At 68.9% G+C, this 455,656-nt stretch carries 415 protein-coding genes, 6 tRNA genes, 3 rRNA genes, 8 pseudogenes and 1 riboswitch (2 of these 433 running past the window's edge); of the genes and pseudogenes, 248 read left to right on the top strand and 184 right to left on the bottom strand.

The annotated features are described in order from the left end of the window. Positions 1-1,143, bottom strand: the 5' portion of a protein-coding gene (gene ligD / locus MUG78_RS05295) for a non-homologous end-joining DNA ligase (protein WP_246992861.1). 753 nt of this gene lie to the left of the window's left edge; only the first 1,143 of its 1,896 coding nucleotides appear in the window; its start codon is at positions 1,141-1,143; its stop codon lies beyond the left edge, outside the window. Positions 1,144-1,267: 124 nt separating this feature from the next. Here ligD and ku point away from each other — a divergent pair, with 124 nt between their 5' ends. Both ku and MUG78_RS05285 read left to right on the top strand, forming a co-directional pair. Next, complete coding sequence (gene ku, locus MUG78_RS05290; protein ID WP_246992859.1) at positions 1,268-2,113, top strand: non-homologous end joining protein Ku; 846 nt, start codon at positions 1,268-1,270, stop codon at positions 2,111-2,113. A gap of 23 nt (positions 2,114-2,136) precedes the next feature. Then, positions 2,137-3,588, top strand: a complete 1,452-nt coding sequence (locus tag MUG78_RS05285) for a flavin-containing monooxygenase (RefSeq protein ID WP_246992857.1) — start codon at positions 2,137-2,139, stop codon at positions 3,586-3,588. A 21-nt stretch (positions 3,589-3,609) separates the two neighbouring features. Here MUG78_RS05285 and MUG78_RS05280 read toward each other — a convergent pair whose 3' ends face one another. Together MUG78_RS05280 and MUG78_RS05275 are read right to left on the bottom strand one after the other, a co-directional pair. Further along, the gene (locus MUG78_RS05280; protein WP_246992855.1) at positions 3,610-4,602 is read right to left on the bottom strand and encodes an acyl-CoA dehydrogenase family protein; all 993 of its coding nucleotides are present in this window, start codon (positions 4,600-4,602) and stop codon (positions 3,610-3,612) included. After that, entirely contained in the window at positions 4,599-5,702 is a 1,104-nt protein-coding gene (locus tag MUG78_RS05275) for an acyl-CoA dehydrogenase family protein (RefSeq protein WP_246992853.1), read from the bottom strand. The genes MUG78_RS05280 and MUG78_RS05275 overlap by 4 nt, the downstream gene beginning before the upstream one ends. Positions 5,703-5,796: 94 nt before the next feature. Between MUG78_RS05275 and MUG78_RS05270 the strand changes: the two genes are divergently transcribed. The 7 genes from MUG78_RS05270 to MUG78_RS05240 all read left to right on the top strand — a co-directional run bounded on the left by MUG78_RS05270 (position 5,797) and on the right by MUG78_RS05240 (position 12,596). Then, on the top strand, positions 5,797-6,297 hold the full coding sequence (locus MUG78_RS05270; protein ID WP_246992851.1) for a DUF4334 domain-containing protein: 501 nt from the start codon (positions 5,797-5,799) through the stop codon (positions 6,295-6,297). A 6-nt stretch (positions 6,298-6,303) separates the two neighbouring features. Continuing rightward, positions 6,304-7,596 carry an alpha-hydroxy-acid oxidizing protein gene (locus MUG78_RS05265; RefSeq protein WP_246992850.1) on the top strand — a complete coding sequence of 431 codons (1,293 nt, stop codon included), beginning with the start codon at positions 6,304-6,306 and terminating at the stop codon, positions 7,594-7,596. Between the two features lie 390 nt (positions 7,597-7,986). Further along, a complete protein-coding gene (locus tag MUG78_RS05260) occupies positions 7,987-8,598 on the top strand; it encodes an MspA family porin (protein ID WP_308221331.1) in 612 nt (203 codons plus the stop codon). Continuing rightward, positions 8,595-8,906, top strand: a complete 312-nt coding sequence (locus MUG78_RS05255) for a hypothetical protein (RefSeq protein ID WP_246992848.1) — start codon at positions 8,595-8,597, stop codon at positions 8,904-8,906. The genes MUG78_RS05260 and MUG78_RS05255 overlap by 4 nt, the downstream gene beginning before the upstream one ends. Before the next feature lie 1,022 nt (positions 8,907-9,928). After that, positions 9,929-11,305, top strand: coding sequence for a M24 family metallopeptidase (locus tag MUG78_RS05250; RefSeq protein WP_246992846.1), 1,377 nt, complete (start codon positions 9,929-9,931; stop codon positions 11,303-11,305). Then, positions 11,296-12,048: a hypothetical protein gene (locus MUG78_RS05245; RefSeq protein ID WP_246992844.1), complete on the top strand. Its 753-nt coding sequence runs from the start codon at positions 11,296-11,298 to the stop codon at positions 12,046-12,048. The genes MUG78_RS05250 and MUG78_RS05245 overlap by 10 nt, the downstream gene beginning before the upstream one ends. After that, positions 12,045-12,596 (top strand): hypothetical protein, encoded by a 552-nt coding sequence (locus MUG78_RS05240; protein ID WP_246992842.1) that lies wholly within the window; start codon positions 12,045-12,047, stop codon positions 12,594-12,596. The genes MUG78_RS05245 and MUG78_RS05240 overlap by 4 nt, the downstream gene beginning before the upstream one ends. A gap of 78 nt (positions 12,597-12,674) precedes the next feature. Here MUG78_RS05240 and MUG78_RS05235 read toward each other — a convergent pair whose 3' ends face one another. Beyond that, complete coding sequence (locus tag MUG78_RS05235) at positions 12,675-13,565, bottom strand: oxygenase MpaB family protein (RefSeq protein ID WP_372493128.1); 891 nt, start codon at positions 13,563-13,565, stop codon at positions 12,675-12,677. 100 nt (positions 13,566-13,665) lie between these two features. On the opposite strand from MUG78_RS05235, the gene MUG78_RS05230 reads away from it, so the two are divergent. From MUG78_RS05230 to MUG78_RS05205, 6 genes are read left to right on the top strand one after another with little or no spacing between them, the layout of a single operon-like run. Further along, positions 13,666-14,295: a TetR/AcrR family transcriptional regulator gene (locus tag MUG78_RS05230; protein WP_246992840.1), complete on the top strand. Its 630-nt coding sequence runs from the start codon at positions 13,666-13,668 to the stop codon at positions 14,293-14,295. Beyond that, entirely contained in the window at positions 14,292-14,891 is a 600-nt protein-coding gene (locus MUG78_RS05225; protein WP_246992838.1) for a TetR/AcrR family transcriptional regulator, read from the top strand. Before MUG78_RS05230 ends, MUG78_RS05225 begins: the two co-directional genes overlap by 4 nt. Positions 14,892-14,927: 36 nt before the next feature. Beyond that, complete coding sequence (locus MUG78_RS05220) at positions 14,928-16,145, top strand: acyl-CoA dehydrogenase family protein (protein ID WP_246992837.1); 1,218 nt, start codon at positions 14,928-14,930, stop codon at positions 16,143-16,145. Next, positions 16,138-17,154, top strand: a complete 1,017-nt coding sequence (locus tag MUG78_RS05215; protein WP_246992836.1) for a phosphotransferase family protein — start codon at positions 16,138-16,140, stop codon at positions 17,152-17,154. Before MUG78_RS05220 ends, MUG78_RS05215 begins: the two co-directional genes overlap by 8 nt. Next, complete coding sequence (locus tag MUG78_RS05210; RefSeq protein WP_246992834.1) at positions 17,151-17,891, top strand: SDR family NAD(P)-dependent oxidoreductase; 741 nt, start codon at positions 17,151-17,153, stop codon at positions 17,889-17,891. Before MUG78_RS05215 ends, MUG78_RS05210 begins: the two co-directional genes overlap by 4 nt. Before the next feature lie 3 nt (positions 17,892-17,894). After that, the gene (locus MUG78_RS05205) at positions 17,895-18,578 is read left to right on the top strand and encodes a histidine phosphatase family protein (RefSeq protein WP_246992832.1); all 684 of its coding nucleotides are present in this window, start codon (positions 17,895-17,897) and stop codon (positions 18,576-18,578) included. A gap of 34 nt (positions 18,579-18,612) precedes the next feature. Here the strand turns inward: MUG78_RS05205 and MUG78_RS18250 are convergent, their stop codons facing one another. The 4 genes from MUG78_RS18250 to MUG78_RS05185 all read right to left on the bottom strand — a co-directional run bounded on the left by MUG78_RS18250 (position 18,613) and on the right by MUG78_RS05185 (position 20,322). Beyond that, positions 18,613-18,741 carry a hypothetical protein gene (locus MUG78_RS18250; protein ID WP_246996846.1) on the bottom strand — a complete coding sequence of 43 codons (129 nt, stop codon included), beginning with the start codon at positions 18,739-18,741 and terminating at the stop codon, positions 18,613-18,615. A 1-nt stretch (position 18,742) separates the two neighbouring features. Further along, complete coding sequence (locus MUG78_RS18245; RefSeq protein ID WP_246997166.1) at positions 18,743-18,919, bottom strand: hypothetical protein; 177 nt, start codon at positions 18,917-18,919, stop codon at positions 18,743-18,745. 135 nt (positions 18,920-19,054) lie between these two features. After that, complete coding sequence (locus tag MUG78_RS05190) at positions 19,055-19,558, bottom strand: hypothetical protein (protein ID WP_246992831.1); 504 nt, start codon at positions 19,556-19,558, stop codon at positions 19,055-19,057. 29 nt (positions 19,559-19,587) lie between these two features. Beyond that, positions 19,588-20,322: a hypothetical protein gene (locus MUG78_RS05185; RefSeq protein WP_246992829.1), complete on the bottom strand. Its 735-nt coding sequence runs from the start codon at positions 20,320-20,322 to the stop codon at positions 19,588-19,590. Positions 20,323-20,894: 572 nt separating this feature from the next. Here MUG78_RS05185 and MUG78_RS05180 point away from each other — a divergent pair. Then, entirely contained in the window at positions 20,895-21,317 is a 423-nt protein-coding gene (locus MUG78_RS05180) for a nitroreductase family deazaflavin-dependent oxidoreductase (RefSeq protein WP_246992827.1), read from the top strand. 259 nt (positions 21,318-21,576) lie between these two features. Further along, on the top strand, positions 21,577-22,845 hold the full coding sequence (locus MUG78_RS05175) for an ROK family transcriptional regulator (RefSeq protein WP_246992825.1): 1,269 nt from the start codon (positions 21,577-21,579) through the stop codon (positions 22,843-22,845). Positions 22,846-22,863: 18 nt separating this feature from the next. Here MUG78_RS05175 and MUG78_RS05170 read toward each other — a convergent pair whose 3' ends face one another. Both MUG78_RS05170 and MUG78_RS05165 read right to left on the bottom strand, forming a co-directional pair. After that, complete coding sequence (locus tag MUG78_RS05170) at positions 22,864-23,682, bottom strand: ABC transporter permease (protein ID WP_246996844.1); 819 nt, start codon at positions 23,680-23,682, stop codon at positions 22,864-22,866. Positions 23,683-23,696: 14 nt separating this feature from the next. Beyond that, positions 23,697-24,662, bottom strand: a complete 966-nt coding sequence (locus tag MUG78_RS05165) for an ATP-binding cassette domain-containing protein (RefSeq protein ID WP_246992823.1) — start codon at positions 24,660-24,662, stop codon at positions 23,697-23,699. A 161-nt stretch (positions 24,663-24,823) separates the two neighbouring features. Between MUG78_RS05165 and MUG78_RS05160 the strand changes: the two are divergent. The 4 genes and pseudogenes from MUG78_RS05160 to MUG78_RS05145 all read left to right on the top strand — a co-directional run. After that, a pseudogene (locus MUG78_RS05160) lies at positions 24,824-25,645 on the top strand (transposase); the annotation flags it as partial. A gap of 69 nt (positions 25,646-25,714) precedes the next feature. Next, positions 25,715-26,110 (top strand): IS5 family transposase, encoded by a 396-nt coding sequence (locus tag MUG78_RS05155; protein ID WP_008382579.1) that lies wholly within the window; start codon positions 25,715-25,717, stop codon positions 26,108-26,110. Beyond that, complete coding sequence (locus tag MUG78_RS05150; protein WP_246996842.1) at positions 25,995-26,609, top strand: IS5 family transposase; 615 nt, start codon at positions 25,995-25,997, stop codon at positions 26,607-26,609. The genes MUG78_RS05155 and MUG78_RS05150 overlap by 116 nt, the downstream gene beginning before the upstream one ends. Positions 26,610-26,613: 4 nt before the next feature. Then, positions 26,614-27,063 (top strand): annotated as a pseudogene (locus MUG78_RS05145) (ISL3 family transposase); the annotation flags it as partial. 49 nt (positions 27,064-27,112) lie between these two features. Here the strand turns inward: MUG78_RS05145 and MUG78_RS05140 are convergent. Then, positions 27,113-28,009, bottom strand: a complete 897-nt coding sequence (locus tag MUG78_RS05140; protein ID WP_246992821.1) for an adenylate/guanylate cyclase domain-containing protein — start codon at positions 28,007-28,009, stop codon at positions 27,113-27,115. After that, the gene (locus tag MUG78_RS05135) at positions 28,006-29,193 is read right to left on the bottom strand and encodes a TetR/AcrR family transcriptional regulator (RefSeq protein ID WP_246992819.1); all 1,188 of its coding nucleotides are present in this window, start codon (positions 29,191-29,193) and stop codon (positions 28,006-28,008) included. Before MUG78_RS05135 ends, MUG78_RS05140 begins: the two co-directional genes overlap by 4 nt. Positions 29,194-29,315: 122 nt before the next feature. Between MUG78_RS05135 and MUG78_RS05130 the strand changes: the two genes are divergently transcribed. Together MUG78_RS05130 and MUG78_RS05125 are read left to right on the top strand one after the other, a co-directional pair. Next, complete coding sequence (locus MUG78_RS05130) at positions 29,316-30,527, top strand: acetyl-CoA C-acetyltransferase (RefSeq protein ID WP_246992817.1); 1,212 nt, start codon at positions 29,316-29,318, stop codon at positions 30,525-30,527. Between the two features lie 33 nt (positions 30,528-30,560). Next, complete coding sequence (locus tag MUG78_RS05125; RefSeq protein WP_246992815.1) at positions 30,561-32,756, top strand: 3-hydroxyacyl-CoA dehydrogenase NAD-binding domain-containing protein; 2,196 nt, start codon at positions 30,561-30,563, stop codon at positions 32,754-32,756. Between the two features lie 155 nt (positions 32,757-32,911). Here MUG78_RS05125 and MUG78_RS05120 read toward each other — a convergent pair whose 3' ends face one another. Further along, on the bottom strand, positions 32,912-33,412 hold the full coding sequence (locus MUG78_RS05120; protein ID WP_246992813.1) for a hypothetical protein: 501 nt from the start codon (positions 33,410-33,412) through the stop codon (positions 32,912-32,914). Positions 33,413-33,567: 155 nt separating this feature from the next. Here MUG78_RS05120 and MUG78_RS05115 point away from each other — a divergent pair, with 155 nt between their 5' ends. Next, complete coding sequence (locus tag MUG78_RS05115) at positions 33,568-34,116, top strand: hypothetical protein (protein ID WP_246992811.1); 549 nt, start codon at positions 33,568-33,570, stop codon at positions 34,114-34,116. 156 nt (positions 34,117-34,272) lie between these two features. On the opposite strand, the gene MUG78_RS05110 is transcribed toward MUG78_RS05115, so the two are convergent. The 7 genes from MUG78_RS05110 to MUG78_RS05080 all read right to left on the bottom strand — a co-directional run bounded on the left by MUG78_RS05110 (position 34,273) and on the right by MUG78_RS05080 (position 40,378). Beyond that, positions 34,273-35,256 (bottom strand): LppP/LprE family lipoprotein, encoded by a 984-nt coding sequence (locus tag MUG78_RS05110; protein WP_246992809.1) that lies wholly within the window; start codon positions 35,254-35,256, stop codon positions 34,273-34,275. Between the two features lie 62 nt (positions 35,257-35,318). Next, complete coding sequence (locus tag MUG78_RS05105; protein WP_246992807.1) at positions 35,319-35,915, bottom strand: class I SAM-dependent methyltransferase; 597 nt, start codon at positions 35,913-35,915, stop codon at positions 35,319-35,321. Positions 35,916-36,088: 173 nt separating this feature from the next. Next, positions 36,089-36,805: a hypothetical protein gene (locus MUG78_RS05100; RefSeq protein ID WP_246992805.1), complete on the bottom strand. Its 717-nt coding sequence runs from the start codon at positions 36,803-36,805 to the stop codon at positions 36,089-36,091. Next, on the bottom strand, positions 36,802-37,416 hold the full coding sequence (locus MUG78_RS05095) for a hypothetical protein (RefSeq protein ID WP_246992803.1): 615 nt from the start codon (positions 37,414-37,416) through the stop codon (positions 36,802-36,804). The genes MUG78_RS05100 and MUG78_RS05095 overlap by 4 nt, the downstream gene beginning before the upstream one ends. Then, positions 37,413-38,192, bottom strand: a complete 780-nt coding sequence (locus MUG78_RS05090) for an ABC transporter ATP-binding protein (protein ID WP_246992801.1) — start codon at positions 38,190-38,192, stop codon at positions 37,413-37,415. Before MUG78_RS05090 ends, MUG78_RS05095 begins: the two co-directional genes overlap by 4 nt. Continuing rightward, positions 38,185-39,258 (bottom strand): FecCD family ABC transporter permease, encoded by a 1,074-nt coding sequence (locus MUG78_RS05085; RefSeq protein WP_246992799.1) that lies wholly within the window; start codon positions 39,256-39,258, stop codon positions 38,185-38,187. Before MUG78_RS05085 ends, MUG78_RS05090 begins: the two co-directional genes overlap by 8 nt. After that, positions 39,236-40,378: an ABC transporter substrate-binding protein gene (locus MUG78_RS05080; RefSeq protein WP_246992797.1), complete on the bottom strand. Its 1,143-nt coding sequence runs from the start codon at positions 40,376-40,378 to the stop codon at positions 39,236-39,238. Before MUG78_RS05080 ends, MUG78_RS05085 begins: the two co-directional genes overlap by 23 nt. 254 nt (positions 40,379-40,632) lie before the next feature. Between MUG78_RS05080 and MUG78_RS05075 the strand changes: the two genes are divergently transcribed. Further along, the gene (locus MUG78_RS05075; protein WP_246992795.1) at positions 40,633-41,379 is read left to right on the top strand and encodes an SDR family NAD(P)-dependent oxidoreductase; all 747 of its coding nucleotides are present in this window, start codon (positions 40,633-40,635) and stop codon (positions 41,377-41,379) included. Here MUG78_RS05075 and MUG78_RS05070 read toward each other — a convergent pair. After that, complete coding sequence (locus MUG78_RS05070) at positions 41,373-42,206, bottom strand: SGNH/GDSL hydrolase family protein (protein WP_246992793.1); 834 nt, start codon at positions 42,204-42,206, stop codon at positions 41,373-41,375. The two genes, MUG78_RS05075 and MUG78_RS05070, sit on opposite strands and share 7 nt — an antisense overlap. 141 nt (positions 42,207-42,347) lie before the next feature. Here MUG78_RS05070 and MUG78_RS05065 point away from each other — a divergent pair, with 141 nt between their 5' ends. Genes MUG78_RS05065 through MUG78_RS05050 form a run of 4 tightly spaced genes read left to right on the top strand, consistent with a single transcriptional unit; the run spans position 42,348 to position 45,746 of the window. Continuing rightward, positions 42,348-43,817 carry a fatty acid desaturase gene (locus tag MUG78_RS05065; protein WP_246992792.1) on the top strand — a complete coding sequence of 490 codons (1,470 nt, stop codon included), beginning with the start codon at positions 42,348-42,350 and terminating at the stop codon, positions 43,815-43,817. Between the two features lie 2 nt (positions 43,818-43,819). Further along, a complete protein-coding gene (locus MUG78_RS05060) occupies positions 43,820-44,002 on the top strand; it encodes a rubredoxin (protein WP_246996840.1) in 183 nt (60 codons plus the stop codon). Then, positions 43,999-45,144 (top strand): NAD(P)/FAD-dependent oxidoreductase, encoded by a 1,146-nt coding sequence (locus MUG78_RS05055; RefSeq protein WP_246992790.1) that lies wholly within the window; start codon positions 43,999-44,001, stop codon positions 45,142-45,144. Before MUG78_RS05060 ends, MUG78_RS05055 begins: the two co-directional genes overlap by 4 nt. Next, positions 45,141-45,746, top strand: a complete 606-nt coding sequence (locus tag MUG78_RS05050) for a TetR/AcrR family transcriptional regulator (protein ID WP_246992788.1) — start codon at positions 45,141-45,143, stop codon at positions 45,744-45,746. Before MUG78_RS05055 ends, MUG78_RS05050 begins: the two co-directional genes overlap by 4 nt. Before the next feature lie 4 nt (positions 45,747-45,750). On the opposite strand, the gene MUG78_RS05045 is transcribed toward MUG78_RS05050, so the two are convergent. After that, entirely contained in the window at positions 45,751-46,719 is a 969-nt protein-coding gene (locus tag MUG78_RS05045; protein WP_246992786.1) for a R2-like ligand-binding oxidase, read from the bottom strand. A gap of 12 nt (positions 46,720-46,731) precedes the next feature. After that, complete coding sequence (locus tag MUG78_RS05040; protein WP_246992784.1) at positions 46,732-47,028, bottom strand: hypothetical protein; 297 nt, start codon at positions 47,026-47,028, stop codon at positions 46,732-46,734. A gap of 34 nt (positions 47,029-47,062) precedes the next feature. On the opposite strand from MUG78_RS05040, the gene MUG78_RS05035 reads away from it, so the two are divergent. Beyond that, entirely contained in the window at positions 47,063-47,929 is an 867-nt protein-coding gene (locus tag MUG78_RS05035; RefSeq protein WP_281499789.1) for an alpha/beta fold hydrolase, read from the top strand. A gap of 145 nt (positions 47,930-48,074) precedes the next feature. On the opposite strand, the gene MUG78_RS05030 is transcribed toward MUG78_RS05035, so the two are convergent. The 4 genes from MUG78_RS05030 to MUG78_RS05015 are packed head-to-tail and all read right to left on the bottom strand — an operon-like array spanning position 48,075 to position 53,460. Further along, positions 48,075-48,614, bottom strand: coding sequence for a potassium channel family protein (locus MUG78_RS05030; protein ID WP_246992780.1), 540 nt, complete (start codon positions 48,612-48,614; stop codon positions 48,075-48,077). Next, on the bottom strand, positions 48,611-50,695 hold the full coding sequence (locus tag MUG78_RS05025; RefSeq protein ID WP_246992778.1) for an MMPL family transporter: 2,085 nt from the start codon (positions 50,693-50,695) through the stop codon (positions 48,611-48,613). Before MUG78_RS05025 ends, MUG78_RS05030 begins: the two co-directional genes overlap by 4 nt. Further along, positions 50,692-52,686 (bottom strand): M13 family metallopeptidase, encoded by a 1,995-nt coding sequence (locus MUG78_RS05020; RefSeq protein ID WP_308221330.1) that lies wholly within the window; start codon positions 52,684-52,686, stop codon positions 50,692-50,694. Before MUG78_RS05020 ends, MUG78_RS05025 begins: the two co-directional genes overlap by 4 nt. 51 nt (positions 52,687-52,737) lie before the next feature. Then, complete coding sequence (locus MUG78_RS05015) at positions 52,738-53,460, bottom strand: pirin family protein (protein WP_246992776.1); 723 nt, start codon at positions 53,458-53,460, stop codon at positions 52,738-52,740. Between the two features lie 100 nt (positions 53,461-53,560). On the opposite strand from MUG78_RS05015, the gene MUG78_RS05010 reads away from it, so the two are divergent. After that, positions 53,561-55,189: an NTF2-like N-terminal transpeptidase domain-containing protein gene (locus MUG78_RS05010; RefSeq protein WP_246996836.1), complete on the top strand. Its 1,629-nt coding sequence runs from the start codon at positions 53,561-53,563 to the stop codon at positions 55,187-55,189. Here the strand turns inward: MUG78_RS05010 and MUG78_RS05005 are convergent. The 5 genes from MUG78_RS05005 to trmB form a co-directional block, all read right to left on the bottom strand. Further along, on the bottom strand, positions 55,174-55,578 hold the full coding sequence (locus MUG78_RS05005; RefSeq protein ID WP_246992774.1) for a DUF3054 domain-containing protein: 405 nt from the start codon (positions 55,576-55,578) through the stop codon (positions 55,174-55,176). The two genes, MUG78_RS05010 and MUG78_RS05005, sit on opposite strands and share 16 nt — an antisense overlap. A gap of 9 nt (positions 55,579-55,587) precedes the next feature. Beyond that, positions 55,588-56,658, bottom strand: coding sequence for a lysylphosphatidylglycerol synthase transmembrane domain-containing protein (locus tag MUG78_RS05000; RefSeq protein WP_246992772.1), 1,071 nt, complete (start codon positions 56,656-56,658; stop codon positions 55,588-55,590). 42 nt (positions 56,659-56,700) lie between these two features. Then, complete coding sequence (locus MUG78_RS04995) at positions 56,701-59,658, bottom strand: MMPL family transporter (protein ID WP_246992770.1); 2,958 nt, start codon at positions 59,656-59,658, stop codon at positions 56,701-56,703. A 132-nt stretch (positions 59,659-59,790) separates the two neighbouring features. Next, positions 59,791-60,423 carry an NYN domain-containing protein gene (locus MUG78_RS04990; RefSeq protein ID WP_246992768.1) on the bottom strand — a complete coding sequence of 211 codons (633 nt, stop codon included), beginning with the start codon at positions 60,421-60,423 and terminating at the stop codon, positions 59,791-59,793. Further along, positions 60,420-61,196, bottom strand: a complete 777-nt coding sequence (trmB, locus tag MUG78_RS04985) for a tRNA (guanosine(46)-N7)-methyltransferase TrmB (RefSeq protein WP_246992766.1) — start codon at positions 61,194-61,196, stop codon at positions 60,420-60,422. The genes MUG78_RS04990 and trmB overlap by 4 nt, the downstream gene beginning before the upstream one ends. 103 nt (positions 61,197-61,299) lie before the next feature. On the opposite strand from trmB, the gene MUG78_RS04980 reads away from it, so the two are divergent. The 7 genes from MUG78_RS04980 (at position 61,300) to MUG78_RS04950 (ending at position 69,422) form a co-directional block, all read left to right on the top strand. Beyond that, positions 61,300-62,001 (top strand): hypothetical protein, encoded by a 702-nt coding sequence (locus MUG78_RS04980; RefSeq protein ID WP_246992764.1) that lies wholly within the window; start codon positions 61,300-61,302, stop codon positions 61,999-62,001. Then, the gene (locus MUG78_RS04975; protein ID WP_246992762.1) at positions 61,968-63,131 is read left to right on the top strand and encodes a hypothetical protein; all 1,164 of its coding nucleotides are present in this window, start codon (positions 61,968-61,970) and stop codon (positions 63,129-63,131) included. Before MUG78_RS04980 ends, MUG78_RS04975 begins: the two co-directional genes overlap by 34 nt. A 12-nt stretch (positions 63,132-63,143) precedes the next feature. Then, positions 63,144-63,503: a DUF6802 family protein gene (locus MUG78_RS04970; protein ID WP_246992760.1), complete on the top strand. Its 360-nt coding sequence runs from the start codon at positions 63,144-63,146 to the stop codon at positions 63,501-63,503. 109 nt (positions 63,504-63,612) lie between these two features. Then, entirely contained in the window at positions 63,613-65,442 is a 1,830-nt protein-coding gene (locus MUG78_RS04965) for a phosphoenolpyruvate carboxykinase (GTP) (protein WP_246992758.1), read from the top strand. Between the two features lie 127 nt (positions 65,443-65,569). Next, positions 65,570-66,334, top strand: coding sequence for an ABC transporter ATP-binding protein (locus MUG78_RS04960; protein WP_246992756.1), 765 nt, complete (start codon positions 65,570-65,572; stop codon positions 66,332-66,334). A gap of 3 nt (positions 66,335-66,337) precedes the next feature. Further along, on the top strand, positions 66,338-68,905 hold the full coding sequence (locus MUG78_RS04955) for an ABC transporter permease (protein ID WP_246992754.1): 2,568 nt from the start codon (positions 66,338-66,340) through the stop codon (positions 68,903-68,905). Between the two features lie 7 nt (positions 68,906-68,912). Then, positions 68,913-69,422 carry a hypothetical protein gene (locus MUG78_RS04950; protein WP_246992752.1) on the top strand — a complete coding sequence of 170 codons (510 nt, stop codon included), beginning with the start codon at positions 68,913-68,915 and terminating at the stop codon, positions 69,420-69,422. Here MUG78_RS04950 and MUG78_RS04945 read toward each other — a convergent pair. Next, positions 69,419-70,165, bottom strand: a complete 747-nt coding sequence (locus tag MUG78_RS04945; protein WP_246992750.1) for a class I SAM-dependent methyltransferase — start codon at positions 70,163-70,165, stop codon at positions 69,419-69,421. The two genes, MUG78_RS04950 and MUG78_RS04945, sit on opposite strands and share 4 nt — an antisense overlap. 29 nt (positions 70,166-70,194) lie before the next feature. Here MUG78_RS04945 and MUG78_RS04940 point away from each other — a divergent pair, with 29 nt between their 5' ends. Continuing rightward, positions 70,195-71,394 carry a glycosyltransferase family 4 protein gene (locus MUG78_RS04940; RefSeq protein WP_246992748.1) on the top strand — a complete coding sequence of 400 codons (1,200 nt, stop codon included), beginning with the start codon at positions 70,195-70,197 and terminating at the stop codon, positions 71,392-71,394. Here MUG78_RS04940 and MUG78_RS04935 read toward each other — a convergent pair. Both MUG78_RS04935 and MUG78_RS04930 read right to left on the bottom strand, forming a co-directional pair. Then, positions 71,348-73,030: an MmpA family trehalose lipid delivery protein gene (locus MUG78_RS04935; protein ID WP_246992746.1), complete on the bottom strand. Its 1,683-nt coding sequence runs from the start codon at positions 73,028-73,030 to the stop codon at positions 71,348-71,350. The genes MUG78_RS04940 and MUG78_RS04935 overlap by 47 nt on opposite strands. An 11-nt stretch (positions 73,031-73,041) precedes the next feature. Further along, positions 73,042-73,956, bottom strand: a complete 915-nt coding sequence (locus tag MUG78_RS04930; protein ID WP_246996834.1) for an HpcH/HpaI aldolase/citrate lyase family protein — start codon at positions 73,954-73,956, stop codon at positions 73,042-73,044. Between the two features lie 167 nt (positions 73,957-74,123). Between MUG78_RS04930 and MUG78_RS04925 the strand changes: the two genes are divergently transcribed. Continuing rightward, positions 74,124-75,395, top strand: coding sequence for a polysaccharide biosynthesis protein (locus tag MUG78_RS04925; protein ID WP_246992743.1), 1,272 nt, complete (start codon positions 74,124-74,126; stop codon positions 75,393-75,395). Here the strand turns inward: MUG78_RS04925 and pgfA are convergent. Further along, positions 75,340-76,404: a cell envelope lipid trafficking protein PgfA gene (pgfA, locus tag MUG78_RS04920; protein ID WP_246992741.1), complete on the bottom strand. Its 1,065-nt coding sequence runs from the start codon at positions 76,402-76,404 to the stop codon at positions 75,340-75,342. The two genes, MUG78_RS04925 and pgfA, sit on opposite strands and share 56 nt — an antisense overlap. Positions 76,405-76,455: 51 nt before the next feature. Between pgfA and MUG78_RS04915 the strand changes: the two genes are divergently transcribed. Beyond that, entirely contained in the window at positions 76,456-77,661 is a 1,206-nt protein-coding gene (locus MUG78_RS04915) for an acyltransferase family protein (protein ID WP_246992739.1), read from the top strand. Here MUG78_RS04915 and MUG78_RS04910 read toward each other — a convergent pair. The 3 genes from MUG78_RS04910 to MUG78_RS04900 are packed head-to-tail and all read right to left on the bottom strand — an operon-like array spanning position 77,615 to position 82,462. Beyond that, positions 77,615-78,016 (bottom strand): hypothetical protein, encoded by a 402-nt coding sequence (locus MUG78_RS04910; protein WP_246992737.1) that lies wholly within the window; start codon positions 78,014-78,016, stop codon positions 77,615-77,617. The two genes, MUG78_RS04915 and MUG78_RS04910, sit on opposite strands and share 47 nt — an antisense overlap. Next, positions 78,013-82,332, bottom strand: coding sequence for an alpha-(1->3)-arabinofuranosyltransferase (locus MUG78_RS04905; protein ID WP_246992735.1), 4,320 nt, complete (start codon positions 82,330-82,332; stop codon positions 78,013-78,015). The genes MUG78_RS04910 and MUG78_RS04905 overlap by 4 nt, the downstream gene beginning before the upstream one ends. Further along, the gene (locus MUG78_RS04900) at positions 82,262-82,462 is read right to left on the bottom strand and encodes a DUF2613 family protein (protein WP_246992733.1); all 201 of its coding nucleotides are present in this window, start codon (positions 82,460-82,462) and stop codon (positions 82,262-82,264) included. Before MUG78_RS04900 ends, MUG78_RS04905 begins: the two co-directional genes overlap by 71 nt. A gap of 23 nt (positions 82,463-82,485) precedes the next feature. On the opposite strand from MUG78_RS04900, the gene MUG78_RS04895 reads away from it, so the two are divergent. Next, entirely contained in the window at positions 82,486-83,664 is a 1,179-nt protein-coding gene (locus tag MUG78_RS04895; protein ID WP_246992731.1) for a glycoside hydrolase family 3 N-terminal domain-containing protein, read from the top strand. 42 nt (positions 83,665-83,706) lie between these two features. Then, positions 83,707-84,312, top strand: coding sequence for a TetR/AcrR family transcriptional regulator (locus MUG78_RS04890; RefSeq protein WP_246992729.1), 606 nt, complete (start codon positions 83,707-83,709; stop codon positions 84,310-84,312). Positions 84,313-84,504: 192 nt separating this feature from the next. Here the strand turns inward: MUG78_RS04890 and MUG78_RS04885 are convergent, their stop codons facing one another. Then, a complete protein-coding gene (locus MUG78_RS04885; RefSeq protein WP_246992727.1) occupies positions 84,505-85,389 on the bottom strand; it encodes a MaoC/PaaZ C-terminal domain-containing protein in 885 nt (294 codons plus the stop codon). Continuing rightward, positions 85,389-86,750, bottom strand: a complete 1,362-nt coding sequence (locus tag MUG78_RS04880; protein WP_246992725.1) for a 3-oxoacyl-ACP reductase — start codon at positions 86,748-86,750, stop codon at positions 85,389-85,391. Before MUG78_RS04880 ends, MUG78_RS04885 begins: the two co-directional genes overlap by 1 nt. Positions 86,751-86,857: 107 nt before the next feature. On the opposite strand from MUG78_RS04880, the gene MUG78_RS04875 reads away from it, so the two are divergent. The 3 genes from MUG78_RS04875 to MUG78_RS04865 all read left to right on the top strand — a co-directional run bounded on the left by MUG78_RS04875 (position 86,858) and on the right by MUG78_RS04865 (position 90,821). Then, on the top strand, positions 86,858-88,165 hold the full coding sequence (locus MUG78_RS04875) for an acetyl-CoA C-acetyltransferase (protein WP_246992723.1): 1,308 nt from the start codon (positions 86,858-86,860) through the stop codon (positions 88,163-88,165). 153 nt (positions 88,166-88,318) lie between these two features. Beyond that, entirely contained in the window at positions 88,319-90,022 is a 1,704-nt protein-coding gene (locus MUG78_RS04870) for a VanW family protein (protein ID WP_246992721.1), read from the top strand. A 22-nt stretch (positions 90,023-90,044) separates the two neighbouring features. Next, positions 90,045-90,821: an SDR family NAD(P)-dependent oxidoreductase gene (locus MUG78_RS04865; RefSeq protein WP_246992719.1), complete on the top strand. Its 777-nt coding sequence runs from the start codon at positions 90,045-90,047 to the stop codon at positions 90,819-90,821. A gap of 80 nt (positions 90,822-90,901) precedes the next feature. On the opposite strand, the gene MUG78_RS04860 is transcribed toward MUG78_RS04865, so the two are convergent. Together MUG78_RS04860 and MUG78_RS04855 are read right to left on the bottom strand one after the other, a co-directional pair. Then, positions 90,902-92,581, bottom strand: coding sequence for a PHA/PHB synthase family protein (locus MUG78_RS04860; RefSeq protein ID WP_246992717.1), 1,680 nt, complete (start codon positions 92,579-92,581; stop codon positions 90,902-90,904). A gap of 58 nt (positions 92,582-92,639) precedes the next feature. Beyond that, positions 92,640-93,125, bottom strand: coding sequence for a MaoC family dehydratase (locus tag MUG78_RS04855; RefSeq protein WP_308221329.1), 486 nt, complete (start codon positions 93,123-93,125; stop codon positions 92,640-92,642). 436 nt (positions 93,126-93,561) lie between these two features. On the opposite strand from MUG78_RS04855, the gene MUG78_RS04850 reads away from it, so the two are divergent. Then, positions 93,562-94,080 (top strand): glycine cleavage system transcriptional repressor, encoded by a 519-nt coding sequence (locus tag MUG78_RS04850; protein WP_246992715.1) that lies wholly within the window; start codon positions 93,562-93,564, stop codon positions 94,078-94,080. Between the two features lie 60 nt (positions 94,081-94,140). Further along, on the top strand, positions 94,141-94,521 hold the full coding sequence (locus tag MUG78_RS04845) for a helix-turn-helix domain-containing protein (RefSeq protein WP_246992713.1): 381 nt from the start codon (positions 94,141-94,143) through the stop codon (positions 94,519-94,521). A gap of 70 nt (positions 94,522-94,591) precedes the next feature. On the opposite strand, the gene MUG78_RS04840 is transcribed toward MUG78_RS04845, so the two are convergent. The 4 genes from MUG78_RS04840 to MUG78_RS04825 all read right to left on the bottom strand — a co-directional run bounded on the left by MUG78_RS04840 (position 94,592) and on the right by MUG78_RS04825 (position 99,241). After that, a complete protein-coding gene (locus MUG78_RS04840) occupies positions 94,592-94,888 on the bottom strand; it encodes a hypothetical protein (protein ID WP_246992712.1) in 297 nt (98 codons plus the stop codon). A 115-nt stretch (positions 94,889-95,003) separates the two neighbouring features. Then, positions 95,004-96,236: an MFS transporter gene (locus MUG78_RS04835; RefSeq protein ID WP_246992710.1), complete on the bottom strand. Its 1,233-nt coding sequence runs from the start codon at positions 96,234-96,236 to the stop codon at positions 95,004-95,006. 259 nt (positions 96,237-96,495) lie between these two features. After that, positions 96,496-98,325, bottom strand: a complete 1,830-nt coding sequence (locus MUG78_RS04830) for an acyl-CoA dehydrogenase (protein WP_246992708.1) — start codon at positions 98,323-98,325, stop codon at positions 96,496-96,498. A gap of 148 nt (positions 98,326-98,473) precedes the next feature. Continuing rightward, the gene (locus tag MUG78_RS04825; protein WP_246992706.1) at positions 98,474-99,241 is read right to left on the bottom strand and encodes a deoxyribonuclease IV; all 768 of its coding nucleotides are present in this window, start codon (positions 99,239-99,241) and stop codon (positions 98,474-98,476) included. A gap of 101 nt (positions 99,242-99,342) precedes the next feature. Between MUG78_RS04825 and MUG78_RS04820 the strand changes: the two genes are divergently transcribed. Beyond that, positions 99,343-100,647, top strand: a complete 1,305-nt coding sequence (locus MUG78_RS04820) for a phosphatase PAP2 family protein (RefSeq protein ID WP_246992704.1) — start codon at positions 99,343-99,345, stop codon at positions 100,645-100,647. 63 nt (positions 100,648-100,710) lie between these two features. On the opposite strand, the gene MUG78_RS04815 is transcribed toward MUG78_RS04820, so the two are convergent. Then, complete coding sequence (locus MUG78_RS04815; protein WP_246992702.1) at positions 100,711-101,550, bottom strand: thioesterase family protein; 840 nt, start codon at positions 101,548-101,550, stop codon at positions 100,711-100,713. 22 nt (positions 101,551-101,572) lie between these two features. Here MUG78_RS04815 and MUG78_RS04810 point away from each other — a divergent pair, with 22 nt between their 5' ends. Further along, on the top strand, positions 101,573-102,172 hold the full coding sequence (locus tag MUG78_RS04810) for an HdeD family acid-resistance protein (RefSeq protein WP_246992700.1): 600 nt from the start codon (positions 101,573-101,575) through the stop codon (positions 102,170-102,172). On the opposite strand, the gene MUG78_RS04805 is transcribed toward MUG78_RS04810, so the two are convergent. Next, positions 102,162-102,740 (bottom strand): hypothetical protein, encoded by a 579-nt coding sequence (locus MUG78_RS04805; protein ID WP_246992698.1) that lies wholly within the window; start codon positions 102,738-102,740, stop codon positions 102,162-102,164. The genes MUG78_RS04810 and MUG78_RS04805 overlap by 11 nt on opposite strands. 157 nt (positions 102,741-102,897) lie before the next feature. On the opposite strand from MUG78_RS04805, the gene MUG78_RS04800 reads away from it, so the two are divergent. From MUG78_RS04800 to rrf, 8 genes are all read left to right on the top strand, one after another. Then, positions 102,898-103,821, top strand: a complete 924-nt coding sequence (locus tag MUG78_RS04800; RefSeq protein WP_372493121.1) for a cation diffusion facilitator family transporter — start codon at positions 102,898-102,900, stop codon at positions 103,819-103,821. 37 nt (positions 103,822-103,858) lie between these two features. After that, a complete protein-coding gene (locus tag MUG78_RS04795; RefSeq protein ID WP_246992694.1) occupies positions 103,859-104,257 on the top strand; it encodes a DUF5709 domain-containing protein in 399 nt (132 codons plus the stop codon). A gap of 3 nt (positions 104,258-104,260) precedes the next feature. After that, complete coding sequence (locus MUG78_RS04790; protein WP_246992692.1) at positions 104,261-104,833, top strand: TetR/AcrR family transcriptional regulator; 573 nt, start codon at positions 104,261-104,263, stop codon at positions 104,831-104,833. A 5-nt stretch (positions 104,834-104,838) separates the two neighbouring features. Further along, a complete protein-coding gene (gene pta / locus MUG78_RS04785; RefSeq protein WP_246992690.1) occupies positions 104,839-106,932 on the top strand; it encodes a phosphate acetyltransferase in 2,094 nt (697 codons plus the stop codon). A 1-nt stretch (position 106,933) separates the two neighbouring features. After that, the gene (locus MUG78_RS04780) at positions 106,934-108,160 is read left to right on the top strand and encodes an acetate kinase (protein WP_246992688.1); all 1,227 of its coding nucleotides are present in this window, start codon (positions 106,934-106,936) and stop codon (positions 108,158-108,160) included. A gap of 363 nt (positions 108,161-108,523) precedes the next feature. After that, positions 108,524-110,044: ribosomal RNA gene (locus MUG78_RS04775) — 16S ribosomal RNA — on the top strand. Positions 110,045-110,516: 472 nt separating this feature from the next. After that, positions 110,517-113,660, top strand: a 23S ribosomal RNA gene (locus tag MUG78_RS04770). A gap of 82 nt (positions 113,661-113,742) precedes the next feature. After that, positions 113,743-113,859: ribosomal RNA gene (gene rrf / locus MUG78_RS04765) — 5S ribosomal RNA — on the top strand. Together the 16S, 23S and 5S rRNA genes form the textbook arrangement of a ribosomal RNA operon. A gap of 220 nt (positions 113,860-114,079) precedes the next feature. On the opposite strand, the gene sftH is transcribed toward rrf, so the two are convergent. Then, the gene (gene sftH / locus MUG78_RS04760) at positions 114,080-116,407 is read right to left on the bottom strand and encodes a DEAD/DEAH box helicase (protein ID WP_246992685.1); all 2,328 of its coding nucleotides are present in this window, start codon (positions 116,405-116,407) and stop codon (positions 114,080-114,082) included. Between the two features lie 96 nt (positions 116,408-116,503). Here sftH and MUG78_RS04755 point away from each other — a divergent pair, with 96 nt between their 5' ends. The 3 genes from MUG78_RS04755 to MUG78_RS04745 all read left to right on the top strand — a co-directional run bounded on the left by MUG78_RS04755 (position 116,504) and on the right by MUG78_RS04745 (position 122,030). Then, positions 116,504-117,085: a hypothetical protein gene (locus MUG78_RS04755; RefSeq protein WP_246996830.1), complete on the top strand. Its 582-nt coding sequence runs from the start codon at positions 116,504-116,506 to the stop codon at positions 117,083-117,085. Positions 117,086-117,289: 204 nt separating this feature from the next. After that, positions 117,290-120,355, top strand: a complete 3,066-nt coding sequence (topA, locus tag MUG78_RS04750) for a type I DNA topoisomerase (RefSeq protein WP_246992683.1) — start codon at positions 117,290-117,292, stop codon at positions 120,353-120,355. A 280-nt stretch (positions 120,356-120,635) separates the two neighbouring features. Continuing rightward, positions 120,636-122,030: an HNH endonuclease signature motif containing protein gene (locus MUG78_RS04745; protein WP_246992681.1), complete on the top strand. Its 1,395-nt coding sequence runs from the start codon at positions 120,636-120,638 to the stop codon at positions 122,028-122,030. Between the two features lie 214 nt (positions 122,031-122,244). Here the strand turns inward: MUG78_RS04745 and MUG78_RS04740 are convergent, their stop codons facing one another. Continuing rightward, on the bottom strand, positions 122,245-123,720 hold the full coding sequence (locus MUG78_RS04740; protein WP_246996828.1) for an adenylate/guanylate cyclase domain-containing protein: 1,476 nt from the start codon (positions 123,718-123,720) through the stop codon (positions 122,245-122,247). A gap of 171 nt (positions 123,721-123,891) precedes the next feature. On the opposite strand from MUG78_RS04740, the gene MUG78_RS04735 reads away from it, so the two are divergent. After that, the gene (locus tag MUG78_RS04735; protein ID WP_246992680.1) at positions 123,892-125,163 is read left to right on the top strand and encodes a DNA polymerase III subunit delta'; all 1,272 of its coding nucleotides are present in this window, start codon (positions 123,892-123,894) and stop codon (positions 125,161-125,163) included. A 27-nt stretch (positions 125,164-125,190) separates the two neighbouring features. On the opposite strand, the gene MUG78_RS04730 is transcribed toward MUG78_RS04735, so the two are convergent. From MUG78_RS04730 to MUG78_RS04715, 4 genes are read right to left on the bottom strand one after another with little or no spacing between them, the layout of a single operon-like run. Further along, positions 125,191-125,334, bottom strand: a complete 144-nt coding sequence (locus tag MUG78_RS04730) for a hypothetical protein (RefSeq protein WP_246992678.1) — start codon at positions 125,332-125,334, stop codon at positions 125,191-125,193. 59 nt (positions 125,335-125,393) lie between these two features. After that, a complete protein-coding gene (locus MUG78_RS04725) occupies positions 125,394-126,320 on the bottom strand; it encodes an LLM class F420-dependent oxidoreductase (RefSeq protein ID WP_246992676.1) in 927 nt (308 codons plus the stop codon). A 28-nt stretch (positions 126,321-126,348) separates the two neighbouring features. Further along, positions 126,349-127,383 carry an Rv2578c family radical SAM protein gene (locus MUG78_RS04720; RefSeq protein WP_246992674.1) on the bottom strand — a complete coding sequence of 345 codons (1,035 nt, stop codon included), beginning with the start codon at positions 127,381-127,383 and terminating at the stop codon, positions 126,349-126,351. A 46-nt stretch (positions 127,384-127,429) separates the two neighbouring features. After that, positions 127,430-128,092: a pentapeptide repeat-containing protein gene (locus MUG78_RS04715; protein WP_246992672.1), complete on the bottom strand. Its 663-nt coding sequence runs from the start codon at positions 128,090-128,092 to the stop codon at positions 127,430-127,432. 216 nt (positions 128,093-128,308) lie between these two features. Here MUG78_RS04715 and MUG78_RS04710 point away from each other — a divergent pair, with 216 nt between their 5' ends. After that, positions 128,309-129,505 carry an ATP-binding protein gene (locus tag MUG78_RS04710; protein ID WP_246992670.1) on the top strand — a complete coding sequence of 399 codons (1,197 nt, stop codon included), beginning with the start codon at positions 128,309-128,311 and terminating at the stop codon, positions 129,503-129,505. Between the two features lie 73 nt (positions 129,506-129,578). Here the strand turns inward: MUG78_RS04710 and MUG78_RS04705 are convergent. Next, positions 129,579-129,651, bottom strand: a tRNA-Thr gene (locus MUG78_RS04705). A gap of 89 nt (positions 129,652-129,740) precedes the next feature. Between MUG78_RS04705 and MUG78_RS04700 the strand changes: the two genes are divergently transcribed. Continuing rightward, positions 129,741-130,376 (top strand): GntR family transcriptional regulator, encoded by a 636-nt coding sequence (locus MUG78_RS04700; RefSeq protein WP_246992668.1) that lies wholly within the window; start codon positions 129,741-129,743, stop codon positions 130,374-130,376. Further along, entirely contained in the window at positions 130,373-131,632 is a 1,260-nt protein-coding gene (locus MUG78_RS04695; RefSeq protein ID WP_246992666.1) for an MFS transporter, read from the top strand. Before MUG78_RS04700 ends, MUG78_RS04695 begins: the two co-directional genes overlap by 4 nt. Before the next feature lie 6 nt (positions 131,633-131,638). Here the strand turns inward: MUG78_RS04695 and galE are convergent, their stop codons facing one another. Together galE and rfbB are read right to left on the bottom strand one after the other, a co-directional pair. Beyond that, entirely contained in the window at positions 131,639-132,655 is a 1,017-nt protein-coding gene (gene galE, locus MUG78_RS04690; protein WP_246992664.1) for a UDP-glucose 4-epimerase GalE, read from the bottom strand. Positions 132,656-132,668: 13 nt separating this feature from the next. Continuing rightward, the gene (gene rfbB / locus MUG78_RS04685) at positions 132,669-133,670 is read right to left on the bottom strand and encodes a dTDP-glucose 4,6-dehydratase (RefSeq protein ID WP_246992662.1); all 1,002 of its coding nucleotides are present in this window, start codon (positions 133,668-133,670) and stop codon (positions 132,669-132,671) included. Positions 133,671-133,729: 59 nt separating this feature from the next. Here rfbB and rfbA point away from each other — a divergent pair, with 59 nt between their 5' ends. Both rfbA and MUG78_RS04675 read left to right on the top strand, forming a co-directional pair. After that, positions 133,730-134,605 carry a glucose-1-phosphate thymidylyltransferase RfbA gene (rfbA, locus tag MUG78_RS04680; protein WP_246992660.1) on the top strand — a complete coding sequence of 292 codons (876 nt, stop codon included), beginning with the start codon at positions 133,730-133,732 and terminating at the stop codon, positions 134,603-134,605. A gap of 45 nt (positions 134,606-134,650) precedes the next feature. Next, complete coding sequence (locus tag MUG78_RS04675) at positions 134,651-135,238, top strand: dTDP-4-dehydrorhamnose 3,5-epimerase family protein (RefSeq protein ID WP_246992651.1); 588 nt, start codon at positions 134,651-134,653, stop codon at positions 135,236-135,238. A gap of 25 nt (positions 135,239-135,263) precedes the next feature. Here the strand turns inward: MUG78_RS04675 and MUG78_RS04670 are convergent, their stop codons facing one another. Together MUG78_RS04670 and MUG78_RS04665 are read right to left on the bottom strand one after the other, a co-directional pair. After that, positions 135,264-136,622, bottom strand: coding sequence for a M1 family metallopeptidase (locus MUG78_RS04670; RefSeq protein WP_246992649.1), 1,359 nt, complete (start codon positions 136,620-136,622; stop codon positions 135,264-135,266). A gap of 82 nt (positions 136,623-136,704) precedes the next feature. Then, complete coding sequence (locus tag MUG78_RS04665; protein WP_246992648.1) at positions 136,705-140,592, bottom strand: Pls/PosA family non-ribosomal peptide synthetase; 3,888 nt, start codon at positions 140,590-140,592, stop codon at positions 136,705-136,707. Positions 140,593-140,734: 142 nt separating this feature from the next. Here MUG78_RS04665 and fgd point away from each other — a divergent pair, with 142 nt between their 5' ends. Beyond that, positions 140,735-141,760 carry a glucose-6-phosphate dehydrogenase (coenzyme-F420) gene (fgd, locus tag MUG78_RS04660; protein WP_246992646.1) on the top strand — a complete coding sequence of 342 codons (1,026 nt, stop codon included), beginning with the start codon at positions 140,735-140,737 and terminating at the stop codon, positions 141,758-141,760. Between the two features lie 7 nt (positions 141,761-141,767). On the opposite strand, the gene MUG78_RS04655 is transcribed toward fgd, so the two are convergent. Next, on the bottom strand, positions 141,768-142,259 hold the full coding sequence (locus MUG78_RS04655) for a hypothetical protein (RefSeq protein ID WP_246992644.1): 492 nt from the start codon (positions 142,257-142,259) through the stop codon (positions 141,768-141,770). Positions 142,260-142,505: 246 nt separating this feature from the next. On the opposite strand from MUG78_RS04655, the gene MUG78_RS04650 reads away from it, so the two are divergent. From MUG78_RS04650 to MUG78_RS04625, 6 genes are all read left to right on the top strand, one after another. Then, positions 142,506-143,741, top strand: coding sequence for an alpha/beta hydrolase family protein (locus MUG78_RS04650; RefSeq protein ID WP_246992642.1), 1,236 nt, complete (start codon positions 142,506-142,508; stop codon positions 143,739-143,741). 219 nt (positions 143,742-143,960) lie between these two features. Next, the gene (locus MUG78_RS04645) at positions 143,961-144,674 is read left to right on the top strand and encodes an ATP-binding cassette domain-containing protein (RefSeq protein WP_246996826.1); all 714 of its coding nucleotides are present in this window, start codon (positions 143,961-143,963) and stop codon (positions 144,672-144,674) included. Positions 144,675-144,676: 2 nt separating this feature from the next. Then, positions 144,677-146,557 carry a YhgE/Pip domain-containing protein gene (locus MUG78_RS04640; RefSeq protein ID WP_246996823.1) on the top strand — a complete coding sequence of 627 codons (1,881 nt, stop codon included), beginning with the start codon at positions 144,677-144,679 and terminating at the stop codon, positions 146,555-146,557. 55 nt (positions 146,558-146,612) lie between these two features. Then, a complete protein-coding gene (gad, locus tag MUG78_RS04635; protein WP_246992640.1) occupies positions 146,613-147,983 on the top strand; it encodes a glutamate decarboxylase in 1,371 nt (456 codons plus the stop codon). Between the two features lie 83 nt (positions 147,984-148,066). Next, on the top strand, positions 148,067-148,756 hold the full coding sequence (locus tag MUG78_RS04630) for a hypothetical protein (RefSeq protein WP_246992638.1): 690 nt from the start codon (positions 148,067-148,069) through the stop codon (positions 148,754-148,756). Continuing rightward, entirely contained in the window at positions 148,734-149,798 is a 1,065-nt protein-coding gene (locus MUG78_RS04625; RefSeq protein WP_246992636.1) for a helix-turn-helix transcriptional regulator, read from the top strand. Before MUG78_RS04630 ends, MUG78_RS04625 begins: the two co-directional genes overlap by 23 nt. Here the strand turns inward: MUG78_RS04625 and thiD are convergent. The 4 genes from thiD to MUG78_RS04605 form a co-directional block, all read right to left on the bottom strand. After that, on the bottom strand, positions 149,758-150,645 hold the full coding sequence (thiD, locus tag MUG78_RS04620) for a bifunctional hydroxymethylpyrimidine kinase/phosphomethylpyrimidine kinase (protein ID WP_372493119.1): 888 nt from the start codon (positions 150,643-150,645) through the stop codon (positions 149,758-149,760). The two genes, MUG78_RS04625 and thiD, sit on opposite strands and share 41 nt — an antisense overlap. Further along, positions 150,642-152,228: a phosphomethylpyrimidine synthase ThiC gene (gene thiC, locus MUG78_RS04615; protein ID WP_281499786.1), complete on the bottom strand. Its 1,587-nt coding sequence runs from the start codon at positions 152,226-152,228 to the stop codon at positions 150,642-150,644. Before thiC ends, thiD begins: the two co-directional genes overlap by 4 nt. Beyond that, positions 152,218-152,331: riboswitch (TPP riboswitch) on the bottom strand. Its footprint overlaps the gene before it by 11 nt. A 12-nt stretch (positions 152,332-152,343) precedes the next feature. Next, entirely contained in the window at positions 152,344-153,093 is a 750-nt protein-coding gene (locus MUG78_RS04610) for a siderophore-interacting protein (RefSeq protein ID WP_246992634.1), read from the bottom strand. Between the two features lie 52 nt (positions 153,094-153,145). After that, positions 153,146-153,490, bottom strand: coding sequence for a GNAT family N-acetyltransferase (locus tag MUG78_RS04605; RefSeq protein WP_246992632.1), 345 nt, complete (start codon positions 153,488-153,490; stop codon positions 153,146-153,148). A gap of 148 nt (positions 153,491-153,638) precedes the next feature. On the opposite strand from MUG78_RS04605, the gene MUG78_RS04600 reads away from it, so the two are divergent. After that, positions 153,639-154,454, top strand: a complete 816-nt coding sequence (locus tag MUG78_RS04600; protein ID WP_246992630.1) for an MTB12 C-terminal domain-containing protein — start codon at positions 153,639-153,641, stop codon at positions 154,452-154,454. 11 nt (positions 154,455-154,465) lie between these two features. On the opposite strand, the gene MUG78_RS04595 is transcribed toward MUG78_RS04600, so the two are convergent. The 6 genes from MUG78_RS04595 to MUG78_RS04570 all read right to left on the bottom strand — a co-directional run bounded on the left by MUG78_RS04595 (position 154,466) and on the right by MUG78_RS04570 (position 158,780). Continuing rightward, positions 154,466-155,449 (bottom strand): ABC transporter substrate-binding protein, encoded by a 984-nt coding sequence (locus MUG78_RS04595; protein WP_246992628.1) that lies wholly within the window; start codon positions 155,447-155,449, stop codon positions 154,466-154,468. A 184-nt stretch (positions 155,450-155,633) separates the two neighbouring features. Beyond that, the gene (locus MUG78_RS04590; RefSeq protein WP_246992620.1) at positions 155,634-156,437 is read right to left on the bottom strand and encodes an exodeoxyribonuclease III; all 804 of its coding nucleotides are present in this window, start codon (positions 156,435-156,437) and stop codon (positions 155,634-155,636) included. Positions 156,438-156,439: 2 nt separating this feature from the next. Further along, positions 156,440-156,943 carry a barstar family protein gene (locus MUG78_RS04585; protein WP_246992618.1) on the bottom strand — a complete coding sequence of 168 codons (504 nt, stop codon included), beginning with the start codon at positions 156,941-156,943 and terminating at the stop codon, positions 156,440-156,442. 5 nt (positions 156,944-156,948) lie between these two features. Further along, positions 156,949-157,500: a guanyl-specific ribonuclease gene (locus MUG78_RS04580; protein WP_246992616.1), complete on the bottom strand. Its 552-nt coding sequence runs from the start codon at positions 157,498-157,500 to the stop codon at positions 156,949-156,951. A 14-nt stretch (positions 157,501-157,514) separates the two neighbouring features. Next, entirely contained in the window at positions 157,515-158,162 is a 648-nt protein-coding gene (locus MUG78_RS04575; RefSeq protein ID WP_246992614.1) for a GNAT family N-acetyltransferase, cg3035/Rv0428c family, read from the bottom strand. Positions 158,163-158,189: 27 nt separating this feature from the next. Beyond that, positions 158,190-158,780 carry a peptide deformylase gene (locus MUG78_RS04570; RefSeq protein ID WP_246992612.1) on the bottom strand — a complete coding sequence of 197 codons (591 nt, stop codon included), beginning with the start codon at positions 158,778-158,780 and terminating at the stop codon, positions 158,190-158,192. A gap of 135 nt (positions 158,781-158,915) precedes the next feature. Between MUG78_RS04570 and napA the strand changes: the two genes are divergently transcribed. From napA to MUG78_RS04550, 4 genes are all read left to right on the top strand, one after another. Then, on the top strand, positions 158,916-159,233 hold the full coding sequence (gene napA, locus MUG78_RS04565; protein ID WP_246992611.1) for a nucleoid-associated protein NapA: 318 nt from the start codon (positions 158,916-158,918) through the stop codon (positions 159,231-159,233). A gap of 44 nt (positions 159,234-159,277) precedes the next feature. Continuing rightward, entirely contained in the window at positions 159,278-159,796 is a 519-nt protein-coding gene (locus tag MUG78_RS04560; RefSeq protein WP_246992609.1) for a LytR C-terminal domain-containing protein, read from the top strand. An 84-nt stretch (positions 159,797-159,880) separates the two neighbouring features. Further along, the gene (locus MUG78_RS04555) at positions 159,881-160,447 is read left to right on the top strand and encodes a hypothetical protein (RefSeq protein WP_246992607.1); all 567 of its coding nucleotides are present in this window, start codon (positions 159,881-159,883) and stop codon (positions 160,445-160,447) included. Positions 160,448-160,480: 33 nt separating this feature from the next. Beyond that, positions 160,481-161,620, top strand: a complete 1,140-nt coding sequence (locus MUG78_RS04550; protein ID WP_246992605.1) for a glutamate--cysteine ligase — start codon at positions 160,481-160,483, stop codon at positions 161,618-161,620. A gap of 40 nt (positions 161,621-161,660) precedes the next feature. Here the strand turns inward: MUG78_RS04550 and mnhG are convergent, their stop codons facing one another. Genes mnhG through MUG78_RS04520 form a run of 6 tightly spaced genes read right to left on the bottom strand, consistent with a single transcriptional unit; the run spans position 161,661 to position 168,228 of the window. After that, entirely contained in the window at positions 161,661-162,008 is a 348-nt protein-coding gene (mnhG, locus tag MUG78_RS04545) for a monovalent cation/H(+) antiporter subunit G (protein ID WP_246992603.1), read from the bottom strand. After that, positions 162,005-162,265: a monovalent cation/H+ antiporter complex subunit F gene (locus MUG78_RS04540; protein WP_246992601.1), complete on the bottom strand. Its 261-nt coding sequence runs from the start codon at positions 162,263-162,265 to the stop codon at positions 162,005-162,007. Before MUG78_RS04540 ends, mnhG begins: the two co-directional genes overlap by 4 nt. A 5-nt stretch (positions 162,266-162,270) precedes the next feature. Further along, the gene (locus tag MUG78_RS04535) at positions 162,271-163,068 is read right to left on the bottom strand and encodes a Na+/H+ antiporter subunit E (protein WP_246992599.1); all 798 of its coding nucleotides are present in this window, start codon (positions 163,066-163,068) and stop codon (positions 162,271-162,273) included. Further along, positions 163,065-164,672, bottom strand: a complete 1,608-nt coding sequence (locus tag MUG78_RS04530; protein ID WP_246996820.1) for a Na+/H+ antiporter subunit D — start codon at positions 164,670-164,672, stop codon at positions 163,065-163,067. The genes MUG78_RS04535 and MUG78_RS04530 overlap by 4 nt, the downstream gene beginning before the upstream one ends. A gap of 11 nt (positions 164,673-164,683) precedes the next feature. Beyond that, positions 164,684-165,319, bottom strand: a complete 636-nt coding sequence (locus tag MUG78_RS04525; protein WP_246992597.1) for a Na(+)/H(+) antiporter subunit C — start codon at positions 165,317-165,319, stop codon at positions 164,684-164,686. Further along, on the bottom strand, positions 165,316-168,228 hold the full coding sequence (locus MUG78_RS04520; RefSeq protein WP_246992595.1) for a Na+/H+ antiporter subunit A: 2,913 nt from the start codon (positions 168,226-168,228) through the stop codon (positions 165,316-165,318). Before MUG78_RS04520 ends, MUG78_RS04525 begins: the two co-directional genes overlap by 4 nt. A gap of 101 nt (positions 168,229-168,329) precedes the next feature. On the opposite strand from MUG78_RS04520, the gene MUG78_RS04515 reads away from it, so the two are divergent. Continuing rightward, complete coding sequence (locus MUG78_RS04515) at positions 168,330-168,746, top strand: hypothetical protein (RefSeq protein WP_246992593.1); 417 nt, start codon at positions 168,330-168,332, stop codon at positions 168,744-168,746. A 134-nt stretch (positions 168,747-168,880) separates the two neighbouring features. Then, positions 168,881-169,393: a hypothetical protein gene (locus MUG78_RS04510; protein ID WP_246992591.1), complete on the top strand. Its 513-nt coding sequence runs from the start codon at positions 168,881-168,883 to the stop codon at positions 169,391-169,393. A gap of 28 nt (positions 169,394-169,421) precedes the next feature. Here the strand turns inward: MUG78_RS04510 and MUG78_RS04505 are convergent, their stop codons facing one another. The 6 genes from MUG78_RS04505 to MUG78_RS04480 all read right to left on the bottom strand — a co-directional run bounded on the left by MUG78_RS04505 (position 169,422) and on the right by MUG78_RS04480 (position 174,547). Further along, the gene (locus tag MUG78_RS04505) at positions 169,422-170,417 is read right to left on the bottom strand and encodes a CDP-alcohol phosphatidyltransferase family protein (protein WP_246992589.1); all 996 of its coding nucleotides are present in this window, start codon (positions 170,415-170,417) and stop codon (positions 169,422-169,424) included. Then, positions 170,414-171,124: a phosphatidylserine decarboxylase gene (locus MUG78_RS04500; RefSeq protein WP_246992587.1), complete on the bottom strand. Its 711-nt coding sequence runs from the start codon at positions 171,122-171,124 to the stop codon at positions 170,414-170,416. Before MUG78_RS04500 ends, MUG78_RS04505 begins: the two co-directional genes overlap by 4 nt. 8 nt (positions 171,125-171,132) lie before the next feature. Further along, the gene (locus tag MUG78_RS04495) at positions 171,133-171,591 is read right to left on the bottom strand and encodes an SRPBCC family protein (protein WP_246992585.1); all 459 of its coding nucleotides are present in this window, start codon (positions 171,589-171,591) and stop codon (positions 171,133-171,135) included. A gap of 55 nt (positions 171,592-171,646) precedes the next feature. Further along, positions 171,647-172,111: a DUF350 domain-containing protein gene (locus tag MUG78_RS04490; RefSeq protein WP_246996819.1), complete on the bottom strand. Its 465-nt coding sequence runs from the start codon at positions 172,109-172,111 to the stop codon at positions 171,647-171,649. An 86-nt stretch (positions 172,112-172,197) separates the two neighbouring features. Further along, positions 172,198-173,316 carry an acyl-CoA dehydrogenase family protein gene (locus MUG78_RS04485; protein WP_246992583.1) on the bottom strand — a complete coding sequence of 373 codons (1,119 nt, stop codon included), beginning with the start codon at positions 173,314-173,316 and terminating at the stop codon, positions 172,198-172,200. A 34-nt stretch (positions 173,317-173,350) separates the two neighbouring features. Next, on the bottom strand, positions 173,351-174,547 hold the full coding sequence (locus tag MUG78_RS04480) for an acyl-CoA dehydrogenase family protein (RefSeq protein ID WP_246992581.1): 1,197 nt from the start codon (positions 174,545-174,547) through the stop codon (positions 173,351-173,353). 56 nt (positions 174,548-174,603) lie between these two features. Between MUG78_RS04480 and MUG78_RS04475 the strand changes: the two genes are divergently transcribed. Continuing rightward, a complete protein-coding gene (locus MUG78_RS04475) occupies positions 174,604-176,013 on the top strand; it encodes an amidase (RefSeq protein ID WP_246992579.1) in 1,410 nt (469 codons plus the stop codon). Between the two features lie 22 nt (positions 176,014-176,035). Here MUG78_RS04475 and MUG78_RS04470 read toward each other — a convergent pair whose 3' ends face one another. From MUG78_RS04470 to MUG78_RS04435, 7 genes are all read right to left on the bottom strand, one after another. Next, positions 176,036-176,668 (bottom strand): LpqN/LpqT family lipoprotein, encoded by a 633-nt coding sequence (locus tag MUG78_RS04470; protein WP_246992577.1) that lies wholly within the window; start codon positions 176,666-176,668, stop codon positions 176,036-176,038. Between the two features lie 80 nt (positions 176,669-176,748). Then, positions 176,749-178,368, bottom strand: coding sequence for a monocarboxylic acid transporter (locus tag MUG78_RS04465; protein WP_246992575.1), 1,620 nt, complete (start codon positions 178,366-178,368; stop codon positions 176,749-176,751). Then, positions 178,365-178,754: a DUF485 domain-containing protein gene (locus MUG78_RS04460; RefSeq protein ID WP_246992573.1), complete on the bottom strand. Its 390-nt coding sequence runs from the start codon at positions 178,752-178,754 to the stop codon at positions 178,365-178,367. Before MUG78_RS04460 ends, MUG78_RS04465 begins: the two co-directional genes overlap by 4 nt. Positions 178,755-179,031: 277 nt before the next feature. Next, entirely contained in the window at positions 179,032-179,325 is a 294-nt protein-coding gene (locus tag MUG78_RS18240; protein ID WP_308221328.1) for a DivIVA domain-containing protein, read from the bottom strand. 228 nt (positions 179,326-179,553) lie between these two features. Then, positions 179,554-180,888: an ISL3 family transposase gene (locus MUG78_RS04445; protein ID WP_246992571.1), complete on the bottom strand. Its 1,335-nt coding sequence runs from the start codon at positions 180,886-180,888 to the stop codon at positions 179,554-179,556. Between the two features lie 15 nt (positions 180,889-180,903). Next, positions 180,904-182,172, bottom strand: a complete 1,269-nt coding sequence (locus MUG78_RS04440; RefSeq protein ID WP_246992569.1) for an MFS transporter — start codon at positions 182,170-182,172, stop codon at positions 180,904-180,906. After that, the gene (locus MUG78_RS04435; protein ID WP_246992567.1) at positions 182,169-183,824 is read right to left on the bottom strand and encodes an ABC-F family ATP-binding cassette domain-containing protein; all 1,656 of its coding nucleotides are present in this window, start codon (positions 183,822-183,824) and stop codon (positions 182,169-182,171) included. The genes MUG78_RS04440 and MUG78_RS04435 overlap by 4 nt, the downstream gene beginning before the upstream one ends. 511 nt (positions 183,825-184,335) lie before the next feature. Between MUG78_RS04435 and MUG78_RS04430 the strand changes: the two are divergent. From MUG78_RS04430 to MUG78_RS04420, 3 genes and pseudogenes are all read left to right on the top strand, one after another. Next, positions 184,336-184,573 (top strand): annotated as a pseudogene (locus MUG78_RS04430) (transposase); the annotation flags it as partial. A 181-nt stretch (positions 184,574-184,754) separates the two neighbouring features. Further along, positions 184,755-184,979, top strand: coding sequence for a hypothetical protein (locus tag MUG78_RS04425; protein WP_246992565.1), 225 nt, complete (start codon positions 184,755-184,757; stop codon positions 184,977-184,979). 5 nt (positions 184,980-184,984) lie between these two features. Then, positions 184,985-186,034, top strand: coding sequence for an IS3 family transposase (locus MUG78_RS04420; protein ID WP_308221327.1), 1,050 nt, complete (start codon positions 184,985-184,987; stop codon positions 186,032-186,034). A 63-nt stretch (positions 186,035-186,097) separates the two neighbouring features. Here the strand turns inward: MUG78_RS04420 and MUG78_RS04415 are convergent, their stop codons facing one another. From MUG78_RS04415 to MUG78_RS04400, 4 genes are read right to left on the bottom strand one after another with little or no spacing between them, the layout of a single operon-like run. Continuing rightward, positions 186,098-187,828 carry a sodium/solute symporter gene (locus tag MUG78_RS04415; RefSeq protein WP_372493279.1) on the bottom strand — a complete coding sequence of 577 codons (1,731 nt, stop codon included), beginning with the start codon at positions 187,826-187,828 and terminating at the stop codon, positions 186,098-186,100. Further along, positions 187,828-188,208 (bottom strand): hypothetical protein, encoded by a 381-nt coding sequence (locus MUG78_RS04410; protein ID WP_246992561.1) that lies wholly within the window; start codon positions 188,206-188,208, stop codon positions 187,828-187,830. Before MUG78_RS04410 ends, MUG78_RS04415 begins: the two co-directional genes overlap by 1 nt. Position 188,209: 1 nt before the next feature. After that, on the bottom strand, positions 188,210-189,076 hold the full coding sequence (locus MUG78_RS04405; protein ID WP_246992559.1) for a LytR/AlgR family response regulator transcription factor: 867 nt from the start codon (positions 189,074-189,076) through the stop codon (positions 188,210-188,212). Further along, positions 189,076-190,311, bottom strand: a complete 1,236-nt coding sequence (locus MUG78_RS04400; RefSeq protein ID WP_246992557.1) for a sensor histidine kinase — start codon at positions 190,309-190,311, stop codon at positions 189,076-189,078. The genes MUG78_RS04405 and MUG78_RS04400 overlap by 1 nt, the downstream gene beginning before the upstream one ends. A gap of 74 nt (positions 190,312-190,385) precedes the next feature. On the opposite strand from MUG78_RS04400, the gene MUG78_RS04395 reads away from it, so the two are divergent. Next, on the top strand, positions 190,386-191,279 hold the full coding sequence (locus MUG78_RS04395) for a polyphosphate kinase 2 family protein (protein ID WP_246992555.1): 894 nt from the start codon (positions 190,386-190,388) through the stop codon (positions 191,277-191,279). A gap of 23 nt (positions 191,280-191,302) precedes the next feature. Here the strand turns inward: MUG78_RS04395 and MUG78_RS04390 are convergent, their stop codons facing one another. Then, positions 191,303-193,561 (bottom strand): plasma-membrane proton-efflux P-type ATPase, encoded by a 2,259-nt coding sequence (locus MUG78_RS04390; RefSeq protein WP_246992553.1) that lies wholly within the window; start codon positions 193,559-193,561, stop codon positions 191,303-191,305. Then, a complete protein-coding gene (locus MUG78_RS04385) occupies positions 193,474-193,995 on the bottom strand; it encodes a cation-transporting P-type ATPase (RefSeq protein WP_246992551.1) in 522 nt (173 codons plus the stop codon). Before MUG78_RS04385 ends, MUG78_RS04390 begins: the two co-directional genes overlap by 88 nt. 136 nt (positions 193,996-194,131) lie before the next feature. Here MUG78_RS04385 and MUG78_RS04380 point away from each other — a divergent pair, with 136 nt between their 5' ends. The 10 genes from MUG78_RS04380 (at position 194,132) to MUG78_RS04335 (ending at position 206,675) form a co-directional block, all read left to right on the top strand. Next, positions 194,132-195,799 (top strand): class I adenylate-forming enzyme family protein, encoded by a 1,668-nt coding sequence (locus MUG78_RS04380; RefSeq protein ID WP_246992548.1) that lies wholly within the window; start codon positions 194,132-194,134, stop codon positions 195,797-195,799. A 33-nt stretch (positions 195,800-195,832) separates the two neighbouring features. Next, positions 195,833-196,708: a TetR family transcriptional regulator gene (locus MUG78_RS04375; RefSeq protein ID WP_246992546.1), complete on the top strand. Its 876-nt coding sequence runs from the start codon at positions 195,833-195,835 to the stop codon at positions 196,706-196,708. Between the two features lie 169 nt (positions 196,709-196,877). Beyond that, on the top strand, positions 196,878-197,834 hold the full coding sequence (locus MUG78_RS04370) for a cyclase family protein (RefSeq protein ID WP_246992544.1): 957 nt from the start codon (positions 196,878-196,880) through the stop codon (positions 197,832-197,834). Continuing rightward, positions 197,831-199,492, top strand: a complete 1,662-nt coding sequence (locus tag MUG78_RS04365) for an AMP-binding protein (RefSeq protein ID WP_246992542.1) — start codon at positions 197,831-197,833, stop codon at positions 199,490-199,492. Before MUG78_RS04370 ends, MUG78_RS04365 begins: the two co-directional genes overlap by 4 nt. Before the next feature lie 301 nt (positions 199,493-199,793). Next, entirely contained in the window at positions 199,794-201,416 is a 1,623-nt protein-coding gene (gene groL, locus MUG78_RS04360; protein WP_246992540.1) for a chaperonin GroEL, read from the top strand. Between the two features lie 145 nt (positions 201,417-201,561). Then, positions 201,562-203,466, top strand: coding sequence for an ABC transporter ATP-binding protein (locus MUG78_RS04355; RefSeq protein WP_246992538.1), 1,905 nt, complete (start codon positions 201,562-201,564; stop codon positions 203,464-203,466). Between the two features lie 8 nt (positions 203,467-203,474). Then, on the top strand, positions 203,475-204,287 hold the full coding sequence (locus tag MUG78_RS04350) for a tyrosine-protein phosphatase (RefSeq protein ID WP_246992536.1): 813 nt from the start codon (positions 203,475-203,477) through the stop codon (positions 204,285-204,287). 26 nt (positions 204,288-204,313) lie between these two features. Continuing rightward, positions 204,314-204,757: an SRPBCC family protein gene (locus tag MUG78_RS04345; protein WP_246992534.1), complete on the top strand. Its 444-nt coding sequence runs from the start codon at positions 204,314-204,316 to the stop codon at positions 204,755-204,757. A gap of 148 nt (positions 204,758-204,905) precedes the next feature. After that, entirely contained in the window at positions 204,906-205,859 is a 954-nt protein-coding gene (gene ppk2 / locus MUG78_RS04340; RefSeq protein ID WP_246992532.1) for a polyphosphate kinase 2, read from the top strand. Positions 205,860-205,868: 9 nt separating this feature from the next. Beyond that, the gene (locus MUG78_RS04335) at positions 205,869-206,675 is read left to right on the top strand and encodes a hypothetical protein (RefSeq protein WP_246992530.1); all 807 of its coding nucleotides are present in this window, start codon (positions 205,869-205,871) and stop codon (positions 206,673-206,675) included. Between the two features lie 139 nt (positions 206,676-206,814). On the opposite strand, the gene MUG78_RS04330 is transcribed toward MUG78_RS04335, so the two are convergent. Genes MUG78_RS04330 through MUG78_RS04315 form a run of 4 tightly spaced genes read right to left on the bottom strand, consistent with a single transcriptional unit; the run spans position 206,815 to position 212,191 of the window. Further along, entirely contained in the window at positions 206,815-208,851 is a 2,037-nt protein-coding gene (locus tag MUG78_RS04330) for a prolyl oligopeptidase family serine peptidase (protein WP_246992528.1), read from the bottom strand. A gap of 35 nt (positions 208,852-208,886) precedes the next feature. Next, positions 208,887-210,119 (bottom strand): oxidoreductase, encoded by a 1,233-nt coding sequence (locus MUG78_RS04325; RefSeq protein ID WP_246992526.1) that lies wholly within the window; start codon positions 210,117-210,119, stop codon positions 208,887-208,889. Between the two features lie 59 nt (positions 210,120-210,178). Next, a complete protein-coding gene (locus tag MUG78_RS04320; RefSeq protein ID WP_246992524.1) occupies positions 210,179-210,754 on the bottom strand; it encodes a TetR/AcrR family transcriptional regulator in 576 nt (191 codons plus the stop codon). Between the two features lie 33 nt (positions 210,755-210,787). After that, positions 210,788-212,191, bottom strand: a complete 1,404-nt coding sequence (locus tag MUG78_RS04315) for an MFS transporter (protein WP_246992523.1) — start codon at positions 212,189-212,191, stop codon at positions 210,788-210,790. A 284-nt stretch (positions 212,192-212,475) separates the two neighbouring features. On the opposite strand from MUG78_RS04315, the gene lpdA reads away from it, so the two are divergent. Next, positions 212,476-213,861: a dihydrolipoyl dehydrogenase gene (lpdA, locus tag MUG78_RS04310; protein ID WP_246992521.1), complete on the top strand. Its 1,386-nt coding sequence runs from the start codon at positions 212,476-212,478 to the stop codon at positions 213,859-213,861. Between the two features lie 79 nt (positions 213,862-213,940). On the opposite strand, the gene MUG78_RS04305 is transcribed toward lpdA, so the two are convergent. The 3 genes from MUG78_RS04305 to murI all read right to left on the bottom strand — a co-directional run bounded on the left by MUG78_RS04305 (position 213,941) and on the right by murI (position 217,509). Beyond that, on the bottom strand, positions 213,941-215,239 hold the full coding sequence (locus MUG78_RS04305) for a threonine/serine exporter family protein (RefSeq protein WP_246992519.1): 1,299 nt from the start codon (positions 215,237-215,239) through the stop codon (positions 213,941-213,943). 253 nt (positions 215,240-215,492) lie between these two features. Then, positions 215,493-216,611 carry a linear amide C-N hydrolase gene (locus MUG78_RS04300; protein ID WP_246992516.1) on the bottom strand — a complete coding sequence of 373 codons (1,119 nt, stop codon included), beginning with the start codon at positions 216,609-216,611 and terminating at the stop codon, positions 215,493-215,495. A 58-nt stretch (positions 216,612-216,669) separates the two neighbouring features. Further along, positions 216,670-217,509: a glutamate racemase gene (gene murI / locus MUG78_RS04295; protein WP_246992514.1), complete on the bottom strand. Its 840-nt coding sequence runs from the start codon at positions 217,507-217,509 to the stop codon at positions 216,670-216,672. Between the two features lie 131 nt (positions 217,510-217,640). On the opposite strand from murI, the gene MUG78_RS04290 reads away from it, so the two are divergent. Next, entirely contained in the window at positions 217,641-218,558 is a 918-nt protein-coding gene (locus MUG78_RS04290) for a DNA-3-methyladenine glycosylase family protein (RefSeq protein WP_372493117.1), read from the top strand. Here the strand turns inward: MUG78_RS04290 and MUG78_RS04285 are convergent. From MUG78_RS04285 to MUG78_RS04260, 6 genes are all read right to left on the bottom strand, one after another. Further along, entirely contained in the window at positions 218,555-219,370 is an 816-nt protein-coding gene (locus MUG78_RS04285; RefSeq protein WP_246992510.1) for an ABC transporter permease, read from the bottom strand. The two genes, MUG78_RS04290 and MUG78_RS04285, sit on opposite strands and share 4 nt — an antisense overlap. Continuing rightward, the gene (locus MUG78_RS04280; protein ID WP_246992508.1) at positions 219,367-220,047 is read right to left on the bottom strand and encodes an ATP-binding cassette domain-containing protein; all 681 of its coding nucleotides are present in this window, start codon (positions 220,045-220,047) and stop codon (positions 219,367-219,369) included. Before MUG78_RS04280 ends, MUG78_RS04285 begins: the two co-directional genes overlap by 4 nt. A 6-nt stretch (positions 220,048-220,053) precedes the next feature. Beyond that, complete coding sequence (locus tag MUG78_RS04275) at positions 220,054-220,527, bottom strand: MTB12 C-terminal domain-containing protein (RefSeq protein ID WP_246992506.1); 474 nt, start codon at positions 220,525-220,527, stop codon at positions 220,054-220,056. A 139-nt stretch (positions 220,528-220,666) separates the two neighbouring features. Continuing rightward, positions 220,667-221,317: a helix-turn-helix domain-containing protein gene (locus MUG78_RS04270; RefSeq protein WP_246992504.1), complete on the bottom strand. Its 651-nt coding sequence runs from the start codon at positions 221,315-221,317 to the stop codon at positions 220,667-220,669. Then, positions 221,314-221,667, bottom strand: a complete 354-nt coding sequence (locus tag MUG78_RS04265) for a cupin domain-containing protein (RefSeq protein ID WP_246992502.1) — start codon at positions 221,665-221,667, stop codon at positions 221,314-221,316. The genes MUG78_RS04270 and MUG78_RS04265 overlap by 4 nt, the downstream gene beginning before the upstream one ends. Continuing rightward, on the bottom strand, positions 221,660-222,469 hold the full coding sequence (locus MUG78_RS04260; protein WP_246992500.1) for a class I SAM-dependent methyltransferase: 810 nt from the start codon (positions 222,467-222,469) through the stop codon (positions 221,660-221,662). Before MUG78_RS04260 ends, MUG78_RS04265 begins: the two co-directional genes overlap by 8 nt. Before the next feature lie 291 nt (positions 222,470-222,760). Here MUG78_RS04260 and MUG78_RS04255 point away from each other — a divergent pair, with 291 nt between their 5' ends. Further along, entirely contained in the window at positions 222,761-224,782 is a 2,022-nt protein-coding gene (locus MUG78_RS04255) for a hypothetical protein (protein ID WP_246992498.1), read from the top strand. A 63-nt stretch (positions 224,783-224,845) separates the two neighbouring features. Here MUG78_RS04255 and MUG78_RS04250 read toward each other — a convergent pair whose 3' ends face one another. Next, positions 224,846-225,082 carry an amphi-Trp domain-containing protein gene (locus tag MUG78_RS04250; RefSeq protein ID WP_246992496.1) on the bottom strand — a complete coding sequence of 79 codons (237 nt, stop codon included), beginning with the start codon at positions 225,080-225,082 and terminating at the stop codon, positions 224,846-224,848. A 192-nt stretch (positions 225,083-225,274) separates the two neighbouring features. Between MUG78_RS04250 and MUG78_RS04245 the strand changes: the two genes are divergently transcribed. Further along, a complete protein-coding gene (locus tag MUG78_RS04245; protein WP_246992494.1) occupies positions 225,275-226,699 on the top strand; it encodes a wax ester/triacylglycerol synthase family O-acyltransferase in 1,425 nt (474 codons plus the stop codon). A gap of 22 nt (positions 226,700-226,721) precedes the next feature. Here the strand turns inward: MUG78_RS04245 and MUG78_RS04240 are convergent, their stop codons facing one another. The 3 genes from MUG78_RS04240 to ramB all read right to left on the bottom strand — a co-directional run bounded on the left by MUG78_RS04240 (position 226,722) and on the right by ramB (position 229,508). After that, positions 226,722-227,345, bottom strand: coding sequence for a class I SAM-dependent methyltransferase (locus MUG78_RS04240; RefSeq protein ID WP_246996814.1), 624 nt, complete (start codon positions 227,343-227,345; stop codon positions 226,722-226,724). Positions 227,346-227,378: 33 nt separating this feature from the next. Beyond that, positions 227,379-227,912: a carboxymuconolactone decarboxylase family protein gene (locus tag MUG78_RS04235; RefSeq protein ID WP_246992492.1), complete on the bottom strand. Its 534-nt coding sequence runs from the start codon at positions 227,910-227,912 to the stop codon at positions 227,379-227,381. 174 nt (positions 227,913-228,086) lie between these two features. Beyond that, on the bottom strand, positions 228,087-229,508 hold the full coding sequence (gene ramB / locus MUG78_RS04230) for an acetate metabolism transcriptional regulator RamB (RefSeq protein ID WP_246992489.1): 1,422 nt from the start codon (positions 229,506-229,508) through the stop codon (positions 228,087-228,089). An 88-nt stretch (positions 229,509-229,596) separates the two neighbouring features. Here ramB and MUG78_RS04225 point away from each other — a divergent pair, with 88 nt between their 5' ends. From MUG78_RS04225 to MUG78_RS04210, 4 genes are all read left to right on the top strand, one after another. Beyond that, positions 229,597-230,337, top strand: coding sequence for a hypothetical protein (locus MUG78_RS04225; RefSeq protein ID WP_246992487.1), 741 nt, complete (start codon positions 229,597-229,599; stop codon positions 230,335-230,337). Between the two features lie 352 nt (positions 230,338-230,689). Then, positions 230,690-231,985 carry an isocitrate lyase gene (gene aceA, locus MUG78_RS04220; RefSeq protein WP_246992485.1) on the top strand — a complete coding sequence of 432 codons (1,296 nt, stop codon included), beginning with the start codon at positions 230,690-230,692 and terminating at the stop codon, positions 231,983-231,985. Positions 231,986-232,090: 105 nt separating this feature from the next. Then, entirely contained in the window at positions 232,091-232,972 is an 882-nt protein-coding gene (locus MUG78_RS04215) for a 3-hydroxybutyryl-CoA dehydrogenase (protein ID WP_246992483.1), read from the top strand. A 311-nt stretch (positions 232,973-233,283) separates the two neighbouring features. After that, entirely contained in the window at positions 233,284-234,006 is a 723-nt protein-coding gene (locus MUG78_RS04210) for a heparin-binding hemagglutinin (RefSeq protein ID WP_246992481.1), read from the top strand. Positions 234,007-234,091: 85 nt separating this feature from the next. Here the strand turns inward: MUG78_RS04210 and MUG78_RS04205 are convergent, their stop codons facing one another. Both MUG78_RS04205 and MUG78_RS04200 read right to left on the bottom strand, forming a co-directional pair. Further along, the gene (locus MUG78_RS04205; protein WP_246992479.1) at positions 234,092-234,883 is read right to left on the bottom strand and encodes an SDR family NAD(P)-dependent oxidoreductase; all 792 of its coding nucleotides are present in this window, start codon (positions 234,881-234,883) and stop codon (positions 234,092-234,094) included. After that, positions 234,880-235,662: a TetR/AcrR family transcriptional regulator gene (locus MUG78_RS04200; protein WP_246992477.1), complete on the bottom strand. Its 783-nt coding sequence runs from the start codon at positions 235,660-235,662 to the stop codon at positions 234,880-234,882. The genes MUG78_RS04205 and MUG78_RS04200 overlap by 4 nt, the downstream gene beginning before the upstream one ends. 22 nt (positions 235,663-235,684) lie before the next feature. On the opposite strand from MUG78_RS04200, the gene MUG78_RS04195 reads away from it, so the two are divergent. From MUG78_RS04195 to MUG78_RS04175, 5 genes and pseudogenes are all read left to right on the top strand, one after another. Then, positions 235,685-237,013, top strand: coding sequence for a DUF445 domain-containing protein (locus tag MUG78_RS04195; RefSeq protein ID WP_372493115.1), 1,329 nt, complete (start codon positions 235,685-235,687; stop codon positions 237,011-237,013). A gap of 98 nt (positions 237,014-237,111) precedes the next feature. Then, complete coding sequence (locus MUG78_RS04190) at positions 237,112-237,519, top strand: helix-turn-helix domain-containing protein (RefSeq protein WP_246992474.1); 408 nt, start codon at positions 237,112-237,114, stop codon at positions 237,517-237,519. A gap of 25 nt (positions 237,520-237,544) precedes the next feature. Next, entirely contained in the window at positions 237,545-237,913 is a 369-nt protein-coding gene (locus MUG78_RS04185; protein WP_246992472.1) for a DUF2516 family protein, read from the top strand. 31 nt (positions 237,914-237,944) lie between these two features. Beyond that, positions 237,945-238,685 carry a MerR family transcriptional regulator gene (locus MUG78_RS04180; RefSeq protein WP_246992470.1) on the top strand — a complete coding sequence of 247 codons (741 nt, stop codon included), beginning with the start codon at positions 237,945-237,947 and terminating at the stop codon, positions 238,683-238,685. Next, positions 238,657-239,637: pseudogene (locus MUG78_RS04175) on the top strand (alpha/beta fold hydrolase); the annotation flags it as partial. The gene MUG78_RS04180 and the pseudogene MUG78_RS04175, both read left to right, overlap by 29 nt. A 100-nt stretch (positions 239,638-239,737) precedes the next feature. Here the strand turns inward: MUG78_RS04175 and MUG78_RS04170 are convergent. Next, entirely contained in the window at positions 239,738-240,823 is a 1,086-nt protein-coding gene (locus MUG78_RS04170) for a UDP-N-acetylmuramate dehydrogenase (protein ID WP_246992468.1), read from the bottom strand. A gap of 24 nt (positions 240,824-240,847) precedes the next feature. Here MUG78_RS04170 and MUG78_RS04165 point away from each other — a divergent pair, with 24 nt between their 5' ends. The 5 genes from MUG78_RS04165 (at position 240,848) to MUG78_RS04145 (ending at position 244,733) form a co-directional block, all read left to right on the top strand. Continuing rightward, positions 240,848-241,345 carry a DUF2505 domain-containing protein gene (locus MUG78_RS04165; RefSeq protein WP_246992466.1) on the top strand — a complete coding sequence of 166 codons (498 nt, stop codon included), beginning with the start codon at positions 240,848-240,850 and terminating at the stop codon, positions 241,343-241,345. A 15-nt stretch (positions 241,346-241,360) separates the two neighbouring features. After that, a complete protein-coding gene (locus tag MUG78_RS04160) occupies positions 241,361-241,873 on the top strand; it encodes a DUF2505 domain-containing protein (protein WP_246992464.1) in 513 nt (170 codons plus the stop codon). 3 nt (positions 241,874-241,876) lie between these two features. Then, complete coding sequence (locus tag MUG78_RS04155; RefSeq protein ID WP_246992462.1) at positions 241,877-242,644, top strand: class I SAM-dependent methyltransferase; 768 nt, start codon at positions 241,877-241,879, stop codon at positions 242,642-242,644. Between the two features lie 169 nt (positions 242,645-242,813). Further along, positions 242,814-243,629, top strand: coding sequence for a carbon-nitrogen hydrolase family protein (locus MUG78_RS04150; RefSeq protein ID WP_246992461.1), 816 nt, complete (start codon positions 242,814-242,816; stop codon positions 243,627-243,629). A 6-nt stretch (positions 243,630-243,635) separates the two neighbouring features. Further along, positions 243,636-244,733, top strand: a complete 1,098-nt coding sequence (locus MUG78_RS04145) for an LmeA family phospholipid-binding protein (RefSeq protein WP_246992460.1) — start codon at positions 243,636-243,638, stop codon at positions 244,731-244,733. Between the two features lie 19 nt (positions 244,734-244,752). Here MUG78_RS04145 and purU read toward each other — a convergent pair whose 3' ends face one another. Beyond that, on the bottom strand, positions 244,753-245,658 hold the full coding sequence (gene purU, locus MUG78_RS04140; protein ID WP_246992459.1) for a formyltetrahydrofolate deformylase: 906 nt from the start codon (positions 245,656-245,658) through the stop codon (positions 244,753-244,755). 27 nt (positions 245,659-245,685) lie between these two features. Between purU and deoC the strand changes: the two genes are divergently transcribed. After that, entirely contained in the window at positions 245,686-246,360 is a 675-nt protein-coding gene (deoC, locus tag MUG78_RS04135; RefSeq protein ID WP_246992449.1) for a deoxyribose-phosphate aldolase, read from the top strand. A gap of 25 nt (positions 246,361-246,385) precedes the next feature. Here deoC and sigM read toward each other — a convergent pair whose 3' ends face one another. Continuing rightward, the gene (sigM, locus tag MUG78_RS04130) at positions 246,386-246,952 is read right to left on the bottom strand and encodes an RNA polymerase sigma factor SigM (RefSeq protein ID WP_246992447.1); all 567 of its coding nucleotides are present in this window, start codon (positions 246,950-246,952) and stop codon (positions 246,386-246,388) included. Positions 246,953-247,101: 149 nt separating this feature from the next. Then, positions 247,102-247,869 (bottom strand): SDR family oxidoreductase, encoded by a 768-nt coding sequence (locus MUG78_RS04125; protein WP_246992445.1) that lies wholly within the window; start codon positions 247,867-247,869, stop codon positions 247,102-247,104. Positions 247,870-247,924: 55 nt separating this feature from the next. On the opposite strand from MUG78_RS04125, the gene MUG78_RS04120 reads away from it, so the two are divergent. Further along, a complete protein-coding gene (locus MUG78_RS04120; RefSeq protein WP_246992443.1) occupies positions 247,925-249,061 on the top strand; it encodes an ROK family transcriptional regulator in 1,137 nt (378 codons plus the stop codon). A 13-nt stretch (positions 249,062-249,074) separates the two neighbouring features. On the opposite strand, the gene otsB is transcribed toward MUG78_RS04120, so the two are convergent. From otsB to MUG78_RS04095, 5 genes are read right to left on the bottom strand one after another with little or no spacing between them, the layout of a single operon-like run. Then, on the bottom strand, positions 249,075-249,854 hold the full coding sequence (gene otsB / locus MUG78_RS04115; protein ID WP_372493112.1) for a trehalose-phosphatase: 780 nt from the start codon (positions 249,852-249,854) through the stop codon (positions 249,075-249,077). Between the two features lie 7 nt (positions 249,855-249,861). After that, entirely contained in the window at positions 249,862-251,289 is a 1,428-nt protein-coding gene (locus MUG78_RS04110) for an alpha,alpha-trehalose-phosphate synthase (UDP-forming) (RefSeq protein WP_246992441.1), read from the bottom strand. A 4-nt stretch (positions 251,290-251,293) separates the two neighbouring features. Next, entirely contained in the window at positions 251,294-251,458 is a 165-nt protein-coding gene (locus MUG78_RS04105; protein ID WP_246992439.1) for a hypothetical protein, read from the bottom strand. 10 nt (positions 251,459-251,468) lie between these two features. After that, on the bottom strand, positions 251,469-252,257 hold the full coding sequence (locus tag MUG78_RS04100) for a MerR family transcriptional regulator (protein WP_246992437.1): 789 nt from the start codon (positions 252,255-252,257) through the stop codon (positions 251,469-251,471). Positions 252,258-252,290: 33 nt separating this feature from the next. Next, positions 252,291-253,763 (bottom strand): threonine/serine exporter family protein, encoded by a 1,473-nt coding sequence (locus tag MUG78_RS04095; protein ID WP_246992435.1) that lies wholly within the window; start codon positions 253,761-253,763, stop codon positions 252,291-252,293. Between the two features lie 6 nt (positions 253,764-253,769). Here MUG78_RS04095 and MUG78_RS04090 point away from each other — a divergent pair. Further along, a tRNA-Thr gene (locus MUG78_RS04090) sits at positions 253,770-253,844 on the top strand. 131 nt (positions 253,845-253,975) lie between these two features. Here the strand turns inward: MUG78_RS04090 and MUG78_RS04085 are convergent. From MUG78_RS04085 to MUG78_RS04060, 6 genes and pseudogenes are all read right to left on the bottom strand, one after another. Further along, positions 253,976-254,242, bottom strand: coding sequence for a type II toxin-antitoxin system RelE family toxin (locus MUG78_RS04085; protein ID WP_246992433.1), 267 nt, complete (start codon positions 254,240-254,242; stop codon positions 253,976-253,978). Between the two features lie 3 nt (positions 254,243-254,245). Then, complete coding sequence (locus MUG78_RS04080) at positions 254,246-254,491, bottom strand: type II toxin-antitoxin system prevent-host-death family antitoxin (RefSeq protein ID WP_246992431.1); 246 nt, start codon at positions 254,489-254,491, stop codon at positions 254,246-254,248. Between the two features lie 133 nt (positions 254,492-254,624). After that, entirely contained in the window at positions 254,625-255,086 is a 462-nt protein-coding gene (locus tag MUG78_RS04075) for a GyrI-like domain-containing protein (RefSeq protein ID WP_246992429.1), read from the bottom strand. Positions 255,087-255,173: 87 nt separating this feature from the next. Next, positions 255,174-256,517 carry a lipase family protein gene (locus MUG78_RS04070; protein ID WP_246992427.1) on the bottom strand — a complete coding sequence of 448 codons (1,344 nt, stop codon included), beginning with the start codon at positions 256,515-256,517 and terminating at the stop codon, positions 255,174-255,176. Beyond that, the gene (locus MUG78_RS04065) at positions 256,514-257,791 is read right to left on the bottom strand and encodes a hypothetical protein (RefSeq protein WP_246992425.1); all 1,278 of its coding nucleotides are present in this window, start codon (positions 257,789-257,791) and stop codon (positions 256,514-256,516) included. Before MUG78_RS04065 ends, MUG78_RS04070 begins: the two co-directional genes overlap by 4 nt. A gap of 80 nt (positions 257,792-257,871) precedes the next feature. Beyond that, positions 257,872-259,169, bottom strand: a pseudogene (locus MUG78_RS04060) (ISL3 family transposase). A 229-nt stretch (positions 259,170-259,398) separates the two neighbouring features. Here MUG78_RS04060 and MUG78_RS04055 point away from each other — a divergent pair. The 6 genes and pseudogenes from MUG78_RS04055 (at position 259,399) to MUG78_RS04030 (ending at position 265,147) form a co-directional block, all read left to right on the top strand. After that, positions 259,399-260,967: a carboxylesterase/lipase family protein gene (locus MUG78_RS04055; RefSeq protein ID WP_246992423.1), complete on the top strand. Its 1,569-nt coding sequence runs from the start codon at positions 259,399-259,401 to the stop codon at positions 260,965-260,967. After that, positions 260,964-261,365 (top strand): RidA family protein, encoded by a 402-nt coding sequence (locus MUG78_RS04050; protein ID WP_246992421.1) that lies wholly within the window; start codon positions 260,964-260,966, stop codon positions 261,363-261,365. The genes MUG78_RS04055 and MUG78_RS04050 overlap by 4 nt, the downstream gene beginning before the upstream one ends. Continuing rightward, a pseudogene (locus MUG78_RS04045) lies at positions 261,346-262,511 on the top strand (winged helix DNA-binding domain-containing protein). Before MUG78_RS04050 ends, MUG78_RS04045 begins: the two are co-directional and overlap by 20 nt. A 52-nt stretch (positions 262,512-262,563) precedes the next feature. Continuing rightward, positions 262,564-263,277, top strand: a complete 714-nt coding sequence (locus tag MUG78_RS04040; RefSeq protein WP_246992419.1) for a response regulator transcription factor — start codon at positions 262,564-262,566, stop codon at positions 263,275-263,277. Positions 263,278-263,302: 25 nt separating this feature from the next. Further along, positions 263,303-264,700, top strand: coding sequence for a sensor histidine kinase (locus MUG78_RS04035; RefSeq protein ID WP_308221326.1), 1,398 nt, complete (start codon positions 263,303-263,305; stop codon positions 264,698-264,700). A gap of 9 nt (positions 264,701-264,709) precedes the next feature. Then, positions 264,710-265,147: an HIT family protein gene (locus MUG78_RS04030; protein ID WP_246992415.1), complete on the top strand. Its 438-nt coding sequence runs from the start codon at positions 264,710-264,712 to the stop codon at positions 265,145-265,147. A gap of 39 nt (positions 265,148-265,186) precedes the next feature. On the opposite strand, the gene MUG78_RS04025 is transcribed toward MUG78_RS04030, so the two are convergent. Together MUG78_RS04025 and MUG78_RS04020 are read right to left on the bottom strand one after the other, a co-directional pair. Further along, positions 265,187-265,807, bottom strand: a complete 621-nt coding sequence (locus MUG78_RS04025; protein WP_246992413.1) for a TM7S3/TM198-like domain-containing protein — start codon at positions 265,805-265,807, stop codon at positions 265,187-265,189. Positions 265,808-265,866: 59 nt separating this feature from the next. After that, complete coding sequence (locus MUG78_RS04020) at positions 265,867-267,963, bottom strand: RecQ family ATP-dependent DNA helicase (RefSeq protein ID WP_246992411.1); 2,097 nt, start codon at positions 267,961-267,963, stop codon at positions 265,867-265,869. A gap of 52 nt (positions 267,964-268,015) precedes the next feature. Between MUG78_RS04020 and MUG78_RS04015 the strand changes: the two genes are divergently transcribed. Next, complete coding sequence (locus MUG78_RS04015) at positions 268,016-269,227, top strand: low temperature requirement protein A (protein WP_246992410.1); 1,212 nt, start codon at positions 268,016-268,018, stop codon at positions 269,225-269,227. A gap of 10 nt (positions 269,228-269,237) precedes the next feature. Further along, positions 269,238-270,491 carry a phosphoribosylamine--glycine ligase gene (gene purD / locus MUG78_RS04010; RefSeq protein WP_246992408.1) on the top strand — a complete coding sequence of 418 codons (1,254 nt, stop codon included), beginning with the start codon at positions 269,238-269,240 and terminating at the stop codon, positions 270,489-270,491. Between the two features lie 258 nt (positions 270,492-270,749). Here purD and MUG78_RS04005 read toward each other — a convergent pair whose 3' ends face one another. From MUG78_RS04005 to MUG78_RS03985, 5 genes are all read right to left on the bottom strand, one after another. After that, positions 270,750-271,727, bottom strand: a complete 978-nt coding sequence (locus MUG78_RS04005; RefSeq protein ID WP_246992406.1) for a hypothetical protein — start codon at positions 271,725-271,727, stop codon at positions 270,750-270,752. Positions 271,728-271,877: 150 nt separating this feature from the next. Next, the gene (locus tag MUG78_RS04000) at positions 271,878-272,804 is read right to left on the bottom strand and encodes an alpha/beta hydrolase (protein WP_246992404.1); all 927 of its coding nucleotides are present in this window, start codon (positions 272,802-272,804) and stop codon (positions 271,878-271,880) included. Continuing rightward, positions 272,801-273,196 (bottom strand): DUF302 domain-containing protein, encoded by a 396-nt coding sequence (locus MUG78_RS03995; protein ID WP_246992402.1) that lies wholly within the window; start codon positions 273,194-273,196, stop codon positions 272,801-272,803. The genes MUG78_RS04000 and MUG78_RS03995 overlap by 4 nt, the downstream gene beginning before the upstream one ends. A 32-nt stretch (positions 273,197-273,228) precedes the next feature. Beyond that, the gene (locus MUG78_RS03990) at positions 273,229-273,501 is read right to left on the bottom strand and encodes a metal-sensitive transcriptional regulator (RefSeq protein ID WP_246992400.1); all 273 of its coding nucleotides are present in this window, start codon (positions 273,499-273,501) and stop codon (positions 273,229-273,231) included. A gap of 68 nt (positions 273,502-273,569) precedes the next feature. Further along, a complete protein-coding gene (locus MUG78_RS03985; RefSeq protein WP_372493108.1) occupies positions 273,570-275,765 on the bottom strand; it encodes an MMPL family transporter in 2,196 nt (731 codons plus the stop codon). 142 nt (positions 275,766-275,907) lie between these two features. Here MUG78_RS03985 and purB point away from each other — a divergent pair, with 142 nt between their 5' ends. The 5 genes from purB to MUG78_RS03965 all read left to right on the top strand — a co-directional run bounded on the left by purB (position 275,908) and on the right by MUG78_RS03965 (position 281,849). Then, on the top strand, positions 275,908-277,335 hold the full coding sequence (purB, locus tag MUG78_RS03980) for an adenylosuccinate lyase (protein ID WP_246992398.1): 1,428 nt from the start codon (positions 275,908-275,910) through the stop codon (positions 277,333-277,335). A gap of 37 nt (positions 277,336-277,372) precedes the next feature. Beyond that, positions 277,373-278,269, top strand: a complete 897-nt coding sequence (locus tag MUG78_RS03975) for a phosphoribosylaminoimidazolesuccinocarboxamide synthase (protein WP_246992396.1) — start codon at positions 277,373-277,375, stop codon at positions 278,267-278,269. Beyond that, a complete protein-coding gene (locus MUG78_RS03970) occupies positions 278,262-280,454 on the top strand; it encodes a S9 family peptidase (RefSeq protein WP_246992394.1) in 2,193 nt (730 codons plus the stop codon). The genes MUG78_RS03975 and MUG78_RS03970 overlap by 8 nt, the downstream gene beginning before the upstream one ends. 315 nt (positions 280,455-280,769) lie before the next feature. Continuing rightward, positions 280,770-280,904: a hypothetical protein gene (locus tag MUG78_RS18080; protein WP_281499782.1), complete on the top strand. Its 135-nt coding sequence runs from the start codon at positions 280,770-280,772 to the stop codon at positions 280,902-280,904. A gap of 162 nt (positions 280,905-281,066) precedes the next feature. Next, positions 281,067-281,849 carry a hypothetical protein gene (locus tag MUG78_RS03965; RefSeq protein WP_246992392.1) on the top strand — a complete coding sequence of 261 codons (783 nt, stop codon included), beginning with the start codon at positions 281,067-281,069 and terminating at the stop codon, positions 281,847-281,849. 80 nt (positions 281,850-281,929) lie between these two features. Here the strand turns inward: MUG78_RS03965 and MUG78_RS03960 are convergent, their stop codons facing one another. After that, positions 281,930-282,916, bottom strand: coding sequence for an iron-sulfur binding domain-containing protein (locus MUG78_RS03960; protein WP_308221325.1), 987 nt, complete (start codon positions 282,914-282,916; stop codon positions 281,930-281,932). Positions 282,917-282,963: 47 nt separating this feature from the next. Between MUG78_RS03960 and MUG78_RS03955 the strand changes: the two genes are divergently transcribed. Both MUG78_RS03955 and MUG78_RS03950 read left to right on the top strand, forming a co-directional pair. Continuing rightward, a complete protein-coding gene (locus tag MUG78_RS03955; protein ID WP_246992390.1) occupies positions 282,964-283,590 on the top strand; it encodes a carbonic anhydrase in 627 nt (208 codons plus the stop codon). A 90-nt stretch (positions 283,591-283,680) separates the two neighbouring features. Beyond that, positions 283,681-284,403, top strand: a complete 723-nt coding sequence (locus tag MUG78_RS03950) for a hypothetical protein (protein ID WP_246992388.1) — start codon at positions 283,681-283,683, stop codon at positions 284,401-284,403. A gap of 3 nt (positions 284,404-284,406) precedes the next feature. Here MUG78_RS03950 and disA read toward each other — a convergent pair whose 3' ends face one another. Together disA and MUG78_RS03940 are read right to left on the bottom strand one after the other, a co-directional pair. Then, a complete protein-coding gene (gene disA / locus MUG78_RS03945) occupies positions 284,407-285,489 on the bottom strand; it encodes a DNA integrity scanning diadenylate cyclase DisA (protein WP_246992386.1) in 1,083 nt (360 codons plus the stop codon). A 247-nt stretch (positions 285,490-285,736) separates the two neighbouring features. Beyond that, on the bottom strand, positions 285,737-286,123 hold the full coding sequence (locus MUG78_RS03940) for a hypothetical protein (RefSeq protein WP_246992384.1): 387 nt from the start codon (positions 286,121-286,123) through the stop codon (positions 285,737-285,739). A 96-nt stretch (positions 286,124-286,219) separates the two neighbouring features. Between MUG78_RS03940 and MUG78_RS03935 the strand changes: the two genes are divergently transcribed. Beyond that, positions 286,220-287,500 carry an IS256 family transposase gene (locus MUG78_RS03935; RefSeq protein WP_246992382.1) on the top strand — a complete coding sequence of 427 codons (1,281 nt, stop codon included), beginning with the start codon at positions 286,220-286,222 and terminating at the stop codon, positions 287,498-287,500. A gap of 1,423 nt (positions 287,501-288,923) precedes the next feature. After that, positions 288,924-289,943 carry an IS30 family transposase gene (locus MUG78_RS03930; protein WP_246996808.1) on the top strand — a complete coding sequence of 340 codons (1,020 nt, stop codon included), beginning with the start codon at positions 288,924-288,926 and terminating at the stop codon, positions 289,941-289,943. 72 nt (positions 289,944-290,015) lie between these two features. Here the strand turns inward: MUG78_RS03930 and MUG78_RS03925 are convergent, their stop codons facing one another. The 4 genes from MUG78_RS03925 to MUG78_RS03910 all read right to left on the bottom strand — a co-directional run bounded on the left by MUG78_RS03925 (position 290,016) and on the right by MUG78_RS03910 (position 294,483). Then, positions 290,016-291,314, bottom strand: a complete 1,299-nt coding sequence (locus MUG78_RS03925; RefSeq protein ID WP_246992380.1) for an ISL3 family transposase — start codon at positions 291,312-291,314, stop codon at positions 290,016-290,018. Between the two features lie 661 nt (positions 291,315-291,975). After that, positions 291,976-292,983, bottom strand: a complete 1,008-nt coding sequence (locus tag MUG78_RS03920) for an alpha/beta hydrolase (RefSeq protein WP_246992378.1) — start codon at positions 292,981-292,983, stop codon at positions 291,976-291,978. A gap of 77 nt (positions 292,984-293,060) precedes the next feature. Then, positions 293,061-293,696, bottom strand: a complete 636-nt coding sequence (locus tag MUG78_RS03915) for a hypothetical protein (protein WP_246992376.1) — start codon at positions 293,694-293,696, stop codon at positions 293,061-293,063. 40 nt (positions 293,697-293,736) lie between these two features. Beyond that, entirely contained in the window at positions 293,737-294,483 is a 747-nt protein-coding gene (locus MUG78_RS03910) for a hypothetical protein (RefSeq protein ID WP_246992375.1), read from the bottom strand. Positions 294,484-294,527: 44 nt separating this feature from the next. Here MUG78_RS03910 and MUG78_RS03905 point away from each other — a divergent pair, with 44 nt between their 5' ends. From MUG78_RS03905 to MUG78_RS03895, 3 genes are all read left to right on the top strand, one after another. Beyond that, complete coding sequence (locus MUG78_RS03905) at positions 294,528-294,809, top strand: hypothetical protein (RefSeq protein WP_246992373.1); 282 nt, start codon at positions 294,528-294,530, stop codon at positions 294,807-294,809. Positions 294,810-294,909: 100 nt separating this feature from the next. Continuing rightward, a complete protein-coding gene (locus tag MUG78_RS03900) occupies positions 294,910-295,434 on the top strand; it encodes a PaaI family thioesterase (RefSeq protein ID WP_246992371.1) in 525 nt (174 codons plus the stop codon). A gap of 82 nt (positions 295,435-295,516) precedes the next feature. Continuing rightward, positions 295,517-295,867: a DUF4333 domain-containing protein gene (locus MUG78_RS03895; protein WP_246992369.1), complete on the top strand. Its 351-nt coding sequence runs from the start codon at positions 295,517-295,519 to the stop codon at positions 295,865-295,867. Between the two features lie 201 nt (positions 295,868-296,068). On the opposite strand, the gene MUG78_RS03890 is transcribed toward MUG78_RS03895, so the two are convergent. After that, positions 296,069-297,127: an IS630 family transposase gene (locus MUG78_RS03890; RefSeq protein ID WP_246991490.1), complete on the bottom strand. Its 1,059-nt coding sequence runs from the start codon at positions 297,125-297,127 to the stop codon at positions 296,069-296,071. 151 nt (positions 297,128-297,278) lie between these two features. Here MUG78_RS03890 and MUG78_RS03885 point away from each other — a divergent pair, with 151 nt between their 5' ends. The 5 genes from MUG78_RS03885 (at position 297,279) to MUG78_RS03865 (ending at position 302,955) form a co-directional block, all read left to right on the top strand. Further along, positions 297,279-297,524: a DUF4333 domain-containing protein gene (locus MUG78_RS03885; RefSeq protein WP_246992367.1), complete on the top strand. Its 246-nt coding sequence runs from the start codon at positions 297,279-297,281 to the stop codon at positions 297,522-297,524. Between the two features lie 76 nt (positions 297,525-297,600). Further along, a complete protein-coding gene (locus MUG78_RS03880; protein ID WP_246992365.1) occupies positions 297,601-298,281 on the top strand; it encodes a hypothetical protein in 681 nt (226 codons plus the stop codon). Continuing rightward, positions 298,187-299,443: an McrB family protein gene (locus MUG78_RS03875; protein ID WP_246992363.1), complete on the top strand. Its 1,257-nt coding sequence runs from the start codon at positions 298,187-298,189 to the stop codon at positions 299,441-299,443. The genes MUG78_RS03880 and MUG78_RS03875 overlap by 95 nt, the downstream gene beginning before the upstream one ends. Before the next feature lie 56 nt (positions 299,444-299,499). Continuing rightward, on the top strand, positions 299,500-300,813 hold the full coding sequence (locus tag MUG78_RS03870) for a 5-methylcytosine restriction system specificity protein McrC (protein ID WP_246992361.1): 1,314 nt from the start codon (positions 299,500-299,502) through the stop codon (positions 300,811-300,813). 330 nt (positions 300,814-301,143) lie between these two features. Further along, complete coding sequence (locus MUG78_RS03865) at positions 301,144-302,955, top strand: HNH endonuclease signature motif containing protein (RefSeq protein WP_246992359.1); 1,812 nt, start codon at positions 301,144-301,146, stop codon at positions 302,953-302,955. A gap of 28 nt (positions 302,956-302,983) precedes the next feature. On the opposite strand, the gene radA is transcribed toward MUG78_RS03865, so the two are convergent. Then, a complete protein-coding gene (gene radA, locus MUG78_RS03860; RefSeq protein WP_246992357.1) occupies positions 302,984-304,357 on the bottom strand; it encodes a DNA repair protein RadA in 1,374 nt (457 codons plus the stop codon). Between the two features lie 23 nt (positions 304,358-304,380). Beyond that, complete coding sequence (locus MUG78_RS03855; RefSeq protein ID WP_246992355.1) at positions 304,381-305,112, bottom strand: copper-binding protein; 732 nt, start codon at positions 305,110-305,112, stop codon at positions 304,381-304,383. Positions 305,113-305,340: 228 nt separating this feature from the next. Between MUG78_RS03855 and MUG78_RS03850 the strand changes: the two genes are divergently transcribed. Genes MUG78_RS03850 through rlmB form a run of 5 tightly spaced genes read left to right on the top strand, consistent with a single transcriptional unit; the run spans position 305,341 to position 309,368 of the window. Beyond that, complete coding sequence (locus MUG78_RS03850) at positions 305,341-305,829, top strand: CarD family transcriptional regulator (protein ID WP_246992353.1); 489 nt, start codon at positions 305,341-305,343, stop codon at positions 305,827-305,829. Between the two features lie 2 nt (positions 305,830-305,831). After that, a complete protein-coding gene (gene ispD / locus MUG78_RS03845; RefSeq protein WP_281499780.1) occupies positions 305,832-306,509 on the top strand; it encodes a 2-C-methyl-D-erythritol 4-phosphate cytidylyltransferase in 678 nt (225 codons plus the stop codon). A gap of 8 nt (positions 306,510-306,517) precedes the next feature. Continuing rightward, positions 306,518-306,982 carry a 2-C-methyl-D-erythritol 2,4-cyclodiphosphate synthase gene (gene ispF, locus MUG78_RS03840; protein WP_246992351.1) on the top strand — a complete coding sequence of 155 codons (465 nt, stop codon included), beginning with the start codon at positions 306,518-306,520 and terminating at the stop codon, positions 306,980-306,982. Between the two features lie 11 nt (positions 306,983-306,993). Further along, entirely contained in the window at positions 306,994-308,406 is a 1,413-nt protein-coding gene (cysS, locus tag MUG78_RS03835; RefSeq protein WP_246992349.1) for a cysteine--tRNA ligase, read from the top strand. Further along, positions 308,406-309,368 (top strand): 23S rRNA (guanosine(2251)-2'-O)-methyltransferase RlmB, encoded by a 963-nt coding sequence (gene rlmB / locus MUG78_RS03830; RefSeq protein ID WP_246992347.1) that lies wholly within the window; start codon positions 308,406-308,408, stop codon positions 309,366-309,368. The genes cysS and rlmB overlap by 1 nt, the downstream gene beginning before the upstream one ends. Here the strand turns inward: rlmB and rarD are convergent. Both rarD and MUG78_RS03820 read right to left on the bottom strand, forming a co-directional pair. Next, positions 309,340-310,257, bottom strand: coding sequence for an EamA family transporter RarD (rarD, locus tag MUG78_RS03825; protein WP_246992345.1), 918 nt, complete (start codon positions 310,255-310,257; stop codon positions 309,340-309,342). The genes rlmB and rarD overlap by 29 nt on opposite strands. Then, positions 310,254-311,006 carry a LamB/YcsF family protein gene (locus MUG78_RS03820; protein ID WP_246992343.1) on the bottom strand — a complete coding sequence of 251 codons (753 nt, stop codon included), beginning with the start codon at positions 311,004-311,006 and terminating at the stop codon, positions 310,254-310,256. Before MUG78_RS03820 ends, rarD begins: the two co-directional genes overlap by 4 nt. A 58-nt stretch (positions 311,007-311,064) precedes the next feature. On the opposite strand from MUG78_RS03820, the gene MUG78_RS03815 reads away from it, so the two are divergent. From MUG78_RS03815 to MUG78_RS03805, 3 genes are read left to right on the top strand one after another with little or no spacing between them, the layout of a single operon-like run. Then, complete coding sequence (locus MUG78_RS03815; RefSeq protein WP_246992341.1) at positions 311,065-312,645, top strand: carboxylesterase/lipase family protein; 1,581 nt, start codon at positions 311,065-311,067, stop codon at positions 312,643-312,645. A gap of 56 nt (positions 312,646-312,701) precedes the next feature. Further along, complete coding sequence (locus tag MUG78_RS03810) at positions 312,702-313,079, top strand: DUF2599 domain-containing protein (RefSeq protein WP_308221324.1); 378 nt, start codon at positions 312,702-312,704, stop codon at positions 313,077-313,079. Positions 313,080-313,087: 8 nt separating this feature from the next. After that, a complete protein-coding gene (locus tag MUG78_RS03805) occupies positions 313,088-313,567 on the top strand; it encodes a DUF2599 domain-containing protein (RefSeq protein WP_246992339.1) in 480 nt (159 codons plus the stop codon). A gap of 13 nt (positions 313,568-313,580) precedes the next feature. Here MUG78_RS03805 and MUG78_RS03800 read toward each other — a convergent pair whose 3' ends face one another. From MUG78_RS03800 to MUG78_RS03790, 3 genes are read right to left on the bottom strand one after another with little or no spacing between them, the layout of a single operon-like run. Further along, a complete protein-coding gene (locus tag MUG78_RS03800) occupies positions 313,581-314,408 on the bottom strand; it encodes a metal ABC transporter permease (RefSeq protein ID WP_246992338.1) in 828 nt (275 codons plus the stop codon). Then, positions 314,408-315,211, bottom strand: a complete 804-nt coding sequence (locus tag MUG78_RS03795) for a metal ABC transporter ATP-binding protein (protein ID WP_246992336.1) — start codon at positions 315,209-315,211, stop codon at positions 314,408-314,410. Before MUG78_RS03795 ends, MUG78_RS03800 begins: the two co-directional genes overlap by 1 nt. Further along, complete coding sequence (locus MUG78_RS03790; protein ID WP_246992334.1) at positions 315,208-316,146, bottom strand: metal ABC transporter solute-binding protein, Zn/Mn family; 939 nt, start codon at positions 316,144-316,146, stop codon at positions 315,208-315,210. The genes MUG78_RS03795 and MUG78_RS03790 overlap by 4 nt, the downstream gene beginning before the upstream one ends. 111 nt (positions 316,147-316,257) lie before the next feature. On the opposite strand from MUG78_RS03790, the gene mshA reads away from it, so the two are divergent. Genes mshA through MUG78_RS03775 form a run of 3 tightly spaced genes read left to right on the top strand, consistent with a single transcriptional unit; the run spans position 316,258 to position 319,761 of the window. Beyond that, positions 316,258-317,583 carry a D-inositol-3-phosphate glycosyltransferase gene (gene mshA / locus MUG78_RS03785; protein ID WP_246992332.1) on the top strand — a complete coding sequence of 442 codons (1,326 nt, stop codon included), beginning with the start codon at positions 316,258-316,260 and terminating at the stop codon, positions 317,581-317,583. Continuing rightward, on the top strand, positions 317,580-318,146 hold the full coding sequence (locus MUG78_RS03780) for a type III secretion system chaperone family protein (RefSeq protein WP_246992330.1): 567 nt from the start codon (positions 317,580-317,582) through the stop codon (positions 318,144-318,146). Before mshA ends, MUG78_RS03780 begins: the two co-directional genes overlap by 4 nt. Positions 318,147-318,159: 13 nt before the next feature. Continuing rightward, positions 318,160-319,761: an AMP-binding protein gene (locus MUG78_RS03775; protein ID WP_246992329.1), complete on the top strand. Its 1,602-nt coding sequence runs from the start codon at positions 318,160-318,162 to the stop codon at positions 319,759-319,761. 89 nt (positions 319,762-319,850) lie between these two features. On the opposite strand, the gene MUG78_RS03770 is transcribed toward MUG78_RS03775, so the two are convergent. Further along, positions 319,851-320,345, bottom strand: coding sequence for a hypothetical protein (locus MUG78_RS03770; protein WP_246992327.1), 495 nt, complete (start codon positions 320,343-320,345; stop codon positions 319,851-319,853). Between the two features lie 270 nt (positions 320,346-320,615). Between MUG78_RS03770 and MUG78_RS03765 the strand changes: the two genes are divergently transcribed. From MUG78_RS03765 to MUG78_RS03750, 4 genes are all read left to right on the top strand, one after another. After that, positions 320,616-321,380 (top strand): phosphoglyceromutase, encoded by a 765-nt coding sequence (locus MUG78_RS03765; protein WP_246992325.1) that lies wholly within the window; start codon positions 320,616-320,618, stop codon positions 321,378-321,380. Positions 321,381-321,419: 39 nt separating this feature from the next. Further along, the gene (locus MUG78_RS03760) at positions 321,420-321,746 is read left to right on the top strand and encodes a GNAT family N-acetyltransferase (protein WP_246992323.1); all 327 of its coding nucleotides are present in this window, start codon (positions 321,420-321,422) and stop codon (positions 321,744-321,746) included. A gap of 74 nt (positions 321,747-321,820) precedes the next feature. Beyond that, positions 321,821-322,996: a sensor histidine kinase gene (locus tag MUG78_RS03755; protein WP_372493106.1), complete on the top strand. Its 1,176-nt coding sequence runs from the start codon at positions 321,821-321,823 to the stop codon at positions 322,994-322,996. Beyond that, positions 322,993-323,682: a response regulator gene (locus MUG78_RS03750; protein ID WP_246992321.1), complete on the top strand. Its 690-nt coding sequence runs from the start codon at positions 322,993-322,995 to the stop codon at positions 323,680-323,682. Before MUG78_RS03755 ends, MUG78_RS03750 begins: the two co-directional genes overlap by 4 nt. A gap of 19 nt (positions 323,683-323,701) precedes the next feature. Here MUG78_RS03750 and MUG78_RS03745 read toward each other — a convergent pair whose 3' ends face one another. Beyond that, entirely contained in the window at positions 323,702-324,544 is an 843-nt protein-coding gene (locus tag MUG78_RS03745) for a DUF3109 family protein (protein ID WP_246992319.1), read from the bottom strand. 59 nt (positions 324,545-324,603) lie between these two features. Here MUG78_RS03745 and MUG78_RS03740 point away from each other — a divergent pair, with 59 nt between their 5' ends. The 9 genes from MUG78_RS03740 to MUG78_RS03700 all read left to right on the top strand — a co-directional run bounded on the left by MUG78_RS03740 (position 324,604) and on the right by MUG78_RS03700 (position 332,061). Further along, positions 324,604-325,554 carry a Ppx/GppA family phosphatase gene (locus tag MUG78_RS03740; RefSeq protein WP_246996800.1) on the top strand — a complete coding sequence of 317 codons (951 nt, stop codon included), beginning with the start codon at positions 324,604-324,606 and terminating at the stop codon, positions 325,552-325,554. A 39-nt stretch (positions 325,555-325,593) separates the two neighbouring features. After that, positions 325,594-326,487, top strand: a complete 894-nt coding sequence (locus MUG78_RS03735; protein ID WP_246992317.1) for an Rv0497 family membrane protein — start codon at positions 325,594-325,596, stop codon at positions 326,485-326,487. Between the two features lie 2 nt (positions 326,488-326,489). Next, the gene (locus tag MUG78_RS03730; protein ID WP_246992315.1) at positions 326,490-327,386 is read left to right on the top strand and encodes a sugar phosphate isomerase/epimerase family protein; all 897 of its coding nucleotides are present in this window, start codon (positions 326,490-326,492) and stop codon (positions 327,384-327,386) included. Next, positions 327,367-328,236 (top strand): thioesterase family protein, encoded by an 870-nt coding sequence (locus MUG78_RS03725; protein ID WP_246992313.1) that lies wholly within the window; start codon positions 327,367-327,369, stop codon positions 328,234-328,236. The genes MUG78_RS03730 and MUG78_RS03725 overlap by 20 nt, the downstream gene beginning before the upstream one ends. A gap of 48 nt (positions 328,237-328,284) precedes the next feature. Beyond that, complete coding sequence (gene proC, locus MUG78_RS03720) at positions 328,285-329,163, top strand: pyrroline-5-carboxylate reductase (RefSeq protein WP_246992311.1); 879 nt, start codon at positions 328,285-328,287, stop codon at positions 329,161-329,163. Positions 329,164-329,346: 183 nt separating this feature from the next. Beyond that, the gene (locus tag MUG78_RS03715; protein WP_246992309.1) at positions 329,347-329,550 is read left to right on the top strand and encodes a helix-turn-helix domain-containing protein; all 204 of its coding nucleotides are present in this window, start codon (positions 329,347-329,349) and stop codon (positions 329,548-329,550) included. Positions 329,551-329,702: 152 nt separating this feature from the next. After that, positions 329,703-329,804: a 30S ribosomal protein bS22 gene (locus tag MUG78_RS03710; RefSeq protein WP_003402602.1), complete on the top strand. Its 102-nt coding sequence runs from the start codon at positions 329,703-329,705 to the stop codon at positions 329,802-329,804. Between the two features lie 71 nt (positions 329,805-329,875). Next, on the top strand, positions 329,876-330,931 hold the full coding sequence (locus MUG78_RS03705; RefSeq protein WP_246992307.1) for an NAD-dependent epimerase/dehydratase family protein: 1,056 nt from the start codon (positions 329,876-329,878) through the stop codon (positions 330,929-330,931). A gap of 65 nt (positions 330,932-330,996) precedes the next feature. Then, entirely contained in the window at positions 330,997-332,061 is a 1,065-nt protein-coding gene (locus MUG78_RS03700) for a lysophospholipid acyltransferase family protein (protein WP_246992305.1), read from the top strand. On the opposite strand, the gene MUG78_RS03695 is transcribed toward MUG78_RS03700, so the two are convergent. Beyond that, positions 332,049-333,233, bottom strand: coding sequence for an HAD family hydrolase (locus tag MUG78_RS03695; RefSeq protein WP_372493105.1), 1,185 nt, complete (start codon positions 333,231-333,233; stop codon positions 332,049-332,051). The genes MUG78_RS03700 and MUG78_RS03695 overlap by 13 nt on opposite strands. A gap of 99 nt (positions 333,234-333,332) precedes the next feature. Between MUG78_RS03695 and MUG78_RS03690 the strand changes: the two genes are divergently transcribed. The 16 genes from MUG78_RS03690 (at position 333,333) to MUG78_RS03615 (ending at position 348,073) form a co-directional block, all read left to right on the top strand. Beyond that, positions 333,333-333,638 carry a glutaredoxin family protein gene (locus tag MUG78_RS03690; RefSeq protein ID WP_246992303.1) on the top strand — a complete coding sequence of 102 codons (306 nt, stop codon included), beginning with the start codon at positions 333,333-333,335 and terminating at the stop codon, positions 333,636-333,638. A 4-nt stretch (positions 333,639-333,642) separates the two neighbouring features. After that, entirely contained in the window at positions 333,643-334,968 is a 1,326-nt protein-coding gene (locus tag MUG78_RS03685) for a glutamyl-tRNA reductase (RefSeq protein WP_246992301.1), read from the top strand. A 44-nt stretch (positions 334,969-335,012) separates the two neighbouring features. After that, positions 335,013-335,966: a hydroxymethylbilane synthase gene (gene hemC, locus MUG78_RS03680; protein WP_246992299.1), complete on the top strand. Its 954-nt coding sequence runs from the start codon at positions 335,013-335,015 to the stop codon at positions 335,964-335,966. A gap of 55 nt (positions 335,967-336,021) precedes the next feature. Beyond that, a complete protein-coding gene (locus tag MUG78_RS03675; protein ID WP_246992297.1) occupies positions 336,022-337,644 on the top strand; it encodes a bifunctional uroporphyrinogen-III C-methyltransferase/uroporphyrinogen-III synthase in 1,623 nt (540 codons plus the stop codon). A 10-nt stretch (positions 337,645-337,654) separates the two neighbouring features. Then, entirely contained in the window at positions 337,655-338,644 is a 990-nt protein-coding gene (gene hemB, locus MUG78_RS03670; protein WP_246992295.1) for a porphobilinogen synthase, read from the top strand. Further along, positions 338,641-339,195, top strand: coding sequence for a hypothetical protein (locus MUG78_RS03665; RefSeq protein WP_246992293.1), 555 nt, complete (start codon positions 338,641-338,643; stop codon positions 339,193-339,195). The genes hemB and MUG78_RS03665 overlap by 4 nt, the downstream gene beginning before the upstream one ends. After that, positions 339,192-339,656: a hypothetical protein gene (locus MUG78_RS03660; RefSeq protein ID WP_246992291.1), complete on the top strand. Its 465-nt coding sequence runs from the start codon at positions 339,192-339,194 to the stop codon at positions 339,654-339,656. Before MUG78_RS03665 ends, MUG78_RS03660 begins: the two co-directional genes overlap by 4 nt. Continuing rightward, on the top strand, positions 339,653-340,189 hold the full coding sequence (gene mce1N, locus MUG78_RS03655) for a transport-regulating membrane protein Mce1N (protein WP_246992290.1): 537 nt from the start codon (positions 339,653-339,655) through the stop codon (positions 340,187-340,189). Before MUG78_RS03660 ends, mce1N begins: the two co-directional genes overlap by 4 nt. Further along, positions 340,186-341,028, top strand: a complete 843-nt coding sequence (locus tag MUG78_RS03650) for an SGNH/GDSL hydrolase family protein (protein WP_246992288.1) — start codon at positions 340,186-340,188, stop codon at positions 341,026-341,028. Before mce1N ends, MUG78_RS03650 begins: the two co-directional genes overlap by 4 nt. Positions 341,029-341,137: 109 nt before the next feature. After that, complete coding sequence (hemL, locus tag MUG78_RS03645; RefSeq protein WP_246992286.1) at positions 341,138-342,475, top strand: glutamate-1-semialdehyde 2,1-aminomutase; 1,338 nt, start codon at positions 341,138-341,140, stop codon at positions 342,473-342,475. A 1-nt stretch (position 342,476) separates the two neighbouring features. Then, a complete protein-coding gene (locus tag MUG78_RS03640; RefSeq protein WP_246992284.1) occupies positions 342,477-343,103 on the top strand; it encodes a histidine phosphatase family protein in 627 nt (208 codons plus the stop codon). 11 nt (positions 343,104-343,114) lie between these two features. Further along, positions 343,115-343,702 carry a TlpA family protein disulfide reductase gene (locus MUG78_RS03635; protein WP_308221323.1) on the top strand — a complete coding sequence of 196 codons (588 nt, stop codon included), beginning with the start codon at positions 343,115-343,117 and terminating at the stop codon, positions 343,700-343,702. Continuing rightward, a complete protein-coding gene (locus tag MUG78_RS03630; protein WP_246992282.1) occupies positions 343,699-344,502 on the top strand; it encodes a cytochrome c biogenesis CcdA family protein in 804 nt (267 codons plus the stop codon). The genes MUG78_RS03635 and MUG78_RS03630 overlap by 4 nt, the downstream gene beginning before the upstream one ends. Beyond that, positions 344,499-346,130 carry a cytochrome c biogenesis protein ResB gene (resB, locus tag MUG78_RS03625; RefSeq protein WP_246992280.1) on the top strand — a complete coding sequence of 544 codons (1,632 nt, stop codon included), beginning with the start codon at positions 344,499-344,501 and terminating at the stop codon, positions 346,128-346,130. The genes MUG78_RS03630 and resB overlap by 4 nt, the downstream gene beginning before the upstream one ends. A 33-nt stretch (positions 346,131-346,163) precedes the next feature. Next, positions 346,164-347,177: a c-type cytochrome biogenesis protein CcsB gene (gene ccsB, locus MUG78_RS03620; RefSeq protein ID WP_246992279.1), complete on the top strand. Its 1,014-nt coding sequence runs from the start codon at positions 346,164-346,166 to the stop codon at positions 347,175-347,177. 47 nt (positions 347,178-347,224) lie between these two features. After that, positions 347,225-348,073, top strand: a complete 849-nt coding sequence (locus MUG78_RS03615; protein WP_308221322.1) for a 3-hydroxybutyryl-CoA dehydrogenase — start codon at positions 347,225-347,227, stop codon at positions 348,071-348,073. 43 nt (positions 348,074-348,116) lie between these two features. On the opposite strand, the gene MUG78_RS03610 is transcribed toward MUG78_RS03615, so the two are convergent. Both MUG78_RS03610 and MUG78_RS03605 read right to left on the bottom strand, forming a co-directional pair. Then, the gene (locus MUG78_RS03610) at positions 348,117-348,269 is read right to left on the bottom strand and encodes a hypothetical protein (RefSeq protein ID WP_246992277.1); all 153 of its coding nucleotides are present in this window, start codon (positions 348,267-348,269) and stop codon (positions 348,117-348,119) included. 28 nt (positions 348,270-348,297) lie between these two features. Next, positions 348,298-348,501, bottom strand: a complete 204-nt coding sequence (locus tag MUG78_RS03605; RefSeq protein ID WP_246992275.1) for a BldC family transcriptional regulator — start codon at positions 348,499-348,501, stop codon at positions 348,298-348,300. Between the two features lie 176 nt (positions 348,502-348,677). Here MUG78_RS03605 and MUG78_RS03600 point away from each other — a divergent pair, with 176 nt between their 5' ends. Genes MUG78_RS03600 through MUG78_RS03590 form a run of 3 tightly spaced genes read left to right on the top strand, consistent with a single transcriptional unit; the run spans position 348,678 to position 352,214 of the window. Then, positions 348,678-349,016 (top strand): DUF4229 domain-containing protein, encoded by a 339-nt coding sequence (locus MUG78_RS03600; RefSeq protein WP_246992273.1) that lies wholly within the window; start codon positions 348,678-348,680, stop codon positions 349,014-349,016. Between the two features lie 46 nt (positions 349,017-349,062). Beyond that, entirely contained in the window at positions 349,063-349,692 is a 630-nt protein-coding gene (locus MUG78_RS03595; protein WP_246996792.1) for an ABC transporter ATP-binding protein, read from the top strand. Further along, positions 349,689-352,214: an FtsX-like permease family protein gene (locus MUG78_RS03590; RefSeq protein WP_246992271.1), complete on the top strand. Its 2,526-nt coding sequence runs from the start codon at positions 349,689-349,691 to the stop codon at positions 352,212-352,214. The genes MUG78_RS03595 and MUG78_RS03590 overlap by 4 nt, the downstream gene beginning before the upstream one ends. A 133-nt stretch (positions 352,215-352,347) precedes the next feature. Here the strand turns inward: MUG78_RS03590 and MUG78_RS03585 are convergent, their stop codons facing one another. After that, a complete protein-coding gene (locus MUG78_RS03585; RefSeq protein WP_246992267.1) occupies positions 352,348-353,178 on the bottom strand; it encodes a hypothetical protein in 831 nt (276 codons plus the stop codon). Between the two features lie 135 nt (positions 353,179-353,313). Further along, complete coding sequence (locus MUG78_RS03580) at positions 353,314-354,186, bottom strand: 1,4-dihydroxy-2-naphthoate polyprenyltransferase (RefSeq protein ID WP_246992265.1); 873 nt, start codon at positions 354,184-354,186, stop codon at positions 353,314-353,316. A 119-nt stretch (positions 354,187-354,305) separates the two neighbouring features. On the opposite strand from MUG78_RS03580, the gene MUG78_RS03575 reads away from it, so the two are divergent. Both MUG78_RS03575 and MUG78_RS03570 read left to right on the top strand, forming a co-directional pair. Further along, positions 354,306-355,709: an alpha/beta hydrolase family protein gene (locus MUG78_RS03575; protein ID WP_246992263.1), complete on the top strand. Its 1,404-nt coding sequence runs from the start codon at positions 354,306-354,308 to the stop codon at positions 355,707-355,709. Positions 355,710-355,743: 34 nt separating this feature from the next. Beyond that, entirely contained in the window at positions 355,744-356,094 is a 351-nt protein-coding gene (locus MUG78_RS03570; protein ID WP_246992261.1) for a Fe-S protein, read from the top strand. Between the two features lie 84 nt (positions 356,095-356,178). On the opposite strand, the gene MUG78_RS03565 is transcribed toward MUG78_RS03570, so the two are convergent. The 4 genes from MUG78_RS03565 to MUG78_RS03550 are packed head-to-tail and all read right to left on the bottom strand — an operon-like array spanning position 356,179 to position 360,165. Further along, positions 356,179-357,366, bottom strand: a complete 1,188-nt coding sequence (locus MUG78_RS03565) for an ATP-grasp domain-containing protein (RefSeq protein ID WP_246992259.1) — start codon at positions 357,364-357,366, stop codon at positions 356,179-356,181. A 31-nt stretch (positions 357,367-357,397) separates the two neighbouring features. Then, positions 357,398-358,609 (bottom strand): o-succinylbenzoate--CoA ligase, encoded by a 1,212-nt coding sequence (menE, locus tag MUG78_RS03560; RefSeq protein ID WP_246992257.1) that lies wholly within the window; start codon positions 358,607-358,609, stop codon positions 357,398-357,400. A gap of 4 nt (positions 358,610-358,613) precedes the next feature. Further along, complete coding sequence (locus tag MUG78_RS03555; RefSeq protein ID WP_246992255.1) at positions 358,614-358,898, bottom strand: hypothetical protein; 285 nt, start codon at positions 358,896-358,898, stop codon at positions 358,614-358,616. 28 nt (positions 358,899-358,926) lie between these two features. Further along, on the bottom strand, positions 358,927-360,165 hold the full coding sequence (locus tag MUG78_RS03550; RefSeq protein WP_246992253.1) for an inorganic phosphate transporter: 1,239 nt from the start codon (positions 360,163-360,165) through the stop codon (positions 358,927-358,929). A gap of 256 nt (positions 360,166-360,421) precedes the next feature. Between MUG78_RS03550 and MUG78_RS03545 the strand changes: the two genes are divergently transcribed. Continuing rightward, positions 360,422-361,474: an LLM class F420-dependent oxidoreductase gene (locus MUG78_RS03545; RefSeq protein ID WP_372493278.1), complete on the top strand. Its 1,053-nt coding sequence runs from the start codon at positions 360,422-360,424 to the stop codon at positions 361,472-361,474. Between the two features lie 209 nt (positions 361,475-361,683). Here MUG78_RS03545 and MUG78_RS03540 read toward each other — a convergent pair whose 3' ends face one another. After that, entirely contained in the window at positions 361,684-362,628 is a 945-nt protein-coding gene (locus MUG78_RS03540; RefSeq protein WP_246992249.1) for a 1,4-dihydroxy-2-naphthoyl-CoA synthase, read from the bottom strand. A 64-nt stretch (positions 362,629-362,692) separates the two neighbouring features. Between MUG78_RS03540 and MUG78_RS03535 the strand changes: the two genes are divergently transcribed. Continuing rightward, positions 362,693-363,352 (top strand): PaaI family thioesterase, encoded by a 660-nt coding sequence (locus tag MUG78_RS03535; RefSeq protein ID WP_246992247.1) that lies wholly within the window; start codon positions 362,693-362,695, stop codon positions 363,350-363,352. A 661-nt stretch (positions 363,353-364,013) separates the two neighbouring features. After that, the gene (locus MUG78_RS03530) at positions 364,014-366,767 is read left to right on the top strand and encodes an Ig-like domain-containing protein (RefSeq protein WP_246992245.1); all 2,754 of its coding nucleotides are present in this window, start codon (positions 364,014-364,016) and stop codon (positions 366,765-366,767) included. Positions 366,768-366,880: 113 nt separating this feature from the next. On the opposite strand, the gene MUG78_RS03525 is transcribed toward MUG78_RS03530, so the two are convergent. Further along, positions 366,881-368,131, bottom strand: coding sequence for a saccharopine dehydrogenase family protein (locus MUG78_RS03525; RefSeq protein ID WP_246992243.1), 1,251 nt, complete (start codon positions 368,129-368,131; stop codon positions 366,881-366,883). Positions 368,132-368,158: 27 nt separating this feature from the next. Next, positions 368,159-368,779 carry a class I SAM-dependent methyltransferase gene (locus MUG78_RS03520; protein WP_246992241.1) on the bottom strand — a complete coding sequence of 207 codons (621 nt, stop codon included), beginning with the start codon at positions 368,777-368,779 and terminating at the stop codon, positions 368,159-368,161. Between the two features lie 56 nt (positions 368,780-368,835). Here MUG78_RS03520 and menD point away from each other — a divergent pair, with 56 nt between their 5' ends. Genes menD through MUG78_RS03505 form a run of 3 tightly spaced genes read left to right on the top strand, consistent with a single transcriptional unit; the run spans position 368,836 to position 371,793 of the window. Then, positions 368,836-370,512, top strand: coding sequence for a 2-succinyl-5-enolpyruvyl-6-hydroxy-3-cyclohexene-1-carboxylic-acid synthase (menD, locus tag MUG78_RS03515; protein ID WP_246992239.1), 1,677 nt, complete (start codon positions 368,836-368,838; stop codon positions 370,510-370,512). 25 nt (positions 370,513-370,537) lie between these two features. Further along, positions 370,538-371,092, top strand: a complete 555-nt coding sequence (locus MUG78_RS03510) for a DUF3592 domain-containing protein (RefSeq protein ID WP_246992237.1) — start codon at positions 370,538-370,540, stop codon at positions 371,090-371,092. Beyond that, positions 371,089-371,793, top strand: a complete 705-nt coding sequence (locus MUG78_RS03505) for a demethylmenaquinone methyltransferase (protein WP_246992235.1) — start codon at positions 371,089-371,091, stop codon at positions 371,791-371,793. Before MUG78_RS03510 ends, MUG78_RS03505 begins: the two co-directional genes overlap by 4 nt. A gap of 35 nt (positions 371,794-371,828) precedes the next feature. On the opposite strand, the gene MUG78_RS03500 is transcribed toward MUG78_RS03505, so the two are convergent. Then, a complete protein-coding gene (locus MUG78_RS03500; RefSeq protein ID WP_246992233.1) occupies positions 371,829-373,085 on the bottom strand; it encodes a geranylgeranyl reductase family protein in 1,257 nt (418 codons plus the stop codon). Positions 373,086-373,206: 121 nt separating this feature from the next. Here MUG78_RS03500 and MUG78_RS03495 point away from each other — a divergent pair, with 121 nt between their 5' ends. Together MUG78_RS03495 and htpX are read left to right on the top strand one after the other, a co-directional pair. Then, positions 373,207-374,223, top strand: coding sequence for a polyprenyl synthetase family protein (locus MUG78_RS03495; protein WP_246996790.1), 1,017 nt, complete (start codon positions 373,207-373,209; stop codon positions 374,221-374,223). A gap of 118 nt (positions 374,224-374,341) precedes the next feature. Then, positions 374,342-375,214 (top strand): zinc metalloprotease HtpX, encoded by an 873-nt coding sequence (htpX, locus tag MUG78_RS03490; protein WP_246992231.1) that lies wholly within the window; start codon positions 374,342-374,344, stop codon positions 375,212-375,214. Here htpX and MUG78_RS03485 read toward each other — a convergent pair. Next, entirely contained in the window at positions 375,202-376,119 is a 918-nt protein-coding gene (locus tag MUG78_RS03485) for a winged helix-turn-helix transcriptional regulator (protein ID WP_246992229.1), read from the bottom strand. The two genes, htpX and MUG78_RS03485, sit on opposite strands and share 13 nt — an antisense overlap. 162 nt (positions 376,120-376,281) lie before the next feature. Here MUG78_RS03485 and MUG78_RS03480 point away from each other — a divergent pair, with 162 nt between their 5' ends. Genes MUG78_RS03480 through MUG78_RS03465 form a run of 4 tightly spaced genes read left to right on the top strand, consistent with a single transcriptional unit; the run spans position 376,282 to position 381,764 of the window. After that, entirely contained in the window at positions 376,282-377,508 is a 1,227-nt protein-coding gene (locus tag MUG78_RS03480) for an acetyl-CoA acetyltransferase (protein WP_246992227.1), read from the top strand. A 50-nt stretch (positions 377,509-377,558) separates the two neighbouring features. Next, complete coding sequence (locus MUG78_RS03475; RefSeq protein WP_246992225.1) at positions 377,559-379,088, top strand: carotenoid oxygenase family protein; 1,530 nt, start codon at positions 377,559-377,561, stop codon at positions 379,086-379,088. Continuing rightward, the gene (locus MUG78_RS03470) at positions 379,088-380,050 is read left to right on the top strand and encodes an NAD(P)H-dependent flavin oxidoreductase (RefSeq protein WP_246992223.1); all 963 of its coding nucleotides are present in this window, start codon (positions 379,088-379,090) and stop codon (positions 380,048-380,050) included. Before MUG78_RS03475 ends, MUG78_RS03470 begins: the two co-directional genes overlap by 1 nt. After that, positions 380,043-381,764: a class I adenylate-forming enzyme family protein gene (locus MUG78_RS03465; RefSeq protein ID WP_246992221.1), complete on the top strand. Its 1,722-nt coding sequence runs from the start codon at positions 380,043-380,045 to the stop codon at positions 381,762-381,764. Before MUG78_RS03470 ends, MUG78_RS03465 begins: the two co-directional genes overlap by 8 nt. Before the next feature lie 134 nt (positions 381,765-381,898). Here the strand turns inward: MUG78_RS03465 and MUG78_RS03460 are convergent, their stop codons facing one another. After that, positions 381,899-382,390: a YajQ family cyclic di-GMP-binding protein gene (locus MUG78_RS03460; RefSeq protein ID WP_246992219.1), complete on the bottom strand. Its 492-nt coding sequence runs from the start codon at positions 382,388-382,390 to the stop codon at positions 381,899-381,901. Between the two features lie 107 nt (positions 382,391-382,497). Here MUG78_RS03460 and MUG78_RS03455 point away from each other — a divergent pair. The 15 genes from MUG78_RS03455 to MUG78_RS03385 all read left to right on the top strand — a co-directional run bounded on the left by MUG78_RS03455 (position 382,498) and on the right by MUG78_RS03385 (position 390,982). Further along, positions 382,498-382,578: transfer RNA gene (locus tag MUG78_RS03455), tRNA-Tyr, on the top strand. A 120-nt stretch (positions 382,579-382,698) separates the two neighbouring features. Beyond that, positions 382,699-382,771 (top strand) — tRNA-Thr (locus MUG78_RS03450). A 42-nt stretch (positions 382,772-382,813) separates the two neighbouring features. Next, a tRNA-Met gene (locus MUG78_RS03445) sits at positions 382,814-382,887 on the top strand. A gap of 88 nt (positions 382,888-382,975) precedes the next feature. Next, positions 382,976-383,143, top strand: a complete 168-nt coding sequence (gene rpmG, locus MUG78_RS03440) for a 50S ribosomal protein L33 (protein WP_246992217.1) — start codon at positions 382,976-382,978, stop codon at positions 383,141-383,143. Between the two features lie 127 nt (positions 383,144-383,270). Beyond that, positions 383,271-384,332, top strand: coding sequence for a fused (3R)-hydroxyacyl-ACP dehydratase subunits HadA/HadB (locus MUG78_RS03435; RefSeq protein WP_246992214.1), 1,062 nt, complete (start codon positions 383,271-383,273; stop codon positions 384,330-384,332). A 171-nt stretch (positions 384,333-384,503) separates the two neighbouring features. Then, positions 384,504-384,576: transfer RNA gene (locus tag MUG78_RS03430), tRNA-Trp, on the top strand. 80 nt (positions 384,577-384,656) lie between these two features. Further along, positions 384,657-385,067 (top strand): preprotein translocase subunit SecE, encoded by a 411-nt coding sequence (gene secE, locus MUG78_RS03425; RefSeq protein ID WP_246992212.1) that lies wholly within the window; start codon positions 384,657-384,659, stop codon positions 385,065-385,067. 70 nt (positions 385,068-385,137) lie between these two features. Further along, positions 385,138-385,947 (top strand): transcription termination/antitermination protein NusG, encoded by an 810-nt coding sequence (gene nusG / locus MUG78_RS03420; RefSeq protein WP_246992210.1) that lies wholly within the window; start codon positions 385,138-385,140, stop codon positions 385,945-385,947. Between the two features lie 78 nt (positions 385,948-386,025). Further along, on the top strand, positions 386,026-386,460 hold the full coding sequence (rplK, locus tag MUG78_RS03415; RefSeq protein ID WP_246992208.1) for a 50S ribosomal protein L11: 435 nt from the start codon (positions 386,026-386,028) through the stop codon (positions 386,458-386,460). 126 nt (positions 386,461-386,586) lie between these two features. Beyond that, the gene (gene rplA / locus MUG78_RS03410; protein ID WP_246992206.1) at positions 386,587-387,303 is read left to right on the top strand and encodes a 50S ribosomal protein L1; all 717 of its coding nucleotides are present in this window, start codon (positions 386,587-386,589) and stop codon (positions 387,301-387,303) included. 214 nt (positions 387,304-387,517) lie between these two features. Then, positions 387,518-388,234 carry an AzlC family ABC transporter permease gene (locus MUG78_RS03405; RefSeq protein WP_246992204.1) on the top strand — a complete coding sequence of 239 codons (717 nt, stop codon included), beginning with the start codon at positions 387,518-387,520 and terminating at the stop codon, positions 388,232-388,234. Next, positions 388,234-388,563: a branched-chain amino acid transporter permease gene (locus MUG78_RS03400; protein ID WP_281499777.1), complete on the top strand. Its 330-nt coding sequence runs from the start codon at positions 388,234-388,236 to the stop codon at positions 388,561-388,563. The genes MUG78_RS03405 and MUG78_RS03400 overlap by 1 nt, the downstream gene beginning before the upstream one ends. 46 nt (positions 388,564-388,609) lie before the next feature. Then, positions 388,610-389,566, top strand: coding sequence for an L-lactate dehydrogenase (locus MUG78_RS03395; protein ID WP_246992202.1), 957 nt, complete (start codon positions 388,610-388,612; stop codon positions 389,564-389,566). A gap of 88 nt (positions 389,567-389,654) precedes the next feature. Further along, positions 389,655-390,494 (top strand): DUF2786 domain-containing protein, encoded by an 840-nt coding sequence (locus MUG78_RS03390; protein WP_246992200.1) that lies wholly within the window; start codon positions 389,655-389,657, stop codon positions 390,492-390,494. Beyond that, a complete protein-coding gene (locus MUG78_RS03385; RefSeq protein WP_246992198.1) occupies positions 390,491-390,982 on the top strand; it encodes a TIGR04338 family metallohydrolase in 492 nt (163 codons plus the stop codon). Before MUG78_RS03390 ends, MUG78_RS03385 begins: the two co-directional genes overlap by 4 nt. Positions 390,983-390,992: 10 nt before the next feature. On the opposite strand, the gene MUG78_RS03380 is transcribed toward MUG78_RS03385, so the two are convergent. Next, positions 390,993-393,023: a CocE/NonD family hydrolase gene (locus MUG78_RS03380; RefSeq protein ID WP_246992196.1), complete on the bottom strand. Its 2,031-nt coding sequence runs from the start codon at positions 393,021-393,023 to the stop codon at positions 390,993-390,995. Between the two features lie 102 nt (positions 393,024-393,125). Further along, positions 393,126-394,349 carry a glycoside hydrolase family 76 protein gene (locus tag MUG78_RS03375; protein ID WP_246992195.1) on the bottom strand — a complete coding sequence of 408 codons (1,224 nt, stop codon included), beginning with the start codon at positions 394,347-394,349 and terminating at the stop codon, positions 393,126-393,128. A 295-nt stretch (positions 394,350-394,644) separates the two neighbouring features. Here MUG78_RS03375 and rplJ point away from each other — a divergent pair, with 295 nt between their 5' ends. The 16 genes and pseudogenes from rplJ (at position 394,645) to MUG78_RS03295 (ending at position 416,970) form a co-directional block, all read left to right on the top strand. Further along, positions 394,645-395,169, top strand: a complete 525-nt coding sequence (rplJ, locus tag MUG78_RS03370) for a 50S ribosomal protein L10 (RefSeq protein ID WP_246992194.1) — start codon at positions 394,645-394,647, stop codon at positions 395,167-395,169. A 99-nt stretch (positions 395,170-395,268) separates the two neighbouring features. Then, a complete protein-coding gene (gene rplL / locus MUG78_RS03365) occupies positions 395,269-395,658 on the top strand; it encodes a 50S ribosomal protein L7/L12 (RefSeq protein ID WP_246992193.1) in 390 nt (129 codons plus the stop codon). Positions 395,659-396,091: 433 nt separating this feature from the next. Further along, positions 396,092-397,324: an ABC transporter ATP-binding protein gene (locus MUG78_RS03360; RefSeq protein ID WP_246992192.1), complete on the top strand. Its 1,233-nt coding sequence runs from the start codon at positions 396,092-396,094 to the stop codon at positions 397,322-397,324. Then, positions 397,321-398,127, top strand: a complete 807-nt coding sequence (locus MUG78_RS03355) for an MlaE family ABC transporter permease (RefSeq protein WP_246992191.1) — start codon at positions 397,321-397,323, stop codon at positions 398,125-398,127. Before MUG78_RS03360 ends, MUG78_RS03355 begins: the two co-directional genes overlap by 4 nt. Positions 398,128-398,129: 2 nt before the next feature. After that, positions 398,130-399,002: an MlaE family ABC transporter permease gene (locus MUG78_RS03350; RefSeq protein ID WP_246992190.1), complete on the top strand. Its 873-nt coding sequence runs from the start codon at positions 398,130-398,132 to the stop codon at positions 399,000-399,002. Positions 399,003-399,009: 7 nt separating this feature from the next. Next, positions 399,010-400,328: pseudogene (locus MUG78_RS03345) on the top strand (MCE family protein). Then, positions 400,325-401,428 carry an MCE family protein gene (locus MUG78_RS03340; protein WP_246992189.1) on the top strand — a complete coding sequence of 368 codons (1,104 nt, stop codon included), beginning with the start codon at positions 400,325-400,327 and terminating at the stop codon, positions 401,426-401,428. The pseudogene MUG78_RS03345 and the gene MUG78_RS03340 overlap by 4 nt, the downstream one beginning before the upstream one ends. Before the next feature lie 2 nt (positions 401,429-401,430). Continuing rightward, the gene (locus MUG78_RS03335) at positions 401,431-402,507 is read left to right on the top strand and encodes an MlaD family protein (RefSeq protein ID WP_246992187.1); all 1,077 of its coding nucleotides are present in this window, start codon (positions 401,431-401,433) and stop codon (positions 402,505-402,507) included. Then, the gene (locus tag MUG78_RS03330) at positions 402,507-403,763 is read left to right on the top strand and encodes an MCE family protein (RefSeq protein WP_246992178.1); all 1,257 of its coding nucleotides are present in this window, start codon (positions 402,507-402,509) and stop codon (positions 403,761-403,763) included. Before MUG78_RS03335 ends, MUG78_RS03330 begins: the two co-directional genes overlap by 1 nt. Next, complete coding sequence (locus tag MUG78_RS03325; RefSeq protein ID WP_281499775.1) at positions 403,763-405,112, top strand: MCE family protein; 1,350 nt, start codon at positions 403,763-403,765, stop codon at positions 405,110-405,112. Before MUG78_RS03330 ends, MUG78_RS03325 begins: the two co-directional genes overlap by 1 nt. Continuing rightward, positions 405,102-406,358, top strand: coding sequence for an MlaD family protein (locus tag MUG78_RS03320; protein ID WP_246992175.1), 1,257 nt, complete (start codon positions 405,102-405,104; stop codon positions 406,356-406,358). Before MUG78_RS03325 ends, MUG78_RS03320 begins: the two co-directional genes overlap by 11 nt. A 61-nt stretch (positions 406,359-406,419) precedes the next feature. Then, positions 406,420-407,181, top strand: a complete 762-nt coding sequence (locus tag MUG78_RS03315; RefSeq protein ID WP_246992173.1) for a hypothetical protein — start codon at positions 406,420-406,422, stop codon at positions 407,179-407,181. Next, complete coding sequence (locus MUG78_RS03310) at positions 407,178-407,927, top strand: Rv1363c family protein (protein WP_246992171.1); 750 nt, start codon at positions 407,178-407,180, stop codon at positions 407,925-407,927. Before MUG78_RS03315 ends, MUG78_RS03310 begins: the two co-directional genes overlap by 4 nt. Before the next feature lie 345 nt (positions 407,928-408,272). Continuing rightward, positions 408,273-411,782 (top strand): DNA-directed RNA polymerase subunit beta, encoded by a 3,510-nt coding sequence (rpoB, locus tag MUG78_RS03305; protein ID WP_246992169.1) that lies wholly within the window; start codon positions 408,273-408,275, stop codon positions 411,780-411,782. Between the two features lie 46 nt (positions 411,783-411,828). Further along, entirely contained in the window at positions 411,829-415,800 is a 3,972-nt protein-coding gene (locus tag MUG78_RS03300) for a DNA-directed RNA polymerase subunit beta' (RefSeq protein WP_246992167.1), read from the top strand. A gap of 234 nt (positions 415,801-416,034) precedes the next feature. Continuing rightward, complete coding sequence (locus MUG78_RS03295) at positions 416,035-416,970, top strand: type IV toxin-antitoxin system AbiEi family antitoxin (protein WP_246992165.1); 936 nt, start codon at positions 416,035-416,037, stop codon at positions 416,968-416,970. 143 nt (positions 416,971-417,113) lie between these two features. Here MUG78_RS03295 and MUG78_RS03290 read toward each other — a convergent pair whose 3' ends face one another. Next, complete coding sequence (locus MUG78_RS03290) at positions 417,114-418,088, bottom strand: alpha/beta hydrolase (RefSeq protein WP_246992163.1); 975 nt, start codon at positions 418,086-418,088, stop codon at positions 417,114-417,116. 122 nt (positions 418,089-418,210) lie between these two features. Between MUG78_RS03290 and MUG78_RS03285 the strand changes: the two genes are divergently transcribed. The 4 genes from MUG78_RS03285 to MUG78_RS03270 all read left to right on the top strand — a co-directional run bounded on the left by MUG78_RS03285 (position 418,211) and on the right by MUG78_RS03270 (position 430,787). Further along, positions 418,211-419,314, top strand: coding sequence for a DNA polymerase IV (locus tag MUG78_RS03285; protein ID WP_246992161.1), 1,104 nt, complete (start codon positions 418,211-418,213; stop codon positions 419,312-419,314). Positions 419,315-419,396: 82 nt separating this feature from the next. Beyond that, positions 419,397-422,153: a hypothetical protein gene (locus MUG78_RS03280; protein ID WP_246992159.1), complete on the top strand. Its 2,757-nt coding sequence runs from the start codon at positions 419,397-419,399 to the stop codon at positions 422,151-422,153. Positions 422,154-422,358: 205 nt separating this feature from the next. Beyond that, complete coding sequence (locus tag MUG78_RS03275) at positions 422,359-424,236, top strand: hypothetical protein (protein ID WP_246992157.1); 1,878 nt, start codon at positions 422,359-422,361, stop codon at positions 424,234-424,236. Beyond that, the gene (locus tag MUG78_RS03270) at positions 424,176-430,787 is read left to right on the top strand and encodes a PE family protein (protein WP_246997164.1); all 6,612 of its coding nucleotides are present in this window, start codon (positions 424,176-424,178) and stop codon (positions 430,785-430,787) included. Before MUG78_RS03275 ends, MUG78_RS03270 begins: the two co-directional genes overlap by 61 nt. Before the next feature lie 124 nt (positions 430,788-430,911). Here MUG78_RS03270 and MUG78_RS03265 read toward each other — a convergent pair whose 3' ends face one another. From MUG78_RS03265 to MUG78_RS03255, 3 genes are read right to left on the bottom strand one after another with little or no spacing between them, the layout of a single operon-like run. Then, positions 430,912-431,406, bottom strand: coding sequence for a SixA phosphatase family protein (locus tag MUG78_RS03265; protein ID WP_246992155.1), 495 nt, complete (start codon positions 431,404-431,406; stop codon positions 430,912-430,914). After that, positions 431,403-431,678 (bottom strand): hypothetical protein, encoded by a 276-nt coding sequence (locus MUG78_RS03260; RefSeq protein ID WP_246992153.1) that lies wholly within the window; start codon positions 431,676-431,678, stop codon positions 431,403-431,405. Before MUG78_RS03260 ends, MUG78_RS03265 begins: the two co-directional genes overlap by 4 nt. A gap of 45 nt (positions 431,679-431,723) precedes the next feature. After that, complete coding sequence (locus MUG78_RS03255) at positions 431,724-432,233, bottom strand: nucleoside deaminase (protein ID WP_246992151.1); 510 nt, start codon at positions 432,231-432,233, stop codon at positions 431,724-431,726. 71 nt (positions 432,234-432,304) lie between these two features. Between MUG78_RS03255 and MUG78_RS03250 the strand changes: the two genes are divergently transcribed. Beyond that, complete coding sequence (locus MUG78_RS03250) at positions 432,305-433,210, top strand: DMT family transporter (RefSeq protein WP_246992149.1); 906 nt, start codon at positions 432,305-432,307, stop codon at positions 433,208-433,210. On the opposite strand, the gene MUG78_RS03245 is transcribed toward MUG78_RS03250, so the two are convergent. Further along, positions 433,177-433,629: a flavodoxin domain-containing protein gene (locus MUG78_RS03245; protein WP_246992147.1), complete on the bottom strand. Its 453-nt coding sequence runs from the start codon at positions 433,627-433,629 to the stop codon at positions 433,177-433,179. The two genes, MUG78_RS03250 and MUG78_RS03245, sit on opposite strands and share 34 nt — an antisense overlap. Positions 433,630-433,873: 244 nt before the next feature. Here MUG78_RS03245 and MUG78_RS03240 point away from each other — a divergent pair, with 244 nt between their 5' ends. From MUG78_RS03240 to MUG78_RS03230, 3 genes are all read left to right on the top strand, one after another. Continuing rightward, on the top strand, positions 433,874-434,260 hold the full coding sequence (locus MUG78_RS03240; RefSeq protein ID WP_246992145.1) for an SHOCT domain-containing protein: 387 nt from the start codon (positions 433,874-433,876) through the stop codon (positions 434,258-434,260). Positions 434,261-434,367: 107 nt separating this feature from the next. Further along, positions 434,368-435,243 (top strand): DUF3558 family protein, encoded by an 876-nt coding sequence (locus MUG78_RS03235; RefSeq protein ID WP_246992143.1) that lies wholly within the window; start codon positions 434,368-434,370, stop codon positions 435,241-435,243. Beyond that, positions 435,240-435,794 carry a DUF3558 domain-containing protein gene (locus tag MUG78_RS03230; protein WP_246992141.1) on the top strand — a complete coding sequence of 185 codons (555 nt, stop codon included), beginning with the start codon at positions 435,240-435,242 and terminating at the stop codon, positions 435,792-435,794. Before MUG78_RS03235 ends, MUG78_RS03230 begins: the two co-directional genes overlap by 4 nt. A 21-nt stretch (positions 435,795-435,815) precedes the next feature. Here MUG78_RS03230 and MUG78_RS03225 read toward each other — a convergent pair whose 3' ends face one another. After that, positions 435,816-436,655 carry an acyl-[acyl-carrier-protein] thioesterase gene (locus tag MUG78_RS03225; RefSeq protein WP_246992139.1) on the bottom strand — a complete coding sequence of 280 codons (840 nt, stop codon included), beginning with the start codon at positions 436,653-436,655 and terminating at the stop codon, positions 435,816-435,818. 98 nt (positions 436,656-436,753) lie between these two features. Between MUG78_RS03225 and MUG78_RS03220 the strand changes: the two genes are divergently transcribed. The 7 genes from MUG78_RS03220 to MUG78_RS03190 all read left to right on the top strand — a co-directional run bounded on the left by MUG78_RS03220 (position 436,754) and on the right by MUG78_RS03190 (position 444,708). Next, the gene (locus MUG78_RS03220) at positions 436,754-438,433 is read left to right on the top strand and encodes an FAD-dependent oxidoreductase (protein WP_246992137.1); all 1,680 of its coding nucleotides are present in this window, start codon (positions 436,754-436,756) and stop codon (positions 438,431-438,433) included. Positions 438,434-438,447: 14 nt separating this feature from the next. Next, positions 438,448-439,743, top strand: a complete 1,296-nt coding sequence (locus MUG78_RS03215) for a glycosyltransferase family 4 protein (protein WP_246996784.1) — start codon at positions 438,448-438,450, stop codon at positions 439,741-439,743. Continuing rightward, entirely contained in the window at positions 439,737-440,450 is a 714-nt protein-coding gene (locus MUG78_RS03210) for a class I SAM-dependent methyltransferase (RefSeq protein WP_246992135.1), read from the top strand. Before MUG78_RS03215 ends, MUG78_RS03210 begins: the two co-directional genes overlap by 7 nt. Beyond that, the gene (locus MUG78_RS03205) at positions 440,451-441,518 is read left to right on the top strand and encodes a prenyltransferase (protein WP_246992133.1); all 1,068 of its coding nucleotides are present in this window, start codon (positions 440,451-440,453) and stop codon (positions 441,516-441,518) included. A gap of 90 nt (positions 441,519-441,608) precedes the next feature. Continuing rightward, the gene (locus MUG78_RS03200) at positions 441,609-442,454 is read left to right on the top strand and encodes an LLM class F420-dependent oxidoreductase (RefSeq protein ID WP_246992131.1); all 846 of its coding nucleotides are present in this window, start codon (positions 441,609-441,611) and stop codon (positions 442,452-442,454) included. Beyond that, complete coding sequence (locus MUG78_RS03195; RefSeq protein ID WP_246992130.1) at positions 442,451-443,803, top strand: flavin-containing monooxygenase; 1,353 nt, start codon at positions 442,451-442,453, stop codon at positions 443,801-443,803. Before MUG78_RS03200 ends, MUG78_RS03195 begins: the two co-directional genes overlap by 4 nt. After that, the gene (locus MUG78_RS03190) at positions 443,800-444,708 is read left to right on the top strand and encodes an alpha/beta hydrolase (RefSeq protein ID WP_246992128.1); all 909 of its coding nucleotides are present in this window, start codon (positions 443,800-443,802) and stop codon (positions 444,706-444,708) included. The genes MUG78_RS03195 and MUG78_RS03190 overlap by 4 nt, the downstream gene beginning before the upstream one ends. Before the next feature lie 123 nt (positions 444,709-444,831). On the opposite strand, the gene MUG78_RS03185 is transcribed toward MUG78_RS03190, so the two are convergent. The 7 genes and pseudogenes from MUG78_RS03185 to MUG78_RS03155 all read right to left on the bottom strand — a co-directional run bounded on the left by MUG78_RS03185 (position 444,832) and on the right by MUG78_RS03155 (position 450,402). After that, the gene (locus tag MUG78_RS03185; protein ID WP_246992126.1) at positions 444,832-445,185 is read right to left on the bottom strand and encodes a hypothetical protein; all 354 of its coding nucleotides are present in this window, start codon (positions 445,183-445,185) and stop codon (positions 444,832-444,834) included. A gap of 2 nt (positions 445,186-445,187) precedes the next feature. Continuing rightward, positions 445,188-445,337 carry a hypothetical protein gene (locus MUG78_RS03180; protein WP_246992124.1) on the bottom strand — a complete coding sequence of 50 codons (150 nt, stop codon included), beginning with the start codon at positions 445,335-445,337 and terminating at the stop codon, positions 445,188-445,190. Positions 445,338-445,369: 32 nt separating this feature from the next. After that, positions 445,370-446,521, bottom strand: a pseudogene (locus MUG78_RS03175) (IS3 family transposase). Positions 446,522-446,583: 62 nt separating this feature from the next. Next, on the bottom strand, positions 446,584-446,778 hold the full coding sequence (locus MUG78_RS03170) for a hypothetical protein (protein WP_246992122.1): 195 nt from the start codon (positions 446,776-446,778) through the stop codon (positions 446,584-446,586). Between the two features lie 101 nt (positions 446,779-446,879). After that, positions 446,880-447,548 carry a class I SAM-dependent methyltransferase gene (locus MUG78_RS03165; RefSeq protein WP_246992120.1) on the bottom strand — a complete coding sequence of 223 codons (669 nt, stop codon included), beginning with the start codon at positions 447,546-447,548 and terminating at the stop codon, positions 446,880-446,882. 52 nt (positions 447,549-447,600) lie between these two features. Continuing rightward, on the bottom strand, positions 447,601-448,851 hold the full coding sequence (locus MUG78_RS03160; protein ID WP_246992119.1) for an arginine deiminase: 1,251 nt from the start codon (positions 448,849-448,851) through the stop codon (positions 447,601-447,603). Positions 448,852-448,905: 54 nt separating this feature from the next. Continuing rightward, entirely contained in the window at positions 448,906-450,402 is a 1,497-nt protein-coding gene (locus MUG78_RS03155; protein ID WP_308221321.1) for a basic amino acid/polyamine antiporter, read from the bottom strand. Between the two features lie 157 nt (positions 450,403-450,559). Here MUG78_RS03155 and MUG78_RS03150 point away from each other — a divergent pair, with 157 nt between their 5' ends. The 3 genes from MUG78_RS03150 to MUG78_RS03140 form a co-directional block, all read left to right on the top strand. Further along, positions 450,560-451,528, top strand: coding sequence for an NADPH:quinone oxidoreductase family protein (locus MUG78_RS03150; RefSeq protein WP_246992118.1), 969 nt, complete (start codon positions 450,560-450,562; stop codon positions 451,526-451,528). A gap of 138 nt (positions 451,529-451,666) precedes the next feature. Beyond that, positions 451,667-452,905 (top strand): ABC transporter substrate-binding protein, encoded by a 1,239-nt coding sequence (locus tag MUG78_RS03145; RefSeq protein WP_372493100.1) that lies wholly within the window; start codon positions 451,667-451,669, stop codon positions 452,903-452,905. Positions 452,906-453,039: 134 nt separating this feature from the next. Next, positions 453,040-455,656 carry the 5' portion of a branched-chain amino acid ABC transporter permease/ATP-binding protein gene (locus tag MUG78_RS03140; RefSeq protein WP_246992117.1) on the top strand. 122 nt of this gene lie beyond the right edge of the window, so only the first 2,617 of its 2,739 coding nucleotides appear in the window; the start codon lies at positions 453,040-453,042; its stop codon lies off the right edge, out of view.

The raw sequence follows: 455,656 nt of genomic DNA, 5'->3' as shown, positions 1-455,656 counted from the left end.
GCCGGGGACGGCCTGCGCCAGCGGAGCGAGTTCACTGAAGTCGCCGGTCAGGTCGTTGCCTGACCGCGAATGCAGCCGCAACCGGCCGTCGCGGACGGTGGCCAGGACGCGGTAGCCGTCCCATTTGCCTTCGAACGCCCAGGTGTCGCTGTCCAGGGCGTCGATCGGCTGGTCGACGGCCAGCATCGGTGCCGCTCGGCGACGTCGGTACACGCCGAGATCGACGACGCCCGCGGGCAGATCGGCGACGGGTTCTGCGGGTGGAGCGGTGGGTGGGGCGGTAGCGCCGCCGAGCAGGTCGCCGGACTGCGAAAACCGTTCCAGCACTTCGGAATACCGGAGTTGCGCCAGGTCAGGCTCGGCGAGTTCGGACCATTCACGCGGTGCCGCGACCCACGGCTGCGTCAGGCCGCGCAACGAGTACGGACTCAGCGTCGTCTTGCTGGCGCTGTTCTGGCTCCAATCGAGGAACACCTTGCCCGGACGCGCGGCCTTGCTCATCGACGCGGTCACATCGCGCGGGAACGCCTTCTCCAGCGAGACCGCGATCTGCTTGGCCACCGTGCGGGCCGAGTCGGCGCTGACCGGCGACGGCAGCTGCGCGTAGACGTGAATCCCCTTGCCGCCGCTGGTCACCGGCCACGACGGCAGCCCGGCGTCGGTCAGCACGTCCCGGATGGTCAGCGCGACCTGACCGCATTGCGTCAGCGGGACGTCGGGTCCGGGGTCCAGGTCGAGCACCAGCCGGTCGGTGCGACCGTCCTCGTGGCCCGCCGACAGGTCGATGCGCCATTGCGGCACATGCAATTCCAGCGCCGACACCTGAGCGAACCAGACGAGTACCGCGGAACTGGTGGCGACCGGATAGGACTTCTCGCCCTCCGAATGGGCGATGGTGAACCGCGGAACCCAGTCCGGCGTGCCGGCCGGGAGCGTCTTCTCGAAGAAGGGCGCCGCTTCGGTGCCCGACGGCCACCGCTTGCGCGTCACCGGCCGGGACGCCAGATGCGGCAGCATCGCGTCGGCGATGGCCAGGTAGTACGCGATCACGTCGTACTTGCGTGTGCCGTCGGGATAGAGCACGCGGTCGAGGTGGGTGAGCGCGATGCGGTGGCCGTCGACCTCCAAGTCCGATCCGCTCATCCGTCCATTCTCACCGAACAGCCGCCGCCTCGGCTACGGCTTCCCGCGGAGTGCCGCACGACGAACTTCCGATTGGAAGTGACGGTTCGTCGCTGTCGGGTGTGGTCTTTGGCACAATGGACCCATGCGCTCGATCTGGAAGGGTGATCTGAGCTTTGGCCTGGTCAACGTGCCGGTCAAGGTCTATTCCGCGACGGAGAGCCATGACCGGTCCTCCCATCAGGTGGACGCGAAGGACGGCACACGGATCCGCTACCGGCGTGTTCGGGAAGGCACGGACACCGAAGTGGAGTTCAGCCAGATCGCGAACGCGTACGAGAGCGACGACGGCCAGCCGGTGATCCTCACCAAGGAGGATCTGGCGACGCTGCCGGTCAATCGGAGCCCGGAGATCGAGATTCTCGAGTTCGTGCCGGCCGACCAGGTGGATCCGATCTACTTCGACAAGGCCTACTACCTGGAACCGGCATCGAAGTCGCCTAAGGCGTACACCCTGCTGGCGCAGGCGCTGGAATCCACCGATCGCCTGGCCATCGCCATGTTCACCTTGCGCACGCGCACCCGGCTGGCGGCACTGCGGGTGATCGACGGCGTGATGACCCTGCAGACCCTGCTGTGGCCGGACGAGGTGCGCAAACCCGAGTTCGCCTTCCTAGACCAGGACGTGCAGATTCGGCCGCAGGAATTAGAGATGGCGTCGTCGTTGATCGACACCATGGCCACCGACTTCGATCCCACCCAGTTCGAGGACGTCTTCGAGAAGGAACTGGGCAAACTGATCGAGGCGAAATCCGGTGGGGAGCAAGCCTTTCCGGAACCGACCGCGGAACCGGAGGCGGAGGGCGACGAGGTGGCCGACCTGCTCGCGGCGTTGCGTGCGTCGGTGAGTAAGAAGGCCGACGCCGAGCCCGCCGAAGCCGCCAAGCCGTCCAAGCCGTCCAAGTCGGCCAAGGGCGCCAAGTCCGCCTGACTCGAGAAGAGATACGAGAACCCATGGTGCACAACGATTCCGAGTTCTTCGACGTCCTCATCGTCGGGGCCGGTCTCTCCGGTATCGACGCGGCCTACCGGCTGCGAGAACGGAATCCGGACCTCAAGTACCTGATGGTGGAGCAGCGGGAGCGGATCGGCGGCACCTGGGACCTGTTCCGCTACCCCGGGGTCCGCAGCGACTCGGACATCTTCACGCTCAGTTTCCCGTGGAACCCGTGGCGCGGCGACCGCACCATGGCGACCGGCGGCGAGATCCGCGACTACCTGGAGAACACCGCCCGCGACTTCGGTATTTACCCGCACATCCAGTTCTCCACCGAGGTGGTGTCGGCGAACTTCGACACCGACACCGACCTGTGGACCGTCGACCTGCTGGTCGACGACGAACCCCGCACCGAGCGTGCCCGGATGCTCTACCTGTGCACCGGCTACTTTCGGTACGACGCCGGGTACCGGCCCGACTTCCCGGGCGAGGAGGACTACGCGGGCACCATGGTGCACCCGCAGTTCTGGCCCGAGGACCTCGACCACACCGGCAAGAAGGTGGTGGTGATCGGCAGCGGCGCGACGGCGGTGACGCTGATTCCGGCGCTGGCCGCCGACGCCGAGCACGTCGTGATGCTGCAGCGCTCACCCAGCTATCTGTTCCCGTATCCGTGGACCGATCCGATGACCAACCTGGCGCAGCGGCTGCTGCCGAAACAGTTGGCGCACGACCTCATTCGGTACCGAAACGTCGCGATCACCATGGCGCTGTATCTGTTCTGTCGGCGGTTCCCGAAGACCGCGCGGCGCCTCATCCGCAGGCTCGCGGTGCACTACCTGCCCAAGGGCTACGACGTGGACAAGCACTTCAAACCGGCCTACGAGCCGTGGGATCAGCGGCTGTGCGTGATCCCGGATGCCGACTTCTACAAGACCGTCGGCGACGGCAGTGCCGAGGTGGTCACCGACACCATCGCCGGTTTCACCGAGCACGGGGTGCGGGTGAGTTCGGGCCGCGTGCTCGACGCCGACATCGTGGTGACCGCGACCGGTCTGGATCTGGTGGCCTTCGGCGGCATCGCGCTGTCGGTGGACGGCGAGGCCGTCGACCCCGGCGACCGGTACGGCTACCGGGCCTACCTGCTCAACGACGTGCCCAACTTCGCGTGGTCGGTGGGCTACACCAACGCGTCGTGGACGCTGCGGGTGGATCTGACCAGCAAGGCGGTGGCCGACCTGGTCGCCCACATGCGCAGCAACGGGTACACCCGGGCCTATCCGACGCTGAACGGGCGGCAGCCGGAAGCGCACGCCTTCTTCGAACTCGACTCCGGCTACGTGAAGCGGTCCGGCCACCGGATGCCCAAGGCCGCGCACGAGGGACCGTGGCATGTGCGGCACAACGCGTTCCTGGATGCGGTCGACGCGCGCCGGTACGACGTCACCGAGGAGATGCGCTTCTCCTGACCCGCTCGCCGCGGGGTGCGGTCAGCCGGTGATGAGCGGCCACAAACCCTGAGGTCCGGCGGCCCGCGCGGTCTGCGCCACCACGGTGTCCCAGTGCGCGACACTGCCGAACTCGTTGCGCCAGGCCAGGATCGGGCGGGTGAACAGGTGCAGCCGGTGCTCGCGGGTGGTGCCGATGGCACCCAGCAGCTGGTGCCCGGTGCGGACCGCGATCGACGCGGCATGCCCGGTGACCGAGCGGGCCACCGCGATCCGGAACGCGGTCTGCGGGGCGAGGTCGGCGTGCGGCGCCTCGACCGGGATCGCCCCGACGGCCGCGTCGACGGCGGCCCGCGCCAACGCGTTCTCGGCGGCCAGGTCGGCGACGGCGTGCTGGATCACCTGGAACTGCGCCAGCGGACGGCCGAACTGCGTGCGCGTCGTCGTGTGTTCGAGGACCTCGGCGAGGATCTGATCCAGCGCACCGGTGATGCCGACGGCGCGGGCCAGCGCGCCGCGCAGGACGAACTGCTCGACCGTGCCGGGATCTACCGAAACTCCCTGCAGCGCAGCCGGATCCGCGGCGAGGTCGTCGCGCGGTGCGTCCGCGCGATTGTGGCCCGGGGTGATGGCGACGTCGGCGGCGTCGACGTCGGATACGGCCCAGCCGTCGCCGATCGGGTGCAGCAGCGTGAGGCGTTCGGCAGCGGCCGCCCAGCCGACGCGCCGCGCCCGCCCGTGCGCGTCGAGGACCGCGGCGCTGCGGCGACGATCGTCGACCGGTAGTCCGGCGCGCTCGCACAGCCAGCCGGCCAGCAGATCGTGTTCGGCGACGGGCAGTTCGACGCCGTGCGCGGCGGCGGCGCGCAGTAGTGCGGCGGATTCCGCCCAGCCCGCGCCGCTGCCGCCGCCGTCGACCGAGCCGGTCAACCGGGTGAGACCTGCCCGACCGAGTTCGGTCCACAGTCGTGGCGGGTCGTCGCGGTGCGCGGTCAGCACCGCCCCGATCAGGTCGTTCAGTTCGGTGCCGCTCATCGCATCCCCAGTCCGCGGGCGATCACGCCGCGCAAGATCTCGTTGGTGCCACCGCGCAGGGTGAAACCGGGCCGCTGATCGGCAGCGGCGGCGACCGCCGCGCCCAGTGGCGACGTGTCGTCGGCGATCGTCAGGTCGAGGACGTCGGCGATGTCGCCTTCGGTGGCGGTGCCCAGCACTTTCACCACGGCGGCGGCGAGGTCGGCGGGTTCTTCGCGCGCGAGGGTTTCGGCGACCGCGCCGGACATGTGGTGCAGGCCGGCGATCCGGGCGATGCTCGCGCCGAGGGCGGCGTCGTCGACCGTCGAGTCGTCGGATTCGACGGCGGCGCTCAGTAGCGGGAACGTCGACAGGAAGCGTTCGGGGCCGCTGCGTTCGAAGGCGAGTTCGCTGGTCACCTGGGTCCACCCCGCGCCGATCTCGCCGAAGACCCGCTCGTCGGGCACCAACGCCTTCTCCAGCACCACCTCGTTGAAGTGATGGCCGCCGTTCATCGAGATGATCGGATTCACGGTGACGCCGGGCCCGCGCAGATCGACGATGAACTGGGAGAGCCCGTTGTGGCGTCGGCCGTCCTCGCGCGGGTGGGTGCGGGCCAGCGCGATGAAGTAGTGCGCGCGGTGTGCGCCGGAGGTCCACACCTTGGTGCCGGTGAGTTCCCAGCCGCCGTCGACCCGGGTGGCGCGGGTGCGTACCGCGGCGAGGTCGCTGCCGGCGTCGGGTTCGCTCATTCCGATGCCGAAAAAGACTGTGCCGGAGGCGATCCCGGGCAGCAGTGCCCGCTTCTGGGCTTCCGTGCCGAACTTGAGCAGCGACGGTGCGATCTGCCGGTCGGCGATCCAGTGCGCGGCGACCGGGGCGCCGACGGCGAGCAGTTCCTCGGTGACGGCGAACCGCTCCAGGTGGCCGCGTCCGTGGCCGCCGTATTCGCGCGGGATCGTCATGCCGACCCAGCCGCGTTCGGCCAGTCGCCGGGTGAACTCGGTGTCCCAGCCGGTCAACCAGCTGTCGGCGGTCGGGGCGATCGTGCCCGCCGCGATTTCCGCGTCGAGGAACGCGCGAACCTGTGCGCGCAGGTCGTCGTATCGGTGCGCTGTCATTCGTCGAACCTTCCGGCCTGTCCGGCCCGCCGCGTGCCCGCAGATGTGCACTGCGTCACTGTGTCCCGGGTCTCACGATAGATATGCTCCCGGTATGAGCCAACTCTCCGCAGACCAGGCCGTGTCGACCTTCTTCGAGCGGGTGGCCTCGCAGCAGATCAGCGAGCCGGCCGACCTCGACGCGATCTGGGCGGCACTGCCGGTGGTGACCGTCGAGGAGATCCTCGGCGACTGGCGCGGCGGCGAACTGCCGTCCGGGCACCCGATGGACGGGCAGTTGGAGAAGGTCGGTTGGCACGGCAAGTGGTTTCGCAGTTGGTACGACGTCGCGCCGATGGTCTGCCGCGACGAGAATGGAAACCTGTACTCTAACAAGGAGATCGGGAAGGGCGAGGCCAGCCTCTGGCCGGTCGGCTTCCGCGGGGAAGTGACCGCGTCGATGGTCTACGACGGGCAGCCGGTGATCGATCACTTCAAGCGGGTCGACGAGCGCACGCTGATGGGCATCATGAACGGCAAGACCTCGCTGGTCCGGGACCGCCACTTCTACTTCTATCTGCAGCGCGACGATGCCGACGCGCAGGCGAAAGGCTGACCCGTCATGGTGACCGTGAACTTCGGACGCTCCCGCCAGAACGACGTCTACACCGCGGGTATCCACGGGCGAAAGCCGGTGATCCCCACCGACTTCGCCGAACTGGAACGGCGTGCCAAGGCCAAGATGTCTGCGCGCGCGTGGGCGTACATCGCCGGCGGCGCGGGGGAGGGTCGCACCATGGCGGCCAATCGGGCCGCGCTGGATGAGTGGGCCATCGTGCCGCGCGTGCTCCGCGACGTGAGCCAGCGCAGCACCGAGATCGAGCTGTTCGGTCAAACCCTCGCTGCGCCAGTGCTTTTCGCGCCGGTGGGTGCGGGCGCGCTGGCCCATCCGGACGCCGACGTGCACATCGGCAAGGCCGCCGCGGAGCTGGGCGTGCCGTACATCTTCTCCAATCAGGGCTGCGCGCCGATGGAGGACGTGGCGGCGGCGATGGAGGCCGTGACCCCCGGTGCGCCGCGCTGGTTCCAGCTGTACTGGTCCACCGACGATCGCCTGGTCGACAGCCTGATCGCCCGCGCGGAGAAGATGGGCGCGGCGGCCCTCGCGGTCACGCTGGACACCACCATGCTGGGCTGGCGGCCGCAGGACCTGAACCTCGGCTCGCTGCCGTTCGCTCGGGGCGAGGGTATCAATCAGTACACCTCGGATCCGTCGTTCTGGGAGATCGTCGCCGAACGCCTACGCGATGCCGCCGACGAGCGACCGGAGATCTCCCTCGGCGCGATCAAGACGCTGTTCTCCATCGCCCGCAACGTCCCCGGCGACCTGCGCAAGAACCTGACGGCGCCGGAGCCGCGCGCGGCCGTGCAGACCTTCCTGGACATCTACTCGCGGCCGTCGCTGAACTGGGACGACATCGCCTCGCTGCGCGAGAAGACGTCGCTGCCGATCGTGCTCAAGGGCATCCTGCATCCGGACGACGCCCGGCAGGCCGTGGACCTCGGCGTCGACGGCATCATCGTGTCCAACCACGGCGGACGACAGGTCGACGGCTCCATCTCGTCGACCGACGCGCTGGTCGACATCGCCGACGCGGTGGCGGGTAAGACCAAGATCCTCGCCGACTCCGGCTTCTACACCGGCGCCGATGTGTTCAAGGCGCTGGCGCTGGGCGCCGACGCGGTGTGTATCGGTCGTCCGCACATGTACGGCCTGGCGCTGAACGGTGCCGACGGCGCGCGCGAAGCGGTCGCGAACATTATCGCCGAACTCGACCTCACGCTCGGCCTGACCGGCCACACCGACGTGGCCCACCTGGACCGCTCCGCCCTGAAACGGCTCCGGCGCGCCTAAGCGTTCAGCGTGTCACCCTCGTGAGTGGCCGAAGATCTCCTGACTCGAGAGGGTAGATCTCAACGGGTCATGGGCTCGCCGCCCGCACACACCGCGCCGACGATGCCAGCGCCAATTCTCGTGGCCATCAGTATCGGGCACTAAAGAGTTTTAACTCAGGCCTGGCGCGGATTCCGTGTGGGAGGTCGATCCGGTCTTCTGCTGTAGAAGGGTCTGCAGTGCCATCGGCGATTTCTCGAAGTGGGAACTGGGATCGGTGTGAGTCGGGGGCGAGCTCGGACTCGCAGATTTGACGCGCTTGGTCAGGGTGTTTCGCCCCGTGTGTAGTGTTCAGCGGGGTTATTCACAGATTCTCTGACTTGGGGGTTTCAGCTATGCGGTTTTCGCGCGGTGTGTTGGTGGTTGTGGCGGCGGTGGTGCCGTTGTTGGGTGCTGGGGTGGCTCAGGCTGCTCCAGGGGGGGGCGTCTGCTGATCGTTCGGTGACTCGGGCGTCTGCTGATGGGTGGAAGGTCACGGCGACGAAGTCTGGTGAGCGGGTGGTGCGGGTGCATCCGCTCAATAATGCTCCGTGGACGACGAAGGAGGCTTTCCTGAGTTTGCGGGGTTCGGGCGGGTGTCGGTGCGGGACTTCGCCGGTGATGGCGGGTTCGGTGTCGACGGGGTTCCAGGTGGGTTGCGGTGCTCATTTTGATTCGTTGACGGCGGCAGTTTCGGCGGGTCCGACGGCGCAGATGTCGATTTCGTACCCGCCTGCGGTAGTGATCGGTGGTCAGGTGATGGGTACTGTGTCGGCGAACTTGCGCCCCGGAACCATCGAGGTGGTCGATTTCGGGACGAAGTCGTTCGTCAATGGTGCTGCGGGTATCAGTCTTGATGGTGTGTCGTTGCGGGTGACCGGTTGTGTGGGGACGGTTGCGGTGCGGTCGTTCACGCGGGTGTCGATCGGGACTGCGGGCAACGATACGACGGTGCATGTCTACGGCAAGGCGCGTGAGCTGTGATCGAGGCGACGATGCGCAAGCCCGACAGTGACGCGGTGGGGCCTGTTCCTGCGGCCGTCGAGGGTGCGGGGAGTGGGTCTGCTGGTGACGGGAAGTCGGTGCCGGTGGTGACGGTCGTGTTGTTTGTTGTCGGTGTGGTGGTGATGGTGTTGGCGGCAGCGAATATCACGAATCTGTCGGAGTGGGCTGTGCGGTGGGGTCAGATCCCCGTGTTTCTGGTGTTCTTTCTGGTGATGGCGATCGGTGGCCGCTGGTTCTGGGCGGGAATTGACGCGGCGATTGCGGCGGTGCGAGGGCGCGAGGGATGACCGGCGGGGTGCCGGTTTGCGGCGGGTGGTGGCGACGGCTGTCGTGGTCGGTGCTGCGGGTGTGAGTGTGTTGGTGGGTTCGGGTTGGCGGCGCGGATGCGTTGTGTGACCAGATGCGTGAGCAGTATGGGCCGGGTTGGCCGTGTATCAGTGTGCCGACTTATACGCCGCCGCCGATGGAGCAGCAGGGGCCGCCGACGGTGCCGGGTCAGACCGGTGAGGCGCCGGCCCCGAATATCGGAGCGAGCCCGGGTGACGGCCCGGGTGCGGGGAACGGGACTCCGATTGTCCCGCTCCCCGGGCAGGAGGATTCCGGCCCGATCCCGACCGTGCCATCCGGGCCGGCGGTGGAGGGCGCCCCGGCAGATCCAATTCCGCCGGGTCGGCGCGGCGGGCCAGCGCCGATCGATACCCGTGAACAAGGCCCAGGCGCGGGACCGGTGCCAGCCGGCTCGGGGGCGCCAGATGTGGTTCTCGTCGATGACGAGGAATCAGGTGGTGTCCCGGCATGGGTGTGGCTGGTCGCTGGAGCAGCGGCGACTGCTTCGTCGTACCCGCGCAAAAGAACAGCGTCGGGGAATCGGTCGCAGATACTCGGTCGTGCTGAGGCGAGTGCAGTCGAGTCGGTCGACGGTGACGGGTTTGGTGACAGTACGGGCGGCGCACACCAGGACACGGTTCCGTGGGGACCGAATCATCCGGATTGGGATCCTCAGTACGACCTAGGACGCCCCGACCCTCCTAGCGACGGTGACTGGCAACGTGCGGTGCCAACGCCGTCACCGCCAGTTGTTGCTCAGCCTCCGAGTGCTCCACAGCCTGGGGAACCGCAAGCTCCGCCACAGTTGGATGAGACGCCGCCACCGGCTCAGGTGACACCGATTGACAACCGTGGCAACGGTAGGACCAGTGACCATGCCTTGCTAGAGACTGGTCGGGCGAGTCCTGAAGTCGAACTGGGGAGGCTACTCGGCGCGTTGCTGGGCCTACTCGGGGCCGGTGTGGCCAGCCTACTGGGTCGGATGTTTGACGGGATCCCGATCGACAGCCTGATACGTGACGCACTTCGTAAAGCACTAGCGGACCTACTCAAAGATCCAGAGTCATTCGACGGGATGATTCGTGACCTGATTTCGAGGGGGACACCCGAGGAGATTGAGGGTCTTCGTCGGTTCTTGGAGGATCCGGATGGCGGTTTGGGGGATCTAGCCGACGACGGCATTCGTGACCTTCTCCGTGAGCTGCAGGAACGCCACCGCGGTACTTTTGATGACGGACTTCGAGGCCAGACACAACCACCCAAAACTACACCGCACGTGCGGCCGCACGATCCCGATGCCGACCGGCCGGGTGACCAGGAGCAGCCAGACCTCGGTGGTGATCCGCCGCCAACGGTCCCAGAGCCGGACCAAGGTCAACCAGATTTGAGCCCGGTCGATCCGGAACCGGCTATTCCCCGTGACGATCCAGAGGCGCCGGAGTTGTCGCCGAACGACCCGCCCGCGACCGAGCCAGGCGTCGAACCGCCGACGGTCCCCGACACCCCCGGACAAGTACCTGATGAGCCCGGGCCGGTGGATCCGAACTCGCCCACGATCCCTGACTGGGCCGAGGACTTCCTGCCGCGAGAACTTCTCGAGCGCATTCCCCTGGAATGGTGGACCCCACCCACAGACCAACTCCCCGGGCAGACAGTCCCCGGCCTCGACGAAGGTTCTGCCAGCAGGATCGGCGAAGTGGTCACATGGCTGCTCAACATTCTCAGCCAAGATGGAGGCCCCGATGGCGACACCAGCCGGGAACCTGCCCCCACTGCACCACTGGATTCCGATACTCTCGAAGAGTTGATGAACCGGTTCGGGGAACTCGCCGACCAGGCGCACGAGGTGGTTAATGCCGTGCTCGAGGCGTTGGCGGAGGCGCGGGATGCGGATCCGGCGAACATCCCCGACGGACTGGAAGAGCAGATCAAGAACTTGCTACGACCAACAACCTGGGGATCAAAAGTACACAAGGCTCTCGAGGACCTCGTGTCCGAATGGGCTGAACAGTTTGCACAGTCACTCGGGGAGGGCTTCCATGTCTATCATGAATGGTCGGTGCCAAAGGGTGCGCCTCCTGAGATCGATGAATATGGCAATATTACGCCGCGCCCTCGTAATCAAAAGGATACGGTTCGCCCCGATATTGTTGTTACGCAATACGTGGATGACGCCGAGCGACTGGTGCTCATCGTGGATTTGAAAACCGGTAAGACTGGAATTTCGAAGGCTTGGATACGAAACCTTCAGAAGTCGTTTGATATTCCAGAAGAATCATTGAATAGATTGATCAGGGAATTGCGGCCGAGCCTGCCGCGACCCAACACGGTGTCAGAGGAGGAGATGTCATGGCTTTGACCGTGAAGCAGTGGCGCGAGGTGGCCTCGGAGGCCGCCGTTTTGATGGGCGGCGGGTGGGAGGTCGCTGGTAAGGGTAGTTCGACGTCGTTAATGCGGTCCGATCCGCAGTGGTGGATGCAGTTCGTCTACCAGGAGAAGACGTCAAATGGCGATATGGCTGCCTATCAGGGGTTACTTTCGTATCCGTTGCCGTCTACTCAATCTGGCGTGGGTGGTGTGCCCGGCGATCAGTTCAAGGTTCCGGATCATCCAGAGTTGCGTTTTCGCGATGTTCGTGACCCGAAGGTGGTGGCAGAATTCGCGAAGTGGGCGTCTCTGTTGAAGCTTCATGATCAGTATGACGTGCTCGGTGTTCGCGAGGCCAGCGAAAAAAGGTACATTGCACATTGTGTAGGGGGGCGCGAGAGCCTTATTTATCGCGGGATCACGCTGCAGCATTTGGTCTCGCTGAGGGTCTTGTGTGGCTCGCGACCGTTGCCGGATTTGGTGGCTGATGTTCGCCGGGTTATTGATGACGGCAGATTCGGGACGTACGGGATTTGGGGTGACCGGACTTCTGATCACGGGGAGGCGCGGTTGCGGGCCTATTGGGAAGACCTGTATGCCCGGATTCAGACCGGTGATCGGCAGTTGGTGGAGGAGTTGTTCGCGCAGACGCGCGTGGATACGTTGAAGTGGTTTGGTCTGTCGGATGCGCAGATCACTGATCCGGTGTTCCCGGAGTTGGAGGTGCCCTGGTGAGTACATACGGTCTGGTTGTGATCGCTGATGTTGCGGAAGCGGCAGCGGCTGAGGCGCTGGTGGAACGGGTGACAGCGGTGTTGCGGGCCAGTTGGGGAGCCGGGTCGTGCCCGGTCGATGATCTGGACTACGACGTCGAGGAGTCCGATCTCGGGGTGCGGGTGTCGATCAGTGTGCCGGGGATGGTGACCGATCATCGTGAGGCGGACTTCTTTGCGGGTGCGCCGACGGGTCGGGCGGTGATCTGTGAAGACGGCGATGAGTTCGGTGTCGTGTTCCAGGTGTGGCGTCTGGATCCGGCCGGCAGCCGCTGCGTGTATCGGGCGTACGTGTACGACCCCGACGGTGAGGCGGAGCCGGAGGCGGCGGCGCGAACCATTACCGGTCCGGCCGCGGCGCAGGAGGCCGCCGAGTTGTTCGGTGTCTCCCCGTCGCCGTTGCTTGCGTTGGAAGACGATTCGTCGCCGGTGAGTGATGAGCTCGGTGTGATCGGGACGCCGTTCGATCCGTGGTTGGAGCCGTTCGGCCTGCTGTGGCCTGATCTGTAGATCGTCGGCGTCGCTGTTGCGGGGCTTCGAAGGCAGTGTCCGCCGACGTGGCGGGCACTGCCTTCGGTCTGACCGGGTTTAGACCAGGGGGCGGCCGGTGCGGCGGCGCCAGTCGAGGTCGGCCAGTAGCAGGTTGAACGGGAACTCCCGCAGCGGTTTCGGCAGGATCTTGATGAGCTGGCGGGCAATCGCGTTGTGCGCTGCGAAGAATCGGCGCTGCGCCGGGGTCTGGGACACCCGCATCTTCTGTTGGAACTCCGGCGGCAGGAAGCCGATGGTCATGGTCTCCGAGTACCAGCGGCCGAGCAGGCGGATCGGCTTGTAGGTGAAGTCGAGCTGGATGATGGCCATCAGGTGTTCGCGGATTGTGTCGTCGATCTCGACCTCGGCGAGCGTCGACTGCCAGTACTCCTCGAAGTCGGCGCGCGTAGCCGGCCACAGGTCCCGCGGCATCTGCAGCGTGGTGCCCATAACCGCGCCCTGCTGGTAGGCCTCCTCGGTGATCTTGGCCGGGTCGCCGTAGATCCGCTGCATGTCCTCCCAGCCGCGGTACAGGCAGGCGGCCACCCAGAGCTGCAGCTTCGGGTCGAAGGCGTTGTACTTGACCGGGCTGGCCTCGCTGGAGCGCACGTAGGCGTGCGACTTGTTCACCGCCTGGCGGTACGCCTTGCGGACTTCCGGCGAGCCCATCGCGGCCACCGCGAGGTAGGTCAGCGTGGTGCGGGTGCGCTTGGTCGGATTCTTGAACAGGTTGCCGGAGTGGACCGTCGACTCGTAGACGCCGTAGCCGACGGCCGGTACGGCGAGCTGCATGATCACGTTCGCGGGCCCGGCGAGCAGTGCGATGCCGAGCATGTCCATGTCGTCGATCACCACGTTGTCGAGCGCTTCGCGTCGGGAGCGCGGCATGGTCTCGGCATTGCGGGCGATGTCGTCGGCTTGGCCGGCGGTGATGGTTTCGGCGCTCATGGCGTCTCCGTTCAACTGATAACGACTGTTACCACTTTGGTGTGACGCTTATTCAACTCGTGCCTGCGGCGAGTGTCAAGAGTGTCAAGATTGACGGGTGATGTCGTCGGCGAATGAATTCGAACCCGTGCTGCGCGCCTACGGCGGGGAGGCCGGCGACGCCCGCGTGGCTCGCCGTCGTGCCGCCCTGATCGAGGCGGCGCTGGACATGCTGGCGCAGGACGACGACGGCACGGTCACGGTGCGCGGCGTCTGTGCCCGCGCGGAACTGACGCCGCGCTACTTCTACGAGAGCTTCCCCGGCATCGACGACCTGGTGGCCGCCGCCTACGACGGGGTGATCGCGCGGATCACCGAGCAGGCGCTGGGGGCTTTCGCAGCGGGCGACGATTCGAAGGACAAGGTGCGCGGCGCGGTCGACGCGGTGGTCGGGGTGATCGAATCGGATCGACGGGTCGGGCGGCTCCTCTTCGCCGACACCGTGCGCAGCCCGGTGGTGTCGCGCAAGCGGGCCGAGTCGACCCGACTCTTCGTCGCTCTCACCGGCGATTCGGCCGTCGAGGCCGTAGGGGTGGCGCCGGGTCCGGTCACCACGGCGGCCGCCTACTTTCAGGTCGGTGGCCTGGGTCGATTGCTCGCAGCGTGGACCGAAGGCGAGGTGCAGGTGGACCGCACTCAGCTGGTCGACGTATGTGTGCACCTGCTCCTGGGGTTAGGTTCGTTGCCATGACCACTTGGCGCGACTATGGCCCGCCCGATCTGCCGGCACCGCTCTCCGCGGCGCTGGAAGCCTTCGCGGAGAGCGGATATCACGGCACCACGGTGCGCGACATCGCCTCCCGTGCGGGGCTCTCGGTGCCCGGTCTCTACCACCACTACCCGTCCAAACAGTCTCTGCTGCAAGGTCTTTCGGAGCTGACGATGGAGGAGCTGCTGGGCCGCAGCGAGGCCGCGCTGGCCGAGGCGGGCGCGGAGCCGCTGGCCCGGTTCGACGCTCTCGTCGAGTCGCTCCTGCGCTTCCATATGTACCGGCGCGCCCAGGCCTTCGTCGGCTCCACCGAGGTGCGCAGCATGGATCCGGAGTACCGCGCGGTCTACATCGGGCACCGGACGCGACAGCAGCGGATGGTCGACGACGCGGTGGACGACGGCGTCGCCGCGGGAATCTTCACCACCGAGTTTCCGCACGACGCCGCGCGCGCGCTGTCGACCATGTGTGTCGGCGTCTCCACCTGGTATCGACCGGGCGGCTGGCAGACGCCCGAACAGCTCGTCGAGCGGAACCTGGTGTTGGCGCGCGATCTTGTGGGGTACAGTCACGGGTGACCGAGCGATCGTTCGGTAGGGAGTGAGTGAGCTGAGATGACCATCGACCTGTCCTACAGCCCCGAGGTGACCGACCTCGTTGCGCGGACCCGTACCTTCATCGACGACGTCGTGCTGCCGCTGGAGAACAAGTTCGCCGGCGACATCGTGGCGGCCGGTGGTGACGATCTGCGTCGCGACCCGAATGCCCAGGCCAAGGAGGCCGGCATCTTCGCGCCGCACGCACCCGTCGAGTTCGGCGGTCTGGGGCTGAACATGTCTGACCGCTCGCCGGTTTTTACCGCGGCCGGCCGATCGACTTTCGGCCCCGTCGCCCTGCACCTCGGCGCCCCGGACGAGGGCAATGTGCACATGCTGGCCGAGGTCGCCAGCCCGACGCAGAAGGATCGCTACCTGGCGCCGCTCGCCTCGGGCGAGATCCGCAGCGCCTTCGCGATGACCGAGCCCGCACCCGGCGCCGGCGCCGACCCGAACGCCCTGCGCACCAACGCGGTTCGCGTCCCCGGCGGCTGGAAGATCAACGGCATGAAGCGCTTCATCACCGGTGCCGACGGCGCCGGGATGTGGATCATCATGGCGCGCACCAAGGGCGAGCCCGGCGACCGCGGCGGCGCGACGATGTTCCTCGCGCCTGCGGGCACCCCCGGCATCGAGGTGGGCCGCTACGTGCACACCTACGACCGCGGCATGATCGGCGGCCACTGCGAGGTGACCTTCACCGACGTCTTCGTGCCCGACGAGGACGTCCTCGGCGAGCCCGACGAGGGCTACCGCTACGCGCAGGTGCGTCTCGGCCCGGCCCGCATGACGCACGTGATGCGCTGGATGGGTGTGGCCGAGCGGGCTCACGACATCGCGCTCGACTACGTCGGCACCCGCGAGGGCTTCGGCGGCCGCCTTGGTGATCTCGGCATGATCCAGCAGATGGTGGCCGACAACGAGATCGACCTGGCCGCGGCCCGCGCGCTGCTGACCAACGCCTGCTGGGAACTGGACCAGGGCGAGCATGCCTCGAACTCCACGTCGATCGCCAAAACCTATGGTGCCGAGGCGTTCTCGCGCATCCTGGACCGTTGCGTGCAGATGTGCGGCGGCCTGGGTGTGTCCGACGACCTGCCGCTGGCACGGCTGGCCAACGAGGTCCGTCCGTTCCGCATCTACGACGGACCCTCCGAGGTGCACCGTTGGGCACTGGCCAAGCGGGCCGTGGGCCGTGCGAGCAAGGCCCGCGAGGCGGGCGTGCGCAATGTCTGATCATCCGGGACTGAAGTCCGCGGATCTGCGGAAGCTGTTGGCGGCCAACGGCATCGACGTGGTCGGCGACCTCCAGATCGAGCTGATCAGCGGCGGTCGCTCCAATCTGACCTACATCGTCGGCGACGCCGAGCGACGCTGGGTGGCCCGTCGGCCCCCGCTCGCCGGCCTCACGCCGTCGGCGCACGACATGGAACGCGAATGGGCGGTGACCTCGGCACTCTCGGGTACCGCGGTGCCGGTCGCCACGCCCGTCGCGATCGACCGCACCGGAGAGTTCATCGGCGCCCCCTGCACGGTGGTGGAGTTCGTCGACGGCCAGGTGATCCGGTCCGCGGAGGATCTGGACGCCTGGTCCGACACCGACGTGGCGACCAACTTCGACGCGCTGGTCCGGACCCTGGCCGATCTGCACGAGGTGGACTACCAGGCCGTCGGCCTGGCCGACTTCGGGCGTCCGGAAGGCTTCGCCGCACGCCAGGTGAAGCTGTGGACGCGCCAGTGGGGACACGTGAAGACCCGGGAGCTGCCCGACGTCGAACGTCTCGCCGGCCAGTTGGCGGAGCGGGTTCCGGCGCAGGCGCGGTCGACCATCGTGCACGGCGACTTCCGCATCGACAACACCATCGTCGCCGCCGACGACCCGGGCCGCATCGCCGCCGTCGTCGACTGGGAGATGGCCGCCCTCGGCGATCCGCTTACCGACGTCGCGCTGATGTGCGTCTACCGGGAGCCGGTCTTCTCCCAGGTCCTCGGCTTCGAGGCCGCCTGGACCAGTGACCGCTACCCCGATTCGGCGGCCATGGCGCAGCGCTACGCCGAGATCTCCGGCGCCGACCTCGGCGACTGGGGCTTCTACGTGGGTCTGGCCAACCTCAAGCTCGGCGTGATCGCCGAAGGCATCACCCACCGCGCCCTGCAGGGCGGATCGTCGGGCGCCGAGGGCGCCGAACGCGCCGCCGAGGCCACCGCGCACTTCATCGACACCGGACTGAAAGCACTGCAATGACCTCTCGCAAAGCAGCCCTGATTACCGGAGGCTCGCGCGGCATCGGCGCGGCCATCGCCGAGCGCCTGGCGGCACACGGTTGGGATCTGACGATCTCTGCGCGCGGACTCGACGCTCTCAACGAACGCGCCGAGGCGCTGCGGGCGCACGGCGGCCGCGTGGAGGTGTGCGTCGCCGACATGACCGACGACGCTGCGCTCGCCGACCTGACCGCCGCACACACCGCGGCCTTCGGCCGGTGCGATGCGCTGGTCATCAACGCGGGCATGGGCGTGATGGGTGCGGTGGAGGACTTCCCGGTCCGCCGCCTGGACCGCCTCTACCAGGTGAATCTGCGTGCGCCCTTCCTGCTGCTGCAGGGCATGCTGCCGACGCTGCGGGCCACCGCCGGCGACGACGGTGCGGCCAAGGTAATCGCCATCTCGTCGATCACCGGCGTCTACCCCGAGCCGAATCTGACCGCTTACGGGTCCACCAAGGCCGCGTTGGTCTCGATGTGCGAGACCTTCAACCTGGAGGAGTCGATGCGCGGCGTCTCGGCCACGGCGATCTGCCCCGGCTATGTCGACACCGACATGTCCGAATGGACCAAGGGCGAGGGCGCGATTCCGGCCGAGGAGATGATCACCGGCGCCGACGTCGCGACCATCGCCCACGCGGTCACGCAGCTCGGTCGCTACGCGGTGCTGCCGCAGGCCGTGCTGTCGCGCCCCGGCACCAACCTGCACCGGGCCTGATCCGTGGGAGTCATCTACCTGGTGCGGCACGGTCAGGCGCCGATGCACGCGTACTCCACCGCGCCCGTCCCGGCGGACGCGCCCGGGCTCACCGACCTTGGCTTCGAGCAGGCCGCGGCCACCGGGCGGGAACTGGCCCGGCAGGTGCCGGCGTTCACCGCGGCGGTGAGCGGCGGGCTGCCCCGCCAGGTCGCCACCCGCGACGCCGTGCTGGCCGCGTTCGGCGGCGTGCACGACGGAACCCTGCCCGAGCCCACCGTGGATGCGGGCTGGGACGAGTACGTGATCCCGGCGCTGCCGGGCGGACCGACGCCGGACCTGTACGGATCGCCGGCGGCCTACCAGCAGGTGCTCGACGCCGCGCTGCTCCGCTGGACCGCGGGCGCGGCCGACTCCGACGAGACGTACGCCCAGTACGTCGAGCGCACCAGCGCCGCCGCCGATCGCGCGGTGGAACTGGCCGGATCCGGGCAGACCGTGCTCGCCGTCTCGTCGGCCGGCACCATCACCGCGCTGATCGCTCGGCTCTGGGGCGTGCCCGCACAGTCGTGGCCCACGCTGGCCCGCGCCATGGTCAACGCGTCGTACACCAAGCTGCTCGTCGGACGCCGCGGCATCACCGTCGTCTCGATGAACGAACACGCTCACCTGTCGGCCACCGACGTCGGGATGGCGACCTTCCGCTGACCGCGGTGTTCAACGGGGACCGACTGTCGTGTCGCTATTCTGTGCCGATGGGCGCACTGCAGTCGCTGGTGCGGCGCGCGAACCGGGGAACCGCGACGTGCAGGATGACAGGGTGACCACTGATCGGTGCATCGGTCAGGACACGGTCGGTGTGATCACGCAGTTCACCCGCCGTCTGGCAATCCGGGCAGCGCGGATGGGCGTTGGTGGCGAAGGTTGACGTTCGGCGTCCGCAGTCTGTCGGCCAGTCCGAAGATTTCGGCGGTGCGGGTGGCCAGGACTGTGCCGCCGTTGGTGACGCTCCCGCCGCCGGCGGTGGCCTGAATCTGTGGGTAGAACACGGCAGAAGCCTCCACCAGAATGGTGCTCCTCGCCCTGGTCGTAATTGCCCTGTGGTAGCAAACATTATTGCAGGTCAGGGCGCCCGTCTTCAGGAAATCAGCACGCCCGGCGAGTTCATCGATGAAAGCCCGAGGCTAGGGTTTGGGCCAGCCCAATCCGAAGAGGGAAAGCCACGGCATGAACGGGCTACCGATCAGACCCAACCCCTGAACGACAGGTGACGGGTCATCTTCCAGCGCGAGCAAACCCTGCGGATCGATCCCGTACAACTCGGCAGCGACCGCGGCAGCTTGTGCACCGGTGATCACCCGGGCGGCAGTCGCCGGTTCCGACTCCTCCTCCGGGTCCTGCACATACGCCCGATACACACACGAACTCCCCGCTGGATCCAGGCGCCACACCTGAAACACAACGCCGTACTCGTCGCCGTCTTCACAGATCACCGCCCGGCCGGCGGGGGCGTCAGTGAACAGTTTGTCCTCATCAAAGCCGACCACGATCCCCGGGGCGTTGATCTCCAACCGCGCACCCGTACCGTGCGCCTCGACGTAGTAGTCGATGTCACCCCCGCCGGCAGTGTCGGCAAACCACTGCTCGATATGCGCGCCCAGCTTCTCACCGGCCTCGACACTGCTCACGTCAGCAACGATCGCCAATCCATATGTACTCACCACGGCACCTTCGGTTCGGGAACAGCCACATCAGAAATGAACTCATCAGGCACACCGAGTTCGGCAAGATTCTCTCGCCGCATACGCAGCAGAAGCTCCTCCATCGCAGGCCTGTCTGCTTCCTCCAGAGTCGTCAACAACTCCGGATAGAATTCCGCACTCTTACTGTTCCCGTTCGCGAGCGCGTCGTCCTCGACAACCCAACGAACTTCCTCTACCAGCTCCGCAAGCGGCCGTGCCCCGGTCAGAACGCGAGGCATCACATACAGTTGCCGCGTGATGGAGTAGTACGGATGATGCTCCCACCGCTCCTGCCAGCCCCGGAACAATTCCTCAGCTGTGCGGACCCGTAGATCCAGGTCACGGGAGGGCGCAAACCTGTCCTCCTCCACAAATCTTGCGAAGTTCGCCAGAGCGACCGGATCCCCCACATCAATCATGGAGCGGTAATGCTCCCAGTCAGCCTCGGAGCGGAGCGTAGCGCGAATAGAGTCGAAAGAATGCCCACGGTCGCCAAGTTCCGAATTCGGCATGGGCTTAGCGAGGAGAGACCCCCAGCCCACGAAGGCACCAATACTTGAGTTCTCGTAGTAGATGCACTGCGCCCACCAGCCCACGGGAACACGCAGAACCTGGAGCTTCCTGCCCTTGCCGATCCGGGTCCAGCCATCACCGAGCAGTTCTACTCCAGCCTCGGATACCTGGTTCCACTCTGCTGCGGTCAATCCCACGGTAAACCTCCTTCTTCGAACGTTACGACGCCAGCACTGAATCTCTTGGGATTGGTGGGCCGAATCGGTTGGATGGGCGCATCCATGGGGCCCCCTGATCCGTCCTGTCCATAGAAAAGCGCTTGCAGACCCTCACGCCAGGCTTTGGAGATTCTAGCCTTCCCCGTCTTCAAGTCAAGCACCATGATGATCGCTTCTTTTCCATTGACTCTCTGCGTGATCATCACATCTGGGCGGAAAGTCTCCTCGGTTCCCCGAGGCGCCCAAACGATGTTGCCATCACGGTCACGTTAAATCGGTGAAGGCCTGGGGACGGTGCTACTCCGGCACAGGCAGTAACTTCCTCCTCTACGGGGAAGACGAGATCCGTTTCCTCGGTACCGATGGCACACGGCTGGCGCTGTTGCCGGCGACGTCGTACCCCGACCTGGCGGTCATCGGGGAGGGCGGGTCTCCGCGATGGACCCTCGAGAAACGTTCGGGTGGATCCGACGCGTTCGTCGCGTACGGCAACAAGATTGACCTGGGTGGATCGCGGAAAGTCTGACCTCCGGCCCGCCTACGATCGAACAATGAGCGAAACACCGGAACTGAGCCCCGTCGACTGGGTACGCGACCAGACGCAGAAGATCCTCGACACCGGGACCACGGACTCGGTCGGTCTGAACGGGATGAAGGTGGTCCTGTTCACCACGACGGGAGCTAAGTCGGGCAAGCAGCGGTACGTGCCGCTGATGCGTGTTGAAGAGGGCGGCAAATACGCCATGGTCGCCTCCAAGGGCGGCGCTCCCGAGCACCCGTCCTGGTACTTCAACGTGAAGGCGCACCCGGAAGTGCTTGTGCAGGACGGGGATTCGCCGATCGCGATGACGGCGCGCGAGGTGTCCGGCGACGAGCGCGCGCACTGGTGGAAGTTGGCCGTCGCAGCCTTCCCGCCGTACGCCGAATACCAGCAGAAGACCGACCGACAGATTCCGGTCTTCGTGCTCGAATGACTTGACATTCGTCACTCAGGTATTGCCGAAGGCGTCCGGGCTTGCTAGTTTGACCGACATGACCAGCAAGCTCGCCGTCGCCCCGGAGGTCACTTACGTGACCACCGCTTTGGGCTGCCGCCTGCCGCTTGCTCGTGTCCTTTGTTGTTGCCGAATGCGCTGACCCAGCTTCCATCCCGCTCATCGCGGGGCATTCATCGATGTGCGCATCCGCCGTTTCTCGGCCTGCGCACTCAGGCACCAAGGACACCGAACTTCCATGACTTCCACCCTCGACCGCCGGGTCGCCACTTCCATTCGTTCTGCCCAGGGATCGGCTTATGCGCAACAAGCACGACGACGACGCGCGGCGCGTGTGACCGCCCCGTATGCGGGAGTGGCCAGCCTGCAGCTGTCCACCAAGGCCGCCGCACTGGTGCTCCGCACCGCCCGCGTCTCCGGTCCCGTCTTCCGGGATGACGCCGCTGCCGCCACCGGGCTCTCCATCTCGACGGTGAACCGCCAGGTGAGCGCGCTGCTCAAGGCCGGACTGATTCGCGAGCGCGCCGATCTGACCCCGCCGGGCGCCGTCGGACGTCCGCGCGTGCCGTTCGAGATCAACACCGGCGACTTCCTCACCGTCGGCATCCACATCGGCTACCGCACCACCGCGATCACTACCCACGACCTCCAGCATCGCGTGGTGGGCGCGGTGAACATCGCCACCCCGCAGGCCGCGACGCCCGACGAGGTGGTCACCGCCATCGGCTACAGCGCCCGCCGATTCGCCGACCGCTGGGTGGGCAAGCGCCTGCTCTGGGGCGGCGTCGCCATCGGCGGCAAGGTGGACGAGAAGGGCGTCGTCGACCATCCGCGTCTGGGCTGGTCGGGGGTGCGGGTAGGCGAGCTGGTGGCCGAATCGCTGGGTCTGCCGGTCTCGGTGGCCTCGCACGTGGCAGCCATGGCCGCCGCGGAGCTGGTGGTCAACCCGGCCGAGACCAGCCAGAACTTCCTGTACTTCTACGCTCGCGAAATGGCTGGCATCGCGTTCAGCGTCGACGGCACCGTGCACACCCCGGCCGCCGGGCCGCCCACCATCGGGCACTTCCCGACCGGCGAGACCACCCTGTTGGATCCGGACAAGACCGGTCAGCTTGAGGCCGCGGTGAGCGACTCGGGCGTGCTGCGCGCGGCCGCGGCAGCCGGGCTGAACGTCGAGACCCTGGAAGACCTCCGCAATGCGGCCCGGACCGGGGACGACGTGGCGCACGGCATCCTCGCCGAGCGCGCCGAGGTGCTCGGCCGCACCGTCGCCCTGATGTCGGACATCTTCAATCCCGACCACGTGATCCTCGGCGGGCAGGCCTTCACCGACTACCCGGAGGCGTTGCCGCTGGTGTCCAAGGCGCTGCGGGCCACGTCGGTGGTCACCAACCGCGACGTCCGCGTCGCCCGGTCGGCGATCACGGTGCAGCAGAAGGCGGCCGGTGCCGCGTCGCTCGACGCGATCTACGCCGACCCGCTGGAAGCGCTGACCCACACCGCCTGAGCGGCGGTCTCGCGCCGGTCAGTCGGCGGTGCGCCGGTTGAAGGCGCGGAGGGCGAGGGGCGCGAAGATCGCGGTGAGGCCGGCCGACCAGATCAGGGTGGCCAGCACCGGATGCTGCAGGGGGAGCGCGGCGTCCGGGCCCGCGTGCGGGCCGTTGCCCCAGAGCTGTCGCATGGCTTGGACCAGCGACGACATCGGGTTCCACTCGGCGATGGTCCGCAGCCAGGGGCTCATCGGTGCGGTCGGGACGAAGGCGTTGGACAGGAACGTCAGCGGGAACATGGTGCTGAACATGAAGCCGTTCACCGCCTCCACCGACCGCAGCCACGAGCCGATCAGGACGCCGAACCAGATCATCGCGAAACCGAAGACCAACAGCATCACGAAGCCGAGCACGGCCTCGGCCGGGCCGGTGTGGATGCGCCAACCGATCGCCAGACCGGTCAACGCCATCACCACGATGCCGATGGACGAGTGCAGCAGGCTCGCGATCGACCGTCCGAGCAGATACGAGATGCGGTTGATCGGCAGCGAGCGGAACCGGTCGACGATGCCCTTCTCCACGTCGGCGGTGATGCCGGTGGCGACGATGAAACCGGTGAACGCGATGGTCTGCCCCATGATGCCCGGCAGCAGGTACGACGTGTAGCTGCCGCCGTCGGGCATCGGCATCGCCGGTCCGAAGACGAAGGCGAACAGCACCACGAACATGATCGGCTGGATGGTGACGTCGGAGAGCATCTCCGGCATGCGTTTGGTGTGGATCATGCTGCGGCGCACCATGATCGCCACTTGTTGCCACAACGTCGACGAGGTGGTGCTCGGGGCGGAGGTCATTGCAGTGGAGGTGCTCACGGGGTCTCCTCACCGTCGGTGGGGGTGGTGCGACGGCCGGTCAGCGACAGGAAGACGTCGTCCAGGCTCGGTCGGGACAGGCTGAGGTCGTCCACCTCGAAGCCGCCGGAGTGCAGCAGTTGCGCCACCCGGGTCAGGTCGGCCAGGCCGCCGGCCGGGAGGGTCAGGCTGCGGGCACCTTCGTCGACGAAGATCTCCGTCGCGGTCACCGCGAGGGCCTCGCGGGCCGGTCCGATCTGGTGCGCATGGGTCAGGGTGGCCACCACGCTGGCCGAACCGGCCTGGTCCTTCAGCTGCAGCGGCGTGCCCTCGGCGATGATCTTGCCCTTGTCGATTACCACGATCCGGTCGGCGAGTTGGTCGGCCTCCTCCAGATACTGCGTGGTCAGCACCAGGGTGGTGCCGCGGGCGACCAGTTCGCGCAGCACGTCCCACAGCTCGTTGCGGCTGTGCGGGTCGAGGCCGGTGGTGGGCTCGTCGAGGAAGAGCACGGGCGGTGCGGTCAGCAGGCTGACGGCCAGGTCGAGGCGTCGTCGCATGCCGCCGGAGTAGTCGCGGACCACCTTGTCGCCGGCGTCGGTGAGCGAGAACTGGGCCAGCAGTTCGTCGGACCGGGCGCGCAGCGGGCGGCGCGCGATGCCGTACAGCCCGCCGATCATGGCGAGGTTCTCCCGGCCGGTGAGCAGTTCGTCGACGGTGGCGGCCTGGCCGGTCAGGCCCATGCTGCGGCGCACCATGTCCGGCTGCTCGTGCACGTCGAAACCGTTGACGCGGGCGGTGCCCGAGGTGGGCACCGAGAGCGTGGTCATCATGCGGACCACCGTGGTCTTGCCCGCGCCGTTCGGGCCCAGCACACCGAGGACGGTACCGGCGGGCACCGAGAAACTGACGCCGTCGACGGCGGTGAAATCACCGAATTTCTTGACGAGATCGACGGCCTCGACAGCGATCGCGGGTGTCATCTGTTCGAGGGTAATCGTCCGACCGCGGTGCGCGCCTTCCTTTTTATGGCTCTCCTGACACATGTGTGGGTGGGGTGAGCGCGTCTGAGTAGGCGCACGCCGTTGTCCTGCATAGGTTCTGAACTGTCGAGGAAACAGAAACCTGTGGTCAGGAGAACGGCGTGCGTGATGTCAGCTTATGGCGGAATCTGCTCGGAATCGAGAAGACCGTGCTGGAGCGGGTCGTATTCGACGAGGACGCGCAGGTGCTGGTGGCCCATGTGCGGCCCGTCGCGCGCCAACGTGGCCGGTGCGGGAGGTGCCGGCGGCGCAGTCCCCAATATGATGGCGGGCCGGGGCGGCGGCGCTGGCGGGCGCTGGACCTGGGCACGATTCGTGCCGAGCTCGAGGCCGATACGCCTCGGGTGCGGTGCCGCGAGCATGGGGTGGTGGTCGCCGCGGTGCCGTGGGCCCGCCATGACGCGGGCCACACCTATGCCTTCGACGATCAGGTCGCGTGGTTGGCGACCCAGGCCTCGAAGTCCACAGTGACTGAGTTGATGCGCATCGCCTGGCGCACCGTCGGATCGATCATCGACCGCGTCTGGGAGGACATCGACGCCCAGCACGACCGGTTCGATGGGCTGCGGCGTATCGGGATCGACGAGATCAGCTACAAGAAGGGCCACAAGTACCTCATGGTCGTCGTCGATCACGACCGGCGTCGGCTGGTGTGGGCCGCTCCGGGGCGTACCAGCGCCACCGTGCATGAGTTCTTCGACCTGCTCGGTGAGCAGCGGTGCGCGCTGATCACCCACGTCAGCGCCGATGGGGCCGACTTCATCGACACCGTCGTGACTGATCGGTGTCCGGCCGCAGTGCGGGTGGCCGATCCGTTCCACATCGTCGCCTGGGCCACTGACGCCCTCGATGAGGTCCGCCGCCAGGGGTGGAACGATGCCCGTAAACAGGCCCGGGCCGAGCCGAAACGGGGCCGTGGACGCCCACGGTCCGACGCCCCACCTAGGGCGTGTCTGACAAATCGGCGGGGTGGGATCTGAGAAGCTGGGTTCATGTCGCGGTTTCAGGTGCTCTCGGATGCTCAGTGGTCGTTGATCGAGGGCATGCTGCCGAAGCGGACGGGCCGTAAGGGGCGTCCGTTCTCCGATGCCCGGACGATGGTCGAAGCGATCGTCTACCGGTATCGGTGCGGTATCGCCTGGCGTGATCTGCCGGAGGTGTTCGGGCCGTGGCAGACGGTGTGGACGTGGCATCACCGGATGGCGAAGGCGGGCACCTGGGATCAGGTCCACGCGAAGCTCACTGCCGCCGCTGATGCTGCGGGACTGGTGGATTGGTCGCTGTCGGTGGACTCGACCATCGCTCGCGCCCATCAGCACGCCACGAACACCACGCGCCTCACAGGGGGCTGGATCGAATTACACGAATCCGGGGATCGAGCCGCCTGACCACGCCGTCGGCCGCTCCCGCGGCGGGCTCTCGACGAAGATTCACCAGCTCGTCGACGGCAACGGACTGCCACTGGTCACCTTGCTCACCGCTGGCCAGGCCGGTGACTCGCCGATGTTCCTGCCGCTGATGAGCCAGCTGCGGGTCGGCCGCGAACGAGGCCGGCCACGCACCCGTCCGGACGCGGTCCGCGGCGACAAGGCTTACTCGTCGCGGGCGATCCGGGCCCACCTGCGAGCGCGCGGAATCAAGGCCGTCATCCCCGAGCCCGACGATCAGAAGGGCCACCGCAAGCGGCGCGGTTCCCGCGGCGGCAGACCTGTCGCGCTCGATGTCGCCGACTACAAGAACCGCAGCGTCATCGAACGCCGCTACTGCCACACCAAGCAGTGGCGCGGACTGGCCACCCGTTACGACAAGCACGCCGTCAACTACCGCGCAGCAGTCGTCCTCAACGCCGTGATCGCCTGGTCGAAAGAATTGTCAGACACGCCCTAGGCCGGCCAGCGACCGTGCCAAGGCACTCAAAGGCGCCCGGTACTCGCTGTGGAAGAACCCCGAGAACCTCACCGCCAATCAGCAGGCCAAGCTCGCCTGGATCGCCAGGACCGACCCGAGGCTGCATCGCGCCTACCTGCTCAAGGAAGGTCTGCGGGTGGTATTTGCGCTGCCCCATGACGCGGCCGCTGAAGCCCTGGACCGCTGGATCAGTTGGGCTCGTCGCTGCCGGATCCCCGCGTTCGTGAAACTCCAAAAACGCATCGCCAAACACCGCGACCGGATCCTCGCCGCGATCGAGCATCGACTATCCAACGGCCTGATCGAGTCGACCAACACCAAGATCCGACTGATCACCCGGATGGCCTACGGCTTCAAGTCCGCCGAAGCCCTCATCGCCATGGCCATGCTCAGTCTCGGCGGTCACCGGCCCGTGCTTCCAGGCCGCAAATGACCCACAGATCAGTCAGGAGAGCCCTTTTTATCGCCGTTTTATCCGCGGTCTACGACGACCGGCGGTTCCGCGCCAGCGACGTGGCCCGCAGGCGTCGATAGCCGCGCACCGACAGTGCGCTGACATTCCGCAGGTACAGCGACCGATCCTCGGCCAGGGCCTCGGCGAGATGCTCGTCGATCAGCGTCTTGCCCTCGTGTGCGCTGCTCGCCAGCCGGGCGGCGATGTTCACCGGCTCGCCGAAGACGTCGCCGAGGCGGGTCAGCGCGGTGCCCGCCGCCAGTCCCACCCGGAGTTTGAGCAGGTCGTCGTCCTCGCCGAGATCGTGCAGTTCGAGGGCCATCGCCGCGGCCGCGGACGGGGTGGGCGCGGTGAACATCACGGCGTCGCCGATGGCTTTGATGATCTGGCCGCCGTGCCGGTTGATCACCGTGTACGCGCCGGATTCGAAGGTGTCCAGCAGCGCGGCGAGTTCGTGGAGCCCGAGGCGGCGGGACAGGGCGGTATAGCCGACGATGTCGGCGAAGCCGATGATCAGCTCGACGCCCTCGGCGTCGGGAGAGTCGGCGGCCGCCTCGTCCTGATACGCGAGAAAGTTGTCCAGGTGACGGCGCCAGACCAGCTCCAATACGTGCGCCACGGCCGCGGCGAGCTCGTCGGTGGTCTGCGGGACGTTGGGATTGGCGGCGAGCGCGTGGATCTGATCGGCCTGCCATTCGGCGAGCCGTGCGGTGGATTGGCCGATCACGCGGGCCGCGGCCAGCTGCGCGGCCGGATCCATCTCGCCGTCCGAACCGACGAAGACGGCGAGGGCGGCCAGATCCTCCTCGGTGAAGCTCGCCTCACCGTCTGGGGAGTGGGTGAAACCGAAGGCGCCCCAAAGCTTTTCGCCGAACGACGGGTCGAGTCGGAGCTTCTCGATCATCTCGTCGCGGCGGTACTTCACGCGAGTAAGCCTTTCACGAGGTAGGCCATGCGCGCGGCGAACTCGGGCCGCGGGGTGCTGCGCGGCATGCGGACGGCGTCGAGCACGATGGCCAGCGCGGCGTGGATGGTCAGCGTGGCGACGGTGCGGTCCGCGTCGGGGTGGGCGGCCGACCACAGGTCGATCCAGCGCGCCACATAGCCGCGTTCCATGGTCACGAGTTCGGCCGCATCCGGGGTGCCGGCGAGGACGTAGCCGCTGCTCAGTGCCACCTGCAGGTCCGGGGAGGTGGTGATGGTCTGCACGTAGGAATCCACCAGGAGGTCCAGCAGCTCGGCCGGATTCGAGGTGATGAAGCCCGCGGCCATGGCGCCCGCCTCCAAGCGCATGGCGCTGCGTCGACCGATGGCCACCAGGATCGCTTCCTTGGCCGGGAAGTGCTTGTAGACGCTGGGTCCGGTGATGCCGACGGCGGCGCCGATGTGGTCCATGCCGGTGCCGGGGTAGCCGCGCTCGGCGAACAGTCGTGCCGCGGCGTCGAGGATCTCGTCGCGTCGGCCGCCTTCGCCGGGCAGCCCGACGACCGGATCCGGCAGCGGCGGCGCGAGTGCGGGCTGCAGGTCGAGGAGGCGCCAGATCAGTTGGCGCATAGTCGATTCCACGAGCGGGGCGTTGGCCTTCGCCTCCCGGCCGATGCGGCTGCCGGCCACCGACAGCACGGCGCCGGCCAGGTACATGGACTCGCGTTCGGATAGCGCCGGACGGCTCTCCGCGAGGGCGGCGGCCCAGCGGCGCAGCACGCGGCGGGTCCGGCGAACCACCTCGCGATTCTGCTCGTCGGACAGGTGCTGCCCGGACCAGCGCCACAGCGTGTGCGCACCGGGATCGGCCATGCTCAGCCGGGTCGCGGCGGTGACCACCGCGTGCGCGGGGTCCGGGTGATCGCGCGCGGCCTCGGCGGCCAGCGCGGACTCGGTGTAGGCCTCGAAGGAGTCGACGCCGCCCTGGGTCGCAGCGAACAGCAGGGCCTGTTTGTCGGCGAAGTGCCGGTACACAGTGGGGGTGCTGACACCGGCTCGCGCGGCCACGTCCGAGACCGACACATGCGGGTAGCCACGCTCGGTGAACAGCACCGTTGCGGCAGCGCAGAGCTGCTCGCGGCGGTCGATCGCGCGGGTGCGTCGGGGTGCTTTCGAGCTCGGCATGGTGAACCGACCATAGCCCAATTCGCTTGGAATTAACACGGATGTACCTGTGCCTATAGCCAAAAACGTTATTGAGGGTTAGCCTGGGGGCAACCATCTAGGTTCGTGTGAAAGGAACTCTTGTGCCTGACCAAGCATTCATCTACGACGCGGTGCGTACGCCTCGTGGCAAGCAGCGCGGCGGAGCGCTGCACAGCGTCAAGCCGATCGACCTCATCTCCGGTCTGATCGATTCGATGCTGGAGCGTCACCCCGACCTGGATCCGAAAGCCGTCGACGACGTCGTGCTCGGCGTGGTCTCGCCGGTCGGTGAGCAGGGCGCCGTGATCTCGCGTACCGCTGCTCTCAACTCGGGCCTGGGCGAGAGCGTCCCCGGCACCCAGATCAACCGCTTCTGCGCCTCCGGTCTGGAAGCCTGCAACCTGGCTGCGGCCAAGGTCGCCTCGGGCTTCGACGACCTGGTGCTGGCCGGCGGTGTCGAGTCGATGTCACGCGTGCCGATGGGCAGCGACGGCGGCGCTCTGTTCATGGACCCCGCCACCGCGTACGACAACTACATCGCCCCGCAGGGCATCGGTGCCGACCTGATCGCCACCATCGAGGGCTTCTCGCGTGAGGACATCGACAACTTCGCCGCCGAGTCGCAGCGTCGTGCCGATGTCGCATGGCAGGAGAACCGCTTCGAGAAGTCGATCGTCCCGGTCAAGGACATCAACGGCGTGACCCTGCTGGACAAGGACGAGCACATGCGTCCGGGCACCACCGCGGAAAGCCTCGGCAAGCTCAAGCCCGCCTTCCAGGCGCTGGCCGACATGGTCGGTTTCGACGACGTCGTGATGCAGAAGTACCCGAACGTGGAGAAGGTCAACCACGTCCACACCGGTGGCAACAGCTCCGGCATCGTCGACGGCGCCGCCCTGGTGCTCATCGGCTCGGAAGACGCCGGCAAGCGCAACGGTCTCACCCCGCGCGGCCGCATCGTGGCCTACGCCGAGGTCGGCTCTGAGCCGTCGATCATGCTCACCGGTCCCACCCCGGCCACCGAGAAGGTGCTGGAGAAGGCCGGTCTGACCGTCGACGACATCGACCTCTTCGAGCTGAACGAGGCGTTCGCGTCGGTCGTCATGAAGTGGGAGAAGGACCTCAACATCCCCCACGAGAAGGTCAACGTCAACGGCGGCGCCATCGCCCTCGGCCACCCGCTGGGTGCCACCGGCGCGATGATCCTGGGCACCTGCCTGGACGAGCTGGAGCGCACCGGCGGTCGCTACGGCCTGGTGACCCTGTGCATCGGCGGCGGCATGGGTGTCGCGACCATCATCGAGCGCGTCTGAGCGACCTGAGAACGAAGGAAACGACTTAATCTCATGACTGACAACATGATCAAGTGGGAGAAGGACGCCGACGGCGTCGTCATCCTGACGATGGACGACCCCAACCAGGGCGCCAACACCATGAACGACCTCTACCAGTCGTCGATGGCCGCGACCGTCGAGCGCCTGGAAGCCGAGAAGGACGACATCACGGGCGTGGTGCTGACCTCGGCGAAGAAGACCTTCTTCGCCGGCGGCGACCTCAAGGACATGACCGCTGAGCGGACCCAGACCAAGGAAGAGATCGCCACCGCGATCACCGAGCGCACCAACGGCATGAAGGCCGTGCTGCGTCGTCTGGAGACCCTGGGCAAGCCGGTCGTCGCCGCCATCAACGGCGCGGCACTCGGCGGTGGCCTGGAGATCGCGCTGCACTGCCACTACCGCGTCGCAGCCGACGTCAAGGGCAACCAGCTCGGCCTGCCCGAGGTGACCCTCGGTCTGCTCCCCGGCGGCGGCGGCGTGGTCCGCACCGTTCGACTGCTCGGCATGCAGGCCGCACTGCTGAACGTGCTGCTGCAGGGCCCGCGCATGAACCCGACCAAGGCCAAGGAAGTGGGCCTGGTCAACGAGGTCGTCGGCAGTATCGACGAGCTGATCCCGGCCGCTAAGGCATGGATCGCGGCCAACCCCGAGGCGCAGCAGCCGTTCGACGTCAAGGGCTACAAGATCCCCGGCGGCGCACCGAGCAACCCGGCCGTGGCCGCCAACCTGCCGGCCTTCCCGGCGATGCTGCGCAAGCAGATCAAGGGCGCCAACATGCCGGCTCCGCGCGCCATCATGGCCGCAGCCATCGAGGGCGCGTACGTCGACGTCGACACCGCCGACCTCGTCGAGACCCGCTACTTCGTGTCGCTGGTGACCGGTCAGGTCGCGCAGAACATGATCAAGGCGTTCTTCTTCGACCTGCAGCACATCAACGGTGGCGGCTCGCGGCCGGCGGGCTACGACAAGTACACCGCCAAGAAGGTCGGCGTCATCGGCGCCGGCATGATGGGTGCGGCTATCGCCTACGTGTCGGCCAAGGCCGGCATCGAGGTGGTCCTCAAGGACATCGACATCGAGGCTGCCAAGCGCGGCAAGGGCTACTCGGAGAAGCTGGAAGAGAAGGCTCTCAAGCGCGGCAAGACCACGCAGGAGAAGAGCGACGCTCTGCTGGCTCGCATCCACCCGACCGTCGACGCCGCCGACTTCAAGGGCGTCGACCTCGTGATCGAGGCCGCGTTTGAGTCGGTCGAGGTGAAGGCTCAGGTCTTCCAGGAGATCGAGGACATCGTCGAGCCGGATGCCGTGCTCGGCTCCAACACCTCGACCCTGCCGATCACCATCCTCGCCGAGGGCGTCAAGCGCTCCGAGGACTTCATCGGTATCCACTTCTTCAGCCCCGTCGACAAGATGCCGCTGGTGGAGATCATCAAGGGCGAGAAGACCTCCGACGCCGTGCTGGCCAAGGTGATCGACTACACCCTGCAGATCCGCAAGACCCCGATCGTGGTCAACGACAGCCGCGGCTTCTTCACCAGCCGCGTGATCGGCACCTTCGTGAACGAGGCCATCGCGGCCGTCGGCGAAGGCGTCGAGCCGGCGTTCATCGAGCAGGCAGGCAGCCAGGCCGGTTACCCGGCCCCGCCGCTGCAGCTGATGGACGAGCTGACCCTGACCCTGCCGCAGAAGATCCGCAAGGAGACCCAGGCGGCAGCCGAGGCAGCCGGCCAGAAGCCGGCCGAGCACGGCTCGTTCGCCGTGGTCGACTGGATGGTCGACAACGGCCGTACCGGACGCAAGGACGGCAAGGGCTTCTACGACTACGACGAGGCCGGCAAGCGCGGCCTGCTGTGGCCGGGCCAGCGTGAGCACTTCAACTCGGGCAGCAAGGTGATCCCGCTCGAGGACATGAAGGAGCGCATGCTCTTCGCCGAGGCGCTCGAGACCGTGAAGTGCTTCGACGAAGGTGTGCTCACCTCCGTCGAGGACGCCAACATCGGCTCGATCTTCGGTATCGGCTTCCCGGCCTGGACCGGTGGCGTGGTGCAGTACATCAACGGCTACTCCGGCGGCGTCGCCGGCTTCGTCGCTCGCGCCCAGGAACTGGCCGCGGCCTACGGCGACAACTTCCTGCCTCCGGCCTCGCTGGTGGAGAAGGCCGAAGCCGGCGTGAAGGCACTGACCAACGAGAACCTGGTCAAGTAACCTCACCTAGCGGAACACGACGGCCCCGGCCGACTCGCGAGAGTCGGACCGGGGCCGTCGTGCATCTGCTCGCCGGTGGCTGACGCCGACCGGAGTTTTAGGTCCGGAAAGGCCCCGTAGGGGTACCTTTCCGGACATAAAACTCGCGGCAGCGATCAGCGGTTGTCGCGCTTGGCCTGGCGGCGCTTGCCGGTGGACTTGGTGCTCGCTTCGTACTTCATCCGACCCGGGTTGGCGCGGGTCGCGTCGACCCGCGCCTTGCCCTTCGAACCGACCTTGCCCTTACCTTTGCCCTTGCCCTTCGACGGGCCGGTGGATCCGCCCTGCGCGGCCGCCAGACGTTCGGCCTTCAACGCCTCCGCCGTCTCGTGCGCCACCACGGCCAGCTGACGGCTGACCCGGCTGAGCGCTTCCTCGAAGACCTCGGCGCGGCGGGCGCGCTTCACATTCGCCTTCTTGCCCTGCCCGCGCGCGCCCTTCTTGGCGACCTTCGCGGCGCCGGTCCGGCGGTACTGGCCGACGTGCTTGTTCCGTGCGCGGCGCGTCCGCCGATGCAGTTTGAGCAGCTTCTCTTCGGAGAGATCTTCCAGTCGGTCGTCTTCGGTCGCGAGCACGAGCTGGTAGTCGGATTCGCTGAGGATGTTCTTGAGAGACATGTGGCAGTCATCTTCCGGTTGAGTGGTGTACCGCAGTTATACCGCTGGACACGGTGGACTTCCCCGAGATTCGGTCCATCTCAGCGCACTCGACTCCGCACGACACCTCCGAGTAGCGCGGGTGAGGCATCGCCGCGCCGGTAGGGTCGATCGGTATGCGGGCGGGGACTACGGCGGGCGGTCAGGACTGGTCGGTGCGACGGAGGATGCTGGCCTGGCGGCCGACGTGGAATCCGGAAGAAGTGTGGGTGGAGCAGGTTCGGTGGATCGACCAGACTGAGCCGGAGACTGAGCCGGAGTCAGCTCTGGGGGAGGCCGCTGACCCGCCCGCGGAGGCCGACAAGCCCGTGCTGCTGGAGCGGATCCTGGATCTGTGTCACCTGCCTGGTGACATCCTCGCTGTGGTGCTGACGGCGGTGACGGTATTCGTCGGGTACGGGATCTCCGGGATCGCGGCGCTGGTGGCGACGCCGTTCGTCCTGGCTGCGCGGGTGGTCGGTTTCGCTCCGTGGTGCGTGGACGTGCGACTCGACGGGATCCTGGTGGACAAGCGCTATGCGCCGAACGGCGGGGCGGTTGGACGTTTGATCGACACAGCCGCCCAGGACCTGCAGTCCTCCCGGTTCCGGACCGAGTTGCCGAGGGCGCAGCTGCTGGTGGACGGCCCCGACCACGCCCTCGAGCCGGATGATCTGGCGGGCTGACGCCGACCGGAGTTTTATGTCCGGAAAGGCCCGGTAGGGGTGCCTTTGCGGAGATGAAACTCGCGGGGGCGCGTGGGACGGTGGATGCGCGGGCGGATCGGTATTCGATGGCGTGCGCGGCGTTCGCGCGGATGCTGGCCGGACGACAGGCGCCGGTCAGGCGGGGGTCGGTGCCAGCTCGGTGCCGTGGCGGGTCAGCTCGCCGTCGACGAATGAGAAGCCGCCCGCGGGGCCGTTGCACTCGATGCCGTCGGTGACGGCCGTGCACGACAGACCGTCGATGGTGATCCGGCTGTGCACCGGTAGTGTCTGTGCGCCGGGCGGGCCGCCCTCGGTGAGGGTGGCGCGCGTGCCCTCGTCGGTGAGGTGGATCGAGTTCGGCGTGCCGGTGAAGACGTCGTTGCGGACGTCGGGCGTGCCGGACGGGAAGGTCACGCTGCACCAGATGCCGGCGGGCGAGGCCGCGCATTCCCGGCCGGTGCCGAACTTCCAGCGGTAGTAGCCGGCCGATCCGGGAGTCGCGTAGTCGGCCGGCGCCACCTCGGTGACCGCGCCGTCAGTGCTGGTCGATGCGGTGTCCCCGCACCCCGGGATGGTGCTCAGCAGGGTGGGGAAGGAGCCCTCGGTGACCACCTTGTCGCCGTCCCAGCGGTAGCGCAGGGTGGCGGTGCCGGTGGCACCGGCATTGGATTCGCCCTCGAGTGGGAAACGATAGGTGGCCACGACCGTGTCGTCGCCGTCGCGTTCCAGGTTTCGCAGCGGCACGAAGCAGTTCGACGCGGGACCGACGAACTCGCCGTTGTGGAACAGCATGATCAGCTCGGGGGACGACCCGGTCGCCATCGACACCGTGGTGGTGGAGTAGTCAAGGGTGCGGCAGGGTTCGGGCGTGGGACTGCCGTTCGGTTGCCAGGTCATCCCGGCCGGGGCCGGGGTGTCGGCGATCGCTCCGCGGACCGCCGCCGCCATATCCCGATTCGCGTCGCACGCGGCGGTGGTGACCGTCGTGGTGGCCGCGGCCCCGGTGCCGGTGTTCGAATCGCTCCCGGTGGTGCTGCTGCAGCCGACCAGCACGGCCGCGGCCAGCCCGGCGCCCGCCGCGAGTGTGGCGCGTTTCCACGAATCAGTAGTGGACGACATTCGACTCCCCCTCGTTCCGTCTCTGCCTGTCGACAGTAGGGAAGTGACGTGGGACAAGCGATTCAGGCACGCCGGGCGGCGAGGATCGCGCCGTGGTCGCGGTCGGGGCGGCCCGAGCGCGTTTCGGTGTGGTCCACCCGGAAACCGGCGGTCTCGAGCACCGACACCAGGAGATCGACCGGCCATCGGTAGGCGGGCTGCACCGCGTGCGCGAATCTGTCCTGCCGGGTGCCGGTGAAGAAGCCGAGGGCCAGTCGGCCGTCCGGACGCAGGCACCGGGCGAACTCGGCGAGTGCGGCGCCGATCTGCTCCGGCGGGGTGTGGATCAGCGAGTACCACGCGAGGATGCCGCCGAGGGTGCGGTCGGCGACCGGCAGCTGCTCGGCGCGGCCGACATCGAAACGACAGTGCGGGTAGTCGGCGCGGGCACGATCGATGAACTCCGGGACGGGGTCGATGCCCGCGATGTCGGCGCCGGCTGCGGTCAGGTATTCGGTCCACTGGCCGGGACCGCAGCCGACGTCGAGGATCGGTCCGTTGACGGTCGCCGCCCACTGCTGGAGCAGGGCGCGATCGGCGGGGTCGGTGTGCTCGATCCGTCCGACGGCGGCGATGTACTCGTCGGCCCGCGCCGCATAGGGGCTCGGTGGGGTGGGCATGGCACCCAGTGTGGCTGGTGCGGGCCCGAGTGCGCGGAGTCCGTCGACGGGCGCGTCTCCTCCCGCAGGTTCGACGGGCGCGTCTCCTCCCGCAGGTTCACTGTCATATACGCGGCCTCCGTGGTCATAGTGACCACGGAGGTGCCGTATATGACAGTGACGGTCGAGCGGGGTCAGCGGGCGGGCGCGGTGTGGTCGAGCCAGCGGAGGAGGGAGTAGAGGAAGCGGGTGGAGCCCGGCATGAAGTTGTTGCCGTGGTGGAAGGTCGGGTCCAGCGTGGTCGCGATGATCCGACCCGGTGTGCTCACGGTGTCCTCGTAGAGCAGCATGCCCGCGTCGTGCGGTGCGCCGTTCTCGTCGGGCTCCTCGGACACCACCAGCGGCACCACGTCGGCGTCGGTGTGCAGCAGACCGTGGTGGTGCCAGATCACCGCCTTGCTCGACAGGAACTCCCACGCGTCGTGCTCGGGGGTGCGGGTCCGGATCAGCGGATCCTCGCCCTCGATCCACCACCAGAAGTTGGTGGGGCGGGGCGTCCACGAGACGCCGGGCAGCCAGGTGTGCGCGGCGTTCTCGCCGAGCACCACCAGTGTGCCGCCGCGTTCGGCCACCGCCAGGAACTCGGCGGCGTTGCGGCGCAACAACTCCGGGTGCTGGCGGTCGGCGACGATCACCGTGTCGTAGTCGGCGAGGCCGCCGGCCGTGAGGTCGCCGAGATAGACGAACTCGGTCTGATGGGTGATCACCGCCGGATCGGCGAGGGTCTGCAGGTGAAAGTGCGCGCCGCCGTGGACCAGGGCGAGGCGTCGCCGCGAACGGGCGGCGCGGTCGGTCCGGCGGAAGGGTTCGGCGACGTTGACGTCGGGCGCGGTGGTGTCGGTGGTGGTCATGCGAGGGTCTCCTGTCCGGACAGCCACTGCAGCAGCTGCGGGAAGATGCGGGCCGAGGTGTTGGGGTCGTTGCGGTACACACCGAGGTCGATGCCGCCGTGCACCAGGACTTCGCCGGCGCCGAGGCGATAGACGTAGTCCACGGGCAGGCCGTGCCGGCCGACGCGGTGGATCACCGTGGCGCCGTCGGGCAGTTTTTCGCTGTAGCCGCGGGCGTAGAAGCCGGACACGCCGCGGCGGAAGGAGAGATCGGCGGGGTCGACGCCGGCCCACACCGGATGCGGTGCACCGGCGGTGATCGCCAGGTCCTTCGGACCGGAGTACTGCAGGCGGCGCCACCGCCCGAGGCCGGGGAGGAAGTCGGTCATCGCGTGCCCCATCAGCGCCACCCGGCCGCCGCCGGTGACGAAGTCGGTGAGCAGATCGCGGCGTCGTTCCAAGAAGATCTGGTCGCAGCCGCTGTTGACGATCAGGCCGCGGAGGGTCCTTGTGTCCAGCTGCGGCAGGTCGTACAGATCGACCTCGGCGAAGTCGGTCACCGGGCCGGGCATGCCCAAGCCGGTACCCATCGTGAGGTGCGCGACGGGATGCAGTAGTTCGGGGGTGGTCATGAGCCAACTTCCTGGAGGCGGGCCGACGGTGCGTCGGCGGTGTCGTAACGGGTGAACAAGACGGTGCGGGGGCGGCCGCGGTCGTCGACTTCGGCGCGGACCACGTCGATCCCGTAGAGGTCGCTGAGGACGTCGTCGGCGATCAGCTCGTCGACCGGGCCCTGACGGATCCGTTCCGGCGCGGTCAGCACGATCGCCGTGCCACCGAGGTGCAGGACGTGCTCGGGATGGTGCGTGGTGAGCAGGACGCCCATGCCGTCGGCGGCCAGTGCCCGCAGCAGTTCCAGTACCCGCGCCTGATTGCGCAGGTCGAGCGCGGAGACCGGTTCGTCGAGGATCAGGTAGTCGCACTCGCCGACCAGGGCCCGCGCGATCAGCACCAGCTGGCGTTGGCCGCCGGAGAGCTCGGCGAAACTGCGGTCGGCGAGATCGTCGATCCCGACGCGTTCGAGCACCGCGCGCGTGTGGGCGCGGTCGACGCGGCCGGGGGCGGCGAACGCGGACACCTTCTTGGCGCGTCCCATCAGGACCATGTCGAAGACGGTGTAGGCGAAGGTCGATGCCGCGGCCTGCGGCACGTAGCCGATCTCGCCGGTGCGGACCACCGTGCCCTCGGTGAGCGGATTGAGTCCGGACAGGCAGCGCAGCAACGTCGTCTTGCCCTGCCCGTTGGGGCCGAGGATGGACGTGATGCCGCCGTCGAGGGACAGGTTCGCGTGGCGGAAGATCCAGTCGCGGTGCGGGTAGTGGAATCCGGCGTCGATCAGTTCAAGCATCGAGGAAGGCCTGTCGTCGGGAACGGTGGAGCAGCAGCACGAACACCGGTGCGCCGATGATGGCGGTGAGGATCCCGATCGGGATCTCGCCCGGGCTCACCGTGCGCGAGAGCGTGTCGATCAGCGTCAGGTACGCGGCGCCGAGGACAAACGTGGTGGGCATGGAGATGCGGTGGTCGGGTCCCACCCAGAGTCGTGCGAGATGCGGAATCACCAGTCCGACCCAGCCGATCACGCCGGCCACCGCCACCGCGCCCGCCGTCATCAGGGCGACCATCGTCAGGAGCACGGTGCGCAGCCGCCCGGGGTTGATTCCCAGCATCGCGGCATCGTCGTCGCCCATGGACAGGACGTTCACGCGCCACCGCAGCCCGAGGATGAGGGCACTGCCGAGCAGGATCGGCACCGCGGCGATCAGCACCTTGCCCATGTCGGCGGTGGCCAGCGACCCCATCAGCCAGAAGACGATGGACGGCAGGGTGGTGTACGGGTCGGCGACGTAGGTGGCGAAGGACACCAGTGCCGAGAAGAACGCGCTGGTCACCACGCCGCCGAGCACGATCATCAGGATCGACGATCCGGACCGGCCGCGGCCGATCAACAGCACCATGCCGAGCGCCACCAGACCGAACAGGAAGGCGCCGCCGACCACGTACGCCGAGCCCGCGCCGACCATCATCGCGAGGACGCCGCCGAACGACGCGCCCGACGAGACGCCGAGCACCTGCGGGCTCACCAGGGGGTTCCGGAACGCCGCCTGCAGCGCGGAACCGCCGAGGGCGAGGCCGCCGCCGACGAGCATGGCCAACAGGGCGCGGGGCAGGCGGACGCCGAGCACCACGTTCGCCTCGTTGTCGGTCCAGGTCTGCGCCAGCGGGATCACTTCATTGAGCAGGATCCGGGCGGTCTCGTTCGGCGGCACGGTGTACCGGCCCACCGACAGCGAGAGCAGGACGACCGCGACGGTGATCGCCGCGAGTGCCGTCGGAACCAGGAATCGTCGTACGCCGGCTGCGGGGCCCGCGCTGTCGGCGCGGACCGCCTCAGGCGCGGAAGAGACGGTCATAGTCGCTGCTCACCGAGTTCGCCGGCAGGTGCAGAACGCGGTCGACGTCGGCCGCGGTGACATCGTAGGCGTAGAGGTGCCGGTAGGTCTCGGCGATCCGGGCGCGCAGGTCGTGGCGCTCGTCGGGGAAGAAGACCGAGTTGACCCACAGCCACATCAGGTTCGATTCGTTGCACGGCGGGTCCCAGGAGAAGCCGCCGAGCGGGGCCTTGTAGACCCGCTTGTTCTTGACCGCGGACAGTGCCGCCCAGGTCGGGTCGCGGTAGACGTCCTCGGGTGCGGTCGGTTCGAAATTGCCCAGGATCACCACTTCGGGATCCCAGGTGAGGACCTGTTCGCGGGTCACCGCCAGGCTCGAGCCGCTGCCCGCGCCCGCGGCCACGTTGCGTCCGCCGGCGAGGCGGATCCAGAAGTCCATGTAGCTGTTGTCGGCGCCGACCTTGATCTCCGGCGCGTTGTACAGGTACATCGCGCGGGGCGCGCGGGCGGCGTGCGCGCGGGCGGACTTCTCGACGACGGCCCGGTCGGCGGCCATGGTGGCGAGCAGATCGTCGGCCTCGGGCTTCTTGCCCAGCAGGTCGCCGAAGATCGTGATCCACGCCTCCAGGTCCTCCTGGGTGCCGTACTTGAGCAGCAGCACCTTGAGGCCGGCGTTGCGCAGCGGTGCGACGATGTCGTCGCCCTTGTCGCCCCACTGGATCACCACGTCGGGATTCTGCGCGAGGATGTGCTCGACGTTGGGGACGAAGTCGTTCCCGGCGACCACCGGTGTCTGCAGGAACTGCGGGAACATCGTGCCGAGCATGCCCGCCGACGCGAGGGAGATCGCGACCTTGTTGGCCCCGACATTGCGGGCGGTGGACTGATCGGCGCCGATGATCATCGACGGCACCGGGATGATCACGCTGACGATCCGGCCCACCGGAGTGTCGAAGGTGATCGTGTTGTCGTACTGGTCGACGACGGTGATCGGGCCTTCGCCGCCCGCGGTCCCGTCGGTCACCACCTCGCGGCTGGAGCAGGCGCTGGTGGCGCCGAGTGCGCCGAGGGCGAGGGCGGCGATGCCGACCGAGCGCAGCAGCTGGCGGCGGTTCAGGGCGGGACTGTCGGGGATGGGCATGCACGCTCCACGGTTCGAAGTTTGGTTAGGCAATGCTAACCATAGCTATGCTGGTTCGACACTGGGTGGGCGGTGTGGTGCTTGGGGCGTCAGCAGAGTGGGGCCTGGATGATGGACGGCGTGTGAGCTTGGTCGCGCGGCAACAGAGCGCGGTTGGAGTAACGTCGAAGTCACGCGGCTGTCGCCGACGACCGTGGCCGCCGAGCGCTTCGCGCCCGGCGGCGCTTCGATGAAAGCGCTGATAGGAGACTCGAATGCAGCTGCAGGATCAGGTCGTCGTCGTCACGGGCGGAGCCGCGGGAATCGGCGGTGCCGTGTCCCGGGTGCTGGTGCGGCGCGGGGCCAAGGTCGTCGCGGTGGATGTCAATGCCGAGGCCGGGGCGGCGCTGGAGAACGACTGCGGGGACGACGTCGTCTTCCTCAAGGGCGACGTCGGACTGCCGGAGACCGCCGAGGCCGCAGTTGCGCTGGCTGTGGAACGTTTCGGAAAGCTCACCGGCCTGGTGAACAACGCGCACGCATCCCGCCAGGCACCCTTCGTCGACCTCACGCAGGAGATGTGGGACCTGTCGTTCGACACCGGCTTCAACGCGACTCGACATTTCATGCTCGCCGCCTACCCTGAGCTCAAAGCGGCCGGCGGCGGTGCGATCGTCAACTTCGGATCCGGCGCGGCGATCGTCGGCCAGCCGACGCAGGCCGCGTATGCGGCGGCGAAGGAAGCGATCCGCGGCCTCACCCGCGTGGTGGCCAACGAGTGGGCCGGCGACAACATCCGCGTGAACCTCGTGTCGCCGATGGCGCTCACCGAGGGCGTCGTCGCCTGGAGCAAGGCGTTCCCGGATCTCTACGAGGCGTCGCGGGAGAAGGTGCCGATGGGCCGGTTCGGCGATCCGGAAGGCGACGTCGCGCCGATCGTCGCGTTCCTGCTGTCCGACGACTCGGTCTACATGACCGGCCAGACGCTGATGGCCGACGGCGGCGCGAACAAGATCTACTGATCACCGCGGGCGGCGTTCGTCCGGCGGAGGCCGGCTGAGGTGTCGACGGGGCTGCGGCCCGGGTCGTCGAGCACTGGGGTGAGCCGCGGACGTTTCGGCGTTCGGCCGTCGCCCAGGGAGCGGCCGCGCATGCGGCGGATCATCCACGGCGTCAGATACTGCACGGCCCACCGGGTGTCGCGGGCGTGTCGGTACAGGCGTCGCGGTTCGGCGAGCACCTCGAGTGGCGCGGCCCAGTCGGCGGAGCTGTGTTCCAGGCCGAGCGCGAACGCGGCGCCGTCGGCGAAGCGCTCGTGGCCGAGCGGCGAGGCGTGCAGCCGGTCCGGTGCCCAGGCACGTAGATCGGTGAGGACCGGCGCGGAGTACAGGTCGACGAGAACGAAGCCGTACTCGTCGGCGAACTCACGCATCATCGCGTTCAGTGCCAGCAGCTTGCCCTCGAACCGTCGACCCATCGGGATGGTGCGGGTCACGTCCGGATAGGTGGAGATCACCACGGTGGCGCCGGTGGCGTGCAGGACGCGGTAGACGGCGTCGAGGTCGCCGTGGACCGCTGCCATGTCGGAACTGCCGATCACGTCGTTCATGCCCAGCGGCGCGGTGATCAGGTCCGGATCCATGGACAGGGCGGGCGCGAGCTGTTCCTCCCTGGCCTGCCGGGTGGTCTTCCCGCGGACGGCGAGATTGGCGTACTGCAAGTCCGGGTTGGACAGCGCGAGACGGTCGGCGAGGCGGTCGGCCCATCCGCGGTACTCGTAGCGCGGATCCGGATCCCCCATGCCTTCGGTCTGGCTGTCGCCCAGCGCGACGAATCGAGAGAACTGCACGTCATTGATCGTAGGCGGCGTGGCACCGCGTGCTCGAAACACCGCGCAGATTTACAAATTGCCACAGATGTATAGACATAGGACGGAAATGGGCCTACTGTCTAATTCACACGCCGACGGACGACGTGAAGGAGACATGACATGGCACAACCGACGATCGACGCCACGGGCGAACCGGTGGCGCAGTGGCGCGACAAGAAGCGCTACCTCTGGCTGCTGGGACTGATCCCGCCGACGGCGCTCTTCGTGGCCACCGGCTTCGTCGCCCTCATGAACTGGGCCGGCCGCGAACTGGACTGGGGCTGGCTGAACGCCGTCTCGCCGGTGTGGTGGTGGACCGGGCCGATCCTGGTGTACCTGTTGTTGCCGCTGCTCGACATCTTCTTCGGGCCGGACGGGCAGAACCCGCCCGAGGAGCTCATCGAACAGCTCGAGAACGACAAGTACTACCGGTACTGCACCTACGTGTACATCCCGTTCCAGTTCGCGAGCCTGATCTTCGCCAGCTACCTCTGGACCGCCGATAACCTGACCTGGCTCGGCATCGAGTCGGGAGGCCTGGGTCTGGCGTCCAAGATCGGTCTGGCCTTCACGGTCGGCGCGATGGGCGGTATCGGCATCAACACCGCGCACGAGCTCGGCCACAAGAAGGTCACCATGGAGCGGTGGCTGTCCAAGGTCACGCTGGCGCAGACCTTCTACGGGCACTTCTACATCGAGCACAACCGCGGCCATCACGTGCGCGTCGCGACGCCGGAGGATCCGGCCAGCTCGCGCTACGGCGAGGGCTTCTGGACGTTCCTGCCGCGCAGTGTGTGGGGCTCGCTGCGGTCCGCGTGGGAGCTGGAGGCGAACCGGATGAAGCGCCTCGAGCGACCGGTGCTGCACCACACCAACGACGTCCTGAACGCCTGGGCGATGTCGGTGGTCCTGTGGGGCGCGCTCGCGCTGATCTTCGGCTGGCAGGTGCTGCCGTTCCTGCTGCTGCAGGCCGTCTACGGCTTCTCGCTGCTGGAGACCGTCAACTACCTCGAGCACTACGGCCTGCTGCGGCAGAAGAACGCCCGCGGCCGGTACGAGCGCTGCACCCCGCAGCACAGCTGGAACTCCGACCACATCGCGACCAACATCTTCCTGTACCACCTGCAGCGACACAGTGATCACCACGCGAATCCGACGCGTCGCTATCAGACGCTGCGGAGCTTCGAGGAGTCGCCGAACCTGCCCAGCGGCTACGCCAGCATGATCGGCATCGCCTACTTCCCGCCGCTGTGGCGCAAGGTGATGGACAAGCGGGTGCTGGCGCATTACGACGGCGACCTGAGTCGCGCGAATCTGCAGCCGAGCAAGGCCGCCAAACTGCTCGCCGCCCACGAGGCCGCCGCGGTGGCCGTGCTGGAGCGCCCCGCCGCCGACAGCGCGTCGACCGTGCAGAACCTGTCGGCCGATGCCTACCGCTGCGGCAACTGCGAGTACGTCTACCGCATCGCCGACGGTGCGCCGCGGGAGGGCTTCGCGCCCGGCACCGCCTGGCACGACGTTCCCGACGACTGGGCCTGCCCGGACTGCGGTGTCCGCGACAAGGTCGACTTCCTTCCGATCGGAGTATGACCATGAACGACTACCGACTGTTCCGCTGCCTGCAGTGCGGCTTCGAGTACGACGAAGCCGAAGGCTGGCCCGAGGACGGCATCGAACCCGGCACGCGCTGGGACGAGATCCCCGACGACTGGAGCTGCCCGGACTGCGGCGCCGCCAAGGCCGACTTCGAGATGGTCGAGGTCGCGCGTCCGTGACCGGCGTGGTGATCGTCGGCTCCGGTGTGGCCGGGGCAACCGCGGCGCAGACGTTGCGCGCCGAGGGCTGCACCGGGCCCGTGACCGTCGTCGGCGCCGAGGCCGGGCACCCGTACCGGCGCACCGCGCTGAGCAAGGATCTGCTCGCCGCCGACCTGAGCGTCGAACGCATCCGACTGCAGAAGCCGGAGTTCTGGGCCGACCGCGACATCACCTTCGTCAGCGGCGTGGCCGTGACCGACGTCGACCCGGACGCCCGCACGGTGACGCTCAGCGACGGCCGCGCCCTGGGATACCGCGCGCTGATCCTCGCGACCGGCGGACGTCCGATCCGCCCCGCGTGGCTGCACGACGAGGTGCCGTCCCTGCGCACCGTCGCCGACGCGGAACGCATCCGCGCGACGATCACCGACCGCGGCGGACTGGTGGTGATCGGTGGCGGCCTCATCGGCCTGGAGCTGGCCGCCTCGACGACTGCGGCGGGTCTGCCCGTCACGGTGCTCGAAGCCGGCGAGAAGGTGCTGAGTCGCGTGGTGCCCCCGGCGGTGGCCGACTACCTGGCCGACCTGCACCGGGATCGCGGAGTGCAGGTGCGCTGCGGCGCACGCGTGATCACGGCGGACCCGTCCGGGGCCGACCTGGACGACGGCACCCGGGTGACCGGCGCGGTGGTCGCCGCGCTCGGCATGGTGCCGAACGTGGCGGCGGCGCAGAGCGCCGGCGTGCTCGTTGAGCCCGGCGGCATCGTGGTGGACTCATGCCTGCGGACCAGCGTGGACGGCATCTATGCGGCCGGCGACGTCGCGACCGGCGGCGCGGCCGATGGCGAGCACTGGTTCGGTGCGATGGATCAGGGGGCGGCGGTGGCGCGCAGCGTCGTCGCCGATCTCGACGGCCGCCCGGCGCCGGTCTACGCCGAAGTGCCCCGCGCGTGGACCATGCAATACGGCGTCAACATCCAGATGGTCGGCGCACCGACGGCCGACGGCGCGGTGGCCATCGACGGCGACCTGGCCGACGGTTCGGCGACGATCACCGTCACCGGACCCGACGGCCTGCTGGGTGCGGTCACGGTGGGCCGGGCCGCGGCGGCCCGCGAACTGCGAGCACGGCTCGCCGCGGGGCTAGGCTCGACCGTGTGAGCGCACCCGGTCCGACCTATGCCCAAGCGAGCAAGGCGCTGCTGCGCAAATCGCTGCTCGACGGCCTGCGCGACCTGCTCACCGGGCGCGACTGGTCCAAGGTGACGATGGCGGCCGTCGCGCGGCACGCGGGGGTCAGCAGGCAGACCGTCTACAACGAGTTCGGCTCCCGCAACGGGCTCGCTCAGGCCTACGCCCTGCGCCTGGTGGCCGACTACACCGGGGAGATCGAGTGCTCCGTGATCGAGGCGCCCGACGATCTCGACGGCGCGCTGACCGCGGGTTTCGCTCGCTTCTTCGAGGGTGCGGCCGCCGATCCGATGATCGCTTCGCTGCTGTCCGGTGAGGCCAATCCGGATCTGCACCGGCTGATCACCACCGACGCGGCGCCGCTGATCGCGGCCACCAAGGAGCGGCTGACGCAGATCGTCACCGAGTCATGGATCGCCCTGCCGTCGGAGAAGGCGGACCGGATCGCCGGCGCGGTGGCGCGGATGGCGTTGAGCTACGTGGCGATGCCGCCGGAGGTCCCGATCCCCGAGGTGGCGGCGAATCTGGCGGCCCTGTTCGCCCCCGCGATCCGCGAGGCTCAGCGCGGCTGACGCGTCACCGAGTGCGGAGTGCGGCCATCACCTTCGCGTCCTCGTCGCCGAAGGTGTCCTCCAACACAGCGGGCGTGTAGTCCAGGTCGATCTCGGCCACCGGCCGCCCGCGAGCGGACTCGATGGCGCCGAGGCGACGTTGCGCGCGGTCGGCGGCGTAGGCGACGAACTCGTCGTTGTCGATGCCGAACGGCGGCACCTCGAACTGGTCGTTGACCCAGCTGATCATGCCGAGGGCCATCGGTAGGAGTTCGCCCATGCGCTCGCCCGCGACCTCCCACAGGGAGTCGTCGGCCGCGATGTGCCGGCGGCAGGTGAAGGTGCCCCACGCCATGTGGCGTCGTTCGTCGTCGGCGATGTGTCCGATCAGCTGCTGCATGCCGGGCAGGATGCCGTTCTCGGCGCACACCTTGTTCCACGCGTAATAGCCGGTGAGCGCGAGGCTGCCCTCGATCACGTGGTTGTAGGTGACGCTGGCCCGGACCTGATTCAGCGGCGAGGGATCGGACTGCAGGATGCGCAGCGACTGCGGCAGCTCCCGGTAGAAGAGCTGTCGGTAGTACGGGTTCTCGGCGACGTAGGCGTGCAGGTCGTCGGTGAGGCCGACGGCGTCCATCCACAGCCGGAAGCCCTGGGCGTGCTTGGCTTCCTCGAGGCAGAACTGGGACAGGTACATCTCGTCGCCGAACCGGTTCTCGGCGGCCATCGCGGCCATGAACGGCTGGATGTCCTGGGTGACGGCCTCCTCTCCGGCGACGAACTGGGCCACCAGGTAGGTGGCGCTGCGGCGCTGCTCGTCGGTGAGACCGGCCCAGTCGGCGGCATCCTGCGAGAAGTCGATGGCCGCCGGATCCCAGGTCTTGCCGTTGCCCTTGGTGAACAGGCGCAGCGGGAACGCGTCCCAGTGCAAGCCGCCCGCGCTCAGCGAAGCGAAACCGACCCGACCCTCAGGTGTGTCTGCCGTCACAGTCATGCTGCGACGGTATCAACGTCGAGCGGTCGCCGCGGCCGTTGCGCCGGTTGCGACGGCGGTCATCGCCAGGACCGACGGCCAGGCGCCGATCTTCTTGGCCAGCGGATGGGAGGCGCCGAAGGCGCCGAGGTAGACGGCGGTCAGGCCTGCGGTCACGGCCGGGCCCTGCGCCAGCCAGCTGCGGCCGGCATAGAGGCCGGCGGCGCCGAGCGCCACCCCGCCGAGCGGGCGGATGCCGGAGAAGCGGGCGACGGAGTAACCGCCGATCAGGCCGGCGGCGACAGCGGGGACAGAAGGATCGATACGCATGGTCCCCACGCTACCTACTAGAACACGTTCTACTATGGGGGGCGTGGACCTGACTTATGAGAACACCCAGCGCGAACTCGCCACCGACAAGGGCGTCATCCGTTACCACGAGGCAGGTGCCGAGCACGACGACGTGCTGCTGCTCCTGCACGGCAGCGGCCCCGGCGTCACCGGATGGCGGAACTACCGCGGCAACCTCGCCTTCTTCGCCCAGACGCACCACGTCTACATCATCGAGTTCCCGGGCTTCGGCGTCTCCGACCCGATCGAGGGCCACCCGGTGCTCACCGCGGGCAAGTCGGTGATCCGCTTCATGGACGCCCTCGGCATCGAGAAGGCCGACGTGATCGGCAACTCGATGGGCGGCGTGGTCGGCATCAACCTGGCCATCAAGTTCCCCGAGCGCATCACCCGCCTGGTCACCATCGGCGGCGTGGGCCCCAACCTGTTCTCGTCGAGCCCGAGCGAGGGCCTGCGCCTGCTGCAGGAGTTCACCGACGCGCCCGATCGCGAGAAGCTCATCCGCTGGCTCAACGGCATGGTCTACGACCCCGCGCTGGTCACCGAGGAGCTCATCGAGCAGCGCTGGTCGGCGGCCATCGATCCGGAGGCGCTCAAGACCGCCGCGATGATGTACGGCTCGGCCGCGTTCGAGATGCAGCAGAAGTTCATGGCCGACTCCGACGTCCCGCCGTACTGGGCGATGATGCACAAGGTCAAGTGCCCCACCCTGTTGACCTGGGGCCGCGACGACCGGGTGAGCCCGCCGGACATGGCACTGGTGCCCATGCGCCTGATCCCGAATGCCGAACTGAACATCTTCCCGAAGTGCGGTCACTGGGTGATGATCGAGGCCAAGGAGGCCTTCGAGGGCTCGGTCGCCGCGTTCCTCGCCCGCTGACGCACGCCTGCTCCGCCCCGTCGTCGACCACCCCTCAGTTCCGTGTCGCGACCCTGATCCCGGGTCGCCGTCCGAGCCCGGACGGCGACCCGGGGAAGGGGTCGCGACACGCGGGAGGGTGGGCGACGGGGTGGGTGCGCCGGGGTCAGTCGGTGCTGACGTCCTTGACGCGCTGGCTGACCAGCAGCGTCAGGAAGCGCACGCCCAGGCCGAGCAGGATCAGCGACGACGCCATCTGCACCGAGACCGCGATGCGGGCGGGCTGGCTCGCGGCGGCGATGTCGCCGAAGCCGGTGGTGGTGAACACGGTGAGGCAGAAGTACAGCGCGTCCACGCGGGTCAGCGACTCGGTGAAGCTGCCGTGGTCGTAGTCGGAGAACAGGAAGTACACCGTGGAGAACGAGACCACGTAGAAGCCGACCAGCGCGGTGAACAACTCCAGGGAGACCAGCACCGGGCGTCGAGTGTGCCGGAACTGCCAGATCTCCCACGCGCAGAACCCCGCCAGCATCAAGCCGCCGATGATCAGCCCGACCACGTTCCAGCGGCTGTCGTGGCTGATCGGCAGCAGGAAGTAGCCGACAAGCAGCACCGCGGCGGCGAACAGCGGGCGCAGGATGGCCGCCGCGATCCAGCGGCCGCTGTTGATGTCGATGGAGGCCTGGATGTCGGGGTCGTGCCTCACGACTGCCCCGAACCCGCCGGTTCCGAACGTGCCGGTTCCGAACGCGAGAGGGCGCTGGGCCACCAGATCCGACGTCCGACGTCGAGCGTCACCGCCGGCACCAGCAGCGAGCGCACCACCAGCGTGTCGATCAGCACGCCCACGGCCACCAGGAACGCGATCTGCGCCAGGAACAGCAGCGGGATCACCGCGAGCGCGGAGAAGGTCGCCGCCAGCACGATGCCCGCGGCGCTGATCACACCGCCGGTGCTGGTCAGCGCGATCAGCATGCCCCGGTGCGTCCCGTGCACCTGCGACTCCTCGCGGGCGCGGGTCATCAGGAAGATGTTGTAGTCCACGCCGAGCGCCACCAGGAAGACGAACGCGAACAGCGGCACGGTGGGGTCGGCGCCCGGGAACCCGAACGGGCCGTTGAACATCAGCGCGGCGATGCCGAGCGTGGTGCCGAACGACAGCACCGTGGTGACCAGCAGCAACAACGGTGCCGCCAGCGACCGCAGCAGCAGCACCAGGATCGCGAGCACCACGATCAACACCACCGGGATGATCAGGTTCCGGTCGCGCGCGGCGGTGAGCCGCGTGTCCAATTCCACCGCGGTGGCGCCGCCGACACGTGCGCCGTCGAGCCTGCTCAGCTCGGCGCGCAGCAGTGCGACCGTGTCCTGGGCGGCCAGCGAGTCGGGGTCGTCGTCCAGCGTCACCTGCACCGCGACCCGGCCGTCGCGCACCATCGGCGCACCGTTCTCGGTGAGCACGGCGGCACCGGCCACGCCTGGGGTGTCCGCGGCGACCTCGGTGGCGGCGTCGCCGGAGACCTGCGGGACGACGATCCAGGTGGGCGTGCCCGAACCGGCGTCGAAGTGCTCGGCGTGGACCGCCGCACCCTGCACCGACTCGGTCTCGTTGAGGAAGAAGTCGGTGGTGGCAACGCCGTCGGACCGGAACATCGGGGCGAACGCCGCGCCGACCAGCAGCACCAGCAGCGTCACCGCCCACACCTTGCGCGGGGCGGCGGCCACGAAGTCCGCCACCCGCTGCCAGATCCGGTGGGAGCTGCCCGGGTCGTCGGACGGCTGCGGCCGCCGCGGCCAGAAGGCCGTCCGGCCGAACAGGGCCAGCACCGCGGGCAGGAAGGTGACCGACGCCAGGAACGACGCCGCGACGCCGAGCGCCGCGATCGGACCGAGGCTGCGGTTGGAGTTCAGGTCGCTCAGCAGCAGGCACAGCACGCCGGCGATCACCGTGCCGGCCGACGCGGCGATCGGCGGCAGCGTGGCCCGCCAGGCCGTCAGCAGCGCGCCCCGTGCGTCGGGCTGATCGGCGAGCGTCTCGCGGTAGCGCGCCACCAGCAGCAGCGCGTAGTCGGTGGCCGCGCCGAAGACGAGGATGAACAGGATGCCCTGGCTCTGGCCGTTGAGTTCGAGGACGCCGGCGTCGGCGAGCCAATAGACCAGGCCGGACGCCAAGGCGAGAGCGAGGATCGCCGAGATCAGCACCACGATCGGCAGGATCGGCGAGCGGTAGACGACGATCAGGATCAGCAGCACCAGCGTCCCGGCCACCAGCAGCAGCAGACCGTCGATCCCGGCGAACGCACCGGACAGGTCGGCGGCCTGGGCGGCGGGACCGGTCACCGCCACGGTCAACCCGGGCGGCGGCGCGTCGAGCGCCTTCCGCAGCTCGGCGACCGGTTCCTTCGGCTTGCCGTCGGTGGCGATCGGCACGAACTGCTGGGCGGCCAGGCCGTCGGCCGACGGCAGCACCGGCGAGAAGTCCGGACCGAAACCGGCGGTGCCGGCCAGCGGCGCGGTGGCGTCGGCGAGGTACCGGCTGTCGGCCGGAGTCAGGCCGCCGTCCCGCTCGGCGACGACGATCGCCGGGAAGTAGCCGGTGTCGGTGAACGCCGGCAGTTCCTCCGACACCACCGTCGACTCCGCGGAGGCCGGCAGGAAGGCGCTGGCCTCGGTGGTGGTCACCTGGCTGAGCTTGCCCGCCAGGGGACCGGTGGCCCCGCCGACGCCCAGCCAGACGAGGACGGCCAGGGCCGGCAGCAGCCAGCGGGCGACGGAACGCGCGTTCACCAGATGCGGACGCGGTCGGCGGGGGCCAGGTACAGGTCGGCGTCGTCGGGTACATCGAACGCCGCGTAGAAGGCGTCGAGGTTGCGGACCACGCCGTTGCACCGGAACTCGGGCGGCGAATGCGGGTCGATCGAGAGGCGGCGGATCGCCTCCTCGTCGCGAGTCTTGGTGCGCCAGATCTGGGCCCAGCTGAAGAAGACGCGCTGCTCACCGGTCAGGCCGTCGATCACCGGCGGGGTGGCCCCGGACTTCTCGTTCGCGATCCGATAGGCCACCAACGCGATGGACAGGCCGCCGAGGTCGCCGATGTTCTCGCCGAGCGTGAACTCGCCGTTGACCCTGTGCTCCGGGTCGAGACCGACCGGGGTGTACTCGGCGTACTGGGCCGCGAGCGCGGTGGTGCGCTTGCCGAACTCGGTGCGGTCGGTGTCAGTCCACCAGTCGACGAGGTTGCCGTCGCCGTCGTACTTGGCGCCCTGATCGTCGAAGCCGTGGCCGATCTCGTGGCCGATCACCGCCCCGATGCCGCCGTAGTTGGCGGCGTCGTCGGCGTCGGCGTCGAAGAACGGCGGCTGCAGGATCGCGGCCGGGAAGACGATCTCATTCATGCCCGGGTTGTAGTAGGCGTTCACCGTCTGCGGCGTCATGAACCACTCGTCGCGATCCACCGGACGACCGATCTTGCTCAGCTCGCGGTGGTTCTCGAACTCGGCCGCACGCCGGACGTTGCCGATCAGATCGGCGCGGTCGGCGGTCAGCGCGCTGTAGTCGCGGGTGGTGGCCGGGTAGCCGATCTTCGGGGTGAACCGGTCGAGCTTGGCCAGCGCCCGCTCTCGGGTGGCCGGCGTCATCCACTCGAGGTCGGTGATGTTGCGGCGGTACGCCTCGATGAGGTTGTCGATGAGTTCGTCCATCCGGGCCTTGGCGGCCGGCGGGAAGTGCTTGTCGACGTACAGCTCGCCGACGGCGAAACCGATGGCGTCCTCGACGAAGCCCACGCCGCGCTTCCAGCGGTCCCGGTTGGCGGGGGTGCCGGTGAGAACCCGGCCGTAGAAGTCGAAGTTCTCGTCGACGAAGGCCGCCGACAGGTAGGGCGCCGCGGCGCGCAGCAGCCGCCAGCGCAGCCAGGTCTTCCACTGCTCCAGCGGACGGGCGGCGACCAGCTCGGCGGCTGCGGTGACGAACGACGGCTGGCCCAGGTTCACCTCGGCGAAGGTCGCCGCGTCCGGGGCGCCGAGCGCCGCGATCCAGGTGTCGACGTCGAATCCGGTTGCCGCGGAAGCGAATTCGTCGCGGGTGTGCAGGTTGTAGGTGGCGTCCGCATCGCGGCGACGGACCACGTCCCAGTGGTGCGCGGCGAGCGCAGTCTCCAGCTCGAGGATCGTCGCGGCGGCCGCGGCGGGGTCGGGCAGGCCGGCCAGGGCGAACATCCGCTCGGCGTGCGCCACGTACGACTCCCGGGTCGCGGCGTGCTTGTCCTCGCGGTAGTAGGCCTCGTCGGGCAGGCCGAGGCCGCTCTGCACGAGGTGCACCAGGTAGCGGTCGGAGTTCTTGGAGTCGGTGTCGACGTAGTAGCCGAACAGGCCGCTGGCGCCGTGCCGCTGCAGATCACCGAGCACCCGCGCGAACTCGGTGGTGTCGGCGATCGCCGCGATCGCGGCCAAATCGTCGGCGATCGCGTCGACGCCGAGCTCCTCGAGTCGGTCGACGTCCATGAACGAGCCGTACAGGTCGCCGATCTTGGCTGCCGACGGGCCGGACTCGTCGCCGCGCGCGCACGCCTCCACGATCTCGTGCACGTGGGCCTCGGCGTTGTCGCGCAGCACGTGGAACGCGCCGTCGATGCTGCGGTCGTCGGGGATCTGGTGCTCGGCCAGCCAGCGGCCGTTGACGTGGCTGAACAGGTCGTCGCCCGGGGACACGGTGGGATCCGTCCACTGCAGATCGAGGCCGGACGTGGGTTCGACGGGAGCGCTGGAGAGGTTGGTCACGCTTACATAGTGCCTTGCGGACCGGCGCGGTGTCCGCGGTGGCGCATCGCGCTACTCGCCGAGCGCCGCATTCATGGTCCAGATCAGCACCTCGGCGGGTGCGCGGGCGGTCAGCACGGTGCCCCCGAGGTCGCCGGCGCGAACGGTGTCGCCGACGCCCAGCAGCGTCGACTCGAGTTCCGCGGCCCCGGCCGCCACGAACAGGTGGGTGAAGCGCCCCGCCGGAATCGTCACGTGCTCGCCGGCCGCGAGGCGGGCGACCCACAGCGTGGCGCCCGCGTTGCGGATCCGGATCGCCGAGTCGTGCCGGCGATCGCCGGAGGCGAGGGGGAGCAGACCGCCCGCGGCCAGCTCGGTGGACACGTCGCGCTGCTCGTAGCCGGGATCGGCGCCGGTCTCGTCGGGCAGCAGCCACATCTGCAGATAGTGCACGCCGCCGCGGACGCCGTCGGCGTCGTTGCGTTCGGAGTGCAGAATCCCGGTGCCCGCACTCATCCGCTGCGCCAGACCCGGATAGATGAGGCCGCTGTGGCCCTCCGAGTCCTGGTGGACGAGCGAACCGTCGAGCACCCACGTGACGATCTCGGTCTCGCGGTGCGCATGGGTGTCGAAACCCTGACCGGGGGCGACGATCTCGTCGTTGTGGACCAGCAGCACCCCGTGGTGGGTGTTGTGCGGATCATAGTGATCGCCGAACGAGAAGCCGTGGCGGGAGCTGAGCCAATCGGTGCTGGTCAGCAGGCGTTCGTCGGCGCGTACGACATGCAGGGACATGGTTCCATTATCAACGGAGACCGGATCGTGACCAGTTAGACGCAGGACCGTGAACGCTCCGGGTGGCGAAGCGCATGTGAATAAAGTGAAAATTGTGACTATGAACTTGCGGTCGTGGCGTTCGGTGATGGCGTTGTGCGTCAGTACCGTGTGCGCGTTGGCGCTCGTCGCCTGCGGCAGCGACGACACCGAAGCGGCGAAAGCGGCCCGCGCGTTCGCGGCGGCGATGGCCAGCCAGGACGTGCAGGCGGCTTCGGAACTGACCACCTCGCCGTCGCAGGCCGCCGACGCGCTCAGCGACACCTTCGCCGGCATGCACGCCCGCACCGTCGACGTCGACATCCGCAACACGGTGGAGTACAGCGACGGCACCGCGTCGTTCACGATGCGCACCAACTGGAAATGGGCCGACGACCGCGCCTACGAGACCACCACCAATGGCAGCCTGCGGCGGCTGTCGACCGGCTGGAAGGTGCAGTGGGAGCAGGGGCTGTTGAAGACCGGCATGCCGGTGGGCGCGCGCCTGCAGATGGTGCGCACCGACGCCACCCCGGCGCCGACGGTGCGCAGTTCCTCGGGCAAGGCCTTCATGCAGATGCAGCCCGTCAACGAGATCGTGATCGACCCGGCGGCGACCCGAAACCTGCAGCGCTCGGTCAACGCCCTGGCGGCGGCCCTCAAACCGATCGCGCCGTTGATCACCCCCGCGGTGATCAACGAGAAGATCGTCGCGGCCCAGGGAGGCAAGGCGGTCGCGGTGACGCTGCGCGACCCCGACATGAAGGTGCTGGCCGCTGATCCGGAACGCATCGCGGGCGTGACCGTGGTCAAGACCGGCATGTTGGTGATGAGCGACCGACGGTTGTCGACACCGTTGTCGACCGGGTTGACCAACTACTGGCAGGCGGTGCGCAACGCGACCTCGGGCTGGCAGGTGCAAGAGGCCGCGCCGGGGCGCGCCCCGGTGAAACTGGCCGGTGAGCAGGGCCGACCGGCGCCGGACATCATGACGACCGTCAACCAGAACGAGCAGCTCACCCTCGGCGACGCGGTGGTCGAGGTGGCGCAGCCCGCCACCATGATGAGCTTCGACGCGCAGACCGGCGGCATTCTCGCGATGGCCCAGAACGACGCCGCCGCCGACGCGCGGATCCAGGCCGACATCGCCTACCCGACCGGCAGCACCCTCGATCCGGTCTTCGGGGCGGTCGACGACACGGCCAAGGACGCGGGGCAGGCGAAACAGCGCTGGCAGCACCTCGGGCTGGGTTTGACCTTCACCGTGCCCGGTGTGGCCGGCCCGCCCGGCGGATCGCGTCCGTCGGTGTCGGCGGCCACGTTCGCGCCGCAGAACTTCACCGCGACCATGCTCAACATGGGAGTGCTCGGCGTCTCGGTGGCCCGGTCGTTGAAGGGCGAGACCGATTCGGTGGCGCCGCACCTGATCAAGGACACGCCGACCAAGGTGAGCGACGGCGAACTCGGCGCAATAGATCAGGCCACCGTGGCCCGCCTGGCCGCGCAGATGGCGACCATCGCCCGCCGCGGCGACGCCAGCGACCTCACCGGCGCACCCGGCCTCCGGGCGCTGGTGGGCACCAACGGTCCGGCCGGACCCGGCTGGTTCGTCGGCATCTCCGGCGGCAAGGTGATCGTGGTCTATTGCGAGGGCGACGCCTCCGGGACCGCTGCGCTGCAGGTGGCGCAGAAGTACTACCGGCTGGACTGAGTCGCTTCGCCCGCACCGCTCGACGTGCCCGAGCGATCCGACCGGGACAGCACGGTGAGCGCGATCAGACGCCAGCCCAGCAGCAGGATGGCCGTCGAGATGGTGGCGACGATGATGAACGCCGTCGCGGTGCCCGCGTCGGTGGCCCAGCGAACCAGCATGCCCACCACCACGGTGGAGATCCAGATGATCACCCCGCCCGGCGCCAGTGCGAATGGAGCGCGCCGCAGGAGACCGACGATCAGCCAACCGACGGCGGCGCCCACGAGGAACGGCCAGGCGGTGTCCCACACGCCGGCCGGGCTCAGCCCCTCATCGTGGCTGGAGCGGCCGACGGAGGCGAAGACTCCGATCGCGACGACGTCCAGGACAGCGGTGAGGGCGAGCATGCCTCCAGGCTATCCGGCAGGGCTGATGTCGCCCTCTTCGCGTGCCATCTCGCTGCGGAGGTCGTCGCGCGCGCTGATCGCGCCCCGGTAGCGCAGCGCGATCACCGCCCAGCCGATCAGGGCGATCAGCAAGTAGCTGATGATGCGGTAGATCAGCACGGCGAGCAGAGCGTTGGCGCCGGACATGCCGGCCGCGGCCAGCGCCGGGACCAGGACGGCGTCGACCACGCCGAGGCCGCCCGGCAGCAGCGGCACCGCGGTGCCGACCGCCTTGCCGGCGGCGTAGGCCACCATCAGGCCGGCGAAGCCGGGTTCGGCGCCGATCGCGTAGCAGGCGAACGCAAGGCAGGCCACGTCGGCGACCCAGTTGAAGAAGCTCCAGGCGAAGGCCTCGGCCCCGGCCCGGCGGGTCAGCTTCACCGATTGCAGCTGACCGAGGATTCGCTGCAGCCGCGCGACGCCGTGGTCGCGCGGCTTATCGCGGAGGTTGTTGATCCAGCCGAGGAGGCGGCGGCCCGCCCCCTCCAGCGATTCCGGGTGCGAGGCGAAGTACTGAATCACGGCGAGGAAGGCGACGAAGCCCACGACGCTGAACATGACCGAGAACGGGCTGGTCTTGGCGCCGGCGAGCAGTGCGCCGCCCAGACCGAGCACGGCCAGGCCGACACCGGCGAGCAGGCCGGACATGACCAGCTGCCACGACGCGACCACCGGGCTGGCACCCCACTTGCGGCTCTCCCGGTAGATGAACGCCGGACCCAGAACCTGGCCGCCGGGCATGGTCTGCGAGATCGAGTTGGAGGCCAGCACCACCGCCAACGACTCCCGCTGCCGCACGCGCACCCCGGCCGAGTGCATCAGCACGCGCTGGACTTGCGCGTAGCTGTCCATCGACAGCACGGCGGCGACGATGCAGGCCAGCACCCACCACCAGTTGATCTCGCCCAGGTGATCCCACGCCTGCGCGAGGTGCGGCCACACGAGGTACGCCTCCGTGGACAGGATCGCGATCACGGCGACGACGATGCCGACGCGCAGCCAACGGCGCCACGCCCGGCGTTCCGGCTTGTCGTCGGTCATGGGTAGCACCCTAGTGTCCGGCGACGTTCCCGCACCAATGTGTCAGTCCTGGTCGGACTCCCCGCCGCGGCTGCGGCGCAGCAGATCCTGCACGCTGATCTGTTCGCTCCGGTCCGAGCGGCGTTCCCGCGTCGGGCGCTGCGCGGGCTTGCCGTACTGCGGTGGCAGGTCCGGTTCACCGTGCGATTCCGGCACCGGATACGGGCCGGTCTGCGGCGGACGCTGCGCTGCCGGTCCGGGTGCCTGCGGTGGTGGACCCTGCGGACGGGGTGCCGGCGGAGCGGGCGGCTCCGGGGGCGCCGGGACCGCGGGGCGCGCCATCGGCTGCGGACGGGGCCGCAGGTCGCGGTTGCCCTGCCGGACGCCGCCGACGCCGAGACGCCAGGACCCGGTGTCCGGGCCGACGGAGGGGTTCGGGCGCGGCGCCGGTGCCGGGCTCGGCTCCGGGTCCACGGCCGGTTCCGAGGCGGGGGCGGCCTGCGGTGCCGGTTCGTCGGCCAGTTCGTCGAGGTGGCTCGACGACGACACGTCGTCGTCCTTGCGGGAACGACGAGCCAATGCGCGCAGGCTTCGGGGTTCGGCCTGACCGGCCGTCGGGCGCGGCTCGTCCGGCAGCTGGACGCGCAGCTGCGTGGTCTCCGCCTGGGCGACGGCCACCACCCCGCCGGCGCTGGTGCTGCCGCTGGGCACGCCGGCGAGGGCGTGCTCCTTGAACTGCGGTTCGTCCTCCAGGATGGTCTCGCCGAGGCCGATCTTGCGCTGCAGCTTGAGCATCCACTGCGGCGCCCACCAGCAGTCGTCGCCGAGCAGCTTCATCACCGACGGCACCAGCAGCATGCGGATCACGGTGGCGTCGAGGATCAGCGCCGCGATCATGCCGAACGCGATGTACTTCATCATCACGATGTTCGACAGCGCGAACGCGCCGGTGACGACCACCAGGATCGCGGCGGCAGCGGTGATCAGGCGACCGGTGAGCGCCGTGCCGTCGCGAATCGCCTCGGTGGTGCTCGCGCCTTGCGCGCGCGCCTCCACCATGCGAGACAACAGGAACACCTCGTAGTCGGTCGACAAGCCGTAGACGATCGCGATGATCAACACCAGCACGGCCGCGAACAGCGGTCCCGGCGTGTAGTTGAGCAACGAGGAGCCGTGGCCGTCGATGAACATCCAGGTCAGAATGCCGAGCGTGGATCCCAGGCCGAGCGCGGACATCAGTGCGGCCTTGATCGGCAGAATCACCGAACCGAACGCGAGGAAGGTCAGCAGGCCGGTGACCAGCACCAGCAGCACCGCCATCAGCGGAAGGAGATCGAGCAGGGAGTCGATGGAGTCCTGGGTCAGGGCCGGCATGCCGGCCACGTACATCCGCATCCCCTGCGTGTCGATGGCACGTAGTTCCCGGATGGCCTCGGCCGCGTTGTCGCGATCCACCAGGCCCGCGGACATCTGGGTGACGGGGTAACCGGTGTCCGGATCGCCGTAGACGCCGGTCATGCCGCCGCCATCGGTGGTCGGCGAGAACTTCTTGGTGAAACCGGGGATCTTGTTGGCCTCGGCCGCGATGGTCGCGATCTTGCTGCCGGCCTCGTCGTCGCCCGGGTCGCTGAGGATGACGAGTTTGAGTTCTTCGGTCCGCTCCGCGGGGAAGTACCGGTCGAAGTCTTCCTGGGCCTTCCGCGCCGAGTCGTTCGGCGGGAGATAGGCCTCGCTCATACCGCCGAAGGCGATGTTGCTGAACGGGATGATCAGGGCCAGGAGCAGCAGGACCGTCGGCACGGCGGTCTTGACCGGGTGCTTCATCACCCAGCCGGAGAGCTTGCCCCAGAAGCCGTTGATGATCTCGTCGCGCGTCTGGGTGCGGTTCAGGAACGGAACGCTGAAGGCGTCGATACGACGGCCCAGGATCGCCAGGATCGCGGGCAGCACGGTGATCGAGAGAATCGCCGCCAGACCCACCGAGAAGATCGCGCCGTAGGCCACCGATTTCAGGAAGGGCTGCGGGAACATCAACAGACAGGCCAGGGCGGCGACGATGATGGTGCCGGAGAATACGACGGTCTGACCTGTGGTCATCACCGATCTTCGGACCGCGGCTTCGACCGTATAGCCCTCGGCTAACTCCTCGCGGAATCTACTGACCATGAACAGGCCGTAGTCGATCGCGATGCCCAGGCCGATCAGCGTGACCACCGACTGCGCGAAGACGTTCAGTTCGGTGACCTGCGCCAGCATCGTCATGATGCCGAGCGAACCGGCGATGGTGAGACCGCCGATCAGGACCGGAAGGACGGCGGCCACCACGCTGCCGAAGACGAACAGCAGCATCAGCGCCACCACCGGCAACGCGATCAGCTCGGCGCGCTTGATGTCCTGCTCCATGCCCTTGCTCATGGCACCGGCGATGGGCTGCAGGCCGGCGAGCTGGAAGGTGGTGCCGGGCATGTCGTACCGCTCGGCCAGATTCTGGAAGAACGGCTCGACGGTCTGGTAGTTCTTCAGGATCGTGGTGTCGTCGTTACCGACGATGCCGATGGAGATGAAGCCGACGTTCTCGTCCTTGTTCCACATCCGCTCGCGCTTCATGTCCTGCGCGATCTGCTGCGAGGAGTTGGTCGCTTCCGCGAAGGGGTCGATGAGACCGGCGCGCGTGAGGTCTTGCGCGTTCTTCGGGCTCTCGCGGCTGATGATGCCGGGGAACTCGGCCACCATGTCGTCGACGATCTTCTCGACCTTCGCGCCGAAGGCCGGATCGTCGATCGACGTGCCCTCCGGCGGCGTGATCAGCAGCAGCGCGTCGGATTTGTGGTCTCGCCCCAGGGACTGGTCGGCGATGACCGAGCCGGTCACCGACTCCGAGTTCGGGGCGAACCAGCCGCTCTGGGAGAGGTAATTCGGCAGGGACAGGCCGTAGATGCCGAGCCCTCCCATGAGGACGACGAGCACGGCGATGACCGTGTAGCGCATTCGATAGACGAATGAGCCGATGGATCCGAACACGCCGGTTCCTTCCTTCCGCGGACAAAAACCCGTTGGGAATTGTTCCAGGTCGGCCTGAGAGAACCCAGCAGGTCCCTCGGGGCCAGCCCGATCATTTGCTCGGGCGGAGCCCGAACGTCTATTCGGTCAGCGCTACTTGAGCAGGGTCGACAGCGACCGGAACGGGATGAGCCACGCACCGTCGTCGGGCAGTGCATCCAGGCTGATGCGGGGCAGCGGCTCGCGGAAGACGGCCGGGATGTCCTCGAGATCGATGAACTCGAGTTCGGTGGCGGTGGTCGCCCACGCGGCGTGTTCGCGGAAGCCGATCACGGTGACCGGGATACCCTGGCGGGCCAGGTCGAGCAGCGGCTCGCGGAAGGCCTGACCGTCGGCGGAGGCGACGAAGACGCCGGCCAGGCCGGTGGTGTGCTCCCGCAGCGCGATGTGGTCGAGCATGTCCTGGTCGACGTCGCTGTCGTCGGTCAGCTTGGGCTTGGCGAAGACCGCGTAACCGACGTTGCGCAGGGCGTCGACCCAGGGGCGCACCACTTCGGCGCTGCCCGGGACGATGTTGGTGAAGACGGTGGCTTCGGGCTCGATCAGTTCGTCGTGGCCCTCGGCGATGTCGGCGGTGCGGCCCAGCAGCCAGCGGCCGAGTGCATCGAACCGGGGGCGGTGGGCCGCGGTGGGGCGTCCGCCGAGGATCCCGCCGAGACCCATGTCCATGTTGGGGGCGTCCCAGACGAGCAGGACCCGCTTGGTGGTGTCCGGGGTGGTGTTCATGCCTTCACCTGCGGCTTCACGTAGACGAACTCGTTGACGTCGCGGCCCTCGCGCTCGGCGCGGCCCTCGAACTTGGTGGTCGGGCGCTCCAGCAGGATCGGCGAATCGTAGGTCAACGGGATCACGTGCGGCTGTGCCGGATCCTGGGTGGCCAGCAGTTCGGCGATCCACTCGGCGTAGTCGGCGTGGTCGGTGGCGATGTGCAGGATCCCGCCGGGCGCCAGCCGGTCGGCGATCAGGGCGATGGTGCCCGACTGCAGGAACCGGCGCTTGTGGTGCCGCGACTTGGGCCAGGGATCCGGGAAGAACACGCGGACCGCGGCGAGGCTGTTCGACTCGACCAGTTCGGTCAGCACCACGGTGGCGTCGCCGCGCACCATGCGGACGTTGGTGAGGCCGCCGCGGTCGACGAGACCGAGCAGCTGGGCCAGGCCGGGCTGGTAGACCTCGACGGCCACCACGTCGTGGTCGGGTTCCTCGGCGGCCATCGCGGCGGTGGAGATCCCGGTGCCGCTGCCCACCTCGATGATCAGCGGTGCGGTGCGGCCGAACCAGGTCGGCGCGTCCAGCGGCGGTTCGGTCGCGCGGTCGGGACCGGTCCGCAGATCGCGGCCCATCGTCGGCCACAACTGCTCCCAATTGCGCGTCTGACCGGCGGTCAATGAGCCGCGACGGAAGCGGAAACTCGTGACCCGCGGATAGAGGCGCGAGCGGTCGGTGTCGTCCTGCGGCCCGGCGGTGGCATCGGTGTTCACCCGACCATGGTCCCGCATTCGCCCGGCTCGGAGGTATTCGACACCCGGATCGGCGTTGCGGCGGTACCGTCGAAGTCCATCCGTCTTGGGGGAGACGGGCCGGGCCTTGGGGGAGGCACGTATGGATCACGACGGCACGATGGCGTTCTCGATCGCGGTGACCGGGCACGGCGGAACCGGTCGGGACACCGTGGCGGCGGCGCTGTCCGGACACTTCGGCCTTCCGGCCTACGGGCCCGCGGCGCCGCCCGCGCGGCACGCGGCCGCCGACCTGCTGGTACACGTCCTCGGTGCGGTGGTCCGCCCCTGCGACCGGGACTTTCTGCACGGGCAGGTGCGCCCGGTACTCGTGGTGGCGGGCAAGGCCGACCTCCGCGGGCCGCGCGCCGCACCGGCTGCCGGCGTGGCCGCCGAGGACTTGCGGCGGCCGGTGCATCCGGTGTCCGCGCTGCTGGCCACGGTGACCGTCGACGACGCCCTGCTCGCGGACCTGCGGCGCTGGGCCCGCGGGGGGATCGTGCTGCCGTCGCCGCCCGCGGCCTTCGTGGAGACGCCCGACCCGGAGGAACGATGCCGCCGCGCCGCGGCCCTGGATGCGCTGGGCGCCGCCGGCCTGCGGACGGCACTGGCCCACTGCGCGACGGTCCCCGACCGGCGGGATCCTGCCGCCGAACGTGCAGCGCTGACCGATCGGCTGCGGGCCGACAGCGGCTTCGCCGCGCTGGCCGGGCCGCTGCGGGCGGTGACCCCGGCGCTCGACGCGCACCGTACACAGCGGCGGCGCCGCGCGTGGGTCGTGCAGCAGGCGCGGTGGACGCGGTGACCGTGGTGCTGGTGGCCGGGGTCGACCCGGAGCCGCTGGCGGCGGTCCTGCGCGGCGAGCCCGGCATCGGTCAGGTGCGTAGCTGGGCCGTCGTTCCGGTGCGCCCGCGGTGCGACGTCGCCGTGCTGGCGGTGGACCTGACCTGTGCGGTGGGGACCGTCGAGAAGCAGCTGATGGCGCGCCTGCGCGGCACCCCGACGCCGATCGCGCTGGTCGGTGTCGGGGCCGGGCAGGACCGCGCCTGGCCCGCGCGGCTGGCGCAGGCGCGCGCGATCCTCGACCCGGACCGACGGCTGCCGGTGTTCGCCGTCGGCCCCGACGGGGCCGGGGTGGACGCGGTGGCGCGGTGGTGCACGAGCCCGGAGCCGCGCGCCCGGGAGGCGACGGTCCCCGAGCCTGAAGTTCCCGAGGCTGAGGCGCCCAAGGCCGCGGCCGAACCGACGGCGACGGCGCGCACCGAGCGGTTGGCCGGGGCGCGGGTCGGTTTCACGGAGCTGCGCGCGCAGCTGGCCGGGGACGTCCGGGCCGGCGCCCAGGACCTGTCCCAGCGGGCCCGCGCGGCGAGCGGTCGGCTCGGCCCGCGCGAGTCCGAGACGTTCCGATCGTGGCTGCAGACGGCGCTGCTGGCGTACCGGGACCGGATCGACGACGAGCTGGCCGCGGGCGTGGACCACATCCGGGCGACCGCACTGCTCGGCGTGCCGGGGATCGCGCGAGCGCCGCTCGACCGGGGTCGGTCGCTCACCCCGCCGGCGCCGCCGCTCGACCCGGCGCCCGGCCGCCGCTTCGCCGCCGAGGACGCGGTGGTGCTGGCGCTGGGCGCTTCGGCGGGATTGGGTCTGGGCCGCGTGAGCGTGGTGCCGCTGGTGCAGTGGGCCGGGCTCGGCGCCGCGGGCACGGTGTTGACGGTGCTCGCCGGGCTGGCCGTGGCCGCGGGGGTGGTGGCGGTCCGTCGTTCCGGCGCGGTCCGCGCCGCGCGAGCGCAGGCGTGCGCCGAAGCCGTCGCCGCGACCCGCAGCGCGCTCGAGCACGCGGTGGCGGCCGGGCTGGGCACCGCCGAAGCGCAGTTGACCCGCGAGTTGTGGAACCGAACGGGCACCCCGTGCGTCCAACCTTCGAGACAGCAGTAGAAGGAGGAGCACATGGTCGACTGGAATATGGAGGTGGGCGACGGGGAGTTGTCCGGGTTCGGCGCGGTCGACGGCGTCGGTGACCAATCTCTCCCCGCGCCCGACGACGCGCCCCTGGACGGTCATCTGTGGGTCTTCTCCGGGGAGACCGCCTGGGATCTGGGGCCGGCTCGGCTGGACGCCGACGCCGACGGGGTCCCCGACTCGCTGACCAGGGGAGAGGACGGTCAACTCACGGTGTATACGGACACCGACGCGGACGGCCGCGTCGACCGCATCACCGAACTGGATCCGACCGGCGACTACGCGGTGAGCCACCTCGATCCGGAGACCGGGCAGTGGCACGCCGGGACGTTGGGACGGCTCGAATAGCGGCTGGTCCGAGTACCTGTGCCTTCGGTTCTGATCCGGCGGTATCATGAGGGCCACCGTGCGGGCGTGACGGACCGCGCGGAGTTGGCAATAGCGAGGAGACAGCTCAATGACCGCTGCGACCATTCCCGGCTTGGAAGCCGGTAGCGCACCCACGAATCACGCCGGATTGCTGGCCTGGGTTGCGGAGGTCGCCGAGCTCACCCAGCCCGATCGCGTGGTCTGGGTCGCCGGAACCGACGAAGAGTGGGACCGCCTGACCACGCAGTTGGTCGAGGCCGGCACCATCGAAAAGCTGAACGAGGAGCGCAAGCCCAACTCGTACCTGGCCCTCTCCGATCCCGCCGACGTCGCCCGCGTCGAGTCGCGCACCTTCATCTGCAGTAAGACCGCCGAAGATGCCGGCCCCACCAACAACTGGGTGGACCCGGCCGAGATGCGCGCCACCATGACCGAGCTGTACCGCGGTTGCATGCGCGGTCGCACCATGTACGTGATCCCGTTCTGCATGGGCCCGCTCGGCGCTGAAGACCCCAAGCTGGGCGTCGAACTGACCGACTCCGAGTACGTCGTGCTGTCGATGAAGATCATGACCCGCGTCGGCACCCCGGTTCTGGAGCTGCTCGGCGACGACGGTTTCTTCGTCCAGGCGCTGCACTCGGTCGGCGCTCCGCTCGAGCCCGGTCAGCAGGACGTCGCCTGGCCGTGCAACCCGGAGAAGTACATCGCGCACTTCCCCGAGGACCGTGTCATCTGGTCGTACGGTTCCGGCTACGGCGGCAACGCACTGCTGGGCAAGAAGTGCTACGCGCTGCGTATCGCGTCGGCCATGGCCCACGACGAGGGCTGGATGGCCGAGCACATGCTGATCCTGAAGCTGATCAGCCCGGAGGACAAGGTCTACTACATCGCCGCGGCCTTCCCGTCGGCGTGCGGTAAGACCAACCTCGCGATGATCGAGCCGACCCTGCCGGGCTGGCGCGCGGAGACCGTGGGCGACGACATCGCCTGGATGCGTTTCGGCGCCGACGGCCGCCTATACGCGGTGAACCCGGAGTTCGGCTTCTTCGGCGTCGCCCCGGGCACCAGCCACTCGTCGAACCCGACCGCGATGAAGACCATCGAGGCCGGCAACACCATCTACACCAACGTCGCGCGCACCGACGACGGCGACGTGTGGTGGGAGGACATCGACGGTCCGGTGCCGTCGCACCTGATCGACTGGCACGGCGACGACTGGACCCCGGAGTCGGGCACCAAGGCCGCGCACCCCAACTCGCGCTACTGCACCCCGATGAGCCAGTGCCCCACGCTGGCCCCGGAGTGGGACGACCCCAACGGTGTGCCGATCTCGGCGATCCTGTTCGGCGGCCGTCGCAAGACCACCGTTCCGCTGGTCACCCAGGCCCGCGACTGGAAGCACGGCGTCTACATGGGCTCCACCGTGGGTTCCGAGCAGACCGCCGCCGCCGAGGGCAAGGTCGGCGTGGTGCGCCGCGACCCGATGGCCATGCTGCCGTTCCTCGGCTACCACGTCGGTGACTACTTCCAGCACTGGCTGAACCTCGGTGAGCGCGAGGGCGCCCAGCTGCCCGAGGTGTTCTTCGTCAACTGGTTCCGCCGCGGCGACGACGGCCGTTTCCTGTGGCCGGGCTTCGGCGAGAACAGCCGCGTCCTGAAGTGGATGATCGACCGCATCGAGGGCAGCGTCGACGGCGTCGAGACCCCGATCGGCACGGTCGCCGCACCGGGCGAGATCGACCTGACCGGCCTGGACATCGATCCGGCGGATCTGGCCGAGGCGCTCACGGTGGACGTCGACGCCTGGAAGGCCGAGATCCCGTCGATCAACGAGTGGTACGAGTTCGTCGGCGACAAGCTGCCGGCCACCCTGCAGGGTGAACTCGACGCCCTCGTGCAGCGGCTCGACAACGCCTGATCGCTTTCTTCGCGACCCCCGGAACCACTCGGCTCCGGGGGTCGCGTCGTTGTCCGGGACTCTCCCGGGCGAGGATCAGGGGGTCCCCCGATGGCGCGCGGGCCCGCGGTCTGGAACCGTATAGCCCATGACTTCAGCTACAGAGCTCCAGCAGGGACCCGTCGCGGCGAGTGCGCAGCACGTCAGCAAGAAGTACGGCTCGGGGGAGACGGAGGTCCTGGCGCTGCGGGATGTGTCCATCGACTTCTCGGCGGGCCAGTTCACCGCCATCATGGGGCCGTCCGGCTCCGGTAAGTCCACGCTGATGCACTGCCTCGCGGGGCTCGACGACGTGAGTTCCGGGATGGTCCGTATCGGCGACGTCACGCTGGAGGGGCTGTCGGACAAGGCCGTCACCCGGATGCGCCGCGATCGGATCGGCTTCGTCTTTCAGGCGTTCAACCTGGTGCCGACGCTGACCGCCAAGGAGAACATCACCCTGCCGCTGGACATCGCGGGCCGGGATCTCGACCAGGAGTGGTTCGACACCGTGGTGGGCCGGCTGGGACTGTCCGATCGCCTCACGCACCGGCCCAGCGAGCTGTCCGGCGGACAGCAGCAGCGCGTGGCCTGCGCCCGCGCCCTGGTGGGTCGACCGGACATCATCTTCGGCGACGAGCCCACCGGCAACCTCGACTCGCGCTCGTCCGGCGAGGTGCTGTCGATCCTGCGCGCGGCCGTCGACGACCTCGGCCAGACCGTGGTGATCGTGACGCACGATCCGCGCGCGGCGTCGTACGCCGACCGCGTGGTATTCCTGGCCGACGGCCAGCTGGTCCACGAACTGCTGAAGCCGTCGGCCGACGACGTCTTCGCGGTGATGCGCGGCCTGGGCGAGGGCGAGGGGAACTGACCCATGGCTTCCAACGTCATGCGGAAGGTTTCCCTGAGAAGCCTTGCCGCCCATAAGGTTCGCCTGATCCTGACGGTCTTCTCCGTGGTGCTCGGCACGAGTTTCGTGGCGGCCGCGGTGATCTTCACGTCGACCGTCCAGGGCTCGTTCAACGCCATCTTCGACAACGTCGCGCGCGGGGTGGCCGCCGAGGTGACCCCCGCCGACCAGAACAGCCCGGGCGTGCCGCTCGCGCTCGCCGACCGGCTGCGCGCCGATCGCGAGAAGCTCGGGATCGACAAACTGCAGGTCGACTTCTCCGGCTCCGCGACCATCGCCAAGGCCGACGGCTCCGGACTGCAGACCGGCGGCGCGCCGAGCATCGGCTCCACCTACATTCCGCCGGAAGACGCCGTCGACTCGGCCGGCTTCCAGCTGGTCGAGGGTCGCGCGCCGACCGCACCCGGCGAGGTGGTCCTCAACACGACGGCCGCCGAGAAGGCCGACCTGAAGGTCGGATCGAAGACCGTCGTCGCCCTCGGGGCCGGTGTCACGCCGCCCATCGAGGTGACGGTGGTGGGCCTGATCGACATGCCGGCCGCGACCGGCGGCATGGTGAACGTGCAGTTCGAGCGGTCGCAGGCCGAGCAGCTGTTCTCCGACGGCAAGTACGTCGGTTCCATCGACATGTCCGCGGTGGCCGGGGTCAGCGACACCGAGCTGCGGGACCGGGTCGACGCGGTGGTCAACGCCGGCAAGACCGGCGACGACGCGCTCTTCGACGTGCGTACTGGCGAGCAGGTCCGGGAGGACCAGAAGGCCAGCGTCGCCACCTTCCTGAACATCTTCCGGTACATCCTGCTGGCGTTCGCCGCCATCGGTCTGCTGGTCGGCACGTTCATCATCTACAACACCTTCTCGATGATCGTGGCCCAGCGGAACCGGGAGCTCGCGCTGCTGCGGGCCATCGGTGCCAGCCGCACGGACATCTCGCGGTCGGTGCTGCTGGAAGCCGGGATCGTCGGTCTCCTCGGCGGCGTGGTCGGTCTGGGTCTCGGTGTGGGTATCGCCGCGGCCATGCAGGGCTTCACCTCCTCGTCCGGCCTGCCCTCGGACGGGCTGACGGTGGGTTGGCCCGCGGTGGTGTCGGCGATCTTCGTCGGCATCATCGTGACCCTGCTCAGCGCGTGGATTCCGGCGCGCCGTGCCTCCCGGATTCCGCCGGTGGAGGCCATGCGGATGAGCGCGGCCGAGCCGGGGGCCGGTTCGCTGCGCAACCGGACCATCGCGGGCGCGGTGCTCGCGGTGATCGGTATCGCCCTGCTCATCGGCGGGCTCTTCGTCGACGGGGTGGGCGCACTGCTGCTGATCGGCGGCGCCGCGCTGCTGATCATCGTGGCCGTGGTGCTGGGTGCTCCGGCGCTCTCGCAGCCGGTGGTCGGCGGCATCGGACGGGTGCTGCAGATGCCTTTCGGCACGGTCGGCAAACTGGCGCGCACCAACGCGGTGCGCAATCCGCGTCGCAGCGCCGCGACCGCCTTCGCGTTGACCATCGGCCTGGTGCTCGTGGTGATCATCGGCACCCTCGGGGCGTCGTTCAAGAGCGCGATCGACGCCGGCGTGGACCAGCAGCTCCGCGCGGACTTCGTGGTGGCCGGCAGCAACAACGGGCCGATGTCGGCCGCGGTGGGCTCGGCGGTGGAGACCGTGCCGGACGCGCAGACCGTCGTCTCCTTCGACATGGCCTTCGTGAAGCTCGACGACGGCAACACCGTGGTGACCACGCCGGTCGGCGGCCCGTTGAGCGACGTGCTGCAGATCGACATGCTGGAGGGTTCGGAGCAGGTGGAGCCGGATGCGCTGCTGATCAGCGACGGGACGCGCAAGTCCCGCGGCTGGGAGCTCGGCGAAAAGGTCACCTTCACGTCGACCACCGGCGCCGACGTCCCGGTCACGGTGACCGGCATCTATCAGGACAATCCGGCCCTCGGCGAGTGGATCATCGGCAACCGGGCCTTCGACACGCTGTCGCCGAGCAAGAGCCAGCGGATGACGTTCGTGGTGCTGGTCAAGGGCAAGGCGGGCGTCGCCCAGAACGCGCTGCGCGACCAGTTGGAGACCGCGGTCAAGCCCTTCCTCACCGCGCAGGTGCAGGACAAGGAGGAGTTCAAGAACAGCTTCTCGTCGATCATCGACCAGATGCTGGCCACCCTGTACGCCCTCCTCGGCCTGGCGCTGGTGATCGCCGTGCTCGGCATCATCAACACGCTCGCGCTGTCGGTGGTGGAACGACGGCAGGAGATCGGCATGCTGCGCGCGATCGGCATGAGCCGCGCACAGCTGCGTCGCACCATCTACCTGGAGTCGACGTACATCGCGATCTTCGGCGCCCTGCTGGGTGTGATCGTCGGCCTGGCGATCGGGTTGCCGCTGGTGCGTTCGCTGCGCCATTGGGGTCTGGACGCGATCACCGTGCCGTGGCCGCTGATCATCGGCACCCTGGTGGGTGCGGCGGTGGTCGGCGTGATCGCGGCGCTGTGGCCGGCCTTCACGGCGTCGCGCACCAAGCCGCTCGAAGCCATCACCGAGTAGCGCGGCGATGACTCAGAACAGTCCGAACACGTCGTCGAGCCGCACCGTGCTGCTGGTGGTGATCGCGCTGCTGGCGTTGGCGCTGCTGATCGTCGCCGGCTTCCTGGTGTTCCGGTCCGGTGATCGGGCGACGTCGTCGTCGGAGGCCACCGGCAGTTCGTCGACGACGACCTCCGAGGCGCCGTCGTCGTCCGAGGCGTCGACGAGCAGCAAGGCCCCGACGTCGACGCCCGACCGCACCCGCCCGACGGCGGCGCCCGGCTCGGTGACCTACCAGTTCACCGGCTCCGGCAGTGTGGTCGCGGTGGGGTACAAGAGCGCCGACGGCAACCAGGTCGTCGCGGCGGCGGGCGCACCCTGGTCGGTGCGCACCACCGTCCGCGGGGGCTCCGCCGAACTCACCGCGATCGTGGTGAGCGGTACCGTGACCTGCACGATTCTGCACGGTGAGGACCTGTTGGCCTCGTCGACGAGCAGTGGCGGGCCGCTCGCCTGCCGGGCGCAGGTGCCGAGCTAGGTCTTTCTCAGCACCAGCACGAGGTTGGTGGCCGCGACCTCCCGAAGTCCGGGAACGCGGACCACCGGCCAGGCCCAGCGCGGCAGGTAGCGCGGGAAGGCGGCGACCAGGTCGGCGCCGGTCTGCCGTCGCGCCCAGGTGAGTCCGGCCTGCGCGGTGATCGGGAACAGCGAGACCCCGTAGAGGTTCTTCGGGAGTTTGCCGTGGCGGCGCGTGTACCTGCGCGCCGCGCGGTGCCCGCCGAGATAGTGCGTTAGCCCCATCTCGTGGCCGCCGAACGGACCCCACCAGAGCGTGTAGCTGACGATCACGGTGCCGCCGGGCCGGGTGACGCGGACCAGTTCGTCGGCCATCTCCCACGGTCGGTCGGTGTGTTCGGCCACGTTCGACGAGTACGCCACGTCGACCGAACCGGTGCGCAGCGGCAGGTGCTGCCCCTGCGCCCGGATCGCGGTGCGGTGGTCCAGTCCGGCGGCGTGCATCTCCCCGGCGTCCGGCTCCACCGACAGGTAGGCCGCGCCGCGGCGGGTGAACGCGTCGGCGAAGAAACCGGGACCGCCGCCGACGTCGAGCACCGTCGCGCCGGCGAGCTGTGCGGGGTGGCAGGCGGCCACCATCTGCGCGGTGTCTTCGGCGAGCGCCGAGTAGAACCGGTCCGGCTGCGTCTGCTCGTAGCCGAACTCGCGCAGCAGACGGCGCGCGCGGGCCCACGTCGCATAGCGGGCGAAGCCGGTCTCGGGCATGGCGTTCACTCTCGCATACCCTGGATCCGATGAGTGCTCCGACCGAGGTCCTGCTGCTGTGCTGGCGCGACACCGGCCATCCGCAAGGCGGCGGCAGCGAACGCTACCTGCAGCGGGTCGGCGCCCAGCTGGCCGACCGCGGCGCCCACGTCACCTACCTCACCGCCGCCTATCCGGGCGCGCCGCGCGAGGAACGGCTCGACGGCATGCGGGTGCTGCGCACCGGCGGACGGCTGACCGTCTACCTGCGCGTGCTGGCGCTGCTTATCGGTGCACGTCTGGGGCTCGGGCGGCTGGCCGGCTACCGGCCGGACGTGGTGATCGACACCCAGAACGGCGTGCCCTTCTTCGCCCGCCTGGTGGCGGGCGCACCCACCGTGGTGCTGGTGCACCACTGCCACCGCGAGCAGTGGCCGGTGGCCGGTCCGGTGCTGGCGCGCGTGGGTTGGTTCGTCGAGTCGCGGGTGTCGCCGCGCGTGCACCGGCGCAGCCGCTACCTCACCGTCTCCACGCCGTCGGCCGACGAACTGGTGGAACTCGGCGTGGACCGCGAGCGGATCACCGTGGTGCACGGCGGCGTCGATCCGGTGCCCGACGGCGGTACGACCGATTCGGCGACTGCCGATCCCGCGACTGCCGATCCCACGGAGGCCGATCCCGTGGCGGCGGATGCTCGTCCCCGGCTGATCGTGGTGTCCCGGCTGGTGCCGCACAAGCAGGTGGAGCACGCCCTCGACACCGCCGCGGCGCTGCGTGCGCGCGGCGTCGACGTGCACGTGGACGTGGTGGGTTCGGGCTGGTGGTCGCCGGAGCTGCTGGCCCGCACCGCGGACCTGAACCTGACCGACCGAGTCCAGTTCCACGGCCACGTGGACGAGATCGCCAAGCACCGGTTGCTGGCGCGCGCCGACCTGCACCTGATGCCGTCCCGCAAAGAAGGGTGGGGGCTGGCCGTGATCGAGGCGGCCCAGCACGGCGTCCCGACCGTCGGCTACCGCAGCTCCGCCGGACTGGCCGAGTCGATCCTCGACGGACGCACCGGTGTGCTGGTGGACGACGGCTCGACGCAGCTCACCGCCGCGGTGCGGGCCCTGCTCGACGATCCGGCCGAGATCGCGCGGCTCGGGGCGGCGGCACGACACCGCGCCGAGGGCTACTCGTGGGCCGCCACCGCCGACGGCGTCACGACCGTGCTGGCCGCCGCCGTGCGCGAGCACCGAGCGCACTGAGCAGTCCCGCGACCAGGCACAGGAACCAGACGGTGTGGGCCAGACCGGCCAGCACCCACGCCGTGGTGCTCGGCGCACGGAAGGGCACGGCATCGGGCAGCCGGTACGCGGTCAGGTGCTCCCCGGCGAAGGCGAGCTGCGCGCCGGGCGGGGGCGCGAACTCCGCGTGCGGCGGCGTCTCGCGCACGATCCACCCGACGCCGACCAGGTCCTCGGGCCGGCCGGGCGCGGAGCGCGGTGCGGCGTCCACCGCGATGCCGTCGACCAGCAGGGTGTCGTCGACGAGGACGGGGGCGTCGAGCATGCGGGGCAGCGGGGTCAGCGACGGTGCGTTGTTCCACGCGAAGTCACGCATCGGCGACGTCGGGACCAGCAGTACCGCGCGGTGGTCGTCGCCGATCAGCGCCGTCACGCGCGCGTAGTCGTCCGGGTACTCGACGGGGGCGAGCTCACCGCCGACGCCCCACGCGAGGTCGGGCAGGGGCGCGATCACGAGCAAGGCGACGCCGGCCACGGCGACACCGGCCGGCACCCAGCGGCGCAGGGCCCCGACCGCCGCCGCGGCCGCCAGCGCGTAGAACGGTATGGCGAGCGCGAGGAACTTCTGGGTGTCGCGGAGCAGGCCCGCGCCCGGCACGTGGGCGAGCAGGACGTCGACCACCGCGAGGCCGGGACCCGTTGCGGCACAGGCGGTCAGCACCGCCACCGCGACGGCGAGCAGCCCGAGTGCGAGCACCGTGCGCGGTAGTGCGCGGCGCCGGCGCCAGAGCTCCACGCCGCCGATGATCACCACGACCAGCAGGGCGACGGTGGCCACCGCGGCCCACCCGGACGTCCGACTGACCGGGACGGCGTCGGCGTTCCAGATGCCGCCGAGCCCGAGCACCGAGCCGAGGGTGCCGAGCAGGGGTTCGGCGCGCGCGGCGAAGGCGGCGGCGCCGTCGACCGGATCGGTCGCGCCGGTGCTGTAGGTGCTGGCCACCAGCCACGGCAGGGCGGTGACCAGCCAGAGGCCGAGTAGCCCGAGCCAGGCGAGTGGGCGGCGGGCCAGTGCGGTGGCGGCGAGCGCGACCGCCGCGACGACGAGGCCGAGGAGCGAGCCTGTCGGCGTGAACCCGGCGACCGCGAGGAGCCCGGCGAGGACGGCCCAGCGGGCAGGGCGCAAGAGCTCCTGGACCGCGAGGACGATCCAGGGGAGCGCGGCGTAGCCGGTCAGCAGGCTCCAGTGGCCCTGCAGAAGGCGTTCGGCCACAAAGGGATTCCAGATCGCGACCCCGGTCGCCGCCACCGCACCGGCGGTGCCCGCCCACGGCAGCAGTCGCTGCGCCAGCAGACCGGCGCCCAGGCCCGCCGCGAACAGGGCGAGGGCGATCACCGCGGCGACGAGGAAGCCGCCGTCGACGACCTGTGAGGCCACGGCGAGAACACCGTCCTGGGGTACCGCGCGCGGCGGTGCGCCGTCGATCCCCAAGGCGGCCGCGGTCAGCGGGGTGCGCGGAACGGCCACCGCATCGCGGTGCAGCAGGTAGCCGCCGAACAGCGGCGCGCAGATCGCGCCGGTGAGGATCAGGCTGGTGACAGCGGCGGGAAGTGCCGGGCGGACCGGGAGTGCAGCAGAACCACTGCGGTCACTCACCGGTGCGCTCTTCAGTAGTGGAAGGTATCGGTGGGCGGCGGCCGGTGGTCGGCGTCGGTGAAGTCGCTCGGCACGATCTGGTAGGCGCGCGCCAGGTCCAGGATCTTGGTGGCCCGCGAGATGCGCGGCAGATCGGAACCGTTGCGGATCTCGCCGCCGGCGGCCTCGAACTCGGCGAAGAACTCACGGGCCCAACTGATCTCATCCTGCGACGGCGACAGACCCTCGTTGACGGCCGGGCACTGGTCGGGGGTGAGGCAGATCTTGCCGGTCATCCCGAACTCGCTGCTCACGGCGGTGGCTTCGCTGAGCTTGAGGCCGGTGGAGCCGACGGTGGGGCCGTCGATCGCCGACGGCAGGTTCGACGCCTTGGCCGCGATGGTGAACCGCGAGCGGGCGTAGGCGAGGGTCATCGGGTGCTCGCCGAAGCCGGTGTCGCGGCGGAAGTCGCCGATGCCGAAGGCCAGCCGGAAGGTGCCCTTGGTGGCGGCGATCTCGGTGATGCGTTCCAGGCCGCGGGCGGTCTCCACCAGCGCCACGATCGGCACGTTCGGGAGTCGTCGCGCGGTCTCGGTGATGTGGTCCACCGACTCGACCATCGCCAGCATGATGCCGCCGACCGAGGTCTTGGCGAGGGCGTCGATGTCGGCCGCCCACCAGGGGGTGCCGAAGCCGTTGATCCGCACCCAATCCGAGTGGCCGTCGTTCATCCACCGGACCACGTTGTCGCGGGCCGCGTCCTTGTCCTTGGGCGCCACCGCGTCCTCGATGTCGAGGATCACGATGTCGGCGCGGGATCGGGACGCCGCTTCGAACCGTTCCGCCTGCGCGCCGTTGACGAGGAGCCAGCTCCGCGCGAGTACCGGATCGATCCGGGAGCCGGGTTCGGCATTGTCGGGCTCGGGGAGGGGTTCGGTGTCGTACATCGAGTCGGCTGCCTGCTTGTCTATCAGTTCCGGGTACTGCTCAGCCTCCATTCGAGGCACTAGCAGTCTATACGCGCAGCGGTCGCGCGCTTGCCTGCCGCCCGCGACCTGCGGGGTAGTTTGGTCCCGTGGTGACGCGCGCGAGAGGCCGAGGGGGCGACGGCGGCGTGCCGAAGTCGGCGGTCCGCTCGCTGGGGACCGTGACCGCCGGATCGCTGGTGGCCAATCTGCTCGCCTATCTGGTGCAGCTTCCCGCCGGTCGGTTGCTGGGTCCGGCCGCCTACGGCGAGTTCGCGGTGCTGCTCGCGGCCATGCTGGTGTTCGCGGTGCCCGCCCTCGCCCTGCAGACCGTGGTGGCCCGGGAGGTGGTGCGCGGCAGCAGCACCGCGATGCTGTGGCGGCTGATCGCGGTGGTGGCCGCGGTGGTCGCCGTCGCCTCGGTGGGCGGCGCCTTCGCGATGATGGCGCTCGCCGACACCGACGCCGGACCGGCCTTCGCGGCACTGGCCGGGGCCGCTCCGCTCGCCGTGATCGCCGGTGGGCAGGGCTTTCTGCAGGGGACGGGCCGCTTCGGGCTGCTCGGCGGGGTACTCGCCGTCGTCGGAGTGCTGCGCAGCGTGCCGGTGATCATCGCCGTGGTGGGGGGCGGCGGCGCCACCTGGGCACTGGCCGCGGGCACGCTGGGCACGATCGTGGCGGCCGTCGCGGTGGCCGTCGTCGCCGTCCTCACGGATCCGGCAGTCGGGAATCCGGCAGTCGGGAATCCGGCAGTCGGGAATCCAGCAGTCGGGAATCCAGCAGTCGGGAATCCTGCAGTCGGGAATCCATCAGTCGGGCACGCCGCGGTGCCGGCGTCGATGGTGCTGCGGGCGTCGGGGGTGCAGCTCATCATCATCGTCGCGGTATCGGTGGATCTGCTGCTGTCGCGCAGTGTGCTCAGCGCGCACGACGCCGGGCTGTACGCGCTCGGCGCGGTGGCGACCAAGGCGGCGTTCTGGCTGCCGCAGGCGGTGGGTGTGGTGTTCTATCCGCGGCTGGCCGACCCGGTGCGGTCGACGGCCGCGCTGCGCTCGGCCACCCGGGTGCTGCTGGTGATCGGCGCGGTGGTGACCCTCGCGGCGGCGTTCGCCGGTCCGCTGGTGCCGCTCGTGGTCTCGGCCGACTATCGGCCGGTGGCCGGACTGCTGTGGCTCTTCGCGTACACCGGCTCGGCGCTGGCCGTGCTGCAGCTGCTGCTGTTGGCGGTGATCGCCCGCGACCGGATGCGCGGCGGACTGCCGGTGGCGGCCGTGCTGGTGGTGGAAGTGGTGTTGATCGCCACCGTCGCGCGATCGGTGACCGGCCTGGCCGTGCTGGCCGCGGTGTGCGCGACGGCGTCCGTGCTCAGTCTGCAGCTGGTGCTGCGGCAGGGCGACGACGCATCCACCACACACCGGTGATCAGCGCCGCGACGCCGAGGCCGCCGGCGACGATCGGAACCACCCGCGTGGTGACGGTCACCGGCCACGCGCGGCTCGAGGCGTAGGCGGCGGCGTCGCGGAGGGTCTGGTGATCCGACGACAGCGTGGTGGTCAGGTTGGTCAACGCGAACTCCTCGAGCGCGGCGTTGCGGGCACGCACGTCGGGTGCGAACCGGTACTCCTCGGTGATGACGGCGCGTTCGCTGACGATCACGCCGGTCTCCGTGTCGACGAAGAGGTCCCGGGTGGCGCGGTGGTGCAGGGTCGCCGTCAGCCGTTCGTTCGGGGCGGTGTTCGGGAAGGCGCCGAACCAGGAGGCGGGCTTCTCCAGGACCGCGCGCGGATCCTGTTGCGCCACCGCGAGATCGGTGTCCGGGACGTCGACCACGAAGCGGGTCACCGCGCGCCCGCCCATGGTCTCGCTGCCCGCGGCCGCCATGGGCAGCGTCTGCCGGGTGATCGGGTCGAAGTACTGGGCGCCGACTGGATCGAAGCCGAACGGCAGCACGTAGGTGTAGCCGCGGCGGTCGTCGACGGCGAGGGCGGCGCGCTCGTCGTCGTACTGCACCTGGGAGCTGCCGGTCGGGGCGGCGGTGGTCCGGTCCAGGGTGGTCCGGTCGATCACCGCGGCCAGCGTCGGCTCGCCGCAGTGGTCGGCGGCGTCGCCGACGAGACCCAGGGCGGTCCCGGCCTGCAGGGTCACCACCCGGGCGTCGGACGGCTGGACGGTGACGATTCTGCGCTGCTGGTTGACCGTGCCGCCGACCACCGCGGCGCGCGGCGCCTCCAGTGAGCAGCGGTCGAGGACGCGGGTGGCGGCGGAGCCGTCGGACACCGAGGTGAGGTCCAGGTCGAGGGGCACCTTCTTCAGGTCCGCCCCGACGAGTGGTCCGATCGCGATCGCCACCGCGATCAGGAGGGCGCCCAGGAACAGTGCGCCGGGGCCGAGCAGGTCGCGCGGGGACAGTCGCGGGTGCTGATCGGGCATGTGCCGAGCCTACTGCCGGGCGCCGTCGCCGCCGGTACCCTGGCGGCAATCATGACGACCATCGCCGACCCGCCGCAGCGGCGCTTCTTTCCCCAGCTGGAAGGAATGCGCGCGCTGGCGGCGCTGGGGGTGCTCACCACCCACGTGGCCTTTCAGACGCGCGCCATCGAGTGGCCGGTGCTCGGCCCGATCCTCGGGCGGCTCGATCTGGCGGTCGCGCTGTTCTTCGCGCTGTCCGGGTTCCTGCTGTGGCGGCCCTACGCCGCCGCGGCCCGCCACCCGGAGCTGCGCGAGCCGGGACCGGCGCGCTACCTGCGGCACCGCTTCGTGCGGATCTGGCCGGCCTACACCGTGGCCGTGGTCGCGGTCTTCACGCTGCTACCGCAGGCGCGCGGCGCGTCGATCGAGAGCTGGCTGGCCAACCTCACGCTGACCCAGGTCTTCGTGCCGTGGACGCTGGCGCCGGGTCTCACTCAGATGTGGAGCCTGTCCGTGGAAGTGGCGTTCTACCTGCTGCTTCCGGTGATCGGTTATGCGTTGATCGCGCTGCGCGGGCCGCGGGCGCGGCTGCGGATTCCGCTGCTCCTCGCGGTCGGCGTACTCAGTCTCGGGTGGGCGTGGGTGGTCACCGCGCTGCCCCTGCCGCCTGGAGTGGAGGGCAAGAACTGGGTGTTCGGGCACCTGCCGTGGTTCCTGGCCGGACTGATCCTGGCGGAGCTGACCGCGATCGTCGACGCCGAGCCACGTCCGTCGCGATCGGCCCGCCGCGCGCTGGCGGTGTCGGGGAATCGGCCGCTGATGCTGGCGGTGGCCGTCGTCGCCTACGGCCTGGCCTGCACGCCGCTGGCCGGTCCGGTGGGTCTCGGCGACCTCGCCAACGGGCAGTACGTGGGCAAGATCGTGTTCGGCGCGATCGCCGCGTACGCGATCCTGGCGCCGCTGGTGTGCTCGCCCGGGCCGTTCCGCTTCCTCGACTCGGGACCGATGGCCGCCCTGGGCCGGTGGTCGTACGCCATCTTCATCTGGCACCTGGCCGTGCTGACCTGCGTGTTCGGGCTGTTCGGCATCACCGCGTTCGACGGCCACTTCGCGGGGGTCTGGGTGCTGACCGTGGTGCTGACCATCGGGGTGTCGGCGGCCAGTTACGCGTTCATCGAGAATCCGTGTCGTCGTGCGTTGGCCGCGTGGGAACGACGTCGTGCACTGCGCGTCACGGAAACGCGAAGCACAGACCGCCGCTCCCGTATCCCTGCGTGACGCGCACCTTGGTGATCGGCGACTTCTTGCCGTTCTGCACCGCGTAGACGTTGCGCAGACCCTGCCGCTTTGGCCACCAGGTGACCGCGGCGTTGCCGCCGGAGGCCATGGCGCGGCCGATCAGCAGCGGCGGGTAGCCGCGGCCCTTCCAGTCGTAGAAGCTCACCAGGCCGGACGCGTTGACCGGCACCGTCATGCTGTACGAGCAGCCGACGCCGTGATTGACCGAGAAGAAGCCGATGCCCGGGTCCACACGACCCTGCGGTGCGGCGTTCGCCGGTGCGGCGGACAGGGTGGCGGCGACGGCTGCGGCCGCGCATCCGGCGACGACAGCGGTGGTGGCTCGCGAGATCACGTGTTCCCCTCGTGGTGGTTCGGTGCGTCGTATTCTGCCCTGCCGGGCCGTTCTCTGCAGTCGATCAGGGCACCGGCGACGAGGACGGCGAGTGCCGCCAGCGCTGCGGCCTGCGGCGCGGCGTCGTGCCCGGTGTACGGCAGCCCGGAGTGCCACGGCCCGGCCGCCAGGGCGACGACGGCCACCGACATCGCGCCGAACACGGTCCATACGCGTGCACTGCGGGAGAGGCGGGTGGTCACCGCGCCGGCGAGCACGCCGATACCCAGTCCCCACCAGCCGCCGAGCAGCCAGGCCGCTCCGAGGCCCGCGACGGCACCGCCGACGACGCCGACGGTACCGAGATCGGCGGGACCGGCCCGCGGTGTCGACGGGTCGGATTCGGGGCGGCGGCGCGGCCAGAAGGCGGCCACGAACAGCACCGCGACCAGGGCCAAGCCCACGCCCAGTGACCAGCGGTAGGCGCCGTCGAGGTCGAAGGTCAGCACCGCGGTGCCGCCCAGCCCGGCGGGCACCACCCAGCCCTGCTGCCAGCCGTCGACCACCACCGGCGCGAGTTCGACGCCGTCGATCCGCGCGTGCCAGCCCGGATTGGTGCTCTCCGGCACCGACAGGACCCGGTCACGATCGGCCGCCGGCACGGTGAGCGTGCGGCGGGTGGCGGTCCACTCGGTCACCGCGGGTTCGACGGTGTCGCTCGCGGTGTCGCCCGCGGTGGGGCTCGGGGCGGCGTCGAGGAGCACGGTGTCGACGGTGAAGGCGCGACCCGGGTTCACCGCCACCTCCACCCGCCCGGCACCCAGGTCCAGCGGCGGCCCGGGGCACGGCGTCGCGCGGACCGGCTGTCCGGTGCGCAGTGCACCCGCGGTGGTCGACACCTGCAGGCGGATCAGTCGGCCGGCGGCGGTCAGGCCCAGGCCGTACGGTCCGGACGGGTCGCTGTCGCACGCGATGTGCACCGGGCGCTGCGGGTCGGCCGCCGACTGCGGCGGTGCGCCGAGGACCTCCACCTCGCTGATCCCGACGGGGGCGCGCGTGGTGAAGCCGAGGCTGTTGGTGTCGAGGAGGTCCTCGGTGCGCAGCACGGTGATCGTCACCGTGTCGGTGCGGGTGGGCGGCAGCGCGAGCACGCCGTCGACGCCGACCGTGCGTTCGGAGCTGCCGTCGCCGAGGTCCACGCGCACCTTGGTGGACCGCGCCGGGTAATCGGCGGGCGCGGTGAGGCGTAGGCCGGTCACCTCGGCGGGGGCGGGCAGGCGCACGGTCAGCGTGGGATACCGGGACTTCCGGTCGGTCGGTTCCGGCGCGATCCAGGTGGTCTGCGGGTCGCCGTCGACGGCGGCGGTGGCGCTGCCCCGCACATCGGTCACCGCCGACGGGCCCTCCGCCGTCATCCGGCCGGGCTCGGCGAGCAACTGGTTCAGGGCGCTGCCCGGCAGCGGCCGCAGCCACACCGTCGGCTCCACCGCGGCGGCCTGCGGCACCGACAGCGTCCGGGTGAACACGCCCGGCTCTTCGGGGTCCAGGCCGAGCGCTCCGGCGCAGCGCACGCGCCCGGCGTCATCGGTGACGCACTGGTCGCGGCCGCCGAGCTCGGCGCCGAGTACCCACTGGCGGACCGGGCCGTCGACCTCGGGAAGCAGCACCTGCCGTCGTACGCTGATCGGCGCGCCGGTCGCGGCATCGGCGAGGGCCACGTCGGCCAGCGCGAACTGGTTGCCGCCCCGGTTCTCGGTGGCGATGGCCCGGATCTGCACGTGCCCGGTGGGTCCGGTCGGCAGCACGACGCGGGTGGGGACGCCGGGCTCCACATCGTGTGCCACCGCGCTGCCGCCGTCGGTGCTCACCAGGATCGACGTCACGTTCGGGCCGATGGCCTGCGCGGTGGTGACGGTGACGGCCAGATTCTCCTTCGGCTCGGCGAAGTCGAGTCGCAGCCACTGCCCGACGGCCGATTCCAGGCCGCGGCTGACCCAGGCGGTGGTCGGGTCTCCGTCGAAGGCGGCCGCGGCCCCGGCGGCGGGCGCGGTCTGGCCGGGCTGGGTGGCGTCGGCGGCCGAGCCGCTGCTGCTCACCCGGACCCGGCCGGGCTCGCCGTCGAGCAGCCACTGCGCGACCACCGGATCCTGCCCGTCCACCGGGTAGTCGGCGACGGCGTTCTTGGTGAGCCGTCGATCGTCCGGGGAGCGCAGCGCGGACGCATGATCGTCGACCCGACCGAAGTCGATCTCGCGCAGCGCGGGGGAGTCGGTGATGATCAGCCCGGGGCCCTCGTCGAGCCCGGCGCGGCGGGCGTCGGCGGCCAGCAGCGACGGTCCGAGCGGCCCCAGTCCGGCGCGAGCGCGGGCGGTGTTGATCGCCAGCAGCGCTTCCGGGCCGCCGACCACCCGCGGCAGGTCGGCCAGCGATGTCAGCGACGGTCCGGTGCCGGTGGCGCCGTCGACCCGGTAGATCGTCACCGCGGGCAGTTCCGGGCGCAGACCGTTGTCGACGACGAAGCCGTCGGCGACCGGCGGTGCGACGAGCGGGCCGAACTCGGCGACGGGCGTGAACCCGGGCGACGCGCGCAGCGCCTGCGCCACCAGCAGGGGGCGGGCCGAGCGCGAGGTGGCCGGCTCCAGATCGGCGCGCAGTACCACGAAGCCGACGCCCTGCGCCGCGAGCGTGGGGGCCAGACCCGGGCCGCCGCGGCCGGCCGCGAGCTCGCGCTGGACCGAGTCGAGGGCGCGGATGGCGCCGGGCGGGGTCAGCGGGATCGCGTCCCGGACCGCCCACGGCGTCCGGGCCATGGCTTGCAGCGGTTCGTCGCGGGTGAGACCCCACAGCTGGTCGGCGAACGGTGCGCCCGGCACCACCAGTGCGCGGGTGGGGGCCGCGGTGGACTCCTGCGCCGCGAGCCAGTCGGCGGTCTGCTGCCAGTAGTCGGGGATGGCGCGATAGCTGCCGGGCGGGGCCACGCCGCCGGTCCAGGCGAGCGTGCCGGTGCTGATCGCGGCCACCAGCACCACCAGGGCCGCGGCCAGGCCGCGTTCGCCGCGGACCGACTTGTTCACCGTGCGCCACGACGCCGCGTCGACCGGGACGCGCACCCGGGCCAGCAGATGCGCGACGCCCAGCGTCAGCGGGATGCGGAGGAAGGCGTCGAATTTGTGCAGGTTGCGGAGCGGGGCGCCGGCGCCGTCGAGGAAGTCGCGGTACTGCTCGGCGAGCGGCGAGCCGAGCGCGGCGGGGTAGCCGAGGCACATGATCAGCAGCCCGACCACCAGGAGCGCGATCAGGGTGCGGCGCCGCGGCAGGCGCGCCATCGCCAGCCCGGCCAGGCCGGCGGCGGCCAGCACACCGGTGGCCAGCACCGCGGCCGGTTCGGAGACCAGGACCGCGCCCGCCGCGCGTTCCCCGGAGACGAACGGCGTCCACGAACTGGTGCCGCGCAGCACCTCGGTGAGCGACGACCACTCGGTGGTGACGCGCGCCGATTCGATGAAGTCGAGGAACGGCGGGGACAGCCGGGAGAGCAGCAGCAGGGGGACCAGCCACCAGAGGCAGGCCAGCGCCAGGCCCAACGCCCACCACGCGCCGAAGGTGAGTCGGCGGCGCAGGTCGGCGCCGCGGGCGAGGATCAGGCCGGCCGCCCACCAGAGCGCGGCCACCCCGACGGCCGCGGCGGTGGCCACCGCGTTCACCGCCCCCATCAGCGCCACGGCGGCCGCCGAGCGCAGCGCCGCCTGCCACAGCGGTCGCGGATCGCCGGCCGCGGCGTCGAGCGCCCGCACCATCGGCACCAGCACCCACGGCGCCAGCATCAGCGGCAGCGTCTCCGACGAGATGGAGCCGAGGGTGGTCAGCACGCGCGGCGACGTCGCGAAGATCGCCCCCGCCAGCAGGCGCGACCCGAACGAGCCGATGCGCAGCGCTTCGGCCAGGCGGACCAGACCCACGAAGCCGACGGTCAGCAGCAGCGCCCACCACAGCCGCTGGGTGACCCAGCCGGGCAGGCCCGCGAGATCGCCGACGGCGAAGAACAAACCGTGCGGGAAGAAGTAGCCGTACGCCTGATTCTGGATCTGGCCCATCGGGGCCTCGGGCGACCACAGGTGCGCGGCGCGCAGCAGGAAGCCGGCCGGATCGGCGGTCAGATCGAGCTTGGTGTCCGGCGCGATGCGGCCGGGGGCCTGCCAGAAGGAGAAGAGAAGTGCGGCGACGGTGACGAGGGCGATGTCCCGGCGGGTCAGCCGGCGACCGCACTCACTGGGTGTCGTCGGCTCCGCCGCGCGTGCCGTACTGGACCGAGCCCTGCAGGAAGCCGTCGTTCGCATTGAAACTGTTCAGATCGGTGGAGGGGGAGTTCTCGGCCGCGAGCGTGCCGCTGAGAAAGACCGCGCCCACACCGACGATCGCGCCGGCGGCGGCAGCCACGGCTCCGTAAATCAGTCGGTCTCGCACCATGGGCTCCAAGTTACCATTCGGTCATGCGGAAAGTCTTTCGTCCGATCGCCCTGGTGACCGGCCTCGCTCTGCTGGCCGGATGTGGATCCACGGACGGCACCGCGGAGATCGCTGCCTCGTCGGCCGGCTCCTCGGCGGCGTCGACGGCCGTGTCGTCGTCGTCCGCGGCGGCGCCCGCACCCGCGCGGTGCGGCAGTGCGGAGCTGGCCGAACTCACGCTCCGGCAGAAGCTGGCGCAGCGCCTCGTCGTGGGCGTCACCGGCGCCGCCGACGCCAAGGCCGTGGTCGACGCGGAGCAGATCGGCGGCATCTTCGTCGGCAGCTGGACCGACATGTCGATCCTGACCGACGGCGCGGCGGCGAAACTGTCGAAGGCGCAGGACGTTCCGCTGATGGTCACCGTCGATCAGGAGGGTGGCCGGGTCTCGCGGCTCAAGTCGGTCGGCGTCGATCTGCCGTCGGCGCGGTCGGTGCGCGCGAGCGGTGCGACGCCCGCGCAGGTGCGCGCCCAGTCGAAGGCGGCCGGGCAGAAGATGGCGAAGCTCGGCATCACCGTCGACTTCGCGCCCGTGCTCGACGTCTCCGACGAAGACGACGACGACGTCATCGGCGACCGGTCGTACTCGAACGACCCGGCAGTGGTGACCGAGTACGCGGGCGCCTTCGCGCAGGGGCTTGCCGACGCCGGGATCATGCCGGTCTACAAGCACTTCCCCGGACACGGCAGCGGTTCGGGCGATTCGCACGTCGGCGCCGTCCGGACGCCGCCGCTCGCGCAGATGCAGAACACCGATCTCGCCCCGTATCGCACGCTGCTGCGCGATCCGGGGACCGCCGGGGTGATGGTGGGCCACTTGATCGTGCCGGGTCTCACGGCGTCGGACACGCCGGCCAGCATCAGTCCCCGCGCGATCGGCATGCTCCGGACCGGCAAGGGCTACGACGGTCCGGCGTTCGACGGCGTGATCTTCTCCGACGATCTGTCCGGGATGAAGGCGATCACCGACAAGTACTCGATCGACCAAGCGGTGCTGCGGGCCTTCCAGGCGGGCTCGGACATCGGGCTGTGGCTCACCACCGCCCAGGTGCCGAAGGTGCTCAACACGTTGGAGCAGGCCGTCGCCGACGGAAAGCTGAACCGGAGTCGGATCGACGACTCGGTGGTGCGGATTCTGCGGGCCAAGGGAGTGCTGAGGTGCTGAGGCGCCTGCACGCGGAACTTACTCGATGGTAATTTGAGGCTCATGGCCGGAACCAAGCGATTGCCTCGCGCTGTGCGAGAGCAGCAGATGCTCGACGCGGCGATCGCCGAGTTCGCCGAGAGCGGCTACTCCGACACGTCGATGGACGCGATCGCCGCGCGGGCGCAGATCTCCAAGCCCATGCTGTACCTCTACTACGGCTCCAAGGACGAACTGTTCTCCGCGTGCATCACGCGCGAGTCCGGACGCTTCATCGACGTGATGAGCGCCGGATTCGATCCGACCCTGCGCCAGCGGGACCAGGCGCGCATCCTGGTGCGCGAGTTCCTGCGGTACGTGCACGAGAACGCGCAGTCGTGGCGGGTGATCTACCGGGTCGCCAGCGGCAGCGCCGGCTTCTCCGACGTCGTCACCAAGGCGCGCGCGGAGATCACCGAGATGATCACCGCGCTGATCCGCCAGGGCACCACCGTCGAGGGGGCGTCGGACACCGACTTCGAGCTCACCGCGGTCGCGCTGGTGGGTGCGGCCGAGGCGGTGGCCGACCGGGTCTCCGAGGGCGACGTCTCCATCGACGCGGCCACCGATCTGCTGCTGGGCATCACCTGGCGCGGCCTGAAGGGCGTCGGCACCGAGCCTCCGGCGTAACGGCGGCAGTTCCCCCCGTTGGCGGCAGTCCGCACCGCAGGCGGCTGCCCCGGCTGCCTCCTCTGGTGGCGGCTGCCGCCTTTGGTGCCGAGTGTCGCCTATGCGGGCGGGGCGGGTGCCGCGGCAGACGAGAACGGACCCGACATCCAGGCGCTCGTGGGCGCCCGGACGTCGGGTCCGTGTGGTCGTGCTCTACGCCGACGGGGTGAGGGTGCCCGTGAGGTGCGGGTAGCCCTTGCGTCGGTTGAGGATCGACACCGTGTAGCCGTCGTCGGACTTCGCGGTGTACAGGTTCACCTTGGCCGGCAGCAGGATCGGCTTGCCGAACCGCACCTGGTAGACCACCGCGTCGGGGAGCTGCGCCTCGACGTTGGCGATCGCGGCGGCCGCACTCCACATGCCGTGGGCAATGGCCTTGGGGAACCCGAACAGCTTGGCCGACAGGTCGGCCATGTGGATCGGATTGCGGTCACCGGAGGCGGCCGCGTACTTGCGGATCAGCGACAGATCCACCGCGACCACGCGATCCGGCGGCGGCGGAGTGGTGTCCTTGGGCGCCGGGCCCCGCGGGGTGTCCGAGAGGCTGGTGCGCTGCTGCTTGAGGAACGTGCCGGTCTGCACCGCCACCAGTTCGCGGCCCACGAAGAACTTCGAGATCACGTCGATGAGCAGACCCTTGCGATGCTCGCGCAGGTTCTCCGCGTGCGTCTCGATGGTCAACGGCTCGTCGACGCCGATCTGGCGCAGGCGCTCGATCCGGTTCTCCGCGTGCACGGAGCCAACCGCCGCGAAGGGGAAACCGCCCGCCACCATCAGCTCCATGGCCAGCGGGAACTGCAGCACGAACAGGTAGGTCAGCGGCAGGGTCGCGCCGTACTGGGTGCCGGTGGTGTGGCAGTAGTCCAGCAGTCGGTCGCGGTCCACCCGCAGGTTCTCCACGCGCAGGACGGTGTCCGGCACGGAGGCGTCGGGGGCGACGCGGCTGGGCTTGCCGAAGACGGGCAGCATGGCGCCGACCGCCTTCGGGTACTGCGTCGCCGCCGTCGGCATCGCAGACAGAGTGACGGTTCTACTCATCACGCACCCAGCAGGCTCTGGCCGCAGACGCGCACGACGTTGCCGGTGACCTCGTTGCTCGCCGGGTTCGCGAAGTAGGCGACGGTCTCGGCCACGTCGACGGTCTGACCGCCCTGCTGCATGGCGTTCATGCGACGCCCCACCTCGCGGGTGGCCAGCGGGATGGCCGCGGTCATCGCGGTCTCGATGAAGCCCGGGGCGACGGCGTTGATGGTGATGCCGCTCTTGGCCAGGACCGGGGCGTAGGCGTTGACCACGCCGATGATGCCGGCCTTGGAAGCGCCGTAGTTGGTCTGGCCGCGGTTGCCCGCGATACCGGCGATCGACGAGACGTCGATCACGGCGCCGCCCGAACGCAGGGCCTTGCGGGCCACCAGCTCGTTGACCAGGGTCTGCGGTGCGATGAGGTTGACGCCGATCACCGAGTTCCAGCGGCCCTCGTCCATGTTGGCGAGCAGCTTGTCGCGGGTGATGCCGGCGTTGTTGACGATGATGTCCAGGCCGTCGTGGCGGGTCAGGACGTGCTCGGCGATCTTGGCGCCCGCATCCTCGGCGGTCACGTCGAGGGGCAGCGCGGTGCCGCCGACCCTGTTCGCGGTCTCGCTGAGCGCTTCACCGGCGGCCGGGATGTCGGCGGCGATCACGTGGGCGCCGTCGCGGGCCAGGACCTCGGCGATGGTGGCGCCGATGCCGCGGGCGGCACCGGTGACCAGGGCGACCTTGCCGGCCAGCGGCTTGTCCCAGTCGGCCACCTCGGCGGCGGCGCCGGCGCCGACGCGGATCACCTGGGCGTCGACGTAGGCCGACTTGCCCGACAGCAGGAAGCGCAGGGTGGACTCCAGCGCGCCGGCGCCGGCCTTGGCCTTCGGGTGGACGTAGACCAGCTGGGCGGTGGCGCCGTCGCGCAGTTCCTTGGCGACCGAGCGGGTGAAGCCCTCCAGCGCGCGCTGGGCGACCTGCTCGTCGGGCGACGCGGCGAGCTCCGGGGTGGTGCCCAGCACGACGACGCGCGCGGAGTTGCCGAGCGAGCGCATGACCGGGGTGAAGAACTCGAAGAGCTGCTGCAGCGACGCGGCGTCGGCGATACCGGTCGCGTCGAAGACGGCGGCACCGAGCTTGTCGGCGCTGCGGCCGGACGTGTTGTTCACCACGATGTCGTAGTCGTCGCCGGCGCTCAGCAGTTCCCGCACCGGCTCCACCAGACGTCCGACGCCGCCGAGCAGCACCGGGCCGCCGAGCGGCGGCTGCGAGGGAGAGTAACGGCGCAGCTTAGGCGGCTGCGGGAGGCCCACCTTGCTGGCCAGGAAGGCGCCCGGCCCCGAGTTCACGAACGACGAATAGAGATCGGTGCTGCCTGCCATAACAGTGCTCCTTCTGCGTATATGGGTGAGGTGCCGGGGTCGACAACGAACTTACTCAATAGTAAGAATACAGGTAACCGCAGAATCGTAGAGTTCAGGAGACGCCAGTGGCCTCGTACACCCCTCGCAAGCCGGAGACCAAGCAGAACCGCCCGGTCGCCATCCTCGGCGGCAACCGCATCCCGTTCGCGCGGCAGGATCGTGCCTACGCCAAGGCTAGCAACCAGGAGATGTTCACCGCTGCTCTCCAGGGCCTGATCAGCCGGTTCAATCTGCAGGGCGAGCAGCTCGGCATGGTGGCCGGCGGCGCCGTGCTCAAGCACTCGCGCGATTTCAACCTGGTGCGCGAGTGCGTGCTCGGCACCTCGCTCTCGCCGTACACCCCGGCCTTCGACATCCAGCAGGCCTGCGGCACCGGCCTGCAGGCCATCAACGCGGTAGCCGACGGCATCGCGCGCGGCCGCTACGAGGTGGGCATCGGCGGCGGTACCGACACCACCTCGGATGCTCCGATCGGCGTCTCGGAGGAGATGCGTCGCCAGATGCTCGAGGTGAATCGGGCCCGCACCACCCCGGACCGTCTCAAGGCGGCGCTGTCACTGGTCACCAAGCTCGGCATCGAGATCCCGCAGAACGGCGAGCCGCGCACCGGCCTGTCCATGGGCGAGCACGCCGCGATCACCGCCAAGGAGTTCGGCATCGCGCGCGCCGACCAGGATGCGCTCGCCGCCGCCAGCCACCAGAACATGGCCAAGGCGTACGACGAAGGCTTCTTCGACGACCTCATCACTCCGTTCCTGGGCCTGACCCGCGATGAGAACCTCCGCGCCGACAGCTCGGTGGAGAAGCTCGCCAAGCTCAAGCCGGTCTTCGGGGTCTCGCTCGGCGACGCGACGATGACCGCGGGCAACTCCACCCCGCTGACCGACGGCGCCTCCGCGGTGCTGCTCGCCAGCGACGAGTGGGCCGAGCGCAAGAGCCTGCCGGTGCAGGCCTACCTGGTCGACACCGAGACCGCCGCCGTCGACTACGTCAACGGCCCCGACGGCCTCCTGATGGCGCCGACCTACGCGGTCCCGCGTCTGCTCGAGCGCAACGGACTCACCCTGCAGGACTTCGATTTCTACGAGATCCACGAGGCCTTCGCCTCGGTGGTCCTGTCGACCCTGAGCGCGTGGGAGTCCGACGAGTACTGCACCGAGCGTCTGGGCCTGGACAAGGCGCTGGGGGCCATCGACCGCAGCAAGCTGAACGTGCGCGGCTCGTCGCTCGCGGCCGGCCACCCGTTCGCGGCGACCGGCGGACGCATCGTCGCGCAGGCCGCGAAGATGATCGCCGAGAACGGCGGCGGGCGTGCGCTGGTGTCCATCTGCGCGGCAGGCGGCCAGGGCGTTACCGCCATCATCGAGGGCTGACCTGCGGCGATAAAGATTCTCAAAATCTTTCTCGCGCGCGTGTAACGCTCCGCCGACCCGCGGCTATATACGTGGTAGCTCCGGCCGTACTGCCTGACCCCCGACCCGGCAGTACGGCCGGAGTCTTATTTTCTGCCTAAGATCGACGCTGTTGTGACTTCTTCTCCTGATAGGCGCTACCGGCGCCGCGATACTTCGACGCGCTCCTGGTGGCTGCGCGGCCTGCTGGCCGCAGTCCTCCTGGTGGCCGTCGTCTTCGCCGTCGACGTGGCCCGATCGTGGGACCGGACTGCGCGCGGAGCGCAGATCGCCGAGTTCGCGGTGGGGGACCTGTCCCCGGATCAGGCTCGTACCGTCCTCGAGAAGCTGTCGGTGTCGGCGGCCGCGCCGATCGTCGTCCACACCGATTCCGGGCAGGCCACCGTCGATCCGGCCGCGCTGGGCCTGAGTTTCGACGCCGACGCGACGCTGGAACGGCTGCTGGAGCAACCGCGCAATCCGTGGGATCGCTTCCTGGCCATGCTCGGCGTCTCCCACCAGGTGGCGCCCGTGGTGCACATCGACGAGACGGCCTTCAACGAGGAGCTCGACGCTCAGCGCGAGGTCCTCGAACGCGCCGCCGTAGAGGGCGGGGTGCACTTCGACGGCACCACGCCGGTCGCGGACCTGCCGTCGGCGGGCCTGCGGATCGATCGCGACGCGGCGCAGGAGACGCTCAAGCGCGAGTGGCTCAGCGGCGAGCGGATCTCGCTGGCCATGGAGCAGTTCGATCCGACGGTGTCGGCCGAGACGGTGCAGGCCACCCTCGACGGCCCGGCCCGCGAGGTCACGGCGTCGTCGATCAAGCTGCGCGGCGAGGGCGAGACGATCACGGTCTCGCCCGTCCAACTCGGTGCGCTGGTGACCTTCGTTCCCGACGGCAAGGGCGGGCTCGTCCCGTCGATCGCGCAACGTCGCCTCCAGGGCACCCTCGGATCGTCGCTCAAGGCGACCGAGTCCGCGCCGGTCAGCGCGTCGTTCCGCATCTCCGGCGGCACCCCGCGCGTGGTGCCCGCCCGCAACGGCGCCAAGGTCGACGCACCGGCCACCGCCGCCGCGCTCGCCGCCGCCACGGTCGGCTCCGACCGCACCGCCGAGGTGGCCTACAAGACGCTGCGCCCCAAGATCTCCACTGCGAAAGCCCGGGGCCTCGGCGTCCGCGAGGTGGTCGCCGAGTTCACCACCGGCGGCTTCAGCGGCGCGTCCGGCGAGAACATCCGTCTCGTGGCGCAAGAAGTGGACGGCGCCGTGGTGCTGCCCGGCGAGACCTTCTCGCTGAACGGCCACACCGGCCCGCGCGGTACCGCGCAGGGCTACGTGACCTCCACGATCATCGACAACGGGCACGCGTCGAAGGCGGTCGGCGGCGGTATCTCGCAGTTCGCCACCACGCTGTACAACGCCGCCTATTTCGCGGGGCTGGAAGACGTGACGCACACCGAGCACGCCTACTACATCTCGCGCTACCCCGAGGCGCGGGAGGCGACGGTCTTCGAGGGCCTGATCGACCTGCAGTTCAAGAACAACACCAAGAACGGCATCGTGATCGAGACGGCGTGGTCGTCGTCGTCGATCACCGTGCGACTGTGGGGGACCAAGCAGTTCGAGGTGGAGTCGTTCACCGGGGAACGCACCAACCCGACCAGTCCGGAGAGCCTGGTGCTGCCGGCCGGCGACAACTGCCTGCCCAGCGGCGGTTCACCCGGTTTCACCGCGTCCAACACGCGCGTGGTGCGCGATGCCCGCTCCGGTGCCGAGGTGTCCCGCCACACGCGGACCGTCAAATATGATCCGGAGCCTATCGTCCGCTGCGGTTGAGCCCACAGTTATGCTCAGCAACATGGACATCAATGGAGCAAGTGCAATCGTCACGGGCGGTTCGTCGGGCATCGGTGCAGCCGCCGCTCGTCGTCTCGCCGCGCGGGGCGCCAAGGTCGTCATCGCCGACCTCAAGGCCGAAGAGGGCGAAGCCCTGGCCAAGGAGATCGGTGGCGTCTTCGTCACGGTCGACGTGACCGACACCGACCAGATCATCGCCGCTATCGAGAAGGCCGTGGAGCTCGGCCCGCTGAAGGCCGTCGTCAACTCGGCCGGTGTCGGCTGGGCGCAGCGCACCATCGGTCGCGACGGCGAGTTCGCGTCGGCGCACAATCTGGACCTGTACAAGAAGGTCATCGGGATCAACCTGATCGGCACCTTCGACGTGACCCGTCTGGCCGCCACCGCGATGAGCAAGAACGAGCCGGGCCCGGACAACGATCGCGGCGCGATCGTGAACCTCGCTTCGGTCGCCGCGTTCGACGGCCAGATCGGCCAGGCCGCCTACTCGTCGTCCAAGGGCGGCGTCGTCGGCATGACCCTGCCGGTCGCTCGCGACCTGTCGGCCGTGGGTGTGCGTCTGAACACCATCGCCCCGGGCCTCATCGACACCCCGATCTACGGCGAGGGCCCCGAGTCGGAGGCCTTCAAGGCCAAGCTGGGCGAGAGCGTCCTGTTCCCGAAGCGTCTCGGCGTGCCCGACGAGCTGGCCTCCATGGTGGAGGAGCTGATCACCAACTCGTACATGAACGCTGAAGTGATCCGCGTCGACGGCGGCATCCGGATGCCACCGAAGTAGGCGGATCGAAACCGCTGCAGACCAGAAACGGCGCGAGTCTCTCCGGTGAGAGGCTCGCGCCGTTTCGTGTGGTGGGGTTCTCAGCTCCGAACGTACGAGCCGGGGGCGGCCTCCAGCGGCGGGTTGGCCTTGCTGCCCATGGTCGGCGGCGCCTGCCGCTCGCCGGCGCGCGGGGTGTTCCAGCGGACCCAGTCCTCCCACCAGGAGTTCTCCTGAACGGTCGCGGCCTCGCGCCAGGCTTCGGGGTCGGCCGGCATGGCTGCCTGCTCGAGTTCTTCCGGATCGCCGACGGCCGCCGTCCAGCTCCGCTTGTTGGGCGGGTTCACGATTCCGGCGATGTGGCCGCCGTTCGACTGCACGTAGCGGATCCCGCTGCCGAACAGTCGGGCGCCCGTGTACGACGACGTCCACGGCACCACGTGGTCGTTGACGGCGCCGACGACGTAGACGTCGCCGGAGAACTTGCTCAGGTCGACGGTCTCGCCGCAGATCGTGAACTCGCCCTTGGCCAGCAGGTTCTCGCCGTACAGCTGGCGCAGGTACTGGATGTGCATGGAGGCCGGCATGTTGGTGGCGTCTTCGTTCCAGGTCAGCAGATCGAAGGCCGGCGGCTCCTCACCGAGCATCCAGCGCGACACCCAGTAGTCGAAGATCAGGTCGTTGGCCCGCAGGATGTCGAAGGTGTCGGCCATCGCCGATCCCGGCAGGTAACCGCGCTTGGACATCAGGATCTCGAGCTTGTCGAGGGTCTCGGGGTCGGTCATCAAGCCGAGCTGACCGGTGTTCGAGTAGTCCAGGAGCGTGTTGATCAACGTCAGGTTGCCGATCCGGTCGTCTCCGGTGCCCGCGGCGATCGCCGCCATCGCACCACCGAGGCAGACGGCGGTCAGGTCGACCTTCGGAGCGCCGGTGATCTCCTGGACCACTTCGAGCGCCGATCGGATACCGAGCTCGAGGTAGTCGTCGAAGGTCACGGAGCTCATGTCGGCGTCGGGGTTGCGGTACGAGATCGCGAACACCGTGCGTCCATGCCGGATGGCCCACTCGATGAGGCTCCGGTCCGGAGCCAGGTCCATCACGTAGTACTTGTTGATCCACGGCGGGCTGGCGAGCATCGGCACCGCGTGCACGTCCTCGGTCTGCGGGGCGTACTGGATGAGCTCCATCAGTTCGTTCCGGTACACCACCTGGCCGGGGGTGCAGGCCATGTTCTCACCGACGGTGAAGGCGTCCATGTCGACGCGCAGCGGCTTGCCGTTGCGCGTGGCGGCGTCGGACAGCGCGTGCTGGGCGCCGCGGGCCAGCGACTTGCCGCCGGTGTTGATGGCCTTGATGAGGACCTTGGGGTTCGTGAACGGCGAGTTGTAGGGCGAGATCGCGTCCCACATCATTTCGACGAAGGCCCGGGCCTTGGCGGTGTCGGTCGAGTCGTCGCCGCCGACCTCGATGAGGTCGAGGGCGTAACTGCGAGCGGCGAAGTAGGTCTCGGCGATCGTGTAGTAGCCGGGATTCTCGCTCCACGCGACATCGGAGAACCGGCGGTCGCGGGTCGACTCCGGGCACCGGGGCGCGTCGCCGATGCCGAACGTCACGCGGGTGGCGGCGCCGGGGATCTTGCCCATCCGCGAAGCGAATTCACCGGTGGCGCGGGCGACGCCGAGCGGGTTCTTGGCGGAGGCGCCGACCGCGCGGGCGGTCGCACCCAGGAAGCCGACGGGATCGATCTCGGCGCTGAGACGAGTGACGAGTGAGTTCTTCATTTCCTGCTAACTGCTGGTCTGTGTACGAGGGAGGGGTGCGTGGCGGCGTCGGGCGACGTCAGCGGAGGTAGCGCATGATCATCTCGGCGACGCAGACCGGTCGATCGACGCCCTCTGCGTTGAACGTCAGTGCGACGGTGAGCTGCCATCCGCCGGCGACGTCGTCCACGGCGAGGACTCGAGCGGAGGCGCTCACCTCGGACCCGACCGGAACGGGTGCGGGGAACCGCACCTTGTTGAGGCCGTAGTTGATGATCTGGGCGGCGTCGTCGACTTCCAGCAGGTCCCAGAACAGCGGGACGGTTAGCGACAGCGTGAGGTAGCCGTGCGCGACGGTGGTGCCGAACGGACCGTCCTTGGCGCGCTCGGGGTCGACGTGGATCCACTGGTGGTCGCCGGTGGCTTCGGCGAACGCATTGACCTGCTCCTGGGTGATGCGGATGCGCTTCGACGTACCCAGTTCCCGGCCGGTGAGGGACGGGAGCTCGGTGACATGCAGTCGGTGGGCAGCGGCGGGAGCGTCGTTGTCGCGGGAGTTGGTCACATCGTCCTATCTTGTGGAATGCCGAGATGAGTCGACTATTCGTCGTATATAAAGTGGATTCTCAGGTCGGCGGAAGAGGGCTTCGACTATCCGGTGGGCGGTGCGGATATCCGATCTGGTGAATTTAATTTAAGTGATTCAAATGCGGATTACTATCGTCTGTGAGGAATCTGACTCAGCGGGTACGTGGCGGCGTCTGCGCTGCTCACGTAGGGGTTTCATCGACTTCGTGTGGGAGCTGCCGTGACGAGTGCGACTACTCGCAAGTAGATTTATCACTACTCGTAAGTAAGCTTTGCACGCTGTCGCGGGGAAATGCACTCGTCCGTTATTAATCGCTTGCTTGATGACTAATGGCGAACGATGAAAAGCGTTGCGCGAGGCCAGGATTCGCAGACTCGTACGAACCTGCGGCCGGTCGGGATACCCTTCGCTCATGCGAAATCTGGTGATGTCGGTGATTGGCGACGACCGTCCGGGCTTGGTCTCGGCGTTGTCCGACGCGGTGTCGGCCAACGGGGGCAACTGGGAGCGGAGTCAGCTCGCTCAGCTGGCCGGAAAATTCGCGGGCATCGTCGTGGTGGCGGTGCCGCAGGACCGCTCCGGGGAGCTCATCGACGCCGTCACGAACCTCGAGGGCCTGCTCGAGGTCGTCGTGCATTCGGCGGGCGCTTCGGTGGCGCGCGCAGGCGACTGGTCGTCGCTCACCATCGGAGTGCTGGGCAACGATCGCCCGGGCATCGTGCACGAGTTGTCCGCCGCGCTCAGCGCGAGCGGGGTCACCATCGAGAAGATGATCACCGGCACGCGCGACGCTCCGATGGCCGGCGGGATGCTCTTCGAGGCGCAGTTGGACGTCCTGGTGCCGCCGGACGCCGACGTCGCGACGATCCGTGCGGATCTGGAGCGCATCGCCGATGAATTGCTGGTCGACCTCGGGATCGACGGCGCGTAGTCGGCCCGGAGTCTTCGGTGCGGGCGAGTCTCGGCGGGTGTGCCTGGCTACGATCAGTGCATGAAGGATGGGGACTTCCAGCCGCTGTCGCTCGGTGAGCTCATCAGGACGCAGCGCGAGATGACCGCGATGCCGATGCGCAAACTCGCCGAGATGGTCGGGATCTCGAACCCGTATCTATCGCAGATCGAGCGGAACCTTCGCGAACCCAGCGATCGCGTGCTCGACGCCATCGCCGATCAGTTGCACCTGTCGGCCGACGCGCTCGCGGCGTCGACGCGGAAGTCGGACCCGGAAGGGCAGTCGGAGGTGGTCACGGCGATCCGTCGGGACCCGGATCTGACCCGCGCGCAGCGCGACGCCCTGGAGGAGATGTACGAGAGCTTCACCGAGGTCACCGTCGCGAACCGGCGTCGGCGGTCGCCGAAGGAAGAAGGCTGACCCCAGCGCGCAGAAACGCCGACGGCGCGAACCCGATGATCGGGTTCGCGCCGTCGGCGTTTCGGTGCTGTTACGCGAAGACCGAGCGGGCCGCGGAGACGCCGGCTGCGTTGATGTCCTCGACCAGCTTGGTCTGGGCAGCGACGGCGTCGTCGATGGCCGCGACGCCGGTGGTGACGATGAGCTTCTTCTGGAGGTCCAGGACGGTGCCGACCGACTTCTCGTAGATGTCGATCGAGGCGAGGGCGCCCTGCTTGGCGGTGTTCAGCAGCGCGTCCTGGACGTCCTCGACCTTCTTGGTCGAAGCGTCGATCGCGTCGGTGATCTGGGTGGCGGCGGTCTTGGTCGCGGCGGTCTGTGCAGCCATGGTGGTGCTCCTCTGTGTTGGAAGGGCGGACCGTGATCCGCTCTGACACTTAACAAGTTAGCATGTTGATTGCTAACTTGTCGTGTGGTGTCGGTCACCTCGCGGATCCCGGGAGCTATAGCTCCACTTCGCTCTCGACGTGCGGAGCGTTGCGGGTGCCGAGCGCGCCGAGGACGGCCGCGCCCAGGCAGGCGACGGCGACAGCGCCTGCGAACCAGGGGAAGATCGCAGCCGTCCCGTAGCGGGAGGCCACGGTGCCGGCGACGACCGTCGGGATGCCCATCGCGAGATAGCCGAGCAGGTAGTACGCGCTCATCACGCGGCCGCGTGAATCGGCCGGGGTCACCTCGCTGAGGTGTCGCAGTGAACCGCCGAAGGCCAGCCCGAACACGGCGCCGAGGAACAGCGAGTCGACGATGATGGCGGTCATCGAGCCGCTGCGCACGGCGAAGATCGCGCCGATGAGCGCGATGATCATGCCGATGTCGCCGGCGATGGCGGTGGCGCGCGGCGGGAAACGGCCGCCGACGAACTGCGACGCGGCGGCGGCCGCGGCCATCACCGCGATGACGCTGCCGACGAAGATCAGCGATGTCTGGCCGGTGGTCTGTTGGGCGAGTGCCGGGTACAGGCTGAGGAAGACGCCGAGGACCGACCATGCGGTCAGGATGCCGATTCCGGAGAACCAGAAGTCGGAGCGGATCTCCGCGGGCACCGACGGGGCGCTGAGTCGGATCTTGGCGCCGGTGCGGCCCGTGTGCGGCTCCACCAGCGCGATGGTCGCCGCGAGCAGCCCGAGCACCACCACCAGCATGATCGCGTACGGCAGGCGCAGTGGGATCGACGACCACTGAGCGGCCGCGGCGGCGCCGAGCACGGTCAGTGCGATGCCTGCGTTGAGGGCCGCGCCGCTGACCGCGCCGTTGCGGGCGCCGTCGTACGGGCGGACGTCGAGCAGTGCGGCACCGGAGACCACGATGACGGCGCCGATCGCGGCGCCGTGCAACAGTCGGGCCAGCAGGAGTTCCCACAGCTGCGTGGCGAACAGGAAGATCATCAGGCCCACGAGGATCGTCACCAGCGAGGTCACCAGAACCGGTTTGCGGCCGACTGCATCGGAGATCGGCCCCACGGTCATGGCGGCGGTCAGTGCGCCGACGGCGTACACGGCGAAGATCAACGTGGTGGTGAGCGGTCCGAAGCCCCACTGCTCGGCGTAGACCGGGTAGAGCGGCGACGGCAGCGCGGACGTGCCCAGTGCCAGCGCCAGCAGGGCCAGGAGCAGGAGGAACGACCAGGGCTGCGGGTGAATGTGGCGGGGTCCCCGGGTGCCCTCATTTCCTGTCATGGATGCGAGGGTAGACCACCGGCTGAGCGCTCGTTCAGGCCGTGTGCCCGGCGTCGAACCGCCGTCTGGGCTGGGCTCGACGGCCTACTGGAGAGTTCGCTGGCATAGGGGAGGTCACCGTGGTCAATATGACCAAGGCGGGCCCGCCGGTGTCAGTGAACTCCGCCGACGCGCGGTGGTGGATGCGAGGAACCCCGCCGGTTGCCCGGCGGGGTTCCTCGTGTGCGGATCCTGAGCTCGTCGAAGGACGAGGAGCGGGTCAGAAAGCGGCTTCGTCGAGTTCCATCAGATCATTATCGACGTTCTCCACGGTGCCGCGGATGGCGGTCAGCAGCGGCAGCATGTTCTTGGCGAAGAAGGTGGCCGTGGCGACCTTGCCCTCGTAGAACGGCTTGTCGTCGCCTGCGGCGCCGGCGTCGAGGGCCTTCAGGGCCACCTCGGCCTGACGCAGCAGTAGCCAGCCGACAACCAGGTCGCCGACAGCCATCAGGAAGCGGACCGAACCGGTGCCGACCTTGTACAGCTGCTTCGGGTCCTCCTGCGCGGACATCAGGAAGCCGGTGAGCGCGGCGGCCATGCCCTGCACGTCTTCCAGAGCGGTCTTCAGCAGCGCGTACTCGGCGGCCAGGCGCTCGTCGGCCGCGGCCTCGATGGTCGCGTTGACCTGACCGGCGACGTGGCCCAGTGCCTGGCCCTTGTCGCGGATGATCTTGCGGAAGAAGAAGTCCTGCGCCTGGATGGCGGTGGTGCCCTCGTACAGCGAGTCGATCTTCGAGTCGCGGATGTACTGCTCGATCGGGTAGTCCTGCAGGAAGCCGGAACCGCCCAGGGTCTGCAGCGACTCGGTGAGCTTCTCGTAGGCGCGCTCGGAGCCGACACCCTTGACGATCGGGAGCAGCAGGTCGTTGACCTTGTGCGCCATCTCGGCGTCGGCGCCGGAGACGATGTTCGCGGCGACGGCGTCCTGGTGCGACGCGGTGTACAGGTACACGGCGCGCAGGCCCTCGGCGTACGCCTTCTGGGTCAGCAGGGCGCGACGCACGTCCGGGTGGTGGGTGATGGTGACGCGCGGAGCGGCCTTGTCGGTCATCTGCGTCAGGTCGGCGCCCTGGACGCGCTGCTTGGCGTAGTCGAGCGCGTTGAGGTAACCGGTCGACAGGGTGGCGATGGCCTTGGTGCCCACCATCATGCGAGCGTGCTCGATGACGTCGAACATCTGGGCAATACCCGAGTGGACCTCGCCGACGAGCCAGCCCTTGGCCGGGACGCCGTGCTGGCCGAAGGTGACCTCGCAGGTGCTGGAGGCCTTGATGCCCATCTTGTGCTCGACGTTGGTGACGAAGGCGCCGTTGCGCTCGCCGAGTTCACCGGTCTCGTGGTCGAAGTGGAACTTCGGTACGAAGAACAGCGACAGTCCCTTGGTGCCCGGGCCCGCGCCCTCGGGGCGCGCGAGCACGAGGTGGAAGATGTTCTCGGTCATGTCCTGGTCGGCCGAGGTGATGAAGCGCTTCACACCCTCGATGTGCCAGGTTCCGTCTTCCTGCTTGATGGCCTTGGTGGTGCCTGCGCCCACGTCCGAGCCGGCATCCGGCTCGGTGAGGACCATGGTGGCGCCCCAGCCGCGCTCGGAGCAGATGGCAGCCCACTTCTTCTGCTCATCGGTGCCGTTGTCGTAGAAGATGTTCGAGAACCCAGCGCCGGCCGCGTACATGAACACGGGCGGGTTGGCGCCCAGGATCATCTCGCCGAGGGCCCAGTACAGCGAACGCGGAGCGGGCAGGCCGCCGAGCTCCTCGTCGACGCCGACCTTGTCCCAGCCGGCCTCGATGAAGGCGTTGTACGACTTCTTGAAGCTCTCCGGGATGGTCACCGAGTGGTCGGCCGGGTCGAACACGGGCGGGTTGCGGTCCGCGTCGGCGAAGGACTCGGCGATCGGTCCCTCGGCGAGGGTGCGGACCTCGCGCAGCATGTCGACGGCGGTCTCGTGGTCGAGGTCGCCGAACTCGCCGGACTCCAGTACCTGGTCGAGCTGGTACATCTCGAAGAGGTTGAAGTGCAGGTCGCGAAGGTTGGACTTGTAGTGGCCCATGGTCTTCCAATCTCAAGTACGTCAAGGAGGGCTGACCGGACAAGTTACTTGCCGGTAACTCTTGACAGACTACCCAACGTTCCGGTGGTGGACAACCGCGCAGTGTTGTGGTTGTGCTTACAATTGCAAGCGGCGAGTGGGGCGGGGCTTAGAGCTCCCGCAAATACGCTAGATCGGCCGGAATGCCCTCGGCGGGCGTCTCCAGGATCGTCGGGGCGTTCGCTTGCGCCATCAGTTCGGCCAGCACGTCCGGAGCGATGTGGCCCGACTCCAGGTTCGCGTGCCGGTCGCGCCCGGAGTCGAACTCGTCGCGGGAGTTGTTCAGGTGCACCAGGTCGATGCGGCCGGTGATCGCCTTGATCCGCTCCACGAGGCCGACGAGCTCTTCGCCGCCGGCCCAGGCGTGGCAGGTGTCCAGGCAGAAACCGGCCTGGTCGAAGTCGCCGACCGCATCCCAGAGTCGTTCGATCGACTCGAGCGTGCGGGCCATCGCGTGATCGCCGCCCGCGGTGTTCTCGATCAGGATCGGCACCCCGAAGCCGCCCTTGTCCTGCTGGCGTTCGAAGAGCTTGCGCCAGTTGTCGAAGCCTTCGGCGGCGTCCTCGCCGTCGCGCAGATGTCCGCCGTGCACCACCAGTCCGATGGCGCCCAGCTCGGCCGCCGCCGCGGCCTGCTGCTCGACGGCCTTGCGGGACGGCATGCGGAGGCGGTTGTTCAGGCTGGCGACGTTGATCTGGTAGCTGGAATGCACCACGACGTCGATCGGTGAATCCCGGATCTGGGCCGCGTGCGGATGCGGTTGTGGCTGGTTCCACTTCTGTGGATCGGTGACGAACATCTGGAAGACATCGATGCCGAGTTCCTCGGCGGTGGTGATCGGGTTCTCGTCCTGGCGCAGGTGGGCTCCGAGTCGCATGAACACCACGATAGGCGAGCCTGCCGCGCCGTCGGCGGGGCTGCCGGTTTCCGGAGGGGCTGTAGTCTGACCCGGTTGCCGTATGCGTAGGAGCAGTTGACGTGAGTGTGAACAGTTCGGCGTCGCCGACCGGTGAGACCGAACCTGACGATCACCGTCAGACTGACCCGGAGGCGCCCGCCGAGGCGCCCGTGGAGGTGGTCGTCGAGTCGGGACGCGACCTCAAGTGGGTGCGTCGTTCCCTGCTACTGGTGTGGGCCGTGGCCCTCGGTTTCGAGATCGCCATCAACGGCATCGCCTTCGACCGCACCCGACTGATCCTCTACTTGGCCTTCGGCATGGCGGCGGCCACCGTCGGACGACGGCGCGCCATCACGGTGATCATCGACTGGCTGCCCTTCGTGCTGATCCTGATGCTGTACGACTGGACGCGCAACATCGCCGTCTGGCTGGACATGCCGACGCATTGGAAGCTGGCGGTCGACGCCGACAACTGGCTCTTCGGCGTCAACCCCACCGTGTGGCTGCAGTCGCACATCAAGTTCGCCGAACCGCCCTGGTGGGAGGTGATCGTCAGCGTCGTCTACATGTCGTACTTCATCGTCCCGTACGCGACCGCGGCGGTGCTGTGGGTGCGCAATCGGGCGACGTGGCGTCGCTTCGCCGCCTGTTTCATCGCGACGAGTTTCGTCGGCCTGATCGGCTACACGCTGGTGCCGGCGGCACCGCCGTGGGCGGCGGCCAAGTGCACCGCGGCCGACGTGGCCGACTACCCGCACGATCCGGACTGCATGTACCTGCCCGAGGGCCCGGTCGCGGACAACCTGCTGGGGCAGGTGGAACCGGTGCACGAGGGTGCCGCGCCGTATGTCGAGCGGATCTCCACGCGCGGTTGGCACGTGATTCGCGTGGAAGCGGCGAGCAAGCTGATCAAGGGCGGTCAGGGACAGTCGAACCTGGTGGCCGCGATCCCGTCGCTGCACGCCGGCCTGACCATGATGCTGGCGCTGTTCATGTGGCCGCGGACCAAGGCGCTCGGTCGAACGATGTTCATGGGGTACGCGCTGGTCATGGCGTTCGCGCTGATGTACACGGCCGAGCACTACTTCTTCGACATCCTGCTCGGCTGGCTGCTGGCCGCACTCGTGGTCGGCACGGTGGCGTTGATCGACAACAAGTGGATTCAGCCGCGCAACCGCCGACGGGCCGCCCGGGAAGAGGCCGAGCGCGTCGAAGCGGTGGAGCAGGCCGTACTCGACGGTCCCGCGCCGATGCCGCATCCGGAACGGGTGCCGGACCTGGTCTCGCTGCCGGAGGCCGGGGCCTCGACGGACCCGGTGTCGCCGCCGGACTCCGCCGCGCCGCCCAGCCCGACCGGACCGGTGAGCCCCGCGCCGACGGCGTAACCGCCTGCCGGGATCCCCAGATGCGGGATCCCCCAGGTGCGGGGTCCTCGGGTGCGGGGCGGCCTACGACGACCAGAGGTGCGCGCGGGGCGTCTTCGCGAAGTCGATCATCGCGCGGGCGTTCTCCACGGCCGTCACCGTGCCGGTGCCGATCGCGCCGTGCCGGTCGAACAGCGTCGCGGTGCCGACGGAGATGCCGTCGGACGAGAGATGGGTGTCGGCTTCCACTCCGACGCGCACGCCCTCGGGCAGTCGGGCCAGGGCCACGGTGAGGTCGCAGTTGATGAAACCGATGCCGCCTTCGCCCCAGTTGGTCATCAGGCTGGTCGATTCCGCGGTGATCACGGCGCGCTGGAACGGGGTGAGTTCGACGCCGTCCACCAGCGGCAGGGCCTTGGACCACAGGCGATGGCGGTGCGCCTCCTGCTGGCCGGCCATGCTCGTGGTCCAGCCGTCCGGCCCGACGCCGAACCGGGGATCGGCGTCGTCGTCCGAAACGTCCGGAGGGAAGAAGGTGCGCTCGGCCTCCGGGCGCGTCCAGCGACCGCCCGGCGGGTCGACGCTCTCGACGAGGAACACGGTCACGCCCTTGGCGACGAGGATCTTGGCCTCGGCGGCGTCGTCGTGCTGGATCACCTCGAAGCCGGCCACCAGGATGCGGCCGCCGGAGCGCTCCACCGACGTGCGGACGACGGTCGGCAGGCGACGGGCGCTCTTGAACAGTTCGATGGTGAAGCGGGCCGGGCGCCAGCCCTCGCGACGATGTTCGGTCTCCACCGCGTAGGCGGCGATCGCGCAGACGGCCGGACCGTTGAGCGCATCGGGCCCCCACAGGCTGTAGGCCATAGACGTGGGAACAAAGCGACCCGTGTTGTCGCGAGTGAAAAAAGCGGGTTCAGCCATACCGAGAGGTTACGCTGTGCCTATGGTCACTCCTGAAGTCCACCCCGCTGCGCCCGCCGTGCCTCCCGAGGCTGTCAACGCCATCCGCTCGGGCCTGCTGTTCTCGGCCGTGGTCGGCATCGTCCTCGGTGTGCTGATGATGGTGTGGCCGGGCATCACCGTCTTCGTCGCCGGCTTGCTGTTCGGCATCTCGCTGGTGGTGGCCGGACTGTTCCGCCTGTTCTACTCGTTCGCCTCGGTGGGTCTCACCTTCGGGTTGCGCATTCTGATGCTGATCCTGGGCTTGGCCATGGTGTTCTGCGGCGTCATCGCGATCATCAGCCCGGCGGACGCCTGGTGGATGCTGGCGGTATTCATCGGCATCGGCTGGATCTTCGGCGGCTTCCAGGACATGTTCGGCGCCCGCGCCGACGTCGCGGTGGCACCGCGCTGGCTGGTCATCGTCGGCGGCGTGATCTCGGTGATCGCCGGTATCGCCATGCTCTTCCTGGCGCCCGGCGCCACCCTGACCACGCTGGCGTGGCTGCTCGGCCTGATGCTGATCGTGGTCAGCATCGTCACGTTGGTCTCCCTGCCGCGCAAGGTTCCCGTCGCTCCTGCGCCGGGACAGGTCATCGACTGACCGCGCCCCGATCCGGATACCGACCCGGCGTCGCACCGTCGAAATCACTCGACGGAGCGGCGCCGGAGTCGTTCGGCAGCAACCGGCGCAGGTCGGTGAACGACGCCGCGAGTTCGGTGGTGTGCACCAGGGTGAGGCCGTCCAGCGGATCGACGGTGCTCCCGGCGTGCACGGCGGCGGCGCCGAGCAGACGACGGGCGGTGGGTCGGTCGCAGTCCCAGAGCGCATCCGCGGTGCGGACGTAGAGGGCCACGGCCGCGTTCACCGCGTCGAGGTGCAGCAGCGCCCACGCCCAGTGCTTGGCGACGTCCACGGTGTCGGCTTCGCCTCGGCCGTGCGTGCGCACGTACTTGCCGTGCAGTTCCTGGCACAGCAGGTCGGTGTCCTGCCAGAGCTGCAGGAAGCGCATGCACCGGACGCTCGCGTGCAGCGCACGCAGATACGGCACCGAGTACGGGCCTTCGCGGCGCGCGCGGACTTCGCGGAGGACGGAGAACTCCGCGAGCGCGTGGTCGTACTCACCGGCCTCGAACCGTGATCGGGCTTCGGCTTCCAGCTCGTCGAGCATGACTCCACCATGCCCGGCCGGACGCGGCGGTGGGCCGGGTCGGCCGAATCGCGAGACGAACCCGGGCAAAGGTTTCGGGGATCGGGGATTTCGGCGGGGTGTCCGAAGAATGCGGGATTCCGAGAACGGTCGGGTTCCCGGCGGCGGGGATGGAAGGATGAGCGGCATGGACGCCACGCACAACAGAGATCTCAGCCGCTGGGCGCTGCTGAGCATCGCGGCGGCGCTCGTCACCATCGCGCTGAAGTCCTCGGCCTGGCTGATCACCGGTTCGGTGGGTCTGCTGTCCGACGCCGCCGAGTCGGTGGTGAACCTGGTCGCGGCGGTCGTCGCATTCATCGCCCTGCGAGTGGCCGCGCGCCCGGCCGACGACGACCACAACTTCGGGCACTCCAAGAGCGAGTACTTCTCGGCGGTCATCGAAGGCGTCATGATCGTGGTGGCCGCAGGCGTCATCATCTACACCGCCGTCGACCGTCTGCTCAATCCTCGCGAGCTCGAATCGGTCGGCATCGGTCTGGCCATCTCGGTGATCGCCTCGGTGGTCAACGGGGTGGTCGCCTGGCTGCTGATCCGCGCCGGCCGACGGCACCGATCCATCACGCTGGAGGCCGACGGCCGACACCTGCTCACCGACGTCTGGACCACGGCCGGAGTCGTGATCGGCGTGGCGCTGGTGGCGCTCACCGGTTGGCTGCCACTGGACCCGATCATCGCCATCGGGGTCGCGATCAACATCCTGGTGGTCGGCTACCTCCTGATCAAACGGTCGACGGCCGGTCTGATGGATTCCGCGCTCGACGACGAGGATCTCGCGGTGATCGAGGACGTGCTCGAGCGCTACCGCGCCGAGGTCGGGCCGGAGACCGTCGACTTCCACGACATCCGCACGCGCGAATCCGGCCACCTCCGATTCCTGCAACTGCACATGCTGGTGCCCGGCGAGTGGTCGGTCCAGCGCGGGCACGACGCGATCGAAGAAGTGGAGACGGCCTTGCGTGCGGCCCTGGACGAGCTCGTGGTGACGGTGCATCTGGAACCGATCGAAGATCCGCGGGCCTACGAATCGTGGCGGCGGTGAGCGCGCGCCGGGAGTGATCGGGCGATAGGCTCGAGGCATGAGTGATCCCGACGACTTGGTCGACGCGAACGAGGACTATCAGAGCGACCAGCTGCAGCCCGAGGAGACCTTGGAGAACAAGGAACTCGAGGACGTGCTGGACCGCGGCTACTCGCCGCCGGATCGTCGGCCCGCCGAACACCCCGAGCACGAGACGCTGGATGAGCGCCTCTCCGACGAGGAGCCGGACGTCTTCGTCGACGCTGATTCCGGTCGCGACCCGGACTTCCCGTCGAACGCCGAGGTCGGTCGCCATCGCGCGGGTCGCCTGGTGGCGCCCGATCTGGGCACCGAGGCCGACGTGGACGCCCAGCTGCTGGCCAGCGACGCGGGTATCGACGGGGCGGGTGCGTCGGCCGAAGAGGCCGCCATGCACGTGATCGACGACGAACGTTAGGTCATGGATCGCGATCGTCTCGTCGAAGTCGGCGTCGGCCTGATCTCCAGCTTCGGCGCCAAAGCGCTGAGCCTGACCTCGGTGGCTCGGCATGCCGGTGTCGCGCGGGCCACGGCCTACCGCATGTTCGGTGGGCGGGACGCGCTGGTCTCGGCCATCCTGCAGCATGAGTTGGGTCTTATCGCCGACAAGATGGGCGAGTGGGGTGCCGACGAGCCCGATATCGCCAAACGCGTGCACCTGCGGGCGGTGGAGTCGCTGCGATACATCCGCGAGCACGCCGCGCTCCAGTACGTGCTGACCCGGGAACCGGAAGAGATCGTCCGTGCCCTGATCCCGACCCGCGGCTCCAACGAGCCCACGTTGATCGACCTGATCGTGGACGCCACGCTGCCGGAGATCCGCGACGACGAAGCCGCACTTCTCTACCCGGATCCGCGGGGTGCCGTGGAACTCATGATCCGGGTCGCCTACTCCTGCATGCTGGTTCCGGACGGACATCTGACCGACGATCAGATCGCCGATCTCACGGCTCGGGCCGTCGTGCAGAATCCCGACGCGGCGACGATACGCTGACATCCATGACTGGTAACGGGATCGAGTCCGCGAGCGGCATCTACGTCGCCTCGGCCGAAGGGGACACCGGCAAATCGACGGTCGCGCTGGGCGTGCTGGTCCAACTGGCGGCGACCGGCGGTCGCGTCGGACTCTTCCGGCCCATCGCGCGTTCCGCGGCGGGCGAGCGCGACGAGATCGTCGATCTGCTCATCGAGTACACGTCGGTCGACGTGCCGTACGAGGACTGCCTCGGCGTGACCTACGACGACGTGCACGCGGACCCGGACGCCGCGATCGCCGAGATCGTGACGCGTTACCACGCGGTCGCCGCGCAGTGCGACAACGTGTTGATCCTGGGGTCGGACTACACCGACGTCGCCTCGCCGTCCGAGCTCAGTTACAACGCGCGGATCGCGGCCAACCTGGCCGCCCCGATCCTGCTGGTGGTGAAGGCGCTCGATCGCGAGCCCGCCGAGGTCCGCGGCCTGGTGGAGCTGCTGGTCGGGGACATCCGGCAGGCCCACGCGGCCGTGGCCGGCGTGGTGGCCAACCGGTGCGATCGGCACCGGCTCCCGGAGATCGTCGACGCCATCGCCGAGGGCGGATACCGTGCGTGGGCGCTGCCGGAAGAGCCGTTGCTGTTCGCGCCGACCATGGCCGAGCTGGCCACGGCGCTGGACGCGGAACTGTTCAGCGGCGACGAGGAACTGCTCGACCGCGAGGCGATCGACGTGATGGTCGGCGGCATGACCGTCGAGCACATTCTGGAGCGGCTCAGCGAGTCGATGGCCGTCATCGCGCCGGCCGACCGTTCGGACGTGTTGCTGTCGTTGGTGAACGCGAATGCGGCGCAGGGTTTCCCGCGCCTGGCCGGCATCATCTTGAACGGCGGCCTCAAGCCGCACCCGATGATCGACGCGTTGGTCCGCGGCCTGCGGCCCACGCTGCCGATCCTGCAGTGTGAGCACGGCACCTACGAGACCGCGCGGATCTGCTCCACCACGCGCGGCCGCATCGGGGTCGGGTCGGTGCGCAAGATCGACGCAGCGCTCGGGTTGATGGAGCGGCACATGCCGGCCGACGGACTGTTCGCGGATCTGCAGCTGCACGCGTCCGAGGTGATGACGCCGCAGATGTTCGAGTACATGCTGCTGTCGCAGGCGAAGTCCGACCGGCAACACATCGTGCTTCCGGAGGGCGACGACGACCGGATCCTGCGGGCGGCCGGTCGGCTGCTGCGCCGCGGCGTGGCGCGCCTGACCCTGCTCGGGCAGGAGGACGCAGTACGTCGTCGCGCCGAGGAGCTCGGCATCGATCTGACCGAGGTCGACATCCTGGATCCGCGCAACAGCGAGCTGGTCGACGAATTCGCCGCGATCTACACCGAGCTGCGCAAGCACAAGGGCATGACCCTCGATCGCGCCCAGGAGGTGGTGCGCGATGAGTCGTACTTCGGCACCATGATGCTGCACACCGGCATGGTCGACGGCATGGTCTCCGGAGCGGTGCACACCACCGCGCAGACCATCCGGCCGGCCTTCGAGATCATCAAGACCCGGCCCGGGGTCTCGACCGTGTCGAGCGTCTTCTTCATGTGCCTGGCCGACAAGGTCCTCGCCTACGGCGACTGCGCCATCGTGCCGGATCCGACGTCCACCGAGCTCGCCGACATCGCGATCTCGTCGGCGGCCACCGCCGCGGCGTTCGGCATCGATCCGCGGGTGGCCATGCTCAGCTACTCGACGGGCGGCTCCGGTACCGGCGCCGACGTGGACAAGGTCCGCGCAGCCACCGAGCTGGTGCGGGAGCGCGCACCGGAGATCCTGGTGGAGGGGCCGATCCAGTACGACGCCGCCATCGACCGGTCCGTCGCCGTCACCAAGATGCCCGACTCGCCGGTCGCCGGTCAGGCCACGGTTCTGATCTTCCCGGACCTCAACACGGGCAACAACACCTACAAGGCCGTGCAGCGCAGTGCCGGCGCCATCGCGATCGGTCCGGTCCTGCAGGGGCTGAACAAGCCGATGAACGACTTGTCGCGGGGCGCTCTCGTCTCCGACATCGTCAACACGGTGGCCATCACAGCGATCCAGGCACAGAACCTGAAGAAGGGCTGACATGACCGAGTCGATCGCCGACACCATCACGCCGGGGGCAGTGCTGGTGATCAACGCCGGCTCGTCGTCGCTGAAATACCAGCTGGTGGATCCGGCCTCCGAGCAGGTGTACGCGGACGGCCTGGCCGAGCGGATCGGGGAACCCGTCGGCTCCTCCATCACGCACATGGCCGGCAACCGGGAGCGGATCCTCCAGGTGGCGCTGCCCGACCACCGGACGGCCATCGCCGAAGTAGTCGAGCTGTTCCGTGCGGACGGGATCCATCTCGCCGACGCCGGTCTCACCGCGGTCGGCCATCGCCTGGTGCACGGCGGCACCGAGTTCCATTCGCCGATCGTGATCGACGACGCGGTGATCGCCACCATCGAGCGACTCTCCCCGCTGGCGCCGCTGCACAATCCGCCCACCCTGCGCGGAGTGGAGGCGGTCAGCGAACTGCTGCCGGACGTGCCCGCCGTCGGCATCTTCGACACCGCGTTCTTCTACGACCTCCCCGCGGCCGCCGCCACTTACGCGATAGACACCGAGGTCGCCGCCGAATACGGCATCCGCCGGTACGGCTTCCACGGCACCAGCCACCAGTACGTGTCGCGCTGCGCTGCGCGTTTCCTGGGTCGGCGCAACGACGAGGTCAACCAGATCGTTCTCCACCTGGGCAACGGCGCGTCGGCGTCGGCGATCCGCGGCGGCCGACCGGTCGACACCTCCATGGGCCTCACCCCGCTCGAAGGCCTGGTGATGGGCACCCGCGTCGGCGACATCGACCCGGGCATCGCCTTCCACCTCGCGCGGGTGGGCGGGATGTCGGTGGACGACGTCGACCGGATCTACAACAAGCAGGGCGGGCTCAAGGGGCTGTGCGGGGAGAACGACTTCCGCGCGATCCTGGAACGCATGGACGTCGGCGACGCGGCCGCGAAGCTGGCGTACGACGTGTACGTGCACCGCCTGCGCCACTACCTCGGTGCCTACATGATCGACCTCGGCCGGGTGGACGCCGTCGTGTTCACCGCCGGGGTGGGGGAGAACGCCGCCGCGGTGCGCGCCGATGCCCTGGCCGGCCTGGAGAACTTCGGCATCGTGCTGGATCCGGAGCGCAATGCCGAACGTTCTCGGGTCAGCCGCCGCATCTCGACCGACGATTCGCCGATCGCCGTCCTGGTGGTGCCGACCAACGAAGAATTGGCGATCGCCCAGCAGGCCGCCGAAGTGGTCCTGACCAGCTGATTTGTGTTCCACGAACGGCCTGTGTAACTTTATCGGAGTTGCCAGCGAGCAGGGCGCCCGAGAGGGAGCCGGCCAGGGTGACAGACTCTGCTCAATGAAGTTCGCACGATGTATTTAGTCGTGTGGTGTTGTTGGGTGTGTGTTTTTTGAGAACTCGATAGTGTGTAAGAGAAATTTTCTTGTGCCAGTTATGTTTTGGCTGGTGTCGAGGATTTTTTGGACAAGAATTTTGTTTTTGTTTTTGATTGTTTTTTGATGCCAGTCAATTCTTTTTTTGAAGGATTATTTTGGTCAGGTCTTTTCTCCTGGTCTAGTGCTCAGATTATGCTGGCCTCTTTGGGGGTTGGTGTGTTTGGTCTAGTTTTGTTGGAGAGTTTGATCCTGGCTCAGGACGAACGCTGGCGGCGTGCTTAACACATGCAAGTCGAACGGAAAGGCCCAGCTTGCTGGGTACTCGAGTGGCGAACGGGTGAGTAACACGTGGGTGATCTGCCTTGCACTCTGGGATAAGCCTGGGAAACTGGGTCTAATACCGGATATGACCTCTGACTGCATGGTTGGGGGTGGAAAGCTTTTGCGGTGTGAGATGGGCCCGCGGCCTATCAGCTTGTTGGTGAGGTAATGGCTCACCAAGGCGACGACGGGTAGCCGACCTGAGAGGGTGATCGGCCACACTGGGACTGAGACACGGCCCAGACTCCTACGGGAGGCAGCAGTGGGGAATATTGCACAATGGGCGCAAGCCTGATGCAGCGACGCCGCGTGGGGGATGACGGCCTTCGGGTTGTAAACTCCTTTCGCCAGGGACGAAGCGCAAGTGACGGTACCTGGAGAAGAAGCACCGGCCAACTACGTGCCAGCAGCCGCGGTAATACGTAGGGTGCGAGCGTTGTCCGGAATTACTGGGCGTAAAGAGCTCGTAGGCGGTTTGTCACGTCGTCTGTGAAATCCTGCAACTCAATTGTAGGCGTGCAGGCGATACGGGCAGACTTGAGTACTACAGGGGAGACTGGAATTCCTGGTGTAGCGGTGAAATGCGCAGATATCAGGAGGAACACCGGTGGCGAAGGCGGGTCTCTGGGTAGTAACTGACGCTGAGGAGCGAAAGCGTGGGGAGCGAACAGGATTAGATACCCTGGTAGTCCACGCCGTAAACGGTGGGTACTAGGTGTGGGTCTCATTTCACGAGATCTGTGCCGTAGCTAACGCATTAAGTACCCCGCCTGGGGAGTACGGCCGCAAGGCTAAAACTCAAAGGAATTGACGGGGGCCCGCACAAGCGGCGGAGCATGTGGATTAATTCGATGCAACGCGAAGAACCTTACCTGGGTTTGACATACACCAGACGCCGGCAGAGATGTCGGTTCCCTTGTGGTTGGTGTACAGGTGGTGCATGGCTGTCGTCAGCTCGTGTCGTGAGATGTTGGGTTAAGTCCCGCAACGAGCGCAACCCTTGTCCTGTATTGCCAGCACGTAATGGTGGGGACTTGCAGGAGACTGCCGGGGTCAACTCGGAGGAAGGTGGGGATGACGTCAAGTCATCATGCCCCTTATGTCCAGGGCTTCACACATGCTACAATGGCGCGTACAGAGGGCTGCGAGACCGTGAGGTGGAGCGAATCCCTTAAAGCGCGTCTCAGTTCGGATTGGGGTCTGCAACTCGACCCCATGAAGTCGGAGTCGCTAGTAATCGCAGATCAGCAACGCTGCGGTGAATACGTTCCCGGGCCTTGTACACACCGCCCGTCACGTCATGAAAGTCGGTAACACCCGAAGCCGGTGGCCTAACCCTTGTGGAGGGAGCCGTCGAAGGTGGGATCGGCGATTGGGACGAAGTCGTAACAAGGTAGCCGTACCGGAAGGTGCGGCTGGATCACCTCCTTTCTAAGGAGCAAACGATAATCATTGGTTTCGGTGCCGAATGTGTGCCGGCCATGGTTTGTTCGAGGGTGAAACACAAGAAATCCATGCTTACGCGTTCACGGTGAATCATCACTGTGACGTTGTGGTGGCCGTGCGAGTGATTGCCGGCCTGGACTTTTGCACACTATCGGGGTTCTGAGAAAACACCGCCGGCCCTTTCGGGGCTGGTCAGAGGTTTTCTTGGTGCTCACACTTTTCCGCCTGGATTCAGTCTTCTGACTGCTGGGTGTTGGGTGGTGTGGGTGTGTGTTGTTTGAGAAGTGCATAGTGGATGCGAGCATCAAAGTCAAGGACTGTTGATTTTACAGGAGATCTTGTTTTTGGTGTTTGTACTGCAATTATTTTGTGTGTCTCTGTAAGAATTTGTAGAAATACTCATGTTGTGGAATGTCCACATTCGTGCCCATGAGAGTGGGTGTGTTTGTGGGTGTTGTTGTAAGTGTTTTAGGGCGTTCGGTGGATGCCTTGGTACCAGGAGCCGATGAAGGACGTGGTAGGCCGCGATAGTCCTCGGGGAGTTGTCAAACGAGCTGTGATCCGAGGGTGTCCGAATGGGGAAACCCAGCACCAGTGATGTGGTGTTACCGTCCGGTGAATGTATAGCCGGTGCGGAGGGAACGTGGGGAAGTGAAACATCTCAGTACCCACAGGAAGAGAAAACAATTGTGATTCCGTGAGTAGCGGCGAGCGAAAGTGGATCAGGCTAAACCATGCGTATGTGACACCGGCAGGGTTGTGCGTGTGGTGTTGTGGGAGTGTCGTGGCCCGGTCTGCCGGCTGGGCGGTCAGTGAGAAAACAGGATGTTAGGTGAAGTGGCCTGGAATGGTCTGCCGTAGACGGTGAGAGTCCGGTAACTGAAAATGTTCTGTCTGGCTTCAATATTTTCCCAAGTAGCAGCGGGCTCGTGGAATCTGCTGTGAATCTGCCGGGACCACCCGGTAAGCCTAAATACTTCCTGGTAACCGATAGCGGACTAGTACCGTGAGGGAAAGGTGAAAAGTACCCCGGGAGGGGAGTGAAATAGTACCTGAAACCGGACGCTTACAATCCGTCAGAGCCTGTGCAGTCTTTGGTGGCTGGTGGGTGATGGCGTGCCTTTTGAAGAATGAGCCTGCGAGTTAGTGCTCAGTGGCGAGGTTAACCCGTTGTGGGGTAGCCGTAGCGAAAGCGAGTCTGAATAGGGCGTTTTGAGTCGCTGGGTCTAGACCCGAAGCGGAGTGATCTACCCATGGCCAGGGTGAAGCAGCAGTAAGATGCTGTGGAGGCCCGAACCCACTTCAGTTGAAAATGGAGGGGATGAGTTGTGGGTAGGGGTGAAAGGCCAATCAAACTCCGTGATAGCTGGTTCTCCCCCAAAATGCATTTAGGTGCAGCGTCGCGTGTTTCTTACCGGAGGTAGAGCTACTGGATGGCCGATGGGCCCTACCAGGTTACTGACGTCAACCAAACTCCGAATGCCGGTAAGTGAGAGCGTGGCAGTGAGACTGCGGGGATAAGCTTCGTAGTCGAGAGGAAACAGCCCAGATCGCCGGCTAAGGCCCCTGAAGAGTGTACGAAGTGGAAAAGGATGTGGATTGCTTAGACAACCAGGAGGTTGGCTTAGAAGCAGCCACCCTTGAAAGAGTGCGTAATAGCTCACTGGTCAAGTGGTCCTGCGCCGACAATGTAGCGGGGCTCAAGTACACCGCCGAAGCCGCGGCAATCACACATAGACATCCACCATGATCTGCGGGTTGTGGTGTAGTGGTGTGGTTGGGTAGGGGAGCGTCCTGCATTCCGTTGAAGCCATCGAGTGATCGTGTGGTGGAGGGTGTGGGAGTGAGAATGCAGGCATGAGTAGCGAAAGACAAGTGAGAAACTTGTCCGCCGAATGACCAAGGGTTCCTGGGCCAGGTTAATCCGCCCAGGGTGAGTCGGGACCTAAGGCGAGGCCGACAGGCGTAGTCGATGGACAACGGGTTGATATTCCCGTACCCGTGTATCCGCGCCCAATGATGAATCATCTGTACTAACCGCCCAAAAGCTACTTCTCCTTCCTTCGGGTTGGTTTGGTGGTGGCTGCGTGGGACCTTGGGTGTAGTAGTCAAGCGATGGGGTGACGCAGGAAGGTAGCAGGGCCAAGTGATGGATGTCTTGGTGTAAGCCTGTAGGGCGGAACATAGGTAAATCCGTGTTCCATGTAGCCTGAGAGGTGATGCGTAGCCGTTGAGGTGAATTCTGTGATCCTATGCTGCCGAGAAAAGCCTCTAGTGAGTTGGTACACGGCCCGTACCCCAAACCGACACAGGTGGTCAGGTAGAGAATACTAAGGCGATCGAGAGAACTGTGGTTAAGGAACTCGGCAAATTGCCCCCGTAACTTCGGGAGAAGGGGGACCATTTCTGGTGACGACTTTTTCGGTCTGAGCTGGGGGTGGTCGCAGAGACCAGAGAGAAGCGACTGTTTACTAAAAACACAGGTCCGTGCGAAGTCGTAAGACGATGTATACGGACTGACGCCTGCCCGGTGCTGGAAGGTTAAGAGGACCGGTTAGTCAACTTTGTTGGCGAAGCTGAGAATTTAAGCCCCAGTAAACGGCGGTGGTAACTATAACCATCCTAAGGTAGCGAAATTCCTTGTCGGGTAAGTTCCGACCTGCACGAATGGCGTAACGACTTCTCTGCTGTCTCAACCACAGACTCGGCGAAATTGCAGTACGAGTAAAGATGCTCGTTACGCGCGGCAGGACGAAAAGACCCCGGGACCTTCACTATAGCTTGGTATTGGTGTTCGGTACGGTTTGTGTAGGATAGGTGGGAGACTGTGAAGTGGGCACGCTAGTGTTCGTGGAGTCGTTGTTGAAATACCACTCTGATCGTATTGGGCTTCTAACCTCGGACCCTGATCGGGTTCAGGGACAGTGCCTGGTGGGTAGTTTAACTGGGGCGGTTGCCTCCTAAAATGTAACGGAGGCGCCCAAAGGTTCCCTCAGCCTGGATGGCAATCAGGTGTTGAGTGTAAGTGCACAAGGGAGCTTGACTGTGAGACGTACATGTCGAGCAGGGACGAAAGTCGGGACTAGTGATCCGGCACCGGCAAGTGGAAGCGGTGTCGCTCAACGGATAAAAGGTACCCCGGGGATAACAGGCTGATCTTCCCCAAGAGTCCATATCGACGGGATGGTTTGGCACCTCGATGTCGGCTCGTCGCATCCTGGGGCTGGAGTAGGTCCCAAGGGTTGGGCTGTTCGCCCATTAAAGCGGCACGCGAGCTGGGTTTAGAACGTCGTGAGACAGTTCGGTCTCTATCCGCCGCGCGCGTCTAGAAACTTGAGGAAACCTGTCCCTAGTACGAGAGGACCGGGACGGACGAACCTCTGGTGTGCCAGTTGTTCCGCCAGGAGCACTGCTGGTTAGCTACGTTCGGAAGGGATAACCGCTGAAAGCATCTAAGCGGGAAGCCTGTTCCAAGATGAGGTTTCTCACCCACCTTCGGGTGGGGTAAGGCCCCCTACAGACCATGGGGTTGATAGGCCAGAACTGTAAGCACAGTAATGTGTTCAGGTGACTGGTACTAATCGGCCGAGGACTTACTAACAACACCCAAACACCAATGTTTGGTCTCGCATCCACTATGTACTTTCTGAGGCAACACACAATGTGTGTTTGTTTCGCCTTGTTACGGCGGCGATAGCGGTGGGGAAACGCCCGGCTCCATTCCGAACCCGGAAGCTAAGCCCACCAGCGCCGATGGTACTGCACCCTAATCAGTGTGGGAGAGTAGGACACCGCCGAACATTACTTGGAATGGCCCCCGGACCCTTGTGGTTCGGGGGCCATTTCGCATCTGCAGGCTCTACCGACACAGCGGGTACACCCCCGGTCGTCGACGGTAAAGGCGGCAGTACCCAACAGGGGCGGCAGCTGGCACCAGAAGCGGCAGCCGGGGGCGTCGCCTGTGGTGTGGACTGCCGCCTTTGCAGCGAGGTGCCGCCTGGGCGGGGGGCCGGCGGGGTGTCAGGCCGGCGGGGCGTCGTGCAGGCGCAGGATGAGGCGCAGGACGTTCAGCGCCATGTCCTTGTCGAGGGGCTCGTTGCCGTTTCCGCACTTGGGCGACTGGACGCACGACGGGCAGCCGGATCGGCAGCCGCAGGCGGCCACGGCGTCGGCCGTCGCCGAGATCCACGCCGCGAACGCCTCGTAGCCGCGTTCGGCGAAGCCGGCGCCGCCGGGGTAACCGTCGTACACGAATACCGTCGGCAGCCCGGTGCCCGAATGCGCATTGGTGGAGAGGCCGCCGATGTCCCAGCGATCGCACGTGGCGACCAGGCCGAGCATCCCGATCGCGGCGTGTTCGGCGGCGTGCAGTGCCCCGGGGAACTTGTCGGGGGCGATACCGGCGTCGATCAGGGTGTCCGGTTCCAGGGTGTACATGACGGCCCGGGTCGGCAGCACCTCCTCGGGCATGTCCAGGGGCACCGAGTCGAGGATCTCGCCGGACAGGGCCTTCCGGAGGTAGCTGATCACCTGGTCGGTCACCACCACCTCGACGAACGACACGGTGAGCGGCCCAAAGCTCTGCGAACGCAGGGTCCGGACGATCTCGATGTCGGAGTTCTCGCGGACCGACGTGGTCCAGTCCGGTTCCTCCGGGTGCGCGAGCGCCAGCGAATCGTGCAGGTCCAGTTCATCGATCACGAAGCTCTCGGCCTGGTGCAGGTAGACGGCGCCGGGGTGCACGCTCCGTTTGGCGCGGCTGGAGTCGACGGTGCCGAGAAGTCGGGACGTGGTGGTGTCGACGATGAGCACCTGCCCGCCGGCGCCGCCGCGGATGTCGATGTCGGCGTGCGGGTCGAGCCCGGGCGCGGGATACCAGCCGGCCTTGCGTCGGCGGAGGAGGCCGTCGGCAACCAGGTCCTCGACCAGGTCGTGGGCGCCGAACGCCTCGACGTCGGCCTCGGTCAGGGGAGCTTCGGTCGCCGCGCACAGCAGGTGCGGGCCGAGGATGTACGGGTTGTGCGGGTCGGTGACCGTCGCCTCCACTGAGCGCTCCAACAGCGCTTCCGGGTGGTGCACCAGGTAGGTGTCGAGGGGGTCGTCACGGGCTACGAGAACGACGAGCGACCCTTCGCCGCGGCGGCCGGCCCGCCCGGCCTGCTGCCAGAAGGACGCGACGGTGCCCGGATACCCGGCGACGATCACCGCGTCGAGGCCGCTGATGTCGACGCCCAGCTCGAGCGCGTTGGTGGTGGCGACGCCGAGGAGTTCGCCGTCGGACAGGGCGCGCTCGAGGCGTCGTCGATCATCGGCGAGATAGCCGGCGCGGTAGGCGGCCACGCGATCGGCGAGCTCGGGGGCGGCGTCGGCGAGCAGCTGCTGCGCACGACGGGCGGTGATCTCCGTGCCGCGACGACTGCGGACGAAGCAGAGGGTGCGGGCGCCCTCGATCACGAAGTCGGCGAGCAGCCGGGCGGCCTCGGCAGCCGCGGGGCGGCGGACCGGGGCGTCGTGCTCGCCCCGGGTCTCCTCGAGGAAACCCGGCTCCCACAGCGCGACCGTGCGTTCGCCGTGCGGTGACGCGTCCTCGGTGACGGCGACGACGTCGTCGCCGATCAAGCGCGACAGGGCTTCTGCGGGATTGGCGACCGTGGCGCTGGCCCCGATCACCACGGGGTTCGCGCCGTACATGCGCGCCAGGCGGAGCGTCCGCTGCAGCACCAGCGCCGAGTGCGATCCGAAGACGCCGCGGTAGTGGTGGCATTCATCGACGACGATGTAGGCCAGCCGCGCGAAGAACTGGCGCCACTTGGCGTGCGTGGAGTTGATCCCGAGGTGCAGCATGTCGGGGTTGGTGAAGATCCAGCGCGAGTGCAGTCGTGCCCACTGGCGCAGTTCCTGGTCGGTGTCGCCGTCGTACATGCACGGCTGCAGGTGCGAGAACTCGGGCAGGCCGGCGATGAGCGAGGCGACCGAGCGGAGCTGATCGGTGCCGAGCGCTTTGGTGGGTGAGAGGTACAGGGCGGTGGCGTTCGGGTCCTGCGCGAACCGCGTGAGGATCGGCAGTTGGTAGGCCAGGGACTTGCCCGACGCCGTGCCGGTGCAGAGACTGACGTGCCGACCGTCGACCGCGAGATCGGCGGCCCGCACCTGGTGTCGCCACGGCTGCCGGATGCCGCGCTCGACGAAGGCCGCGCGGACGGCGGGGTCGACCCACTCCGGCCACTCTGTGAATTCCGCTGTGCGCGTGGGGATCACGGCCAGATGGGTCAGTGGAGTCGCGTCCGGGTCGGACTCGCCGGCGAGCGTTCGACCGAGGAGTTCGGTGCCGTAGGTGTGTTGCTCCATCCCGCCCTCCTCGCGTGCTCGTGGCCGGCTCTCCATCTTAGGCAAGGCCGGTGTCAGTGCAGCCGGGCCGCCGCGGGGGCCCGTAGGATCGACATGGTGAGCCAGATGTCGTTGTTCTCCGCGGAGACGGAGGACCCAGCAATCGATGACCTGGCGGGATTGCTTGCGGCACAGGGACAGTCGCTGCACACGCCGATGGGCGCCCGGGTCTCGGTGGTCGTCGCCGACCGGTGGCGTGCGCAGGCGATCTGCGCCGACATCCGCGCGATCGGGTTCGACGCCGAGGTGGCCGAGTCCGAGGAGGGCCGTCCGCTCGCCCGGACGGAGGCCAACCCCCGATTCACAGCGCTGCACCGCCGGTGGACCAGCGGGGCGGTCAAAACGGTGCCCGAGGGCTGGGTGCCGAGCCCGCGCGCGCTTCGCCTGTGGGTGTTGGCGGCCGGCCGGCCGGATGGCGCGCACTACGCGCTCGGCCTGGATCCGCACGCGCCCGACACCCACGCGGCGTTGTCGACGGCGCTGATGCGGATCGGCATCGCGCCGACTCTGGTCGGCACCAACGGCTCGCATCCGGCGTTGCGGATCACCGGCCACAAGCGTCGCGCGCGCTTGCTGGAGACGATCGGCGCTCCGCCGCTGGATCCGGCGGCCGAGGACTCCTGGCCCCGGACCGAGTGAGCTGGGCCGTCGACTGACTCCTCCCGGCGAGTGTGACGTCAGTGACGGAAGGAGGTCCGAGATGAGGTCGATTCGCGCACTTTGGGCCGGTCGAACGAATGAACGTGGCTGCCGACCTGCGCTCGCTCGCCGAGTGATGTGCAGAAGACGCTATATATAAGGTACAACGGCAACGAGCAGCGAAACTCTGACCGAAGGGCACCCGTGGCCGCCACCGACACCGATTCCACCGCCGTGCGGCGACTCGTCATCGTCGAGTCCCCGACCAAGGCCCGCAAGATCGCGGGCTACTTGGGCGGCAACTACGTCGTGGAATCCTCGCGCGGACACATCCGCGACCTCCCGCGCGGCGCCGCCGACGTCCCCGCCAAGTACAAGGGACAGCCGTGGGCTCGTCTCGGCGTGAACGTCGACGAAGGCTTCGAGCCCCTCTACGTCGTTTCGGCCGACAAGAAGTCGACGGTCACGGAGCTGAAGGCGTTGCTGCGCGACGTCGACGAGCTCTACCTCGCGACGGACGGTGACCGCGAGGGGGAGGCCATCGCGTGGCACCTGCTCGAGACGCTCAAGCCGAAGGTCCCCGTGAAGCGGATGGTCTTCCACGAGATCACCGAGTCGGCGATCCGGGCGGCCGCCGAGAATCCCCGCGACCTCGACATCGACCTCGTCGACGCGCAGGAGACCCGTCGTATCCTCGACCGCCTCTACGGCTACGAGGTCTCGCCGGTGCTGTGGAAGAAGGTGATGCCGAAACTGTCGGCTGGTCGCGTGCAGTCGGTCGCCACGCGCATCATCGTCGACCGTGAGCGCGAGCGGATGGCCTTCGTCTCGGCCGAGTACTGGGACATCGCCGCCACCATGGACGCCGGAGCGGACGCGTCGCCGCGCTCATTCGGCTCCAAGCTGCTGTCGGTGAACGACGCTCGCGTGGCCACCGGCCGCGACTTCGGTCCGGACGGCCGCCTCCGCAAGGACGACGGCGTGGTGGTCCTGAACCAGGCGTCCGCCACGTCACTGGCCGCCGGTCTGCAGAACGCGCAGCTGACGGTCAGCTCGGTGGAGGAGAAGCCCTACACCCGCCGCCCGTACGCGCCGTTCATGACGTCGACGCTGCAGCAGGAGGCCGGCCGCAAGCTGCGCTTCTCGTCGGACCGCACCATGCGCACCGCGCAGCGGCTGTACGAGAACGGTTACATCACCTACATGCGTACCGACTCGACCACACTGAGCGAGTCGGCCATCAACGCCGCCCGCACCCAGGCGCGCGAGCTGTACGGCGCCGACTACGTGAGCCCGTCGCCGCGCCAGTACAACCGCAAGGTGAAGAACGCGCAGGAAGCGCACGAGGCGATTCGCCCCGCCGGCGAGACCTTCCAGACGCCGGGCCAGCTGGCGTCGTCGCTCAGCACCGACGAGTTCCGCCTGTACGAACTGATCTGGCAGCGCACCGTCGCCTCGCAGATGGCCGACGCCAAGGGCACCACCATGACCCTCCGGATCAGCGGCACCGCCGCCACCGGCGAACAGGTGGTCTTCGCGTCGTCGGGTCGCACCATCACCTTCCCCGGCTTCCTGTCCGCGTACGTCGAGGCCGTGGAGGAGACCGACGCCAAGGCCGACGACGCCGAGAACCGTCTGCCGAACCTCCGCGAAGGCCAGCAGCTGACCGCGTCGGAACTGATCCCGGACGGCCACTCCACCAACCCGCCGGCGCGCTACACCGAAGCCTCGCTGGTCAAGACGCTCGAAGAGCTGGGCATCGGCCGGCCGTCGACCTACGCGTCGATCATCGGCACCATTCAGGACCGCGGCTACGTGGTGAAGAAGGGCAACGCGCTCGTCCCGTCGTGGGTGGCGTTCGCCGTGATCGGCCTGCTGGAGGGCTACTTCAACAGCCTCGTCGACTACGATTTCACCGCCTCGCTGGAGGACGATCTGGACCAGATCGCCAGCGGCGACGCCGACCGGACCCGCTGGCTCAGCGAGTTCTACTTCGGCGACGACGGGCACCTCGGCGACGACGCCGCGGCCCACGCGATCGCCAAACACGGCGGCCTGAAGAAGCTCGTCGGCGTGAACCTCGAAGGCATCGACGCCCGCGAGGTGAACTCGATTCGCGTGCTCGACGACGCCGAGGGTCGCCCGATCTTCGTCCGGGTGGGGCGCTACGGCCCGTACCTGGAACGCAACGTCGCCGCGGCCGACGCCGAACCGGATCTGCAGCGCGCGAATCTGCCCGCCGACATGACCCCGGACGAGCTGACGCTCGAGGTGGCAGAGAAGCTCTTCTCCACCCCGCAGGAGGGTCGCGTCCTCGGCGTCGACCCCGTCACCGGACACGAGATCGTGGCCAAGGAAGGCCGCTTCGGTCCGTACGTGACCGAGATCCTGCCGCCCGAGGACGACGACGAGGGTGACGCGGGTTCGCCCGCGACCATCGCGCCCGGTCCCACTCCGCGCGACGGCGGCGAGACCGTGCCGGCCGGCGCCGGCGGCGGCACTGCCGACGAGGTGGTCGCGCTCGACGACGTCGAGGTCGGCTCGGTCGCCACCAAGGCTCCGGCCAAGAAGGTCGCGGCGAAGAAGACGGCCGCCAAGAAGGCCGCGGCCAAGAAGGCGGGTCCCAAGCCGCGCACCGGTTCGCTGCTGCGCACCATGGACATCGCCACCGTCACGCTCGAGGACGCGCTCAAGCTGCTCTCGCTGCCGCGCGTGGTCGGCGCCGACCCGGAGAGCGGTGAGGAGATCACCGCGCAGAACGGTCGGTACGGTCCGTACCTGAAGAAGGGCACCGACTCGCGGTCGTTGGCGACCGAAGAGCAGATGTTCACCGTCACGCTCGAGGAGGCGTTGAAGCTGTACGCCGAGCCCAAGCGGCGCGGTCGTGCGGCGGCGGCTCCGCCGTTGCGGGAGCTCGGCGAGGACTCGGCCAGCGGTCAGCCGATGGTGATCAAGGACGGGCGCTTCGGTCCGTACGTGACCGACGGCGAGACCAACGCCAGCCTGCGCAAGGGCGACGAGGTGGCCACCATCACCCCCGACCGGGCGATGGAGTTGCTGGCCGAGCGTCGCGCCCGCGGTCCGGCCAAGAAGGCCGCCAAGAAGACGGCGAAGAAAACCACCGCGAAGAAGACGGCTGCGAAGAAGACCGCTGCGAAGAAGACTGCCGCCAAGAAGACGACAGCCAAGAAGACCGCAGCCAAGAAGACCACGGCTGCGAAGAAGACGGCGGCGGCCAAGAAGGCGCCGGCGAAGAAGACGGCCGAGTAAGAAGGTCGACTGCCGGACACGGCTTCACGAGAGGGCCCCTCGGCGCGGATCACCGCGCGGAGGGGCCCTCGTCGTCTGTTCATGCAGGTAGACGGTCTGAGAAATTCTTTGAAAAAACTTTGCTCGAACTGTTGTGCTAACGCACTATGAGGCGTAGCTTGGAGTTAGACGATGCGGATGCCTCTGCCCGTCTAGCGAATCGAGTGGCTACCCGGCCGACCGTCGGGCAGCTCGACCGGTTCGACCGCTGTCCCGTACTCCTGACCGGAGGTGTCCGAAAGTGGACGCAGCAGGCTTGACCGAACTCGCCGACTTCATGGTCGACGATGTCACCGACAAACACGAGGTCACCGACAACGACGACACCGTCGACAATCTCGCACGCTTCTTGGCGCGGGTGCGGGCGGTGGACGACGACCGCGAACTCCTCGCCGTGGCCGCGGCGCTGCTGAGGCTGCGCAACGTGGTCGACTATTCGCTCGCGGCCGCGTGTGCGGCGATCGAGCGGAGCGGATTGCCTGCGCGGAAGCATGTGCGGTCGGCCGCGGCGATCGTGACCGAACTCGGTGCGGCACCGGCGGTGGCGCACCGTGCGGTCCGGATCGGGTGGGCGATCGCTGATGAAGGCCTGTGCTCGGTGACCCGAGGGATTCGGGACGGCGCGGTCTCGGCGGAGAAGGGCGACGCGGTCGTCACCGGTGTGGGCCACGTGGAAGGTCGCGTGGACCTGTCGGAGGAGGATCGTGCGCGGGTGGTGCACTCGCTGATGGTGCAGACCACTCCGGCGCGGGTGAAGGAGAAGGCTCGGGCCTGGGCGATCAAACTGGCGCCGGTGGAGCTGGCCGAAGGCCGGGTGCCGGTCGCTGAGCGCGACGATCTGAACGAGATGACGATGGATCGCACCGACGACGGGCGCGTCGCCGTCACCATCGACCTGGACACCGTGGCCGCGGAGGAGTTGTTCGCGGCGCTGGATCCGCTGACGCGGCCGGTGCCGGAACCGGACGGTTCGGACGACAAGCGTTCGGTCAAGCGGCGGCGGGCGGATGCGATGACGCAGGTGGTGCGCACCTACCTCGCACACTCCGAGCGCCCGGAGTCCGGCGGCGTGCTCCCGCACGTGACCTTGTCGGTGCCAGCGGCGGTCGTGATGAACGGCCAGGTCCTCGATTCGGTTGCGGGACAGACGATTGCGATTCCGTTCGCGGACAGTGACACCGCAGTGCCGTGGTTGGGGTTCGGCGGGCCGATCTCGGCGCGGACCGCGGAGCTGATCATGTGCGAGGCCTCCGTCGCGATCGCACTGCTCGACGACAACGGTGTGCCCTTGAACGTGGGCCGGGAGAAGCGGCTGTTCACTCCGGCGATCCGGAAAGCCCTGGTGCTGCGCGATCGCGGCTGCGCGTTCCCCGGCTGCGGGCTGCCGCCGTCGTGGTGCGACGGCCACCACGTCGAGCATTGGGAGCACGGCGGGGAGACCTGCCTCGATAACGGCGTGTTGCTCTGCCGTCGCCACCACATGCTGATTCACCAGAGCGGGTGGGAGGTGTTCATCGGCCACGACCGGCATCCGTGGTTCGTGCCGCCGGCCGACCCGGAGCATCCGAAGCGGTTCCGGGAGCCGATCCCGTCGAACGCGCGGCGCACGCTAACGCTATTGCCCGGCGCGGCTTAAGGCCGCGCCTGCGGCACCTGCACTACCGATCTGAAGTACTTGTCCACCAACGACTCTCGCCGCTAGGCGGGACCTAGAACATTTCTGAATGCAGTGTCGGGAGCGGATCCCGACGCGATGTGTTGTTTGAGAATTCCATAGTTGGCTGTCACCGGGGCGGTCTCCGTGGTCATAGTGACCACGGAGACCCTCCCGGTGGCAGCGAGCTGCCCGGTTACGAGTCGGCGAGGACGTCCGGGGCGATCTCGCCCAGGTTGGGGCGGGCCAGCAGCGTCTCAATGCCGCGGCCGCGCAGCTCCACGCCTTCGCCGATCTGCCAGTGACGGGCTTCGTCGTCGGAGGCCAGGAACACGGCGCGGGCCGAGCCGAGCACGCGGGTCGGCTCGTCCTTGGCCAGTTCGGTCAGGCGTGCCGCTTCGTTGACCGGGTCGCCGATCACCGTGTATTCCAGGCGTTGCTCGGAGCCGATATGGCCGGCGACGGCCTTGCCCGCGGATACGCCGATGCCCATGTCGACGTCGCCGAGGCGGCGGGCCAGCTCGACGCGTAGTTCGCGGCCGGCGGCCAGGGCGCAGCCGGCGAAGTCGTCCTGCTCCAGCGGTGCGCCGAAGATGGCGAGCGCCGCGTCGCCCTGGAACTTGTTGACGAAGCCGCCGTGATGGCCGACCACCTCGACGACCACCTCGAAGAAGTCGTTGAGCAGTTCCACCACTTCGCGGGGCGGGCGGTTCACGGCCAGGCGGGTGGAGCCGACGATGTCGACGAAGAGCACACCGACGTAGCGCTCTTCACCGCCGAGTTCGGTGCCGCTCTCGATCGCGCGCCGCGCCACGTCCTCGCCGACGTACCGGCCGAACAGGTTGCGCAGTTCTTGGCGTTCGCGGAGGTCGTCGACCATCTCGTTGAAGCCGGCCTGCAGCAGACCGAGGTCGTTGCCGTCGTAGATCTTGAGTGCCACGTTGAGGTTGCCCGCGCGGATCTGGCTCAGCGCCATGCGCATCTGTTTGATCGGGTCGGTGATCGACCGGACAAGGCGATAGAAGGCGATCATGCCGAACACGAGCGACGCGACCGCCATCCAGATGATCGGTCGCTGCAGGTCTTCGGCGCTGGCGTCGATCACGCCGTGGCGCTGCAGCAGGATCATCGCGATCATCACGAGCATGGGCAGGGCCACGGTGATCGACCAGAAGACGCCGATCCGGACGCTGATGCCGGGCGCCTTGGCGGACTCGGGGTCGTTCGCCATCGCGGCGACGGTGATCGGCCGCAGCACCTTCTCGGCCTGCATGAAGCTGAGCACCGCGGTGACGAGGACGCCCACCAGACTGGCGAGCGCCACGAGGATCGCGTCCTTGCCGGACTCGCGCAGGTTCAGGAGAGACAGCAGAACGCCGCCGATCAACCACAGGCCGACGTTCACGAGGGTGAGCAGCATCGGAAGGCGGAGAGCTCGGCGGCGGGCGGCGTCGTCGTCGAGCCGTGATCGTCGGCGATGCCAGATCAGGACCGGCATCGACAGGCGGATCGACGCCAATCCGGCCGCCACGATCGCGACCAACAGATAGACGAGGAAGTAGATCTGATTCTGGGCGTCGATCTCGGCGAGGCTGATGGTGTCCGGGCCGGGCAGTCCGAAGCGAAGGAAAGCGAAGGTGAACAGGGCGCCGATCAGATTGGCGCGCAGCATGTCCAGCGCCAAGATCGGCCACGGAGTGTGCGAAAGCCAGCGCAAGAGGTGCGCTGCCTTCGTCCATCGCGACCGATGCTTGACCACAGGACTAACGTACCGGCGTGCTTGCAAGAGTTAAACAGATTCCCGGGAGTGGTGCTGTCCGAACTGGGACTTACTCTGGACGGTGTGACAAATGTCTTTGACGGGCTGATCGGACAGGCGGATTTAGCCGACGAACTGGCGGCTGCGGCGACCTCGGCGCGGATCGCTTCTGCCGAGCTCGATCACGCCGCCGACGGTGCGATGTCGATGTTCGGCGACGAGGTGGTGCCGGAGTCCGGGTCGGCGATGACCCACGCGTGGTTGTTCACCGGTCCGCCGGGCAGCGGGCGTTCGGTGGCCGCGACGGCGTTCGCGGCGGCGCTGGAATGTCAGGACCCGACGACGGTGGGCTGCGGCGAGTGCCGCGCTTGCGTCACGGTGTTGGCGGGGACGCACGGCGACGTGCGGCACATCGCGCCCGAGGGGTTGACGATTTCGGTGCGGCAGATCCGCGACATCGTGCAGCTGGCCGCTCGACGCCCGACGACGGGCCGCTGGCAGATCGTCATCGTCGAAGACGCCGACCGCCTCACCGAGCACGGTGCCAACGCGCTCCTGAAGGCGGTGGAGGAGCCGCCGGAGCGGACCATCTTCCTCCTGTGCGCGCCGTCGGTGTCGCCGGAGGACATCGCGGTGACGCTGCGCTCGCGCTGCCGCCACGTGGCGTTGATCGCGCCGCCGGCGTCGTCGATCGCACAGGTGCTGATCCAGCGCGACGGGATCGACGCCGGCCGCGCGGAGTGGGCGGCGAGTGTCGCCGGTGGCCACGTCGGCCGGGCTCGACGACTCGCCACCGACGAGCACGCTCGCGCGCAGCGGGAGCAGGCGCTGTCGTTGGCGCGGGCCGCGGTCCGCGAGGGGGAGATGTACGCGGCGGGCGAGGCGCTGGTGAACGCGGCCAAGAAGGTGGCCGACGAGATCGCCGCCGAACTCAACGAGCCCGAGATGGCGGAGCTGATGACCGCCCTCGGCGCCGGGGGCACCGGCAAGGGCACCGCCCGGCCGCCCCGCGGCAGCGCCGGGGTGATCAAGGAGCTGGAGAAGCGGCAGAAGACCCGGCACACCCGGATCATGCGCGACACACTCGACCGCGCGCTGGTCGATCTGGCCGCACTCTTCCGCGACGCGCTCGCGATGTCGATGGGCGCGTCGGTGACGATGATGCACCCGGACAAGACCGAGACGCTCGCCGGCCCGATGGCCACCTATGCGGCGCCGGACCGGCTGCTCGGCTGCGTCGAAGCGGTCCTGGAATGCCGCGACGCGCTCGGCAAGAACGTGAAGCCGCGGTTCGCGGTCGACGCGCTGATGGTGCGGCTGAGCGAGCAGCTCGCCCGGCGCTCTCGCCCGGCCTGAGCGAACTGCCCGCTCTGCAGAACGGTCTCAGGCGTCCTGGTCGGTGGTGATCTCGTCGTGGTCGGCCAGCGGGTCGTCGCCGCCCGCGCCCTCGAGGACGGTGAGCTCGTTGTCGATCGCCGCGGAGATGGCCTCGGCCTTCTCCTTCAGCTTGTCGGTGAAGTCGGACATAGCCCCTCCTGAAGGTCGCCCGGCGTCCTCCGCCGGCGCTTGTGAATGACTATAGGGAGTCACCCCAGGTGGGGTGCGATCGCGGAGGCGACCAGTTCCAGATGGTCCAGATCGGCCAGGTCGAGCATCTGCAGGTAGACCCGGCTGGCGCCGATCGCCCGGAACGACTCGATCTTCGCGATCGCTTCCTCGACGGTGCCCGCGACGCCGTTCTCCCGCAGTTCGGCCGGCTCGCGACCGATCGCGGCGGCTCGTCGGACGAACTCCTCTTCGGTGCGACCCACGCACAGCACCAGCGCGGCGGAGTAGACCAGATCGGTACGACGACGACCGGCCTTCTCGCAGGCATCGCCGACGCGCTCGTACATCTGCGCGGCGGTGGCTTCGCTGACGAACGGCACGTTGAACTCGTCGGCGTAGGCGGCGGCCAGCGCGGGGGTGCGCGTGGGGCCGGTGCCGCCGACGATCAGCGGCGGCCGCGGCTGCGTCGGCTTCGGCAGCGCGGGGGAGTTCTCGATGGTGAAGTGCTTGCCCGCGTAGTCGAAGGTCTCGCCCTCCGGCGTGCCCCACAGCCCGGTGACGATGGCGAAGTTCTCCTCGAGCCGATCGAAGCGTTCGCCCAGCGGCGGGAACGGGATCCCGTACGCCGCATGCTCTTCCGCGAACCAGCCGGCGCCGAGCCCGAGTTCCACGCGGCCGCGGCTCATCTGATCGACCTGGGCCACCTGGATCGCGAGCTGTCCCGGGTGGCGGAAGGTCGCGGAGGTGACCAGGGTGCCCAGGCGGATCCGCTCGGTGGCGGTCGCGAGCGCGGCCAGGGTGAGCCAGGCGTCGGTCGGGCCGGGCAGGCCCGCGGAGTTCATCGCCACGTAGTGATCGGAGCGGAAGAAGGCGTCGAAGCCGAGGTCCTCGGTGGCGCGCGCGACGGCGAGGAGGTCGTCGTAGGTGGCGCCCTGCTGGGGTTCGGTGAAGATACGCAGATCCATGGCCTCCATGATGCCCGACGGTCCGGGTTCAGAAGAGGGTGAGCGCCGGTTCCGGGTACGGCGCGGCCGCGACGGTGGGCGACGGGGTGGCAAGCGACGGGCTGGTGGCCTCAGCGTCGGCGCGGCCGAGCCCGTGGCGCGCGACGAGCGGAGCCAGCTTCTCGCGGAGCCGGGCCGAGTACTCGGCCCGGACGTACCCGCTGCGGGAATACAGCGACCGGTAGCGCCGCACCAGCGCGGGATGGTGCTCGCCCAGCCACTCCATGAAGATCCCGGCCGTCGCGCCGCGCAGGTGCAGCGGGAACGCGGTGATGCGCTCGGCTCCGGCCTCGGCGAGGGCGCCGAGCAGCGCGTCGAGGGCGGCGGTGTCGTCGGTCAGATACGGGACCACCGGCGCCACCATCACGTGCGGGCGGAACCCGGCCTCAGCCAGGGCGGTGATGAGCTCGAGTCGGGCCCGCGGCGACGGGGCGCCGGGGTCGAGCTGCTTGCGGAGGTCGTCGTCGAGCATCGCCAGCGAGACGCCGACGTCGATGTCGATCACCCCGCGCGCGGTCCGCAGCAGGGGGATGTCGCGGCGCAGCAGCGTGCCTTTGGTGAGGATCGACAGCGGCGTGCCCGACTCGGCGAGCGCGGTGATCACGCCGGGCATCAGGCGGTAGCGGCCCTCGGCGCGCTGGTAGGGGTCGGTGTTGGTGCCGAGTGCGACGGTCTCCCGCTGCCACGACCGGCGCCGCAGTTCCTTGCGCAGCACGGCGGCGACGTTGAGCTTCACCACCAGCTGGGAGTCGAAGTCGAGGCCGGCGTTGAGGTCGAGGTATTCGTGGGTGGGGCGCGCGAAACAATAGCGGCAGGCGTGGCTGCAGCCGCGCATCGTGTTGACCGTGTAGCGGAACGGCATGGGCCCGCCGTCGGGCAGCTTGTTCAGGGCGCTGCGGGCGAGGACCTCGTGGAAGGTGATCCCGGCGAACTCCGGCGTCTCGACGGTGCGGACCAGGCCGGCGCGGTCGAGGCCGGGCAGCCCGCCGTCGTCGGTGTTCGCGCTCTGCCCGGACCATCGCATGCACTAATGCGAACACATGTTCGGACAGTGCGTCAAGGGGGCGGGGTCAGGCGACGACGATGCCCAGGTGGGCGGCGAAGTGGCCGCTGTAGCGCACCACCTGGTCGGGCGTGAAGGCGGCGCCGCGCAGGCCGTCGAGGTGGCGCAGGTTGTCGATCGCCGCGTCACGCAGATCGACGTCGGCGAGGGTCGCGCCCTGCAGTTGTAGGGTGCCGATGCGGCAGTTCTCGAACGATACGCGCGTCGCCGTGGCCTCGGTGAGGTCGAGCTCGTCGATCTGGCAGTCGCGGAACGCGACGTCGCGCACGTCGCTGCCGCGGAAGTTGACCAGGCCGAGCTTGCAGTCGGTCAGCTCGACGGACCGGATCTTGGCTTCGAAGAGGTCCAGCGCGCCGATCCGGCTGCCGTTCACGCGCACGTTGCGGATCGAGCCGCGGGCCATCGACCAGCGCGGCGCGATCACGTTGGCGAGGGCGCTGTCGAAGATCTTGGCGCCGCCGAGCTCGACGTCGTCGAAGGCGGCCGTCGTGAGTTCGCAGTCGGCGATGGTGAGGCCGGACAGGTCGACGTCCGCGAGTTCCAGGTCGCTGAAGCGGCAGCGCTCGACGTGCGCGAAGGCCTGCAGATCGGCGGGGTCGCCGTCGTCGAGTCCGCCGAGGGTGAGCTTCTCGATCCGCGGCTTCTTCGGGGCGGTCGGATGGGCGGCCATCAATGCATTCCTCACGTCGGCGGCGGCGGGCGACCCGAGTGTATCGGTGGGCGATCGGCGACGGTCGGGACTTGCTGGTTCGCCGACCGGCCGCGACGTTTCCTGGTTTAGGTGAGTTTATGGATCGTCCATAAACTATCCCGAAGTAGATCCGGGCCGAAGTTTAGGGCAGAAGTGTAAAGTTGCTTAAACTTGAGAAACTGCGAAAGGTCGGTCGTGGATCCATTGACGAACCCCTACACGCCGAATGCGGGAGCCCAGCCGACCACGCTCGCCGGCCGCAATCCTCAACTCGACTCGTTCGATCTGTTGCTCGCGCGGCTCATGCGTGGGCGGCCGCAACAATCGATGATCGTCACTGGGCTTCGAGGGGTTGGGAAGACCGTCCTGCTCGGTCAATTTCGGAAGAAGGCGTTGGCTGCGAACTGGGTGGTGGCCGAGCTCGAGATAAGAAAGCACGACGACACCGAGTTTCGTCGGATGATGGCCAGTCGCATGCGGACCGCCCTGCTGGAGATCTCGCCTAAGGCGCGGTGGAACGAGCGATTCCAGAAGGCTGGCCGAGTATTGGCTTCCTTCACCCTGACTGCCGACCTCACGGGGACGGTGCAGATCGGGTACGCCGCCGATGCGACCGAGCCGGGCAAGGCTGATCACGGCGACCTGGCTCTGGATCTCACGGACGTGTTCGTGGCTGTCGGTGAAGCGGCTGCCGACGCTGGACGTGGCGTGGTGCTGCTGTTCGATGAGATCCAGTTTCTTGCTCCTGCGCAGTTGGAGGCTCTCATCTCGGCAATTCATAAGGTCGTTCAACGGTCGCTGCCTGTAACCATGGTCGGTGCTGGTCTGCCGCTCATTGCGGAGTTGGTCGGGGATGCCAGGTCGTACGCCGAACGACTGTTTCAGTTCCCGACGATCGGTGACCTCGACGACCGTGACGCGCGAGAGGCTCTGGACGGTCCGGCGAAGATCGAGGGCGCCTCGTTCGAGTCGGACGCTCTCGAGCTCGCGCTCCAGATCACGGGTCGGTACCCGTACTTCTTGCAGGAGTTGGGGTACGCGGTGTGGGGAGTGGCCAGCGGTACCGTCATTACCCGGGGTGACGTGTCGGATGCCGAGGCTCTCTATACGGCCAAACTCGACGAGTCATTCTTCCGTGTCCGCTTCGACCGCTGCACCAACCGTCAAAAGCAGTATCTTCGGGCGATGGCTGAGCTGGGGCCGGGGAAGCAGAAGGCGCAGGACGTGGCCTCTGTCCTGAAGCGGGAGTCCAGCCAGGTTGCTCCGATCAGGGCTGAACTGATCGGCATGGGCCTTCTTTACACGCCCGACTACGGGTACGCCGACTTCACGGTGCCGCACTTCGAGAGCTTCATGCTTCGTGTCATGCCTGATCTCGAGGTGATCGGGTAGCTCCGGAGCGGGTGCAGAAGCAGAAAGGCCAGGTAGTCGGTCCGAAAAGGGACTGTCTACCTGGCCTTGTACGAGCCGCCTAGGAGAATTGAACTCCTGACCTATTCATTACGAGTGAATCGCTCTACCGACTGAGCTAAGGCGGCGTGCGCCCGGCGGGCCGGGTGCGGGATCGATGGTACCGAGTCGTAGGCCGACTGAGCAAAACCGGGGTTCCTGCTCTACAGTACATCTTGTGTCTAAGACGTATTCAGCAGCGGATCGGGTGTACTCCGATGTCAAGGAACTCATCCTGAGCTGCGAACTTCCCGGCGGGGAGCTGATCAGCGAAGGTGAGATCGCCGAGCGCTGCGAGGTGAGCCGCACACCCGTCCGCGAGGCCTTCCTGCGCCTGTCCGCGGAGGGGTGGATGCGTCTGTACCCCAAGCGCGGCGCGCTGATCGTGCCGGTGGGCGAGCGGGAGTCCCGCGAGGTGCTCGAAGCCCGACTGCTGGTGGAATGCCACGCGGTGCACGGCGTCGTCGAACGTCCCGAAGCACTCGCCGCGCTGGTCGAAGCCCTGCGCGGGAACCTCTCCGCACACCAGGGTGCGGCCGGCGACGAGTTCACCCGCCTCGACACCGAGTTCCACCAACTGATCGTCGACGCCGGGCGCAACAGCCTGCTCGAAGGCTTCTACACCTCGCTCGCGGAACGACGCCGCCGGATGACCGCGGCCAGCGTCCACCGCGACCCGGACGTGAGCGCGCGGATCCGCGCCGACCACGCCGCCCTCCTGGAGGCGATCGCCGACGGCGACGCCGACCGGTTCGACGCACTCCTGCACGCCCACCTCTCCGGCGTGCACGACGTCCCGGGCGTCGTGCGATGAGCGCGCTCACTCGCAGAGGCATCGGCTGGGGCGGGGTGTCCCTCGCGGTCTTCACCGCGGCCTGGGGCGGCAACCAGTTCACGCCGCTGCTGGTGATGTACCGCGGCAACGCGCAGATGTCCGACGTGGTGGTCGACGCGCTGCTGTTCACGTACGTGCTGGGCATCGTCCCGGCACTCCTGATCGGCGGACCGCTCTCGGACCGCTTCGGACGTCGCCCCCTGATGCTGCCGTCGCCGCTCATCGCGGCGCTCGGTTCGGGCCTGCTGGCCCTGGGGGCGCACTCGGCGCCCCTGCTGGCGCTGGGTCGAGTGTGTAGCGGGGTCGCACTCGGCCTGGCCATGGCGGTCGGCGGCAGCTGGATCAAGGAGCTGTCCGACCGCGACGGCGCCGGCGTGACCGCCGGTGCCCGTCGTGCCGCCCTCAGCCTCACCGCCGGCTTCGCGCTCGGCGCGGGGGCCGCCGCGCTGCTCGCCCAGTGGGCACCGTGGCCCAACCAGCTCGCCTACCTGGTCAACATCGCCCTCGCGGCGGTCGCACTGATGCTGCTGTGGCCGGTGCCCGAGACGCGCGCCGCGTCGCGCGGCGGACGCCTGGTCGACGACCTCAAGATCCCATCGGCCCGCCGCGCCGCCTTCTGGCTGCAGGTGGCGCCGGTCGCACCCTGGGTGTTCGGCGCCTGCGCCGTGGCCTACGCCGTGCTGCCCGCACTGCTGAGCCCGCTCACGCAGGGCTGGGACATCGTCTTCGCCGGCATCTGCTGCCTGGTGGGGCTCACCGCCGGCTTCTTCGTCCAGACCCTCGGCCGCAAGATCGACCGGCCCGGCTCGCCCCGCGCGTCGGTGGCGGCGATGGGGCTCACCGCGGCAGGCATGCTGCTCGCGGCCCTCGCGGCGAACCTCCTCACCATCCCGGTCGCGTTGCTGGCGGCCGCGGTGCTCGGCGGCGGCTACGGCATGGCGCTGATCTCCGGGCTGCTGAACGTGCAGCGCATCGCCGGACCCGACGACCTCGCCGGGCTCACCGCGGTGTTCTACGGCCTCACCTACCTGGGCTTCGCCAGCCCGGCGATCATGGCGGCGATCTTCGAACGCTACGACGTCGGGTACCCGGCCATGCTGATCTTCGGTGCGGTGGTCGCGATCGGTTCCCTGGTCGTGGTGCTGGTGTCCGCGCGCAGCTCGGGTGTCGTCGCCGCCGTGCGGCCGCACCGCGAGGAGGACGTGCTCCTCGATCGGTCGGGTCAGTCGGGGTAGCCCCGATCAGTCGGGGTAGCCGTCGGGGTTCGACGACTGCCAGCGCCACGAGTCGGCGCACATGTCGTCGAGCGTCTTGGTGGTGCGCCAGTGCAGTTCGGCGTTGGCCTTGCTCGGGTCGGCCCAGTAGGCGGGCGCATCGCCGGGGCGGCGCGGCGCGATCTCGTAACCGATCTCCCGGCCGCTGGCGCGCGCGAAGGCGTCGACCAGCTCCAGCACCGATACGCCCTGGCCGGAGCCGAGATTCCAGGCCGACCAGCCGTCGTCGATCTCGGTGAGCTTGGCCAGCGCCGCGACGTGCCCGGCGGCGAGGTCCTCGACGTGGATGTAGTCGCGCACGCCGGTGCCGTCCGGGGTGTCGTAGTCGTCGCCGAACACCGACAACCGCTCCCGACGTCCGACGGCCACCTGCGCGACGAACGGCATCAGGTTGTTCGGGATGCCGCTGGGGTCCTCGCCGATCCGGCCGCTCGGATGCGCGCCCACCGGATTGAAGTAGCGCAGCACCGCGATCCGCCAGCGGTCGTTGGACGCGGCCAGATCATGCAGGATCTGCTCGATCATCACCTTGGTCCAGCCGTACGGATTGGTCGCGGTCCTCGGCATGTCCTCGGTGCGTTCGCGCACCGGATTGTCGCCGTAGACGGTGGCCGACGACGAGAACACGAACCGTCGAATGCCGCGGCTGTCCATGGCGCGCAGCACCGAATAGGTGCTGTCGAGATTGTTCTCGTAGTAGCTCAGCGGCTGCGCCACCGACTCGCCGACCGCTTTGAATCCGGCGAAGTGGATCACCGAGTCGACGGGCTCGGCGTCGAACACCGCGGCCGTGGCGGCCCGGTCGGTGAGGTCCACGCGGTGGTACGGAATCGCTTGTCCGGCAAGCTCTTCCAGCCGCCCGATCACCGCGACCTTGGCGTTGCTGAAGTCGTCGGCGATCACCGCCTCGTGGCCGGCGGCCAGCAGTGCCAGCACGGTGTGCGAGCCGATGTAGCCGGCGCCGCCGGTGACCAGAACGCGCATGGGATCTCCTCTGTTACAGGGTCTGCTGGGTGGCGGCGTAGACGGCTTCGACGCCGGCCTTGACCGGCGCCCACCAGTCACGGTGGGCCGTGTACCAGTCGATGGTGTCGGCCAGGCCGGAGCGGAAGTCGGTGAACCGCGGCGTCCAGCCCAGCTCGGTGCGCAGGCGGGTGGCGTCGATCGCGTACCGGCGGTCGTGCCCGGGGCGGTCGGTGACGAAATCGAAGGCGTCCGCCTCCCGGCCCATCAGCTCCAGGATCGACGTCACGACGGTCAGGTTGTCCACCTCGCCGTCGGCGCCGATCAGGTAGGTCTCGCCGAGCTGCCCGCGGTCGATGACGGTCCACACCGCGTCGTTGTGGTCGTGCACGTGGATCCAGTCGCGCACGTTGGCGCCGTCGCCGTACACCTTGGGTCGGATCCCGCTGAGCACGTTGGTGATCTGCCGCGGGATCAGCTTCTCCACGTGCTGGTACGGGCCGTAGTTGTTGGAGCAGTTGGACAGTGTGGCGGCCACGCCGAATGACCGCACCCACGCGCGCACCAGCAGGTCGCTGCCGGCCTTGGTGGAGCTGTACGGGCTCGACGGGTTGTAGGCGGTGGTCTCGGTGAAGCGCGCCGGATCGTCCAGATCGAGGTCGCCGTACACCTCGTCGGTGCTGATGTGGTGCAGCCGGACGTCGTGCCTGCGCACCGATTCGAGCAGCGTGTACGTGCCGACCAGATTGGTCTGCACGAACGACGACGGGTCGGCCAGCGAGCGGTCGTTGTGTGATTCGGCGGCGAAGTTCACCACGAGATCGGCGTCGGCCACCAGCGGATCGACGATACTCGCGTCGGCGATGTCCCCGCGTACCACGCGGATGTCGGACGCGACCGGGTCCAGGGTGCTCGCGTTGGCGGCGTAGGTGAACTTGTCGAGCACCGTGAGGTCGACGTCGGGCCGTTCGGCGAGCGTGCGAAGGACGAAGTTGGCTCCGATGAAACCGGCCCCGCCGGTCACCAGTACTCGCATCGACGGGCTCCTCGCTGACAGTGGCGTTCGGCATCCGACTCTACCGATAGGGTTGACGCATGCGCGGAATCATCCTGGCGGGCGGCGCGGGCACCCGGCTGCATCCGATCACCCAGGGGGTGAGCAAGCAGTTGGTTCCGGTCTACGACAAGCCCATGATCTACTACCCGCTCTCCACCCTGATGCTCGCCGGTGTCCGCGACATCCTGGTGATCTCCACGCCGCAGGACCGTCCCGCCTTCGAGCATCTGCTCGGCGACGGCTCGCAGTTCGGGATTTCGCTGCGGTACGCGACGCAGCCCGAACCGAACGGGTTGGCGCAGGCCTTCGTGATCGGCGCCGAGCACATCGGTGACGAGTCGGTGGCATTGGTGCTGGGCGACAACATCTTCTACGGCCCCGGCCTCGGCAGCCAGCTGAAAGGCTTCGAGGACGTCGACGGCGGAGCCATCTTCGCCTACCGCGTCGCCGACCCGTCGGCCTACGGCGTGGTGGAGTTCGACGCGCAGGGCCGCGTGCTGTCGTTGGCGGAGAAGCCGGCCCAGCCGAAGTCGAACTATTCGGTGCCGGGCCTGTACTTCTACTCCAACGACGTGGTGGAGATCGCCCGCAACCTGGCCCCGTCCGAGCGCGGCGAGTACGAGATCACCGACGTGAACGCCGAGTACCTGCGGCAAGGCCGACTGCACGTCACGGTGCTGCCGCGCGGAACCGCCTGGCTCGACACCGGCACCTTCGACTCACTGCTGGACGCCGGCAACTTCGTCCGCACGGTGGAGCAGCGGCAGGGCCTCAAGATCGGCGTGCCCGAGGAGATCGGGTGGCGTCTGGGATATCTCAGCGACGACGATCTGGCCGCCCGGGCGGCCGCGCTGACCAAGTCCGGCTACGGTGACTACCTGCTCGATCTGCCGACCCGCGGCCGCGAGCTCTGAACCCGCACGACCACTGACCACCAGAGCGAGACGAGGCCTGCGGACATGCGAGTTCGGGAACTGACGATCAGCGGCGCCTGGGAGTTCACCCCGGTCCAGCACGGCGACGACCGAGGCGTGTTCCTGGAGTCGTTCACGGCTCCTCACCTGGCCGAGGCGATCGGGCACGACTTCACGCTCGCCCAGGTCAACACCTCGGTCTCGGCCGCCGGCGTGATCCGTGGCGTGCACTTCGCCGACGTCCCGCCGGGACAGGCGAAGTACGTGACCTGCGCCTACGGGGCGGTGCTCGACGTGGTGGTGGACCTGCGGGTGGGCTCACCGACCTTCGGCACCTACGACGCGGTGCTGCTCGACGACCTCGACCGCAAAGCCGTCTACCTGGCCGAAGGCCTCGGCCACGCCTTCTGCTCGCTGCAGGACGGTTCCACCGTCACCTACCTGTGCTCGACCGGCTACAACCCGACCGCCGAACACGGCGTCGACCCGCTCGACGACGAGATCGGCATCCGCTGGCCGTCGGTGGGTCGGGACGGCGCGCCGCTGGAGTTCCGGCTCTCCGAGAAGGACCGCCAGGCGCCGTCGTTGCGCGCGGCCGTCGAGGCCGGACTCCTGCCGACCTTCGGCGCGTAGACGCACTATCGGCGGTTCGCTGCGCTCAGCGCAGGACCGGGAACGGCGGCAGTTCCGGGGTGAACAGCCAGTCGCGCCAGAGGTCGTTGAGGGACTCGCTGGTGTACGTGCTCGCCAGGGCGATGAAGTCCTCGGTGGTGACGCAGCGGTAGCGGTATTTGTCGGTCCACCGCTGCAGCAGGGCGAAGAACGGGCCGTCGCCCAGCCGCAGACGCAGGGCGTGCAGCGTCACGGCGCCGCGCTTGTACACCCAGTCGTCGAACATCTCCTTGGGGCCGGGATCGCCCAGCGGCACCTTGACCGGATGCGCGGCGAGCTTGGCGTAGTAGTGCCGCGCCCACTCGTCGGCCGACCGGCCGCCGCTGCGCTGGCTCCACAGCCACTCCGAGTAGCAGGCGAAGCCCTCGTTGAGCCAGATGTCGCGCCAGCGCGCCACCGTCACCGAGTTGCCGAACCACTGGTGGGCCAACTCGTGGGCGATCAGCCGCTCGCTGGTCAGGGTGCCGTCGCAGTGGTTGGCGCCGAACACCGAGAAGCCCTGAGCTTCGAGCGGGATCTCCAGGTCGTCGTCGACCACGACGGCGGTGTAGTGCGCGAACGGGTAGGGGCCGTACAGCTCGGTGAACACTTCCATCATCGCCGTCTGGTGACGGAAGCTCTCGTCGAAGTCGGTGTTCAGGCGACGCGGCGTCAGCGCGTAGATCGGGACGTCCGAACCGGGCATGGCGCGGTGCTCGTACTGGCCGATCTGGATGGACGCCAGGTAGGTGGCCATCGGCTCGACCTGCTCGTACACCCAGGTGGTGGTGCCCGCGCTGCGCTTCTTCTCGATCAGGGTGCCGTTAGCCAGGGCGTAGTACGGGCTGTCGGTGGTGATGCTGATCTGGAACGGCGCCTTGGCCTCGGGATGGTCGTCGCAGGGGAACCACGACGGCGCACCGTTGGGCTGACTGGCGCACAGCGAGCCGTTCTCCAATTCGTCCCAGCCCACCTCGCCCCACAGACCGCGGATCGGCTTCGGGGTTCCGCCGTAACCGATGACGACGGTCATCGCGCCGCCCGGCGGGACGGGCGCGGCCGGGGTGATCGCGAGCTTGCCGGCGCGTCGCGAATAGCGGGCCGCCCGCCCGTTCACGGACACGCGGTGCACCTGGAGGTGCCCGGCCAGGTCGAGGGTGAACCGCTGCAGCTGCTGGTAGCTCGTCGCGGTGATGGTGGCGGTGCCGCGCAGCCGGTTCGGCGAGACCCGGTAGTTCAGGTCCAGGTCGTAGCGCGAGATCCGATAGCCCAGATTGCCGTGGTCGGGCATGTACGGGTCGAGTTCGTGGGAGGTGCCGCTCAGGGTCGGGGTGTGCGAAACGTTCTTGTCCGCCTTGCTGGGCACGCAGTCCTCCGTCTACTCGCTCGCGAAACCTCACCCTACCGGTGGCGGCGGGGAGAGTGGGGTCGGTCGGTGTCCTACCGGGTCACCGCGGCCACGGGGTGATCGGATTGCCCTGCCAGCGGGTGTAGTCGGGCACCTGGTCGCCGCGCATCACCAGCGATCCGGGGCCGACGGTGGCCGCCGCGCCGATCTGCGCGGCGGGGAGCGCGACGCAGTGCGGACCGAGGGTGGCGCCCGGCGCCAGCCGCACCGTGTCGATGGCCATCACCCGGTCGTGGAACAGGTGCGTCTGCACCACGCAGCCGCGCTGCACGTTGGCGCCGTCGCCCAGTTCCACCAGGTCGGCCTCGGGCAGCCAGTACGACTCGCACCAGACACCGCGGCCGATGGAGGCGCCCATGGCGCGCAGCCACCAGTTCAGCACCGGCGTACCGGTGGCGGCGTTGGCGAACCACGGCGCGGCGACGGTCTCGACGAAGGCGTCGGACAGTTCGTTGCGCCAGATGAACGAGCTCCACAGCGGGTGGCGGCCCGCACGTACCCGCCCGATGACCAGCCACTTCGCGGCGGCCGCGACGATCCCGGCGACGATCCCGGCGGTGAGCAGGATCAGGCCGCTCACCGCGGTGGCGACCGCGGCGTCGGTGGTGGTGGCCACGCTCTGCAGAGCGAGCAGCACGCCGACGCCGATGACGAAGCTCACCCACACGGCGACCAGGCGGAGCGTCTCGACCGCCGCGCGCGCCAGGCGCAGCTTGGTCGGCGGCGCGAAGGTGCGGGTGTCGTCCTCCTCGCCCGCGGTACGACGCAGCCGCTGCGGCGGACTGCCCAGCCAGCTGGAACCGGACTTGGCCTTCTCCGGCGCCGCCGACAGTACCGCGACCAGGCCGCCCTTGGGGACCTTGCGGGCGGGCGCCACCATGCCGGAGTTGCCGAGGAAGGCGCGCTTACCGACCCGGGCCTGGCCGATCCGCATCCAGCCGCCGCCCAGCTCGTAGGAGGCGACCATGGTGTCGTCGGCAAGGAACGAGTCGTCGCCCACCACGGTGAACTTGGGGACCACCAGGGCGGTGGAGATCTCGGTGCCCTTACCGATGCGGGCGCCCAGCGCCCGGAACCACCAGGGCGTCAGCAGACTGGCGTACAGCGGGAACAGGTAGGTGCGGGCCGAGTCCATCACGCGCTCGGTGAGCCACATCTGCCAGCCGACGCGGCTGCGGACCTGGTACCAACCGGGTTTCAGACCGATCGACGCTAGGCGCACCACGACCAGCGTGGCCAGGGCGAACGCGGCGAGCGCGGCGAGCATGCCGGCCGGGGTCAGGGCCAGCGCCCGCAGCAGCACCGACGTCATCTCGTCGGCCGACAGCGCCCACGAGAACGTCACGATCAGGCCGACGGCGAGCGCGAACAGCGGGATCCCGGCGATCAGCAGCGCGCTGAGCGCGTAGATCGGCACCCAGTAGCGGCGCGGCGCCGGGGCCTCGGTGGGCCAGTGCCCCTTGGCCTTGCCGATCTTGGTGGCCGGTGAGCCCGCCCACCGCTGCCGGGCCTTCACCTTGTGCAGGACCGTCGAACCCGGGTCGACGATCGCGTCGCGGCCGATCACCGCGTCGGGCAGCAGCGTGGAGCGCGCGCCGACGGTGGCGCCGTCGCGGATCTCGATGGCGCCGATGTGCAGAACGTCGCCGTCGAGCCACCAGCCGGACAGGTCCACCTCGGGTTCGATCGCGGCGCCGTCGCCGACGGTCAGCAGACCGGTCACCGGCGGCAGGGTGTGCAGGTCGACGCCCTTGCCGAGGGTCGCGCCGAGCGCCCGCGCGAGGGTCGGCATCCACGGCGCGCCGGCCATGTTGTGCGCACCGCTGGCCACCATCAGGCGTTCGGCGATCCACAGCCGTACGTGCACCGAACCGCCGCGCGGATGGTCCCCGGCGACGACGCCGTGCAGCAGCAGGCGCGCGCCGGTGGCCGCGATGACCACCCGGCCCATCGGCGTCACGAAGATCAGGAAGGAGACCAGCAGCACCCACCAGTTCACCGAGACCAGCCAGCTCGCGTGGTAGCCGAGCGCATCGGCGACGGCCCGACCGGCGTTGTTGGCCACGCCCAGCCAGGTCATCCAGGCGAAGCCGGTCAGGGTGGCCAGCGGGAGGGCGGCCACCAGCTGGATCAGCCCGGTGCTCGCCGGGATCGGCGCCACCTCGCGCGGGGGTGCGGCGTCGACCGGCGCCAACGAGTCGAGGAGTTCGGCGAGCGACCCGAGCCGCGGATAGTCGTACAGGGCGGCGACGGTGATCTCCGGGTACCGCGATCGCAGCGCGCTGACCAGCTGGGCCGCCGACAGCGACCCGCCGCCCTCGGCGAAGAAGTCGGCGTCGACGTGCTGCACCGGCATGCCGAGCACCTCGGTCCACTGTTCGGCCAGCCAGGCCTGCGTGGGCGTCAGGTCGTCGGCGGGGCGATCGGTGCCGCCGTCGGCGGCCCCGGGCACCGGCCACGGCAGCTTGTCGCGGTCCACCTTGCCGGAGGTGCGGGTGGGCAGCTCGTCGAGCAGCACCAGGCGCGGCACCATGGCGGCAGGCAGCTCCTCGCGCAGCCGGGCGCTCGCCGCGGTCAGGTCGAAGGCCGAATCGGTGGAGGCCAGGTAGCCCACCAGGAGGTCGTGTCCGGCCGGGTTCTTGCGGACCGCGCAGGCGCCGCCGCTCACCCCGGGCAGATTCTGCAGCGCGTTGTCGATCTCGCCGAGCTCGATGCGGCGGCCACCGATCTTCACCTGGTCGTCGGCGCGACCGACGAACAGCAGCCCGGCCAGGTCGAGGCGGACCAGGTCGCCGCTGCGGTAGGCGCGTTCCCAGCCGAGCGTCTCCATCGGCGCGTACTTCTCGGCGTCCTTGGCCGGATCGAGATAGCGGGCCAAGCCGACGCCGCCGATCACCAGTTCGCCCACCTCGCCGACCGCCACCGGCTGCCCGGCGGCGTCGACGACCGCCAGGTCCCAGCCCATCAGCGGGAGTCCGATACGCACCGGTTGGTCCCGGTACATCTGGGCGGCCGAGGCCACCACGGTCGCCTCGGTGGGGCCGTAGGTGTTCCACACTTCGCGGTCGCCGGTGGCCAGCCGGTCGGCCAGCTCCGGCGGGCACGCTTCGCCGCCGAAGATCAGCAGGCGCACCGCTTCCAGCGCCTCGGCCGGCCACAGTGCCGCCAGCGTCGGAACGGTGGAGACGACGTTGACGTCGCGCATCACCAGCCACGGACCCAGGTCCATGCCGCTGCGCACCAGGGCGCGCGGCGCGGGCACCAGGCACGCGCCGTGCCGCCACGCGAGCCACATCTCCTCGCAGGACGCGTCGAAGGCCACCGACAATCCGGCCAGCACCCGGTCGCCCGGACCGAGCGGAGCGTCCTGCAGGAACAGTCCGGCTTCGGCGTCGACGAAGGCGGCGGCGTTGCGGTGGGTCACCGCCACGCCCTTCGGCGTACCGGTGGAGCCGGAGGTGAAGATGATCCAGGCGTCGTCGGTGAGGCCGACGGGGGAGTGTTCGAGTGCTTCGTCGGACGCCGCGGCGCGGTGCCGCCCGCCCTGCGGATGAATGCCGTCGGCGTCGATCAGGGCGTCGATCTCGGCCTCGCCGAAGACGAGTTCGGCGCGCTCGTCGGGGTCGTCCGCGTCGACGGGGACATAGGCGGCGCCGGCGTACAGGGTGGCGAGAATCGCGATGTAGAGGTCCCGGTGCCCGGACGGCATCCGGATGCCGATGCGGTCGCCGCGGCCGATGCCGAGGGCGCCGAGTCGACCCGCCAGCCGTCGGGTCACGGCCATCAGTTCGGAGTAGGTCAGCGGCTGGTCGCCGTCGTCGACGGCCGGTGCATCCGGGTGCGCGGCGGCGGTGGCGAGCAGGATGTCGATCAGGGTGCGCGGCGGCGCTGCTTGGTTGGCGCGCAAGTACTCCACGGGAATCGGCACGCGTTGATTGTGCACCAGTTAGGGTGCTGCGTCTCGGCTTCACTCCCGCGTACGTAAGGTGGCTCACACGGGGCCATCGCTCGGATGTCACCCGCGTTGGGACGTGACGCCCACCTGCGCGTCGTCGTTGGAAAGGAACCTGATGGCAGCGGAACTCAAGCTCGGTCTCAAGGCGTCGGCGGAGCAGTTCGGCCCGCGCGAGCTCGTCGAGATCAGCGTCGCGGCGGAGGAATTCGGCCTCGATTCGGTGACGGTCAGCGACCACTTCCAGCCGTGGCGGCACAACGGCGGTCATGCGCCGTTCTCGCTCGGCTGGCTGGCCGCGGTGGGCGAGCGCACCGAACGGCTGCAGATGGGCACCTCGGTGCTGACGCCGACGTTCCGCTACAACCCTGCGGTCATCGCGCAGGCCTTCGCGACCTTCGGCTGCCTCTACCCGGGGCGCGTGATGCTCGGCGTGGGCACCGGCGAGGCGCTCAACGAGTACGCGACCGGCTTCACCGGCGACTGGCCCGAGTTCAAGGAGCGCTTCGCGCGGCTGCGCGAGGCGGTGCGCCTGATGCGGGAACTGTGGACCGGCGACGAAGTGAACTTCGAGGGCGACTACTACCGCACGCAGGGCGCCTACATGTACGACGTGCCCGCCGAACCGATCCCGGTGTACATCGCCGCGGGCGGACCGGTGGTGGCGCGCTACGCCGGCCGCGCGGGCGACGGCTTCATCTGCACCTCCGGCAAGGGCATGGACCTCTACACCGAGAAGCTGATCCCCGCGGTGCGCGAGGGCGCGGCCAAGGCCGAGCGGAACTTCGCCGACATCGACCGGATGATCGAGATCAAGATCTCCTACGACCCCGATCCCGCGGTGGCGCTGGAGAACACCCGCTTCTGGGCACCGCTGTCGTTGACGCCGGAGCAGAAGCACTCGGTGAACTCATCGGTGGAGATGGAGCGGCTGGCCGACGAACTGCCCATCGAGCAGGTCGCCAAGCGCTGGATCGTCGCCTCCACCCCGGAGCAGGCGATCGCGCAGATCAAGCCGTACCTGGACGCCGGCCTCAACCACTTGGTCTTCCACAACCCGGGCGCCGACCAGCGCCGCTTCCTGGAGGCGTTCACCGCCGAGGTGGTGCCGGAACTCCGCAGCCTCGACGTGGTGACCAGCTAGCTATCGGTCAGGGGGTGCCCGCCGACGGCGACGGCGTGAAAACCGTCGTCGTCGATGTGCTGGTCCTCGTGACGGTCTCGGTCTCGGTCCGGACCTGAGTCTCGCGCTCGGTCTCGGTCCGGGTCGCGGTCTGCGCCTCGCCGGTGACCGTCGCGGTCTTGGTGCTGGTCTTGGTGCTGGTGACCGCGGCGCCCTCGGTCTCGTACGTCTCGGTGACGGTCGTGGTGGTCGGCGCCGCGTCGTCGCCGCGGTTCTGTCCCAGCAGGAAGAAACCGATGATCACCACGGCGGCCGCGGCCAGCGCGAGGGCGGCGATGGCCTGCCATCGGCGGGCGGCGGTGGCCGAGGCGGCCACCAGCGCGGTGGTCTCCGCGTCCGTCGGCGCGACCGGCGCCGGACCGTAGTTCACGGTGGGCTCCGCGTGCTGGTGGTACGGAGCTTGCTGGCCGCCGGTGCTCTGCGGGTCGCTCGGCTGCTCGGGCGGCGGGGGCGTGGTCACGGCGGAACTCCTGACACCTCCGGCGGCAGGCCGGACGGTTCGTGGTCGATTCGCTCCACGGTACAACGACGGTTCTGGAGGAGAAGATCCCGCGGTGGGGAGATTCCGCAGGGAGCGATCGCGCTTCGGCCGCGCCCCGGTCGGAATGGGCGAATTGTGCCGCGGCGACGCAGATCAGCGACAGAACGGGGCTGAACGAGTCCCGTCGTGCGGGGAAATGCCGCGTGGCTGCCTAGGTTGGACGGCATGAGAGCCACCCCCTCGTTCCGCCGTCGCGGACTCGCGTTGCTGTCCGCCGCGGCGATCGCGCTGCCCCTGACCACCGCCGTCGCGACCCCGGCCCGAGCCGACGACGTCGTGTCCATCGGCATCCCCGACTGGTCCGGCTTGAACGTGACCGACTACGCGGGACCGATCCCGGCCAAGGCCGGCACCCTCATGGCGCAGGTGCCGTTGTCGCCGTCGTTGACGCTGCCCGCGGCGAGCACCGCCTACCGCGTGCAGTTCTCCAGCGAGAACCAGCACGGCAAGATGGCGACCAGCACCGGTGCGGTGTTCCTGCCGAAGGGCAAGGCGCCCAAGGGCGGCTGGCCGGTGATCTCGTGGGCGCACGGCACCGTCGGCATGGACGACGAGTGCACGCCGTCCGCGCACCCGCGGTCCGAACGCGACGTCACCTACCTGGGCCATTGGCTCGACCAGGGCTACGCCGTGGTCGCCGCCGACTACGTGGGTCTGGGCACCCCGGGCGTGATGGCCTACCTCAACGGCAAGACCGCGGCGCACTCGATCGTCGACATCACCGTCGCCGCGCAGCAACTGCAACTGCCCGCCGACGCCCGGCTGGCCAAGCGGTGGGCCATCATCGGTCAGTCGCAGGGTGCCGCCGCCGCGCTCAACGGCGCCCGCTACGCCACCGAGTTCAGCCGGGGGCGCGGCCTGGACTACCGAGGCGTGGTGGCCACCGGCATCCCCGCGAACCTGGAGAACCTCTACCAGCTGATGGGCCCGGCCGTGCCGCCGGTGGCGCTGCCGGGCAGCCTCAACGCCTACACCGCCTACATCCTGGCCGGTCTGAACAACACCCGTCCCGACCTGAAGCTGACCCGGGTGATGACCCCGATCGGCAAGAAGCGGCTGACTCAGGGACTGTCCACCTGCTATCCGATCCTGAAGAAGGAGCTGGCCGGCGACGACGTGAAGACGTGGTTCAATGCTCCGCTGATGTCGATCCCTGGTCTGTCGACGGCGATGCGCCAGTACATGCTGACGCCGTACCGCGGCTACGACCGGCCGATCTTCCTGGGCCAGGGGCTGCGCGACGTGGACGTCCCGGCGCCGTCGGCACTGTCCCTGTACGCGCAGATGAAGGCCAACAACCAGCCGGTCACCCTGCACCTCTACCCGGACGACGACCATTCCAGCGCGGTGCTGGCCTCGATGCCGGACTCGACGCCGTGGCTGGCGCGGATCCTGCGGTAGTTGCTCGGGCGACGTAGGGTGACTGCGCGGCAGTTAGTGCCGCAGTCGGGTGATTCTGCGCCAAGAGGGGCGCCCGCTGCGCGATAGTGCCGGAATTGTCCGTGGTGAGCCGATATGTTGTTGGCGGAAGGCCGTGTGCGATCGACCGCGCGCGGATGTAGGCAAGGAGTTAAGCAGCTGATGTCGACCGACCCTGACCGGGCCCCGGACACGACCCCCATGACCCTGTCGGCCGGCGACGTACTGTTGCAGGCCGACGGCATCGGCGTCAACGCCTCCTGGGGGCACATCTACGGCCCGGTGGACCTGCGCGTCCGCCGCGGCGGCGTCACGGTCCTCGTCGGGTCGGGCGGCCGCGGCCGCACCGCGCTGCTGCTGACGCTCGCCGGCCGCATGAAGCCGAGCGAGGGGTCCCTGACCGCCTTCGGCGCGATGAACAAGGCGCAGCTGCTGTTCAGCAACGCCGCCCTCGGTTTCATCGAGGAGGTCGACGGCATCGGCCAGACCATCCGGGTGCGCGACGTGCTCACCGAACAGCTGCGGTGGCAGGCGCCCTGGTACAAGTTCGTCGGCGTCGGCAACGAGGACGACCTGGAACGGCTGTGCCGCCCGGTCTTCGGGCCGCTGACGCTGCCGTCGCTGGACGCCTTCGTGGAGGAGCTTCCGGAGCTGACGTCGGCGCTGCTGCGCGTGGCGATGGCCAATCTCCGTAAGCCACCGCTGCTGGTGGTCGGCGGCATCGACAACATGACGCGCACCCGGAGTACCGAACAGTTCCTGGACCGACTCATCGACCTGGGGCGGGAACAGACCGTCATCACCGCCGACGTGAACGGTGTGGTGCCGCGCGCCGGCATCACCGACGTCGTGGAGGTCGCCAATCTGACGGACAACGAATTCGTCTGGCTCGAACGCGAGGATGCCAACCAGTGAAGATGCTTGCGGCTTTCTCCCCGGGCAGCGACTTCAAGCGGTACTACCGCGGTCGCATGCCGCGCCTGGCGCTCATCGTCATCATCCTGATGCCGCTGATGTACGGCGCGCTCTACCTGTGGGCGTTCTGGAATCCGTTCAACGAGGTCAACAAGCTCCCGGTGGCGCTGGTCAACGCCGACCGCGGGGCCACCGTCGAGGGCACCAAGCTCGAGGCCGGCAAACAGGTCGTCGAAGGCTTGGTCGAGTCCAAGCAGCTCGACCTGCACGTCCTGTCGCAGGAGGAAGCGGCCAAGGGGGTGGCCAGCGGCAAGTACTACTTCTCGATCACGCTGCCCGAGAACTTCAGTGAGAGCCTGGCGTCCCCGATGAGCGGGAACGCCAAGTCGGCGGATCTGATCTTCACCTACAACGACGCCAACAACTACTTGGCGACGATCATCGGTCAGGACGCGGCCGGCGAGGTGGTCAACATGGTCGGCGCCCAGGTGGGCGCGCAGACCTTCGACGTGGTCTTCTCCACCGTCGACCCGATGCTGGGGCAGATCACGCAGGCCGCCGACGGCGCCGAGGAACTGGCCGCCGGTCTGGTCACCGCCAAGAGCGGTGCCGACGAGCTCAACAGCGGCGTCCAGGAACTCTCCAGCGGTGTCATGGCCGCCACCGACCCGCTGTTGGCCGCGGCGCAGCAGCACGACCAGGGCGGCCCGAGTGCCGCCGAGGTCAACGCGACCGCCGACCGCCTCGGCAAGAACATCGGCGGCCTCAGCGATCGTCTCGGTACGGTCGCGAACTCGCAGTCGCAGGCCTACCAGGCGGTGTCGACGCTGCGCACGCAGCTCGCGGCGCATCCCGATCCCACGGTCCGCGCGATGGCGCAGACCCTGACGCCGGTGCAGAACGTCTTGCGCACCCAGGGCCTCGGCCCGGACGCGCAGGGTGATCTGGCTGCCGTGGAGAACGACTCGGCGCTGCTCGCCGCCCAGCTGAACAACCCGGGCAGCCCGCTGCGGACCGTGCTCACGCTGTTCGAATCCGGCGGCCTGACCGGCGACATCGAGAAGATCCGCGGCGCAGTCACCGAACTGAGCGACGGCACCGCGGAACTGGCGAGCGGTCTCGCCGAGCTCAGCTCCGGCGCGGACGAGCTCGCCGCCGGCCTGGAGAAGGGCGCCGAGGCGCTGCCCAGCTGGACCAAGCAGCAGCAGCAGCAGCTGGCCAAGGTCCTCGGCCAGCCGGTGGTGCTGGAGCAGCGCTACGAGAACCGCGCCGACACCTTCGGCACCGGGTTCGCACCGTTCTTCTTCGGCCTGGCGCTGTTCGTCGGCAGCATCATCGCCTGGATGCTGTTCACACCGCTGCAGTCGCGACCGATCGCCCAGGGGCTGAACTCGTTCCGCGTGGTGCTCGCCTCGTTCGCTCCGACGCTCGCCGTCGGTGCGCTGCAGGCCGCGATCCTGTACCTGGTCACCATGTTCGGCGTCGGCCTCAAGCCGGAGTATCCGTGGGCCACCTACGGCTTCATGGTGCTGATGGTCGCGATGTTCCTCTCGATGATTCAGATGTTCAACGCGCTCTTCGGGGCCGCCGTCGGACGTGTCATCACCCTCGCCTTCCTGATGATCATGCTGACGTCGGCGGGTGGCATCTATCCGGTGCAGACCACGGCCACACCGTTCCAGTACATGCACTGGGTGGATCCGATGACCTACACCGTCAACGGGCTGCGCCAACTGACCGTCGGCGGCGTCGACTCCCGCCTGTGGATCGCCATCGCCGTGCTCGTCGGCCTGACCACCGTGTTCCTCGCGATCTCCACCTGGGCGGCGCATCGGAACCGTCAATACAACATGGATCGCCTCTACCCGCCGGTCGAGGTCTAGCCCGCACCGGCAGCTGTACGTCCCGCAAGTCCCGCTGTAATCGAACGGAGTGACAATGACCGCCACTGATCGCATCGACCTGCCGGTGTTCGCGCAGGCCGGGGAGGCCTCCAGCCTGCCGCGCAACGAGTTCCCGGCCGGGATGCTCGCCCCGTCGACCGCCTACCAGGTGGTCCACGACGAGGCGATGCTCGACGGCAACTCGCGTCTGAACCTGGCCACTTTCGTGACCACGTACATGGACAAGGAGGCCAAGCTCCTCTACGCCCAGACCGTCGACAAGAACATGATCGACAAGGACGAGTACCCGGCCACCGCCGCGATCGAAGAGCGCTGCTGGCGGATGCTCGGCGACCTGTGGAACCTGCCGGATGCGAACGACACCATCGGCACCTCGACGATCGGTTCGTCGGAGGCGTGCATGCTCGGCGGTCTGGCGCTCAAGCGGCACTGGCAGGGCGCGCGCAAGGCGGCCGGCAAGTCCATCGAGAAGCCGAACATCGTGCTCTCCACCGGCGTGCAGGTCTGCTGGGAGAAGTTCTGCAACTACTTCGAGGTGGAGCCCCGCTGGGTGCCGGTCACCGAGGAGCACCTGTTCCTGGACGGCTTCGAACTAGAGAAGTACGTCGACGAGAACACCATCGGCGTGGTGGCCATCATGGGCCAGACCTACACCGGCGCCTACGAGCCGGTGAAGGAGATCGCTGCCAAGCTCGACGAGATCCAGGCCGCGAGCGGCTGGGACGTCAAGATCCACGTCGACGGCGCGTCCGGCGCGATGATCGCCCCGTTCTGCCAGCCCGAGCTGGAGTGGGACTTCCGCGTCGAGCGGGTCGCCTCGATCAGCACCTCGGGCCACAAGTTCGGTCTCGTGTACCCGGGCGTCGGCTGGATCGTCTGGCGCAACCAGGAACGTCTGCCCGAGAGCATGATCTTCCACTGCGCCTACCTGGGCGGCGACATGCCGACGCTCGCGCTGAACTTCTCGCGCCCCGGCGCGCAGGTGCTGCTGCAGTACTACCAGTTCCTCCGCCTCGGCCGCGAAGGCTACCGCGCGGTGCAGCAGAACTCGCTCGACGTCGCGCAGTACCTGTCCGGTGAGATCGCGAAGATGGGCCCGTTCGAACTGCTCAGCAAGGGTGACACCATTCCGGTGTTCTGCTGGCGGCTCAAGAAGGACGCCAGCCCCAACTGGACCCTGTACGACCTCGAAGATCGTCTCCGGATGAAGGGCTGGCAGGTGCCTGCGTACCCGCTGGCCGACAACCTCGGCGACGTCAACGTCCAGCGCATCGTGGTCCGCAACGGCCTCAGCCGGGACCTGGCCACCAAGCTGCTCGCCGACATGCAGACCGAGGTCGCCTTCCTCGAGGGCCTCGACGGTCCGATGCCGCACGAGAAGCGGTCGGCAGCCTTCCACCACTAGGCTGCAGTTCACCGAACGTTCGAGGAGTGAGGACGGCGCCGAGGAGGCGTCGTCCTCGCTCTGTTGCGAAGGGATGTCCGTAGATGCGCAATACCGCCGGCCACGTGGGGGTCAGTCGCGTGCTGACGCCGACCCTGGCCAAACAGTGTTGGGGCTTCATCATCGGTTCGGCGCTGTTCGCGCTCGGTTCGGCCCCCGGTTTCGCCAGCGCGGCCGGTGCCACCGCGTCGAACGTCTCCTACTTCGTCGGGGCCTGGTTCTTCACCGCAGCGGCCCTGGTGCAGCTGGTGCGCAGCGGCCCGATGATGACGCCCGTCGACTACGAGCCCGGGCAGATGTTCCGGGCGGAGTGGCTGGCGGGGTCCACCCAGTTCTTCGGCACCCTGCTGTTCAATGTGAGCACCACGGCGGCGCTGATGGCGCACTCTGTCAAGGGTGAGCAGCATCTGGTGTGGAACCCCGACGCGGGCGGTTCCGTCGCATTCCTCCTCAGCGGTGCCTTCGTGATCTTGGCGTTCGTTCGGGCGGGAAACCGGATGTGGTCCCCGCGCCTGGTCGACTTCTGGGCCGGCCACATCAACATGCTCGGCTGTATCGCCTTCGGTGTGTCGGCGGTCGGTTCGTTCGTCTATCGCAGCGGTTCGACGGTCGACGCGGCGCTTGCGAACTGGGGCACCTTCATCGGTGCGCTCTGCTTCCTGATCGCCTCGGCGATCGCGCTGCCCGCGCTGCCGTGGAATCGACGGGCCGATGACGCGGTCGCCGCAGCCTGAACCGTCGTCGAACCCCCCGTCGGGACCGCTGCCCGCCGCCGAGGTCGCGGGGTGGCGCGCCCGGCTGGGGGCGATCGCCGGCGTCGAGGCGCCACCGCCGCCGATCCAGCGGATCGGGGCCGAAGCGATCGACTTCTACGGTGTCTCGGGTGCCTACGACCTCGATCCCCGCGACTTCGAAGTCCAGATGTACCGGATGCCGTTGAGCCTGCTCGACTCCTCGGTGGCGGTCCTGCGCAGTCCGGTGCGGGTCGAGCTGGTCGACGGCGACGAGCGCCTGCGGATGGGCGACAATTTGATGGTCGGCACCTGCCTGAGCCATCCGGCGACCTACGTCGAGCCCGGTGCTCGCGACCATCGCTACCGGCCCGGCGAACTGATTCTGACCGGGAACAGCCCCGCGCACCTGCTGGTGTCCGACGAGCCGGTGGACTCGGTGGGCGTGGTGATGCCGCGCGAACTGCTGGGCAGTAACCGTCGGGCCATCGAGCGGAGTTGGCAGCCGTACGTCTCCGGCAGTCTGCTCGCCCGCGCGACCGCCGCCTTCATCACCAGCTTCGCCGTCTCCACGGCGCTCGGTGTGGAACCGAAGCCGAGCGTGGAGACCGAGGAGGCGGTGATCGACGTGATCGTCTCCGCGCTCGGCGAGCTCAGCGGCACCAGTTCCTCGCTCACCGACAACCCGCTGCTGGTGCGGGAGGCGGTGGTCGACGTGATCGAACGACGCTTCGCCGACGTGGAGTTCGGCGTCGACATGATCGCCGCCGACCTGCATCTGTCGCGGCGGCAGATCTACCGCTACTTCGAGGCTTCCGGGCAGTCGCTGGCCGCACGCATCGCCGAGCGACGGGTCGAAGCCGCCCTGGAGCTGCTGAACGAGCAGCCGCAGACTCCGGTCGGCGCGGTGGCACGGCGCACCGGCTTCGCGTCCGTCGCCACCTTCCGGAACCGGTTCCGCGCACTGGTCGGCATCGGGCCCGCCGAGTACCGCGCGGCGCTGCTCAGTGGGGAACCGGTGCCGACAGTCGCCATAGCGGACTGACCGGGCCGTGGCCCGCGCCGAGCGGGTACGCCGCGGCCAGGCAGCGGGTGACCCAGTCCTTGGCGAAGCCCACGGCATCGGGTACCGAATGCCTGTGCGCGAGGGCCGCGACGGTAGCCGCCGCCAGGGTGTCGCCGGCGCCGTGGTCGTGCGGGGTATCCACCCGCACCGAGTCGTAGCGGCGGAAGTCGACGCCGTCGAACAGCAGGTCGGGGCTGTGCGCGTGCCCGCGCAGGTGACCGCCCTTGACCAGCACCCAGGCCGGCCCGAGGCGGTGCAGTGCCCGCGCCGCCGCCTCCTGGGAGGCCTCGTCGACCACGTCGATGCCGGTGATCAGCCGCACCTCGTCGAGATTGGGGGTCACCAGGGTGGCGCGCGGGAAGAGTCGGTCGACGAGGGCGGACAGCGCCGAGTCGGCCAGCAGGGGGTCGCCGTGCATGGAGGCCGCGACCGGGTCCACCACCAGCGGCGTGGCCGGCGCGGCGCGTCCGATGCCTGCAGCGGCGAAGGCTTCGTCGATCGCGGTGATGATCGGCGCGGAGGCCAGCATGCCGGTCTTGACCGCGGCCACCCCGATGTCGGCGGTCACCGCCGCGATCTGGGCGGCGACCACCTCCGGATCGATGCCCGCGAAACCGCTCACGCCCAGTGAGTTCTGCACGGTCACCGCGGTGACCGCGACGCAGCCGTGCACCCCGGTGAGGGCGAAGGTGCGCAGGTCGGCCTGGATCCCGGCGCCGCCGCCGGAATCGGAGCCGGCGACCGTCAGCACCCGCCGCGGCGTCTGCCCCGGCGGCGGTGGCGGCAGTACGGGGATCTCGGGACTCGCTGGGTTCGCGGGGATCACGGGGCCTCCAGGGTGAGATCGACGGCGGCCGCGCGCACGTCCGCGGAGATCCGCATGGAGCAGAACTTGGGCCCGCACATGGAACAGAAGTGCGCGGTCTTGGCCGGTTCGGCCGGCAGCGTCTCGTCGTGGAACTCGCGGGCGGTGTCCGGATCGAGGGACAGGTTGAACTGGTCGGTCCACCGGAACTCGAAGCGGGCCTTCGACAGCGCGTCGTCGCGCTGCTGGGCGCGCGGATGGCCCTTCGCGAGGTCGGCGGCGTGCGCGGCGATCTTGTAGGCGATCACGCCGGTCTTGACGTCGTCCCGGTTCGGCAGCCCGAGGTGTTCCTTGGGCGTGACGTAACACAGCATCGCGGTGCCGGCCTGGGCGATCATCGCGGCGCCGATGGCCGACGTGATGTGGTCGTAGGCGGGCGCGATGTCGGTGGCCAGCGGGCCGAGCGTGTAGAACGGCGCCTCGTCGCACAACTCCTCCTCCAAGCGCACGTTCTCCACGATCTTGTGCATCGGCACGTGGCCGGGGCCCTCGATCATCACCTGCACGCCGTGGCTCTTGGCGATCGCGGTGAGCTCCCCGAGGGTGCGCAGCTCGGCGAACTGGGCGGCGTCGTTGGCGTCGGCGATGGAGCCGGGGCGCAGGCCGTCGCCGAGGGAGAAGGTGATGTCGTAGCGCGCGAAGATCTCGCACAGCTCGGCGAAATGCGTGTACAGGAACGACTCGGTGCCCTGGGCCATGCACCAGGACGCCATGATCGCGCCGCCGCGGGAGACGATGCCGGTGACGCGCCGGGCGGTCAGCGGGATGTGCGCGCGCAGCACCCCGGCGTGCACGGTCATGTAGTCGACGCCCTGCTCGGCCTGCTCGATCACGGTGTCGCGGTAGAGCTCCCAGGTCAGCGCGGTGGGATCGCCGCCCACCTTCTCCAGGGCCTGGTAGATCGGGACGGTGCCGACCGGCACCGGCGAGTTCCGCACTATCCATTCGCGGGTCAGGTGGATGTCCTTGCCGGTGGACAGATCCATGATGGTGTCGGCGCCCCAGCGGGTGGCCCACACCATCTTCTCCACCTCCTCGGCGATCGACGAGGTGACCGCGGAATTGCCGATGTTGGCGTTGATCTTCACGCCGAAGGCCTTGCCGATGATCATCGGCTCGGACTCGGGGTGGCAGCGGTTGGCCGGGATCACCGCGCGTCCGGCGGCCACCTCGCTGCGCACCAGCTCCACGTCGCAGCCCTCCCGGACGGCGACGAACGCCATCTCGTCGGTGATCACGCCGGCCCGCGCCCACGCGAGTTGGGTGGCGGCGCCGTCGACGGGATCGGGTCGACGCCAGGTCTGGCGGGTCGGCGGCAGCCCGGCGTGCAGGTCGAGGTCCGCGTTCTCGTCGGTGTACGGACCGGAGGTGTCGTACAGGTCGAGGTGCTCGCCGTTGGTCAGGTGGACGCGGCGCTGCGGGATGCGCAGGCCGTGCTGCTCGAGGTAGTGCTTGATGCTGCCCTCGATGGGGCCGCGGGTGACCCCGATGGACGCGGGTGCGGTGGATTCCGCCGGGAAATCGGCATCGACTGAGGTACTCAAGAGAACTCCCTACGCCGGCATTACCCGGACAGGTTCGTACGGTCGGCGACCGCCCGTCGCCCTCTCAGCCCTCGGTATCGCGAGAGCCCCCGTGTGTGCAGTTGTGGCGCTGAGCCTACGCGTACGGCTTGCCGACCTTCCAGTAGGCCATCGCTTTCACGCCCTTGCGGCCCAGCCGGTAGTCGTTCCGCAGGATCCCGGTCACCGCGCGGGTGCTCTTGCTGTCCAACGCCACCCACCCCCGCTGACCTGCGGCATCGAAGGCGCCGGCGCGGACGGTCTCGACCAGCGTGCCGCCGTCGTGCTCGCGTTCGATCCAGTCGATGCGGTCGCCGGGGCGCAGGTGCACCGGCAGGTCGCGGTCGCTCGGATGCTGGTACTCCAACCAGATGTGCGCGGGCGCCGGATCGCCAGCCGCGGCCAGCGCGTCGAGCAGCGAATTGACCGCGGGCAGAGAGGCGGTGTCGGCGGCGATCAGCCACCCCGACGGCGCGGGCTCACCGATCGCGAAGTCGCTGCCCATGACGGTCACCGACAGGGTGTCGCCGGGACGCGCGGTGCGGGCCCAGTCGGCCGCCGTGCCGTCGTGCAGGGCGAACTCGATATCGAAGGTGTCGGTGGCCGGATCCGGGTGCACCAGGGTGTACCCGCGCTGGTGCAACGAGCCGTTCGACGAGAACCAGGCGCGCACCCACATCGTCGGGTGCACGGGAATCCGTGCCAGCAGCCCGCCGCCGGTGAAACTCAATCGCAGATAGTGGTCGGTGACCACCTCGGTGCCGGTCACCGTGATCTCGAAATCGTCGGCGCCCATCAGCTTCATGACGGCGCCCTGCCAGCCGCGGCCCTTGGTCTCGGTGGACATGTATGCACTCCCTCGTCGAATCAACGAGGTAAGCCTAAGCTAAGTGGCGGGGCTACGCGACCGCCGCGGCGGCGGGGTGGGAGTGGAGGTAGTGGCGGGTGAAGCTGCAGATCGGTCGCACGCGCAGGCCGTTCGTGCGCATGAACGCCATGGCCTCGTCGGTCAGTCGGGTCGCCAGGCCGTGTCCGCTGTACTCGTCGTAGAGCACCGTGTGCAGGATGGTGGCGGTGGGTGGGGCGGTTTCGTCGTCGACCGCGTAGCTCAGGACGCCGACCAGGTCGCCGGCTACCCAGAGCTCGAATCGGTCCCGGATCGGGTTGTGTACCACCTCGGAGATCTGCTGCAAGATGGCGCGCGCCGATTGCGGCGGCTTGACGCGGCGATGCCTCAGGTGCATGACTTCCTCCTGTGATATCTCTCACATCAGGTATAGCCCGCCACTGCAGGCATCTCAAGTAACTCCCGTCACAACTGAGTCACGAGTCGGAATAGGTGAGGTTAGACTCACCTAACTTGCGCCCGGGTGGGCGTCGGACAGTCGGAGAGTGCGGGAGAACGGTATGGAGACCGAGGATCGGTACGGCGAGTACGGGGACGACGCGTACGCGGGTGACGAGGTCGGTGGCGGCGGAGCCGGCGGTGACGAGGCCGGCGGGGCGCCGGAGCGGCGCGGCCGCGGTGTCGATTGGCCGACGGTGCTGGCGGCCGGCGGCGTGTCGGCGATCATCTCGGTGCTCGTGCTGACCATCGGTCTGGTCGGGCTGCTGCTCAGTGATGTCGGCGCCCGCACCGAGGTCGCCGCTACGCCACCGACGGTGGTCAACCTCGGGGCGGCCACCGCACCCGTGGCGGCCGCGCCGCCGGCCGCTGCCGCCCCGACCGGCGCGGAGTCCGAGGCGCCCGCCGCCGAGGGTGACGCGCCCGCCGCCCCGAATCCAGACACCCCGGCGCCGGACGCGCAGGTCCCGGCTGCGCCCACCCCGGCGACCGCCCAGCCGGCCGCCGGTCCGACCGCGCCGACGCTCGGCGGGTTCCAGTCGGACCTGGCGGTGCTGAGCAGCGGCGCCTCGAGGGCGGAGAAGGCTAAGCGACTCGAGGGCGGCACCGCGGCCGTGACGCCGATCGAGAGCCTGTTCCGGCTGGCCGAGCAGTTCCGCGCCACGGGCCTCCGATACTCGCTGATGGGGCCCGTGAAGCAGAGCGGCGAGACCGCCACCGCGCAGTTCAAGCTGACCTCGCCCGGCTACGCGCCGACCTACTCCACGCTGCGCTGGGTGTGGCAGGACGGCCGGTGGAAGCTGACCAACAAGTCGGTCTGCGAGCTGGCCGCCTACGCCCAGATTCCCTGCAACCTGCGTTGAGCCCGGTGGCCTCAGGCCGCAGCGACGCGGTTCAGCTGCGGCCGGATCTGCTCGAGCAGGTAGGGGATGGACAGCGGGGTGGGCTGATTGAGGCCGCCGATCTCGGTGACGGTCAGGTCGCTGACACCGCCGTCGCGCACCGCGGTCAGCGCGGCGTAGCCGGGCAGCTTGCGCAGTTGCTCGGCCATCGTCGCGTTGCCGGTGGTCACCACCAGGTAGTCGGCGTCGAGCATGGGCACGTTCTCGGTGGAGATCGGGAAGCGCGGCTGCCCGGTCTTCGCGAACTCGGCGGCGAGCTTGGGGGCCACCTTCATGCCGAGCTGCCCGAAGAGCGCGCCGGCGCCGTCGGTCGGATCGGCCATCACCTGGATCTGATCGCTGGAGTACATGTACGCCAGCGCGTAGGTCTTGCCGGCCAGGCCGGGAAGATCCTTGGTGACCTGGTCGATGGTGCCGTTGACCGAGTCGATGATCTTCGCGGCTTCGTCGCTGCGGCCGGTGATGGTGCCGAAGAGTGTGACCAGGTCGGCCCACGGGTCCACCTGCTTGCCGGTGACGCCGGGGATGGTCGGGGCGATCTCCCGGATCTTCGCGAACGTCTCCGGCTGGGCGGTGGCCATGAAGCCCTCGGCCAGGATCACGTCGGGCCTGGCCTTCGCGATCTCGGCGACCAGGTTCTCGGTGCTCAGCGCGGTGGCGCCGGCGAGTTTGTCGCCCACCCACGGGGCGGTCTTCTTGGTGAGGATCTCGTTCTGGTCCAGGTAGGCCACCGGGGTCACGCCGAAGGCCAGGGCGGTGTCGATCCACTGGCTGCCGAGCGTGACGATGCGGGTCGGGGTGCCGGTGATGGTCACCGGGCCCTGCGGGGTGTTCACCTGCACGGTCCCGCCGGAGCCGCCTTCTTCGGCGGGCGGGCTGCACCCGGCGATCGCCAGCATTCCGGCGAGCGCAAGGACGAGGGCGGCGGCGAAACGAGGGCGCATTCTGAGGGTCATTCGGTAAGGGTAGCCGAACCTAAGTAGTTGCGAGTCGCGACGCTGCTGCCGGGTCGATCCCGGAGCCCGGCGCGCGAGGCGGGGAAGGGATCGCGACACGCGCAACGATGGGGGGTGGAGCCCGGCGCGCGAGGCGGCGAACGGGTCGCGACACGGGCGACGAGGGGGTGGGCGTCGAGCCCGATCAGCTGTCGAAGCCGGTGGAGAGGTCGAGGACCAGGGGCGCGTGATCGCTGGCCCCGGCGGCGGCGCGGGCGTCCCGGTCGATGAAGGCGTCGAAGACCCGGTCGTCCAGGGCCGGTGAGCAGAGCGCGTAGTCGATCCGCATGCCCTCGTTCTTGGCGAACCGTCCCGCGGTGTAATCCCAGAACGTGTACTCGTCCTCCGCGGGAGTGAAGCCCGCGGCGCTGTCCAGGTAGCCGCCGCGCAGGAACTCGTTGAAGGCGGCGCGTTCGGGTTCGGTGACGTGCGTGCGGCCCTCGAAGAAGGCGCGGTCCCAGACGTCCCGGTCGGTGGGGGCGACGTTCCAGTCCCCGGCCAGCGCGATCTGCGCCGCCGGGTCGTGGCCCAGTTCCAGCTTCGTGACCCCGGCCAGCGCCGACAGCCACTCCAGCTTGTAGCGGTAGTGCGGATCGTCGACGGCCCGGCCGTTCGGCACGTACAGGCTCCACACCCGCACCCCGGCGCAGGTCGCCGAGATGGCGCGCGCTTCCGGTTCCTCGCCCGGTGCGCGCGACGGCTGGCCATCGAACCCGCGGTGCACGTCGTCGAGCCCGACGCGCGAGGCGATCGCGACGCCGTTGTAGCCGCCGTCGCCGTACATGGCGACGTCGTAGCCCTCGGCCAGGAAGCTCATCACCGGGAACTGATCGTCCCGACATTTGGTCTCCTGCATGGCCAGCACGTCGATGGCGTGCCGGGTCATCCACGACACGACCTGCTCGGAGCGGGCGCGGATGGAGTTCACGTTCCAGGTGGCCAGGCGCATGGTCAGGCTCCCGTCCGATCGCGCACCACGACGGGTGTCACGCCGGCCACGGCCCACCGGTCGCGCAGCTCCTCCACCTCGGCCTCCGTGCAGCGGAGCACCACGGCGAAGCCGCGCGGCGGCTGCACCTCGTCGCGATAGTGGTCCCGGTAGAAGACGAGCGACGTCGCCAGCCACGCGAGGTCCTCGTCGGACGCGCTCGACAGCAGTTCGACGGCGCGCTCGATCACCGTCACGTACCCGCGGGCCGGTGCGCCGGTGGCCGTGCGCAGGCGCGGGGGCAGGTCGCGCATGCAGTCGTCGAAGGCGTCCTTGCCGGCGCCGAAGTACTCGGGGAAGTCCCAGGCCGCGGCGACGGTGCGGAACAGGTCGTCGAGCGTCGCGGTGTCGGCGGCGTCCACGCGGCGGACGGCCAGCTCGGCGGGAAACAGTGACAGCGGTGCCGGGGCCACGGCGACCGGTGCGCCGGACCGGCCGGCATGGCGCAGGAAGGCGGCGGTGGTCATGGTGATCAACGTGCGGGCCCCCGGATCAGAACGAACGTGCGGTAGTGGTCCAACGTGTACCAGGCCGAGCCGTCGTTCGCGGTGATGATGCGCTCCGCATCCCGTCCGCGGCCGCGTTCCTTCGGGTTCACGTCCCATTCCTGGAAGGTGAGCCGACGGCCGTCGGCGCCGGTGGCGGGCAGTCGGCGCTCGTTGTTGCGGAAGGTTCGGCCGCCCTGGGTGCCGGGCGCGTTCGCCGCGTCCGGCCAGTCGCCCGCGTCGATCAACGCCAGCGTGCGCAGCACCCGTGCGGGCGCCTGCGCCGTGGTCTTCGTGGCCGGGGTGGTCCGCTGCGGGGTGCTGGTCGACGGTGTGCCGGGCGACGCTGTGGTGGCCGGGGCGTCCGCGGTCACCGACCAGGTGGGCGTCGCCACGACGGAGGTCGACGCCGCCGGGGTCTCGTCGGCCGGGGGTTCGACCACCGCCCACCACACGATGGCGAGGACGAGCACGATGAGGGCACCGGTCGCCGACAGCAGGGTGCGACGGCGGGAGCCCGAGGCGGGGGTGCGGGACATGGGTTCGTCTCAGCTCACAGTTCGATCAGCGTGAAGGTGTGGTGGAGCCAGTGGCCTGCGGCGCGCAGCCGCAGCCGTTCGGCGCGATCGGCGACGGGCACCTGCACCGGCGCGTCGGTCGGGTCGATCAGCACCTCGTACTCGTCGCCCGCGCGGTCGGTGAGGTCGGCGAGGCGCAGCAGCCGGTCGGGCACCACGATCCGGGTGGGCGCGCCGCGCTCGGCGTACCAGGCCCGGAGCTGCGGCGCGGCGGCCGCGTGCGCCCCGAAACCGGCCGGCACCGCGGCGTTCGCCCGCAGTGCCTCCGACGTCGGATCCGCCGACAGCAGCCAGCCGTCGAACTCGACGCGCGCGGCCGCCGGCACCGTCTCGGTCAGGGTGCGTTCGACGGTGCGGATCGCCGAGTTGCGGACGGTGCGCGTGGACAACTGCCGGATCGACACGATCGCGGCCGTCGGCACGGTCTCGGCGACGCCGTCGCGTTCGAGGATCAGTCGCTCGGCGGAGGCGTCGATGAGGAGACCGGTCAGGTCGGACAGTGTCGGCGCATGACTGCGCGCCGGAGTCGGCGCCGGATTGGGCGTCGCGCGCCAGTCCGCCGGGCCGCCGGCGCCCAGGCGGTACCGGACCACCACGCGATCGCCGACAAGTGGATCCGCCATCGGTTCGGTCGAGAAGTCCGGGCGCGGCTAGTCGTCGTGCCCGAAGGGATCGACGTCCGAACCGGGCAGCCAGGTGAGGCCGGGGACGCCCCAGCCGTTGCGCTTGATCGCCTTCTTGGCGGCGCGGGCGTTGCGGCCCACCAGCACGTCGACGTAGAGGAAGCCGTTCAGGTGCCCGGTCTCGTGCTGCAGCATGCGCGCGAAGAAGCCGTTGCCCTCGATCTCGACGGGGTTGCCGTCGCGGTCGGTGCCGGTGACCTTGGCCCACTCGGCGCGGCCGGTGGGGAAGCCCTCGCCCGGCACCGACAGGCAGCCTTCGTCGTTGTCGTCCGGATCCGGCATGGTCTCCGGGAGCTCCGAGGTCTCCAGGACCGGGTTGATCACCTCGCCGCGGCGGCGTTCGGGGCCGTCCGGGCAGTCGTAGACGAACATGCGGAGCCCGCGGCCGACCTGGTTGGCGGCCAGCCCGACGCCGTTGGCGGCGTCCATCGTCTCGTACATGTCGTCGAGCAATTCGACGATCTCGGGCGCGGGACGGCCGGTGTCGTCGAGGTCGACCGGGGTCGTCGGCTGATGGAGCACGGGCTCGCCGACGATGCAGATGGGGAGAATCGCCATGCCAGGGACTCTACTGTCCGCGACTACGGTGAGTCATCGCGCCGGGTCCCCCCGAGTCGTGATTAGATACTCACCGAAAGAACAACGCTGTCATTCGGCAGTGAGACGGCGTGCACGAAGAAGGGGAGCTCACCGGTGTCGAACGGCGCAGCCGCAGAGCAGGAGTCGGCCCAGCCTGACCCGCATGAGGTCGGCGCGGACGGGCTCACCCGTCGCGAGCACGACATTCTCGGCTTCGAGCGGCAGTGGTGGAAGTACTCGGGGTCCAAGGAAGATGCGATCAAGGAGCTCTTCGGGCTCTCCTCGACGCGCTACTACCAGGTGCTCAACGCGCTGGTGGACCGTCCCGAGGCGCTCGCCGCCGATCCCATGCTCGTGAAGCGACTGCGGCGTCTGCGCGCATCGCGCCAGAAGGCGCGCGCCGCACGACGACTCGGTTTCGAGATCACCTGACGTCTCGCGCGGCCACGCCGGTCGCGTGAGTTAGAGTTGCCGTGATGAATGCTGACCGCGAACCCAATCGTCTCCCGCTGCGCGCGGGGGCCATGCTGCTGCTCGCCGTCGCCGTGGTCTTCATCGGCCTCGGCTGGAATTCCGCCGCCAAGAGCGACGACGAGACGCCGCAGGAGAAGCTGGCCAACAACCCGGCCCAGACCACCAGCGTGACGTCCGAGTCCACGGCGCCGTCGGGCACCGAGCCGGCCGGATCGCCGACCTCGACGCCCGCGGACGCCGCCGACGTGCCGAAACTGTGCGTCCTCAACGCCGGCTCCACCAAGGGCCTGGCCAAGCAGGTCTCCGATCAACTGCAGGCGGAAGGCTTCACGATCGGCACCGAGCCGGGCAATCTGAGTACCAGCAGCGTCACCGAGAACACCATCTTCTATGGTGAGGGCGAAGAAGATGCTGCCAAGAAGGTGGCCGAGTCCGTCCCCGGCGGTGCCTCACTGGCCGAACGGCCGGCGACGTTCACCCGCTGCGCAGGTGAACTCGTCGTCGTCGTGGTCACCTCGTAACACCCAGTCGCCTATCAACCCAGTCGCCTGTCACCGCAGTCACCAGCCAACCAGCCACAGTAGAACCCCGCCGAAGGAGCCGACATGACCGCCAGCCTCACCACCGGTGCCAAGATCACGCGTGGAGTCCTCACGCTCGCTGCCGCCGGTCTGGCCGGCGTGGCGCTGACGGCCTGCACCCCGGATCAGTACCCGACCAGCGAGAAGGGCACCACGCCCCCCGTCGTCACCGACAACCAGGTGATCCCCGGTGAGCTGGTGAACGCCGACGACGTGCCGGCCGAGCCCGGTTCGGCGATCGGCACCGTCACGCTGCAGAGCGGCGAGGGCGACAGCGTGGGTGCGGCGAGCTTCGTGGCCCTCGGCAACAGCACCAAGGTGAACCTGCGCGTGAGCACCCTGGAGAAGGGTCAGTACAAGGTCGAGGTCCGCACCGGCACCTACTGCGACACCCAGGACAACAAGTTCACCGGCACCGGTAACGCGCTGGCCGGCGGCTCGCTGCCCGGTATCGCGGTGAACGAGCGCGGCGCGGGCTCGGCCAACCAGACCGTGAACGTGAACATCGGCGAGCTCGACGGCAAGGCCATGGTGCTGCTCCAGGGCGACGCCACCGAGCCGATCGCCTGCGGCGTCATCACCGCCAACTAACGGGCCGGTTCGACGACGACCTCGGGTGCTCCGATGGCTCCGGCGGCACGCATAGCGCCGATCGAGTTCCACGCGTCGGCGGCCCCGACGCTCGGCGTCGAATGGGAGCTGGCGCTCGTCGATCGGCGCACGCGGGACCTGGTGAACGCCGCCGATCCGCTGTTCGAGCTGATCGAGGCGCGCGGGCTGACTCGACGCGCGCACATCCACAAGGAACTGCTGCGCAACACCGTCGAACTGGTCACCGGCATCTGCCGCACCACCGGTGAAGCCATGGACGATCTGGGTGCGACCCTGGCGCAGGTGCGGGAGCTGACCGACGAGCTCGGCATCGACCTGTACGGCGCGGGCACGCATCCGTTCGCCGAATGGTCCAGCCAGCAGCTCACCGAGGGGCACCGCTACGCGGAACTGATCGAACGCACCCAATGGTGGGGTCGGCAGATGCTGATCTGGGGTGTGCACGTGCACGTCGGCATCAGCCACCGGGACAAGGTGCTGCCGATCCTGTCGGGCCTGCTGACCTACTACCCGCATCTGCTGGCACTGTCGGCGTCGTCGCCGATGTGGGCGGGGCAGGAGACCGGTTACGCGAGCAACCGGTCGATGATGTTCCAGCAGCTGCCTACCGCCGGGCTGCCCTTCCAGTTCCACGAGTGGTCGGAGTTCGAGGCCTTCGTCGGCGACCAACGCACCACCGGCATCATCGACAACCTCACCGAGATCCGCTGGGACATCCGGCCGTCGCCGCACCTGGGCACCATCGAGGTGCGGGTGTGCGACGGCGTGTCCAACCGCCGGGAGCTGGCCGCGCTGGTGGCGCTGACCCACTGCCTGGTGGTGGACTTGGATCAGCGGCTGACCGCGGGCGAGGAACTGCCGTCCATGGCGCCGTGGCTGGTCCAGGAGAACAAGTGGCGGGCGGCGCGCTACGGGCTCGACGCCATCGTCATCCTCGACTCGGACTGCAACGAGCGTCTGGTGACCGACGACCTGGCCGACCTGCTGGTGCGGTTGGCGCCGGTCGCCGAGCAGCTCGGCTGCGCCGAAGAACTGGCCTCGGTGGCCGACATCGTCGCCGCGGGCGCCAGCTATCAGCGCCAGCACGTGGTGCATCAGCGGACCGGGGACCTCCGGGCCGTGGTCGAGGCCGTGGTCGCCGAACTCGACTGACGGTACGAACCGGACCGGCGGGACCGGATCGCCTCGCGATTCAGGCGGGCGGGTCCTCGCGCTGCTGCACGGTCAGCTGGGATTCGTCCATCAGCCGACCACCGCGGCCGGGCATCTCGCGGTACACCAGGCGGCCGACGCGCTGAGCGATCACCGGTGCTGTGATCAGCATGAACAGCGCGGTCAGCACCAGCATGCCGCCGTCCGGGTGGCCGGCGATCTGGATGAGGGTGCCGATCAGCACCAGCGTCATGCCGAAGGTCTGCGGCTTGGTGGCGGCGTGCATGCGCGAGAGCGTGTCCGGGAAGCGGACGATCCCGATCGCGGCGGTCAGGGCGAGCAGACTGCCGCTGAGCACGAAGATCGCGGAGAGGACGTCGCTGATCATGCGTCGTCCCTCACGCGGAAGCGGGCCACCGACACGGTGCCGATGAAGCTCACCAACGACAGCACCACGATGCCGGGCACGATGGTGGTGTTGTAGGTGGCGGCCACCCACACCGCCAGCGACGAGATGATCATCGCGACCAGGGTGTCGATGCCCACCAGCCGGTCCAGCGTGGTGGGGCCGCGCAGGGACCGGTAGAGGGTCAGCAGGATGGCGGTCATCAGCATCGCGCCGCTGATCGCCCAGACTATGGTCATCGGAGTCACCGCTCCTTTCGACGACGATGGCGGGCCGGCGGCGTCGCGTCGGCTACGCGCTGGCGTTCGGTGAAGGGGACGTGGTGGAAGTCGTCGTCGATCCCGTGGAACGGGCTCGGCTGCCACTCGCTGTCCCGCTCGAAGGTCTTGATGAACTGGCGTTCCACGTACGCCATCTGCTGGTGGAACGAGTCGACCTGCTTCTGGGTGCGCACGTCGAAGACGTGCACGTACAGAATGCGGCGCAGGTGGTCCACCTCCACCACCATGGTGCCGGGCACCAGGTTGATGTAGTCGATGGCCAGGGTCAGCACCATGTCCGACTTGATGGCCAGGTGCACGCGGACCACCACGCCCAGCGGCGGCGCCCCGGGGCGGATCGCCGCCCAAGCCACCTGCGCGGACGACAGCAGGAAGTTCCACAGCAGGTTGAACAGCAGGTTCATCGCGGCGATCGGATGGATGCGGCCCTCGACCGGTACCCGGGGCAGAGGCAGCAGCAGCATGATCGCCGCGCCCACCAGGGCGCCGACGATGATGTTGCCCCAGGTGACGTCACCCCAGAGCAGTACCCACACGAACGTCAGCCAGGACAGGCCCCACAGTCGGACGCCGAACTCGCGGAGATCGCCGCCCATCCACTTGGGGACGTGCAGGCGGTTGTGCAGCCAGACGATGGCGGTGGTCAGCGGCCAGGCGAAACCGACGACGGCGTAGCGCCACAGGAGGCCGAAGAAGGCCGGGACCCGGCGCTTGCCGACCGGGCGTGGACTGGGCCGATCCGGGTAGGGCGTGTTGCTCATCGTTCACCCCCGAGGACGGCGGTCAGATAGGGCGTGCGGTCGTTCAAGTCGTGCGCGGCGTCGCCGGTGAAGCCGAAGATCGGGCCGGCCCACACGGTCAGCGCGATACCCACGGCGAGCATCGCGACCGTTGGCAGCACCATCGTGGCCGGCATGCGGCCGACGTCCTCGCGGTCGGCCACCAGGACGTCCTCGCCCTCCTCGATCAGCGCCGAGGCCGTGCTGTTGGTGAGCTCGCCCTCGGGCGCATCGGCGCGGGGCCGCCAGAAGGCCTTGGTCCAGACCCGGGCCACCACGTACAGCGTCAGCAGGCTGGTGACCACCGAACCGACCACCAGCAGCCAGGCCAGCACCGAACCGTCCTTCACACCGCCCTCGAGGAGCGCGACCTTGCCGATGAAGCCGGAGAACGGCGGGATACCGCCGAGGTTCAGCGCCGGAATCAGGAAGAGCGCCGCCAGCAGGGGGCTGGCGAGCAGGCCGCCGAGACGGCGCAGCGAGGCACTGCCGGCCTGCCGTTCGATGAGACCGACGACCAGGAACAGCGTGGTCTGCACCAGAATGTGGTGCGCCACGTAGTAGATGGCCGCCGACAGCGAGATCTCCGAGCCGACCGCGATGCCGAAGATCATGTAGCCGATGTGGCTGACCAGGGTGAACGACAGCAGACGTTTGATGTCCGACTGGGCGATGGCGCCCAGGATGCCCACCAGCATGGTCAGCAGACCGGCCACCATCAGCAGGTTGTTCATCGAGCCGCCGGGGAACAGCAGGGTGTTGGCCCGGATGATCGCGTAGACGCCGACCTTGGTCAGCAGACCGGCGAAGACCGCGGTGACCGGAGCGGGCGCGGTCGGATAGGAGTCGGGCAGCCAGGTGGACAGCGGGAACACGGCCGCCTTGATGCCGAACGCCACCAGCAGCACGGCGAACAGTGCGTTGCGGGTACCTGACGGTACGTCGTCGAGCCGGATCGCCATCTCGGCGAGGTTGAGTGTTCCGGTCGTGGAGTACGCGAAGGCGATGCCGGCCAGGAAGATCAGCGACGACACCATCGAGACCATCACGTACGACGCACCGGCGCGCACCCGGTCGGCGCTCGCGCCGAGGGTCAGCAGCACGAAGCTGGCCGCCAACAGCACTTCGAACGAGACGTACAGGTTGAACAGGTCGCCGGCGAGGAAGGCGTTGCACACGCCCGCGGTCAGAATCAGGTACGACGGCAGGAAGATCGACACCGGCTGATCGGTGGTCCCGTCGCGAATACCCTGCCCGATGGCGTACACCACCACGAGCAGCAGCACGATGGTGGACACCACCAGCATCAGCGCCGACAGGCGGTCCACCACCAGCGTGATGCCCAGTGGCCCGTTCGGGTAGCCCTTGCCGCCCCAGCCGCCGATCTTCACCGCGTACGGACCGTTGGTGCTGGTCAGGTACAGCATCATGCCGGAGGCGATGAGGGCGACGCTGATCGCGCCGACGGTCACCAGACGCTGCATCCGGGCGTTGCGGCCCTGCAGGAGGGTCAGGGCGGCGCCGAGGAACGGGACCAGTGTGGGCAGGGCGATCAGGGTGGGGATCCAGGATGACTGCGGGATCAGGGAGTCGAGATTCATCGCTGCTCGCCTCCCACATCGGTGTCGTCGTCGGTGCCGTCGTCGTCGGGGTCGTCACCAGGCATCTCGTCCGGGCTGAACTCGGGGAGCCGATCGATGATCGACGCTTCGTCGGGCATCAGGTCGGGCTCGATGATGGTGCGGTGCAGGGCCGCGAACTCCTCCGGGGTCAAGGGGTTGCCGCGCGCGTCGAAGAGGTCGCCGGTCACGGTGTACTCGCCGGTCTCCGGGTCGTCGCTGCGATCGCGGTCGGGGCGTTCGCTGATCGAGCCCTTGATCACCTTGAGGTCCTCGGAGTCGTCCTCGAGGTCGTCGTCCTCGTCGCGGTTGATCACGAACAAGCGGTAGGTCAGGGCCAGCACGAACGCGGCGATGCCCATGGTGATGACGATGGCGGTGAGCACCATCGCTTGGGCGAGGGGATCGGCGTCGACGGCGGCGCCGATCGACTCGTCGCTCTTGATCGGCGGTCGGCCGGACGGACCGGCGATGGTCACGATGAGGATGTTCAGGCCGTTGCCGACCAGCAGCAGCCCGAGCAGCATCCGGACCAGGCTGCGCTCCATGATCAGGTAGGTGCCGGTGGCGGCCAGGATGCCGGCGACGATTAGCAGACCGAGGTTCACGCTCATCGGTTCACCTGCTGCCGGGGTGCGGTTTGCGGCGGCGTGACGGGCGACAGGCCGATGGTGGTGCTCGCATCCTCCGGGGCGTCCAGGCGGGCGCCGAGGCTGCGGAGCACGTCGAGCACCAGGCCGACCACGATCAGGTAGATCCCGGCGTCGAAGAACATGGCGGTCACCAGCGTGACCTCACCGAAGACCGGCAGGTGCATCTCGATCACCGCCGACGACAGCGCCGGGGCGCCGAGGAGGAGTGAGACGGTCGCGGTGACCGCCGAGATCAGCAGTCCGGCGCCGAGGATCTTGCCCGGCTCCACCGGCAGGGCCTCGCCGAGTTCGTAGCGGCCGCCGGCCAGGTAGCGGAGCACCAGTGCCAAGCCCATCACCAGGCCGCCGGCGAAGCCGCCGCCCGGGGCGTTGTGGCCGGCGAAGAAGAAGTACACCGACAGCACCATGAGGGTGGGGAACACCAGGCGGGTGGTGGCCTCGAGCACCATGGACCGGTGCTGCGGATTGCCCACTTCGCTGCCGCGCAGCCACGTGGTCCGGTCGGTGGTGGCGTCGTCGTCGTCCAAACCGGCCTCGCTGCGCACCAGCGCGGTGACGCGGGGTGCGGCGCCGGTGCGGCGGCTGCGGAAGACCATGGACGCCACGCCGGTGGCGGCGACGATCAAGACCGAGACCTCGCCGAGCGTGTCCCAGGCGCGGATGTCGACCAGCAGCACGTTCACGGTGTTGCCGCCGTGGCCGATCTTGTAGGCGGCTTCGGCGAGGTCGTCGGCCAGTGGCCGCGCCGAACGTGCGGCCGCGGCGAACAGGCCGATCACCACGAGGCTGGCGCCGAAGGCCACCGCGATGAGGGCGCGCAGCGGTTTGAAACCGGTCTTGTGCCTGGGCTGCGGCTCGGCGGCGAGCTTGCGCAGGACCAGCACGAAGATCACCAGGGTGAGGCTCTCCACCAGGAACTGGGTGAGTGCCAGGTCGGGTGCGCCGTAGATCGCGAACAGCGCGCCGCAGCCGTAACCGGTGATGCCGACGGTCAGGGCGCCGGCTAGGCGGTTGCGGAGCACGACGGCGACCAGCGCGGACCCGGCGATCACGATGCCGATGACGGCCTGCTCGACGTTCTCGAAGCCGCTCAGTTCCAGGCGGTTGCGTGCGCCGACGAACAGCGCGATGGTCGGCACCAGGATCGCCGTGGAGATGATCACGCCCTGCGTGATCGGCAGCGAACCGCGCTGGGTGTTCCGCGTGACCCACAGCGACAGCGTGTCCGCGCCGCGGATGATGCGGTCGTAGACGCGGTCGGCGTTCAGGCGCGGCGGATGATCGAAGAGCTGGTCGCGGATCCGGCGGAGGATCAGGAACAGGGCGGGACCGGCGACGTACACGACGAGGGTGAGGATCACCGGAAGTCCGAAGCCGTGCCACAGCGCCAGGTACTCGGCGGGGTGCCCGTAGGTCGGCAGTTCCTCGGTGTAGGGCGCCAGCTTCTCGGTCAGCCATTCCCCGGAGAAACCGGCCACCACGCCGAGGGCGGCGAGCAGCGCGGGCGGGAACAGGAACATGGCGCTCGGCGGATGGAGCTGCGCCACCGCGCGGGTGGGCAGCGACCGGACCTTGCGGCCGAACGCTCCCCACAGGAAACGGGTGGTGTACGCGAAGGTGATGATCGCGCCGAGCACCACCACCAGGTCGATGGCGTGCGCCAGCCAGGGGGTGTACGCGCCGGTGGACCACAGCGCCCCGAACGCCGACTCCTTGCCGATGAAGCCCAGGGTGAACGGCAGACCGGCCATGCTGGCGCCGGCCACCGCGGCGGTCGCCGCGAGGAACGGCAGTCGGTGCCCGAGCCGGGCCAGGAGACGGATGTCGCGGGTGCCGGTGGAGTGGTCGATGATGCCGACCACCATGAACAGGCTGGCCTTGAACAGCGCGTGCGCGATCACCATCGCCATACCGGCCAGGGCGACGTTGCCGTCGCCCACGCCCACCAGCACCACCATCAGGCCCAGCTGCGAGACGGTGCCGAAGGCGAGGACCAGTTTGAGGTCCAGTTCGCGCAGCGACCGCCAGCCGCCCAGCAGCATGGTGAGCAGGCCCAGGGTGACGACGATGACCTGCCAGCTGATCTGCGCGTGGAACGCCGGGGCCAGGCGCGCGACCAGGTAGATGCCGGCCTTGACCATGGCGGCGGCATGCAGGTACGCGCTGACCGGGGTGGGCGCGGCCATCGCGCCGGGCAGCCAGAAGTGGAACGGCACGATGGCCGACTTGCTCAGGGCGCCGACCAGGAGCAGGGCCACCGCGATCGCCGCGTAGACGCCGTCCGGCGGATTCTCGATGAGGTCGGAGAGCAGGTAGCTGCCGGTGCGCTCGCCGAGCATGATGACGCCGACCAGCATGGCGAGGCCGCCGAAGGTGGTGACCAGCAGTGCCTGGGTGGCGGCCCGGCGCGACGTCGCTCGGACGGCGTTGAAGCCGACCAACATGAACGACAGCACGGTGGTGGCTTCCCAGAAGACGTACATCACCAGCATGTTGTCGCTGAGGACGAGCCCGAGCATGGCGCCGGCGAAGGCCACGATCTCGCCGCCGAACACTTCGACACGTTTGCGCATCTCGTCGAAGTAGTTGGCGCAATAGACCAGGACCAGGGAGCCGACGCCCAGGATCAGCACGCCGAGGACCGCGGAGAGCGTGTCCAGCCGCAGGACGATGTCCATCTGCAGGCTGGGCACCCACGCGAAGGTCTGCGTCGTCGGCTCGGCGCCGGCGGTCGGCCAGTTCAGCAGCAACCAGACCAGTGCGCCCGCCGGCATGAGGGCCAGAACGTAGAAACCGCGCGTACCCAGGGCTCGCATGATGGGCGGCGCCGCGAGGGCGCCGATTCCCAGTGCGATCAGGACCCCGATCACGGGACCCTCCGAACCTGAGTCACTAGGGGCACTCCGTCGTCTGTCGAGGGGCGGGCGGGTGTCGGGAGCAGGTATCTGCTCGATTACTTTACCGTTCAGGCATGCGGCCTTTGAACCGAGTCCTGTTCGCGATCCTCGCGGTGGTGGTCGCGCTCGTCGCCGTGACCGGCTGCGGGGGCGACGATGCGCCCGCGACCGAGGGGGCGGCGCTGCCGAAAGACTTCCCCACGGCGCAGGTACCGCTGGTGCAGGGCGCGATCCTGACCGCGGACGGCACGAGCCCGGAATGGCAGGTCACCGTGCAGGCCTATGCGGACGTCGGGGATCCCTTCACCGCGGCCGTCGACACCCTCACCGAGGCGGGGTACGCCGAATCCAGCCGCACCGAGACCGATCGGGAGCGGTCGGTCCTGCTGTCCAAGGAGGTCGACGGCAAGACCTACTGGGTCACCGTCGGACAGTCGGCGGCGTCGTCGACGGCGGGCAGCACGGTGATGTACTCCATCACCCTCACCTGACCTGCCCCGATGGCGGGCCGCCTCATTCGCAGGAGGTCGGCACCGCGTTCACAGGGAGTTGGCAGGAAGTGTCGGCAGAGTGGATCTCGAGTGCTTGAGACTCGCTCAGCACGGCGACAGAAGGAGGCCACTCGGTGACCACCCCCGACGACCAGAACAACACGAACAACCCGGACGGCAACGCCACCGAGCAGCTGGATCCGCAGGCGCAGGCCGTCCCGGAGGCGCCCACCGCGCCGATCACGCCGCCGCCGCTGACCCCGGGCCAGGTGTCCCCGGTCGCGCCGGGTCCGGTCGCTCCGGCGCCCGCGCCCCCGAAGAACCCGCAGAACAAGCGCGCGTGGATCATCGGCGGTGCGATCGCCGCGGCGTTCGCCTTCCTGCTGATCGGTTTCGGCCTGGGCTACGTCACCGGCGACCTGACCGGCGACGACGGCCGCGGCGGACACCACCGTTCCGGACAGGAGTACGGCCCGCGCGGCGGCGGTATGCGCATGGACGGCGAGCGGCCGATGGGCCCCATGATGCGCGGCGACGGTCAGGACGGCGACCAGCGCGGTCAGCGTCCGAACCGGTCGACCGAGCCGTCGGCCCCGACCACGCCGCAGCAGTCCGCCACCGAGCAGACTCCGTCCGCGGCGGGCTGATCAGCGCTGAGCGCTGATCACGCGGAGCTCAGTGCGGTGCGTCGTTCTTCGACGGACCGGTCGGCACACGCAGACCGAGCCGAGCCGACGGACGACGCACCGGGATCACGCGCCGGCGGGTGCCCGCGGCCACCTCGGCGCGACGTTCGTCGCGCCGCTGGAGGCGACGGTCCCGCGGCGCGGTCTCCCAATGCTCGGGTCGGCTGCTGACCCAGCGCTGCATCCGCCAGGCGAACGGGATGTGCAGGAGGTACGCGCCGACCAGGACGATCATCAGCACGTACGGGAAGGTGAAGAGCAGGGCGGCGGCGCCGGCGACGATGAACAGCCCGGGCGCCAGCAGGCGGGCCCGCGGCTTGGCCGACTTCAGGCTCAGGGTGGGCACGCGGCTCACCGCGAGCAGACCGATGAACACCAGCCAGCAGCCCACGAACGCGGTCGACGTCCACCAGCCCTCGCCGAACTGCTCCAACAGGCCGATCGGCAGCAGCACCATCACCGCGGCCGCCGGGGCGGGCACGCCGACGAAGAAGTCGCGCGTGTAGCCGGGGGCCGAGTCGTCGTCGAGCAGCGTGTTGAACCGGGCCAGGCGCAGCACGATCGCCGAGCAGTAGACCAGCACCAGCGCCCACCCGATGCCGGAGGCGGCTTCGGACTGCTCGCGCAGCAGGATCGAATAGACCATCACCGCGGGCACCACGCCGAAGTTGATGACGTCGGCGAGGGAGTCCAGTTCCGCGCCGATCGCGCTGGACGCATCCATCATGCGCGCGACGCGGCCGTCGAGGCCGTCGAGCACCGCGGCGGTGACCAGCAGAATCAGCGCCAGGTCGACGTTGCCGTCGTCGGCGGCGGTGCGCATGGCGGTGAGACCGGCGCAGATCGCCAGCACGGTGATCGCGGAGGGGATGAACAGCCGTCCGTTCCGGGCGGCGCGTTCGGTTCTCCGGGCGCGGACCGGGCGGAGTCGGCCGGCGACGCGTCGCCGGCCCGACCGTCGACCGGACCGCTGACGCGGTGTCATCGCGGCAGCTCCGCCAACACGGTCTCGGCGCCGATGGTGGTCTGGCCGACGGCGACCTTGGCCACGGTGCCGGCCGGGAAGTAGACGTCCACCCGGGAGCCGAAGCGGATCAGTCCGTAGGTCTCGCCGAGCGTCACCGTCTCGGCCGGGGTCACGTCGCACACGATGCGGCGGGCGATGAGGCCGGCGATCTGCACCACGCCGACGGCTTCGCCGGCCGCGGTGCGCAGGCGCAGGCAGGTGCGCTCGTTGCGGTCGCTGGCCTCGGGGAGGTCGGCGGACAGGAACTCGCCGGGGGTGTGCACCACGGTTTCGACGGTGCCCGAGATCGGGATCCGCTGCACGTGGACGTCGAACACCGACAGGAACGTGCTCACGCGCGGCAGCGGCTCGCTGCCCAGGCCGAGTTCGGCGGGCGGGACGGCGGTGTCGACCAGGGCGACGGTGCCGTCGGCCGCGGCGACCACCGCGCCGGGCGTCGTCGGCGGCACCCGCGACGGATGCCGGAAGAAGAAGGCGCTCGCCCCGGCCAGCGCGATAGCGGGCCGCGCCAACCACGGACGCCGCCGCGCCGCGAGGGCGACGGCGGCGGGTCCGAGGACGAAGGGCAGACCCTTGGGATGCACCGGCGGCACCGTCTCGGCGATGAGGTCGAGCAGGTGAGCGGGTCCGGTGCGGTCGCCGGGCTGAGCGGGTCGTCGTGCCATGTTCTGGTTCAGGCCTCCACGACGCGCTTGACCTTGCCCAAGGTCTCGCGCATGCCGGCGGCCAGTTCCACCTCGAAGCCGTCGTTGCCGCCGAAGACCTTGTCCACCAGGAACGACGACACCTTGCTGGTCTCGCCGCCGGGCGCGGTGCGACGCTGCGTCACGCGGGTGCCGGTCTCGGTCTCGGTGATCTCGAAGCCCCACACGGTGTTGTTCTCGGCGATCCGCCAGGCGATCTCGCGGCTCGGCTCGAAGGCGACGACCTTGGAGCTGGTGGGCCACACCAGCGGGCCGCGGCGGTTGACGTTGAGGGTGCGCGTGCCCAGCTTCACCGGGCCGCCGAAGATGACCATCTTCTTGCACTGCGGGCTCCACTCGCCCATGCGGGCGAGGTCGGAGACCACGGCCCAGACCTGCGCGGGCGTGCCGGCGATGTCGATGGACTCTTCGATGAGCGGTGCGGCCATGAGGAAACTCCTAATTCGGCGGGAATGCTGTGCCCGAAGTGTATGTGTCGGGCAGTTACAGGGACAGGGCGGCGCTGACGAACAGGCCGATCGCCACGAAGATCACCGCGTTCAGCCACACCGCGGGGTGGTGGCGGCCGGGCGCATCCTTCGGGGCGGCGGCATCGTCCTCATGCCCGAGCAGCACCGCACCGAGCCGACCCGGCGTGAGCAGGTCGATGAGCACGAACGAGAACATCATCAGCGCGATGGTCACGACGCCGTAGACGGCGGTGTTGACGATGCCGCGCCACAGTTCGAGGCCGACGTCGGCGGTGATCGCCGACGCCAGCGCGAAGATCAGACCGAGGGACTGCGCCACCGCGAGGATCACCGCGCTGCGGTTGCCCTCGTTCCAGATCTTGGTGCGCAGGTTGCCCGGGGTCACCAGTTCCAGCCCGACGAAGCCGAGAATCAGCAGTCCCACGGCCAGCAGGCTGTACGACGTCAGGTCGGCCAGGTTGTCGCGCAGCAGCGTCAGCGAATCCATGCGCTCACCCTACTGTGCTGACCCCACCCGGCCGACCCACCCGGCCGTCCTGCTCGGTGCAACCCGTGCTGTCGGACTCAGCCGACGGTCAGCATGTCCCAGTCGCGCAGGTGTGCGCCGAGCTGGGCCACGTGCGCATCCGCGTCGCCGAGGGTGTGGCTGATGGCGGTCAGACGGCTCACGTAATGCGCGATCGGGTACTCGGCGGTCATGCCGATGCCGCCGTGCATCTGGATCGCTTCCTGGCCGATGAGACGACCGGAGCGGCAGACCTGCAGCTTGCCGCGCGACGCGGTGATGGCGTCGGCGCTGCCCTCGGCGATGGCCGCGGTCAGGTAGACGTTCATGCTGGTCGCCAGCTCCAACGCGACGTACATGTCGGCGGCGCGGTGGGTCAGCGCCTGGAAGGTGGCCAGCGGCACGCCGAACTGCTTGCGGGTCTTGAGGTAGTCGACGGTCATGTCCAGCGACTTGGTCATCGCGCCCACGGCCTCCGAGCACAGCGCGCTCTGCTCGACGATGGCCACGTCCTCGATCAGGGCGGCGGCGTCGGCCTGCGTGATCTTGGTGCCCGCGGCGTCGGTGAAGACCACCTGCGCACCGCGGCGGTTGTCGTGCGTGCGGTAGGCGGTGCGGGCGACGCCGGCCTGATCGGCCTCCACCAGGTACAGGCTCACGGTGCCGTCGGCCTCGCGGGCGGAGACCACGAAGACGTCGGCGCAGTCGCCGTGCGGGACCAGCGACTTGGTGCCGGACACCGTGGTACCGGTCGCCGAGGCGGCGACGGCGTACGCCGGCCAGCGGTCGCCCTGCTCGTGGTGGGCGAAGGCGGCCAGGCGCTCGCCGCCGGCGAGGGCGGTGAGGACCTCTTCCTTGACGGACTCGTCGGCGTCGGACCGCTCGATCAGCAGACCGGGCACCACGACGGAGTCCAGCAGCGGCTCGGGGGCCAGCGATGCGCCGAACTCACCCATCACCACCGCGAGTTCTTCCACGCCGGCACCCATGCCGCCGAACTTCTCGTCGAAGGCGAGGCCCAGGATGCCGATCTCGGCGAGCGAGGTCCACACCTCCCGGTTCCAGCCCAGCGGGGTGTCGGTGACCGCGCGGAGGGTCTCGATGTCGTAGGTCCGGGTCAGTACCTCGCGCACGGTGTCGCGGAGCATGCCCTGTTCGTCGGAAAGCTCGAAATCCATGGTGTGTTCTTCCTTGAAGTCGGGTGCGCTCGGCTCAGAGCCCGAGGACGGCCTTGTCGATGATCTGGCGCTGCACTTCCGAGGAGCCGCCGTAGATCGTGACCTTGCGGTAGTTCAGGTACTCGGGCACCGTGAGCGCGGCCCAGTCCGGGCTGAGCAGACCGGCGAGCTCGGTCTCGGCGTCATCGGCCGGGGCCATCGGGAGGGAGTCGGGGCCGGCCAGATCGGCCAGCAGTTCCAGCGCCTCCTGCTGCAGCTGCGAGCCGCGCAGCTTCAACACCGACGACGCCGGGTTCGGCTTGCCGTCCGACGAGGCGGCGACCACGCGCAGCTGCACCATTTCCAGGGCCAGCAGCTCGTTCTCCAGGCCGGCCAAGCGGGCGGCGAACAGCGGGTCGTCGAGCATCACGCCGCCGCCGGGCGCACGGACCTGGGCGGCCCGGGCCTTGGCACGCGCCAGCTTGGTCTTGGTCCAGCCGACGCGGGCGATGCCCGAGCGCTCGTTGCCGAGCAGGAACTTCGCGATGGTCCAGCCTTCGTTCTCCTTGCCGATCCGGCTGGAGACCGGGATGCGGACGTCGTTGAAGAAGACCTCGTTGACCTCGTAGCTGCCGTCGATCAGCTTGATCGGACGCAACTCCACGCCCGGGGTGTCCATCGGGAACACCACGAAGCTGATACCGGCCTGCTTCTTCGCGTCCGGATCGGTGCGGACCAGGCAGAAGATCCAGTCCGCGTACTGGCCGAGCGTGGTCCACGTCTTCTGGCCGTTGATCACGTACTCGTCGCCGTCGCGGACGGCGCGGGTCTTGAGCGAGGCGAGGTCGGAACCGGCTTCGGGCTCGGAGAAGCCCTGGCACCACCAGATGTCCAGGTTCGCGGTCTTCGGCAGGAACTCGTCCTTCTGTTCCTGGGTGCCGAAGTGCGCGATCACCGGGCCGACCATGCCGGCGTTGAAGGGGAGGAGGTCGGGCACGAAGTTCAGTGCCATCTCCTCGCGCCAGATGTGGTGCTGCACCGGCGTCCAGTCCTGGCCGCCGTTCGCCACCGGCCAGTGCGGTACCGCGTAGCCGCCCTTGTTGAGGAGCTTCGTCGTGGCGACGATGTCATCGGGGTAGATCGTCTCGCCGGCCTCGTTGCGGCGTCGGATGTCTTCGGGGATGACCGTGGTGAAGTACTCCCGCAGTTCGTTGCGGAAAGCTTCCTCTTCGGGGGTGAATCGCAGCTGCATGGTTACTTGATACCTGATCGAGCGCTCAATCGGTATGCCGAGTAGCTTTCGGAGGTATGAAACACATTCATGCGTTCGGTGACGATGTGCTCGGCGAGCACGACGCCGTGGGCGTGGCCCGGGCGATCGCCGCGGGCGAGTTCTCCGCCGCCGACGCCGCGGACGCGGCCCTGGCGCGGATCGACGCGGTCAACCCGCAGTTGGCGGCGATCGCCTACGACGACCGCGAGCGCGCGCGGGTCCGGGCGCAGGCCAACGGTTTCGCCGGGGTGTTCGCCGGCGTGCCGTCGCTGATCAAGAACAACACCGACTTCGCGGGGCTGCCGACCAAACAGGGTTCGGCCGCGGTGGCCGAGCGGCCGGCCGCGGCGCACGAGAAGTTCACCGAGGAGTTCCTCGGCACCGGCGTCAATGTGCTCGCGGCGTCGACGCTGCCGCCCTTCGGGCTGAGCGCCACCACCGAGTTCGTCGACCGCGAACCCACCCGCAATCCGTGGGACACCGACTTCAGCTGCGGCGCCTCCTCGGGCGGCTCGGCGGCATTGGTCGCGGCCGGGGCGGTGCCGATCGCGCACGCCAACGACGGCGGTGGCTCCATCCGTATCCCGGCCGCGGCGTGCGGCCTGGTGGGTCTCAAGCCGACCCGCGGGCGGACCGCTCCGGTGCCGGCGTCGGCCAAATCGCCGGTCGACCTGGTCGTCAACGGTGTCGTGACGCGGTCGGTGCGCGACACCGCCTACTTCCTCGCCGACCTGGAACGACAGCGCCCGGTGAAGGGGCTGGATCCGGTCGGACTGGTCGAGGGGCCGGGTACGCGTCGACTGCGGATCGCGCTCATCGTCGACCCGATCACCGGGCAGCCGCTGGATCCGGACACCGCGCGGGCACTGACCGACACCGCCGAACTGTTGACCGAACTGGGCCATCAGGTGGAGCAGGTGCCGCTGCCGGTGGACCCGTCGTACATCCGACAGTTCACCGACTACTGGGCACTGCTGGCGTTCTCGTTCGATCACCAGGGGTCCACGCTGACCGGTCGCGGCTTCGACCGCGCCGCGCTCGACCCGTTCACCCGCGGCCTGTCCCGCCGGTTCGCGCGGGGCTTCTACCGGTTGCCGTCGTCGATCATCGGACTCAAGCGGGCCACCGCGAAGCTGCGGCGCGCGTTCGCCGACTACGACGTGATCGCGTCGCCGACGCTGGCGCACACCACGCCGGAGATCGGCTACCTCGATCCGGCCGGCGACTTCGACGAGATCTTCGATCGTCTGATCCGCTACGTGGCCTTCACCCCGGCGAACAACTCGTCGGGCACCCCGGCCGTGTCGGTGCCGCTGGCCACGTCGTCGACCGGGATGCCGATCGGCCTGCACTTCTCCGCCGATCTGGGCGACGAACGCACCCTCCTCGAGCTCGCGTACGAGCTGGAGGCGGCGCGTCCGTTCGCCCGGATTCAGGACGCCTGAGGAGTCTGCTCGCCCGGCGGGGTCAGCCCGCGGTGATCTGCACGCCGTCGAGCATGGCCGTCGAGTCGGCGATGTAGGTCGGGTTGGTCGGATCGGTGGACTGCACCGTCAGCACGACGGTGGACGATCCGCCGTTCACGGTCGGCACCACGATCATCCGCGAGGTGATCGGGTGCACCGCCACACCCTGCACGCCGGATGCCTCGTAGGTGACGGTGTACGACTCGAAGCCGCAGATCGTGCCCGACTCGCCGGCGGGCACCTCGACGCCCATGCCCTTGCGCACGGCGGCGAGTTCCTTGTCCACGATCTCGTCGAAGGTGCCGGTCGACGGCGTCACAGTGACCACGATGTTCGGGGTGAAACCGGCCTTGGTCAGCGAGGTGTTGACCAGGACCAGACGCACCAACTCGCTGTCCTGCGAAGTATTGCGTTCCCACCCGGCGGGCTGAGGGAGCTGGATCTCCGGCTGGCCTGCGGCGGTCACGAGCGGCCCGGTGGTGGCGGCGCACGAGCCGGTCGCGGCATTGGTCGTCGTCGCGGCACTGCTCGAGTTCGAGTCGGAGTCCGAGGAGCAGCCGGCCAGCAGGGCCAGCGAGCCTGCTGCGGCGACGGCGGTCAGGGTGCGGGCGAAGCGGCGTGCGGTGAAGGTCATGGCTCGGGACGATACCGGGCAGGACGCCACGCGGGGCGCGTCGGATTGCTCCGGCGCGCCCCGCGTGGGTCAGCGGTGAACTAGTGCGAGATGGCCTGCTCGGCGCCGACACCGGTGAGGGAGCGGACCTCCATCTCGGCGCGGCGAGCCACGTCGGGCTTCTCCCGCGAGCTCAGCGTGCCGATGATGCCCAGCAGGAACGCGGCCGGGATGGACACGATGCCCGGGTTGGCCAGCGGGAACCATGCGAAGTCCGAGTCCGGCAGCATGGAGTTGGCCTTGCCCGAGACGGCCGGCGAGAAGATGATCAGCACCAGGGTGATCACCAGGCCGCCGTACATGCTGAACAGGGCGCCGCGGGTGTTGAAGCGCTTCCAGAACAGTGAGTACAGGATGGTCGGCAGGTTGGCCGACGCGGCGACGGCGAAGGCCAGCGCCACCAGAAAGGCGATGTTCTGGTCCTTGGCCAGAATGCCCAGGACGATGCCGATGATGCCCAGCACGATGACCGTGTAGCGGGACACGCGGACCTGGTCCTCCTCGGAGGCGCCGTTCTTCTTGATCACGCTGGCGTAAATGTCGTGCGCGAACGACGCCGAGGCGGTGATCGCCAGACCCGCGACCACCGCGAGGATGGTGGCGAAGGCGACGCCGGCGATGAGGCCCAGCAGGATCTCGCCGCCGAGGTGCAGCGCGAGCAGCGGTGCCGCCGCGTTCTGCTTGCCCGGGGCGGCCATGATGGTCTCCGGGCCGACCAGGGCGGCCGCGCCGTAACCCAGGATCAGCGTGAAGATGTAGAAGCCGCCGATCAGGCTGATGGCCCACACCACGGACTTGCGGGCTTCCTTGGCGGTGGGCACCGTGTAGAAGCGCATGAGCACGTGCGGCAGGCCCGCGGTGCCGAGCACCAGGGCCAGACCCAGCGAGATCAGGTTGAACTTGGACGTGAAGTCGATGCCGTACTGGGCGCCGGGCGCCAGGATGTCGACGTCGGTCCGGGCCTGCGCCTCGCCGAGGAGCTTGGACAGGTTGAAGTTGATGCCGTTGGACATCAGCACCCACAGGGTCATCACGGCGGTGCCGGTGATCAGCAGGACGGCCTTGATGATCTGCACCCAGGTGGTGCCCTTCATGCCGCCGACGAGGACGTACACGATCATCAGCAGGCCGACGATGGTGATGACCACGGCCTGGCCGGTGTCGCTCTCGATGTTCAGGAGCAGGGCGACGAGCGCGCCGGCGCCGGCCATCTGGGCCAGCAGGTAGAAGATCGACACCGTCAGGGTGCTGATCGACGCGGCGAGACGGACCGGACGCTGCTTCAAGCGGAAGCTCAGGACGTCGGCCATGGTGAATTTACCGGTGTTCCGCAGCAGCTCGGCTACCAGTAGCAGGGCGACGAGCCAGGCGACCAGGAAGCCGATCGAGTACAGGAAACCGTCGTAGCCGTAGATGGCGATGGCGCCCGCGATGCCGAGGAAGCTGGCCGCGGACAGGTAGTCGCCGGCGATGGCGATGCCGTTCTGGGTGCCGCTGAAGCCGCGGCTGCCGGTGAAGAACTCCGACGCGCTGCTGGTGCCGGCCGAGCTGACCTTGATCACCACGAGGAGGGTGACGATCACGAAGCCGACGAAGATCAGGATGTTCAGCGTCGAGTTGCCGGTGTCGACTTCCTGTTCGGCGAGGAGGAGTGAGGTCACGACTGAGCTCCTTCGGTGGTGGCGTCAGCGGTGTCGTAGTCGCCGTCGGCGAAGCCCTGGCGTACGACGTCGGCCTGCGGGTCGAGGCGATGGTTCGCGAACCAGATGTAGGCGGCGGTGATCGCGAAGGTCGTGACGAACTGCAGCAGGCCCAGGATCAGGCCGACGTTGATGTTCCCCCACACCTTGGTGGCCATGAAGTCCGTGGCGAAGACGCCGAGGCACAGGTAGACGGCGTACCAGGTGAGGAAGAACGCGGTCATCGGGAAGACGAAGGTCCGCAGCGTGCGGCGCAGCCGCTGAAACTCCGGACTCTGCTGCGCGACGATGAACTCGTCGGCAGTCGGCGCTTGCCGTGCTGGCGGATGCTCTGGAGCGATGGACACGTGACCTCCTCGATGTGACGCCGCAAGAGCGGCCTTGCAAGAAGGTTCGAGGAGATCTGCCTCACAGACAATCGGATCTGTGACCTGTACGACGAGGCCCGCCTGCCGTGCGGTGAGCGGTTACCGCCCTCCGGTGAACGGCGCGGGCCCCGCCGCCCCGTCGACCTCCGCAGCGAGTCGCGACCCCGTTGCCGGGTCGCCTTCGTGGCCCCGAGCTCGACGCGGGAGCAGGGTCGCGACATTCGGCGGCGGGCGGACGAGCGTGGGGAGGTGCGGGTCAGGGGTGGTGCTGCTCGAGCTGCGCGGCGCAGGCTTCGAGGAAGGCGTCGACGCCGGACGCGCGATAGCCGCGCATGCCGAGGGGCGGCTTGCGGAAGGAGATCTCGCGGATCGCCTGCGGCGTGAGCCACGCGAGCTCGGGATTCGCGGGGTCGGCGAACTTGGCCTCCAGACTGTCCAGGAAGTTGTCGACGATGTCCGTGTCGTAGCCGCGTCGGCCGAACGGCGGGTTGGGGAAGGCGACGTGGTGGACGTCGGCGGCGGTGATCGTCGTACCGTTCGGTGTGGTCATGCTCGCCAGTCTGCCCGACCGCCCGCGCTCCTCCGCAGCCTCCGCTGCGAGTCGCGACGCCGTTGCCGGGTCGCCTTCGGGGCCCGCGCTTTGCCACCCTCTTGGTGAGACTTCGGTGGCTGCGTGTGGGGAGAGGGTGAAGATGATTTTCAGTGTTCGTACGGAGCAGGAGCGTGCTGAGGAGATCGAGGCGCTGAAGTTGCGGATCGGTACGGCCCCGTTGGGGGCTCATCCCAATCGAGGGTGTAGTCGTGGTCTGAACCCGCCGGTCTCGAGCAGGGACCTGGCGATGTAATTGGTGAGGTTGCGGAACCCGAGTGCGGAGCCTCGGAGGTGCTCGAGTCGTCCGTTGATGGCCTCGGTCGGTCCGTTGCTAGTGCCGGGCCGGTCGAAGTAGGCCAGCACGTCGTCGGCCCGCTTCTTCAACGTCCGTCCGAGTTTGGCGACCTCGACCAGGGCCGGCGGGACGCCGGTGCTGACGGAGTCAATCAGCGCGGTCATCAGCTGGCGGCCGCAGCGGCGGTCTTCGTGGCGGTAGGCGGCGATCATGCGCTGGTAGATGCCCCAGGTCGCCTCGACCTCGACATGGGCATCGCCGTGGGTGGCGGGATCGAACAGTCGCTGTAGGCGGTCGATCTGCTTGTCGGTGAGCAGGTCAGCGCCGGTGGCCAGGGTCCGCCGTGCGGAGTAGAGAGGGTCGTCCTTGCGGCCGCGGTGGCCGTGGATGGACTGCTGCACCCGGCGGCGACACTCATCGAGCGCCTCGCCAGCCAGGCGCGTGACGTGGAACGGATCCATCACCGTTACTACGTCGGGGAGTTCCTCGACCGCAGCAGTCTTGAAGCCGGTGAACCCGTCCATCGCGACCACCTCGATCCCCTCACGCCAGGCCTCGTCACGCTCAGTCAGCCAGGTCTTGAACGCCTGCTTGGAACGGCCTTCGACCATGTCGAGCAGCCGCGCAGGCCCAGTGCCGTCACGGACCGGAGTGAGGTCGACAATCACGGTGACGTACTTGTCACCGCGCCGGGTGTGCCTCCAGGCGTGCTCGTCGACCCCGACGACCTTCACACCGTTGAGACGGTGCTCGTCGTCGATAAGAACCCGCTTGCCCTCGGCGAGAACGGCGTCGTTGGCGGTGTCCCACGCGACGTCGAGCGCCTCGGCGATCCGGGCGATCGTCAGGTGCTGCACGACCAGCGCTTCGAGTGCCCACCGCAGCCCGCGGCGCGAGAGCCTCGCCCGCGGCTCGGCCGCCCGGGTGGTGTCTTGGCGCCAGACGTGCCCGCACCCCATGCAGCGGTAGCGACGCACCGCGACCTCGAGGACGGTGGGTCGCCAGCCCAGCGGCTCATGTGCAAGACGCCGGACGACGGTGTCACGAGGAGTCCCCTCGGCGCCGCAGCGCCGGCACCACTCGTCCGACGTAAGAACCCGGCAGGCCAGCACCGCTCGGCCGGGTTCGAGGCGTTGGCCGGTGACGACGAGGTCAAGCTCGTCGAGTCGGCAGAACGTGGTCAAGTCCGGGCAGGTGAAGCCCGCCCGGACGGAAGCGCCGGGCATGTCAACAATCGCGTCTCACCGTTCGTCCAGAAGGCGTTCTATCTCGCTTTCGCGCATGCGTCCCGCCAGCAACGCGATCAGCGCAAGCACGGGTGGAGCGATGCCGGCGATGACGAAGATCACCGGGATGGGTACGAGCAGCGAGAGCGGTCCTGCAATGGCGATCGAGACCGGCATAAAGGCGATCGAGACGAAGAAGTCGAGGCTCGCGACTCGGCCGATCATGTTGAGCGGCACCAAGCGTTGCAGCAGGGTTCCCCAGATGACGACACCGGCTCCGGTCGCTGCGCCAACTATGAACAGTGCTGCGAGCATCAGGATCAGATTGTCGGCGACGCCGATGACCGCGAGCGGGAGGGTTCCGCCGCCCCAACAGGCGATCATGAACGTGAGGTAGCGGCGCGGCAGTTTCAGCGACGACACAACCAGTGAACCGATCGCCCCGCCGATGCCGAATGCGGCGAGAAGGAAGCCGAACGTGGATTCGGCGTCCTCGAACCTGTCGCGAGTGATGAAGGGCAGCAGCACTTCGATCGGTCCCTGGATGATGAGGGCCAGCGAGGACCCGAAAATTAGGGTCCAGAGCAACCAGCGGGTGTGAACCACATAGTTCACGCCTGCTTGAAGGTCACCCCACACGCTCGTGTGCTTCTCCGGAGACGTGGCCGTGGTCAGCTCGTCGCGTCGGCTGAGGAACAGAGTGAGGATGAACGCGATCGCGTACGAGGCTGCGACGATGACGGCACCGATGGCGGGGAAGAACATGCCGACGACGACTCCGCCGAGGGCGGGACCGAGGCCCTGCCCCATTGAGGGTCGGAGAGCGCCTTCGAGCCCGTTCGCGGCGAGGAGCTGCTCAGGCGGAAGCACCTGGGGTAGATACGCGCTGTAGGCAGGGTAGAAGAACGCGCTTCCCGCGCCCATCGCGAATGAGGCAACGCCGATGTGCCACAGTTCGATCGTCTCGGTGAGGGACAGGATGACCACCGCGGTCATCACAGCCACGGTGCATCCCTGCACGGTGATGATGATGCGGCGTTTGGAGAACCGATCGGCGACAACGCCACCCAGGATCGAGAAGGCGAACAGGCCCAAGCTCATCCCTGTTGCGACCGCTGAGAGCGCGAGCGGGCTGTCATCCAGCGCAAGCACTTGGAAGACCATCACGATGGTCCACATCCCGGTGCCGAAGACCTCGATGCCGACCGCGGCGAACAAGAGCCGATAGTCCCGCGAAGCCAGTGGCCGCAGGGCACGTATTGGGTTGAGGTTCTTCTCGCTCATACCAGGGCCTCGCCTTCGACCATCGAAGTCAGTTCGAGGCTCGGCCATCCGTCAACGTCACGGAGCAGCTGCCGATCGTGCGTTGACAGGACGACCGCCGCCGTGGTCGCTCCGAGCGCGTTGGTGAGTTCGTCAACGAGCGCGATGGAAAGGTGGTTGGTGGGTTCGTCCAGGAGCAGCACATGCGGGCGCATCGCGAGCACGAGCGCCAGATCGAGCCGGCGCTGCTGCCCCATCGAGAGCTCGCCCACTCGTTTGCCCGCCTCGCGCGGGCGCAGGAGACCAAGCTGAGAGAGCCCGATCGCATCCGACTCCAGCAAAGTGCCTTCGGACACCAACGCGCCGACGTGCGTGGCGTACACCTCGCTCGCTCTCCGCTCAGGCGGCAGGGTCGTCTCCTGATAAAGAAAGCCCAGGCGCGTGCTCGGAGGCGTTCGAACCGCTCCCGTGTCCGGCGCCAGCTCACCGCCGACCACGCTCAGCAGTGTGGACTTGCCGGCACCGTTCGGGCCGGTCACGACGAGACGGCCGCGGTGGGAGAGTGAGAACGACACTGGCCGGGTCAACCGCCCAGCGACGCTGACCTGATCGACGCTGAGGAGAACCGCCCCAGTGCGTGTGGGGAGGTCGGGGAACCGGAAGAGCTGAGGCGGTTCCGGCACCGTGACGGCGTGGGCTTCGAGTACTTCCTGGCGTCGGTGCACGTTCTGCACGAGCCCGCCGGCCCGGGTGGCGCGCCCATGCTTGTTGGTGCCCTTCTCTGGTCTCCATCCCGAGACCAATCGGTTCTGAGCGGCGCTGAGACTGTCCTGCAGTCGAGCATGCTCGGCCTGTTGGCGGTCGTAGTTCTGTGCCCAGCGTTCTCGCTCGGCCAGGCGTCCCTCCCGGTAGCCGGCATAGCCATTCCCGTACACGCGAGGCCGATCGTCCGGCGTCGGGTCGAGGTCGACGATCGTCTCCGCGATGTCGGACAGCAGCGCGCGATCGTGGCTGACGACGACAACACCCCCGCTCCGCGCTCGAAGTTGCGCGGTCAGGAACTTGAGCCCGCTTCGGTCGAGGTGGTTGGTGGGCTCATCAAGCAGGAGAAAGTCGTGATCGGCGCCCAGGAGACACGCCAGCCGTACCCGATAACGCTGTCCCACCGAGAGGTCTGCGAGAAGCCTGGTCGTGTCCGTCTCCGCGTCGAGTGCTTCGAGCGCGATCTGCACACGCCGCTCGGCATTCCACGCATCGAGCGCTTCGGCATGTTCCAACGCGGCTGCGTACTCCTCTGCGGCCCGGTCCGTGTTGTCCGCGAGAGCGAGAGCGGCGGCGTCGAGTGCCGCCAACGCGGCCAGCGGTTCGGCGATCGCCTCCGCGACCGCCTGTCCAACAGTTCGACTGTCAGCGGCGGTCATCTCTTGTTCGGCAACACCAATCGTGCCGATGCACTGGACTGTTCCGGTGTCCGGGACCAGGACGCCAGCGAGCACCTGCAGGAGCGTCGATTTCCCTCGCCCGTTCTCTCCCACGATCGCGACACGCGATGAGGAAGTGAGGGTGAGGTCGACGTGATGGAGAACGGGCGTGGCTCCGCGCATCAAAGACACGTCGGAAGTGATGAGTTGCGCGCGCTGGCGCGCCGAACGACGGTTCGTCGGGGTGAGCATTGAAGTCCTTCGAGACGACGCACCACCAGCCACAAACAGGCAGGTAGGTACGCAAATGACGGCGACCCTGAAGGGTCAGAACGAGCGGCCGCCGCAGACTCGGAATACTCAACGAGCGCGGTGGGCCTACTCAGCCGTCACAGGAAGTACAAATGCACGGAGGAAGCGTACCGCATGCCGCCGGTATGTTTTCCCGCAGCCGATCCGCTGCCACGCTGGGCGACGGACGGGTAGCCCAGCTGTTCGACTGGCTGTCACCTCGAACTCGACCACGCAGTCCTCGTCTGACATTGCCGAACCCAACGCCCGCAACCAGTGGTCCCGCCGGTATGGCTGAGGGTGCCCTGCGCAACACCGTGGCCCGATGGGCTTGGCCCACGAGCCGTCCGAGCGGCCGCGTCATCGCGCGCTGATGCCCACAGATCCACTGCTACCGCCGCGACGACTGCGAATACGTGTGGCACCAAGCGCCACCGCGAGGTCGTGCCAATGCCTAGTTCGTTCAGGTCTCACGCTGGGCCGGAAGCTGAGGAAGCGGGCGGCCCGACGTGCTGACCTACTCCGCGCGCCGCGGCACGTCGAACGGGTCGCCGGAGGCGATCAAGGGTCGGCTCGAGCACCTCCGCGCGAGCGCGCTCGGGATTCGCATCCTCACCAATTACATCGCCATGAGACTACCCACGTCCGAAGGCTCATGCCCGGCTACACCCTTGATTGGGATGAGCCCCGTTGGGTGGGCGGTCTTTTGATCTGGAGTTCCGGGCTCGGTTTCTGCAGTTGTGGGATTTGTGTGTGGAGCGGGGTGACAAGACTCGGCTGTTGCGGGAGTTCGATCTGGCGGGGTCGACGGTGAGGCGTTGGCTTGAGGCGCGTTCTGCGGGAGAATTGACCGAGTCCATGCTGGCGGCGTCGCGGAGGTCGAGGTATCACATGAGTAATGAGCAGCGCGCCGAGTTGCTGCGCCTTCGGAAAGAGAATGAGGAACTGAGGAAGAAGGTTGCTCAGGGCGAGGCGGTGCAGGATATTCTGGGAAAAGCTTTCGGACTCTTGGAGCAGGTGAACAAGAGTCCGAACCCAGAGGAGACGCGGATCCCGCCGGCATTGATGAGTGCGGATCAGTACGCCAAGTGGCTGGAGAGAGAGCAACTTTTCTAGCGGCGATGTACCGCATGGTGGGTATTCCTACCGCGCGCGAGCTGGTGGGCGTCGGGTTATCGGTTGTTCGGGCGTGTGAGTTAACGGGTGTTCCTCGCGCTACCTATTATCGGGTCACGCGGGGGTATCAGCATTACAGGCCCGTGGTCGATCGGCTGGCTCAGCGTCAACGGCGTCAGCCTGCCGCGCTCAGCGAGGCGGAACGGCGAGCGATCCTCAAGGTGCTGTCTGCCGACGAGAACGAGGACCGGTCGGTCTTGCAGGTGTACTGGCGGGCGCTCGACGCCGAGCTGGTGACATGTTCGCAGCGCACGTTCTACCGCGTCGCTGGTGCAGCCGGGTTGGTGGGCGATCGACGCCGGCGCCGGTCAGGCGGCGGTGGCCAGAAGTCTCGGCGTAAACCTATCGTTCCCGCGGACGCGCCGAATGATCTGTGGTCGTGGGATGTGACTGAACTCCGCGGGCCGGGCCGGCAACGCTACAAATTGGCGTTGGCCATTGATGTGTTCTCTCGATACCCGGTGTGTTGGTCTATCGACTATGGCGAGTCGCGCGAGGCGGTCATTGCGATGTTCGATGAGGCGTTTGAGGTTTTTGATGCGCCGGCCGGAATGCACTCTGATAATGGTTCGACGATGCGGTCGAATGATCTTCTCGATTTCTTGGACTGCATGGATGTGAGTCCGTCGTTCTCGCGGCCACGAGTGAGTGATGACAACCCATTTTCGGAGTCGTTCTTCAAGACCATCAAATATGATCTTGCATGTCCTGATCGTTTCGACAGCATCGATCATGCTCGCGAATGGACTGCCGATTTCCTGCACCGGTACGCGACCGAGCACCGACACAGCGGCTTAGGCTATTACACCCCCGCAGACGTGTACTTCCAGACCGTCCAGGCACGCCGGGACCATCGACAGGCTGTTCTCGATCGGGCGTACGCGGCAAACCCCGGCCGGTTCCGGCGGCCACCGCAGGCACCACCCCTGCCTGGACCGACCGGAATCAACACCAAAACTGTTAACCAAAAAAAGCAGCTGTCTCAGACAGCTTGACAAGTTCCGGGCCCCGAGCTCGACGCGGGAGCAGGGTCGCGACACGGCACGGGGGCGGGGGATTCAGTCGCCGGCGGGGGTGCGTTCGAGGACCATGCCGAAGCGTTCGGGCACGTGCATGCGGGCGAAGACGGTGGGGACGTCGGACCGGACCGTGCGGCGGGTGGCCAGCGACACCGCGATCATGGTCGCGAAGCTGAGTGGGACGGTGACGACGGCCGGGAAGCCCAGGATCGACGACGCCCAGCTGTCGCCGGAGGCCAGGAACGTGCCGACCACCACGGATACGCCGGAGGTCACGGACCCGACGACGAGGCCGGCGATCGCTCCGGCGGCGGTGAGGCCGCGCCACCAGATGCCGAGCACCAGCAGCGGGCACAGAGTAGCGGCGGAGACCGCGAACACCAGGCCCACCGAACGGGACAGCTCCAGGGTGCCGGCGACCAGTGCCAGCCCGATCGGCACCAGGCCGCCGACCAGGGCGCACAGTCGGAAGGTCCGGACGCCCGGCCGGAACAGGTCGGTGGACACCACGCCCGCGATGCTGATCAGCAGGCCCGACGCGGTGGCCAGGAAGGCGGCGATCGCGCCCGCGGCGACCAGCGCGACGAGAAGTTCACCGGGCAGGCCGTCGAGCACGGCCGACGGAATCATCAGCACCGCGGCGTCGGAGGTGCCGGTGGCCAGCACCTGCGGCACGTAGACGCGGGCCAGGACGCCCAGGACGGTGGGAAAGAGATAGAAGCCGGCCAGCAGGGCGATCACGGTGAGGGCCGTCCGCCGCGCCGCCGCGCCATTGCGGTTGGTGTAGAAGCGCACCAGGACGTGCGGCAGTCCGAGTGTGCCGAGGAAGGTGGCCAACATCAGCGACAGCACCTGGTACAGCGGATGGCCGCCGCCGAAGCCGCCGCCGGACCGCGACCACGCGGCCCCGGTCTGCGGCGCATCCGAGACCACCGGGGTGGCCGCGCCGGCCGCCAAGGTCAGCGACGAGTCGTCGCCCACCACGAAGCTGCCCGCGGCCACCGGGGCGTCCTGGACTTCGCGGCCGTCGAGCGTGCCGGTCACGTGCACCCCGGCCGGATCGGTCACGGTGATCGTCACTTCGGTCGGCACGGCGACGGTGGTGGCCGCGGCGACCCGGGCCGGCAGCGGGGCGCCGAGCTCCTGCGGCTGCTGCGCGAAGTGGATCACGGCGACGAGGGCGGGCACGGCGATCGCGGTCAGCTTCAGCCAGTACTGCACCCCCTGCGCGAAGGTCACCGACCGCATGCCGCCGCTCACGACGTTCACCACCAGCGCGACCCCGACCACGACGACACCGACCCAGCCGGGCGCGCCGAGCAGGATGTTCAGGGTGAGGCCGGCGCCCTGCAACTGCGGCACGAGATAGAGGACGCAGACCACCGCGACGACGATCATCGCGACGCGTCGCGCGCGCAGCGAACCCAACCGGAACTCGGCGAAGTCGGGGACGGTGTAGGCGCCGGATCGACGCAGCGGCGCCGCCACGAACAGCAGCAGCGCCAGGTAACCGGCGGTGAAGCCGATCGGGTACCAGAGCGCGTCCGCGCCGTACTTGGCGACGAGGCCGGCGACGCCGAGAAAGGAAGCGGCCGAAAGGTATTCACCGGCGATGGCGGCGGCGTTCCAGCGCGAGCCGATACTGCGGGAGGCCACCAGGAAGTCCGACGTCGACCGAGCCCCGCGTCCGCCCCAGGCACCCACCGCGACGGTGCCGAGGGTGGCCACGGCGACGGCGATGATCACCAGGACGGCACCGGAGCCGGACATCATCGGCGGTGCTCCTCGTCGTCGATCAGTCGAATGAAGTCGCGCTCGGCCTGCTCGGCGAGGCGGATGTAGAGGCGGCCGGCCAGGTACAGGACCGGATACGGTATGAGCGCCAACACGATCCAGTTGAGGTTGATCCCGAACAGGGTGGCGGTGGCGAAGCCGTCGACGGTGGCCCCGACGACCGGGACGGCGACGAAGATCAGCACCACCGCCAGGCCGATGCGCAGCGCCAGCCCCAGCTGCGCGCGCACCAGGCCGCGCACGAGGTGCTCGCCCACCGGGGTCTGCTCGGTGACTTCGGCGCGCGTGCGGACCGGGCGTGCGCCGCGGCGCTCCGAGAGGACTACGCGTTCGCGCCGCGGGCTGGTTCCGGGCATGTCAGCGACTGTCCGGTGCGGCTCCGTCGCCTCGGCGAGTCCGGAAGGAACGCAACGGATCTCGCACCAGACGATCCTTGAGGTCACGCACCTGGCGACGACTCACCGGCAACTCCACCTCGGGGGTCTCGCCGATGCCGCGGACGATCACCTTGGTGGCCGTCCCCACCGATCGCAGGCCGCTGACCATCGGCAACGACACCAGGTAGGAGCGGTGCACGCGCGCGAAACCCGATCTGGCCCAGTGTGATTCGAGCGTGGCGAGGGTGACGCGGACGAGGTAGTCGCCGGTCGCGGTGTGCAGGCGCGCGTAGTCGCCGACCGCCTCCACCCAGGCCACCGACTCGCGGGGGATCAGCGAGGTGACGCCGCCGCGTTCCACCGGGATCACGTCGCCCGTCGCCACCCCGGTGTCGGGTTCGTCGGTCGAGTCGGCGGTGGCTGGCACCGTGCCCGGGAGCTCGCCGGCGCTGTCGTCGTAGGCGGATGCGGACTGCTCGCCGCGCACCGCCAGCACGCGCTCGATAGCCTGGGAAAGCCGTTCGGCGCGAACAGGTTTGAGGAGATAGTCGACGGCGCCCACGTCGAACGCGGCGACCGCGCGATCGGCGTGCGCGGTGACGAAGACCAGCGCGGGCGGCTGCGCGTACCGAGCCAGCACCGCGGCCAGTTCCATCCCATTCAGTCCGGGCATCGAGATGTCGAGGAAGGCGGCTGTCACCGACTGCTCGGACAGCAGCCGGAGCGCCTCGGTGGCGTCGGAGGCCCGCACCACTTCGCCGACGGCCGGGTGCTCGCCGAGCAGGTAGGCCAGTTCGTCGAGAGCGGGGGCTTCGTCGTCGACGGCCAGTACCCGTAGCGCTGTCATCAGCCTCGTCCCTCCTGGCCCGTCGCGTCGGCGCGGATGCCGCTGGCGAACTTCGGGACACGCATGCTGACCTTGGTGCCCGCGCCGATCCCGGTGTCGACGATCAAACCGTAGTCGTTGCCGAAAGCCGAGCGCAGTCGTTGATCCACATTGGTGAGACCCACGTGCGCGCCCTCGGTCTCCTGGGAGAGCAGATCCGACCGGGGGAGGGCGTCGATCGCGCCGCTGCGCAACAGTTCGGGGTCCATGCCGACGCCGTCGTCCTCCACGCTGATCTCGCAGGTGGTGCCGACGCTGTGCGCGGAGATGGTGATGGTGCCTTCGCGACGGCCGGCCAGGCCGTGCCGCACGGCGTTCTCCACCAGCGGTTGCAGCGCCAGGAAGGGCACCACGACGCCGAGCACCTCGGGGTCGACGTTCAGTCGAACGCCCAGGCCTTCGCCGAACCGGGCGCGCTCCAGCGTGAGGTAGCGGTCGATGTTGCGCAGCTCGTCGGCGAGCGCGGTGTACTGGCCGGCCGCGCGGAAGGAGTATCGGGTGAAGTCGGCGAAGTCGAGGATGAGCTCGCGGGCCCGCGCCGGATCGGTGCGCACGAACGAGGCGATGGTGCCCAGCGCGTTGTAGATGAAGTGCGGGTCGATCTGGGCGCGCAGCGCCAGCACTTCCGCGCGGTCCAGGCGGGCCCGCGAGGCGTCCAGCTCGGCCAGCTGCAGCTGGGTGGCCGCATAGTTCGCCACCTCGGTGATGGCGCCGATCTGGCCGGGGCCGGGCTGGCGCACGGTGGCCACGACGAGGACGCCGGAACTGGCGTCGTCGCCCATCAGCGGCGCCGCGATGAGCTTGCGGACGAGGCCGCCGTCGCCGCCGGGATAGTCGCTCAGAACACGTCGTCGAGCATTGAGGGCCTCGACGGCCAGGGCGGATGCGGCGGTCAGCACGCGGGGCCGCCAGATCTCGTCGGCGCCGTCCCGGCCCAGCAGGATCCCGTCGGCGTCGAACAGGGCTACGCCCTCGGCGCCGGTGAGGGCGCGGAGCGGACCGACGGCCGACGCGGCCGAGGTGTCGGTGAGACCGTCGCGCAGCGGATGCGCCGCAGCAGCGGCCGCGGCGAGGGTGTCGTGCACGGCGCGCTCGTGCGGGGTGGAGACCACCCGCCGCGTGCGCAGGACGACGATGAACAGCACCACCGCCAGGGTGCCGCCGAGCAGCAGGATCGCGATCAGTTCACCGGACATCGTGCCTACAGAATCTACGTGCCGACGCCGCGAATCGGGCAGAGTGGACGCGGAGGGCCACGGGAGGAGAAGACATGGTGAATACGGTCGACTGGGGGAAACTGGCGAAGTCGACACGGGTGAAGCCGGGCAGCACGGTGCGCCTGTCCCGGGACTTCGATCCGGCCGCGAAGCCGAAGGGCATGACGAAGAAGGACGGCCTGGCGCAGCTGGCCGCGGGTAAGGAAGAGCTGTTCGCGCTGCAGGACAAGTTCTACGCCCAGGCCGACCGGTCGCTGCTGATCGTGCTGCAGGCCATCGACGCCGCGGGCAAGGACGGCACGGTGAAGCACGTGATGTCCGGCATCAACCCGGAGGGCGTGGACGTGCACTCGTTCAAGGCGCCCTCGACCGAGGAGCGGTCGCACGGCTACCTCTGGCGGCATCAGAAGGTGGTGCCCGAGCTGGGCAAGATGGGCATCTTCAACCGCTCCCACTACGAGAACGTGGTGGTGACGCGCGTGCACCCGGAGATGCTGTGGCCCACCACTGCGGCGAGCTCGGGCGACGACCTCTGGCAGCGGCGGTACGACGACATCAACGCCTGGGAGCGGTACCTCACCGACAACGGCACCACCGTCGTCAAACTCTTCCTCAACGTCTCCGCGGATGAGCAGGCGCGCCGTTTCCTCGCCCGCATCGACCGGCCCGACAAGAACTGGAAGTTCTCCACGACCGACATGGCTGAGCGCGAGCTGTGGCCGGAGTATCAGCGGGCGTTCGACGACATGCTGAGCAATACCAGCACCGATCACGCGCCGTGGCACGTGATTCCGGCCGACCACAAGTGGGCGAGCCGGTTGGCGACGTTCTCGGTGCTGCTGGACGTGATGCGCGGTCTGGACCCGCAGTATCCGACGGTCTCCAAGGCCGAACGGGACTCGCTGGGCAGCTACCGCAAGATCCTGCGGAAGGAACTCGGCGACTGATCTTCGCCCTCGCGTCGGCGGTGTCAGAGCCTGCGTAGGGCGTGCTCGATGTCGCGCCCTTCGTCGCCGGGCCGGCCGGGGGCGAGGTGGCTGCGCATGCCGATGCGGCCGCTGCGCCACATGCTCAGTTGCAGCCAGTGCCGATCGGCGAAGTGCACCTTCGCCAGCAGGACGCGCACACCGCCGACGAGGAACATCCAGGCCAGGCACCAGGCGAAGGTCAGACCCACCATCGGCCACGGCAGCGGATCCACCAGCCAGCCGAAGCCGACCATCAGCACCGTCAGGGCCGCGGTCAGCACGTTGGCCGCCAGCAGTTGCCACGACGGGAACGGCCGCCGGAAGAACCAGCCCTCTGCGCGGGTCACGAACAGCAGGAAATGGCCTCCGATGCCGAGGGCCAGGAACATCGCGGACTGGATCTGGCCGACGGCGACGCCGTCGGTGCCGTCCCACACGTGCATGCCGAGGACGCCGCCGTCGATCTTGGTGAAGCCCCAGACCAGGAAGAAGAAGCCGAGCAACTCGACCACCGTGACGAGCCCCAACATGATCGAGGTGGGCAGGATCGATCGCATCCGCCAGCGGATGGGTCGGTCGGCGACGGGGGTGTTGTCGTAGGCGATCGCCATGATCGGCACGTCGTCGAGCAGCGAGATGAACACGATCGCGACAGCGGTCAGCGGCTGGAAGCCGGCGATCAGCGTCGCGAGGACCACCAGGAACATGAGTGCGATGGTCAGTGCCACGCGGTACAGCGTGTAGCTGGTGATGCGGCCGAAGATCTTGCGGGCCTCGACGATGGCGCTGTTGATCACGGTCAGTCCGGGTGCGGTGAGCACCAGCGCGGCGGCGCCGCGGGCGGCGTCGACCGCGGTGGAGACGGCGATACCGCAGTCGGCTTGCTTCAGCGCGGGCGCATCGTTGACGCCGTCGCCGGTCATGCCGACCAGGTGGCCGCGCTGCTGCAGGGACTTGACGATCGCGTACTTGTGCTCGGGCAGCACGCGGGCGAAGCCGTCGGCCTTCTCGATGATCGCGGCGATCTCGGGTGGGACGTTGTCCGGGTCCATGTCGGCCGGGAACACGTCCGGCGCGGAGATGATGTGGGTCCCCATGTTCAGCTGCTTGGCGGTTTCCACGGCGATGGCGGTGTCGTCGCCGGTCACCATCTTGACCGCGACGCCGGTGGCCTCGACGTCGGCGATGGTGGCCTTGCTGCTGTCCAACGGCGGGTCGAACATCGACAGGAGGCCGAGTACCTCCCACGTGGCGCCGTCGTCGGTGGACCGGGCCACGGCCAGCGCGCGGAATCCATGCGAGGCGAGGTCGGCGACGGTCGCGGTGACCTGGTCGGCCACGTCGCCGGTGGCGCCGGTCAGTCCGACGATCGCGGCCGGTGCACCTTTGGCGATCCGCACGCGCGTGCCGTCGGTCTTGCTGACGGTGGCCTCGGTGTATTTGATCGCCGGATCGAACGGGGTGAACGACTCCTGCTTCCACTCCTCCAGCGACGCGGGGTCCTCGACTGCGGCGAAGACCGCGGTGTCGATCGGGTCCTTGTCGCCGGCTTTGGAGGCCAGTGCGGAGGCGACGATCAGGTCGTCGGCGTCCGTGGCCGCCATCAGCACCGGTTGCTGCATGCTCAACTTGTTGGCGGTCAGGGTGCCGGTCTTGTCGGAGCAGAGGATGTCGACGCCGGCCATCTCCTCGATGGACTCCAGCCGCGAGACGATGGCCTTGTGTTTGGACAGTTCCAGCGCGCCCAACGCCATGGTCACCGAGAAGACCGCCGGCATGGCCACCGGGATGGACGCCACCAGCAGCACCAGCACGAACTGCACGATGCCCAGTGCATGCGTGGTGATCTCGGCGGAACTGCCCGACCACTGGGTGTCGAAGTTCTGGAAGACCTCGAAGAACACCAGAATCACCGCCAGCGCCACGGCCACGGCGATCAGGAAGTCGCCGATCTGGAACATCGCCTTCTGCGCGTGCGACACCGCGCCCGCGCCGGCCACCAGCTTGGCGGTCTTACCGAACATGGTGTCGGTACCGGTGGCGATCACCACGCCGGTGGTGTCCCCGCCCTTGACCACCGAACCGGAGAACGCCGGATCGCCGGGATGTTTGCGGACCGGCACCGATTCGCCGGTCAACGCCGACTGGTCGATGGACGCCGTGCCGCTGCCGGTCAGCCGCAGGTCAGCGGGCACCACCTCGCCGATCTCGATGCGGACCACGTCGCCGGGGACCAGGTTCGCCGCGTCGATGTCGGCCACGTGCCGTCGCGCAGCACGGTGGCCGACGGGGCGAGGCCCGCCTGGAGTGCGGCCAGGGCGGCTTCGGCCTTGCGGTCCTGGGCGAATCCGAGGCCCGCGTTGAAGAGCAGGAGGTCGACGATGATGCCGAAGTCTTCCCAGTGCTGCAGGGCTGCGGAGACGATGGCCGCCGCCTCGATCATGTACGAGATCGGTCCGGTGAAGTACCCGAGGATCTTCGTCCAGAGCGGCTCGCTGCGCGTGGGGAAGGCGTTGGGGCCGTACTTCGTGAGCCGCTGGGCGGCGTCGGCCGCGGTCAAGCCGACGGCGGGGTCCACCGCCAACTGTCGGAGGACGTCGGCGAGTGCCATCTCGGTCAGATCTGGTGTGCCGTCCGCAGGGGCAGGCGAGTCGGTGTTGGCCGTCTGCGACGGCGCCGAGGCTGGTGTGGCCATGATCCACCCGTCTAGTCATGTGCTGAGAGTGAGAAATGTGGTGTGAGTCTAGCCCGCAAATCGGACGCACCGGGCACTATTTATGCAGGTCCGAGACCGTTGCATAGGGAACTGGTGGGAGGCTTACACTCGGCCTGTGACCGGGTACGACGACAAGCCGTGGCTCGCGGCCTATCCACCGGGACGACCGCCGCATCTGCGGCGTGCGTTCTCCACCGCCCTCGATATGTTCGACGCCGCGGTGCGCTCCGCGCCCGACGCGGCGGCGATCCATTACTTCGACCGATCGCTGCGCTGGGCGGAGGTGGATCGGGCGGCGGAGGCCGTGGCCTCGTTGCTGATCGCACGTGGCTTCGCGCCGGGGGATCGGCTGGCGCTGTGTCTGCAGAACAACCCGGCATTCGTGGTGGGGTTGGTGGCCGCGTGGAAGGCCGGTGGCACCGCGGTGTCGCTGAGCCCGATGTCCACCGAGGCCGATCTCGCCCGCAGCTTCGCCGCGTTCACCCCGTCGGCGCTGCTGGTGCTCGACGACCTCTACGTCGATCGCATCCGGCCGATCCTCGACACCGGTGACACCGGTGTCGCAGTGGTGGTGACCACCTCGGGGCTGGACGGGCAGACCGAGGACGATCCGCGGATCTTCGCCGACGTCGATCGTCGTCGACCCGCGGACACGGTGGATCTCGCTGCGCTGGTCGACGCTCATCTCCCCGGGCCCGGCGTGCTCGCCGCCCTGGCGCAGCGGCGGGTCGGGCCGTCGGACGTGGCGGTGCTGGCGGCGACGTCGGGCACCACCGGTCCGGCCAAGGGCGCCCAGCTGACGCATGCGAATCTCGCCTTCAGCGCCCAGGTGTATCTCGACTGGTCCGGGCTGGCGCCCGGGGAGCCGGTGCTGGGGCTGGCCCCGGTGTTCCATGTGACCGGACTGGTCGGCGGGGTGTGTCTGGCGATGATCGCCGCCTCGCCGCTGGTGCTGACGCATCGCTTCGAGCCCGCGGTGATCGCGGCCGCGGCGGCCCGGCGACGGCCGGTGTTCTGTGCCGCGGTGATCACCGCGTACATCGCGCTGGCCGACAGCCCGGACGTCGACGCGGCCGATCTCGCGTCGTTGCGGCTGCGCTACTCCGGTGGCGCGCCCATCGATCCGGACGTCGCCGATCGGCTCGAGGAACGGCTCGGCGGCTACATCCACAACATCTACGGACAGACCGAGACCACCTCGCCCTCGCACGCGGTGCCGCCCGGCACTCGCGCGCCGATCGATCCCGACTCGGGCGTGCTGTCGGTGGGCGTTCCGGTCTTCGACACCGTGGTTCGGGTGATCGACGACGACGGCGCAGACCTGCCGGTCGGGGAGATCGGCGAACTGGTCACCACCGGCCCGCAGGTGATTCCGGGCTACTGGCACGATCCGGTGGCCACCGCCGACGCCTTCATCGGCGGTGCGCTGCGCACCGGGGACGTGGGCTTCATGGACGCCGACGGCTGGTTCTACGTGGTCGACCGGAAGAAGGACCAGATCAACGCCGCCGGCTACAAGGTGTGGCCGTCGGAGGTGGAACGGCTGCTGGCCGGGCATCCGGACGTGGAGGAAGCCGCGGTGATCGGCATTCCGGACGAATACCGAGGTGAGACGGTCAAGGCCTTCGTGGTGCCGCGGCCGGGCAGCACGTTGGACGTCGACGCCGTGATCGCCTACTGCCGGGCGAATCTGACGGCCTACAAGTATCCGCGCGAGGTGGAGATGGTCGCTGCGCTGCCGCGCACGGCCACCGGCAAGGTGCTGCGCCGCGCTCTGCGCTGACCGTGCGGCGGGCCGCCCGGTAGCCTGTTCAGTATGGCTGAACAGGTCGACGAGGCGGTCGGCGAGGCGGTGCGTGCGCTGCGCGGTCGGCGGGGGATCACCCTGCGCGAGCTCGCGGCGCGGTTGGCGGTGAGCCCGGGGACCGTGAGCGCGATCGAGAACGGCAAAGTGGGGCTCACCGTGGCGCGTCTGCACCAGGTGGCCCTCGCTCTCGGCGTGGAGCCGGCGAGCCTGCTGCAGCCCGCGCCGAGCGGGCCGAGCGGTGTGCCGAGCGGTGTGCGGGGCGACGCGGTGCCGACGCCGACGGCCGTCGACGCCGAGTGGGCGGTCTTCGAGGAGCTGTCCCTGGATCCGGTGCTGACCGCGGCGGTGCAGGTCTTCGCCGAGACCGGCTATCACGGCGCCACCATGCGGGTGGTCGCTGCGGAGGCCGACCTCTCGGTGGCCGGCGTCTACCGTTATCACCGCAGTAAGCAGCACCTTTTGGTGGCATTGGCGGACGTTCAGCTCGGCGATCTCGGCTGGCGCGTGGAGGCCGCCGCGGCGCAGGCCGCCGACCCCGCGGGTGCGTTCGCCGACATGGTGCGCGCGGTGGTGCTGGCGCAGGTGCATCGCCGCGATCTGTCGTTCATCGTCGAGACCGAACTGCGCAGTCTGCAGGAGCCGGACCGTTCGCGGATCGTCGCGCTGCGCGCCGATGTGGAGCGCGCGATGATCGACGCGGCCGTCGCCGCCGCGGCCGCCGGACTGTTCAGCGCGCCTGATCCGGCGGCCGGGGCGCAGGCGGTGCTGTCGCTGTGCCGGGCGGTCGTACTGCGGTTGGACGGCGGCGAGCTCCCCGATCCGCCCGCGCTCGCCGCCGAGTACGCGGGCCTGGCGCTGGCCATGCTGGGCAGCCGAGTTCAGTAATACTGAACCTACTGCTCGTCGGCGGCGGCGGGGAATCCGCCCTGGTCGGGCAACTTTCCGGTAGTGCTTGACGAATCACGATTAGCGTGTGATTCTCATCTCGTCGACTGGAGTAAACGTTCGTTCCGGTCGGTTGCGATCCTCACCTCCACTCGGAAGGCGCCTGAACATGACCGAAGTACCTGAACTCACCGAACTGCTTGCCGACTCGCCCACCAACTGGGGCAAGTGGGGTCCGGACGACGAGGTGGGCAGCCTCAACTACCTGACCGCCGAGCAGGTTCTGCGCGGCGCCGCGCTGATCCAGCGCGGCGAACTGTTCACGCTGCAGCGGCTGATCGGCGACCCCAAGGGCGACCCGGTGTGGCCCGGTCGCACGCCGGCCACCAAGGAGATGGTCTGGGACGAGTCCGACTGGGATGAGGGCGGCGACGGTCCGCAGTTCCCGGGCGGCCTGCACTACGCCGACGACAAGCTCGAAGCCTTCCTGCAGGGCTCCACCCAGTACGACGCCCTCGGCCACGTCTGGTACGACGGCCAGATCTGGAACGGCTACGACGCCCGCACCACCGTCGGCGGCCTGTCCAAGGCCAGCGTCGAGCCCATCGCCCAGCGCGGCGTGGCCGGTCGCGCGGTCCTCCTGGACCTCGCCCGCTGGCGCGGCGTCGAGGCGCTCGGCGCCCGCGAAGCCTTCAACCACGAAGACCTGCAGGCGTGTGCCGCCGCGCAGGGCGTGGAGCTGCGTCCGCGCGACATCCTGATCCTGCGCACCAACCACCTGGAACTCTTCTTCCAGGACGAGGCCGCCTTCTACGCCGACTTCGGCGAGCCGGGTCTGGTCTACTCGCCCGAGCTGGTGCAGTGGTTCGCCGACATGGAGATCCCGAACCTGGTGACCGACACCATCGCCAACGAGGTCACCTACGACCCGGAGAGCGGTGCCGCGCTGGTGCTGCACAACGCCCTGATGCGCAACCTCGGTGTCGCCTTCACCGAGATCTGCGACGTCGAGAAGCTGGCCGCCGACTGCGCGGCCGACGGCGTCTACGAGTTCTTCTACGTGGCCGCCCCGCTCAAGATCCACGGCGCCAGCGGCTCCCCGGTGAACCCGGTCGTGATCAAGTGACCTACGCAGATCGGCCGTGGCTGGCGCGGTACCCCGACGGGCAGCCCGCCGACATCGAGCCCGAGTTCGACTCCGGTCTGGCGGTCTTCGACGCGGCCGTGGCGGCCGCGCCGGACGCCGAGTTCCTGCAGTACTTCGGCACCTCGCAGACCTTCTCCGACGTCGATCGGGCCGCGCGCGCCCTGGCATCGGCGCTGGCCGAACGTGGTTTCGGCCGCGGCGACCGACTGGCGCTGTACGTGCAGAACAACCCGGCCTTCATCATCGGCATGGTCGCCGCGTGGCGCCTCGGCGGCGTCGCCGTGGCGATCAACCCGATGAACAAGGAACGCGAGCTCGCGTACCTGCTGAAGGACTCCGGAGCCATCGCGTTGCTGGCTCTCGACGATCTGTACGCGCAGATCGGCAAGCCGGTGATCGACTCCGGTCAGACGCAGGTCACCACGGTGATCACCTGCTCGGCACTCGACATGCAGGACCGCGCCGACGCGCGCCTGTTCGCCGACACCGAGCGGGTGCGGACCGAGGGCACCCTGGATCTGGTGGAACTGATCGCCGCCGGCGGCGGCGACGACCTGCCCGATCCGGGCCTGGGGCCCGACGATCTGGCGGTCCTGGCCTACACCTCCGGCACCACCGGCGACCCGAAAGGGGCGATGAACACCCATGGGAACTTCGCCTTCAACGCGCAGACGTACCGCGAGTGGACCGGGCTGCAGGCCGGCGAGGGCATCCTCGGTATCGCGCCGCTGTTCCACATCACCGGCCTGGTGGGCCACATCATGGCGGCGATGCTGATCCGGTCGCCGCTGGTGCTGGCCCATCGTTTCGAGCCGTCGGTGATGCTCGACGCCATCCGCGAGTACCGCCCGGTCTTCACCATCGGTGCGATCACCGCGTTCAGTGCGCTGGCCGCGGCGCCGGGCGCCACCAAGGACGACCTGTCGAGCCTGCGGGTCCTGTACTCCGGCGGCGCACCCATCGCACCGTCGGTGGGCGACCGGCTGGAGGCGCTCTACGGCGCCTACATCCACAACATCTACGGCCTCACCGAGACCAACTCGCCCTCGCACGCGGTCCCGCGCGGCGTGCGGGCGCCGGTGGACCCGGAGTCGGGTGCGCTGTCGGTGGGAGTGCCGGTGTTCAACACGGTGGTCCGCGTGGTCGGCGCCGACGGCAAGGACGTGGCGGTCGGCGAAGTCGGCGAGTTCGTCACCGCCGGCCCGCAGGTGGTGCCCGGCTATTGGAACAAGCCGGAGGCCACGGCGTCGTCGATCCCCGACGGTGCGCTGCACACCGGTGACGTCGGTTTCATGGACGCCGACGGCTGGTACTACGTCGTCGACCGCAAGAAGGACATGATCAACGCCTCCGGCTACAAGGTGTGGCCGCGGGAGGTGGAGGACGTCCTCTACACCCATCCGGCGGTGCGTGAAGCGGCCGTCGTCGGGGTGCCCGACGAGTACCGCGGCGAGACGGTCAAGGCCTTCGTCTCGCTGCAGCCCGGCGCCGCACTGACTCCCGACGAACTGATCGCGTTCGCCAAGGAACAGATGGCGGCGTACAAGTACCCGCGCTCGGTCGAGATCGTCGACGAGCTGCCCAAGACGGTGACCGGCAAGATTCTTCGCCGGGAACTGCGCGACGCCGTGAGCTGAATCCCCCCCTGCAGCTCACGGCGGCGCGACGCGGCCCTCTCTCACATTCCCCCCCCGAGAGAGGGACGACGCGGCCCCTCTCCTCATCCCCCCCGAGGAGAGGGGCCGCACCCGTCTGCACGCCGTCGTGCACCTTGCACTCGCCCCCGTCGAGTGCTAAAAACGAGGTTGGCACTCGCGGTGTGCGAGTGCCAGGTCGGGACGGTGAGATCGGTCCAACAGACACCCCGGTCGTCCGTCGCGGGCACCGAGTCCGGCCAGAGAACCAAGTGTCGCCCCCCACACGGAGGATCACTGAACTATGGCCAAGCAGATTGCTTTCGATGAAGAGGCCCGTCGCGGCCTCGAGCGGGGTCTGAACGTCCTCGCTGACACCGTCAAGGTGACGCTGGGACCCAAGGGTCGCAACGTCGTCCTGGAGAAGAAGTGGGGCGCCCCCACGATCACCAACGATGGCGTGTCCATCGCCAAGGAGATCGAGCTGGAGGACCCCTACGAGAAGATCGGCGCTGAGCTGGTCAAGGAAGTCGCCAAGAAGACCGACGACGTCGCGGGCGACGGCACCACCACCGCCACCGTGCTGGCGCAGGCGCTGGTCCGCGAGGGCCTGCGCAACGTTGCTGCCGGCTCCAACCCGATGGGCCTCAAGCGCGGCATCGAGAAGGCCGTCGAGGCCGTCTCCGCGTCGCTGCTCGACTCCGCCAAGGAGGTCGAGACCAAGGAGCAGATCGCTTCGACCGCAGGCATCTCCGCCGGCGACCAGAGCATCGGCGACCTGATCGCCGAGGCCATGGACAAGGTCGGCAACGAGGGTGTCATCACCGTCGAGGAGTCGAACACCTTCGGCCTGCAGCTCGAGCTCACCGAGGGCATGCGCTTCGACAAGGGCTACATCTCCGGCTACTTCGTCACCGACGTCGACCGCCAGGAGACCGTCCTCGAAGATCCGTACATCCTGACCTACTCGGGCAAGATCTCGACTGTCAAGGATCTCCTTCCCCTGCTGGAGAAGGTCATCCAGGCCGGTAAGACCCTGCTGATCATCGCCGAGGACGTCGAGGGCGAAGCCCTGTCGACCCTCGTGGTGAACAAGCTGCGCGGCACCTTCAAGTCCGTCGCCGTCAAGGCCCCGGGCTTCGGCGACCGCCGCAAGGCCATGCTGGCCGACATCGCCATCCTCACCGGTGGCGAGGTCATCAGCGAAGAGGTCGGCCTGAGCCTGGAGACCGCCGGTCTCGAGTCGCTCGGTACCGCTCGCAAGGTGGTCGTCACCAAGGACGAGACCACCATCGTCGACGGCGCCGGTGACAACGAGCAGATCGCCGGCCGCGTGGCCCAGATCCGCAACGAGATCGAGAACAGCGACAGCGACTACGACCGCGAGAAGCTGCAGGAACGTCTGGCCAAGCTGGCCGGCGGCGTTGCAGTGATCAAGGCCGGCGCTGCCACCGAGGTGGAGCTCAAGGAGCGCAAGCACCGCATCGAAGATGCCGTGCGCAACGCCAAGGCTGCCGTCGAAGAGGGCATCGTCGCCGGCGGTGGCGCTGCTCTGTTGCAGTCCGAGGGCGCCATCGAGGGTCTCGACCTCGAGGGTGACGAGGCCACCGGCGCCAGCATCGTTGCTGCCGCGCTGTCGGCCCCGGCTCGCCAGATCGCCATCAACGCGGGCCTGGAGCCCGGCGTCGTCGCCGACCGGATCCGCAACGCGGACAAGGGCACCGGCCTCAATGCTGCCACCGGCGTGTACGAGGATCTCCTCGCGGCCGGCATCAACGACCCGGTGAAGGTCACCCGCTCGGCGCTGCAGAACGCTGCGTCGATCGCGGCGCTGTTCCTCACCACCGAGGCCGTCGTCGCCGACAAGCCCGAGAAGAACCCCCCGGCCATGCCGGGTGGCGACGAGATGGGCGGCATGGGCTTCTGATCTGATCAGAACCCGCTGCACCACGCAGTCTGACGAAGGCCGGTCACCCGCACGGGTGGCCGGCCTTCGGCGTGCACCGAAGAACCACGCCGAACACGATGGCAACGCCGGCGGCGGCGAAAAGAAGAAAGCCTAGGGTGAACCGATGAGCATGGATGCGGTCGCGTGGGAGGTTCTGCACAAGTCGATGCGGACCCCGGGGAAGCGCTCGGGAAAACACGAACGACGGGCCACACTGCGCCGGATCGCCGGTTTCGCGCGCCCGCATCGGCGCCGCATCCTGCTGTTCCTCGGGCTGTCGATCGTCACCGCGGTGCTGACCGTGATCACCCCGCTGCTGGCCGGGCGGGTGGTGAACCTGATCAACTCGGTCAGCCCGGACGCAGGCCGCGAGATCGTGGTGCTGGCCGTCCTCATCGCGGTGATCGCGCTCGCCGAGGCGGTGGTGGGGATCGCCACCCGCTGGTTCTCGTCGAACCTCGGTGAGGGCCTGATCTACGACCTGCGCCGCGCCGTCTTCGACCACGTGCAGCGCATGCCGGTCGCGTTCTTCACCCGCACCCGGACCGGCGCTCTGGTGAGCCGACTCAACAACGACGTCATCGGCGCCCAGCGCGCCTTCAGCGACACCCTGTCCGGCGTGGTCTCGAACGTGGTGACGTTGGCGCTGACCCTGGGCGTCATGTTCGTGCTCAGCTGGCAGATCACGCTCCTGGCCTTGATCCTGCTGCCGCTGTTCGTGCTGCCGGCCCGCCGTATCGGGCGCCGGGTGGCGATCCTCGCGCGGCAGGGTGCCGACTACAACGCGCGGATGTCGACGCAGATGACCGAGCGCTTCTCCGCACCCGGCGCCACTCTGGTGAAGCTGTTCGGCCGCCCGGACACGGAGTCGGCCGAGTTCGCCGAGCGCGCCGACGCCGTGCGCGACATCGGCGTGCGCCAGGCCATGCTGCAGACGTACTTCTTCACCGCGCTCATCCTGGTGTCGTCCCTGGCGTTGGCGCTGGTCTACGGACTCGGCGGCTGGTTGGCCGTGCACCAGCACCTGTCCGCCGGCGCGGTGGTCTCGCTGGCCCTGCTGCTCACCCGGATGTACGCGCCGCTCACCGCGCTCGCCAACGCCCGCGTGGAAGTGATGAGCGCACTCGTCAGTTTCGAGCGCGTCTTCGAGGTGCTCGACCTGGAACCGCTCATCGCCGACCGCCCCGGCGCCGGCGCGGTGCCGCACGCGGGGTCCGGCGTCAGCGTGCGGTTCGACGACGTCACCTTCGCCTACCCGTCCGCCGACAAGGTCTCGCTGGCCTCATTGGAGGAGGTGGCCCAGCTCGACAGCCGCGGCGGCGAGACCATCCTGCACGACGTCGACCTCGACGTGCCGGCCGGTTCCATGGTGGCGCTCGTCGGCAGTTCCGGCGCGGGCAAGTCGACGATCGCCTCGCTGGCCACCCGCCTGTACGACGTCGACTCCGGTGCCGTCCTGCTCAACGACGTCGACGTGCGGGATCTGACCGCCGAATCGGTGCATCGCACGGTGGGCCTGGTGACCCAGGACGGGCACCTGTTCCACGACACGGTGCGGGCCAATCTGGTGCTCGCCGATCCGACGGCCACCGACGACGACCTGTGGGCGGCGCTGCGCCGGGCCCGGCTGGAAGACCTGGTGCGGGACCTGCCCGCCCAGCTCGACACCGTGGTCGGGGAGCGCGGGTACCGCCTCTCCGGCGGCGAACGACAGCGCCTCACCATCGCGCGGATGCTGCTGGCCAAGCCGGCCGTCGTGATCCTCGACGAGGCCACCGCGCACCTGGACTCCACTTCCGAGGCGGCGGTCGCCGAAGCGCTGTCCGAGGCGCTGGTGGGCCGGACGTCGTTGGTGATCGCGCACCGGCTGTCCACTATCCGGGCGGCCGATCAGATCGTGGTGCTCGAGGGCGGGCGCGTCGTCGAACGCGGCGATCATGCGGCGCTGCTGGCCGCCGACGGCCGGTACGCGGAGCTGTACCGGACGCAGTTCGCGACGGCGTCGGCGGCGGGACCGAACACGGCATAATGGACGCCATGACCCAGGTTTCCGCGCTGCCCGCGACCAGTCCCATTCCGGCTCTCCCGAATCTCCGCGACCTCGGCGGCTGGTCGGCGCACGACGGTCGCACCGTGGTGACGCAGCGGCTCTACCGCTCCACCGATCTGCGCAGCGTGATCACGACGGCCGCTGACGTGCTCGCGCCGCTGGCGTTGCGCACCATCTACGACCTGCGCTCGGCGGCCGAGCGGACCGCGCTGCCCGACCCGACGCTGCCCGGCGTCACCGATGTCCCGCTCGACGTGCTGGCCGACGCCGCCCAGGCCATCCCCGGCAACCTCGACAAGGTTCTCGAGGATCCGACGCTCCTCGGTGAGCTCACCTCCTCGATGGAGGGCAAGGCCGGCGACTACATCGCGCAGACCTACCGGGACTTCCTCACCATGGACAGCGCGAACGCCGCCTACCGTCGCTTCTACCTCGGGCTGCTCGGCGAGGACTCCGGCCCGGCGCTGTTCCACTGCACCACCGGCAAGGACCGCACCGGCTGGGCCGCAGCGAGCTTCCTGAGCCTGATGGGCGTCGACCGCGACGACGTCTACACCGACTACCTGGCCACCAACGATCGCCTGCTGCCGTCGCTGGCGCCGCTGTTCGACAAGTTTGCCGCGGCCGGCGGCGACCCGGAGGTGCTGCGCCCGGTGCTCGGGGTGCAGAAGTCGTATCTCGACGCGGCTTTCGCGTCGTTGGACAGCGAATACGGCGACGTCGCCACCTACTTCAGCAAGGGTCTCGGAATCGACGCGGCGGCGCAGGAGCAGTTGCGTCAGCGATACCTGGTCGGCTGATCCAGAGCGCGGGGTAGGTTCTTTCCATGGCTGTCTCTGTTTCCAATGAATTCGATATCAAGGCACCCGCTTCGGTGGTGCTCGACGTCCTCAAGGACATTCCCTCGCTCCCGGACTGGTCCAGTGCGCACAAGTCGGCCGAGGTGCTCAGCACCCACGAGGACGGCACCCCGGATCGGGTCAAGGTCTCGGTCGGCATGATCGGCATCAACGACACCCAGGAACTGGCCTACACCTGGGCCGACGACCTGTGCGCGTGGGAGCTGATCGACAGCTCGCAGCTGGCCATGCAGAGCGGCAGCTACAAGATCACCGCCACCGGGCCGGACTCCTGCCACGTGCGTTTCGATCTGTCGATCGACCTCAAGATCAAGCTTCCCGGACTGCTGGTGAAGAAGGGGCAGAAGGCTGCCGCCGACACCGCGAAGAAGGGCCTCACCGCCGAATCCGAACGTCGCGCCAAGGCCTGACCTCTCCACAGATCTCTCGAGTTGAAAGGGCGACGCCGGTGCGGCGTCGCCCTTTCTGCGTCTCTGCGCGTCGATCGCGCATTGTGATGCGTGACGGCTATCCGCCCTGTCTGCGAACGGGCGGGCGTCCGCGCGATACGCTGGTCTCGTGGATGATTACCTCTCGCTCGAAAACTTCGAAATCGGTGAAGACCTGAGCAAGGTCTCCGGTCGCAAGGCGCTGCAGAGCGTCGTCGATCTGCACGACACCAGTGGTTTCATCGTGGTCGACGATGACGACGACGACCCGATTCTGCTGACGCTGCCGCAGCGCAACGTGGTGGACACCTGGCGTGAGGACTACCCGTACGACGATCGGATGGACCGCGGACACTACGAGTCGGAGAAGCGCCGCCTCCAGGTGGAGCTGCTGAAGCTGCAGAAGTGGTCCAAGCAGAACGGCATCCGCCACCTGATGGTCTTCGAGGGCCGGGACGCCGCGGGCAAGGGCGGCACCATCAAGCGCTTCAACGAACACCTCAATCCCCGCGGTGCGCGCACCGTCGCGCTGGAGAAGCCGACCGAGCGCGAGGCCACCGAATGGTACTTCCAGCGCTACGTGCAGCACCTGCCCGCCGCCGGTGAGATGGTCTTCTTCGACCGCTCCTGGTACAACCGCGCAGGCGTGGAGCGGGTGATGAGTTTCTGCACGCCCGACCAGTACACCCAGTTCCTGGAGCAGGCGCCGGCCTTCGAGAAGATGCTGGTCGACGACGGCATCAACCTGGTGAAGTTCTGGTTCTCGGTGACCCCGCTGGAGCAGCGCACCCGGTTCGCGATCCGCCAGATCGACCCGGTCCGCCAGTGGAAGCTGTCGCCGATGGACCTGGCGTCGCTGGACCGCTGGGCGTCGTACACCGACGCCAAGGAGAACATGTTCGCCCAGACCGACACCGACTGGGCGCCGTGGACCGTGGTCAAGAGCAACGACAAGAAGCGCGCCCGCCTCAACGCGATGCGCCATGTGCTGAGCCTGCACGAGTACGACGGCAAGGACCACGAACTGGTCGGCGAGCCCGACCCGGCGATCGTGGCCCGTGCTCGCGACACCATCGGTGAGTGATCGGCGCACGTGCGTTCTCTCCTGACCGGGCTGTTCCTCGTCCTCGCCGCGGCGGGCATGATCGTCGCGGTGCCCAGCACGTGGGTGGCCTCGCACGTCGTCTCGGCCGACGGCTTCGCTGACGCGGCCGCGGAGGCCGCGAGTAAACCGGTGGTGCAGGAGTTCTTCGCCGCCAAGATCGCCGAGGAGGTGGCGCAGTCCACCGACATCCCGCTCGCGGGCGCGGCGGTGGCGCCGCTGGCGACGTCGTACACGCAGAGTCCGGCGTTCGTCGCGGACTTCACCGAGGTGGCGCGCCAGCAGCACCGGTGGCTGTTCACGCAGCCCGGGCCGGAGACCAGTCGTCACCAGATGGAACTGGACGTGACGCCGATGGTCAACCGGGTGCTGGAGCAGGCGCCCGTGCCGATCGAGATCGACCGGAAGATCACCGTCCCTGTCGACCAGACGCGGCTGACCGCCGGTTCGATGGAAGGCGTCGGGTCGGCGCTCACGGTGACGGCGTGGATCTCGGTGATCGTCGGCATCCTCGGGGCGCTGGTCTCCCTGGTCTTCGGCCGCAATCGTGCGGCCGTCCTGGCCTGGCTGGGCGTCGGCGCGGTCCTGGCCGGCGGAGCAGGCGCGGGTCTGGCCGCCTACCTGCGGAGCAAGGCGGCCGACAGCTCCACCGGTGACCTCAGTACCCAGAAGACGGTCGAGGCGGTGGCCGACGACGTGCTCGCCGGCCTGACCAGCACCTCGTGGATCGTTGCCGGGGTGGGTCTCGCGGTGGCCGTCGTCGGCGCCGCCGCCGCACTTTTCCTGAACCGCCGCTAGCTCCCCCGCACCGGCGGCCCCCGACACCAAGGGCGGCAGTGCGCACCATAGGAGGCCGCCGGGGCTGCCTCCTATGGTGCGGACTGCCGCGAACGGGTGGGACCGCCGCCTGTGCGACGCGGGCGGTCGGGGTCGACGGTCAGGCGCCGGCGCCACCCACGGTGCGCCACAGGAATTCGTACGCGAGGGCCGACTTGAAGGCCGCCTGCGCGTTGTCCGACGCGCCGCCGTGTCCGCCTTCGATGTTCTCGTAGTACTGCACCGGGTGGCCGTACTCCTCCATCCGCGCCACGAACTTCCGCGCGTGCCCGGGGTGCACGCGGTCGTCACGGGTCGAGGTGGTCATCAGCAGCTGCGGGTACTGCGCATCCGCCTTCAGACGCTGGTACGGCGAGTACTTGCTGAGGTACGCCCACTCGTCGGGGTCGTCCGGGTCGCCGTACTCGGCCATCCACGACGCGCCGGCCAGCAGCAGGTGATAGCGCTGCATGTCGAGCAGCGGCACCTGGCAGACCAGGGCGCCGAACAGTTCCGGATAGGTCGTCGCCATCACGCCCATCAGCAGGCCGCCGTTGGAACCGCCCTGCGCCGCAAGCTGATCCGTGGTGGTGAGTCCGCGGCTCACCAGGTCGCGGGCCACCGCGGCGAAGTCCTCGTACACCAGATGGCGACCGGCCTTCTGCGCCTGCGTGTGCCAGGTGGGGCCGTACTCGCCGCCGCCGCGGATGTTGGCGATCACGTAGATGCCGCCGCGGGCGATCCAGCTGCGTCCGGCGATCGCCGAGTAGCCCGGCGTCATCGAGTTCTCGAAGCCACCGTAGCCGTACAGCAGGGTCGGGCCGGTGGCGACGTCGTCCCGCTTCACCACGAAGTACGGGACGGCGGTGCCGTCGTCCGACGTCGCGAAGAACTGGTGGGCGGTGACGCCGTCGGCGTCGAAGAACTCCGGTGTCGACTTCAGGACGCGCACGCCGCTGGTCGCGTCACCGAGGAGCAGGCTCGGGCTCTGCGTGAAAGAGCTTGCGCTGAACCAGATCTCGTCGCTGTGGTCGGCGTCGGTGCCGATCACCGAGAGCGTAGCCAGCTCCGGCAGGCCGGTGATGGGTGCGGGCTCCCAGTCGCCGAGGGTGCGCACGTCCACCCGGGTGGCGACGTCGTGCAGCGTCACCAACACCAGGCGCGACTGCGTGTACGAGTAGTCCTGCAGGCTGGTGTGCGCATCCGGCAGGAACAGCGCGGTGTGGGCGCGCTCGCCGGCGAGGTAGGCCGGGTAGTCGAAGACCAGCAGCGAACCGGCCGGGCGGAGCACGCCGTTCACCTCCCAGTCCGACCGCGGCATCACCATCAGGTAGTCGTGCCGCACCGAGAAGTGGGCGTCGGTGGGCACGTCGATGAGGACCGGCTCGCCGTCGACCAGCTGGTAGTTGAGCGAGTTGAAGAAGTCGGTGGAGCGGGACACGTAGTGCCGCTCGTAGCCGGGGGTGTGGTCGTACGACGCTCCGGCCGCCACGTCGGTCACCTCGCCGGCGAACACCGTCGGGGCGTCGGCCAGCGCGGTGCCCCGCGCCCAGCGGCGGGCGGTGCGCGGGTAGCCCGACGTGGTGAGGGCGGGCTCGCCGTCCTCGGTCTCGGCGAAGTCGGTGCCGACGTACACGGTGTCGGCGTCGATCCAGCCGATGTCCGACTTGGCTTCGGGCAGGGTGAAGCCGCCGTCCTCCGGTGCGACCCAATCCCGTTGCGCCACATCGAATTCGCGGACCACGGAGGCGTCGGCGCCGCCGCGGGACAGCGACACCAGGCCGCGGTCGTACTCGGGGTAGCGCAGCGCCACGCCGGCCCACACCCAGTTCTCGTCCTCGGCCGCGGCGAGCGCGTCGACGTCGATCAGCACGTCCCACTCGGGGCTGTCGGTGCGGTACGACTCCAGGGTGGTCCGCCGCCACACGCCCTTGGGATTGCCAGCATCGCGCCAGAAGTTGTAGAGGAACTCGCCGCGACGTCGGACGTAGGGGATCTTGTCGTCGGTGTCGAGCACCTCGAGGGCGCCGGAGCGCAGTTCCTCGAACCGGGCCGACGACGTCAGGTCCGCGACGGTCGGTTCGTTGTGCGCGCGCACCCATTCGAGGGCCTCGTCGCCGGTGACGTCTTCCAGCCAGAGATACGGATCGGTAGCCATGGAGCCAGGCTATCGGTCACCGGCGACGGCGGTCGTCAGGCCAGCGGGTCGGGGACCTCGCCGGTGCGGATCGGGCAGCGGGTGCTCGAGTAGATGGTCGGCATGCACAGGTTGCAGTGCACGCACCGCGACTGCGTGGTCGGATCGGCCTCGATGCGGGTCGGCAGGTCGGGCTCGCGCAGCAGCGCGCGGCCCATCGCGACGAAGTCGAAGCCCTCGCGCATCGCCAGGTCCATGCTCTCGCGGTCGGTGATGCCGCCCAGCAGGATCACCGGCAGCTTGACCGCCGCGCGCAGTTCCTTGGCCAGCGGCAGGAGGTAGGCGTCGTGGTACGGGTAGGCCTTGAGGAACACCGGGCCGCCGACCTTGAGGCCGGTGCGCATCGCGCCCTGGAAGGCGTCGGCGAACTCGGCGCGCGGCGCATCACCGTGGAACAGGTACATCGGGTTCAGCAGCGAGCTGCCCGCGGTCGGCTCGATGGCGTCGAGGAAGCCGTCGGACTCGAACAGGCGGGCCGTCTCGCAGGCCTCGTCGACGTTGAAACCGCGCCACGGCTTGGGGCCGCGCCCAGGGCCGGGCTTGCCGACACCGTCGTACATGTTGAGCTTGGCCCAGACGGCCACGTCGGAACCGACGGCGTTGCGCACGGTCTCCAGCACCTCGCGGGCCAGGCGGGCGCGGTTCACCAGGGAGCCGCCGTACTGGTCGCGGCGGTGGTTCAGCAGCGGTGACAGGAACGAGCTGATCAGGTAGTTGTGGCCGCAGTGGATCTCGAGGGCGTCGAAGCCGGAGTCGACGGCGATCTTGGCGGCGGTGGCGAACTTCTCCAGCAGCGCGGGCATCTCGTCGACGGTGACCTTCTTCGTCAGCGACATGCCCATCGGTGCGGGAATCGCGGTGGGGCCCAACGCCTTCGCGCCGTTGGACACCGAGTTGGCCACCGCGCCGGCGTGCCCGAGCTGGGCCGCGGCGAGCGCGCCCTCACCGTGGATCGCGTCGGTGAGGCGACGCAGGCCGTGCACCGCTTCCGGGCGCATCCAGATCTGGTGACGGTCGGTGCGGCCCTCCGGGGAGATGGCGCAGTAGGCGACGGTGCTGATCGCGACGCCGCCGGCGGCGTGCTCGCGGTGGAACTCGATCAGTTCGTCGGTGACGACGGCGTCCGGCGTCATGCCCTCGAAGGTGGCGCACTTGATGAGGCGGTTGCGCAGCTGCAGCGGGCCGAGGGTGGCCGGCGCGAACGGATCGATCGGCGGGGTGGTGGTCATGAGGTGATGTGTCCTTGGGCTGTAGACGAAACGGTGGACGGGCTGTCGATGCGGAAGAACTAGGTGGCGGGCGTGCCGGCGAGACCGGCGACCAGGAAGGCCCGCAGTGCGGCGGCGGCCGCCGGGGGTAGCGGGTGACCGCCGCCGACCTGGGTCAGCAGGGCGGAGAATGCGAAGCGGCAGCGGTAGCGGGCCGTCGTCTCGTCGAGCTCCGGGCGGGCGCGCTGCAGGGCCCGCACCCACGCGGTGAGGTCGAACCAGGTGCTCTGCCACCGCACGTTCGGGTGGCTCAGCACGAAGCGCGCCAGCAACGACAGGCGCAGGGTGCCCACCGGGTCGGCGAGCAGCTCGTCCATCGGTGCCCAGAGGGCGTCGACCAGTGCGGTCACCGTCGCCGGCTGCTGGTCGATCCGGTCGAGGCCGGCGGCCCACACCGGCGCGAGCCGGGTCTCGAGGAGTGCGGCGACGAGCTGTTCTTTGGATCCGAAGTGATAGTGCACCGCGGCCGGATTGGCCTGCGAGTGCGCGCAGATGCTCCGGACGGACACCGCGTCGTAGTCGTACTGCAGCAGCAGTTCCTCCGCGGCGTCGAGGAGCCGTTCGCGCGTGCTCGCGCGGGAGATGCTCTCGGCCATGCCGGTAATTCAAACACGAAAACTCACAACGTTTCAATCACTGATTGAAATCGCCTGGCGGGAGGGTGCGACCGGCTCGGTCTGGTCCATCGCCTGCCCGGGGACCTCGGTGCCGCGCAGCGAGCAGCCGGCGGTCTCGCGCAGGAAGGCCAGCGCCACCATGCCGATCGCGCAGGCGCCCATCAGGTAGACGGCGGGGAAGAGGTTCCACCCGGTGGCGCTCACCACGGCCTCGTTGACCAGCGGTGCGGTGCCGCCGAAGAGGGCGGTGGAGAGGTTGTACGAGATCGCGAACCCGGCGTAGCGCACGTGCGTGGGAAACATGGCCGGGAACGTCGCCGAGATGGTGGCGAGCTGCGGGAGGTACAGCACGCCGAGCACCACGAAGCCGATGATCGCCCAGCCGAAGCCCTGGCCCATCAGCCAGTACATCGGCAACGACAGCGCGAACAGGCCGATCAACGACACCCACCACATCGGCTTGCGGCCGGTGCGGTCGGACCAGCGGCCGAACAGCGGGATCAGGCACATCATGGCGACCTGGCCGACGAGGACCACGGTGGAGCCGTCGTCCTCGGACAGTCCGATGGTGTTCTTCAAGTACTCGGGCTGGAAGGCCAGCAGCGTGTAGTTGGCCACGTTCAGCGCCACCACCATGCCGAACATGATCAGGATCGGCTGCCAGTAGTCGACGACCGTCTGGCGGAGCTTGGTCCACATCGGGACGTCGACCGCCTCGGACCCGTGTTCCTCGAGCTCGGTGAAGACCGGGGAGTCCTCCAGCTGCGAGCGCAGGTACAGGCCCACCAGGCCGAGCGGCAGGGCGAGCAGGAACGGCAGGCGCCAGCCCCAGGTCGCCATCTGGTCGTCGGACAGACCGAGGTTCAGCAGCAGCACCAGCGCGGTGCCCGACGCGAAGCCGGCGAGCGTGCCGAACTCCAGGAAGCTGCCGTACCGTCCGCGCTTGTCGTCCGGCGAGTACTCGGCCATGAACGTCGCGGCGCCGCCGTACTCGCCGCCGGTGGAGAAGCCCTGCACCACGCGCAGCGCGATCAGCAGGATCGGCGCCCACACGCCGGCCACCGCGTGCGTCGGCAGCGCGCCGATGAGGGCGGTGGACACCGAGATCAACAGGATGGTGAGGGCCAGGACGTGTTTGCGGCCCACGCGGTCGCCGATCGGGCCCCAGACGAATCCGCCGAGGGGGCGTAACACGAACGACACGGCGAAGCCCAGCATCACGCCGAGCGTGCCCATGGCGCCGGGGAAGAAGGCCTGCGTCAGATAGGTGATCGTGGCGGCGTAGACGCCGTAGTCGTACCACTCGGTGGCGTTGCCGATGGCCGACGCCGTGATCGCTTTGCGGATCACTTTCGGGGAGGGCGCAGCTAAGTCCTTCGGCAGACTCGGCAGGTCGCGGGTCGTCTCCGGCGTCATCTCGTCGCTCCGTTCCTTCAGCCGTCGCGGGCAGGCGGACTGCTCGGGGTGACGGCGTCCTTCCCCCGAACGGACTACACATAGAGCTGTACCCCGGACCGGCGCGGAGCAAACACTTTCGCCTCGTGGGCTCCTCTGGACACGCACGGGAACTGCCGCGATGACCTGGCAGGACCGGCGATATCCGCGAATCGGACATGGGGTCGTCGAACGGACGTTCTTTGATCGAATGTGGCCGCATAGCGACCTGCGCGGCGACCGCCCCGGAGGCTAGGGTTGAAGCCGTGACTGAACACTTCGACACCGTCGTCCTTGGAGCAGGTCCTGGTGGGTACGTGGCCGCGATCCGGTCCGCCCAGCTCGGCATGAAGACCGCCGTCATCGAGGAGAAGTGGTGGGGAGGTGTCTGTCTCAACGTCGGCTGTATCCCGTCCAAAGCGCTGCTGCGCAATGCGGAACTGGCGCACGTCTTCAACCACGAAGCGAAGACCTTCGGCATGTCCGGTGAGGTGAGCTTCGACTTCGGCGTCGCCTTCGACCGGAGCCGCAAGGTGTCCGACGGCATCGTCAAGGGCGTCCACTTCCTGATGAAGAAGAACGCGATCACCGAGATCGACGGTTACGGCGTCTTCACCGATGCGAAGACCATCCGGGTCGGCGACCGCGTGATCACCTTCGACAACGTCATCATCGACACCGGCTCGCAGGTCCGCCTGCTGCCCGGCGTGGAGCTGTCGGAGAACGTCGTGACCTATGAGGAGCAGATCCTCACCCGCGACCTGCCCGGCTCCATCGTCATCGTCGGCGCCGGCGCCATCGGCATGGAGTTCGGCTACGTCCTGGCCAACTACGGCGTCGACGTCACCATCATCGAGTACCTGCCGCGCGTGCTGCCGAACGAGGACGCGGACGTCTCCAAGGAGATCGCGAAGGCCTACAAGAAGCTGGGCGTCAAGATCCTCACCGGCACCGCCGTGCAGTCGGTCGACGACCAGGGCTCGCAGGTCGTGGTCAGCTACACCGACGCCAAGGGCGCCGCGGCCAGCGTGACCGTCGACAAGGTCCTCATGTCGGTCGGCTTCGCCCCGCGCACCGAGGGCTTCGGCCTGGAGACCACCGGCGTGGAACTCACCGATCGCGGCGCCATCGCGATCGACGACCACATGCGCACCAACGTGCCCGGTATCTACGCCATCGGCGACGTCACCGCGAAGCTGATGCTGGCCCACGTCGCCGAGGCGCAGGGCATCGTGGCCGCCGAGACCATGGCCGGCGCGGAGACCATGACCCTGGGCGACTACCGGATGATGCCGCGCGCCACCTTCTGCCAGCCGCAGGTGGCCTCCTTCGGGCTCACCGAGGCACAGGCCAAGGACGAGGGCTACAACGTCACGGTCACCAAGTTCCCGTTCTCGGCCAACGGCAAGGCCCAGGGCCTGGCCGCCTCCGCGGGCTTCGCGAAGCTGGTCACCAACGCCGACACGGACGAACTGCTCGGCGGCCACCTCGTCGGCGACAACGTCTCGGAGATGCTGCCGGAGATGACCCTCGCGCAGAAGTGGGACCTGACCGCCAAGGAACTGGCGCGCAACGTCCACACCCACCCGACCATGAGCGAGGCGCTGCAGGAGACCTTCCACGGCGCCGTCGGGCACATGATCAACCTGTAGATCGCGCACACGAGTCCGCGAACGGCCCGGTCCTTCCCTGTGGAGGCCGGGCCGTTCGCTGATCAGGGGTGCGGACGACTCAGTCGCGGTCCCGGTGTCGAAGGTGCGTCCGTGCGGCGGTGAGCAGGACGGATCTGTCGAGTGCGTGCGGCCGTCGGGTGACCAACGGGGCGAGCACCGCGGCGATCATCATGCAGATCGCCATGCTGAGCAACGACAGTGCGGCATTGGTGCCGAGATCGCCGAGCGCCCGGTCCGAGGTGATGGCGCCGCTGACGGCGACGAAGCCCATAGAGCCGGGCACCATCAGCCAGAACGTCGGCATGAACATCACCAATGAACTGGGCCGGGATCGGGTGTGCGCATTGATGGCCCACGCGGTCAACAGTGCGACCCCGAGTGCGAGTCCGCCGGCGAAGGCGGGCAGCATCCACAATTCGAGCAGGCGGTTCAGCCAGAACGTGGCGATGATGAAGGCGATGGCCCACCCCCACAGGCGTTTGGGGGTGGAGAAGTACAGAAAGCTGCCGATTCCGAAGGTCGGGGCGGCCAGCAACAGTACCCAGGCCGGGGCCTTGTCGGTGGGCAGGTCCTGCAACTGGCTGGAACTGATACCCACGATGTCGATGGCCAATGCCAGCCCGAACGCCATCGACGCCAGCACCACCAGCGCTGAGATCAACCGGGTGGCTCCGGCGATCATGTCGCCGGAGGTCAACTCGATGAGCGACGTCGCCAGTGCGGCGCCGGGGATCAGCGTCACCACGGGAATCACGGCGAGCCGTGCGGAGTCCTCCAGTCCGCCGTGTACCGCCCACAGAGTGATGGCCAGCGCGGCGAGGAAGGTCAGCAGCACCGGCATCAGCGCCGCAAGGGTTCCTTTGATGCTGCTCCACATGGAGATGGCCGCGATCGGCAGCGAGACGGTGACGGCGGCGAGTGAGGCCGCGAAGCTCATTTGAAAGCAGAACGCGAAACCCAGCGCCATCATCAGGTAGCCCAGGAGTCGCAGCCAGAAGTTCACCGGCGCGGTGGAGTCGGCGATGGCCGCGAGCCCGGCCAGCGCCTCGGGGATGGGAACATCGCCGACCCGCAGTCGGTCGACGAGGGCCTCGGTGTCGGCGATCTGATCGAATCGATACATGGCGCCGGTGTTGGCCGCGGTCACCTGGCCGGTCTTCTTGTCGATCGCGATGATGTACGTCGCGAAGACTTCGGTTTCGATCGCGCCGTGGTAGGCGCGGCAGATGTCGTGAATCACCGCGTTGGTCAACGGGACCGGGTACGACGACCGATTCAAGGCCTCGCTGACGTGAGCGACGAGGGTCAGCAGTTCGTCGGGCTCGACAGTCGTCGGCCCGAGGGAATCGTCTGCCATGTACGGGTGTCCTCCGTGGTGGTGGGGGCGCACGGGAAGCGATCGACCCGCGCCTCGCTGTTCCCACCATTACCCGTGCGGACCACCGTTCGTGCGATTCGGACTAGGTATGGCAACGATCGGTGTACCGGTGGCACACGTTCGAGTCCTGCCGGATGCGGCGCCGGACGCGGCGCCGCGGGAGAGCTCCCGCGGCGCCGCGGAGTCCGTGATCGACCCCCCGATCAGGACGATGCGCCGTCGTTCGCGCCGACTATTCGGCGTCGACGAAGTGGGTGAGTTCCTTCTGCACCAGCGCCTGCACCTTCTGCACCTCGGCTTCGGCGCTCTTGGCCTTGTCGACCTGCCCGAGTGCCTTGGCGACCACCTCGCCGATCAGTTTGGCCTGCTCGATCGAGACGATGTGGAACCTGTGGTGCTTGCGGAACTGCTTGTGCACCTCGCCGGCGATGCCGCCTTCGAGCGCGAGGTCGCTGAGCAGGTCGAGCTTGGTCTCGCCGGAGCCCTCGGAGAAGTCCAGGTCCTTGAGATCCACCCACACCAGGTTCGGCTGGGTGGTCGATTCGAAGGCGTACCGGAGGTTGGTCAGGTCGATGACGACCTGCCAGAGGGTCTGCGAGGCATCCGGCTTGCCCGGCTCCGGGTTGCGGAAGGGCTGCGCGGCGTTGGCGAGGATGCTGCGCATCGCGGCCATCGCCTGCACCTGCGAGGTGGGCGTCGGCTGATCGCTGATGTAGTACAGCGCGCGGGCGAACCGGTCGGCGGCCAGGCAGGTGCCGGGCAGCGGGTCGCTGCCGCCCAGGCCCTCGTACTTCTTCACCAGTTCCAGCTGCTGGTCGTAGGTGGGCGAATTGGTCATCACCAGGTAGTCGCGGCTGTGGTAGATCTTCAGCTCGCCGTCGACGTACTCGAAGACGGCCGAGTCGCCGCTGGCATCGTCGAGCGCCAGGTGCAGCGCCGGGCTGCTCTTGCCGGTCGGGTCGGCCATCGGCACCACCTGCGGCTGATGCTTCTCCGACCAGGCCACGGCCTCGCCGACGGTCGCGAAATTGTCCAGGTAGTACTGCAGCCACACCGACATGGCGAGCGCGGGACGCGACTCGTCGACGGTGCCGTACTCCGATTCGGCCAGCCACAGGATGTGCCCGGCGAGGCCCTTCTCGTTGAGGCCGTCGGTGGAGAGGATGTCGTAGACGCCGGCGATCACGCTGCCGTACTTCGCGGTCCAGGTGAGCTTGCCGTCGACGCGGTCATCGCGCTTGATACCGCGCGGGAGCTTCCAGAGGTTGGTGTGCAGGTCCTGATGGAAATCCATGTTTCGGCCGACGATGACCGATCCGTTGGCGTCGGGCCAGAGTACGCGCGTGCACATTGCTGTATTCGTCTCCTCGGAAAGGGAAAAGGGAAAGGGGCGGGGAGGGTGGGGCGAGCTATCGGCGGTCGTTCGGTGGAAATCGACGACCTCGAACGAGTAGTCGCGCGAGATCTGCCGATTCGGACAGGATGGTCTCGAATACCGATCGGGTGCCGCTGGTGTAGATGTCCATCGACCCGACCGCGTCGTGCTTGCCATGATGCAGCAGTCCGCTCTTGCTCAATTCCAGCCGCACCTGGCGGGCCTGGTCGCGCGCGGGATTGATGAACGCCACGTGCGGAGCCTTCTTGCGGAAGACGTCGATGACGATGGGGTAGTGGGTGCAGCCGAGCACGATGTCGCGAACGCCGGGGTGTGCGCCCATCAACGTGTCGACGTGCATGCCGACCTCGTGGTCGATCGCAGGGTCGGCCAGGTCGCCCTTTTCGATGAGTGCGGCGAGGTTCTTGCTCGGCTCCCCGTAGACCTCGATGGCCGGGTCGAGGCGATCGATCAGCCGGTCGTAGCAGCCGGAGGCCACGGTGAATGCGGTGGCGATCACGCCCACCTTCTCGTATTTCAGGTGCGCGACGTCGGCGGCGGCCGCCCGAATGATCGACAGGACCGGAAAGTCGTAGTTCTTCTCGTATCCGCCCAGTTCGGGACTGTCGAAGGTCGCCGAAATCGTATTGCAGGCGACGGCCACCATCTTCACGCCCCGGGCCTCCAAGAAGTCGAGCATTCGGGTGGTCAGTTCGACGATCTCTTCGCCGCTGCGGTTGCCGTACGGAGCGTTGGCGTTGTCTCCGCAATAGATGATGTTCTCGCCCGGAAGCAGGAGTGACAGCTGCGCCGCCGTCGTCAGTCCGCCGACACCGGAATCGATGATACCGATGGGTGCGTTGGTTTCTGTCATTGCCTTGGCAGTCCTCGGGGGAGAGAGAATCGCTTTTCCGGTTTGACGCTATCGCAATCGAATCGGCCCGCGCCCGGTGACGACGCAAACGGCGTGGAAGTCGGCGCATCGAGGCGGTTCCGCGGCACACGATGCCTCCGCTGCCCGCGCGGCCGCCGACACTGCGGGTGCCTATACTCGCCGACGTGGAGCGACGTTGGGCGACATCGGTTCGGCTCGACGTGGGCGCAATCCTCTCGGTGCACCGGCACGGCGGTCGGGACCCCGCCTACCGCACGGCGCCGAACGGTTCGGTGTGGCGGGCCAGTTGCACGCCGGACGGTCCGGGCACCATCACCGTCGTCGCCGAGGCCGGTGAGATCGTGGCCCGGGCCTGGGGGCCGGGTGCGGGGTGGCTGCTCGACCGGTTTCCGGATTCGCTGGGGGCACAGGATGATCCGGACTCGTTGCCGATCGACACCCCGGTGCTGGCGCAGCTCGCGGCCCGCGCCCGCGGACTGCGCATCGGCCGCAGCGACCGCGTGTGGGAAGCCCTGGTGCCGGTGATCATGGAGCAGAAGGTGGTGGTCTCCGAGGCACTGCGCGCGTGGCGGTATCTGCTGCTGCAGTACGGCGAGCCCGCGCCCGGTCCCGTCGAGCTGCGGGTGCCGCCGCCGCAGCACGTGTGGCGGGAGATCACCGAGGCGCACTGGCATCGGAGCGGCCTGGAGCCGGTGCGGATGCGGACCATTCGGAACGCGTCGGTGGTCGACGTCGAGGCCAAGGCCGATGTGCTGACCGCGCTGCGGGGGATCGGCGAGTGGACGGCGGCGTTGACGCGCAGTCGTGCGGTGGGCGATGCGGACGCCGTGCCCTTCGGCGACTGTCACCTGCCGTCGATGGTGGGGCAGACGTTGATCGGGCGCCCGGTGGACGACGCCGGGATGGCCGAACTGCTCGAGCCGTACGTCGGCCACCGCTACCGGGTGATCCGGATGTGCGAACTGTACGGGCGGACCGCCCCGCGGCGAGGGCCGCGGCTCGCGCCCCGCGACTATCGGAACTTCTAGGCGGGCTGTTCGGCGGCGGCGCGGCCCGGGCGTCGTCGTGCGGCGACGGCGGCGAGGCCCAGCCCGAACACGGCGGCGCAGATTCCGGCGAACCACGCCAGTGCCCCGTTCACGCCCCACGGGGGACTGATCACCAGGTCCTGGCCGGTGCCCCACACGCCGTTCAGGAACGGCATGAACGCCTGAATCCTGGTGCCGTTCGGCGCGAAGATCACGGCCTCTTCCATCACGAAGACCCACGCCAGCAGTGCCGCGAGGGCACCGGCCGGATGGCCGATCAATCCGGCCAGGCCCACGCCGAGGCCGCAGGCGAAGAAGGCGTAGATCGGCACGGTGATCAGGAAGCGGAGGCCGGTGGCGGAGAAGAGGTCGACGTCGCTGTAGACCAGCGGGAACACCGCCGGCAGCACCGCCATCACCGCGGCGACCAGCACCGCGCACGCCGCGGCGGTGACCAGTCCGTAGAAGAGCCAGCGAGCGAGCGGGGAGGTCCACGATCGGCGGTACAGGTAGCGGTCGACGTCACCGGCCGCCCCGCGCATGCTGGTCGCCTGCGCGTAGGCGGCGACCAGTGCGCCGACCACCACGGTGAAGGTGATGATCCAGTAGACCGAGTTCGACGTGGTAGCCGCGCTCACCGAGATGCGGCTGCTGTCCAGGCCGGCGATGCGTTCGGCGACGTAGGCGATCACCGCCGTGATCAGCAGCGGCAGCAGCACGCCGGCGGGCACGGCGCCGAGGAGCAGAACGCTGCGCAGACCACCGGTGCGGACTGCTTCGGCGGCGACCCCGCGGCGCACCGCGGCGATCACGCGGCGACCCCGGGGGACACGGCCGCCAGGTAGGCCGACTCGAGGTCCGGGTGCGTGCCGAGGAACTCGGCGAGCGGTACGGCGGGGGTCGCGGTCCGCCGGTCCACCACGGCGATGCGGTCGGCGGTGCGCTCCACCTCGGAGAGCAGGTGCGAGGCCACCACCACCGCGCGGCCGTCGCGGGCGAGGTCGGTCAGGAGCTCCCGCAGCCAGGCGATGCCCTCCACGTCGAGCCCGTTGAGCGGTTCGTCGAACACCAGGGCGTCGGCGTCCGGCAGCAGCGCGGTCGCGATGCCGAGCCGCTGGCGCATGCCGAGCGAGTAGCTGCCGATCCGCCGGTCGCCGTAGGCGTCCACGCCGGTGCGGGCCAGTACCTCGTCGACCCGATCGGCGCGCACGCCGGACGCGGCGGCGAACCAGCGCAGGTGCCGTCGTGCGGTGTGACCGGGGTGCACGGTGTCGGTGCCCAAGTGCATGCCGACCGGGCCGTCGATAGCCACGGAGCCGCCGGCCGGCGGCACCATGCCGCACAGCGTGCGCAGCAGTGTCGACTTGCCCGCGCCGTTGCGGCCGAGCAGGTAGACCAGTTCGCCGTCGGCCACCGACAGGTCGACGTGCTGCAGCACCGTGCGCCCGCCGAGGTTCACCTGCAGGTCACGGACCTCGATGCGGGCCACGGCCGGTCAGGCGTTGCAGTAGACGTTGAGGCCCACGGTCTTGACGCCCTCGCACAGCGAGTTGTTCGCCAGGCGCCAGTTGCCGTCGGCCTTGATGAACGAGATGGTCATGTTGATCGACGGGCGGCCCGCCGAGCTGGCCTGCAGGGTGGCCGAGATGGTGTCGCCCTGGCGGCCGACGATCTCGGTGATGTCGCTGTCGCCGCGCGGGGCGCGGAACAGGCCGAGCTGGTAGACGGTCTTGGGCACGACGACCGCGTCCATGCCGCCTTCCAGGTTGCGGGCCTTGGCCTCGTCGGAGGCGTCGGTGGCCACCAGGAACTCGACGATCTCGTCCAGCTGCTGCACGGTCGGGTTGTCGTCGGTGACGGTGAAGTCGGCGGGCAGGGCCTGCGCAGCCGGGGCGGCGAGGGCGAGGCCGGCGACGGCGAGGGCCGCCACGGGCAGGGCGCGAGTGCGCAGGCGGGGATGACGGTTCATGAGTGCTCCTGGGGTTCGGCGGTGCGGTGGGTCGTGCGAGCTATTTAGCTGAGGCAATCCTAACTCTCACGAGAGTGGGTGTGCGTCAGCGGGTATTCGGCGCGGGCGGCGCCGGGTGTGCAGTGTTCGGAGTAAGTGCTTAGCAGGCGGTGCTGTCGGCGACCTGGGCCAGACTCAGACGCAGTTCGCATTCGCCGCCGGGGGCCGGTCGGACCGTCACGGCGTACTGCGCGGCAAGCGCCGGCGAACCGGCGGTGAGGGCGGCCTCCAGCAGGCCGCGGACCACGCCGCGGGCCACCTCGGGCAGCTCGTGCTCGATCTTCTCCAGTGGGCAGCCGCACAGCGAGATCTCGTGCTGACCGAACGCGCTGACCACGTCGGTGATGCGGAAGCCGAGTCGGGTGAGGATCGTCTCGGCGAGGACCACTGGGTCGGGCACCAGCTCGGCGTCGATGTCGACGGACGGCAGGTGCTTGGTGGCCCACGCGCGGCCCACCTCCGCGGCCAACTCCTCCCGTTGCTCCGGAGTCTCGCCGAGGCGAGCGACCAGCATGAGCATCAAGTCGTCGACCGGTGGTGCGACGACCAGCCGGTAGCCCACGCGCGGCCGACCGACGCCGATCGGCGGCAGGTTGATCGCGATCGCCGAGCCCTCCTCCACCAGGTTGTTCAGGTGGAAGCGGGCCGTGGTGACGTGCACCGACAGCTCGGCGGCGACGGTCTGCGCGTCGATCGGGGCTTCGGAGTCGGCGACGAGGGAGCGGACGCGGTCGCGCTGGCGAGGACTCATCGGCCGTGCACCACGATCAGGGTCGCCGTCGCATCGGTGCGCGCGTGCAGCTCGTGCGGCACACGCTTCTCGACGCAGATCGCCGTTCCGGGGACCAGTTCGCTGGTGGCGCCGTCGACGGTGAAATCGATGGTGCCCGCCTGCCCGAGCACCACGATCGGGTGCGCCGCGGTGTGCTCGGTCATCGCCTGGCCCTCGAGGAAGGCCAGGCGGATGAGCGTCTCGGTCTCGCCGCGGCGGACCACGGTGATCTTGGGACGACTGCCGGTGTCCGCGATATTCGGGTCGGCCAGACCAGTCAGGAACTGCCAGGTGGCGACTCCGGACTCGGGGCTCGTGGTCTCACTCATTGCTTACCGGCTTTCGGGCGATGATCTCAATGGCGGCGAGCTCCTTGCGGTACTTGCGGAACACACTGCGCATGCCCAGGATACGGCGACGCGCGTCACTATTGCGAACCACGTTTCCGACGATACGCAGGGTGCGAAGCGGGCCTTCGTCGGCGATCACGCGGCGCGGCTCGAGGAGGGCCATCTTCGCGTAGCGGATCTGTTCGATCTCGAAGCCGGACGCGGTGAGGCGCTCGCGCCATTCCTGCTCGGTCAGCGGGCGGGCGTTCACCTTGATCGAGCGAGCGAGCGCCTGGCGGATCTCGGTCTTCTGCTCGTCGGCGAGGCTGTCCGGTTCGAGGGCGAGTTCGTGGATCGCGTAGCGGCCGCCCGGGCGCAGGACGCGGAAGGCTTCGCCGATGATGGCGTCCTTGCCGCGCTCGGACTGCATGGTCAGCATGGCTTCGCCCACCACCACGTCGCTGCTGGCATCGCTCAGGCCGGTGCTCGCGGCGTCGGCCTCGACGAGACGGCCGCGGTCACCGACGGCCTTCTGCGTCAGAGCGACGGCGGCCGGGTCGGCTTCCACGCCCACGTAGCTCTTCGGGCCGGCGGCGAGGATGTCGGTGGCGGTCTTGCCCAGGCCCGGGGCGAGCTCCACCACGTCGGCGCCGGCGAGGGCCGCGTCGTCGAGCATCTGCTGGGTCAGTTCCAGGCCGCCCGGGCGGAGGACGCGCTTGCCCATCCGGGCCAGCAGCCAGTGGCCGGGCAGGTCTTCGTCTTTGCGTGCGGCGAGGGGTAGATCGACGGGGGTCTCCGGCATGGCGACGCTCCTAGATAGGAAGGATAGGTATGCATACAATAGCCTATCCTTACCTAACCCTGCCGGGGAACCCCGGGCCCGGAAATACCCGCCTCGTGCCTCCCGTTCGGACCGGTGACGGTACCCCCGTTTTGGGCCCCCACCTGCGGTGACCCCATTTCTGGGACGTTTGTCGTCCAAAGTGATGAAATCGCTCCGGAAACCACGTTCGGAGGTAACGACTGTCGTTACCCGCCTCGATACTCGGGCCAAGCAGATAGGGAATCTGCGGCACGAGAGGGGACCAGATACATGAACGGATCGCACCGGAAGCCGAGCCGACGGACGCTGCGGCGGGCGCAAGAACGACGAACCGCACGGGTGGGCTTCAACAAGCGCAAGATCGCGACGGCCGCAGGTGCCGCCTTCATCTCGGCGTCGATCGCCATGGGGCCCGCGGTGGCGCAGGCCCAGCAGATCAACGCCGCGGCCAACGCGCAGCACGACTACGACACGTGGAACAACCTGATCATCGTCTCCGACGCGCTCGGACAGACCCAGCGCGCGATCCTCGCGCCGCTCGGCTCGATCGGTCCCGACGGCATGTTCCCGTCGATCAGCAACACCAAGACCACGGAGTCCGAGAGCCTGGACTTCCTGTCCGGCGTGCTCGACATGACCGGCTCGGCACTCGACACCCCGGACACCTCCCACGTGCCGGGCGCCGGGGGAGTGTTCGGCCTCGGCGGCCTCGTCGCCGGACTTCCGCAGTACGCGATGGTGCTTCCCACCGTGCTCGCCGCCGGCGACACCGCGGTGCAGGTGATGCCGAAGCCGGCGGCGACGGTCGCCGCCTTGCTGGGCGTGGACGCGACGACGCTTGTGCAGAACGGATTGGCCGCTGCGGGGACGGTCTGGCCGACGTGGAACACGGTGGATCAGGATGCCGGCTACGTCGTGGACAAGCTCGACCTCGGCGATCCGCTGGGTCTGCTCGGTCTGCCCGACGTGCAGCACGATCGGAACGCGTGGAATCACGCCTACAACTGGCCGCTGCTGCAGATCGACGGCAAGACCTGGCTGGTGCAGGAACGCTACGCCGTCGACCCGGTCACCTCGGAATCGCTGAAGCAGAACTTCCGCGACCAGATCGGCACCCTGGACACCCTGGACGTGCGGAAGTGCGTGGAGTTCAAGAAGGTCTTGGGTGTCACGACGGGCTGCAAGGCGTGGTCGTCGACCATCGACACCACGTACAACCCCAACCCCGGCGTGGAGAACGCGCTCAACCAGCTCAACGGCATCGACGTGCCCGGCTTCTCGCTGACCAAGCGCGAGGCGGGCGGCCAGTACAACGCCTTCGGCGACAGCTCGCTCGGCTGGCTGATGTCCACCACGCAGGTGATCGTCGGCGATCAGGTGACCACCGTGCCGGTGCTGGCCAGCGGGATCGCGCTGCCGTTCGGCCTGTTCACCACGGGCGGCCAGTACTCGCCGGGCATGGTGAGCCAGAACGGCCAGACCATCAGCGGCGTGCTGGGTAGCCGTTCGCAGGGTTGGTCGGTGCCGGTGCTGGGTGTCGGTGCCAACGCCACGTCGGTCCTCGAGTCGTTCCAGATCGGACCGGACGGGATCGCGTACAACTCGGGCTGGACCATCGCGGCCATCGACGGTCTGGGGATCCCGGTCCCGCTGGTCTACTCGATGGGCTCGTTCAACTTCGGGCCGCAGGGCATCGGCTACACCAGCCCGTCGTTCTTCGGGGTGGGCCTGCCGTCGTTCCAACTCGGTGACAAGCCCGACGCGCCGGCCGTCGACGACGCCGTCCTCGGCATGCTGACCGGCGCTCTCGGCTCGAGTCTGCCGACCAGCATCATCACGCTGGACCCGGCGTTCCTGCTCGGGATGGCAGGCATCACCGATCCGACCGGCCTCGGTCTGCTCGATCCGTTCGGCACCGGCCAGAAGATCCTCGATCCGATCTTCCGCGCGATCATCACGCCGCCGGCCACCCTCGTCTTCCAGGGTGCGGCCGATCTCGGCACCGCCGCACTCAACGCGACGTCCAAGCAGAGTTCGCAGGTCACCGGCGTCCTCGCCGACCTGGCGCAGAAGGGCGGAGATACCGCCGCCGACACACCTGTCCCGACAGCCGCCGACGTCCCGGGCGATGGGCAGCAGGGGAACCTGAATCTGAACCAGAGCGACGGCCAGAGCGAGAAGCGGGATGCGCAGGTGGTCGTCGAGCCGTCGACGACGACGAACGATCTGCTCAAGCAGTACCCGATGGAGGTCAACGAGGCTCCGGTGCCTGAGGTGGAGCCGGCTGCCTGAGTCCGGTAGTACGTCAGCGGCGTCGGGCTGTGCACACTCGCACAGTCCGGCGCCGCTGGTCTGTCACTCGCGCCAGGAGAGCTTCACTTCCAGTTCGGACTTACCGTCGGCGTGGCCGCGTTCCATCTCGACCTTCAGGCGGACGCGGTCGGGGATGTCGATGCGCACCACCTTGTTGTTCGCGGTGAAGGAGACCTCGTTGTGCCGGGCGATGGTGTCCGCCAGTTCGCGCAGCGTGGCGGCGGCTTCCTCGCGTGTGACTTCTTCCTTGGTCTCGTACTCGAACAGCTCGTCACTCATCGGTTGTGCTCCTCGGATCGTCGGACTCGGGTCTTCCTTCGGATTGAACCACGCTCGACCGCTGACCGGTGGCTTAGCGGCGTGCTGTCGATCGATGGGGGCCGTTGGTTGCGGTTCGCGCGATTCCCGCCCCGACGGGGTCGGGCACGTGATCGACTGCCCGGGGACGTCCGGGATGAGTGAGGGAGCGGTATGGAACGGCTGACGGGCATGGATGCGATTCCGGTGAACGCCGAGGCGGGGCCGATGAATATTCACATCACCGCGCTGCTGGTGCTCGACCCGGCAACCGCGGGACCGGAGTTCGACGCTGATCACCTCTATTCGCAGCTCGTCGAACGGCTGCCGCTCAATCCGCTGATCCGGCTCCGCATCCTGCAGAAGCCGCTCCGCTTGGGGCAGCCGGTGTTCGTCGACGATCCCGACTTCGACGTCCGCAAACACCTGCATCGGCTCGCGGTCCCGGCACCGGGTGGTCCGCGGCAGGTGGCCGCGCTGGTCGACGACATCCACCGCCACCGCCTCGGGCACGACAAGCCGCTGTGGGAGGCCTGGGTGATCGAGGGTCTCGCCGATGGCCGACTCGCCCTCGCCGTCAAGTTCAGCCACGCACTGTCCGACGGCGTCGGCGCCGTGAATCGGCTGCTGCCCACCCTGGTCTCCACCCACCCCGACGGTGCGCCGGATGTTCCCGAACCCGAGCCGGCCGCGCCGCTGCCGGGCACCGGCGGACTGCTGGCCGACTGGCTCGCCGAGACGGCGGGCAACGTGGCCGGGGCGGCGCGCGTCGTCGGCCGCGGCACCCCGCAGCTGGGACGGGCCGTCGTCGAGCGTCTGTTCGCGATGGCGAACGCACCTCGGCGAGCTAAGGACGAGGGCGCCGATCCCCGCCTGCGCGCGGCCCCGGCCGACACTCCGCTGAACCAGCCGATCACCGAGCGTCGCACCAACGCCTTCGTCGACGTGGAACTCGACCGGCTCCGCGCGCTCGGCGCAGCCTACGACGTCACCGTGAACGACATCTTCGTCGCCGCCTGCACCACCGCCCTGCGGGAATGGCTACTCGCCCACGACGCCATGCCCGACGCGCCGCTGCAGGTCTTCGTCCCGATCTCCACCCGCAGCGCCGACGACGAGGCATTCAACAGTTGGAGCCTGGCCATGGTCCGCCTGCCGGTCTTCCTGCCCGACCCGCTGGAGCGACTGGCGATCATCCACCAGACCACCAACCGGGTGAAGACCGGTCGCGGCACCGGTGGGCCGGCCGTCGACGTCGCCGACCTCCTCCAGCTGGTGCCGCCGAACCTGATGCGGGTCGCCGCGAACGCCTACGTGCACGACCTCGCGGCGCCGCTGCGACCGCCGTTCTTCCACGCCTGCTTCTCCAACATCGCCGGCCCGCGCGAGACGCTCTGGCTCGGCGGCGCGCGACTCGAGGCGATCTATCCGTTCGGTCCGCTGTTCCAAGACATGAACGTGAACCTGACCGCGGTCTCCTACGACGGCAAGTTCGGGCTCGGCGTGGCCGGCTGCCCGGACAACGTGCCCGACGTCTGGGCGATCACCGACGCGTGGCTGGCCGCGCTCGACGAACTGGAACGCCTCCAGCCGGAGTGAATCGCTTGGGGTGCAGCAGGTCTCAGTGTCGCAGCGGTTTGCGGGCGAGCACGTACTGGCCGACGCCGGTGACGGTCTGTTCCACGTGGATCAACTCGTGCGCGTGCAGCCGGTCGAGGATCTCGGTGCGCTCGAAGACGCGCAGGCCGGTGAGGCCGGCGACCGTCGGCGCCCCGGGGAGGGCGGCGATCGAGGCGCGCACCGAGGTGAAGATGATGAGCTCGCCGCCGGGCGCGGTCACGCGGACCATCTCGTCGAGCACGGCGAGTGGATCGTCGATCAGATAGAGCGCGGCGAGGCAGGTGACGGTGTCGAAGGATTCCGACGCGAACGGCAGACGATGGGCGTCGCCGCGGAGGAAGGTGACGCGCTCGCTGACGTTGTCGCGGGCGGCCTGCGCGAGCATCGCTCGGGAGTAGTCCAGGCCGACGTAGGCGCCGTCGCCGGTGAGGCCGCGGCTGGCGTCGCCGGCGTAATTGCCTGGGCCGCAGGCGATGTCGAGGACGCGACGCTCGCCGGGGCGGGCGAGGTAGGCGCGCAGCGCGCGGTCGTAGTCCAGGGTCGACGATCCGCCCAGGCTGAATCCGCGGGTGAACAGCGGTCGCCACAGGGTCTCGTAGATCTGCGAGAAGGCCCTGTTGTGCATGAGGCGCGCGGCGATGGACACGAACGCGCGGCCCTAGAACTCGTCGCGCTGCACGCGCAGCACGCCGATGGTGGTGGCGAGCATGTCGTATTGGCCCACGAGCATGACGAAGGCGATGGCCTTGCGCTCGGTCAGGTGACGACGCAGCGCCGACCAGGTGTCGTCGGAGATGTCCCGGCCGGCGATCATCTCGTCGGTGGCGCGCAGGAGGGTCGCTTCGCGGTCGCCCCACCCGGCGTCGGGCCCCTCGACGATCTGGGCGTACAGCTTCGGGTTGATACCGGCCTGCGCGCCGAGGCGGCGGTGGTGATCCAGCTCGTAGTCGCATTCCCGCAGGTGAGCGACGCGGATGATGATCATCTCGCTCTCCTTGCGGGAGAGTTCGCCGAGCGGCATCATGCGGGACGAGAAGTGCATCCAGCCGCGGAAGAGTCCCTTGCTGCGGCCCAGCGTGGCGAAGATGTGGGCGTTGTCGGTGCCCGTCGCCAACGACATCGCGCGTACGACGGCCCAGTTGATCGGGCCCAGCTCGCGCAGCCCGCCGGGTGTGACACGTGGAGTGCTCATGTGTGTCGACGGTAGTCGACGCCTGTGGGGCGGATCACTCGCGATCGCCCACCCCGCTCTCCTGGCGTGTCGCGACCCTGCTGCCGCCTCGCGCCCGGAGCCCCGGCGGCGACCCGCGAATAGGGTCGCGACACGCGGGGGCCGGGGGACGGCGCGGGTCAGCGGGTCAGCGGGTCACGGGAGGCTCATGTACGGGGAGACGGTGCTGCCGTGTTCGTCGATCTCGAGGGTGCTGCCGAGCGGCGGGAACGCCCGCTGCGCGCAGCCGCGGCGATCGCAGACGCGGCAGCCCGCGCCGATCGGCGTGGTCCGGGCCTGCGGACCCAGTTCCAGGCCGTCGGAGTAGACGACGCGGTCGGCCTGCCGCAGCTCGCAGCCCATGCCGATGGCGAAGGTCTTCGGCGACTGGCCGTACCGGGCGGCACGACGCTCCACCGTCCGGGAGATCCAGAAGTACTCGCGGCCGTCGGGCATCTCGGTGATCTGCGTGAGGATCTTGCCGGGGGAGCCGAAGGTCTCGTAGACGTTCCACAGCGGGCAGGTGCCGCCGCTGGCGGAGAAGTGGAAGCTGGTGGCCGACTGCCGCTTGGACATGTTTCCCGCGCGGTCGATCCGGACGAACGTCCACGGCACCCCGCGCAGGTTGGGGCGCTGCAGCGTGGACAGCCGGTGGCAGACGGTCTCGTAGGAGACGGTGTAGAACGCCGACAGGCGCTCGATGTCGTACCGGAAATCCTCGGCGGCGCCGTGGAACTGCTCGTACGGCAGCACCGCGGCACCGGCGAAGTAGTTGGCCAGGCCGTGCCGGGCGAGGGCGGCGGCGTCCTCGGTGGTGAAGGCGCCGTCGTCGACCAGCGTGTCGATCAGGTCGCGGTGCTCCAGGTAGCCGAGCTCGGCGGCGATCCGGAAGGCGCGCTGACCGATGGAGAGGGCGGCGGCGAAGTCGAGTCGTCGGGCCTTGGGGTCGAAGCGGTGCAGCACGTTGTCGCCGAGGTCCACGCGTCGATCGATCCGCACGCCGTGCACCTGCGACATCCGGTCGGCCAGGCCGGTGCGGATGTCCACCGAGTTCATTCGCATGCGCGAGGTGAGTTCCTCGGCCGCCACGTCGAGGTCGTGGAAGTAGTTGCGGTGGTTGGAGAAGAAGTGCCGCACCTCCTCGTGCGGCGCGCTGATGGTGCCGCGCAGCCCGGGGTCGCCGCGCCCGGCGGTCACCGCGGCCAGCTGCTCGGACACCAGGCGGTAGCGCCGGTGCAGGTGCGCCATCGCCTCGGCCATGGTGCGGTGCCCGGCGACCATGGCGCTGATCTCGGCGGGGTCGCTGGCCGACGGATCGGCGTCGAGGTCCTCGTCGAGCAGGGCCTCGCGCAGTTCGGCGATCAGCCGGACGTCGTCCTGCGGGTCGAAGAAGCCGATGTCGATCCCGAAGACCTCGCTGATGCGCCCGAGGACCGACGCGGTGAGCGGCCGGGAGTCGTGCTCCATCTGATTCAGGTACGACGCCGAGATGCCGAGCGTCCGCGCCATCGACTGCTGGGACAGGCCGCGCTCGCCACGCAGCTGGCGCAGCCGCGAGCCCACATACGTCTTGCTCATCGAGCCGCCTCCAGCATGTCTCCCCGTCCTCCGGTCTTCACGACGTGTCTCTCAGTCTCTTCCGGCGGCCGATCGGTACGGTTGCCGCGTGTCCATTCTTGCGCGCCCCGACCGATTCCTGTCGACGATGGTGGTGGTCGTCGGAGCGGCGACGCTGCTGACCGCCTGCGGATCCGACGACGGCGAGCTGCCGCTGACCGGCCTCGTGCTGCCCTCGGACCGGCTGCCCGCAGGCTATTCGGTGGTCCCGGCCGACGTCGAAGACCTGGTGGCGGCCAACAAGCGCACGCTGGACCAGTCCGGCACGGTGGCGTTCACCCCGGACGTCTGCCGCCCCACCGCGGACGCGGCCTTCACCCCGGAACTGGCCGCCGACAACACGGTGCTGCTGGTGGCACAGTCGGACACCGGCACCCTGTCCGAGCTGGTCACCACGGTGCGCCGGGACGTCGACGCCGATCGTCGGACCACCACCGGCGTCTGCGCGGTGGTCACCGCCGTGCCCAGCAAGGGGACGCTCGCGCAGTCGCGGATCGTCACCACCAGCACCGAACTGCCCAAACCCACCGGCGACGCCGTGGAGCAGGCGCTGGTGTTGCGCTCAGACAGCGTCACTACGCTGCCCGACGGCAAGGCGTTGGTCCGCAGCTCGTTGCTGTCCAACGTGCTGGTGCGACGCGCCAACGGCGACGTGGTCACGGTGCAGCTCAACATCGGCTCCGCCGACTCCGGCGTCAAGCCCGCGGCGCCCGCGGAGATCACCCCGCCGCTGCCCCAAGACGAGTACCTCGCACTGGTGCAGGCTGCCGTCGATCGCGCCGCCCGCTGACACGTGCGGATGTGAGATCACGCACGTTCGCCGAGCGCGGTCGCGGCGTCGCGGACGGCCGTCGTCCCGGACCGCGTCGCTTCGGGGTTACTCGTGAGTTCGGAGTTTTCCCAGTACGCGCGTACTTTTTGGCGACCTTGTGAATCCGATCCCGGGGGTTCGGTTTACAAGATTTGCAAAGTTCCGCGAAAAGCTGGCCGGAGTTTTCATTTGTCAAGGCCTGGACCAGGTCATTTGTCGTATGGCACCCTGTTTGCAGGCACCGCCTCGAGAAGTCGTTCACTTCGCAAGTGCAATGGCCTCGAAATCACCAAGCACTGTCGCCAGGCAGTGGAGTAGAAAGCGAAGGCTTATGACCAACGTTGGACAGGCCCGTACCGCAGCAGAGATCCAGCAGGATTGGGACACCAACCCGCGCTGGAAGGGCATCACTCGCGATTACACCGCTCAGCAGGTGGCTGACCTCCAGGGCACCGTCGTCGAGGAGCAGACCCTCGCTCGTCGCGGCGCTGAGATCCTGTGGGACGCCGTCAGCAAGGGCGACGACAGCTACATCAACGCTCTGGGCGCACTGACCGGCAACATGGCCGTGCAGCAGGTGCGTGCCGGCCTCAAGGCCATCTACCTCTCGGGCTGGCAGGTCGCCGGTGACGCGAACCTCTCGGGCCACACCTACCCGGACCAGTCCCTGTACCCGGCCAACTCGGTCCCGCAGGTCGTCCGTCGCATCAACAACGCCATGCTCCGCGCCGATGAGATCGCTCGCGTCGAGGGCGACACCTCGGTCGACAACTGGGTCGTGCCCATCGTGGCCGACGGCGAGGCCGGCTTCGGCGGCGCGCTGAACGTCTACGAGCTGCAGAAGGCCATGATCGCGGCCGGCGTCGCCGGTTCGCACTGGGAGGACCAGCTCGCTTCGGAGAAGAAGTGCGGCCACCTCGGCGGCAAGGTGCTGATCCCGACCCAGCAGCACATCCGCACCCTGACCTCGGCTCGCCTGGCTGCCGACGTCGCCGGTGTCCCCACCGTGGTCATCGCGCGTACCGACGCTGAGGCCGCCACCCTGATCACCTCGGACGTGGACGAGCGCGACCGCCCGTTCCTGGACGGCACCCGCACCTCCGAGGGCTTCTACGGCGTGAAGAACGGCATCGAGCCGTCGATCGCCCGGGCCAAGGCCTACGCCCCGTACTCCGACCTCATCTGGATGGAGACCGGTGTGCCGGACCTCGAGGTCGCCAAGCAGTTCGCCGAGGCTGTCAAGGCCGACTTCCCGGACCAGCTGCTGGCCTACAACTGCAGCCCGTCCTTCAACTGGAAGGCTCACCTGGACGACGCCACCATCGCGAAGTTCCAGAAGGAGCTCGGCGCCATGGGCTTCAAGTTCCAGTTCATCACCCTGGCCGGCTTCCACTCGCTGAACTACGGCATGTTCGACCTGGCTTACGGCTACGCCCGCGAGGGCATGACCGCCTTCGTCGACCTGCAGGAGCGCGAGTTCAAGGCTGCCGAAGAGCGCGGCTTCACCGCCATCAAGCACCAGCGTGAGGTCGGTGCCGGGTACTTCGACCAGGTGGCCACCACCGTCGACCCGAACACCTCCACCGCAGCTCTGAAGGGCTCGACCGAAGAGGGCCAGTTCCACTAGGAACCCCTCCTCGCACAGAGGTACATGAATGATCCCGGGGCTGGCAGGAGCGATCCACGCCGGCCCCGGGATCATTTTCTTCACCGGGTGATTTCAGGGATGGACATGGCAACCGAAATGATCTCGCGCGTCGGCATCGTCGGCGCCGGGCAGATGGGCGCGGGCATCGCCGAGGTGTGTGCACGCGCCGGCGTCGACGTGCTCGTCGCGGAAGCCACCCGCGAACTGGCCGCCGCCGGTCGGGCCCGCATCCTGCGCTCACTGGACCGCGGGGTCTCGTCCGGCAAGCTCACCGAACGCGAACGCGAACAGGCCGCCTGGCGGCTGCGCTTCACCGACGACCTCGCCGACTTCGCCGACCGCCAACTGGTGGTCGAGGCGGTGGTGGAGGACGTCGCGGTCAAGACCGCCGTCTTCGCCCGGCTCGACGAGGTGATCGACGACCCCGTCGCCGTGCTCGCGTCCAACACGTCGTCGATCCCGATCATGACGCTCGCCGCGGCCACCGCGCACCCCGACCGCGTGATCGGCCTGCACTTCTTCAACCCGGTACCGGTGCTGCCGCTGGTGGAGCTGGTCACCACCTCCGACGCCGCCGAGTCGATCTCCGAACGCGCCGAATCCTTCGCGCACGACGTCCTCGGCAAGCAGGTGGTGCGCTCGGGCGACCGCTCCGGCTTCGTCGTCAACGCGCTGCTCGTCCCGTATCTGCTGTCCGGAATCCGGATGGTGGAGAGCGGTTTCGCCACCGCCGCCGACATCGACAAGGCGATGGTGCTCGGCTGCGCCCACCCGATGGGGCCGCTCAAGCTGGCCGACCTCGTGGGTCTGGACACCGTCAAGGCCATCGCCGAGACCATGTACGACGAGTTCGCCGAACCCCTCTATTTGCCGCCGCCGCTGCTGGTGCAGATGGTCGACGACGGCCACTGCGGCAAGAAGTCCGGCGAGGGCTTCTACCGCTACGACGAGGCCTCCGCTTCCTAGCGTCCTGCTCCTAGCCTCCGCGACTATCTGGACTGAGTCCCAACCTCAACACTGCCGTCTGCTGCAGTCACCTGGTGCCTGCAGCAGACGGCAGTGGCCGTTCCGGCTCGATACCGAGGTGAACAGTTAGCAGTCGGACAGCCTCTCTCCTGCATCTATCCGGTGAAATGGACCACAACTGCTAGCACATCGCTAGCTTTTGTTAGCACTTGGGGGCATACTGGGGTTGTCCACAAAACGGGATCCGGGACTTCGAGGCGTCGAAAGCAGACGTCCGCAGGAGAGAAGCGGATCGAATCGAAGGAGATGCCATGAGCACCACCGAACGCACCCTCCCCACGCCCCTCTACGCCGTCGTCGGCGCCGGTGATGTCGTGGTCCAGGAGGCCAAGGAAGCCTACGACCGTCTGCGTAACCGCGCAGAGGCCGCACAGACCCGCCTCACCGAGACCCGCACCCGTCTCGCCGATCTGCCGTCCGACGTCAACGTCGACGAGATCAAGGCCAAGCTGAACCGCGAAGACCTTCGCGAGGAGCTCCGCAAGGTCACCGCTCCCTACGTGGAGACCGCGACGGACTTCTACAAGGACCTCGCTGAGCGCGGCGAAGGCGCCGTCGAGCGTCTGCGCACCCAGCCCACCGTCCAGGAGAACCTGGATCGTGTCGGCAAGGTGTACAACGACGCCGTCGACCTGACCGAAGACGCCCTGGGTGCCGTGTCCTCGCAGACCCGCGCCGTCGGTGAGCGCGCTGCCGCTCTCGCCGGTCGCGCCGCCGACAAGGTGCAGGACGCCGCCGTCGAGATCGAAGAGGCCGGCGCCAAGGTCGCCGACAAGGTCGAAGAGGCCGCCGTCGACATCGAAGATGCCGGCACCAAGGTCGCCGCCGAGGCGAAGACGGCCGCCGCGAAGATCGGCGAGGTCGCCGACACCGCCAAGGGTCGCGCCACCAAGGCTGCTCCGGCCAAGAAGGCTCCGGCTCGCAAGGCTCCGGCCAAGCCCGCCGCCAAGGCTGCCCCGACCACTGCCAAGTGATCGCTCCGGCTTGAGCCGGTGAACAGCACTCCAGCCCCGTACCTGACAAGGTGCGGGGCTGGAGTCGTCGGTGGGTGCGGGCGGGTCAGCTCGGCGGGTAGAGCGCGCCGCCGCCGAACGGGCCGCGGTGCGACGCGGGGGCAGTGCCGTCGTCGTTGGTGATGCCGTACTCCGCCCCGAGTTCGGCGGTGATCAGCGTGTGGCCGCTGCGCGTGCCGAGGTCGGGCGAGGTGGCGAGGCGTTCGATGACGCGGCCGATGAACGTCGGGTCCTCCGCCTCGGAGATCGGGAAGCCGGCGAACTCGCTGATCCCGGCCGACAGCAGCAGTTCGGTGCGGACCAGACCGGGCCACAGCGAGACGGCGCTGACGCCGGAGCCGCGCAGTTCGTGCGCCATGTCGAAGGCCATCTTGTCGATCGCGGCCTTGCTCATGCCGTACAGCACCGAATGCAGGTGCCCGCGGGAACCGAACGACGACACCGACGCGATCAGCCCGGAACCGCGCGCGGTCATCATGCGGGCGGCGTGCACCGAGGCGACGTAGTGGGCGCGCAGACCGACGGTGATCAGCGTGTCCCAGTCGCTCAGCGGGCGCTGGTAGAACTTCTCGGTGAAGCCGGCGAATCCCGGGGGCGACGCCCACACGTTGTTGACCAGCAGGTCCAGGTGGCCGACCGTCGACTCGATGCGTTCGAAGACCGCGGCCACGGCATCGTCGTCGGTGTGATCGCAGGTCAGGTTGGTGACGCCGTCGGGCCCGCGGCCGCGCCGCGAGGTGCCGAAGACGGTCCAGCCGGCGTCGCGCAGGGCGGTCGCGACGCCCTTGCCGACTCCGCGGCTGGTCCCGGTGACCAGGGCGACGGGCGTGCTGCTCATGCTCCCTCCTCGGGAAGGATCGGGGCGATGCGCGGCGGTGCGGCCGCGAAGTCGGTGGTCGAACCCCCGGATTGAATCACGCCGGCGATGCCGCCCCACAGCAGCATGGTCAGCTCGTCGGCCAGCTGGTCGGCGTCCACCCACGGGTCGTCGAGCCACCGTCCGACGGTCAGCTCCACCCCGCCGATCATGACGAACGCCCAGGTCGCAGCGCCGCCGGGTTCGGCCTCCCGATCGGTGAGGCGGCTGTGCAGCGTCGACTCGATGGCGCCGGAGAAGACGCGGATCGCGGCGGCCAGGGTGCCGGGGTCGGCGTGCTCGGTGGCGACGCTGTAGCGGTACAGGTTCGGATCCTGCGCCACCGTCCGCACATAGACGCCGATCACGGTGCGCACCAGCTCGAAATCGTCGAGCTCCTCGGTCAACGCCTCGTTCAGCCCGGGCAGCACGGTGGTCTGGATGAACGCTTCGCTCACGGCGGTGGCGAGGTCGTTCTTGTCGGTGAAGTACCGGTACAGCACGGTCTTGGACACGCCGACGTGCCCGGCGATCTCGTCCATGCCGACGTCCGGGCCCAACGCGCGCACCGCCTCCATGGTGCCGAGGATCAGTTCGGTACGACGGGCCTGCTTGTGCCGGGCCCACCGCTGCTTACGGCCGTCCGAGGTCACGGCGTCCACGGCCGGCGCGAGGAGGCGCTGTTCGATCTCGCGCGTCAGGATCGCGGCAGCGTTCACCGCGGCGCGCGCAGCGCCGGCCGGTCGGGGTGGGGTAGCCATCACGTGGCCACCCTAATGGGTCATGGGTGACACTGGTCTGATGTCCACCACCTTGCCCGCACCGCCCTCCGTCCGGACGTCGCCCGGCGGACTGACCGAGCCGGACGCCGAGCGGCTCGCCAGCCTGCGCCGAATGAAACTGCTGGCGGTCTCGTTCCTGATCTTCGCCGCCATCGTCTACCTGATCATGCGCTGGTTGGAGCACCGCGACGGCGCCGACGTGGCCGCCTGGGTGGGGTACGTGCGCGCCGCCTCGGAGGCCGGCATGGTCGGTGCGCTCGCCGACTGGTTCGCGGTGACCGCGCTGTTCAAGCACCCGTTGCGACTGCCGATTCCGCACACCGCGCTGATTCCGCGGAAGAAGGACGAGATCGGCGAACAGCTCGGCGGGTTCATCGAAGAGAACTTCATGATCCCGGAGATGATCGCCGAGCGGGCACGCACCGTGAACCTGCCCGGACGGGTGTCCGGCTGGGTGGCCGACCCGGCCAACGCCGGGCGGGTCAACGACGAGGTGTCGCGCGCCTTCGGACTGGTCTCGGAGATGCTGCGCGACGAGGACGTGGAGAAGTTCATCCAGTCCGTCCTCAAATGGGCGGCCGAGCCGGTGTGGGCGCCCCCGGTGGGCCGGGTGCTGCAGCAGTTGGTCGACGAGGACCGCCTCGAACCGGTGATCCAGCTGCTGTGCGACCGCGCGCACGACTGGGCGCTGGGCAGCCAGGGACTGATCGATCGCGTCGTCGACCGGGACGGTCCCGCGTGGACGCCGCGGTTCGTCAACAACCTCGTCGGCGACAAGATCTACCGCGAACTCACCGAGTTCACCTTCAAGGTGCGCGCCGATCCGCACCACGAGCTGCGGCTGGCGATGGTCGAGTTCGTGCACAACTTCGCCGACGACCTGCAGCACGACGACGCGATGATCGCCAAGTTCGAGGGCATCAAGGAGGAACTGCTCGGCCGCGACGAGGTGACCGGCGCGGCGTCGACCGCCTGGCAGGCCGGGAAGGCGGTGATCGAGCAGATGATCGACGACCCGAAGTCCACGTTGCGCACCTCCCTCTCGGACGCGGTGGTCCGATTCGCCGTCCGGGTGCGCGACGACGAGCCGCTGCTGGAGAAGATCAACAGCTGGGTGGCCCGCGCCGGGCAGCACGTGGCGGAGAACTACTCCACCGAGATCATCTCGGTGATCACCGAGACGGTGCGCGGGTGGGACGCCGAGGAGACCAGCCGCAAGCTCGAGCTGCAGGTGGGGCGCGATCTGCAGTTCATTCGCATCAACGGCACCGTGGTGGGCGCGCTCGCCGGCCTGGCGATCTACACGGCCTCGGAGCTGTTGTTCGGCTAGCACGGGGCACTAGTGGGGCACCGGGTGTCTGGTTGCTCTCACGACCCGCGCTGCGCTTGCATTTGTTAGCGCCGGTTCGGGATACTTGAGCCGAGAGGATGGCACCGGTGAGCAGCGACGATAATAAACAGGGCAGCGACAACTCCACGCACGACATCGGGGGTTTCATTCGCGCACAACGGATGGCCGCCCAGGTCTCGCTGCGCCAGTTGGCCGAGCGCGCCGGGGTGAGCAACCCGTACCTGTCGCAGATCGAACGCGGGCTCCGCAAGCCCTCCGCCGACGTGCTGGCGCAGATCGCCAAGGGCCTGCGGGTCTCCGCCGAGGTCCTGTACGTGCGCGCCGGCATCCTCGAAGAACGGCCGGCCAGCCCGGTCCGCGATGCGCTGCTGGTGGACACCACGATCAACGAGCGTCAGAAGCAGATGCTGCTGGAGATCTATGACACCTTCCGCAACGAGAACGCCGCGCACGCCGAGGCCGACGCTGCCGCGGAAACCGACTGAGTCGCACGCGGTTACAGTGGTCGATGTGAGTGTGGGCTGGATCGTAAACCTGATCATCTTCATCTTGATGCTCGTCCTGACCGTCCTGACACTGGTCGGGGCCGTGGCAGGGCTGGTGCACGCGGTGGCGACCCGGCCCGATGCCTATCCGGCCATCGACACCAAGAGCAAGGGCTTCTGGGTGGCTATCCTCGCGGTCTGCTCCGCGGTGGCCGCACTGTTCGGCGTGCTCCGCGTCCTGACGCTGCCGATCGCCTACTCGGGTGCGGTCCTGACGTCGTTCGCCGGCCTGTTCCTGCTGGCCTCGATGGTCGGCACCAGCGTGTACCTCGTCGACATCCGTCCGCGGATCGACGAGATTCAGGGCCGCTCGTGGTTCCGCAAGGCCGCGTGAGCCCCGTGGTCGCGCACCTCGGCGGCGTGCGGTGAGCGAGTATCGGATCGCGGAGCTCGCCGAGGTCTCCGGCGTCAGCGTCCGCAACATCCGGGTCTACCAGGATCGCGGCCTGCTGCCGCCGCCGGAGCTGCGCGGCCGCAGTGGCTGGTACTCCGAGGAGCACCTGGTCCGCCTCAACCTGATCTCCAGCCTGCTCAACCGCGGCTACACCTTCGCCACCATCAGCGAACTGCTGATCGCGGCCAGCCGCGGCATGAAGGTGGAGCACGTGCTGCGCGGCAAGCCGCGCCCCGCCGGTCGTCTGCGCAGCCTCAAGCGGGCCGCCACCATCACCATCACCGAACTGCGCAAGACGCTCGGCGCCAGCGACCGCTCCATCGCACTGAGCCAGAAGCTCGGTCTGCTGGCCAAGGACGGCACCCAGTTCGCCGTGCGCAACCCGGAACTCCTGGAGGGCGCCGAGGTGCTGGTCAAGGGCGGCATCGACATCGACACCCTGCTCGACCGGTGGCTGCGTGTGGAATCGGATCTGGCCGACGTCGCCGCCAGCTTCGTCTCGATCATCACCGACAAGTATTTCGACGAGAACCTGCCCACGCTCAGCGAGCAGTCGGTGTCCGAGCTCGCCGAATTGATCAACACCGTGCGTCCCATGGCGCACGACATCGTGGAGACCGCGTTCAGCAAGGCGCTCGACGCCGAGATCTCCAAAGCCATCGGTACGGCTACCAAGTATTTCGATGAGGAGACCGGGGATGAAGAGCACTGATCTGCGTCGTTGGGGGAAGGGTCTCGCCTGGGCGGGCGGCGGCGCGGCCGCGCTGCTCGCGGCCGACCTGGGGCTGGTGGTCGCCGGCATCCTGAAAGGCGCGTTGGCCTTCCCCGACCCGATCGACGACGGCCCGGACCCGCTGCTGATCGATCCGCACGGCCGCACCCGCTCCTCGGTGGTGGCCACCGCCGACGGCACGCTGCTGCATGTGGAGACCTCCCTCGATCTGGAGACGCATCCCAGCGACGAGGTGGTGGTGCTGGTCCACGGCTGGACCTGCAGCACGCGCTTCTGGAACGCGCAGGTCAATCATCTGGTCGACGAGCGGCCGATCATCGCCTACGACCACCGCGGGCACGGGCTGTCGGAGCTGGGCACCGCGCCGGTTTCCGTCGACATACTGGGTCAGGACCTGCAGGCGGTGCTCGACGCCGTGCTGCCGGAGGGCAAGCGCGCCGTGCTGGTGGGCCACAGCATGGGCGGCATGACCATCCTGTCGTGGGCGCGGCAGTTCCCGTCGGGCATGGGCGATCGGGTGGCCGCCGTGGTGCTGGCCTCCACCACGCCGCGCCACGTGGTGCAGGAGCAGCGGCTGACCGCCGACGACATGCCGTGGTTCGAGCAGTTGGTGAAGCCGCTGGTGGCGCGGTCGTTCGTGTCCTCGCCGGTGCCGCTGCCGAACAATGCCCTGACCAGCCGACTGACGCACTTCATTGCCTTGGGGCCCAAGGCCCGCCAGGCGCACGTGGACTTCGCCGACGACCTGATCGCGCGCGGCTCGCCCGTCGCCCGCGCCGCGTGGGGTCGTGCGATGTACAGCCTGAACATCATCGGCGCGCTCGAAGCGATCTCGGTGCCGACCATCGTGGCCGTCGGCAGCGAGGACCGACTCACCCCGCCGATGCACGCCGACTACATGGCGCAGGTGCTCGAGGACAACGGCGTGCTGTTGGAGTACGTGACCTACGACGGCGCCGGCCACATGATGCCGATCGAACGGGCCGCCGAGTCAACCGCCTCCTCGACGACCTCCTGCACTCCCTCTCGGTTTAACCCAGCGCGCAGCCCACGAAGACCGGTTCCGGGTGCAGCTGCACGCCGAAGGCATCGCGCACGCCGTCGCGCACCGTCGTCGCCAACGCGACCAGGTCGGCGGTGGTGGCGCTGCCGCGGTTGGTCAGGGCCAGCGTGTGCTTGGTCGACAGGCGAGCCGGGGCGTCGTCGCCCGGGAAGCCGCGCACGAAGCCGGCGCGTTCGATCAGCCAGCCCGCGGACAGCTTCACGCCGCCGTCGGCCGGGAACTGCGGCACCGACGTCTCCGCGCCCACGCGGGCGGCGATGCGCGCCAGGATGTCGGGCAGGTCGGCGGCCGGCACGATCGGGTTGGTGAAGAAGCTGCCTGCGCTCCAGGTGTCGTGGTCGGCGGGGTCGAGGACCATGCCCTTGCCCGCGCGCAGCCCGAGGACGCGTGCGCGGACCAGGGCGGCGTCGGCGCGTTGGCCGGGCTCCACGCCGAGTTCGCGGGCCAGTTCGCGGTAGGCGATGGGAGCGGAGACGGCGTCGTCGTTCAGCCAGAACGACACCCCGAGGACCACATGGTCGTCGTGCCCCTTGAGGCGGCTGGTGCGATAGGCCAGCTGCAGCCACGACGGGTCCACCCACGACACTTCGCCGCCCGCGCGGTCGAGGAGTCGGACGCCGCGCAGGACGTCGGCCACTTCCACGCCGTAGGCGCCCACGTTCTGCACCGGCGTCGTGCCGGCCGCGCCCGGGATGCCGGACAGGCATTCGAGGCCGCCGTAGCCGTCGGCCACGGTCGCCGCCACCAGCGTGTCCCAGTCGGTGCCGGCCTCGGCGGTCACATACGAGGTGGCGACGCCGTCGCGTAGATCGGTGCCGTACTCCCAGCCGCTGGACTCGACGGTCACGGCGGTGCCGTCGAACCCGTCGTCGCTGATCACGAGATTGGATCCGCCGCCGATCAGCAGCACCGGCTCGCCGGCGCGGTCGCATTCGGTGACCGCCGCGATGAGAGATTCGGCGTCCGGGCAGCGACGCAGGGCGCGGGCCGGGCCGCCCAGGCGCAGCGTCGTGAAATCGGCCAGGCGGACACCGGTCGGTTGCGGATTGCTCACCCGGTTAACGGTAGCCTGAACGCCATGGCGAGCAACTTCGAGCATTCGGTCAGCTACCCGTTCTCCGTGGCGACACTGTGGACGCGGCTCAGCAGCGAGCAGTACTGGCGCGACCTGATCGAACGCACCAACGCCGAGCACGGCAGCCTGGTGTCCTTCGCCCACGACGGCGACCGCGTCACCGTCACCACCAAGCAGGGCGTCGGCGCGGAGAACCTGCCGTCGGTGGTCACCGCGGTGCGGCCCGGCGACGTCGAGATCCCGCGCACCATCGAGTTCGTCAACAGCGGTGCCACCATCATCGGCCAGATGGAGGCGTCGGTGTCCGGCTCGCCCGCCAAGATCCACGGCGACATCATGATCATGGGCGATTCGGCCACCGCCGACTACCACGGCAACTGCGCGGTGAACATCCCGTTCGTCGGCGGCAAGATCGAGCGCGCGATCATCGACCAGGTGAAGCACCTGCTCGACGCCGAGCGTGATGCCACCATCGAGCTTGTGCAGGGCGCGGGTCAGTAATTACCCTCGATCCCCATGGCACGACGGCTCAGCTATTCGGCGCGGTTCAAGTTCCCCGCGGAGAAGTTCTACGAAGCGCAGATGGAACGGCAGTACTGGCAGGACCTCGTTGACGGTTTCCGCATGCTGACCCCGGTCTCCGAGCTCGACGAGTTCACCGCCGGGCCAAACGGCATGCGCGTGGTCCTCAAGCAGGCCATCCCGCGCGACATGCTGCCGCCGGTGGCGCAGACCGTGATGCGCAAGGACATGATGATCACCCGCGTGGAGACGCTCGGCGCCTTCGACACGGCGGCCACCGAGGGCACGTACACGGCGTCGATCCCGGCCGGCCCGGGTTCGCTGAACGGCGAACAGATCCTCACCGACACCGAGACCGGAAGCACCCTGCGCAAGACCACCGAGGTGAAGGTCTTCCTGCCGTTCGTCAACGGCACGCTGGAGCAGCTGATGCTCGTCAACCTGGTGGACCTGTTCCGTGCGGAGGCCGAATACAGCCAGCACTGGGTGGGCAAGCACCTCCTCTAGCCCGTGCCGATCGGCCGCATCACCCGCGGCACCACCAACCTCAACCGCCTCCGGCGGGTGGATCGGTGGATCTGCGCCGACCCGCGGATCCGCTCCGTCCTGACGCACGCGGCCGCGCCGCTCGCCGTCGACCTCGGGTACGGCGCCCGCCCGGACACCGCGCTGGAACTGGCCGCCCGACTGCGCGCGGTGGATCCGCGCGTACAGCTGGTGGGGCTGGAGATCGACCCGGACCGGTTGGCGCCGCCGTCGCCCGGCGTCCGGTTCGCGCTCGGCGGCTTCGAGCTGGCCGGGCTGCGGCCGGATCTGGTGCGCGCGTTCAACGTGCTCCGGCAATACGACGAGGACGAGGTGGCCGCGGCGTGGACGCAGCTCTGCGGCGGCCTGGCCCCGGGCGGGTTCCTGGTGGAGGGCACCTGCGACGAGATCGGGCGCCGCGCCTGCTGGGTGCTGCTGGATGCGCACGGGCCGCTGGAGTTCACCATGTCGTGGGCGCCGACGCACAGTGATCGCCCGTCCGATCTGGCGCCGCGCCTCCCGAAGGCCCTGATCCACCGGAACGTCCCGGGGGAGCCGGTGCACGCCCTGATCGAGGCCGCCGACCGCTGCTGGGACCACGCCGCCGGGCACGCGCCCTTCGGGCCCCGGGAGCGCTGGCGCGTGGCGCTGGCGATGCTGCGCGCCGAAGGCGTTCCGGTGCGGATTCGCCGGGGCCGCAGCGTGGACAATCTGCTCACCGTGCCCTGGTCTGCGGTCGCGCCGAGTACGTGACGGACCGATTCGCCGAGGGCGTCCGCGAGACTGTTGCACTTGGTGGTCACAGCACACCAAGCGCGTCGGTTTCGCGGCGCCCTTCGCGGTTGGCGGCGGGCATCGGGGTCCGCGGGTGTGTAACTCTGGAAGAAGCGGGCGCCCCGAGCCCGGCGAAGGAGGAGCGGCGATGAGAATTGCGATGGCGCAGTGCAATTCGGGTACCGACCCGGCGGCGAACCTCGAGTTGCTCGGGGCGTGGACTCGCGACGCCGCCGCGCAGGACGCGGACCTGGTGATCTTCCCGGAGGCCATGATGTGCCGCTTCGGCGTGCCGTTGGCCCCTGTGGCGGAGCCGCTCGACGGCCCGTGGGCCCGCGGAGTGGCCGAGGTGGCCGCGGACACCGGGGTCGCGGTGATCGCGGGCATGTTCACCCCGGCCGACGACGGCCGGGTCCGCAACACCCTGGTGATCGCGGTGCCCGGCGAACCGGTGCGCGGCTACGACAAGATCCACCTGTATGACGCCTTCGGGTTCGCCGAGTCGGCGACCGTCGCGCCCGGCGACGAGCCGGTGGTGGTGGACGTCGCCGGACACCGGATCGGTGTCGCCACCTGCTACGACATTCGCTTTCCCACGCTGTTCGTGGAGTTGGCGCGGCGGGGTGCGGAGCTGATCGCCGTCCCGGCGTCGTGGGGCAGGGGCCCGGGTAAACTGGAGCAGTGGCGACTGTTGGCTGCGGCGCGCGCCCTGGACAGCGCCACCGTGGTCGCCGCCGTCGGACAGGCGCTGCCCGACGACCCGGAACTCCGAAATTCACGGGCTCCCACCGGGATCGGCCATAGCCGACTCACAGATCCGTTCGGTAGCGTGATCGCAGATCATGGTGCCGGGCCGCAGCTGGGTGTTCATGACGTAGATCTGTCCACGATCGGGACGGCGCGTACGGCGTCGGCGGTGCTGACCAACCAGCGCGACATCCCCCGATCCCACCCGAACGACTAGAGGTCCATGAGCGACGAGAAGCCGGACGCCGACAAGCCCGACGCCGAGACGCCCGACGCCGCTGCGTCGGACGCCGCTGCGTCGGACGTCGAGATCCCCGCGCCCGAGAGTGCGGCGGCGGAGACCGCCGAGGCCGAGAACCCGGTGTCGGCGGGTTCCGAGCCGACGACGTCGCTCAGCGAACCGACCACCGACTCCCTGCCGGTGGTTCCGCCGCCGCCCGCGGTCGGCCTGCCGGGCACCCGCCCGGTGACGCAGCAGATGCCGGCCGCAGATCTCGGGGCCGGGGAGTTCGAGGAGTTCGCGCAGGCGAGCGGCCCGTCGTCGACCGTCGTGCGCTCCAGCCCGCGACGCAGTCGCCTCGGTAAGAGCCGCGGCCGCACCATCGGACTGGTCGCCACCGCGCTGGTGCTGCTGGTGATCATCGCCGGCGTCAGCACCGAGCTGTACGTGCGCAACCGTGTCACCGGCTGCCTGGAGGACGCGTTCGGCAACCTCACCGGGACGTCGACGTCGGTGTCGGTCCCGCGCGGCCCGATGCTGGCGGCGTGGTTCACCGGTTCGGTGGCGTGGGTGCAGATCGACACCAACGATTCGTCGTCGGGCACGGCCATGCGGCTGCACGCCCGCGCCGACGACGTCGCGCGCGACGGCCGGTCGGTGAAGAGCCTGCGCGGCAGCGCCTTCATCCCGTACGACCGCGTGCAGGAGATGGCCGCCGACAACGGGTCGGGCCAGCAGACGAGCGGGGCGGAGATCCAGTCGGTCACCGGCAACGCCGACGGCACCATGACGATCGACGCGAGCTATCCGGTGGCCTTCTTCTCGGTCCCGGCCACCGTGGTGATCAGGCCGACGCAGGTCGACGGCAAGGTGGAGTTCCGCGTGGAGGAGACCACGGCGTTCGGGATCGGACTGCCCAACGACTTCGCCCAGGAGATGGTCGACCAGGTGACCGACGCGATGCTCGGCCCGCTGTTCGCCGAGATCTCGGTGGACGACCTGAAGGTGTCCGACCGCGGCATCGAGGTCACCTTCTCCGGTCAGGACGTGAATCTGCAGGCGGCCTCCGCGGTGACCGGCGGGCAGACCACCTGCACGTAGTCGGCTGGGCCCGGGCGGCTCAGGCGAAGACGACGGTCTTGCGTCCGTGCACCAGGACCCGGTCCTCGAGGTGCCACCGGACGCCGCGGGAGAGCACCAGCGTCTCGATGTCGCGACCCTGGCGGACCATGTCGGCGGGCGTCTGGTCGTGGTTGATGCGGCCCACGTCCTGCTCGATGATCGGGCCGGCGTCGAGGTCGGCGGTGACGTAGTGGCAGGTGGCGCCGATCAGTTTCACGCCACGGTCGAAGGCCTGGTGGTACGGCCGCGCGCCGATGAAGCTCGGCAGGAAGCTGTGGTGGATGTTGATGGCGCGCCCGGCCCACGCTTCGCACAGCTGCGCGGGCAGGATCTGCATGAAGCGCGCCAGCACGATGGCGTCCGGCTGGTAGCCGTCGACGATGCGGCGGACCTCGTCGAACGCGGCGGCCTTGCCGTCGGGGTCGCCGGCCGGGAACGGCACGTGGTGGAACGGGATGCCGAAGCGGGTGGTCAACGACTCCAGGTCGCGATGGTTGCCGATCACCGCGGAGATCTGCGCGGGGAGTTCACCGCGTTCGGCGCGCGCGAGGAGGTCGGTGAGGCAGTGGCTGTCCTTGCTGACCAGCAGCACCGCGGTCTTGGGCGTGCTGGTGTCGCTGAGCTGCCACTCGCTCTCCGGGCCGAGTGCCTCGTCGACCACGCGGGTGAAGCGTTCGCGGATCTCGTCGACGGTGAGATCGACACTGTCGGCGCGCACTGCCTGGCGGGTGAAGAACCAGCCCGAGGTCTCGTCGGAGTGGTAGGCCGCCTCGGTGATCCAGCCGCCGATGTCGGCGATGAAACCGGAGATGGCGGCGACGATACCGGTGCGGTCGGGGCAGCCCAGGGTGAGCACGAAGCTGCGTCCATCGTCGGGGCGGCGGGAGGTCTCGGACTCGGTCACAGGGTCCAGTGTGCCAAGCTCGTTGGTGTGACTGAAACCAACCTGCGCCGGGCCGACGTGGCGGCCCTCGTCGACCACACCCTGCTCAAGCCGGAGGCCACCCGCGAGGACGTGGCGGCCACGCTCGCCGAAGCCGCGGAGCTGGGCACGTACGCGGTGTGCCTGTCGCCGTCGATGCTGCCGGTGAATTCGGGTGCGCAGAAGACCTGTGCCGTCGTCGGGTTCCCGTCGGGCAAGCACCATTCGCTGGTCAAGGCCGCCGAGGCGCGCCTGGCCGTCGACTCCGGCGCCGCCGAGATCGACATGGTGATCGACGTCGGGGCCGCCGTGGCGGGCCGCTACGACGAGATCTTCGCCGACGTGATCACCGTGCGCGAGGGCGCCGGGGACGCGGTCCTCAAAGTGATCGTCGAGTCGGCGGTGCTGCTGGAGACCATCGGCGCGGAGGGGCTGGCGCAAGTGTGTCGGCAGGCGGCCAGTGCCGGGGCCGACTTCGTGAAGACCTCCACCGGCTTCCACCCGGCCGGCGGTGCGAGCGTGGAGGCGGTGCGCGTGATGCGTGCGGCCGTCGGCGACCGCGTGGGCGTCAAGGCCTCCGGCGGCATCCGGACCGCCGAGTTCGCCGCCGAGCTCATCGCTGCCGGCGCCAACCGCCTCGGCCTGTCCGGCACCGCCGCCGTGCTCGACGGCTTCCCCGAGTAGGCACTCTCCCGAGCGCGTGCCGCGGTCAGTCGAGTTCGCGGAGGTGGCCGAGGACCAGGGCCAGTTTGTGGCGACCGCGGTGGCAGCGGCTCTTGACGGTGCCGGGTGCGACGCCGAGGGCACGAGCGGTCTCGCCGACGGAGCGGCCCTCGAAGTCGATGGCGATGATGGCCGCCCGTTGGTCGGCTGGCAGCACGTCGAGAGCGCGGCCGATCGACAGGCGCAGATCGACGGTGTCGGTGAAGTCGTCCTCCCCGTGGTCGGGGAGCGCGTCGTCGGACTCGGGAAGCGGCCGGGTGTCGTGGTGTTTGCGCCGTCGGATCCGATCGAACGCGGCGTTCACGACGATCCGGTGCATCCAGCACTGCACCGACGCGTCCGCCCGGAATCCGACCGCTGTCCGCATGATCGAGAGGTAAGCGTCCTGCAGGGCGTCGGCAGCGTCTTCCGGGTCGCCGGTGGTGCGCAGCGCGACGGCGTACAGGTATTTCTCGTGTCTGGCGAACAACGCTCCGAAGGCTGACTTGTCGTCCCGCGCCCCCGCGAGCAACAGATCGGCATCGCTGACCAGTTCTAACATCCCCCATGTCATGCGAGAACAGTAAATGCAGGTGGGGGCCGGGAAAGTCGATTTTTTCGGGTCTGTGGAAAGCGCGTTGAATGTGCACGGAACCGTTGACAATTCGGCCGAGAAGGCAGTGCTACGGGCCTGCACACTGGAGTGTGTGCCGGCCCGTGCCGCTATCCGGTGCGGAGGTTGCGGCGCGCGTCCACCTGATCGCGCGGCATCAGCACGATGCGGTCCAGGTTCACGTGCGGTGGCCGCGACGCGACGAAGGCGATGACCTCGGCGACGTCGTCGGCGGTGAGCGGGGTCAGGCCGTCGTAGACGTGCCCGGCGCGCTCGGCGTCGCCGTCGAACCGGACCAGGGAGAACTCGGTTTCGACCATGCCGGGGCAGATCTCGGTGAGCCGCACGGGCTGGCCGAGCAGCTCCGGACGCAGGGTGCGGTGCAGCACGCTCTGGGCGTGCTTGGCGGCGGTGTAGCCGGCGCCGTTGTCGTAGACGTCGAGCGCGGCGATCGAGGTGATGGTGACGATCAGTCCATCGCCCGAGGCGATCAGCGCGGGCAGGAGCGCCTTCGTGATGCGCAGCGTGCCGACGACGTTGGTCTCCCACATCCAGCGCCAGTCGTCGAGGTTCGCCTCCGCGACGGGGGCGAGGCCCTTCGCGCCGCCGGCGTTGTTCACCAGGACATCGACGCGTTCGAGGGTGGCCGCGAAGCGTTCCACCGAAGCGGGGTCGGCTACGTCCAAATACATTGCGCGGCCGCCGATCTCGTCCGCGAGTGCGTCGATGCGGTCGACACGACGGGCGCCGATCACCACCGAGTAGCCGGCGGCGGCCAGGGCGCGGGCGCTCGCCGCGCCGATGCCCGAGCTGGCACCGGTCACCACGGCGACCTTCCCGTTGCTCTGAACTGCTTCCGTGCTGCCCGAGTTCGTCATGCCCACCAGTCTAAGACGCCGATCTACGCCGGGTGCGGCTGCTAGATTCGACGCCATGAGCGCCAGCGGAGTGGTCGCGGCACAGCTGCGCGTCGGGACGGCGCCGTCGAGCTTAGTGCTCAACGCGATTCGCGTGGGCGGGCCGTCGGTCCGCGACCAGATCGCCGCGCGCACCGGCCTCTCGGTCGCGACGGTGAACCGCCAGGTGGTGGCGCTGGCTGCGTCGGGCCTGGTGCAGGAGCGGCCCGATCTGCACGACAGCCGCGGCGTCGGCCGCCCGAAGGTGCCGATCACGCTCGACCGCGACCAGTTCTGTGTGGCCGGCATGCACGTCGGTGCCCGACGGACGACGCTGGTGATCGCCGACCTCGGCGGCCGCACCCTGTACAGCCACGCCATCGCCACCCAGGATCTCGCCGGGGTGTCCGCGGAAGCCGCGGTGGAGCGGTTGTGCGGGCAGCTCGCCGAGCTCGCGGCGCGGTTCTCCGGTCGGCGGCTGCTGTGGGCCGGGGCGGCGCTGGGCGGTGCGGTCGACGCCGAGACCGGGGTGGCCGATCACCCGATCCTGGGCTGGCGCGATCAGAAGCTGGGACCGAATCTGCATGCGGCACTGGGCGTTCCGGTGACGGTGTCCGAGCACGTGCAGGCGATGGCCGCGGCCGAACTGCTCCTCGGCGGGGAGGTGGAGCCGCACGGTGCCGCGCTGTTCTTCTACGCCCGGGAGACCGTCGGCATGGCGATGATCATCAACGACCAGGTGCACCAGCCCACGCGCGGCGCCGGTTCGATCGCGGGGCTGCTGGTGGTGCCCGGCCCGCTCAGCGAAGCGCCGGTGGCACCGCTGCAGTCGGTGGTCGGCTCGTCGGCGCTCAAGGCGGCGGCGCAGCGGCTCGGCACGGCGGACGACGACCGGGCGCTCGTCGATGCGCGGGCTTCGGCCCTGGGGCAGGCGGTGGCGTCGATGCGTGACGTGATCAACCCGGACTCGGTGATCGTTGCGGGACAGGCGTTCACGGACCATCCGCGTGGTCTGGCCCCGGTGCAGGCGGCGTTCGACGCCGCGACCGCCACGCGCGAGCCGAGGGAGATCACGCCGACCCGATTCGGGCTGCACGTCACCGATGCGGCGCCGATCGCGGTGGCGCTGGCGGCGGTCTACGCCGATCCGCTCACCGTGGTCACCGGCGACTAGTCCCTGAGGCGCGCTACCGCCGCGCGGCCACGAACTCCAGGACCGTGGCGACGTGGTCGGTGGTGGGGACGCGGAACGCGGCACCCGTCTCGCCGGACCCCACCTTGATCCCCACGTCGCCGCTGTCGGTGCGCAGGTGCGCGAAGGCCTTCTCGTCGGTCACGTCGTCGCCGAGGTAGAGCACCGCGTCGGCACCGAACTCGTCCCGAAGTCGGTCCAGCGCAAGGCCTTTGCTGGTCTCGATCACCGCGAGCTCCACCACCGCCTTACCCTCGGTGACGTGCACGCCGGGCCACGAGGCGGGGCCTGCGGCAGCGAGAGCGAGCGCTTCGGCGGCATCGGACTCGGATGCGTTGCGTACGTGCAGGGTGGTGCTGGCGGGCTTGGTCTCCACGCTGGTCCCGGCGAATCGTGCTGCGAGGGAACGGAACTCGTCGATGATCCGGTCCAGCAGGGCCTGCTGGTCGACGGTCAGCGGCTGGTCGAAGCCGGTGTCGAACTCGGCGCCGTGACTGCCCACCAACACCAGGCCGTCGGTCGGTGCGTCGGCGACGCCGGAGATGGCGGCGAGGTCGTCGCGGGCGCGACCGGAGACCATGGCGGCCAGGGTGTTCGGGCGCTGGGCGCAGTCGCGCAGTGCCGCGAGCGATTCCGGGTGGGGCACGGCCATGTCCGGGCGGGGCTGGATCGGCGCGATGCAGCCGTCGTAGTCGGAGGCCACCAGGACGCGGGCGCGAGCGCAGAAGGCTTCGAGCGCGTGCCGCAGGTCGTCGTCGAGCTCGGGTGCGCTCACCGCGTACTCACTTTCCGGTCAGCGTGTCCAGGAAGCTGCGGGCCCACTGGTCCACGTCGTTGTTCATCACCTGATCGCGCAGGATCTGCATCCGGCGGCGGCGCTCGGCGTCGTCGTCGGTCGCGGCGGCCACCACGGCATCGTCGGTGGCGGCGTCGTCGTACGGGTTCATCAGGTAGGCCGCGTCGAGTTCCATTGCGGCGCCGGTGAATTCACTGAGCACCAGGGCGCCGCCGAGGTCGGACCGGCAGGCGATGTACTCCTTGGTCACCAGATTCATGCCGTCGCGCAGTGGGGTCACCAGGGCCACGTCGGCGGCCACGAAGTAGGCGAGGAGTTCGGCGCGCGGCACCGGCTGCAGCAGGTAGCGGACGGGCGGAGCGTCGACCGTCCCGTAGGTGCCGTTGATGTGCGCCACGGTGCGTTCCACCGTGTTGCGCAGCGTCGCGTAGCTCTCCACGTTCTCCCGGCTGGGGCTGGCCAGCTGCACGAAGACGGTGTCGGCCGGATCCAGTCGGCCGGACGCGAACAGGCGCTCCAGCGACTCGATGCGGACGTCGATGCCCTTGGTGTAGTCCAGGCGGTCGACGCCGAGCAGCAGCGTCCGGGGATTGCCGAGGCTCTCGCGGAGCTGCGCGGCGCGTGCGCGGACGGCGGCGGTGTCGGCCTGCGCGGCCACGCCGGCGGAGTCGATGGAGATCGGGAACGACCCCACCTGGACCGTCCGGCCGTCGACCTCGACGGTGCCGAAGTTGCTGCGGACGCCCACCGGTTCGGTGGAGACGGGCAGCCCGGTGAGGCGGTGGGTGAGACCGAGGAAGTTCTGTGCGCCGCCGGGCAGGTGGAAGCCGATCAGATCGGCGCCCAGGAGGCCTTCGACGATCTCGCGGCGCCACGGCAGTTGGCTGAACAGTTCCAGCGGCGGCCAGGGAATGTGCAGGAAGAAACCGATCTTCAGGTCGGGCCGCAACTCGCGGAGCATGGCCGGGACCAGTTGCAGCTGGTAGTCCTGCACCCAGACGGTTGCGCCGGGGGCGGCGGCCGCGGAGGCGGCTTCGGCGAAGCGCCGGTTGACGGTGATGTAGACGTCCCACCAGTCGGCGCGATATTCCGGCTTCACCAGGACGTCGTGGTACAGCGGCCACAGCGTCGAGTTCGAGAAGCCCTCGTAGTAGTCCTCCACCTCGGCCGCGCTGAGCGGCACCGCGTGGATGTCGATGCCGTCGACATGCGGATCGTCGGCGGAATCGGGCTGCCCGGTCCAACCGACCCACGCGCCCGGCTGGCTGTCGAAGACAGGGGCCAGGGCGGTCACCAGGCCGCCCGGTGCGCGGGTCCAGGTGACGGTGCCGTCGTCGCCGACCTGCTTGTTGACGGGCAGGCGGTTGGCAACGACCACGAAGTCGGACCCCGCGGTCGAGGTGTCGGGCCGCATACGACTAGTCGTCTTCTCCCGGAGCGATGCCCAGCATGGAGAACAACATCACGCATTCTTCGGCGTCGGTGGCGTAAGCGGCCACCACACGACGGGCCGCAGCGGCGGTCTCATCGGCGAGGGTATCCAGCTCTTCGTCTTCAACAAGGTCAGTAGTCTTCGGCGGCATGAGGGCCATTCTACCTGGTCGCGCGCCCGGATGCCGTATCGGCCGCAGCGCGATCGGCGTTCGCGACGATCGCATCGCGCACGAACACGGCCAGGCCGGGTTCCAGCGCATCGTAGGTGGCGGTGAATCGCGGGTCGGCCACGTACATCTCGCCGAGACCGCGGTGGAACTCGTGCGAGCATTCGTAGAAGCGGTCGTTGATCTGGGTGCGGGCGCGCTCGGCGATAGCCATCGCCTCCTCGCTGTCGGCGGCGACGCCGGAGCGCTTCGCGGCCACGTACGCGGCGTTGACGGCATCGTTCTCCGCCTTCACCGCGGCCCAGTCGGCCTTCGAGTAGCCCCGGGTGCGCGCGGCGGACTGGTGCCAGGCATCGGTGTCGCCCCAGCGGGCTTCGGCTTCGGTCTGCTCGTCGTGGAAGCCCTCGCCGAAGATCTCGGCCGTCTCGGCGGCGGTGGCGGGTCGGTGGGTCACAGTTCTCTCCAATGCTCGGTCGACGGCGGCGACGAGCTCGTCGAGTTCGTCGCGTCGTGCTTCCAGGGCGCGCCGCTGGCGGCGCAGGTGTTCGGCGGCGTCGTCCGGGCCGGCCAGCAGGGTCGCGATCTGCTCCAGCGGCATCTCCAGCCGCCGGTACAGCACGATCTGCTGCAGCCGCTCCAGGTCGGCGGCGTCGTAGAGCCGATAGTCCGACGGCGACCGGTCACTCGGGGTGAGCAGCCCGATCGCGTCGTAGTGGTGCAGGGTGCGCACCGTGACTCCGGTGAGGTCGGCCAGCTGCCCGACGGTCCAGCGTTCTGTCATGCCTCCAGGGTGCGCCCTGACGTCGGGTGAGGGTCAAGCGCCGCCGGGCGGTCGCGGTCGGCGCAGGGGGCGGAGCGGGCGCGCCGAGGCACGCGCCTTGAGGACCTGGCGGCGGGACCGCTCCTGCAGGGTCGACAGTATGGCGGGCTGGTGCAGGGAACGGGCGATGAACTCGCCGAGGGTGACTCCGGCGGCCAGGGAACACCCGATGCCGAAGGCGAAGGCGGTCTCGCCCAGGCCGTCGGCGATCCGCCCGCTCATCAACCCGTAGAGGCCGCGGTAGATCGCCAGGCCGGGCAGCAGCGGGGTGATGCCGGCGACGGCGATGACCAGGGGCGGGGTGAGGGCGCGGCGGGCGGCGAGGCCGCCGACCAGGCCGACGAGCACGGCGGCGAAACCGTAGCCGAGCATGTTGCCGAGCGTGGTCAGCGTGAGCGAGGCGGCCACACCGGCGCCCAGGATGCCGGCCAGGAAGGCGGCCGGCAGGGCGCGTCGTTCCGCGTAGGAGGCGAAGGCGAAGGCGACGGCCGCCAGCGCGCCGCCGGTGATGCGCGCGGGGATCTCGGAGGCGCCGAAGGGCGTCACGGTAGTGAGTTCGGGCAGGTCCACGCCGACGGCGGCCAGCAGCCGGATCGCCAGCGCCACGCCCACCAGGATGCCGCCGGTCATCACCACCACCTCGGTGAACCGCGCGGTGCCGGTGATCGGAGCGCCGGTGATCGCGTCCTGCACGGCGCCGACCAGGGACAATCCGGACAGCAGGACGACGATGCCCGCCGCGATGATCTGCGACGGCAGGAAGGCGAAGCTGGTGTCGGCGGCCCATCGGAAGATCACCGCCGCCGGGATCACCGCGATGAAACCGCCGGCCAGCTGCTGAAAGAACGGGGGCGTGCCGATGCGGGCCAGCCTGCGGTTCACCGCGACGATCACGACGGAGGTGACGAATGCGGTGAGCGACACCAGCCAGGCGCCGCCCAGGTAGATGGCGACGCCGAAGGCCAGCAGGCCCCACGCGAGGTTCGCCGCCCAGTACGGATAGGGGTGCTTGGCGGCCAGGATGTCGTCGACGATGCGGTGCGCCGTCGCGGGATTGATCGCCAGCTGCCGGATGCGTCGGATCAGCCGGTCGATCTGGGCGAGGCGGGTGAAGTCGTGCGAGCGGTAGTGCACCGTGCGGACGGTGGTGATCGGCGGGAGCGTGTTGCCGCGGCGTGCGCTGACCAGAATCGTGTTGAAGGTGACGTCCACGTCGACGTCGTCGAGCCCGTAGATGCTGGCGACGAAGGCCACCTGGTCGCGGGTGTCGATGGCGCCGGTGCCCGAATCCAGGAGCACCGCGCCCACCTTGGTGGCGAGGTCGAGGACCTCGGTGATCGCGGCTTCGTCGGTCCATTCGATCGGCCGACGCGGTGCGACGACGATGCTGCCCGGCTCGATGGTGTCGATCGTGGCTTGGGTGGAGCCGAGAATCTTCCTCACGCTGCGGCGGATATACTCACGCACGCACATGCCTCCTTAGCTCAGTGGTAGAGCAACGCTCTTGTAAAGCGTAGGTCGTCGGTTCAAGTCCGACAGGGGGCTCCACAACGGCCCAGGTCGCAGCGCTCCCGCGCCCCGAGACCCCGCGTGTCGCGACCCATCCTTCGTGTCGACGGGTTGCAGCGCGGGCGACACGAGGCACGGGGCGCGACATAGGGGGCATGGGCTCGGCGGAGTCAGGACTTCGCTCGGTACACGTCGCGCCGGTGGCCCAAGCGCAGGACGAGCACGATCAGTTCGTCGTCTTCAACGTCGTACACCACTCGGTGGTCGCCGACTCGGATCCGCAGCTCCCCGTGTCCGCCCTGCAGGGTGATGCAACCTGGTGGGCGCGGATCGTCCGCGAGCTTCTCGATCGCCTGGAGAATGCGCCGGGCGGTCTGCTTATCGAGCTTGCGGAGCGCCTTAGCCGCCGAGGCGACGTAGGTGATCCGGTACGTCACGGGTCAGAAGCCGAGCTCGGCGGTGAGGTCCTCGTGTGAAATGCGTTCGGTCTCCGCTCTGGCTGCTGCAGCGGCACGAATGTCCGCCTCGTTCTCGAGTGCCTGGACTGCACGATCGTAGAACTCTGGCGAAACGACCACCGCGCGTCTACCTGCGCCGCGCGAAGTGATCTCGACAGGCTCCCGCTGCGCGACGGCGATGAGATCGGCCTGCCGGGCACGGAAATCGGACAAGGTCACGGTGGTCATACCTAGAGCGTACAACTTGTACAAGTTGTACGCCATCTCGTGTCGCGACCCGTCCTTCGTGTCGACGGCTTGCAGCGCGGGCGACACGAGGCACGGGTCGCGACACGGGGGTCGGGGGTCGGCGGGGTCCGGGTCAGTAGATGACGAACAGGTCGGTGCGCAGGTCCGCGGCCGGGGTTACCGACGGGTCGGTGGTGTAGACCTCGGCGATGAACTTCACCTCGCCCAGCTCCGACGCGCCGAAGTGCTCCATCAGGCGGCCCCAGGAGGCGCCGAGGCTTTCGTAGCCGCCGAGATGACTGAACGCCAGCGCGCGGCCCACCGGGAAGGTGCCCGCGTCGAAGCCGTCGGGAACGACGGCGACGGGGAAGCCGATCTCCAGATCGAAGGTGCCCAGGGGCGGGCCCGAGTACAGCGCGTAACCGGGGCCGATCGGGGCGGCGGCGGCCAGTTTGGTGTAGCCGGCGTCGAAGATCGACGGCAGGTCGGCGAGCGTCACCGATTCGGCGAACTCGGCGACGGTGAGCGTTTCGGGCAGTTCCACCGGGGTCGGTTCGGTGAAGGGTTCGTCGCGCAGAATCAGTGGCACGTTCATGCCTTTCACGGTAGACCCCGCCTACGACGATCCGCACGCCCCGAAAAGGTCGGGGCGTGCGGATCGGTGGGGTCGGTCGGACCGGTGTCAGTCCTTCAGGTTCGCGGCCAGCCAGTCGATGGTCTGCATGCCGAACAGGTCGGTGCCCCAGCCGTACATGTCGGTGAGGAAGCGGACCATGCTGCAGTCGGTGGGCTGGTAGTCCACCTTGGCCCCGCGGCTACGCCACTGCTTGGCCAGCGTGCGGGAGTCGGCCGCCGGCACCAGCGACATCGGGGAGTCGTCGGCCGCGCACGAGGCGATCAGCGTCCGGTTGCCGGTGGCCGGGGTGCCCTTGCCGAGCCGATTGTCCTTGAACGCCCGCTGGAAGTCCGGGATGTCGGCCGGGTTCTGGCCGTTGAACAGCGTGCTCAGCGGCACCATCGGCAGCGTGAAGTACGCCGGGGTCTGGCACTGCGTCCGGTAGTAGTCGGCCACCGCGTGACCGACGCCGTTGACCTTGGCGTTGATCTTCATGTCCGGGTAGTGCGGCTCCAGGCCCAGCAGGGTGGCCATCGCGAAACCGGAGCCGACGGAGCCGTCGGCGGTGCGGATGAAGTTGCGGTAGTCCACCACCATGCCCTCGAGGACCGTCGCCTTGATGTTGAGCTCCGGCGCGTACTGCTCGTGCAGTTCGGAGGCGAAGCCGATGCCCACGCCGCCGCCGGCGACGCCGAACAGGCCGATCGGCGCGTCTGCGGCCAGGCCGATCTTCTCGTCGCCGAGGGTGGCGCGCAGGCCGTCGAGCGTCGACATCGCGTTGTAGCGGCCGGCGAAGACACCGTGCGGGCTCATGTCGCCGTTGTTGCCGACGTCGGAGATCACCACGGCGTAGCCCTTGTCGAACATCAGCGCCAGCGGGCCGAGGGCGGACATGGATGCGCCGTCCATCGGGTCGGCGCCGGTCCACATGGTCGACGGGTGGCAGTTGCCGCCGACGCTGTCGTTGGCCATCTGGAAGCCGACCACCTTGCGCTCGGCGTTCTTCTTGCCGTCGCGTGGAATCATCACGATGCCGGTGCTGATGTCGCGTCGACCCTGCAGATCGGTGGTGACGAACATCGTCTTGTACGCGTCCAGGTGGGCCGGCCGCACGCCGGTGTACTGCACGGCCACCTTCTTGGCCTTGAGCAGCGTGCCGGGGACGTCGGCGTCGGTCAGCTTCGGTTCGGCGTAGAACGGATCGCCGGGCCGCATTGGCTCGACGAGTTGGTCCGGGGTGGCGACGGTCGCGTCGCGGAGCGTGCCGACCACGTAGCCGTTGAAGATCTCTCCGAGGCCGGGGGTGCGGTTGGGCGTGCGGCCGGGGTCGGCCGATGCCGGGGCCGCGAGGCCGAGCGTCACCGCGGCGGCGCCGACCACGGCCAGGCCGGTCAGAAGTGAGCGTTTCACTGGTAGGTCACCTTCATCGTCTCCAGGGCCGACTGCAGGGTCGGCAGGATGTTCCAGATCGGTCGGTGCGACTCGAACTGCTGCTCGTACGGCACCCGCAGCTGGGCGCTCAGCGTGCCCCAGTGGTGGTCGACGAGGTTCTTGTACTTGGGCAGGAGCTGCTCGGTGATGTAGTCCCAGCGCTCGGGGTACACCGACCAGTTCCAGGTGGGCAGCGGCAGCGTCAGCGTGGCGGTGCGCCCGTCCGGTGCGGTGCCGGTGACCTGCAGCGGCCGGTACGAACGCGGCGGCACGACGCCGGCGACCGACGGCGACCCGGCGACGGTGGTGGCGTAGGTCAGGGCCTGGCCCACGTCGCCCTTGTAGGCGCGCACGGCGTCCCACTGATCCTTGATCACCTCGCCCTGCTCGCGCTGGAGCAGTCGGGCGTTGCCCGCGGCGACGGCGGCCGGCTCCTTGGAGGCGATGTTCTTCCACGCCTGCAGGATCTCGTCGTCGATCAGGTCGGCGGCGTGCAGCTCGGCGATCGCGGGCATGCCGGCCTTGGTGTAGGCGCGGTGGGCGGGCATCAGGTCGGTGAAGATGTTCTTCTGCATCACCAGGATGTCGCCCTGCACCTTGCGCAGGTCGGCCGCCGAGATCACGGCGCCCACGCGGGCCAGTGCGCGCAGCCCGGTGGGCAGCTTGTCGACGAAGACCGGGCCCAGGGTGCGGTTGGTCTCGCTGACGATGGCGTTGGCCACCGGCTGCAGGCGGGCGAAGTCGTAGATGTCGGTGGCCATCTCGAAGTCGGCCAGGCCGCCGCCGAAGTCGGCGCCCACCATGCCGGCCATGCCCGCCCACTGCAGTTCGCGATGGGCCAGCTGCAGGTTCTCGTAGTAGCGGTACGACTTGATGAGGTTCTGCCGGTTGGCGCTCACCCCGGCGCGCGGGTTCCACGACTTCAAGTCGATGCCTGCGGCGCGGGTGGTGTCGGCCAGCCAGTACTGCAGCAGCAGTGCGCGGTACGACGTCGGCGCCGCCCCGCTCCGGCGCGCCTGGTCGACCAGCTTGCCGAGCGTCGGCACGTCGGTGGGCAGCTTCGGGTGGATGCCGCCGGGGCCGTGCGCCGCGTCGCGGTTCACGGTCGGCAGATTCAGGTACTGCGCCAGCGGGCCGGCCGCCTGGGCGGGCGCCGCGGTGGCGACGGCCCCGCTGATGCTGAGTGCGGCGACCAGACCGATTGCTACCCCGCGAAGCAATCCGGTGCGGCCGCTGATCCTCTGGTGAGTCATGGAAGTCCTTTCCGGACAAGCAAACCCGCAGCGTGCGGGATTATTGAGCCCTGAAATGGCTCTCCTGACTGATCTGTGGGTCATTTGCGGCCTGGAAGCACGGGCCGGTGACCGCCGAGACTGAGCATGGCCATGGCGATGAGGGCTTCGGCGGACTTGAAGCCGTAGGCCATCCGGGTGATCAGTCGGATCTTGGTGTTGGTCGACTCGATCAGGCCGTTGGATAGTCGATGCTCGATCGCGGCGAGGATCCGGTCGCGGTGTTTGGCGATGCGTTTTTGGAGTTTCACGAACGCGGGGATCCGGCAGCGACGAGCCCAACTGATCCAGCGGTCCAGGGCTTCAGCGGCCGCGTCATGGGGCAGCGCAAATACCACCCGCAGACCTTCCTTGAGCAGGTAGGCGCGATGCAGCCTCGGGTCGGTCCTGGCGATCCAGGCGAGCTTGGCCTGCTGATTGGCGGTGAGGTTCTCGGGGTTCTTCCACAGCGAGTACCGGGCGCCTTTGAGTGCCTTGGCACGGTCGCTGGCCGGCCTAGGTGGGGCGTCGGACCGTGGGCGTCCACGGCCCCGTTTCGGCTCGGCCCGGGCCTGTTTACGGGCATCGTTCCACCCCTGGCGGCGGACCTCATCGAGGGCGTCAGTGGCCCAGGCGACGATGTGGAACGGATCGGCCACCCGCACTGCGGCCGGACACCGATCAGTCACGACGGTGTCGATGAAGTCGGCCCCATCGGCGCTGACGTGGGTGATCAGCGCGCACCGCTGCTCACCGAGCAGGTCGAAGAACTCATGCACGGTGGCGCTGGTACGCCCCGGAGCGGCCCACACCAGCCGACGCCGGTCGTGATCGACGACGACCATGAGGTACTTGTGGCCCTTCTTGTAGCTGATCTCGTCGATCCCGATACGCCGCAGCCCATCGAACCGGTCGTGCTGGGCGTCGATGTCCTCCCAGACGCGGTCGATGATCGATCCGACGGTGCGCCAGGCGATGCGCATCAACTCAGTCACTGTGGACTTCGAGGCCTGGGTCGCCAACCACGCGACCTGATCGTCGAAGGCATAGGTGTGGCCCGCGTCATGGCGGGCCCACGGCACCGCGGCGACCACCACCCCATGCTCGCGGCACCGCACCGAGGCGTATCGGCCTCGAGCTCGGCACGAATCGTGCCCAGGTCCAGCGCCCGCCAGCGCCGCCGCCCCGGCCCGCCATCATATTGGGGACTGCGCCGCCGGCACCTCCCGCACCGGCCACGTTGGCGCGCGACGGGCCGCACATGGGCCACCAGCACCTGCGCGTCCTCGTCGAATACGACCCGCTCCAGCACGGTCTTCTCGATTCCGAGCAGATTCCGCCATAAGCTGACATCACGCACGCCGTTCTCCTGACCACAGGTTTCTGTTTCCTCGACAGTTCAGAACCTATGCAGGACAACGGCGTGCGCCTACTCAGACGCGCTCACCCCACCCACACATGTGTCAGGAGAGCCCCTGAAATGCGGCTTTTCCGTGCGGCGCGTCCGTGATCTTCTCGTCGGCGGACGCGGACTGTGGCGGGTGTCATCCCACCGTCGTCGACGGCCCTCATCCGGCACACTGGTGCAGGTGAGCATCGAGGAAGTGACCGTCGAAACCACCTTCGGTCCCCTGCGGGGAGTCGCCGACGACGACGTCCACGTCTGGCGCGGCATCCCCTACGCGCAGGCGCCGGTGGGCGAGCTGCGCTGGCGTCGCGCCCGGGACCCGCAGCCGTGGACGACGGTGCGCGCGGCCACCTCGTTCGGGGACGTCTGCCCGCAACCGGTGATGCCGGTGATCGACCTCGGCGCGGGCGCTTCCCAGGACGAGGACTGCCTGTACCTGAACATCTGGGCCCCGGCCGGAGCCGCCGTCGGCCAGGCACGGCGGCCGGTGCTCGTCTGGCTGCACGGCGGGGCGTACATCTGCGGCTCCGGCAGTCAGCCGCTGTACGACGGCGCGGCGCTGGTGCGGGCCTCGGTGCGCGAGGACCAGCCCGCGCTGGTGGTCACCCTCAACTACCGGATGGGTGCGCTGGGCTTCGCCGAGTGGGGCGAGGAGATCGGCGACAGCAACTGCGGCCTGTCCGACGTGCTGCAGGCGCTCCGGTGGGTGCGCGCGAACATCGAACGCTTCGGCGGCGACCCCGAGCAGGTGACGGTCTTCGGCGAGTCCGCCGGCGGCGGACTGGTGACGACGCTGCTCGCGGTGCCCGCGGCCGAGGGGCTGTTCGCGCGGGCCATCTCGCAGAGTTCCCCGGCCACCAGCGTCTATCACCTCGAGCGCGGGCTTCGGCACACCGACATGCTGCTCACCGAGCTGGGTGCCCCGGCCGACGTCACCCCCGCGCAGCTGCGTGAACTCCCGGTGCAGGCCCTCGTGGACGCCAGCGTCCGGGTGTTCAACGAGGTGCCGGTCCGTTACGCGGGCACCATCGCCTACACGCCGGTGGTCGACGGCGACCTGGTGCCCGAGCATCCGCTGCAGGCGATCCGCGAGGGCCGGGCCCTGGACGTCCCGCTGCTGATCGGCACCAACCGCGACGAGACCTCGCTGTTCAAATGGATGAAGACGCCGCTGATGCCGGTGACCGGGGCGCAGGTGGACGCCATGTTCGAGCTGATCGCGCAGGAGCGGCCGGAACTGGCGATCCCCGCCGACGACGTCGTCGCCGAGGCGTACCCGGGGCGCGTGCGCGACCCGGAGAAGAGCAGTGCCCGGTCGATGGGCGTCTCCCGCGACCTCGCCTTCCGCATGCCCGCGGTCTGGATCGCCGAGGCGCACAGCCATCGCGCCCCCGTCTACCTGTACCGATACGACTGGGCCACACCGCTTTTCCGGGCGCTGGGCATCGGCGCCACCCACGCCACCGAACTGCCGTACGTCTGGGGCAACCCGGCCTCCAGCAAGGCCGACATCAGCTATCGGCTCGGCGGCCGCAAGACCGGCCTCGCCGTGACCACTCGCATGCAGCAGCGCTGGCTGGCCTTCGCGGCCACCGGGAACCCGACCGCGGCGGATTCGACGGCCCGATGGCAGCCGTACGACCCCGCCGACCAGCACTCGCTGCTGATCGGGGCCACCGACACCGCGGTCACCAGCCTGGACCGAAACCTGTTGCGCGCCTGGGGCGATGAAGTGCTGAGCTTCCGGTGAGCGGGCCCGGGGTCCGCCCGTTTCGGGCCGCGCCCCTGCACGACGGCGGGTTCGTCCACGGCGCGGTGGTCGACGTCGGCGCCACCCTGTTCACGGCGGGCGTCTCGCCCCTCGACGACGCCGGTGAGCTCGTCGCGCCCGACGACGCCGAGGCCCAGACGCGGTGCGCCCTGGCGCAGCTGGACGCCGTGCTCGCCGCCGGCGGCGCCGCCGCCGAGACGGTCGCGTCGCTGACCGTGTACGTGGCCAGCGACCGCCGCGAGCTGCTCGGTCGGGTCTGGCAGATCGTCGATCGGTGGTGGCCGGCGACGCCCCCGGCGATCGTGGTGGGGGTGACGGTGTTGCCCTACCCGGGCCAACTGGTGGAGGTGCAAGCCGTTGCGGCCGTTCGTCTCTGACGCCCAGCGTCGCGCGCGCCTGCAGCACCGGCAACTCCTCGCCGGGGACACGGGAGCCTCGCCGGAACAGCTGGCCGACGCCATCGTCGGGCTGCACGCGACCACACCGTCCACCGTGCACCTGTCGGCGTGGGCGCGCGAGGCGAGCATGCGCCCGGAACGCCTCGAGGCCGCGCTGTACGAGGACCGGTCGCTGGTCAAGCACCTGGTGATGCGCCGGACGCTGTTCGTGATGACGCGGCCGTCGGCGCCGTGGGTGCGCGGGTGGCCGCCTCCGAACGCACCAATCTGCTGCGCGACATGCGGCGCAACGACTTTCCCGATCCCGAGGGCTGGATCGATGCGGCCTGCGACGCGGTGGTCGAGGCCCTCACCGACCGGGGCCTGAGCACTCCGGAGCTGCGGGGTGCGCTCGCGGAGTTCGACATGTCGGTGCAGGTCTCGCCCGGCAAGTCGTACGGGGGACCGTCGCCGCTCCTGCCGCGCGTGGTGAACCTGCTGACCGCGCGCGGCGACGTGGTGCGCGGGGTGAGCACCGCGCCCTGGCATCATGCGCGCAACACGTGGACGTCGATGGCCTCGTGGCTCGGCGCCGAACTGGAGCCCCTGGACGCCCACCGCGGGCACGTCGAACTGGTGCGCCGCTGGCTGCATGCCTACGGGCCCGGTACCGAGACCGATCTGGTGTGGTGGCTGGGTTCCACCAAGACCGCGGTCCGCAAGGCGCTGGCCGAGCTCGAGGGACTCGAGGTGGACCTCGAGTCCGGCGACGTGGGGTACCTGCTGCCCGACGATCTGGCCGACCTGGACGAGGTGCCCCCGCGGGCGCTGCTGCTGCCCGCGCTCGATCCCACCACGATGGGTTACAAGCAGCGCGACTTCTACCTCGGGGCGCATGCCGCGGACCTGTTCGACAGCACCGGCAACGGCGGTCAGACGGCCTGGTGGGACGGGCGCATCGTGGGCGGCTGGATGCAGCGGCCGGACGGCCCGGACATCGAGATCCTGCTGCTGGAGGACGTCCCGGCGTCGGCGCAGCGGGCGCTGCGGGCGCGCGCCGACGAACTCGCCGAGTGGCTCGGGGACCAGCGGCCGGTGGCAGGCTTCCCGTCGCCGCTGATGCGGCGACACCGCGACTCACAGTGACCTGACAGGAATCCGGCAGGTATCGGCCAGCGCCGCGGTACAGAATGGGCACATGTCTACCGCTGCTCCCGACCGTCCAGCGAAGGTGCTCGTGGTCGACGACGAGGAGAACATCCGCGAACTGCTGTCGGTCTCGCTCAAGTTCCAGGGCTACGACGTGACCACCGCGGTGGACGGGCCCAACGCGATCGACCTCGCGCGGTCGGTGCGCCCGGACGTGGTGATTCTGGACGTGATGATGCCCGGCATGGACGGCTTCGGCGTGCTCCGGCGGCTGCGGGCCGACGGGATCGACGCCCCCGCCCTGTTCCTGTCCGCGCGAGACTCGGTGCAGGATAAGGTGACCGGCCTGACCATCGGCGGCGACGACTATGTGACCAAGCCGTTCAGTCTGGAAGAAGTGATCGCACGGCTGCAGGTGCTGTTGCGGCGCAGCGGTTTCGGCGACGGCGAGGCGGAGCCCTCGCGCGTCCGGTTCGCCGACCTGGAGCTCGACGACCAGACCCACGAGGTGTTCAAAGCCGGTGTGCCGGTGTCGCTGTCGCCCACCGAGTTCACGCTGTTGCGCTACTTCATGGTGAACGCCGGGACGGTGCTGTCCAAGCCGAAGATCCTCGAACACGTGTGGAAGTACGACTTCGGCGGCGACGTGAACGTGGTGGAGTCGTACGTCTCATACCTGCGGCGCAAGATCGACACCGGCGACAAGCCGTTGATCCACACGCTGCGCGGCGTCGGCTACGTGATGCGCGAGCCGCGGGGCTGACATGCGACTTCGGCCCAGACGCGGTGTGCCGCTTCGGATCTCGCTGGTCCTGTCGACCCTGGCCCTGGTGATCCTGGGCCTGCTGGCCTCGGGCGTCGCGGTCACCTCGGCGATGCACGACGACCTGCTCAACCGCATCGACACCGGCCTCACCGAGGCCACCGACACCTGGGCGCGGCCCGGGCGCGGGGGCTTCGAGGGCGGACCCCACGGCGGTCCGGGGCCCCGGCGCCCGCCGTCGAACTACTACGTCCAGGTGTCCGACGCCCCGTACGGCACCTCGATCACCAGCGATTACGGGTGGTCGCCGGAGCTGTCCGGGCTGCCCGCCGGCGACGTGGGACCCACCACCGTCGATTCGACGGGCAAGGGGCCGCAGTGGCGGGTGATCCAGCGGACGTCTGGCACCGCCACGGTGGTGGTGGCCACGCCGCTGCGCGACCTCGACCGCACCCTCAGCCGCCTGGTGTGGCTGCAGCTGGGGATCGGTGCCGTGGTGGTCGCGGTGGTCGGCGCGGCCGGGTATCTGCTGGTCCGGTCGGCGCTGCGGCCGCTGCGCCGGGTGGAGGAGACGGCGCACGCGATCGCCGCCGGCGACCTGCACCAGCGCATTCCCGAGATGGCGCCCGGCACCGAGGTGGACAGCCTGGCGACCTCGCTGAACACCATGCTCGGCCAGATCCAGCAGGCCTTCGACGCCACCGAGGCCTCCGAGCAGCAGGCGCGGGCCTCGGAGGAACGCATGCGCCGCTTCGTCGCCGACGCCTCGCACGAGCTGCGGACGCCGCTCACCTCGATCAAGGGCTTCGCCGACCTCATCCGCAACGGGATGACCCCGGACCCGGCCGACGGCATCGCCCGACTGTCCGCCGAGGCCGACCGGATGAGCCTGCTGGTGGAAGACCTGCTGATGCTGGCGCACCTGGATGCGCAGCGGCCGCTGGCGATGGCCCCGGTGGAGTTGCCGGTGCTCATCGACGACGCGGTGGCCGCCGCCCGGGTGGCCGCGGACGGCCGCGAGATCGTCGTGGAACACCAGAGCGCGGACAGCGGGCCGGTGGTGGAGGCCGACGCGGCGCGGCTCACCCAGGTGGTGCGCAACCTGATCGGCAATGCGGTGGCGCACGCACCGTCGCAGACCCCGATCCGCGTGGTGGTGACCACCGTCGGTGACCAGGCGCGGGTGGAGGTGATCGACGCCGGTCCGGGCCTGTCCGAACAGGACGCCGAGCACGTCTTCGACCGCTTCTACCGCGGGGACGCCTCCCGGCACCGGGCGGGCGGTGCGGGCGGCAGCGGACTGGGTCTGTCGATCGTCGCGGCCCTGATCGCCGCGCACCACGGCACGGTGGGAGTGACGTCCGTCGCGGGGGAGGGCGCGCGGTTCTGGTTCATGCTGCCGCGCCTGGACGCCCCGGACTAAGGTTGAGGCATGGCATCGATTTTCACGCAGATCATCAATGGGGAACTGCCCGGCCGGTTCATCTGGAAGGACGGCCAGACGGTCGGTTTCCTGACCATCAACCCGGTGACGCCCGGCCACGTGCTGGTGGTGCCGCGCAAGGAGATCGATCACTGGGAGCAGATCGACACCCCCACCTTCACGCACCTCACCAGCGTCTCGCAGATGGTCGGCCGCGCCATTCAGAAGGCCTACGACGCGCCGCGGATGGGTCTGCTGATCGCCGGTCTGGAAGTGCCGCACCTGCACATCCACGTGTTCCCGGCCTGGTCGGAGGAACTCTTCGACCTGCGGGCCGCCGAGCAGAACCCGGACCCGGCCGTCCTCGACGAGTCGGCCCGCCGCATCCGCGCCTCGCTGCGCGCCATGGGCTACCAGGAGAACGTGCCCGACGAGCCGACCGCCTAGTTTCGCCTCAGCGGTGGTGTGCGGGGCCGCGGCCCCGGCTCACCACCGCTGTCGTGCGTCGTCGCCCGATCCCATCAGGCGCGACTGCGCGACGACCCCGGCCAGCGCGAGTGCCGCGTAGATCAGCCACCACCACCAGTGCGCGCCGATGGTCGCGGTCACGGTGCCGCGGCTCACCTCGGCGGTGGTCAGACTGTTGGTGAGGAACATCAGCCCGGCGACGAAGACGGTCGCGCCGCCGAGTGCGCTGAGCACGACGAGCACCACCGCCGGTAGGTCGACGGCCAGCGCCAGCCAGGCCAGCAGCACACCGGCGACGACGCCGATCAGGATGATCAGCCAGTTCCAGTCGATGCCCAAGGCCACCATGACGGCGGTGCCGAGGGTGAAGCCGATCGAGGCCATCGCCAGGGTGATCGCCACCGCGTAGTACAGGTACGCGAGCAACGCGAACAGCAGCGCGACGACGATGCCGACGATCCAGCCGACCGCGGTGCCGAGGTACCCGTCGTTGCTCACCGCCGACACCAGGCCGGCGCCCACGTTGAACCCGACGAACGCGCCCCACGCCGCGATGACCACGCGCATGGCCACGATCCCGTAGAAGCAGAACAGTGCTCCGGCCACGAGCGCCAGAATTCCGATGAGGATGGTCGACATCGTTTGATCGTACGAGTACGCGGGGCCTGCGCGGACGGAGTTGCCCGCAGGGGACTCGGTTACACGGTCTGGTGCACCAGCAGCGGGAGCACCGGACCCGAGCCGGCCTCGCGCAGGGCGGCGACGGCCAGGGTGATCGGCCACGTCGACGACGTCTCGTCGATCACCAGCAGCACGCTCGCGCCGTCGAGCTGCGGCGGCGCACCCAGCCGGTCGCGCCAGTGGGCCGCGTCGGCGGCGCCGTTGGCATCGCGGCCCGGTCCGGGCCCGGGCGTCACCGGGAAGTCGGCGCTGTCCGCGCGCTTTCCGATGTCGCGGAGACGACGCGCCAGGTCGGTGGCCAGCCCGGTCCCCAGGTCGAGCGCGCAGATGAGTTCGGGCCTGACCCCGGCGCGACCCCACTCGGCCAGCACCGCGACGGCGGCGCGGGTCAGTTCGGTCCGTGCGGTCTCGGCCGCCTCGCCCGACTGGCGGGCGGCGGCGAGGGTGTCGGTCCACTGCGGCGCGTCCGCGAAGGCCAGCACCCGGCCGGCCTCGGCCATCTGCCCGGCCGGGATCCGGCCGCGGCTGCCGAACACCCCGCCCGGCCACATCTTGCGCGGCTCCAGCAGCTGCGCCTGACCGCGCAGCGCGGCGGAGATGATGCCGAGCGTCTCGGTGGGCACCTGCGCGGACAGGCCCGGCGTGAGATGGCCGAGGCACACGCTGCAGCGGCCGCAGTCCTGCGCCAGCGGATCGTCGAGCGCCTGCGTGAGCAGCTTCATCAGGCAGTCGCGCCCGCCGATGTAGGCGCGCATGATCTCGGCCTCGCGGCGGCGCACGGCGAGGACGCCGGCGTAGTGCTCGGCGTCGTACGTCCACGGGGCGCCGGTGAGCACCCAGCCGTCGGGGGTGCGTTCGGTGGCGCCGTCCACTGCCAGCTGTTTGCACGCCAGCTCCACGCGGGTGCGGCGCATGCCGGTGCGCGCCTCCAGCTGCGGGACGCTGGCCGGGCCGTCGGATTCGGCGAGGGCGGCCAGCAGTCGGTCCATCCGCTGCGGGTCGGGGATGGTGGCGGTGGCGAAGTAGTCCCACACCGCCTCGTCCATGCGCGAGGCCAGCAGTACCACCACCGCCTCGTCGAGCGCGCGCCCGGCACGACCGACCTGCTGGTAGTACGACACCGGGGACGGCGGCGCGCCCACGTGCACCACGAAACCGAGGTCGGGCTTGTCGAAGCCCATGCCGAGCGCGGAGGTGGCCACCAGCGCCTTGACGCGGTTGCCCAGCAGGTCGTCCTCGAGCCCGTGGCGCTGGTCGGCGGGCAGCTGGCCGGTGTAGGCGGCCACCGGGTAGTCGTCGCCGTGCCGGGCCTTGATGGCGGTGACCAGTCGGTCGGCGTCGGCCACGGTGAGCACGTAGACGATGCCGGAACCGGGCAGCGTGGCGATCTGATCGGCCACCCAGCCGTACCGCTCGATCGGCGACAGGCCGTCGATCACGTTGAGGTGCAGGGACTTTCGCGCCAGCGGCCCGCGCAGCACCAGGGTGGCCGCGCCCAGCTGCGCGGCGACGTCGGCGGTGACGCGCTCGTTGGCGGTGGCGGTGGTGGCCAGCACCGAGGTCTGCGGGTTGAGCTGCTGCAGGACGTCGGCCACCCGCCGGTAGTCGGGCCGGAAGTCGTGACCCCAGTCGGAGATGGCGTGCGCTTCGTCGATCACCACCAGACCCAGGCGGCCGGCCAGGGCGTCCAGGACGCGGCGGCCGAAACCGGGATTGGCGAGCCGCTCGGGGGACACCAGCAGCACGTCCAAGGCGCCGGACGTGAGGTCGTCCTCGATCGCCGACCACTCGTCGACGTTCGACGAGTTCAGCGTCGCCGCGCGCAGACCGCCGCGGGTGGCGGCGGACACCTGGTCGCGCATCAGCGACAGCAGCGGCGACACGATCAGCGTGGGCCCGCCGCCGTTGGCGCGGATCACCGCGGTCGCGGCCCAGTACACGGCCGACTTGCCCCACCCGGTGGCCTGCACCACCAGGGCTCGGGAGCCGGGCGTGGCCAGCGTGGCGACGGCGGTCTCCTGATCCGGTCGCAGGCGGGCGTCGGGGCCGGCCAGCGCGGTGATCACCGCGTCGGCGGTGGGACGGTCCCGGCTGGACAAGCTGCGCGTCTGCATGTCGTCGAGATTATCCGCAGGGTACGACGAACACCGGTCTACGCTTTTCCGAGTGAGCATTCCGACGAGTCTGCGGCGGATGAGCGGCCGCGATCCGATGCAGGAGCAGCGCGCCGCGAGCGGACTCGAGGTGTTCTACGACCTCGTCTTCGTGGTCGCCTTCTCCATCGCCGGTGTCCAGCTGGCCGAGTACCTGGCGGACGGGCACTTCCGGTCCGCGATCCTCGGCTACGGCATCGCCACGTTCGCGGCGGTCTGGGCGTGGATCAACTTCGCGTGGTTCTCGTCGGCCTTCGACACCGACGACTGGCTGTACCGCCTGCTCACGCTGGTGCAGATGATCGGGGTGGCGATCATCGCGATCGGCATGCCGCCGGTCTTCGCGTCCATCGACGCCGACGCGCACGTCGACCTCGTGGTGGTGATCGTCGGCTACCTGGTGATGCGCGCGGCGATGATCGCGCAGTGGCTGCGGGCGGCCGCGCAGGCGCCGGACTATCGGGCCACCTGCCTCACCTACGCGGGCATGACCGCGCTCGCGCAGCTCGGATGGATCGTGGTGGCGGCGGTGCCGTTGACGCTCGGTCCCACCCTGATCGGCATCGCGATCTGCATGGCCGTGGAACTGCTGGGCCCGGGTCTGGCGGAGACCCGATTCACCCCGACGCCGTGGCATGCCGGGCACATCGTCGAACGCTATTCGACGCTGGTGGTGATCACCCTCGGCGAGGGCGTGGTAGGCACCGTCGCGGTGCTGCAGGCGCTGATCGGCCGCACCGGCTGGAGCCTGCAGACGGCGGTCCTCGGGCTCACCGCGATGGGCGTGACGTTCGCGATGTGGTGGCTGTACTTCCGGCTCGACGTGGGGCGGCCGCTGGAGCGCAACAAGCACCGCTCGTTCGTGTTCGGCTACGGCAGCATGGTGATCGTGGTGGCGTGCGCGGCGGTGGGCTCGGGCATTCACCTGATCGCGCTCTGGTTCGAGGGCGAGACCGCCATCTCTGATCTCGCCGTGTACGGCTCGGTCGCGATCCCGCTGGCGCTGTTCTGTTTCGGGACCGTCGCCATGTACTACTTCCTGGCCGGGCTCGACCACCGGCTGGTTCCGCTGCTGCTGGCCGCGGCCGTGCCGCTGCTCGTCGGCGCGGTGATCGCTGCGGTCGGCGGCGGGCTGCTCGTGGCGACGGTGGTCGGCTGCCTGGCGCCGGTGCTGGCCGTGCTGGTGGTGGAGTTCGGTTCCCGGCTCCGGTACCGAACGCACTAGGCTGAACGACGTGCGAGTACTCGTGATCGGCTCGGGCGGCCGCGAACATGCCCTGCTTCTTGGACTTCAGCGTGACCCGTCGGTCACCGAGCTGCACGCGGCGCCCGGCAATGCCGGTATCGCGTCGGTGGCCACCGTGCACGCGGTCGACGTCGCCTCGGCCGACGCCGTGGTCGCGCTGGCGCAGAAGATCGCCGCCGACCTCGTGGTGATCGGCCCCGAGGTGCCGCTGGTGCTCGGCGTGGCCGACGCGCTGCGCGCCGCCGGGATCGCGACCTTCGGCCCGAGTGCCGCCGCCGCACAGATCGAGGGTTCCAAGGCGTTCGCCAAGGACGTCATGGCCGCCGCCGGGGTGCGCACCGCGCGCGCCGAGATCGTCGACAATCCCGCCGACCTCGACGCCGCCCTGGACCGCTTCGGTCCCACCTGGGTGGTCAAGGACGACGGCCTGGCCGCGGGCAAGGGCGTCGTGGTGACCCCGGACCGCGCCGCCGCTCGCGCCCACGCCGCCGACTGCCTGGAGCACGGCCATCCGGTGCTGCTGGAGAGCTTCCTGTCCGGACCCGAGGTCTCGCTGTTCTGTCTGGTCGACGGCGACACCGTGGTGCCGCTGCTGCCCGCGCAGGACCACAAGCGCGTCGGGGACGGCGACCAGGGCCCCAACACCGGCGGCATGGGCGCGTACACGCCGCTGCCGTGGCTGCCGCAGGCGATGGTCGACCGGATCGTCGACGAGGTGTGCAAGCCCGTCGCCGCCGAGCTCACCAAGCGCGGCACCCCGTTCAACGGGCTGCTGTACGCCGGGCTGGCCGTCGACGACGAGGGCCCGGCCGTGGTGGAGTTCAACTGCCGCTTCGGCGACCCGGAGACCCAGGCCGTGCTCGACCTGCTCGAGTCCCCGCTGGGCGAGGCGCTGAACGCGACCGCCACCGGCACGCTCGCCGAGCTGGCGCCGCTGCAGTGGCATCCTGGTGCCGCCGTCGTGGTGGTACTGGCCGCCGAGAACTACCCGAGCACCCCGCGCACCGGCGACGTGATCGTCGGGTCCGACGGCGAGGGTGTGCTCCACGCGGGCACCAAGCTCGACGCGGACGACCGCGTGGTCTCCGCCGGCGGCCGCGTGCTGTCGGTGGTGGGCCGCGGCGCTGACCTCGCCGCCGCCCGCGCCCAGGCCTACGAGCGCCTCGCCGCCGTCAAGCTCCCCGGCGCCCACTTCCGCACCGACATCGGCCTCGCCGCCGAGCAGGGCCGCATTTCTCTGTAGACCCCGCCGCGCACACCCCCTCTCCGGCGTGTCGCGACCCTGTTGCCGCCTCGCGCTCGGAGCCCGGGGAGCGAGGCGCGATTAGCGTCGCGACGTGCGGGTTCGGCGGCGGAGGGTGCGCGCACACCGCCCCTCTGGCGTGTCGCGACCCTGTTGCCGCCTCGCGCTCGGAGCCCGGGGAGCGAGGCGCGATTAGGGTCGCGACTCGCGGGCTAGGCGGGGTGGGGGCGACGGTGGCAGCGTCGACGACGGGCGAGCTCAGCAGAGGCCGAGGTGGAAGAGGGCGCGTTCGATCGGGTCGACGGCCCGGCCGCGCTCCATCAGGTCCCAGTACGTCCGGACGACGAAGACGCCGAGTGAGCGCAGTGCGTCCTCGCGCTTCTTCTCGCGCCAGTACGCGTCGGCCGGGGTCTCGCCGTCGGCGAGGTACCGCTGGTACTTGCCGCGGCCGTCGAACTCCCAGACGAGTTTGCGCTCCCAGTCGCCGTCGACGCGGTGGGTCTCGCCGCCGACGTGGTACTCCACCTGGAGTTCCGGGGCCGGCAGCCCGCGCTGGATCATCTGCGCACGACCCCACGATTCGCCGACCGACTCCGCCCGCCGGTCGGCCCACGGCAGCGCCGCCTTCGCGACGCGGGTGCCGCGGCGGCGTCGTCGATCCAGTTGCGCCGCCAGCTCGTCCCGGTCGACCCCGGCCCGCAGCGCGGCGTCGAACACGGTCATGGCCTGGGAGAAGGCGAGCGGATCGTGCGCCGGTGCGAGTTGGGCGACGTCGGCCGCGGTGCGCGCCAGGCTGGTGATCCAGACGCCGTTGACTTTCACCACATCTCCGGCGGGCAGATCGCTGGCGTGCAGGAGGGAGTTCTTGCGTGCTCGTCCGCCGCCGATCTCACCGTTGGTGAGGTGCACCATCTCCAGCTCCGGTTTCAGAAGCGGCAGCCCGTGCACGATCGCCGCCGACGTGTGGCTCAGGGCCGTGTTGCCGCCGTGGTCCCGGCCCGTCGCGATCGCGAGGCTCTTCAGCCGGAACGCCTCGATCTTCGCCTCGGCCACCGCGGTGCGGTCTTCGGGGTCGACGTCGATCCGCGCGCGATAGACGCCGCTGGTGAGGCGGATCAGCTGCTTGGTCTTGACCGAGTGCGCGAGGTCGTGGTCGGAGAATCCCGCCTCGACGGTGAGGTCGCGTCTGATCAGGCCGTGGCGGTCGACGGGATAGTTGAGCCGAGTCGGTGTCATAGCAGGCAGCAGACACCCGCTCGACGACCCTCACCTCGGCCCTGTCCACAGGCCCGCACGGTGCTATCGGGGTTGTCCACAGCTCCGTCGCCCACCCCGCCGCCCCGCCTCCCCGCAGGTCAGAGGGGGTCGACGACGCCGCAGCGAGACCTACGCCGAAGGGCTGGATAGGGCGAGGTTGCGGCCGAGGAATTCCACCTGCTCGGGCATCACCGAACGCCAGAAGCGCGTGGTGTGGCCGCCGGGGGAGGTGCCGAAGGCGGCGGGCGGACGGAGTTCGGCGGCCCACTGCCGGGTGTAGGTGTAGAACTGGTCGGCCGCGCCGATCGAGATCATCACCGGGATCCGGGAGAACGCCTGCTGCTGGCCGAACAGCGAGTTGGCCAGGTAGTCCTCGTACGAGTCGAAGGCGCGCGGCGGGTAGGCGGTCGGGTCGGCCCACATCGCGGGGGAGCTGACGGCGATCGCGGCCACGCGCGGGGCGCCGATCATGGCGCCCATCCGCAGCGCGCCGTAGCCGCCCATGGACCAGCCGTAGAGGCCGAAGCGGTCGGTGCGGAGGTCGAGCTCCTGGTTCTCGCCCAGCATGGGCAGGAATTCGTCGAGCATCATGGCGCCGCCGTCGGCGCCGTCGTTGCGACGATGGAAGTAGTTGCGGCCCACGTCGGCGGCGGCCAGCGCGAACGGCGGGCCACCGGCGTCGACGTACCGCTGCAGCACGCCCTGCATGTCCATGAACGAGCTGAAGATGGTGCTCTCGTCCGTGTTCAACGCGTGCGCCACGAGCACCACGGGCAGGGTGCCGGTCACGCCGCTGGGACGGGCGACGGCCCACTTGGTCTCGCGGCCGGCCATCTTGGCCGACTTGAACGAGCCGGTGATCACGGCGGGTCCGCCGGGGGCGTTCGGGGCTTGAGTCTGGGTGGGCAGTTCGTCATCGCCGCCGCGGCCGTCGAGGCCCTCGGGGTCGGTGGCGGTGTGCGCGATGCCGCACGCGGACAAACCGGCCAGAGACGCCACACCGGCGGCGCTTACCAAGAAGCGCCGCCGGGTGGGTCCGGTGAACAGATCGGTCACAGGGCGTCGATCACAGCCTGCAGCTTCACTGCCACTTCGTCGGCAACCTCGATCAGACCGGGGTTGTCGGGGACCACGTTCACCATGAGCTGAGGGTTCATGGCTTCGACGTGGATGAGGTCGACGTCGTCGGGGTCACGACGAACGACGACGTTGCACGGAAGCAACAGGCCGATCTGCTTCTCCGCGCTCACGGCGCGGTAGGCGGACGGCGGGTTGCAGGCGCCGAGGATGAGGTAGTCCTCCATGTCGACGTCGATCTTGGTCTTGAGCGTGGCCGACATGTCGATCTCGGTGAGCACGCCGAAACCCTGCTCGGACAGTGCCGCGCGGACGCGGTCGGCCACCTCGGGCACAGTGCCCGTGGTGCTGGTCGCGAGGGCGAGTTCCATGTCTACTCCTTCGTCGTCGGTGTCGGTGCGGGTCAAGCCAGGGCCAGGAACAGCTTCTCGAGCTGCGCCACGTCCAGGTTCTCGCCGCTGGGTCGGTCGGCGTCGTCGAGCATGCACTCGCGAAGTCCGGTCGCCACGATCTTAAAACCTGCGCGGTCCAAAGCTCGGGATACCGCCGCGAGTTGAGTCACGACGTCCTTGCAGTCCCGGCCGTCCTCAATCATGCCGATTACTCCGGCCAGCTGTCCATGCGCGCGGCGGAGCCGGTTCACGATGCTGGTGACTTCTTCTTCGTCGCCGATCATGGTCGCGTCCTTTCTTCGGTCTGCGACTGGTCAACAGTCGATGTGTCCATTCTATGCCCCTTGGGGTATCAGTGCTTGAAGCTGATCGTCGGCAGGATCCGGTCCAGCCACTTGGGGCACCACCAGGCGCCGTGGTGGGACACCCGCAGGATCGCGGGCAGCAGGATCAGGCGGATCAGCAGGGCGTCGAGCAGCACCGCGACGCCGAGGATGATGCCCATCTCCTTGGGCGGCAGCGGGTCGGCCAGCGCGAAGGAGAAGAACACCGCCACCATCACCGCGGCTGCGGCGAAGATGATGCGACCGGACTGGCCCATCGCGTCCTGCTGCGCCTGGCGCGGATCACCGTGATGCTCGTAGTGCTCCTTGGCGGTGGCCAGCAGGAAGACCGTGTAGTCCATCGCGATCGCGAAGATCATCGCGAAGAAGAACACCGGACCCCAGCCGTTCAGGAAGCCCTGCGGGTCGAAGCCGAGCAGGTCGGCGCCGATGCCGTCACCGAAGATCAGCTTGGCGACGCCGAACGCGGCCGCCGTCGACAGCAGACTCACCACGGTGCCCAGCAGTGCGATCACCGGCGCGCGCAGCGCGACCAGCAGCAGCAGGAAGCCCAACGCCAGGATGGTGCCCGCCACCCGCGGGAACCAGGTGTTCAACGTGTCCTGCAGGTCCAGGTTCTCCACCGCGGGGCCGCCGACGAGGGCGCCGGCCGGCAGCTCTGCACGCAGGGTCGCGACGGTGCCGCCCATCGACTCGTCGGACGGGTCGACCTTCGGCATGGCCTGGATCATCACCAGGCCTGATCCGTCGCCGGCCGGCTGGGCCGGCATGACGGCGGCGATGTCGCCGTTGGCGGCGACCGCGGTCGCGGTGGCGGCGGCGTCGGCTTCCGGCGCGATGATGGTCAGCATGCCGGGCGCACCCGGACCCATCTGCGCGGCGACCACTTCGTAGCCCTGGCGGACGGGAGCGTCCTCGGGGACCACGGCGATCGACGGCATGGCCACCTTGATCCCGAAGACGGGCAGGGCCAGGGCGATGAGGATGCCGACGGCGACGATGGCCGGAGCCCACGGACGACGGTCCAGGAACTTGCCCCACTTGGTGAACAGCGGCGAGTGGCCGTGGTGATGGTGCGCCTTCTTGGTCCACGGCAGCGAGCCCGCGTTGACCTTGCCGCCCAGCGCTGCCAGCACCGCCGGCAGCAGGGTGAGGCTGGCGGCGAGGACGAAGGCGACGGCCAGCATGATGCCGACGGCCATGGTGCGCACCGCGGGGGCGGGGACCATCAGCACCGCCGACAGGCTGACCAGGACGGTCAGGCCGGACAGCAGGATCGCCTTACCGGCGGTGTCCATCGTTTCCGCGGTGGCGCGCAGCGCGGCCGCCTTGTCACCGTGCTTCTGCTGCGCCTGGGCGAAGGCGGTGCGGAAGCGGGCGACCATGAACAGGGCGTAGTCGATACCCAGGGCCAGGGCGAACATCATGGCGAAGTTCATCGCCCACACCGAGATCGGCGTGACGGCGTTGAGCAGCACCAGGGCGCCCGCGGAGGCCACCAGGCCGGCCAGGGTCAGCAGCAGCGGCAGACCGGCGGCGACCACCGAGCCGAACGCGACCACCATGATCGCCAGCGTCAGCGGCCAGGAGATCATCTCGGCCTTGATCATGGCGTCGTGGTTGGCCTTGTTGAAGTCGCTCCACAGCGCGGACGCGCCGGTGGGGTAGACCTCGACGTCGTCGGTGGCCAGGGCCGTGATCTCGGCCTTGTGGTCGTCGACGGCCTTGACCATGTCGTCGGTGCTCGCGTTGGCGCCGATGATGGCGATCGCGGTGCGCCCGTCCGGACTGACGGTCATGCCCGGCTGCGGATCGATCACCGTGGCGAAGCGGTCGTCGCCGTCGGCGATGGCGCGCAGCTCGGTGAGGATCTCGTTCTGGGCGGCCGGGTCGAGCGGACCGTCGGGCGAGTTCAGGACCACCTGCACCGCGGCCGACGAGTTGCCGCCGAAGTGCTCCTGGGCCAGTTCGCGGACCTGCACCGACTCCGAGCCGTTGGCCTGCCAGCCGGCGCCGGCCAGCGAGGAGAACACCGACGGTGCGGCGGCGCCGAGGCCGATCACGAGGACGGCCCAGATGGCGAACACCCAGCGGCGGTGGGTGCCGGCCCACGTGCCGAGCCGGGCCATCGGGCCGGGTGTGAAGACTTCCGCCTCGCCGGGCGGCGAGGTGTCTGATGGATCGGTGGTGACGTCGGTACTCATGACGGCCTCTCGGTGTGATACCCCTAGGGGTATGAACAGGTGACGGCGAATATACCCATGGGGGTATCGGATTGGCAAGGGCCAGTCGCCTCCGAGGTCGCGGATTCACCCCGCGGGCGACCTGGGCCGTAGAATGCTCGACGTGGGAAAACCTGCCATCAGCAATGTCCTGGCCAGCCGCTACGCCTCTGCAGATCTCGGTGAGATCTGGTCGCCGCGGAACAAGATCATCCTGGAGCGCCGCCTCTGGATCGCGGTGCTGCAGGCGCAGCGCGAGCTGGGGATCGACGTCCCCGCCGACGCCATCGCCGACTACGAGCGCGTCGTCGATCAGGTGGATCTGGATTCCATCGCCGAGCGCGAGCGGGTCACCCGCCACGACGTGAAGGCGCGCATCGAGGAGTTCAACGCCCTCGCCGGTCACGAACAGATCCACAAGGGCATGACCAGCCGCGACCTCACCGAGAACGTGGAGCAGCTGCAGATCCTCAGCTCGCTGACCTACGTGCGCCGGCACAGCCTCACGCTGCTCGCGCGCCTCACCGAGGGCGCCGCGCTGTACGTGACCACCGTGATGGCCGGGCGCAGCCACAACGTCGCCGCGCAGGCCACCACGCTCGGCAAGCGCTTCGCGTCGGCCGCCGACGAACTGATGATCGGCATCACCCGGCTCGACGAGCTGATCGCGCGCTACCCGCTGCGCGGCATCAAGGGCCCGATGGGCACCAGCCAGGACATGCTCGATCTGCTCGACGGCGACGAGGAGAAGCTCGACGCCCTCGAAGCCAAGGTCGCCACCCACCTGGGCTTCGCCAACGCGCTGACCTCCGTCGGCCAGGTGTACCCGCGCTCGCTCGACTACGACGTCGTGTCCGCGCTGGTACAGGTGGCGGCGGCGCCGTCGTCGTTGGCCACCACCATCCGGCTGATGGCCGGCCACGAACTGGTCACCGAGGGCTTCCAGCCCGGCCAGGTGGGCAGCTCGGCCATGCCGCACAAGATGAACACTCGCAGCTGTGAGCGCGTCAACGGCCTCGCGGTGATCCTGCGCGGCTACGCGTCGATGACCGGCGAGCTGGCCGGTGCGCAGTGGAACGAGGGCGACGTCTTCTGCTCGGTGGTGCGCCGCGTCGCGCTGCCGGACGCGTTCTTCGCGATCGACGGCCTGCTGGAGACCTTCCTGACCGTGCTCGACGAGTTCGGCGCCTACCCCGCGGTGATCGCCAACGAGCTGGACCGCTACCTGCCGTTCCTGGCCACCACCAAGGTGCTGATGGCCGCGGTGCGCGCCGGTGTGGGTCGTGAGACCGCACACGAGGCGATCAAGGAGAACGCCGTCGCCGTGGCCCTGGCCATGCGCGAGGAGGGCCGCGAGCCGGACCTGCTCGACCGTCTCGCCGCCGACGAGCGTCTGCCGCTGGACCGGGCTCAGCTCGACGAGCTGATCGACGACAAGTCGGCCTTCGTCGGCGCGTCCACCCAGCAGATCGCCAACGTGATCCGGGCGGCCACCGCGCTGCTCGATACCGACCCCGAGGCGGCCCGGTACCGTCCGGCGCCGATCCTGTAGTTCCACTCACCTGCATCAGTAAGAAGGAGACCGCGCGATGCGTCCCGCCCTGTCCGACTATCGGCACGTCGCCTCCGGCAAGGTCCGCGACATCTACGAGATCGACGAGCAGACTCTGCTGCTGGTCACCTCGGACCGGATCTCGGCGTACGACTTCATCCTGGACACGCCGATCCCGGACAAGGGACGCATCCTCACCGCGGCCAGCTTCTTCTGGTTCGACCAGCTGACCGTGCCGAACCACCTGGCCGGCGGTCCCACCGACGAGCGGATCCCCGCCGAGTTGGTGGGCCGATCGATGGTGGTGGCCAAGCTGCCGATGGTCCCGGTGGAGTGCGTGGCCCGCGGCTACCTGACCGGTTCGGGCCTGGTTGACTACCGGGCCACCGGCGCGGTGTGCGGCGTGCAGCTGGCCCCCGGCCTCACCGAGGCCGATCGTCTGCCGCAGCCCATCTTCACCCCGGCCACCAAGGCCGACATCGGTGATCACGACGAGAACGTGAGCTTCGAGCAGGTGGCCGCGCAGGTGGGCGACGACCTGGCGCGCACCCTGCGCGACCTGACGCTCGACATCTATTCGCGCGCTTCGGATCTGGCGCGCGAACGCGGAATCATCCTGGCCGACACCAAGTTCGAGTTCGGCCAGGCGGCCGACGGTTCGCTGGTGCTGGCCGACGAGGTCCTCACCCCGGACTCCTCCCGCTACTGGGAGGCGTCCACCTGGGAGCCGGGCACGGTGCAGCCGAGCTTCGACAAGCAGATCGTCCGCAACTGGCTCACCTCGGACGCGGCGAACTGGGATCGCCACGGCGACGTGCCGCCCCCGCCGCTGCCGGACGATGTCGTCGAACGCACCCGTGCGCGGTACATCGAAGCGTACGAACGGATTTCGCAGCTCTCCTTCGACGATTGGCCGGACGCCGAGAATGCCTGATCCCGCTGTGCCGAACACCCCCGCCGTGCCCGACTCTGTTGCGCCCCCGAGCGTGCCGCCCACCATCAAGAAGGTGCCGTCCTCGCGCGAGCACCACGGCGACGTCTTCGTCGACGAGTACGAGTGGCTGCGCGATCGCGAGAACCCCGAGGTGATCGCCTACCTCGAGGCGCAGAACGAGTACACCAAGGCGCAGACCGCGCCGCTGGCGCAGCTGCGCACCGACATCTACGAAGAGATCCGGTCGCGCACGCAGGAGACCGACATGTCGGTGCCGGTGCGGTCCGGGCAGTACTGGTACTACCTGCGCACCGAAGAGGGCAAGGCGTACGAGATCCGTTGCCGCTGCCCGATTTCCGGGCCGGACGACTGGACGCCGCCGGTGGTGGCGCCCGACGTCCCGGTGCCCGGCGAGCAGGTGCTGCTCGACAGCAACGTGGAGTCCGAGGGCCACGAGTTCTTCGCGCTCGGCGGGTACTCCGTCTCGCACGACGGCCGCTGGTTGGCCTTCTCCACCGACACCGTCGGCGACGAGCGGTACACGCTGCGGATCAAGGACCTGGAGACCGGGGAGCTGCTCGACGATGTCGTCGAAGACACCGCGGGCGGGGCCACGTGGTCCAGGGACGCGCGGTTCCTCTTCTATCTGACGGTCGACGACGCCTGGCGTCCGGACACGCTGTGGCGGCACGAAGTGGGCGGCAGCGGCGACGACGTCCGCGTCTTCCACGAGCCGGACGAGCGGTTCTGGGTCGGCTTCGGCGCCACCCAGAGCGAGGACTTCCTGGTGATCGGGGCGGGGTCCAAGGACACCTCCGAGGTCTTCGTGCTGTCCATGGACGATCCGACCGGCGAGTTCGTCTCGCTGGCCGGACGTACTGCGGGCGTGGAGTATTCGGCCGAGCATGCGAAGTTCGGCGGCGAGGACTACTTCGTCATCGTGCATAACGCGCCGAGCGCCGAGGGGCAGAGCCAGGCCAACTTCGCGGTCGACGTGATGCCGGTGAACGATCCGGCCGCGCGTCGTCCGATGATCGGGCACCGCGCCACGCACCGCATCGAGGACGTGGAGTGCTTCGCCGATTACCTGGTGCTGTCGTACCGGGAGGCGGCGCTGCCGAAGCTGGCGATCGCCGACCTGCGCGGCCGGGACACCCTGCCCGGCGCGGATGACTTTGTGCCCGTGACCTTTTCGCAGGAACTGTGCTCGGTGGGGCTGGGCGGCAACCCGGAGTGGAACACCCCGCGGCTGCGCATCGGGTACGCCAGCTACGTGGAGCCGACCGAGGTGATCGACCTCGACGTCGCCACCGGCGAGCGCACGCTGCTCAAGCGCGCCACGGTGCTGGGGGAGTACGACCCCGCCGACTACGTGGCCACCCGCGAATGGGCGACGGCCGTCGACGGCACCCAGGTGCCGATCTCGATCGTGCGGCGTCGTGATGTGACCGGCCCGATGCCGTTGCTGCTCAACGGATACGGCGCCTACGAGATCAGTTCGGACCCGGGCTTCTCGGTGTCGTCGCTGAGCCTGCTGGATCGCGGGATGGCGCTGGCCACCGCGCACATCCGCGGCGGCGGCGAGATGGGACGGTACTGGTACGAGCAGGGGCGTCTGCTGTCGAAGAAGAACACCTTCACCGACTTCGTCGCCGTGGCCCAGCATCTGGTGGACACGGGCTGGACCACGCCGGGGCAGATGGTGGCCGACGGCGGTTCGGCCGGCGGACTGCTGATGGGTGCGGTCGCGAATCTGGCGCCGGAGCTGTTCGGCGGGATCCTGGCGGCGGTGCCGTTCGTCGACCCGTTGACGTCGATCCTGGATCCGTCGCTGCCGCTGACGGTGACCGAGTGGGACGAGTGGGGCGACCCGCTGCACGACCCCGAGGTCTACGCCTACATCCGCAGTTACGCGCCGTACGAGAACGTCGCCGAACTGCCGTACCCGGCCATGCTGATCCTGAACTCGTTCAACGACACTCGCGTGCTCTTCACCGAAGCCGCAAAATGGGCTGCGCGCCTTCAGGAGTCGACCACGTCGGGCAATCCGATCCTGCTCCGCACGGAGATGCTCGCCGGCCACGGCGGCCCCTCGGGTCGCTACCGCCGCTGGGAGGAAGCCGCCTTCGAACTGTCGTGGGTCCTCGCCCAGTCCGGCGCCTACACCGCCCCACCCGCTCCCTGAGCCCGTCGACGGGCCCCGCCCGCTCTGACGTGTCGCGACCCTGTTGACGTGTCGCTTTCGGGGCTCCGCGAGCGAGGCGTCAACAGGGTCGCGACTCGCGGGGTGAGGGCTGATGACGGCCGGTATCGCCGCGTGTTGCTGAACGCACCCTGTATGCATGCTGTGAGCCACAGGAGAGCAAATACGTGATTCCGCACACAACCGAGTGAGTGCTTGCTTAACTGACGGCATCAGATGCTCGTTCTGTCTGGTTTGTCCGGGGGTCAACTCTCTCGAAGGGACAGTCCATTGCGAACTCTCACACGCCCGAAGCTCATGACCGGTGTTGCTCTCGCGAGTGCCGGCGCGATTGCACTCACTCCGCTGGCGAGTACTGCGCCGGCAATGGCGGCCGAGCCGTCGCCGATCTCCACCGGGATCGACACCCTGCTGGGCCCGGTCCAGGTCTAGACGGACCTGCTGCAGGAGACGTTCAACAATCTCGCGCCGCTCCTGGGCGAAGGGGTCGGCCAGGGTGCCCCGATTCTTCAGCAGCTGATCGCCAATCAGGTCGCCACCGCTTCTTCGCTGGCCGAGGCGGGCGCCCAGGCGACGAGCAACTTCTTCGGCGCCGTGAATGGGTCCGCCATCCCGGCGCTCAAGACGGCGATCGAGAACCTCGCTGCCGGCGAGATCGACTCCGCTTTCGAGAACCTCTTCCTCGCGGCCCTCACGCCAGTGCTCGGTCCTGCTCTGGCATTGCTCGGACCGATCAATGACGCCATCCTGCAGCCGATCAACAACCTCCAGTCGCTCGCTGAGGGCGGTATGGGCCTCATGGTGGGAGTCGGGCTGGGCGCGGTCACTCCGCTCATGGCTCTGGTCCAGGGGTCCGGCGCGAGCGCTCAGGAGATATTCGACGCCGTGACGGACTTCGATCCGCTCGCGCTCGTCAATGCGATCATCAACGCGCCCGCGAACATCGGCGGCGCGGTCCTCAATGGCATCCCGGAACAGTTCATCCCCGGTCTCCTCAGTGACGGCGGCCTGGTCAGCTCGCTCCTCGGCGCGCGTGACCAGATCGCTGGGTTCCTCGGTGCACCGTCCGGTCGTTCGGCGCTCAGCGCCGGAACCTTCGCGCTGGATTCTGCGGACGACGGTGCCGGCCCTGCCGCGAACTCGCTGACCGTCACGCTCCCCGGCTTCGAGTCGGATGCGGTCGACGACGCAGATGCCCCGGCTCCGGACCTGGCCGTCGACGCCTCGGCTCCGGACCTGGCCGCGGACGCGCTGGCTCCGGACCTGGCCGCCGACGCTCCGGCTGCGCTCGCTGATACGCCGGACGCCTCCTCCGGCGGCGACCTCGTGGGCGCAGGCGCACCCAACGCGGGCTCGGGTGATATCGACCTGTCCTGACGGTCAACGACGACGGCCGCTTCTCCCCATCGCTCCGCTCGCGGTGGGAAGAATCGGCCGTTGTCGTACGCCCTCCCCGCTCACGGCTGACGGCCACACTTCGCGACCCTGTTTACGCGTCGCTTTCGGGGCCCCGCGCGCGACTTGGAAATAGGGTCGCGACTCGCCACTCGGGCGGGTGGGGAGAGGGTCGGGATTCGCCGGGGAGGAGAAGAGGCCGGTGGGGTGAGCTCGACGAGGCCGTCGGTGAGCAGGGAGTCGAGGGCGCGGTCGCGTTGGCCGGGGTCTCGGGTCCACGCGGCGTCGAGGGCGGCGCGATCCACCGGGCCGGAGCTGCCGCGGAGCACGTCGAGCAGCTTCCCGCGGGCCTGCCGGTCGGTGCCCTCGTATTTCTGTGTACGACGAGGCGGCCCGTCGTACGACGGCCGGCCCCGCGCCAGCCAACGACACTGATCGGCGATCGGGCACTCCTCGCACTTGGGGTTGCGCGCCGTGCAGACCAGCGCGCCCAGTTCCATCAGCGCCGCCGAGAACACCGGAGCCTCAGCAGTAGGGGCGCCGGAAGAGTCGCGCGGCAGCAGCGCCTCCGCGTCGGCCAGGTCGCCCCGCGCCGGCGAACCGGGCTCCCGCCCGTGCACGGCCCGCGCGATCACCCGCCGCACGTTCACGTCGACCACCGGCACCGCCTGCCCGTACGCGAAGCACGCCACCGCGCGGGCGGTGTAGTCGCCGATCCCGGGCAGGCCGAGGAGCACGTCGACATCGTCGGGGACGCGGTCATCGTGTTGTGCGGCAAGGACTTTCGAGCAGTCGTGCAGGCGCAGCGCCCGCCGCGGATAACCGAGCTTGCCCCACGCGCGGAGCACCTCGCCGGCCGGTTCGGCGGCCATCGCCGAGGGGACGGGCCATCGTCGAACCCAGTCTTGCCACGGCTCCACCACGCGCGACACCGGGGTCTGCTGCAGCATGATCTCGCTGATCAGAACGTGCCAGCCGGTCACCGCGGGATCGCGCCAGGGGAGGTCGCGCCGAGCGTCGTCGAACCAGGTCAGAATGTCCGCTTCCACGAGCCCGGCCGAATCCCTTCCACTTGGTGAGGTGTAACACTAGAAGCATGAAAGATCTCACCCCGACCGAAGCCTGGCAACTCATCAAATCCGGCAACGAGCGCTTCGTGCGCGGGGAGGCGATTCATCCCAGTCAGGGTATCGCCGATCGCCCGGAGCTGGTCCAGGGCCAGACCCCGCACGTGGTGCTGTTCGGTTGCGGCGACTCGCGCGTCGCTGCCGAGGTGATCTTCGACCAGGGTCTGGGCGACATGTTCGTGGTCCGCACCGCCGGTCACGTCATCGATTCGTCGGTCCTCGGCTCCATCGAGTTCGCCGTCGAGCTGCTGAACACCCCGCTGATCGTGGTCCTCGGCCACGACAGCTGCGGCGCGATCGCGGCGTCGCTGCGGGCGCTCGACGAGAACGAGCTGCCCCCCGGCTACATCCGCTCCATCGTGGAGCGTGTGCTCCCGAGCATGATCGAGGGGCGCCGCGACGGCCTCACGCGCGTCGACGAGTTCGAGCAGCGCCACGTCACCGAGACCGGCAAGCTCCTGGTGGAGCGCAGCCGCATCATCGCCGAGCAGGTGGCCGACGGACGCCTCGCGGTGATCGGCCTGAACTACCACTTGAACGACGGCGCCGCCACGCTCTCCAGCGTCATCGGCGACATCGGCGAGCCCGCCCCGTAGGTCGTTGAAGGGTGTGATCTCCCGCCGCATGTCGCGACACGCCGCCCGGGGTCGACGACGCCCCTGGCGTGCGGCGATACCGTGGCAGACGTGATTGAACCGCAGGGACCGTTGCCTGATGAGGTCTACTGGAAGCGTCGGCTGCTCGCCGCCGCTGCCGTCGTGGTGGCAATCGCGCTGATCATCGCCCTGATCATCTGGGCCAGTTCCGGTGGGAACGACGAACCGGGCACCACCAACGCCGCGGCCACCTCGTCGACCACCGAGGGATCGGCGGCACCCGAGGCGCCCGCGTCCAGCGAGAAGCCGAACCAGGGCCAGGCCCCGGCGCCCAAGTCGCCGGTCGAGTCCCCGGCCCCCACCAGCGAAGCCCCGCAGACCGAGCCGGCCCAGGGCGCCGAGGTGGCGCCGTGCACGGACCAGACGCTGTCGGTGGTGCTCTACACCGACAAGCCGACCTACACCAAGGGCGACCAGCCGGTCTTCACCGTCGTGGTGACCAACGGCGGCCTCGCACCCTGCTCGCGCGACATCGGCAAGGCGTCGCAGAACGTGACCGTCCGTTCGCTCGACGGCACGCGGACCCTGTGGTCCGCACAGGACTGCGCCCCCGACAAGACGGTGAACGTCCAGGTGCTGGCACCGGGGCAGCAGGCTTCGGACAAGATCACGTGGTCGGGCACCACCAGCAGCCCCGGTTGCGAGAAGCCGCGCGTGGCCATCCCGGTGGGCGCCTACCAGGCCATCGCCACCGTGGGCGTCAAGGAGTCGGCCCCGATCACGTTCAACGTGATCGCCCCGCCCCAGCAGTAGTCGCTAGTCGAACCGCTCCAAGCTTGCTTCGGCGAGCCGGGAGAGGCCTTCGCGGATGTGCCGGGCCCAGATCGAACCGATGCCTTCGACGGCTTGCAGGTCGGCCGAGCTCGACGCCAACAACGACTGCAGGTTCCCGAACTCGCGCACCAGCCGATCGATGTGCCCGAACTGCAGGCGCGAGATCCGGGCCAGCAGCCGGTAGCCGCGGGGCGTCATCGGCAGGTCTTGCGCTTCGATGGTCGACGGGTAGCCGAACGCGCCGGCCACCAGCGTGAGGTCGAGCAGGTCGGCGTTCGACAGGTCTTCCAGCGCGTCGAGGATCTGGCGCACCTGCTCGGTGCTGGCCGGCTCGGGCGCGGAGTAGTAATCGCGCACCAGGAGTTCGCGCATCATGTCGTTGTCGCTGATCAGCTCCTCGAGCTGCAGCGCCACCTGGCGTCCGTAGACGCCGAGCTCCAGCACGTACTCCTCGATCTCCACGCCGACGCGTCGCACCATCTCCATGCGCTGGGCGGCGCTGCACGCGTCGCGCAGCAGCACGTAGTCTTCGATCTCCGCGCGCGAGAGCTGGGCGCTCACCTCGTCGAGCCGCGACTTGTACCGCTCCAACGTGGCGAGGGCGACGTTGGCGCGCGACAGCAGTCCGTCGGGATTCTCGACGACGCGGCGAATGCCGTCGACGTACAGGCTCACGATCGACATCGAGGCGCTCACCGAGATGGTCGGCGTCCCGGTCTGCAGGGCGGTGCGCTCGGCGGCGCGGTGCCGGGTGCCCGACTCCGCGGTCGGGATCGACGGGTCGGGCATCAGCTGGACGTTGGCGCGCAGAATGCGGGTGCCGTCGTCGGACAGTACGACGGCGCCGTCCATCTTGGCCAGTTCCCGCAGGCGGGTGGGGGCGAAGGCGACGTCGAGGTGGAAGCCGCCGTCGCAGATCCGTTCGGTGGCTTCGTCGTAGCCGAGGAGAATCAGGGCGCCGGTGCCGCCGCGGAGGATCCGCTCGAGCCCGTCGCGCAACCCGGTGCCGGGCGCCACGCGCCGCAGAGTGGCGCGGACCTGCTCAGATGTGGAGTCGGTCATCATGGTGTGGAGGTTACCCGGTCGCTACCCTGCCCCTGCTTCCTGAGCTTGTCGCACGCGCCCTGAGGTCGTCCTACGCTCCCTGAGATTGTCCCTACGCCCGCTGAGCAGTCGAAGGGGCGGCACCCAAGGGGTCCGCTTCCTGCCCCGCTCGCGTGCGTTCTCCGACGACGGGAACGCGCTACTCACCGCCGATCCGCCGCGCACCGGTGCCGAGCTGGAGGTCCGGCGGGTTGCGATCTGTCGCTCGCTACCGGGCCTTCGATACGGGAATAGTCGGCCCCCACGGTCTGCACCCGGTCCGATCCTGCAGGACCTGGTTGAACTCGCCTGCCCTGCCTCGTGCGAGCACGTCGTCAGTGGCCAGTTCAGGAGGCAGGATGCCGACGTAGAGGTAGTAACCGTCGTCGGCCTCATCGAACCGCGAGCATGCGGTCAAGATTCGGAAGTTGCCGGTGTAGTTCGCGAACTCATCACCCCGGGCAGGGTTCACGCGGCGAGAGAAGTTCAGCCCGCCGGTGGCAACCCTCACCCCATTTCCAACGTCATACATGTTTTCGTCACCGAATGATGTATCGCGCGCGTCGGGAGCAAATATCTTGTTATTCAGCTCATCTGCATCAAGAGGAATGATCAAGACCTGTGGATGAGGGAGGGCGCGCCTTCCCGCGATACTGATCCCGTAGTCACTTGATCTAAGTCAGCGTTGCCGCGCTGGCGGAAAGGCACGCCCGTGTCTCTTACCGTAGTCAACCCTGAGGATGCGTCCAACCCGTCCGGCCCGAGTTCGTTGCTCGACCAGCTTGTCCGTGACGGCGCCCGGCAGATGCTCGCCGCCGCCCTGCAGGCCGAGGTCGCCGCCTACATCGCGGCCCACACCGACCAGGTCGACCAGAACGGCCACCGGCTGGTCGTGCGCAACGGCTACCACGGCGAGCGTGAGGTGATGACCGCCGCGGGCGCGGTCACCGTGAAGGCGCCGCGCGTGAACGACAAGCGCACTGACCCCGACACCGGAGAACGCCGCCGGTTCGCCTCGTCGATCCTGCCGGCGTGGGCACGCAAAAGCCCGGAGATCACCGCGGTGCTGCCCCTGCTCTACCTGCATGGTCTCTCTACCGGTGATTTCGGGCCGGCGCTGGAACAGTTCCTGGGCTCGGGGGCGGGCATGTCGGCAGCAACGATCTCCCGGCTCACCAAGCAATGGCAATCCGAAGCGGCCGCGTTCGGCCAGCGCGACATCACCGCCGACTACGTGTATGTATGGGTCGACGGCATCCACCTCAACGTCCGGCTGGAGCAGGAGAAACTGTGCCTGCTGGTGATGATCGGGGTCCGCGCCGACAACGGCGGCAAAGAACTGATCGCCATCGACGACGGCTACCGCGAATCCACCGAATCCTGGGCCGACCTGCTGCGCTCATGCAAACGCCGCGGCATGGCCGCCCCGACACTGGCCGTCGGAGACGGCGCCCTCGGGTTCTGGGCCGCGGTCCGCGAGGTCTTCCCGACCACCGCCGAGCAGCGGTGCTGGTTCCATAAACAGGCCAACGTCCTGGCCGCCATGCCCAAGTCGGCGCACCCCAACGCGAACGCGGCACTGAAGGAGATCTACAACGCCGAAGACCTCGACCACGCCAAGGAAGCGGTCGCCGCGTTCGAGGAAGCCTACGGCGCGAAATATCCGAAAGCAGTCTCCAAGATCACCCACGATCTCGACGTGCTGCTGGAGTTCTACCGGTACCCCGCCGAGCACTGGGTGCACCTGCGGACCACGAACCCGATCGAGTCGACCTTCGCGACGGTCCGGCTGCGTACCAAGGTCACCAAAGGTCCCGGCTCCCGGGCGGCCGGAATCGCGATGGCCTACAAACTCATCGAGGCCGCGCAGTCCCGCTGGCGTGCGATCAATGCACCCCACCTGGCCGCGCTCGTCCACGCCGGCACCACCTTCAAAAACGGTGTCCTCGACAAACCCGACGACGCCTCACCCAGCCACGAGGAGGCCGCCTGAAACATTCCGATCCACAGGTCTTGACAATATCTCCTGCATCAATCCCCACAAGATCAACGGGGTCAATATCTTGTCGCATGTCCTGCACTGCAGGGATAGTGGTTTCACCAGCATGGTCCTCAGTGCTGCCCCCATCTGTGTTCGAACATCCCGCCACCAGCGATAGCGCGAGAACCGCCACGATAGCGGGGACCGCCCTTACGCCTCTTTGAGAACGGTTACGCAATGCACTCCCCGGCCTTCCTTGGCACTCTGCTGATCCGACCGCTCCGCCAGACCCCCGCCTGTCACATAGTACTTATCAATGTAGTATGTGGGATTATAGTTAGACATGTATGCGACGGTCCCCTTCGCCGAGTCCGGGTTTTTCGGTGCACCACAAACTACTTCCACGGTAACAATGTCGCTGCTAGTCACGGAGAGCTCCGCCTTGACAAATTCGCCGCTTAATCCGCCGGTGAAACCGATTGTCACCCCGCGCTCAGTGCTGTGTGACAGCGTGCACGGATTGCTGTGCTCATCGTAGGAGCAAGCCCCTGCCTGGTCACTGAAGTCGGTCTTGATATCTGATGTCACCCGGGTCACTACCTCTCGATAGTGGTGGCAGTTTGACCCGATTCGCTGCTCAGTAAAAGGAACTCCAACACAAGCACTGTCATCCGTGTCGTTGTTTCCCGCGGCGTAGTTCGCATGGTCGGGGCGCTTGGTCGGCTGCGAGTTCAGCGGGGACGAGATCTGCTGTTCCCGAGGGCGCGGCAAAGGGGAGGCCGGAGAGGTGTCAGAGGAACTCCTTGTGCGAGGGGTTTCAGCTGGGGCTTTCCGTGTCGCCGAGGATGGTGAGCGCGCCCCGTCTCGATCTCCGATACGTGACTGGTTCTGGTCCACCCCACTGGCAGGCTCTTCGCGTTGGGTTGTCGGGTTGAGGCTGGGGCCTTCTCCACGGGTAGGTGCTGGTTTTTCGGGTTCTGTCGTCGGATCGGGCGCGGCGGACGATGGTGACGGAGGCGGGGAAGGTGGCGGCCCGTCGTTGCCTCCACGGCATTTGTACGGAACCAGAGGCTGCGGTGCCTGCGAAGGGCTCTTGCCGGGGTTGGCTTGGGCCCAGGTGTTCTTCCACGCGTTGTTGTAGGCCGTTGTCTCGCGCTTGCAGCGTTCAGCAGGCGTTTCGGCGCTGACCGGTGGCGGGCCGATGACGACGAGGAGCATGATCACGACTGCGATGGTGGCCACGAAGCTCGCTGCGGCCCAGGACAGACTTCTGAGTCCAGTGGCGTTGTTCATGCCGTCCCGCCGACCAAAAGTGTAGTCATCGAGAGCGCGCCGAGCAGAGCGGGCGGCGGTGTCATAGCGTCGTAGCAACACTGCAGGCCACCAGGGGTTGCAGGTAGCACGACGGGAGACCCGGGTGGGGCTTGGACGGATGATGCTGACGGTGGCGGATCGAACGGAGATCGCCGTCGGCAGACGGGCGGGGATGACGGTCACCGCGATCGCCGAGCAGATCGGCCGGGACAAGTCGATCGTGTCGCGAGAGATCAAACGCAACGCCACCAATGCCGGCACCTATCGCGTCATACACGCCGACAAGCAAGCGAAGGCACGACGAGCCCGCCCACAGACCAGAACGATCGACACCGACTCGGTACTCGCCGAACGAGTACGATCCGACCTGCGCGCATCGCGGACACCCAGACAGATCGCTGGCCGATTGAAACTCGAGTCCGAAGACTCCACAGTGGACCCCATGACGGGATCACCGAACGCCCACGGACGCCGCATTTCACACGAATCGATCTATCGGTGGATCTACGCTCTCCCGAAGGGAGAGTTGGCTGCTCAGGGCATCCTGCTGCAGTCCAAACGCACCGTGCGCACACCGAGGAAGTCGGCCGGTGAGCGATCAGCGCGGATCGTGGGCATGGTCAGTATCGATGACCGCCCCGAGACAGCATCTGATCGGCGGGTGCCGGGCTGGTGGGAGGGGGATCTGATCGTCGGGAAGGCCGGCCAGTCCGCGGCGGTAACACTGGTGGAACGCACGAGCCGGTACACGCTGATCCTGGGTCTGCCAGACGGGAAGAAAGCGTCGGGTGTTGCCGATGTGCTGATCGATCACCTGCGGGGACTACCGCAGTTCATGCGGAAAGGGCTGACGTGGGATCAAGGCACTGAGATGGCTGAGCATGCCAGCGTCACCGTCGCCGCCGACCTGCCGATCTACTTCGCTCATCCCCGCTCACCATGGGAACGACCTACCAACGAGAACACCAACGGCCTGATCCGCGAGTACCTGCCCAAGGGCACCGAGATCCCGTCCGACCAGCTCTACCTGGAAGCGATCGCCCGCGAGCTCAATGAGCGGCCACGCCAATGCCTGGGCTTCTACACCCCGAGGGAAGCCTTCGAACGCCTACTCAAAGACAACGTTGCTTCCACGATTTGACACCGCCGGCTGCAGGATGAAAGTTCGTCTCATTATCACTCCGAAATTGGGCTCTCCTGACTGATCTGTGGGTCATTTGCGGCCTGGAAGCACGGGCCGGTGACCGCCGAGACTGAGCATGGCCATGGCGATGAGGGCTTCGGCGGACTTGAAGCCGTAGGCCATCCGGGTGATCAGTCGGATCTTGGTGTTGGTCGACTCGATCAGGCCGTTGGATAGTCGATGCTCGATCGCGGCGAGGATCCGGTCGCGGTGTTTGGCGATGCGTTTTTGGAGTTTCACGAACGCGGGGATCCGGCAGCGACGAGCCCAACTGATCCAGCGGTCCAGGGCTTCAGCGGCCGCGTCATGGGGCAGCGCAAATACCACCCGCAGACCTTCCTTGAGCAGGTAGGCGCGATGCAGCCTCGGGTCGGTCCTGGCGATCCAGGCGAGCTTGGCCTGCTGATTGGCGGTGAGGTTCTCGGGGTTCTTCCACAGCGAGTACCGGGCGCCTTTGAGTGCCTTGGCACGGTCGCTGGCCGGCCTAGGTGGGGCGTCGGACCGTGGGCGTCCACGGCCCCGTTTCGGCTCGGCCCGGGCCTGTTTACGGGCATCGTTCCACCCCTGGCGGCGGACCTCATCGAGGGCGTCAGTGGCCCAGGCGACGATGTGGAACGGATCGGCCACCCGCACTGCGGCCGGACACCGATCAGTCACGACGGTGTCGATGAAGTCGGCCCCATCGGCGCTGACGTGGGTGATCAGCGCGCACCGCTGCTCACCGAGCAGGTCGAAGAACTCATGCACGGTGGCGCTGGTACGCCCCGGAGCGGCCCACACCAGCCGACGCCGGTCGTGATCGACGACGACCATGAGGTACTTGTGGCCCTTCTTGTAGCTGATCTCGTCGATCCCGATACGCCGCAGCCCATCGAACCGGTCGTGCTGGGCGTCGATGTCCTCCCAGACGCGGTCGATGATCGATCCGACGGTGCGCCAGGCGATGCGCATCAACTCAGTCACTGTGGACTTCGAGGCCTGGGTCGCCAACCACGCGACCTGATCGTCGAAGGCATAGGTGTGGCCCGCGTCATGGCGGGCCCACGGCACCGCGGCGACCACCACCCCATGCTCGCGGCACCGCACCCGAGGCGTATCGGCCTCGAGCTCGGCACGAATCGTGCCCAGGTCCAGCGCCCGCCAGCGCCGCCGCCCCGGCCCGCCATCATATTGGGGACTGCGCCGCTGGCACCTCCCGCACCGGCCACGTTGGCGCGCGACGGGCCGCACATGGGCCACCAGCACCTGCGCGTCCTCGTCGAATACGACCCGCTCCAGCACGGTCTTCTCGATTCCGAGCAGATTCCGCCATAAGCTGACATCACGCACGCCGTTCTCCTGACCACAGGTTTCTGTTTCCTCGACAGTTCAGAACCTATGCAGGACAACGGCGTGCGCCTACTCAGACGCGCTCACCCCACCCACACATGTGTCAGGAGAGCCCGAAATTGTGGTGTCTCTACGTGTGAGCCCCCGACTGAGGGCCTGCAGCAACGGTAGGAGCATCCGGTCAACCGTCGGGGGCAAGAAGCTGTAAACGTGAAGGTAGAGGGAAGAAGTTGCATTCCGGTCCGGAGTTTCTCGGATGCGCGAGCTGGGAAAACGGTTTCAGTGTTTTCCGACGGAGTCGTTTAGCAGGGCAGCCTCCAACTCCGGTCACCTGAGGTAGACCGGGTGGATGCGGAGTCGTCTGCAGCCACATCAATCAGTACGAATCTGACCGCCGGTTCAGCGGTTTTGCACGCAAGTGGGCGTCTCATTACGAGCGAGCCCCAGAGGCCTGGGCGCGATACAGATCACGGCGGAGTAGGCGGAGCATGAGCACACATCGTCGGTTGTGCGGACGACTTCGTGGCGCGTTCGCATGGCCCCGCCGACCCGTCACCGAGCCACCAAACCCCAGGGGGCTCACCCTCGTCGAAGGGCGAGATGCGCAACAGCGTGGACCCGGAAGGGTCCACGCTGCTGGCGGGGTGTTCCTAGCTACTGCCTACTTCAGCGAGCGAGCGATCGCCGGCCACGAAGCGTGCAGTTCGCGCTCCCAGTAGCCCCACGAGTGGGTGCCGGTGGGACGGATCACGACGGTCGCCGGGATGTTCAGCGAACGCAGCTTCTCCGCCATCTGCTGGGTGCAGACGTTGGTGACCGCTTCGATGCCGCCGCCGAGGATCACGCGGTCGGCGAGAGCAATGCCCTCACCGGCGCTGCTGCCAGCGTCGACCGACTCGTCCTGACCGGGCAGACCGCTGTTCGACGACAGGTAGATCTGCGTACCGCGCAGCTTGCCGGCATTCAGGTACGGGTCGTTCTTGCGCCAGCCCGGGCCGCCGTAGGCGCCCCACATGTTGCGGGCGTCGGCCTTGCCGCGGTCCTCGATCACGGTGCGGATGTACCGCTCGCCGAGGGGATCGCTGGTGCGGGCGCAGCCACTGTACGACGCTGCCATGGTGTACAGCTTCGGCGCCGCGATCGCGAGGTTGAGCACGGTGGTGCCCGCCATCGAGATACCGGCGACGGCGTTCTTGCCGCTCGACTTCAGGTAGGCGTCCATCACGGGCGGCAGTTCCTTGGTGAGGAAGGTCTGCCACTTCTGCACGCCCAGCACCGGATCGGCCCGCTGCCAGTCGGTGTAGTAAGAGAACGCACCCTTCATAGGCGTCACCACGTTGACGTGCTTGCCCGCGAAGAACTCGGCGTAGTTGGTCCGGTTGGCCCAACTGGCACTGTCTTCGCCGCCGCCTGCACCGTTGAGCAGGTAGAACACCGGCGCGGGCTTGCTGCGGTCGGCCGGACGCAGTACGTCGAGGGGAATGTTGCGACCCATCGACGCCGAGTACACCGTCACCAGTTCGCGCTGGGGACCGTACGTGCTGCTGCCGGTGACGCGGGACTCGCCGGTCGCCGGATCGGCGGCTGCGACACCCACCGGGGTGCCGACGCTGATCGCGATGGCCGCAGCCGCAGCCACCAGGCCGCGGGCTGATCGAGTGAACTTCATGTGCTTCGCTTTCTTACTTCAGTACTGCAGTGCGGAGGTCGACGGTGCTGGGGTCGACGGGGATGCGCCGGCGGCTGTCAGGGCAGGAGACTGCCGAGGCTGCCGGTGTCCAGGCTGCCGGATCCGCCCAGATCGGGCAGTCCGCCGCCAATGCCGCCGCCGATGCCCTTGGCCACGGTGATGGTGGGGCCCTTGTCCTGATCGGTGCGGTTGTTCAGGGATCCGGTGATGTGCATGGTGGTGGACATCGTTTCCCCGGTGGCGCACGACGGGTTGACGGTGAACTGCATCGCCAGGGTGCTGACGGCGCTCCAGTTGTTGCCGAGCTTTCCGGTGCCGTCGACGGTCCAGGAGCCCTTGGCCAGGACGTAGCCGGGTTCTTCGCCCGAGCCGTCCTCGATGTTGTCCACGGGCTTATCGTTCCAGGCGGCGCTGCCGGCCACGTACGACCGGCAGGTGGGGACCACCTGCTTCACCCTGCTGATCGTCTCGATGGCCACCCGGCGCTTGATGCTGGTCGAGAGCGTGATGGTGTCGCCGACCTTGGGGGTGGAGTCGCTGACGGTCATCCAGTACTGGGAATTGTTGTTGGTTCCGTACCAGGGTTCGGAGGTGGCCGGTGCCGCGGTGGCGGTGCCGGCGGTGGCGCCGAGAAGGGCGATCGCGAGGGCCGCGGCTCCGGTGCCGGAGGCGAGGCGGGCTGCTGTGCGCATGAGAGTTTCTCCTGATTCTGTGGGTCGACGGTGCTGAGGGTCAGCCGAAGAGGCCGTTGAAGACGCCGCCGAAGAGACCGCTGAGGCTGCTGCTGCCGCCGTTGTCGCCGCCGCCGTTGTTCCCGTCGCCGTTGTTCCCGTCGCCGTTGTCGCCGTCGCCGTTGTCGCCGCCGCCGTTGTTCCCGTCGCCGTTGTTCCCGTCGCCGTTGTCGCCGTCGCCGTTGTCGCCGCCGCCGTTGTCGCCGCCGCCGTTGTTCCCGCCGCCGTTGTCGCCGCCGCCGTTGTCTCCGCCGCCGTTGTCGCCGCCGCCGTTGTCTCCGCCGCCGTTGTCGCCGCCGCCGTTGTCTCCGCCGCCGTTGTCGCCGCCGCCGGTGGAGGGCTTGGCGACGGTGAAGGAGATCGGGTTGTTGTTGAAGTTGCGGTCGCCGATGGTGCTGCCGCCCATGTGCATCACGGCTTGCTGGGCGTTGCCGGTGGCGCAGGCGTCGGTGACCTTGTAGACCACGTTGACCTTGACCACGGATTGGCCGGGACCGTTGATGCGCCATCCGCCGGTGGGGGCGTTGACGAGCACGAAGGAGTCGTCGGTGCCGGTGGTGTTCTGGGTGCTGGCGATGGTGCCGGAGCCGTTGGCCGAGACGAAGTCCAGGCACTTGGGGACCACCTGCTTGACGCGGTACACGTAGCGGTCGATCTGGGAGTGGCTGAGGGTGTTGGAGATGGTGATCTCGTCGCCCACCTTGGGGGTGGTGTCGGTGATGCCCATCGTGAAGGTCCATTTGCCCATGGCGCCGGAGTCGTCGAAGTTTCAGCTACAAGCTGCCCTCCAGCGTGAAGGCCGGCACCGAGCTCACCAGCTTCGGCGCCAAGTTCCGGGCCACCCCGAACCCGCCGCTCGGCACTGTCGAGTTCCCGAACATGACCGCCTGCACCAAGGTGCGCACGCCGAACGCCGGTGAAGCTGTCCTCGGTTCGCTGGATTCCGCGGGCCTAGGCTCGGCCGAAGGCCAGCTGTCGAGCACCGGCTCGCTGAACGATCTGCTGCCCGGCATTATCGGCGGCGTCATCGGCGGCACCGGCGGCGGAGACGACAAGGACAAGGGCGCCAAGTAGGCTGCCTGCCTGAGCGTTCCTGTTCAGGCTTATCGGCCCGGATTCTGTCAATGACGACGGAATCCGGGCCGACCGCATCGATGGACTATCGTCACGTGAGGTGAGCACCAATTTCAGCCTCCCGGACGTGTCAGATCCGATGGAGAGGCATCCGAAGGCCCCGGCCCCGGGTGATCCGTTCCGTCTGCACCACGATCTCTGCCACGGCTGCGGCGTCAACGCGCCCGGCGGACTGCACGTGACCGTGTACGCCGGCGAAGGCTTCACCACCACCGCGGAGATGAAGGTGGAGGAGTGGATGCTGGGCGGGCCCGGCGTGATCCACGGCGGCGTCCTGACCGCGGCATTCGACGAGGTCCTCGGCACCACGCCGCTCATCATCGGTGTGCCGGTGGTGACCGGGCACCTGGAGGTCGACTTCCTCAAGCCCATCCCGATCGGCTCCACCCTGCACTTCGAGGCCGAGGTGGCGGCGAAGGAACGGCGCAAGGTGTTCGTGCGGGCCGTCGCACGTCTTGACGACGATCCCGAGCCGGTGGCTAAGGCGTCGGCCATCTTCATCGAGATCGACCTGCGCAAGCACTACGCGAAGTACCTCGACGCGGCTGCGCAGTCGCGCCCCTGAGAGCAAAACTGATGATTGCCTGAGGAAACTTCCTCGGCGGTCGATACTGGCATGACTCGATTGCTTCCCAGGAGGTCCGGTCATGAACAGTCGTCTGCGTCAGTTACTGGTCACGGGGGTGGCGGGAGCGGCCCTCGTCGTCACGGGCTGTTCGGCGAGCGTCAGTATCGGCGACAAGTCGGAAGCGCCGAAGCCATCCGTCGCGGCGTCGGTGTTGGAGACCAACTCGGCCCAGCAACTCGCCCAGGACCCGGCCAACGTGCCCGCGGTGCGTTGCGACGGCGGCTTGGAAGGCACCATCGGCTACACGCAGTCGTGCGAGGTGCAGATCCTCGGCGAGTGGCATCCGTACACCGCGACGGTGGTCTCCGTGGAGGGTGATCAGATCAACTGGAACATCAAGGCCGACGATCCGGATTCGATTCCGCAGTAGGTTCTCGGCCCTTCGACAGGCTCAGGGGGGCGGGGTAAAACTGATATTTCCCTGAGGAAATTGGCTAAACGGTCAATACTGGCAGGACCAACGCTCCTCGGGTGGTCCGGTCATGAACAGTCGATTCCGTCAGCTGCTGATCTCGGGGGCGGTGGGGGCGGCCGTCTTTGCGACGGGCTGCTCCGCTAGTGTCGCGTGTCTTTAATTAGTTTTCGGTTGGGCTTTCTTCAGAATGTCCTCGGCGTTCTTGGTCCAGACGAAGGGGTGTTTGCGGTCGTTCCAGCCGTTGATGAAGGCTCGGATCTTTGCATTGAGGTCTTTGACTGAGGTGAAGACGCCTCGGCGGATGGCTTGTCGGTCGATGATGCCGAACCAGACTTCGACGAGGTTGAGCCACGATCCCGAGGTCGGGGTGAAGTGGACGTGGATGTTCGGATGCTGTTCGAGCCAGTTGCGGACTTCGGCTTTCTTGTGGGTGGCGTAGTTGTCCATGACCAGGTGTAGTTCCTGGTCGGGGTAGGTGCGGTCGATCTGCCGCAGGAAGGACAGGAACTCCTGGTGGCGGTGTCGGGGCTTGACCGCTGCGGTCACCTGCCCGGTCGCGATCTCCAACGCCGCGAACAGTGTGGTGGTGCCGTGGCGCTTGTAGTCATGGGTGCGGCGTTCGATCTGCCCGGGCTGCATCGGCAGCATCGGCGCAGTGCGGTCCAGGGCTTGGATCTGCGATTTCTCGTCCACACACAACACGATCGCGTTCTCCGGCGGCTCCAGGTACAAGCCGACGACATCGGTGACCTTGGCGACCAGTTCCGGGTCGGTGGAGAACTTGAATGTTCCCGACCTCCACGGCGCAACCCCGTACTCGCGCCAGGCCCGGGCGACCGTCGCGTTCCCGATGCCGAGATGCCCGGCCAACAACCGCGACGACCAGTGCGTGACCCCGTACTTCTTCGGCGGCGGCATCAACGTCGCCGACACGATATCGGCGTGATCGAGATGCCGTGGCCGACCGGGCCTTTCGGCGTCGAGGAGCCCCGCGAGTCCGTCCTGGAGATACCGGGAACGCCACTTGATGACCGTCGGTATCGAGGTTCCCACAACCTCACTGATCCGAGAATTAGCCATTCCGTCGGCAGCGAGCGTGACGATCCGCGCCCGACGCACCAGACCGGCCGGCGTTGTAGTCGATCGCAACAACTGATCGAGCTCATCCGCATCGCCATCACGCAGTTCCAGGGCCGGTGCAGGAGAATTCGCCATAGCCAATTATCTCAACCCAGGAACCATAAACTAATTAACGACACGCGACACTAGCTTCAGCGTCGGCGACAACCCCGACTCGTCGAAGCCCACGACCGAGTCGGCATGGTCGTCGAAGATCTCCGTCACCACGGGGCCGACCATCTACGGCATGAACCAGGACTTGCTCCAGAGCGAGATTGCGGAGGAGCTCGGTAAGAATATGAGCGAGCCTCCCGCTGTCCGTTGCGCGGGCGGGATCAAGGGCCGTGTCGGCAACACCCAGACGTGCGAAGTCCAGATCCTCGGCACTTGGTACGCGTACACCATCACCGTGACGAGTGCGGACGAAGACGGCTTCCGGTACAACATCAGCCCCGACAATCCGGAGTTGATACCGGACACGATGCCGGAGTAGGTCCGTCGGCCCTTCGACCCTTCGACAAGCTCAGGGAGCGGGGGCTGAGTGTCGGTGGCGGGTGACACTATGGGGCGTGGCTGTTTTCTCTTGGTTGGACCGCTCGGGCATTGACGAGATCTGCGCGCAGTGGCGCGAGGGGTCGCTGATCGGTGACGCCTCCCTGCTGTACCCGGAGACCTACCCCGACGCCTGGTCCGCGGAGCGACTCGTCGAGCTGAACGGCCTGTTCTGGGGGAACCTCCTCGAAGGTGAAGAAGCCGGCGGAACGTTCGCGTCCAAGTGGGAACGACAGCTGCAGGGCGCCGACATCGAAGTCCGGCTGCTGGCCGCGGAAGTGCTGCTGATCTACTACCTGCCCACCGAGGCCGTCGGGCGCGGCCGCAAGGTCGAGATGATCAACATGACCATCGGGCCCGACCATCCCGAGCTGCACATCGTCAGCGGCAGCACCGTCGACCAGGCATTGCGGTCAGGGATCGCGAACCCGGGCCTGTTCTACAACTCGGGTCAACCGCTGCTGGTCGGTTACCTGATGGACCTGGCGTTGCGGATCAAACAGCGCTCCCCCGGAGGAACGGGCCGCGCTGTTGCACGGCAACCCGTGGGGTTTCGCCCAGTTCGCCGAGGAAGGCGATCAGCCGTGCGACGCGATGCGCAACATGGTCTGCCACCTCCTGTACCCCGACTACTTCGAGCGGATCGCGTCCAAGCGGCACAAGGAACTGGTGCTGAAGGCGTTCGGCGAGCTCGATGACTCGGGCGACGACGCCAGTACCGACCAGCGGCTCTACGCCATTCGGCTGGCGCTGAAGGAACGGCTGCCGGACTGGAGCGAAGCGCGTCGCGACTACTACAGCGACGACCTCGAGCCGATCTGGCGGCCGGCGAGCAAGTCCGGCGACGACGAGGCCGAAGACCCGTCGTTCGCGCTGGAGTACAAGAAGCAGATCGTCTTCTACGGACCGCCCGGCACCGGCAAGACCTTCCAGGCGATGAAGCTGGCCGAATCCGTGATTCGGACTGCGGCGCTGCAGCAGTGGGGTGTGGGCGAGTACTTCACCGATCCGGGCGCCGTCGATCGGGCCGTCGCCGAGAACGTGACGCGCCTGCAGATGCACCCGTCGTACGGCTACGCCGAGTTCATGGTGGGCCTGCAACTCGACGCCGATGGTGGCACCAGTTATCAACTCGGCGCGCTGCCTCGGCTGGCGGAGCGCATGCGTGTGGAACGGGAAACCGATCCGGAGCGCGCGCTGCCGCACGTGCTGATCCTCGACGAGATCAACCGCACCGACCTGAGCGCGATGTTCGGCGAGGCATTCAGCGCCATGGAGCGGGACAAGCGCGACACCGACGTCGAGCTGTTCGCGCACGGCGCCGACGGGGAGTCGATCCGGTTCCGCATGCCGTCGAACCTCTACATCATCGGCACCATGAACGAGATCGACCAGTCGGTGGAGGCGTTGGACTTCGCGCTGCGTCGTCGCTTCTTCTGGTTCGCCACCCCGTACGACGAGGGCGACCTGTGGCCGATCTGGCGCGCGCAGTGGAGTGAGCAGTCGGTGCCCGTCGCGTGGGACCGCGCGGAGCCGCAACTGGCCGACGTCGCCTCGTGCGTCACCCGATTGAACGCGCGGATCCGTGGCATGGCCGAGCTGGGGCCGGAGTACGAACTCGGCGCGGCGGTCTTCGCCGACCTGCCGTACTTCGTGGGGCGCGAGTGGCGCGGACGACGACACGGCCGCGGCGGCGGAAAGTACCTGTGGGATGGGAAGAAGCAGCCGTTGGCGCCGCTGAAGTCGTTGTGGGCCTTGTCGATTCAGCCGGTGCTGGAGCAGTATCTGGCCGGCTCTGATCGACGGTCCGAGGAGCTCGCTGAACTCCGGGAACTGCTGCTGGCAGCTCCGGCCGGCTGACCATGGCTCAGCGCGCGGGAAAGGTTGCGCCGCAGGACCTTTCATCGGACCGGTTCGTGATCGACGACCTCACCTCCGAGCGGTACTGGGAGCGTCGTCCGGTCGGCGACGAGCACGACTGGCTGGCCGAGATCGCCGAACTCTCCCCGGAGGGCTTCGTGCTGAACGCGCAGCTGCAGGGCGACCACGAGCCGACGATCGAGCCGATTCTGACCCGCGACGTCGACGGCTGGCGCGCGGGTCGGTACATCGGGGAGATCCGCCATGACGGCCGGACGCTGGAGATCCGTCCGCGCCTGGGTATCGACACGGTGATCGAATGGATCAGCACGATCCTCAACGTGCAGGTGCTCCCGCGGGCGGCGTCGTCGTCGAGCGAGACGGGCACGGTGGTGACGCAGTTGCTCGCCGCGCTGTGGCGGGCGTCCGTCCTCACCGCCGGCCAGCATGCGCTGCCGCGGACGGGCGTGAAGGTCACCAGCCACGGACTCGCGGTGCGCGGGCGACTCGACGTGTCGGCGACCGGCCGACGACGGGCGGCGGGGCACCGGGACGTGGTGTCGACGCGGGTGGTCCGCAGCTACGACAACGCCCCGGCCCGCGCGGTGATCCTGGCCGACCGGTACTTCGACCAACGGCTCGCCGGCGACCGCTGGCGCGGCGCCCGCCTGCACGACCAGATGGCGGTGCTGCGGCAGGCCGTCGGGGCGCGACCGACGTCGCCCACCCTGCACGAGATCCGGACCGCTCGCTACAGCCCGATCACCGTTAAGTGGCGGCGGGCGGCGGAACTGTCGTGGCGCATCGTGAACGACGACCGCCTCCGCGTCGACGCCTCCGACGACTCCACGCACGGCGTCCTGATCGACGTGGCCGAGCTGTGGGAGATGTTCGTGCTGCACTGCGTCGGGCTCGCCACCGAACTGCCGGTGCGGCACGGCACCACCGAGCACGTGTCCGGTCACCTCGCGCGGTCGTCGGTGGACCCGACGCGCACGCTCGGCAAGCTGTACCCCGACGTGCTGGTGGGGGAAGACCCGGTGGCCGCGGTGATCGACGCCAAGTACAAGCGGCTCGGCGGCCGACGCGGGGTGGACCGCGAGGACCTGTACCAATTGCACGCCTATGCGACGACGTTCGACGCCCCGCGCGGCATGCTGGCGTACCCGTCGGTGGACCCGGTGGTGCCGGACCCGGAGCGGAACGGTCCGTGGTTGGCTGCTTCGAGCGAACTGTCGTTCTTGGGACTCCCCACCGAGAAAGACGCCTGCGTCGCCAAACTCGCCACCTACCTCCAGCCCACGCCCTCTCTGGGTCCGTCGAAGAGGCCGGTCCGCACTGCCGGGCAAGGGCAACAGTATGTGCGATAAGGGCAAGGCACGATCGGCGGGTGTATCCGGAACATCGGGTCCGGCAAGCAGTGCAGCTCAGAGGCAACTTATCGGAGATTCCAGAGAGTTCAGGCAGATGGAAGGTGCTAGGTGGTCCCTTCGGTCCTTCGGCGAGCCCAGTGGCCGCAGGATCGCGGCCACTGGGCGCGCGGAATGGGGTGATCCTGCAGGTCAGGGGCTCACGAAAGTTTTTTCAAAAACTTTGAAATATTCGGCTCCGAACGCTTGTTCTAATAGGTAGATCGGCGTAACGTGTAGGTAGTACACCTGATCGACAAGGTGCACTGACTCGCTTGGGGAGGTGAGGGCATGGCGAAGGCGACCGCTGCTGCGGGAATCGGCGCTGACTTCGGCCTGCCCGCAGCCGGCGAGGAACTCAAGAAGCTGTCGACTGCCGAGCTCGGGACCGCGATCGGCGGGGCTTCGCTGCGGCGCTGCCAGCTCGAATGGCTGCAGTTCCAGTACGCGATGTCGATGTTCGATCGCCTGCTGGCGCAGAGTCCGAACCCGGTGGCGACGCAGCACTCCCTGTTGGATCTGGAAGTGCAGACCGCGCTGGAGCTGCAGTTGAGTATGCGGACGACCAACTACGCCGCCCATCGCCTGCTGAGCGACGCTCTCTGTGCCCGCGATCGGCTGCCGAAGGTGTACGACACCATGCGGTCCGGTCTGATCGATCACGACCGGTTCCACAAGGTCGCGATGGCGACGGCGCTGGTGTTCGACGAGAAGATCATCGCCGAGATCGACCGGCTCCTCGCCCTTGAGATTCGCGGGGCGGGCGGCGGTTTGACGTCGTTGTCGTTGACCAAGACCACTGCTCTTGCGCGCCGCTATGTTGCTGTCCACGATCCGGACGCTGAGCGCCGTGAGCGCGAAGGTGCCAAGGCCGGCCGCACTGCGAGCATGTCGACGCTGGAAGCGGGGATGGCACAGCTGTCCGTTGTCGCCACCGCCGAGGACGTGCGGCTCGTGTGGCAGATGTTGGATGCGGTGATCGTCGGCCGCTGCGACGCCGACCCGCGCACCAAGGCGCAGGCGCGGTCGGATGCGGCGATCGCCTTGCTGCAGCGCAAGCCGTTCACGTGCTTGTGCGAGAGCGACGGTTGCACCGCGCAGATCGCTGAGCCGCAGCTCGATGCTCGGGCGGCGCGGATCGTGGTGCATGTGCTGTGCGATGCCGCGACCCTCGCGGGCGGTGATCAGTGCGGGTATCTCGACGGCTACGGACCGATCTCGGGCGATCACGTGCGGCAGATCGCCGAGCGCGACGATGCGGTGATTCACGAACACCGCCTCGACGATCTCCTCGAACCCGATCCTGCCGCCGCGCAGCTCGGCGACGACCTCGACGAGGCGGCGGTCCATCGAAAAGGACCCCGCCCCGACAGCCCGGACGAGTGCCGGGCCGATGACGCACACCCTGATCCGGAAAATCGTGAGAATGGCACTGCCGCAAGCGAATCCGAGCCCGGATCGGCGTTGAAGCCGCGGTTCCTGATCGCGAAAACGGCGTTGCCGAGCGATCCGTATCGGCCGAATCTGCTCGTCGATCTCCTCGCCCGGTTCCTGTGGGGAACGTGCTCGATCCCGGGGTGTGAACGGGCGGCTTTCGCCTGCGATCTGGACCATGTGGCCGAGTTCGACAACATCTGCCCGGACCGCGGCGGCCCTACTTGCATTTGCAATCTACTTCCCAAGTGCCGGTTTCATCATCTGATGAAAACCAATCTGGAAGGGTTCGTCGACGAGCTCTGGATCGACGCCGACGGCCGGTATCACTCGGCCGTCACCACTCCGGGCGGGCAGACCGTCGAGGCTCTCGCGCCGAACCAGTGGCTGATGCCGCGGCTGGCGCAGCTGCGGTGCCGGCACCAGCTGGCCGAGGGGTCGTCGATCGGGACGACGACGGGCAGCGTCGCGGACGACAGTGTGCAGCGGGCGAACGGCCTGACGCGGACCGAAGCCAAGCATGCGCGGCGGCGGGCGGAGCGGAACGCGAATCGGGATCGTCGGCTGGCGGAGGAAGCGAAGCTGACCAAGAAGCAGGTCGACGCGCGCGAAGCCGGCCGGGCGGCGATGCGGCTGGTGCTGGATCCGGAGAGTGAGCCGCCGTTCTAGGGCCCTTCGACAAGCTCAGGGGGCGGGATCAGAAGGGGGCGTCGGTGTACGAGCGGGTGGCGGCGCGGTGGGCTTCGCTCAGGTCTGACACCTTGCTGATCCGGATCCCGCTCGGCATCTCCTCGTCGGTCCCGCTCGGGATCACCGCGTGGGTGAAGCCCAGGCGCTTGGCCTCGGCGACGCGTCGCGCGGTGGACGACACCCGGCGGATCTCGCCGGTCAGGCCCACCTCGCCGATCGCCACGGTCCCGTGGGGGATCGGCTTGTCGGTGAACGACGACTTGAGTGCCAGGAAGATCGCCAGGTCGGCGGCCGGCTCGGTCACCTTCATGCCGCCCACGGTGGAGACGTAGACCTCCTGGTCGTAGGTCGCCATGCCCGAGTGCTTGGCCGCGACGGCCAACATCATCGACATGCGCGCCGCGTCCAGCCCGGACGCCGCCCGCCGCGGCATGTTGGCCTGCGTCTTGTGCAGCAGCGCCTGAATCTCGCCGACCATCGCACGACGACCGTCCATCGCGACCAGATTCACGCTGCCGGCCACGGCGCCGCCGTGCTGGTGCACGAAGATCCCCGACGGATCGGCCACCTCGTGAATGCCGTCGGCGCGCTGCTCGAAGCAACCCACCTCGTCGGAGGCGCCGAAGCGGTTCTTGATGCCGCGGATCAACCGCAGCGAGGAGTGGCGGTCGCCCTCGAACGACAGCACCACGTCGACCAGATGCTCCAACGACCTGGGCCCGGCGACGTTGCCGTCCTTGGTCACGTGACCCACCAGGATCACCGCGACGCCGGAGTTCTTGGCCAGCGACACCAGCGCGGTGGTGGAGGCGCGGATCTGCGTGACACCGCCGGACACCCCGTCGGTGCCGGTCGCGACCACGGTCTGCACCGAGTCGACGATCAGCAGCGTGGGACGCACCTGCTCCACGTGCCCCAGGATGGTGGCCAGATCGGTCTCGGCCGCCAGATAGATGTTCTCGTGGACGGCGTCGGTGCGCTCGGCGCGCAGTCGTACCTGTCCGGCCGATTCCTCGCCGGTCACGTACAGCGCGGTCCGCCCGGCCTGCGCCCAATGCTTCACGGCCTCGAGCAGCAGCGTCGACTTTCCGACGCCCGGCTCACCGGCCAGCAGAATCACGGACCCGGGAACGACGCCGCGGCCGAGCACCCGATCCAACTCACCGATTCCGGTGGGGACGGCGCCGGCCGCGTTCGCGTCGATCTCGGTGATGCGCACCGCGGGACTGCGCGGGGCCACCGAGGGGGCGCCGCTCGCCGCGACGGGCGGGGCGCCTTCTTCGATGGAACCCCACTCGCCGCAGTCCGGGCAGCGGCCGACCCATTTGGGCACCTGGTGCCCGCAGGCCGCGCAGCGGTAGAGCGTTTTGATCTTCGCCATGCGTTACCGCTCGACGAGGAAGATCAGTGGCCCTCGCCGGCCGGGGGCTGCACGTCGCGGACGGTGTCCTGACGCTCGGTCACCGGGGTGCCGTCGACCGGCGTGTTGACGGTGATCGACTTCTTGGCGATCGGAGCGTTGCGCGGCTTGCCGTCCGGGCCCATCTCCAGGTCGTAGATCTCGAAGTGCAGGGTCAGCGGGGTGGTCAGGCCGGTGGCGACGGTGTCGCCGGTGCCGGACAGCTCGGCGTCGACCCGCGAGATGCCGTCCTTCTTGGCGTCCTCGGCCGGAACGTTCGACGGCACGCCCGCGTTGAGTGCGGCTCCCGGGGCGATCAGGCCGGCGTCGCCGGGGTTGGCCGAACGTGCGCCGGAGGAGTTGATGAACTCCACCTTGCCCTTGGCGGCGGTGATGCCGGTCAGCTTGACCTTCCGGATCACGCTGTCGTTCGCGATGGTGAACACCAGCTTGAACGGTCCGCCGTCGCCGAAGATCTCGGCGGAGTTGTCCACCGGGTACATGATCTGCAGGTTGCGCACGGCGACCGAGCCCGGATCGACGACCTGGCCGTCGATCTCCTCGCCGGCACCCAGCTTGAGGGTGCCGTTGGCGCCGTTGATCGCGGCTTCCTGGTTGTTGGTCTGCGCGATCTTGCCCGAGCTGCACGCGGTGGTGCCCAGCGCGACCGCCAGGCCGAGCGCAGTGATCGCGGTGCCGGTGGCGACGCGGCGGGTGGTCCGAGTGAAGACTGACACCTGAATCCTCCGAAGATTTTTAGCGCATCACACGTGGCTCCGCATGACGCTTCACTACGCAGCGTAGTGGGCGGGCCCGGTAAAAGTCCGACGGGGTGGCCAGATTGGTCCGAAAAAGCCTCCGCGGGTTTCGGCTGCCGGGGCGGTCAGGTGCCCTGACCTGCGCCGTCGGGAACTCCGTCGGTACGCGCGTGTTAGACTAAGGTCACTCGAAAGGGGCATGGAGCATTGAATTTCAAAGTTGGCGACACCGTGGTCTACCCGCATCATGGTGCAGCCCGGGTGGAAGACGTCATCGTTCGGACCATCAAGGGTGAAGAGGTCGAGTACCTGGTCCTGAAGGTCACCGATGGTGACATGACGGTCCAGATCCCCTCCAGCAAGCTGGAATACGTCGGTGTGCGCGACGTGGTGGGCGCTGAAGGGCTGGACGAAGTTTTCGAGGTTCTGCGTGCCGAGCACGCGGAGGAGCCGACCAACTGGGCGCGTCGGTTCAAGGCCAATCAGGAGAAGCTGATCTCCGGCGACATCATCAAGGTGTCCGAGATCGTGCGCGACCTGTGGCGTCGTGAGCAGGACCGCGGTCTGTCGGCAGGCGAGAAGCGCATGCTGACCCGCGCCCGTCGCGTGCTGGTCGACGAGCTGTCGCTCGCGCAGGACACCGATTCCGAGCGCGCCGACACGATCCTTGATCAGATCCTGGCTGCGGCGTCCTGACGTTGCAGCGTGCGGGGCGCGTCGTCGCCCTGATTCCGGCTGCGGGCATGGGCACCCGTCTGGGTTTGCCCATCCCCAAGGCCTTCGTGATGGTGGGAGAGCGGACACTGCTGCAGCACAGCGTGTCCGCTGCTCTCGCATCCGGGGTCGTCGACCAAGTGGTGGTGATCGTGCCGGCCGACCTGGCCGCGCAGATCGACGCCGAATACTCGGACCGACCCGAAGTGACCGTCACCGTCGGCGGCGCCGAACGCAGTGACTCGGTCCGCGCCGGCCTCGCCGCCGCCGGACCGGACACCGAACTGGTTCTGGTGCACGACGCCGCCCGCGCCCTCACCCCGCCCGCCTTGTTCGCGGACGTGGTGCACGCGCTGCGCGACGGCGCCCGCGCCGTGATCCCCGGACTTCCGGTGGTCGACACTCTCAAGCGCGTCGACGACGCCGAGACCGTGCTCGCCACCCCCGATCGCAGCGAACTGCGTGCCGTCGGCACCCCGCAGGGCTTCACCGCGGAACTGCTGCGGCACGCGCACTCCGGCGGCGGCGACGCCACCGACGATGCCGGGCTGGTCGAAGCCCTCGGCGTGCCGGTGCAGGTGGTGCCCGGCGATCCGCTGGCCTTCAAGATCACCACCCCGTTCGATCTGCGAATGGCACGACTGCTGCTGGACGAGAGCTGAGGACCTTCATGCGAGTGGGTATCGCCACCGACGTGCACGCGATCGAAGCTGGTCGCGACTGCTGGATGGTGGGACTGCTGTTCCCCGACGACGACGGCGCGGCCGGCCACTCCGACGGCGATGTCGGCGTCCACGCGCTGTGCGACGCGCTGCTGTCGGCGTCGAGCCTGGGCGACCTCGGCTCCGTCTTCGGCGTCGACCGCCCCGAATGGGCCGGCGTCACCGGCGCGCAGATGCTCGCGCACGTGGCGAAGCTGCTCGACGACAACGGCTTCGCCCCCGTCAACGGCGCCGTGCAGGTGATCGGCAACCGACCCAAGATCGGACCCCGCCGCGACGAGGCGCAGAAGGTGCTCTCGGAGTTGCTCGGGGCGCCGGTGTCGGTGTCGGCCACCACCACCGACGGGCTGGGCCTGACCGGTCGCGGCGAGGGCATCGCGGCCGTGGCCACAGCACTGGTCGCGCTCAAGTAGAATCGCAGGTCGTGACTCTCCGCCTGTACGACTCCGCGGCCCGCGAAATCCGTGACTTCACCCCGCTGCGCCCGGGTACCGCCACCGTGTACCTGTGCGGCGCCACCGTGCAGGGTGTTCCGCACATCGGCCACGTGCGCTCGGGCATCGCCTTCGACGTGCTGCGCCGCTGGTTGGCGCACCCCGACCGCGACGGCGGCGGCCTCGACGTCCTCTTCGTCCGCAACGTGACCGACATCGACGACAAGATCCTGAGCAAGGCCGCCGACCACGACCGCCCGTGGTGGGAGTGGGCCGCCACCCACGAGCGCGAGTTCGCCTCCGCCTACGACGCCCTCGGCGTGCTGCCGCCGTCCGCGGAACCGCGGGCCACCGGCTTCGTGACGCAGATGGTGACCTACATGCAGCGCCTCATCGAACGCGGCCACGCCTACGAGGCCGACGGCAACGTCTACTTCGACGTGCGCAGCCTCCCCGAGTACGGCAGCCTGTCCGGCCACAAGCTCGACGACGTGCACCAGGGCGAGAGCGCGGGTACCGGCAAACGCGACCCGCGCGACTTCACCCTGTGGAAGAGCGCCAAGCCCGGCGAGCCGTCGTGGCCCACCCCGTGGGGCGACGGCCGCCCCGGCTGGCATCTCGAATGCTCGGCCATGGCCACCAGCCTCCTCGGCGCCGAGTTCGACATCCATTGCGGCGGAATGGATCTGATCTTCCCGCACCACGAGAACGAGATCGCCCAGAGCCACGGCGCCGGCGACGGCTTCGCGCAGTACTGGCTGCACAACGGCTGGGTCACCATGAGCGGCGAGAAGATGAGCAAGAGCCTCGGCAACGTGGTCTCCATCCCCGAGATGCTCAAGAAGGTGCGGCCGGTGGAGCTGCGCTACTACCTGGGCAGCGCCCACTACCGCTCCATGCTCGAATACTCCGACGGCGCCCTGCACGAGGCCGCCGCGGGCTACCGGCGCGTGGAGTCGTTCGTGCACCGCGTCGTCGACCGCGTCGGCGACGTCGAAATCGGCCAGGTCCCCAGCGAATTCGCGGCGGCGCTCGACGACGACCTGGGCGTGCCCGCGGCACTCGCGGTGGTGCACAACGCCGTTCGCGAGGGTAACACCGCCCTCGAAGCCGGTGACGGCGAGAAGGCCCGCGCCATCGCCGGACAGGTCCGCGCGATGCTCGGCATCCTCGGCACCGACCCGCTCGACCCGCACTGGCACACCGCCGGAGCCGACGACGAAGCGGCCACCGCCGCGCTCGACGTGCTGATCGGCGCCGAGCTGGAACGTCGTGCCGCCGCCCGGGCCGCCAAGGACTGGGCCGTGGCCGACGAGGTCCGCGACCGCCTGGCGGCGGCCGGCGTGACCGTGACCGATACCCCCGACGGTGCCCAGTGGGCGCTGGAACAGAAGGACATCTGATGGCCGGCAACTCCAAGCGCAAGGGCGCCATCCGCAAGGACGGCAGCAAGAAGGGCCAGACCGTGGGCTCGGGCGGCAACCGCCGCCGCGGCCTCGAGGCCCGGGGTGCCACCCCGAAGGCCGTCGACCGCACCTACCATGCGGCCCACAAGAAGGCGAAGGCCAACGCCAAGGCGGTGGCCGGTCAGCGCAGCGCGCAGCGACGCAAGGAAGAAGGCCCCGAGTACGTGGTGGGCCGCAACCCGGTGGTCGAGTGCCTGCGCGCCGGCATCCCGGCCACCGCGCTGTACGTGATGACCACCATCTCGGCCGACGACCGCGTCCGCGAAGCCATCGCCCTGGCCGGCGACATGGGCATCGCGATCCTCGAGGCGGGCAAGCTCGAACTCGACCGGTTCACCGCGAACGGCCTGCACCAGGGTCTGGCGCTGCAGGTGCCCGAGTACAAGTACACGCACCCCGACGACCTGCTGGCCGACGCGCTCGCCGCGCCGAACCCGCCGCTGCTGGTGGCGCTGGACAACATCACCGACCCGCGCAACCTGGGCGCCGTGATCCGCAGCGTCGCCGCGTTCGGCGGCCACGGCGTGCTGATCCCGCAGCGCCGCAGCGCCAGCGTCACCGCGGTGGCCTGGCGCACCAGCGCCGGAGCGGCCGCGCGGCTGCCCGTCGCGCAGGCCCCGAACCTCACCCGCACCCTGGTCGACTGGGCCAAGGCGGGCTGCCAGATCGTCGGCCTCGACGCCGGCGGCGACGTGACCCTCGACGACTACGACGGCACCGGCCCGGTGGTCGTGGTGGTCGGCTCCGAGGGCAAGGGCCTCTCGCGCCTGGTCCGCGAGACCTGCGACTCGGTGCTCTCGGTACCGATGGCCGGCGACGTGGAGAGCCTCAACGCGTCGGTCGCGGCCGGTGTGGTGCTCGCCGAGTTCGCTAGGCAGCGGCGGGTCGCCGGGGTCTGATCCGGCGCACGGCGTCGAGGCTGAGCACCAGCAGGGCCAGCCACACGATGCCGAAACCGATCCACCGCGCCGTAGGCACCGTCTCGCCGAGGATCGTGACCGCGCAGACCAGCTGAATCACCGGCGTCACGAACTGGATCAGGCCGACGGTGGTCAGCGGGATCCGTCGGGCAGAGGCCGCGAACAGCAGCAGCGGGACGGCGGTGGCGACACCGCTGAAGATCAGCAGCCCGGTGTGCACCGGCCCCTCGGTGCCGAACGACAGGCCCGGACCCACCGCGATGATCACCAGGATCAGCGTGGCGATCGGCAGCAGGATCAGCGTCTCCAGCGTGAGGCTGTGCAGCGCGGGCAGGGTGGCGCCCACCCGGTTCTTCACCAGGCCGTACAGGGCGAACGACGTCGCCAGCACCAGCGCGGTGAACGGGAACGAGCCGCCCGCCACCGCCAGGTACACCCCGGCCACCGCACCGATGCCGACCGCCGTCCACTGCAGCGGCCGCAGGTGCTCGCGCAGCACCACCACGCCCAGGGCCACCGTGACCAGTGGATTCAGGAAGTAGCCGAGCGCGGCGTCGCTGGTGTGCCCGGACGTCACCGCCGCCACGTAGACCACCCAGTTGATGCCGATCAGCAGGGCCGCCGCGGTGACGCCCACCATCAGGGTGCGACGACGCAGCAGCGGCGGCAGCCACGACCAGTCCCGGCCCACCCCGAGGATCAGCAGGCACAGCAGCGCCGTCCACACGATGCGGTTGGCCAGGATCTCCCACGGACCGGTGGGGCGCAGCGCGTCGAAGTAGATGGGGAACAGACCCCAGATGCCGTACGCGCCGAAACCCGCGGCCACTCCGCGTGCGGATTCGGTGGCCAGGCGCTTGCCGATCACCTCGCGCGGACCAGCACGCCGGCCTCGGCCAGCGCGGCCCGGACCGCGGTGGCGTGCGCCACCGCGCCGGGGGTGTCCCCGTGCAGACAGATCGAGTCGGCGTGGACGGCAATCGGCGTGCCGTCGATCGCGGTGATCGCACCCGTCGTCGCGAGCTGCACCACGCGCGCGGCGACGGCGGCGGAATCGGTGAGGACCGAGCCGGGCTCGGTGCGCGGCACCAGCGTGCCCTGCGGCGTGTAGGCGCGGTCGGCGAAGGCCTCGGTGAACACCGGGACCCCGGCCTCGCGGGCCAGTTCCAATGCCACCGAACCGGGCAGGCTCATCAGCGGCAGCCCGGCGTCGGCCACCGCGGTGACCACCGCCCGCGCCTGCTCCCGATGTCCGACGATCGCGTTGTACAGCGCGCCGTGCGGCTTCACGTAGTCGACGGTGCCGCCCACCGACCGGGCGATCGCGGTGAGCGCGCCGATCTGGAACAGCACGTCGGCGATCAACTGATCCGAGTCGATGTCCATGAACCGGCGACCGAAACCGTCCCAGTCCGGGTACGACACCTGCGCACCGATCCGCACGTCGGCGGCCACCGCCAGCTCGCACGTGCGGCGCAGCTCGATCGGGGTGCCCGCGTGGAAGCCGCAGGCCACGTTGGCGCTGGAGACCAGGCGCACCATCGCGGCGTCGTCGCCCACGCCTTCGCCGAGGTCGGCGTTCACATCGACCACGACCGGGAGCGCGGGGATCGTCATGCCTCCATGGTAGGTCCGCGAAACCACCGGCTGCCCGGCGGCGTTAGGGTGTTCAGTCATGGCACAGATGGACACGATCGTCGCAACAGCCGAAGGCAAGGTCGACGGGATCCGTGGGGCCCGCAGCCGCCGCGGCACCACCGCCTGGCTGGGCATTCCCTACGCGGCGCCGCCGGTGGGTCCGCTGCGCTTCCGGGCGCCGCAGCCCGTGGAGCCGTGGGACGACGTGCTGACCTGCCACGAGTACGGCAACTCGCCGATCCAGGACAAGCTGTTCACCGCCCGCGCCGACGGCTCGTACCAGCCGCGCAGCGAAGACTGCCTCACCCTCAACGTGTTCGCGCCGGACGGCATCTCGGCCACCCCGCGCCCGGTGATGGTGTTCAACTACGGCGGCGCGTACATCCTGGGCGGCTCGGCCACCCCCATCTACGACGGCGCCTTCCTGGCCCGGGCCCGCGACGTGATCGTGGTGACGGTGAACTACCGCTTCGGTCCGTTCGGGTTCCTGGACCTGAGCGACTACTCCACCCCGGAGCGCCCGTTCGACACCAACTGCGGCCTGCGCGACATGGTGGCCGCCCTCGAATGGGTGCAGCGCAACATCGCCGCGTTCGGCGGCGACCCCGAGCGGGTCACCGTGTTCGGCGAGAGCGCCGGCGGCGCCGCCGTGCTGACCCTGCTCTCCACCCCGGCCGCCGAAGGCCTGTTCTCCCGCGCCATCTCGCAGAGCCCGGCCGCCGACCTGGTGGTGCAGCGCGAGAACGCCGAGATCTTCACCGACGAGTTCGTCCGCCAGGTGATGGACCCGGAACGCCGCACCGGCCCCGAACGCACCGAACCGCGCCTGGACCCCGAGCTGGTGGCCCGCGTCGTCGACGAAGCCGGTCCGTACGACCTGCTCAAGGCCGGCAACCGGCTCCTCGGCTTCACCCGCCACGCACAGCTGTCGGACCCGATGCCGTTCGCGCCCGTCGTCGACGGCGACTACCTGCCGCTCAGCCCGGTCGATACCGCGATGGCCGGGCAGACGCTGCGGGTGCCGCTGATCGTCGGCACCAACCTCGACGAGGGCGAACTGTTCGCCCGGTTCTGGTCGATCCTGCCCGAGCCCACCCACATGCTGGTCGGCGTGCACGACCCCGAGGTGCGCCAGGAGCTGGCCCGCCTCTACCCGGGCACCCGCGACGAGGTCCGCCTCGCCGCCGACGCCGTGTTCTGGGTGCCGACGACGATCTTCGCCCAGCACCACTCCGAGCATTCGGACACCTACGTGTACCGCTTCGACTACTCGGTGGCCGCCCTCAAGGCCACCGGCATCGGCGCCACCCACGCCACCGAACTGTTCGCCGTGTTCGGCATCTACCGCCACCCGATCGGCGCCGGCCTCGCCGCGCTCGGCAGCTGGCGCTCCACCCGCCGCATCACCTCCACCATGCAGTCGCTGTGGTCGTGGTTCGCGCGGACCGGCGTCCCGGCCGGGCACTGGCCCAAGTACGACGCCGAACACCGCCACGTCCTGGTCCTCGACGACCCGGTCCGCGTGGAGAAGGACCCGGACGGCGCTCGCCGCTCCGCCTGGCAGCGCGTGCACTTGGATCTGAAGACGACGTGGAACGACGCACTGCGCGAGCAGTAGGGGGCGGGGCGGCGCTCGTTCTCCTGCTGGCTGGGTGTAGCGGCGGGGGAGAGGACGTGGCTGCGCCTTCGGTGACGTCGTCGTCTTCGGTGGTTTCGTCGTCGGTTGTTTCGGCACCCGTCTACGCGCCGCCGTACGTCGCCGGTGCCTCGTGGGTGCAGACTGCGGTGGGGCCCAGCCTCCAGATCGTGCCCGCTCCGTCGGGCCGCAAGGTCAGCGGTGAGCGCGCGGCCGACGTCGCCTGGCGCGAAGTCCTCGCGCTGGCGCCGGACGGCGACACCCCGGGCATGCGCGCGCAGTTCGACTGCCACTGGACGTTCGCACGGCTCGTCGACCCCGACAAGCCGAGCTGGAACTTGGAACCGGACCGCCCCGTGGTCTCCGCCGACCAAATGGTGTCAAGTCGCTGTAATCCCGGCTTCGCCGAGGAATAGTCACGGGCATGCGCAAACATCGGATGGTGGGGCTGCTCGCTGCGATCGGACTGCTGATGGCGCCGGCGGTCCCGGCGGAGGCGGCGCCCGCGCCGTCGCCCATGCAGGCCGAACTCGACGCCTACCTCGCGTCGTCGAGCGGCTCGGCCGATCTGCCGTTCCCCGGGTTGCCGTGGCCGCCCACCGCGCGCGGGCCGTACATCGACCGGGTGCAGTGGGTGCAGCTCGGCTCCGGCCCGAGCCTGCAGATCTATCCGACCGCGGCCGGGCGGAGGGCCACCGGCTTCGGGCTGCCGAGCGCCGCGTGGCGCGAGGTGCTCGCGCTGGCGCCGAACGCCGCCACCCCGGGCATGCGGTCCCAGTTCGACTGCCACTGGGTGTTCGTGCGGATCGTCGACCCCGGCAAGGCCAGCTGGAATCTGGAACCCGGACGCGCCGTGGTCGGACCGCTCGAGATGGTGGCGACGGCGTGTAATCCGCCGTTCTGAGCTTGTCGAAAAGCTAGTCGCGTGCGCGCAGGCCGATGACGCGGCAGATCACGTAGATCACGAACGAGATGGTGGTGACCAGCACCGACACCGGCAGCTCCGGGGCCAGTGACAGGATCAGCCCGCCCACCGCGGCGATCATCGCGAAGGTCACCGACAGCACCACCTGCTTGGTGGGGGAGGCGGTGAGCCGGGCCGCCGAGGCGGCCGGGGTGATCAGCAGGGCCATCACCAGCAGGGCGCCGATGATCTGCACGCCCTGCGCGGCGGCGAGGCCGACGAGGATCGCGAAGACCACCGACAGCGCCCGCAGGGGGACGCCGGAGGCCTTCGCCACCCGCGGGTCGAGGCTCGCGAACAGCAGCGGCCGGTAGATCACCGCGAGCACGGCCACCACCACGGCGGCGGTGATCGCCACCGCGATCAGCCCGGAGCTGCCCACGCTCACCACCTGTCCGGTGAGCAGCGCGAAGCCGGTGCCGGCGCGGCCGTACAGGTGCAGGAACAGCACACCCAGACCCAGACCGAAGGCCATCACCACGCCGATCACCGAGTCGCGTTCGCGGGCCCGGTTGCCGAGGACGCCGAACACGGCGGCCGCGATCACCGCGCCGATCACGCCGCCCAGGTTCACGCTGAAGCCGAGCAGCAGAGCCGCGGCGGCGCCGGTGAAACTCAGCTCGGCCGCGCCGTGCACCGCGAAACTCATCTGGCGCGCCACGATCATCGGGCCCAGCAGGCCGCCGATCAGGCCGAGCAGCGCCAGCGCCAGCAGCGACTGCTGGACGAAGGTGCGCGACAGCAGGTCGGCGGTCTGTGCGAAGTCGAAGAAGTCACCCATCAGCTCTGCCCCTGGTCGTCGCAGTGGTGGTGGCCGGCGTCGGTGTCGCCGCCGATCACCACGAGTCGTCCGGCCACTTCGGCCACTTCCACGTGGCTGCCGTACAGCTCCGACAGCGTCGCCGAGTTCATCACCTCGGCCACCGTGCCGATTCGGAACCGGCCGTCCACCAGGTACAGCACCCGGTCGACGTAGGGCAGCACCGGATTTATCTCGTGCGTCACGAACAGGATCGCGGTGTCCCGGGCACGGCGGCGGGCGTCGAGCAGGTCCACCACCACCCGCTGATTGCGCAGGTCCAGGCTCGACAGCGGTTCGTCGCACAGCAGCACGGCCGGATCGTCGGTGAGCGCTTGCGCGATGCGCAGGCGCTGCTGCTCGCCGCCGGACAGCAGCCCGAGGGGCTGGTCGGCGAACGCCGTGGCGCCCACTTCGGCGATGGCGGCGTCCACCCGGGCCGCGCGCTCGCGGCGCCCGCGCCAGCCGATGCCCCAGTCGGCGCCGTCGACGCCGAAACCCACCAGGTCGCGGCCGCGCAGGGCCATCGCGTCGGAGTCGTCGGCGTGCTGCTGCGGGACGTAGCCGAGCCGGCCGTGCAGAGTCAGCGTGCCGGATGTCAGCGGCACCTGGCCCAGGACCGCGCGCAGCAGCGTCGTTTTTCCGGAGCCGTTGGGGCCGAGGACGGCGATGAACTCGCCGGGGTGCACCGCCAGGTTCAGGTCCTGCCAGAGCGTGCGGTCGCCGAGCGCGAGCGTCGCGTCGGTGAACTCCACCACGGGGGTGTCGTCGGCGGGGGCGCTCATCGGGCGAGCGCCGCCTCGAGCCGGTCGATCTGCGCCGACTGCCAGAGCAGATAGTCGGTGACGCCCGCGGGCAGCGATTCGGTCATGTCGACCACCGGAATCGCATTGCTGCGAGCCAGGTCCAGCACCGAGCGCGTGGCCGGATCCACCGCCTGCGTGTTGTAAATCAGGACGGCGATGTCGCGGCCGGTGATCAGATCGCCGAACGCGGCGACGTCGGCGGCCGACGGCGCCTGGCCGTTCTCCACGGCCGCGGTGAATGCGGCCGGGGCCACGTCGACCAGCCCGGCGGCCGTCAACAGGTAGGCGGCCAGCGGCTCGGTGGCGGCCACCTCGGTGCCATCGTGCTGGGCCTTGAGTGCGGCGAGACGACCGCGCAGGTCCGCGATACCGGCGTCGAACGCGGCGGCGCGGTCCCGGTAGTACTGGGCGTGCATCGGCGCGAGCTTGGCCAGGGCGTCGGCGGTGGCGTCGGCGACGCGGGCGACGACGGGCAGGTCGTAGAAGACGTGCTCGTTGGTCCCGTGGTCGTGCCCTTCGTGCCCGTGCCCTTCATGCCCGTGGTCGTCGTGCCCGTGGTCGTCGTCCTCGCCACCGGCCAGTCGGGTCGCGTTCACCTGCACGGCCGCCGACGACGACGCCGCGGTCTCGACGTAGGCGTCGTAGTGTCCGCCGTTGAACACCAGCACGTCGGCGTCCTCGATCTTCGCGGTGTCGGCCATCGACGGCTCGAACTCGTGCGGATCGGCGCCGGGGGAGTTGAACAGGGCGGTCACGTCGGCGTGCTCGCCGCCGACCGCGCGGGCCACGGCCGCCCACACGTCGGTGGACGCGACCACGGCCGGATGATCGGTGGTACGCGTCGAGTCGTCCGCGCAGCCGGCGACGACGACGCCGAACACCGCGATCAGCACGGTGGCGAGCACTTTTCGCATGCGAGCCCCTTCAGTTAATGACAATGGTTACCGAAACGAGTCTACGGACGCCCCCGGTCGCGGACTAATACGCGATCCCGCATGTTTTCCGGGTGCGATTAGGGTGGACACATGACCGGTGGACCCAGGCCACGACGCCTCGCGGTGATCTCCGTGCACACTTCGCCGTTGGCGCAGCCGGGCACCGGGGACGCCGGGGGGATGAACGTCTACGTCTGGCAGACCGCCCAGCGGCTGGCCCGCCGCGGCGTGGAGGTGGAGATCTTCACCCGCGCCACGTCGTCGGCCGACCGTGCGGTGCTCGAAGCCGCGCCCGGCGTGCTGGTCCGGCACATCGAGGCGGGACCGTTCGACGGCCTCGACAAGCGCGATCTGCCCGGTCAGCTCTGCGCCTTCTCGGCCAACGTGCTGCGCGCGGAAGCCGCCCAGGAGCCCGGCCACTACGACCTCATCCACTCGCACTACTGGCTGTCCGGTCAGGTGGGCTGGCTCGCGCGCGACCGCTGGCGGGTGCCGCTGGTGCACACCGCGCACACGCTCGCCGCGGTGAAGAACGCCTCGCTGGCCGGCGGCGACACCGCCGAACCGGTGGGGCGGCTCATCGGCGAACAGCAGGTGGTGGCCGAGGCCGACCGCCTGGTGGCCAACACCCGCACCGAGGCGGCCGAACTGACGGACCTGTACGGCGCCGACCCGGGGAAGATCGACGTGGTGCCGCCGGGCGCGGACCTGGACTTCTACAGCCCCGGCTCGCGGGCGGCGGCGCGCGTGCAACTGGGCCTGGACCCGGACGAGGCGGTGGTGACCTTCGTCGGTCGCCTGCAACCGTTGAAGGCCCCGGACGTCCTGCTGGCGGCCATGGCGCCGCTGATCAGGGCCGACCCCACCGGCCGGCTGCGGCTGCTCATCGTCGGCGGACCGTCCGGCTCCGGACTGGAGCGCCCGACCGCGCTGGCCGAGCTCGCCGTGAACCTCGGCGTGGCCGACCGCGTGACCTTCCTGCCTCCGCAGCCGCCCGCCGTCCTCGCGCAGGTGTACCGGGCGTCGAATCTCGTTGCGGTGCCGAGCTTTTCGGAGAGCTTCGGGCTCGTCGCCGTGGAGGCGCAGGCCTGTGGCATCCCGGTGATCGCCGCCGACGTCGGCGGGCTCGGCGTGGCCGTGCGCGACGGCGTCACCGGCCGCCTGGTGTCCGGGCACGAGATCGCCGCCTGGACCGCCGAGCTGGCCGAGCTGCTGGCCGACCCGGCCCGCCTCGAGCGCTACGGCGCGGCCGCCGTCGTGCATGCGCGGGGCTACTCCTGGGAGCACACCACCGACGCGCTGCTGGCGTCGTACAGCGCCGCGATGGGGCACTTCCCGTCCGGCCCTGCGCGCCGCGGCACGCTGGGCCGTCGCACCCGCGGCTGGCTCAAGAATCGACCGAGGATGGCGGGATGATCGACAATCTGGCGGCACTGGAAGCGGTGCTGGCCGAATCCGGCATCGACTACGTACGCAAGGCCGGCGAGACGGCCGACACCGAGCACGTGATCGTGGAGCTGCCGGGCGAGCGCAAGCTCAAGACCACCGTGCTGCTGACGGCCGGGGTGCACGGCGTGCGCGTCGAGGCGTTCGTGTGTCGTCGTGCCGACGAGAACCACGAGGCCGTCTACCGCTTCCTGCTGACCCGGAACCGTCGTCTCTACGGGGTGGCCTACACCCTCGACAACATCGGCGACATCTACCTGGTGGGCCGCCTCTCGCCGGAGGCGATCACCGCCGCCGAGGTGGACCGCGTGCTGGGCCAGGTGCTGGCCGCCGCCGACGGCGACTTCAACAAGATCCTGGAGATCGGCTTCCTCACGTCCATCCACCGCGAATGGGCGTGGCGTACCGCGCGCGGCGAATCCCTGGCCAACCTGCAGGCCTTCGCCCACCTGATCGACCCGGACAGACTCCCCGAGATCGCGCCGCTCGACGACGCACCCGCCGCGCACACTTCCCGCCCGACCGACCAATAGTTAAGGATCCCCGATGAGCTTCCGCAGTCCCTACCCCGACGTGGACATCCCGAACGTCAGCGTCTACGACTTCCTGTTCGGCTCCATCGACGAAGCCGACCTGGATCGCACCGCGCTGATCGACGCCAAGACCGGCGCCACCACCACCTACCGCCAGCTCATCGGCCAGATCAACGCCGCCGCCGGCGCCTTCGCTGCGCGCGGCCTCGGCGTGGGCGACGTCATCGCCGTGCTGTCGCCGAACATCCCGGCGTTCGCGACCGTCTTCCACGGCATCCTGCGCTCCGGCGCCAGCGCCACCACGCTCAACGCGCTGTTCACCGCCAACGAGATCCGCAAGCAACTCGTGGACTCCAAGGCGAAGATGATCGTGACCATCTCGATGATGGCTCCGCAGGCGCTCGAGGCGGCCCGCGAGGTGGGCCTCGCCGACGACGCCATCGTGATCCTCGACGGCGAAGGCCTGGCCGCGTCCGGCCATCCCAACGCCGCCGACCTGCTCGGCGCCGGCCTGCCCGCGCCGGACGTCGAGTTCGATCCGGCCACCCACATCGCGGTGCTGCCGTACAGCTCCGGTACCACCGGCAACCCCAAGGGCGTTATGCTCAGCCATCGCAACCTGGTGTCCAACGTCGCGCAGATCGAGCCGATCAACGGCATGACCCCGGACGACGTGGTGCTGGCCGTGCTGCCGTTCTTCCACATCTACGGCATGACCGTGCTGCTCAACGCCGCCCTCAAGGCGCGCGCCTCGCTGCTGGTGATGCCGCGCTTCGACATGGTCGAGTTCCTCGAAGGCACCCAGCAGCACAAGGTGACGTACGCGTTCATCGCGCCGCCGGTGGCCGTCGCCCTGGCCAAGCACCCCATCGTCGACAAGTACGACCTGTCGTCGATCCACACCATGCTCTCCGGCGCCGCGCCGCTGGACGCCGAGCTCGGCAACGCCGTCGCCACGCGCCTGGACCTGAACATGGCGCAGGGCTTCGGCATGAGCGAGACGTCGCCGGTGACCCACCTCATCCCGTTCGTCGGCACCGCCCCGGGCGGTCTCACGCCCCCGCTGTCGTCGGTGGGCTGGGCCGTGCCCAACACCGAGAACCGGCTCGTCGACCCGGGTACCGGCGAGGACATCGACATGCCGTCCGAGGGTGTCTCCGTGCCGGGTGAGCTGTGGGTCCGCGGCCCCAACGTGATGGTCGGCTACTTGAACAACGCGCAGGCCACCGCCGACACCATCGACGCCGACGGCTGGCTCAAGACCGGTGACATGGCCACCGTCGACGCCGACGGCTGCGTCACCATCGTCGACCGGCTCAAGGAGCTCATCAAGTACAAGGGCTACCAGGTGCCGCCGGCCGAGCTGGAGGCGCTGCTGCTGACCCACCCGAAGGTGGCCGACGTGGCCGTCGTCGGCGCCCACGACGCCGACGGCGAAGAGGTGCCCAAGGCCTTCGTCGTGGTGGCCGAGGGTGCCGAGCTCACCGAAGACGAGGTCATCGCGTTCACCGCCGAGCGTGTGGCCCCGTACAAGAAGGTCCGCCAGGTGGAGTTCATCGCCGCCATCCCGAAGTCGAGCTCCGGCAAGATCCTCCGCAAGGACCTGCGCCAGTAGCGCCGCTGCACGCCTGACCCCGGGACCTCCGAGCCCCGTGCCCCGATTCTGGGCACCGGCCTCGGAGGTCCTGTGCATCGGGTGGCCGATCAGTCGCGGATATCGAGGTAGAGGCGATCAGATCCGTCGATCGGCTTGAACCCGGCTTCGAGGTACCACTCCCGGAGCCGCGGCCGGTCACGCATGGGGTCGATCAGTACGTGCCGACCGCCGATGAGGGTCATCGCTTCCGAAGCGGTGAGAATCGCGTCGGCCAGCAGGTCGATCCCGCGGCCTCCGCCCCGCAAGCTCTGATCCAGCGCGAGTTTGCCGATCAGTACTCCCGCAACTTCACGTCCCTGGTACTTGCCAGGTCGCAAGATCGAGAAGATGCGACCGTCATCGGCTCGCGTGATGGTGGGCAGAAGAGTGTAGTAGCCGACGACGTACTCGCCGCCGTCATCAGTCCAGACGTGCGTCGCAGACTTACCGTCGTTCTGGTCCTGCAAAGCGTGTTTTTGCGGCCACTCATCGAGATCGGGCTCACCGCTGTCGAAGAAGTCGAAGCTGTGGTTCTCGTTGAGCCGCTCCGGGGAGTAGCTCAACTCGCGCGGCGGACTTCTTGCCGCTGGCGCAGAGCGTTGCGCAGCTTGGCGCTTGGGCGGGCGGGGCGTTCCATCATTCGCTGAAGCTGCCCACTGCTGACTCGAGTGACGTCGACCTGACGTGTCTTATCGCGGCGCTCAGTGATCCCCATGGCGCCAAGCATACGCCGCGAGGCACTACCGGTCAGAAGGTTGTGAAGTGGTCGTCTGTCCGGCCGAACCTCGCAGGTCACCGCGATGGGCGACGACGGCCTATGCCAGAATCAAGGCATGAGCAACGGCAAGCTGATTCTGATGCGTCACGGCGAGAGCGAATGGAACGCCTCCAACCAGTTCACGGGCTGGCAGGACGTGAACCTCACCGACAAGGGTCGCGCCGAGGGCAAGCGCGCCGGCGAACTGCTCGCCGCCAACGACCTGCTGCCCGACGTGCTCTACACCTCGCTGCTGCGTCGCGCGATCATCACCGCCCAGCTGGCGCTCGACGCCGCCGACCGCGTGTGGATCCCGGTGGTCCGCGACTGGCGTCTCAACGAGCGCCACTACGGTGCGCTGCAGGGCCTGAACAAGGCCGAGACCAAGGACAAGTACGGCGACGAGCAGTTCATGCTGTGGCGCCGCAGCTACGACACCCCGCCGCCGGCCATCGCGGCCGACGCCGAGTACAGCCAGGTGGGCGACCCGCGTTACGCCGGCATCGAGGTGCCGCTGACCGAATGCCTGCAGGACGTCGTGACCCGCCTGATGCCGTACTACGCCGAGGCCATCGGCGCCGACCTGCGCGCAGGGAAGAACGTCCTCGTCGCCGCGCACGGCAACTCGCTGCGCGCCCTGGTGAAGTACCTCGACGGCATCTCCGACGCGGACATCGCCCAGCTGAACATCCCGACCGGCAATCCGCTGGTCTACGAGGTGGACGACGAACTGCGCGCGGTGTCCCCGAGCGGCGATCCGCTGGCGCCCAGCGGTCGCTACCTGGATCCCGAAGCGGCCGCCGCGGGCGTCGCCGCCGTCGCTGCGCAGGGCGGAAAGTAGTTCCCTGCGTAACTGTATGCCCTCGGCTACATTGGATGTATGACTGACGGGGCAATCACAGTTGAGCATCTGGCTGAGCGCGAACGCTTCCGCGCCACCATCGAGGACGACGGTGGCACCGTCGAGATCGGGTTCATCGATTACACGCGGGACGCCGGGCATTCCGGCGCCCACCTGGCCCTGACCCACACGGTGGTCTACGACCGGTTCGGCGGCCGCGGCTACGCCGCCGAACTGGTCCGCCAGGTCCTCGAGAGCGTGCGTGCCGACGGCAACAAGGTGATTCCGGTGTGCTCCTACGTCGTCAGCTACCTGGAGAAGCACCCGGAGTACTCGGATCTGGTGGTCACGTCGACGTCGGCGTGAACCCTTCGTGAACGCCTCCCGAACCGGCCCGCGCCGGCTCGCAACCCGGGTGACCGGACCGTAGACTCACCGGTGTGTCCGAATCCACCGGTAGCTTTCGCGCGTCCAGCGAGCAGGTCGCACCCGGCATCGTCGGACCGGCTCTCGTCGGCCCGGACGTCTCCTTCGGTGAGAACGGCGCGGTCTCCCGCACCGGCCTGCTGAACCTGCTGGTGGCGCATTCGGAGTCGGGCATCGCTGTGGTCGACGCCGATCACGGCGTGGTGCTGTTCAATCAGCGCGCCATCGAACTGGGCCTGCTGCGCGACGTGCTCGCCGATCCGGTGGCCGAAGTGGTCAGCGAAGTCTTCCTGACCGGCGTCGACCGGCACTTCGAATTCGTGCCGCCGATCTCGGCCATGGGTTTCGTCTCCACCGGCCGCACCATGCCGCGCACCATCGAGAACGTGCGATGCATGGTCCGCCTCGTCGACGTCGGAGCGTCGCGGTACGCGCTGGTCTACGGCGACGACGACTCCACCAACCTGCGCGTGGAGGCCACCCGCCGCGACTTCGCAGCCAACGTCTCGCACGAGCTGAAGACCCCGCTCGGCGCGATCAGCCTGATGGCCGAGGCCATGCTGGAATCGCGCGACGACCCGCAGGCCGTCGAGCACTTCGGGCATCGCGTGCTGCGCGAGGCCAACCGGATGAGCAACCTCATCAACGAGCTGATCGGCCTGTCCCGCCTGCAGGAGGGCCGCATCGAGGAGTTCACCACCGTGGAGGTGGACGCTCTGGTCGACGACGCGCTCAGCTCGGCCGCGGTCGGCGCCGAGGTGTCGCAGATCGAGCTGGTCTCCGACGACGACACCGGCCTCGCGGTACCCGGCGACCGCACCCTGCTGCTCACCGCCCTGAACAACCTGCTGGTCAACGCCGTGAACCATTCGGTGCCCGGCGACGTGGTGTCGGTGAGTCGGCGCGTGGTGGAAGTGGACGGCGAGGAGATGGTGGCGATCGCCGTGACCGACCGCGGCATCGGCATCGCACCCGCCGATCAGCAGCGTGTCTTCGAACGGTTCTTCCGCGTCGACAAGGCGCGCTCGCGCGCCACCGGCGGCACCGGCCTGGGCCTGGCGATCGTCAAGCACGTCGCCGCCAGCCACGGTGGCCACATCGGCCTGTGGAGTCAGCCCGGCACCGGCTCCACGTTCACCCTGTACATCCCCATCGAACATTCCCCCGAAGTAGAGGAACGCACGCCTTGACGCACGTACTCATCGTCGAAGACGAAGAAGCTCTCGCCGATCCGCTCGCCTTTCTGCTCCGCAAGGAGGGCTTCGAAGCCAGCATCATCAACGACGGCACCGAAGCCGTCGCGGCCTTCGACCGCCTGACCCCCGACATCGTGCTGCTCGATCTCATGCTGCCGGGCGTCTCCGGCACCGAGATCTGCAAGATGATCCGCGCCAAGTCGTCGACCCCGGTGATCATGGTGACCGCCCGCGACAGCGAGATCGACAAGGTGGTGGGCCTCGAACTGGGGGCCGACGACTACATCACCAAGCCGTACTCGGCGCGCGAGCTGATCGCCCGCATCCGCGCGGTGCTGCGCCGCGGCGGCGTGGTGGCCGACGACGACGACGCCGCCATCGGCGTGCTCGAGGTGGGCCCAGTCCGGATGGACGTGCAGCGGCACACCGTCACCGCGGCCGGCGCCGACGTGACCCTGCCGCTCAAGGAGTTCGACCTCCTCGAATACCTGCTGCGCAATGCGGGGCGCGTGCTGACCCGCAGCCAGCTGATCGACCGGGTGTGGGGCGCGGACTACGTCGGCGACACCAAGACGCTCGACGTCCACGTGAAGCGTCTGCGCTCGAAGATCGAACCGGACCCCAGCCAGCCCCGCCACCTGATCACGCTGCGCGGACTCGGTTACAAGTTCGAGCCCTAGAAGGTCCGGCTCAGCTCGCTCAGAGCTGCTCGTACTTCAGGTCCGTGGTGCGGCGGGTGGTCGCGGCCGCGGTGGCCGGGTGCACGGCGACGATGCCCAGATCGGCCCGCAGTCGGCAGGCCTTGGCCAGTGCCTCGTAGGCCGGGGCGCCGATCAGCTCGGTGAGCTCGGGCGCGTACGAGACGTACACCGGCTCGGCGCCCACGTGGGCGTCGGGGGAGCCGGAGCAGTACCAGTCCAGGTCGTGCCCGCCCTCGCCCCAGCCGCGGCGGTCGTATTCGCCGATGATGGTCTTGAGGATCTCGGTGCCGTCCGGCCGGGTGACCCACTCGTTCTCCCGCCGCACCGGCAGCTGCCAGCACACGTCCGGCTTCACCGTCAGCGGCTCCAGTCCGCGGGCCAGTGCCGCCGCGTGCAGCGCGCAGCCCTGCCCGGCACCGAAGCCGGGCCGGTTCAAGAAGATGCACGCGCCCTTGTGCACGCGCGTCTTCAGCGCGGGCTCGCCGTCGAGGTCGTTCTCCTCCAGGTAGCCGCGCGCGCCGAGCGGATCCTTGCCGGTGCCCTTCTTGTAGAACTCCCAGTTGTCCTCGGTCAGCAGCTCCATGCCCTTGACCAGGCGGGCGCGATCGTCGTCGTCGGTCAGATAGGCGCCGTGCGTGCAGCACCCGTCGTCCGGCCGACTGGCGATGATGCCCTGGCACGCGGGCGTGCCGAAGACGCACGACCACCGCGACAGCAACCAGGTCAGATCGACGCTGATCAGGTGCTCGGGGTCGGCAGGGTCGAAGAACTCGTACCACTCGCGCGGGAAGTCGAGCGGCACCTCGGGCGCGGGCTGCGCGCCGCTGCGATCGGTGGCCACAGCGCTCCACCGTAGTCCCCAGGTCGCATTGATGCCCGTCGCGCAGTAATTTGATGACGGTGAGACTCGGAGTGCTCGATGTGGGCAGCAATACGGTGCACATGCTCGTGGTGGATGCGCAGGCCGGCGGCGCGCCGACGGCGATGAGCTCCACCAAGGCGGTGCTGCGCCTGGCCGAACAGATCGACGACGGCGGCCGGATGACCGACTACGGCGCCGACCTGCTGGTGTCCACCATCGAGGAGTTCACCAAGATCGCCACCGCGTCCGGTTGCGGCGAGATCATGGCCTTCGCCACCTCCGCGGTGCGCGACGCCACCAACACCGACGAGGTGCTCTCCCGGATCAAGAAGACCTCGGAGCTGGACGTGACCGTGCTGTCCGGGGTCGACGAGGCGCGCCTGACCTCCCTCGCGGTGCGGCGCTGGTACGGCTGGCAGGCCGGCCGCATTCTGGCGCTCGATATCGGCGGCGGCTCGCTGGAGATGTCCAACGGCGTCGACGAGGAGCCGGAGATCGCGATCTCGCTGCCGCTGGGCGCGGGCCGTCTGACGCGCGAGTGGATTCAGGACGACCCGCCGGATCGACGACGCATCGCCGTGCTCCGCGACTGGCTCGACGCCGAACTCCGCGCGCCGGCCAAGGAACTGCGCTCGGCGGGCAAACCGCACCTGGCGGTGGGCTCGTCGAAGACCTTCCGCATGCTGGCCCGTCTCACCGGCGCCGCGCCGTCGAGCGCGGGCCCGCACGTGCAGCGCACCGTGACCCAGGACGGCATCCGGCAGCTCATCGCGTTCATCTCGCGGATGACCACCGCCGACCGGGCCGAACTGGAAGGCGTCAGCGCCGACCGGGCCCCGCAGGTGGTGGCCGGCGCCCTCGTGGCCGAGGCGACCATGCGCGCGCTGGGTGTCGATAGACTGGAAATCTGTCCGTGGGCACTGCGGGAAGGCGTCATTCTGCGCCGTCTCGACAGCGAGCCTGCCGGACCGATGACCATCGCCCCCTAGGATTGGGCGCAACCACGACCAGGATGGAGTTGGCCGCCGATGGCACATGAGCCGGATCCGGTTCCGATCACCGTCGAAGAACTGATCGCCCGCACCGCCGAGGACACCGCGTTCCCGCGCGCCGACTCGCTGTCGGTGCGTCGTGCCGCGACCGAACCGTCGACGTCGACCACCGAGCCGGAGCGGCCCACCACGGCCTCCGGCATGCCCGCGTACACGCCGCCCACCGCGGCCGCGCCGGCCGCGCCGAAGGCGCGCGTCATCGGCGCCAGCGGCATGCCGGCGCACACGCCCGCCGCCGCCAAGCCCGGGGCCGTCGCCAAGCCCGAGTCGGCCAACGTGGTGACCGGCATCATCCCGGTGGTCACCGACACCGGCTCGCTGCGCCGGGTGGAGAGCGACGACCTGATCGGCGAGGACCTGCCGACCGGTGCGAACGCCGCGCTGGTGGTGCAGCCGGCCGCCGACATCGACCCCACCGTGGTCACCGCGCCGCAGACACCCGTGGCGGACGACGCCGCCGCCGAGGTGGCGACGAAGGCTGCGCCGGAGCCCGACACGGCCGCCGACGAGGCCAAGGTCGACAAGGCGGACAAGAAGGCCGAGAAGGCGGCGAAGAAGGCCGAGCAGAAGGCCGCGAAGGCGGCGAAGGCCGACGCCGATGCCGCGGAGCACCCGCGTTCGGCGGCTCTGGGCTGGCTCGGTCTGGTCGGCGAGGTGCTGCTGGGCGTGCTGATCGGCGGCGGCCTGTTCTGGGGCTTCACCGTGCTGTGGAAGCAGTACGTGTACTTCGCGCTGATCCTAGCCGTGCTGGTGATCTTCGCGATCGTCACCTTCGCCTACGTGCTGCGTAAGCGGGACCTGCCCACCACGCTGCTGGCGCTGGCGGTGGGGCTGATCGTGACGATCGGCCCGCTGGTGATGCTGGTCTGACGTTGCACCCTCCTGCCCTCCGACCGGAGATTCCGATCGGTCTGTCCACGGCGTCGGTCTACCCGCAGAACACCGAGGCGGCCTTCGCGTACGCCGCCGAGATCGGCTACGACGGCATCGAGCTGATGGTGTGGTCGGATCCGGTGAGCCAGGACGTGGCCCACGTCGCGCACCTGTCGCAGAAGTACCAGGTGCCCGTGCTGTCCGTGCACGCCCCGTGCCTGCTGATCTCCCAGCGCGTCTGGGGCCGCGACCCGTCGGCCAAACTGGTGCGGTCGGTGCAGGCCGCCGAGGATCTGGGCGCGGACACCGTGGTGGTGCACCCGCCGTTCCGCTGGCAGCGCGAATACGTGCGCGGCTTCGACAAGCTGGTCCGGCGTCTCGAAGCCGACAGCGACGTGAAGGTGGCCGTGGAGAACATGTTCCCGATGCGCGCCGACCGCCTCTTCGGCGCGGGCGCCCGGTCCGCCCATCGGATGGCCGAGCGCGGCGGAGCGCCGGGCCTGCACGCGTCGGCCTTCGGCAAATCGATCGACCCCACCGACCACGGCTACGACAACTACACGCTCGACCTGTCGCATGCGGCGACCGCCGGCGTGGACGCGCTGGAGCTGGTCGACCGGATGGGCGCCGGACTGGCGCACCTGCACCTGACCGACGGCACCGGTGCGGCCACCGACGAGCACCTGATCCCCGGCGACGGCTCCCAGCCGTGCGTGGCCGTCTGCAACCACCTCGCCGACGGCGACTTCGCCGGTTCGGTGGTGCTCGAAGTGCACACCGGGTCGGCCAAGAACAAGGCCGAGCGCAGCGCCATGCTGACCCGCTCGCTGGAATTCGCCCAGACCCATCTGGCCCGCAACCCACGACAGGACGAACATGTCGACCGTGCTTGGTGACCTGCTGACCTTCGACGTGATCGGCGACGACGCCGACTCCGTCACCTACCGGGGCTCGGTCTCGCCCGCCTTCACCATCGGACCCAAGGTGCACGGCGGCAGCCTGCAGATGATGGCGGCCTCCGCGGCCCGTGCCGCTCTGTACCGCCTGGGCGGCCCGGATCAGCCCGCGGGCACCACGGCCATCGCGGTGGCCAGCGACTTCCTGGCCGCGCCCGACCCGGCCGAGGTGACCCTCGCCGTCCGCCTGCTCAAGCGGGGCCGCACCGTCTCGCTGGCGCACGTCGACGTGCTGCAGGCCGACCGGGTGATGGTCTCGTCGTCGGTGACGCTGGGCCGGCCCGACGTCGGCGACCCGCACCACAGCGGCGGCACCGTGCTCGACGACCTGCCGCCGGTCCCGACCGCCGATGCGGTGCCGATCGACGACTCGCCGCTCGGCGAGGTGATGCACCTGGCGCCCGCGATGGATCTGGCGCTGGATCCGCACTGGTTCCCGGTGCTGCGCGGTGAGCAGGGCGAGCCGCAGATCCGCGGCTGGACGCGCCCCAAGGACCCGGCGGCACAGCCGGCGAGCATGGCGGCGGACTTCCCGGTGCTGGTGTGCGACGTCTCGCCGCCGGTGGTGATGAACCTCGGCTTGTTCGGCTGGGCGCCCACCGTGCAGCTGACCACGTACCTGCGGCGGGTGCCCGAGACCGGGCCGGACGGTGCCGGGTGGCTGCGGTTCGCCGCCACCAGCACCGAGGTGGGACAGGGCATGTTCGCCGAGGACCATGCGGTGGTCGACGAGACCGGCGCCCTGGTGGCGCAGTCGCGGCAGTTGGCGCTCATCCCGAGCGCGCGCTGACCCGGATCGACCAGAGAACGACACGAGCGAGAAGACGAGAGAGACGACATGAGCGAGCGGGTAGCGATCATCGGCGGCGGCAAGATCGGTGAGGCCCTGCTGGCCGGCCTGATCAAGGCGGGCAAGCCCAGCCGCGACCTGGTGGTGGTGGAGAAGCTGCCGGCGCGGGCGACCGAGCTCGCCGAGGACTACGGCGTCCGCGTGACGCAGGACGTGCGGGACGCGGCCGAGAGCGCGCAGGTGGTCTTCCTCGCGGTGAAGCCGGACGCCGTCGAGTCGGTCCTGCGAGAATTGGCGCGGGCCGACGACAGCGGCGAGACCGAGCGCATCACGGTGTCGCTGGTGGCCGGCATCCCGACGGTGCGCTACGAGGCCGCGCTGCCCGCCGGCACCCCGGTGATCCGGGTTATGCCCAATACCCCGATGCTCGTCAACGAGGGCATGAGTGCGGTCTGCGCCGGTCGGCACGCCGACGAGGAGCAGGTCGCGGTCGCGGTCCGGCTGATGGAGACCGTCGGCAAGGTGATGGTGGTCCCGGAGAAGCAGATGGATGCGGTCACCGCGATCTCCGGCTCCGGTCCGGCCTACTTCTTCCTGATGGTGGAGGCGCTCGCCGATGCCGGGGTCGGACTCGGGTTGACGCGCGTGCAGGCCCTCGAACTGGCCGGGCAGACCCTCAAGGGGGCCGGCGAGCTGCTGGTCGAATCCGGGGTCTCCCCGGTGGATCTGCGTGCCGCGGTCACCTCGCCCGGCGGGACCACCGCCGCGGCGCTGCGCGAGTTCGAGCGATACGGGCTGCGGCACGCCACCAGCGAGGCCGCGCGGGCCGCCGCCGAGTACAGCAAGATGGCCGCACGTCGAGCCGACGTTGAGGGTTCGCGCGGCGGCGGCGCAGTGGCCGCCGAGTTCGTCGACGACGAGGGCTGAGTCCGCGACCTGCGATTATGGGACGATTCGGCAAATAACAGCCGAGTAATACATCGCCAACTTGGCCACTCACGTCGCAGATTTCACATCTGCCACGTTAAGCTTCTATCAGCACGTACGTGTCTATGTCCGCCGGAGGGGAAGCCGGTGGCCACGATGCGTGCACCGGAGGTTTGATTATTCATGGCTGCAGTAGATGAGCCCGGTGCAGGGACCCAGTTTCTGACCGTTGCCGAGGTTGCCGCGCTGATGCGCGTTTCGAAGATGACCGTGTACCGCCTGGTGCACAGTGGAGAGCTGCCGGCCGTGCGCGTCGGTCGTTCGTTCCGCGTGCACGCCAAGGCCGTGCACGACTACCTGGAGACCTCGTACTTCGACGCCGGATAGTTCCGCGCGCAGCCCGATTTCGTCTCCGGTTCATCGAATCGGTAAGATGGAGCCTCGGGTCCCGGTCGCGCTGAGCGGGACTGGAGCGCCGTAATCGTCCCAGCTGTCGACCGCGGCCTACGGACCATCAGCAAGATCGTGAGGAGAGCCCCATGGGTTCAGTGATCAAGAAGCGCCGCAAGCGCATGTCGAAGAAGAAGCACCGCAAGCTGCTTCGCCGTACTCGCGTGCAGCGTCGTAAACTCGGCAAGTGAGTCGAGAGACGTAACACCCACGAAACCCGCTCAATCTTGGGCGGGTTTCGTCGTTCGTTAGCCTGGAGAACATGACAGATCTGCCCGCAGGGACCGCGCCGCGTTCGGTGCTGGTCACCGGCGCCTCCACCTTCCTCGGCGGCTACCTGGTGTCGCGCCTCGCGGAGAACCCGGACATCGAGCGGATCGTGGCCGTGGATTCGCGGGTCCCCAGCAAGACGCTGATGCGCCGCATGGGCCGCGCCGACTTCCTGCGCCTGGACATCCGACGACCGGCCATCGCCCGCGCGCTGGCCGGCTACGACGTCGATACGGTGGTGCACGCGGCGCCGTCGATCATGGATGCCGCAGGCCACTCGGCCGCCATCAAAGAGCTCAACGTGGTCGGCTCCATGCAGGTCTACGCCGCCTGCCAGCGCACCCCCAGCGTGAAGCGGGTGATCCTGCGGTCCACCGCGATGATCTACGGCGCCAGCTCCGCCGACCCCGCCTACTTCCGCGAGGGCACCCCCGCGCGCCGCGAACCCAAGCGCGGCTACGGCCGGGACATGCTCGACGTGGAGGGCTACGCCCGCGGACTGGCCCGTCGTCGGCAGGACATCGACGTGACCATCCTGCGCCCGCAGGCCATCCTCGGTCCGCGCATCGCCACCCGGATGAGCAGCTACCTGTCCATGCCGATGGTGCCGGTGGTCTTCGGTCACCAGGCACGACTGCAGTTCCTGCACGAGGAGGACGCCCTCGGCGCGCTGGAGTGGGCCACCACCCGCGGCACGCCGGGCACCTTCAACCTCGCCGGCGACGGCGTGGTGACCCTCGCGCAAGCGGTCCACCGAGCCGGACACGTTCAGCTGCCGGTGCCCCCGCAGCTGCTGTCGCCGTTGGTCGGCGTGCTGCGCGACGGTCGGCTGCCGTCGATCCGCGCCGAGCAGGAGGGCTTCCTGTCGTTCGGTCGGGTCCTCGACACCACGCGCATGCGCGAAGAGCTCGGTTTCCACCCGCGGTACACGACGCGGGAGACGCTCGACGACTTCGTCGAGCGGGGCAACACCTCGCCGGTGGTCAGCGAGGACGCCTGGCGGCGCCTGCAGCAGCGAGCGGTGTCCGCCGCCACAGCGATCCAATGACCGGCCGGACTACGATGAACGACGGGCGACGTGACAACGAAGGGGTGGGTTCACTCGTGCCACCGATGGATAAGCGCAGCGACGCGCGCACCGCGAAGGTGATCTCGCTGTACACCTCCGACCAGCGGGCGCCGTCCGCGCCGCTGGGACATCCGAACACCGACGGTTTCGGGACCGACGGCGCCGAGATCGTCCCGATCAACACCGACATCGTGCTGCCCGACGAACCCGGCCCCCAACTCGACCAGGTGCGGCAGTCGCCGCTGTTCAGCCTCGGCGGCCTCCGCAACGCGGTCGCCGACTCGCTGATCGCCACGTCCGGCTTCATCCGGGAGCGGATGACCGGCGAATACGCCGTCGACGACTTCGGCTTCGACCCGCACTTCACCGAATCGGTCTGGTTCCCGGCCGTCCGGCAGCTCTACCAGAAGTGGTTCCGGGTGGAAGTGACCGGCATCGAGAACCTGCCGTCCGAAGGCGCCGCGCTGCTGGTGGCCAACCACGCCGGCACCATCCCGATCGACGCCGTGATCTGCTCGCTGGCCGTGCGCGACAACCACCCGGCCGGCCGCTACCTGCGTCCGCTGGCCGCCGACATGGCCTTCGACACCCCCGTGGTCAGCGAGTTCGCCCGCCGCATCGGCGCCACCCTGGCCTGCCACGAGGACGCCGAGGCGCTGCTGCGCCAGGGCGAGCTCACCGCGGTGTGGCCGGAGGGCTTCAAGGGCATCGGCAAGATGTACAAGGACCGGTACAAGCTGCAGCGCTTCGGCCGCGGCGGCTTCGTGACCACGGCGATCCGCACGGGCGCGCCGATCATCCCGGTCTCGATCGTCGGCTCCGAGGAGATCTACCCGATGATCGCCGACCTCAAGCCGCTCGCGCGGGCCCTGGGTCTGCCGTACTTCCCGATCACGCCGCTGTTCCCGTGGCTCGGCCCGCTCGGCATGGTGCCGCTGCCGTCCAAGTGGCACATCCACTTCGGTCGGCCCATCGACACCAGCGGCTACGACACGGCGTCGGCCGACGACCCGATGGTGGTCTTCGACCTCACCGACCACGTGCGCGAGGAGATCCAGCAGACGCTGTTCCGCATGCTGAGTCGTCGCGCCAGCGTCTATTTGGGCTGACGGTCTGCGAACGCGCGCAGCATACGGCCGGTGACGAACGCCCCGCCGGTGGCGGCGCCGAGGACCATCGCCGAACCCGCACCGTACTTGGCGGCCTTGCGTGCGGTCCGGAAGTCGTACGACTCCCAGCCGCGCACCTTCGCGACGTCGCGCAGATCCGCGTCCGGGTTGATCGCCACGGCCGTGCCGACCAGCGACAGCATCGGCACGTCGTTGTACGAGTCGGAGTAGGCGGTGCAGCGCTTGAGGTTCAGGCCCTCCCGCACCGCCAGCGCACGGATGGCGTGCGCCTTGCCGGGGCCGTGCAGGATGTCGCCCACCAGGCGGCCGGTGAACACGCCGTCCTCGCTCTCGGCCACGGTGCCCAGGGCGCCGGTCAGGCCGAGGCGGTGGGCGATGGTCTGCGCCAGCTCCACCGGTGTCGCGGTGACCAGCCACACCTGCTGGCCCGCGGCCAGGTGGCGCTGCGCGAGCGCCTCGGTGCCCGGCCAGATGCGGTCGGCGATGTACTCGTCGTAGATCTCCTCGCCGAGCGCCACCAGTTCCTCGGTGGAGCGTCCGGCGATGAAGCTGAGCGCCTTGTCGCGACCCTGCGCGACGTCGTCCATGTTCTCGCGGCCGGTCAGCCGGAACTTGGCCTGCTGCCACGCGAACTTCGCGATGTCGTTGTAGGAGAAGTACTTTCGGGCGGCCAGGCCGCGCGCGAACAGCACGATCGACGCGCCGTGCACCAGCGTGTTGTCGACGTCGAAGAAGGCGGCCGCCGTCAGGTCGGTCACCTCGGGTGTCTCCGAATCGGTGGCCGCCGGCGTACGACGACGCAGCGATTCGACGGCGGCGGTGGCCGCCGCCTCACCGGCGAGCACCTGGCGCAGTTCGCCCGCGCTCTGCCGGAAGCGGCCGGCGCGATCGGCCAGCCAGGCCGCGACACGACGGTTCTCCTCTTCCTCGCGCAGCGCGGCCGCGTCGGCCTCGCTCAGCTCGGCGTCCTCGGCGTAGTCGTCGTCGTGCGGGTCCGCGTCGAACTGCTCGGCCGCCAGCTCCTGGCTCTCGTGGACGTGCGCGAGAATCGCCTCGTCCTCCAGCGCCTCGTCCACGAGCGCATCGTCGGCGGTCGCGTCGCCTGCGGCCTCGTCGAAGTCGGTGTCGCGGTCGGGGGAGTTGCGGCTCACGGGCTACCTCCTGGGCATCGGGTGAAGCGTGCGGTTCGGTGCGGTTTCAGCCTAGCGTGAGGGGTGGGGAAGCGCCGTCTGTGATTAGACTCGCCGCTTGTGAGTGCTGAGCAGAAGTCCCTTCCGGTGGTGACCTTGCTGACCCGGGCGGGCTGCCACCTGTGTGCGACCGCCCGCGCCCAGCTCGAGACGATCCTGGCCGACTACGCGCTGACGCCGCAGGTGGCCGACGTGGACGAGCTGGCCGCCGCGGGCGATCCGGATCCGCGGGCGGAGTACGGCGACCGGGTGCCGGTGGTCCTGCTCGACGGCGTCGAACACTCCTACTGGGAGGTCGACGAACCGCGGCTGCGCGCCGACCTCGCCGGGGCGATGGAACTCCCGCCGGGAAGTGAACTACCCTGACCGGGTGAGTCTTTTGTTGTTCGGGGTCTCCCATCGGAGCGCTCCAGTACCGGTCCTCGAACGACTTGCCGTGTCTGAACACGACCGGCCCAAGCTCGTCTCGTCGGTGTTGCAGTCCCACGCGGTCAGCGAGGCCATGCTGGTCTCCACCTGCAATCGCATCGAGTTGTACGCCGTGGTCGACGCCTTCCACCCGGCGCTGGAGACCGTGGGGCAGGTGTTCGGCGAGCACTCCGGCATGAGTTATGCCGACATGACCGACCACGCCTACGTGCGCTACTCCGAGGCCGCGGTGGAGCACCTGTTCACCGTCGCCGCGGGCCTGGACTCGATGGTGGTGGGCGAGCAGCAGATCCTCGGCCAGATCCGCACCGCGTACTCGGTGGCCGACGAGCACAAGACCGCGGGCAGCACCCTGCACGAACTGGCGCAGCAGGCGCTGCGGGTCGGCAAGCGGGTGCACAGCGAAACCGGTATCGACCGCGCCGGCGCCTCCGTGGTGTCGGTGGCGGTGGCCCGCGCCGACGCCGTGCGCGGCACCGGCCAGCCGCCGATGCGGCGCGCCGTGGTGATCGGCGCCGGGGCGATGGGGTCGCTGGCCACCAGCGAACTCGCACGCCTGGGCATCACCGAGATGTTCGTGGTCAACCGCACCACCGAACGCGCCAACGAACTCGCCGCCCGCGTCACCGAGCGCTACGGCATCCCCACGCGCGGGGCCGGGATCGACGACGTGGCCGAGGTGATGGCCGACGCCGACATCGTGGTGACCGCGACCGGCTCGGTGACGCCGGTGCTGCAGGTGGGCGACGTGCACCAGGCGCTGCTGCGGCGCGCGTCGATGATCCCGCTGATGATCTGCGACCTGGGGCTGCCCCGCAACGTCGACCCGGCCGCGGCCCGCCTGCCCGGCGTGCACGTGATCGACATCGAGAGCCTGCGTGGCGACAGCGGCGCCCGCGCCGCCGCCGACGACACCGCCGCGGCCACCGCCATCGTGGCCGGTGAACTGGCCGGCTACCTGTCGGCGCAGCGGCAGGCCGAGGTGACCCCGACGGTCGCCGCGCTGCGCCAGCGCGCCGCCGATCTGGTCGACGCCGAGATCCTGCGGCTGGAGAGCCGCCTGCCCGATCTCGATGCGGCCCAACGCGACGAGGTGGCCAAGACGGTGCGCCGCGTCGCCGACAAACTTCTGCACGCGCCGACGGTGCGGGTCAAGCAGCTCGCCTCGTCGGGCAGCACCCACTATGCCGAGGCGCTGCGCGAACTGTTCGAACTCAAGCCGGGGACCGCCGAACAGGTCGCGGCCCCGGATCCGGGCTCGCGCTGAGCCGGTCCCGTAATCGCATCACGGGCACAACGAAAGGACCCGGCGTGTCTGTCGCCCCCATCCGTATCGGTACCCGCGGCTCGCTGCTCGCCACCACGCAGGCGCAGGGCATCGCCGACCGGCTGACCGCCGCCGGCCACCCCGCGGAACTGGTGATCATCAGCACCGACGGTGACACCTCCACCGCCCCGGTCGCGCAGATCGGTGTCGGCGTGTTCACCACCGCGATTCGCATCGCACTGCGCAACGGTGAGTGTGACGCCGCGATTCACTCATACAAGGACCTGCCGACGGCGCCCGAACCGGACCTCGCCATGGCGGCCGTGCCGACCCGCGTGGATCCCCGAGATGCGCTGGTCAGCCGGGATGGACTGGTCCTCGGCCAGCTGCCCCCGGGGTCGCTGGTGGGCACCTCGTCGCCGCGGCGTGCGGCGCAGCTTAGAGCACTGGGTCTCGGTTTGGAAATTCGCCCCCTACGGGGCAACCTTGATTCTCGGTTGGGCAAAGTCGCGAACGGGGAACTGGACGCGGTGGTCGTCGCCCGAGCCGGACTGGTTCGCATCGGTCGTACCGAAGCGGTCACCGAGGCACTCGATCCTGTGGTCATGTTGCCCGCGCCGGCACAGGGGGCTCTCGCCGTCGAATGCCGTGCCGACGATGCCGAACTGGTGAGAATCCTCGCCGAGTTGGACGACCCGTCCACCCGTGCGGCGGTCGACGCCGAACGCGCAGTGCTCGCGACCCTGGAGGCCGGGTGCACCGCGCCGGTCGGCGCCATCGCCGAGGTGGTCGAATCGATCGATGAGGACGGGCGCATCTTTGCCGAACTGTCGCTGCGCGCGGCAGCTGCGGCCGAAGACGGATCCGAAGTGATCCGCGCTTCGACGGTGGGCCCGGTGGAACGGGCCGTTGAACTGGGCAAGGATCTCGCCGCCGAACTGCTGGAGCTCGGTGCTGCCGCACTCGTCAACCCGGATCGCAACCGCGACACCGACTGACGGCTCCCGCAGAGAACGAACTGCAGCCCGCTCGCGGGCAGGAGAGTGCGAACGCATGAGCCGTACCAAGAATGCTAGTCCCGGCCGAATCCTGTTCGTCGGGTCGGGTCCCGGTAATCCGGATCTGCTGACCGTACGTGCCCTCAACGTGCTGGCCGAGGCGACTGTCGCCTTCGTCGACCCCGATGTGGCACCGGCCATCGTCGACCTGATCGGCTCGGCGCACGCCGTCCCCGAGGTCGCGCCGGTGCGCAGTGGACGCAAGGCCGCCGAGGAGGCTCCCGCCCCCGAACCGGTCGACGAAGCCGAACCGGTGGTCCGTCCCGCGCTCGGCGATCCGTCGCAGGTCGCCAAGATCCTGGTGACGCAGGCCCGCACCGGCACCGACGTGGTGCGCGTGGTGGCCGGCGATCCGATGACCACCGACGCGGTGCTCGCCGAGATCACCGCCGTGGCCCGCACCACCGTCGTCTTCGAGGTGCTGCCCGGTCTGCCGCACGCGGCCGCCGTCCCCGGCTTCGCCGGCCTGCCACTCGGCTCCGGCCACACCGTCGCCGACGTCCGCGGCGACGTGGACTGGGCCGCCCTGGCCGCCGCCCCCGGCCCGCTGGTGCTGCACGCCACCGACGGCCACCTCGGCGAGGTCGCCAGCGCGCTCACCGAGCAGGGCCTCGCGCCGCAGACGCCCGTCGCCATCACCGTGCACGGCACCACCTGCCAGCAGCGCACCATCGACACCACCCTCGCCTCGCTCACCGAGCACGCCGCCGCCGTCGCCGGCTCGCTGATCCTCACCGTCGGCAAGCTCGTCGGTTCGCGCACCAAGTTCTCCTGGTGGGAGTCGCGCGCCCTGTACGGCTGGACCGTGCTGGTGCCCCGCACCAAGGATCAGGCCGCCGAGATGAGCGACCGCCTGGTGACCCACGGCGCCATCCCGCAGGAAGTCCCGACCATCGCCGTCGAGCCGCCGCGCAGCCCCGCCCAGATGGAGCGCGCGGTCAAGGGTCTGGTCGACGGCCGCTACCAGTGGCTGGTGTTCACCTCCACCAACGCGGTCCGCGCGGTGTGGGAGAAGTTCGCCGAGTTCGGTCTGGACGCCCGCGCTTTCTCCGGCGTCAAGATCGCCTGCGTCGGCGAAGGCACCGCCAACGCCGTGCGCTCGTTCGGTGTGGAACCCGAGCTGGTGCCCAGCGGCGAACAGTCGTCGCTCGGCCTGCTCGACGACTTCCCGCCGTACGACGAGATCTTCGACCCGGTGGACCGCATCCTGCTGCCCCGCGCCGACATCGCCACCGAAACCCTCTCCGAGGGCCTCAGTGCGCGCGGCTGGGAGATCGACGACGTGACCGCCTACCGCACCGTCCGCGCGGCGCCGCCGCCCGCGGCCACCCGCGAGATGATCAAGACCGGCGGTTTCGACGCGGTCTGCTTCACCTCGAGCTCCACGGTGCGCAACCTGGTCGGTATCGCGGGCAAGCCGCACGCCCGCACCATCGTCGCGTGCATCGGCCCGAAGACCGCGGAGACGGCCCTCGAATTCGGTCTGCGCGTGGACGTGCGGCCGGAGGATGCCTCCATCTCGTCGCTGGTCGACGCGCTCGCCGCACACGCCGCCGAACTGCGCGCCGAGGGCACCCTGCCCCCGCCGCGCAAGAAGTCGCGCCGCGCCCGCTCGTAGACTTGCTGCCATGAGCCTGCACCGTCCGCGCCGCCTGCGCACCACGGCCGCCATGCGCGGCCTCGTCGCCGAGACCCGGATGGATCCGGCGCAGCTGGTGCTGCCGATGTTCGTCGCCGACGGCATCGACGCCCCGCGGCCGATCAGCTCCATGCCGGGCGTGGTGAACCACACCCTGGAGTCGCTGCGCGTGGCCGCCCGCGAGGCGGTGGACGCCGGGGTCGGGGGCCTGATGCTGTTCGGCGTCCCGCGCCCGGAGGACAAGGACGCGACCGGCTCGTGCGGGCAGCAGCCCGACGGCATCCTCAATCGCGCTCTGCGCCTGCTGGCCGAGGACCTCGGTGACACCACCGTGCTGATGGCCGACACCTGCCTGGACGAGTTCACCGATCACGGGCACTGCGGGGTGCTCGACGACGCCGGGCGCGTCGACAACGACGCCACCCTGGAGCACTACCGGGAACTGGCGCTCGCGCAGGCGCGGGCCGGCGCGCACGTCGTCGCACCGAGCGGCATGATGGACGGCCAGGTGGCCGCCATCCGCGAGGCGCTCGACGCCGAGGGCTTCACCGACGTCGCCGTCCTGGCCTACACCGCCAAGTACGCGTCCGCCTTCTACGGACCCTTCCGGGAGGCCGTCGGCTCGTCGCTCGACGGGGATCGTCGCACCTACCAGCAGGATCCGGCCAACCGGACCGAGTCGGTGCGCGAACTGCTCGCCGACCTCGACGAGGGGGCCGACATGGTGATGGTCAAGCCCGCGATGAGCTACCTGGACATCGTGCGGGAGGTGGCCGACCGGTCCGACCGCCCGGTCGCGGCGTACCAGATCAGCGGCGAGTACGCGATGATCTGCGCCGCCGCCGAACGTGGATGGATCGACCGGGAAGCCGCGCTCGACGAGGCCGTGCTGTCCATCGTGCGCGCCGGTGCGTCGATCGTGCTGACCTACGCGGCCGTCGAGATCGCCCATCGCCTGCGACTCCGGGCCGGCTCGTGACGGTCCCGCTCGCGACGCGCCCGACCGCACCCGAGTCCGTCCGGACCGCCGGGCAGCTGGTGGCGATCGCGCTGGTCTTCGAACTGATCGCGTTCGCCGGCAGCTACTCGACGATCCGCGCGGATGCCTTCACCTACGCGAAGAAGATGGCGGAGGGGCCGAACGGCCCGCAGAACGTGGACCAGATGGCGACGATCGTCGCGGTGCTGTCCATCGTGATCGCGTCGGTGGTCGCGTTGGTGTTCACCGCCGGACTGCTGTGGCTGGTCTGGCGCGGCATCGGGTGGGCGCGGTTCCTGCTGGCCTGGGTCGCGGCGGTGATCGCGGTGATGCTGGTGATCGACGTCCTCGGCCTGCTGCTGGGCTTCTCGCCCGGCGACGGTGCCGCCGACCTACCCACCTGGGCGATGATCCCGCGTATCCTCGGCGGCGTCGCCGCCATGGGGGCAGCAGCGGCCCTGCTGCACCCGGACACCAAGAAGTTCCTCGACGCGAGCGCGGCGTACCGTCGAGAAGGACATGGTCCGCACCAACGAGGGGACAGCAGATGACCGAGCAGGCGGTGGCGTATCACCCTGATCCGGCGACACGACCGACGCAGGTGCGCTGGGCGTTCCGGCTCTGGCTCGGCTCCGGCGTCCTGTTGGTGGCCCTCGGCGTGTACCTGTTGATCGCGTCGCTGTTCGAGACCGCCTGGCACCTGGACCGCCTCGCCGTCGAGGTGCTCGTGATCATCCTCGGCCTGGCCTACATCTCGTTGGCCCGCAAGGCGTGCATGGGCGCCCAGTGGCGCGGCTCGCTTGCCGCGCTGACCAGCGTGGTGGCCGTGATGCTGCTGGTGCTGACCGTCGGCTTCCAGTCCGGGCTGCTGGCGGCCGTGTTCGCCGCCTCGGTGGTCGGGCTGGCCGCCACCATCCTCGCGTACCGTCCGGCCGCCGACGCCTGGTTCACCGGCAAGGCGAAGGACTGCGGGAACGCCGGGGGGAAGACGAAGGGCCGGAACGCCCAGTGAGCGAAGACCCCGTCGCCGACGAGCCCGCAGAGATCGCGGAGGGCGAGATCCTCTTCGACGAAGCCGGCGGCAGCTGGTGGGTGGTGGCGATCGGGCCGGTGATGATCGCGGCCGTGCTGATCATGGAGATCGTCGGCGGCGGAGCGATCCACTGGCCGGTGCTCACCATCTTCGGCGTGATCCTGGTGGGCTTCGCCCTGCTGCAGGTGGCCGCGGCACGACAGCACGTCTCGGTGCGGCTCACCGAGACCACGCTGCGCCAGGGCGCGCAGACCATCGCGCTCGACGAGATCGCCGAGGTGTACCCGGAGAACCGGTCGTCCGAGCACCAGAAGTGGGAGAGCGCCCGCGCGCTCGGCGAACTCCCCGCCGTCCCGCGCCGGCGCAAGGGCGTCGGCGTGAAGCTGACGAACGGCAAACTCGCCCAGGCCTGGGCGCGCGACGTGGACCTGTTCCGCACCGAACTCACGCAGGCCCACCTCGCCGTGAAGCTGGGGTTGGGACCCAAGAAGTCGGGACCGCAGCAGTCGTGACCCGGGCGGTCACGGCACTGGTGGCGACCCTGCTGGCGGCGACCCTGCTGGTGCTGTTCGCCGGCTGCGCAACGCCTGCCGACGAGACCCCCGTGAAACAGGCGCATCTCGGCGACAGCTTCGCCGCCGGTACCGGGGTGCGTCCACTGGTGGCCGACTCGTCGTTCCTGTGCCAGCGCGCGGAGGGCAACTTCGGGCGGCTCGTGGCCGCCGACCGCGGCACCGACCTGACCGACGTCTCCTGCGCGGGCGCCACCACCGCGGACCTGACCGCCGCGCAGTACGAGGGCGTCGGCCCGCAGCTGGACGCCCTCGACGCCGACACCGATCTGGTGACCCTGGCCCTGGGCGGCAACGACGCCGACGTCTTCGCCACCGCCGTGTCCGAGTGCGCGCGGCTGGGTCGCGCCGATCCGGAGGGTGCGCCGTGCCGAGCGGCCCTGGGCAACCGGCTGTTCGCCGCGCTGGACACCGTCACCCGGCCCGCGCTCACCGCGGGACTGCGGGCGATCGCCGAGCGCGCGCCGCACGCGCGGGTGATGATCGTCGGCTATCCGTGGCTGCTGCCGCCCACCGACGGCTGCTTCGCGCAGGTGCCGATCGCCGCGGGCGACGTCGTCTACCTGCATCGCCTGCAGCAGCGACTCAATCAGGTGGTGGCCGACGCCGCTGCCGCGGCCGGTGCGGTCTACGTGGACATGGCGCAGGCGTCGGTCGGACACTCCGCCTGCGCCGACCCGCAGCAGCGGTGGATCGCGCCGCTGGGCGGCGTCGGCTCGCTGCACCCCACGGAACTCGGTCAGCGCGCGATGGCCGAGAGCGTGCTCGCACGCCTCTGAGCGCCTGCTTCATGACCTGGATCACCGAATCCGGGGCGAACCTGTGAGGGGCCTGAAATACGGCTACCGCGATTGGGTCCACACGCCAACATTTGGAACACTGGAGTTCATGGTCCCCTCCGTCGACATGTCCGCCGCCACGCCCGTGAGTGCGGAACTGTTCGCACGGGCCGCACGATCCATTCCGGGCGGTGTCAACTCCCCGGTCCGGGCCTTCTCCGCGGTCGGCGGCACCCCGCGGTTCATCGCCGAGGCCGCCGGCTCGCAGCTGGTCGACGTCGACGGCAACCGCTACGTGGACCTCGTCTGCTCGTGGGGCCCGATGATCCTGGGCCACGCCCACCCGGAAGTGGTCGACGCAGTGCGCTCGGCCGCCCTCCACGGCCTCAGCTTCGGCGCCCCGACCGAGGCGGAGATCGCGCTGGCCGAGGCCATCGCCGCGCGCGTCGACCCGGTGCAGCGCGTGCGCCTGGTGAACTCGGGCACCGAGGCCACCATGTCGGCGGTCCGCCTGGCCCGCGGCTTCACCGGCCGCAGCAAGATCATCAAGTTCTCCGGCTGCTACCACGGCCACGTCGACGCGCTGCTCGCCGACGCCGGCTCCGGCGTCGCCACCCTGGGCCTGCCCACCTCGCCCGGCGTCACCGGCGCCGCCGCGCACGACACCCTGGTGCTGCCCTACAACGACCTCGACGCCGTCGCGGCCGCCTTCGAGGCGCACCCCGGCGCGATCGCCGCGGTGATCACCGAGGCCGCCGCGGGCAACATGGGCGCCGTCGCGCCCGTCCCCGGCTTCAACGCCGGGCTGCGCGCGCTGGCCGATCGCCACGGCGCCCTGCTGATCATGGACGAGGTGATGACCGGCTTCCGCGTCAGCGGCTCCGGCTACTACGGGATCGACGGCGTGGCCGGCGACCTGTACACCTTCGGCAAGGTGATGAGCGGCGGCCTGCCCGCCGCGGCGTTCGGCGGTCGCGCCGACGTGATGGATCACCTCGCCCCGGTCGGGCCCGTCTACCAGGCCGGCACCCTCTCCGGGAATCCGGTGGCCGTCGCCGCCGGGCTCGCGACGCTGTCGCTGGCCACCGACGAGGTGTACGCGCAGCTCGACGCCAACGCCGCGCGCGTTCAGCAGCTGCTCACCGAAGCGCTCAGCGCCGCCGGCGTGGCCCACCGCGTGCAGGCCGCGGGCAACCTGTTCAGCGTCTTCTTCACCGACAGCGACCAGCCGATCGTCGACTACGCCGGGGTCAAGGCCACCGACACCTGGCGGTTCGCCCCGTTCTTCCACGCCCTCCTCGCCGGCGGCATCTACCCGCCGCCCAGCGCCTTCGAGGCGTGGTTCGTTTCCACCGCACTGAGCGACGACGACTTCGCGCGCCTCGCCGATGCCCTTCCGGCTGCCGCCGCCGCGGCCGCCGCCGCCGTCGCACCCGGACAGGACTGACATGAAGACGATCGTGCACATGATGCGCCACGGTGAGGTGCACAACCCGGACCAGATTCTGTACGGGCGCCTCCCCGGCTTCCGGCTCGCCGAGAACGGCCAGGCGCAGGCCCGGACCGTCGCCGACGCCCTCGCCGGCCACGACATCGCCGCCGTCTTCGCCTCGCCGCTGCAGCGCGCGCAGGAGACGGCCACGCCGATCGCCGCCGCGCACGGCCTGGAGATCATCACCAACGACGACCTCATCGAGGCCGACAACCAGTTCGAGGGCCTGCGCGTCTCGGTGGGCGACGGCGCGCTGAGCAAGCCGCGGCACTGGAGCAAGCTGCGCGACCCGTTCACCCCGTCGTGGGGCGAGCCGTACCTGCAGATCGCGCACCGCATGCTGTCGGCGGCCGCCCTGGCCCGCAAGACCGCGGCCGGCCACGAAGTGGTGTGCGTGAGCCACCAGCTGCCGGTGTACACGCTGCGCCGCTTCCTGGAGGGTCGTCGCCTCTGGCACGACCCGCGCATCCGCCAGTGCTCGCTCGCCTCGCTGACCAGTCTCGTATACGACGGCGACGAGCTCGTCGACATCGTCTACTCCGAACCGGCCGGCGCCTCGGATCCGCGGATCACCGGAGCGTGACGTTGCGAAGTGTGCGTTCCCTCTCGGTCCTGGCCGCGGCCGTGGTGCTGCTGCTCGCGGTGACCGGCTGCGCCACCGGCGACGACGCCGTGGTCCAGGGCGGCGCCAATCAGATCGTCGCACCGGGCGGCAAGACCGTGATCACCTACGACCCGGCCGACCGCACGCCGATCGGCGACGTCTCCGGGCCGAACCTGCTCGGCGACGGCACCGTGAACCTGGACTCGTACAAGGGCGAGGTCGTGGTGGTCAACGTGTGGGCGTCGTGGTGCCCGCCGTGCCGCAAGGAGGCCCCGGAGCTGGAGAAGGTGTACCAGCGCGTCAAGGATCAGGGCGCCGCGGTGGTCGGCATCAACTTCCGCGACAACCGCGGTTCGGCGCAGGACTTCGCGCGCGACCGCGGCCTCACCTACCCGTCGATCTACGACTACGGCGGGCAGACGCTGTCCGCGCTGGGCGTGCCGGTCGGCGCCGTGCCGACCACGGTGGTCCTCGACCGTGAGCTGCGCCCGGTGATCGTCTACCTCAAGGCGGTCAGCGAGCAGGAGATCTACGACGAAGTGCAGCGCGTCCTGGCCGAGGACGTCGACCCACGATGACCACACTGCACGTGGCGGGGGTCGCCGAGACCTTCGCCGACACCGTCTCGTCCGGGCCGCTGCTGCTCGGCCTCGGCGTGTGCGTGCTGGTGGGTCTGATCTCGTTCGCGTCGCCGTGCATCGTGCCGCTCGTGCCCGGCTACCTGTCGTACCTGGCGGGCCTGGTCGGCGCCGAGGCGCCGGCCGTGGTGCCCGGGGAGCCGCCCAAGAAGGGCCGCCTGCGGGTGGTGGGCGCGGCCTTCCTCTTCGTCCTCGGCTTCACCGTGGTGTACGTGCTGGCCACGTCGGCCCTGTTCGGCGCCACCACCGCGTTCTACGACCAGTCGCGCATGCTGCTGCTGCAACGCATCGGCGGCGTGGTGACCATCGCGATGGGCCTGGTCTTCATCGGCACCATCAAGATGCAGGACTACCGGATGAACCCCATCCGGGTCTCGCACTGGGTGGGCGCACCGCTGCTCGGCGGCGTCTTCGCGGTCGGCTGGATCCCCTGCAGCAGCGCCACCCTGGGCGCGGTGCTGGTGGTGGCCGCCAACACCGAGGGCATGACGGCCTGGCGCGGCGTCGCCCTGGTCATCGCCTACTGCATCGGCCTGGGCCTGCCGTTCCTGCTGCTGGCCTTCTCTTCGGCGTGGGCGGTGCGCAGCCTCGGCTTCCTGCGCCGCAACGCCCGAACCATCCAGGTGATGGGTGGAGTCCTGATGATCGGCGTCGGTCTGCTGCTGCTGTTCGGCTGGTGGAACGACATCGTCGACTGGATTCGGATCACCATGATCTCTGACGTGGAGCTGCCGATATGACCACCAAGACCTACCGTCCGTCGCCGGTGCAGCGGTTCGTGGTGACCCCGTTGCGCAAGGTGTGGCGCGAGCTCACCGCGATGCGCACCGCGCTGGTGCTGCTGTTCCTGCTGGCGCTGGCCGCGGTGCCGGGCGCCCTGCTGCCGCAGCGCGACCTCAACGAGGGCAAGACCGCGCAGTACATCGCCGACCGCGGCACCCTCGGCGTCTGGATGGACAAGGTCGGCCTGTTCGACGTCTTCGGCTCCGGCTGGTTCACCGCGATCTACCTGCTGCTGTTCATCTCGCTGGTCGGCTGCCTCACGCCGCGGATCTGGGAGCACTTCAAGGCGCTGCGCACCCAGCCGGTGCCCGCCCCGCGCAACCTCACGCGGTTGCCGCGGCATATCACCGAGACGGTCGACGGCGCCCCCGCCGAACTGGCCGAGCGGGTCACCGCCAACCTGCGCGGCTGGCGTCGCACCACGCGGGAGCTGCCGGCGAGCAAGGCCTACCCGGACGGCGCCGTGGAGGTGTCCGCGGAGAAGGGCTACCTGCGTGAGTTCGGCAACCTGACCTTCCACTTCGCGCTGCTCGCGCTGCTGGTGACCATCGCCGCGGGCAAGATGTTCGGCTACGAGGGCACACGCATCCTGGTGGCCGGCGACGACCAGATGCTGTGCAACACCTCCACCGCGGTGTACGACTCCTTCCGGGCCGGCGCCATGGTCGACGGCACCGACCTCAGCGAGTTCTGCGTGAAGGTGGAGAACTTCGAGGCCACGTTCCTCGATACCGGCCAGCCCGACATGTACACCTCGCAGGTCCGCTACACCACCGACATCCGGTCGCCGCAGGACACCTGGGAGCAGGGCACCATTCGCGTCAACGAGCCGCTGCGCGTCGCCGGCGACCGTGTCTACGTGCTCGGCAACGGCTACGCGCCCACCTTCACGGTGACCTTCCCGAACGGGGAGACCCGGACCCAGACGGCGCCGTTCCTGCCGCAGGACACGCAGACCATGCTGTCCGAAGGGGCCATGCGCTTCGAGACCCCGGCCGGCATGTTTCCGGACGAGGACGAGCGCCGGAAGAACCAGATCGCCGTCGACGGCCTGTTCGCCCCGGACCCCGCGTTCCACTCCACCCTGCTGCTGTCGCAGTCACCGATCGTCAACGATCCGCAGGTGGCTGTGCGCGTCTACCAGGGCGACGCCGGCCTCGACACCGGTCAGGCGCAGAGCGTCTACGAGCTCGACCGTCGCCTGATCGATCAGGGTCGCCTGGTGCGCAAGGCGTCGGTGAACCTGAAGCAGGGGGAGAGCGCCACCCTGCCCGACGGCACCAAGGTCACCTACGACGGCTACCGCCGCTGGGTGTCCATGCAGGTGTCCCACGACCCCGGTCAGACCTCCGTGCTGGTCTCCGCCATCGTGATGATCGCGGGTCTGCTGGTGTCCATGCTGGTGCGGCGTCGTCGCATCTGGATTCGCCTGGTTCCGGCGGTGACCGAGGGTGATCAACGACGTACTGTAGTTGAGGTGGCCGGATTGGCTCGTACCGATCAAGCCGGCTGGGGAGAGGGCTTCGACGAGCAAGCTCGAGCCCTACTGGTCGAAGGCGGACGCCTCCGACCGGGCGGACTGTAGTCCGCACGAGGAAGAAATCGAGGAATCGATCACGTGAACACTGATACGGGCATGTACGTCAACGAGACGCTCGGTCGCCTCTCCGACGAGTTCTACACCGTCGCCCTGGTCGTCTACTTCTTGGCCATGGTGCTGTTCCTGGTCTCGCTGGCCATGGCGGCCAAGACGAAGACCGCGGCGGGCGAGGCCCTCGCCCCGGCCGAGGCCCCCGCCGAGCTGGCCTACGCCGGTGGCGGCGGCGCGGATCGGCCCGCGGGGCCCATCGCCGGCGACCGCACGCCCGGCCGCATCGACGAGGGCCCGAAGAAGCCGCGGCGCAGCCGCTCGGCCACGCTCAGCGCCGCCACCTATCCGGTGGTGTTCGTCGGCCTGATCGCGCACATCGCGTCGATCGTGCTGCGCGGTGTGGCCACCGAGCGCATGCCGTGGGGCAACATGTACGAGTTCATCTCGGTGACCTGCGCCGCAGCCGTCGTCGGCGGCCTGGTGGCGCTGCGCAGCGTCAAGTACCGCCCGATGATGAGCTTCGTGATGCTGCCGATCGTCGTGATGATGTTCTTCGGCGGCACCGCGCTCTACGCCGACGCGGCACCGGTGGTGCCCGCCCTCAAGTCGTACTGGCTGGCCATTCACGTCTCGGTGATCTCGATCGCCTCGGGCATCATGGTGGTCTCCGGTGTGCTGAGCATCCTCTTCCTGGTCAAGGACCGCTGGCCGGCGGCCACCGAGGTGCTGCCGTCCAAGGAAACCCTCGACCGGATGGCCTACAAGTGCGTCGTCGTCGGCTTCCCGCTGCTGGGCATCGGCATCATCCTCGGCGCCATCTGGGCCGAATCCGCGTGGGGCCGGTACTGGGGCTGGGACCCCAAGGAGACCGTCAGCTTCATCTCCTGGGTGATCTACGCCGCGTACCTGCACGCCCGCGCCACCGCCGGCTGGCGCACCGGCGCCGCCTGGATCAACGTCGCCGGCTTCGCGTCGGTGCTGTTCAACCTGTTCGCCATCAACCTGGTGGTCTCGGGTCTGCATTCGTACGCCGGGCTGTGAATCAGCCCGCGCGTCACTATCGATAAGACGATAAAAGAGGAGTAAGTGTGAAGAACGTCGGAGTCATCGGCGGCGGCACCATGGGTGCCGGCATCGCCGAGGTGGTCGCCCGCGCCGGATCGACCGTGCGGGTGCTCGAGCGTGCGGAGGCCGTCGACGCCGCCCGCGAGCGCATCGCCAAGAGCCTGGCCCGCGCCGTCAAGGCCGGCAAGCTGGCCGAGGACGAGTCCACCGCGACCCTCGATCGCATCACCGTCACCACCGACCTGGAGTCGTTCGCCGACTGCGAGCTGGTGGTCGAGGCCATGCCGGAGATCGAGTCGCTGAAGCTGGAGTACTTCCACAAGCTCGACGACATCGTGAGCAAGGACGCGATCCTCGCCACCAACACGTCGTCGATCCCGGTGATCCGGCTGGCCAACGCCACCCGTTACCCGGAGCGTGTCCTGGGCATGCACTTCTTCAACCCGGTGCCGGTGATGGCGCTGGTGGAGATCGTGACCACCCTCAAGGTGGATCCGGCCGTGGTGACCAAGGTGGCCGACTTCGCGCGCGACGGTCTGGGCAAGCGGACCATCGAGTCCAAGGACCAGTCCGGCTTCATCGTGAACGCGCTGCTGGTGCCGTACCTGACCAACGCGATCCGGATGTACGAGAGCGGCTTCGCCAGCGCCGAGGACATCGACGAGGGCATGGTCAGCGGCTGCGGCCACCCGATGGGTCCGCTGCGTCTGAGCGACACCGTCGGTCTGGACATCTGCCTGGCCGTCGCCGAATCGCTGTACGCCGAGTTCGGCCAGGCGCACTACGCGCCGCCGGTGCTGCTGCGCCGCATGGTCGACGCCGGCTACCTCGGCCGCAAGACCGGGCGCGGCTTCTACGATTACTCGAAGTAGTCGACCCTCGAAGTAGTCAGACCCTCGATGATCTGACGACGATTCAGAGCTTCCGCAGGAACTCCGGGTCGTCGTCCGGGCCTCGAGGGGCCTCGCGCCGGGACGCTGTTCCGGCCGGGCCCTTCGGGGCCTGCGACATTTTCCACAGCACGTAGCCGACCGCGGCGACGACGATCAGTAGGTACATGTAGAGCATGCCCCCGAGGGTACCTGTCCCGGCGGGGTCAGCGGTTGAGCAACTCCACCACGTCGGCTTCGCGGAAGCGGCGGTGACCGCCGGGCGTCCGAATGGACGGCAGCAGGCCGGTGCTGGCCCAGCGGGCCACGGTCTTCGGATTCACATTGAACATCTCGGCCACTTGACCCGGAGTCAAGGTGTGCTGGCGGGCCATGCTCGGCGTGATGATGGGATGTTCCGCGATACTCATCTCGATCCTCCCCTTTTCGTTCTCGGTGCGAGTGATTTCGTCCGGTAGGGACACCTCCAGAAGTACACCCATACGTGCCAGGTGCTCGAATGGTCAGGAAACAGTAAAGAGTCGGTAATGTCCGACTGGCCGGGTTCCGGTTCGGCCTCGGCGGCGGCACCACGTACGCTGGGGTCATGACGAACGACCAGGCACGATCGACCACCGGAGCGGATACGACGGCACCGGAGGCCAGCATCGGATCCTTGGTCGGCTGGGTGGCTCTGTACACGCTGGTGCGCTTCGGTCTGGTGGCCGTGGTCGCGGCGATCGTCTGGGGGATCGGCTGGCTCGTGGGTATCACGGTGCCGGTGCTGGTGGCGGCCGTGTTCGGCGTCCTGATCGCCCTGCCGATCGGCATGGTCGCGTTCAAGACGATCCGGCTGAAGGTCAATGCGCAGATCGCGGCGGTCGACGCCGACCGTGCGGCGCGGCGTTCCGACCTGCACGCCCAGCTGCGCGGCGACAACGACTGACCCGGTGGCACTCGTCGAAGCCACCGATCTGGTGCGCGAGTACCGGATGGGCGACGAACGGGTGCGCGCCCTCGACGGCGCCAGCCTGAGCCTGGACGGCGGTCAGTTCGTCTCGGTGATCGGTCCGTCCGGTGCGGGCAAGTCGACGCTGCTGCACATCCTCGGCGCCCTCGACACTCCCACCTCGGGTTCCATCGTCGTCGACGGCGTCGATCTCGCCACGCTCGACGACGACGCCGCCTCCGCCTTCCGCCGCCATCGCGTCGGCTTCATCTTCCAGTTCTTCAACCTGGTGCCCACACTGTCGGCGTGGGAGAACGTGGCCCTGCCCAAGCTGCTCGACTCCACGTCGTTGGCGTCGGCCAAGCCGCGCGCCGTGGAACTGATGGAACGCGTCGGGTTGGGCGATCGGATCAACCACCGGCCGGCGGAGATGTCCGGCGGCCAGATGCAGCGCGTGGCCATCGCGCGGTCGCTGATCATGGATCCGACCATCCTGCTGGCCGACGAGCCCACCGGCAACCTCGACTCCAAGACCGGCGCCGACGTGCTGGCGCTCCTGGCGGAAGTGGCGCACGACGACCCGAATCGGCTGGTCCTGATGGTGACGCACGCCGACAACGCCGCCGAGTTCAGCGACCGAGTGATCACCGTCCGCGACGGCAAGGTGACGTGAGCGCATTCGGGGCGGCACTCACCCGCGTGCGAGTGCTGAACCTGCGCGAACTGGCCGGGCACCGACTGCGGGTGCTCACCTCGATGATCGTCGTGGTGGTGGCCTCCGGGCTGCTCATCGCCGTCCTCGGCGCCTACGGCTCGATGACCGACAGCGTCCGCAAGTTCAACGCCGCCCTCGCCGGCGCGGCCACCGTGGAGGTCGCGGCGATCGCCGACACCGGCGTCGACGCCGCGCTGGCCGGGCAGATCCGCAGCGCGGTGCCCGACGTCAAGTCGGTGGTGCCGCTGATCCGCGGGACGGTGCTGATCGACGGCGTTCCCACCACCCTGCTCGGCTCGGACCTGCGCGTCACCGCGCTGTCGCCGCAGCTGCGCTCGGCCTTCGCCGACTCCGGTCAGTCCGTCGACACCGCCGAACTCGCCGACGGCGTGGTGGTCGGATCGGGCACCGGGCTGCGGCAGGGCCAGACCGTCGACATCGGCGACACCGCGGTGCGGGTGTTGCAGGTGGTCGACGACCCGCAGACCAAGGTCCTCAACGGCGGCCGGTTCGTGTTCGCGTACCTCCCGCTGGCGCAGCGCCTGGCCGGACTGAACGGGGCCGTCGACTCGATCATGATCGTGCCGAAGGACGGCGTCGACCAGTCGTCCCTGACAAGGCAGGTCGACGCGGTGGTCGACGGCCGGGCCAGCGTCGTCGATCCGGATTTCCGGGTCAAGCAGTCCGAGGTGGCCAGCGCCGTGACCCGCGACTCGACGCTGCTGGTGTCGCTCGTGTCGCTGATCATCGCCGGGTTCCTGGTGTTCAACACGATGAACATGGCGGTGGCCTCGCGGCGGCAGTCGCTTGCGATGATTCGGGCGCTCGGCGCGCGTCGTCGCCACCTGGTGACCGACCTGCTCGCCGAGTCGGCGATCTTCGGCCTGGTCGGTGGCCTGCTCGGCGTTCCGGTCGGCTGGTTGGCCGGCCGCTGGGCGGTGGGGCGGCTGCCCAGTTCGGTGGGCTCGGCCTCGCTGGAAGTGTCCTACTCGTTGCCCGGCTACGCGGTCCCGCTCACCGTGGCCGCCTGCGTGCTGGCCTGCGTGGCGGCCACCGCGCTGGCCGCGCGGTCGGTGTTCGCGGTGGCCCCGGTGGAGGCCATGGTGCCGGGTGCGGCCGCCGACGCGACCCCACCCGCCCGGAAACTGCTGTGGGCCACCGGGCTGCTCGGTGCGGCGCTGGTGGCCGGTGCCTTCGTGATGACGCTGACCGTGGAGGGTCGGCCCGCGCTGCTGGCCGGCGCGGTGTACGCGGTGGGCGCGCTGCTGATCTTCTTCGGGCTCACCGAGCCGCTGGTGCGCGCCGTGGTCGCCGTCTCCCAGCGCTTCTCCGGACCCGGCCGGCTGGCGGCGATCAACAGTGAACGCGCGCCCCGACGGGTGTGGGCCACGGTGATGACCGTCGGCGTCGCCATCGCCGTGGGCGTGGGCATCTCCGGGGCGCTCAGCAACATGGTCGGGTCCATCGGCAACTCGCTGCAGGGCTTGAGCGACCCGGACATCTACGTCTCCTCTCGCGCGTCCAGCGACATCCCGGTGGGCCCGGTGCTGAACCCGGTGATCGCCGAGCAGGCCGCGCAGCTGCCCGGCGTGGAACGCATCGCCGGCGGCCAGTGGGCCGCTGTCAACATCGGCTCGGCGCGCGCCATGCTGCAGGGCCTGGAGCCGGGTGCGGCCGCACCGTTCCTGCGCAAGGCCACCCCCGAAGCAGTGCAGCAGACGCTCGACGGCGACGGCATCCTGATCTCCCGCGTGCTGGCCCGCACCCTCGACGTGCAGGTGGGCGACACGCTGCGGCTCGCCACCCCCACCGGCTACCACGAGCTGGTGGTGCGGGACACGGTGAACTACGTGACCATCGACTCCGGCACCGCGGGGATCTCGCAGACGCTGCTGGCCCAGTGGTTCCAGCGGCCCGGCGACACCTACCTGCAGATCTTCACCGAACCGGGCGCCGACCGCGCGCAGCTCCAACGGGAGCTGACGCGCATCGTCGCCGACTATCCCGGTGCCGGGAATCGGCCGGTGCACGTCTACACCGGCGCCGAGGCGCTGCAGGCCACCCAGGCCACCGTGGAGCAGGCGGGTGCGTTCACCGTCGCGATCCAGTGGATCGTCGCCGGAGCGGCCGCCATCGCCCTGCTCAACACCCTGCTGCTGTCGGTGCTGGAACGACGCCGCGAGATCGGCGTGCTGCGCGCGATGGGCGCCTCCCGGCGGTTCGTGATCCGCATGGTGCTGGCCGAAGCCGGGTCGGTGGCGATCGTCGGTGCGGCCGTCGGCCTGGTGATGGGCTCGGGGCTGCACGTGGTGGCCGACCGGATTCTCACCGAGACCACGTCGATCGACATCGTCTACCAGCCGCTGTGGTCCACGGTGGGTTATGTTGCAGCTGCGGCCGCGCTCTGTCTGCTCGGAGCCGTCGTGCCCGCGGCCCGTGCGTCGCGCATGAACATCACCGAATCGATCCTCTCCGAGTAGATCGGCGTCCCAGGTGGGAGCTCCGCCATGCCGCACACCGAGCTCGCCGGCATGCGTGGGTGAAGGAGGAGTGCTCGAAGCGGACGGCGATCGGGACGAACTCGGGGTCGACGAGGAACCGCAGCAGGTACGTCTACTTCGCTGCTCGCTGATAGGTGGAGCGGAGTCGATCCAGGAGGCTGGACCGGGTCGCCTGGATGGCGAACATCTCGTTGAGATCGGCGAGGTTGTCGGCGACGCACCGACCGGCTTCGGGGCTGGTCAGCGGGCCGGCGATCTGTGCCTCGGCGGCTTCGGCGGTGGTGACCACGGAGACGGTGCCGATCTCCTTGCGTTGATCGTCGTCGTGCACCAGCACCAGTTTCACCGCCATCACCATCGGCGCGGTGGCGTAGGCGGGCTGCAGGTCGGGGCCGAGGGTGAGGACCATGCGGTCGGCGGCGTCGGGCTTCACTTCGAAACGGATCTCGGTGGTGATCGACTTCTCGGCGAGCGTGGTGTCGTGCAGTGGGACCTTCAGCTGATAGTCGGCGGCGGCCCGGCCGGGTGCGGGCGTGGTACCGGTGCAGTCCTGCAGCTGTCGGAAGTAGACGACGGTGGCGTCGATCCGGGTGATCAGCGACGGTTCGCCGCCCTTGTTCTGCAGCGTGATGTCGATCGGCGTCACCTCCACGGAGGTCTGCACGGGATCCGGGCCGCCGGACTCGGTCACCTCGGCGCCCACGCTCTGTCGGCCGTCCAGCGTGACGGACGCGACCTCCAACTCGACGGGCGGTGTCTTGAGCGCCTCGTAGATCTGGAAACCCGAGATCACGATGCGCACGATCGCGCCGTGCGTGGTCCACAGCGGATTCTCGATCGCGGCGCGGGTCGCCCGACCCCACCCACCGGTGCGCTTGCCCTTCCCAGCGGGCTCCGGCGGAGGTGCGTCGTCGGGCACCAACCACTGCCAGCCCGGCGGCATGGGCCCCACTCTGCCGGGGGTTGCCAGCCGGGCGGAGGCATCCAGCCCGGCGGCACCGGCGGCCAGTCGGGCGGGGGATTCAGGCGCATGCCGCGAATCGTAGCCCGGGCGATTCGCGCGGATCCGGAAGTGGGGTCAGCTCAGGCCGAGAGCCACGCCGGTGGCGACGGCCCACACCAGCATGGCCATGCCGGTGACGGCCAGGGCCGGGATCAGGGCGCGGCCCTGGGCGCCGGCGGTGATCGGGCGCAGCGCCACCACCGCGAGCGGTAGGGCGAGCAGACCGAACAGGGCCCACCAGTCGGTGAACGCGCCCGCCCACAGGGTGATGAGGAACGGCACGAAGATCAAGATCACGAACAGCGTGCGGGTGCGTTGATCCCCGAGCCGGACGGCCAGGGTCACCTTGCCGGACTCGGTGTCGGTGGGGATGTCGCGCAGGTTGTTGGCCACCAGCACCGCGCTGGAGAAGCAGCCGATGGCGATCGCGCACATCAGGCCGGCCACGTCCACCTCTCCGGCTACCACGAACTGGGTGCCGAGGACCGCGACGAGACCGAAGAAGACGAAGACCGCCACCTCGCCGAAGCCGGCGTAGCCGTACGGGCGGCTGCCGCCGGTGTAGTACCAGGCACCCAGGATGCATATCGCGCCCACGGCCAGCAGCCACCAGGCGGTGGTCACCGCCACCGCGATACCGGCGACGGCGGCGATGCCGAAACAGGTGAACGCGGCCGCCTTCACCGCGCCCGGCCGAGCCAGCCCGGAACCGACGAGCCGCAGCGGCCCCACCCGGTCGTCGTCGGTGCCGCGGATGCCGTCGGAGTAGTCGTTGGCGAAGTTCACGCCGATGATCAGCGCCAACGCGACCACCAGCGCCAGCGCCGCCTTCCACCAGCTCACCTCGCCGACGTAGGCGGCCGCGCCGGTGCCGACCACGACGGGCGCGATCGCGTTGGGAAGGGTGCGGGGCCGGGCGCCCTCGATCCACTGAGTCACTGTTGCCACCCGTCGATCTTCCCACCGACGAGCTACGGCTCGCCCCGCCGGGTTCCCGCTGAGACAGAACGTGAGATTCATCCGAAAGGAGGCTATTTCCCCCACGGGGAAGCTGCCAGAATGTTTGAATGCTGGCTTCCTCCCTCGCGACCGCTCGGCGTCGCTCCGCCGTCGCTGCCCTGTCGTGCGCCCTCTGCCTCGGTGTTGCCGCACCGATGGCGCTGGCCGCCCCCGATGTGACCCCCGCAGCGGCGTCCGCACAGGACCTCCTGGCGGGTCTGGTCACCGACGGCACCCTCACCTGGGAAACGGGCGCGCAGGGAGCGGCCAGCACTCTGCCGCCGCTGGGCTCGGCGGGCACCCCGACGATCGTCATCGTGACACCGGGTACCGACGACACCGGTCTGCACCCGCGGGTCGACGGCCTCGTGGGTCCGCGCGATGCCGCCTACGTGAACTACCCGCAGTCCTTCGGGCCGTTCGTGTCGGGCAAGGCGGATCCGCCGTTGGGTCTGCCGTTCCTGGCGCCGGGCTACCAGTCGTCGGCGGCCATCGCCACGGCGGGCAATCTGGACGTGATGAAGGCGCTGGCCGGCTACGGAGGACCGGTGCTGTACACCGGATTCTCCCAGGGCGCCGAAGCGCTCGGCGACGCCGCCGAGCAGGGTGTGGCCAGCGGGGTGCTGGACGACAACTCGGTGATTCTGCTGGTCTCCGATCCGCGCAGCCCCTGGGGCCTCAAGGGCTGGGCCGCGGATCTGCCGGCCAGCGGCGTGTGGCTCTCGCCGATCCTGGGTGTGCTCGACATCGACAACAACGGCGCCCGCGATCCGGGTAAGACCGGCGACGTACCGGTGGTCGCGGTGATCGTGGCCGGCGATCCGGTGGCCGACTGGCAGTTCAAGTGGTACCGCCCGGCGTCGTCGCTGCTGGTGAACGCCGCCGGATTCCTCGTCATCCACGCGCCGGGCGACGGACCGTACGGCAACCTCGACAAGCTGGGCGAACCCACGGTGATGACCAGCGAGGACGGCAACACCACCTACCTGGTGTACGACACCGAACACCCGCTGGCGCTGCTCAACGCGGCGATCTACGACGTGCTCGGCCTCGAGTACGACGACGAGGACCTGCGGCGTTGGGATCGGAACGCCGAACTCTTCTACGCGATGGAGACGCCGGGCGTCGGCAACACCCGCGACGGCGTAAAGGTCAAGGCGGAGCAGCCGGCGGTGCCCGTGGCGGACACTCCGGCGGTAGCGCGCACGCGCGTGGATGGCGCAGCGGCGAAGTCCGCCGAGCCCGTCGTCGAGTACCAGGGACGTCATCGGGCCGAGTCTTCGCCCGAGGTGTCCGAGGCGCCGAGCGACTACACCGGCCGCCACCGCGCCGAGCCGACGCCCCAGGCCGCTCCCGAAGCTCCCACGACTTCCGGATCCGACACTTCGGACATCACCCCGGCGGCGCCCGCAGCGTCGGAGACTCTCGAGTCGACCGGGTCGTCGACCGGGTCGTCGACCGAGTTGGAATAAGCCGAATACGGGCAAGTGCCCCTATGCTGGGCACATGGATGTATTGCGCCACGTAATTCTCGTTGTTCATTTGATCGGTTTCGCCATGACGCTGGGCGCGCTGCTCGAAGCCGCCTACCGGAAGCGTTTCGAGTTCAACGTTCCGATGAACATCGGCCTGGCGGTCTCGCTGGTCACCGGTGTGATCCTGTCGGCGCCGTTCGGCGACTTCGAGCCCAACTACCCGAAGATCGTCACCAAGGTGGTGCTCCTGGTGGTGCTCGGTGCGATCCTGGGCATGGGGATGGCCAAGCAGCGCAAGTCCGGCGAGCCCGTCGGCCCGCCGATGTTCTGGGCGGCCGTGCTGGTGTCGGTGGCCGCGACGTCGGTCGCAGTCCTCTGGTGACTCGCTGACACAGTCGGCAACTGATTCGGCTCCCGCTCCGGTGCGAACACCGGGGCGGGAGCCGAATTCTTCAGTACCGAAGGCTTAGCTCAGGGGCGAACCGTCGTACAGGATGTCGAAGAACTGCGCGGCCACCAACTGCTCCTTGTTGCGCTCGATACCCAGCGCCTTGCGGTAGGCGAGCACGTGGCGCAGGCTCAGCGCCGAATAGATCAGCGGCATGTGGTCCTTGCGCTGGTCGTACACGCCCTTGGCGCCCTTGGCGGCGGCGAAGTCGCTCTTCGCGCGGGACGGGTGCAGCAGTGCGTCCCGGAGGACGGCGGCCTTGATCATCTTCTTGCGCCCGGCCGGGACCACGACGAGTCCGTCCGGACGGAACAGTGCGGTGTCGAGCTCTTCGGCGGTCGCGATGGTGCAGCCGGCGGTGGGGCGCGGGTTGCATTCGACCATGTAGTGGGTGCCGTCCTCGGTCACCAGGTAGTCCATGCTGATCTGCCCGGTCCAGTTGAGCTCCTTGGCGATCTTCTGGGTGGCCGCCAACGACTCCGGGGAATCGACGGACGCGAAGACGATGCCGCCGCGGTCGTCGATCGCCAGCGGATGCTCGTAGGTCGCGTGCAGCACCACTTCGCCTTCGTGGACGATGCTCCAGCTACAGCGGTCGGTGCCGACCAGGAACTCCTGCACCAGCCACGGATCCTGCTCGGTGGGCTTGATGTCCTCGACGGCGGTCTCACCGGCCAGCGGACCGGTGTTGGTGATCACGTCCAGGCCGCCGCGGCCGAAGGTGGCGCGGCCGAACCAGTGCTCCCAGCGCTGCGTCGCGGCGACGAACTCCTCCGGCGTGGTGCAGACGATGGTCTCGGCCAGCGGCAGCTCCAGGCGCTTGCACAGCTCGGCGAACGTGGACTTGTCGTTCACCTCGAGCAGGGCGTCGAGCTCGGGGTAGAACAGGGTCACGTCGCGGTCGCCCTGGACCTTCGTGCGATTGGCGGCGAGGTAGAAGACCTCTTCGAACATCGGGAGGACCCAGTCCACCTTGTGCTCGTCGATGATCGCGATGACGTCCTCGACGAAGCCGTCCGGATCCTGGGTCGGCGGCCGGGTCACGATGGCCTCATCGGCGCCCTTGGAGTGCATGCCGGGGGACTGCTTGAAGGTGTCGGTGGCGATGACCGAGTGGCCGATCTCCTCGCCGAGCTTGTGGATCTCGTCGACCGCGAAAGGCATGCGAGCGCTGGTCGCCAGGATTCGGGGGGTGTCTGCTGCCATGGCACCAACCTAACAGTCAGGGTCGGCTTACTTACCGTCGGAGATCGATTACGCGGCCGGTGTGGCGCAAGCCCGTGGCGGTCACGTCACGATATCGGCGCTGCAGGTCGCGACGATCCAGCTTTCCGGGACCGCGCACGGGGAGTTCGTCGACCAGCAGCACGTGTCGGGGCGCCGCGTATCGGTCGAGGCGTTCGGCCACCGCCGCGGTCAGTGCGTCGACGTCCGGCCCGTCGCCGTCGGGCACTACGGCGACGGCCACCGCCTGACCCAGGCGTTCGTCGGGCACCCCGAAGACCGCGCACGCGGCGACGCCGTCGAGTGTTTCGATCACCGCTTCGACCACCTGGGGGACCACGGTGAGCGCGCCGGTGGAGACGGCCTCGTCGGCGCGGCCGACGAGGGCGAGCACACCGTCGGTGAGCGTCCCCAGGTCGTCGGTGCGGAACCAGCCGGGTGCGGCGAAGGCCGGGTGGTCGGGTAGGTCGCGGTAGCCGAGGGCCACCGTCGGGCCGCCCAGCTCGACGCGGCCGATCGCGGTGTGCGGATCGACGTCGCGCAGGCGCACCTGCACACCGGGCAGCGGAATCCCGTCGTACACGCAGCCGCCCGCGGTCTCGCTCATCCCGTAGGTGGTGGTGATCGCCAAGCCTGCGTCGCGGGCGGCGGCGGCCAGCGCGGGCGGGGTGCCGGCGCCGCCGACCAGAATCGCGTCCAGCTCGGCGAGCGCGCGGGTGGCGGCGGGGTCGGCGAGGGCCTTGCGCAGCTGCAGCGGCACCAGGGACGTGTAGCGGCGCGGACCGGTCATCGCGGCGACGGCCGCCGGGAGCGTCGACGGATCGAATCCGTCGGAGACGTCGAGCACCACGGGCTCGTAGCCCGCGGCCAGCGACCGCAGCAGCACCTGCAGGCCCGCGATGTGGTGCGGCGGCAGCGCCAGCAGCCAGCCGCCCGCTCCGCCGAGCGCCTGCGCGGTGGCCTCCGCCGAGGCCCGCAGGGTGGCGGCGGTGTGCAGCGCGCCCTTGGGGGTGCCGGTGGTGCCCGACGTCGACACCACCAGGGCGCAGCGTTCGTCGATCGGCCTACCGGCGCGCAGGCTGGTCGCCAACGCGTCGGCGGCGGCGGGTGCGTCGGCGGGCAGCGGCAGGAACGCGGCCGCGCCGTCGAGCAGCGCGAGCAGTTCCGGGCGGGCGTCGAGGACGGCCGGTCCGGCCGGCAGCGGCAGGGGTTGCAGCAGTCGCATACCGCTACTTGTACGCGAAGGCCGGGAAGATCTTGATGTCGAAGTAGTAGAGGAGCGTCTGGCGCGCGATCCACAGGATGCTCACCAGAATGATCGCGCCGACCACGGCGTAGATCAGGTAGCCGAGGTAACGCAGGGCGGCGTTGCCGCCGGTCAGGGTGCCGTCGGGGGCGGGGTCGGCGCTGCCCATGCCGACCAGACGCATGCCGACGCCGAAGAGGGCGGGCAGTCCGGCGCCGAGCAGCAGGCCCACCGCGAGGACGCGGAGGATGGAGGTCACGAAGTCCATGTCAGGTTTCCTTGTCGCGTCGGCCGGTTCAGGCCTGCGCCGCCGGGGCGGTCGGGGAGGTGGCGGGCTCGTCGCCCAGTTCGAGGTCGATGGGCGTCTCGGCGATCTTGTCGTCCCACTCGGTGTTGACGTTGTTGGCGTCGATCTTCTCGTGCTGCGCGCGCCAGTACATGAACGCCGAGAGCACCACGAGGATCGCGAAGATGGTGATGGCGCCGGCGACATCGCCGATACCGTGGGCCAGCCAGAAGCAGAGCGCGCCGACGAGTCCGGCGGCGGGCAGGGTGGTGACCCAGGCCAGGACCATGCGGCCGGCCACCGACCAGCGGACGTTGGAGCCCTTGCGGCCCAATCCGGCGCCGATGATCGAACCGGTCGCCACGTGCGTGGTCGACAGGGCCATACCGGCCACCGACGAGGTGAGGATGATGGCGGCCGACGACGACTGCGCGGCCATGCCCTGCGGCGGGCTGATGTCGATCAGGCCCTTGCCGAGTGCGCGGATGATGCGCCAGCCGCCGAGGTAGGTGCCCAGGGCGATGGCGGCGGCGCAGCTGAAGACCACCCAGAACGGTAGGCCGTGCTGCACGGAATCGGCGTCGAGGTGGTTGGTGGCGATCAGCGCCATGGCGATCACGCCCATCGTCTTCTGCGCGTCGCCGGTGCCGTGCGCCAGCGAGACCAGGGAGGCGGTGGTGATCTGGCCGATCTTGAAGCCCTGCTCCTGGTGGCGGGCGGAGATGGCCTTGGTGATGCCGTAGATGAGCACGGTGCCGACGGTGGCGACCAGCGCGGCGATGACCGGGGCGAAGAGCGCGGGCAGGATGATCTTGGCGAAGACGCCGGACCAGTTGACGCCCGCGGTGCCGAGGGCGGCGAGGCCGGCGCCGACGAGGCCGCCGAAGAGTGCGTGCGAGGAACTCGACGGCAGGCCGAACAGCCAGGTCGCGAGATTCCACAGGATGGCGCCGATGAGGCCGGCGAAGATGATGATGAGGGCGGCGTTCACGTCGAGCCCGGAGACGAACTGGCCGTCGGGCTGCTGAATCTTCAGCACGTCCTTGGTGATGGTCGCCGCCACCTGCACCGACAGGAAGGCGCCGATCAGGTTCAGGATCGCCGAGATCGACACCGCCGTCTTGGGCTTCAGGGCGCCGGTCGCGATCGACGTCGCCATGGCGTTGCCGGTGTCGTGAAAGCCGTTGGTGAAGTCGAATCCGAGTGCTGTCACGATCAACAGCACAAGAATCAGCATCTCTGAGCTCATGGAGACCACTATGGGGCCTGCGCCGACGATTTCGGTAATTACCGAGAAACTCGGGACTATGGTCTTGACCAGCGCGTTTGCTTTCAATTCGCACTAATTTACCGAGTGTTAACCCTGCCGTGGCCGAGCCTTCGCCGAGTTCGTGGGGATTGTCTCCCCGCCGCCTGAACTGACGGTGAACACGCGGTGTATCCCAGGTCGCGGGGAGCGCGCGAAACGGGGTCGACGGCGCGGTGGCACAATGCCAGCCATGACGATGACACTCGGGATGCCCATCAATTACGCGGGAGACTTCCGCGAGACGATCGAGAACCTCGCCGACTTCGAGGGCGTCGGAGTGCAGCGCGTGATGGTGCCCGAGGCGTACAGCTTCGACGCCGTGTCGCAGCTCGGCTACATCGCCGCGCGCACCACCACCATGGAGCTGCAGACCGGCATCCTGCCGATGTATTCGCGCACGCCCACCAACCTGGCGATGACCGCGGCCGGCCTGGATTATGTCAGCGGTGGCCGCTTCATCCTCGGCATCGGCGCGTCCGGCCCCCAGGTGATCGAGGGCTTCCACGGCGTCAAGTACGACTACCCGCTCGGCCGCGCCCGCGAGACCGCGGAGATCTGCCGCATGGTGTGGCGTCGCGACCGCCTCGAGTACGACGGCAAGCACTACCACCTGCCGCTCACGCCCGAGCACGGCGGCAGCGGGCTGGGCAAGGCGCTCAAGATCATCAATCACCCGGTGCGGGAGCGCATCCCGATGCTGCTGGCCGCGATCGGCCCGAAGAACGTCGAACTGGCCGCCGAGCTCTACGACGAACTGCAGCCGTTCCTGGTGCATCCCGACTTCGTCGACGCCGCGTTCGGTCCGGCGCTGGCGGCAGGCAACGCCAAGCGTGATCCGTCCCTGGCGCCCCTGAAGCTGGTGGTGCAGAGCGCCGCCCTCGTCACCGACGACGTCGAGCTGGCCGAGCAGGCGCTGATGGGCGTGCGGCACCACATGGCGCTGTACATCGGCGGCATGGGTGCGCGCGGCAAGAACTTCTACAACTCGCTGGTGCAGCGGTACGGCTACGTCGACGAGGCCAAGCTGATTCAGGACCTGTACCTCGACGGCCGCAAGCAGGAGGCCGCCGCGGCCGTGCCCGACGAGTTGGTGCGCGCGATGAGCCTGATCGGCCCCAAGAGTCACGTCGCTGAGCGCGTGGAGGCCTTCCGCAGCGCCGGGGTGGGCGTGATGCTGGGCTCGCCGGTGGCCCACACCCACGCCGAGCGGGTCGAGACCATGGCCGCGCTCGCGGAGATGATGGCCTGACCGGCACACCTGACCCGACCTGACGACGACGCCGCTCCTCCGTCGGGGGAGCGGCGTCGTCGTTGTTTCCGAGGGAAGGCGGCGGTCAGGCCAGGGCGGCGGCCAGGGCGGCTTCCCTGCACGCCTGCTCCGGCGTGCAGGCGAGCTTGCGGCTCACTTCGATGATCGGTTGTCGCGCAGTCGCACCGTGTGGGGGTCCCTTCGCTTCGTCAGTAGTAGTACGGGTGGTCGGACCAGTCGGGGTCGCGCTTCTCGAGGAAGGAGTCGCGGCCCTCGACGGCCTCGTCGGTCATGTACGCCAGGCGGGTGGCCTCGCCGGCGAAGACCTGCTGGCCCATCAGGCCGTCGTCGGTCAGGTTGAAGGCGAACTTGAGCATGCGCTGCGCGGTGGGCGACTTGCCGTTGATGGTGCGGCCCCACTCGATGGCGGTCTGCTCCAGGTCGGCGTGGTCGACGACGCGGTTCACCGCACCCATCCGGTGCATGGTCTCGGCGTCGTAGGCCTCGCCGAGGAAGAAGATCTCGCGGGCGAACTTCTGACCCACCTGCTTGGCGAGGTAGGCGCTGCCGTAGCCGCCGTCGAACGAGCCCACGTCGGCGTCGGTCTGCTTGAACCGGGCGTGCTCGCGCGAGGCCAGGGTCAGGTCGCACACCGAGTGCAGCGAGTGGCCGCCGCCGGCCGCCCAGCCGTTGACCACGGCGATGACCACCTTAGGCATGGTGCGGATCAGGCGCTGCACCTCGAGGATGTGCAGGCGGCCGCCCTCGGCCTTGACGCGGTTGGCGTCCACCGAGTCGACGGTGGCCGCGGCGACGTCGGAGTCGTGCGAGGTGGCGTACTGGTAGCCGCTGCGTCCGCGGATGCGCTGGTCGCCGCCGCTGCAGAAGGCCCAGCCGCCGTCCTTGGGGCTGGGGCCGTTGCCGGTCAGCAGCACGGTGCCGACGTCGGGGGAGCGGCGCGCGTGATCGAGTGCGCGGTAGAGCTCGTCGACGGTGTGCGGGCGGAAGGCGTTGCGGACCTCCGGGCGGTCGAAGGCGATACGGACGATGCCGTTGGCCCGGCCCTCGCCGACGTGGCGGTGGTAGGTGATGTCGGTCAGGTCGGAGAAGCCGTCGACGGCCTTCCACTGGGTGGGATCGAATGGCGAAGTCATGCGCCCGAGCCTATCGCCACCACCCCGAGCGGGCGCTCGGCGCGTCAGCGGATACCTTGGGACGATGAAGGGCGCACCGACCGACCAGAAGTGGAACGTTCCCGCGACGCAGGAGTCTCCGCTCGAGGGCGGCTTCCGGGCGGAGTTCGAGGTGACCACCGAGCGCGGCGGCCCGCGGTACGGCGAGCTGATCGAGCAGGTGCGCACCTTCATGGACAAGATGCGCTACGCCAGCCCCACCCCGGACCTGACCGACGAGATCATCGACGACCTCAAGGCGTTCAACGCCAAGCTCGACACCCTGCTGGTGGACGAGTGGCACAGCCCGTCCGGCACCCGCGTCGATCTGCCCTCGCGCGGCAACATCACGCTGCCGCCGTACGAGGTGATCGACGGCGGTGAAGACGGCGTCGAGGCCACGGTCGAGTTCCGTCGCTTCCACCTCGGCGGCAACGGCGTGGCGCACGGCGGGCACGTCGCGGTGGTGTTCGACGACCTCGGCGGCATGGCCGCGGCGCTGCACATCCACGGGATCGCGCGCACCGGCTACCTCACGGTGAACTACCGGTCGCTGACGCCGCTGGAGACGCCGCTGACCCTGAAGACCTGGGTGGACCGCCTCGAGGGCCGCAAGGTCTTCGTCAAGGGCACCCTGCACGACGGTGACCGCCTCTGCGCCGACATGGAAGCGCTGTTCATCCAGCTCCGCCCCGGCCAGGCGTAGCTCTCCGGGCGCTGTCCAGCGTGTCCTCGCAATGGGGGACTACCTGCCGGTAAGCCCCCATTTCTGGTGTCGTCCGAGCGCGGGGACTTGGGCCGGAACCGGCGTATTACCCCATTCAGACCACACCGAATCCGCTCGCTGACCCGCTCCGTCCTGCTACTTTTCGGGCTCGATTCTCGTCTGGCATCGGCCGCTTGCCGGTGCCGCGAGCTTGCTCTGAGAGTGGGAAAGCATGTCCAAGTCCTCTGTTCGACGCATGCGTCGAACCAAGCAGTTCGTCGCCACCTCGGGCGTTGCCGCGGCGCTGTTGATCGCCGCACCGGTCGGTGCCGCGCTGGCCGACGACACCGAACTGTCGGGCGACACATCGTCAGTGGTCTCGGATTCGCCGGCCGACACCGGGGAAGCAGTGCCGGATGCGGTCTCAGTCGACGAGCCTGCACCCGCGCCGTCGTCCGAGTCGGAGGCGCCGACGGCTCCCGCGCCCGCTGACTCAGACGAGCCGACGACCGCCGAGATCGACGTCCCGGCCGTCGACCTGCCGGCACTCGATCGCGATGAGAAGTCGTCCGACGACTCGGGCATCGAACTACCGCGGGACGTGGATGAAGCCCCCGCATCGCCGCGCGTCGACCGCACCGCTCCGCTGCGCGATGGATCCGTGGCGATCCTCGACGAACTGCGAGACCGGGCGGCACCGCTCACCGCGCGCCTCGCGCCGGCCGCGCTCGACGATCTGGAGGCGCCGTCGGCCCGCTCCGGCCTCGTCGGCTGGCTGGCCGATCTCGGCGGACCGGGCGTCGTGGAGTTCCTGCTGCTGAACCAGAGCGCACTGGCCCTTGCCCTGGTCAATCGGAGCCCGCGTCTGAACGGGGTCGGCCTCGCGGATCTGCAGGGGAAGATGAATGCGCCGACCCGCCAGCCCGCCGTCGCCACCCTGTCCCTGACGCCCACCGCGGGGCTCGCCGACGACGCCGATCCAGACAACTGGTTCTTCAATCCGGGCGATACCGACTACGACTCGTACAATCCTCTCGTGCCGACGTCCGGAGAGGCGGTCGGCGTCGACGCGTCGCAGTCCGGGGTCTCGTACGGATACTCCACGTCGCGCGGCACGATGACGATTTACAACGACGGCGACGAGCCGATCGGCGTCCTCTACGTGGTCCGGTCCGAGGCGGGCAACAGCGTGGAAGAGTTCACGCTGATCGAGGCCGGCAGCCAGGCCGAGTTCTCCGGGCAACAGGGCACCTACCTGGTGCAGGGACGCCGACAGGATGCGAACGGCGTTGCCACTGCCGATGGTGAGGTCGCCGCAGTCATGGGAGTGGTCGTTTTCGCCTCGACCGACGGCGTGCTGCAGGCGATGTCGGTGAAATACGACGCCACGGGACCGCTGCCGCTGTCACCGCACTCTGACCCCGTCTATCCGTACCTCGTCGTCAACGCCGGGCCGGTGAATCCCGTCACCGGAGTCACTTTCATTCGTGTGGATTCCCAGGATGTGGGCGGCGGTGCGGTGTCGTCGCCGACGGTGACGCAGCCCGCCCACGGGACCGTCGAATGGGCCGAGGATGTTCAGGAGTGGCGCTATACGGTCGATCCGGCGAAGGCCTCGATCGGCGAAGTGGTGGATTCGGTCACCTTCAGCGTCACAGATGCCTCGGGTGTCACGGTGTCGAAAACCGTCGACATCGTGACGCCGAAGCACGATCCGAGTGTCAACCATGCGCCGGTGGTTCTCGGGACCACGCCCTTGCCTCGGCCGACGGGCCAGGTCTGGCAGGACTTTCAGGTCAATGCGGTCGACGACAACGGTGACGCACTGGACTATCGGGTCATCACGGACTTCTCGCCGGGTTCCGCTCTGAACCACGGCACGGTGGAGCATCTCGGCGGCGGGGTGTTCCGGTATACGCCGACCGATCCGGCGACCCTCCGGGAAGGTGACGTCGCCGACTGGTTCGTCGTCGAGGTCGACGACGGTCGCGGGGGCACGGCGCGGCACTGGGTTAACCCGATATACCAGTGGGGCGAGCTCGACAATGTCGCACCGGTCATCGACACAGAATCGGGTGGCCTCAGCATTTCGACCGACGGCGGCTACTCGTACACGTTCACCGGCAGCGATGCGGACGGTGACGACCTGTACTGGTATGTCAGCGACTTGCCCGAATACGGGGCAGTGCGCACGCGCACCGCTGAGGACGGCTCCTTCGTGGTGACTTACTACCCGGACCGGAAGAAGGCGCACAACGGTGCGTACTCGGACACGTTCACGGTTACGGTCCTGGATGAGTTCGGCGGCACCGACAGCCGCGACGTCACCATCTCCGTAGACGGCTACAACACGAATCCGTGGCTCTCCGTCAGCCCGGAGAACGACGGCTTCGTTGCGGACGAAGACCTGGTGTGGGTGCTCCAACACGGGGACGAGGACGGCGACCCCGTCCAGGTGACCGCAGCGAGCACCGACGGCGGCGATGTGCGCATCGTCGATGGAAAACTCTCCTATACGCCCAAACCCCAGGTCAACGGAGGTTGGCTTCACTCCGATGGGATCATCCGCGGCTACTACGTCGACGTGGTCAAGATCGAGGTCACCGATGACCACGGCGGGTCATCAGTGCAGGAACGTCGGGTGGCGGTCGTCGACACATCCTGGGCGCCGTGGGTGGACCCCGACAAGGCGGTGATCCTCGTCGTGGATCTCGATCACCGGCCGGAATTCCAGGGGTTCGTCGACGGCGGAATCTTCTCGGGAACCGTTCCTCTGGAGAACGGTATGAATGACGATTTCGTGGCCTATCTGTCGAGCACGCCGCTGGCGGCCGCCTTCGCGGAGTACGACGCGATGCTTCTGACCGCCCGCTACTGTGCCGCCAACGATTGCGGCACGGTGGAGGAACCGGAAGAACCGGGCGACCCGACCGAACCCGGAACTCCAGGCGGGTCTTGGCTCCCGGGCTCCGGGTTCGGAAACTGGCTGCCTCCCTGGCGGCTCCCGCAGACCGCTCCCGGCGAGGACGTGGTGAACGCGCAGTGGGAGCGGGACTGGGAGCAGTACACGATGATGGTCGGGTTCTTCCCTGTTGTCGGGACAGTGCTCAACGGCATCAGCTTCGGAATGAATGCGGGGCAGCTCATCAACGCCATCGGACGTGGCGACAACGACGACATCGCCGATGAAGTCGCCGACCTGATCGGGGACACGATCGGTTTCATTCCAGTCGGCGGGAGGGTTGCCGGCAACGTGCTCGAGCCGTACCTTTCCAGGCCCATCGGCACCGCCGTCGGTGACCTGATTCAAGCAGGAGTCGGGAATGCGGTGGGAACAGCTGTTGGCACGACGGTGAGGGTTGTCGGTGACGGGATTGCCGGCTTCTTCTGGGGTGTCGGCAACGGCTTCCGCTGACCGTGGTACTCGCAGAGTGTCGAGTTGTGGTGGCCTGACCACCACAACTCGACACTATGGGCGGTCGTGCCGAAAGGGCCGCGCGGCAACGCGCGGAAACGGGACGGCCGGGGTCAGGCGGCGGGGAGTTCGTGGACCTCGATGACGAAGCCCGCGCGGCGCAGGCGTTCGACGAGGACGTCGCCCATGGCGGCGGCCGGAGTGAGGGCGCCGAAGCGGCGGGGGAGGGCGTCGCGGTCCAGGGCCAGCGCCAGGGCGCTCTCGCCGAGCATCACGGCGGTGGCCTTGTATCCGGGGTCGCCGTGGGCCCGCATCTGCGAGCGGAAACGGCGGCCGGAGCTGGTGGTGGTGTAGGTCTGCGTCACGAAATGCCCTGCCTCGCGCGACTTCTCGCTCGGGCCCTCGCCCGGCTTGGGCAGCACCCGGTCGAGCAGGCTGCGGGTGGGACGGAAGCTCATCGCGGCCAGGCCGAGACCGGTGCCCACCGAGACCGCGCCGGCCAGCAGCGTCGACAGCACCGGCACCCCCCCGACGGACATCGTCTCCTGGTACCGGAAGTCGGGGCCGTAGCCGTCGAGCAGCGCGCTCGACCGGCGCACCACGCGCGTGTTGTACGACGCCATGAAGAACGGCGCCAGCGTGCCGGACAGCGACGGGTCCACCTTCTTGGCATCCACCGGGGAGATGTCGCTGGGCTCGTCGCTCGGTCCGGCGTGCTCCACGTCGCCCGGTCCACCGGACAGCGCGCGCGGGTTCAGCAGCAGTCGCCGCATCTCCGGATCCTTGGCCTGCTCGGCGATCACCCGCATCGAGTCGACGGTGCCGCCGGACGCGCCGCCGCGCATCGAGGCCAGCACCAGCGTGGTCTCGCCCAGGGTGCCGGCGTCGTCCTCGGTCACCTGGCGGTGCAGCAGGTAGGCGCCCAGGTCGGAGGGGATCGAATCGAAGCCGCAGGAGTTGACGATGCGGGCCCCGGTGCCGCGGGCGATCTCGTCGGCCTTGTCGATGGTGAACCGGGTGAAGGGCACCTCGCCGGTCAGGTCCACGTAGTCGGTGCCCGCGCTGGCCGCGGCGATCACCAGGTTCTCGCCGTAGCGCAGGTACGGCCCGACGGTGGTGCAGACGACCCGGGTGCGCGCGCACATCGCGTCGAGCGCGGCGGGGGAGTCGGCGTCGGCGACCACCAGCGGCCACGACGCGGCACGCTCACCCAGCCGACGGCGCACCGCCGCCAACTTGGTCTCGCTGCGCCCGGCCAGCGCGATCTTGGTTCCCTCGGGGGCCTGCTCGGCCAGGTAGCGAGCGGTCAGCTCACCGACGAAACCCGTGGCACCGTAAACGACGACGTCGAATTCGCGACTCATGCGCTCGACTGTATGGCATCCGCAGCGCTAGGCGGGGTTCACCGCACAGCCCAGCGAGAAGGCGCCCCACGGCTTGGGCGTCACCCGCGCGTAGAACTGGTCGAGCTCGTCGATCTCGAAGCCCGCGGCGCGCAGATCCTCCGGGATCGTTCGGGTGAGTTCGCAGCCGCCGGCGACGGCGCGTTCGATCGGATCGAGCAGACGCTGGAAGCGCTGCACGCCGCGGTCGGGAGCCAGTCCGTGTTCGAGGAACGCGAGGCGGGCGCCGGGCTTGAGCACGCGCCGCAACTCAGCGAGCGCGGCGGCCGCGTCGGGGATGGTGCACAGGGTGAACGTCGACAGCGCGCCGTCGAAAGTGTTGTCCGGGAAGGGAAGTCGTTGCCCGTCGAGGCCACCGCGGGTGATCGGGATCGGGCTCCGCGCCACCCGTTCCTGCGCCCGTTCCCACCCCAGGTCGGCGGGTTCGACGGCGGTCACCGCGGTCACCGCGGGCGGATACAGTCCCACGTTCAGGCCGGAACCGAAGCCCACCTCGATGATCGCGCCGGACAGCGGGGCGGCCGCGCGCCGTCGCAGCTTGTCCAGTCCGGGCATGCCGCAGGCGCTCTCCACCAGGCGCGGCAGGATCTTGTCGTCGTAGAAGCCCACCCGCCCACCGTACGTCCGCGAACTCGCGGCGCGGGCCGACCACTAGTGTTTCGAGCATGAATCCGTCCACCCTGCAGGCCCGCGTGATCGTCGACGAACTGATTCGCGGCGGGGTACGTGAAGCGGTGCTCTGCCCGGGCTCGCGGAACGCGCCGCTGGCCTTCGCGCTGCACGCCGCCGACCGCGCGGGACGGCTGCGCCTGCACGTGCGGATCGACGAGCGGTCCGCCGGCTACCTGGCGCTCGGTCTCGCGGTGGCCTCGCGCACGCCCGTCCCCATCGTGATGACCTCCGGCACCGCGGTGGCCAACATGAGCCCGGCGGTCTTCGAAGCCAACTACGCGCGCGTGCCGCTGGTGGTGATCAGCGCCAACCGCCCCTACGAACTGCTCGGCTCCGGTGCCAACCAGACCATCGAGCAGTTCGGCATCTTCGGCACCCAGGTCCGCGCCGCCATCAGCCTCGGCCTGGCCGAGGAGGACCTGGACACCAACTCGCAGTGGCGCTCGGCGGTGGGCCGCGTGCTGGCCGCCGCGCGCGGGGCCCGCACCGGCAACGCGGGTCCGGTCCAGTTCGACATCCCGCTGCGCGAACCGCTGGTGCCCGGGGCCGACGACACCCCCGACGCCGACCTCGACCACGTGCACGACGGCAGGTTCGCCGGACGCCCGGACGGTCTCGCCTGGACACAGGCCGCGGTGGGCCACCTGGACGTGCCCATCGAGATCGACCTGTCGGCGCCCACCGTCGTGGTGTCCGGGCACGGCGCCGGGGAGCACCCGGAACTGGCCGGCATCCCGACGGTCGCCGAACCCACCGCGCCGCTGCCGGCGACACCGCTGCACCCGCTGGCGCTCGGCGCGCTGGCGCCCACGCAGGCGATCATCTGCGGTCGGCCGACGCTGCACCGCTCGGTGGCCCGCCTGCTGGCCGACCCGCGGGTCCGTGTTTACGCCCTCACCACCGGCCCCCGTTGGCCGGACGTGTCCGGCAACGTCTACGCCACCGGCACCCGCGCGGTCGGTGTCGGCGCGCCCGCCGCGGACTGGCTCGCGGAGGCCGCCGCGGCCGACGCCGCGGTGCGCGCCGCCGTCGCCGCCGAACTCGCCGACGGCCCGGACACCACCGGACTGCACGTGGCACGCACGGTGGCGGCGGCGATGACCGCCGGCGATCAACTGGTGGTGGGACCGTCGAACCCGATCCGCGACATCGCCCTGGCCGGGACCCTGGTCCCGGGCGTGCGGGTGCTGTCGAACCGGGGCGTCGCCGGCATCGACGGCATCAATTCCACCGCCATCGGCGCGGCGCTGGCCGCGGACCGGGACACCTCGACCGGCCAGACCGTCGCCCTCCTCGGCGACCTCACCTTCATCCACGACGCCACCGGCCTGCTCATCGGACCGCAGGAGCCGCGGCCGCGCGCCCTGCGCATCGTGGTGGCCAACGACGACGGCGGCGGCATCTTCGGGCTGCTGGAACAGGGGGATCGACGATTCACCGACGCCGCCTACGACGGCGCCTACGAACGCATCTTCGGCACCCCGCACCGCACCGACCTGGCCGCGCTGTGCGCCGGGTTCCACGTGCCGCTGCGCCGCGTGACGCTCGAGGACCTGCCCGCCGCGCTGGCCGCGCCGGTGCCCGACGGCGGCATCGAGGTCCTCGAAGTGGCCACCGTCCGCGAACCGCTCCGGGCCCTGCACGAGCGCATCGCCGCGCGGCTGCGCTGAGCCGCACCGGTTATCCTGACCTCTTATGAACCCGGTGATTCAGCGGCGCGTGCAGCTCGGCTTCCTTGCGGTCGGCGTCCTCGCGACCCTGATCGGCGCCGTGATCATCCTGGGGGCCTACCGCAACGACGCCAAGATCGACGCCAATCGAGCGACCGCCGTGGCCGAGGTGATCTCCGCCGACCGCCTGCACGCGGCGGTGAACTTCGTGACGCCCGACGGTGTGCTGCGCAACCCGAAGTTCGGCCTGCTGTACCCGACCGAACTGGAGGCCGGGCAGCGCATCCTCGTCGACTACGACGCCACCGACCCGGACAACCTCGCCCGACCGGCCGGGCGCAACGCCCAGCTGGCGGTGATCCCGGGGGTGTCGATCATCGTGGCGGGCTGGGTGGTCGCGATCGCCGCGATGCTGATCGTCGCCGAAGTGAGTCGCCGGATGCGGCGGCGCACGGAGGTCGAGGCGGACGCGGTCGAGGGTGATGCGGCCGAGGGTGATGCGGCCGCGAGCGCGGCGCCCGAGGATCGGAGCCCGGAGGACAAGGCCGCGGAAGGCGAACCCCTAGACTCGAGCGCATGACTCCGCCCGCTGATTCCGGTTCCCGCGCCAGCCTGGACAAGGAGCCGTCCGAAGTCGCTGAGATGTTCGACGGTGTCGCCAAGCGCTACGACGTGACCAACACGGTGCTGTCGTTCGCGCAGGACCGCCGCTGGCGCACCGCCACCCGCAAGGCCCTGGCCCTGCGTCCGCGCGACGTGGTGCTGGACCTGGCCGCGGGCACCGCGGTCTCCACCGACGAGCTGGCCACCTCCGGCGCCACCGTGATCGCGGCCGACTTCTCCCGCGGCATGCTCCGGGCCGGTGCCAAGCGCAACGTGCCGAAGGTCGCCGCCGACGCGCTGCACCTGCCGTTCGCCGACGACAGCTTCGACGCCGCCACCATCTCGTTCGGCCTGCGCAACGTGAACGACGTGCCGCTGGCGCTGCGCGAACTGCGCCGCGTGCTCAAGCCGGGCGGCCGCCTCGCGATCTGCGAGTTCTCCACCCCGACGCTCGCGCCGTTCCGCACCGTCTACATGGAGTACCTGATGAAGGCGCTGCCCGCGGTGGCCTCGCGCGTCTCCAGCAACCCGGACGCCTACGTCTACCTCGCCGAATCGATCCGCGCGTGGCCCGATCAGGCCGGGCTGGCCGCGCAGATCCGCGAGGCCGGGTTCGACGACGTGGCCTGGCAGAACCTCACCGGCGGCATCGCGGCCATCCACACCGGCCGCGCCTGACCGGCAGACCCCGCAGGCCGGCAGCACCTCCCCGATCAGGTGAAGGGCGGCCGGTCCTCGAACCGGCTGAACGCCGCCCCGGACCCGCGCCAGGCGCGCGCGATCAGGTCGGTGTCCTCGGGCGTCAGCAGATTGCCCATCACCCGGACCACCGTGCTCATCAGCGCGGCCGACCGGATTCCCGGCCGGCCCAGCACCGGCACGGTCTTGGGCATGGTGAGCAGACCGGCGGCACGACGGGCCGCGGCGAACGCCGTCCCGTACTCGGCCCGCAGCAGCGCCGGCCACGCCTGCGTGTGATCGCGGCTGTCGGCCAGCAGTTCGACGGCCATCCGGCCGGTCTCCAGTGCGTAGTCGATGCCCTCGCCGTTGAGCGGATTCACGCAGGCCGCGGCGTCGCCGATCAGCAGCCAGTTGCGTCCGGCCACCCCGGACACCGCACCGCCCATCGGCAGCAGCGCCGACGCGATGCGTTCGGGCCCGGAGGTGAAGCGCCAGTCGTCGCCGACCATGCGGACGTAGTGCTCCAGCACCGGTCGCAGTTGCATGGCCGCCGGTCGTTTCGCGGTGGCCAGGGCGCCGACGCCCACGTTCACCGTGCCGTCGCCCAGCGGGAACACCCAGCCGTAGCCGGGCAGCAGCCCGCCGTCGGGGTCGCGCAGTTCCAGGTGCGAGCCCATCCACTCGTCGTCGGCACGCTCGGAGGCCACATAGCTGCGGCCGGCCACGCCGTAGGCGGTGTCCCGGTGCCACTGCCGACCGAGCACCTTCCCGAGCGTGGACCGCACGCCGTCGGCGACGATCACCTGGTTCACCCGCACCGCGGTGCGCTCGGCGCCGTGGGCCACGATCACCGACGCGATGCGGTCGCCGTCGCGCTCGGTGTCGACGGCCTTGCCGGTGGCCATGCGGGCCCCGCGGTCGACCGCGAAGCGGCGGACGTCGTCGTCGAACTCGGTGCGGGCCACGGCGCTGCCGAACGGACCGAACCGCGACGCCGGCCACGGCACGCGCTGCTGAGCACCCCAGCCGTTCAGTTCCAGGCCGCGGATCCGCGGCCGACCGGCGAGGTAGTCGGTCATGCCCAGGTTCTCCAGGGCCCGTACCGCGCGCGGGGTGAGGCCGTCGCCGCACGTCTTGTCGCGCGGGAAGGTCGCGGCGTCGAGCAGCAGTACGTCGGCCCCGCCCGCGGCGGCATGAGCGGCCGCGGCGGCACCCGCCGGACCTGCGCCGACGACGAGAATGTCGGCGGATGTCGCGATTGCGGCGGCGTCGTCGGTTGCACTGGTCACCCGTCGATTATGTCGCCGACCGATTCCGGTTAGGCTTCTGGTGTCGTCCGAGCGCGCCAACGCCGCGCTGACGGCAGCCGGACGCCGGTGGGCGGACGGCGCAGACGAGGGGACCCGACACGTGAAGTCGACATTCGCCGGACTCGACCTTGGCACGGGGGAATTCGCCGAGGGAGTAGCGCAGGCGCTGGTCCGCGTGGAGGATCTCCTGCTCACCGAGCTGTCGTCCGGCGACGAGATCCTCACCGAGGCGGCCACGCACCTGGCGAAGGCCGGGGGCAAGCGGTTCCGTCCGATGTTCGCCGTGCTCGCCTCGCACTTCGGCCCCGAGCCCGAGGGCCACGACGTCATCACCGCCGCCACCGTGGTGGAGATGATCCACCTGGCCACGCTGTACCACGACGATGTGATGGACGACGCCCCGCTGCGCCGCGGTGCGATGAGCGCCAACGCGCGGTGGAACAACTCGATCGCGATCCTGGCCGGCGACTTCCTGTTCGCCCGCGCCTCCCGCCTGGTGTCGACGCTGGGCCCGAACTCGGTGCGCATCATCGCCGAGACCTTCGCCGAACTGGTCACCGGCCAGATGCGCGAGACCGTCGGCGCCCGCGGCGGTGACCCGGTGGAGCACTACCTCAAGGTGGTGTGGGAGAAGACCGGCTCGCTGATCGCCGCCTCCGGCCGCTTCGGCGCGATGGCCTCCGGGGCCGACGCCGACCGCGTCGAGGCGCTCTCGCGCATCGGCGACATCGTCGGTGTGGCCTTCCAGGTCTCCGACGACATCATCGACATCGCCTCGGTGACCGACGACAGCGGCAAGACCCCGGGCACCGACCTGCGCGAAGGCGTGCACACCCTGCCCGTGCTGTACGCGCTCGACGGCGACGGGGCCGACTCGGTGCGCCTGCGCGAACTGCTCATCGACGCGACCACCGGCGAGGCCCGCCCGCTGACCGACGACGCCGAGGTCGACGAGGCGCTGGCGCTGCTGGTGGCCTCCGAGGGCATGGACCGCGCCCGCCGCCGCCTCGCGCAGATGGCCGACGACGCCCACGCCGAACTCGCGCAGCTGCCCGCGGGCCCGGCGCGCGATGCCTTCACGTCGCTGGTGAACTACACCGTCGACCGCGTCGGCTGAGGTGTAGCCGAGGTCGCCGCGCCGTGCCACGTGGTGGCGAACACTCCTGCTTGCGGGAACTTTTCGTCGTCGCACGTGCGTTGACCGAGTAGTCACAGATTTCGTCCCGAGGGGTCACATGCACTCGTTCAACGGTCTTAAGACCGCCGCCCTGATGGGCTTGATGTCGGCGATCATCGTCGGCATCGGCGCGGCCTTCCAGAACACCACTATCCTCATCATCTCGGTGTTCCTCGCGATCGCGACCAACGCGTACGCCTACTTCAACAGCGCCAAGCTGTCGCTGAAGGCCATGCACGCGCAGCCGGTCACCGAGGTGCAGGCGCCGCAGCTGTACGCGATGGTGCGCGAGCTCGCGACCCGCGCCAACCAGCCGATGCCCGCGCTGTACATCAGCCCCACCGAGTCCCCGAACGCCTTCGCCACCGGCCGCAACCCGAAGAACGCCGCGGTGTGCTGCACTACCGGCATCATGGAGCTGCTCGACGAACGCGAACTGCGCGCGGTGATCGGCCACGAACTCAGCCACGTCTACAACCGCGACATCCTGATCAGCTCGGTGGCCGGCGCGATGGCCGCGGTGATCAGCGGTCTGGCCAACTTCGCGATGTTCGCGGGCATGTTCGGCGGCAACCGCGAGGGCGGCGTGAACCCGCTCGCGATGATGCTGATCGCCATCCTCGGCCCGATCTCGGCCATGCTGATTCAGATGTCGGTGTCCCGCTCCCGCGAGTACCAGGCGGACGCCTCCGGCGCCGAACTCAGCGGCGACCCGCTGGGCCTGGCGTCGGCCCTGAACAAGATCTCCGGCGGTATCGCGATGGCGCCGCTGCCGCCCACGCCCGAGCTGACCACGCAGTCGCACATGATGATCGAGAGCCCGTTCCGCGCCGGCGAGAAGATGAGCAAGCTCTTCTCCACGCACCCGCCGACCGAGGACCGCATCGCCCGCCTGCACGAGATGGCGCGCGAGGGCGGTCAGACCTTCTGATCCGAGGTCTCCAAGACCTCGATCTGCGCGGCCTGCAACGGCCGGTGGCACTGGTCGCAGTCCAGCCGGGGGACCAGCGGATGATCGCCGTGCTGCCAACTGATCGCCGGTCCCTCAGGTAGCGCGAACCAGCGTTCGGCCCAGCTCAGCGTGGTCGCGACGATCGGGAAGAAGGCTCGCCCCTTCTCGGTCAGGTGGTATTCGCGACGTCCCTGCTCGGTGACGTCGACCCGCAGCAGCCCGTACTCCACGAGGATGCGCAGACGCTCGGACAGGATGTTCGACGGGATGCCCAGCAGCGACTCGAACTCCGAATAGCGCCGGATCCCCTGGAAGACCGCGCCGATCACCACCGCCGACCAGCGGTTGCCGAACACCGCCATGGTCTCCGGGAACTCACCGGCCGTGCGCGAGGCCCGGGTGCGACGCCGCGTCGCGGTGTCCGGGATCGACCGGTCCCAGCCCCCGGTCGGTCCCCAGGCGGCCGTGACGTCGCGGCGACCGGCGGCCACCCCGCACGTGGCGCAGACCAGTTCGGGGTGGAACGACTGCCCGCACTCGGCGTGCCGGCGGTCCGGGAGTTCACCGGCCGGATGGTCGGCCCAGCGGTCCTCCCAGTCCCAGATCGCGAGCAGGATCGGCCAGGTGCCGCGCCCCTGCGGGGTCAGCAGGTACTCGGCGCGAATCGGATTCTGCTGGTAGACGCGGCGGATGAACAGCCCCTCGTCGGCCAGCAGGGCGAGGCGGGCCGCCAGGCTGGCCGCCGAGATCGGTAGTTCCTCCTGGAAGCGACCGAATCGCGTCGCACCCGAGTGGGCCGCGCGCAGCAACTGCAGGCACCACTCGTCGCCCAGGACGCCCAGTCCTCGGGCGATGGCGTTGGGACTGCTTTCCGGTGGTGGCACCGAGACGACCCCCCTGGTCAGCGGATGACTTCTTGCACGGTCAGCGTAGCGCCAGCCCGCCGGTATCCCGCCTTGGGATTAATTGACAGAGTGACTTCACTAGCTATAGTGACATACATCATCACCGCGGATGCCACAGGATCAGAAGGAGCGCCACCGACGATGACTTCCCCCACCACGACGTCGATTTGGATGATGGGCGGCTACCAGACCGACTTCGCCCGGAACTGGAATCGCGAGGGCTTCGACTTCGCCGACCTCACCACCGAAGCGGTCACCGAGACCTGCGCCGCCGCGGGCATCGGCCCCGAGGCGATCGAGGTGATCCACGTCGGCAACGCCTTCGGTCAGCTGTTCACCGGACAGGGCCACCTGGGCGCCATGCCGGCGACGGTCATCCCGGAACTGTGGGGCGTCCCGGCCACCCGCCACGAAGCCGCCTGCGCCTCCGGCGGCACCGCGCTGCTCGCGGCGATGGCCGACCTGAAGGCCGGCCTGTACGACGTCGCGCTGGTCCTCGGCGTGGAACTGGAGAAGACCGTGCCCGGCGACCAGGCCGCGCAGTACCTCGGTGCGGCGGCGTGGGCCGGCCACGAGGGCGAGCAGGCCAAGTTCATGTGGCCGTACATGTTCGCCGAGATGGCCGAGGAGTACGACCGCCGCTACGGCCTGGATTTCGCGCACCTGCGCCGCATCGGTGAGCTCAACTTCGCGAACGCCCGCTCCAACCCGAAGGCGCAGACCCGCGGCTGGACCGACCTGGACTTCTCCGACGACGACGCTCGTAATCCTCTGGTCGAGGGTCGCCTGCGTCGCCTGGACTGCAGCCAGATCACCGACGGCGCCGCCGGCGTGATCCTGGTGAGCGATCGTTACCGGCAGGCCCACCCGCAGGCGCAGCCGTGGTCGCAGGTCACCGGCTGGGGTCACACCACCGCGGGCCTGTCGTTGGAGAGCAAGCTCGGCCGCCGCGACGACTCCCCGTACGTGCTGCCGCACCTGCGCAAGGCGATCACCGACGCCCTCGGCCGCGCCCGCGTCGACATCGACGACCTGGACGGCTTGGAGATCCACGACTGCTTCTCGATGAGCGAATACCTCACCATCGACCACCTCGGCCTCACCGAGCCGGGCCGCTCGTTCGAGGCGATCGACAACGGCGACATCGAGATGGGCGGCCGCCTGCCCATCAATCCCAGCGGCGGCCTGCTCGGCGGCGGCCATCCGGTGGGCGCCAGCGGTATCCGCATGCTGCTCGACGCCTCCGCGCAGGTCTCCGACCGTGCCGGCGACCAGCAGATCGAAGGCGCGGACACCTTCGGCACGGTCAACTTCGGCGGCAGCACCGCCACCTGCGTGACCTTCGTGGCCACCAGCGCCGCGAACTGACCTGTCGCCGCACGACCTCCCGACTTCACACGAACAGTAAGGACAAGACCATGGTGACCAGTGTGGACCTGGTGGAACGGATGATCACCACCATCCCCGCCGACGACGACCACCCCTACCGCTCGGGTGCGTGGCGCCCGCAGCAGGCCGAATGGAACGCCGACGACCTGACCGTCGTCGAGGGCCAGATCCCCGCCGACCTCGACGGCGTGTACCTGCGCAACACCGAGAATCCGCTGCACATGCCGATCCACCAGTACCACCCGTTCGACGGTGACGGCATGGTGCACATGGTCGGCTTCCGCGACGGTAAGGCGTTCTACCGCAACCGCTTCGTCCGCACCGACGGCCTGGCCGCCGAGCAGGAAGCCGGACGTTCGCTGTGGGCCGGTATCGCCGAGTCGCCGTCGATCTCCGACCGCACCGACGGCGTCGGTGCGCGCGGATTCCTCAAGGACTCCTCGAGCACCGACGTGACGGTGTTCCGCGGCGAGGCGCTGACCAGCTTCTACCAGTGCGGCGACCTGTACCGCCTGGACCCGCTGACCGGTGACGCCCTCGGCCGCGCCGACTTCAACGGCGCTTTCCCCACCGCGCTCGGCGTCTCCGCGCACCCGAAGAACGACGACCGCACCGGCGAGCTGCTCTTCTTCAACTACGGCAAGGACGCGCCGTACATGCACTACGGCGTCGTCGACGCGAACAACGAGCTGGCGCACTACGTGCCGATCGAGCTGCCCGGCGCCCGCCTGCCGCACGACATGGCGTTCACCGAGAACTACGCGATCTTCAACGACTTCCCGCTGTTCTGGGACGCGGAACTGCTCAAGGCCGGCCACCACGTGCCCAAGCTGCACGACCTGCCGTCGCGCTTCGGCATCCTGCCGCGCCGCGGTGACCCGTCGCAGATCCGCTGGTTCGAGGCCGACCCCACCTACGTCCTGCACTTCACCAACGCCTTCGAAGACGGCGACGAAGTGGTCCTCGACGGCTTCTTCCAGCACGACCCCGACCCCAGCGCCGAGGAGTCCGCGCACCTGCCCAAGGCGCTGCGCCCGTTCCGCTTCCTCGCGCTCAACCGGATGAAGACCCGCCTGCACCGCTGGCGCTTCAACATGGTGACCGGCGCGGTCCGCGAGGAATCGCTCACCGACACCATCAGCGAGTTCGGCATGATGAACAACGACTACCTGACCACCGACTACCGGTACGCCTACGCGGCCACCGGCAAGCCGGACTGGTTCCTGTTCGACGGCCTGGTCCGCCACGACCTGCACACCGGCGCCGAGGAGCACTACTCCTTCGGCGACGGCGTCTTCGCCAGCGAGACCAGCGTCGCGCCCAAGGTCGGCTCCGCCGCCGAGGACGAGGCCTACCTGGTCACCATCACCACCGACCTGAACGACGACGCCTCGTACGCCGTGGTCATGGACGCCGCCCGCCTCGCCGACGGTCCGGTCTGCCGCGTCCGCCTGCCCGAGCGCGTGTCGTCGGGCACCCACTCCACCTGGGCCCCCGGCTCGGAGCTGCGCCGCTGGCGCACCGCGGAGAACGCCGGCGACGCGGTGGAGGTCGGCTGATGCGCGACATTCTGAACGAACTGTCCCTGCCGGTGATGGCCGCGCCGATGTTCCTGGTGTCCGGCCCGGAGATGGTCATCGCCGCGGGCCGCGCCGGGATCCTCGGCGCCTTCCCGACGCAGAACTGCCGCACCGTCGAGGACCTCGAGCAGTGGCTGATCGCCATCACCGAGGGCCTCGCCACCGCGGACGGCCGCACCCTCCCGTGGGCGGTGAACCTGGTGACGCACCGCACCAACGCGCGCCTCGCCGAGGACCTCGCGCTGGTCGCGAAGTACCAGCCGCCCGTGGTGGTCACCGCGCTCGGCTCGCCCAAGCCGGTGATGGAGGCCGTGCACGCCTACGGCGGCGCGGTGATCGCCGACGTCGCCGACCTGAAGATGGCCCGCAAGGCCGCCGAAGCCGGTGTCGACGGGCTGGCCTGCATCTCGGCCGGTGCGGGCGGCCACACCGGCATGCTGAGCCCGTTCGCGTTCACCGCGGCGGTCCGCGAGTTCTTCGACGGTCTGCTCATCATCGGCGGCGGCATCTCCGACGGCTACGGCGTCGCCGGAGCGGTCGCCGCGGGCGCCGACCTGGTCTACATGGGGACGTCGTTCCTGGCCTCGGAGGAGAGCCTGGCCGTGGCCGACTACAAGCGCATGGTGGTCGACTCCGACATCGAGGACCTCATCGTCAGCGCCGGCATCACCGGCACCCCGGCGTCGTGGCTGCGCCCGAGCCTCATCGCGCACGGCATCGACCCGGACACGCTGAACAGCGTTCAGCCCGACCGTAATTACCAGGCCGGCGGCGACGCGGTGCGTCGCTGGAAGGACCTGTGGGCCGCCGGACAAGGCGTCGGCTCCGTCACCGCAATCGCACCCGTCGGCGACATCGTCGACCAACTGGCCGAGCAATACCAGCAGGCCGCCACCCGACTCACCCCGTACCGCTCCCTGGAAGGAAGCGCACATGCTTGATTTCGCCGCCGGCCTCTACTCGCCGGAGAAGATCGAACGGTTCCGCGCCATGGGCGCCTGGACCGACGAGACCGCCGACCAGCTCTTCCGCGACCGCGTCGCCGAGACCCCGGACAAGATCGCGCTCGTCGATCCGGCCAACAACCAAGACCTCGTCGGCCTCCCGGCCCGTCGCCTCACCTGGGCGCAGGTCGACGACGAGGTCACCGCGCTGGCGGCCCGCCTGCTCGAGGCAGGCGTGGCCACCGGCGACGTGATCGGCGTCCAGATGCCCAACGGCGTGGAACTGGTGGAGCTGTACCTGGCGGCCTGGCGCATCGGCGCCGTCGTCTCGCCGCTGGCCATGCAGTACCGCGAGCACGAACTGGTCGGCATGGGCACCGCCGCCGGCTTCAGCGCGCTCGTCACCGTGCCCGAGTTCGCGGGCCGCCCGACGGCCGCCGAGACCGCCGCGTTCGCCGATCGCCTGCCCACCCTGCGCACCATCGCCACGCTGACCTCGGCACCGGTGGGCGAACCGGTCGACGGCGTGCTCGCCCTGGTGTCGGCCGAAGCCACCGACGCCGACCGCGCCGCGGTCGCCGCGCACGGCTACGCCGCCGATCCCAACCACCCGATGACCATCTGCTGGACGTCGGGCACCGAGAGCGCACCCAAGGGTGTGCCGCGCGCGCACTACGACTGGCTGTCGTTCACCTGGGCCGGCGTCGACGCACCGCGCCTGACCGGCGACGACGTGCTGCTCAACCCGTTCCCGATGATCAACATGGCGGCCTTCGTCGGCAAGCTCCTGCCGTGGCTGCGCACCGGCGCCCGCCTGGTGCAGCACCACCCGTTCGACGCCCCGACCTTCTTCGGCCAGATCGCCACCGAGCGCGTCACCTACACGGTCGCGCCGCCCGCGCTGCTGCTGATGCTGCTGCGCAACGAGGCCCTCCGCGGCCAGATCGACCTGTCCAGCCTCACCCGTGTCGGCTCCGGCTCGGCCCCGCTGCAGCCGGTCACCGTCCGCGGCTGGCAGGAGGACATGGGCATCTCGGTGATCAACTTCTTCGGCTCCAACGAAGGCATCGGTCTGCTGTCGAGCCCGGAGGACTTCCCGGACCCGGTCAATCGCGCCATGTACTTCCCGCGCTACGGCACCCCCGGCGTCGAGTGGGCGTCCCGGGTGAGCACCTGGATCTCCCTCAAGCTGATCGACGAGGAGACCGGCGAGGTCATCACCGAGCCGGGCCGCCCGGGCGAGCTGTACATCGACGGACCGATGGTCTTCGCCGGGTACCTCAACGGCGAGACGCTGGCCAACCCGTTCGACGACGAGGGCTACCTGCGCACCGGGGAGATCTTCCAGATCGCCGGCGACAAGGACCAGTACCTGCACTACGTCGACCGGGCCAAGGACCTGATCGTGCGCGGCGGCATGAACATCGCCCCCGCCGAGATCGAGGGCATGCTGGGCGATCACCCCGCGGTGGTCGAGGCCGCCGTGATCGGCCGCCCCTGCGAGGTGATGGGGGAGCGGGTGCACGTGGTGCTCGCGCTGGCCCCGGACGCCGAGGTGACGCTGGAGGAGATCACCGACTTCCTCCGCGATCGCCACATCGCGTCGTACAAGCTCCCCGAGAGCATGGAGGTGCTGCCCGAGCTGCCCCGCAACCCGGTCGGCAAGCTCCTCAAGCGCGACCTGCGCACCGCCCTGGCCGACATGGCCTGACCCGGGCGCCGTCGTCCCCCACGACGCCCCCCGCTCCCGCGAGAGCTTCCCGCTCCCGCGAGAGGACTCCGTTCCCGCGGGCCGCTATCAGGCCCGCGGGAACGCAGTCGTCTCGCGGGAACGGGGAGTTCGGACTAGCGGTAGTTCACGAACTGCAGCGCGATGCCGAAGTCCTCGCCCTTGAGGAGCGAGATGACGGCCTGCAGGTCGTCGCGCTTCTTCGACGAGACACGCAGCTCGTCGCCCTGGATCTGCGCCTTGACGCCCTTGGGGCCCTCGTCGCGGATCTTCTTGGAGATCTTCTTGGCGTGCTCGGAATCGATGCCCTGCACGATCTCGCCGGTGATCTTGAAGACCTTGCCGGAGCCGACCGGGTCGCCGGCCTCGAAGGCCTTCAGCGAGATGTCGCGCCGGATCAACTTCTCCCGGAACACCTCGAGGCCGGCCAGGGCGCGCTCCTCGGCGTCGGAGGAGATCACGATCTTCTCCTCGCCCGACCAGTCGATGCCGGTGTTGGTGCCGCGGAAGTCGTAGCGCTGCGACAACTCCTTGGCGGCCATGTTGAGGGCGTTGTCGACCTCCTGGCGGTCGACCTTGCTCACCACGTCAAATGAAGAATCAGCCATGGCACCAGGGTAGGGCATGGGGGTCGGGAGCGGGACGCTGACCTGCCGGTTTGCGTAGACCACCCGATCCCGTTGTATTCTAATTCCCGTTGCCTTCACGGTGACACGGCAGATTGCCCGAGCGGCCAATGGGAGCGGATTGTAAATCCGTCGCGAAAGCTACGTAGGTTCGAATCCTACATCTGCCACTACGAGAATATGAACACGGAATTCGGTTCTGACCAGCGGTTTTGGTCTTCCAAAGGCGGTGTGTGTAATCTCGTGAAGGCTTCTGCGCCACTCCGGGAAACCGGAGCGGAGCGGAAAACGCCCCCTTAGCTCAGTCGGCAGAGCGTTTCCATGGTAAGGAAAAGGTCGACGGTTCGATTCCGTCAGGGGGCTCGCTTGGTGAGGACGACCCGCACGGGTGGTTCGATCTGACAGGGCGGTGTAGCTCAGCTGGTTAGAGCGCACGACTCATAATCGTGAGGTCGGGGGATCGAGTCCCCCCACCGCTACACAACTCGGCCGCTCACCGCGAGCCCGCCCGCGGCGGGAACGCCAGGCGCCGAAGACGATAAGTAAGACGCGAAAGAAGGCAAGGAAATGGCTTCCTCAACTGACGTGCGGCCGAAGATCACCTTGGCCTGCGAGGTGTGCAAGCACCGCAACTACATCACCAAGAAGAACCGGCGCAACGACCCCGATCGCCTGGAGCTCAAGAAGTTCTGCCCCAACTGCGGAACCCACCAGGCTCACAAGGAATCGCGCTAAGCGTTCGAAAAGCTTCAAGCGAGCGGGCCACCTCACAGTGTGAGGTGGCCCGCTCGATTTGGTTGGTCTGCGCGGATCGGCGCAGAATCGGCCGAAGATTCACCGCCGCGCGCGGAGGGAGAAAACCATGATGATGCAGCAGAACGACAAGCCCGACCTGACCGTCGAGCAGATCGCCGAGCACACGGCGTCGGTCGTCGGCCACCACTACACCGTCGACGACTACTACGAGGTCGGTCGCGAAGAGGTGCGCAAGCACGCCCGCGCCGTGCAGGACGCCCATCCGACGCACTGGAGCGAAGCCGGCGCCGCGGAGTACGGCCACGACGGCCTCGTCGCGCACCCCACCTTCGTCTCGGTGCTCGGCATCACCGCGCAGGCCAAGCTGTTCGACGAAGTGGTCACCGGCTACGACCTGTGGCAGATCATGCAGACCGATCAGCGTCTGGTGTACCACCAGCCGATGAAGGTCGGCGACCAGCTGATCTGCGACGTCTCCCTGGAGTCGTTCCGGCACATCAGCAGCCCCGAAGCCATCGACCTGCTGGTCACCAAGAACATCATCTGGAACCAGCACGACGAGCCGGTGATGACCACCTACACGTCGATCGCGGCCCGGCCCGGCATGAAGGTGCCCGAGGAGCTCGCCGACTCGCTCGACCACGTGATGATGAAGGTCGACGCCGTCGGCGACCCGGGCAAGACGGTGCACCGCGAGGCGCAGCAGAACCAGGCCGACCCGACCGAGCGTCCCGGCGCCTACGCCGCCGTCGACTTCGACACCCTGACCGTCGGCCAGGAACTGCCGCCGAAGACCTTCGAACTCACCCGCGGCAACCTGAGCAACTACGCCGGCGTCGCGGGCGACCCGAACCCCATCCACTTCTCCGACCACGTCATCGCCGCGGCCGACGGGATGGACGGGGTGGTGGCGCACGGCATGCAGACCATGGGCCTGGGCGCCACGTACGTCTCGGAGTTCGTCGGCGACCCGGCGGCCTTCTGCGAGTACAACGTGCGCTTCACCAGCCCGGTCTACGTGCCGGCCGACGCCAGCGCCAAGGTCGACTTCACCGGTAAAGTGAAGTCGCTGGACCCGCAGACGCGGCGCGGCACCATCGCGCTGACCGCCAAGCAGGACGGTCGCAAGATCTTCGGTCGTGCCAACGTCGTCGTGCAGTTCAACTGAATACAGCGCGACGGGAGAGCAGTGTCGGCGCGGACACCCACCGGTTTGGGCTGTCAGGGTCGCGTGCTCTACACTAGGAAAGTCGAAGGTTTACTTCAGACTTGCGCGCTACCCGAAGGGTGGCGCGTTGGTGTTGTAAGGCTCGAGCAGAGTCGGTCTCGGCCGACTCAAAGGGGCGTAGCTCAACTGGCAGAGCAGCGGTCTCCAAAACCGCAGGTTGCAGGTTCAAGTCCTGTCGCCCCTGCACCCGACGTCCCGGAACGTCAGCGTTCCGGGACCGTTCCCCGGCCGGGGGATGAGGTAGACGAAGGGATCGGTGGATAGGTGGCCAAGCGCGACCGTAAGGCTCCGAATGATGATTCGGAGCTGACGACCGGCGACGACGCCGACACCGGTATCGACGTCGACGTCATCGAGGCCGACGAGATGCGGCCGCAGGGCAAGCGTCGTGCGCGCGAGCGTCGGACGGCGTCCGGCGACTCGAAGCCGGGCACGGTCGGCGTCGTCGACCCGACCGACGAAGAGGGCGCCAACGCGGCCAGCCGCAATCCGTTCGTGCGGATCTGGGTCTTCCTGCGCCAGGTCGTGACCGAGATGAAGAAGGTCATCTGGCCCACGCGGCGCGAGATGATCGTCTACTCCATCGGCGTGCTGGTCTTCGTGGCGGCAGTGACCGCCGCGATCTTCGGCATGGACATCGGGTTCGCGAAGCTGACGCTGTTGGTCTTCGGCTGACGGAACGGGCCGGTCGTGAGGCCGGCCGACGAGAAGTAACACATCGGGCAATGAAGGAGCGTGGGCGCGAATGAGCACCCCGGAGAACGAGATCGAATCGCCGGAGACCGGCGACGCGGCGGTGGAGGCTACGGCCGAGGCCGCAGAGTCGGCGTCGATCGACGCCGCCGCTCCCGAGGCCCCCGCCGACGAAGCCGTTGCCGATGAGGCCGTCACCGACGAGGCTGTCGCCGACGAGGTCGAAGAGGACCCGATCGAGGCCAAGAAGCGCGAGCTGCGTCGTCAGCCCGGCGACTGGTACGTGATCCACTCCTACGCCGGCTACGAGAACAAGGTGAAGGCCAACCTCGAGACGCGCGTGCAGAACCTCGATGTGGGCGACTACATCTTCGAGGTCGTCGTGCCGTCCGAAGAGGTCACCGAGATCAAGAACGGCCAGCAGAAGAAGGTCAACCGCAAGGTGCTGCCGGGCTACATCCTGGTGCGCATGGAACTCAACGACGCGGCGTGGGGCGCAGTGCGCAACACCCCCGGCGTGACGGGCTTCCTGAGCATGAACAACACCACGCCGACTTCCCTGTCGATCAAGGAAGTGCTGCAGTTCCTGGTGCCGCGCGCCGAGGTCCGCAAGGCTGCTGCCGCCAAGGCCGCCGCCGCCGTGGGCGAGAGCGTGGAAGCCGCTGCTGCCGCCGCGTCGAACCTCGTCGAGGTCGACTTCGAGGTCGGCGAATCGGTCACCGTCATGGACGGCCCGTTCGCGACGCTGCCCGCGTCGATCAGCGAGGTCAACACCGAGCAGCGCAAGGTCAAGGTGCTGGTCTCGATCTTCGGTCGCGAGACCCCGGTCGAGCTCGGCTTCAACCAGGTGGAGAAGCTGTAGCCCCCGGGCCGCCCCACCCATAGAGACTTCCGCGTATCCAGCGTGCGCGGAGAGTGAAGATACAAAGGACAAACTGAGATGCCTCCCAAGAAGAAGAAGATCGCCGGGATCATCAAGCTCCAGATCCAGGCGGGCCAGGCCAACCCGGCGCCGCCCGTGGGTCCCGCGCTTGGTCAGCACGGCGTGAACATCATGGAGTTCTGCAAGGCCTACAACGCGGCGACCGAGTCGCAGCGTGGCAATGTGATTCCGGTCGAGATCTTCGTGTACGAAGACCGCTCGTTCGATTTCAAGCTGAAGACTCCTCCCGCCGCGAAGCTGCTGCTGAAGGCCGCAGGCCTGCAGAAGGGCTCCGGCGAGCCGCATATCAACAAGGTCGGCAAGGTCAGCATGGACCAGGTCAAGGAAATCGCCAAGACCAAGGCCGAGGACCTGAACGCCAACGACATCGACGCCGCCGCGAAGATCATCGCCGGCACCGCGCGCTCGATGGGCATCACCGTCGAAGGCTGATTCAGCCCGGAGACGGTGAGCTCGATCGTTCGAGCTTGTCGAAAACCACCCGTGGGAGGGCCGCGCTCGGCCCACTAACCACTCACTTGAGATCCGACAGCGGATCTTGAAGAAGGAACAGAGCACATGAGCAAGAAGAGCAAGGCCTACCGGGCCGCCGCCGAGAAGGTCGATCGCGACAACCTGTACAGCCCGCTGGAGGCCGTCGGGTTGGCGAAGGAGACCTCCTCGAAGAACACCGACTCGACCATCGAGGTGGCCGTCCGCCTGGGCGTCGACCCCCGTAAGGCCGATCAGATGGTGCGCGGCACCGTCAACCTGCCCAACGGCACCGGCAAGACCGCGCGTGTCATCGTCTTCGCCGCAGGCGACAAGGCCACTGAGGCCGCTGCCGCCGGTGCCGACGAAGTGGGCGCCGAGGACCTGATCGAGAAGATCCAGGGCGGCTGGCTCGATTTCGACGCCGCGATCGCCACCCCGGATCAGATGGCCAAGGTCGGCCGTATCGCGCGTGTCCTCGGACCGCGCGGCCTGATGCCGAACCCGAAGACGGGCACCGTCACCACCGACGTGACCAAGGCCGTCAACGACATCAAGGGCGGCAAGATCAACTTCCGCGTCGACAAGGCAGCCAACCTGCACTTCGTCATCGGCAAGGCGTCGTTCAGCGCCGAGCAGCTGGCCGAGAACTACGGCGCCGCGTACGACGAGATCATGCGTGCGAAGCCGTCCGCTGCCAAGGGTCGTTACATCAAGAAGGTGACGATCTCGAGCAACACCGGCCCGGGCATCCAGGTCGACTCGTCGGTCTCGCGCAACTTCACCGAAGCGCCGCAGGCCTGATCCCAGTACCAGCCGAACGGCCCCGCCACTGCGAAGTGGCGGGCCGTTTCATCCCGCCGCCGCCCCTCCCTGGTCGGGCGTGTCGCGACCCTATTCGCGCCTCGCATCCGGGCTCCGCGCGCGAGGCGTAACCAGAGTCGCGACACGGCCGGGGCGGGGAGCGGAGGGGAGCGGTGGGTTCGTTCGACGGGGCTGTTCGTGTGATCATCGGAGGGTGGACGACGGCGGGCGGATCGAGAAAGACGACGGCGCCGCCTCCGCGGAAGTGTTGACCGGACTGCGGCTGTCGCTTCCCGCCGGGCTCGGCATGATCCCGCTCGGCATGGCTTTCGGCCTGCTCGTGGTGCAGCAGGGCCTGGCGTGGTGGCTGGCCCCGGCACTGTCGTTCCTGGCGTACGCCGGGTCGCTGGAACTGCTGCTGGTGGGTCTGATCGCGGCGACGACGCCGATCGCCACCATCGCGGTGACCACCTTCTTCGTGAACTTCCGGCACGTCTTCTACGCCTTCTCCTTCCCGCTGCACGTGGTCCGCGGCTGGTGGGCGCGGTTGTACTCGATGTACGCGCTCACCGACGAGGCCTTCGCCATCACCGCCGCGCATCCGGGCACGTGGACGCACCGTCGACTCCTCGCCGCGCAGGTGGCCCTGCAGGTCTACTGGGTCGGCGGCGGCCTTCTCGGGGTGGCCGTGGGCTCGCTGCTGCCCGGCCCCATCGAGGGCCTCGAGTTCGCCCTCTGCGCCCTGTTCATCACCCTGACACTGGACGCGTGTCGCACCCGCGCCCAGGTGCCGGTGCTGCTGCTGGCCGCGCTCTCCTTCGCGCTCGCCATGGTCCTGACCCCGGGCGCGCTGCTGTTCACCGCGCTGCTGGTCTTCGTCGGGCTGCTGATGGCGCGCTACGCCTGGAAGCGGAAGGGCGCCGATACCTGATGTCGATGCCCGATCCCGGCTATCTCGTCGCGGTGCTGATCACCGTCTTCGCGATCACCTTCGCCCTCCGGGCCCTGCCGTTCGCCGCGCTGCGGCCGCTGCGGCAGTCGCGGTTCGTCCTCACCATGGCTGCGTCGCTGCCCGCCGGCATCCTGGCGATTCTGGCCGGCGCCACCCTGCGCTCCTCGATCGACGCCGACGGCCGCGTCCTGCCCGTACTGATCGCGGTGGCGGTGACCGTCGCGGTGCACCTGACCTGTGGTCGACGGACCCTGCTCAGCGTGGGCCTGGGGACCCTGACCTACGTGGGCCTGCTCTACCTGTTCTGAGCGGCGACCCTGCGCGCGGGCCGCGGGGTCGCTACCGTCTGCAGGCATGGAACCTGTCGGCGCCAAGATCGCGATCGTCGGAGCGGGTGCCGTCGGCACCTCCATCGCCTACGCGGTCCTGATCCGCGGCGTCGCCCGGACAGTGGCGCTGATGGACGTCAACGAGCGCAAAGTGGCCGCCGAAGTCCTTGATCTGCAGCACGGCCTCGAATACGTACCGCGGGCCACCGTGCTCGGCTCGGCGGACCCGCAGATCTGCGCGGACGCCGACGTCGTCGTCTTCACCGCCGGGGCCAAGCAGAAGCCCGGCCAATCCCGGCTGGAACTGGCCGAAGCCACCATCGAGCTCACCCGCACGGCGCTACCGCCGATCGTCGACGCGGCACCGCACGCCCGGTACGTGATGGTCACCAACCCGGTGGACGTGGTGACCTACGCGGCGCTCCGGTTCACCGGGCTGCCCCGGCGTCAGCTGTTCGGCTCCGGCACCGTGCTCGACTCCTCGCGGCTGCGCTTCCTCCTGTCGGAGCACTGCGGCGTGGCCGTGCAGAATGTGCACGCCTACATCGCCGGCGAACACGGCGACACCGAGATCCCGCTCTGGACGTCGGCCACGATCGGCGGGGTGCCGCTGCTGGACTGGACCCCGCTGCCCGGCCGCCCGGCGCTCGATGCCGCCGCACGCGACCGGATCCGCGACGACGTGGTCGGCTCGGCGTATCGCATCATCGAGGGCAAGGGCGCCACCAACTACGCCATCGGGCTGGCCGCGGTGCGCATCGTGGAGGCGCTGCTCGACGACGAACACCGGGTCCTGCCGGTGTCCTCGCTGATCGACGACGACGAGGTCGGACTGAGCGATGTCTGCCTGTCGCTGCCCACGGTGGTCGACGCGGCCGGTGCCGGGCGCCGACTCCCGATCACCCTGTCCGACGACGAGCGCGCCGGCCTGCGCGCCTCGGCGCAGACCCTAGCGCGGATGCAACGCCGATTCGGGTTGTGAGTGCGGTCTGTGGACAGCTCCGCTCGCGGAAGCAGGCCTGTGGACAGCGGGAACGGGCGGTGTCACGGACGGTGACTACCCTTGCCTCATGCGCGACGACAAGCTCCTGACCCGGATCGGCGGGCTGCTCCGGCAGGCCGAGGGCACCGACAACGAGCACGAGGCGCAGGCCTTCCTCGCCGCGGCGCAACGGTTGGCCACGGCGTCGTCGATCGACCTGGCGGTGGCCCGCGACCACGACCCGGCCCTGCGGAAACGGCAGACCCCGCTGAGTCGGCAGATAGTCATCGGCACCGCGGGCAAGCGTGGCCTGCGCACCTACGTGCAGCTGTTCGTCCACATCGGCCGCGCCAACGATCTGACCTGCGACGTGGCGTCGAACTCGACCTACGTGATCGCCTACGGCTACGAGGCCGACATCGACGCCGTGGAGACCCTGTACGCCTCCCTGGTGGTGCAGATGGTGGCCGCCAGCGACGCCTACCTGAAGTCGGGCGCCTACAAGCAGGAGACCGCGCAGCAGGTGGTGACCCGCGACTACGGGCCGTGGCGACGCCGGGTGGTGGAGGAGAAGGCGCTCTCGCCGATCACGGCGCGCCTGAACTTCCAGTCTGCCTTCGCCGAACGCATCGGCGCCCGCCTGCTCGAGGCGCGCGATCAGCAGCGCGACGAGGCCGTGCGCGCCGAAGCGGACGCGGGCAGCGCCGGTTCGACGTCGACGTCCACCGCCGTCGCGCTGCGCAACAAGGAGCTGGAGGTGACCGACTTCCACCGCCGCGAATCCACCGCCCGCGGCAGTTGGCGGCCGAGCCGCGCCACCGCGGGCTATTCGTCGGCGGCCCGGCGGGCCGGGGACCACGCCGGTCGTCGTGCCAAGATCGGCGCCGACCGGGAGTTCGGGGCGCCGCGCGGCGCACTGGAGCCATGACCCGCGACAGCCGTCGCGCCCGCTTCTACGAGACCGAACGCCTGATCTTCGCGCTCGTAGACCGGCCGGGCGGCCGCGCGCACACCGTGCAGGTGGCCGGCGCCACCCTGACGTTGCGCGCCGAAGCCCGCTTCGGTTCGGTGGCCGCGGTGCAGCGGTACGTCGACGACGTCCTGGCCCTGCCCGCGGTCCGCGAACGCTTCGCCGGCGCCCGCCGCCCGATCCGGGTGCGCAGCCGCAAAGGCGCCGGGGCCGCGCACTACGAGTTCGCCAGCGCCGAGATCGCGATCCCGGAGGTGCCCGACGGTCGATGGGCGCTGCGCGAGCTGGTGGTGCTGCACGAGTGCGCGCACCACCTCGCCGATCCGTGGGCAGCGGCGCACGGCCCGGAGTTCGCGCACACCCTGATCGACCTCGTCGGCCTCGTCCTGGGACCCGAGTTCGCGCTGGTCTACCGGGTCCTACTCGGCGACGCGGGTCTCACGTAGGGGTCAGGACTCAGTCGACGGCCGACAGCGTGGCCATCGGGTGCAGCTGCGAGGCGGTCGGCACCGGGTCCACCCCGAGGTCGCCGTCGGTGAGGAAGGTCAGGTAGCTCGGCTTGTTCGGGTCGAGCACCAGCTGCTGGCGGCGGCCGCGTGCCTTGATCAGGTCGGGCACGATCGTCAGGTAGCGCGGCATGCTGGCCGCGTATACATCGATGCGGAGACGATGTCCGGTCTTCAGGACCGCGTCGGTGGGCACCAGGTCCACGTCGATGCGCACCGGCTCGTCCGGCGGCACCGGCAGGCGGCGGTCGCGGGACAGGTAGTGCACGGCGTCGACCAGGGTGCCGCCGTCGGCGTAGGTGGAGCGGGACGGATCCAGCGCCCGGTTCGACGCGGTCAGGGCGCCGTTGCTCAGCACCGTGGAGGTGCCGTCGGGGGCGACGTCGTTCACGGTGACCGCCCAGATGCCTTCATGCGCGGTGGTCGAGACGTTCAGGCGCAGATTCATCTGGCCGGAGATCTGCGTGGGCGCGGTGACCGGGGCGCTGGTGAAGCTCAGGGCGCCCTGCTCCTGGTAGGAGGCGTCCTCGGTGAACTTGCGGCCGAACACGATCGGCAGGCCCGCGAAGACCTGTGCGGCGTCGCGGGAGGCCATGCCGCGCAGGTCGGGTGTGATCCGCAGCGAACGACGACGCGAGGCCGGCGCGGTGTGCAGCCGACCGTCGTGCCGAGCGTGCGGAGCGGTGCCGGACGGCTCCTCGGTGAGGAACAGGCGCTGCGCCCGCACCTCGGCGCGGGGGAACGACGTGCCGCACGACCAGTCGCCGCCCTGCTGCTCCAGGGTCACCGGACCGTAGTCGTCGACGCCGTTGGAGATGCCCTTGAGCCAGCGGTCGAACCAGGCGCGTTCGAGGACGTCGAGCTGCGGCGGCTGGTGGGGACGGCCGTGGTCGCAGCCGGGGTCGAGGTGGTAGCCGTTGGCCACCAGCATCTGCTTGCGTCCGGGCTCCATGTTGAGCTGCTGGTACAGCCGACTGGCGCTGCGGCCGAACAGATCGTGCCAGCCGCCGACGGTGAAGGTGGCGGCCTCGATGTTGCCGATGTCCGGGGAGCGCTCGTCGAAGTAGGGATGATCGAAGATGCGGTGATCGCGCGCGGTGAGGAAGCCCCACAGCAGCGATGGTATCTCCGTGGCCGGGCTGGCGAGGCGGTCGCGCAGCCACTTGTACTGCTGGCCGCGCAGGGTGTCGGCGAGCATGGTGGCCGGGTTGGGCAGCCACTTCATGCCGTTGACCAGGGCCAACCACAGCGGAATGAAGGCCGACGGCATGCCGCCGGTGATGTAGATGTCGCGCACCAGATCGTCGGTGCCCTCGATGGCGAAGATCGCCTTCAGGGCCGGTGGGCGCAGCGCGGCGGCCTGCAGGGAGTTGATCGCCGAGTAGCTCCAGCCGGCCATGCCGACGGCGCCGTCGCACCACGACTGCTCCGCGATCCACTCGATCACCTCGACCGAGTCCTGCTGTTCGCGGGCGCTGAGAATCTCCCAGCGGCCGTGCGAGGCACCGGTGCCGCGTACATCGACCAGGATCTGCACGTAGCCGGACTGCACCAGATTGCGGTTGACGCCGAAGACGTCGAACAGTCCGCGATCGAAGGTGCGGGTCATCCGGGCCAGGCCCACCAGCGGGCCTTCCTCGTGCGTCATCTTGCTCGCAGCGGCCTTCACCGTGCGCCCGATCACCGGGCCGTGCAGCAGATGGTCGAAGCCGTCGAGCAGTGCCCGGTTGTACGGATTCACGTTGAGGACCGCGGGGAACGGGGTCTTGGTGGGCTGGCCGAGGCGGTTGGCCGGCCGGATTACGGTGGCACGCAGTTGCACGCCGTCGGTCATGGTGATGGTGACGTCACGAGTGATGTGCACGCGCGGATACGGCTTGCGGCCGTACACCGACTCGTGCCAGGCGGCGGCCTGGTGTCCGCCGTCGGCATTTCGGTAGCGGGGCGCCTCGTCGACGCCGTAATCGAGCTGCACGCTCACTAGTCCATCCCTTCTCACCGCGCGCGGTGAAGCCGGAGTGCGGGACAATCACTGTGATCCATCCCACTGGTCGCTTAACAACAATTAAGCATGAACGTGTTCCTAATTGCCATTCGGGGTCACCGAACCGGTGTGCTCGGGTGACCGCAGCGTGACCGAAGCGGCAGCTGTCAGTGCCATGGCGGCGGCGAGCTGGACGGAAAGGTCCTGTTCCGGGGTCGACGACGAGCGGACCGCCCCGGCGACGAACGACGCGCCGGATCCGGAGCCGTCGGGCACCACGGCGGGTGTGGACCAGTCGGGGCCGAACAGCGGCAGGCCGGCCACCTCGGCGCGGTGGGCCCAGGCGGCGTCCGCGCTGGCGAGCACGATCCTCCCGGCGCGGGAGCGCAGCGCGGCGGCCGCCCGGGAGGCGCCGGGCAGGTCGGTCGCGACCAGCGCCAGGTAGCGCGCGGCGATGCCGCTGAACAGGCCGCCGTCGCCTCCGCCGTGCCCGATCAGCACCCCGTCGCGGGTCATCTCCCGTTCTACTGCGTCGACCAGTGCCTCGAGTCGCTGGAAGTGGCGCGCCCCGCCGGTGCGGCGGAAGCACTCCAGTTCCAGGCCCAGGGTCACGCCCTGGCAGTAGGTGAACGCGGTGTCGACGGTGCGGCGTCCGCCGTCGGCCTCCACCCAGAAGCCGTCGGCGATCAGCCCGTTGGGCAGTGTGAACTCGCGGTGGATCCAGTCCGCCGTCGCCACCGCGCGCGCCACGTGGTCGCGGCGGGCCAACACGATGCCGGCCGGACCGTTGGCGGGGACGTTGAAGAACAGGTCCGTGGTGCGCCACGGGATGCCGCCGCCGTGCGCGGGATCCCACGCGTCGTAGAGGACGTCGGTGAGCGTGGTCAGTCCGCCGCGCAGGCAGTCCGGGCCGACCGGCGGCGGGAGACGGCGTCGGGCCCGTTCCAGGGCGATCGCCAGCCACGCCATGTCGTCGTAGTAGGCGTTGCGCCAGCGGCCGATGTTCCGGACCCGCAGGCCGCGGATCACCGCTCGTGCCTCGCGCGGGGCGGCGGGGTCGCCGAGCACTGCGGCGTCGATCAGCACGTCCACCAGGTGCGCCTGCCACCAGTAGTTCCACGACGCGGTGAGTCGTTCCGTGGACCACGGGCGCCCGGGTCGCGGCCACGAGGCGACGCCGATCCGGGTGCCCGGCAGGACGCCGGCGATGGGCCGGAGGTGCCGAGCGCGGAGTGCGGCGACGGCGGCGCGCACGCGCGCGGCGGCCTCGGCGGCGGCATCGTCGGAGGGGGCCACCTCGGTGGATTCGACATCTCTGGCCATGACCGTTAGCCTAGAGGCCGGTTCATCGGAGTTCGCTTCGGTGCATCCAGTTCAACCAGAGACCGTTGGTTGTCGGGAGGAATCCCGATCGAAGGCCCGAGTTCACTCGGCGGCCCACGCAGGATGAACGAGGAGACTTCGCCCCGCGGCCCGCCGTGGAGCAATTTCGCCCCGTGCTTCCTGCACGGGGCGTTCGTGTTTCTCCGGTGTCAAACGATCGCCGCCCGCCGCGGACGGCTTCTGGGTCGCGACACCGTAGCCGGTGTCAACGAAAAGACACGAGAGGAGGCGAAGTATGTCCACGCAGGAAAAGGTCGCAGCAGTTGCTGAGATCACTGAGCAGTTCAAGGGTTCCACTGCAGCGGTCATCACGGAATACCGTGGTCTGACCGTGCCGCAGATCGGTGAACTCCGCCGCTCGCTCGGTGACGGCGCAACGTACTCCGTCGCCAAGAACACCCTCGTCAAGCGTGCTGCCGCAGAGGCAGGCGTGGAGGGGCTCGACGAGCTGTTCGTCGGTCCGACCGCGATCGCCTTCATCGAAGGTGAGCCGGTTGTGGCTGCGAAGGCCATCAAGACCTTCGCCAAGGACAACAAGGCCCTGGTCATCAAGGGCGGTTACATGGACGGCCGTGCGCTGTCTGTGGCCGAAGTTGAGGCCATTGCCGACCTGGAGACCCGTGAGGTCCTCCTGGCCAAGCTCGCCGGTGCCATGAAGGGCAACTTGGCTAAGGCCGCCGGGCTGTTCAACCAGCCCGCCTCGCAGGTCGCGCGTCTCGCCGCGGCTCTGCAGGAGAAGAAGGAGGGCGAGGCCGCCTAGGCCTCACCTCTCCCCATTGCGGCCGGACAACCAGCCGCATCATCGACCCGGCCTGCACCGCAGGCCTCCCGTACTGGGATTTATAGGAAGGACGCCATCATGGCGAAGCTCACCGCTGACGAGCTCATCGAGCAGTTCAAGGAACTGACCCTGCTGGAGCTCAGCGATTTCGTGAAGAAGTTCGAAGAGGTCTTCGAGGTCACCGCTGCCGCTCCGGTCGCCGTCGCTGCTGCCGGTGCCCCGGCTGCCGGTGGCGCCGAGGCTGCTGCCGAGCAGGACGAGTTCGACGTCGTGCTCGAGAGCGCCGGCGACAAGAAGATCCAGGTCATCAAGGTCGTCCGCGAGGTCGTCGCGGGCCTGGGCCTGAAGGAAGCCAAGGACCTCGTCGAGAGCGCTCCGAAGGCTCTCCTGGAGAAGGTCAGCAAGGACGACGCCGAGGCTGCCAAGGCCAAGCTCGAAGAGGCCGGCGCCACCATCTCGCTCAAGTGAGATAGGTCGCCTCAGGGCGACGTCCAGCCTTCACGGCTGCCTGACAACGAGGCCCGCAGGGATTTCCCTGCGGGCCTCGTTTGCATCGGCACCTACTTCTGCGGTGGCCGTGCCGGGTATGAGGACCTTGTCCGAACCGGGACCAAAGTCCCAGTGGGCCGCGTCACCTGGCGGGATGCCGGTCGGCCGGCTCGCACTTTGTTTGAGACGGTTTCTATGGGTATTCTCAGCCCACTGGAAAGTTACCGCTTGGTAAGAACGGTGTTTTCCGATCGGAGCGTCAGCGCCATCGCGTGAAGAGGCTCGGTCGGATGTGGGTTACAGTGACCGCAGCCACAAGTGGCGGCATCGCGTGGGGTCGGACTCCACGGTGGTCGGGGGCAATGACCGCGACGACTTCTTCCGGTGCCAGTGAAACGTCTGGAGGGACGCTGTGGGAGTAGAGGTAGCCGTCGAGGGCTTGACCAAGTCATTCGGCTCGCAGAACATCTGGCGCGATGTATCGCTCACCCTGCCGGCCGGCGAGGTCAACGCGTTGCTCGGCCCGTCGGGTACCGGTAAGTCGGTCTTCCTGAAGACGCTGATCGGCCTGCTGCACCCGGAACAGGGTTCGGTGATCATCGACGGCACCGACATCACCCAGTGCTCGGCCAAGGAGCTCTACGAGATCCGGAAGCTGTTCGGCGTCCTGTTCCAGGACGGCGCGCTGTTCGGCTCGATGAGCCTGTACGACAACATCGCCTTCCCGCTTCGTGAGCACACGAAGAAGAAGGAAGACGAGATCCGTCGCATCGTGATGGACAAGGTGGAGCTGGTCGGTCTGGCCGGCGCCGAGGACAAGCTGCCCGGTGAGATCTCCGGCGGTATGCGTAAGCGCGCCGGCCTGGCCCGCGCCCTGGTCCTCGATCCCGAGATCATCCTGTGCGACGAGCCGGACTCCGGTCTGGACCCGGTGCGTACCGCGTACATCTCGCAGCTGCTGATCGACATCAACGCCGAGATCGACGCCACGATCCTGATCGTCACGCACAACATCAACATCGCCCGGACCATCCCGGACAACATCGGCATGCTCTTCCGCAAGGAACTGGTCATGTTCGGCCCGCGCGAGGTGCTGCTGACCTCCGAGCAGCCGGTCGTGAAGCAGTTCCTGGCCGGCGACCGCTTCGGTCCGATCGGCATGTCCGAGGAGAAGGACGAGGCCGTGGCCGCCGCCGAGGCCGCCATGCAGGCCGCGGGCATCTCCGGCGGCGGTACCAAGGACGACTTCAGCGAGATCATTCCGCAGGTGCAGCCGAACCCGAACATGCCGGTTCGCCAGGCGTCGATCCGCCACCGCCAGAACGTCCTGAACATCATCAACGACCTGCCGCCGAACGCACAGGCCGCCATTCGCGCCTCGATCGCCGAAGAGGATCGTCGTGCGATGGAGAGCCCGGAGACCTCGGCGACCCTCGTCGCCATGGCCAACCACCAGTTCGACTACCCGGCGGGCCACGGCTTCCAGGCGTACGACGGGGCCACCGAGCAGATCTCCACCGCCGGCGTGGCCACCGCGGTGATCGACGCACCGACCCAGGTGGTCGAGACGCCCACCGAGGAGATCGTCGTCACCGAGGAGATCACCGCCGTGACCGATGAGGGGCAGGCGAGCTCCCGAGAATGACCAGTGCCGCTCAGCGGGGCGCAGCGAAGATCGCGAAGGCCGGCGACGGGGCACTGACCCAGACCGGCAACATCGTTCAACTCTTCGTCGACGTCGCCCGCCAGCTTTTCGTGCGCCCGTTCCAGGTGCGCGAATTCATTCAGCAGGCCTGGTTCATCGCCAGCGTCACGATTCTGCCGACGGCGCTCATCGCGATCCCGTTCGGCGCCATCGTGTCGCTGCAGACCGGGTCGCTGATCAAACAGCTGGGCGCTGAGTCGTACACCGGTGCGGCGAGCGTGCTCGTCGTCGTTCAGCAGGGTTCACCACTGGTGACGTCCCTGCTCGTGGCCGGCGCCGCCGGGTCGGCGGTCGCCGCCGACCTGGGGTCGCGGACCATTCGCGAAGAGATCGACGCCATGGAAGTGCTCGGTATCAACCCGGTGCAACGCCTGGTGGTGCCGCGAGTGCTGGCCATGGTGCTGGTCGCCATGCTGCTCAACGGCCTGGTCGCCGTGGTGGGTATCGCCGGCGGCTACTTCTTCAACGTGATCGTGCAGGGCGGCACCCCCGGTGCCTACCTGGCTTCGTTCGGCGCGCTCGCGCAGCTGCCCGACCTCTACATCTCCACGTTCAAGGCGGCGATCTTCGGCATCATCGCCGGCGTCATCGCGGCCTACAAGGGGCTGAACCCGAAGGGCGGTCCCAAAGGCGTGGGTGAGGCGGTCAACCAGTCGGTGGTGGTGACCTTCCTGCTGCTGTTCTTCGCGAACCTGATCATCACTGCGGTGTTCCTGCAGATCGTCCCGCCGAAGGTAGGTTAGCCGTGACTCGTGGCGTGACGATTGCCAAGAGCCGTCCGGAGTACCTGCGGTACGAGGCCAAGAAGCAGCTGGCCAAGCCGCTGGGTCTGCTCGACGGCGCGGGCGAGCAGATGTCCTTCTACGGACGGACGCTGGCCTGGATCCCGAAGACCTTCGTGCACTACCGGCGTGAAGTGCTGCGCATTCTGGCCGAGGTGGCCTTCGGTGCGGGCGGCATGGCCGTGATCGCCGGCACCGTCGGCGTGATGATCCTGATGTCCGGTTTCACCGGCGTCGTGGTCGGCATGCAGGGCTATGCCGCGCTCAGCCAGATCGGTGCGGAGGCGCTCTCCGGCTTCCTGTCGGCGTACGTCAACACGCGTGAGGTGGCGCCCCTTGTGGCCGGCCTCGCGCTCAGCGCGACCGTGGGCTGCGGCTTCACCGCGCAGTTGGGCGCCATGCGGATCTCCGAGGAGATCGACGCCCTCGAGGTGATGGCCGTGCCGTCGATCCCGTTCCTGGTGTCCACGCGCGTCATCGCCGGCTTCGTCGCGGTGATTCCGCTGTACGTGCTCGGTCTGATGGCCGCCTACCTGGCGTCGAGAACCATCAACACCGTCTTCAACGGACAGTCGACCGGTTCGTACGACCACTACTTCAACTTGTTCCTGCCCCCCGAAGACGTCTTGTGGTCGTTCGTGAAGGTCATGGTCTTCGCGTTCGTGATCATCCTGGTGCACTGCTACTACGGCTACTACGCCTCGGGCGGTCCGGCCGGCGTCGGTGTGGCGGTGGGCCACGCGGTGCGTAGCGCGCTCGTGTTGATCGCGGTCCTCGACTTCTTCCTCGGCCTCGCCATCTGGGGCACCAGCACGTCGATCCGGGTCGGAGGGTAGCGACACAGTGGGTGCAACTATCAAACGCCGGCTTCTGGGCCTGGTGTTCTACATCGTCGTGTTCGGGCTGCTGGCCACATCGATCCTGATCTTCCAGGGTGTGTTCGAATCCAAGACGCGCGTCACGCTGAAGGCCGACGACGTGGGCAACGCCCTCGCCGCGCACGCCGACGTGAAAGCGCGCGGCGTAGTGGTCGGCAGCGTGAAGTCGGTGGACGTCGGTGCCGACGGCAAGGTCGACGTGCAACTGGACCTGAACCCCGACCTGGCCGGTGACCTGCCCGCCAACAGCACCGCGCAGGTGCTCCCCAAGACCCTGTTCGGTGAGCGTTACGTCGCGATCCAGATTCCCGAGCAGCCCGAGGGCGGCACCCTTGCGTCGGGCGGCACCATCTTCATCGACTCCAAGGGCAACGCCCCGAGGTCGAGGACCTGTTCGACGCGCTGCTGCCGATCCTCGAGGCGGTTCCGCCGGAGGATCTGAACGCCACGCTGACCTCGGTGAATGCGGCCCTGGCGAACCGTGGCGGGCAGCTCAAGACCACCATCTCCCAGCTCAACGACATCTTCGGGGAACTGAACGCGAACATGCCGGAGCTGCAGGGCACGCTGGAGGGCCTGGCGTCGTTCGCCGACACCTACTCCGAGGCGCTGCCCGTGGTGATCGACGCCCTGGACACCTTCCGCGTCACCAACAAGACCGTCGTGGAGCGTCAGGGCGACCTGCGCACGGTGATCTCGACGCTCGGTGTGGCCGCGGTGGACACCACCGAGTTCCTCAACACCAACCGCAAGGATCTGATCAACCTGTTCGTCGACTCGGAGACCATGCTGGTGCAGCTGGCCCGCCAGTCGCCGGTGTTCGCGTGCACGTTCAACAACTTCGCCACGATCGTCCCCAAGGTGGGCCCGATCGTCGGTAAGGGCACCAAGAACCCGGGCGTGCGCGTGAACCTGCAGTTCGTGAACCCGCGCGGTCGCTACCTGCCCAACCAGGACGAGCCGCGGATGTGGTGGACCGATCCGCCCGCCCGCTGCTACGACCCGCCCACCAACGGCCGGCCGTTCCCGCAGTACCCGGGCGGCAGCGTGCCCGACGGCTCGTACCAGCCGCCGAGCCGTAACGCCGGACCGAAGACCTGGCCCAACCTCCCGCAGCCGCAGTTCGGCACCGCGCCGGCGGGCACCGGGATGGTGGAAGACCAGAAGGACCAGCGAAAGATGATCTACGGCGCCGCCAGCGGGCAGGATCCCGCCGACGTTCCGACGTGGGTCACGTATATGGGCGCGGGTGCGCTGCAGCAAGCGGAGGTGACGATCAAGTGAGAGGTGTGTGGGCTCCGCTCATCAAGCTGATCGTCTTCGCCGTCGTCACGGTGCTGGCCACCACGGTGCTGGCGCTGCTGATCGCGAACGCGGGTGCGTCCGGCAAGTCGAGCTACCGGGCCGTCTTCTCCGACGCCGCCATGCTGAACCCGGGCGACGACGTCCGGATCGCCGGCGTGCGCGTGGGCCAGGTGGAATCGGTGGAGATCGTCGACCGCAACATGGCCGAGGTCTCGTTCAATGTGAACCGCGCTGCGCTGCCCAAGAGCACGCAGATCTACATCCGCTACCGGAACCTCGCGGGTCTGCGCTACGTGGCCCTGGAGAAGGGCCCCGGCGACGCGACCGACATGGCCGGACCGGGCCACACCTTCGCCTACGACCCCGACCGCAGCAAGTCCAACACGCATCCGGCGGTGAACCTCACCGAACTGTTCAACGGGTTCAAGCCGCTGTTCAAGCAGATCACCCCGGAGGACATGAACGAGTTGGCCGAGACGGTCATCAACGTCTTCCAGAACGGCGACGGCGTCGACATGGGTGCCACCATCGGCTCCCTCATCCAGCAGACCGCCGACCTGACCAACACGATCGCCGACAAGGACCAGGTGATCGGCGACATGATCACCAACCTCACCAAGGTCCTCGACACGGTGAACAAGAACGACGAGCAGTTCACGTCGTTGCTGACCAACACCGAGAAGCTGGTCACCGGCCTGGCCGCGCAGCGCGGTTCGGTGGGTTCGGCGATCACGTCGGTCGCCAACCTGACGTCGTTGACCGGGTCCGTCCTGAGCCAGACGCGCCCGTCCATCCAGTCCTCGCTCGCGGGCCTCAAGCAGGTCTCCGACACGATCAACGCGCGGGAGAAGGATGTGAGCAAGGCGCTGACCAATCTGCCGGTGAAGCTGGAGAAGCTCGGTCGGTCGGCGACCTTCGGTTCGTGGTTCCAGTTCTATCTCTGCGGCATCGACGTGGTGGCAGGTAACGGCAAGTCCACGCTGCTGACCCAGCCGCTGGTGCCGCTGCCCGACATCAACCACGTCCTCTACACCAGCGCCGCGACCCGGTGCTGGGCCGACGGCAAGGTCGGTGGGTGATCATGAGCGACGAACAGAACACTCCTGACGACATCGACGTCACCAAGCTGCCGCCGAAGAAGTCGCGGCGCTTCGCCGGACAGCGCAGTGCGCGCAGTATCGGCATCCTGGGCCTGGTGGTCCTGGTGATGGTGAGCCTGTCGACCTTCTACCTGAAGGATCTGCCGCTGCTGGGCGCCGCCCCGCAGTACACGGTGCAGTTCGACGAGGCCGCCGGTGTGCAGGCCGGCAACGAGGTGCGCGTGGCCGGCGTGCGCGTCGGCGAAGTGACCGAGGTGAAGCTCAACGGCGATCACGTGCTGATGAAGCTGCGGGTGGCCGACACCTGGATCGGCGACCGCACGCAGGCGACCATCCAGATCAAGACGGTGCTCGGCCAGAAGTACATCGCGCTCAACCCGTTGGGCACCGAGAAGGCCGATCCGCGCGTGGTGCTCACCGACACGATCGCACCGTACGACGTGATCGAGGCGTTCTCCGACGCGACCGATCAGATCGAGAACGTCGACACCGACCAGGTGGCCAAGGCGCTCGGCGAACTGTCCGACGTCTTCACCGCCACGGCCGACGACATCGGACCGTCGCTGGAAGGCATCGCACGCCTGTCCAAGACCATCGCCAGCCGCGACGACGAGGTGCGTCGTCTGCTCAAGGCCACCCGCGACTCGTCGCAGATCCTGGCCGACCGCAATGAGGAGTTCACCCGCCTGATCGCCGGTGCAGGCATCCTGCTGAAGGAGCTGAACAACCGGCAGCAGTCGATCTCGGCACTGCTGGCCAGCACCGAGAGCCTGAGCCTGGCGTTGACCGGCATCGTCAAGGACAACGAGAAGCAGATCGGCCCGGTGCTCGATTCGCTCCGCGGGGTCACCGACCTGCTGACGGCGCAGAACAAGAACATTCGCAGCACCATCCAGAACATGGCGCCCTTCTACCGCCTGTACGCGAACGTGCTCGGCAACGGCCGCTGGTTCGAGGCCGTGGTCACCAACCTCTTGCCGCCGGCCCTGCCCGCGCAGAACACGACGAGGCTGCCGAACATGCAGAAGAACCTCACTAGCGGCGGGACGGGCGGCTGATGACGACCTCGGATTCGACGGTGGACAACACGTTCTTCACCGCCAAGAACAAGATGATCGCCGCCCTCGTGGTGATCCTCGCGCTGATCGCCGGCATCATCGGCTGGTGGTCGTGGAACCTGCTCAACTCGACCACGATCAAGGCGACCTTCTCCAGTGCCGTCGGCATCTACGAGGGCTCCAACGTGCGGATCCTCGGCGTCGACGTCGGCAAGGTCACCAAGGTGACCCCGCAGGGCGAGACCGCCGTGGTGGAGATGCGCGTCGACAACGGCGTGCAGCTGCCCGCCGATGTGCAGGCCGTGCAGATCATTCCCTCGCTGGTCGCCGACCGCTACGTGCAGCTGATCCCGGCCTACTCCGGCGGCCCCACCGCGGGCAACGACATCACGCTCGACGAGAAGCGCACCGCGGTGCCGGTGGAGATCGACGCGATCTACGGCAACCTGCAGAAGCTGTCCAAGTCGCTCGGACCGGGGGAGGACGGTGTCAACCAGAAGGGCGCGCTGAGCGACTTCGTGACCGCGGGTGCCGACGCACTCGAGGGCAACGGCGAGAAGCTGGGCGCGGCCATCACGAACCTGTCGAAGGCGGCGAGCACCCTCGCCGATTCGCGCGGCGACATCGTCGACACCGTGAAGAACCTCGACGTATTCGTGGGCGCGCTCAAGGAGAACGACCAGCAGGTGCGGCTGTTCAACAGTCAGATGGCCTCGTTCAACACCTTCCTGGCCGGCGAGCGATCGCAGCTGGGTAAGGCGTTGAACACGCTGTCGTTCGCGCTGGGCGACGTCGCGCGTTTCCTCGCCGACAACGAAGCCAAGCTGGGCCAGACCATCCGCGACCTGCAGCCGACCGGTCAGGCGCTGCTCGACAACCGGGAGGATCTGCTCGAGATCTTCACCGTTCTACCGGTGACGATCAGCAACCTGATCAACGCCTACGACGCCGAGTCGGGCACCGTCGCGATGCGCGTGAACATCCCCGACCTGCAGGATCCGGCCGGCGCGATGTGCAAGATGCTCGACCTCGGCAAGCTCCTGCCGGGCAATCCGCAGGCCAAGGCCTTCTCCAACCAGATGCAGCCGCTGATTCAGCACTGCCTGGACCTGGGCGAGCAGATTCAGGACGACGTCCTGGAACCGATGCTGCCGATCCTGCCGTTCGGCCTGATGAGCAACAAGAAGCTGCAGCGCATGCCGACACCGGGCGCCGTCCCGGGCAATCCCGATCCTGCTCTCCCGGGAGGAAACTGATGACGTTCGGTAAGCCCTCCCGGATCAAGGCCGCGGGTGTGGCCGTCGCCATGACCGCGGTCATGGTCGGCGCCACCGGCTGCTCGGTCAACGTGCAGCAGATGCCGCTGCCCGGTGGCGTGGACGTCGGCGACAACCCGCGCGAATACCGGATCGCCTTCGAGAACATTCTCGACCTGGTGCCGCAGACCGTCGTCAAGAAGGACGGTATGCCGGTCGGCCGGGTCACCAAGATCGAGGTGCCCCAGGATTCCTGGGATGCGCTCGTCACCGTGTCGGTGAAGAACTCGGTGGACCTGTCCGACGAGTCGCGCGCCGCGGTGCAGCAGACCAACCTGCTGGGCGAGAAGTTCGTCGCGCTGTCCGAACCCCAGGGCTCGGCCGACGCGCCGCGACAGAATCCGTCGGAGCCGATCCCGGTGTCCCGCACGTCCACCACCACCGACATCGAGGAACTCCTCGGCGCACTGTCGTTGCTGCTCAACGGCGGCGGGATCAACCAGCTCGAGCCGATCATCACCGCGCTCAACGAGTCGATGGGCGGTGAAGAGGGCAGCAGCGAGATGCGCGAACTGCTGGTCAGCGCCGAGAAGTTGATCCGCGGCCTCAACGAGCAGCGGGACAACATCATCAAGGCGGTCGACGGTGTGGGTGCGCTCTCCGAGCGTGCCGCGAACCAGACCCAGCAGATCGAACGGATCCTCGACGAACTGCCGGCGGGCATCGCCGTCCTGGAGGAGCAGCGGCCGCAGTTCGTGGACCTGCTCGGCAAGCTCGACGAGCTGGGCCAGGCCGGCACCGCGGTGCTCGGCAAGGCCCATGCGGCGATGATCAACGACCTCAAGGCGCTGAGCCCGATCATGACGCAGTTGGCCAAGTCGGCCGACGACGCCATCACCGCGGTCCCGCTGATGTTGACCCACCCGTTCCCCGACGACCTGCTGCCGGCCGTGCACGGCGACTCCACGAACCTGTTCATGACCCTCGACCTGCGGCTGCGCAATCAGCTGGAGGCGCTGGGCGTGGGCCAGGGCACGCCGCGCTATCAGGCGCCGAGCGTGAAGCCGCCGAAGGTGGACCCGCGCAACCCCTACGTCAACGGCAACGGACCGCGCTGGGGGTGGCCGACGATCTCGCTGCTGCCGCCGCCGCCGAACTCGCGGCCCGGCCCCAACACCCCGCCGTCCGGAGGCACCTACCCGATGAATCCGGCACCCAAGAAGACCACGCCGAAGAAGCCCGCGAAGTCGACGACGTCGAACCAGTACGCCGTGACGCCGGGGGCACACGAGTACGACAGCTTCCTCGACGGCCCGATCGCGCTCCTGGGAGGCACCGATGCTTACTAGGTTCGTCAAGATCCAGCTGATCGTCTTCGCCATCGTCGGCGCCTTGGCGATCGTCTACGTGGGCGCCAACTATGCGCGCATGGACAAGCTCGTCGGCCTCGGCCAGTACTCGGTGATCGTCCGCATGGGCGAGAGCAGCGGCGGCATCTTCTCCAACGCGCAGGTCACGTACCGCGGCGTTCCGGTGGGCCGGGTGGGGAACATGACGCTGACCCAGAAGGGCGTCGACGTCGAACTGCTCCTCGATACGAGTGCGCCCGACGTGCCGAAGTCGGCGGTGGCGGTGATCGCCAATCGCTCGGCGATCGGTGAGCAGTTCATCGACCTCCAGCCGCCCACCAACGACGGCCCGTACCTGGTCGACGGCTCGGTGATCGACGAGTACATCCTGCCGCCGGTGCTGCAGGACGTCATGACCGACACCATCGCGCTCACCGAATCGGTGCCGGTGGAAGACCTGACCACGGTGGTCAGCGAGCTGGGCAAGGCCTTCGACGGCCAGTCCGACAACATGAACCGGCTCGTCGATGCGCTGATCAAGCTGGCGCAGTCCGGCCACGACAACCTCGGTGAGACCATCTCGCTGATCCAGAACGCCGACGTGGTGCTGGGGACGCAGGCCGACCAGTCCGACGAGATCCTCGCCTGGTCCCGGGGCCTGGAATTGATCACCGCGCAGCTGGCGTCGTCGGACCCGGATGTGCGTCGTCTGCTCACCAACGCGCCGATGACGGCGACCGAGTTGTCGTCGTTCCTGCAGGCCCACGGTGGCGACGCGACCACGCTGATCCATCAGCTGGGTGTCACCGTCGACACGATCGAGCCGGCGTCCTTCGCCACCGGAGCGACCGTGGCCATGCTGTCGGCGCTGTCGGCGGGCAGCCACAGTCCGGCGCCCGGCGACGGACAGATCCACTTCGGCATCGTGCTCGAGACCAACAACCCGCCGACCTGTACGCGCGGCTACGAGAGCACCAAGGCGATCATCGCGGAGATGAAGAAGAAGGACCCGACCTTCGACGTCAGCTACGACGACTTCCCGTTCAACCGGGACGCCAGCTGTGAGGTGCCGGTGGGCAATCCGACGGCGGTGCGCGGCGCGAACCGTGCGGCGCTGGCGAACCCCGACTACCCGCAGCCGTGGGACAACACGCCGAAGAAGGATCCGGACAAGCTCAACCTGAACCCGCTGGCCATGCAGTTGGCGTGGCTCACGGGAGTGCACCCGACCAAGTACAAGAACTGATCGGGCAAGAGGCAGGCCGTGTTTTGAGTGAACCGGCCGGGAGTGGATACAGTGGCGCGCGATGAGTTCTGAGCAGCACGACAACGAGGCCGCGGCGCAGGAGGAGACGCCGACGTCGGCTCCGGGCGCGGGCGACGAGACCGCCGGGGCGACGGCTCCGGAGACGGATGACTCGACCGACGACGTCGCTGGCAAGCCCGTGAAGAAGAAGCGGTTCGGGAAGGCGACGAAGGCCGAGACGGCGCCGCGCGACGGTGCCGATCGACACTGGGCGTCGTCGCTGGCACTGGCCTCCGGCAGCGTTGCGCTCGTCGGCGCCGTCGCCTGCCTCGGCTACTTCGGGTACACCGGGATCTCGGCGTACATCGATGCGGCCAACAAGACCTCGCAGTTGCGCGATGAGTCGGTCGACGCCGCCGAACAAGCGATCCTCAACGCCATCAACGTCGACGCGAACGACATCGACGGCTGGGACAAGCGACTGCAGTCGACTCTCACCGGTGAGGCACTGAAGCAGACGCAAGACGGCGCCTTGGACGATCTGCGGAACCGGGTCGACAGCACGCAACCCGGGCAGAACTCGCAGATCGTCGGCACCGTCAGGCGCGCCGCGGCGACCGAGGTGAATGTCGACGAGAATCGAGCGACCGTCCTGGTGTTCTCCACCGCCACCGCGCAGGGGCCCGACGGCAAGGCCGTGGAGACGCTACCGATGGAGTTCCTGGTGACCGTCGTTGAGGCGGACGGACTCCGCAAGGCCAGCAACATAGTCCCGCTCACCGTGGTGCCGTACGTCGCCGAAGATCAGGAAGGCGGACGATGAGCGACGAACCTCGCAAGATCATCGAGACCAAGCTCGATCTGACTCCGCCGGCGCCGAAGCTCGACGCCGCCGAGGCCACCGAGAAGATTCGCGCCGCCCGCGGCCAGACGCCCCGCAGCCGTCCCCGGGAGGAGAGCGTCGACCTGAGCGGCGTGCACGCGGCCGTCGCGGACAAGAAGGCCGGCGACGCCCATGCCTCGGACGACGACTCGGCCGCGCCGCCGGTCGAGTTCGGCGGCGGCCGTCGGGATGCGAAGGCCACCGTGTCGTTGGCCGTCACGCTCTGGCTGGTGGCCGCGATCGTCGGTGGCATCGCCGCGATCTTCGCCTGGCATCCGGGCGCGTCGGGCACCCAGAACGAGGCATTCGCCAACGCCGGCGCGACGAGCGAAGTGAAGGCGCAGCTGGAGGCCAAGGTCTGCCTGCCGTTCCAGTACGAGTGGAACAAGCTGCCCGAGTCGGTGGAGCGTGTCCGAGGGGCGTTCACCGGCTCCGCTCGCAAGGCGTTCGACGACCTGATGGAGACCAACCGCCAGATCATCGAGCAGGCGCGTGCGGACTCGGAATGCCGCGTCGACTCCATCGCGGTGTCGTCGCTGACCGACGACAGAGCCGAGCTGCTCTCGATCCTGGTGATCACGACCAGTATCGGTGGCGAGCCGGTGGAGCAGGTGGCGCCGCGCATGCAGGTCACGATGGTCAAGGACGACGGGCAGTGGCTGATCTCGGACGTGGCCGACGTGTGATCGGGTGATGGATCGACGTCGAACCGCGCGTTCTGCTTGACGATCGGCCGTCGGCAGTACAGGCTGTTCCCAGCGAGGGTGCGACGGTCGCAGTACTGCCGGAGCCCCGCTCATCGCCCCGGGGCGCTCTGCCCCTTGACAGGGTTGGCAAACCCTGCCCATTTTCTGATACAGTAGGACGTTGCGCTGCCCGCGCCCTGTCCACTGATCGGATCTTCCACACGAGCACGTCTGTGCCCGGCCTGGAAAACCGCTGGTCAGCGTAGGTAAGCGGACCACGCAAGCGGCCCCAAGGCCAAAGGCTAGACGCCACATAGTGAACACCTCGTGTTGGAAGGACGCATCTTGGCACTCGACCGCCAGTCCACCTCAACCACCTCGACCGGCAGCATCCCTGGAGCTCCCCGCCGTGTCTCTTTCGCCAAGATCGACGAGCCGCTGGAAGTTCCGGGTCTCCTGGATCTGCAGCTGGATTCGTTCCAGTGGCTGATCGGGACGCCGGAGTGGCATGCCACGGCGATCGCTCGAGGTGAGGACAATCCGGTCGGCGGACTCGAGGAAGTCCTCCGCGAGCTCTCGCCCATCGAGGACTTCTCGTCTTCGATGTCTCTCTCGTTCTCGGAACCGCACTTCGACGAGGTCAAGGCCTCGATCGACGAGTGCAAAGACAAGGACATGACCTACTCGGCGCCGCTGTTCGTCACCGCCGAGTTCATCAACAACAACACCGGTGAGATCAAGTCTCAGACGGTCTTCATGGGCGAGTTCCCGATGATGACCGACAAGGGCAGCTTCATCATCAACGGCACCGAGCGTGTCGTGGTGAGCCAGCTGGTTCGTAGCCCGGGCGTGTACTTCGACAAGGACATCGACAAGGCCACCGAGAAGACCCTGCACGCGGTCAAGGTGATCCCGAGCCGCGGTGCCTGGCTCGAGTTCGATATCGACAAGCGCGACACCGTCGGCGTCCGCATCGACCGCAAGCGCCGCCAGCCGGTCACCGTGCTGCTGCAGGCCTTGGGCGTCTCCCGCGAGGAGATCGCCGAGCGCTTCGGCTTCTCCGAGATCATGATGTCGACCCTGGAGAAGGATCACACCAACAACCAGGACGAGGCGCTGCTCGAGGTCTACCGCAAGCTGCGTCCGGGCGAGCCGCCCACCAAGGAGTCCGCCGAGAGCCTCCTGGAGAACATGTTCTTCAAGGAGAAGCGCTACGACCTGGCGCGCGTCGGCCGCTACAAGATCAACAAGAAGCTCGGTCTCACCGACAACCCGATGAACGGTGAAGCCGTCCTCACCCGCGAGGACATCGTCACCACCGTCGAGTACCTGGTGCGCCTGCACGAGGCCGATCCGAACGCGGCCACCGTGCCGCTGATGACCGGTCCCGGCGGCGTCGAGGTGCCCGTCGAGGTCGACGACATCGACCACTTCGGCAACCGTCGTCTGCGCACCGTGGGCGAGCTCATCCAGAACCAGATCCGCCTGGGTCTGTCCCGGATGGAGCGCGTCGTCCGCGAGCGGATGACCACGCAGGACGCCGAGGCGATCACCCCGCAGACCCTGATCAACATCCGTCCCGTGGTGGCCGCGATCAAGGAGTTCTTCGGCACCAGCCAGCTGTCGCAGTTCATGGACCAGAACAACCCGCTGTCGGGTCTGACCCACAAGCGCCGCCTGTCGGCGCTGGGCCCGGGCGGTCTGAGCCGTGAGCGCGCCGGCCTCGAGGTGCGCGACGTGCACCCGTCGCACTACGGCCGCATGTGCCCCATCGAGACCCCGGAAGGCCCGAACATCGGCCTGATCGGTTCGCTCTCGGTGTACGCGCGGGTCAACCCGTTCGGCTTCATCGAGACGCCGTACCGCAAGGTCGTCGACGGTGTGGTCACCGAAGAGATCAAGTACATGACCGCCGACGAGGAGGATCGCTTCCTCATCGGTCAGGCCAACACCTCCTACGACGCGCAGGGCAACATCACCGACGACCGCGTCCTGGTCCGTATCAAGGGCGCCGAGGTGGAGTTCGTCCCGGCCTCGCAGGTCGAGTACCTCGACGTCTCGCCGCGCCAGATGGTGTCGGTCGCGACCGCGATGATTCCGTTCCTCGAGCACGACGACGCCAACCGTGCGCTCATGGGCGCCAACATGCAGCGTCAGGCCGTGCCGCTGGTCCGCAGCGAGTCCCCGCTGGTCGGTACCGGCATGGAGCTGCGCGCCGCGGTCGACGCCGGCGACGTGATCGTCAACTCGGACACCGGTGTGGTGGAGGAGGTCTCCGCGGACTTCATCACCGTGATGGCCGACGACGGCACCCGCCAGAGCTACCGCCTGCGCAAGTTCGAGCGCAGCAACCACGGCACGTGTGCCAACCAGGTGCCGATCGTCGACGAGGGTCAGCGGGTCGAGTCCGGCCAGGTCCTGGCCGACGGTCCGTGCACCGACCAGGGTGAGATGGCGCTGGGCAAGAACCTGCTCGTCGCGATCATGCCGTGGGAAGGCCACAACTACGAGGACGCGATCATCCTGAGCCAGCGGCTCGTGGAGGAGGACACCCTCACCTCGATTCACATCGAGGAGTACGAGATCGACGCTCGTGACACCAAGCTGGGCGCCGAGGAGATCACCCGGGACATCCCGAACGTCTCCGACGAGGTCCTCGCCGATCTCGACGAGCGCGGCATCGTGCGCATCGGCGCCGAGGTCCGCGACGGCGACGTGCTGGTCGGCAAGGTCACACCGAAGGGCGAGACCGAGCTGACCCCGGAGGAGCGTCTGCTCCGTGCGATCTTCGGTGAGAAGGCGCGCGAAGTGCGCGACACCTCGCTGAAGGTGCCTCACGGCGAGACCGGCAAGGTCATCGGCGTCCGCGTCTTCAGCCGCGACGACGACGACGATCTGGCCCCGGGCGTCAACGAGCTGGTGCGCGTCTACGTCGCGCAGAAGCGCAAGATCCAGGACGGCGACAAGCTGGCCGGCCGCCACGGCAACAAGGGCGTCATCGGCAAGATCCTCCCGCAGGAGGACATGCCGTTCCTGCCCGACGGCACCCCGGTCGACATCATCCTGAACACCCACGGTGTGCCGCGTCGTATGAACATCGGCCAGATCCTCGAAACCCACCTCGGTTGGGTCGCGAAGGCCGGCTGGAACATCGACGTCGCCGCGGGCGTGCCCGACTGGGCCGAGCGTCTGCCCGAAGAGCTGTACTCGTCCGAGCCCGACACCAACACCGCCACGCCGGTGTTCGACGGTGCCCGCGACGACGAGCTCGCCGGTCTGCTCGGCTCCACTCGCCCCAACCGTGACGGTGACGTCATGGTGAACAGCGACGGCAAGGCCATCCTGTTCGACGGGCGCTCGGGCGAGCCGTTCCCGTACCCGGTCTCGGTCGGTTACATGTACATCATCAAGCTGCACCACCTGGTCGACGACAAGATCCACGCGCGTTCGACCGGTCCGTACTCGATGATCACGCAGCAGCCGCTCGGTGGTAAGGCGCAGTTCGGTGGACAGCGTTTCGGCGAGATGGAGTGCTGGGCCATGCAGGCCTACGGCGCCGCCTACACGCTGCAGGAGCTGTTGACCATCAAGTCCGACGACGTGGTGGGTCGCGTGAAGGTCTACGAGGCCATCGTCAAGGGCGAGAACATTCCGGAGCCCGGCATTCCGGAGTCGTTCAAGGTGCTCCTGAAGGAACTCCAGTCGCTCTGCCTGAACGTGGAGGTGCTGTCGTCCGACGGCGCCGCCATCGAGATGGCCGACACCGACGACGAGGACCTCGAGCGCGCCGCGGCGAACCTGGGCATCAACCTCTCGCGCAACGAAAGCGCGACGGTCGACGACCTCGCCAACTAGCCCGACCAGCCATCTCCACGATTGAAGAGTCACTGAAAGGCAACTAGTGCTCGACGTCAACTTTTTCGACGAACTGAAGATCGGCCTTGCGACGGCCGATGACATTCACAACTGGTCCTACGGCGAGGTCAAGAAGCCGGAGACCATCAACTACCGCACGCTCAAGCCCGAGAAGGACGGCCTGTTCTGCGAGAAGATCTTCGGACCGACTCGCGACTGGGAGTGCTACTGCGGCAAGTACAAGCGCGTGCGCTTCAAGGGCATCATCTGTGAACGCTGCGGCGTCGAGGTGACCAAGGCCAAGGTGCGCCGCGAGCGCATGGGCCACATCGAGCTGGCCGCCCCGGTCACGCACATCTGGTACTTCAAGGGTGTGCCGAGCCGACTGGGCTACCTGCTCGACCTGGCGCCGAAGGATCTGGAAAAGATCATCTACTTCGCCGCCTGGGTCATCACCTCGGTCGACGACGAGCTGCGTCACGCCGAGCTCTCCACCCGTGAGGCGGAGGTGGTCGTCGAACGCAAGGCGATCATGGACGACCTCGAAGCCGCACTGGCCGAGCGCCAGTCCAAGCTCGAAGCCGACCTGGCCGAGCTGGAGGCCGAGGGCGCCAAGGCCGACGTCAAGCGCAAGATCCGCGATGCCGCCGAGCGCGAGCTCAAGAAGATGCGCGACGTCGCCGGCCGCGAGGTCGACTGGCTCGACGAGATCTGGGACAAGTTCGTCAAGCTCACCCCGGGTGAGCTGATCATCGACGAGCGCCTGTACCGCGAGCTCGAGGACCGCTTCGGCGAGTACTTCGCCGGCGCCATGGGTGCCGAGGCGATCAAGAAGCTCCTGGAGAACTTCGACATCGACGCCGAGGCCGAGCTGCTGCGCGAGACCATCCGCACCGGCAAGGGCCAGAAGAAGCTGCGCGCGCTCAAGCGCCTCAAGGTCGTCGCCGCGTTCCAGCAGTCCGGCAACTCGCCCAAGGCGATGGTGCTCGACGCTGTGCCGGTGATCCCGCCGGAGCTGCGTCCGATGGTTCAGCTCGACGGTGGCCGTTTCGCCACGTCGGACCTGAACGATCTGTACCGCCGCGTCATCAACCGCAACAACCGCCTCAAGCGACTGATCGATCTGGGTGCGCCCGAGATCATCGTCAACAACGAGAAGCGGATGCTGCAGGAGTCGGTCGACGCCCTGTTCGACAACGGTCGTCGTGGGCGTCCGGTCAACGGCCCGGGCAACCGGCCGCTGAAGTCGCTGAGCGATCTGCTCAAGGGCAAGCAGGGTCGTTTCCGTCAGAACCTCCTCGGCAAGCGCGTGGACTACTCGGGCCGTTCGGTCATCGTGGTGGGCCCGCAGCTGCAGCTGCACCAGTGCGGTCTGCCGAAGCTGATGGCGCTCGAGCTGTTCAAGCCGTTCGTGATGAAGCGTCTGGTCGACCTGAACCAGGCGCAGAACATCAAGTCGGCCAAGCGCATGGTGGAGCGTCAGCGTCCGCAGGTGTGGGACGTCCTCGAAGAGGTCATCGCCGAGCACCCGGTGCTGCTGAACCGTGCACCGACGCTGCACCGCTTGGGCATCCAGGCGTTCGAGCCGCAGCTGGTCGAAGGCAAGGCCATTCAGCTCCACCCGCTGGTGTGTGAGGCCTTCAACGCCGACTTCGACGGTGACCAGATGGCCGTGCACCTCCCGCTGAGTGCGGAGGCGCAGGCCGAGGCTCGCATCCTGATGCTGTCGAGCAACAACATCCTGTCGCCGGCCTCGGGTCGTCCGCTGGCCATGCCGCGTCTGGACATGGTGACCGGTCTGTACTACCTGACCACCGAGAAGGACGACGCCGCCGGTGCCTACACCGCGGCGACCTCCGACGACGTGGAGCGCGGCGTCTACTCGAGCCCGGCCGAGGCCATCATGGCCGTCGACCGCGGCACGCTGAGCGTGCAGGCCCCGATCAAGGTGCGCCTGACCGATCTGCGTCCGCCGGCCGACATCGAGGCCGCCGAGTTCGACGGCAAGTGGCGCAAGGGTCAGGCCTGGGAGCAGGAGACGACCCTGGGTCGCGTGCTCTTCAACGAGCTGCTGCCGCCGGACTACCCGTTCGTCAACGAGCAGATGCCGAAGAAGCGTCAGGCCGTGATCATCAACGATCTGGCCGAGCGCTACCCGATGATCGTCGTCGCGCAGACCGTCGACAAGCTCAAGGACGTGGGCTTCTACTGGGCCACCCGTTCGGGTGTCACGGTGGCCATGTCCGACGTGCTGGTGCCGCCGGCCAAGAAGGAGATCCTCGACCGCTACGAGGCGCAGGCCGATCAGCTGGAGCGCAAGTACCAGCACGGTGGTCTGACCAAGGACGAGCGTCGCGACGCTCTGGTCGAGCTCTGGAAGGAAGCCACCGAAGAAGTCGGTAAGGCGCTGGAGGAGTACTACCCGGACGACAACCCGATCACGATGATCCCGAAGTCGGGTGCGACGGGCAATATGACCCAGGTCCGCAACCTGTCGGGCATGAAGGGTCTGGTGACGAACCCGAAGGGTGAGTTCATCCCGCGTCCGATCAAGTCCTCGTTCCGTGAGGGCCTGACCGTCGCCGAGTACTTCATCAACACGCACGGTGCTCGTAAGGGTCTGGCCGATACCGCTCTGCGTACCGCCGACTCGGGTTACCTGACCCGTCGTCTGGTGGACGTCAGCCAGGACGTGATCGTGCGCGAGACGGACTGTGGTGTGGACCGCGGCATCGTCGTGCCGATCGCGGCATGGCACGAGAACCCGGCCACCGGTACCCGCGATCTGGTCCGCGACCAGCACGTGGAGACCTCCGCGTATGCGCGGACCCTGGCTGCGGACGCGGTCGACGCCGACGGCAACGTCGTCGTCGAGCGTGGCCACGACCTGGGTGACCCGGCCATCGAGAAGCTGCTGGCGGCGGGCATCACCGACGTCAAGGTCCGTTCGGTCCTGACCTGTGGCACCGGCACCGGCGTCTGCGCCATGTGCTACGGCCGCAGCATGGCCACCGGCAAGCTGGTCGACATCGGCGAGGCCGTGGGCATCATCGCCGCACAGTCGATCGGTGAGCCCGGCACGCAGCTGACCATGCGTACCTTCCACCAGGGTGGCGTCGGCGACGACATCACCGGTGGTCTGCCCCGCGTCACCGAGCTCTTCGAAGCTCGCGTGCCCAAGGGCAAGGCGCCCATCGCCGAGGTGTCCGGTCGTATCCGTCTCGAGGACGGCGAGCGCTTCTACAAGATCACGATCATCCCCGATGACGGATCCGAGGAGCAGGTTTACGACAAGCTGTCCAAGCGTCAGCGTCTGGCACCCGTGGTGCAGGCCGACGGCAGCGAGCGTCCGCTGGCCGACGGCGACCACGTCAACGTCGGTGAGCAGCTCATGGTCGGCCCCGCCGATCCGCACGAGGTGCTCCGCGTGATGGGCCCGCGTCAGGTGCAGATCCACCTGGTCAACGAGGTGCAGGAGGTCTACCGCCGTCAGGGTGTGTCGATCCACGACAAGCACATCGAGACCATCGTGCGTCAGATGCTCCGTCGCGTGACCATCATCGACTCCGGTGCCACCGAGTTCCTGCCCGGTTCGCTCACCGAGCGCGCCGAGTTCGAGGCGGCCAACCGTCAGGTGGTCACCGAGGGCGGCGAGCCGGCTTCGGGTCGTCCGGTGCTCATGGGTATCACCAAGGCCTCGCTGGCCACCGAGTCGTGGCTGTCGGCGGCGTCGTTCCAGGAGACCACGCGTGTCCTGACCGACGCGGCGATCAACAGCCGTAGCGACAAGCTGGTGGGCCTCAAGGAGAACGTGATCATCGGTAAGCTGATCCCGGCCGGTACGGGTATCAACCGTTACCGGAACATCCAGGTGGCGCCGACCGAGGAAGCCCGCGCGGCTGCCTACGCTCTGCCGTCGTACGACGACACCTACTACAGCCCGGACGGCGCCTTCGGCACCTCCTCCGGCGCTGCGGTGCCGCTCGACGACTTCGACTACGGCGACTACCGCCGCTGAGTCCGAGCTCGACCGAAGCCCCCACTCCCTCGCGGAGTGGGGCTTCGTCGTTCCGCCCCGGCCGCCCCGCCGCCCTGAAGGCGGCACTCCGCACCGAAGGCGGCAGTGGCCACCGAAGGCGGCAGCCGGGGCGGTCTCCCTTGGGGGCGACTGCCGCCTTTGTGGTCGACTGCCGCGACACGCCCGACGACGCGGCCGGGGAACCGCGGCCGGGGTGCGGAGCGTCGAAAGAGTATGTGGCTTCCCGACGAGCACGGGCTTCTGCGCCGGCACGACGTCCTCGACTCCGGCGTGACCCAGCGCGAGCTGGAGGCGGCGATCACGTCCGGCGAACTGGTCCTGGTGAGCCGCGGGGTGTACCTGCAGGAATCTCGGATCAGCGCGTCGTCGCGCTATCGCGGCGACGTCCTCTACCGGGCGAAGTGCCTGGCCGTGGGATCGGCGAAACAGGGGGCGCGGCCGGCACTGCTCAGCCACGATTCGGCGGCCGTCATCCATGGGCTCCCGGTGCTGTTGCCCACGCGCACGCGTGTGCACCGCTTCGCGGAGCGGCCGCACGGCGGTAATGCGAAGGAGCGCAAGACCGTCTTCCATACCGGGACCGTGCCCGACGAGGACATCGTCGAGGTCGACGGGGTGCGGGTCACCGGGCTCGCGCGGACCGTCGTCGATCTGGCCGTGACCGGTCCGTTCCACCGGGCCCTCGCCGCGTTCGACGCCGGGCTGGCGCGCGGACTGGACCGCGACGAGTTGGCCGAGCGACTCGGGGTGCGGCGCAAAGGAGTGGGGACGGCGCGCTTCGCGCTCCGACACGCGAGTCCGTTGGCCGACAATCCCGGAGAGTCGTGGTGTCGTGCCCAGGTCATCGAGGCCGGGCTGCCGATTCCGGCGTTACAGGTGCGCTACGACCTGCGGGACGGGAGCATCGCCTACGTCGATCTCGACTTCGACGGCCAGGTGGTGGTGGAGTTCGACGGCCTGACCAAGTATCGGCAGGCGACGATCGGCTCGAAGCGAAGCCCGGAGGAGGTGGTCATCGAGGAGAAGCTGCGCGAGGACAAGCTCCGCGAGCTGGGGCTCGACATGGTGCGGACCGTCTGGCAGGAACTGCGCGACGCCGCCTTCATCCCGGTGCTCACCGACCACCTGGGCAGGCGCGGCCTCTGCTGACGGCCCCCACACAAAGGCGGCAGGCCCACACAAAGGCGGCAGGCCCACGCAAAGGCGTCAGCCGACCCCGGAGGCGGCGGCCCCGGGTGCCGCCTCCGGGGCGCACTGACGCCTTTGGGGGGAGGTGTCGCCTTGAGGTGTGGTCAAGCGCCGATGGCGCGGGCGATCATCGGCCAGGACAGCCGCATGTCGGCGGAGAACAGGCCCCAGCTGTGGCTGCCGTCGGGGCGGGCGTTGAAGCGGTGGGGGATACCGAGCGAGCGCAGCTTGTTCGACATGTTGGCGGTGCAGCTGCGGGCGATGGCTTCGAGGACGTTGCCGCCGAACAGGCCGCCGATCGTCTCGATGGGCCCGCCGTCGATCGGTCCGGGCAGCCCGGAGCCGGCTGACAGGAAGATGGTCTTGCCGCGCAGTTTGGCCGCGTTGACCACGGGGTCGTGCTTGATCCAGTCGGGGTGGTCGTAGGTGCCCCACATGTTGAACGGATTGGCGCCGCCGCGCAGCGGGATCGCGGTGGCGGCGAGGCGGCCGAGCGGATCGGTGGTGCCGGGGCAGCCGCTGTAGGCGGCGACGGCGCGGTACCGGCCGGGTGCCTGGATCGCCAGATCGAGTGCGGGTCCGGCGGACATCGACACTCCGCCGAGCGCGTTGGCGCCGCTGGTGCGGAAGGTCTTGTCGATCGCGGTGGGCAATTCGCGGGTGTAGAACGTCTGCCACTGGTTCACGCCGAGCAGCGGGTCGCGGCGCTGCCAGTCGGTCATCATGGAGAACTGTCCGCCGATGGGCAGAACCACGTTCACCCGCTTGCCGGCGAAGAACTTCTTGACGCCGCCGTGGTGGTACCAGCTGATGCCGTCCTCGGCACCGCCCGCGCCGGCCAGCAGATAGAAGCTGGGCAGCCCCGCGGGCTTGCCGACCGGGTGCAGCACGTGGCTGGAGATCGTCCGGTGCATCGTCGGCGAGTACACCGAGACCAGTGAGACGCGCGAGCTGAGCTCGCGGACACTCACCACCCGGGCCTCGGCGGCACCGGGCGCGGCCACTACGACGAGGGCGATGGCGGCGATCATCGCGGCGATCAGCAGGGACAGGGAGCGGCGGAACAGCGAAGTAGACATCGGCCACGACGCTACGGGGGCGCGTCCCACAGGCCTACGGCGGCACGGCGGTCGTCACCGGACTGTAGTCCTACTGTGTTGTGGAACAGCCCGGATGCCGGTGGGGCGCTTACGCTTGGGGAGTGCCGGACGTCGAACGGTTCCATTGGCTGCTGCACCTGGATCTGGATCAGTTCCAGGTGGCTGCCGAGCGCCTGCGGCGCCCCGAACTGAACGAGCAGCAGGTGATCGTCGGCGGCGACGGTGACCCGACCAAGGCGCGCCAGGTGGTGACCTGCGGTTCGTACGAGACGCGGGCGCTGGGGGTACGGGCCGGGATGCCGCTGCGGGCGGCGTACAAGAAGGCGCCCGACGCGCTCTACCTTCCGCTCGACATGGAGTACTACGAGGCCGAGTCCGCGCAGGTGTGGGCGACGGTCCGCGGGGTGGGCGCACCGACCGAGGTCTGGGGATTCGACGAGGGCTACGTCGGCTTCGGTCCTCGCGATGCGCCGGCGCCGCCGGAGTCGGCCGCGCTGGCCCTGGCCGATCGGTTGCGGAGCACCGTCCGCGCCGCGACCGGTTTCGAGAGCTGCCTGGGGATCTCCGACAACAAGCAGCGCGCGAAGATCGCCGCGGGTTTCGCCAAACGCGCCGTGCGAAGCGGAGCCGACGGTGATGCCCGACGGTTCGTCCTCACTGACGAGAACTGGTCCGACCTGCTCGGCCCGCAACCGACCACCGCGCTGTGGAGCGTCGGCGCGCGCACCGCGGCCGCCCTCGACGAGCACGGCGTCTCGACGGTGACCGAACTCGCCGCGATGCCGCTCGACGATCTGATCGCGATCTTCGGGCCGCACAAGGGTAACTGGCTGTATGTCCTCGCTCGCGGCGGTGGCGATGACACGATCACCGTCGTTCCACCGCCGGCTCGTTCGCACTCGAGGTCGGTCACCTTTCCGCGTGACCTGACCGAACCCGAGGAGATCCGCGCGGCGGCCCACGAATTGCTGGCGCAGGTCGTGCAGCAGGTGGTCGACGAAGACCGGCTGCCGATCCGCGTGGGGGTCACCGTGCGGACGTCGTCGTTCCGGACCCGGACCAAGCTGCGCAAGCTCGCGCAGCCGACCACAGACTCCGCGTCGATCGCCCCGGTGGTCGACGAACTGTTGGCCGCCTTCGACGTCGATCGCCCGGTGCGCCTGCTCGCCGTACGACTGGAACTGGCGCCGATCCGGGCGAAATGACAGATTTGGGCGACACGTCGCTGTGACTGATGACACACTGTCGGGAACTTGTCTCTTTCCCGGACAGATGGAGCGCCCACCGATGGACACCACCCGTACCTCCCGCAGCGGGCGACGACGCGTCGCCCGGCTGCAGGCGCGCGAGCAGAAGAAACGATTCGGCGCGCGCGGCTGGCGCACTGCGACGCTGGCCCTCGGCGCGACCGCAGCGCTGAGCGTCGGCCTGCTCGCCGGCACCATGGGCAACGGGCTGGTACTCGCCGACGATTCCGTCTCCGTCGAGATGTCGCCCGAGATGATTCTCGGTCTCCTCGACGACGAGATGCTCACCGGCTTCGTCGAGATGTGCCGGACGGGTGCGCTCGCCAACGGCAACCCGAACGCGGGGAACAGCACCGCGTGGAACGCGGAGGACACGGCGCCGGGCCAGGTGCCGCCGAACGCGATCGCGACGTGCAACGAATCGACCGGTCACGGCCTCGCGTTGGTGCTGCCGGACACGTTCGAAATCGGTCGACTCGGCAACGACATGGTCATGGACCTCGGGCCCGACCAGGAGATCAAAGTCCTCGGCATCACCGTTCTGACCTTGCCGATGGGCCAGCAGAACCTGCTGAACCTGGTGAGCGGTCTCATCTTCGAAGGCAGCAAGATCGCCGGTATCGTGAGCGTGAAGGAGGAGGCGAAGAAGCAGACGGGGATCGCCATCGACCCCCGGATGTTCGCCAAGTACGGCGACCACGACGACGACATCTACGCCGCGATCCAGCGCGACGCGGCATTGCCTTACAAGGAAGCCACCCGCACCGAAAACGGTAAGTGCTTGAGCTACTTCCTCGGAGTCTGCACGAAGTACGAGAAGATCACCGTTGTCTACGACGCCAACCTGGAGAAGCGCACCGACGCGCTGAAGGTGGCCGAGTACCTCACCGGCCACCGCTACGACCCGACGGTGCCGCAGAATCTGCCCGACATCCCGCGGGCGTCGGGCCAGTCGACGATCAAGGGCGACGGCATCAACGTCGCGCTGTCCATGCGCGGCGGCCAGGCGCTGGCCGAGACCGCAAGCAATCTCTCGGTGGCGCTCGCCGGTGCCGACAACGGCAAGATCTCGACGGCGTATGCGAACTACGCGATCGCGATCGCGGCGAACATGAACACCGAGGACATCCGGTTCACCTGGTTCGGCCAGGACGTCGACTTCGCCAACCTGCTGCCGCTCCTGCAGTCGGACATGGCTGCGGGTATGGGCGGCTCGGACATGGCGCCCATGCTGGACATGCTCGAGGGCCTCAACGGTCAGATCCCGAGCATCAAGGAGGTCTACTGCCTCGGCGTCGACGCCAAGGCGACCGCCGAGGGCCTGGGCAGCTGCACCAACTTCCTGGGCACCTTCGACACCTACAAGGATCTGCGCCCGCTGAGCAACGGCTCGCAGAACTTCACCGGCGACTCGGTCTCTCGCCAGCAGCAGTGGGGCCTGACCGACATCAGTTCGCTGGCGCTCGGCAATGATGCGCTGCTGCAGCAATTCCTGCCCATGCTCTCCGGCGGCGAGGGCGCCGATCTGGGTGCACTGCTGTCGAACCCGACCGTCGTCAAGATGCTGGGTGCGGTGCTGTCCGAGGACGACCGTCTCAAGCTGACCAAGGACTTCATCCGCTACACCAAGAACGTCGAGACCGTCTTCGCCAAGGAGCCGGTGCTCGACGCCAACGGTGACCCGGTGCTGGTCGACGGTGAGCCGCTCCTGCGCAACAAGGTCACGCCGCGCATGGTCGGCGCCACCGAGAGCGCGTGGGAGGACTACGTCAGCGATGCGCCGGTGATGGTCGACGACGCCGACGCCGACGGCAACCCGATCTACGTCGACGCGGACGGCAACGTCGTCGACGCCGACACCGAGGGCGCGACCAAGAGGCAGGTGCAGAAGCTCGACGACGACGGCAAGCCGGTCTTCGCGACCAAGACTCGCCACCTCACCAAGCCGGTGATGATCGAGCAGCTCGACGCTGACGGCAACCCCGTCCTCGACGCGGACGGCAACCCGGTGCTGGTCCAGAAGATGGAGCAGGCCAAGGACTCCAAGGGCAATCTGCTGTGGGATCCGGTGGTCGAGTCGTCGATCACCGCGCACTGGCTCACCAGCGACTACGGTCTGCGCGAGCCGCTGACCATCGAGTGGCTCGGCCACCAGGTGGTGTTCTTCCCGGCCGTCGAGGTCAACGGCACCTACCGGCCGAATCTGATCGGGCTGCCGCAGATCAAGCGCATCGCCTCCGACGCGCAGACGGGGCTGCTGCCCAAGATCTCGCTGGTCCAGTGGGACAACGCGTTCGGTCTGGGTACCTGGAGCTTCGACAAGCCGTGGGATCTCTTCGGGACCTCCCGGAATTTCATCGACTCGGTGACGTTGCCGAGCGACCTGAAGGCGATCGACGGCGCACTCGGCCTCAGTGCCGGTATCCGGGACGGCATCGACGTCGGGATCGGCGACGTGAAGGACTTCGTCGACCAGGGCTTCGGGGACCTGTGGGGCCTGCTGAACCCGGGCGGTACGACACCGGACGAGTCGGTGCCGGACGACTCGACGCCCGACCCGGTGCTGCCGGGGGACGGCGACGACGGCGATGACGACGGCGCGCCGACGCAGAACGAACTGATCGTTCCGGAGTTCATCGCACCGGAGACTTGGCAGGTTCCGTCGGCCGTCGAGCCGCCGGCGGTCACGCCGGAGCCGTCCGTCACTCAGCAGGCGCCGGTCACCCCCGGGTCGACCGGTGGCCCGGTGGGCGCGGGAGCCGGCGGGTCGTCGCCGGAGCCGTCGTTCGACGAGTGAGGTAGTCGAGGTAGTCAGTCGGTTCAGCGAGGGCCGGTCACCGAGTACGGTGACCGGCCCTCGCCGTCCGCGGCTGGGGGGGCCGGGTGGCTGTGTCATCGTGAATCGTCCGAAAGTACTAAAAGTCACGGAAAGGGTAAGACGGGAAGGTTTTCTCTGCAACAGTTCGACGTGATGTCGATCACCCTTGTGTGAGGAGTCCTGAATGTCCAAATCTTCGATCCGCAAGATGAGTCTGCCGCGACGGATCGCGGCCTCGTCCGGCATCGCCGCCGCGTTGATGGTGGCGGGTCCGGTAGCGATCGCTGCGGCGGAGCCTGCGGGTGATGATCCGGTGACGACGGCTCCGGCGGACGGCGGTTCTGCGGACAGCGGGCAACCGGCGGGTTCGGGAGAGCCGACGTCCTCGCCCTCCGAGGCGCCGCCGGCCACCGATCCCCTCCCTCCGGTCGCGACGACCCCGGACTCCCCGACTCCGGACTCGCTGACCCCGACCTCTCCGACTCCGGCGCCTCCCACTCAGTCCGAGACTCCGATCGACAACGAACTGCCGCTTCCCGGGGGACGGCACCGGGCCGATGAGAGCGGCGACCCCGGTGTGGAGCTGCCGTCGTTCTCCGGTGACGCGGATGGTCGAGACGACTCCGGCACTCTCGAATCGCCCGACGATCTGAACCCGGGTGCCGACAACGGTGGCACCGACGGCCTCGTCGACCTCGACCAGGCGGGCGCAGACGGACCGTCGTTCCGACCGGCCGACGAGGCGCCGGCGCAGGAGCCGCGGCCCGCGGGGATCGCCGGTCTGCTGAGCATGATGGGCGGTTCCGGCAGCGAAGGGCTGGTGCTGCTCAACCAGTCCGCGCTGATGATGGTGCTGCTGGATCCGCGGCGCATGATGGATCGGCCGCTGTTCGCTCCGACTGACGGCATGCGTCCGGCGCCGGATCCGGCGGTGGCCACGCTGATGGTCGACGACGTTGACGGCGCGCAGGCCGGGCCCTCCGTGGCCGACACCCAGCAGGTGGCCACCCTCTTCTTCTACCAGCCGGTGGCGGACGCCACCGGCGGCATGGCGCTGCTGCCGTACATGGTTCAGCAGTTCGTCTACGACCCGATTCACAACATCGGGCAGGCCTGGATCATCATGGCCGCGCCGATCAATCAGGTGATCAATATTCCGTTCCAGTTGCTGGTGGGCCGCGATCTGATCGGCAACGGCAAGGATGGTTACACCGGCGGCAATACGTCGCTGATCGGTGGACTGTTGCCGGGGCTGTTCGGTGATGCGGGTGACGGCGGCATGCTCTTCGGTGACGGCGGCACGGGCGCTGCGGCGTCGACCGGCGGCAGTGCCGGCGGTAATGCCGGCTTGATCGGCAACGGCGGTAAGGGCGGTGTGAGCGGCGGTGCCGGTGGTACGGGCGGCATTCTCATGGGCATCGGCGGTGCGGGTGCTGACGGAACCACGACGACCGGGGGTGGTCGCGGCGGTGACGCGGTGGGCTGGTTCTTCGGTGTCGGAGGGCAGGGCGGCAACGGCTCCGCCGGTGGCGACGGCGGCCGCGGCGGTGACGCGGTGGGCTTGTTCGGGCTGGGCAGTCTGGTCGGCCAGGGCGGTACCGGTGGCACCGGCGCTGCGGGTGTCGACGGTGTGACCGGTGCTGCGGGCACGACGCCCGGGTCCACCGGGCAGAACGGCGGAAGCGGTACCGCGGGCGGTCAGGGCGGCCAGGGCGGCAACGGCGGCTTCCTGTTCAGTGTCGGCGGCAACGGTGGCGCGGGTGGTCAGGGCGGCCGCGGCGGTGACGGCGGAGCGGGTGCGCCGGGCGCGGTTCCCGGTGGCATGGGCGGTACCGGCGGTGCGGGCGGTGAAGGCGGCGCCTCGGGTGCCGGCGGTAGCGGCGGGAAGGGCAGCCTGCTGGGCCGTTCCGGTTCCGCGGGCTCGGGTTCGGTGGCGGGTGTCGGCGGCAACGGTGGTGTCGGCGGTGTCGGAGGCAAGGGTCGGCCGGCGACGGCACCGTGGTGGACGGTGGCACGGGCGGTGTCGGTGGTACCGGCGGTGCGGCCGGCCTCGGCGGCCTGAATCTGGACGGAAGCCGCGCGGCGAACGGCCATGCCGGTGACGGCGGCGTCGGTGGTACCGGCGGCGCCGGGTACAGCGGCGGTATCGGTGTCACCGCAGGCAACGGCGGTACGGGCGGTGTCGGCGGCGCGGGCGGCGTCGGGATCGGCGACGACCGCGGCGGTAACGGTGGTCAAGGCGGCATCGGCGGTGCGGGCGGCGACGGTACCGGCCAGGTTGTGCTCGCGAACGGCTCCGTTCCGCAGTCCGGCGGCACCGGCGGTGCGGGCGGCAGCGGCGGCCTGGGTACCAATGGCGGCGCGAACGGCACCGGTGGTTCCGGCGGCACCGGTGGCACCGGTTACGCGTACAGCGCGACGGCCGGCACCGGCGGCGTCGGCGGCGCCGGCAGCCAGGGCACCACAGCTGCACCCGGACTCGGCGGCGGCGGTGGCGGCGGTGGCGGCGGCGCGATCGTGCACGCGGTCACCGGCGGGCAGGCCTCCGGCACGGCGACCGGCGGCGACGGCGGTGGCGGCGGCGATGCGACCGCGGCGTTGACCGGCGGTCAGGGCGGCACCGGTGGTAGCGCGAGCGTCTATGCCGAGGGGGCCGGCAGCTCTGCCGGTGGCACCGCGGTCGGTGGACAGGGCGGCGACGCCCTCGGCGCGGGTACCGGCGGCGACGGCGGCGTCGGGGAGATCCTCGGACTGGGTGCCGGTTCGGCGGCATCGGGGACGGCGACCGGCGGTGCCGGTGGCAGCGGCACCGGCAACGGCAGCATCGGTGGCGCGGGTGGCGACGCCTGGGTGCAGGCCAGTGCCGGGAACACGGCCGACGGCAATGCCGTCGGCGGCGACGGCGGGGCGGCGTCGAACGGCGGCGTCGGCGGCGACGGTGGCTACGGCTTGGTGATGGCGGTCGGCACCGGTGCGTCGTCGTCGGGCACCGCGACCGGCGGCAACGGCGGCGCGGCCAGTGTTGCCGGCGCGACCGGCGGCAACGGCGGTACGGCACAGGTCACCGGCATGAACGGCGTCACGACGAACGGCACGGCGACCGGCGGTGACGGCGGCGCGGGCCTCGGTGGCAACGGTGGGCACGGCCAGCAGGGTTGGGTCGGCGTCTACGACTACACCGGGCCCGCAGGTTCGACGGTGACCGACGCGGTCGCCCACGGCGGCGACGGCGGCAACGGCGGCCGCAACGCCGCCGACGGCACCCGCGGCGGCGACAGCGGCGACGGCGGACAGGCCCTGGTCAAGTCTGATCAGGGCGGTACTGCCACAGGTACCTCCACCGGCGGCGCAGGTGGTGTCGGCGGCAACGCTGTCGCGGGCACCCCCGGCGGCAACGGCGGTGACGGCGGCAATGCCGACATGCACGCGCGGGGTTCCGGAAGCCAGGTTTCGGGTACCGCGACCGGCGGCGCGGGTGGCGCGGCCATCGGCAGCGGCACGGGCGGCAACGGCGGACAAGGGTACGCGCTGGCCGAGAACGGCGGGACCGCGGCGGCGACCGGGGACGGTGCGGTCGGCGGTGCCGGTGGCAGCGGTACCGCGGGTGGTGTCGGCGGCAATGGAGGACAGGGGAAGATCCATGCTGCGGCGGCTGGAAGCGCGGCGACCGGAGATGTCCTCGGCGGTGCCGGTGGCAGCGGTACCGCGGGTGGTGTCGGCGGCAATGGAGGACAAGGGATCCTCTGGGCCGGTGCGGTGGGTAGCGACGCGGCCGGACTAGGCCGTGGCGGTGCCGGCGGTGCGGGCGCCGATGGCGGCCGCGGTGGCAACGGCGCGCAGGGCGGAGTGTTCGCCCTCGCCACCGACAGCACCGCGTCCGGTACCGGGGTCGGCGGTGATGGCGGGCGCGCCGAAGGCGCGTTGAGTCGGGGCGGTGCCGGCGGCGGTGCCTCCGTGCAGGTCGGCTACGACGGCGGCGGAGCGCGAGGGTCCGCGTCCGGCACGGCAACCGGAGGTGCCGGCGGCGAGGGACTGACCATGGGTAGCACCGGCGGTGCCGGCGGCATGGGGTCGATCCTGGTCGGCGGGAACCGCGGTACCGCGAACGGCCCCGTCCCCACCACCGACGGCCAGGCCAGCGGCACGGTGCAGGGCGGCCGCGGCGGCGACGGTAGCAACGGTGGAACCGGCGGTGCCGGCTGGACCGGCCAGGTGTATGCCGGCGGCACACAGACCACAGCGACCGGTACCGCGACCGGCGGGGCCGGCGGAGTGGGCGACGGCGTCGGCCAGGTCGGTGGACGCGGCAACAGCGGAGTCGTGGCGACCAATCGCCTGTCGACATCGGGAAGTTCGGCAGAGGGACACGCCACCGGAGGTGCGGGAGGACGCAACGGCGCCACCGGTAATGCGAACGCGGGTGTCGGCGGTCAGGGTTCCGTGAACGTCGGCCCGGCTGGCGGAACCATCGTGGGCGGCACGGCAGTCGGCGGCGAAGCTGTCGGTGCGCTCAACGGAGCACTGGGCACGGTCCAAGCCACAGGCGGCATCGTGAGGAACAGTTCGGCGATCGCGGGTGTCAGTAGTGCCACCGCGGTCGGCGGCGGCGCCCGGGTGGAAGCCGCGACCGGCAGCACGGTGACGAATACGCACGTGCGCGGCGGCGCCGCCGGGACGGCCGACACTAACAATGTCGGAGGTCGAGGCGGCGACGCCTCGGCGATCGCCACGAGTGGTGGTGCGATCGCCGACAGTTCGGCGGTCGGCGGGGTCGGCGGCGCCGCCACCGGCGGCGGCACCGGCGGTACCGGAGGCTCGGCGTCGATCAGCGCGAACGGAGGGCATGTCGCGAATGCGATGGTGACCGGTGGTGCTGGCGGACAGGCCACCGGCTCGGACAGCGTGGGCGGCAATGGTGGTGCCGGTGACATGACCAGCCGCGGCTCCGGAAGCCGGGCATCGGGTGTGGCGACCGGCGGTGCCGGCGGCGCGGCCGTCGATGCGGGCAAGGGTGGCAGCGGCGGCAAGGGTTCAGTGCTTGCGGAGAACGGCGGCACCGCGAACGCGACCGAAACCGGTGCGGTCGGCGGTGCCGGCGGCAACGGGTCCGCGGGCGGTGTCGGCGGCAACGGCGCGACCGGCCAGGTCTACGCCAGCGGGCCGAGCGCACAGGCTTCCGGTGCGGCTGCGGGCGGCGGAGGCGGCAACGCCGACGGCGCAGGCAGTAAGGGCGGCGGGGGCGGCAACGCCTGGGTCCAGGCGAGCAACGGCGGCGGATTGGCCACCGGTACTGCTTCCGGCGGCAACGGTGGTGCGGCGACCAACGGCGGCGTCGGTGGTGCCGGTGCGTACGGCTTGGTGTACGCGTACGGCAACGGTGGATCGTCGTCGGGCAATGCGTCCGGCGGTGACGGCGGCGCAGCGGGTGCCACCGGTGGTAACGGTGGTACGGCACAGGTCACCGGTTACCAGGGCGTCACGACCAACGGCACGGCGACCGGCGGTGACGGCGGCGCGGGCCTCGGTGGCAACGGTGGGCACGGCCAGCAGGGCTGGGTCGGCGTCTACGACTACACCGGGTCGTTCGGTTCGACGGTGACCGACGCGGTCGCCCACGGCGGCGACGGCGGCGACGGTGGCCGTAACGCCGCCGACGGGACCCGCGGCGGCAACGGCGGCAACGGTGGCCAGGCACTGGTCATGGCCGATCTCGGTGGTACCGCCACTGGTACTGCGACCGGCCGCGACGGCAGTGCCGGCGGCAGTGCTGTCGCAGGCAGCCCCGGAGGCACGGGCGGCAACGGCGGCAGCGCCTCCATGCACGCCCAGGGGCCGGCTAGCCAGGTGTCAGGCACGGCGACCGGCGGCGCGGCCGGTGCGGCCAACGGCACCGGCTCGGGCGGCAGCGGCGGCGAGGGCCGAGTGGTGGCCACGGGCGGTGGAAACGCGCAGACGACCGGTCCCGGTGCGGTCGGCGGTGCCGGTGGCAGCGGAACCGCCGGCGGTGTCGGGGGCAACGGTGGTGGAGGAACGGTCAGCGCGAGTGGCAGCGGTGTCACGGTGATCGGCAGCAGTGTCGGTGGCGCCGGTGGCGCGGCGACCGGAGCCGGAACCACCGGCGGGAAGGGCGGCAACGCCACGACCACGGTGTCCGGCAGTTCGACCGGCGGTGCCGGCGGCAACGCCACGACGTCCGGTGCTGGAGCCCAAACAGTGACGGCGGTCGGCGGGGCCGGCGGTCACGGACTCAATGGCGCCGGTGGCGCCGGCGGTGCAGCGACTTCAGTGGCCGACGGCGCGGGCAGCTCGGCTGCGGGGACGGCTACCGGCGGTGCCGGTGGTGACGGTCGCAACGGCGGCATCGGCGGTGCCGGCGGCACCGCTGACTTCGAGGCACTCGGCGTCGACAGCGAGGTCAGCGGTGTGGTGACCGGTGGCACGGGCGGTACCGCCACGGGTGCAGGAAGCGTCGGCGGCAACGGCGAGGGCGCCTGGATTTCCGCTACCGGTGCCGGCACTACGGCAGCAGGTACCGGCCTGGGTGGCAATGGCGGTAACGCCACCAATGGTGGACGCGGCGGCAACGGCGGTGCCGGAGTCTTGCTCGCGGATGCAGAGCGCAGTACGGCGCAGGGCACGGGAATCGGTGGATCCGGCGGTAACGCGGACGGAATCGGCAGCGTCGGCGGTGACGGTGCGACCAGCTGGGTCCAGGTCGGCTACAACGGCGGAGGGACCAACGGAACAGGAAACGGCACCGCAATCGGCGGCAACGGCGGCGATGCGACGTCGGGCGGCACGGGCGGCCTAGGCGGGATGGCCACCATCCTGGTCGGCGGCGACGGCGCCACGGCGACCGGAACCGCGCAAGGCGGGAATGGTGGCGCAGGCAGTAACGGCGGTACCGGTGGCAACGGCCAGCTCGGACAGATCTACGCGGCCGGGGCCAATGCGACGGCCGGTGGGTACGCGATCGGCGGCAGCGGCGGCACCGGCGACGGGCGAACCAGTGCGGGCGCTTCGGTCGTCGGCGGAAACGGCGGCGTGGGTTCGGTGCACGCATTGGGCGAGGGCAGTACCGCGCACGGTGAGGCGACAGGAGGCAACGGTGGTGCGGGCCTGGGCGGCGGCACCGGCGGACGCGGCGGATCGGCGACGGCGATGGCCAGTGGCGCGCATAGTCAGGTCGACGGCCGGGCCTCGGGCGGCACGGGTGGTACCGGAAGTGACGGCGGCGCCGGCGGCAGCGGCGGCGGAGCCGAGATCATCGCCAGCGGCGCGGACAGCAGTGCCAGCGGCTCCGCGACCGGAGGGCCGGGCGGTGCGGCGGTCGGCGCGGGAAGCGTCGGCGGTGGTGGCGGCGGCGGCCGGATTCTCGCCGCCGGCGATGGATCGAGCGCCGCGGGCACGGGACGCGGCGGCGACGGCGGATTCGCTCAGAACGGCGGCCAGGGCGGAAGCGGTGCCAACGGCACCCTCTACGCGAGGACCCAAGACAGTGAAGTCACCGGCGAGGGCAATGGCGGAAGCGGTGGAAACGCCGACGGCGCCGGTAGCCGCGGCGGCAACGGCGCCAACGGAACCATCCAGGTCGGCTACGCGGAGAAGGTGGGTCAGCCGCTCGGCGGTATCGGGGGAGCGGCGCACGGGACGGCGATCGGCGGCAATGGTGGCTCTGCCGCCGCAGGCAGTGTCGGCGGCGTGGGTGGACAAGGAAACCTCATCGTCGGTGCGTATCTCCCCGACCCGGTGACGCCGGAGAACCCGACCCCGGGCGGCACCCAGACGACGGGTGGAATCGCCACCGGCACGGGTGTGGGCGGTAACGGCGGAGAAGGAGTGAACGGCGGTACCGGCGGAGCCGGCGGCATGGGCCAGATCTATGCGGGCGGCTCGAACACCGTGGCCGACGGTCGAGGAGCCGGTGGAAACGGGGGCATCGGCGACGGCGCCACGGGCGGCGCGGGCGGCATCGGCGCGGTCTGGACCGATCCCACGCTGACCTCCGGCTCGATCACCAGTGGTGGTGCGATTGGTGGCGCCGGAGGCGCGGGTGTCTCCGGCGTCAACGGCAAGAACGGCGGCGAAGGTCGCGTCCGGATCCGGAAGGATCAGACCGTCGTCGCGGGTGGTCAGGTCCACAACAGTGTCGCGACCGGGAGTAATGCCGCCGGGAACATCGCGGGCTCGCACGCGTACGTCGATTCCTACGGCGGCACGATCAGCAACAGTTATGCCGCGGCCGGAGTGAGCAGTACGAGTGCGGTCGGGGGCGGCGCTACGATCCGCGCCAACAATGGCAGCACCGTGGCCTATGGCCAAGCCACCGGTGGCAACGCCGGTCAAGGCAGTGACGACGGAAAGGGCGGGCGCGGCGGAAATGCCGCCATCACCGTCACGGGAGCGGGAGCGCAAGCGACCACCGTCAAGGCGAAGGGCGGCGCGGGCGGCAACGGCGACGACTCGGGTGTCGGCGGCGCAGGCGGCGCCGCGTCGATCACCGTGACATCGGCCCAGACCTCCGGCAACACCGCGACCGCGGGTGCCGGCGGAGACCGCAGCGGTCCCGGCACGGGCGCCGCAGGCGCGAATTCGTCGGTGAACGTGACCTGACCGGGTCCGCCCAACGACGCACGGGCGCGGCTGTCTTCGGGCAGCCGCGCCTTTGCTGCATTCGGGGGAAGCACGGGGCGTGCGCCGCCAGAATTCTCCGGTGTCAGCGAACTTTCGAGAACTCTTACGCGCGGGGGATCTGCAGCGAGGTCACCCGCGCGGCGGGGTCCACGTCGAGGCCGAGGCGGTCCCACGGCACACCGATCGACAGGACCGCATACGCCGAGGTGGGGAAGCGGTCGATGTCGGCGTCGCCGTCCAGGGTCAGCGCAGTGCCCGGCAGTCCGGGGAAGTGGCCCACCACCAGCAGGACGGCTGCGTCTGCCGGCGCGTACGTGCGGATCGCTTCGAGGATGTCCTCGGGTGAGTTCTCGTAGATGTCCGCGGTGAACTGCGTCGGAGCGTCGATCCCGGTCCGCTCCAGGGTCTGCCGGGTGCGCTCGGCGGTGGAACAGATCACCGCATCGACCTGCAGGCCGTCGCGCTCCATCCATTCGCCGGCCAAGGCCGCTTCGCGACGGCCGCGGTCGGCGAGGGGCCGGTCGTGGTCGGGCACGCCGGCCGGATAGCCGGACTTGCCGTGCCGCAGCAGAATCAGGGTGCGTGCACCAGCGGTCATGCCGACTCGGCCGCGCGGACGGCCGCGGTACGCTCCGCGCGCATCTCGTTGAGGACCCGCGCGGTGTCCCGCCAGGCGGCGGCTTCCTGCATGTAGTACTCGCGGGTCTCCGGAGTCGTATCGGTCAGCGCTTCCTCAGCGAGCTCGCGCAACTCCAGGTACTCGTCGTAGCACTGCGTCAGCAGCGCGTTGAGGCCCTCGCCGGCGCAGGCACGAGTGATCGCGTTCATCGACAGAGTGGTGAGGCTTTCCAGCTGCGTCCGGTAGTCCATGATTCCCACGGTAGAGCCTGCCGCCGACAAATCGGGGGAGGCACGTCAGTGCGACGGACCGGGCGCGGTCTCCACGCCGGCGCTCTGGGCGTGCAGGGCGCGGACCTCGTCGACCAGTTCCGGCGCGGGGCCGGCCACCTCCACACCGGGCGCCACCGCGTTGATGGGCAACGGGGCGACCGGTGGCTCCGGAAGGTCCCACTCGCGACGCCACTGGAGCAGTTGAATGCTGCCGACCGCGTACACGATGCGGCCCAGTCCGACCCATGCGTGCGCGGCCGAGCACATCGGGCAGTGTTCCCCGGACGTGTAGACCACCGCGGCGCCGCGCTGTTCGGGCGTCAGATTCTCGGCGGCCCAGCGGGCGATCGCGAACTCGGGATGGCGGGTGTGGTCGCCGCCGGAGACGTGATTGCGGTCCTCGAAGAGGATGTCGTCGCCCAGACGCAAGAGTGAGCCGAAGGGCTCGTCGCCGACCTCGACGGCGTGCCGGGCCAGAGTCACGCACCTGCGCAGGAACGGAAGGTCGTCGGGCACGGGGTTGCGGAGGATCACACCTGCAACGTAGCGCCTGGGACGTGCGTCGGGGAGCGGAGCGCGGATCCGACCGATAATCTGAAACCACGATGCACACTTGGGTTCCGGCGCTCTTCGCCGTCTTGTCGGCCGCGTTGATCGCGACCGGAACGGTGCTGCGTCAGCGCGCCTCCTCACGGAACGGTGCGATCACCGCGGGCTGGTGGATCGGTGCGATCATCGCCATCGTCGGCTTCGCGTTCCAAGCGTGGGCGCTGGGGCTGGGCTCGATTCTGCTGGTGCAGCCGCTGGTGGTGCTGGCGGTGCTCTTCGCGTTGCCGCTGGAAGCGCGGATCGACAAACGCCGTCCCTCGCGGGCGGACTGGATCTGGGGCGCGGTGCTGGTCGGTTCCGTCGTCGCGTTCCTGGTGATCGCGCGCCCGGTGTCCAGCGAACGGCGGGCGGCGCCGGTCCTGTTCGCGGCCACCGTGACCGTCGTGGTCATCGCGCTGCTGGTGCTGGTGGTGCTGGCCGAGCGGTGCCGCAACGCGCACTACCGCTCGCTGCTCTACGGCATCGCGGCCGGCGCACTGTTCGGTGTGGCGGCGCTGCTCATCAAATCGGTGGCCATGCACTTCATGGAGGATCCGGTGACCTTCATGGCCCACCCGGACATCTACCTGTTGGCGATCGTGCTGGCCTTGGCCGTGGTCGCGCAGCAGCGCTCGTTCGGTTGCGGCGACATCCAGACGTCGTTCCCCGCGATGAACGTGGTGGAGCCCGCGGTGTCGATGGGCCTCGCGGTGGTCCTGCTCGGCGAGAACCTGCGCGTGGGCGTGGGTACGTCGATCCTGTTGTTGCTGATCCTGCTGGTGGCCGCCGTCGCCGTCGTCAAACTGGCGCAGCACTCGGCCATTCGGGGAGAAGCACAACCGCGCGACGATGCAGATCGTCGCGCGGTAGAGGAGGTCGTCGACCTGGGTCAGTCGTCGGCGATGACCGACTTGAGGCCCTGAGCCCACTCGGCGGCCGCGACGGTCGGCTTGATCGTCGACGACGCGTCGTGCCGGAAGTGCTCGCCGACCTGCGCGGCGCCGCGCTTGGTCAGCATCTCGGCCATGATCTCGCCGCCGCGATTGAAGGTGTCGTCGTAGACGCTGTCGCCCATGCCGAACACGGCGAAGTGCATGCCGCTCAGGTCGGGGTCCACCTCGTCGAGCTCGTCGGCGAAGGGCAGCGCGCCCGACGGCAGTTCGCCCTCGCCATAGGTGGAGCAGATCACCACGAGGAAGTCGTCGGCGTTCAGATCTTCCGCGGCGAACTCGGCCATGTCGTAGATCGACGGGTCGAAGTCGGCGGCCAACACGTCGGCGATGGCGTCGGCGACCAGTTCCGCGGTACCGGTCTCGGTGCCGTAAAGAATGACAGTGGCCATGTTCGGACCTTCTCCTACATCGGGAAACAACCCGTCGACGGTAGCGTAGGCGGCCGCAGATAGTCGAATCGTGGCCAGGGACTTTCGGCCCAAAAGTGCAGGTCGGGCGGCCGGGAAGTGGGGCAAGTCGCTGGTCGGCGCGCCCCGATTCGGGGGCGCTATTGTGCACCAGTCCACCCCTGTGCTTCGCTTGCTTTTGCACCCGGTCCGACCGGAGGGGTGATTCTCTACGTAAGGAGTCGGTATGGACTGGGGCAACGTCTGGAACGTCGTCTGGTACACGATCCTGATCTTCGCGTTCATCGCGTACCTGATCGTGCTGTTCATGGTCCTGACGGACCTGTTCCGCGACCACAAGCTGTCGGCGGGCTGGAAAGTGGTCTGGATCATCTTCCTGGTGATAATCCCGTACCTCACCGCGTTCACCTACCTGCTGTTCCGCGGCCGAGGCATGGCCCAGCGTTCGGCACAGGCACAATCGGCCGCCGACGCTCAGGCCCGCGAGTACATCCGCGACGCCGCAGGGACGTCGACGCCGGCCGATCAGATCGCGACCGCTAAGACGCTGCTCGACGCCGGGACCATCAACCAGGCCGAGTTCGAGGCCATCAAGGCCAAGGCGCTGGCCTGACCTGACCTATCTGCGGCGCCCGACGACACCTCGTCGTCGGGCGCCGTGGTGTATCACCGGTCCGCTGTAATACTTAGGGGAACGACGGGCGAGAGGGGAGTTGGCACATGGCGACGCGTGTCGACAGTTGGATCTGGGGAATTCGGCTCACCAAGACCCGCTCGGCCGCGGGTGCCGCCTGCCGCGCCGGTCACGTGCAGGTCAACGGCGTCACCGCGAAGCCGGCCACGCCGGTGGCCGTGGGCGACGAAGTCCGCGTACGACTGCACGGCCGCGACCGCATCGTCGAGGTGGTCAAGCTCATCAGCAAGCGGGCCTCGGCCCCGGTCGCCGCCGAGTGCTACATCGACAACAGTCCACCGCCACCGCCGCGCGAGATCGCCGCCGCGGTGCCGCGTCGCGATCCCGGCGCCGGTCGACCGACTAAACGCGATCGTCGGCAGATGGACCGGCTGCGCGGCGGCACCCTGCTGATCCTCGCCGCGGTGGCCGCGATGGCGCTGAGCGCCTGCAGTTCGGGCGACGACGTCGTCTCGTCGAAGACCACCACGCCGAAGGCAGGCACCGGACCGGCCTTCGAACGGTGCGGCGGGCTCACCGCCGAAGAGGTGTCGGCGGCCTCCACCTTCGCCGCCCTGAAGCTCTACAACGACAACCCCTCCGTCTGCGAGTGGCGCTCCGACGCCCACCGGGACGGCCCGGTGGTCTCGTTCAACTGGTACCGCGGCTCGCCGATCGGGCGCGAACGCGGTCACGAGCAGCTCAGTCGGGAGAACCCGACGGTGGACATCGAGATCGCCGGCTACCCGGGCTTCCTCGCTCGCCACGATCCGATCTGTGAGGTGGGCGTGCAGTTCGAGAACGACTTCATCGAGATCTCGGTGGCCGACCGCCAGTCGTTCGGCGCCGAGACGGTGCCGCTGGAGACCTTGTGCGATGCGGCCAAGAGCCTGGCCGCGACGTCGATCGAGCGTGCCTCGTGAGCCGGCCGGGCAGACTGCGGCGGGCCGTCGCGGTGACGACCGCGTTCGTCGTCCTCGGCACGACGGCCGCGTGCACCACCGTGGTCGACGGCGATGCCCAGCGCGTCGGCGCCGAAGCCGCGCAGAAGGGCCAAGTCGACACCAGCGATTTCGAGGGTCTGCTGACCGAATGCCAGATCCTGCCGGCCGCCGACATCGCCGAGGCCGTCGGGGGTGGATCGGCCGAGCGGGGCTTCAACGGGGCGATCTGCCGCTGGGTGGTGGTCGGCGGCGGCGTCACCGACGTGACCCTCGCCTGGTACGAGTGGGGCGACTTCAACCTGGAGAAGCAGACCGCGCAGCGTCTGGGCTTCACCACCGAGAACATTCAGGTCAACAGCCTCGCGGGCTTCACGCAGCGCGATCCCACCCGACCGCAGGTGTGCGGGGTGACGGCCAAGTCGCCGGGCCGTGGCACGCTCACCTGGTGGGTGGAGCCGCACGCGGCCGGCCCGGACGCGTGCGCGTCGGCGATCGCGCTGATGGAACTGGTGCTGAACCGCGCGAACTGATCCGGGTCAGGCGAACCGGCGTCAGGTGGCAGGAATCAGCGACACCGAGACGGTGGCCGCCGGGACCAGGCCGTCGTCGGACGGAATCAGCATCCAGACGAACAGGCAGTCGTCGATCCGCTTGCGCCGGATGGTGATCTCGATCCCGGGCGTCACCGGCCGGAGGTACTCGATCACCAGGCGGTGCGGTGCGTCGAGCAGATCGGGATGGGCCACCAGTTCGTCCTCGACGGCTTCGAGGTACGCGGCGTTGTTGAGGTGTTTGAACGGATCGAAGTCGGTGGAGCGCAGCACGTGCGTGCGGTCGGGCTGCGAGCACTCGGCCTCTAGCGGGGCCGGTTCGGGGTTCATCGAATGCCAGCGGAGCCGATGGTGGTCGTTCATCTGCGCGAGCACCTCGAACGTCGAATCGGAGATGCGCGAGGGCATGCCCTGATCGTTGACGTTGATCCAGAACGCCTCGGTCTCGATCCGTCCGTCCGGACGCGGCTCCGGGTTGAACCGGTTGGTCTCGCTCGTCGCTGTGAGGCTCACCCGCATGTCCGTCCAGCGCGTCGACAAGGCGCCGCACCAGCGCTCCACCTGGAAGTCCGACGGCCAGGTGATCGGCTCGAGGACGTCGATGATGGTGCGCCGCACGATCCAGAACGGTTCGGTGTCGCCGAAGTCGGTCGCCGCGATGTTGTCGTTCGCGGCATCCTGCAGGTAGCGCGCCACCGCATCCAGGCGCACCCGCATCTGCTGATCGATGTCTCCGGTGCGCACCCGATAGTCTTCGGCAAAGAATCGGGCTTCTGCCTTGCGGGCGTCCAGCGGACGGTAGATCGGCGACGCGGACGACGTCGGTTTGGGAGCGGGCACGGCGAGCCTTTCGTCGGTGGCCGATAACCAGTTGATTACGATACGCTCGACACAAAACTAGAACATGTTCCGGTAGGTACGAGTCGAGGGAATCGAACATGGCACACGTCATCACCAGGCCCTGCTGCAACGACGCGAGTTGCGTCGAGGTCTGTCCGGTGAACTGCATCCACCCCACTCCGGACGAGCCGGAGTTCCTCACGGCGGAGATGCTGTACATCGACCCGGAGGCCTGCATCGACTGCGGCGCCTGCATCGACGAGTGCCCGGTCAGTGCGATCTTCCCGGATGATCAGCTCGAGGCCAAGGACGAGCCCTACCTGCAGATCAACGCCGACTACTTCAAGGATCACGATCCCGACGGCGGTCTGGTGAAGCCGACGCGGCCGCCGGTGATGCCCGAGGGCAAGGAACTGCACGTGGCCGTGGTGGGCGCCGGACCGGCCGCCTTCTACGCCGCAGGTGAGCTGGTCAAGCGTGGCCAGGTGAAGGTCGACATGTTCGACCGGCTGCCCACCCCGTACGGTCTGGTCCGCGCCGGCGTCTCGCCGGACCACGCGAAGACCAAGGGTGTGGAGAACACGTTCGCCGCCACCGAGAAGAAGGCGAACTTCACCTATCACCTCAACGTCGACGTCGGTACGCACATCACGCACGACGAGCTGAACGCCCGCTACGGCGCGATCCTCTACGCCGTCGGCGCGCCGCACGATCGTCGTCTCAACATCCCCGGCGAGGACCTGACCGGCTCGTTCGCGGCCACCGAGTTCGTCGCCTGGTACAACGGCCATCCCGCCTACGCGGACCGGACCTTCGACCTCAGCGGCGAGCGCGCCGTGGTGATCGGCAACGGCAACGTGGCTCTCGACGTCGCGCGCATCCTGCTCACCGACGACGCCGTGCTGGGCGCCACCGACATCGCCGACTACGCGCTGGACGCGCTCAAGGCGTCGTCGATCACCGAGGTGGTGGTGCTCGGACGCCGCGGCATCGAGCACGCCGCCTTCACCAACGCCGAGTTCCTGTCGCTGGGCGACCTCGACGGCATCGACATCGTCATCGAGGAGCCCGACCTCGCGTTGTCGGAGGGCACCGAGGCGGCCCTGGCCGACGACACGCTCGACTCCACCATCGCCACCAAGATCCGCCTGGCGCGCGAGTTCGCCGCGCGGCCGCGGACCGAGGGCAACAAGCGGATCGTCTTCCGCTTCCTCTCTTCGCCGCTGGAGGTCCTCGGCGACGACCGCGTCACGGGCCTGCACTGCATGCAGAACTCGTACGCGGCCAGCGGTGCGGCGACGCCGACCTCGGAGACCTTCGACCTGGACGCGTCCATCGTGGTCCGGTCCGTCGGCTACCGCGGCCAGCCGATCCCCGGACTGCCCTTCGACCGGGACCGCAACGTGGTGCCGAGCGACGACGCGCGCGTCACCGACGGACCGGACGGCCCGGTGCTGCCCGGCCTGTACGTGGCCGGCTGGATCCGCCGTGGACCGACCGGCGGCATCGGCCGCAACCGCTTCTGCGGTGAGGAGGCCGCCGCGTCGATCCTGGCCGACTTCGCCGCCGGTTCCCTCCCGGAACCGGAGCGGTCGGTCGACGACGTCCCGGAGCTGGTCGCCTCGCGCGGTGCCGAACGCGTCGACCTCGACGGCTGGCGCCGGATCGACGCCGCCGAACGGGCCGCGGGCAAGACCGAGGGTCGTCGTCGCGTGAAGCTCGTGACCGTGGACGAACTGGTGGCCACCGCGCGCGCGACCGAAGAGGCCGTTGGATGAGTGCACAGCCGCCGCTGCGGATCGCCCTTCTGTCGTATCGCAGTAAGCCGCACTGCGGCGGGCAGGGCGTGTACGTGCGGCACCTGTCGCGCGAGCTGGCGCTGCTCGGCCACCAGGTGGAGGTGTTCTCGGGACAGCCCTATCCGGTGCTCGACCAGGCCGCGCTCGACGCTGGCGTCACCCTCACCGAGGTGCCGAGCCTGGACCTCTACGGGGAGCCCGAGCCGTTCCGGACGCCGAAGCTCGGCGAGTACCGCGACCTGCTCGACGTCCTCGAAGTGGCCATGATGTGGACCGCCGCGTTCGGCGAGCCGCTGACCTTCAGTATGCGGGCCGCCCGCCTGCTGAAGAGTCGTCGCGCCGACTTCGACGTGGTGCACGACAACCAGTGCCTGGGCTACGGCCTGCTCGACATCAAGCGCCGCGGGTTCCCGCTGGTGGCGACCATTCACCACCCGATCACCCGGGACCGGTCGCTCGCCGTGCGCGCGGCCAAGGGCCTGTCCAAGATCACCGCCTGGCGGTGGCATTCGTTCCTGGCGATGCAGGGCCGTGTGGCCCGGCGCATCCCGTCGTTGCTGACGGTGTCCAAGACCAGCGAAGACGACATCCGGGACGCCTTCGGTGTGCGCGACGGCGCCCTCGCGACCATCCCGCTCGGGGTGGACGTCGACCTGTTCGCCCCGCGCGGCGAGCGGGTGCCCGGCCGGATCGTGTGCGTGGCCAGTGCTGATGCGCCGCTCAAGGGCGTCGCCTACCTGCTGGAGGCCTTCGCCAAGGTGGCCGCCGATCATCCGGTGAGCCTGACCCTGGTGTCCAAGCTGGATCCGGAGGGGCCGTCGGCGCGTCTGATCGAGCAGCTGTCCATCGGCGACAAGGTCTCGGTGGTCTCCGGAATCGACGACGACGAGCTGGCCGCGCTGCTGGCCAGCGCCGAGATCGCCTGCGTCCCGTCGTTGTACGAGGGCTTCTCGCTGCCGGCCGTGGAGGCGATGAGCTGCGGTACGCCGTTGGTCGCCACCCGCGCCGGTGCGATCCCGGAGGTGGTCGGCGACGCCGCGGTGCTCGTCGATCCGCGGGACGCCGAGGGCCTGGCCGCGGCACTGCGCGAACTGCTCGACGACCCCGACCGCGCCGCCGAGTTCGGCACCGCGGGCCGGACCCGCGTCACCGAGAACTACAGCTGGGCGGCCGTCGCCGCCGCCACGGCCGAGCGCTACCGCGCGGCCATCGCGGCGACCCGCGGGGCCCGCCTGCCGCTCGAGAACCCTGATGTCTCGAATACCCCCAAGGAGAACGCCGCATGCTGACCGTCGACTTCGATCGCCTCGGCGTGGGTCCGGGCGTCCGCGCCATCGACATCGGTGCCGGCCAGGGCCGCCACTCGTACGAGATGCTGCGCCGCGGCGCCGACGTCACAGCCTTCGACCAGAACACCCAGGACATGGCCGACGTCGCCGAGATGTTCGGTGCGCTCGCGGTGGCCGGTGAGGCACCCGAGTACGCCGTCGGCCGCACCGAGGTCGGCGACGCGCTGCGCCTGCCGTACGAGGACGACAGCTTCGACGTGGTGCTGATGTCGGAGATCCTGGAGCACATCCCCGACGACGAGGCCGCGATCGCCGAGATGGTGCGGATCCTGCGTCCGGGCGGCATGGCCGCGGTGACGGTGCCGCGCTACTGGCCGGAGAAGATCTGCTGGGCGCTGTCGGACGAGTACCACGAGGTGGAGGGCGGCCACGTCCGCATCTACCGGGCCTCCGATCTGGCGACCAAGCTCGAAGCGGCCGGACTGGAAGTGACCGGCTCCGATCACGCCCACGCGCTGCACGCGCCGTACTGGTGGCTCAAGTGCGCCGTCGGTGTGGAGAACAACGAGAATCCGCTGGTCCGCGGCTATCACAAGATGCTGGTCTGGGACATGATGAGCAAGCCGTGGGTCACCCGGGTGGGGGAGCAGGTCCTCAACCCGCTGGTCGGCAAGTCGGTGGCGCTGTACCTGAGGAAGCCTGCCTGAATGACCATCTCGGCGGCGGTACCTGATTCGGCGAGCGGAGAGCGCGGCGGCGGCCGCCCGCATGTGCCCGGGGTTCTCGCCGCCGTGTCGATCCACGCGACCGGCGAGGCCGTGGCGCGCATGCAGGAGTCGTCCGGTGCCATGCCCTGGTTCCCGGGCGGGCAGACCGATCCGTGGGATCACGTCGAGTCGGCCATGGCGCTCAGCGCCACCGGCTTCCTCGCCGAGGCCGAAGCCGCCTACGAGTGGTCGCGGCGCACGCAGCGCGAGGACGGCTCGTGGCCGATCCGCACCGACGTCGGCGTCGTCACGGTGCCGGGCATCGACTCCAACTTCTGCGCCTACATCGCCGTCGGCGTGTGGCATCACTTCCTGATCACCGGCGACGGCGCGTTTCTGCAGCGGATGTGGCCCACCGTGTGGTCGGCGATCAACCTGGTGTGCCGGTTCCAGCGGAACGACGGCGCCTTCCGCTGGGGTGCCGACCACGTGACCTACGCGATGTTCGACGAAGCGCTGGTCACCGGCAACGCGAGCATCTATCAGGCGCTCGACTGCGCCGTCCGCATCGCCGACGAGATCGGTGCACCCGAACCGGACTGGGAGGCCGCGCTGGCGGCGCTCGGACTCGCGTTCCGCGAGCAGCCGGAGGTCTTCGAGCCGCCGAGCGATCACTCCATGGACTGGTACTACCCGATGCTCGGCGGCGCGATCCGCGGACGCGAGGGGCAGGAGCGCATCGCGCAGCGGTGGGACGAGTTCGTCGTCGACGGCCTCGGCATCCGCTGCGTCGACCACCGTCCCTGGGTCACCGGGGCCGAGACCAGCGAACTCGCGCTGGCGCTGGAGGCGCTCGGCGACACCGAGGCCGCCATCGCGCTGATCGCGTCGATCGGGCACCTGCGGGATCCGGACGGTTCGTACTGGACCGGTCTGGTCTACGACGACGGCAAGCGGTGGCCGGTGGAGAAGAGCTGCTGGACGTCGGCCGCGGTGGTGCTCGCCGCGGATGCGATCAGTCGGGCGACCCCCGGCAACGGCATCTTCCGCGACGTCCGCCGCTTCTGAAACGACCTGCTTGCAGAAATTCCGGACAGGTGTCCAGATGTCTGTCTAAAATCGTGAGTCAGTCACGTTCATCGCATCCCAGGAGGTTCCGTGGAGTTCGGAATCGTGCAGTTCACCAGCGACCGCGGTCTGCTTCCGCAGATCCTCGCGCCGCTCATCGAGCAGGCCGGCTTCGCGTCGTACTACGTGCCCGAACACGGCCACATCCCCACCAAGCGGGAAGCCGCGCACCCGGGGACCGGTGACTCGTCGCTGCCCGACGACCGCTACCTGCGCACCCTCGATCCGTGGACCACGCTCGCGGCGGCCGCCGCGGTGACCGAACGCATCCGCCTGGCCACCGCCGTGGCGCTGCCGGTGCAGTCCGATCCGATCACCCTGGCCAAGACCATCGCCACGCTCGACCACCTCTCTGGCGGGCGCGTCACGCTCGGCGTCGGCTTCGGCTGGAACCTCGACGAGATGGCCGATCACGGCGTGCCGCCCGGGCGTCGTCGCACCATGCTGCGCGAGTATCTGGAGGCCATGCGGGCCCTGTGGACGCAGGAGGAAGCGGAGTACCACGGCGAGTTCGTGGAGTTTGGCCCCAGCTGGGCCTGGCCCAAGCCGAAGTCCACCGTGCCGGTCCTCGTCGGGGCCGCGGGCAACGAGAAGAACTTCAAGTGGATCGCCCGCAGCGCGGACGGCTGGATCACCACCCCGCGCGAAGAGGACATCGAGGGCTCGGTGCAGCTGTGCCAGCAGATCTGGCGCGACGCCGGGCGCGAGGGCGAGCCGCGGATCGTCGTGCTCGATTTCAAGCCGATTCCCGAACGCCTCGACAAGTGGCGGGAGCTCGGCGTCACCGAAGTCCTGTACGGACTGCCCGACGACAGCGTGGAACGCGCCTCGGGATACCTCGCCAAACTGGCTGGAAAGTTGGAGCTCGACGCATGACGGCAACACCTTCGGTCGCCATCATCGGTGCCGGGATCAGCGGTCTCACCACCGGCAAACAGCTCGCCGACTACGGCGTGGCGTACACCTGCTTCGAGAGCTCGGATCGGATCGGCGGCAACTGGGCCTTCGGCAATCCGAACGGCCACTCGTCGGCGTATCGCTCGCTGCACATCGACACCTCGCGGCACCAGCTCAGCTTCCGCGACTTCCCGATGCCCGAGCACTACCCGGACTTCCCGCACCACTCGCAGATCAAGCAGTACCTGGAGGACTACGTCGACGCCTTCGGTCTGCGCGAGGCCATCGAGTTCGAGAACGGCGTGACCCATGCTCGACGCCTCGACGGCGGCGGCTGGGAGCTGACCACCCAGCGCGGCGAGCAGCGTCGGTTCGATCTGCTCGTGGTGGCCAACGGGCACCACTGGGATCCGCGCTGGCCGAATTTCCCCGGGGAGTTCAGCGGCACCGAGATCCACTCGCACCAGTACATCGATCCGCGCGACCCGCTCGACTTCGCGGGCAAGCGCATCCTCATCGTGGGCCTGGGCAACAGCGCGGCCGACATCGCCGTCGAACTGTCGTCGAAGGCGCTCGAGACCCAGGTGACGTTGTCCACCCGGTCCAGCGCGTGGATCGTGCCGAAGTATTTCGCCGGTCAGCCGGCCGATAAGTACTACAAGACCAGCCCGCACATCCCGTTCGCCTGGCAGCGCAAGTTCGCGCAGGTGATGCAGCCGTTCACCGCGGGTCGACCCGAGCAGTACGGTCTGCCCACGCCGAACCACAAGTTCTTCGAGGCGCACCCGACGCAGTCGGTGGAACTGCCGCTGCGCCTGGGTTCGGGCGACGTGGTGGCCAAGGGCGACATCGACCGGCTCGACGGGGACACCGTCCACTTCGTCGACGGCACCAGCGACGAGTTCGACATCATCATCTACGCCACCGGCTACAACATCACCTTCCCGTTCTTCGACGAGGACGTGATCAGCGCGCCGGACAACCAGATCGACCTGTACAAGCGGATCTTCTACCCGGGCATGGACGACGTGGTGTTCGCCGGCTTCGCGCAGGCCACGCCCACGCTGTTCCCCTTCGTGGAGGCGCAGACGCGGATCATCGGCGCCTACGCGGTCGGCAAGTACGTGCCGCCGCCGGTGCCGACCATGCACGAGGTGATCGCGTCCGACACCGAGTTCTACACCGGCCACATGCTGCACCGTCCGCGGCACACGCAGCAGCTGGACCACTTCTTGTACGAGCACGACCTGCGCACCAAGGAACTGCCGGCCGGGTACGCCCGCGCCCAGCAGACCGGTGCGCCCGAATGGGCGGGAGTCGACGCATGAGCCGTCGATCAGTGGATTTCGTCTCCGGCGGCACGCGGTGCGCGGCCTGGTCCTTCTCCGCGGCCGCTGATTCGCCGTTCGCCGGCGACGACGGCGCCGTCCCCGTGGTGGTGATGGCGCACGGCTTCGGCGGCACCAAGGACTCCGGCCTGGAGCCGTTCGCGGAGCGCCTCGCGGCGGCCGGTCTGGCCGTGTTCGCCTTCGACTACCGCCACTACGGCGACTCCGACGGCGAGCCCCGCCAACACATCTCGCTCACCGGGCAGGCCGACGACTACCGCGCCGCGATGGCCGCGGCGGCGGCGCAGCCGGGTGTGGACCGCTCGCGCGTGATCCTCTGGGGCGTCTCGCTGGCCGGCGGACTGGTTCTCGAAGTGGCCTCCGGGCGCGACGATCTGGCCGCGGTGATCGCGATGGTGCCGCTGGTCAGCGGGTTGGCCGCCGGCATCCACCACTACCCGCAGCTGGGCGTGGCCGGGGTCGCCAAGTCGACGTCGCGCGCGGTGGGCAGTGCACTCAAGTCCCGCTTGGGTCGCGCACCCTCCATGATGACCGTGGTGGGTCCGCCCGGCTCCGGTGCCGCGCTGTCCGGTCCCGGCTACCTGGAGAACTACCTCGCGGTGGCCGGTCCCACCTGGCGCAACGAGGTGGACGCCGCCATCGGCCTGGAGCTGGGCAGCTTCCGCGCCGACAAGTCGGCCCACCAGATCACTGCTCCGACGCTGGTGCAGATCGCCGACTTCGACCAGGCCGCACCGCCTTACGCCGCAGCTAAGGCCGCCTTCGCCGCGCGCGCGCAGGTGCGCCACTACCCGTGCGACCACTTCGACATCTTCGAGGGCTTCGACTGGTTCGAGCAGGCGGTGACCCACCAGATCGACTTCCTCACCCACCACCTCGCCTGACAGCACTGCCGTTTGCTGCAGTCACCAGGCGACTGCAGCAAACGGCAGTGTGGGCAGTGCGTTCAGTCGCGGGTGCGCTGCACCGGTCTTCGCGGAGGAGTCCCGCTGTCGAGATTCTCGCTGTCAGCGCCGCGGTGCGCCGGGCATCGTCGGCTGCGGGCGTGGTCGCTCGCCGGAGCCGGGATTCGGCTGACCCGCACGCGGGGAAGAGCCGTTGCCCTGCGGGGAGGTCGGCGGCTGCGGAATCGGTGCCACCATCGCCTCTGCGGGCGCATGCGCGACGCCCTGTGCGCGGGAAACAATTGCGTGGTTGGCCAGCAGTGAGTACATTTCTTCGGCTGCGGCCCGCTCAGACAGGCTCGTGCCCGAAGCCAGTACGGCGCCGCCCTCCGTACGAATCACGACATAGGTCTTCGCCGAGATGATCCACATCACCACGAGGGCGATGATGAGGACGATGAGTACCAATCCGATCACGGTCAGAAACCTCCGCTCATGGTGGAAGTATTCACAAAAAAGGTGATCACGAAGACCACGAGGACGAGTAGGGGAATCACGAACAGAGCGAACCGAGTCATGAGGCCGGTGTCGCGCATGTTGCCGCAGGCCACATCGCTGATGGCAGACAACGGTGCGGACTGCACCGAGTGAGCCGCCCCCTTCATTCGGTCCGGACGTTCTGTGAGTCGTCGGTTTCCATTTGATGGGTGCACTGCCGAGCGTACTCGGCTGGGGTTAGGTAGCCGAGCGAGGAGTGCCGGCGGTGGTGGTTGTACTCGTCCTTCCAGTCGCCGATGATGACCTGTGCGTGCAGCAGCGAGTAGAAGCTGTTGATGTTGAGGCACTCGTCGCGGATCCGGCTGTTGAACGACTCGACGTACCCGTTGCGCCACGGCGAGCCCGGAGGGATGTAGGACAGGCCGGTGCGGGTGCCGGCCCAGTCGGCCATCGCCTCGCTGATGAACTCCGGCCCGTTGTCCGACCTGAGCACCGCCGGGGCGCCCCGGGCGGCGACGAGGTCCTCGAGGTGGGCGGTGAGTCGGTCGGCGGTAATCGAGCGCTCCACGAGGCCGCCGATGCACTCCCGGGTGTGTTCGTCGACGATCGAGCAGATCTTGATCAATCGTCCGTGCTCGTCGGCGTCGAACTGGAAGTCCACGGCCCACACCACGTTCGGCGCGTCCGCCGTCGGCGCGTCGACGGTCGAGGACCCGACGCGCTTGCGTCGACGCCGCTGCGGGACCCGGAGCCCTTCGTCACGCCACAGGCGTTGGATCTTCTTGTGGTTCACCACCCACCCCTCGGCGCGGGCGTCGTGATACGCCCGCCGATACCCGTAGCGGGGATGGTCCTTCGCCCAGGCGCGCAGCCACTCCCTGAGCGCCCGATCCGGGTCCGTGACCGTGTCGCCCTTGAGCGGTCGCCGGTACGCGGAGCGGCTCAGCCCGACCAGACGGCACGCCATCCGTTCGCTCACCCCGCAACTTGCGCTTGAGGTGATCGACGGCGGCGCGGCGCCTGTCCGGGCTTAGAAGTTTCCCTCAGCCAGCTCCTTGAGCGCGGCCTTCTCCAGCTCCGCTTCCGCGAGCAGACGCTTCAGGGTCGCGTTCTGCTTCTCCAACTCCTTCAGGCGCTTTGCGTCGTCGGCCTTGAGGCCGCCGTACTGGTTCCGCCACCGGTAGTACGTCTGCTCGGACACCCCCAGCTCCCGGCACACCGCCGCGACGTCCTGACCATCGGTGAGCATCCTGTCGGCCTGCCCGAGCTTACGGACGACCTGCTCCGGGGTGTGACGCTTCCTGCTGTTCGTCATGATCTGACCAGTCTCCCTGCCCGCGACCGCGGGCAACAGGACGACTCTCATAACGACTGGACCTACGAAACGGGGTCAGCCCACGAGTATCCGTGCGGGATGAATCCGAAGAGGGTGTTCGGCGAACTCACGACCAGCCGACGGTTGGTCAGGACCATCGAGGTCTTCAAGTAGACCAAGATCAGCCGCGGGGTGAACTCGGCGTGCCGGATCACCTGCTCGCCTGGCAGTAGCGTTATGGGTGGCGGGGTAGTCATCGAGTCTCCATGTGCGGGAAAGGGTATGTGCCCCACTCATTCTGCGCGACGACGACCGCGTGGTCAGCCCTCCAAATGGACGACTAATTCCGCGTTCGGGGTCAGTCGCGGGTGCGCTGCAAGACCCGCAGGGAGCCGGCGACGCCGACCTCGGTGAACCGGCCCGACTCCAGGGCCTGCTTGTAGATCTCGTACGGGGGCCGCCCGCCGTCGGCGGGGTCGGGGAAGACGTCGTGGATCAGCAGCGCGCCGCCGGGGCGCACCCACTGCGCCCAGCCGTCGTAGTCGTTCTGCGCGGCCTCCATGCTGTGGCCGCCGTCGATGAAGACGAAGTCCACCGGGCGGCCCCACATCTTCGCGGCCGCGGTCGACGGCGCGAGCACGCCGATCACGGTGCCCTCCAGCCCGGCGTCGTACATGGTCCGGCGGAACCGCGCGGACGTGTCCAGGGTGCCGGTGTGCGGGTCGACGAGCGTGGTGTCGTGGTACTCCCAGCCCGGCTGATGCTCCTCCGAGCCGCGGTGGTGGTCGACGGTGGCCAGCAGGCCGCCGGCCTTTTCGGCGACGTCGCCGAGGAACACCGTCGACTTGCCGCAGTAGGTCCCGACCTCCACCGCCAGGCCTACCGAATCCGGTTGCGCCATAAACACTTTCGCGTGATCGTACAGGGCGAGAGCTTCGTCGAGCGGGAGGAAGCCGGGGGCCTCTTCGGCGACGGACAGGCGCTGGGCCGACGGCCGGGACGTGGCCTCGGTCGAAGTGGAAGTCATGTCCGGAATCCTAGTGCCCCGGGTCACTGGCGCCCGCACACCGGTCGCGGCCTCACACCTCGAGCGGATCGCGAATGATCGGGCACGTCATGCAGTGGCCGCCGCCGCGGCCGCGCCCCAGCTCTGCGCCGACGATGGTGATCACCTCGATGCCTTCCTTCCGCAGGAGCGCATTGGTGTAGATGTTGCGGTCGTAGGCGAAGACCACACCCGGTTCGACGGCGACCAGATTGTTGCCGCTGTCCCACTGCTGCCGCTCCGAGGCGTACTCGCTGCCGCCGGCCTCCACCACGCGCAGCACGTCGAGGCCGAGGGCCTTGCGGACCACCTCGATGAAGTGCTCGGACTCCTCGATCACCTCCAGCCCCGGGTGCCGGTCCGACGGGACGAGGGTGACCGGCTTGATGGAGTCGACGATCTTCGGATAGACGGTCACCAGGTCCCGGTCGGCGAACGTGAAGACGGTGTCCAGGTGCATGGCCGACCGCAGGCGCGGCATGCCGGCGACGATGACCTTGCTCGCCTGCCCCGATTCGAACAGCCGCAACGCCACCTGCGTAATGGCCTGCCGCGACGTGCGCTCGCTCATCCCGATGAGGACGAGCCCGTCACCCGGAACCAGGACGTCGCCGCCCTCGATCGTCGACTGCCCCCAAGAGAGCTCCGGGTCGCCCCACAGCACGGTGGAGCCGACGAAGTCGGGATGGAACTCGTAGACGGCCTTCATCAGCAGCGTCTCGTCGTGCCGCGCCGGCCAGTACAGCGGGTTGAGCGTCACACCGCCGTAGATCCAGCAGGTGGTGTCCCGCGTGTAGAGGGTGTTGGGCAGCGGCGGCATCAGGTACTCGTTGACGCCGCTCGACTCGCGCGCCAGCGCGATGTATCCGGGCCGGAGTTCGGCGGGCAGATCCCGGGTCGACATGCCGCCGATCAACAGTTCCGCCAGCTCGCGGGACGGCAGCCCGTCCAGGTACGACCGGGTCTCCTGCACCAGGCCGACGCCCACGTCGTTGACCACGATCTTGCGATCCAGCAACCACGAGCGGGCGGCGGGATCGTCGACCGTCTCGGCGAGAACGTTGTGCAGTTCGACGACGTCGACCCCGCGGTCGCGCATCTTGGTCATGAAGTCGAAGTGATCGCGCTTGGCGTTCTGGACCCACAGGACGTCGTCGAACAGCAGATCGTCAGCGTTGGTGGGGGTGAGGCGGTCGTGCGCCAGACCCGGCGCGCAGACCAGCACCTTCCGAAGCCGCCCGACTTCGGAGTGAACGCCATAGGCGGCGGACGGGAGTTCAGACATGCGTGTTTCCCTTCGGTCAGAGGTCGTCGATATCGATGGCGGGTGCACCGCCGGCTAGGAGTCCGGTCGGTACGGATCGGTCACGTAGTTCGAGTGTCGTTCCTGTTCCGGATGGTCGTAGACGTCCTCGGTGCCGGTGGCCAGCATGACGATGCCGGCGATGGCGCCGGCGATGAACACGCCGAAGAGTGCCGCCTCATACCGTGTGAAGATCCGCAGCTTCTGCTCGCGGCGCGCCACGATGAACAAGACGGTGGCGACGGCGTAGAGGACGCAGGCCAGCAGCAGCTTGTCCAGGCCCGCCGCGTACACCAGAAAGGCGGTGTAGACCACCGCGAAGACGGCGATCGCCAGGTCCCGCGGCCGCGCGCGATCGCCGACGGCATAGGTGTCGCCGCTGATGACGAGTTTCAGCATGTACGCCGCCGCCAGGAAGTACGGCAGCAGGGCGAGCGCGGCGGTGAGGTCGAGCATGAAGTCCAGCGCGTCGTCGACGAACAGCAGCAGGATCAACAGTGCCTGGACGAGCGCGGACGCCAGGATCAGGGCGGCGATCGGGGCACCCGCCTTGTTGGTGCGACGGAGGAACCTCGGCATGTCCTTGGCGCGTGCGGGCACGTACAGGATCTCTGCGGCCATGAGCGTCCACGCGAGGTAGGCGCCGAGCACGGAGACGATGACGCCGATCCGGATGAACACCGATCCCCAGTCGCCCACCAGGTGCGCCAACACCGACGCGACCGATGGCTGTTCGGCGGCTGCGAGCTCACCCTGCGGCATGGCGCCGTAGGACACCAGAGTCACGAGCGCGAAGACGCCGAGCACGCCGAGGAAACCGAGGATGGTGGCCCGGCCGACGTCCTCGCGTCGGCGCGCGTACCGCGAGTACATGCTCGCGCCCTCGATACCCATGAACACGAAGACCGTGATGAGCATGGTGCCGGTGACCTGATCCCACAGCGAACCGACGTCGATGCCGTTGCCGCCGGTGAAGTTGTCCCGGAAATACCCGGCGTCGAACATGACGATGGCCAGGACGATGAAGACGATCAGCGGCACCACCTTCGCGACGGTCGCGATGCGGTTGACGGCGGCGGCCTGCTGTACCCCGCGGCCGATCATCAAGCAGAACAGCCACACACCGACCGACGACAGGGCGACGGCGAGAACGGTGGAACCATCACCCAAGCCGGGGAAGAGGGCGCTGGTGGTCGCCATGATCAACACCCAGTACGAGGTGTTTCCCGCACAGGCCGACGCCCAGTAGCCGATGGCGGAGTTGAAGCCGATGTAGTCGCCGAAGCCCTGTTTCGCGTACGCGTAGATCCCCGCATCGAGTTCGGGTTTGCGCAGGGCGAGCCGCTGGAACACGAAGGCCAGCATCAACATGCCTGCGCCGGCGATCGTCCACGCGATGAGCGCGCCGAGCACGCCGGTCTCGGTGCCGAACCGTCGCGGCAGCAGGAAGACGCCCGATCCGACCATCGATCCGACGACCATCGCGGTCAGCGTCGGCAGACTCAGCTTCTTGGTGGTGCTCTCCGCGTTCACTGGGTGCTGTGCCTCCGGGAAGAATGAATGATCGGGACTGCGTCGTATCGCACGCTACTCGCTGGCCGACGGTGCCTGGCGATGCCGGGTCGGATTCGCCGCCCGCGTCCGCGCGACACCGGTGTCGGTGGTGTGCGGCCGAAGTAGGCTCGGGGTCATGAAGGCACAGGTGTTGATCGCAGAGAACGGTCCGGACAGTCTCGAGTTGCAGGAGGTGCCCGATCCGGCCCCCGCGCCGGGTCAGGTGGTCGTCGACATCAAGTCGTGCGGCGTGTGTTTCCCCGACCTGCTGATGAGTCAGGGCAAGTACCAGCTGCGGCCGCCGCTGCCCTACACCCCGGGCACCGAGGTGGCCGGCGTGGTCCGCAGCGCCCCCGAGGGTTCGGCGTTCGCGGCGGGCGATCGGGTGCTGGTGGCATCGTTCCTGGGCGGCTTCGCCGAGCAGGTGGCCGTCGCCGAGCAGCAGCTGTTCCGGCTGCCCGACGCGCTGAGCTTCGACGAGGGCGCGTCGCTGGGCATCAACTTCCAGACCGCGCTGTTCGCCTTGAAGCTGCGCGCGCAGACCGCGCCCGGCGAAGTGGTCGGCGTCCTCGGCGCCGCGGGCGGCGTCGGCACGGCGTCGATCCTGGTGGCCAAGGCCATGGGCGCCAAGGTCATCGCCATCGTGCACCGCACCGGGGCCGAAGACATGCTGCGCGAGTTCGGCGCCGACGAAGTGGTGCAGCTGACCGACGGCTGGAAGGATCGCGTCCTCGAACTGTCCGACGGCGGCGTCGACGTGATGATCGACCCGGTCGGCGGGGAGGTGTTCGACGAGGCGGTCCGCGCCGTCGCGCCGGACGGCCGCTTCGTGGTGATCGGGTTCGCCGCGGGCGGCATCCCCACCGTCAAGCTCAACCGGGTGCTGTTCCGCAACATCGCGATCGTGGGTGCTGCGTGGGGCGAGTACATCCGCACGCACCCCGAGGTACCCGCCCTGCTGCAGGACGATCTGAACGAGATGATCGAGGCTGGGATGCGGCCGCCGGTGAACGCCACCTACCCCCTTGAGGACCTGCCGCGGGCCCTCACGGACCTCGCCGAAGGGCGTGTGCTAGGGAAGGCCGTCGTCACGATCGCCGACTGACAAACTGCGCTGAGCTGCGCGGTTGCAGATGAACCCGCCGAGACCAAATCGTGTCCGGCGGGTTTTCTGATACGCGGCCGTGTGAGATCTGGAACACGTTACATTCTGCCGAACAACCTTTATCGAAGGGATCTGCAAGTGAACGTATCCACCGGCTTCAAGCGCGCAGCGAAATCCACTGCCGTCATGGGCGCCGCCGCAGCACTCGTCCTGGGCGGGCTGACCGCGTGTTCCTCGGACGACGACTCGTCGAACTCAGCGGGCAAGACCACGGAGCTGCCGGGCAACGCCGCTACCGGCGACGCCATCAAGATCGGCTTCATCGCTCCCGAGGGCGGCCAGATCTCGCTGCCCATGGTGCGTGAGGGCGGTGAAGCCGCGGCCAAGTACATCAACGAGAACGGCGGCGGCATCGGCGGCCACAAGATCGAGCTGGTGATCTGCAAGCAGCACGAGGAGCCCGCCAGCGCTACCAAGTGCGCCAACGAGATGGTGGAGAAGAAGGTCTCCGCCGTCGTGTCGCCGCTCGGCGCGCAGGGTGCCGTGATGGTGCCGATCATCGCCGGCGCCGGGATCCCGTACATCGCGCAGGCGCCGGTCTCGCAAGCCGAGATGGTCAACCCGGATGCGTTCATGATGTCCGGCGGCATCATCGCCGTCCTGGGCGGCCAGGCCGCCACCGCCGCGAAGGACGGCCTGAAGAAGGTCACCATTCTGATCGGCGACACCGGCGACGCCGCCGCTTCGGTGAAGGCGCTCGGCGAGCCGATGTTCAAGCAGGCCGGCGTCGAACTGAACGTGGTGACCGTCCCGGTCGCCACCGCCGACCCCACCCCGCAGATCCAGGCGGGCCTGTCCGACAACCCGGACGCCGTGGCCATCATGGGTGACACCCGCCAGTGCATCCAGGGCATCAAGGCCCTCGAGACCGCTGCGCCGGACGTGCAGAAGTACCTGATCGCCAGCTGCCTCGACAAGCCGGTCATCGACGCGGTCGGCGCGGACGCGGTGCAGGGCGCCAAGGCCTTCACCACGGTGAATCTGTCCTCGGATGCGGACACCGTCACCCAGTACCGCAGTGTCATGGCGAAGTACGCGCCGGACACCGATCCGCACGGTCTGTCGTACATGGGCTACCAGGTCGTCATGGCGATGGCCGAGGTCGGCGGCTCGCTGCCCGCCGGTGCCATCGGCCCCGAGCAGATGAAGACCGCGTGGCGCGCGGCCAAGGACGTCCCGGTGCCCGCGGCACCCGGTCTGACCTTCACCTGCGACGGCAAGGCCGTCCCGCAGCTGCCGTCGCTGTGCAGCCGCTCGATCCTGGTCAGCACTGTCGGCGAGGACGTCAAGTTCACCGACACCGTGACCGTCAACTGATCGACGCACCATCCGCGGGGGGTTCGCCGGGACGCAGCACGCGTCCCGGCGGACCCTTCGCTCTTTTCTCCGGCACCTTCGCTTCCACAATTTCAGCTCTTCCACCTCGTATTCTCTGAACGGCTACTACATCCATGACTGACCATTTGGCCTTCCTCACCCTCGGCCTAGGCAACGGCGCGGTCTTCGCCGCGCTCGGCCTGGCCTTGGTGATGACCTACAAGAGCTCCGGTGTGGTGAACTTCGCGACCGGCGCCATCGCGCTCTACGCGGCCTACACCTACGCTTACCTCCGCCAAGGCGAGCTCCTCAATCCCGTCCCCGGTTTCCCCACCACGGTGGACCTCGGCGGCAAATGGGATGTGCTGCCCGCGCTGATCGTCGCCGTCGCGATATCCGCGCTGCTCGGCGTGCTGCTCTACCTCATCGTCTTCCGGCCGCTGCGCAGCGCGCCCGCCCTGGCCAAGGCGGTCGCCGCGATCGGCGTGATGCTGGTGATCCAGGCGCTCCTGGCCCTGCGCATCGGACCCGACTCGCCCACCGTGGGCCGCATCTTCCCCAACGAGACCATCAAGGTGGGCGACGTCTCCGTCTCCACCGCCAACTTCTGGTTGGCCGGCGTCATCGTCGGGCTGGCTGTGCTGGCCGCGCTGGTGCTGCGCTACACGCGCTTCGGCATCGCGACCGAAGCCTCCGCCGAGTCGGAGAAGGGTGCACTGGTCACCGGCCTGTCGCCGGACCGGATCGCCGTCGCGAACTGGGCGCTGTCGTCGGCCACCGCCGGCATCGGCGGTGTGCTCATCGCGCCGATGGTGCCGCTCAACTCGGTGGCCTACACCATGTTCATCGTGCCCGCGCTGGCCGCGGCGCTGGTCGGCAACTTCTCCAGCATCGGTCTGACCGTGGCCGCAGGCCTGCTGATCGGCATGCTGCAGTCCGAAGCCACCAAGCTGCAGGTCACCTACGACTGGTTCCCGGATGCGGGCGTCGCCGAGGCCGTGCCGCTGCTGCTGATCATCATCTTCCTGCTCGCTCGCGGACAACGACTCCCCGGTCGCGGCTCGGTGATCCGGCAGGACCTGGGCCGGTCGCCGCGTCCGAACCACGTGCTGATCCCCACCGTCATCTGCGTGGGCATCGCGCTGGCCGCGCTCTTCGGCACCTCCGGCAGCATGCGCCTGGCCGTCATCATGAGCCTGATCTTCGGCATCCTCGCGCTCAGCCAGGTGGTCGTCACCGGCTACGCGGGCCAGGTCTCGCTGGCGCAGCTGTCGCTGGCCGGCGCCGCCGCGTATTCGCTGTCGCGGTTCACCGTCAACATGGGTCTGCCGTTCCCTCTCGGGGCGCTGCTCGCGGCACTGGTCGCGGCGGCCATCGGCGTCGTCGTCGGCCTGCCCGCACTCCGGGTGCGCGGTCTGCCGCTGATGGTGGCCACCCTGGCGCTCGCCGTCTTCCTCGAAGCGTTCTGGTTCCGCAATCCGAGCTTCAACGGCGGCCTGCAGGGCGCGCCGATCAAGGAGCCGTCGTTCTTCGGTCTCGATCTGGGCATCGGTCGCGGCGAAGGCTATCCGACCATCTCCTTCGGCGTGCTCTGCCTGGTCGTGCTGACGGTGTGCGCGCTCGCGGTGGTGTGGCTGCGTCGTTCCCGGCTGGGCGCGTCCATGCTCGCGGTGCGGGCCAATGAACGCTCGGCGGCGGCCTCCGGCATCAACGTGGGCGCCACCAAGCTGCTCGCCTTCGCGATCGCGTCGTTCCTCGCCGGTCTCGGCGGCGTGTTGCTGGCCAGCCAGCAGACGCTGGCGACCGCCGACTCCTACCGTGTGCTCTCGGGCATCGGCCTGTTCGTCATCTTCTACATCGCCGGCGTCACGTCCGTCTCCGGTGCGTTGCTGGCCGGGCTGATGGCACCCGGCGCCGTGCTGTCGTACGTGCTCGACATCGGCGACTACTACCTGCTCGTCAGCGGCATCCTGCTGGTGGTGACCGTGGTGACCAGCCCCGACGGCATCGTCGGCCAGTTGCAGCAGATCCCGCGCCCGGCGTTCCTGGGCGGCCGCAAGGCCGCGCCGGTCGCCGAGACGATCGACGCCGAGAGCGACAAGCCGCTGGTCGTCGAACGCACACCGATCCCCGCCGCCGCCGCTCCGGTGCTGACCGTCGACGACGTCAGCGTCCGCTACGGCCAGGTGGTGGCCGTCGACGGGGTCAGCTTCGCGCTGCGACCCGGGGAGATCGTCGGCCTGATCGGACCCAACGGTGCGGGCAAGACCACCCTGGTCGACGCCATCAGCGGGTTCGCGTCGAGCACCGGCACGGTGACCCTCGACGGCACCGAACTGAGCGGGATGGCTCCGCATCGTCGTTCGCGGGTCGGCCTGGGCCGTACCTTCCAGGACATCGAGTTGTACGACGACCTGTCGGTGGCCGAGAACGTCACCGTCGGCGTGCGCCGCGACATCCACGATGCCGCGGCGACCGTGCAGGAGGTGCTGGCGCTGCTCGACATCGCGCACCTGGCCGACGTCGAAGCGGCGGGTCTGTCGCAGGGCCAGCGTCAGCTGGTCTCGGTGGCCCGCGTGCTCGCCGGGCAGCCGCAGGTCGCGCTGCTCGACGAGCCGGCCGCCGGCCTGGACTCGTCGGAGAGCCGCTGGCTCGGTGAGCGTCTGGCCGCAGCCCGCAACGGCGGCGTCACCATGCTGCTGATCGACCACGACATGGACCTGGTCCTGTCGGTGTGCGACCGAGTCATCG

It is taken from the genome of Gordonia alkaliphila (assembly GCF_023017165.1).
Taxonomy (GTDB): domain Bacteria; phylum Actinomycetota; class Actinomycetes; order Mycobacteriales; family Mycobacteriaceae; genus Gordonia; species Gordonia alkaliphila.
This window is presented reverse-complemented; position numbering and strand designations above follow the sequence as displayed.

Excerpts from the sequence above, each read along its gene's own strand:
- ku (WP_246992859.1), top strand. The coding sequence starts at position 1,268 with ATGCGCTCGATCTGGAAGGGTGATCTGAGCTTTGGCCTGGTCAACGTG.
- MUG78_RS05285 (WP_246992857.1), top strand. The coding sequence starts at position 2,137 with ATGGTGCACAACGATTCCGAGTTCTTCGACGTCCTCATCGTCGGGGCC.
- MUG78_RS05280 (WP_246992855.1), bottom strand. The coding sequence starts at position 4,602 with ATGAGCGGCACCGAACTGAACGACCTGATCGGGGCGGTGCTGACCGCG.
- MUG78_RS05275 (WP_246992853.1), bottom strand. The coding sequence starts at position 5,702 with ATGACAGCGCACCGATACGACGACCTGCGCGCACAGGTTCGCGCGTTC.
- MUG78_RS05270 (WP_246992851.1), top strand. The coding sequence starts at position 5,797 with ATGAGCCAACTCTCCGCAGACCAGGCCGTGTCGACCTTCTTCGAGCGG.
- MUG78_RS05265 (WP_246992850.1), top strand. The coding sequence starts at position 6,304 with ATGGTGACCGTGAACTTCGGACGCTCCCGCCAGAACGACGTCTACACC.
- MUG78_RS05250 (WP_246992846.1), top strand. The coding sequence starts at position 9,929 with ATGTTTGACGGGATCCCGATCGACAGCCTGATACGTGACGCACTTCGT.
- MUG78_RS05245 (WP_246992844.1), top strand. The coding sequence starts at position 11,296 with ATGGCTTTGACCGTGAAGCAGTGGCGCGAGGTGGCCTCGGAGGCCGCC.
- MUG78_RS05235 (WP_372493128.1), bottom strand. The coding sequence starts at position 13,565 with ATGAGCGCCGAAACCATCACCGCCGGCCAAGCCGACGACATCGCCCGC.
- MUG78_RS05230 (WP_246992840.1), top strand. The coding sequence starts at position 13,666 with ATGTCGTCGGCGAATGAATTCGAACCCGTGCTGCGCGCCTACGGCGGG.
- MUG78_RS05225 (WP_246992838.1), top strand. The coding sequence starts at position 14,292 with ATGACCACTTGGCGCGACTATGGCCCGCCCGATCTGCCGGCACCGCTC.
- MUG78_RS05220 (WP_246992837.1), top strand. The coding sequence starts at position 14,928 with ATGACCATCGACCTGTCCTACAGCCCCGAGGTGACCGACCTCGTTGCG.
- MUG78_RS05215 (WP_246992836.1), top strand. The coding sequence starts at position 16,138 with ATGTCTGATCATCCGGGACTGAAGTCCGCGGATCTGCGGAAGCTGTTG.
- MUG78_RS05210 (WP_246992834.1), top strand. The coding sequence starts at position 17,151 with ATGACCTCTCGCAAAGCAGCCCTGATTACCGGAGGCTCGCGCGGCATC.
- MUG78_RS05180 (WP_246992827.1), top strand. The coding sequence starts at position 20,895 with ATGAGCGAAACACCGGAACTGAGCCCCGTCGACTGGGTACGCGACCAG.
- MUG78_RS05175 (WP_246992825.1), top strand. The coding sequence starts at position 21,577 with ATGACTTCCACCCTCGACCGCCGGGTCGCCACTTCCATTCGTTCTGCC.
- MUG78_RS05170 (WP_246996844.1), bottom strand. The coding sequence starts at position 23,682 with ATGACCTCCGCCCCGAGCACCACCTCGTCGACGTTGTGGCAACAAGTG.
- MUG78_RS05165 (WP_246992823.1), bottom strand. The coding sequence starts at position 24,662 with ATGACACCCGCGATCGCTGTCGAGGCCGTCGATCTCGTCAAGAAATTC.
- MUG78_RS05155 (WP_008382579.1), top strand. The coding sequence starts at position 25,715 with ATGTCGCGGTTTCAGGTGCTCTCGGATGCTCAGTGGTCGTTGATCGAG.
- MUG78_RS05135 (WP_246992819.1), bottom strand. The coding sequence starts at position 29,193 with ATGCCGAGCTCGAAAGCACCCCGACGCACCCGCGCGATCGACCGCCGC.
- MUG78_RS05125 (WP_246992815.1), top strand. The coding sequence starts at position 30,561 with ATGACTGACAACATGATCAAGTGGGAGAAGGACGCCGACGGCGTCGTC.
- MUG78_RS05120 (WP_246992813.1), bottom strand. The coding sequence starts at position 33,412 with ATGTCTCTCAAGAACATCCTCAGCGAATCCGACTACCAGCTCGTGCTC.
- MUG78_RS05115 (WP_246992811.1), top strand. The coding sequence starts at position 33,568 with ATGCGGGCGGGGACTACGGCGGGCGGTCAGGACTGGTCGGTGCGACGG.
- MUG78_RS05110 (WP_246992809.1), bottom strand. The coding sequence starts at position 35,256 with ATGTCGTCCACTACTGATTCGTGGAAACGCGCCACACTCGCGGCGGGC.
- MUG78_RS05105 (WP_246992807.1), bottom strand. The coding sequence starts at position 35,915 with ATGCCCACCCCACCGAGCCCCTATGCGGCGCGGGCCGACGAGTACATC.
- MUG78_RS05100 (WP_246992805.1), bottom strand. The coding sequence starts at position 36,805 with ATGACCACCACCGACACCACCGCGCCCGACGTCAACGTCGCCGAACCC.
- MUG78_RS05095 (WP_246992803.1), bottom strand. The coding sequence starts at position 37,416 with ATGACCACCCCCGAACTACTGCATCCCGTCGCGCACCTCACGATGGGT.
- MUG78_RS05090 (WP_246992801.1), bottom strand. The coding sequence starts at position 38,192 with ATGCTTGAACTGATCGACGCCGGATTCCACTACCCGCACCGCGACTGG.
- MUG78_RS05085 (WP_246992799.1), bottom strand. The coding sequence starts at position 39,258 with ATGACCGTCTCTTCCGCGCCTGAGGCGGTCCGCGCCGACAGCGCGGGC.
- MUG78_RS05080 (WP_246992797.1), bottom strand. The coding sequence starts at position 40,378 with ATGCCCATCCCCGACAGTCCCGCCCTGAACCGCCGCCAGCTGCTGCGC.
- MUG78_RS05075 (WP_246992795.1), top strand. The coding sequence starts at position 40,633 with ATGCAGCTGCAGGATCAGGTCGTCGTCGTCACGGGCGGAGCCGCGGGA.
- MUG78_RS05065 (WP_246992792.1), top strand. The coding sequence starts at position 42,348 with ATGGCACAACCGACGATCGACGCCACGGGCGAACCGGTGGCGCAGTGG.
- MUG78_RS05060 (WP_246996840.1), top strand. The coding sequence starts at position 43,820 with ATGAACGACTACCGACTGTTCCGCTGCCTGCAGTGCGGCTTCGAGTAC.
- MUG78_RS05045 (WP_246992786.1), bottom strand. The coding sequence starts at position 46,719 with ATGACTGTGACGGCAGACACACCTGAGGGTCGGGTCGGTTTCGCTTCG.
- MUG78_RS05040 (WP_246992784.1), bottom strand. The coding sequence starts at position 47,028 with ATGCGTATCGATCCTTCTGTCCCCGCTGTCGCCGCCGGCCTGATCGGC.
- MUG78_RS05035 (WP_281499789.1), top strand. The coding sequence starts at position 47,063 with ATGGGGGGCGTGGACCTGACTTATGAGAACACCCAGCGCGAACTCGCC.
- MUG78_RS05015 (WP_246992776.1), bottom strand. The coding sequence starts at position 53,460 with ATGTCCCTGCATGTCGTACGCGCCGACGAACGCCTGCTGACCAGCACC.
- MUG78_RS05010 (WP_246996836.1), top strand. The coding sequence starts at position 53,561 with ATGAACTTGCGGTCGTGGCGTTCGGTGATGGCGTTGTGCGTCAGTACC.
- MUG78_RS05005 (WP_246992774.1), bottom strand. The coding sequence starts at position 55,578 with ATGCTCGCCCTCACCGCTGTCCTGGACGTCGTCGCGATCGGAGTCTTC.
- MUG78_RS05000 (WP_246992772.1), bottom strand. The coding sequence starts at position 56,658 with ATGACCGACGACAAGCCGGAACGCCGGGCGTGGCGCCGTTGGCTGCGC.
- MUG78_RS04990 (WP_246992768.1), bottom strand. The coding sequence starts at position 60,423 with ATGAACACCACCCCGGACACCACCAAGCGGGTCCTGCTCGTCTGGGAC.
- trmB (WP_246992766.1), bottom strand. The coding sequence starts at position 61,196 with ATGCGGGACCATGGTCGGGTGAACACCGATGCCACCGCCGGGCCGCAG.
- MUG78_RS04980 (WP_246992764.1), top strand. The coding sequence starts at position 61,300 with ATGGATCACGACGGCACGATGGCGTTCTCGATCGCGGTGACCGGGCAC.
- MUG78_RS04970 (WP_246992760.1), top strand. The coding sequence starts at position 63,144 with ATGGTCGACTGGAATATGGAGGTGGGCGACGGGGAGTTGTCCGGGTTC.
- MUG78_RS04965 (WP_246992758.1), top strand. The coding sequence starts at position 63,613 with ATGACCGCTGCGACCATTCCCGGCTTGGAAGCCGGTAGCGCACCCACG.
- MUG78_RS04960 (WP_246992756.1), top strand. The coding sequence starts at position 65,570 with ATGACTTCAGCTACAGAGCTCCAGCAGGGACCCGTCGCGGCGAGTGCG.
- MUG78_RS04955 (WP_246992754.1), top strand. The coding sequence starts at position 66,338 with ATGGCTTCCAACGTCATGCGGAAGGTTTCCCTGAGAAGCCTTGCCGCC.
- MUG78_RS04950 (WP_246992752.1), top strand. The coding sequence starts at position 68,913 with ATGACTCAGAACAGTCCGAACACGTCGTCGAGCCGCACCGTGCTGCTG.
- MUG78_RS04945 (WP_246992750.1), bottom strand. The coding sequence starts at position 70,165 with ATGCCCGAGACCGGCTTCGCCCGCTATGCGACGTGGGCCCGCGCGCGC.
- MUG78_RS04940 (WP_246992748.1), top strand. The coding sequence starts at position 70,195 with ATGAGTGCTCCGACCGAGGTCCTGCTGCTGTGCTGGCGCGACACCGGC.
- MUG78_RS04930 (WP_246996834.1), bottom strand. The coding sequence starts at position 73,956 with ATGTACGACACCGAACCCCTCCCCGAGCCCGACAATGCCGAACCCGGC.
- pgfA (WP_246992741.1), bottom strand. The coding sequence starts at position 76,404 with ATGCCCGATCAGCACCCGCGACTGTCCCCGCGCGACCTGCTCGGCCCC.
- MUG78_RS04915 (WP_246992739.1), top strand. The coding sequence starts at position 76,456 with ATGACGACCATCGCCGACCCGCCGCAGCGGCGCTTCTTTCCCCAGCTG.
- MUG78_RS04905 (WP_246992735.1), bottom strand. The coding sequence starts at position 82,332 with ATGCGAACGACGGCTTCCTGCAGGGCTCGGTCCAGTACGGCACGCGCG.
- MUG78_RS04900 (WP_246992733.1), bottom strand. The coding sequence starts at position 82,462 with ATGGTGCGAGACCGACTGATTTACGGAGCCGTGGCTGCCGCCGCCGGC.
- MUG78_RS04895 (WP_246992731.1), top strand. The coding sequence starts at position 82,486 with ATGCGGAAAGTCTTTCGTCCGATCGCCCTGGTGACCGGCCTCGCTCTG.
- MUG78_RS04890 (WP_246992729.1), top strand. The coding sequence starts at position 83,707 with ATGGCCGGAACCAAGCGATTGCCTCGCGCTGTGCGAGAGCAGCAGATG.
- MUG78_RS04885 (WP_246992727.1), bottom strand. The coding sequence starts at position 85,389 with ATGAGTAGAACCGTCACTCTGTCTGCGATGCCGACGGCGGCGACGCAG.
- MUG78_RS04880 (WP_246992725.1), bottom strand. The coding sequence starts at position 86,750 with ATGGCAGGCAGCACCGATCTCTATTCGTCGTTCGTGAACTCGGGGCCG.
- MUG78_RS04865 (WP_246992719.1), top strand. The coding sequence starts at position 90,045 with ATGGACATCAATGGAGCAAGTGCAATCGTCACGGGCGGTTCGTCGGGC.
- MUG78_RS04860 (WP_246992717.1), bottom strand. The coding sequence starts at position 92,581 with ATGAAGAACTCACTCGTCACTCGTCTCAGCGCCGAGATCGATCCCGTC.
- MUG78_RS04850 (WP_246992715.1), top strand. The coding sequence starts at position 93,562 with ATGCGAAATCTGGTGATGTCGGTGATTGGCGACGACCGTCCGGGCTTG.
- MUG78_RS04845 (WP_246992713.1), top strand. The coding sequence starts at position 94,141 with ATGAAGGATGGGGACTTCCAGCCGCTGTCGCTCGGTGAGCTCATCAGG.
- MUG78_RS04840 (WP_246992712.1), bottom strand. The coding sequence starts at position 94,888 with ATGGCTGCACAGACCGCCGCGACCAAGACCGCCGCCACCCAGATCACC.
- MUG78_RS04835 (WP_246992710.1), bottom strand. The coding sequence starts at position 96,236 with ATGACAGGAAATGAGGGCACCCGGGGACCCCGCCACATTCACCCGCAG.
- MUG78_RS04830 (WP_246992708.1), bottom strand. The coding sequence starts at position 98,325 with ATGGGCCACTACAAGTCCAACCTTCGCGACCTGCACTTCAACCTCTTC.
- MUG78_RS04825 (WP_246992706.1), bottom strand. The coding sequence starts at position 99,241 with ATGCGACTCGGAGCCCACCTGCGCCAGGACGAGAACCCGATCACCACC.
- MUG78_RS04815 (WP_246992702.1), bottom strand. The coding sequence starts at position 101,550 with ATGGCTGAACCCGCTTTTTTCACTCGCGACAACACGGGTCGCTTTGTT.
- MUG78_RS04810 (WP_246992700.1), top strand. The coding sequence starts at position 101,573 with ATGGTCACTCCTGAAGTCCACCCCGCTGCGCCCGCCGTGCCTCCCGAG.
- MUG78_RS04805 (WP_246992698.1), bottom strand. The coding sequence starts at position 102,740 with ATGCTCGACGAGCTGGAAGCCGAAGCCCGATCACGGTTCGAGGCCGGT.
- MUG78_RS04800 (WP_372493121.1), top strand. The coding sequence starts at position 102,898 with ATGAGCGGCATGGACGCCACGCACAACAGAGATCTCAGCCGCTGGGCG.
- MUG78_RS04795 (WP_246992694.1), top strand. The coding sequence starts at position 103,859 with ATGAGTGATCCCGACGACTTGGTCGACGCGAACGAGGACTATCAGAGC.
- MUG78_RS04790 (WP_246992692.1), top strand. The coding sequence starts at position 104,261 with ATGGATCGCGATCGTCTCGTCGAAGTCGGCGTCGGCCTGATCTCCAGC.
- pta (WP_246992690.1), top strand. The coding sequence starts at position 104,839 with ATGACTGGTAACGGGATCGAGTCCGCGAGCGGCATCTACGTCGCCTCG.
- MUG78_RS04780 (WP_246992688.1), top strand. The coding sequence starts at position 106,934 with ATGACCGAGTCGATCGCCGACACCATCACGCCGGGGGCAGTGCTGGTG.
- sftH (WP_246992685.1), bottom strand. The coding sequence starts at position 116,407 with ATGGAGCAACACACCTACGGCACCGAACTCCTCGGTCGAACGCTCGCC.
- MUG78_RS04740 (WP_246996828.1), bottom strand. The coding sequence starts at position 123,720 with ATGCTGCGCGCCAATCTGATCGGCGCCCTGTTCACCTTCGCTTTCCTT.
- MUG78_RS04730 (WP_246992678.1), bottom strand. The coding sequence starts at position 125,334 with ATGTCCGACTTCACCGACAAGCTGAAGGAGAAGGCCGAGGCCATCTCC.
- MUG78_RS04725 (WP_246992676.1), bottom strand. The coding sequence starts at position 126,320 with ATGGATCTGCGTATCTTCACCGAACCCCAGCAGGGCGCCACCTACGAC.
- MUG78_RS04720 (WP_246992674.1), bottom strand. The coding sequence starts at position 127,383 with ATGCGATGGTCCGGGCAGAGCGCGAACACCGACGACGGCGGGCTGCCC.
- MUG78_RS04715 (WP_246992672.1), bottom strand. The coding sequence starts at position 128,092 with ATGGCCGCCCATCCGACCGCCCCGAAGAAGCCGCGGATCGAGAAGCTC.
- MUG78_RS04695 (WP_246992666.1), top strand. The coding sequence starts at position 130,373 with ATGAGCGCGCTCACTCGCAGAGGCATCGGCTGGGGCGGGGTGTCCCTC.
- galE (WP_246992664.1), bottom strand. The coding sequence starts at position 132,655 with ATGCGCGTTCTGGTCACCGGCGGCGCCGGCTACATCGGCTCGCACACC.
- rfbB (WP_246992662.1), bottom strand. The coding sequence starts at position 133,670 with ATGCGAGTACTGGTGACCGGCGGGGCCGGTTTCATCGGAGCCAACTTC.
- rfbA (WP_246992660.1), top strand. The coding sequence starts at position 133,730 with ATGCGCGGAATCATCCTGGCGGGCGGCGCGGGCACCCGGCTGCATCCG.
- MUG78_RS04675 (WP_246992651.1), top strand. The coding sequence starts at position 134,651 with ATGCGAGTTCGGGAACTGACGATCAGCGGCGCCTGGGAGTTCACCCCG.
- fgd (WP_246992646.1), top strand. The coding sequence starts at position 140,735 with ATGGCAGCGGAACTCAAGCTCGGTCTCAAGGCGTCGGCGGAGCAGTTC.
- MUG78_RS04650 (WP_246992642.1), top strand. The coding sequence starts at position 142,506 with ATGAGAGCCACCCCCTCGTTCCGCCGTCGCGGACTCGCGTTGCTGTCC.
- MUG78_RS04645 (WP_246996826.1), top strand. The coding sequence starts at position 143,961 with ATGACCCTGTCGGCCGGCGACGTACTGTTGCAGGCCGACGGCATCGGC.
- MUG78_RS04640 (WP_246996823.1), top strand. The coding sequence starts at position 144,677 with ATGCTTGCGGCTTTCTCCCCGGGCAGCGACTTCAAGCGGTACTACCGC.
- gad (WP_246992640.1), top strand. The coding sequence starts at position 146,613 with ATGACCGCCACTGATCGCATCGACCTGCCGGTGTTCGCGCAGGCCGGG.
- MUG78_RS04630 (WP_246992638.1), top strand. The coding sequence starts at position 148,067 with ATGCGCAATACCGCCGGCCACGTGGGGGTCAGTCGCGTGCTGACGCCG.
- MUG78_RS04625 (WP_246992636.1), top strand. The coding sequence starts at position 148,734 with ATGACGCGGTCGCCGCAGCCTGAACCGTCGTCGAACCCCCCGTCGGGA.
- MUG78_RS04610 (WP_246992634.1), bottom strand. The coding sequence starts at position 153,093 with ATGTCCACCGAGACCAAGGGCCGCGGCTGGCAGGGCGCCGTCATGAAG.
- MUG78_RS04605 (WP_246992632.1), bottom strand. The coding sequence starts at position 153,490 with ATGCACCTGAGGCATCGCCGCGTCAAGCCGCCGCAATCGGCGCGCGCC.
- MUG78_RS04595 (WP_246992628.1), bottom strand. The coding sequence starts at position 155,449 with ATGACCCTCAGAATGCGCCCTCGTTTCGCCGCCGCCCTCGTCCTTGCG.
- MUG78_RS04590 (WP_246992620.1), bottom strand. The coding sequence starts at position 156,437 with ATGCGCCTGGCCACCTGGAACGTGAACTCCATCCGCGCCCGCTCCGAG.
- MUG78_RS04585 (WP_246992618.1), bottom strand. The coding sequence starts at position 156,943 with ATGACCACCGCCGCCTTCCTGCGCCATGCCGGCCGGTCCGGCGCACCG.
- MUG78_RS04580 (WP_246992616.1), bottom strand. The coding sequence starts at position 157,500 with ATGTCCCGCACCCCCGCCTCGGGCTCCCGCCGTCGCACCCTGCTGTCG.
- MUG78_RS04575 (WP_246992614.1), bottom strand. The coding sequence starts at position 158,162 with ATGGCGGATCCACTTGTCGGCGATCGCGTGGTGGTCCGGTACCGCCTG.
- MUG78_RS04570 (WP_246992612.1), bottom strand. The coding sequence starts at position 158,780 with ATGGCGATTCTCCCCATCTGCATCGTCGGCGAGCCCGTGCTCCATCAG.
- MUG78_RS04560 (WP_246992609.1), top strand. The coding sequence starts at position 159,278 with ATGAATGCTGACCGCGAACCCAATCGTCTCCCGCTGCGCGCGGGGGCC.
- MUG78_RS04555 (WP_246992607.1), top strand. The coding sequence starts at position 159,881 with ATGACCGCCAGCCTCACCACCGGTGCCAAGATCACGCGTGGAGTCCTC.
- MUG78_RS04550 (WP_246992605.1), top strand. The coding sequence starts at position 160,481 with ATGGCTCCGGCGGCACGCATAGCGCCGATCGAGTTCCACGCGTCGGCG.
- mnhG (WP_246992603.1), bottom strand. The coding sequence starts at position 162,008 with ATGATCAGCGACGTCCTCTCCGCGATCTTCGTGCTCAGCGGCAGTCTG.
- MUG78_RS04540 (WP_246992601.1), bottom strand. The coding sequence starts at position 162,265 with ATGACCATAGTCTGGGCGATCAGCGGCGCGATGCTGATGACCGCCATC.
- MUG78_RS04535 (WP_246992599.1), bottom strand. The coding sequence starts at position 163,068 with ATGAGCAACACGCCCTACCCGGATCGGCCCAGTCCACGCCCGGTCGGC.
- MUG78_RS04525 (WP_246992597.1), bottom strand. The coding sequence starts at position 165,319 with ATGAGCGTGAACCTCGGTCTGCTAATCGTCGCCGGCATCCTGGCCGCC.
- MUG78_RS04515 (WP_246992593.1), top strand. The coding sequence starts at position 168,330 with ATGCGGCCTTTGAACCGAGTCCTGTTCGCGATCCTCGCGGTGGTGGTC.
- MUG78_RS04505 (WP_246992589.1), bottom strand. The coding sequence starts at position 170,417 with ATGACACCGCGTCAGCGGTCCGGTCGACGGTCGGGCCGGCGACGCGTC.
- MUG78_RS04500 (WP_246992587.1), bottom strand. The coding sequence starts at position 171,124 with ATGGCACGACGACCCGCTCAGCCCGGCGACCGCACCGGACCCGCTCAC.
- MUG78_RS04495 (WP_246992585.1), bottom strand. The coding sequence starts at position 171,591 with ATGGCCGCACCGCTCATCGAAGAGTCCATCGACATCGCCGGCACGCCC.
- MUG78_RS04485 (WP_246992583.1), bottom strand. The coding sequence starts at position 173,316 with ATGGATTTCGAGCTTTCCGACGAACAGGGCATGCTCCGCGACACCGTG.
- MUG78_RS04480 (WP_246992581.1), bottom strand. The coding sequence starts at position 174,547 with ATGCAGCTGCGATTCACCCCCGAAGAGGAAGCTTTCCGCAACGAACTG.
- MUG78_RS04475 (WP_246992579.1), top strand. The coding sequence starts at position 174,604 with ATGAAACACATTCATGCGTTCGGTGACGATGTGCTCGGCGAGCACGAC.
- MUG78_RS04470 (WP_246992577.1), bottom strand. The coding sequence starts at position 176,668 with ATGACCTTCACCGCACGCCGCTTCGCCCGCACCCTGACCGCCGTCGCC.
- MUG78_RS18240 (WP_308221328.1), bottom strand. The coding sequence starts at position 179,325 with ATGACCACACCGAACGGTACGACGATCACCGCCGCCGACGTCCACCAC.
- MUG78_RS04445 (WP_246992571.1), bottom strand. The coding sequence starts at position 180,888 with ATGCCCGGCGCTTCCGTCCGGGCGGGCTTCACCTGCCCGGACTTGACC.
- MUG78_RS04440 (WP_246992569.1), bottom strand. The coding sequence starts at position 182,172 with ATGAGCGAGAAGAACCTCAACCCAATACGTGCCCTGCGGCCACTGGCT.
- MUG78_RS04435 (WP_246992567.1), bottom strand. The coding sequence starts at position 183,824 with ATGCTCACCCCGACGAACCGTCGTTCGGCGCGCCAGCGCGCGCAACTC.
- MUG78_RS04425 (WP_246992565.1), top strand. The coding sequence starts at position 184,755 with ATGAGTAATGAGCAGCGCGCCGAGTTGCTGCGCCTTCGGAAAGAGAAT.
- MUG78_RS04420 (WP_308221327.1), top strand. The coding sequence starts at position 184,985 with ATGTACCGCATGGTGGGTATTCCTACCGCGCGCGAGCTGGTGGGCGTC.
- MUG78_RS04415 (WP_372493279.1), bottom strand. The coding sequence starts at position 187,828 with ATGTCCGGCTCCGGTGCCGTCCTGGTGATCATCGCCGTCGCCGTGGCC.
- MUG78_RS04410 (WP_246992561.1), bottom strand. The coding sequence starts at position 188,208 with ATGCCCGGAACCAGCCCGCGGCGCGAACGCGTAGTCCTCTCGGAGCGC.
- MUG78_RS04405 (WP_246992559.1), bottom strand. The coding sequence starts at position 189,076 with ATGACAGCGCTACGGGTACTGGCCGTCGACGACGAAGCCCCCGCTCTC.
- MUG78_RS04400 (WP_246992557.1), bottom strand. The coding sequence starts at position 190,311 with ATGTCCGGTGAACTGATCGCGATCCTGCTGCTCGGCGGCACCCTGGCG.
- MUG78_RS04395 (WP_246992555.1), top strand. The coding sequence starts at position 190,386 with ATGGTGAATACGGTCGACTGGGGGAAACTGGCGAAGTCGACACGGGTG.
- MUG78_RS04385 (WP_246992551.1), bottom strand. The coding sequence starts at position 193,995 with ATGGCCACACCAGCCTCGGCGCCGTCGCAGACGGCCAACACCGACTCG.
- MUG78_RS04375 (WP_246992546.1), top strand. The coding sequence starts at position 195,833 with ATGGCTGAACAGGTCGACGAGGCGGTCGGCGAGGCGGTGCGTGCGCTG.
- MUG78_RS04370 (WP_246992544.1), top strand. The coding sequence starts at position 196,878 with ATGACCGAAGTACCTGAACTCACCGAACTGCTTGCCGACTCGCCCACC.
- groL (WP_246992540.1), top strand. The coding sequence starts at position 199,794 with ATGGCCAAGCAGATTGCTTTCGATGAAGAGGCCCGTCGCGGCCTCGAG.
- MUG78_RS04355 (WP_246992538.1), top strand. The coding sequence starts at position 201,562 with ATGAGCATGGATGCGGTCGCGTGGGAGGTTCTGCACAAGTCGATGCGG.
- MUG78_RS04350 (WP_246992536.1), top strand. The coding sequence starts at position 203,475 with ATGACCCAGGTTTCCGCGCTGCCCGCGACCAGTCCCATTCCGGCTCTC.
- MUG78_RS04345 (WP_246992534.1), top strand. The coding sequence starts at position 204,314 with ATGGCTGTCTCTGTTTCCAATGAATTCGATATCAAGGCACCCGCTTCG.
- MUG78_RS04330 (WP_246992528.1), bottom strand. The coding sequence starts at position 208,851 with ATGGCTACCGATCCGTATCTCTGGCTGGAAGACGTCACCGGCGACGAG.
- MUG78_RS04325 (WP_246992526.1), bottom strand. The coding sequence starts at position 210,119 with ATGACCACCACCCCGCCGATCGATCCGTTCGCGCCGGCCACCCTCGGC.
- MUG78_RS04320 (WP_246992524.1), bottom strand. The coding sequence starts at position 210,754 with ATGGCCGAGAGCATCTCCCGCGCGAGCACGCGCGAACGGCTCCTCGAC.
- MUG78_RS04315 (WP_246992523.1), bottom strand. The coding sequence starts at position 212,191 with ATGACGCCGGAGACGACCCGCGACCTGCCGAGTCTGCCGAAGGACTTA.
- MUG78_RS04305 (WP_246992519.1), bottom strand. The coding sequence starts at position 215,239 with ATGGCAGACGATTCCCTCGGGCCGACGACTGTCGAGCCCGACGAACTG.
- MUG78_RS04300 (WP_246992516.1), bottom strand. The coding sequence starts at position 216,611 with ATGTGCACGCGCGTACTCTGGCCCGACGCCAACGGATCGGTCATCGTC.
- murI (WP_246992514.1), bottom strand. The coding sequence starts at position 217,509 with ATGACAGAAACCAACGCACCCATCGGTATCATCGATTCCGGTGTCGGC.
- MUG78_RS04290 (WP_372493117.1), top strand. The coding sequence starts at position 217,641 with ATGCCTCCGCTGCCCGCGCGGCCGCCGACACTGCGGGTGCCTATACTC.
- MUG78_RS04275 (WP_246992506.1), bottom strand. The coding sequence starts at position 220,527 with ATGAACCGTCATCCCCGCCTGCGCACTCGCGCCCTGCCCGTGGCGGCC.
- MUG78_RS04270 (WP_246992504.1), bottom strand. The coding sequence starts at position 221,317 with ATGAGTCCTCGCCAGCGCGACCGCGTCCGCTCCCTCGTCGCCGACTCC.
- MUG78_RS04265 (WP_246992502.1), bottom strand. The coding sequence starts at position 221,667 with ATGAGTGAGACCACGAGCCCCGAGTCCGGAGTCGCCACCTGGCAGTTC.
- MUG78_RS04260 (WP_246992500.1), bottom strand. The coding sequence starts at position 222,469 with ATGCCGGAGACCCCCGTCGATCTACCCCTCGCCGCACGCAAAGACGAA.
- MUG78_RS04255 (WP_246992498.1), top strand. The coding sequence starts at position 222,761 with ATGAACGGATCGCACCGGAAGCCGAGCCGACGGACGCTGCGGCGGGCG.
- MUG78_RS04250 (WP_246992496.1), bottom strand. The coding sequence starts at position 225,082 with ATGAGTGACGAGCTGTTCGAGTACGAGACCAAGGAAGAAGTCACACGC.
- MUG78_RS04245 (WP_246992494.1), top strand. The coding sequence starts at position 225,275 with ATGGAACGGCTGACGGGCATGGATGCGATTCCGGTGAACGCCGAGGCG.
- MUG78_RS04240 (WP_246996814.1), bottom strand. The coding sequence starts at position 227,345 with ATGCACAACAGGGCCTTCTCGCAGATCTACGAGACCCTGTGGCGACCG.
- MUG78_RS04235 (WP_246992492.1), bottom strand. The coding sequence starts at position 227,912 with ATGAGCACTCCACGTGTCACACCCGGCGGGCTGCGCGAGCTGGGCCCG.
- ramB (WP_246992489.1), bottom strand. The coding sequence starts at position 229,508 with ATGAGCAAGACGTATGTGGGCTCGCGGCTGCGCCAGCTGCGTGGCGAG.
- aceA (WP_246992485.1), top strand. The coding sequence starts at position 230,690 with ATGACCAACGTTGGACAGGCCCGTACCGCAGCAGAGATCCAGCAGGAT.
- MUG78_RS04215 (WP_246992483.1), top strand. The coding sequence starts at position 232,091 with ATGGCAACCGAAATGATCTCGCGCGTCGGCATCGTCGGCGCCGGGCAG.
- MUG78_RS04210 (WP_246992481.1), top strand. The coding sequence starts at position 233,284 with ATGAGCACCACCGAACGCACCCTCCCCACGCCCCTCTACGCCGTCGTC.
- MUG78_RS04205 (WP_246992479.1), bottom strand. The coding sequence starts at position 234,883 with ATGAGCAGCACGCCCGTCGCCCTGGTCACCGGGACCAGCCGCGGAGTC.
- MUG78_RS04200 (WP_246992477.1), bottom strand. The coding sequence starts at position 235,662 with ATGGCTACCCCACCCCGACCGGCCGGCGCTGCGCGCGCCGCGGTGAAC.
- MUG78_RS04195 (WP_372493115.1), top strand. The coding sequence starts at position 235,685 with ATGGGTGACACTGGTCTGATGTCCACCACCTTGCCCGCACCGCCCTCC.
- MUG78_RS04190 (WP_246992474.1), top strand. The coding sequence starts at position 237,112 with ATGGCACCGGTGAGCAGCGACGATAATAAACAGGGCAGCGACAACTCC.
- MUG78_RS04165 (WP_246992466.1), top strand. The coding sequence starts at position 240,848 with ATGGCGAGCAACTTCGAGCATTCGGTCAGCTACCCGTTCTCCGTGGCG.
- MUG78_RS04160 (WP_246992464.1), top strand. The coding sequence starts at position 241,361 with ATGGCACGACGGCTCAGCTATTCGGCGCGGTTCAAGTTCCCCGCGGAG.
- MUG78_RS04150 (WP_246992461.1), top strand. The coding sequence starts at position 242,814 with ATGAGAATTGCGATGGCGCAGTGCAATTCGGGTACCGACCCGGCGGCG.
- MUG78_RS04145 (WP_246992460.1), top strand. The coding sequence starts at position 243,636 with ATGAGCGACGAGAAGCCGGACGCCGACAAGCCCGACGCCGAGACGCCC.
- sigM (WP_246992447.1), bottom strand. The coding sequence starts at position 246,952 with ATGACATGGGGGATGTTAGAACTGGTCAGCGATGCCGATCTGTTGCTC.
- MUG78_RS04125 (WP_246992445.1), bottom strand. The coding sequence starts at position 247,869 with ATGACGAACTCGGGCAGCACGGAAGCAGTTCAGAGCAACGGGAAGGTC.
- MUG78_RS04120 (WP_246992443.1), top strand. The coding sequence starts at position 247,925 with ATGAGCGCCAGCGGAGTGGTCGCGGCACAGCTGCGCGTCGGGACGGCG.
- MUG78_RS04110 (WP_246992441.1), bottom strand. The coding sequence starts at position 251,289 with ATGCGGCCCGACACCTCGACCGCGGGGTCCGACTTCGTGGTCGTTGCC.
- MUG78_RS04105 (WP_246992439.1), bottom strand. The coding sequence starts at position 251,458 with ATGCCGCCGAAGACTACTGACCTTGTTGAAGACGAAGAGCTGGATACC.
- MUG78_RS04100 (WP_246992437.1), bottom strand. The coding sequence starts at position 252,257 with ATGACAGAACGCTGGACCGTCGGGCAGCTGGCCGACCTCACCGGAGTC.
- MUG78_RS04080 (WP_246992431.1), bottom strand. The coding sequence starts at position 254,491 with ATGACCACCGTGACCTTGTCCGATTTCCGTGCCCGGCAGGCCGATCTC.
- MUG78_RS04075 (WP_246992429.1), bottom strand. The coding sequence starts at position 255,086 with ATGAACGTGCCACTGATTCTGCGCGACGAACCCTTCACCGAACCGACC.
- MUG78_RS04065 (WP_246992425.1), bottom strand. The coding sequence starts at position 257,791 with ATGACTCACCAGAGGATCAGCGGCCGCACCGGATTGCTTCGCGGGGTA.
- MUG78_RS04040 (WP_246992419.1), top strand. The coding sequence starts at position 262,564 with ATGTCTACCGCTGCTCCCGACCGTCCAGCGAAGGTGCTCGTGGTCGAC.
- MUG78_RS04030 (WP_246992415.1), top strand. The coding sequence starts at position 264,710 with ATGGCATCGATTTTCACGCAGATCATCAATGGGGAACTGCCCGGCCGG.
- MUG78_RS04025 (WP_246992413.1), bottom strand. The coding sequence starts at position 265,807 with ATGTCGACCATCCTCATCGGAATTCTGGCGCTCGTGGCCGGAGCACTG.
- MUG78_RS04020 (WP_246992411.1), bottom strand. The coding sequence starts at position 267,963 with ATGCAGACGCGCAGCTTGTCCAGCCGGGACCGTCCCACCGCCGACGCG.
- MUG78_RS04005 (WP_246992406.1), bottom strand. The coding sequence starts at position 271,727 with ATGACACCGACTCGGCTCAACTATCCCGTCGACCGCCACGGCCTGATC.
- MUG78_RS03995 (WP_246992402.1), bottom strand. The coding sequence starts at position 273,196 with ATGGAACTCGCCCTCGCGACCAGCACCACGGGCACTGTGCCCGAGGTG.
- MUG78_RS03990 (WP_246992400.1), bottom strand. The coding sequence starts at position 273,501 with ATGATCGGCGACGAAGAAGAAGTCACCAGCATCGTGAACCGGCTCCGC.
- MUG78_RS03985 (WP_372493108.1), bottom strand. The coding sequence starts at position 275,765 with ATGAGTACCGACGTCACCACCGATCCATCAGACACCTCGCCGCCCGGC.
- MUG78_RS03975 (WP_246992396.1), top strand. The coding sequence starts at position 277,373 with ATGCGTCCCGCCCTGTCCGACTATCGGCACGTCGCCTCCGGCAAGGTC.
- MUG78_RS03970 (WP_246992394.1), top strand. The coding sequence starts at position 278,262 with ATGCCTGATCCCGCTGTGCCGAACACCCCCGCCGTGCCCGACTCTGTT.
- MUG78_RS18080 (WP_281499782.1), top strand. The coding sequence starts at position 280,770 with ATGACCGGTGTTGCTCTCGCGAGTGCCGGCGCGATTGCACTCACTCCG.
- MUG78_RS03955 (WP_246992390.1), top strand. The coding sequence starts at position 282,964 with ATGAAAGATCTCACCCCGACCGAAGCCTGGCAACTCATCAAATCCGGC.
- disA (WP_246992386.1), bottom strand. The coding sequence starts at position 285,489 with ATGATGACCGACTCCACATCTGAGCAGGTCCGCGCCACTCTGCGGCGC.
- MUG78_RS03930 (WP_246996808.1), top strand. The coding sequence starts at position 288,924 with ATGCTGACGGTGGCGGATCGAACGGAGATCGCCGTCGGCAGACGGGCG.
- MUG78_RS03920 (WP_246992378.1), bottom strand. The coding sequence starts at position 292,983 with ATGAAGTTCACTCGATCAGCCCGCGGCCTGGTGGCTGCGGCTGCGGCC.
- MUG78_RS03915 (WP_246992376.1), bottom strand. The coding sequence starts at position 293,696 with ATGCGCACAGCAGCCCGCCTCGCCTCCGGCACCGGAGCCGCGGCCCTC.
- MUG78_RS03910 (WP_246992375.1), bottom strand. The coding sequence starts at position 294,483 with ATGGGCAAATGGACCTTCACGATGGGCATCACCGACACCACCCCCAAG.
- MUG78_RS03895 (WP_246992369.1), top strand. The coding sequence starts at position 295,517 with ATGAACAGTCGTCTGCGTCAGTTACTGGTCACGGGGGTGGCGGGAGCG.
- MUG78_RS03890 (WP_246991490.1), bottom strand. The coding sequence starts at position 297,127 with ATGGCGAATTCTCCTGCACCGGCCCTGGAACTGCGTGATGGCGATGCG.
- MUG78_RS03885 (WP_246992367.1), top strand. The coding sequence starts at position 297,279 with ATGAACCAGGACTTGCTCCAGAGCGAGATTGCGGAGGAGCTCGGTAAG.
- MUG78_RS03875 (WP_246992363.1), top strand. The coding sequence starts at position 298,187 with ATGGTCTGCCACCTCCTGTACCCCGACTACTTCGAGCGGATCGCGTCC.
- MUG78_RS03865 (WP_246992359.1), top strand. The coding sequence starts at position 301,144 with ATGGCGAAGGCGACCGCTGCTGCGGGAATCGGCGCTGACTTCGGCCTG.
- radA (WP_246992357.1), bottom strand. The coding sequence starts at position 304,357 with ATGGCGAAGATCAAAACGCTCTACCGCTGCGCGGCCTGCGGGCACCAG.
- ispF (WP_246992351.1), top strand. The coding sequence starts at position 306,518 with ATGCGAGTGGGTATCGCCACCGACGTGCACGCGATCGAAGCTGGTCGC.
- rlmB (WP_246992347.1), top strand. The coding sequence starts at position 308,406 with ATGGCCGGCAACTCCAAGCGCAAGGGCGCCATCCGCAAGGACGGCAGC.
- MUG78_RS03820 (WP_246992343.1), bottom strand. The coding sequence starts at position 311,006 with ATGACGATCCCCGCGCTCCCGGTCGTGGTCGATGTGAACGCCGACCTC.
- MUG78_RS03815 (WP_246992341.1), top strand. The coding sequence starts at position 311,065 with ATGGCACAGATGGACACGATCGTCGCAACAGCCGAAGGCAAGGTCGAC.
- MUG78_RS03805 (WP_246992339.1), top strand. The coding sequence starts at position 313,088 with ATGCGCAAACATCGGATGGTGGGGCTGCTCGCTGCGATCGGACTGCTG.
- MUG78_RS03800 (WP_246992338.1), bottom strand. The coding sequence starts at position 314,408 with ATGGGTGACTTCTTCGACTTCGCACAGACCGCCGACCTGCTGTCGCGC.
- MUG78_RS03795 (WP_246992336.1), bottom strand. The coding sequence starts at position 315,211 with ATGAGCGCCCCCGCCGACGACACCCCCGTGGTGGAGTTCACCGACGCG.
- MUG78_RS03790 (WP_246992334.1), bottom strand. The coding sequence starts at position 316,146 with ATGCGAAAAGTGCTCGCCACCGTGCTGATCGCGGTGTTCGGCGTCGTC.
- mshA (WP_246992332.1), top strand. The coding sequence starts at position 316,258 with ATGACCGGTGGACCCAGGCCACGACGCCTCGCGGTGATCTCCGTGCAC.
- MUG78_RS03780 (WP_246992330.1), top strand. The coding sequence starts at position 317,580 with ATGATCGACAATCTGGCGGCACTGGAAGCGGTGCTGGCCGAATCCGGC.
- MUG78_RS03775 (WP_246992329.1), top strand. The coding sequence starts at position 318,160 with ATGAGCTTCCGCAGTCCCTACCCCGACGTGGACATCCCGAACGTCAGC.
- MUG78_RS03765 (WP_246992325.1), top strand. The coding sequence starts at position 320,616 with ATGAGCAACGGCAAGCTGATTCTGATGCGTCACGGCGAGAGCGAATGG.
- MUG78_RS03760 (WP_246992323.1), top strand. The coding sequence starts at position 321,420 with ATGACTGACGGGGCAATCACAGTTGAGCATCTGGCTGAGCGCGAACGC.
- MUG78_RS03735 (WP_246992317.1), top strand. The coding sequence starts at position 325,594 with ATGGCACATGAGCCGGATCCGGTTCCGATCACCGTCGAAGAACTGATC.
- MUG78_RS03725 (WP_246992313.1), top strand. The coding sequence starts at position 327,367 with ATGTCGACCGTGCTTGGTGACCTGCTGACCTTCGACGTGATCGGCGAC.
- proC (WP_246992311.1), top strand. The coding sequence starts at position 328,285 with ATGAGCGAGCGGGTAGCGATCATCGGCGGCGGCAAGATCGGTGAGGCC.
- MUG78_RS03715 (WP_246992309.1), top strand. The coding sequence starts at position 329,347 with ATGGCTGCAGTAGATGAGCCCGGTGCAGGGACCCAGTTTCTGACCGTT.
- MUG78_RS03710 (WP_003402602.1), top strand. The coding sequence starts at position 329,703 with ATGGGTTCAGTGATCAAGAAGCGCCGCAAGCGCATGTCGAAGAAGAAG.
- MUG78_RS03705 (WP_246992307.1), top strand. The coding sequence starts at position 329,876 with ATGACAGATCTGCCCGCAGGGACCGCGCCGCGTTCGGTGCTGGTCACC.
- MUG78_RS03700 (WP_246992305.1), top strand. The coding sequence starts at position 330,997 with ATGGATAAGCGCAGCGACGCGCGCACCGCGAAGGTGATCTCGCTGTAC.
- MUG78_RS03675 (WP_246992297.1), top strand. The coding sequence starts at position 336,022 with ATGAGCCGTACCAAGAATGCTAGTCCCGGCCGAATCCTGTTCGTCGGG.
- hemB (WP_246992295.1), top strand. The coding sequence starts at position 337,655 with ATGAGCCTGCACCGTCCGCGCCGCCTGCGCACCACGGCCGCCATGCGC.
- MUG78_RS03660 (WP_246992291.1), top strand. The coding sequence starts at position 339,192 with ATGACCGAGCAGGCGGTGGCGTATCACCCTGATCCGGCGACACGACCG.
- hemL (WP_246992286.1), top strand. The coding sequence starts at position 341,138 with ATGGTCCCCTCCGTCGACATGTCCGCCGCCACGCCCGTGAGTGCGGAA.
- MUG78_RS03640 (WP_246992284.1), top strand. The coding sequence starts at position 342,477 with ATGAAGACGATCGTGCACATGATGCGCCACGGTGAGGTGCACAACCCG.
- MUG78_RS03630 (WP_246992282.1), top strand. The coding sequence starts at position 343,699 with ATGACCACACTGCACGTGGCGGGGGTCGCCGAGACCTTCGCCGACACC.
- resB (WP_246992280.1), top strand. The coding sequence starts at position 344,499 with ATGACCACCAAGACCTACCGTCCGTCGCCGGTGCAGCGGTTCGTGGTG.
- MUG78_RS03610 (WP_246992277.1), bottom strand. The coding sequence starts at position 348,269 with ATGCTCTACATGTACCTACTGATCGTCGTCGCCGCGGTCGGCTACGTG.
- MUG78_RS03605 (WP_246992275.1), bottom strand. The coding sequence starts at position 348,501 with ATGAGTATCGCGGAACATCCCATCATCACGCCGAGCATGGCCCGCCAG.
- MUG78_RS03600 (WP_246992273.1), top strand. The coding sequence starts at position 348,678 with ATGACGAACGACCAGGCACGATCGACCACCGGAGCGGATACGACGGCA.
- MUG78_RS03595 (WP_246996792.1), top strand. The coding sequence starts at position 349,063 with ATGGGCGACGAACGGGTGCGCGCCCTCGACGGCGCCAGCCTGAGCCTG.
- MUG78_RS03585 (WP_246992267.1), bottom strand. The coding sequence starts at position 353,178 with ATGCCGCCGGGCTGGCAGTGGTTGGTGCCCGACGACGCACCTCCGCCG.
- MUG78_RS03575 (WP_246992263.1), top strand. The coding sequence starts at position 354,306 with ATGCTGGCTTCCTCCCTCGCGACCGCTCGGCGTCGCTCCGCCGTCGCT.
- MUG78_RS03570 (WP_246992261.1), top strand. The coding sequence starts at position 355,744 with ATGGATGTATTGCGCCACGTAATTCTCGTTGTTCATTTGATCGGTTTC.
- MUG78_RS03565 (WP_246992259.1), bottom strand. The coding sequence starts at position 357,366 with ATGGCAGCAGACACCCCCCGAATCCTGGCGACCAGCGCTCGCATGCCT.
- menE (WP_246992257.1), bottom strand. The coding sequence starts at position 358,609 with ATGCGACTGCTGCAACCCCTGCCGCTGCCGGCCGGACCGGCCGTCCTC.
- MUG78_RS03555 (WP_246992255.1), bottom strand. The coding sequence starts at position 358,898 with ATGGACTTCGTGACCTCCATCCTCCGCGTCCTCGCGGTGGGCCTGCTG.
- MUG78_RS03550 (WP_246992253.1), bottom strand. The coding sequence starts at position 360,165 with ATGAGCTCAGAGATGCTGATTCTTGTGCTGTTGATCGTGACAGCACTC.
- MUG78_RS03545 (WP_372493278.1), top strand. The coding sequence starts at position 360,422 with ATGACACTCGGGATGCCCATCAATTACGCGGGAGACTTCCGCGAGACG.
- MUG78_RS03540 (WP_246992249.1), bottom strand. The coding sequence starts at position 362,628 with ATGACTTCGCCATTCGATCCCACCCAGTGGAAGGCCGTCGACGGCTTC.
- MUG78_RS03535 (WP_246992247.1), top strand. The coding sequence starts at position 362,693 with ATGAAGGGCGCACCGACCGACCAGAAGTGGAACGTTCCCGCGACGCAG.
- MUG78_RS03525 (WP_246992243.1), bottom strand. The coding sequence starts at position 368,131 with ATGAGTCGCGAATTCGACGTCGTCGTTTACGGTGCCACGGGTTTCGTC.
- menD (WP_246992239.1), top strand. The coding sequence starts at position 368,836 with ATGAATCCGTCCACCCTGCAGGCCCGCGTGATCGTCGACGAACTGATT.
- MUG78_RS03510 (WP_246992237.1), top strand. The coding sequence starts at position 370,538 with ATGAACCCGGTGATTCAGCGGCGCGTGCAGCTCGGCTTCCTTGCGGTC.
- MUG78_RS03505 (WP_246992235.1), top strand. The coding sequence starts at position 371,089 with ATGACTCCGCCCGCTGATTCCGGTTCCCGCGCCAGCCTGGACAAGGAG.
- htpX (WP_246992231.1), top strand. The coding sequence starts at position 374,342 with ATGCACTCGTTCAACGGTCTTAAGACCGCCGCCCTGATGGGCTTGATG.
- MUG78_RS03480 (WP_246992227.1), top strand. The coding sequence starts at position 376,282 with ATGACTTCCCCCACCACGACGTCGATTTGGATGATGGGCGGCTACCAG.
- MUG78_RS03475 (WP_246992225.1), top strand. The coding sequence starts at position 377,559 with ATGGTGACCAGTGTGGACCTGGTGGAACGGATGATCACCACCATCCCC.
- MUG78_RS03470 (WP_246992223.1), top strand. The coding sequence starts at position 379,088 with ATGCGCGACATTCTGAACGAACTGTCCCTGCCGGTGATGGCCGCGCCG.
- MUG78_RS03465 (WP_246992221.1), top strand. The coding sequence starts at position 380,043 with ATGCTTGATTTCGCCGCCGGCCTCTACTCGCCGGAGAAGATCGAACGG.
- MUG78_RS03460 (WP_246992219.1), bottom strand. The coding sequence starts at position 382,390 with ATGGCTGATTCTTCATTTGACGTGGTGAGCAAGGTCGACCGCCAGGAG.
- rpmG (WP_246992217.1), top strand. The coding sequence starts at position 382,976 with ATGGCTTCCTCAACTGACGTGCGGCCGAAGATCACCTTGGCCTGCGAG.
- MUG78_RS03435 (WP_246992214.1), top strand. The coding sequence starts at position 383,271 with ATGATGATGCAGCAGAACGACAAGCCCGACCTGACCGTCGAGCAGATC.
- nusG (WP_246992210.1), top strand. The coding sequence starts at position 385,138 with ATGAGCACCCCGGAGAACGAGATCGAATCGCCGGAGACCGGCGACGCG.
- rplK (WP_246992208.1), top strand. The coding sequence starts at position 386,026 with ATGCCTCCCAAGAAGAAGAAGATCGCCGGGATCATCAAGCTCCAGATC.
- rplA (WP_246992206.1), top strand. The coding sequence starts at position 386,587 with ATGAGCAAGAAGAGCAAGGCCTACCGGGCCGCCGCCGAGAAGGTCGAT.
- MUG78_RS03400 (WP_281499777.1), top strand. The coding sequence starts at position 388,234 with ATGTCGATGCCCGATCCCGGCTATCTCGTCGCGGTGCTGATCACCGTC.
- MUG78_RS03395 (WP_246992202.1), top strand. The coding sequence starts at position 388,610 with ATGGAACCTGTCGGCGCCAAGATCGCGATCGTCGGAGCGGGTGCCGTC.
- MUG78_RS03390 (WP_246992200.1), top strand. The coding sequence starts at position 389,655 with ATGCGCGACGACAAGCTCCTGACCCGGATCGGCGGGCTGCTCCGGCAG.
- MUG78_RS03385 (WP_246992198.1), top strand. The coding sequence starts at position 390,491 with ATGACCCGCGACAGCCGTCGCGCCCGCTTCTACGAGACCGAACGCCTG.
- MUG78_RS03375 (WP_246992195.1), bottom strand. The coding sequence starts at position 394,349 with ATGGCCAGAGATGTCGAATCCACCGAGGTGGCCCCCTCCGACGATGCC.
- rplJ (WP_246992194.1), top strand. The coding sequence starts at position 394,645 with ATGTCCACGCAGGAAAAGGTCGCAGCAGTTGCTGAGATCACTGAGCAG.
- rplL (WP_246992193.1), top strand. The coding sequence starts at position 395,269 with ATGGCGAAGCTCACCGCTGACGAGCTCATCGAGCAGTTCAAGGAACTG.
- MUG78_RS03355 (WP_246992191.1), top strand. The coding sequence starts at position 397,321 with ATGACCAGTGCCGCTCAGCGGGGCGCAGCGAAGATCGCGAAGGCCGGC.
- MUG78_RS03335 (WP_246992187.1), top strand. The coding sequence starts at position 401,431 with ATGAGCGACGAACAGAACACTCCTGACGACATCGACGTCACCAAGCTG.
- MUG78_RS03330 (WP_246992178.1), top strand. The coding sequence starts at position 402,507 with ATGACGACCTCGGATTCGACGGTGGACAACACGTTCTTCACCGCCAAG.
- MUG78_RS03325 (WP_281499775.1), top strand. The coding sequence starts at position 403,763 with ATGACGTTCGGTAAGCCCTCCCGGATCAAGGCCGCGGGTGTGGCCGTC.
- MUG78_RS03320 (WP_246992175.1), top strand. The coding sequence starts at position 405,102 with ATGCTTACTAGGTTCGTCAAGATCCAGCTGATCGTCTTCGCCATCGTC.
- MUG78_RS03315 (WP_246992173.1), top strand. The coding sequence starts at position 406,420 with ATGAGTTCTGAGCAGCACGACAACGAGGCCGCGGCGCAGGAGGAGACG.
- MUG78_RS03310 (WP_246992171.1), top strand. The coding sequence starts at position 407,178 with ATGAGCGACGAACCTCGCAAGATCATCGAGACCAAGCTCGATCTGACT.
- MUG78_RS03295 (WP_246992165.1), top strand. The coding sequence starts at position 416,035 with ATGTGGCTTCCCGACGAGCACGGGCTTCTGCGCCGGCACGACGTCCTC.
- MUG78_RS03290 (WP_246992163.1), bottom strand. The coding sequence starts at position 418,088 with ATGTCTACTTCGCTGTTCCGCCGCTCCCTGTCCCTGCTGATCGCCGCG.
- MUG78_RS03280 (WP_246992159.1), top strand. The coding sequence starts at position 419,397 with ATGGACACCACCCGTACCTCCCGCAGCGGGCGACGACGCGTCGCCCGG.
- MUG78_RS03275 (WP_246992157.1), top strand. The coding sequence starts at position 422,359 with ATGTCCAAATCTTCGATCCGCAAGATGAGTCTGCCGCGACGGATCGCG.
- MUG78_RS03265 (WP_246992155.1), bottom strand. The coding sequence starts at position 431,406 with ATGACCGCTGGTGCACGCACCCTGATTCTGCTGCGGCACGGCAAGTCC.
- MUG78_RS03260 (WP_246992153.1), bottom strand. The coding sequence starts at position 431,678 with ATGGACTACCGGACGCAGCTGGAAAGCCTCACCACTCTGTCGATGAAC.
- MUG78_RS03250 (WP_246992149.1), top strand. The coding sequence starts at position 432,305 with ATGCACACTTGGGTTCCGGCGCTCTTCGCCGTCTTGTCGGCCGCGTTG.
- MUG78_RS03245 (WP_246992147.1), bottom strand. The coding sequence starts at position 433,629 with ATGGCCACTGTCATTCTTTACGGCACCGAGACCGGTACCGCGGAACTG.
- MUG78_RS03240 (WP_246992145.1), top strand. The coding sequence starts at position 433,874 with ATGGACTGGGGCAACGTCTGGAACGTCGTCTGGTACACGATCCTGATC.
- MUG78_RS03235 (WP_246992143.1), top strand. The coding sequence starts at position 434,368 with ATGGCGACGCGTGTCGACAGTTGGATCTGGGGAATTCGGCTCACCAAG.
- MUG78_RS03220 (WP_246992137.1), top strand. The coding sequence starts at position 436,754 with ATGGCACACGTCATCACCAGGCCCTGCTGCAACGACGCGAGTTGCGTC.
- MUG78_RS03210 (WP_246992135.1), top strand. The coding sequence starts at position 439,737 with ATGCTGACCGTCGACTTCGATCGCCTCGGCGTGGGTCCGGGCGTCCGC.
- MUG78_RS03205 (WP_246992133.1), top strand. The coding sequence starts at position 440,451 with ATGACCATCTCGGCGGCGGTACCTGATTCGGCGAGCGGAGAGCGCGGC.
- MUG78_RS03195 (WP_246992130.1), top strand. The coding sequence starts at position 442,451 with ATGACGGCAACACCTTCGGTCGCCATCATCGGTGCCGGGATCAGCGGT.
- MUG78_RS03190 (WP_246992128.1), top strand. The coding sequence starts at position 443,800 with ATGAGCCGTCGATCAGTGGATTTCGTCTCCGGCGGCACGCGGTGCGCG.
- MUG78_RS03170 (WP_246992122.1), bottom strand. The coding sequence starts at position 446,778 with ATGACTACCCCGCCACCCATAACGCTACTGCCAGGCGAGCAGGTGATC.
- MUG78_RS03165 (WP_246992120.1), bottom strand. The coding sequence starts at position 447,548 with ATGACTTCCACTTCGACCGAGGCCACGTCCCGGCCGTCGGCCCAGCGC.
- MUG78_RS03160 (WP_246992119.1), bottom strand. The coding sequence starts at position 448,851 with ATGTCTGAACTCCCGTCCGCCGCCTATGGCGTTCACTCCGAAGTCGGG.
- MUG78_RS03150 (WP_246992118.1), top strand. The coding sequence starts at position 450,560 with ATGAAGGCACAGGTGTTGATCGCAGAGAACGGTCCGGACAGTCTCGAG.